The 446584-nt window shown below is 64.4% G+C and carries 460 protein-coding genes and 8 tRNA genes (2 of these 468 only partly in view); 221 read left to right on the forward strand and 247 right to left on the reverse strand.

Annotated features, from left to right (window positions below; genetic code table 11):
* Positions 1 to 1590: the 3' portion of a solute:sodium symporter family transporter gene (locus P8Q88_RS05415; protein ID WP_278322830.1), read on the forward strand. It extends 117 nt beyond the left edge of the window; 1590 of the gene's 1707 nt are visible here — the last part of the coding sequence; the start codon falls outside the window, past its left edge; the stop codon is at positions 1588 to 1590.
* Here P8Q88_RS05415 and P8Q88_RS05420 read toward each other — a convergent pair.
* Positions 1568 to 2989, reverse strand: a complete 1422-nt coding sequence (locus tag P8Q88_RS05420) for an aldehyde dehydrogenase family protein (RefSeq protein WP_278322831.1) — start codon at positions 2987 to 2989, stop codon at positions 1568 to 1570. The genes P8Q88_RS05415 and P8Q88_RS05420 overlap by 23 nt on opposite strands.
* A gap of 125 nt (positions 2990 to 3114) precedes the next feature.
* Here P8Q88_RS05420 and P8Q88_RS05425 point away from each other — a divergent pair, with 125 nt between their 5' ends.
* Both P8Q88_RS05425 and P8Q88_RS05430 read left to right on the forward strand, forming a co-directional pair.
* A complete protein-coding gene (locus tag P8Q88_RS05425) occupies positions 3115 to 4251 on the forward strand; it encodes an acyl-CoA dehydrogenase family protein (RefSeq protein ID WP_278322832.1) in 1137 nt (378 codons plus the stop codon).
* Positions 4248 to 4976 carry an acyl-CoA dehydrogenase family protein gene (locus tag P8Q88_RS05430; protein ID WP_278322833.1) on the forward strand — a complete coding sequence of 243 codons (729 nt, stop codon included), beginning with the start codon at positions 4248 to 4250 and terminating at the stop codon, positions 4974 to 4976. The genes P8Q88_RS05425 and P8Q88_RS05430 overlap by 4 nt, the downstream gene beginning before the upstream one ends.
* Here the strand turns inward: P8Q88_RS05430 and P8Q88_RS05435 are convergent.
* The gene (locus P8Q88_RS05435) at positions 4973 to 5989 is read right to left on the reverse strand and encodes a helix-turn-helix transcriptional regulator (protein ID WP_278322834.1); all 1017 of its coding nucleotides are present in this window, start codon (positions 5987 to 5989) and stop codon (positions 4973 to 4975) included. The two genes, P8Q88_RS05430 and P8Q88_RS05435, sit on opposite strands and share 4 nt — an antisense overlap.
* 81 nt (positions 5990 to 6070) lie before the next feature.
* On the opposite strand from P8Q88_RS05435, the gene cysD reads away from it, so the two are divergent.
* Positions 6071 to 6991 carry a sulfate adenylyltransferase subunit CysD gene (cysD, locus tag P8Q88_RS05440; protein WP_278322835.1) on the forward strand — a complete coding sequence of 307 codons (921 nt, stop codon included), beginning with the start codon at positions 6071 to 6073 and terminating at the stop codon, positions 6989 to 6991.
* Positions 6992 to 7111: 120 nt separating this feature from the next.
* Positions 7112 to 9019 (forward strand): sulfate adenylyltransferase subunit CysN, encoded by a 1908-nt coding sequence (gene cysN, locus P8Q88_RS05445; RefSeq protein WP_278322836.1) that lies wholly within the window; start codon positions 7112 to 7114, stop codon positions 9017 to 9019.
* Positions 9020 to 9106: 87 nt separating this feature from the next.
* On the opposite strand, the gene P8Q88_RS05450 is transcribed toward cysN, so the two are convergent.
* The 3 genes from P8Q88_RS05450 to P8Q88_RS05460 form a co-directional block, all read right to left on the reverse strand.
* Positions 9107 to 9514, reverse strand: a complete 408-nt coding sequence (locus tag P8Q88_RS05450) for a hypothetical protein (RefSeq protein ID WP_278322837.1) — start codon at positions 9512 to 9514, stop codon at positions 9107 to 9109.
* Between the two features lie 88 nt (positions 9515 to 9602).
* A complete protein-coding gene (locus P8Q88_RS05455) occupies positions 9603 to 9941 on the reverse strand; it encodes an ArsR/SmtB family transcription factor (protein WP_278322838.1) in 339 nt (112 codons plus the stop codon).
* On the reverse strand, positions 9938 to 10594 hold the full coding sequence (locus tag P8Q88_RS05460; protein WP_278322839.1) for a peroxiredoxin: 657 nt from the start codon (positions 10592 to 10594) through the stop codon (positions 9938 to 9940). Before P8Q88_RS05460 ends, P8Q88_RS05455 begins: the two co-directional genes overlap by 4 nt.
* A gap of 72 nt (positions 10595 to 10666) precedes the next feature.
* On the opposite strand from P8Q88_RS05460, the gene P8Q88_RS05465 reads away from it, so the two are divergent.
* From P8Q88_RS05465 to P8Q88_RS05510, 10 genes are all read left to right on the forward strand, one after another.
* The gene (locus tag P8Q88_RS05465; RefSeq protein WP_278322840.1) at positions 10667 to 11599 is read left to right on the forward strand and encodes an MBL fold metallo-hydrolase; all 933 of its coding nucleotides are present in this window, start codon (positions 10667 to 10669) and stop codon (positions 11597 to 11599) included.
* The gene (locus P8Q88_RS05470) at positions 11596 to 12045 is read left to right on the forward strand and encodes a YeeE/YedE family protein (protein WP_278322841.1); all 450 of its coding nucleotides are present in this window, start codon (positions 11596 to 11598) and stop codon (positions 12043 to 12045) included. Before P8Q88_RS05465 ends, P8Q88_RS05470 begins: the two co-directional genes overlap by 4 nt.
* Positions 12042 to 12461, forward strand: a complete 420-nt coding sequence (locus tag P8Q88_RS05475; RefSeq protein ID WP_278322842.1) for a DUF6691 family protein — start codon at positions 12042 to 12044, stop codon at positions 12459 to 12461. Before P8Q88_RS05470 ends, P8Q88_RS05475 begins: the two co-directional genes overlap by 4 nt.
* Positions 12461 to 12871, forward strand: a complete 411-nt coding sequence (locus tag P8Q88_RS05480) for a protein tyrosine phosphatase family protein (RefSeq protein ID WP_278322843.1) — start codon at positions 12461 to 12463, stop codon at positions 12869 to 12871. The genes P8Q88_RS05475 and P8Q88_RS05480 overlap by 1 nt, the downstream gene beginning before the upstream one ends.
* A 20-nt stretch (positions 12872 to 12891) precedes the next feature.
* Positions 12892 to 14115: an NAD(P)/FAD-dependent oxidoreductase gene (locus P8Q88_RS05485; protein WP_278322844.1), complete on the forward strand. Its 1224-nt coding sequence runs from the start codon at positions 12892 to 12894 to the stop codon at positions 14113 to 14115.
* Positions 14116 to 14153: 38 nt separating this feature from the next.
* Complete coding sequence (locus P8Q88_RS05490; RefSeq protein ID WP_278322845.1) at positions 14154 to 15911, forward strand: SulP family inorganic anion transporter; 1758 nt, start codon at positions 14154 to 14156, stop codon at positions 15909 to 15911.
* A 70-nt stretch (positions 15912 to 15981) separates the two neighbouring features.
* Positions 15982 to 17424, forward strand: coding sequence for a cytochrome ubiquinol oxidase subunit I (locus P8Q88_RS05495; RefSeq protein WP_278322846.1), 1443 nt, complete (start codon positions 15982 to 15984; stop codon positions 17422 to 17424).
* The gene (gene cydB, locus P8Q88_RS05500) at positions 17424 to 18419 is read left to right on the forward strand and encodes a cytochrome d ubiquinol oxidase subunit II (protein WP_278322847.1); all 996 of its coding nucleotides are present in this window, start codon (positions 17424 to 17426) and stop codon (positions 18417 to 18419) included. Before P8Q88_RS05495 ends, cydB begins: the two co-directional genes overlap by 1 nt.
* On the forward strand, positions 18419 to 18547 hold the full coding sequence (locus P8Q88_RS05505) for a DUF2474 domain-containing protein (protein WP_278322848.1): 129 nt from the start codon (positions 18419 to 18421) through the stop codon (positions 18545 to 18547). The genes cydB and P8Q88_RS05505 overlap by 1 nt, the downstream gene beginning before the upstream one ends.
* On the forward strand, positions 18532 to 18711 hold the full coding sequence (locus P8Q88_RS05510) for a hypothetical protein (protein WP_278322849.1): 180 nt from the start codon (positions 18532 to 18534) through the stop codon (positions 18709 to 18711). Before P8Q88_RS05505 ends, P8Q88_RS05510 begins: the two co-directional genes overlap by 16 nt.
* Here the strand turns inward: P8Q88_RS05510 and P8Q88_RS05515 are convergent.
* A tRNA-Thr gene (locus P8Q88_RS05515) sits at positions 18682 to 18757 on the reverse strand. The two genes, P8Q88_RS05510 and P8Q88_RS05515, sit on opposite strands and share 30 nt — an antisense overlap.
* A gap of 20 nt (positions 18758 to 18777) precedes the next feature.
* Positions 18778 to 18851 (reverse strand) — tRNA-Cys (locus P8Q88_RS05520).
* Between the two features lie 126 nt (positions 18852 to 18977).
* On the opposite strand from P8Q88_RS05520, the gene P8Q88_RS05525 reads away from it, so the two are divergent.
* Positions 18978 to 19757 (forward strand): acyl-CoA thioesterase, encoded by a 780-nt coding sequence (locus tag P8Q88_RS05525; RefSeq protein WP_278322850.1) that lies wholly within the window; start codon positions 18978 to 18980, stop codon positions 19755 to 19757.
* 361 nt (positions 19758 to 20118) lie between these two features.
* Here P8Q88_RS05525 and P8Q88_RS05530 read toward each other — a convergent pair whose 3' ends face one another.
* The 7 genes from P8Q88_RS05530 to P8Q88_RS05560 all read right to left on the reverse strand — a co-directional run bounded on the left by P8Q88_RS05530 (position 20119) and on the right by P8Q88_RS05560 (position 25195).
* A complete protein-coding gene (locus P8Q88_RS05530; RefSeq protein WP_278322851.1) occupies positions 20119 to 20472 on the reverse strand; it encodes a hypothetical protein in 354 nt (117 codons plus the stop codon).
* Positions 20473 to 20534: 62 nt separating this feature from the next.
* Positions 20535 to 21044, reverse strand: coding sequence for a hypothetical protein (locus P8Q88_RS05535; RefSeq protein ID WP_278322852.1), 510 nt, complete (start codon positions 21042 to 21044; stop codon positions 20535 to 20537).
* A 35-nt stretch (positions 21045 to 21079) separates the two neighbouring features.
* Positions 21080 to 21781 (reverse strand): imm11 family protein, encoded by a 702-nt coding sequence (locus tag P8Q88_RS05540; protein WP_278322853.1) that lies wholly within the window; start codon positions 21779 to 21781, stop codon positions 21080 to 21082.
* A gap of 54 nt (positions 21782 to 21835) precedes the next feature.
* Positions 21836 to 22195, reverse strand: coding sequence for a hypothetical protein (locus tag P8Q88_RS05545; RefSeq protein ID WP_278322854.1), 360 nt, complete (start codon positions 22193 to 22195; stop codon positions 21836 to 21838).
* A gap of 162 nt (positions 22196 to 22357) precedes the next feature.
* A complete protein-coding gene (locus P8Q88_RS05550) occupies positions 22358 to 23149 on the reverse strand; it encodes a crotonase/enoyl-CoA hydratase family protein (RefSeq protein ID WP_278322855.1) in 792 nt (263 codons plus the stop codon).
* Positions 23136 to 23888 carry a winged helix-turn-helix domain-containing protein gene (locus tag P8Q88_RS05555; RefSeq protein ID WP_278322856.1) on the reverse strand — a complete coding sequence of 251 codons (753 nt, stop codon included), beginning with the start codon at positions 23886 to 23888 and terminating at the stop codon, positions 23136 to 23138. The genes P8Q88_RS05550 and P8Q88_RS05555 overlap by 14 nt, the downstream gene beginning before the upstream one ends.
* A 110-nt stretch (positions 23889 to 23998) precedes the next feature.
* A complete protein-coding gene (locus P8Q88_RS05560; RefSeq protein ID WP_278322857.1) occupies positions 23999 to 25195 on the reverse strand; it encodes an LL-diaminopimelate aminotransferase in 1197 nt (398 codons plus the stop codon).
* Between the two features lie 134 nt (positions 25196 to 25329).
* Here P8Q88_RS05560 and P8Q88_RS05565 point away from each other — a divergent pair, with 134 nt between their 5' ends.
* The 8 genes from P8Q88_RS05565 to P8Q88_RS05600 all read left to right on the forward strand — a co-directional run bounded on the left by P8Q88_RS05565 (position 25330) and on the right by P8Q88_RS05600 (position 32503).
* A complete protein-coding gene (locus P8Q88_RS05565; RefSeq protein ID WP_278322858.1) occupies positions 25330 to 27207 on the forward strand; it encodes a PHA/PHB synthase family protein in 1878 nt (625 codons plus the stop codon).
* Positions 27208 to 27314: 107 nt separating this feature from the next.
* Positions 27315 to 28163: a phasin family protein gene (locus tag P8Q88_RS05570; protein ID WP_278322859.1), complete on the forward strand. Its 849-nt coding sequence runs from the start codon at positions 27315 to 27317 to the stop codon at positions 28161 to 28163.
* 208 nt (positions 28164 to 28371) lie between these two features.
* Positions 28372 to 28734 (forward strand): ATP-dependent Clp protease adapter ClpS, encoded by a 363-nt coding sequence (gene clpS / locus P8Q88_RS05575; RefSeq protein ID WP_278323629.1) that lies wholly within the window; start codon positions 28372 to 28374, stop codon positions 28732 to 28734.
* A 4-nt stretch (positions 28735 to 28738) separates the two neighbouring features.
* Positions 28739 to 29245 carry a DUF427 domain-containing protein gene (locus tag P8Q88_RS05580; protein WP_278323630.1) on the forward strand — a complete coding sequence of 169 codons (507 nt, stop codon included), beginning with the start codon at positions 28739 to 28741 and terminating at the stop codon, positions 29243 to 29245.
* Positions 29246 to 29326: 81 nt separating this feature from the next.
* Positions 29327 to 30553: an LptF/LptG family permease gene (locus P8Q88_RS05585; RefSeq protein WP_278322860.1), complete on the forward strand. Its 1227-nt coding sequence runs from the start codon at positions 29327 to 29329 to the stop codon at positions 30551 to 30553.
* A gap of 7 nt (positions 30554 to 30560) precedes the next feature.
* Positions 30561 to 31658, forward strand: a complete 1098-nt coding sequence (gene lptG / locus P8Q88_RS05590; protein ID WP_278322861.1) for an LPS export ABC transporter permease LptG — start codon at positions 30561 to 30563, stop codon at positions 31656 to 31658.
* Positions 31655 to 32173, forward strand: a complete 519-nt coding sequence (locus P8Q88_RS05595) for a GNAT family N-acetyltransferase (protein WP_278322862.1) — start codon at positions 31655 to 31657, stop codon at positions 32171 to 32173. The genes lptG and P8Q88_RS05595 overlap by 4 nt, the downstream gene beginning before the upstream one ends.
* 72 nt (positions 32174 to 32245) lie before the next feature.
* Positions 32246 to 32503, forward strand: a complete 258-nt coding sequence (locus P8Q88_RS05600; protein ID WP_278322863.1) for a hypothetical protein — start codon at positions 32246 to 32248, stop codon at positions 32501 to 32503.
* Position 32504: 1 nt separating this feature from the next.
* Here the strand turns inward: P8Q88_RS05600 and P8Q88_RS05605 are convergent, their stop codons facing one another.
* The gene (locus tag P8Q88_RS05605; protein WP_278322864.1) at positions 32505 to 33602 is read right to left on the reverse strand and encodes a fatty acid desaturase family protein; all 1098 of its coding nucleotides are present in this window, start codon (positions 33600 to 33602) and stop codon (positions 32505 to 32507) included.
* A 179-nt stretch (positions 33603 to 33781) separates the two neighbouring features.
* Between P8Q88_RS05605 and P8Q88_RS05610 the strand changes: the two genes are divergently transcribed.
* Both P8Q88_RS05610 and P8Q88_RS05615 read left to right on the forward strand, forming a co-directional pair.
* Positions 33782 to 34921, forward strand: coding sequence for an N-acetyltransferase (locus tag P8Q88_RS05610; RefSeq protein WP_278322865.1), 1140 nt, complete (start codon positions 33782 to 33784; stop codon positions 34919 to 34921).
* 118 nt (positions 34922 to 35039) lie between these two features.
* On the forward strand, positions 35040 to 35477 hold the full coding sequence (locus tag P8Q88_RS05615; RefSeq protein WP_278322866.1) for a response regulator: 438 nt from the start codon (positions 35040 to 35042) through the stop codon (positions 35475 to 35477).
* Between the two features lie 273 nt (positions 35478 to 35750).
* On the opposite strand, the gene P8Q88_RS05620 is transcribed toward P8Q88_RS05615, so the two are convergent.
* A complete protein-coding gene (locus tag P8Q88_RS05620; RefSeq protein ID WP_278322867.1) occupies positions 35751 to 36497 on the reverse strand; it encodes a Crp/Fnr family transcriptional regulator in 747 nt (248 codons plus the stop codon).
* A 145-nt stretch (positions 36498 to 36642) separates the two neighbouring features.
* Between P8Q88_RS05620 and P8Q88_RS05625 the strand changes: the two genes are divergently transcribed.
* On the forward strand, positions 36643 to 37434 hold the full coding sequence (locus P8Q88_RS05625; RefSeq protein WP_278322868.1) for a response regulator: 792 nt from the start codon (positions 36643 to 36645) through the stop codon (positions 37432 to 37434).
* A gap of 62 nt (positions 37435 to 37496) precedes the next feature.
* On the opposite strand, the gene P8Q88_RS05630 is transcribed toward P8Q88_RS05625, so the two are convergent.
* A complete protein-coding gene (locus P8Q88_RS05630; RefSeq protein WP_278322869.1) occupies positions 37497 to 39200 on the reverse strand; it encodes a CHASE domain-containing protein in 1704 nt (567 codons plus the stop codon).
* 161 nt (positions 39201 to 39361) lie between these two features.
* On the opposite strand from P8Q88_RS05630, the gene P8Q88_RS05635 reads away from it, so the two are divergent.
* The 3 genes from P8Q88_RS05635 to P8Q88_RS05645 are packed head-to-tail and all read left to right on the forward strand — an operon-like array spanning position 39362 to position 41378.
* A complete protein-coding gene (locus P8Q88_RS05635; protein WP_278322870.1) occupies positions 39362 to 39535 on the forward strand; it encodes a NepR family anti-sigma factor in 174 nt (57 codons plus the stop codon).
* Entirely contained in the window at positions 39535 to 40143 is a 609-nt protein-coding gene (locus tag P8Q88_RS05640; RefSeq protein ID WP_278322871.1) for a sigma-70 family RNA polymerase sigma factor, read from the forward strand. The genes P8Q88_RS05635 and P8Q88_RS05640 overlap by 1 nt, the downstream gene beginning before the upstream one ends.
* 59 nt (positions 40144 to 40202) lie before the next feature.
* Entirely contained in the window at positions 40203 to 41378 is a 1176-nt protein-coding gene (locus P8Q88_RS05645) for an AI-2E family transporter (RefSeq protein ID WP_278322872.1), read from the forward strand.
* Positions 41379 to 41441: 63 nt separating this feature from the next.
* Here the strand turns inward: P8Q88_RS05645 and P8Q88_RS05650 are convergent, their stop codons facing one another.
* Positions 41442 to 42053 carry a superoxide dismutase gene (locus P8Q88_RS05650; protein WP_278322873.1) on the reverse strand — a complete coding sequence of 204 codons (612 nt, stop codon included), beginning with the start codon at positions 42051 to 42053 and terminating at the stop codon, positions 41442 to 41444.
* Between the two features lie 168 nt (positions 42054 to 42221).
* On the opposite strand from P8Q88_RS05650, the gene glmM reads away from it, so the two are divergent.
* Genes glmM through thiD form a run of 3 tightly spaced genes read left to right on the forward strand, consistent with a single transcriptional unit; the run spans position 42222 to position 44600 of the window.
* On the forward strand, positions 42222 to 43559 hold the full coding sequence (gene glmM / locus P8Q88_RS05655; RefSeq protein WP_278322874.1) for a phosphoglucosamine mutase: 1338 nt from the start codon (positions 42222 to 42224) through the stop codon (positions 43557 to 43559).
* Positions 43559 to 43786: a DUF1272 domain-containing protein gene (locus P8Q88_RS05660; protein ID WP_278322875.1), complete on the forward strand. Its 228-nt coding sequence runs from the start codon at positions 43559 to 43561 to the stop codon at positions 43784 to 43786. The genes glmM and P8Q88_RS05660 overlap by 1 nt, the downstream gene beginning before the upstream one ends.
* Before the next feature lies 1 nt (position 43787).
* Positions 43788 to 44600, forward strand: coding sequence for a bifunctional hydroxymethylpyrimidine kinase/phosphomethylpyrimidine kinase (thiD, locus tag P8Q88_RS05665; protein ID WP_278322876.1), 813 nt, complete (start codon positions 43788 to 43790; stop codon positions 44598 to 44600).
* A gap of 6 nt (positions 44601 to 44606) precedes the next feature.
* On the opposite strand, the gene P8Q88_RS05670 is transcribed toward thiD, so the two are convergent.
* Together P8Q88_RS05670 and P8Q88_RS05675 are read right to left on the reverse strand one after the other, a co-directional pair.
* On the reverse strand, positions 44607 to 45497 hold the full coding sequence (locus P8Q88_RS05670) for an LOG family protein (protein WP_278322877.1): 891 nt from the start codon (positions 45495 to 45497) through the stop codon (positions 44607 to 44609).
* A 53-nt stretch (positions 45498 to 45550) separates the two neighbouring features.
* Positions 45551 to 45626: transfer RNA gene (locus P8Q88_RS05675), tRNA-Trp, on the reverse strand.
* A 97-nt stretch (positions 45627 to 45723) separates the two neighbouring features.
* Between P8Q88_RS05675 and aat the strand changes: the two genes are divergently transcribed.
* Positions 45724 to 46446 carry a leucyl/phenylalanyl-tRNA--protein transferase gene (aat, locus tag P8Q88_RS05680; RefSeq protein WP_278322878.1) on the forward strand — a complete coding sequence of 241 codons (723 nt, stop codon included), beginning with the start codon at positions 45724 to 45726 and terminating at the stop codon, positions 46444 to 46446.
* Here the strand turns inward: aat and P8Q88_RS05685 are convergent.
* From P8Q88_RS05685 to P8Q88_RS05700, 4 genes are read right to left on the reverse strand one after another with little or no spacing between them, the layout of a single operon-like run.
* The gene (locus tag P8Q88_RS05685; protein ID WP_278322879.1) at positions 46347 to 46889 is read right to left on the reverse strand and encodes a DUF2155 domain-containing protein; all 543 of its coding nucleotides are present in this window, start codon (positions 46887 to 46889) and stop codon (positions 46347 to 46349) included. The two genes, aat and P8Q88_RS05685, sit on opposite strands and share 100 nt — an antisense overlap.
* Entirely contained in the window at positions 46886 to 47308 is a 423-nt protein-coding gene (locus P8Q88_RS05690) for an NADH:ubiquinone oxidoreductase subunit NDUFA12 (RefSeq protein WP_278322880.1), read from the reverse strand. Before P8Q88_RS05690 ends, P8Q88_RS05685 begins: the two co-directional genes overlap by 4 nt.
* Positions 47309 to 47368: 60 nt before the next feature.
* Positions 47369 to 47857 (reverse strand): DUF192 domain-containing protein, encoded by a 489-nt coding sequence (locus P8Q88_RS05695; protein ID WP_278322881.1) that lies wholly within the window; start codon positions 47855 to 47857, stop codon positions 47369 to 47371.
* Positions 47854 to 48435, reverse strand: a complete 582-nt coding sequence (locus P8Q88_RS05700; RefSeq protein WP_278322882.1) for a regulatory protein RecX — start codon at positions 48433 to 48435, stop codon at positions 47854 to 47856. Before P8Q88_RS05700 ends, P8Q88_RS05695 begins: the two co-directional genes overlap by 4 nt.
* 131 nt (positions 48436 to 48566) lie before the next feature.
* Here P8Q88_RS05700 and P8Q88_RS05705 point away from each other — a divergent pair, with 131 nt between their 5' ends.
* The 6 genes from P8Q88_RS05705 to P8Q88_RS05730 all read left to right on the forward strand — a co-directional run bounded on the left by P8Q88_RS05705 (position 48567) and on the right by P8Q88_RS05730 (position 56015).
* Positions 48567 to 50315 carry a fatty acyl-AMP ligase gene (locus P8Q88_RS05705; RefSeq protein ID WP_278322883.1) on the forward strand — a complete coding sequence of 583 codons (1749 nt, stop codon included), beginning with the start codon at positions 48567 to 48569 and terminating at the stop codon, positions 50313 to 50315.
* 149 nt (positions 50316 to 50464) lie between these two features.
* Positions 50465 to 51679, forward strand: coding sequence for a toxic anion resistance protein (locus tag P8Q88_RS05710; RefSeq protein ID WP_278322884.1), 1215 nt, complete (start codon positions 50465 to 50467; stop codon positions 51677 to 51679).
* 10 nt (positions 51680 to 51689) lie between these two features.
* Positions 51690 to 52448 (forward strand): hypothetical protein, encoded by a 759-nt coding sequence (locus tag P8Q88_RS05715; RefSeq protein ID WP_278322885.1) that lies wholly within the window; start codon positions 51690 to 51692, stop codon positions 52446 to 52448.
* Complete coding sequence (locus P8Q88_RS05720; protein ID WP_278322886.1) at positions 52448 to 52768, forward strand: polyhydroxyalkanoic acid system family protein; 321 nt, start codon at positions 52448 to 52450, stop codon at positions 52766 to 52768. Before P8Q88_RS05715 ends, P8Q88_RS05720 begins: the two co-directional genes overlap by 1 nt.
* 137 nt (positions 52769 to 52905) lie before the next feature.
* Positions 52906 to 53451: a biliverdin-producing heme oxygenase gene (locus P8Q88_RS05725; RefSeq protein WP_278322887.1), complete on the forward strand. Its 546-nt coding sequence runs from the start codon at positions 52906 to 52908 to the stop codon at positions 53449 to 53451.
* A complete protein-coding gene (locus P8Q88_RS05730; RefSeq protein WP_278322888.1) occupies positions 53448 to 56015 on the forward strand; it encodes an HWE histidine kinase domain-containing protein in 2568 nt (855 codons plus the stop codon). The genes P8Q88_RS05725 and P8Q88_RS05730 overlap by 4 nt, the downstream gene beginning before the upstream one ends.
* 12 nt (positions 56016 to 56027) lie before the next feature.
* Here the strand turns inward: P8Q88_RS05730 and P8Q88_RS05735 are convergent, their stop codons facing one another.
* Entirely contained in the window at positions 56028 to 56657 is a 630-nt protein-coding gene (locus P8Q88_RS05735; protein WP_278322889.1) for a TonB family protein, read from the reverse strand.
* A 180-nt stretch (positions 56658 to 56837) separates the two neighbouring features.
* Here P8Q88_RS05735 and P8Q88_RS05740 point away from each other — a divergent pair, with 180 nt between their 5' ends.
* The gene (locus P8Q88_RS05740; protein ID WP_278322890.1) at positions 56838 to 59636 is read left to right on the forward strand and encodes an ATP-binding protein; all 2799 of its coding nucleotides are present in this window, start codon (positions 56838 to 56840) and stop codon (positions 59634 to 59636) included.
* 96 nt (positions 59637 to 59732) lie between these two features.
* On the opposite strand, the gene P8Q88_RS05745 is transcribed toward P8Q88_RS05740, so the two are convergent.
* The 3 genes from P8Q88_RS05745 to P8Q88_RS05755 all read right to left on the reverse strand — a co-directional run bounded on the left by P8Q88_RS05745 (position 59733) and on the right by P8Q88_RS05755 (position 64898).
* Positions 59733 to 62351, reverse strand: a complete 2619-nt coding sequence (locus tag P8Q88_RS05745) for a TonB-dependent receptor (protein ID WP_278322891.1) — start codon at positions 62349 to 62351, stop codon at positions 59733 to 59735.
* 248 nt (positions 62352 to 62599) lie between these two features.
* A complete protein-coding gene (locus P8Q88_RS05750; RefSeq protein WP_278322892.1) occupies positions 62600 to 63541 on the reverse strand; it encodes an isopenicillin N synthase family dioxygenase in 942 nt (313 codons plus the stop codon).
* 10 nt (positions 63542 to 63551) lie between these two features.
* On the reverse strand, positions 63552 to 64898 hold the full coding sequence (locus P8Q88_RS05755) for a NupC/NupG family nucleoside CNT transporter (RefSeq protein WP_278322893.1): 1347 nt from the start codon (positions 64896 to 64898) through the stop codon (positions 63552 to 63554).
* A 136-nt stretch (positions 64899 to 65034) separates the two neighbouring features.
* Between P8Q88_RS05755 and P8Q88_RS05760 the strand changes: the two genes are divergently transcribed.
* Positions 65035 to 65724: a queuosine precursor transporter gene (locus P8Q88_RS05760; RefSeq protein ID WP_278322894.1), complete on the forward strand. Its 690-nt coding sequence runs from the start codon at positions 65035 to 65037 to the stop codon at positions 65722 to 65724.
* A gap of 3 nt (positions 65725 to 65727) precedes the next feature.
* Here P8Q88_RS05760 and P8Q88_RS05765 read toward each other — a convergent pair whose 3' ends face one another.
* Genes P8Q88_RS05765 through P8Q88_RS05775 form a run of 3 tightly spaced genes read right to left on the reverse strand, consistent with a single transcriptional unit; the run spans position 65728 to position 68700 of the window.
* Positions 65728 to 66243, reverse strand: coding sequence for a DUF421 domain-containing protein (locus P8Q88_RS05765; protein WP_278322895.1), 516 nt, complete (start codon positions 66241 to 66243; stop codon positions 65728 to 65730).
* 49 nt (positions 66244 to 66292) lie between these two features.
* Positions 66293 to 67279 carry a radical SAM protein gene (locus tag P8Q88_RS05770; RefSeq protein WP_278322896.1) on the reverse strand — a complete coding sequence of 329 codons (987 nt, stop codon included), beginning with the start codon at positions 67277 to 67279 and terminating at the stop codon, positions 66293 to 66295.
* Positions 67279 to 68700 (reverse strand): dihydrolipoyl dehydrogenase family protein, encoded by a 1422-nt coding sequence (locus tag P8Q88_RS05775; RefSeq protein ID WP_278322897.1) that lies wholly within the window; start codon positions 68698 to 68700, stop codon positions 67279 to 67281. Before P8Q88_RS05775 ends, P8Q88_RS05770 begins: the two co-directional genes overlap by 1 nt.
* A 90-nt stretch (positions 68701 to 68790) precedes the next feature.
* Here P8Q88_RS05775 and P8Q88_RS05780 point away from each other — a divergent pair, with 90 nt between their 5' ends.
* Positions 68791 to 69798: an SDR family oxidoreductase gene (locus tag P8Q88_RS05780; RefSeq protein ID WP_278323631.1), complete on the forward strand. Its 1008-nt coding sequence runs from the start codon at positions 68791 to 68793 to the stop codon at positions 69796 to 69798.
* 43 nt (positions 69799 to 69841) lie between these two features.
* Here P8Q88_RS05780 and P8Q88_RS05785 read toward each other — a convergent pair whose 3' ends face one another.
* The 7 genes from P8Q88_RS05785 to P8Q88_RS05815 all read right to left on the reverse strand — a co-directional run bounded on the left by P8Q88_RS05785 (position 69842) and on the right by P8Q88_RS05815 (position 76349).
* Positions 69842 to 70564 (reverse strand): glycosyltransferase, encoded by a 723-nt coding sequence (locus P8Q88_RS05785; protein WP_278322898.1) that lies wholly within the window; start codon positions 70562 to 70564, stop codon positions 69842 to 69844.
* On the reverse strand, positions 70561 to 71148 hold the full coding sequence (locus P8Q88_RS05790; RefSeq protein ID WP_278322899.1) for a TIGR04282 family arsenosugar biosynthesis glycosyltransferase: 588 nt from the start codon (positions 71146 to 71148) through the stop codon (positions 70561 to 70563). The genes P8Q88_RS05785 and P8Q88_RS05790 overlap by 4 nt, the downstream gene beginning before the upstream one ends.
* Positions 71141 to 71443, reverse strand: a complete 303-nt coding sequence (locus P8Q88_RS05795) for a hypothetical protein (protein WP_278322900.1) — start codon at positions 71441 to 71443, stop codon at positions 71141 to 71143. The genes P8Q88_RS05790 and P8Q88_RS05795 overlap by 8 nt, the downstream gene beginning before the upstream one ends.
* A 129-nt stretch (positions 71444 to 71572) precedes the next feature.
* Entirely contained in the window at positions 71573 to 72937 is a 1365-nt protein-coding gene (locus P8Q88_RS05800; RefSeq protein ID WP_278322901.1) for an HlyD family type I secretion periplasmic adaptor subunit, read from the reverse strand.
* Positions 72934 to 74724: a type I secretion system permease/ATPase gene (locus P8Q88_RS05805; protein WP_278322902.1), complete on the reverse strand. Its 1791-nt coding sequence runs from the start codon at positions 74722 to 74724 to the stop codon at positions 72934 to 72936. Before P8Q88_RS05805 ends, P8Q88_RS05800 begins: the two co-directional genes overlap by 4 nt.
* On the reverse strand, positions 74721 to 76157 hold the full coding sequence (locus P8Q88_RS05810; protein WP_278322903.1) for a TolC family protein: 1437 nt from the start codon (positions 76155 to 76157) through the stop codon (positions 74721 to 74723). Before P8Q88_RS05810 ends, P8Q88_RS05805 begins: the two co-directional genes overlap by 4 nt.
* A gap of 116 nt (positions 76158 to 76273) precedes the next feature.
* Positions 76274 to 76349, reverse strand: a tRNA-Lys gene (locus tag P8Q88_RS05815).
* A gap of 88 nt (positions 76350 to 76437) precedes the next feature.
* Here P8Q88_RS05815 and P8Q88_RS05820 point away from each other — a divergent pair.
* Positions 76438 to 77037: an LbetaH domain-containing protein gene (locus P8Q88_RS05820; RefSeq protein ID WP_278322904.1), complete on the forward strand. Its 600-nt coding sequence runs from the start codon at positions 76438 to 76440 to the stop codon at positions 77035 to 77037.
* On the opposite strand, the gene folK is transcribed toward P8Q88_RS05820, so the two are convergent.
* The 4 genes from folK to P8Q88_RS05840 form a co-directional block, all read right to left on the reverse strand.
* Positions 77003 to 77482, reverse strand: coding sequence for a 2-amino-4-hydroxy-6-hydroxymethyldihydropteridine diphosphokinase (gene folK / locus P8Q88_RS05825; protein ID WP_278322905.1), 480 nt, complete (start codon positions 77480 to 77482; stop codon positions 77003 to 77005). The two genes, P8Q88_RS05820 and folK, sit on opposite strands and share 35 nt — an antisense overlap.
* An 8-nt stretch (positions 77483 to 77490) precedes the next feature.
* A complete protein-coding gene (gene aguB / locus P8Q88_RS05830) occupies positions 77491 to 78342 on the reverse strand; it encodes an N-carbamoylputrescine amidase (RefSeq protein WP_278322906.1) in 852 nt (283 codons plus the stop codon).
* 11 nt (positions 78343 to 78353) lie between these two features.
* On the reverse strand, positions 78354 to 79112 hold the full coding sequence (locus tag P8Q88_RS05835; protein ID WP_278322907.1) for an SIMPL domain-containing protein: 759 nt from the start codon (positions 79110 to 79112) through the stop codon (positions 78354 to 78356).
* Positions 79113 to 79183: 71 nt separating this feature from the next.
* A complete protein-coding gene (locus P8Q88_RS05840) occupies positions 79184 to 80011 on the reverse strand; it encodes a class I SAM-dependent methyltransferase (RefSeq protein ID WP_278322908.1) in 828 nt (275 codons plus the stop codon).
* Positions 80012 to 80110: 99 nt separating this feature from the next.
* Between P8Q88_RS05840 and msrA (P8Q88_RS05845) the strand changes: the two genes are divergently transcribed.
* Both msrA (P8Q88_RS05845) and P8Q88_RS05850 read left to right on the forward strand, forming a co-directional pair.
* Positions 80111 to 80653, forward strand: coding sequence for a peptide-methionine (S)-S-oxide reductase MsrA (gene msrA / locus P8Q88_RS05845; protein ID WP_278322909.1), 543 nt, complete (start codon positions 80111 to 80113; stop codon positions 80651 to 80653).
* 100 nt (positions 80654 to 80753) lie between these two features.
* Positions 80754 to 81473, forward strand: coding sequence for a hotdog family protein (locus P8Q88_RS05850; RefSeq protein ID WP_278322910.1), 720 nt, complete (start codon positions 80754 to 80756; stop codon positions 81471 to 81473).
* On the opposite strand, the gene P8Q88_RS05855 is transcribed toward P8Q88_RS05850, so the two are convergent.
* Positions 81452 to 82705 (reverse strand): RsmB/NOP family class I SAM-dependent RNA methyltransferase, encoded by a 1254-nt coding sequence (locus P8Q88_RS05855; RefSeq protein WP_278322911.1) that lies wholly within the window; start codon positions 82703 to 82705, stop codon positions 81452 to 81454. The two genes, P8Q88_RS05850 and P8Q88_RS05855, sit on opposite strands and share 22 nt — an antisense overlap.
* 56 nt (positions 82706 to 82761) lie before the next feature.
* On the opposite strand from P8Q88_RS05855, the gene P8Q88_RS05860 reads away from it, so the two are divergent.
* On the forward strand, positions 82762 to 82923 hold the full coding sequence (locus P8Q88_RS05860) for a DUF1674 domain-containing protein (RefSeq protein ID WP_278323632.1): 162 nt from the start codon (positions 82762 to 82764) through the stop codon (positions 82921 to 82923).
* Here P8Q88_RS05860 and P8Q88_RS05865 read toward each other — a convergent pair.
* From P8Q88_RS05865 to P8Q88_RS05880, 4 genes are all read right to left on the reverse strand, one after another.
* The gene (locus P8Q88_RS05865) at positions 82920 to 84320 is read right to left on the reverse strand and encodes a cytochrome P450 (RefSeq protein WP_278322912.1); all 1401 of its coding nucleotides are present in this window, start codon (positions 84318 to 84320) and stop codon (positions 82920 to 82922) included. The genes P8Q88_RS05860 and P8Q88_RS05865 overlap by 4 nt on opposite strands.
* A 62-nt stretch (positions 84321 to 84382) precedes the next feature.
* A complete protein-coding gene (gene hemH, locus P8Q88_RS05870) occupies positions 84383 to 85405 on the reverse strand; it encodes a ferrochelatase (protein ID WP_278322913.1) in 1023 nt (340 codons plus the stop codon).
* 10 nt (positions 85406 to 85415) lie between these two features.
* Positions 85416 to 87716: a molybdopterin cofactor-binding domain-containing protein gene (locus tag P8Q88_RS05875; protein WP_278322914.1), complete on the reverse strand. Its 2301-nt coding sequence runs from the start codon at positions 87714 to 87716 to the stop codon at positions 85416 to 85418.
* Positions 87695 to 88657, reverse strand: a complete 963-nt coding sequence (locus P8Q88_RS05880) for an Mrp/NBP35 family ATP-binding protein (protein WP_446532537.1) — start codon at positions 88655 to 88657, stop codon at positions 87695 to 87697. Before P8Q88_RS05880 ends, P8Q88_RS05875 begins: the two co-directional genes overlap by 22 nt.
* Before the next feature lie 75 nt (positions 88658 to 88732).
* Here P8Q88_RS05880 and hflK point away from each other — a divergent pair, with 75 nt between their 5' ends.
* From hflK to P8Q88_RS05895, 3 genes are all read left to right on the forward strand, one after another.
* The gene (gene hflK, locus P8Q88_RS05885; RefSeq protein ID WP_278322915.1) at positions 88733 to 89911 is read left to right on the forward strand and encodes a protease modulator HflK; all 1179 of its coding nucleotides are present in this window, start codon (positions 88733 to 88735) and stop codon (positions 89909 to 89911) included.
* A gap of 1 nt (position 89912) precedes the next feature.
* On the forward strand, positions 89913 to 90746 hold the full coding sequence (gene hflC / locus P8Q88_RS05890; protein ID WP_278322916.1) for a protease modulator HflC: 834 nt from the start codon (positions 89913 to 89915) through the stop codon (positions 90744 to 90746).
* 152 nt (positions 90747 to 90898) lie between these two features.
* Positions 90899 to 92431, forward strand: a complete 1533-nt coding sequence (locus P8Q88_RS05895) for a Do family serine endopeptidase (protein WP_446532546.1) — start codon at positions 90899 to 90901, stop codon at positions 92429 to 92431.
* A gap of 66 nt (positions 92432 to 92497) precedes the next feature.
* On the opposite strand, the gene P8Q88_RS05900 is transcribed toward P8Q88_RS05895, so the two are convergent.
* Both P8Q88_RS05900 and P8Q88_RS05905 read right to left on the reverse strand, forming a co-directional pair.
* The gene (locus tag P8Q88_RS05900) at positions 92498 to 94681 is read right to left on the reverse strand and encodes a transglycosylase domain-containing protein (RefSeq protein WP_278322917.1); all 2184 of its coding nucleotides are present in this window, start codon (positions 94679 to 94681) and stop codon (positions 92498 to 92500) included.
* A gap of 248 nt (positions 94682 to 94929) precedes the next feature.
* Entirely contained in the window at positions 94930 to 95466 is a 537-nt protein-coding gene (locus tag P8Q88_RS05905; RefSeq protein WP_278322918.1) for a hypothetical protein, read from the reverse strand.
* Between P8Q88_RS05905 and P8Q88_RS05910 the strand changes: the two genes are divergently transcribed.
* Positions 95459 to 96748, forward strand: a complete 1290-nt coding sequence (locus tag P8Q88_RS05910) for a hypothetical protein (RefSeq protein ID WP_278322919.1) — start codon at positions 95459 to 95461, stop codon at positions 96746 to 96748. The genes P8Q88_RS05905 and P8Q88_RS05910 overlap by 8 nt on opposite strands.
* Here the strand turns inward: P8Q88_RS05910 and P8Q88_RS05915 are convergent.
* The 10 genes from P8Q88_RS05915 to P8Q88_RS05960 form a co-directional block, all read right to left on the reverse strand.
* Positions 96745 to 97347, reverse strand: a complete 603-nt coding sequence (locus P8Q88_RS05915) for a sugar transferase (RefSeq protein ID WP_278322920.1) — start codon at positions 97345 to 97347, stop codon at positions 96745 to 96747. The two genes, P8Q88_RS05910 and P8Q88_RS05915, sit on opposite strands and share 4 nt — an antisense overlap.
* A 2-nt stretch (positions 97348 to 97349) precedes the next feature.
* The gene (locus P8Q88_RS05920) at positions 97350 to 98252 is read right to left on the reverse strand and encodes an NAD-dependent epimerase/dehydratase family protein (RefSeq protein ID WP_278322921.1); all 903 of its coding nucleotides are present in this window, start codon (positions 98250 to 98252) and stop codon (positions 97350 to 97352) included.
* Positions 98252 to 99247, reverse strand: a complete 996-nt coding sequence (locus P8Q88_RS05925; RefSeq protein WP_278322922.1) for an ATP-grasp domain-containing protein — start codon at positions 99245 to 99247, stop codon at positions 98252 to 98254. Before P8Q88_RS05925 ends, P8Q88_RS05920 begins: the two co-directional genes overlap by 1 nt.
* Entirely contained in the window at positions 99244 to 99969 is a 726-nt protein-coding gene (locus P8Q88_RS05930) for a metallophosphoesterase family protein (protein ID WP_278322923.1), read from the reverse strand. Before P8Q88_RS05930 ends, P8Q88_RS05925 begins: the two co-directional genes overlap by 4 nt.
* A 19-nt stretch (positions 99970 to 99988) precedes the next feature.
* Positions 99989 to 102370, reverse strand: coding sequence for a GumC family protein (locus P8Q88_RS05935; RefSeq protein ID WP_278322924.1), 2382 nt, complete (start codon positions 102368 to 102370; stop codon positions 99989 to 99991).
* A gap of 184 nt (positions 102371 to 102554) precedes the next feature.
* Positions 102555 to 103655, reverse strand: coding sequence for a glycosyltransferase family 4 protein (locus tag P8Q88_RS05940; RefSeq protein ID WP_278322925.1), 1101 nt, complete (start codon positions 103653 to 103655; stop codon positions 102555 to 102557).
* Positions 103652 to 104521, reverse strand: coding sequence for a sulfotransferase domain-containing protein (locus tag P8Q88_RS05945; RefSeq protein WP_278322926.1), 870 nt, complete (start codon positions 104519 to 104521; stop codon positions 103652 to 103654). Before P8Q88_RS05945 ends, P8Q88_RS05940 begins: the two co-directional genes overlap by 4 nt.
* Positions 104518 to 105687, reverse strand: coding sequence for a glycosyltransferase family 4 protein (locus tag P8Q88_RS05950; RefSeq protein WP_278322927.1), 1170 nt, complete (start codon positions 105685 to 105687; stop codon positions 104518 to 104520). Before P8Q88_RS05950 ends, P8Q88_RS05945 begins: the two co-directional genes overlap by 4 nt.
* Positions 105684 to 107054 (reverse strand): lipopolysaccharide biosynthesis protein, encoded by a 1371-nt coding sequence (locus tag P8Q88_RS05955; protein ID WP_278322928.1) that lies wholly within the window; start codon positions 107052 to 107054, stop codon positions 105684 to 105686. Before P8Q88_RS05955 ends, P8Q88_RS05950 begins: the two co-directional genes overlap by 4 nt.
* Positions 107047 to 108396, reverse strand: coding sequence for an O-antigen ligase family protein (locus P8Q88_RS05960; RefSeq protein WP_278322929.1), 1350 nt, complete (start codon positions 108394 to 108396; stop codon positions 107047 to 107049). Before P8Q88_RS05960 ends, P8Q88_RS05955 begins: the two co-directional genes overlap by 8 nt.
* A 205-nt stretch (positions 108397 to 108601) precedes the next feature.
* On the opposite strand from P8Q88_RS05960, the gene P8Q88_RS05965 reads away from it, so the two are divergent.
* Positions 108602 to 109993, forward strand: coding sequence for a pectate lyase family protein (locus tag P8Q88_RS05965; RefSeq protein ID WP_278322930.1), 1392 nt, complete (start codon positions 108602 to 108604; stop codon positions 109991 to 109993).
* Positions 109994 to 109999: 6 nt separating this feature from the next.
* A complete protein-coding gene (locus tag P8Q88_RS05970; RefSeq protein ID WP_278322931.1) occupies positions 110000 to 111199 on the forward strand; it encodes a glycosyltransferase family 4 protein in 1200 nt (399 codons plus the stop codon).
* On the opposite strand, the gene P8Q88_RS05975 is transcribed toward P8Q88_RS05970, so the two are convergent.
* The 5 genes from P8Q88_RS05975 to P8Q88_RS05995 are packed head-to-tail and all read right to left on the reverse strand — an operon-like array spanning position 111196 to position 117249.
* A complete protein-coding gene (locus P8Q88_RS05975) occupies positions 111196 to 112431 on the reverse strand; it encodes an outer membrane beta-barrel protein (RefSeq protein ID WP_278322932.1) in 1236 nt (411 codons plus the stop codon). The genes P8Q88_RS05970 and P8Q88_RS05975 overlap by 4 nt on opposite strands.
* Positions 112431 to 113006 carry a polysaccharide biosynthesis/export family protein gene (locus tag P8Q88_RS05980; RefSeq protein ID WP_278322933.1) on the reverse strand — a complete coding sequence of 192 codons (576 nt, stop codon included), beginning with the start codon at positions 113004 to 113006 and terminating at the stop codon, positions 112431 to 112433. Before P8Q88_RS05980 ends, P8Q88_RS05975 begins: the two co-directional genes overlap by 1 nt.
* 48 nt (positions 113007 to 113054) lie before the next feature.
* On the reverse strand, positions 113055 to 113912 hold the full coding sequence (locus tag P8Q88_RS05985; RefSeq protein WP_278322934.1) for a sulfotransferase: 858 nt from the start codon (positions 113910 to 113912) through the stop codon (positions 113055 to 113057).
* Positions 113909 to 115153: a DegT/DnrJ/EryC1/StrS family aminotransferase gene (locus tag P8Q88_RS05990; protein ID WP_278322935.1), complete on the reverse strand. Its 1245-nt coding sequence runs from the start codon at positions 115151 to 115153 to the stop codon at positions 113909 to 113911. The genes P8Q88_RS05985 and P8Q88_RS05990 overlap by 4 nt, the downstream gene beginning before the upstream one ends.
* The gene (locus P8Q88_RS05995; protein ID WP_278322936.1) at positions 115153 to 117249 is read right to left on the reverse strand and encodes a polysaccharide biosynthesis protein; all 2097 of its coding nucleotides are present in this window, start codon (positions 117247 to 117249) and stop codon (positions 115153 to 115155) included. Before P8Q88_RS05995 ends, P8Q88_RS05990 begins: the two co-directional genes overlap by 1 nt.
* Positions 117250 to 117640: 391 nt before the next feature.
* On the opposite strand from P8Q88_RS05995, the gene P8Q88_RS06000 reads away from it, so the two are divergent.
* From P8Q88_RS06000 to P8Q88_RS06015, 4 genes are all read left to right on the forward strand, one after another.
* Positions 117641 to 118846: a glycosyltransferase family 4 protein gene (locus P8Q88_RS06000; RefSeq protein WP_278322937.1), complete on the forward strand. Its 1206-nt coding sequence runs from the start codon at positions 117641 to 117643 to the stop codon at positions 118844 to 118846.
* Between the two features lie 4 nt (positions 118847 to 118850).
* On the forward strand, positions 118851 to 119756 hold the full coding sequence (locus P8Q88_RS06005) for a methionyl-tRNA formyltransferase (protein ID WP_278322938.1): 906 nt from the start codon (positions 118851 to 118853) through the stop codon (positions 119754 to 119756).
* Entirely contained in the window at positions 119753 to 120445 is a 693-nt protein-coding gene (locus tag P8Q88_RS06010; RefSeq protein WP_278322939.1) for a PIG-L deacetylase family protein, read from the forward strand. Before P8Q88_RS06005 ends, P8Q88_RS06010 begins: the two co-directional genes overlap by 4 nt.
* Positions 120446 to 120656: 211 nt before the next feature.
* The gene (locus tag P8Q88_RS06015; protein WP_278322940.1) at positions 120657 to 121307 is read left to right on the forward strand and encodes a response regulator transcription factor; all 651 of its coding nucleotides are present in this window, start codon (positions 120657 to 120659) and stop codon (positions 121305 to 121307) included.
* Between the two features lie 155 nt (positions 121308 to 121462).
* On the opposite strand, the gene msrB (P8Q88_RS06020) is transcribed toward P8Q88_RS06015, so the two are convergent.
* Positions 121463 to 121873 carry a peptide-methionine (R)-S-oxide reductase MsrB gene (gene msrB / locus P8Q88_RS06020; RefSeq protein ID WP_278322941.1) on the reverse strand — a complete coding sequence of 137 codons (411 nt, stop codon included), beginning with the start codon at positions 121871 to 121873 and terminating at the stop codon, positions 121463 to 121465.
* 217 nt (positions 121874 to 122090) lie between these two features.
* On the opposite strand from msrB (P8Q88_RS06020), the gene rpsT reads away from it, so the two are divergent.
* The 5 genes from rpsT (at position 122091) to P8Q88_RS06045 (ending at position 125925) form a co-directional block, all read left to right on the forward strand.
* Positions 122091 to 122351 (forward strand): 30S ribosomal protein S20, encoded by a 261-nt coding sequence (gene rpsT / locus P8Q88_RS06025; protein ID WP_278322942.1) that lies wholly within the window; start codon positions 122091 to 122093, stop codon positions 122349 to 122351.
* Positions 122352 to 122861: 510 nt separating this feature from the next.
* Entirely contained in the window at positions 122862 to 124274 is a 1413-nt protein-coding gene (gene dnaA / locus P8Q88_RS06030) for a chromosomal replication initiator protein DnaA (protein WP_278322943.1), read from the forward strand.
* Between the two features lie 155 nt (positions 124275 to 124429).
* Complete coding sequence (locus P8Q88_RS06035) at positions 124430 to 124699, forward strand: hypothetical protein (RefSeq protein WP_278322944.1); 270 nt, start codon at positions 124430 to 124432, stop codon at positions 124697 to 124699.
* 42 nt (positions 124700 to 124741) lie between these two features.
* Complete coding sequence (locus tag P8Q88_RS06040; RefSeq protein ID WP_278322945.1) at positions 124742 to 125161, forward strand: DUF983 domain-containing protein; 420 nt, start codon at positions 124742 to 124744, stop codon at positions 125159 to 125161.
* Positions 125161 to 125925: a HesA/MoeB/ThiF family protein gene (locus P8Q88_RS06045; RefSeq protein WP_278322946.1), complete on the forward strand. Its 765-nt coding sequence runs from the start codon at positions 125161 to 125163 to the stop codon at positions 125923 to 125925. The genes P8Q88_RS06040 and P8Q88_RS06045 overlap by 1 nt, the downstream gene beginning before the upstream one ends.
* Before the next feature lie 9 nt (positions 125926 to 125934).
* Here P8Q88_RS06045 and P8Q88_RS06050 read toward each other — a convergent pair whose 3' ends face one another.
* Positions 125935 to 126465 carry a hypothetical protein gene (locus tag P8Q88_RS06050; RefSeq protein ID WP_278322948.1) on the reverse strand — a complete coding sequence of 177 codons (531 nt, stop codon included), beginning with the start codon at positions 126463 to 126465 and terminating at the stop codon, positions 125935 to 125937.
* A gap of 38 nt (positions 126466 to 126503) precedes the next feature.
* On the reverse strand, positions 126504 to 127208 hold the full coding sequence (locus tag P8Q88_RS06055; protein WP_278322949.1) for an NAD-dependent deacylase: 705 nt from the start codon (positions 127206 to 127208) through the stop codon (positions 126504 to 126506).
* Positions 127209 to 127281: 73 nt separating this feature from the next.
* On the opposite strand from P8Q88_RS06055, the gene dapB reads away from it, so the two are divergent.
* The 3 genes from dapB to nth are packed head-to-tail and all read left to right on the forward strand — an operon-like array spanning position 127282 to position 129004.
* Positions 127282 to 128010, forward strand: a complete 729-nt coding sequence (gene dapB / locus P8Q88_RS06060) for a 4-hydroxy-tetrahydrodipicolinate reductase (RefSeq protein ID WP_278322950.1) — start codon at positions 127282 to 127284, stop codon at positions 128008 to 128010.
* A 29-nt stretch (positions 128011 to 128039) separates the two neighbouring features.
* On the forward strand, positions 128040 to 128357 hold the full coding sequence (locus P8Q88_RS06065) for a hypothetical protein (RefSeq protein WP_278322951.1): 318 nt from the start codon (positions 128040 to 128042) through the stop codon (positions 128355 to 128357).
* Complete coding sequence (nth, locus tag P8Q88_RS06070; RefSeq protein WP_278322952.1) at positions 128354 to 129004, forward strand: endonuclease III; 651 nt, start codon at positions 128354 to 128356, stop codon at positions 129002 to 129004. Before P8Q88_RS06065 ends, nth begins: the two co-directional genes overlap by 4 nt.
* On the opposite strand, the gene P8Q88_RS06075 is transcribed toward nth, so the two are convergent.
* The 3 genes from P8Q88_RS06075 to dapE are packed head-to-tail and all read right to left on the reverse strand — an operon-like array spanning position 129001 to position 131838.
* Complete coding sequence (locus P8Q88_RS06075) at positions 129001 to 129414, reverse strand: DUF4279 domain-containing protein (protein ID WP_278322953.1); 414 nt, start codon at positions 129412 to 129414, stop codon at positions 129001 to 129003. The two genes, nth and P8Q88_RS06075, sit on opposite strands and share 4 nt — an antisense overlap.
* Positions 129415 to 129426: 12 nt before the next feature.
* Complete coding sequence (locus tag P8Q88_RS06080) at positions 129427 to 130665, reverse strand: dicarboxylate/amino acid:cation symporter (RefSeq protein WP_278322954.1); 1239 nt, start codon at positions 130663 to 130665, stop codon at positions 129427 to 129429.
* Between the two features lie 24 nt (positions 130666 to 130689).
* Entirely contained in the window at positions 130690 to 131838 is a 1149-nt protein-coding gene (dapE, locus tag P8Q88_RS06085) for a succinyl-diaminopimelate desuccinylase (RefSeq protein WP_278322955.1), read from the reverse strand.
* 29 nt (positions 131839 to 131867) lie between these two features.
* Here dapE and P8Q88_RS06090 point away from each other — a divergent pair, with 29 nt between their 5' ends.
* Positions 131868 to 132335 carry a cupin domain-containing protein gene (locus tag P8Q88_RS06090; protein ID WP_278322956.1) on the forward strand — a complete coding sequence of 156 codons (468 nt, stop codon included), beginning with the start codon at positions 131868 to 131870 and terminating at the stop codon, positions 132333 to 132335.
* Here P8Q88_RS06090 and P8Q88_RS06095 read toward each other — a convergent pair.
* Complete coding sequence (locus P8Q88_RS06095; protein WP_278322957.1) at positions 132332 to 133207, reverse strand: S1/P1 nuclease; 876 nt, start codon at positions 133205 to 133207, stop codon at positions 132332 to 132334. The genes P8Q88_RS06090 and P8Q88_RS06095 overlap by 4 nt on opposite strands.
* Positions 133204 to 133863 (reverse strand): glutathione S-transferase family protein, encoded by a 660-nt coding sequence (locus P8Q88_RS06100; protein ID WP_278322958.1) that lies wholly within the window; start codon positions 133861 to 133863, stop codon positions 133204 to 133206. Before P8Q88_RS06100 ends, P8Q88_RS06095 begins: the two co-directional genes overlap by 4 nt.
* A 104-nt stretch (positions 133864 to 133967) precedes the next feature.
* Between P8Q88_RS06100 and P8Q88_RS06105 the strand changes: the two genes are divergently transcribed.
* Entirely contained in the window at positions 133968 to 134387 is a 420-nt protein-coding gene (locus tag P8Q88_RS06105) for a VOC family protein (RefSeq protein ID WP_278322959.1), read from the forward strand.
* Between the two features lie 55 nt (positions 134388 to 134442).
* Here the strand turns inward: P8Q88_RS06105 and P8Q88_RS06110 are convergent, their stop codons facing one another.
* The 7 genes from P8Q88_RS06110 to P8Q88_RS06140 form a co-directional block, all read right to left on the reverse strand.
* Entirely contained in the window at positions 134443 to 134742 is a 300-nt protein-coding gene (locus P8Q88_RS06110) for a hypothetical protein (RefSeq protein WP_278322960.1), read from the reverse strand.
* Between the two features lie 112 nt (positions 134743 to 134854).
* Positions 134855 to 135499 (reverse strand): ribosome biogenesis GTP-binding protein YihA/YsxC, encoded by a 645-nt coding sequence (gene yihA, locus P8Q88_RS06115; protein ID WP_278322961.1) that lies wholly within the window; start codon positions 135497 to 135499, stop codon positions 134855 to 134857.
* Complete coding sequence (yidC, locus tag P8Q88_RS06120; protein WP_278322962.1) at positions 135499 to 137280, reverse strand: membrane protein insertase YidC; 1782 nt, start codon at positions 137278 to 137280, stop codon at positions 135499 to 135501. Before yidC ends, yihA begins: the two co-directional genes overlap by 1 nt.
* A 71-nt stretch (positions 137281 to 137351) precedes the next feature.
* Complete coding sequence (gene yidD, locus P8Q88_RS06125; RefSeq protein WP_278322963.1) at positions 137352 to 137561, reverse strand: membrane protein insertion efficiency factor YidD; 210 nt, start codon at positions 137559 to 137561, stop codon at positions 137352 to 137354.
* Entirely contained in the window at positions 137558 to 137941 is a 384-nt protein-coding gene (rnpA, locus tag P8Q88_RS06130) for a ribonuclease P protein component (RefSeq protein ID WP_278322964.1), read from the reverse strand. Before rnpA ends, yidD begins: the two co-directional genes overlap by 4 nt.
* A gap of 87 nt (positions 137942 to 138028) precedes the next feature.
* Positions 138029 to 138163 (reverse strand): 50S ribosomal protein L34, encoded by a 135-nt coding sequence (rpmH, locus tag P8Q88_RS06135; RefSeq protein WP_278322965.1) that lies wholly within the window; start codon positions 138161 to 138163, stop codon positions 138029 to 138031.
* A 124-nt stretch (positions 138164 to 138287) separates the two neighbouring features.
* Complete coding sequence (locus P8Q88_RS06140) at positions 138288 to 139214, reverse strand: hypothetical protein (protein ID WP_278322966.1); 927 nt, start codon at positions 139212 to 139214, stop codon at positions 138288 to 138290.
* Positions 139215 to 139376: 162 nt separating this feature from the next.
* Between P8Q88_RS06140 and P8Q88_RS06145 the strand changes: the two genes are divergently transcribed.
* Entirely contained in the window at positions 139377 to 140885 is a 1509-nt protein-coding gene (locus P8Q88_RS06145; RefSeq protein WP_278323635.1) for a YifB family Mg chelatase-like AAA ATPase, read from the forward strand.
* On the opposite strand, the gene P8Q88_RS06150 is transcribed toward P8Q88_RS06145, so the two are convergent.
* The 3 genes from P8Q88_RS06150 to P8Q88_RS06160 form a co-directional block, all read right to left on the reverse strand.
* Positions 140882 to 141229 (reverse strand): hypothetical protein, encoded by a 348-nt coding sequence (locus tag P8Q88_RS06150; RefSeq protein ID WP_278322967.1) that lies wholly within the window; start codon positions 141227 to 141229, stop codon positions 140882 to 140884. The two genes, P8Q88_RS06145 and P8Q88_RS06150, sit on opposite strands and share 4 nt — an antisense overlap.
* Positions 141230 to 141339: 110 nt before the next feature.
* A complete protein-coding gene (locus P8Q88_RS06155) occupies positions 141340 to 141570 on the reverse strand; it encodes a hypothetical protein (protein WP_278322968.1) in 231 nt (76 codons plus the stop codon).
* A gap of 64 nt (positions 141571 to 141634) precedes the next feature.
* Positions 141635 to 142189 (reverse strand): winged helix-turn-helix transcriptional regulator, encoded by a 555-nt coding sequence (locus tag P8Q88_RS06160; RefSeq protein WP_278322969.1) that lies wholly within the window; start codon positions 142187 to 142189, stop codon positions 141635 to 141637.
* 187 nt (positions 142190 to 142376) lie between these two features.
* Here P8Q88_RS06160 and P8Q88_RS06165 point away from each other — a divergent pair, with 187 nt between their 5' ends.
* Positions 142377 to 142718, forward strand: coding sequence for a DUF8200 family protein (locus tag P8Q88_RS06165; protein ID WP_278322970.1), 342 nt, complete (start codon positions 142377 to 142379; stop codon positions 142716 to 142718).
* Positions 142719 to 142839: 121 nt separating this feature from the next.
* Here P8Q88_RS06165 and P8Q88_RS06170 read toward each other — a convergent pair whose 3' ends face one another.
* From P8Q88_RS06170 to galE, 3 genes are all read right to left on the reverse strand, one after another.
* Positions 142840 to 143445, reverse strand: coding sequence for an HAD family hydrolase (locus P8Q88_RS06170; protein WP_278322971.1), 606 nt, complete (start codon positions 143443 to 143445; stop codon positions 142840 to 142842).
* Between the two features lie 90 nt (positions 143446 to 143535).
* The gene (gene ykgO / locus P8Q88_RS06175; protein WP_006833921.1) at positions 143536 to 143661 is read right to left on the reverse strand and encodes a type B 50S ribosomal protein L36; all 126 of its coding nucleotides are present in this window, start codon (positions 143659 to 143661) and stop codon (positions 143536 to 143538) included.
* An 88-nt stretch (positions 143662 to 143749) separates the two neighbouring features.
* A complete protein-coding gene (gene galE / locus P8Q88_RS06180) occupies positions 143750 to 144763 on the reverse strand; it encodes a UDP-glucose 4-epimerase GalE (protein WP_278322972.1) in 1014 nt (337 codons plus the stop codon).
* A gap of 137 nt (positions 144764 to 144900) precedes the next feature.
* On the opposite strand from galE, the gene P8Q88_RS06185 reads away from it, so the two are divergent.
* A complete protein-coding gene (locus tag P8Q88_RS06185; protein WP_278322973.1) occupies positions 144901 to 145506 on the forward strand; it encodes a DUF4136 domain-containing protein in 606 nt (201 codons plus the stop codon).
* Between the two features lie 8 nt (positions 145507 to 145514).
* Positions 145515 to 146654 (forward strand): M14 family metallopeptidase, encoded by a 1140-nt coding sequence (locus P8Q88_RS06190; RefSeq protein WP_278322974.1) that lies wholly within the window; start codon positions 145515 to 145517, stop codon positions 146652 to 146654.
* 38 nt (positions 146655 to 146692) lie between these two features.
* Here the strand turns inward: P8Q88_RS06190 and P8Q88_RS06195 are convergent, their stop codons facing one another.
* A complete protein-coding gene (locus P8Q88_RS06195; RefSeq protein WP_278322975.1) occupies positions 146693 to 146878 on the reverse strand; it encodes a hypothetical protein in 186 nt (61 codons plus the stop codon).
* Between the two features lie 88 nt (positions 146879 to 146966).
* Here P8Q88_RS06195 and P8Q88_RS06200 point away from each other — a divergent pair, with 88 nt between their 5' ends.
* Positions 146967 to 147338, forward strand: coding sequence for a hypothetical protein (locus P8Q88_RS06200; RefSeq protein WP_278322976.1), 372 nt, complete (start codon positions 146967 to 146969; stop codon positions 147336 to 147338).
* Between the two features lie 7 nt (positions 147339 to 147345).
* Here P8Q88_RS06200 and P8Q88_RS06205 read toward each other — a convergent pair whose 3' ends face one another.
* From P8Q88_RS06205 to P8Q88_RS06230, 6 genes are read right to left on the reverse strand one after another with little or no spacing between them, the layout of a single operon-like run.
* Complete coding sequence (locus P8Q88_RS06205) at positions 147346 to 148584, reverse strand: amidohydrolase family protein (protein ID WP_278322977.1); 1239 nt, start codon at positions 148582 to 148584, stop codon at positions 147346 to 147348.
* Entirely contained in the window at positions 148581 to 149885 is a 1305-nt protein-coding gene (locus P8Q88_RS06210; protein WP_278322978.1) for an amidohydrolase family protein, read from the reverse strand. Before P8Q88_RS06210 ends, P8Q88_RS06205 begins: the two co-directional genes overlap by 4 nt.
* Positions 149886 to 149940: 55 nt before the next feature.
* Positions 149941 to 150960 (reverse strand): S66 peptidase family protein, encoded by a 1020-nt coding sequence (locus tag P8Q88_RS06215; RefSeq protein ID WP_278322979.1) that lies wholly within the window; start codon positions 150958 to 150960, stop codon positions 149941 to 149943.
* A complete protein-coding gene (locus P8Q88_RS06220; RefSeq protein WP_278322980.1) occupies positions 150957 to 151361 on the reverse strand; it encodes a cytidine deaminase in 405 nt (134 codons plus the stop codon). Before P8Q88_RS06220 ends, P8Q88_RS06215 begins: the two co-directional genes overlap by 4 nt.
* A 10-nt stretch (positions 151362 to 151371) precedes the next feature.
* The gene (locus P8Q88_RS06225) at positions 151372 to 152094 is read right to left on the reverse strand and encodes a glycoside hydrolase family 25 protein (RefSeq protein WP_278322981.1); all 723 of its coding nucleotides are present in this window, start codon (positions 152092 to 152094) and stop codon (positions 151372 to 151374) included.
* 3 nt (positions 152095 to 152097) lie between these two features.
* Entirely contained in the window at positions 152098 to 152601 is a 504-nt protein-coding gene (locus P8Q88_RS06230; protein ID WP_278322982.1) for a UPF0262 family protein, read from the reverse strand.
* 128 nt (positions 152602 to 152729) lie between these two features.
* Between P8Q88_RS06230 and P8Q88_RS06235 the strand changes: the two genes are divergently transcribed.
* Complete coding sequence (locus tag P8Q88_RS06235) at positions 152730 to 154250, forward strand: replicative DNA helicase (RefSeq protein WP_278322983.1); 1521 nt, start codon at positions 152730 to 152732, stop codon at positions 154248 to 154250.
* On the opposite strand, the gene P8Q88_RS06240 is transcribed toward P8Q88_RS06235, so the two are convergent.
* Together P8Q88_RS06240 and P8Q88_RS06245 are read right to left on the reverse strand one after the other, a co-directional pair.
* On the reverse strand, positions 154241 to 154813 hold the full coding sequence (locus P8Q88_RS06240; protein WP_278322984.1) for a hypothetical protein: 573 nt from the start codon (positions 154811 to 154813) through the stop codon (positions 154241 to 154243). The two genes, P8Q88_RS06235 and P8Q88_RS06240, sit on opposite strands and share 10 nt — an antisense overlap.
* Positions 154814 to 154857: 44 nt before the next feature.
* Positions 154858 to 156048 carry a phospholipase D-like domain-containing protein gene (locus P8Q88_RS06245; RefSeq protein ID WP_278322985.1) on the reverse strand — a complete coding sequence of 397 codons (1191 nt, stop codon included), beginning with the start codon at positions 156046 to 156048 and terminating at the stop codon, positions 154858 to 154860.
* 112 nt (positions 156049 to 156160) lie between these two features.
* Here P8Q88_RS06245 and rpoZ point away from each other — a divergent pair, with 112 nt between their 5' ends.
* Positions 156161 to 156505 carry a DNA-directed RNA polymerase subunit omega gene (gene rpoZ / locus P8Q88_RS06250; protein WP_278322986.1) on the forward strand — a complete coding sequence of 115 codons (345 nt, stop codon included), beginning with the start codon at positions 156161 to 156163 and terminating at the stop codon, positions 156503 to 156505.
* 63 nt (positions 156506 to 156568) lie between these two features.
* Here rpoZ and P8Q88_RS06255 read toward each other — a convergent pair whose 3' ends face one another.
* The gene (locus P8Q88_RS06255; protein WP_278322987.1) at positions 156569 to 156802 is read right to left on the reverse strand and encodes a DUF3072 domain-containing protein; all 234 of its coding nucleotides are present in this window, start codon (positions 156800 to 156802) and stop codon (positions 156569 to 156571) included.
* A 114-nt stretch (positions 156803 to 156916) separates the two neighbouring features.
* On the opposite strand from P8Q88_RS06255, the gene P8Q88_RS06260 reads away from it, so the two are divergent.
* A complete protein-coding gene (locus P8Q88_RS06260; protein ID WP_278322988.1) occupies positions 156917 to 158005 on the forward strand; it encodes a DUF3667 domain-containing protein in 1089 nt (362 codons plus the stop codon).
* A gap of 27 nt (positions 158006 to 158032) precedes the next feature.
* On the opposite strand, the gene P8Q88_RS06265 is transcribed toward P8Q88_RS06260, so the two are convergent.
* The 7 genes from P8Q88_RS06265 to P8Q88_RS06295 form a co-directional block, all read right to left on the reverse strand.
* Entirely contained in the window at positions 158033 to 158314 is a 282-nt protein-coding gene (locus tag P8Q88_RS06265) for a hypothetical protein (protein WP_278322989.1), read from the reverse strand.
* A gap of 74 nt (positions 158315 to 158388) precedes the next feature.
* A complete protein-coding gene (locus P8Q88_RS06270) occupies positions 158389 to 158772 on the reverse strand; it encodes a hypothetical protein (protein ID WP_278322990.1) in 384 nt (127 codons plus the stop codon).
* A 72-nt stretch (positions 158773 to 158844) separates the two neighbouring features.
* The gene (gene ftsH / locus P8Q88_RS06275) at positions 158845 to 160803 is read right to left on the reverse strand and encodes an ATP-dependent zinc metalloprotease FtsH (RefSeq protein WP_278322991.1); all 1959 of its coding nucleotides are present in this window, start codon (positions 160801 to 160803) and stop codon (positions 158845 to 158847) included.
* An 81-nt stretch (positions 160804 to 160884) separates the two neighbouring features.
* On the reverse strand, positions 160885 to 161541 hold the full coding sequence (locus P8Q88_RS06280) for an exopolysaccharide biosynthesis protein (protein ID WP_278322992.1): 657 nt from the start codon (positions 161539 to 161541) through the stop codon (positions 160885 to 160887).
* 51 nt (positions 161542 to 161592) lie between these two features.
* Positions 161593 to 162045 (reverse strand): MaoC family dehydratase, encoded by a 453-nt coding sequence (locus P8Q88_RS06285; protein WP_278322993.1) that lies wholly within the window; start codon positions 162043 to 162045, stop codon positions 161593 to 161595.
* Entirely contained in the window at positions 162045 to 163463 is a 1419-nt protein-coding gene (locus P8Q88_RS06290; RefSeq protein WP_278322994.1) for an aldehyde dehydrogenase family protein, read from the reverse strand. The genes P8Q88_RS06285 and P8Q88_RS06290 overlap by 1 nt, the downstream gene beginning before the upstream one ends.
* 28 nt (positions 163464 to 163491) lie before the next feature.
* Complete coding sequence (locus P8Q88_RS06295) at positions 163492 to 164580, reverse strand: CaiB/BaiF CoA transferase family protein (protein ID WP_278322995.1); 1089 nt, start codon at positions 164578 to 164580, stop codon at positions 163492 to 163494.
* Between the two features lie 114 nt (positions 164581 to 164694).
* Here P8Q88_RS06295 and P8Q88_RS06300 point away from each other — a divergent pair, with 114 nt between their 5' ends.
* Complete coding sequence (locus P8Q88_RS06300; protein WP_278322996.1) at positions 164695 to 165480, forward strand: enoyl-CoA hydratase-related protein; 786 nt, start codon at positions 164695 to 164697, stop codon at positions 165478 to 165480.
* A gap of 7 nt (positions 165481 to 165487) precedes the next feature.
* Here the strand turns inward: P8Q88_RS06300 and P8Q88_RS06305 are convergent, their stop codons facing one another.
* The 4 genes from P8Q88_RS06305 to ftsE are packed head-to-tail and all read right to left on the reverse strand — an operon-like array spanning position 165488 to position 168354.
* Positions 165488 to 166165, reverse strand: a complete 678-nt coding sequence (locus P8Q88_RS06305) for a lysophospholipid acyltransferase family protein (RefSeq protein ID WP_278322997.1) — start codon at positions 166163 to 166165, stop codon at positions 165488 to 165490.
* Positions 166166 to 166172: 7 nt separating this feature from the next.
* Positions 166173 to 166703, reverse strand: coding sequence for a YdcF family protein (locus P8Q88_RS06310; protein WP_278322998.1), 531 nt, complete (start codon positions 166701 to 166703; stop codon positions 166173 to 166175).
* Positions 166700 to 167632, reverse strand: coding sequence for a cell division protein FtsX (locus P8Q88_RS06315; protein ID WP_278322999.1), 933 nt, complete (start codon positions 167630 to 167632; stop codon positions 166700 to 166702). The genes P8Q88_RS06310 and P8Q88_RS06315 overlap by 4 nt, the downstream gene beginning before the upstream one ends.
* Positions 167629 to 168354 (reverse strand): cell division ATP-binding protein FtsE, encoded by a 726-nt coding sequence (gene ftsE, locus P8Q88_RS06320; RefSeq protein ID WP_278323000.1) that lies wholly within the window; start codon positions 168352 to 168354, stop codon positions 167629 to 167631. Before ftsE ends, P8Q88_RS06315 begins: the two co-directional genes overlap by 4 nt.
* 156 nt (positions 168355 to 168510) lie before the next feature.
* Here ftsE and P8Q88_RS06325 point away from each other — a divergent pair, with 156 nt between their 5' ends.
* Together P8Q88_RS06325 and P8Q88_RS06330 are read left to right on the forward strand one after the other, a co-directional pair.
* A complete protein-coding gene (locus P8Q88_RS06325) occupies positions 168511 to 169398 on the forward strand; it encodes a zinc-ribbon domain-containing protein (protein ID WP_278323001.1) in 888 nt (295 codons plus the stop codon).
* A gap of 112 nt (positions 169399 to 169510) precedes the next feature.
* A tRNA-Leu gene (locus tag P8Q88_RS06330) sits at positions 169511 to 169597 on the forward strand.
* Between the two features lie 15 nt (positions 169598 to 169612).
* Here P8Q88_RS06330 and P8Q88_RS06335 read toward each other — a convergent pair.
* The gene (locus P8Q88_RS06335; RefSeq protein WP_278323002.1) at positions 169613 to 170956 is read right to left on the reverse strand and encodes a patatin-like phospholipase family protein; all 1344 of its coding nucleotides are present in this window, start codon (positions 170954 to 170956) and stop codon (positions 169613 to 169615) included.
* Positions 170957 to 171017: 61 nt separating this feature from the next.
* Positions 171018 to 173798 (reverse strand): phosphoenolpyruvate carboxylase, encoded by a 2781-nt coding sequence (locus tag P8Q88_RS06340; RefSeq protein ID WP_278323004.1) that lies wholly within the window; start codon positions 173796 to 173798, stop codon positions 171018 to 171020.
* Positions 173799 to 173989: 191 nt separating this feature from the next.
* On the opposite strand from P8Q88_RS06340, the gene mtnP reads away from it, so the two are divergent.
* From mtnP to P8Q88_RS06370, 6 genes are read left to right on the forward strand one after another with little or no spacing between them, the layout of a single operon-like run.
* On the forward strand, positions 173990 to 174862 hold the full coding sequence (gene mtnP / locus P8Q88_RS06345) for an S-methyl-5'-thioadenosine phosphorylase (protein ID WP_278323005.1): 873 nt from the start codon (positions 173990 to 173992) through the stop codon (positions 174860 to 174862).
* A 7-nt stretch (positions 174863 to 174869) separates the two neighbouring features.
* The gene (gene glpD / locus P8Q88_RS06350; RefSeq protein WP_278323006.1) at positions 174870 to 176378 is read left to right on the forward strand and encodes a glycerol-3-phosphate dehydrogenase; all 1509 of its coding nucleotides are present in this window, start codon (positions 174870 to 174872) and stop codon (positions 176376 to 176378) included.
* A 56-nt stretch (positions 176379 to 176434) separates the two neighbouring features.
* Complete coding sequence (gene putA / locus P8Q88_RS06355) at positions 176435 to 179569, forward strand: bifunctional proline dehydrogenase/L-glutamate gamma-semialdehyde dehydrogenase PutA (RefSeq protein ID WP_278323007.1); 3135 nt, start codon at positions 176435 to 176437, stop codon at positions 179567 to 179569.
* Positions 179570 to 179598: 29 nt separating this feature from the next.
* Positions 179599 to 180141 carry a hypothetical protein gene (locus P8Q88_RS06360; RefSeq protein WP_278323008.1) on the forward strand — a complete coding sequence of 181 codons (543 nt, stop codon included), beginning with the start codon at positions 179599 to 179601 and terminating at the stop codon, positions 180139 to 180141.
* Positions 180142 to 180201: 60 nt separating this feature from the next.
* Positions 180202 to 180756, forward strand: a complete 555-nt coding sequence (gene dcd, locus P8Q88_RS06365; RefSeq protein ID WP_278323009.1) for a dCTP deaminase — start codon at positions 180202 to 180204, stop codon at positions 180754 to 180756.
* Between the two features lie 45 nt (positions 180757 to 180801).
* A complete protein-coding gene (locus P8Q88_RS06370; RefSeq protein WP_278323010.1) occupies positions 180802 to 181977 on the forward strand; it encodes a saccharopine dehydrogenase family protein in 1176 nt (391 codons plus the stop codon).
* Positions 181978 to 181983: 6 nt separating this feature from the next.
* Here the strand turns inward: P8Q88_RS06370 and P8Q88_RS06375 are convergent, their stop codons facing one another.
* Together P8Q88_RS06375 and P8Q88_RS06380 are read right to left on the reverse strand one after the other, a co-directional pair.
* On the reverse strand, positions 181984 to 184167 hold the full coding sequence (locus tag P8Q88_RS06375) for a TonB-dependent receptor (RefSeq protein ID WP_446532538.1): 2184 nt from the start codon (positions 184165 to 184167) through the stop codon (positions 181984 to 181986).
* 123 nt (positions 184168 to 184290) lie between these two features.
* Positions 184291 to 184365 (reverse strand) — tRNA-Gly (locus tag P8Q88_RS06380).
* Between the two features lie 196 nt (positions 184366 to 184561).
* Here P8Q88_RS06380 and P8Q88_RS06385 point away from each other — a divergent pair.
* From P8Q88_RS06385 to P8Q88_RS06395, 3 genes are read left to right on the forward strand one after another with little or no spacing between them, the layout of a single operon-like run.
* Entirely contained in the window at positions 184562 to 185476 is a 915-nt protein-coding gene (locus P8Q88_RS06385) for a tetratricopeptide repeat protein (protein ID WP_278323012.1), read from the forward strand.
* Positions 185477 to 185478: 2 nt separating this feature from the next.
* Complete coding sequence (locus P8Q88_RS06390; protein WP_278323636.1) at positions 185479 to 186090, forward strand: LON peptidase substrate-binding domain-containing protein; 612 nt, start codon at positions 185479 to 185481, stop codon at positions 186088 to 186090.
* On the forward strand, positions 186087 to 186551 hold the full coding sequence (locus tag P8Q88_RS06395; protein ID WP_278323013.1) for a hypothetical protein: 465 nt from the start codon (positions 186087 to 186089) through the stop codon (positions 186549 to 186551). The genes P8Q88_RS06390 and P8Q88_RS06395 overlap by 4 nt, the downstream gene beginning before the upstream one ends.
* Here P8Q88_RS06395 and P8Q88_RS06400 read toward each other — a convergent pair.
* From P8Q88_RS06400 to P8Q88_RS06425, 6 genes are all read right to left on the reverse strand, one after another.
* Positions 186548 to 187171, reverse strand: a complete 624-nt coding sequence (locus tag P8Q88_RS06400) for a MarC family protein (protein ID WP_278323014.1) — start codon at positions 187169 to 187171, stop codon at positions 186548 to 186550. The two genes, P8Q88_RS06395 and P8Q88_RS06400, sit on opposite strands and share 4 nt — an antisense overlap.
* On the reverse strand, positions 187168 to 187839 hold the full coding sequence (locus tag P8Q88_RS06405; RefSeq protein WP_278323015.1) for a hypothetical protein: 672 nt from the start codon (positions 187837 to 187839) through the stop codon (positions 187168 to 187170). Before P8Q88_RS06405 ends, P8Q88_RS06400 begins: the two co-directional genes overlap by 4 nt.
* Positions 187836 to 188735 (reverse strand): bifunctional methylenetetrahydrofolate dehydrogenase/methenyltetrahydrofolate cyclohydrolase FolD, encoded by a 900-nt coding sequence (gene folD / locus P8Q88_RS06410; protein WP_278323016.1) that lies wholly within the window; start codon positions 188733 to 188735, stop codon positions 187836 to 187838. The genes P8Q88_RS06405 and folD overlap by 4 nt, the downstream gene beginning before the upstream one ends.
* A complete protein-coding gene (locus P8Q88_RS06415) occupies positions 188732 to 189025 on the reverse strand; it encodes a YggT family protein (protein ID WP_278323017.1) in 294 nt (97 codons plus the stop codon). The genes folD and P8Q88_RS06415 overlap by 4 nt, the downstream gene beginning before the upstream one ends.
* A 78-nt stretch (positions 189026 to 189103) precedes the next feature.
* On the reverse strand, positions 189104 to 190009 hold the full coding sequence (gene argB, locus P8Q88_RS06420) for an acetylglutamate kinase (RefSeq protein ID WP_278323018.1): 906 nt from the start codon (positions 190007 to 190009) through the stop codon (positions 189104 to 189106).
* A 74-nt stretch (positions 190010 to 190083) separates the two neighbouring features.
* Positions 190084 to 190377, reverse strand: coding sequence for a hypothetical protein (locus tag P8Q88_RS06425; protein WP_278323019.1), 294 nt, complete (start codon positions 190375 to 190377; stop codon positions 190084 to 190086).
* Positions 190378 to 190504: 127 nt separating this feature from the next.
* Between P8Q88_RS06425 and P8Q88_RS06430 the strand changes: the two genes are divergently transcribed.
* From P8Q88_RS06430 to P8Q88_RS06445, 4 genes are all read left to right on the forward strand, one after another.
* The gene (locus tag P8Q88_RS06430) at positions 190505 to 190930 is read left to right on the forward strand and encodes a DUF4870 family protein (RefSeq protein ID WP_278323020.1); all 426 of its coding nucleotides are present in this window, start codon (positions 190505 to 190507) and stop codon (positions 190928 to 190930) included.
* A gap of 70 nt (positions 190931 to 191000) precedes the next feature.
* A complete protein-coding gene (locus P8Q88_RS06435) occupies positions 191001 to 191447 on the forward strand; it encodes a thermonuclease family protein (protein ID WP_278323021.1) in 447 nt (148 codons plus the stop codon).
* A 225-nt stretch (positions 191448 to 191672) separates the two neighbouring features.
* Complete coding sequence (locus tag P8Q88_RS06440; protein WP_278323023.1) at positions 191673 to 192344, forward strand: hypothetical protein; 672 nt, start codon at positions 191673 to 191675, stop codon at positions 192342 to 192344.
* Positions 192345 to 192681: 337 nt separating this feature from the next.
* Positions 192682 to 193101, forward strand: a complete 420-nt coding sequence (locus P8Q88_RS06445; protein ID WP_278323024.1) for a winged helix DNA-binding protein — start codon at positions 192682 to 192684, stop codon at positions 193099 to 193101.
* Here the strand turns inward: P8Q88_RS06445 and P8Q88_RS06450 are convergent, their stop codons facing one another.
* Entirely contained in the window at positions 193102 to 193335 is a 234-nt protein-coding gene (locus P8Q88_RS06450; RefSeq protein WP_278323025.1) for a hypothetical protein, read from the reverse strand.
* A gap of 93 nt (positions 193336 to 193428) precedes the next feature.
* On the opposite strand from P8Q88_RS06450, the gene P8Q88_RS06455 reads away from it, so the two are divergent.
* From P8Q88_RS06455 to P8Q88_RS06465, 3 genes are read left to right on the forward strand one after another with little or no spacing between them, the layout of a single operon-like run.
* The gene (locus tag P8Q88_RS06455) at positions 193429 to 193815 is read left to right on the forward strand and encodes a hypothetical protein (protein WP_278323026.1); all 387 of its coding nucleotides are present in this window, start codon (positions 193429 to 193431) and stop codon (positions 193813 to 193815) included.
* A gap of 3 nt (positions 193816 to 193818) precedes the next feature.
* Positions 193819 to 194403, forward strand: coding sequence for a thermonuclease family protein (locus P8Q88_RS06460; RefSeq protein WP_278323027.1), 585 nt, complete (start codon positions 193819 to 193821; stop codon positions 194401 to 194403).
* Between the two features lie 37 nt (positions 194404 to 194440).
* The gene (locus P8Q88_RS06465; RefSeq protein ID WP_278323028.1) at positions 194441 to 195034 is read left to right on the forward strand and encodes a BglII/BstYI family type II restriction endonuclease; all 594 of its coding nucleotides are present in this window, start codon (positions 194441 to 194443) and stop codon (positions 195032 to 195034) included.
* On the opposite strand, the gene P8Q88_RS06470 is transcribed toward P8Q88_RS06465, so the two are convergent.
* Both P8Q88_RS06470 and P8Q88_RS06475 read right to left on the reverse strand, forming a co-directional pair.
* Entirely contained in the window at positions 195035 to 195691 is a 657-nt protein-coding gene (locus tag P8Q88_RS06470; RefSeq protein WP_278323029.1) for an MT-A70 family methyltransferase, read from the reverse strand. It lies immediately after the preceding gene.
* An 83-nt stretch (positions 195692 to 195774) separates the two neighbouring features.
* Positions 195775 to 196839: a ribonucleotide-diphosphate reductase subunit beta gene (locus P8Q88_RS06475; RefSeq protein WP_278323030.1), complete on the reverse strand. Its 1065-nt coding sequence runs from the start codon at positions 196837 to 196839 to the stop codon at positions 195775 to 195777.
* Positions 196840 to 197028: 189 nt separating this feature from the next.
* On the opposite strand from P8Q88_RS06475, the gene P8Q88_RS06480 reads away from it, so the two are divergent.
* The 3 genes from P8Q88_RS06480 to P8Q88_RS06490 all read left to right on the forward strand — a co-directional run bounded on the left by P8Q88_RS06480 (position 197029) and on the right by P8Q88_RS06490 (position 199175).
* Positions 197029 to 197340 (forward strand): hypothetical protein, encoded by a 312-nt coding sequence (locus P8Q88_RS06480; protein WP_278323031.1) that lies wholly within the window; start codon positions 197029 to 197031, stop codon positions 197338 to 197340.
* 225 nt (positions 197341 to 197565) lie between these two features.
* Positions 197566 to 197808, forward strand: a complete 243-nt coding sequence (locus P8Q88_RS06485; protein ID WP_278323032.1) for a DUF2171 domain-containing protein — start codon at positions 197566 to 197568, stop codon at positions 197806 to 197808.
* Positions 197809 to 197960: 152 nt separating this feature from the next.
* Complete coding sequence (locus tag P8Q88_RS06490; RefSeq protein WP_278323033.1) at positions 197961 to 199175, forward strand: GGDEF domain-containing protein; 1215 nt, start codon at positions 197961 to 197963, stop codon at positions 199173 to 199175.
* A gap of 117 nt (positions 199176 to 199292) precedes the next feature.
* Here the strand turns inward: P8Q88_RS06490 and P8Q88_RS06495 are convergent, their stop codons facing one another.
* From P8Q88_RS06495 to P8Q88_RS06505, 3 genes are all read right to left on the reverse strand, one after another.
* Positions 199293 to 201317 carry a ribonucleoside-diphosphate reductase subunit alpha gene (locus P8Q88_RS06495; protein WP_278323034.1) on the reverse strand — a complete coding sequence of 675 codons (2025 nt, stop codon included), beginning with the start codon at positions 201315 to 201317 and terminating at the stop codon, positions 199293 to 199295.
* Between the two features lie 599 nt (positions 201318 to 201916).
* Positions 201917 to 202414, reverse strand: coding sequence for an energy transducer TonB family protein (locus P8Q88_RS06500; RefSeq protein ID WP_278323035.1), 498 nt, complete (start codon positions 202412 to 202414; stop codon positions 201917 to 201919).
* Between the two features lie 309 nt (positions 202415 to 202723).
* Entirely contained in the window at positions 202724 to 203614 is an 891-nt protein-coding gene (locus P8Q88_RS06505) for an alpha/beta fold hydrolase (RefSeq protein WP_278323036.1), read from the reverse strand.
* 197 nt (positions 203615 to 203811) lie between these two features.
* Here P8Q88_RS06505 and P8Q88_RS06510 point away from each other — a divergent pair, with 197 nt between their 5' ends.
* Complete coding sequence (locus tag P8Q88_RS06510; RefSeq protein WP_278323037.1) at positions 203812 to 204141, forward strand: PilZ domain-containing protein; 330 nt, start codon at positions 203812 to 203814, stop codon at positions 204139 to 204141.
* A gap of 78 nt (positions 204142 to 204219) precedes the next feature.
* On the opposite strand, the gene P8Q88_RS06515 is transcribed toward P8Q88_RS06510, so the two are convergent.
* Positions 204220 to 204714, reverse strand: a complete 495-nt coding sequence (locus P8Q88_RS06515; protein ID WP_278323038.1) for a hypothetical protein — start codon at positions 204712 to 204714, stop codon at positions 204220 to 204222.
* A 231-nt stretch (positions 204715 to 204945) separates the two neighbouring features.
* Positions 204946 to 206529 (reverse strand): L-aspartate oxidase, encoded by a 1584-nt coding sequence (gene nadB, locus P8Q88_RS06520; protein WP_278323039.1) that lies wholly within the window; start codon positions 206527 to 206529, stop codon positions 204946 to 204948.
* A gap of 140 nt (positions 206530 to 206669) precedes the next feature.
* Here nadB and P8Q88_RS06525 point away from each other — a divergent pair, with 140 nt between their 5' ends.
* A complete protein-coding gene (locus P8Q88_RS06525) occupies positions 206670 to 206858 on the forward strand; it encodes a hypothetical protein (RefSeq protein WP_278323040.1) in 189 nt (62 codons plus the stop codon).
* A gap of 5 nt (positions 206859 to 206863) precedes the next feature.
* Here P8Q88_RS06525 and P8Q88_RS06530 read toward each other — a convergent pair whose 3' ends face one another.
* A complete protein-coding gene (locus tag P8Q88_RS06530) occupies positions 206864 to 207802 on the reverse strand; it encodes an ABC transporter ATP-binding protein (RefSeq protein ID WP_278323041.1) in 939 nt (312 codons plus the stop codon).
* Between the two features lie 53 nt (positions 207803 to 207855).
* Here P8Q88_RS06530 and P8Q88_RS06535 point away from each other — a divergent pair, with 53 nt between their 5' ends.
* From P8Q88_RS06535 to P8Q88_RS06545, 3 genes are all read left to right on the forward strand, one after another.
* On the forward strand, positions 207856 to 208116 hold the full coding sequence (locus P8Q88_RS06535) for a zinc-finger domain-containing protein (RefSeq protein WP_278323042.1): 261 nt from the start codon (positions 207856 to 207858) through the stop codon (positions 208114 to 208116).
* A 54-nt stretch (positions 208117 to 208170) separates the two neighbouring features.
* Positions 208171 to 209598: a metalloprotease TldD gene (tldD, locus tag P8Q88_RS06540; RefSeq protein ID WP_278323043.1), complete on the forward strand. Its 1428-nt coding sequence runs from the start codon at positions 208171 to 208173 to the stop codon at positions 209596 to 209598.
* Between the two features lie 71 nt (positions 209599 to 209669).
* Entirely contained in the window at positions 209670 to 210101 is a 432-nt protein-coding gene (locus tag P8Q88_RS06545; RefSeq protein WP_278323044.1) for a hypothetical protein, read from the forward strand.
* On the opposite strand, the gene P8Q88_RS06550 is transcribed toward P8Q88_RS06545, so the two are convergent.
* From P8Q88_RS06550 to P8Q88_RS06585, 8 genes are all read right to left on the reverse strand, one after another.
* Entirely contained in the window at positions 210071 to 210763 is a 693-nt protein-coding gene (locus P8Q88_RS06550; RefSeq protein WP_278323045.1) for an endonuclease III domain-containing protein, read from the reverse strand. The two genes, P8Q88_RS06545 and P8Q88_RS06550, sit on opposite strands and share 31 nt — an antisense overlap.
* Positions 210760 to 211905: an alkene reductase gene (locus P8Q88_RS06555; RefSeq protein WP_278323046.1), complete on the reverse strand. Its 1146-nt coding sequence runs from the start codon at positions 211903 to 211905 to the stop codon at positions 210760 to 210762. Before P8Q88_RS06555 ends, P8Q88_RS06550 begins: the two co-directional genes overlap by 4 nt.
* An 80-nt stretch (positions 211906 to 211985) precedes the next feature.
* Complete coding sequence (locus P8Q88_RS06560) at positions 211986 to 213356, reverse strand: NRAMP family divalent metal transporter (protein WP_278323047.1); 1371 nt, start codon at positions 213354 to 213356, stop codon at positions 211986 to 211988.
* The gene (locus tag P8Q88_RS06565) at positions 213349 to 214059 is read right to left on the reverse strand and encodes an endonuclease III domain-containing protein (RefSeq protein WP_278323048.1); all 711 of its coding nucleotides are present in this window, start codon (positions 214057 to 214059) and stop codon (positions 213349 to 213351) included. Before P8Q88_RS06565 ends, P8Q88_RS06560 begins: the two co-directional genes overlap by 8 nt.
* A 1-nt stretch (position 214060) precedes the next feature.
* Positions 214061 to 215635, reverse strand: coding sequence for a glutamine-hydrolyzing GMP synthase (guaA, locus tag P8Q88_RS06570; protein ID WP_278323049.1), 1575 nt, complete (start codon positions 215633 to 215635; stop codon positions 214061 to 214063).
* 382 nt (positions 215636 to 216017) lie between these two features.
* Complete coding sequence (locus P8Q88_RS06575) at positions 216018 to 217574, reverse strand: class I adenylate-forming enzyme family protein (protein WP_278323050.1); 1557 nt, start codon at positions 217572 to 217574, stop codon at positions 216018 to 216020.
* 33 nt (positions 217575 to 217607) lie between these two features.
* A complete protein-coding gene (locus P8Q88_RS06580) occupies positions 217608 to 218312 on the reverse strand; it encodes a ZIP family metal transporter (protein ID WP_278323051.1) in 705 nt (234 codons plus the stop codon).
* On the reverse strand, positions 218306 to 219691 hold the full coding sequence (locus tag P8Q88_RS06585) for an L-serine ammonia-lyase (RefSeq protein WP_278323052.1): 1386 nt from the start codon (positions 219689 to 219691) through the stop codon (positions 218306 to 218308). Before P8Q88_RS06585 ends, P8Q88_RS06580 begins: the two co-directional genes overlap by 7 nt.
* Positions 219692 to 219819: 128 nt before the next feature.
* Between P8Q88_RS06585 and gyrB the strand changes: the two genes are divergently transcribed.
* Together gyrB and P8Q88_RS06595 are read left to right on the forward strand one after the other, a co-directional pair.
* Positions 219820 to 222345: a DNA topoisomerase (ATP-hydrolyzing) subunit B gene (gene gyrB / locus P8Q88_RS06590; RefSeq protein ID WP_278323053.1), complete on the forward strand. Its 2526-nt coding sequence runs from the start codon at positions 219820 to 219822 to the stop codon at positions 222343 to 222345.
* 20 nt (positions 222346 to 222365) lie between these two features.
* Positions 222366 to 223436, forward strand: coding sequence for an AI-2E family transporter (locus P8Q88_RS06595; protein ID WP_278323054.1), 1071 nt, complete (start codon positions 222366 to 222368; stop codon positions 223434 to 223436).
* Here the strand turns inward: P8Q88_RS06595 and P8Q88_RS06600 are convergent.
* The 8 genes from P8Q88_RS06600 to P8Q88_RS06635 all read right to left on the reverse strand — a co-directional run bounded on the left by P8Q88_RS06600 (position 223433) and on the right by P8Q88_RS06635 (position 232103).
* Positions 223433 to 225382: a hypothetical protein gene (locus tag P8Q88_RS06600; protein WP_278323055.1), complete on the reverse strand. Its 1950-nt coding sequence runs from the start codon at positions 225380 to 225382 to the stop codon at positions 223433 to 223435. The genes P8Q88_RS06595 and P8Q88_RS06600 overlap by 4 nt on opposite strands.
* A complete protein-coding gene (locus P8Q88_RS06605) occupies positions 225379 to 225813 on the reverse strand; it encodes a hypothetical protein (protein ID WP_278323056.1) in 435 nt (144 codons plus the stop codon). Before P8Q88_RS06605 ends, P8Q88_RS06600 begins: the two co-directional genes overlap by 4 nt.
* A gap of 92 nt (positions 225814 to 225905) precedes the next feature.
* The gene (locus tag P8Q88_RS06610; protein ID WP_278323057.1) at positions 225906 to 227150 is read right to left on the reverse strand and encodes a WcaI family glycosyltransferase; all 1245 of its coding nucleotides are present in this window, start codon (positions 227148 to 227150) and stop codon (positions 225906 to 225908) included.
* Positions 227147 to 227797: a hypothetical protein gene (locus P8Q88_RS06615; protein WP_278323058.1), complete on the reverse strand. Its 651-nt coding sequence runs from the start codon at positions 227795 to 227797 to the stop codon at positions 227147 to 227149. Before P8Q88_RS06615 ends, P8Q88_RS06610 begins: the two co-directional genes overlap by 4 nt.
* 51 nt (positions 227798 to 227848) lie before the next feature.
* A complete protein-coding gene (locus P8Q88_RS06620) occupies positions 227849 to 228649 on the reverse strand; it encodes a DUF1295 domain-containing protein (RefSeq protein WP_278323059.1) in 801 nt (266 codons plus the stop codon).
* The gene (locus P8Q88_RS06625) at positions 228646 to 229278 is read right to left on the reverse strand and encodes a 1-acyl-sn-glycerol-3-phosphate acyltransferase (protein ID WP_278323060.1); all 633 of its coding nucleotides are present in this window, start codon (positions 229276 to 229278) and stop codon (positions 228646 to 228648) included. Before P8Q88_RS06625 ends, P8Q88_RS06620 begins: the two co-directional genes overlap by 4 nt.
* A gap of 48 nt (positions 229279 to 229326) precedes the next feature.
* The gene (locus P8Q88_RS06630; protein ID WP_278323061.1) at positions 229327 to 230937 is read right to left on the reverse strand and encodes a carboxyl transferase domain-containing protein; all 1611 of its coding nucleotides are present in this window, start codon (positions 230935 to 230937) and stop codon (positions 229327 to 229329) included.
* Positions 230934 to 232103, reverse strand: a complete 1170-nt coding sequence (locus P8Q88_RS06635; protein WP_278323062.1) for an acyl-CoA dehydrogenase family protein — start codon at positions 232101 to 232103, stop codon at positions 230934 to 230936. Before P8Q88_RS06635 ends, P8Q88_RS06630 begins: the two co-directional genes overlap by 4 nt.
* Before the next feature lie 163 nt (positions 232104 to 232266).
* Here P8Q88_RS06635 and P8Q88_RS06640 point away from each other — a divergent pair, with 163 nt between their 5' ends.
* The 4 genes from P8Q88_RS06640 to P8Q88_RS06655 all read left to right on the forward strand — a co-directional run bounded on the left by P8Q88_RS06640 (position 232267) and on the right by P8Q88_RS06655 (position 236625).
* Positions 232267 to 233793 (forward strand): sensor histidine kinase, encoded by a 1527-nt coding sequence (locus tag P8Q88_RS06640; RefSeq protein ID WP_278323063.1) that lies wholly within the window; start codon positions 232267 to 232269, stop codon positions 233791 to 233793.
* Positions 233794 to 233879: 86 nt separating this feature from the next.
* The gene (locus tag P8Q88_RS06645; protein WP_278323064.1) at positions 233880 to 234329 is read left to right on the forward strand and encodes a hypothetical protein; all 450 of its coding nucleotides are present in this window, start codon (positions 233880 to 233882) and stop codon (positions 234327 to 234329) included.
* Positions 234326 to 235093, forward strand: a complete 768-nt coding sequence (locus P8Q88_RS06650) for an ATP-binding cassette domain-containing protein (RefSeq protein ID WP_278323065.1) — start codon at positions 234326 to 234328, stop codon at positions 235091 to 235093. The genes P8Q88_RS06645 and P8Q88_RS06650 overlap by 4 nt, the downstream gene beginning before the upstream one ends.
* Complete coding sequence (locus P8Q88_RS06655; RefSeq protein WP_278323066.1) at positions 235090 to 236625, forward strand: ABC transporter permease/substrate-binding protein; 1536 nt, start codon at positions 235090 to 235092, stop codon at positions 236623 to 236625. The genes P8Q88_RS06650 and P8Q88_RS06655 overlap by 4 nt, the downstream gene beginning before the upstream one ends.
* Here the strand turns inward: P8Q88_RS06655 and P8Q88_RS06660 are convergent.
* Genes P8Q88_RS06660 through lgt form a run of 3 tightly spaced genes read right to left on the reverse strand, consistent with a single transcriptional unit; the run spans position 236622 to position 238992 of the window.
* On the reverse strand, positions 236622 to 237035 hold the full coding sequence (locus P8Q88_RS06660; RefSeq protein WP_278323067.1) for a DUF2147 domain-containing protein: 414 nt from the start codon (positions 237033 to 237035) through the stop codon (positions 236622 to 236624). The genes P8Q88_RS06655 and P8Q88_RS06660 overlap by 4 nt on opposite strands.
* A complete protein-coding gene (locus P8Q88_RS06665; protein ID WP_278323068.1) occupies positions 237032 to 238123 on the reverse strand; it encodes a class I SAM-dependent methyltransferase in 1092 nt (363 codons plus the stop codon). Before P8Q88_RS06665 ends, P8Q88_RS06660 begins: the two co-directional genes overlap by 4 nt.
* On the reverse strand, positions 238120 to 238992 hold the full coding sequence (gene lgt / locus P8Q88_RS06670) for a prolipoprotein diacylglyceryl transferase (RefSeq protein ID WP_278323069.1): 873 nt from the start codon (positions 238990 to 238992) through the stop codon (positions 238120 to 238122). Before lgt ends, P8Q88_RS06665 begins: the two co-directional genes overlap by 4 nt.
* Before the next feature lie 164 nt (positions 238993 to 239156).
* Here lgt and P8Q88_RS06675 point away from each other — a divergent pair, with 164 nt between their 5' ends.
* Together P8Q88_RS06675 and P8Q88_RS06680 are read left to right on the forward strand one after the other, a co-directional pair.
* Positions 239157 to 240851: a class I adenylate-forming enzyme family protein gene (locus P8Q88_RS06675; RefSeq protein WP_278323070.1), complete on the forward strand. Its 1695-nt coding sequence runs from the start codon at positions 239157 to 239159 to the stop codon at positions 240849 to 240851.
* Positions 240848 to 243607 (forward strand): [protein-PII] uridylyltransferase, encoded by a 2760-nt coding sequence (locus P8Q88_RS06680; RefSeq protein ID WP_278323071.1) that lies wholly within the window; start codon positions 240848 to 240850, stop codon positions 243605 to 243607. The genes P8Q88_RS06675 and P8Q88_RS06680 overlap by 4 nt, the downstream gene beginning before the upstream one ends.
* 9 nt (positions 243608 to 243616) lie before the next feature.
* Here the strand turns inward: P8Q88_RS06680 and P8Q88_RS06685 are convergent, their stop codons facing one another.
* Positions 243617 to 244291 carry a YggS family pyridoxal phosphate-dependent enzyme gene (locus P8Q88_RS06685; protein ID WP_278323072.1) on the reverse strand — a complete coding sequence of 225 codons (675 nt, stop codon included), beginning with the start codon at positions 244289 to 244291 and terminating at the stop codon, positions 243617 to 243619.
* 25 nt (positions 244292 to 244316) lie between these two features.
* On the opposite strand from P8Q88_RS06685, the gene P8Q88_RS06690 reads away from it, so the two are divergent.
* The 4 genes from P8Q88_RS06690 (at position 244317) to ald (ending at position 250068) form a co-directional block, all read left to right on the forward strand.
* Entirely contained in the window at positions 244317 to 244826 is a 510-nt protein-coding gene (locus P8Q88_RS06690; RefSeq protein WP_278323073.1) for a thiamine phosphate synthase, read from the forward strand.
* 152 nt (positions 244827 to 244978) lie between these two features.
* A complete protein-coding gene (locus P8Q88_RS06695) occupies positions 244979 to 247315 on the forward strand; it encodes an FtsK/SpoIIIE family DNA translocase (protein WP_278323074.1) in 2337 nt (778 codons plus the stop codon).
* 10 nt (positions 247316 to 247325) lie between these two features.
* Entirely contained in the window at positions 247326 to 248873 is a 1548-nt protein-coding gene (locus P8Q88_RS06700) for a DUF389 domain-containing protein (RefSeq protein ID WP_278323075.1), read from the forward strand.
* 79 nt (positions 248874 to 248952) lie between these two features.
* On the forward strand, positions 248953 to 250068 hold the full coding sequence (ald, locus tag P8Q88_RS06705; RefSeq protein WP_278323076.1) for an alanine dehydrogenase: 1116 nt from the start codon (positions 248953 to 248955) through the stop codon (positions 250066 to 250068).
* Here the strand turns inward: ald and P8Q88_RS06710 are convergent.
* Together P8Q88_RS06710 and P8Q88_RS06715 are read right to left on the reverse strand one after the other, a co-directional pair.
* The gene (locus tag P8Q88_RS06710; RefSeq protein WP_278323077.1) at positions 250065 to 250460 is read right to left on the reverse strand and encodes an acyl-CoA thioesterase; all 396 of its coding nucleotides are present in this window, start codon (positions 250458 to 250460) and stop codon (positions 250065 to 250067) included. The two genes, ald and P8Q88_RS06710, sit on opposite strands and share 4 nt — an antisense overlap.
* Complete coding sequence (locus P8Q88_RS06715) at positions 250457 to 252526, reverse strand: S9 family peptidase (protein WP_278323637.1); 2070 nt, start codon at positions 252524 to 252526, stop codon at positions 250457 to 250459. Before P8Q88_RS06715 ends, P8Q88_RS06710 begins: the two co-directional genes overlap by 4 nt.
* A gap of 154 nt (positions 252527 to 252680) precedes the next feature.
* Between P8Q88_RS06715 and P8Q88_RS06720 the strand changes: the two genes are divergently transcribed.
* From P8Q88_RS06720 to P8Q88_RS06745, 6 genes are all read left to right on the forward strand, one after another.
* A complete protein-coding gene (locus P8Q88_RS06720) occupies positions 252681 to 254483 on the forward strand; it encodes an aminopeptidase P family protein (RefSeq protein WP_278323078.1) in 1803 nt (600 codons plus the stop codon).
* A 72-nt stretch (positions 254484 to 254555) separates the two neighbouring features.
* On the forward strand, positions 254556 to 254951 hold the full coding sequence (locus P8Q88_RS06725) for a VOC family protein (protein WP_278323079.1): 396 nt from the start codon (positions 254556 to 254558) through the stop codon (positions 254949 to 254951).
* Complete coding sequence (locus P8Q88_RS06730; RefSeq protein ID WP_278323080.1) at positions 254948 to 255352, forward strand: cupin domain-containing protein; 405 nt, start codon at positions 254948 to 254950, stop codon at positions 255350 to 255352. The genes P8Q88_RS06725 and P8Q88_RS06730 overlap by 4 nt, the downstream gene beginning before the upstream one ends.
* 189 nt (positions 255353 to 255541) lie before the next feature.
* Complete coding sequence (locus P8Q88_RS06735) at positions 255542 to 256219, forward strand: EF-hand domain-containing protein (RefSeq protein WP_278323081.1); 678 nt, start codon at positions 255542 to 255544, stop codon at positions 256217 to 256219.
* Positions 256220 to 256265: 46 nt separating this feature from the next.
* On the forward strand, positions 256266 to 257003 hold the full coding sequence (locus tag P8Q88_RS06740; RefSeq protein WP_278323082.1) for a response regulator: 738 nt from the start codon (positions 256266 to 256268) through the stop codon (positions 257001 to 257003).
* Entirely contained in the window at positions 257000 to 258406 is a 1407-nt protein-coding gene (locus tag P8Q88_RS06745) for an ATP-binding protein (protein ID WP_278323083.1), read from the forward strand. The genes P8Q88_RS06740 and P8Q88_RS06745 overlap by 4 nt, the downstream gene beginning before the upstream one ends.
* Positions 258407 to 258504: 98 nt before the next feature.
* Here the strand turns inward: P8Q88_RS06745 and P8Q88_RS06750 are convergent, their stop codons facing one another.
* Entirely contained in the window at positions 258505 to 260031 is a 1527-nt protein-coding gene (locus tag P8Q88_RS06750; RefSeq protein ID WP_278323084.1) for a helicase HerA-like domain-containing protein, read from the reverse strand.
* Between the two features lie 109 nt (positions 260032 to 260140).
* On the opposite strand from P8Q88_RS06750, the gene pabB reads away from it, so the two are divergent.
* The 8 genes from pabB (at position 260141) to P8Q88_RS06790 (ending at position 266684) form a co-directional block, all read left to right on the forward strand.
* Entirely contained in the window at positions 260141 to 261952 is a 1812-nt protein-coding gene (gene pabB, locus P8Q88_RS06755; protein WP_278323638.1) for an aminodeoxychorismate synthase component I, read from the forward strand.
* Positions 261949 to 262611 (forward strand): RluA family pseudouridine synthase, encoded by a 663-nt coding sequence (locus tag P8Q88_RS06760; protein WP_278323085.1) that lies wholly within the window; start codon positions 261949 to 261951, stop codon positions 262609 to 262611. Before pabB ends, P8Q88_RS06760 begins: the two co-directional genes overlap by 4 nt.
* Positions 262611 to 263015 (forward strand): alternative ribosome rescue aminoacyl-tRNA hydrolase ArfB, encoded by a 405-nt coding sequence (gene arfB / locus P8Q88_RS06765; protein ID WP_278323086.1) that lies wholly within the window; start codon positions 262611 to 262613, stop codon positions 263013 to 263015. The genes P8Q88_RS06760 and arfB overlap by 1 nt, the downstream gene beginning before the upstream one ends.
* Before the next feature lie 118 nt (positions 263016 to 263133).
* Complete coding sequence (gene rpmG, locus P8Q88_RS06770) at positions 263134 to 263301, forward strand: 50S ribosomal protein L33 (protein ID WP_067692617.1); 168 nt, start codon at positions 263134 to 263136, stop codon at positions 263299 to 263301.
* Positions 263302 to 263385: 84 nt separating this feature from the next.
* Complete coding sequence (locus P8Q88_RS06775; protein WP_278323087.1) at positions 263386 to 264045, forward strand: LolA family protein; 660 nt, start codon at positions 263386 to 263388, stop codon at positions 264043 to 264045.
* Positions 264046 to 264337: 292 nt separating this feature from the next.
* The gene (gene xth / locus P8Q88_RS06780) at positions 264338 to 265129 is read left to right on the forward strand and encodes an exodeoxyribonuclease III (RefSeq protein ID WP_278323088.1); all 792 of its coding nucleotides are present in this window, start codon (positions 264338 to 264340) and stop codon (positions 265127 to 265129) included.
* The gene (gene ribA, locus P8Q88_RS06785) at positions 265078 to 266187 is read left to right on the forward strand and encodes a GTP cyclohydrolase II (RefSeq protein ID WP_446532548.1); all 1110 of its coding nucleotides are present in this window, start codon (positions 265078 to 265080) and stop codon (positions 266185 to 266187) included. Before xth (P8Q88_RS06780) ends, ribA begins: the two co-directional genes overlap by 52 nt.
* Positions 266184 to 266684: a GNAT family N-acetyltransferase gene (locus tag P8Q88_RS06790; RefSeq protein WP_278323090.1), complete on the forward strand. Its 501-nt coding sequence runs from the start codon at positions 266184 to 266186 to the stop codon at positions 266682 to 266684. The genes ribA and P8Q88_RS06790 overlap by 4 nt, the downstream gene beginning before the upstream one ends.
* Here P8Q88_RS06790 and asd read toward each other — a convergent pair.
* From asd to recQ, 7 genes are all read right to left on the reverse strand, one after another.
* Positions 266663 to 267523, reverse strand: coding sequence for an archaetidylserine decarboxylase (asd, locus tag P8Q88_RS06795; RefSeq protein WP_278323091.1), 861 nt, complete (start codon positions 267521 to 267523; stop codon positions 266663 to 266665). The two genes, P8Q88_RS06790 and asd, sit on opposite strands and share 22 nt — an antisense overlap.
* 26 nt (positions 267524 to 267549) lie before the next feature.
* Positions 267550 to 267813: a DksA/TraR family C4-type zinc finger protein gene (locus tag P8Q88_RS06800; RefSeq protein WP_278323092.1), complete on the reverse strand. Its 264-nt coding sequence runs from the start codon at positions 267811 to 267813 to the stop codon at positions 267550 to 267552.
* Positions 267814 to 267873: 60 nt separating this feature from the next.
* The gene (locus tag P8Q88_RS06805) at positions 267874 to 268860 is read right to left on the reverse strand and encodes a right-handed parallel beta-helix repeat-containing protein (RefSeq protein ID WP_278323093.1); all 987 of its coding nucleotides are present in this window, start codon (positions 268858 to 268860) and stop codon (positions 267874 to 267876) included.
* A 63-nt stretch (positions 268861 to 268923) separates the two neighbouring features.
* A complete protein-coding gene (locus tag P8Q88_RS06810; RefSeq protein WP_278323094.1) occupies positions 268924 to 269187 on the reverse strand; it encodes a hypothetical protein in 264 nt (87 codons plus the stop codon).
* Position 269188: 1 nt separating this feature from the next.
* Positions 269189 to 269383, reverse strand: a complete 195-nt coding sequence (locus tag P8Q88_RS06815) for a type II toxin-antitoxin system antitoxin (protein ID WP_278323095.1) — start codon at positions 269381 to 269383, stop codon at positions 269189 to 269191.
* A 23-nt stretch (positions 269384 to 269406) separates the two neighbouring features.
* The gene (locus P8Q88_RS06820; RefSeq protein ID WP_278323096.1) at positions 269407 to 270297 is read right to left on the reverse strand and encodes an SPFH domain-containing protein; all 891 of its coding nucleotides are present in this window, start codon (positions 270295 to 270297) and stop codon (positions 269407 to 269409) included.
* Positions 270298 to 270375: 78 nt separating this feature from the next.
* Entirely contained in the window at positions 270376 to 272160 is a 1785-nt protein-coding gene (gene recQ, locus P8Q88_RS06825) for a DNA helicase RecQ (protein WP_278323097.1), read from the reverse strand.
* A 125-nt stretch (positions 272161 to 272285) separates the two neighbouring features.
* Here recQ and P8Q88_RS06830 point away from each other — a divergent pair, with 125 nt between their 5' ends.
* From P8Q88_RS06830 to P8Q88_RS06855, 6 genes are all read left to right on the forward strand, one after another.
* Positions 272286 to 272588: a hypothetical protein gene (locus P8Q88_RS06830; protein ID WP_278323098.1), complete on the forward strand. Its 303-nt coding sequence runs from the start codon at positions 272286 to 272288 to the stop codon at positions 272586 to 272588.
* A gap of 50 nt (positions 272589 to 272638) precedes the next feature.
* Positions 272639 to 272869, forward strand: a complete 231-nt coding sequence (locus P8Q88_RS06835; protein ID WP_278323099.1) for a hypothetical protein — start codon at positions 272639 to 272641, stop codon at positions 272867 to 272869.
* On the forward strand, positions 272866 to 274053 hold the full coding sequence (locus P8Q88_RS06840) for an acyl-CoA dehydrogenase family protein (protein ID WP_278323100.1): 1188 nt from the start codon (positions 272866 to 272868) through the stop codon (positions 274051 to 274053). The genes P8Q88_RS06835 and P8Q88_RS06840 overlap by 4 nt, the downstream gene beginning before the upstream one ends.
* A gap of 185 nt (positions 274054 to 274238) precedes the next feature.
* Complete coding sequence (locus tag P8Q88_RS06845; RefSeq protein WP_278323101.1) at positions 274239 to 275495, forward strand: CoA transferase; 1257 nt, start codon at positions 274239 to 274241, stop codon at positions 275493 to 275495.
* The gene (locus P8Q88_RS06850; RefSeq protein ID WP_278323102.1) at positions 275492 to 276724 is read left to right on the forward strand and encodes an acetyl-CoA C-acetyltransferase; all 1233 of its coding nucleotides are present in this window, start codon (positions 275492 to 275494) and stop codon (positions 276722 to 276724) included. The genes P8Q88_RS06845 and P8Q88_RS06850 overlap by 4 nt, the downstream gene beginning before the upstream one ends.
* Positions 276724 to 277578, forward strand: a complete 855-nt coding sequence (locus P8Q88_RS06855) for an HTD2 family dehydratase (protein WP_278323103.1) — start codon at positions 276724 to 276726, stop codon at positions 277576 to 277578. Before P8Q88_RS06850 ends, P8Q88_RS06855 begins: the two co-directional genes overlap by 1 nt.
* Here the strand turns inward: P8Q88_RS06855 and ppk2 are convergent.
* Positions 277575 to 278345 (reverse strand): polyphosphate kinase 2, encoded by a 771-nt coding sequence (gene ppk2 / locus P8Q88_RS06860; RefSeq protein WP_278323104.1) that lies wholly within the window; start codon positions 278343 to 278345, stop codon positions 277575 to 277577. The two genes, P8Q88_RS06855 and ppk2, sit on opposite strands and share 4 nt — an antisense overlap.
* 59 nt (positions 278346 to 278404) lie before the next feature.
* Here ppk2 and phhA point away from each other — a divergent pair, with 59 nt between their 5' ends.
* Complete coding sequence (phhA, locus tag P8Q88_RS06865; RefSeq protein ID WP_278323105.1) at positions 278405 to 279346, forward strand: phenylalanine 4-monooxygenase; 942 nt, start codon at positions 278405 to 278407, stop codon at positions 279344 to 279346.
* An 88-nt stretch (positions 279347 to 279434) separates the two neighbouring features.
* On the opposite strand, the gene P8Q88_RS06870 is transcribed toward phhA, so the two are convergent.
* The 5 genes from P8Q88_RS06870 to P8Q88_RS06890 all read right to left on the reverse strand — a co-directional run bounded on the left by P8Q88_RS06870 (position 279435) and on the right by P8Q88_RS06890 (position 285123).
* Positions 279435 to 279701, reverse strand: coding sequence for a hypothetical protein (locus P8Q88_RS06870; protein ID WP_278323106.1), 267 nt, complete (start codon positions 279699 to 279701; stop codon positions 279435 to 279437).
* 70 nt (positions 279702 to 279771) lie between these two features.
* Entirely contained in the window at positions 279772 to 280026 is a 255-nt protein-coding gene (locus P8Q88_RS06875; protein ID WP_278323107.1) for a GlsB/YeaQ/YmgE family stress response membrane protein, read from the reverse strand.
* A gap of 125 nt (positions 280027 to 280151) precedes the next feature.
* On the reverse strand, positions 280152 to 280946 hold the full coding sequence (locus P8Q88_RS06880; RefSeq protein ID WP_278323108.1) for an undecaprenyl-diphosphate phosphatase: 795 nt from the start codon (positions 280944 to 280946) through the stop codon (positions 280152 to 280154).
* Positions 280947 to 281028: 82 nt separating this feature from the next.
* Positions 281029 to 283173, reverse strand: coding sequence for a M13 family metallopeptidase (locus tag P8Q88_RS06885; protein ID WP_278323109.1), 2145 nt, complete (start codon positions 283171 to 283173; stop codon positions 281029 to 281031).
* A 123-nt stretch (positions 283174 to 283296) separates the two neighbouring features.
* On the reverse strand, positions 283297 to 285123 hold the full coding sequence (locus P8Q88_RS06890) for an ABC transporter transmembrane domain-containing protein (RefSeq protein WP_278323110.1): 1827 nt from the start codon (positions 285121 to 285123) through the stop codon (positions 283297 to 283299).
* A 162-nt stretch (positions 285124 to 285285) separates the two neighbouring features.
* Here P8Q88_RS06890 and P8Q88_RS06895 point away from each other — a divergent pair, with 162 nt between their 5' ends.
* Complete coding sequence (locus tag P8Q88_RS06895; protein ID WP_278323111.1) at positions 285286 to 286524, forward strand: polyhydroxyalkanoate depolymerase; 1239 nt, start codon at positions 285286 to 285288, stop codon at positions 286522 to 286524.
* Between the two features lie 6 nt (positions 286525 to 286530).
* On the opposite strand, the gene P8Q88_RS06900 is transcribed toward P8Q88_RS06895, so the two are convergent.
* Positions 286531 to 287133: a DUF4126 domain-containing protein gene (locus tag P8Q88_RS06900; protein WP_278323639.1), complete on the reverse strand. Its 603-nt coding sequence runs from the start codon at positions 287131 to 287133 to the stop codon at positions 286531 to 286533.
* Between the two features lie 131 nt (positions 287134 to 287264).
* Here P8Q88_RS06900 and P8Q88_RS06905 point away from each other — a divergent pair, with 131 nt between their 5' ends.
* On the forward strand, positions 287265 to 288020 hold the full coding sequence (locus P8Q88_RS06905) for a GIN domain-containing protein (protein ID WP_278323112.1): 756 nt from the start codon (positions 287265 to 287267) through the stop codon (positions 288018 to 288020).
* A gap of 12 nt (positions 288021 to 288032) precedes the next feature.
* Here the strand turns inward: P8Q88_RS06905 and P8Q88_RS06910 are convergent, their stop codons facing one another.
* The 5 genes from P8Q88_RS06910 to P8Q88_RS06930 all read right to left on the reverse strand — a co-directional run bounded on the left by P8Q88_RS06910 (position 288033) and on the right by P8Q88_RS06930 (position 292361).
* Positions 288033 to 288989: a DUF5996 family protein gene (locus tag P8Q88_RS06910; RefSeq protein ID WP_278323113.1), complete on the reverse strand. Its 957-nt coding sequence runs from the start codon at positions 288987 to 288989 to the stop codon at positions 288033 to 288035.
* Between the two features lie 17 nt (positions 288990 to 289006).
* Positions 289007 to 290185 carry an acetyl-CoA C-acyltransferase gene (locus P8Q88_RS06915; protein ID WP_278323114.1) on the reverse strand — a complete coding sequence of 393 codons (1179 nt, stop codon included), beginning with the start codon at positions 290183 to 290185 and terminating at the stop codon, positions 289007 to 289009.
* A 56-nt stretch (positions 290186 to 290241) separates the two neighbouring features.
* Complete coding sequence (locus P8Q88_RS06920) at positions 290242 to 290691, reverse strand: MaoC family dehydratase (RefSeq protein ID WP_278323115.1); 450 nt, start codon at positions 290689 to 290691, stop codon at positions 290242 to 290244.
* A 109-nt stretch (positions 290692 to 290800) separates the two neighbouring features.
* The gene (locus P8Q88_RS06925) at positions 290801 to 292183 is read right to left on the reverse strand and encodes a DUF5935 domain-containing protein (protein WP_278323116.1); all 1383 of its coding nucleotides are present in this window, start codon (positions 292181 to 292183) and stop codon (positions 290801 to 290803) included.
* Entirely contained in the window at positions 292176 to 292361 is a 186-nt protein-coding gene (locus tag P8Q88_RS06930) for a hypothetical protein (protein ID WP_278323117.1), read from the reverse strand. The genes P8Q88_RS06925 and P8Q88_RS06930 overlap by 8 nt, the downstream gene beginning before the upstream one ends.
* Before the next feature lie 83 nt (positions 292362 to 292444).
* Here P8Q88_RS06930 and P8Q88_RS06935 point away from each other — a divergent pair, with 83 nt between their 5' ends.
* The 5 genes from P8Q88_RS06935 (at position 292445) to P8Q88_RS06955 (ending at position 301395) form a co-directional block, all read left to right on the forward strand.
* On the forward strand, positions 292445 to 293704 hold the full coding sequence (locus tag P8Q88_RS06935) for a TIGR04063 family PEP-CTERM/XrtA system glycosyltransferase (protein ID WP_278323118.1): 1260 nt from the start codon (positions 292445 to 292447) through the stop codon (positions 293702 to 293704).
* A complete protein-coding gene (locus P8Q88_RS06940) occupies positions 293701 to 294540 on the forward strand; it encodes a hypothetical protein (RefSeq protein ID WP_278323119.1) in 840 nt (279 codons plus the stop codon). Before P8Q88_RS06935 ends, P8Q88_RS06940 begins: the two co-directional genes overlap by 4 nt.
* A 249-nt stretch (positions 294541 to 294789) precedes the next feature.
* Positions 294790 to 299445, forward strand: coding sequence for a glutamate synthase large subunit (gltB, locus tag P8Q88_RS06945; protein WP_278323120.1), 4656 nt, complete (start codon positions 294790 to 294792; stop codon positions 299443 to 299445).
* Positions 299445 to 300881, forward strand: a complete 1437-nt coding sequence (locus P8Q88_RS06950; protein ID WP_278323121.1) for a glutamate synthase subunit beta — start codon at positions 299445 to 299447, stop codon at positions 300879 to 300881. The genes gltB and P8Q88_RS06950 overlap by 1 nt, the downstream gene beginning before the upstream one ends.
* Positions 300882 to 300885: 4 nt before the next feature.
* Positions 300886 to 301395 carry an AAA family ATPase gene (locus P8Q88_RS06955; RefSeq protein ID WP_278323122.1) on the forward strand — a complete coding sequence of 170 codons (510 nt, stop codon included), beginning with the start codon at positions 300886 to 300888 and terminating at the stop codon, positions 301393 to 301395.
* Here P8Q88_RS06955 and P8Q88_RS06960 read toward each other — a convergent pair.
* Positions 301392 to 302417 carry a hypothetical protein gene (locus tag P8Q88_RS06960; RefSeq protein WP_278323123.1) on the reverse strand — a complete coding sequence of 342 codons (1026 nt, stop codon included), beginning with the start codon at positions 302415 to 302417 and terminating at the stop codon, positions 301392 to 301394. The two genes, P8Q88_RS06955 and P8Q88_RS06960, sit on opposite strands and share 4 nt — an antisense overlap.
* Before the next feature lie 43 nt (positions 302418 to 302460).
* Positions 302461 to 303243 (reverse strand): enoyl-CoA hydratase, encoded by a 783-nt coding sequence (locus P8Q88_RS06965; protein WP_278323124.1) that lies wholly within the window; start codon positions 303241 to 303243, stop codon positions 302461 to 302463.
* Between the two features lie 78 nt (positions 303244 to 303321).
* Here P8Q88_RS06965 and P8Q88_RS06970 point away from each other — a divergent pair, with 78 nt between their 5' ends.
* Complete coding sequence (locus P8Q88_RS06970) at positions 303322 to 304101, forward strand: SDR family NAD(P)-dependent oxidoreductase (RefSeq protein ID WP_278323125.1); 780 nt, start codon at positions 303322 to 303324, stop codon at positions 304099 to 304101.
* Positions 304102 to 304121: 20 nt separating this feature from the next.
* On the opposite strand, the gene ung is transcribed toward P8Q88_RS06970, so the two are convergent.
* Complete coding sequence (gene ung / locus P8Q88_RS06975) at positions 304122 to 304817, reverse strand: uracil-DNA glycosylase (RefSeq protein ID WP_278323126.1); 696 nt, start codon at positions 304815 to 304817, stop codon at positions 304122 to 304124.
* Positions 304818 to 304898: 81 nt separating this feature from the next.
* On the opposite strand from ung, the gene P8Q88_RS06980 reads away from it, so the two are divergent.
* From P8Q88_RS06980 to P8Q88_RS06995, 4 genes are read left to right on the forward strand one after another with little or no spacing between them, the layout of a single operon-like run.
* Positions 304899 to 305516, forward strand: coding sequence for a ribonuclease D (locus P8Q88_RS06980; protein ID WP_278323127.1), 618 nt, complete (start codon positions 304899 to 304901; stop codon positions 305514 to 305516).
* A gap of 24 nt (positions 305517 to 305540) precedes the next feature.
* A complete protein-coding gene (locus P8Q88_RS06985; protein ID WP_278323128.1) occupies positions 305541 to 306212 on the forward strand; it encodes an LPS export ABC transporter periplasmic protein LptC in 672 nt (223 codons plus the stop codon).
* On the forward strand, positions 306209 to 306760 hold the full coding sequence (locus tag P8Q88_RS06990) for an LptA/OstA family protein (RefSeq protein WP_278323129.1): 552 nt from the start codon (positions 306209 to 306211) through the stop codon (positions 306758 to 306760). The genes P8Q88_RS06985 and P8Q88_RS06990 overlap by 4 nt, the downstream gene beginning before the upstream one ends.
* The gene (locus tag P8Q88_RS06995) at positions 306760 to 307893 is read left to right on the forward strand and encodes a nucleotidyltransferase domain-containing protein (protein ID WP_278323130.1); all 1134 of its coding nucleotides are present in this window, start codon (positions 306760 to 306762) and stop codon (positions 307891 to 307893) included. Before P8Q88_RS06990 ends, P8Q88_RS06995 begins: the two co-directional genes overlap by 1 nt.
* Here the strand turns inward: P8Q88_RS06995 and holA are convergent.
* The 4 genes from holA to P8Q88_RS07015 are packed head-to-tail and all read right to left on the reverse strand — an operon-like array spanning position 307890 to position 312437.
* Positions 307890 to 308936 (reverse strand): DNA polymerase III subunit delta, encoded by a 1047-nt coding sequence (gene holA / locus P8Q88_RS07000; protein ID WP_278323131.1) that lies wholly within the window; start codon positions 308934 to 308936, stop codon positions 307890 to 307892. The genes P8Q88_RS06995 and holA overlap by 4 nt on opposite strands.
* The gene (gene lptE / locus P8Q88_RS07005; protein WP_278323132.1) at positions 308933 to 309433 is read right to left on the reverse strand and encodes an LPS assembly lipoprotein LptE; all 501 of its coding nucleotides are present in this window, start codon (positions 309431 to 309433) and stop codon (positions 308933 to 308935) included. Before lptE ends, holA begins: the two co-directional genes overlap by 4 nt.
* The gene (gene leuS / locus P8Q88_RS07010) at positions 309433 to 311949 is read right to left on the reverse strand and encodes a leucine--tRNA ligase (protein ID WP_278323133.1); all 2517 of its coding nucleotides are present in this window, start codon (positions 311947 to 311949) and stop codon (positions 309433 to 309435) included. Before leuS ends, lptE begins: the two co-directional genes overlap by 1 nt.
* Positions 311950 to 311990: 41 nt before the next feature.
* Complete coding sequence (locus P8Q88_RS07015) at positions 311991 to 312437, reverse strand: DUF3576 domain-containing protein (protein ID WP_278323134.1); 447 nt, start codon at positions 312435 to 312437, stop codon at positions 311991 to 311993.
* Positions 312438 to 312691: 254 nt separating this feature from the next.
* Between P8Q88_RS07015 and P8Q88_RS07020 the strand changes: the two genes are divergently transcribed.
* From P8Q88_RS07020 to phbB, 3 genes are all read left to right on the forward strand, one after another.
* Complete coding sequence (locus P8Q88_RS07020; protein WP_278323135.1) at positions 312692 to 313000, forward strand: hypothetical protein; 309 nt, start codon at positions 312692 to 312694, stop codon at positions 312998 to 313000.
* 218 nt (positions 313001 to 313218) lie between these two features.
* A complete protein-coding gene (locus tag P8Q88_RS07025) occupies positions 313219 to 313977 on the forward strand; it encodes a hypothetical protein (protein WP_278323136.1) in 759 nt (252 codons plus the stop codon).
* Positions 313978 to 314112: 135 nt separating this feature from the next.
* Positions 314113 to 314838: an acetoacetyl-CoA reductase gene (gene phbB, locus P8Q88_RS07030; RefSeq protein WP_278323137.1), complete on the forward strand. Its 726-nt coding sequence runs from the start codon at positions 314113 to 314115 to the stop codon at positions 314836 to 314838.
* A gap of 45 nt (positions 314839 to 314883) precedes the next feature.
* Here the strand turns inward: phbB and P8Q88_RS07035 are convergent, their stop codons facing one another.
* On the reverse strand, positions 314884 to 315621 hold the full coding sequence (locus P8Q88_RS07035) for a helix-turn-helix domain-containing protein (RefSeq protein ID WP_278323138.1): 738 nt from the start codon (positions 315619 to 315621) through the stop codon (positions 314884 to 314886).
* Positions 315622 to 315706: 85 nt separating this feature from the next.
* On the opposite strand from P8Q88_RS07035, the gene P8Q88_RS07040 reads away from it, so the two are divergent.
* Positions 315707 to 315988, forward strand: coding sequence for a ribbon-helix-helix domain-containing protein (locus P8Q88_RS07040; protein ID WP_278323139.1), 282 nt, complete (start codon positions 315707 to 315709; stop codon positions 315986 to 315988).
* On the opposite strand, the gene P8Q88_RS07045 is transcribed toward P8Q88_RS07040, so the two are convergent.
* Both P8Q88_RS07045 and murA read right to left on the reverse strand, forming a co-directional pair.
* A complete protein-coding gene (locus P8Q88_RS07045) occupies positions 315982 to 316224 on the reverse strand; it encodes a hypothetical protein (RefSeq protein ID WP_278323140.1) in 243 nt (80 codons plus the stop codon). The genes P8Q88_RS07040 and P8Q88_RS07045 overlap by 7 nt on opposite strands.
* Positions 316225 to 316285: 61 nt before the next feature.
* Positions 316286 to 317569 (reverse strand): UDP-N-acetylglucosamine 1-carboxyvinyltransferase, encoded by a 1284-nt coding sequence (gene murA, locus P8Q88_RS07050; protein WP_278323141.1) that lies wholly within the window; start codon positions 317567 to 317569, stop codon positions 316286 to 316288.
* Positions 317570 to 317676: 107 nt separating this feature from the next.
* Here murA and galU point away from each other — a divergent pair, with 107 nt between their 5' ends.
* On the forward strand, positions 317677 to 318567 hold the full coding sequence (galU, locus tag P8Q88_RS07055; protein WP_278323142.1) for a UTP--glucose-1-phosphate uridylyltransferase GalU: 891 nt from the start codon (positions 317677 to 317679) through the stop codon (positions 318565 to 318567).
* Between the two features lie 73 nt (positions 318568 to 318640).
* Here galU and P8Q88_RS07060 read toward each other — a convergent pair whose 3' ends face one another.
* The 8 genes from P8Q88_RS07060 to glnE form a co-directional block, all read right to left on the reverse strand.
* Positions 318641 to 320377 carry a flotillin family protein gene (locus tag P8Q88_RS07060; protein ID WP_278323640.1) on the reverse strand — a complete coding sequence of 579 codons (1737 nt, stop codon included), beginning with the start codon at positions 320375 to 320377 and terminating at the stop codon, positions 318641 to 318643.
* 94 nt (positions 320378 to 320471) lie between these two features.
* Positions 320472 to 321107 carry a YqiJ family protein gene (locus P8Q88_RS07065; RefSeq protein ID WP_278323143.1) on the reverse strand — a complete coding sequence of 212 codons (636 nt, stop codon included), beginning with the start codon at positions 321105 to 321107 and terminating at the stop codon, positions 320472 to 320474.
* A gap of 170 nt (positions 321108 to 321277) precedes the next feature.
* Positions 321278 to 322579, reverse strand: a complete 1302-nt coding sequence (locus tag P8Q88_RS07070; protein ID WP_278323144.1) for a cytochrome P450 — start codon at positions 322577 to 322579, stop codon at positions 321278 to 321280.
* Positions 322579 to 324126 carry an acyl-CoA synthetase gene (locus P8Q88_RS07075; protein WP_278323146.1) on the reverse strand — a complete coding sequence of 516 codons (1548 nt, stop codon included), beginning with the start codon at positions 324124 to 324126 and terminating at the stop codon, positions 322579 to 322581. Before P8Q88_RS07075 ends, P8Q88_RS07070 begins: the two co-directional genes overlap by 1 nt.
* A gap of 166 nt (positions 324127 to 324292) precedes the next feature.
* Positions 324293 to 324973 (reverse strand): M23 family metallopeptidase, encoded by a 681-nt coding sequence (locus P8Q88_RS07080; protein ID WP_278323147.1) that lies wholly within the window; start codon positions 324971 to 324973, stop codon positions 324293 to 324295.
* A gap of 141 nt (positions 324974 to 325114) precedes the next feature.
* Positions 325115 to 325915 carry a ferritin-like domain-containing protein gene (locus P8Q88_RS07085; RefSeq protein ID WP_278323148.1) on the reverse strand — a complete coding sequence of 267 codons (801 nt, stop codon included), beginning with the start codon at positions 325913 to 325915 and terminating at the stop codon, positions 325115 to 325117.
* The gene (locus tag P8Q88_RS07090; RefSeq protein WP_278323149.1) at positions 325912 to 326388 is read right to left on the reverse strand and encodes a peroxiredoxin; all 477 of its coding nucleotides are present in this window, start codon (positions 326386 to 326388) and stop codon (positions 325912 to 325914) included. The genes P8Q88_RS07085 and P8Q88_RS07090 overlap by 4 nt, the downstream gene beginning before the upstream one ends.
* Positions 326385 to 329066, reverse strand: coding sequence for a bifunctional [glutamate--ammonia ligase]-adenylyl-L-tyrosine phosphorylase/[glutamate--ammonia-ligase] adenylyltransferase (glnE, locus tag P8Q88_RS07095; protein ID WP_278323150.1), 2682 nt, complete (start codon positions 329064 to 329066; stop codon positions 326385 to 326387). The genes P8Q88_RS07090 and glnE overlap by 4 nt, the downstream gene beginning before the upstream one ends.
* Before the next feature lie 102 nt (positions 329067 to 329168).
* Here glnE and P8Q88_RS07100 point away from each other — a divergent pair, with 102 nt between their 5' ends.
* The 4 genes from P8Q88_RS07100 to P8Q88_RS07115 are packed head-to-tail and all read left to right on the forward strand — an operon-like array spanning position 329169 to position 332844.
* Positions 329169 to 330863 (forward strand): M28 family metallopeptidase, encoded by a 1695-nt coding sequence (locus P8Q88_RS07100; RefSeq protein WP_278323151.1) that lies wholly within the window; start codon positions 329169 to 329171, stop codon positions 330861 to 330863.
* A gap of 23 nt (positions 330864 to 330886) precedes the next feature.
* A complete protein-coding gene (locus P8Q88_RS07105) occupies positions 330887 to 331879 on the forward strand; it encodes an agmatine deiminase family protein (protein ID WP_278323152.1) in 993 nt (330 codons plus the stop codon).
* 34 nt (positions 331880 to 331913) lie between these two features.
* The gene (locus P8Q88_RS07110; RefSeq protein WP_278323153.1) at positions 331914 to 332042 is read left to right on the forward strand and encodes a hypothetical protein; all 129 of its coding nucleotides are present in this window, start codon (positions 331914 to 331916) and stop codon (positions 332040 to 332042) included.
* A 58-nt stretch (positions 332043 to 332100) separates the two neighbouring features.
* Positions 332101 to 332844: a DUF1223 domain-containing protein gene (locus P8Q88_RS07115; RefSeq protein ID WP_278323154.1), complete on the forward strand. Its 744-nt coding sequence runs from the start codon at positions 332101 to 332103 to the stop codon at positions 332842 to 332844.
* A gap of 1 nt (position 332845) precedes the next feature.
* On the opposite strand, the gene P8Q88_RS07120 is transcribed toward P8Q88_RS07115, so the two are convergent.
* The 3 genes from P8Q88_RS07120 to P8Q88_RS07130 form a co-directional block, all read right to left on the reverse strand.
* Positions 332846 to 333592 (reverse strand): sulfite exporter TauE/SafE family protein, encoded by a 747-nt coding sequence (locus tag P8Q88_RS07120; protein WP_278323155.1) that lies wholly within the window; start codon positions 333590 to 333592, stop codon positions 332846 to 332848.
* A 7-nt stretch (positions 333593 to 333599) separates the two neighbouring features.
* Positions 333600 to 335618, reverse strand: a complete 2019-nt coding sequence (gene thrS, locus P8Q88_RS07125; protein ID WP_278323156.1) for a threonine--tRNA ligase — start codon at positions 335616 to 335618, stop codon at positions 333600 to 333602.
* Between the two features lie 229 nt (positions 335619 to 335847).
* Positions 335848 to 337509: an alkaline phosphatase D family protein gene (locus P8Q88_RS07130; RefSeq protein ID WP_278323157.1), complete on the reverse strand. Its 1662-nt coding sequence runs from the start codon at positions 337507 to 337509 to the stop codon at positions 335848 to 335850.
* Positions 337510 to 337670: 161 nt separating this feature from the next.
* Here P8Q88_RS07130 and P8Q88_RS07135 point away from each other — a divergent pair, with 161 nt between their 5' ends.
* From P8Q88_RS07135 to P8Q88_RS07180, 10 genes are all read left to right on the forward strand, one after another.
* Positions 337671 to 337853, forward strand: a complete 183-nt coding sequence (locus tag P8Q88_RS07135) for a hypothetical protein (protein WP_278323158.1) — start codon at positions 337671 to 337673, stop codon at positions 337851 to 337853.
* Positions 337850 to 338467: a hypothetical protein gene (locus P8Q88_RS07140; protein WP_278323159.1), complete on the forward strand. Its 618-nt coding sequence runs from the start codon at positions 337850 to 337852 to the stop codon at positions 338465 to 338467. Before P8Q88_RS07135 ends, P8Q88_RS07140 begins: the two co-directional genes overlap by 4 nt.
* Positions 338464 to 338658, forward strand: a complete 195-nt coding sequence (locus P8Q88_RS07145; protein WP_278323160.1) for a helix-turn-helix transcriptional regulator — start codon at positions 338464 to 338466, stop codon at positions 338656 to 338658. The genes P8Q88_RS07140 and P8Q88_RS07145 overlap by 4 nt, the downstream gene beginning before the upstream one ends.
* Positions 338659 to 338733: 75 nt before the next feature.
* Entirely contained in the window at positions 338734 to 339825 is a 1092-nt protein-coding gene (locus P8Q88_RS07150; protein WP_278323161.1) for a YjgN family protein, read from the forward strand.
* Positions 339826 to 339829: 4 nt separating this feature from the next.
* Positions 339830 to 340906 carry a M48 family metallopeptidase gene (locus P8Q88_RS07155; RefSeq protein WP_278323162.1) on the forward strand — a complete coding sequence of 359 codons (1077 nt, stop codon included), beginning with the start codon at positions 339830 to 339832 and terminating at the stop codon, positions 340904 to 340906.
* 44 nt (positions 340907 to 340950) lie between these two features.
* Positions 340951 to 341691, forward strand: coding sequence for an alpha/beta hydrolase (locus P8Q88_RS07160; protein WP_278323163.1), 741 nt, complete (start codon positions 340951 to 340953; stop codon positions 341689 to 341691).
* Complete coding sequence (locus P8Q88_RS07165; protein ID WP_278323164.1) at positions 341692 to 342528, forward strand: tetratricopeptide repeat protein; 837 nt, start codon at positions 341692 to 341694, stop codon at positions 342526 to 342528.
* Entirely contained in the window at positions 342525 to 343517 is a 993-nt protein-coding gene (locus P8Q88_RS07170) for an LLM class flavin-dependent oxidoreductase (RefSeq protein ID WP_278323165.1), read from the forward strand. Before P8Q88_RS07165 ends, P8Q88_RS07170 begins: the two co-directional genes overlap by 4 nt.
* Positions 343518 to 343681: 164 nt before the next feature.
* Positions 343682 to 348400 (forward strand): NAD-glutamate dehydrogenase, encoded by a 4719-nt coding sequence (locus P8Q88_RS07175; protein WP_278323166.1) that lies wholly within the window; start codon positions 343682 to 343684, stop codon positions 348398 to 348400.
* Between the two features lie 56 nt (positions 348401 to 348456).
* Positions 348457 to 349689, forward strand: a complete 1233-nt coding sequence (locus tag P8Q88_RS07180) for an NAD(P)/FAD-dependent oxidoreductase (protein WP_278323167.1) — start codon at positions 348457 to 348459, stop codon at positions 349687 to 349689.
* On the opposite strand, the gene queG is transcribed toward P8Q88_RS07180, so the two are convergent.
* Positions 349667 to 350716 (reverse strand): tRNA epoxyqueuosine(34) reductase QueG, encoded by a 1050-nt coding sequence (queG, locus tag P8Q88_RS07185; protein WP_278323168.1) that lies wholly within the window; start codon positions 350714 to 350716, stop codon positions 349667 to 349669. The genes P8Q88_RS07180 and queG overlap by 23 nt on opposite strands.
* A gap of 66 nt (positions 350717 to 350782) precedes the next feature.
* Between queG and P8Q88_RS07190 the strand changes: the two genes are divergently transcribed.
* From P8Q88_RS07190 to msrB (P8Q88_RS07205), 4 genes are all read left to right on the forward strand, one after another.
* A complete protein-coding gene (locus P8Q88_RS07190) occupies positions 350783 to 351775 on the forward strand; it encodes an ABC transporter ATP-binding protein (protein WP_278323641.1) in 993 nt (330 codons plus the stop codon).
* Positions 351772 to 352971: an ABC transporter permease gene (locus P8Q88_RS07195; RefSeq protein WP_278323169.1), complete on the forward strand. Its 1200-nt coding sequence runs from the start codon at positions 351772 to 351774 to the stop codon at positions 352969 to 352971. The genes P8Q88_RS07190 and P8Q88_RS07195 overlap by 4 nt, the downstream gene beginning before the upstream one ends.
* Before the next feature lie 138 nt (positions 352972 to 353109).
* Positions 353110 to 354447: a cytochrome P450 gene (locus P8Q88_RS07200; protein ID WP_278323170.1), complete on the forward strand. Its 1338-nt coding sequence runs from the start codon at positions 353110 to 353112 to the stop codon at positions 354445 to 354447.
* An 81-nt stretch (positions 354448 to 354528) separates the two neighbouring features.
* Complete coding sequence (msrB, locus tag P8Q88_RS07205) at positions 354529 to 355026, forward strand: peptide-methionine (R)-S-oxide reductase MsrB (RefSeq protein ID WP_446532539.1); 498 nt, start codon at positions 354529 to 354531, stop codon at positions 355024 to 355026.
* A 6-nt stretch (positions 355027 to 355032) separates the two neighbouring features.
* On the opposite strand, the gene P8Q88_RS07210 is transcribed toward msrB (P8Q88_RS07205), so the two are convergent.
* The 4 genes from P8Q88_RS07210 to P8Q88_RS07225 all read right to left on the reverse strand — a co-directional run bounded on the left by P8Q88_RS07210 (position 355033) and on the right by P8Q88_RS07225 (position 356740).
* Positions 355033 to 355659 carry a PilZ domain-containing protein gene (locus P8Q88_RS07210; protein WP_278323171.1) on the reverse strand — a complete coding sequence of 209 codons (627 nt, stop codon included), beginning with the start codon at positions 355657 to 355659 and terminating at the stop codon, positions 355033 to 355035.
* A gap of 148 nt (positions 355660 to 355807) precedes the next feature.
* A tRNA-Leu gene (locus tag P8Q88_RS07215) sits at positions 355808 to 355892 on the reverse strand.
* A 67-nt stretch (positions 355893 to 355959) separates the two neighbouring features.
* Entirely contained in the window at positions 355960 to 356241 is a 282-nt protein-coding gene (locus P8Q88_RS07220) for an integration host factor subunit beta (protein WP_278323172.1), read from the reverse strand.
* A 157-nt stretch (positions 356242 to 356398) separates the two neighbouring features.
* The gene (locus tag P8Q88_RS07225) at positions 356399 to 356740 is read right to left on the reverse strand and encodes a GntR family transcriptional regulator (protein WP_278323173.1); all 342 of its coding nucleotides are present in this window, start codon (positions 356738 to 356740) and stop codon (positions 356399 to 356401) included.
* A 214-nt stretch (positions 356741 to 356954) separates the two neighbouring features.
* Between P8Q88_RS07225 and P8Q88_RS07230 the strand changes: the two genes are divergently transcribed.
* From P8Q88_RS07230 to P8Q88_RS07250, 5 genes are all read left to right on the forward strand, one after another.
* On the forward strand, positions 356955 to 358802 hold the full coding sequence (locus tag P8Q88_RS07230) for a peptide MFS transporter (protein ID WP_278323174.1): 1848 nt from the start codon (positions 356955 to 356957) through the stop codon (positions 358800 to 358802).
* A gap of 104 nt (positions 358803 to 358906) precedes the next feature.
* A complete protein-coding gene (locus P8Q88_RS07235) occupies positions 358907 to 360280 on the forward strand; it encodes an amidohydrolase (protein WP_278323175.1) in 1374 nt (457 codons plus the stop codon).
* Positions 360277 to 361659, forward strand: a complete 1383-nt coding sequence (locus P8Q88_RS07240; RefSeq protein ID WP_278323176.1) for an amidohydrolase family protein — start codon at positions 360277 to 360279, stop codon at positions 361657 to 361659. The genes P8Q88_RS07235 and P8Q88_RS07240 overlap by 4 nt, the downstream gene beginning before the upstream one ends.
* Positions 361649 to 362167, forward strand: a complete 519-nt coding sequence (locus tag P8Q88_RS07245) for an FKBP-type peptidyl-prolyl cis-trans isomerase (protein WP_278323177.1) — start codon at positions 361649 to 361651, stop codon at positions 362165 to 362167. The genes P8Q88_RS07240 and P8Q88_RS07245 overlap by 11 nt, the downstream gene beginning before the upstream one ends.
* A gap of 78 nt (positions 362168 to 362245) precedes the next feature.
* Positions 362246 to 362923: an NnrU family protein gene (locus P8Q88_RS07250; RefSeq protein WP_278323178.1), complete on the forward strand. Its 678-nt coding sequence runs from the start codon at positions 362246 to 362248 to the stop codon at positions 362921 to 362923.
* On the opposite strand, the gene P8Q88_RS07255 is transcribed toward P8Q88_RS07250, so the two are convergent.
* Both P8Q88_RS07255 and P8Q88_RS07260 read right to left on the reverse strand, forming a co-directional pair.
* A complete protein-coding gene (locus tag P8Q88_RS07255) occupies positions 362920 to 363717 on the reverse strand; it encodes a crotonase/enoyl-CoA hydratase family protein (protein ID WP_278323179.1) in 798 nt (265 codons plus the stop codon). The genes P8Q88_RS07250 and P8Q88_RS07255 overlap by 4 nt on opposite strands.
* Before the next feature lie 10 nt (positions 363718 to 363727).
* Positions 363728 to 364072: a winged helix-turn-helix transcriptional regulator gene (locus tag P8Q88_RS07260; protein ID WP_278323180.1), complete on the reverse strand. Its 345-nt coding sequence runs from the start codon at positions 364070 to 364072 to the stop codon at positions 363728 to 363730.
* A 78-nt stretch (positions 364073 to 364150) separates the two neighbouring features.
* Here P8Q88_RS07260 and P8Q88_RS07265 point away from each other — a divergent pair, with 78 nt between their 5' ends.
* Positions 364151 to 364609 carry a PaaI family thioesterase gene (locus P8Q88_RS07265; protein WP_278323181.1) on the forward strand — a complete coding sequence of 153 codons (459 nt, stop codon included), beginning with the start codon at positions 364151 to 364153 and terminating at the stop codon, positions 364607 to 364609.
* Here P8Q88_RS07265 and dxs read toward each other — a convergent pair.
* The 7 genes from dxs to rpe all read right to left on the reverse strand — a co-directional run bounded on the left by dxs (position 364606) and on the right by rpe (position 372145).
* Positions 364606 to 366528: a 1-deoxy-D-xylulose-5-phosphate synthase gene (dxs, locus tag P8Q88_RS07270; protein WP_278323182.1), complete on the reverse strand. Its 1923-nt coding sequence runs from the start codon at positions 366526 to 366528 to the stop codon at positions 364606 to 364608. The genes P8Q88_RS07265 and dxs overlap by 4 nt on opposite strands.
* 76 nt (positions 366529 to 366604) lie before the next feature.
* Complete coding sequence (locus tag P8Q88_RS07275; RefSeq protein ID WP_278323183.1) at positions 366605 to 367066, reverse strand: Fur family transcriptional regulator; 462 nt, start codon at positions 367064 to 367066, stop codon at positions 366605 to 366607.
* A gap of 36 nt (positions 367067 to 367102) precedes the next feature.
* Positions 367103 to 367783 (reverse strand): peptide-methionine (S)-S-oxide reductase MsrA, encoded by a 681-nt coding sequence (msrA, locus tag P8Q88_RS07280; RefSeq protein WP_278323184.1) that lies wholly within the window; start codon positions 367781 to 367783, stop codon positions 367103 to 367105.
* Positions 367783 to 367914, reverse strand: a complete 132-nt coding sequence (locus P8Q88_RS07285) for a hypothetical protein (RefSeq protein WP_278323185.1) — start codon at positions 367912 to 367914, stop codon at positions 367783 to 367785. The genes msrA (P8Q88_RS07280) and P8Q88_RS07285 overlap by 1 nt, the downstream gene beginning before the upstream one ends.
* Before the next feature lie 112 nt (positions 367915 to 368026).
* The gene (purH, locus tag P8Q88_RS07290) at positions 368027 to 369613 is read right to left on the reverse strand and encodes a bifunctional phosphoribosylaminoimidazolecarboxamide formyltransferase/IMP cyclohydrolase (protein ID WP_278323186.1); all 1587 of its coding nucleotides are present in this window, start codon (positions 369611 to 369613) and stop codon (positions 368027 to 368029) included.
* Positions 369614 to 369620: 7 nt separating this feature from the next.
* Positions 369621 to 371486 (reverse strand): heparinase II/III family protein, encoded by a 1866-nt coding sequence (locus tag P8Q88_RS07295; protein WP_278323187.1) that lies wholly within the window; start codon positions 371484 to 371486, stop codon positions 369621 to 369623.
* Entirely contained in the window at positions 371483 to 372145 is a 663-nt protein-coding gene (gene rpe, locus P8Q88_RS07300) for a ribulose-phosphate 3-epimerase (protein ID WP_278323188.1), read from the reverse strand. The genes P8Q88_RS07295 and rpe overlap by 4 nt, the downstream gene beginning before the upstream one ends.
* Before the next feature lie 118 nt (positions 372146 to 372263).
* Here rpe and P8Q88_RS07305 point away from each other — a divergent pair, with 118 nt between their 5' ends.
* From P8Q88_RS07305 to P8Q88_RS07325, 5 genes are all read left to right on the forward strand, one after another.
* Positions 372264 to 372530: a PqqD family protein gene (locus tag P8Q88_RS07305; protein WP_278323189.1), complete on the forward strand. Its 267-nt coding sequence runs from the start codon at positions 372264 to 372266 to the stop codon at positions 372528 to 372530.
* A gap of 50 nt (positions 372531 to 372580) precedes the next feature.
* Entirely contained in the window at positions 372581 to 372718 is a 138-nt protein-coding gene (locus P8Q88_RS07310) for a hypothetical protein (RefSeq protein ID WP_278323190.1), read from the forward strand.
* A 39-nt stretch (positions 372719 to 372757) separates the two neighbouring features.
* Positions 372758 to 374629: an asparagine synthase-related protein gene (locus P8Q88_RS07315; protein ID WP_278323191.1), complete on the forward strand. Its 1872-nt coding sequence runs from the start codon at positions 372758 to 372760 to the stop codon at positions 374627 to 374629.
* A gap of 31 nt (positions 374630 to 374660) precedes the next feature.
* A complete protein-coding gene (locus tag P8Q88_RS07320; protein WP_278323192.1) occupies positions 374661 to 376322 on the forward strand; it encodes an ATP-binding cassette domain-containing protein in 1662 nt (553 codons plus the stop codon).
* 129 nt (positions 376323 to 376451) lie between these two features.
* Entirely contained in the window at positions 376452 to 376949 is a 498-nt protein-coding gene (locus P8Q88_RS07325) for a DUF2141 domain-containing protein (protein ID WP_278323193.1), read from the forward strand.
* Here P8Q88_RS07325 and P8Q88_RS07330 read toward each other — a convergent pair.
* The 8 genes from P8Q88_RS07330 to P8Q88_RS07365 form a co-directional block, all read right to left on the reverse strand.
* The gene (locus tag P8Q88_RS07330) at positions 376940 to 377836 is read right to left on the reverse strand and encodes a hypothetical protein (protein ID WP_278323194.1); all 897 of its coding nucleotides are present in this window, start codon (positions 377834 to 377836) and stop codon (positions 376940 to 376942) included. The genes P8Q88_RS07325 and P8Q88_RS07330 overlap by 10 nt on opposite strands.
* Positions 377833 to 378873 (reverse strand): diacylglycerol/lipid kinase family protein, encoded by a 1041-nt coding sequence (locus tag P8Q88_RS07335; protein WP_278323195.1) that lies wholly within the window; start codon positions 378871 to 378873, stop codon positions 377833 to 377835. Before P8Q88_RS07335 ends, P8Q88_RS07330 begins: the two co-directional genes overlap by 4 nt.
* Positions 378874 to 378975: 102 nt before the next feature.
* Positions 378976 to 379629, reverse strand: coding sequence for a DUF2490 domain-containing protein (locus tag P8Q88_RS07340; RefSeq protein WP_278323196.1), 654 nt, complete (start codon positions 379627 to 379629; stop codon positions 378976 to 378978).
* Between the two features lie 6 nt (positions 379630 to 379635).
* Positions 379636 to 380367: a carbonic anhydrase gene (locus P8Q88_RS07345; RefSeq protein ID WP_278323197.1), complete on the reverse strand. Its 732-nt coding sequence runs from the start codon at positions 380365 to 380367 to the stop codon at positions 379636 to 379638.
* Between the two features lie 42 nt (positions 380368 to 380409).
* A complete protein-coding gene (locus tag P8Q88_RS07350; RefSeq protein WP_278323198.1) occupies positions 380410 to 381078 on the reverse strand; it encodes an OmpW/AlkL family protein in 669 nt (222 codons plus the stop codon).
* Entirely contained in the window at positions 381075 to 382145 is a 1071-nt protein-coding gene (locus tag P8Q88_RS07355) for a TerC family protein (protein WP_278323199.1), read from the reverse strand. Before P8Q88_RS07355 ends, P8Q88_RS07350 begins: the two co-directional genes overlap by 4 nt.
* On the reverse strand, positions 382138 to 383340 hold the full coding sequence (nhaA, locus tag P8Q88_RS07360) for a Na+/H+ antiporter NhaA (RefSeq protein WP_278323200.1): 1203 nt from the start codon (positions 383338 to 383340) through the stop codon (positions 382138 to 382140). The genes P8Q88_RS07355 and nhaA overlap by 8 nt, the downstream gene beginning before the upstream one ends.
* Positions 383341 to 383404: 64 nt before the next feature.
* Positions 383405 to 383614, reverse strand: a complete 210-nt coding sequence (locus P8Q88_RS07365) for an HP1242/YdcH family protein (RefSeq protein ID WP_278323201.1) — start codon at positions 383612 to 383614, stop codon at positions 383405 to 383407.
* Between the two features lie 99 nt (positions 383615 to 383713).
* Between P8Q88_RS07365 and P8Q88_RS07370 the strand changes: the two genes are divergently transcribed.
* Positions 383714 to 384628: a hydrogen peroxide-inducible genes activator gene (locus tag P8Q88_RS07370; RefSeq protein ID WP_278323202.1), complete on the forward strand. Its 915-nt coding sequence runs from the start codon at positions 383714 to 383716 to the stop codon at positions 384626 to 384628.
* Positions 384629 to 384643: 15 nt separating this feature from the next.
* On the opposite strand, the gene P8Q88_RS07375 is transcribed toward P8Q88_RS07370, so the two are convergent.
* Both P8Q88_RS07375 and P8Q88_RS07380 read right to left on the reverse strand, forming a co-directional pair.
* Positions 384644 to 386434 carry an SLC13 family permease gene (locus tag P8Q88_RS07375; RefSeq protein WP_278323203.1) on the reverse strand — a complete coding sequence of 597 codons (1791 nt, stop codon included), beginning with the start codon at positions 386432 to 386434 and terminating at the stop codon, positions 384644 to 384646.
* Between the two features lie 150 nt (positions 386435 to 386584).
* Positions 386585 to 386661: transfer RNA gene (locus tag P8Q88_RS07380), tRNA-Arg, on the reverse strand.
* Between the two features lie 140 nt (positions 386662 to 386801).
* Between P8Q88_RS07380 and P8Q88_RS07385 the strand changes: the two genes are divergently transcribed.
* The 9 genes from P8Q88_RS07385 (at position 386802) to P8Q88_RS07425 (ending at position 395333) form a co-directional block, all read left to right on the forward strand.
* Positions 386802 to 387212, forward strand: coding sequence for a hypothetical protein (locus tag P8Q88_RS07385; protein ID WP_278323204.1), 411 nt, complete (start codon positions 386802 to 386804; stop codon positions 387210 to 387212).
* Between the two features lie 40 nt (positions 387213 to 387252).
* Complete coding sequence (locus P8Q88_RS07390; protein WP_278323205.1) at positions 387253 to 387810, forward strand: MmcB family DNA repair protein; 558 nt, start codon at positions 387253 to 387255, stop codon at positions 387808 to 387810.
* A gap of 52 nt (positions 387811 to 387862) precedes the next feature.
* Positions 387863 to 388579, forward strand: a complete 717-nt coding sequence (locus tag P8Q88_RS07395) for a sterol desaturase family protein (protein ID WP_278323206.1) — start codon at positions 387863 to 387865, stop codon at positions 388577 to 388579.
* A gap of 20 nt (positions 388580 to 388599) precedes the next feature.
* Positions 388600 to 389028 (forward strand): DUF2141 domain-containing protein, encoded by a 429-nt coding sequence (locus P8Q88_RS07400; RefSeq protein ID WP_278323207.1) that lies wholly within the window; start codon positions 388600 to 388602, stop codon positions 389026 to 389028.
* A 76-nt stretch (positions 389029 to 389104) separates the two neighbouring features.
* Entirely contained in the window at positions 389105 to 391120 is a 2016-nt protein-coding gene (locus P8Q88_RS15060; protein ID WP_446532540.1) for a PAS domain-containing protein, read from the forward strand.
* 65 nt (positions 391121 to 391185) lie between these two features.
* Positions 391186 to 392289, forward strand: a complete 1104-nt coding sequence (locus P8Q88_RS07410; protein ID WP_278323208.1) for a phosphatase domain-containing protein — start codon at positions 391186 to 391188, stop codon at positions 392287 to 392289.
* An 8-nt stretch (positions 392290 to 392297) separates the two neighbouring features.
* A complete protein-coding gene (locus P8Q88_RS07415) occupies positions 392298 to 393209 on the forward strand; it encodes an alpha/beta hydrolase (protein WP_278323209.1) in 912 nt (303 codons plus the stop codon).
* Between the two features lie 11 nt (positions 393210 to 393220).
* A complete protein-coding gene (locus tag P8Q88_RS07420; RefSeq protein ID WP_278323210.1) occupies positions 393221 to 394627 on the forward strand; it encodes a M48 family metalloprotease in 1407 nt (468 codons plus the stop codon).
* Between the two features lie 19 nt (positions 394628 to 394646).
* Positions 394647 to 395333: a DsbA family protein gene (locus P8Q88_RS07425; protein WP_278323211.1), complete on the forward strand. Its 687-nt coding sequence runs from the start codon at positions 394647 to 394649 to the stop codon at positions 395331 to 395333.
* A gap of 3 nt (positions 395334 to 395336) precedes the next feature.
* Here P8Q88_RS07425 and P8Q88_RS07430 read toward each other — a convergent pair whose 3' ends face one another.
* Positions 395337 to 395945 carry an HD domain-containing protein gene (locus tag P8Q88_RS07430; RefSeq protein ID WP_278323212.1) on the reverse strand — a complete coding sequence of 203 codons (609 nt, stop codon included), beginning with the start codon at positions 395943 to 395945 and terminating at the stop codon, positions 395337 to 395339.
* An 81-nt stretch (positions 395946 to 396026) separates the two neighbouring features.
* On the opposite strand from P8Q88_RS07430, the gene P8Q88_RS07435 reads away from it, so the two are divergent.
* From P8Q88_RS07435 to P8Q88_RS07465, 7 genes are all read left to right on the forward strand, one after another.
* On the forward strand, positions 396027 to 397259 hold the full coding sequence (locus P8Q88_RS07435) for a sensor histidine kinase (protein ID WP_278323213.1): 1233 nt from the start codon (positions 396027 to 396029) through the stop codon (positions 397257 to 397259).
* Positions 397256 to 398053, forward strand: coding sequence for a LytR/AlgR family response regulator transcription factor (locus P8Q88_RS07440; protein WP_278323214.1), 798 nt, complete (start codon positions 397256 to 397258; stop codon positions 398051 to 398053). Before P8Q88_RS07435 ends, P8Q88_RS07440 begins: the two co-directional genes overlap by 4 nt.
* 116 nt (positions 398054 to 398169) lie before the next feature.
* Positions 398170 to 399030, forward strand: coding sequence for a carboxylating nicotinate-nucleotide diphosphorylase (gene nadC, locus P8Q88_RS07445; protein ID WP_278323215.1), 861 nt, complete (start codon positions 398170 to 398172; stop codon positions 399028 to 399030).
* A gap of 46 nt (positions 399031 to 399076) precedes the next feature.
* Complete coding sequence (locus tag P8Q88_RS07450) at positions 399077 to 399478, forward strand: hypothetical protein (RefSeq protein ID WP_278323216.1); 402 nt, start codon at positions 399077 to 399079, stop codon at positions 399476 to 399478.
* A gap of 97 nt (positions 399479 to 399575) precedes the next feature.
* Positions 399576 to 400013 carry a hypothetical protein gene (locus tag P8Q88_RS07455; RefSeq protein WP_278323217.1) on the forward strand — a complete coding sequence of 146 codons (438 nt, stop codon included), beginning with the start codon at positions 399576 to 399578 and terminating at the stop codon, positions 400011 to 400013.
* Positions 399988 to 400722 carry a ribonuclease T2 family protein gene (locus P8Q88_RS07460; RefSeq protein ID WP_278323218.1) on the forward strand — a complete coding sequence of 245 codons (735 nt, stop codon included), beginning with the start codon at positions 399988 to 399990 and terminating at the stop codon, positions 400720 to 400722. The genes P8Q88_RS07455 and P8Q88_RS07460 overlap by 26 nt, the downstream gene beginning before the upstream one ends.
* A 50-nt stretch (positions 400723 to 400772) precedes the next feature.
* Positions 400773 to 401522, forward strand: coding sequence for a SpoIIAA family protein (locus tag P8Q88_RS07465; protein ID WP_278323219.1), 750 nt, complete (start codon positions 400773 to 400775; stop codon positions 401520 to 401522).
* 3 nt (positions 401523 to 401525) lie between these two features.
* On the opposite strand, the gene P8Q88_RS07470 is transcribed toward P8Q88_RS07465, so the two are convergent.
* Positions 401526 to 401981, reverse strand: a complete 456-nt coding sequence (locus P8Q88_RS07470; protein WP_278323220.1) for a nucleoside deaminase — start codon at positions 401979 to 401981, stop codon at positions 401526 to 401528.
* A gap of 165 nt (positions 401982 to 402146) precedes the next feature.
* Here P8Q88_RS07470 and rpmB point away from each other — a divergent pair, with 165 nt between their 5' ends.
* The gene (rpmB, locus tag P8Q88_RS07475; RefSeq protein ID WP_200981761.1) at positions 402147 to 402434 is read left to right on the forward strand and encodes a 50S ribosomal protein L28; all 288 of its coding nucleotides are present in this window, start codon (positions 402147 to 402149) and stop codon (positions 402432 to 402434) included.
* A gap of 52 nt (positions 402435 to 402486) precedes the next feature.
* Here rpmB and P8Q88_RS07480 read toward each other — a convergent pair whose 3' ends face one another.
* From P8Q88_RS07480 to xseA, 4 genes are read right to left on the reverse strand one after another with little or no spacing between them, the layout of a single operon-like run.
* The gene (locus P8Q88_RS07480; RefSeq protein WP_278323221.1) at positions 402487 to 403485 is read right to left on the reverse strand and encodes an esterase-like activity of phytase family protein; all 999 of its coding nucleotides are present in this window, start codon (positions 403483 to 403485) and stop codon (positions 402487 to 402489) included.
* A 47-nt stretch (positions 403486 to 403532) separates the two neighbouring features.
* The gene (locus P8Q88_RS07485; RefSeq protein ID WP_278323222.1) at positions 403533 to 404459 is read right to left on the reverse strand and encodes a M23 family metallopeptidase; all 927 of its coding nucleotides are present in this window, start codon (positions 404457 to 404459) and stop codon (positions 403533 to 403535) included.
* On the reverse strand, positions 404456 to 404665 hold the full coding sequence (locus P8Q88_RS07490) for a DUF2093 domain-containing protein (RefSeq protein ID WP_278323223.1): 210 nt from the start codon (positions 404663 to 404665) through the stop codon (positions 404456 to 404458). Before P8Q88_RS07490 ends, P8Q88_RS07485 begins: the two co-directional genes overlap by 4 nt.
* Before the next feature lie 24 nt (positions 404666 to 404689).
* Positions 404690 to 406087 carry an exodeoxyribonuclease VII large subunit gene (gene xseA, locus P8Q88_RS07495; RefSeq protein WP_278323224.1) on the reverse strand — a complete coding sequence of 466 codons (1398 nt, stop codon included), beginning with the start codon at positions 406085 to 406087 and terminating at the stop codon, positions 404690 to 404692.
* Here xseA and purD point away from each other — a divergent pair.
* Together purD and P8Q88_RS07505 are read left to right on the forward strand one after the other, a co-directional pair.
* Positions 406086 to 407360 carry a phosphoribosylamine--glycine ligase gene (purD, locus tag P8Q88_RS07500; RefSeq protein ID WP_278323225.1) on the forward strand — a complete coding sequence of 425 codons (1275 nt, stop codon included), beginning with the start codon at positions 406086 to 406088 and terminating at the stop codon, positions 407358 to 407360. The genes xseA and purD overlap by 2 nt on opposite strands.
* Positions 407361 to 407593: 233 nt before the next feature.
* Complete coding sequence (locus tag P8Q88_RS07505) at positions 407594 to 408004, forward strand: hypothetical protein (protein ID WP_278323226.1); 411 nt, start codon at positions 407594 to 407596, stop codon at positions 408002 to 408004.
* Positions 408005 to 408014: 10 nt separating this feature from the next.
* On the opposite strand, the gene P8Q88_RS07510 is transcribed toward P8Q88_RS07505, so the two are convergent.
* Positions 408015 to 409022 carry an adenosine kinase gene (locus tag P8Q88_RS07510; RefSeq protein WP_278323227.1) on the reverse strand — a complete coding sequence of 336 codons (1008 nt, stop codon included), beginning with the start codon at positions 409020 to 409022 and terminating at the stop codon, positions 408015 to 408017.
* 128 nt (positions 409023 to 409150) lie between these two features.
* Between P8Q88_RS07510 and P8Q88_RS07515 the strand changes: the two genes are divergently transcribed.
* From P8Q88_RS07515 to P8Q88_RS07525, 3 genes are all read left to right on the forward strand, one after another.
* Positions 409151 to 409846 (forward strand): EI24 domain-containing protein, encoded by a 696-nt coding sequence (locus P8Q88_RS07515; protein ID WP_278323228.1) that lies wholly within the window; start codon positions 409151 to 409153, stop codon positions 409844 to 409846.
* On the forward strand, positions 409836 to 410255 hold the full coding sequence (locus P8Q88_RS07520) for a hypothetical protein (RefSeq protein WP_278323229.1): 420 nt from the start codon (positions 409836 to 409838) through the stop codon (positions 410253 to 410255). The genes P8Q88_RS07515 and P8Q88_RS07520 overlap by 11 nt, the downstream gene beginning before the upstream one ends.
* A gap of 62 nt (positions 410256 to 410317) precedes the next feature.
* Positions 410318 to 411247 (forward strand): hypothetical protein, encoded by a 930-nt coding sequence (locus P8Q88_RS07525; protein ID WP_278323230.1) that lies wholly within the window; start codon positions 410318 to 410320, stop codon positions 411245 to 411247.
* On the opposite strand, the gene P8Q88_RS07530 is transcribed toward P8Q88_RS07525, so the two are convergent.
* The 12 genes from P8Q88_RS07530 to P8Q88_RS07585 form a co-directional block, all read right to left on the reverse strand.
* On the reverse strand, positions 411248 to 411484 hold the full coding sequence (locus P8Q88_RS07530; protein WP_278323231.1) for a hypothetical protein: 237 nt from the start codon (positions 411482 to 411484) through the stop codon (positions 411248 to 411250).
* A 7-nt stretch (positions 411485 to 411491) separates the two neighbouring features.
* Positions 411492 to 411851 (reverse strand): HesB/IscA family protein, encoded by a 360-nt coding sequence (locus P8Q88_RS07535; RefSeq protein ID WP_278323232.1) that lies wholly within the window; start codon positions 411849 to 411851, stop codon positions 411492 to 411494.
* Positions 411851 to 412369, reverse strand: coding sequence for an SUF system Fe-S cluster assembly protein (locus P8Q88_RS07540; protein WP_278323233.1), 519 nt, complete (start codon positions 412367 to 412369; stop codon positions 411851 to 411853). The genes P8Q88_RS07535 and P8Q88_RS07540 overlap by 1 nt, the downstream gene beginning before the upstream one ends.
* Positions 412366 to 413595 carry an aminotransferase class V-fold PLP-dependent enzyme gene (locus P8Q88_RS07545; protein WP_278323234.1) on the reverse strand — a complete coding sequence of 410 codons (1230 nt, stop codon included), beginning with the start codon at positions 413593 to 413595 and terminating at the stop codon, positions 412366 to 412368. Before P8Q88_RS07545 ends, P8Q88_RS07540 begins: the two co-directional genes overlap by 4 nt.
* Positions 413592 to 414350, reverse strand: coding sequence for a SufD family Fe-S cluster assembly protein (locus P8Q88_RS07550; RefSeq protein ID WP_278323235.1), 759 nt, complete (start codon positions 414348 to 414350; stop codon positions 413592 to 413594). Before P8Q88_RS07550 ends, P8Q88_RS07545 begins: the two co-directional genes overlap by 4 nt.
* Complete coding sequence (locus tag P8Q88_RS07555) at positions 414347 to 414739, reverse strand: hypothetical protein (RefSeq protein WP_278323236.1); 393 nt, start codon at positions 414737 to 414739, stop codon at positions 414347 to 414349. Before P8Q88_RS07555 ends, P8Q88_RS07550 begins: the two co-directional genes overlap by 4 nt.
* Complete coding sequence (gene sufC / locus P8Q88_RS07560) at positions 414736 to 415482, reverse strand: Fe-S cluster assembly ATPase SufC (RefSeq protein ID WP_278323237.1); 747 nt, start codon at positions 415480 to 415482, stop codon at positions 414736 to 414738. Before sufC ends, P8Q88_RS07555 begins: the two co-directional genes overlap by 4 nt.
* Positions 415483 to 416022 (reverse strand): endonuclease domain-containing protein, encoded by a 540-nt coding sequence (locus P8Q88_RS07565; protein ID WP_278323238.1) that lies wholly within the window; start codon positions 416020 to 416022, stop codon positions 415483 to 415485.
* Positions 416019 to 416348 carry a hypothetical protein gene (locus tag P8Q88_RS07570; RefSeq protein WP_278323239.1) on the reverse strand — a complete coding sequence of 110 codons (330 nt, stop codon included), beginning with the start codon at positions 416346 to 416348 and terminating at the stop codon, positions 416019 to 416021. The genes P8Q88_RS07565 and P8Q88_RS07570 overlap by 4 nt, the downstream gene beginning before the upstream one ends.
* Complete coding sequence (gene sufB / locus P8Q88_RS07575; RefSeq protein WP_278323240.1) at positions 416345 to 417826, reverse strand: Fe-S cluster assembly protein SufB; 1482 nt, start codon at positions 417824 to 417826, stop codon at positions 416345 to 416347. The genes P8Q88_RS07570 and sufB overlap by 4 nt, the downstream gene beginning before the upstream one ends.
* Positions 417823 to 418233 carry an SUF system Fe-S cluster assembly regulator gene (locus P8Q88_RS07580; RefSeq protein WP_278323241.1) on the reverse strand — a complete coding sequence of 137 codons (411 nt, stop codon included), beginning with the start codon at positions 418231 to 418233 and terminating at the stop codon, positions 417823 to 417825. The genes sufB and P8Q88_RS07580 overlap by 4 nt, the downstream gene beginning before the upstream one ends.
* A gap of 101 nt (positions 418234 to 418334) precedes the next feature.
* A complete protein-coding gene (locus tag P8Q88_RS07585) occupies positions 418335 to 419273 on the reverse strand; it encodes a helix-turn-helix transcriptional regulator (protein ID WP_278323242.1) in 939 nt (312 codons plus the stop codon).
* A gap of 317 nt (positions 419274 to 419590) precedes the next feature.
* Between P8Q88_RS07585 and P8Q88_RS07590 the strand changes: the two genes are divergently transcribed.
* The 3 genes from P8Q88_RS07590 to P8Q88_RS07600 all read left to right on the forward strand — a co-directional run bounded on the left by P8Q88_RS07590 (position 419591) and on the right by P8Q88_RS07600 (position 424243).
* Entirely contained in the window at positions 419591 to 420625 is a 1035-nt protein-coding gene (locus tag P8Q88_RS07590; protein WP_278323243.1) for a quinone-dependent dihydroorotate dehydrogenase, read from the forward strand.
* 9 nt (positions 420626 to 420634) lie between these two features.
* The gene (ggt, locus tag P8Q88_RS07595; protein ID WP_278323244.1) at positions 420635 to 422344 is read left to right on the forward strand and encodes a gamma-glutamyltransferase; all 1710 of its coding nucleotides are present in this window, start codon (positions 420635 to 420637) and stop codon (positions 422342 to 422344) included.
* Positions 422345 to 422440: 96 nt separating this feature from the next.
* Positions 422441 to 424243: an AMP-dependent synthetase/ligase gene (locus P8Q88_RS07600; protein WP_446532541.1), complete on the forward strand. Its 1803-nt coding sequence runs from the start codon at positions 422441 to 422443 to the stop codon at positions 424241 to 424243.
* Here P8Q88_RS07600 and P8Q88_RS07605 read toward each other — a convergent pair.
* From P8Q88_RS07605 to P8Q88_RS07620, 4 genes are all read right to left on the reverse strand, one after another.
* Positions 424240 to 424731, reverse strand: coding sequence for a hypothetical protein (locus tag P8Q88_RS07605; protein ID WP_278323245.1), 492 nt, complete (start codon positions 424729 to 424731; stop codon positions 424240 to 424242). The genes P8Q88_RS07600 and P8Q88_RS07605 overlap by 4 nt on opposite strands.
* A 3-nt stretch (positions 424732 to 424734) precedes the next feature.
* Positions 424735 to 425262 carry a hypothetical protein gene (locus P8Q88_RS07610; protein ID WP_278323246.1) on the reverse strand — a complete coding sequence of 176 codons (528 nt, stop codon included), beginning with the start codon at positions 425260 to 425262 and terminating at the stop codon, positions 424735 to 424737.
* A 64-nt stretch (positions 425263 to 425326) separates the two neighbouring features.
* On the reverse strand, positions 425327 to 426304 hold the full coding sequence (thiS, locus tag P8Q88_RS07615; protein ID WP_278323247.1) for a sulfur carrier protein ThiS: 978 nt from the start codon (positions 426302 to 426304) through the stop codon (positions 425327 to 425329).
* 10 nt (positions 426305 to 426314) lie between these two features.
* Complete coding sequence (locus P8Q88_RS07620) at positions 426315 to 426719, reverse strand: MerC domain-containing protein (protein ID WP_278323248.1); 405 nt, start codon at positions 426717 to 426719, stop codon at positions 426315 to 426317.
* 144 nt (positions 426720 to 426863) lie between these two features.
* On the opposite strand from P8Q88_RS07620, the gene P8Q88_RS07625 reads away from it, so the two are divergent.
* The 5 genes from P8Q88_RS07625 to rpsI all read left to right on the forward strand — a co-directional run bounded on the left by P8Q88_RS07625 (position 426864) and on the right by rpsI (position 430120).
* On the forward strand, positions 426864 to 427889 hold the full coding sequence (locus P8Q88_RS07625) for a COX15/CtaA family protein (RefSeq protein ID WP_278323249.1): 1026 nt from the start codon (positions 426864 to 426866) through the stop codon (positions 427887 to 427889).
* Positions 427886 to 428209, forward strand: coding sequence for a divalent-cation tolerance protein CutA (gene cutA / locus P8Q88_RS07630; protein ID WP_278323250.1), 324 nt, complete (start codon positions 427886 to 427888; stop codon positions 428207 to 428209). Before P8Q88_RS07625 ends, cutA begins: the two co-directional genes overlap by 4 nt.
* 3 nt (positions 428210 to 428212) lie before the next feature.
* Positions 428213 to 428950, forward strand: a complete 738-nt coding sequence (locus tag P8Q88_RS07635) for a hypothetical protein (protein ID WP_278323251.1) — start codon at positions 428213 to 428215, stop codon at positions 428948 to 428950.
* Positions 428951 to 429116: 166 nt separating this feature from the next.
* Positions 429117 to 429596: a 50S ribosomal protein L13 gene (rplM, locus tag P8Q88_RS07640; protein ID WP_278323252.1), complete on the forward strand. Its 480-nt coding sequence runs from the start codon at positions 429117 to 429119 to the stop codon at positions 429594 to 429596.
* Complete coding sequence (gene rpsI, locus P8Q88_RS07645; protein WP_278323253.1) at positions 429596 to 430120, forward strand: 30S ribosomal protein S9; 525 nt, start codon at positions 429596 to 429598, stop codon at positions 430118 to 430120. The genes rplM and rpsI overlap by 1 nt, the downstream gene beginning before the upstream one ends.
* A 73-nt stretch (positions 430121 to 430193) precedes the next feature.
* Here rpsI and P8Q88_RS07650 read toward each other — a convergent pair whose 3' ends face one another.
* The 3 genes from P8Q88_RS07650 to P8Q88_RS07660 are packed head-to-tail and all read right to left on the reverse strand — an operon-like array spanning position 430194 to position 432205.
* Complete coding sequence (locus P8Q88_RS07650) at positions 430194 to 431054, reverse strand: metallophosphoesterase family protein (RefSeq protein WP_278323255.1); 861 nt, start codon at positions 431052 to 431054, stop codon at positions 430194 to 430196.
* The gene (locus P8Q88_RS07655) at positions 431044 to 431901 is read right to left on the reverse strand and encodes an acylglycerol kinase family protein (RefSeq protein ID WP_278323256.1); all 858 of its coding nucleotides are present in this window, start codon (positions 431899 to 431901) and stop codon (positions 431044 to 431046) included. The genes P8Q88_RS07650 and P8Q88_RS07655 overlap by 11 nt, the downstream gene beginning before the upstream one ends.
* 37 nt (positions 431902 to 431938) lie before the next feature.
* Entirely contained in the window at positions 431939 to 432205 is a 267-nt protein-coding gene (locus P8Q88_RS07660; protein WP_278323257.1) for a hypothetical protein, read from the reverse strand.
* Between the two features lie 199 nt (positions 432206 to 432404).
* Between P8Q88_RS07660 and P8Q88_RS07665 the strand changes: the two genes are divergently transcribed.
* Complete coding sequence (locus tag P8Q88_RS07665; protein WP_278323258.1) at positions 432405 to 432701, forward strand: UrcA family protein; 297 nt, start codon at positions 432405 to 432407, stop codon at positions 432699 to 432701.
* A gap of 157 nt (positions 432702 to 432858) precedes the next feature.
* Here the strand turns inward: P8Q88_RS07665 and P8Q88_RS07670 are convergent, their stop codons facing one another.
* The 3 genes from P8Q88_RS07670 to P8Q88_RS07680 all read right to left on the reverse strand — a co-directional run bounded on the left by P8Q88_RS07670 (position 432859) and on the right by P8Q88_RS07680 (position 436428).
* Positions 432859 to 433608 carry a LytR/AlgR family response regulator transcription factor gene (locus P8Q88_RS07670; RefSeq protein ID WP_278323259.1) on the reverse strand — a complete coding sequence of 250 codons (750 nt, stop codon included), beginning with the start codon at positions 433606 to 433608 and terminating at the stop codon, positions 432859 to 432861.
* Positions 433601 to 434830 (reverse strand): sensor histidine kinase, encoded by a 1230-nt coding sequence (locus tag P8Q88_RS07675; RefSeq protein WP_278323260.1) that lies wholly within the window; start codon positions 434828 to 434830, stop codon positions 433601 to 433603. The genes P8Q88_RS07670 and P8Q88_RS07675 overlap by 8 nt, the downstream gene beginning before the upstream one ends.
* 80 nt (positions 434831 to 434910) lie before the next feature.
* Positions 434911 to 436428 (reverse strand): fumarate hydratase, encoded by a 1518-nt coding sequence (locus P8Q88_RS07680; RefSeq protein WP_446532549.1) that lies wholly within the window; start codon positions 436426 to 436428, stop codon positions 434911 to 434913.
* A 153-nt stretch (positions 436429 to 436581) separates the two neighbouring features.
* Here P8Q88_RS07680 and P8Q88_RS07685 point away from each other — a divergent pair, with 153 nt between their 5' ends.
* The 5 genes from P8Q88_RS07685 to P8Q88_RS07705 all read left to right on the forward strand — a co-directional run bounded on the left by P8Q88_RS07685 (position 436582) and on the right by P8Q88_RS07705 (position 441689).
* Entirely contained in the window at positions 436582 to 437181 is a 600-nt protein-coding gene (locus P8Q88_RS07685) for a protein-L-isoaspartate O-methyltransferase family protein (protein ID WP_278323262.1), read from the forward strand.
* Positions 437182 to 438651, forward strand: a complete 1470-nt coding sequence (locus P8Q88_RS07690; RefSeq protein WP_278323263.1) for a TolC family outer membrane protein — start codon at positions 437182 to 437184, stop codon at positions 438649 to 438651.
* A gap of 63 nt (positions 438652 to 438714) precedes the next feature.
* Positions 438715 to 439185 (forward strand): DUF2497 domain-containing protein, encoded by a 471-nt coding sequence (locus P8Q88_RS07695; protein WP_278323264.1) that lies wholly within the window; start codon positions 438715 to 438717, stop codon positions 439183 to 439185.
* Between the two features lie 45 nt (positions 439186 to 439230).
* Positions 439231 to 441318: a dipeptidyl-peptidase 5 gene (locus P8Q88_RS07700; protein WP_278323265.1), complete on the forward strand. Its 2088-nt coding sequence runs from the start codon at positions 439231 to 439233 to the stop codon at positions 441316 to 441318.
* Positions 441315 to 441689 carry a (2Fe-2S) ferredoxin domain-containing protein gene (locus tag P8Q88_RS07705; RefSeq protein ID WP_278323266.1) on the forward strand — a complete coding sequence of 125 codons (375 nt, stop codon included), beginning with the start codon at positions 441315 to 441317 and terminating at the stop codon, positions 441687 to 441689. The genes P8Q88_RS07700 and P8Q88_RS07705 overlap by 4 nt, the downstream gene beginning before the upstream one ends.
* On the opposite strand, the gene P8Q88_RS07710 is transcribed toward P8Q88_RS07705, so the two are convergent.
* On the reverse strand, positions 441686 to 441976 hold the full coding sequence (locus P8Q88_RS07710; protein ID WP_278323267.1) for a hypothetical protein: 291 nt from the start codon (positions 441974 to 441976) through the stop codon (positions 441686 to 441688). The genes P8Q88_RS07705 and P8Q88_RS07710 overlap by 4 nt on opposite strands.
* A 118-nt stretch (positions 441977 to 442094) precedes the next feature.
* On the opposite strand from P8Q88_RS07710, the gene P8Q88_RS07715 reads away from it, so the two are divergent.
* Genes P8Q88_RS07715 through xth (P8Q88_RS07725) form a run of 3 tightly spaced genes read left to right on the forward strand, consistent with a single transcriptional unit; the run spans position 442095 to position 443710 of the window.
* A complete protein-coding gene (locus P8Q88_RS07715; RefSeq protein WP_278323269.1) occupies positions 442095 to 442526 on the forward strand; it encodes a CBS domain-containing protein in 432 nt (143 codons plus the stop codon).
* A 31-nt stretch (positions 442527 to 442557) separates the two neighbouring features.
* A complete protein-coding gene (locus P8Q88_RS07720) occupies positions 442558 to 442887 on the forward strand; it encodes a HesB/IscA family protein (protein WP_278323270.1) in 330 nt (109 codons plus the stop codon).
* Between the two features lie 37 nt (positions 442888 to 442924).
* On the forward strand, positions 442925 to 443710 hold the full coding sequence (xth, locus tag P8Q88_RS07725; RefSeq protein ID WP_278323271.1) for an exodeoxyribonuclease III: 786 nt from the start codon (positions 442925 to 442927) through the stop codon (positions 443708 to 443710).
* A 70-nt stretch (positions 443711 to 443780) separates the two neighbouring features.
* Here the strand turns inward: xth (P8Q88_RS07725) and P8Q88_RS07730 are convergent, their stop codons facing one another.
* The 5 genes from P8Q88_RS07730 to dnaQ form a co-directional block, all read right to left on the reverse strand.
* Complete coding sequence (locus tag P8Q88_RS07730) at positions 443781 to 444437, reverse strand: cell wall hydrolase (protein ID WP_278323272.1); 657 nt, start codon at positions 444435 to 444437, stop codon at positions 443781 to 443783.
* Between the two features lie 198 nt (positions 444438 to 444635).
* Positions 444636 to 444971 carry a DUF1491 family protein gene (locus P8Q88_RS07735; RefSeq protein WP_278323273.1) on the reverse strand — a complete coding sequence of 112 codons (336 nt, stop codon included), beginning with the start codon at positions 444969 to 444971 and terminating at the stop codon, positions 444636 to 444638.
* A gap of 5 nt (positions 444972 to 444976) precedes the next feature.
* Positions 444977 to 445444 carry a PaaI family thioesterase gene (locus P8Q88_RS07740; RefSeq protein WP_278323274.1) on the reverse strand — a complete coding sequence of 156 codons (468 nt, stop codon included), beginning with the start codon at positions 445442 to 445444 and terminating at the stop codon, positions 444977 to 444979.
* 13 nt (positions 445445 to 445457) lie between these two features.
* Positions 445458 to 446027: a ribosome hibernation-promoting factor, HPF/YfiA family gene (gene hpf, locus P8Q88_RS07745; RefSeq protein WP_278323275.1), complete on the reverse strand. Its 570-nt coding sequence runs from the start codon at positions 446025 to 446027 to the stop codon at positions 445458 to 445460.
* 65 nt (positions 446028 to 446092) lie between these two features.
* Positions 446093 to 446584, reverse strand: the 3' portion of a protein-coding gene (gene dnaQ, locus P8Q88_RS07750) for a DNA polymerase III subunit epsilon (protein ID WP_278323276.1). 204 nt of this gene lie beyond the right edge of the window; the window shows 492 of its 696 coding nt (coding positions 205-696); the start codon falls outside the window, past its right edge; it ends in the stop codon at positions 446093 to 446095.

Raw genomic sequence — 446584 nt, forward strand, 5'->3', positions numbered from 1 at the left:
GCCGGCCGCGGTCTGGGCGCCACCTTCATCGCCGGATCGCTGTTGCTGACCAACCTCTCGGCCGAGCAGATGGTCGGGCTGAACGGCTCGGCTTACGGATACAACCTGTCGAGCATGGCCTGGGAGGTGACCGCTGCGATCGCGACTGTGGCGATGGCCTTCGTGTTTCTGCCGCGATATCTCGCGGGCGCCTTTACGACCCTGCCCGAATTTCTGGCCGAGCGTTTCGATGGCGGTACGCGGCAGCTTTCGGTGCTGCTGTTCCTCCTTGGCTACGGCCTCGTGACAATCCCATCGGTGCTCTACTCCGGTGCATTGGCGGTGATGCAGTTCTTCGATGCGCCCGGATTGCTGGGCATTGGCTATGTACCGGCGCTTTGGGTGACAGTGGTCATCATCGGTGCAAGCGGCGCTGCCTATGCCGTGTTCGGCGGGCTGAAGGCGGTGGCGGTTTCGGATACGCTCAATGGCATTGGCCTGCTGGTCATCGGGTTGCTGGTGCCGATCCTTGGCCTCGTCGCTCTGGGAGGCGGGGATTTCCTCGCGGGACTTTCGAAGCTGGCGGCAGATCATCCCGACAAGCTCAATGCCATCGGCGCCGCGGACGATCCGACGCCCTTCGGAACACTCTTCACCGGCATGATTTTCGCCAATCTCTTCTATTGGTGCACCAACCAATACGTGATCCAGCGCACACTCGGAGCACGGTCGCTGGCAGAGGGGCAAAAAGGCGTGCTCGCCTCCGGTTTCTTCAAGCTGCTGGTGCCTTTCATGATGATGATCCCCGGGGTCATCGCCTTTCATCTCTACGGCCCCGGGTTGGCGACCATCGACCGGGCTTATCCGCGGCTGGTCGAAGATGTCCTGCCCGCGTGGCTGTCGGGCGTATTCCTGGCCGTATTGCTCGGCGCGGTGTTCAGCTCGTTCAACTCGCTGCTCAACAGTGCCGCGACTCTATTCACACTCGATATCTGGGCACCGCTCAAGCGCCAGATACCGGACGACCGCCAGCTGGTCAGAATTGCGAAGCGGGTCAGCGTCGTTATCGCGCTCGCCTCCTTCGCCGTCGCGCCGCTGCTGCACTATGCGGAAGAGGGCCTGTGGCAGATCGTGCGGATTTTCACCGGCTTTTATAACATCCCGACCGTCGCAGTGGTCATCGTCGGCCTGTTCACCCGTCGTGTCCCGGCGCTCGGCGCGAAGCTCGCCATCGTGTTCCACGTGATCGCCTATGGACTGCTGCGCTTCGTCTTCGATGACATCGTGACGCTTCACTTCATCCACCTCTACGCGATCCTGTTCGTCATCGAGGTGGGCATCATGCTGGCTGTTGGCGCCCTGCGTCCGCGGGTCGAAGCCTACATTCCGCCGCACGAGCAGCCGGTCGACATGACGCCTTGGCGCCATGCGCACAGCACCGCTTTCACGTTGCTGAGCTGCGTCGTCGCGCTTTACGTGGTGTTCTCTCCGCTCGGCGTGGCGGGTGCAGAAACGATAATGCCAGCAGCAACGATCCTTGCGGCGCTGCTGCTGGCGAATATCGCGGTGTGGGCGAAGCCCGGCCTGCTCAGACCACGGCGTCGCGCTTGACCGTGATCACCTGCGGATAGGTGAATTCCTTCAGCCCATCGACGCCGTATTCGGCGCCGAAGCCCGACTGCTTATGCCCGCCGAAAGGCGAGAAGGGCGACAGGTGCATGAATTCGTTGATCCAAACCGTGCCGGTTTCGAGCTGTTCGGCAATCTCGACGCCCTTGTCGGTGTCCTTCGTCCAGACTGCACCGGCGAGGCCGTATTCCGAATTGTTCGCCCGCTCGATCACTTCATCGATACTGTCGAACTTGAGCAGCGGCATGACGGGTCCGAACTGTTCCTCGGCCACGATCCGCGCATCTTCGGGCGGGTTGTCGAGGATGGTGATCGGCACGTAGTAGCCGGTGCCGGACGGGTCTTTGTCGCCACCGGTCAGGAACTTGTAGCCGTTGTCCTTGGCATCCTGGATCAGCTCCAGCACGCGCTCGTACTGCTTCTTGTTCTGGATCGGGCCGACGCCCGTCCCCTGCTGCGATCCGTCGCCCACGACCACGCTCTTGGCGTATTCGGCAATGGCCTTGCTAAGGTCGTCGTAGATGTCCTTGTGGATGTAGACGCGCTTGGCAGCGATGCAGACCTGGCCCGCGTTGGAGAAGCTGGACCAGAACAGCTGCTCGGCCACCTTCTCGACATCGGCATCGGGCAGCACGATCGAGGCATCGTTGCCGCCGAGCTCCAGCGTGATCCGCTTCAGGTCGCCGCTGGCGCCTTCCATGATCTTCTTTCCCGTAGCGGTGGAGCCAGTGAAGGTGATCTTGTCGATATCCGGATGTTCGGTGATCATCGGGCCGAGGCTATCCTCGCCGGTGATGATATTGACCGTGCCGGCGGGCACCACGTCCTTGATCAACTCGGCGATCCGCAGCGTCGTCAGCGGCGTGAAAGGCGAAGGTTTGAGCACGATGGTGCAGCCTGCGACCAGCGCCGGAACAATCTTCTGGATCGCCATCATAACCGGGAAGTTCCATGGCACGATGCCACCGACCACGCCTACCGGAACACGGCGGGTACGCGACAGGCGCTGCTCGTCATCCTGATTGACCACCTCGTCCAGCGTCAGTGTCGACTGCGCAGCGGCGAGGCCGGCGGCTCCGTAGATTTCCTGCTGCGCCTGCGCATGCGGCTTGCCCTGCTCGGTGGTCAGGAGACGGTAAAGCTCGTCGGCATTGTCCTTGATTGCGGCGGCGATTCCCTGGACGACCTTCTGGCGCTCCTCCGCGCTCGTCTTCTTCCATTCCTTGAAGGCACGGCGAGCAGCGGCAACAGCAGTGTCCAGCTCATCCTTCCCGCAGGCGGGTACGCGGCCGACGACCTGCTCGTTGGCCGGGTTGAGCACCTCCAGCCATTCGCCATTGTCGACCAGCTTGCCGTCGATAAGGTTCTTGTAGTCGGTCATGTCTCTCTCCCGGAAATTCGTGGGTCCCGTCTCTTGAGTCGCAATGTGAGGCGATTCGTTGCTCGTTGCAACGGGTCTTGCGGCGCGGCGGCAAATTGGTGAGAGAGAACGTGAGAGGAGAGCGCGTGCAGACCTTCGCCACCGAAGCCGTCGACTGGCCGGACAGCGCCCCCGCGCTGCGCCAGAAAGTTCGTGCGCTCGTGGCGGAGCATGGCGAGCGCGATCCGGTCCGCCGAGCCAATTGCTGGACCAAGGCGGCCCCGGGCTTCAGCCGCATGCTAGGCGAGGCAGGGCTTCTCGGGATGACCTGGCCGAAAGAGTACGGCGGGCACGAGCGCAGCCAGCTCGAACGCTATGTCGTGATCGAGGAGTTGCTGGCCGCCGGCGCTCCGGTAGGCGCGCACTGGATAGCGGACCGGCAAAGCGGGCCTTTGCTGTTGCGGCTCGGCAATGACGAGCTGAAGGCGCGCTGGGTGCCCGGCATGGTGCGCGGCGAGATATTCGCCTGCATCGGCCTGTCGGAGCCGAACTCGGGCTCGGATCTTGCCTCGGTCAGGACAGCGGCTCGCCGCGATCGCGATGATTGGATTATCAACGGCCAGAAGGTCTGGACTACGGGCGCGCATTGGTCGCATTTCATGATCGCGCTGATCCGCTCCGAAGCAGGCTCTGAACGCCAGCAGGGCCTCTCGCAATTTGTGATCCCGCTCGACGCACCCGGTGTGACGGTGAAGCCAATCGTCGACCTCACCGGCGCGCATGAATTCAACGAGGTGTTCTTCGAGGACGTCCGCGTGCCGGCCTCCGCCCTGCTCGGTGAAGAAGGCCAGGGTTGGCGGCAAGCGACTGCGGAACTCTCGCTCGAGCGGTCCGGTCCGGAGCGATACCTCTCGTCGATGGTGCTGTTCCTCGAATTGGTGCGCCACGCCGGAGAGCATTCGGACCCGGTCACGCGCGACCTTGTCGGCAGGCTTGCTTCGGAAGCGTGGACCTTGCGGCTGATGAGCGCATCGGTGGCTGCCAAGCTGGCCAGGGGCGAAGATCCCGCGCTGGAGGCAACGATAGTGAAGGATCTCGGCAATGCCTACGAGCAGGCAATCCCGGAACTGGTTCAGTCAGCGATCGAGATGGACCTGACAGGCGACGATGTGCTCGCAAGCGTCACGGCGTATTTGCTTCAGGTGGCGCCGAGCTTCTCGTTGCGTGGCGGCACACGCGAAATCCTCAAGGGGATCATTGCGCGGGGACTGGGGCTACGATGAGCGACACGCGCCGCATGCTGGCCGAAATGGCCGACCCGCTGTTTGCCGAGCTTGGCCCCCAAGCCGACAAGAGCGATTTGGCCCGGCTTGAGGAGCTTGGCCTTCCATTGCTGCTGGTTTCCGAAGAGGATGGCGGTTTTGGCGGCAACCATGTCGATGCGCTGACGGTTTTTCGTCTTGCCGGCTATCATGCGCTCGGATTGCCGCTGGTCGAGCAGATTATCGCACGGCGTGAGGTGGAGGGAAGCGACGCGCACTTCCGTCTCGGGGCCTTCGCGCGCACCGCGCAAATCGCCGGCGCGCTCGACGCGGCGCTGGCAATAAGCGTTGCATACGTCAACGAGCGCCAGCAGTTCGGGCGGCCATTGGCAAAGTTTCAGGCGGTGCAGCAGGACCTCGCCACTTTCGCCTGCGAGGCGGCAGCCGCCAACTGTGCGGCGATGGGCGCTGCCGAAGCGCTAGACCGCGGCGATGCGGCTTTCGAAGTCGCTGCCGCCAAGCTGCGCGCCAACAGCGCGGCAAGTGCAGGCGCGAGGATTGCCCACCAGGTTCATGGGGCGATCGGCTTCACACAGGAATACCCGCTTCATTATCTGACCGGTCGCTTACGCAAGTGGCGAAGCGAGTTCGGCGGCGATGCGCATTGGGGCCGTGTATTGGGTGACCTCGTCGTGGCCCGCGGCGCCGATCTGTTCTGGCCGGACCTTACGGCGCGCACCGGCTAGGCGAGCGCCAGCACTCCGGTAAGGATATTCCGAACCAGATCGACCTGCCCGCGCGCACCGGTCTTGGCGTAGATTTTCTTCGAATAATATCGCGCCGTCTCGACGGTCAGACCGTGCTGCTCCGCCGCTTCGGCAATCGACAGGCCCTGGGACAACGACCATGCCAACCGTGCCTCGGCAGGGGTCAGATCGAACAGGTCGACGAGTTGTTCGTGCCGGTCGGCGCTGGAAGACCGGTCACCCCGCAAATATAGCATGGCGACGGTGCGGCTGTCGCCAACCAGCGTATCGAGGTGCACCGGCGAAACCAGCACCTCGATCCAGGGATCGCGGCACATATTGATCGCCCGCGGCCGCATATTGGGATCGGCGGCGCAGTCGCGAACCAGCGCCGTAAGTTGGCGGTCGATCTCTGGAAGGGAGGGAGTCAGGCGATCATAGGGACCTCTCCGCAAAACTCTTGAGCGCGCGAGGAAACGCTCCGCCTGAGGATCGCTCTCGACGACGCGGCACCGCTCGTCGAGTGCGATCCAGCCGAAATTCATCCGGGCGAGTGCATCGGCGCTGAACGAGGCCCGCGCCTTCTCCCGTTCGAGGCTTGCCAACACACGCAAGGCGACGCGAAAGTAGGGCGCAAGCGCGGTCAGCAAGCGCGAGTGTTCTGCGTCGAGATCCTCGCCGCGCAAAGCAATCCACGCCTCGATCTCTTCCGAGCCGGCCAGCCGCATGACCCGCATGTCCATGTCGGCATCTCGCCCGCTGCCCAGTTCCTCCGCCGAATAGACGCGTCCCTCGCGCAATTCGGCATCGGAAGGCGCGCGCGGAAATTGGTCCGCACCCGCCGACAGATCTGTCTCGTCCCGGGCGCCGGGCAACCGCAGGCGGATATGCGCGGCGTGCACACCTGCAACGCGCTTGAGACGGCTTAGGAAGGTCGACCACATCGGTTGCTCAAAAATGCCCTCCTGCAGGGGCACGAGCAGTTCGACCTCGCCCAGATTGGGGATACGCATCTCTTGCGTATAATACCTCCCAAATGGGAGGTCCATGATAAACCACGGCCTTTATCTCCTCGCTTCCGAAAAGGAATTCCGATGAGCGACGCAAAGACCCTGACCCATCTCCAGCGCCTCGAGGCCGAGAGCATCCACATCATGCGCGAAGTGGTTGCCGAGGCAGACAAGCCGGTGATGCTCTATTCGATCGGCAAGGACAGCGCCGTGATGCTGCATTTGGCAAAGAAGGCCTTTTATCCCTCGCCGCCGCCCTTCCCGCTGCTGCATGTCGACACGACATGGAAGTTCCAGGAGATGTACGCGCTGCGCGAGAAGAGCGCGAAGGATGCGGGTATGGAACTGCTCGTCCACCAGAATCCAGAGGCCGAGGAGCGGGGGATCAATCCCTTTGACCATGGCCCCTTGCACACCGACATGTGGAAGACAGAGGGGCTCAAGCAGGCGCTCGACAAATACGGCTTCGATGCGGCCTTCGGCGGCGCCCGCCGCGATGAGGAAAAGAGCCGCGCGAAAGAGCGCATCTTCTCCTTCCGCACTGCCAGCCACGGCTGGGACCCGAAGAACCAGCGCCCCGAACTGTGGAACCTCTACAATGCGCGCAAGAAGAAGGGCGAGAGCATCCGCGTCTTCCCGCTCTCCAACTGGACCGAGCTCGACATCTGGCAATACATCATGGCCGAGAACATCGAGATCGTGCCGCTGTATTTCAGCGCGCCGCGCCCGACCTTCGAATATGAAGGCGGCCTGTTCATGGCCGACGACCTCGACCGGCTGGAAAAGGTCATGGGCTATCGCCCCGAGACCACCGAGAAATCCATTCGGTTCCGCACGCTGGGCTGCTTCCCGCTGACCGGCGCGGTCGAGAGCGAGGCCGCCACGCTGAGCGAGGTAGTGCAGGAAATGCTGCTGACCACCACAAGCGAGCGCCAGGGCCGCGTGATCGACAAGGACGCGGGCGACGCGTCGATGGAGAAAAAGAAGCAGGAAGGCTACTTCTAACGCTGCAACCGTAGTTCCCGTTCGCCCTGAGCTTGTCGAAGGGCCGCCCTTCTTCGGGGCTGGCGGGATCGAAGAAAGTGCAGGGCTTCGACAAGCTCAGCCCGAACGGATTTGAGACCTATGACCGACCCGATCTACCAGACCGACGCCCTCATCGCCGAGGACATCGACGCCTATCTCGAGCAGCACCAGAACAAGTCGATGCTGCGCTTCATCACCTGCGGTAGCGTGGATGACGGCAAGTCAACCCTGATCGGCCGTCTGCTCTATGATTCGAAGATGATCTTCGAGGACCAGCTCGCGGCCCTCGAGAACGACAGCAAGCGCGTTGGCACGCAGGGGCAGGAAATCGACTTCGCCCTGCTGGTCGACGGCCTCGCCGCCGAGCGCGAGCAGGGCATCACCATCGACGTCGCCTACCGCTTTTTCGCGACCGAGAAGCGCAAGTTCATCGTTGCCGATTGCCCGGGTCACGAGCAGTACACGCGCAACATGGTCACCGGCGCCTCGACCGCCGACCTCGCCTGCATCCTGATCGACGCGCGCAAGGGCGTGCTGGTGCAGACGAAGCGCCACAGCTTCCTGTGCCACCAGCTGGGCATCCGCAACCTCGTCCTCGCGGTGAACAAGATGGACCTGATCGGCTACGACCAGGCGAAGTTCGATGCGATCGTCGCGCATTACGAGAAGTTCGCAAAGAGCATCGGGATCGAGAGCTTTACCGCCATCCCGATCTCGGGCCTCGCGGGCGACAACATCACCGCATCCTCGGACAACACGAATTGGTACGAAGGCCCGACGCTGATCGATCATCTCGAAGTAGTCGAGGTCAGCAGCGCCGCCAATCTCGACAAGCCGTTTCGCATGCCGGTGCAGTGGGTCAACCGCCCCAACCTCGACTTTCGCGGCTTCAGCGGCCTGATTGCGACCGGCAGCGTGAAGCCGGGCGACACTCTGCGCTCGCTGCCCTCTGGCAAGACGAGCCAGGTCAAATCGGTGGTGACTATGTCGGGCGACCTCGACGAGGCGATTGCCGGCCAGTCCGTCACCATCACCCTTGAGGACGAGATCGATTGCTCGCGCGGCGACGTGCTCGCTGCCGCCGACAACCCGCCCGAGGTGGCCGACCAGTTCGAAAGCACCATCGTGTGGATGGACGACGAAGCGCTGGTCGTAGGCCGCGCTTACTGGCTCAAGCTCGGTACGCAGACGGTCAGCGTGACTGTCGCCGAGCCGAAATACGAGATCGACGTCAACACGATGGACCATCTCGCCGCGCAGACGCTGCACCTCAACCAGATCGGCGTGTGCGAGATCACCACCGACAAGCGGATCGTGTTCGATCCCTACGAGGAAAACCGCGCGCTGGGCGGGTTCATCCTGATCGACAAGATCAGCAATCGCACGGTCGGGGCTGGAATGATCCACTTCAGCCTGCGCCGCAGCCAGAACGTGCACTGGCAGGCGACCGACATCACGCGCGAGCATCACGCGGGAATGAAGAACCAGACGCCGCGCGTGCTGTGGTTCACCGGCCTGTCCGGCTCTGGCAAGTCGACCATCGCCAACGAGGTCGAAAAGAAGCTGGCGATCATGAACCGCCACACCTTCCTGCTAGACGGCGACAATGTCCGACACGGCCTCAACAAGGATTTGGGTTTCACCGAAAGCGACCGGATCGAGAATATCCGCCGCATCGGCGAGGTCGCCAAGCTGATGACCGATGCGGGCCTGATCGTGCTCACCGCCTTTATCTCGCCATTCCGCGCCGACCGGCAGCTGGTGCGCGAAATGATCGACGCAGGCGAGTTCATCGAGATCCATGTCGACACCCCGCTCGAAGTCGCCGAGGCGCGCGACGTCAAGGGCCTCTACAAGAAGGCCCGCGAAGGCAAGCTCAAGAACTTCACCGGGATCGACAGCCCCTATGAGGCGCCGGAGAATCCGGAAATCCGGGTCAACACGGTGGAAATGAGCCCCGAAGAGGCGGCAGACCACATTATCGCGCAGATCCTCCCATTGAAGTGAGGGACGACGCGCGAAAAGCGTTGGACACAATCGGAGAGGGCGCTCTTTGGGGGCGCCCCTCTTCACTTCTCGAGTGCCGTAGGAAATTCAGCCGGGGCTCTTGGGCCCCGAACCATTCGCCGCGATAATCAGCCCTGTGCCAAACGCAGCGACTGCGCCCCCGATTAGTATCGCCGAGGAGCTGGTGTTCGCCGGGAGTGCGGCACAATTCGCCGTTTCCGCCCATTCTAGCCAGTCCTGCCAGGTGTAGAGCTCGCCGGTATCGACGTCGCGATAGGTATTGCCGACATAGCGCCAGCTTTCAGCCGAATTACCGTCTCTCAACCAGCGGGTATATTCCGGCTGGATCTTGCGACAATTCCACGTCTCGGGCGCGTCCAGCGCTCCCGCCTGATCCGATGCGATAACGTCATCCTCGCGCACCTGCGCCACGGCAGTCACGCTAGCGCCGGCGACCGAAGCACCGACAATCGAAGCTAAAAGAAAGGTGCGCATCGCTCGACCCTCAAAACACTCAATCTATGTGCATTACACGCGATTGCATTGTCGGGCAAGAAACTGCCCTTCCCGGGCTGAGGGAGGATCAAGACATCCGCGCGAAATTGGCGACACCGGGTGCAGCAGACCTGCTGGGTGCACTCCTCGAAATGGCGCGAGCATCCAGCCCGCCGATCAGGATGCCCAGTTCGGTCAAGCGATCTTCATTGAGCTTGTAGAACACCAGCTTTGCTTCCTTGCGGGTCTCAACGAGATCGGCTTTTCTGAGAACCCCCAGCTGCTGGGAGAGCGCAGGCTGACTTATACCTGATACCTGTTCGATCTCGCCCACGTTGAGCTCGCCGTCTCTGAGCAACTGGACAATCTGAAATCGCAGCGGATGCGCGATAGCTTTCAGTTGGTCGATCGGCGCGTCCTCGGTCATTTTTTCTCGCCCTTCCCAGCCTCGCGAAGAAACCAAGCTGCACCATCGCCAGCCTTGAACACATCATCTAGGTTTTGGGTTGGTTGCTCGAGCAGGGGTTCTCCGGGCTGCCAGTTTGCCGGCGCAAGAGCGCTCTCCGCGTCGATCGCCTGCAACGCATCGAGCATACGCAGCATCTCGGGTATCGAACGGCCCATATTGGCGGGATAACAGGTCATTGCGCGGATCGCGCCTGATGGATCGATGAAAAAGGTGGTTCGCACCGTGGCGCTGTCACTGTCCTGTGGCGCGACCATTCCGAATGCACGACCGATAACGAGCGTCGGGTCTTCAACGATCGGGAAACGCACCTCGATATCGAAGCGATCCCTGATCATTCGGAGCCAGGCAAAATGCGAGAACAAGCTATCGACCGAGAGTGCCATGAGCTCGCAGTCGCGCCGCTTGAACTCCCCTGCCTGCCGCGCCAGCTCGACGAATTCAGTCGTACAGACCGGCGTAAAGTCCGCCGGGTGCGAGAACAGGATCAGCCAACGCCCCCGGAAACCGGACAGCTTGACCGGTCCGATAGTGCTTCGAGCTTCGAAGTCCGGCGCCGTGTCACCGATCCGAAGGTTTTGAGAGCTCCCTGCCCGAGCGTCATCAGTAGTCATGATCGGCCTCTTACCACTTGACTCTCGGAATGCAAGACATATACATATTTTATGTAATCAAAGGAGTATGCCATGTCTGATCCAGACGTGAACCTTCAGGCTGCGGCCGAACAGATCAGGCGGGCGCAAGCGGAGAAGTCGCTTCGCCCCTCAATTACAGGCTTTTTCGACGAGGCAACTAATACGGTCAGCTATGTGGTCCATGATCCCGCCACAGGCGAGGCTGCCGTCATCGATTCGGTTCTCGATTACGAAGCGGCTTCAGGGCGAACATCGAATGGCTCTGCCGATCTCATCATCGAATACGTCACTTCGCATAATTTGAAAGTGACCTGGCATATCGAAACCCATGCCCATGCCGATCACATTTCGGCTGCCCCCTACCTTCAGGAGAAACTCGGGGGGAAGCTCGCGATCGGGAAAGATATCATTCGCGTGCAGGAGGTGTTCGGAAAACTGTTCAACGCCGGGAGCGATTTCGAGCGCGACGGATCGCAATTCGATCACCTCTTCGTTGACGGCGAGACGTTCAGATTGGGCGAGATCGAAGGCATCGCGCTGCACGTGCCCGGGCATACACCGGCAGACATGGCCTTCATCATCGGCGATGCGGCCTTCGTCGGCGACACTATTTTCATGCCTGACTTCGGCACGGCGCGTGCCGATTTCCCCGGTGGCGATGCGCGCGAACTGTTCCGGTCGATCCGGCGCCTCCTGTCGCTGCCGGATGAGACGAGATTGTTCCTGTGCCACGATTACAAGGCTCCGGGCCGCAATGAATACGCCTGGGAAACCACCGTCAAGCAGCAGCGGACAAGCAATGTGCACGTAAAGGACGGTGTGACCGAGGACGAGTTCGTCGAGATGCGCACTTCGCGCGACAAGACGCTGGCCATGCCCAACCTCATCATGCCGTCGGTGCAGGTGAACATCCGCGGCGGCCGCCTGCCTGAGCCGGAGGATAATGGTGTCAGCTACATCAAGATCCCGGTGAACGCTGTATGACGCTTGCGGCTTATCCGGACGCGGCGCCGCTGGCGGGCCTAATAGGCGGTGTGCTCATCGGGCTTGCGGCGGCGCTGATGCTGCTCGGGATCGGCCGCATTGCGGGCGTTTCGGGCATCGCTGCGCGGGCAACGGGTCTTGCCGACAGCAGCCTGCCGCGCACTTCGGCCTGGGCCTTTGTCATCGGCCTGCCGCTCGGTGCGCTTATCGTATTGGTCGCCAAAGGTGGATTGCCCGCGAACTTCGCATCGCCAGTCTATCTCGTGATCGCCGGCCTGATCGTGGGCATAGGCACGCGCCTTGGCAGCGGCTGTACCAGTGGGCACGGCGTATGCGGCATGAGCCGTTTCTCGCAACGCTCGATCATCGCGACACTCAGCTTCATGATTACCGGAATTGGTACCGTCGCTGTGATGAATGCGATGGGACTGGATGTGCTTCCATGAACGGGCGCATTCTCGTTCCGGCCCTTTCAGGCTCGATCTTCGGTGCGGGCCTTGCGCTTGGCGGCATGACCGATCCCGCGCGGGTGCGCGGTTTTCTCGACATCTTCGGCGATTGGGATCCGACGCTGGCCTTTGTCATGGGCGGCGCGGTTCTGGTGATGGTCGTTGCCTGGCAAATCCAACCCAAGCTCACCGAGCCATTGTTTGGCGGCGGCTTCGCCCTGCCCGGAACCCAGGACCTGACTCCGCGACTGATCGGCGGATCGGCGCTCTTCGGAATAGGATGGGGCATCGCCGGCCTGTGCCCTGGACCCGGGATCGCCGCGCTTGTGATCGAGCCGATTTCCGCCGCGATCTTTGTCGGCGCGATGCTCGCGGGGATGTTGCTCGCGCGACTTTTCGAAAGGAATGCCTGATGGAGATCCGTGAAGTCACTCCGAATTTTGCCGTCGCGCCGCAAATGCAGCCCTCTGATTTGGCAACCCTCGCAGAGCGCGGTTTCGTGGCGATAATCTGCAATCGCCCTGATGGAGAAGAGGCGGGCCAGCCGAGCATCGAGGAGATGCGCGCCGCGGCCGAGGGCAATGGGTTGGCCTTCCATCATATCCCCGTGTCGGGTGGGGCATTTCCCGCCGCAGCCATCGCCGCGTTCCGGTCCGTCCGCCGCGGGACCGAGGGCCCTTTGCTGGCCTTCTGCCGCACCGGGACGCGGTCGATCACACTCGATACGCTCGCAAACCCTGACGATCTCGATCCGAGCGAACGCCTCACGCGAGCTGCCGCCGCTGGCTACGACCTCACCGATCTCAGCGACAAGCTCATCTAGCCAATCTCGGGAGAGCCACCATGCCCGGCTCACATACAATAGTAATCGTAGGCGGCGGTGCTGCCGGGATCGCAACCGCCGCTTCTCTCCTCAAACGGCGCTCCGGTCTCGACATCGCAATCATCGAGCCCGCCGATACCCACGCCTATCAGCCTGGCTGGACGATGGTCGGCGGCGGTATCTTCAAACCGGAAGTCACCCGCCGCAGCATGGCGAGCGTGATGCCCAAAGCGGTCACCTGGATTCGGCAGGCGGCAAAATCCTTCCAGCCGGAAGCCAATGAAGTGACGCTAGAGGGCGGCTCTATCGTCCGATACGAGGCGCTGGTGGTGGCCCCGGGCATCCGCCTGGCATGGGAGAAGATCGAAGGTCTCGAGGACACGCTCGGCAAAAACGGTGTTACGTCGAACTATCGCTACGACCTTGCCCCCTACACCTGGGAGCTCGTCCAGAAGCTCAGGAGCGGCCGCGCGATTTTCACGCAGCCCCCTATGCCGATCAAATGCGCCGGCGCGCCGCAGAAGGCGATGTATCTCTCCTGCGATCACTGGCTGCGGGCAGGCGTGCTCCGGGATATCGACGTCGAATTCTGCAATGCGGGCGGCGTGCTGTTCGGTGTGGCGGATTATGTGCCCGCGCTGATGGGCTATATCGAGAAATATGGTGTGGACCTCAGCCTTGGCCATACCCTCGTTTCAGTCGATGGTCCTGCGCAAGAGGCCGTCTTCATGACTGACGAGGGGGAAGTTTCGCGCGAATTCGACATGCTGCATGTCGTCCCCCCGCAAGTCGCGCCGCAGTTTCTTTCCGACAGCCCGCTGGCTGCCGAGAGCGGCTTTACCGACGTCGATCAGCACACCCTGCGTCACAATCGCTACGACAATGTCTACGGGCTTGGCGATGCGGGTTCGATGCCCAATGCGAAAACAGCCGCCGCTGTCCGCAAACAGTCACCTGTCGTGGCGGTCAACGTCTTGCAGCAGCTCGATGGTCACGGACCCAGGGCGGGTTATGACGGCTATGGCTCATGCCCCCTCACAGTCGAACGCGGCAAGATCGTGCTTGCCGAGTTCGGCTATGGCGGCAAGCTGATGCCGAGCTTTCCCGAGTGGATCATCGATGGCACCAAACCGCAGCGTCTGTCGTGGATGCTGAAAGCCGACGTACTGCCCTGGATCTACTGGAACGGGATGCTCAAGGGCCGCGAGTGGCTGGCGGGTCCGGGCGGCCTGATCGCCCAATAGATCGAGTGGCAAGGCGATAGAAACGAGGCCTTGAAGGAATGCTTTCTCGCTATCTTCCCATCCTGGAATGGGGTCGGACCTACGATCGCAGCGTCCTGACCGACGATCTCATGGCGGCGGTGATCGTCACCGTGATGCTGATCCCACAGAGCCTCGCCTACGCGCTGCTCGCGGGACTTCCGCCGGTCGTTGGCCTCTATGCCTCGATCCTGCCGCTCGTTCTCTATGCGATCTTCGGCACGAGCCGCACGCTCGCCGTCGGCCCTGTCGCAGTGATCTCGCTGATGACGGCGTCGGCCGCAGGCGCGGTCGCGCAGCAAGGCACAGCGGAATATCTCGAAGCGGCGATCACACTCGCCATGCTGTCCGGTGTCATGCTGGCGATCCTCGGTTTCCTGCGCGCCGGTTTCCTGGCAAATCTGCTCTCACACCCGGTGATCAGCGGCTTTATTACCGCATCGGGAATCCTGATCGCCACGAGCCAGCTAAAGCACATCCTCGGCATTCGTGCGGGTGGCGACAATTGGCCCGAGATGCTGGGCTCGCTCGGCAACACGATTGCAGACGTGAATGCCTGGACGCTTGCGATCGGCATTCCGGCGACGCTGTTCCTGTTCTGGGTGCGAAAAGGTGCGAAGCCTGCGCTCCAGCGCATCGGCATGCCGGAACGTGCAGCCGACACGACCGCAAAGGCCGGACCGGTGGTCGCGGTGGCGCTGACGATTCTTGCAGCCGTGCTGTTCGACCTGGGTGAAAAGGGCGTCAGCCTCGTCGGCGCGATCCCGCAGGGCCTCCCGCCGTTTGCGGTGCCGAGCACCGATGTGGCTCTCATCGAGAAGCTTTGGGTCCCGGCCCTGCTCATCTCGATCATCGGCTTTGTCGAAAGTGTCTCGGTGGCGCAGACCCTTGCCGCCAAGCGTCGTCAGCGCATTTCCCCCGACCAAGAACTGATCGGCCTCGGCGCAGCCAATATCGCCAGCGCATTTTCGGGTGGCTATCCGGTTACGGGCGGTTTCGCGCGTTCGGCCGTCAACTTCGATGCTGGCGCGCAGACACCCGCAGCCGGCGCCTACACCGCGATTGGCATTGCGCTGGCGACGCTGTTCCTGACTCCGCTGCTGTTCAGCCTGCCGATCGCAACCCTTGCTGCGACGATCATCGTCGCAGTCCTGAGCCTCGTCGATCTGAAGACACCGGGGCGGTTGTGGCGCTATTCGAAGGCCGATTTCGCTGCGCATATCGCGACGATCGCAATCACCCTTCTGGCCGGCGTCGAATTGGGTGTGATCGCAGGGGTTGTCGTTGGTCTGCTGCTGTACCTGTGGCGTGCCAGTCGCCCGCATGCGGCTATCGTCGGGCGGGTCCCGGAAACCGAACACTTCCGCAATGTCGAGCGGCACAAGGTCATCACCGCACCTCACATCCTGTCGATCCGCATCGACGAGGCGCTGACCTATCTCAACGCGCGCTGGCTGGAGGAATATGTGCTGGAGGAGGTCGCCGACCGTCCGGCGGTCCGGCACGTGATCCTGATGTGCAGCGCGGTGAATGCAATCGATGCTTCGGGCCTGGAAAGCCTCGAGGCAATCAATCACCGGCTTGGGGACGGCAAGATCGGACTGCATCTCTCCGAGGTCAAAGGGCCGGTGATGGACCGGCTGAAACGATCACATTTCATCGAGGAGCTCAACGGGCAGGTATTTCTCTCGCAGTCCAGGGCCTTCGATAAGCTGGTTCTGGACGACGGGACGCCGCCCGAGCCTCATGATCAATATCTGGCCCGGGGTCTCATCTGATGCCTGCGACACGACACCTGTTTCCAAATTCGCACGGTCTGCGGCGGCTTAAGTGAGGTAAGGGTTACCCATGTTCGATCAGTTAGATGCCCTGCTGCTGGCACGGATCCAGTTCGCCTTCACGGTCAGCTTCCACTTCTTCTTTCCGGCCTTCTCCATCGGACTGGCGAGCTACCTCGCGGTGCTGGAGGGCCTGTGGCTGAAGACCGGCAGGCAGGTCTATCTCGATCTGTTCAAATACTGGCTCAAGATCTTCGCCATCGCCTTTGCCATGGGCGTCGTCTCGGGCATCGTGATGAGCTATCAGTTCGGCACCAATTGGTCGGTGTTTTCCGACGTCGCCGGGCCGGTCATCGGGCCGCTGATGGCCTATGAGGTCCTGACCGCCTTCTTCCTCGAGGCGGGCTTCCTCGGCGTCATGCTGTTCGGCATGAACAAGGTGGGCAAGAGGCTGCACTTCACGGCCACCTTGATGGTCGCTCTCGGCACTTTCGTATCGGCCTTCTGGATCCTGTCGGTGAACAGCTGGATGCAGACGCCCGTCGGGCATGTACTGGGGGAAAACGGCCAGTTCCTGCCGAGCGACAGCTGGTGGGACATCGTTTTCAATCCGAGCTTCCCGTATCGTCTCGTGCATACGGTGATGGCGGCTTACCTCACTACGGCCTTCGTGGTCGGCGGCGTGGGCGCATGGCACCTTCTGAAAGACAAGACGAATATCCACGCCCGCAAGATGTTCTCGATGGCGATGTGGATGGCGGCGATCGTCACTCCGCTGCAGATCTTTGCCGGCGACATGCACGGCCTCAACACGCTCGAGCACCAGCCCGCCAAGGTCATGGCGATGGAAGGCCATTTCGAAAGCCATCCCGACGGCGCGCCCCTGATCCTGTTCGGCATCCCGGACAGCGAGGCGAAGACCGTTCGCTATGCGATCGAGATACCCAAGTTGTCATCGCTGATCCTGAAGCACGATCTGAACGCCCCTATGGACGGTCTCGACACGATCCCGGATGATGAAGAGCCGCCGGTGGGCATGGTCTTCTGGTCCTTCCGCATCATGGTGGGGATCGGCTTTGCGATGCTCGGCGTAGGGCTCTGGAGCCTTTACGCACGCTGGCGCAAGCGGCTTTACGACTGGCCTCTGTTGCACAAGGCCGCGCTCGCCATGGCGCCTTCCGGGTTCGTTGCCGTCCTTGCCGGATGGATCACGACCGAGGTCGGCCGCCAGCCCTATGTGATCTACGGCCTCTTGCGCACTGCCGACGCGGCAAGTCCGCTGGATGCGCCGGCTGTCGCCGCCTCGCTGCTGGCCTTCATTCTCGTCTACTTCACCGTTTTCGGGATCGGCGTCTGGTACATCCTGCGCCTGATGGGCAAGACACCGCATGTCGGCGAGGTCGGGGTCAAGCGCGGTGACACCGGGCCGATCCGGACCGCGGGCATCACCCCGGGTCCGACTCAGAACCCCGGCCATGAAGAGACGTTGCCGAGCGAGAAGGAGGACGCGTGATGGATCTCACGATAATCTGGGCCTTCATCATCGCCTTTGCCGTTTTCGCCTATGTCGTGATGGACGGGTTCGACCTGGGCATCGGCATCCTGTTCCCGACGATCCGCGTCGGGCAGGGCCGCGATCGGGCGATGAATTCGATCGCCCCGGTCTGGGATGGAAACGAGACGTGGCTCGTGCTCGGAGGCGGCGGACTGTTTGCCGCCTTCCCGCTCGCCTATGCGGTCATCCTGCCGGCCACCTATCCGCTGATAATCGCCATGCTGCTGGGCCTCGTGTTTCGGGGCGTCGCCTTCGAATACCGTTGGCGCGATCCGGGGCACCGGGCGTTCTGGGACGCCGCCTTCGCCGGCGGCTCGCTCGTCGCGGCCATGGCGCAGGGCATGACGCTCGGTGCTTTGCTGCAGGGTATCGACGTGGTTGATCGCAGCTATGCCGGCAGCTGGTTCGACTGGCTCACCCCATACACCCTGCTGTGCGGGCTTGGCGTGGTTGCAGGCTACGCCCTGCTCGGCAGCACGTGGCTGATCTGGAAACTCGACGGCGGCGCACAGAAACATGCGCGCTATCTCGCCCTGCGGTCGGCCATCGCGACGCTCATCCTGATGGGAGCGGTCAGCCTCTACAACGTTTTCCTCAATGCCGAATACGCCGCGAGGTGGCTGACGGAACCCGAGATCTATTTCGCCGCGCCGGTTCCCATCCTGACCGGGATAATCGCGCTGTCGATGATCCAGGCCATCAGGAAGGACCGGAACAGCAAGCCGTTCTGGCTTTCGATTGCGCTGTTCTTTTTCGGCATGGCCGGACTTGGCGTCACAATGTGGCCCTATGTCGTGCCGCCGGGAGTAACGATCTGGGATGCTGCGGCGCCTGAGAAGAGCCAGATCTTCATGCTGATCGGCGTGGCGATCACGATGCCGCTTATCATCGCCTACACGGCCTGGGCGTATTGGGTGTTCAGGGGCAAGGTCGCCGACGAGGGCTACCACTGATGCTCGCGCCGCGGGAGCCACAGCAACCTCTGTGGAAGCGACTCGCCTGGATGGCCGGAATCTGGCTGGCGAGCGTCACGGTGCTCGGTCTCGTCGCGTGGATCATCCGCCTGTGGCTGGCACCCTGAATGAAAGCGAAGGTCTCGACGACCCGGTTGGCATCTCCACCGGAGATGCGCTGTTCGTCGATGATGTCGGATGCGCCGAATACTTACTCGACCGCAAGCGCCAAGAGGCGGGGGGAGAGTTTGAAAAGAGGCAGTGGTGCCGCTTACGTGACTCGAACACGTGACCCCATCATTACGAATGATGTGCTCTACCAACTGAGCTAAAGCGGCACATTCCCGGCAGCGGGAAGTGGAGGCCCGAGCCGGAATCGAACCGGCGTGCAAGGATTTGCAGTCCTCTGCGTAACCACTCCGCCATCGGGCCTCGCCTTCCCTCTCGGGAAGGAAGCGGCGCACTAGCGATTCTGCAGAGCAAAGGCAATCGGCTTGATCGCGCCTTACGTAACGTCAGTCTGGACGGCGCGCCCCGGAGCCGCAATGACACCATCCTATGAGCCTTGCCAATCTTATAGATCCGATCACTGCGGAGGGCGGCGCCACCCGCTTCACCGGCCTCGACAACTGGATGCAGGGGCGCACGCTGTATGGCGGTGCCTCGGCGCTGATCGCCTATCTTGCCGCAGTCCGCGCCTTCCCCGACCTGCCGCCGCTGCGGGCAGGACAAGTGGCTTTCGTCGCGCCGACCGGACCGGAGGTCGAGCTCAGACGCGAGATCGTGCGGCAGGGGCGCAATGTCGCGCAGGTGCGCAGCGAAATCTGGTGCGAGGGCAAATGCAACCTCACCGCTTTCTGGCTGTTCGGCACCGCACGCGAGCCCAACGCCGTGCATCCCGCCGCCCCGGTCGAGGACTGGCCCGGCGCGCCGGAAGAGCAGGAGCCGGCGATGAAAGGCAAGGGGCCGGCCTTCATCCAGAACAATTTCGAGATCCTGCGCGCGCAGGAGATGCGCGGGCCGGGCGACCCGGTGGTACGCCGCTGGGGGCGGCTGACCGACCGCGAGGGCCTCGATCCGGTCAGCGAGCTGATCCTGCTCGGCGATGTCCTGCCGCCCGGCGCGATGCGGGCGATGGAGCGGCAGGGCCCGATCAGCTCGATCAACTGGTCGTTCAACCTGCTCGACACCGACCCGGTCACGCGCGACGGCTGGTGGCTGAGCGAGAATGCCAGCCAGCATGCCGACGCCGGCTATTCGAGCGAGCGGCTGCGCCTGTGGAATGCGGACGGCAAACAGGTGCTCGACGGGATGCAGTGCGTGGCGGTGTTCGGCTAGGGCGACACTCCGGCGACGAAGGCGACACCCTGTCGCCTGCCCCATATTGCCTGCAAGTCCCTGTCGTGGAACGCAAAATCCGGGGCTCAAGACGGGCGACACCGGGCATCGTGCCCCCCCGCTAGCGGTTCTTCCCCGCCTTGGTCTTCGTGCGCGCCCTGTGTTCGGACTCAACACTCGGCCGCCAGTCCTGCGGTCCCTGCTCACCCCGGTCGGCCAGCGCGGCCAAATCCTCTGGCGCGTAGGCAGTCGCGGGGTCGCTCGAGTAAGCTGGTCTGCGCACGAGGCTGTGGCGCAAGGCGAGCATCGCCAGCGTCAGCCGCTCGTCGTATTTGCGCGAGGCGCCGACCAGCTCGCCATTTTAAAAATGCGGGGCCTCGACGCCGTTGAGCGCGCGGTCCAGCGCCGCCTCTGCCAGCACATCGAAGCGCGTGGCGAAGGCCGCCTCCCAGGCCTTGTCGAACGGCGTGCCGCGCGGCCGCGCGCGCAGCTTGTAGGCCGATTGGCGCCCCATCCCCACCGCCCGCGCAGCGGCAGAGACATTGTGGGTGGCGCCAAGCTCGCGCAGGAACGCGGCCTGCCGCGCGGGCGTCCAGCCATCGTGGCGAGCCGCGTCGGTTGGGGCCTCAGATGCCTGTTCGATGGTTGCGGGGAGCGCATCGGCAGCGGGATCGCCGTCAAGCGCGAACGAGGAGGGGTGCGGATGTTTCGTCATCCGCGAGGTTAAGGCAAATTCGGTGTGAGTAGGAAAGGGGTTCCTGCCTTGCCGAGCGCAATTCAGTTTTCGCGCGCGCCGTACACCGCCTCGTCGACCACGAGTGAGATGTCGTCCCGGTAGGTGGCCCAGTTCTGGAGACAATTCCAGGCAGCGCCCGTGGTACCCGGGGGCACGAGCGAAAGAACGCGCGTTCCATAATCGCTTTCCCCGAGGCGAAAGTGCGCAGGATTGGCCCGACAGATCCGCATCGCCTGCGCCAGGGTTCGCCCTTTGCATCGATCTTGCTCGCGCGTTTCATGCCGGTTGGATGCTTCCTGGACGCCAAGGGTCGCAAGCGGCACGACCAGTGCGAGCGTCAGGCTGCGCAAGTCGGGATCGCGCTGCAATCGGAGCTGCGCCCCGATACCGATGACGATCAGCACGCCGACGACGCCACGGAGCGCATGGAATAGCCAGTCGGCTTTCTCGCAAGGCGGCAGCCCGAACCGCGGCAGGTAATCGAGAACTAGGCGCCCCGCGACAAACAGCAGGATCGCGGCAGCGAGAAGCCATGCCGACCTGATCACCATCAAACGCAGACCATTCTGCCGGGGAATGGGACCGGTCAAAGCGCGCCCTGCTCTTTCCAATATTGATAGGTCTGGATGTACTTCTCTTTGACATCGCCCTTCTGCGGCCGGTGCAGCGGCGAGAACATCAATCCGGTGAGCTTCGCCGCCCAGATCGCATCCACCAGCCGTCCGTCGAAGATTGGATAGGGCGTGTAGTCGAGCAGATAGAAGGCCAGCGCATCTTCGGCACCGGGAAGCAGCGTCAGGCGATTGAGCGTCCTGATCCTGTGGCTGTAAACCTCCTGCTTCAGGGACGGATCGTAAAATCGCCCGGCCAGTTCGAAAACGGAAGTATCCCGATCGAAATCGGTCACCACCCGTTTCACTTTGCCGAGCCAGTATGTTCCGACCTCGTACTTCGCCGGGCCCGACGTATCGCATTCCACGAAGTCGAAGGCGGCTGGATCCATGCCATGCAAGAGCTGCCGCGCCCGGTCCGATAGAACCCAGCGGTCGAAGCCATAGAAATCCAGCGGCTTGTTGCGCAGCGCAATCCGCACGCGCGGCGTTTCCGCATATCGGGGCAGGCCGAACTGCGTTTCGAAATGATTGCCGGTCTGCCTGTGTCCGACCATGCCCGACCGATCGGCCTCGCGTCGCAGCCTGTCCTCCTCGAACAGCTCGAAATCGGACGGGTTTCGCAGATGGGTGGGAGACGCGATGAACAGGCGCCTTGCCGCGCCGGCCTCGCTCACCGCGCAGCCCCGCAATATTTCCGGCTCGCCGGCACGGGCACTTCTCTCGCCAGTTTATTGACCGACACGCCTCGGCGCCCATGCAGGGTATGGGCCCGACCAGTTGAAATTGCCGATTTCGATCAGACCGTCGCGCACATGTAGCGTGGCGCCTCCCCCTTCGAATGGTGCCCCAGCAGGCTCGTCGTAATAGCTGCACCACCAGTTGACGGTGTAGCTTTGCGATCCCCGGTTGCGCATGAGCGCCCCCACGTCGCAATCCCTGGTTTTCTCGAAAATTTCCTCGACACTGTCTTCGAGGTTGCTCGGTGTTTGCCTGGCTCGGAATTCGGGGTCGTACTGCACCTGGGAATGAGAATTCGCCTTGAGATAGGCCGTGTCCCGGGCAAGGATCGCAGCGAGGTATGCTCGCATCAGCTCCTCGTCGATTCGAGAATCTGTCGCAGGTGCGGCGACCGTCAGTGCCGCTGCAAAAACCGAACCGAGCATTTGCTATGCGTCCCTAGAATGCAATTTCGGTCGAACTAGCAGGTTCGCCTGAAGACCGCTATCGCAAGTTGTCAGCCGCCTGGCGAGCTACGCAAACTTAGGCGCCCTTTTCTGCATCTCCGCCATCACCGCTTCGATCTGGTTCGGCTTGCGGATGATCCCGTCCTGCTCGCGGCTTTCGGCGAGGAGGATTCCGTCCTCGCCCTCCTCGTGCATTACCTTGAACAGGCGCTTGGCGCCGCGGATGGCCTCGGGGTTTTTGTTCGCGATCACGGTGGCGAGCTCGGTCGCGCGGGCGAGCGGATCGTCACAGACCTCGGTGGCGAGGCCCAGCTCTTTTGCCTCGGCACCGGTGAATTCGCGATTGGTGTAGGTGAGTTCGCGCAGCACGTCGTCGCGCACCAGCCCGCGCCACAGGGCATAGCCGCCCATGTCGGGCACGAGGCCCCATTTCATCTCCATCACCGCCATGCGCGTGGCGGGATGGACCACGCGGATGTCCGCGCCGCTGGCGATCTGCAGGCCGCCGCCGAAACACACGCCGTGGACCGCGGCGATCACCGGCACGGGGCACTTGCGCCAGGTCATCGCGACTTCCTGCGCGCGATTGGCATTGCCGTGGGTGCGCTCCGCCAGGCTGCCCGAGCCGGTCGGATCGCCGCCGAAGCTGTTGGTGTCGAGCCCGGCGCAAAAGGCGCGGCCTTCGCCCGAGAGGACGACTGCACGCAGGCCCTCCATGCTGCGGACCGCCTCGCCCGCCTCGATGATGGCTTCGAATTGCGCGGGGTCGAGCGCGTTCATCTTGTCGCCGCGCGTGAAGCGCACCTGCGCAACGCCATCGCTGCCCAGATCGATGGAAATGCGGTCATTCGGCTGCATGCTTGGATCCTCTCAGCTCTTGCGCGTCGACACCGTTGCCGATTGCAACCCTTCTGTCCAGCATCGCACCGTCCGACCGCGTCGATCCGGCCGCACGGACGGCTTGCGGTCTGCCCAGCTGGTACCCGCCGTCGGGGTGCGTGCGGACCAGCCAGGCGCAGTGCGAGATCGCCAGCTTGGCGCGCAGGCGCGAGACGTGGACCTCGAGCGAATTGGTTTCGGGAACATGCTCCATCCGCCACACGTCGGCCAGCAATTCGCGGCGCGACAGCCGGGCGAAGGGGGTTTCGGCGAGGCGCCAGAGCAGGGCGAATTCGCGCGGGTGAAGGCCCAGCCAGCGGTCCCCCGCCCGCGCGTCGCGATAGAACAGGTCGAGCACCAGCGGTCCCGCCCGCCGTTCGCGCGGCATGCTGCGGGCGAAGGCCTTGAGGCGAATGAGGCGCGAGGCGAGTTCGACCAGCGCGATATTCATGCCGACCGCATCGCCGAACCCGGCATCGAGCAATCGCGTGCGATCGCGGGCATCGTCCGCGCCGACGACGACGACGGTTGCGGGATGGCGAATTTCGCCCCAGTCGCGGGGGCGCTCGCCGGCGCGCCAATCGAGCACGCAGGGGACGCCGCCATCCACCGACCGGCAACCCGCGGCGGGCGCGCGCGTCCAGGCGAGCAGGCGCAGGTCCCAGCGCGCAGGCGGACGGCACGCCCGCGACAGCCAGATGAAGGAGGGGAGGCTCACGCCTGCCTCTTAGCTGGCTAGCTGCAATCGCAAAATTGCGGCGAAACCCTACCCCTCGGCTCGGGAACCATGCGGAACTCGCACTCGGAAACTGCCCTGCGGCGAGCAAGTCAGGCGGGTTGGTCGGCCCGATGCTCGGCGAGGAATTTCTTGATGTTGCGCGCAGCCTGGCGGATGCGCTGCTCGTTCTCGACCATGGCGATGCGGACATAGCCCTCGCCCTCCTCGCCGAAGCCCACCCCGGCGGCGACTGCGACTTCGGCATGCTGCAGCAATTGCTTGGAGAATTCGAGGCTGCCCATGTGCTCGAAACCCGGCGGCAGCTTGGCCCAGGTGAACATGCTGGCGGGCGGATTGGGAATCGGCCAGCCTGCGCGGGTAAAGCTTTCGACCATCACGTCGCGCCGCTGCTGGTAGCGCAGGCGGTTCTGCTCGACCACATCCTGCGGCCCGTTCAGCGCGGCGCAGGCGGCGGCCTGGATCGGAGTGAAGGCGCCATAGTCGAGATAGCTCTTCACCCGCGTCAGCGCGGCGATCAATTGCTGGTTGCCGACGCAAAAACCGATCCGCCAGCCGGCCATGGAAAAGGTTTTCGACATGGATGTAAATTCGACCGCAACGTCCTTCGCCCCAGGCACTTCGAGAATCGAGCGGGTCGGCTTGCCGTCGTAGTAGAGCTCCGAATAGGCGAGGTCGGACAGGACCCAGACGCTGTTGTCGCGCGCCCATTCCACCAGCCGCTCGTAGAAGGCGAGGTCGACGGTCTCGGCGGTCGGATTGCTGGGATAATTGACCACGAGCACGGTCGGGCGCGGCACGGTATAGGCCATCGCATTGTCGAGCGCCTTCCAGTAATTCTCGTCCGGCGTGGTCGGCACGCTGCGGATCGTGGCTCCGGCGATCATGAAGCCATAGGTGTGGATCGGATAGGCCGGGCTCGGCGCGAGGATCACGTCACCCGGCGCGCTGATCGCGGTGGCCATGGAGGACAGCCCCTCTTTCGAGCCCATCGTCACCACCACCTCGGTTGCCGGGTCGAGCTCGACTCCGAAGCGCCGCTGGTAATAATTCGCCTGGGCGCGGCGCAGGCCGGGAATGCCCTTGGACTGCGAATAGCCATGCGCGGTGGGCTTGGCCGCGACCTCGCACAGTTTGTCGATCACATGCTGAGGCGGCGGCTGGTCGGGATTGCCCATGCCCAGGTCGATGATGTCGCGCCCAGCCTGCCGCGCCGCATGCCGCATCGCGTTCACTTCCGCGATGACATAGGGGGGCATGCGCTTGATGCGGTAGAATTCTTCGGACATTCGGGGCCTTTCGGGCGTTGTTTCGTGATACTGATTACCTATTCATGCGACGGGCGCAAACGCCTCGCGTGCATGGCGCGGCGGATTATCCTAACAGGCGGCAAACCCGTGCTTGCCTGACCCGAGGAACCACGATGAACGACGACGGACCCGATCCCTTCACCAACCTCTACGAAGCACCGACCAAGCTCGCGCGCGCGATGTTCGCGCCGCTGCAGGAGACGATGGCGGGCGGCATGACGGGCGACACGCCGATGAAGCCGGAAGACGCGCAGCATTGGGCCGAGGTCGGCGCGAAGCTGCAGACCATGTGGTTGCAGTATCAGGCCGAACAGCTCGCCAATCCGCAGGCCATGGCACCCTATTTCGATCCCACGCGCTGGCAGCGGCTGGCGCAGGACTGGTTCCGCCAGATGCCGCTGGCTGACCCCGCCCAGCAGCAGCAGCTGATGCAGGACGGCATGCAGCTGTGGCAGCAGGTGCTGGGGCAATACGGCCTGGGCGAGATGGCAGGCGTGCCCGCGGACGATCCCGAAATGCCCATCAAAGACCGGCGCTTCTCCGATCCCAAATGGCGCGCCCATCCTGCCTTCGCGCTGATCCACCAGACATATCTGTTCCTGGCCCAGCGCGTCGCCGATATGGTCGACCAGATGGAGGGGCTGAGCGAAGACAAGCGCGAGCAGCTGCGCTTTACCACCAAGGCCATCACCGAGGCGGCGAGCCCGGCGAATTTTCCGCTGCTCAACCCCGTCGTGATGGAGCGCACGCTGGAAACGCGCGGCGACAATCTGGTGAAGGGTATGGAGCACCTTCTGGCGGACCTCAGGCGGGGGCAACTTTCCCACACCGACGCCAGCGCCTTCACCCTTGGCGAGAATATCGCGGTGACGCCCGGCAAGGTCGTGCACGAGACGCCGCTCTACCAGTTGATCCAGTATTCGCCCTCCACCGAAGAGGTGCTGGCGACGCCGCTGGTGATCTTCCCGCCGTGGATCAACCGCTTCTACATCCTCGACCTCAATGCGAAGAAGAGCTTCGTCAAATGGGCGGTCGACCAGGGCGTGACCGTCTTCATGGTCAGCTGGAAATCGGCCGATGCCAGCATGAAGGACGTGGTCTGGGACGACTACGTCCGCGCCCAGATCGACGCCATAGATCATATCCGCGCTCGGCTGGACGTGCCCAGCGTGCACACGATCGGCTATTGCGTGGCCGGCACGACCCTTGCGGCAACGCTGGCCCTGCTCCACCGCCGGGGCGAACAGGACAAGGTGAAGAGCGCAACCTTCTTCACCGCGCAGGTCGATTTCGAGAAGGCGGGCGAATTGCTCAACTTCGTCGACGAACAGCAGCTGGGTATGGTCAAGGCGATGAGCGCGGACGGCTATCTCGACGGGCGCTACATGGCTGCGACGTTCAATCTGCTGCGCGGCACCGACCTGATCTGGAATTATGTCGTCAACAACTACCTGCTGGGCGAAGACTATCCGGCCTTCGACCTGCTGCACTGGAACGGCGACGTCACCAACCTGCCGGCCAAGTGGCACCAGCAGTATCTGCGTGATCTCTACAAGGACAACCGGCTGGTCGAAGCCGATGCGCTGAGCGTCGACAATACGCCGATCGATCTGGGCCTTGTCGAAACGCCTGCCTACGTCCAGGCCGGCAAGGAAGACCATATCGCGCCGGCCGAAAGCGTATGGAAGATCCGCGAACATTTCCGGGGGCCGATCAAATTCGTGCTCGCCGGTTCGGGCCACATCGCGGGCGTCGTCAATCCTCCGGACGCGGGCAAATACCAGTATTGGCTCAATGACGGCGATCCGCGCTCGCTGGCGGAATTCCGAGAAGGGGCGGTCGAACACCCCGGCAGCTGGTGGCCAGACTGGATCGACTGGTTGCGCGCTCAGGACGCCGAAACGGTGCCCGCAAAGGGCAAGCGCAAGCCGGGCGGAAATGGCGACAAGGTGATCGAGGATGCACCGGGACGCTACGTCGCCACGCGTTAACCTATTGAAATAACAATTCATCGCGCTTTATTGTGCACTGCACAAAAAGTGCTTGACTTCGCACCTGCAATCTCTATTTTGTGCACTGCAACAAAAGCGAGGTTCCCATGGCTGACAGCCAAAGCAAAATCGATGCGGCCGCCGAGAAGGCTTTTGCCGAGGCCGCGGAAAAGAAGACCGCCGAGGCCGCCAAGGCTGGCGTAAGCGCGAAGGCTGTAGAGGAGGCTGTCGAAGCGGATAGGACTGCCCCGGTGAAGACCGACAAGGTTGCCGAGGCCGTTGCCGCGCCTGCCACCGAGGCCGCTTCGAAAAAGGCCCCGGCCAAGAAGGTCGCTGCCAAGAAGGCTGCGCCGAAAAAGGCCAAGCCGAAGAAGGCTGCTGCCAAGACCGTCGCCAAGAAAAAGGCTCCGGCCAAGAAGCCGGTCGCCGCGAAAAAGACTGCGGCCGCCCCCAAGAAGGCGGCCACCACCAAGACCACCCCGATTTCCAAGCTGAAGGAAAATATCATGGCCACTGCCAAGAACGCCAAGACCACCGACTACACTGCCAAGGCCAAGGAAGTTGCTGCCGACATGCAGACCCGCGCCAAGGCCGCCTACGACAAGGGCACCGAGCTGACCAAGGACGCCGTCGAGTTCCAGAAGGGCAATTTCGAAGCTCTTGTGGAAAGCGGCAAGATCCTCGCTTCGGGCATGCAGGACATGGGCCGCACCTATGTCGAGGAAGCCAAGACCGCTGCCGAGACCGTCCAGGCCGACGTCAAGAAGTTCGCCGCCGTCAAGTCGCCGACCGAGCTCTTCCAGCTGCAGGGCGAAATCGCCCGTCGCAACTTCGACGCGATGGTCAAGACCACTTCGAAGAACACCGAAGCCATGCTCAAGCTCGCCAACGAAGCTTTCGCTCCGGTTTCGAACCGCATGAGCCTCGCCGCCGAAAAGGTCCGCAAGGCCGCCTAAGCGACACACACCAGCTTCAATCCGCCGGGCACTCTCTCCTCTCTCCCTCGCCCGGCGATTGGACAACCCGGGCCGGTTGGCATTGCGCCAGCCGGCCCATTTTTTCGTCCGGAACTCGCGCCGTTTCTGCGCTTTCTTAACCTGCAAACGGCCTAAGAGCGCCGAGCCGCCTTGCGATTTTGCAATGCGTTACGATAATGGGCCTGCAATGATCGAGTGCTTCACCCCCTCCAGCGTCCGCGCCGCCGAAGGCGACGATGACGCGCGCGATGGCGAAGGCCAGGTCGGCATCGCCACCAAGACGCGGACCAAGCCGAAGAAGCCCAGCCAGTATAAGGTGCTGCTCCTGAACGACGATTACACGCCTATGGAATTCGTCGTAATCGTGCTCAAGCGCTTCTTCCGAATGGATATGGAAGAGGCGACCCGCGTGATGCTGCACGTCCACCAAAAGGGCGTCGGCGTATGCGGCATCTTCCCCTACGAAGTGGCCGAGACCAAGGTGAACCAGGTGATGGATTTCGCTCGCCAGAACCAGCACCCGCTGCAATGCACGCTCGAAAAGGCATGACACGATAGCCCTCCCAGGCCATCCTGACCCTGATCCGCCCTCACCGGGGCAGGAGAGCGTCTGGGACTATCCCCGGCCGGCGATCGCCGAACGCACCGACCGCCATATCGTTATCCGCCACCGCGGCATGACCCTGGTTGATACACGCAATGCGTGGCGCACGCTCGAGACCAGTCACCCGCCGACCTATTACATCCCGCAATCCGACGTCGCGATGGATCACCTCTCGCCGAACCCCCGCCGATCGCTTTGCGAATGGAAGGGCCAGGCACGATACTGGGATGTCGAGATCGGCGGCGAGCGGATCGAGGCGGCCGGCTGGTCCTATCCCGAACCGACAGCGTCCTTTGCCGGGATCGCTGGCCATATCGCTTTCTACCCCGAGCCCTTCGACGAGGTGCTGGTCGATGGCGAGCAGGTTGTCCCGCAACCGGGCGGATTTTACGGCGGCTGGATCACGAGCCGCGAGGCTGGTCCGTTCAAGGGCATTCCCGGCAGCCGCTTCTGGTAAGCCGCATCATCAGCATTGGGGCATGACCTTGCCGACAATTCACGCTAGGGCCATGCCGACAGCTTCACTGCCGGTGCCGACGTGCTGAATTTCATCCCCGCCATTGACCGCTACATCCTCCGGCTCGTCATCGTGCCCATGTTCGGCGTGTTCTTCGTCGCGGCGTCGCTGCTAACGCTGGAGAAGATGGGGCGGCTGTTCGAGTTCGTTTCTGTCGAAGGCGGGCCGGTGGGCGTGGTGTTCAAGATGCTCGCCGCGCTGGTGCCGGAATATGCCAGCCTTGCCATACCGCTCGGCCTCCTGCTCGGCGTGCTGCTGGCGTTCCGCAAGCTGGCGACCACCAGCGAGCTCGACGTGTTCCGCGCGGTGGGGCTGGGCTACGGCCGACTGCTGCGCGTTCCCTATCTGCTGACCGCGATCCTGATGGCGGTGAATGTGGCGCTGGTGTTCTACATCCAGCCGATCAGCCGCTATTATTACGAACAGCTGGAATATGATCTGCGGTCTGGGGCGCTCGGGGCGTCGATCAAGGTCGGCGAATTCACCACGCTGGCCGATCGCATGGCGCTGCGTATCGAGCGCAGCGAGGAGGACGGGCGCGAATTGCACGGCATTTTCGCGCGCGTGTCGGACAGCAAGGGCCAGGTGCTGTCGATCTCCGCCAAGCAGGGCGCTTTCCTGGCGACGACCGACGATCCCGATACGATCATCCTGCGCCTGACCGACGGTACAATCGTGCAGGACACCGGCGAGCAGACGCCGCGCGTCCTCACCTTCACCCGCCACGACCTGCCGATCGACCTGCCCGCGATCGAGGCGTTTCGCGACCGCGGCGATGCCGAGCGCGAATATATCCTGCCAGAATTGCTCCGTATCGGCTGGAACCAGGGCACGACCGAGGCCAAGCGCGATGCGAGCCAGGCGAGCTTCAACTTCCGGCTGGTCGAGGTGGTCATGATGGCCATGCTGCCGCTGCTAGCGGTGGCTCTCGGCATTCCGCCAAAGCGATCGACCAGCGCGCTGGGCGTCTTCCTGTCGATCATCATGGTGGTGAGCTATCACAAGGTGAACCAGTATGGAGAGGACGTGGCCGCGCTTGGCCGGGTCGATCCCATCATCGCCCTATGGGGCCCCTTCCTTATTTTCGCCGCGCTGATCGGCTGGATGTACTACCGCGTTGCCTTCGTGCCGGGTGGTCAGGCCATCGGCGCGCTGGAAGTGTGGTTCGCGAAATTGTCCAAGCGTTTGCGCAAGCTGTTCCGACGGCGGCCTGCGCGCACCGGTCTGGTCGCGGCACCGGCGGAATAAGGCCCCGATGCAACTCGATTTCTTTCCCTCGAAGACGCTGACCGTCTATCTGGCGAAGCTCTTCGTCGTGCGGATACTCGCGATGCTGTTCATGCTCGTGCTGGTTCTGATGATGCTCGACCTCTTGTCCAACAGCGGCAAGATCCTGGCGGTGGAGGGCAATGGCCAGGGCGAATTGCTGACTTATGCGGGCTTGCGCATACCCCAGCTGATCCAGAGCTTCCTGCCCTATTCGGTGCTTCTGGCGACGCTCATCACCCTGGTGACGCTGAACCAGAATAGCGAGGTCATCGCGATGAAGGCGGCCGGGCTGTCGGCCCACCAGGTGCTCGCCCCGCTCCTGCTGACGGCAGGGATCGTCTCGCTGCTGAGCTTTGCCTTCAACGAGCGCATCACCACCCGGTCGACGGCAACGCTCAAGGCCTGGGAGGCAGTCGAGTACGGAGCGATCCCGGAGGAATCCGACGTTCGCGCGAATATCTATCTGAGCGATGGGGCAGGCGTGCTCAACGCCGCGAACCTGACCGGGACCGGCGAGAATATCGTGATGCGCGACGTAACCTGGTACGCGCGCAATGCCGAGGGGACGATCCTCGAACAGATCAACGCCGATCGCGCGACCTATGCCGCGCCAGGCTGGCGCCTCGAAGGCGCGGAACGCTTCATGGTGCAGAATGCGGTCAGCGATACGCCAGAGGCGCCGATCGTCGGTGAAGGATTGACGCCCTCCCAGATCGACCTTGCGAAAGTCGATCCGGAAACCCAGCCCTTCTGGGAGCTTTCCGGTTCGATCGACGCATACGAAGCGGCCGGACGCCGCACGGCGGAACTGCGCGCCAAATGGTGGCACAAGATCGCCGGGCCACTGTCCGCCTTCCTGATGCCGCTGCTGGGCGCGGTGGCAGCCTTCGGCCTGGCGCGATCGGGCCAGCTGTTCGTGCGCGCGATCATCGGCATGGCCTTGGGCTTTGCCTATTTCGTGGTCGACAATGCCGCGCTCGCCATGGGCAGTTTCGGTGGCTACCCGCCCTTCCTTGCGGCGTGGGCGCCCTTCCTGCTGTTCGTCCTGATCGGCGAGACCGTGCTGATCCGGACAGAGGAATGAGCGGCTGGCATATTCGGCTCGCGCGGCCGGACGACGCCGAGGCTTACTCCGAGGTCGAGGAGGATGCGGCCGGGCTGCTTCGCGAAGATCCTTCGCTGGTCGGCATCCCCGTCCCGCCGACCGAAGACGCGGCCCATTACCGTAGTCTCATCCGCAGGGGCCATTGTCTGACCGCCTATGAGGGCGAGCGGGTTATCGGCTTTGCCGCGGCCGCCCCGCTCCGGCGCGAATTGCACCTTGCCGAGTTGAGCGTGGCCCGCAGCCACCAGCGCATCGGCGTAGGGGCGACGCTGCTGGAGGCGCTGGCGATCGATGGCCGCAACTCGGGCATGCGGGCCATCACGCTCAACACCTATATCGACATTCCGTGGAATGCGCCCTTCTATGCCCGTCACGGCTTCGTGGAGCTGCAGGATTTCGAAGGCCGCCCGCATCTTGCGCAATCGCTGGAAAAGGCGGTGGCGCTGGGCCTCCCGCGCGAACGCCGTTGCGCGATGATCCGCTTCCTCACCTGAGCGCTGCGCACGGAAGTGCGGAACGGCTGTGCCGATCGAACGTCATGTCAGCGACAGTCGTTGGAGTTACCCATGAAGATTACCACCGCATTCGTAGCCATTCTCCCGGCCTTCGCGCTGGCCGCCTGCGGTTCGGAGCAGCCCGAACCCGACACCAGCTATGAAGAGCAATTGCCTGCTCCGGTGCCCGAAGGCGGCGAGGGGCTGGCCTCGGTACCCGACAACGACAGCATCGAAGGCGGCGCGGACGAGCAGGTCGACGAGCAATATGCAGGCGATGCCCAGTTGCCCGAAAGCATGGATGATACGGCGGCCGACGCCGGGCAGTAGGCTAAGCGGCGCGGCGCCCCATGGTGCTGCGCGCGATCCGCAAAACCAGCACTGCCATGCCCTTGTGGTTCGCCCCGTGATAGGTCGAACCGTCCCCCAGTTCGCGCACCAGCCGACGATGCGCCTCGGGCAGCGAATGATAGGGCATCGAGGGCATCAGATGGTGCAGCGCATGATAGCGCAACCCCACCGGCGCCCAGATTTCCGCCACCAGGCCCGGCGGCGGCACGTTGACGCTGTCGAGAAACTGGGCGGTGACGGTCATCGCCTCGCCCTCGTTCTCCCACAGATGCGCGACCAGCGTGCGCAGCTGGTTGAGCGTCGCAGTCACCGAGACGATCGCGAGAGCTATCAGGATCGGGCGCCAGCCAAGCGCAAAGATGCTGCCGATCAGCAGCCAGGACCATGCGAACCCGCCAAATTCCTGCCAGAAGACACGCTTCTTCAGCGTTCCTTCGGGTGGGCGGCGACGGAACTCGGGATTGATCGCCAGCGCGGAAAAGCGCTGCCACGTCAATTGCCGGATCGGCGGCAGGATCGCACCCAGCGGCACGAGCACCGCGAAGCGGAACAGCAGTGCGACCGGTGCAAGCAGCGCGACAGCCACGAACAGCGGCAGGCTCCACGGCTTCATCAGGGCGAGCGGCAGGTATTCGGGATCTTCCACCGTGCCATACTGCGTGCGCTTGTGGTGCAGCGTGTGCACGCCCTCATACATGAAGGACGGGGTCAGCAGCGGAATTCCCACGAGCACATTCCATGCCGAGCGAAACCCGGGCAATGCATCGCGATGCAGGTGCGAAATCTCGTGAATGAAAAGCAGCGCGCGATAGAGCGACAGGGCCGAAACGATGCCCAGCACCACGGCCGGACCCACGCTGTCCACGAGTATCGCCCCGGCAAGCGCGGCATAGCCCAGCACGGCAGAAACGATCAAGTCGGGCCAGTAGATTGCGGCCCGCGCCTCGGCGATGTCCTTGGTGAGGTCGCGCGCGGCACGCAGCATCGCCTTGTCATCCGGCATCTGCGCGTGCCAGCCCGCGCCGGCATTGCGGCGCGCGACGAGATCGGCAGAGGGAATGGTCTGGTGTGCGGTCATGGCTCCGAATTTCCTGAAAGGCCCCTATCGCAAAAGGGCGGGGGAATACAGCACAGGCTTGCGATCATCGTGATCGACCAAGCACCGATTGCAGGCTGTTTCCTTGACAAAGATCATCAAGCACACAACGGGCTAACCCACGCTGAACGGGAGGCAAGCTCGTGTCGTCGGGCCAGATAGTGATCGAAGAGATTGGGGGCAAGAAGGGGCGCGCGCGCTTTGTCGACCTCGGCAGGTCGTTCGCCGCGCGCGAGCAGCATTCCGTGCCGCAGCTGCGGTCCGAACAACTGGAACTCGTGGACCCGGACAAGAACCCGTTCTTCGGTCATGCCAGCCACCAGTTCTTCATCGCCCGGCGCGATAGTCGCGATGTCGGGCGGATTTCGGCGCATATCGATCGCCTCGCGCTCGAGCTTCCCGCCGAACAGGGAATGGGTCCCGGCACGGGCATGTTCGGCTATTTCGATGCGGAGGACGAAGGCGTGGCGAAGGCTCTGCTCGCCAGGGCCGAGGAATGGCTGCGCGAACAGGGAATGACCCGGGCGCTTGGCCCCATATCCATGTCCGTCTGGGAAGAGCCCGGCCTGCTGGTCAGTGGCCAGGACCATTCACCCATGATCATGATGGGTCACCATCCGGCCGACTATGCGCACTGGATCGAGGCGGCGGGCTATGACCGCGCGAAAACGCTCCTGACCTACGATCTCGATGTGACGCAGGACTTCCCTCCCCTCGTGCGGCGGATCGTACAGTCGGGAGAGCGCAACGATCGCATCCGCATCCGCCCGGTCGACAAGTCGCGATGGGCGCAGGAAGTCGAGATCGTGCTGGCCATCCTCAATGACGCCTGGTCGAAAAACTGGGGTTTCGTGCCCTTCACGCCCGACGAGATCGCCTATGCCGGCAAGAAGCTGAAGCCGATCATCCGCGAGGATATCAACATGATCGCCGAGCTCGACGGTCGTCCGGTCGCCTTCATGCTGACCTTTCCGGACGTCAATCGCGTGCTCAAGGACATCGACGGAAAGCTCTTCCCCTTCGGATGGTTTCGCCTGCTCCGCTGGCTGCGCAAGCCGACCGCGGCCGACATGCGCGTGCCCCTGATGGGTGTGCTGCGCGAATTGCACAATTCGCGGCTGGCAAGCCAGCTGGCCTTCATGATGATCAGCAATATTCGCGACAATGCCGCGAGCCGATATGGCGCGCAGCGCGCCGAGATCGGCTGGATCCTGGACGACAACCAGGGAATGAAGGCCATCGCCGACGCCATCGAGAGCTCGGTCAATCGCGAATACGCGATCTATCGCAAGCGACTCTGATCGCGATAGTTGCACCGGGGCCACGCTGCGTGGCCGTTTGCATTCGGCCCGGAACGGAATGCGGCGATGTGCCGTTGGTCGAGACAGGCACTGGGCCTGACAAGCACTTTATCGGTCTATGGCAAACACTTCCGCTCGAACGAAACCGGCCACAGCCGCGCTGCCCAAGCGCGTGCTGATCGTGGAAGACGATGCCGTGCTGGGCCTGTCGCTGGAACAGGCGCTGGAGGATGCGGGCGTCCGGGATGTCGAGATTTGCGCATCGACCGAAGCGGCGCTCGCGGCATTGCGACGCGAGCGACCCGATGCGATCGTGCTAGACGTGCATCTGGCAGATCGCGACGATGGATGGGCGATCGCGGAAATTGTCAGGACACTCGGCCCCGACAGTCCGCGCATCGTGTTCTCCACCGGCATGCCGCAGGACATTCCCGAAGACATCGCCGAAATGGGCTGCGTTCTCGCCAAGCCCTATGATACGGACACGCTGGTCGACATCCTGCGCGAGCCCAAGCGCCGCGGCCTGATTTCACGCCTGCGTGGCAAGCTCGGCTGACTGGCCGGGCGGTTCCACCCCTCCAGATCTCGAAATAGTCGATTTTGCCCGCTTCGCACGGCAAGCTTCACGGCATTATAAGCTTGAGAGTGCCGACCAAGAAAAAAGGCCTTCACCGGATTTTTCCGGTGAAGGCCTTTCGGGATCGTATCACCAGCCGCTTGGACGGGAGGGGGGTCTCGGCGGTGACATAGACTAAATGGTCGTCCTGAAATGGGGTTCCCTGAAAAATGAAAAATTTTCGCGGGCTGCCCAAAGTCTTCTGAACGACCGTCAAATGAACGGTCGCAGGCTGTTTTCCTCGCGATTGTATTGGGCGACATCGGCTGCAGCGTCGAGGTCGGGAACGCAGATTTCGCGCGACTTCCAGATCACCAGGCCTTCGCGCTCGAGCTGGCGGATCGTCCGGTTGGTATGCACCAGCGACAGACCCAGCATGTCGGCAATCTGGTTCTGCCTGATCGCCAGATGCAGGACATTGTCGCGGGCTGCGAGCCCGGTCTGGAGTGCACGGTCGAGCAGCCAGACGGCAAGATAAGTAACCCGCTCTCGCGCGCTTCGTTGTCCAAGCGCGACGATGTGCTCCTCGAGCAACCGCTCCTCCTTCGCCGCCAGCCAGGTGATGTCGTAGCCCAGTCGGGGATGCTGCGTGAGAAGATCGGTAAAGTCGTCACGCTTGAAGACGCATAGCCGCGTGCCGACAAGGGCTTCGATCGAGTGACCCGCCGGTTCGTCGAAAGCACCCTGCAAACCGGTGAGATCGCCGGGAAACATGAAATTCACGATCTGGCGCCGCCCGTCGTCCAGCGTACGGAACCGAATCATTACCCCTTCAAGAATCGTGTAAAGCCGCTTGCTCTGCTCGCCTTGGATGACCAGCGCCTCGCCATCGTCGACCGCAATCTCGCAATCCTTGAAGCTCGCCATGTAGCCAAGCTGGTGCGGCGACAGGGGCCGAAGACCGCGGCAGGTCTGAAGCGGGCATCCCTCGCACTCATATGGCTCGGCAATCTCACGCATTTTCGCTCCTCCCCCTCGACGCCGCGACCCGACGGCAAAAAAGCCACGCGATGAAACCGTTGGCACCATCGCGGCCCGCCCATTCTAACAGGAACCTTCGTCCATTGAAGGCGTTCCATGCGCGCACTTAACCAAAAGGGGTCTTATGTCGCTTGGTGATCAAATTGCCCGCAACCTTCCGTATTTGCGCCGCTATGCGCGTGCGCTCACCGGCTCGCAGGCCACGGGCGATGCTTTCGTTCGCGCAACGCTTGAAGCCGCTCTGGCCGATGATGGCCTGAAAGCCTCGCTCGAAGGCGGCCGTGTCCCGCTCTACCGTGCCTTCAACAAGGTCTGGTCGAGCGCTTACATGGATATTTCCGAACCAGTCGGCGCCGATAGCCACGAGGGCGCGGCGCAGGATCGCCTTAAGTCGATCACGCCGCTCAATCGCCAGGCGCTTCTCCTGACGACGCTGGAGGACTTCTCCGTCGAGCAGGCAGCCGACGTCATGGAGATGGAACCTTCCGATATCGAGCGCCTGGTCCAGGAAGCGGTGAGCGAAATCGACAAGGAATCGTCGACCAGCGTGCTCATCATCGAGGACGAGCCGCTGATCTCGATGCAGCTCGAGGATCTGGTGACCTCGCTCGGCCACGAGATCTGCGGTACCGCCGCCACGAGGACGCAGGCACAGGAAGTCGTCGCGGACAAGACGCCGGGCCTCGTCCTGGCGGACATCCAGCTGGCTGACGGGTCCTCGGGCCTCGATGCCGTGGACGATATCCTTGCCATCAGCAGCGTGCCGGTGATCTTCATCACGGCCTATCCCGAACGACTGCTGACCGGCGACCGCCCGGAGCCGACCTATCTGGTCACCAAGCCGTTTCAGGAACAGACGGTCCGTGCGGCAATCAGCCAAGCGCTCTTCTTCGGCTCCAGCCGCCCGCTCGGCTGATCTCGGCAAACATGATGCGAAGTAGAGGCCCGCCGGAAACGGCGGGCCTTTTTCGTGGCGCGTCAGCTTTCGCCGGACGTGTCCTGCGGGGCGCGCAAGGCGAATTCGCTCGGTTGGCGGACCGGTACCAGCAGGGTGCAACGCACACCGCGCTCGTCGAACTCCAGCTCGACCGGGTGCCGCAATTCGTGGGCGACGATCTTCTCGATCAGTTCGGTGCCGAAGCCGCGGCGGCTCGGCTGGCGGACCAAGGGCCCGCCACGCTCGGTCCATTCCACCTTGGCCAGCCGTTCGTTGATGTTCGACCAGTGTATCTCGACCCGCCCCCCTTCGACGCTGAGCGCACCGTATTTCGCAGCGTTCGTCGCCAGTTCGTGCAGGGCTAGGCCGAAGCTCAGAGCATCGTTGGGCGCGAGGTCGACGTCCGGCCCGTCGAGCACCACCTCGTGTTCGGCCGTGCGCGAATAAGGTGCGAGTTCGACTTCGGCCACGGAGCGGATCGGCGTCGTGCCCCATTCCGACTTGGTCAACAGGTCGTGTGTTGCAGACAGCGCGCGTATCCGGCCATCGATCCCTTCTGCGAAATCGTCGAGGTCCGTCGCCCGGCGTCGGGTCAGCGAAACGATCGACAGGACGTTGGCGAGCGTATTCTTCACCCGGTGATTGAGTTCGCGGGTGAGCGAATCGCGGATCGAATTCTGCTGTGCGAACCAGTCGAGCGAGCGACTGTCCTCGACCGCCTGCTGCGCCAGCAGCCGCGCGATCAGCATCAGCAGGCTGGCAACCGCAAGGCCGAACAGCAAGGTGATCATCGCCATGGTCGACAAGGCATCTGTCCGCGCGGATTCGACGATCAGTTGCATGCGCCGCCCCGCGATATCGAGTTCGCGTTCGACGCGGGTCGTTGAGCCTTTCCATCCGGGCAATTCCGCCAGGAGCTCCCGCTCACCCCCGTCGACATCGTAGAGCCTGGCCGAGAAACCCTCGTAAGTGACCAGCTCTGCGGCGGATTCGAGAAACTGGGGGGCATTGAACGGGCTATAGATAAAGCCCAGAAGTTCCCGCCCCATGTCCGACTGACGGAAGACGGGCATGAAGATGAGGAAACCGGGTTCGCTGCCACCACCTTCCTGTGCCAGCGTGACCGGACCGCTGGCCGTGGGACGTTCCTCAAGCCTCGCGGCATCCATGGCGGCGCGACGAACCGGCTCGGAATACATGTCGAAGCCGAGCGCGCGGCGATTGCGGATCGTGTCCGGACGCAGGAATAGGATGGGCACGAGCAGCGGCCTCGGCCGCTCCTCCAGCGAAGGCGTGACGCGCACGCGCGATACCCGCCCTTCCGACAGGCGGTCTTCGAACTCCGGCACCATAGGAGAGGTCACTACCGGAGCCCATCCAATTCCTTCCGCGCCCCGATAATTCGAATCGAGGCGCAACTCGTCGACAAAGCGGCGGAACAGTCCACTGGTTATCTCGTCCTGCGTGCTCAGCAGTGCCGACCCCGCCCGCAGATAGGACGTGCTGGTAAAGGCCCGGCGCTCGATCGCGGAAGCCATGGCCTGTGCACGACGATTGACGTCGGCTTCCTCGCGCTGGGCCTCCCCGCGTTCGATCGCGAACAGGCTGACCAGCGTGATCGCGATCACCAGCAGGAAGATCAGGATCGGCACCGCGCGCGGGTATTCGGCCAGCAATCGCCGGCGTTTGCCTTTGCCTTCGAAATCCTCGACTAGCAGCGCTCGCCCCTCAATACGGTTGGTCATGCGTGGTATAACTATGTCGCGCCCCCAAAATCGTTCCATTCCCGATTCTGCGGGAACCAGCGCAGGGGTGCTGCGTTACGCCTGCACACGAAGATGGGATCGTACCGCCTCCGTAAAACTGCGGGGTGGTGGCGTGTGGTAATGGAAATACCTGGATCGATATGAATTCCGACAAGTCACAGACAACAGGCCAGCAGGGGGCGAAGGTCGCAAAGCCTGCGGACTCGGACCCCCAGTGGGCCAACGGGTTGCGCAGGCTGTACGATTCGGTAGTGGATGAACCGCTGCCTGACAGCTTCAAGGATCTGCTCGAGAAACTGGATACGAAGGACTGATGGGAGGCAATCAACGAACGGCCTCCGAGAAGGCCGACTTCAAGCGGGAACTGACGGAAGTCGTTCCCCACCTGCGCGCGTTTGCGCGCGGCCTGTGCGGCCGTGCCGACATGGCGGACGATTTGGTGCAGGAAACCCTGCTCAAGGCCTGGGCGGCGCAGGAACGCTTCCAGCCCGGTACCAGCATGCGCGCGTGGACCTTCGTCATCCTGCGCAATGCCTATCTCACCGACATGCGTCGCAACCGCTTCCGCGGGGAATATGACGAAACGGTGGCCGAACGCATCCTGACTGCACCCGCAGGCCAGGAAGAACCGATCCATCTGTCGGACATGCATCGCGCCCTGCTCACGCTCCCGCCCGAGCGGCGCGAGGCCCTGTTGCTGGTCGGCGCCGGCGGATTTTCTTACGAGGAAGCGGCCACGATCTGTGATTGCGCCGTGGGCACGATCAAGAGCCGGGTCGGACGCGCCCGCGCCGCGCTCAATGCCATGCTCAGCGACGGCAGTATTCCGAAGCGGTCGATCGACGACGATGCGGCCCACCGGGCGATCCTGGAGGAGCTCGACGACGTCGCGGCCGGCAATGGCATCGCTGCCCGCAGCTGACGGACCGGCCCCCGCGCCGCGCGCCGGACCGTCCTCGACCCCGTACGCGGTTTAGGCCGATGGAGGAGCAGCCGACCTCGCTGCCCGAAAAGGCCGCGCCTCACCCGCCCGCGCCTTCGCGCAGGCTGGCCTTTGCCCGGCAGGAATTGCGCCTGATCTCGTCGCTGGTGCTGCTGATCGGCCTCGGATTGTTCCTCGCGCTGCCGTTCGTCCTGTCGATCGGGGCCGTCGTGTTCCTCCCCGTCGTGACGGCGCTTGTTCTTACAGTCATCCTTTCCCCACTGGCGGACCGGCTGAATGGCTGGGGACTGCCCAATGCTATCGCTTCCTTGATAGCCTTGCTGGTGTTCTTCGCAGTCCTGCTGCTCGCGCTCGCCCTCATTCTTCAGCCGGCCATTGCCCTGTTCGACGATGTTCCGGCGATGGTGAACCAGACCATCGAACGCTTTGGAGAATTGCAACGCCGCTTCGCCTGGGTGGCACAGATCAACCAGCAACTGGCCGACCTAATGCAGAGAGAGGGTGGTCGCGAAGTGGTTCTGGCGAGTCCGAGCCTGCTCGAGGAGCTGGCCTTCGCCACACCCGGGCTGGTGCTCGAAACCGTGCTGACCCTGCTCATGGCCTATTTCATGATCGAGGCGCGCATCCGCCTGCGCCAGCGGCTGCTGTTCGGCCGCGCAAATTTCGGCACCAGCATCAAGGCGGCTCGCGTTATGCGCGAAGTGCAGGATCGCGTAGCATCCTACATCCTCACGGTCGGCTGGATCAACACGATGGTCGGCGTGGTCGTCGCGCTCGGGGCTTGGGCGCTGGGGATCGAGGCACCGATCATGTGGGGCGGACTTGCGGCCTTGCTGAACTTCCTGCCTTATATCGGACCGATCGTGATGGTGACGCTGCTCGGCCTGTTCGGCATCGGCACGGCCGACACCATCCTGCTCGGCCTCGTGCCGGCCCTCGCCTATCTCGCGCTCCACACGGTAGAGGCGAATGTGATAACTCCGTCGATTCTCGGGGCGCGGTTCACCATGAACCCGGTGCTGATCCTGATCGCCCTGTCGTATTTCTCGTGGATCTGGGGTGTGTTCGGCGCGCTGCTGTCGGTGCCCATCCTGCTGATGCTGACGGCGCTGTTCGATCACGTCGGCCGCCCCAACCTCGTCGGCTTCATATTCGGGGAGCCGCTGTTCGGGCAGGAAATCCTCGCCGGCGGCGAAGACAGCCCCACCGAGTGATAGCATGAAAAAACCCGCGGCACGCATGGCGCCGCGGGTTTTCAATCAATGAAGAAGCCGGTTTTAGCTCGGGTACGTCCAGGTCTTGCCCCGTGCGAGGTTCTCGCTGGCGAAGCTCCAGTTGAGCTTGCCGTTCACTGCCTCGAGATATTCCGGGCGGGCATTCTGGTGATCGAGATAATAGGCGTGCTCCCACAGGTCGATGACCAGCAGCGGATTGACGCCGTCCTGATCGGCCAGAGTGTCGCCATCGTGGGTTTCCTCGATGGTCAGCTTGCCACCCTTTTCGGCCAGCCAGACCCAGCCGCTGGCGAAATGGCCGGCGCCGCGTTCCTTCAGCTTGCCCTTTAGGTCATCGACCGAGCCGAAATCCCGGTCGATCATGGACTTGAGCTCGTCCGAAGCTGCGGTTTCCTCGGCTGCAAGCGAGTGCCAGTAGAAGCCGTGGTTCCAGCTCTGGGCGGAGTTGTTGAACAGGCCCTGGTCCGACCCGCGCGCAGCCGAAATCACCTGCTCCAGGCTCTTGCCCGAATGATCGGTGCCTTCGATCGCGGCATTGGTCTTGTCGATATAGGCCTTGTGATGCTTGCCGTGGTGGAATGACAGCGTGCGGGCCGAGATGGCAGGCTCCAGCGCCTTGTCGTCATACGGTAGGTCGATAAGCTCGAATGCCATGGGATCCCCTCTGGATTGGCGTGAAAAAATTCCGGTTCGGTCCTGCAACGCGTGAACGCGACAAGGGTTGCAGCGCCGTCGGATAAAATGCTCCGGTTCGCGGCGGGGCTTTCCTTCGCCAGCCAATCACGCCACAGGACTCCCGAACGCAAGCGACGGACAGACGAGATGGCACGCAAGTTTTTCGGGACCGACGGGATCCGCGGCCGCACCAACCAGGGCGTTATGACGGCCGAAACCGCCATGCATGTCGGGCAGGCGGCGGGCACGCATTTCCTGCGCGGCGAACATCGCCATCGGGTCGTGATCGGCAAGGACACGCGGTTGTCGGGCTACATGATGGAAAGCGCCCTCGTCGCCGGTTTCACCAGCGTCGGGATGGACGTGATCATGACCGGCCCGCTCCCCACGCCCGCCATCGCGCTGCTCACGCGCGAGATGCGCGCCGACCTCGGCGTGATGATCTCGGCCAGCCATAATCCGTTCGAGGACAATGGCATCAAGCTGTTCGGACCCGACGGGTTCAAACTTTCCGATGATGCGGAAGCCGCGATCGAGACCCTGCTGGATCAGAAGCCGCTGCTGGTCGACCCGCACCGGATCGGTCGCGCGCGGCGCATCGACGATGCACGGGGCCGTTACATCCACGCGATCAAGCAGTCCGTGGCGAGCGACATCCGCTTCGACGGGCTCAAGGTCGTGGTCGACTGCGCCAATGGCGCTGCGTATCAGGTCGCTCCGTCGGTCATCTGGGAACTCGGCGCCGAAGTGATCGCGATCGGCGTGTCTCCCAACGGCACCAACATCAACGACGGCGTCGGTTCGACGGCGCTCGATGCGATCAAGGCGCGCGTTGTTGAGGAACAGGCGGACATCGGGATCGCGCTCGACGGTGACGCGGATCGGCTGATCGTGGTCGACGAGAAGGGGGCGGTCGTCGACGGCGACCAGATCATGGCGCTGATCGCCACCCGCATGCACGAGCGTGGCTCGCTGACCGGGGGCGGCGTGGTGGCTACCGTCATGTCGAACCTCGGGCTGGAACGATATCTGGAGAGCTTGGGTCTAACGCTGGAACGCACCAAGGTTGGCGATCGCTATGTGCTCGAACGGATGAAGGAAGGCGGATTCAACGTCGGAGGCGAACAGTCGGGCCACATGATCCTGCTAGATTACGGCACGACGGGCGACGGTTCGGTGGCCGCACTGCGCGTTCTTGCCAGCCTCGTGCGCTCCGGCAAGCCGGCGAGCGAGCTGCTGCACGTGTTCGATCCGGTTCCCCAATTGCTCAAGAACGTGCGCTATTCCGGTGGCAAGCCGCTTGACCACGAAAACGTCCGCTCGGTCATTGCGGAAAGCGAGACCGAGCTTGCGGGCAAGGGCCGGCTCGTCATCCGCCCGTCGGGAACCGAACCCGTCATCAGGGTCATGGCCGAAGGCGACGATGCCGGACAGGTCGAACGCGTGGTTGACCGGATTTGCGATGCGGTGAGGGACGCCGTCTGATGCCGCTCGAGATGCGGCCCGATTGCGAGCGCTGCGGCGCCGACTTGCCAGCAGAAGCCCCTGGAGCCTTCATCTGCAGCTTCGAATGCACCTTTTGCGCCCAATGCGCCGATGATCTCGACGACATCTGCCCCACTTGCGGCGGCGAGCTGATGGATCGCCCCACCCGCGCGAAAAAGCTTCAGGACAAGTTCCCGCCCTCCACCACCCGCAGGTTCAAGGGCTGAGATGGATCGTCAGGCAAGCCCGCCCCGCATTCTCTCTATCGCCGGTTCCGACAGTTCGGGCGGAGCCGGCATTCAGGCTGATATCAAGACCATCGCCATGCTGGGCGGATATGCGATGACTGCCATCACCGCCGTCACGGCGCAGAATACGCGCGGTGTCCAAGGCATCGAGACGATGCATCCCGACCTCGTGATGGACCAGGTGGAAAGCTGCCTGGAAGATATCGGCGCCGATGCGATCAAGATCGGCATGCTCGGGTCTGCGGACATCGCGCAGAGGCTGGCCGAGCGCCTCGACAGCTTTGCCGGGCCGATCGTGTTCGATCCTGTCATGGTCGCCACCAGCGGTGCGGACCTCGCGAGCGAGGCAACGATTGCGGCTTTCGGCGCGCTGATGGACATCGCCACCCTCGTCACGCCCAACCTGCCCGAACTCGCCGCGCTGACCGGCCGCCATACGCTGGCGGAGGCGGATATTTACGATGCCGCGGGCGAACTGGCGAAGCGCCACGATACCCTAGTCCTGGCCAAGGGTGGGCATGGTGACGGAGACGAGATCATCGACCGCATCGTCTCCGCCTCGGGCAAGCTCGGCAGTTTCGGCCATGCCCGCATCGACACGCGGCACACCCATGGCACGGGCTGCACTCTGTCTGCCGCGCTCGCGACCTTTCTCGCCCATGGCCAGCCGCTCACCCATGCGGTGCGCCTCGCCCGCGCCTTCACCTTCGCCGCGATCGAGAATGCGCCCGGCTTTGGCGAAGGCAGCGGACCGCTCGGCCATCAGGCCGTACGTTCGCTATCCTCCGACTGAGGCGGCCTACCGATCGAGGTCGTAGAAGGCGCTGATATGCGCCCAGGCCTCGTCGGCGGTTTCGCACCAGCGGAAGAGGTCGAGGTCCTTCCTCGAGATCGTGCCTTCCTCAGCGATCGCTTCGAAATTGACGACGCGGGTCCAGAAGTCCTTGCCGAACAAAAGGATCGGCATCGGCTTCATCTTGCCCGTCTGGATCAGTGTCAGCAGCTCGAAAAATTCGTCGAAGGTCCCGAAGCCGCCCGGAAAGACCGCCACAGCCTTTGCGCGCAAGAGGAAGTGCATCTTGCGCAGCGCGAAGTAATGAAAGTTGAGCGACAGATACGGCGTTACGTAGCTGTTGGGCGCCTGCTCGTGCGGAAGAATGATGTTGAGCCCGATGCTCTCCCCGCCCGCGTCGCTCGCACCGCGATTGGCCGCTTCCATGATCGACGGGCCGCCTCCGGAGCAGACGACGAACTGGCGTTTTCCGCCTTCGATGATCGATTTTTCGGTGACGAGCCGCGCCAGCTTGCGCGCTTCGCCGTAATACTTGCTTTTCTTGACGAGGTTTTCGACCACGATGCGCTCGTCGTCGGGCAGGTCCTTCGCGCTTGCCAGCGCCTCTTCCGCAGACTCGGGCGGCGGTATCCGCGCGCTGCCATACATGACCATGGTCGATCCGACCCCCGCCTCGTCGAGCAGCATTTCCGGCTTCAGCAGCTCCAGCTGGAATCGCACCGGGCGCAATTCTTCGCGCAGCAGGAAATCCTTGTCCTGGAATGCCAGCTTGTAGGCGGGATGCGCCGTTTGCGGGGTCTGTTGCTCCAGACCCTTTTTCTCAAATTCGGCTTCTTGCTGTGCCGGATAGAACTTGCGGTCGCCAAGTTCCGCCTTGCGCTTTTCTTCTTCTGTCATGCGCGGCGCGATAGGGCGGGCATGACACGCCGACAAGTGCGGAAAGAGGGAAATGGCAGGGGTGACAGGATTCGAACCCGTGGCCCTCGGTTTTGGAGACCGATGCTCTACCAGCTGAGCTACACCCCTGCAGCGAGGGCGCGCTCTAATATGCGTGCGCGCGAATAGCAAGGAGCATCTCCTGCCCCGATAGGAAGTGGCTTTGCAAGCTGGTAGGGTGCCACCCATGCACGCTCCTGCATCCCCAGTGATTCCCGTCGAACTGCTGCTGCGGGCCTATCGCGCCGGTGTTTTCCCGATGGCGGATCACCGCAGCGATCCGGAAGTCTACTGGGTCGAGCCGCGGGAGCGTGCGGTCATCCCGCTCGACGGTTTCCGCATGACGAAAAGCCTGCGTAAGACCATCCGGCGGGACCGCTTTCGGATCACCTGCGATCAGGCCTTCGCCGAGGTCATCGCCGCCTGCGCGGAGCCGCGCGAAGAGCACGCAGAAAGCTGGATCAGCCACCGGATCGAGGCGAGCTACAACGCGCTTGCCGATGCCGGCTATGCCCATTCGATCGAATGCTGGGATGACGGCGAGCTTGCCGGCGGGCTCTATGGCGTCGCCTTCGATCGGGTGTTCTGCGGGGAGAGCATGTTCAGCCGCCAAGCCGACGCCAGCAAGGTCGCACTCGCCTGGCTGGTTGCCGTGATGCGCGAGGCCGGCTACCGCCTGCTCGACTGCCAGTTCATGACAACGCACCTTGCGAGCATGGGGGCCGTGGCGCTGCCGCAGGCGAGCTATCTCGATTTGCTGTCGCAGGCCATGGGCCGCCCCTTGCAGACCATCCCGGCAGTCATGGCGCGCTATTCCGAAGCGGCTGTCTCGTCCGCATCCGCACCGGCTTCGCCGTCGCCCTCCTCGCCAGGGAAGCTCATCGCACAATCCTTTACCCAGACATCGTAGATCGGGTGTTCGACCACGTTCAGGCTGGGCGAATTCTTGAACAGCCAGCCCGAGAAGATGCGGCGGAACTGATCCTCGCTACCGCGCTGGCGCGCCAGGACCTGAACGAAGGCGCCGGTTTCTTCCGGCATTTCCCACGGGGCCGTGCGCTCGCACGCCTGCAGGCGGACGATGATGTCCCCCACCCGGCGCTGTTGGCCAGGGGTCAGCTCGATATCCTGGCTCAGATTGTTGCGTTTGTTGAGAATCCCGATCGTCGCCACCCGATCTTCCATCGGCGTGCCGATCCCGGCTTCCGCGGCCGGCTGCTCCGGCATTTCGACCTGCTGCAGCTCTTCGGGTATCTCGGTTTCGACCGCCGCGGGCGTTTCGGGCGGATCATCGGAGCAGGCGCCCAGAACGGCGAGCGCGCAGCCAAGGACGAGTGCCCTGCCCAAGCTCACGCGTCCGGCGACCAGGCTTCGTAATCGCCGGCGGTTCGCGCCCGCTTCCCGCCACGTTCAAGCGCGCCGGCCGGGCGATATGCGTCGGCTGTCCCGGTGGCATTGGGCGTGTAATCCGCTTCCCAGATCCGCGGCGCCGGCAGGAAGCTTTCGGGCACGTCGTCGCCTGCGCCATGCAGCCAGCCGTGCCATTCGGAGGGAATGCGGCTGGCGTCGTTGCTACCCTCGTAGATCACCCAGCGACGCTCTCGCGCCGTGTAGGAGCCGCCCGTCGGAAGCTTGTCGCGCTTGTTTTTCGAACGGTAATACTTGTTGCCCTGCGCGTCGGTGCCGACATGCTCGCCATTGCGCGAGGACCACAGCATGGTGCCGATGGTGGCACCGTTCCACCAGGTGAAGATCTTGCCGAGAAAGCTCATGCCGGGCCGGTTAGCGGATTCGCGCGCGGGGGGGAAGCGCCCGCTTGCGCAAATTCTGCGCTACCACGTCACCTTGTCGCCCGGCTCGATCCCGAGCTCTTGTGCCAGACCGCCGCGCAGTTCGAGCACGCCGAGCACCGGTCCGACCGAATAGACCGATTCGAGCGAGTATGGCTCGGTCATCGCGGCAATGTTGCTGATCCGGCCGTCGGGCCCGATGAAGATGATATCGAGCGGCAGCGGCGTATTCTTCATCCAGAAACTCTGCGCCGTCGTCCCGTCGTAGGGGAAGATCATTCCTTCATCGTCGGGCAGCTGGGTGCGGAACATCAGGCCCTGCCGCTGCGCCTCGGCAGTATCGGCCAGTTCGACGCGGAAAGAATGGGTTCCGGACGCGCCGGACACGGTCAGCGGAACGACTTTGAGCCCCGAGACCGGGTGCGTGGCTTCGGTTGCGGTTTCCGCGGCGGGATTCGCTTCTGCCGCAGGTTGCGGAGAGCAGGCCGCCAACGCCGCGAATCCGGCTGCCGCCAAGGCGCAGTTGGTCACCCGTCGTCTGATGCTTCTGCGACCCATTCTTCGAGCTCCTCGACAGTGGCGGCTTCGAGCACTCGCCGTGCCGCATCGAAATCATGGCCCGCGCGCAGCATTGCGGCAAGCCGCTTTTCGCGGAGCTTCAGGCCAGCCTGGGCATCCGGCGGAGGCGGCGCACCGAAAGGTCCGAACTTGCGCCGGCGTGCCAGCGCGAAGATGGCGCGCCGTCGGTCCGCCTCGTCAGGTACAAGCTCGCTGCGCACACTCTCGCCGATCTCGGCGGCGCGCAGGGCCTCCTCCACCCGGCGCGATCCATAGCCGCGGTCGAGGAGGCCGCGCGCCTTCGCGCGCCCATATGCCTCGTCGTCGACATAGCGCCGCTCGACGAAGCGCGCGACGAGCGCATCGATATCCGGTTCGCCCTCCTCGTCCCAGCCGCGCTCGCGCAACTTTCGCCGTAGGTAGGCGCCAAGCTTGCCCGCACTTGTGGAAAAGCGTGCGACATAGGCCAGCGCAAGTTCTTCCAGCCGCGCCCTGTCGAGCGGTTTGGGCGTGCGCTTTCTACGACGGGATGTTGCCTGGCCGGTGGTCATCGGCCATATTCCTGCCACAGTCCTTATCAAATGGGAAAGGCTGTACGGGCGTTTGCGCCAAGACAAACGCCTTTGGGAACCATGAGGGTGGCCTCGAGCGCCTTATAATCCACGGGTATCGCTACATTATTATGACCGACGCCGCACTTACGCCGACGCCGAACGATTGCGACCTACCCCGTCGCCGTTCCGATTTCGCGACCTTCACCCAAGCGGTCGATTACGCCGCGCGAAGTGAAAAGGGCCTCAATTTCCACGATATGCGCGGCACGTTGCAGCGCGTTTATCCCTATTCCCGAATGCGGGAGGACGCGCTCAAGGCCGCGCGCCAGCTGACGGCTGCAGGAATCCGCAAGGACGATCGCGTTGCCCTGATCGCAGAAACGAGTGCGGAATTCGCGGCCCTGTTCTGCGGCTGCGTCTATGCCGGGGCCTGGCCCGTGCCGCTGCCGCTGCCGACAGGTTTCGGCGGCAAGGACGGTTATATCGACCAGCTCGCCGTGCAGCTGGAAAGCAGCGACCCCAAGCTGCTGATCTATCCGGGCGAGATCGGGGACATGGGGGCAGCTGCCGCCGAGCGCCAGGGCTGCGAGGGACAGAGCTGGGAAGATTTCGCCACCCGGCCTGATCCGGAGTGCGATCTGCCCGAAGCACAGCCCGAAGACATCTGCTATCTCCAGTATTCCTCGGGATCGACTCGCTTCCCGACCGGTGTTGCCGTGACTCACGAGGCACTGCTCCACAACCTCCAAGGCCATTCGACCTCGATGAACTTTCGCGAGGGCGATCGGGTGGTCAGCTGGCTGCCCTGGTATCACGACATGGGTCTGGTCGGGTGTTTCCTGTCCGTCATCGCGAACCAGGCCTCGATCGACTATATCAAGACCGAGCATTTTGCCCGTCGCCCGCTCGCCTGGCTCGACCTTATCAGCCGTAACGAGGGCACGACCCTCAGCTATTCGCCCACGTTCGGCTACGACATCTGCGCGCGGCGAATTTCCAGCCAGAGCCATGTCGGCGAACGTTTCGACCTGTCGCGCTGGCGCGTCGCCGGCAACGGCGCGGACATGATCCGCCCCGATGTGATGCAGGGCTTCGTCAATGCCTTTGCCGAGGCCGGTTTCAAGGCCAGCGCCTTCACGCCGAGCTACGGCCTGGCCGAAGCGACGCTGGCCGTGACCGTGATGCCGCCCGGCGAAGGCATCCGCGTCGAACTGGTCGAGGAAGAACGATTGTCGGGGCGTCCGCGCGATCTCAGCAAGCCTGCGCGCTATCGGGCGATCGTCAATTGCGGCAAGCCCATCCCCGGCATGGAAGTCGAGATCCGCGACGGAAAAGGTCACGTGAAAGGCGACCACCAGATCGGCAAGGTCTGGTGCCGCGGCAAGAGCGTGATGCATTCCTACTTCCGCAACGAGGAAGCCACCGAGGAATGTCTGGTCGCCAAGGCCAATGGCGAAGTGTGGCTCGACACCGGGGACATGGGCTACATGGCTGATGGCTACCTGTTCATCGTCGGGCGCGCGAAGGACATGATCATCATCAACGGCAAGAACCTGTGGCCGCAGGATATCGAATGGGCCGTGGAGCAACTTCCGGGCTTCAACCACGGCGATATCGCGGCCTTTTCGATCGATACGCCCGATGGCGAGGAAGCGCCCGCCGTGCTGGTGCATTGCCGTGTCTCCGACCCCGAGGAGCGGGTGAAGCTCCGCAACCAGATCGCAGACAAGGTCCGCGGCGTTACCGGCATGAGCTGCGTCGTCGAACTGGTTCCCCCGCGCACGCTGCCGCGCACCAGCTCGGGCAAGCTGAGCCGGGCGAAGGCGAAAAGGCTGTATCTGTCGGGCGAAATCCAGCCGCTGGATCTTGCCGCCTGACCAGAACCGTTTCGGCGGAAACGACAAAACACTTGCTCTGATCGTCGGACGGCGCGCAGACTTGCGATGCCGCCTTGAAGATCGTGTCTTACGATCCTAATACAGGTGGAGAGATATTTGGCGCCTGTAATCGGGAGACCCGCGCGACCATGAGCGACAGCAAGACGCAGACTGCGACTGCCACAGCCACCGAATTCGACCTGACGCCGCCCGATCCGGTGCCGGCCGTCGCGCCCGAAAAGGCTGCGGGGCTCGTTCCGGTTTCTGACGAGGTGAAGAGCAAGCTCGAAAGCAAGGTCGACGGCTTTGTCGAAGACCTCATTTCCGCCGATACGAATTCGCCCGAATTCGGCAAGAAGGTCGACCAACTGACCAATATGGGCCGCAAGGAAATCATGGCGGCGGCGGGCATGTCGAACCGCTTTCTCGACCGCCCCGTGCGCGCGATGGACAAGGACGAGGGCGTCGGCGCGAACCTCGCCGAATTGCGCCGCGTCGTGGAGGACCTCGACCCCGGCAAGCGCGGCAAGCTGTCGGGAACGCGCAAGATCCTCGGCATCATCCCCTTCGGCAACAAGCTGACCAATTACTTCCGCAGCTACCAGAGCGCGCAGACGCATATCCAGTCGATCCTCTCGAACCTCGCCAGCGGCAAGGACGAGCTGATCATGGACAATGCCGCGATCGACGTGGAGCGGCAGAAGCTGTGGGAGGCGATGGGCAATCTGGAACAGATGATCCACATCTCCAACACGCTCGACGCCAAGCTGGAGGAGAAAGCGGCCGAGCTCGACGCGACCGATCCGGCCAAGGCCAAGGCGGTGCGGGAGACGGCGCTGTTTTACGTCCGCCAGCGCACGCAGGACCTGCTGACGCAAATGGCTGTGAGCGTGCAGGGCTATCTCGCGCTCGACCTCGTCAAGAAGAACAATGTCGAGCTGGTGAAGGGCGTCGATCGCGCCAGCACCACGACCGTCGGCGCGCTGCGCACTGCGGTCACCGTGGCCGAGGCGATGACAAACCAGCGGCTCGTGCTTGGGCAGATCACTGCGCTGAACGATACCACTGCGGGCATCATCGACAGCACCAGCACCATGCTGCGCGACCAGACCGGCAAGATCCACGAGCAGGCCGCCGCAAGCACCATCCCGCTGGAAACGCTGCAGCGCGCGTTCCAGAACATCTACGACACGATGGACGAAGTCGACGAGTTCAAGCTCCGCGCGCTTGATTCGATGAAGCAGACAGTCACGCTGCTGTCCGACGAGGTCGAGAAGTCGAAGGGCTACATCGCGCGCGCCGAGGGCCAGGCGCAGGCGCAGAAACAGGTTGCCGATTCCGGCCTGCTGAGCATCGAGAACTGAGGGCGCAGGCGTGAACGACCTCACCCGCGACAGTGATCGCCTGATCCAGCAGGGCCGCATGCTGCGCGACGACAATCGTGCGGGCGGCAGGCACCGCCGCGCGCCCTCGATCGGCGAAGGGTCGGCGCGGCTGAAGCAGAAGAACCTGTGGCTGCGCGTGCGAAACATCGTGCTGGCTGTCTTCGCGATCTGGCTGGGCGCGGGCATTGCCGGCGCATTATTCAGCGGCATCGGCTTCTGGGGCGTGATGGGCGTGGTGGTCGCCACCGCAATTGCGGTGGCGCTGTTCTCCAGCTTCCCGAAAGTGAAGACCCCGAAGCGCGCCGATATCAACAAGGGCAACGTTCAGCAGATGGTCGGCCGTACCGAACTCTGGCTCGAGGCGCAGCGCCCTGCCCTGCCGCCGCCGGCGGCGAAGATCATCGGCGACATGGGCGTTCAGCTCGACGCACTCGGCCTGCAGCTGGAAGGGGTCGACCAGGGCCACCCCAAGGCCCGAGAGGTACGCAGCCTGGTGGGTGAGCAATTGCCCGAAATGATCGACAGCTACCGCAGGATTCCCGCGCACCTTCGGACCGAACAGCGCGCCGGCATCACACCCGACGAACAGCTGACCGACAGCCTGTCTAAGATCAGCGGCGAAATCGACTCGATCACGCGCCAGCTGGCCGAAGGCTCGCTCGACGATCTCGCAATCAAGCATCGCTATCTCGACTACAAATTCGGCACCGGCGCCGAAACAAGTCCCCAATTGGAAGACAAGAGCTGATGCGCGTGCCCATCGCCCACAACCTGCCCAAGGAAGAGGTTCGCCGGCGTCTGCGCGAACGCAGTCACGAGATCGCCAATTTCGTGCCTGGCGGCATGGCCGACGTCACGACCGGCTGGCCCGACGAAGATCACATGACGCTCTCGGTCAAGGCGATGGGCCAGGGGATCGACGGACAGGTGATCGTTGAAGAAGGACAGGTGGTGTTCGAGATCATGCTCCCTGCCATGCTCTCCTTCGTTGAACCGATGGTCGCGAATGCCATCCGCAGCGAGGGCCAGAAGATGCTCACCGACGAGAGCGATCGAAAGGCCACGTGACGGGTTATCAGCCTGAAACCCGGGAACTCTTTTAACTCTTCAAAGGTTAAGTCGGTTCTATACGCGACCTCCTTCCCGCATCGCAGGCGGGTTAGGCCGATGCGGAGGGCCTTGCGGAAGAGGGGAAGGTAACTCCAGTGACTACCGTGCGGGGCAACCTTCGCGACGATTTGAACGCGGCAACGCGGCCCCTCCATGACAATTTGGATCGGCAATTGGCGCCTTTGGCGCTCGGCGATGAATTAGCCCGCTTTCTGGCAATCCAGTATATCGCTCGAAAACCGATCGAGGCATGGTTGGGGGGCTCGCAGGAACGCGCGGCCCCTCCGGTTCAGACCGCATTGATCGCGGTCGATCTGCAGGAGCTGGGCGTTTCGCTGCCCGCCAAATCGCTCGACTTCGCGCCGGCTCATCCGGACGAGGCCTGGGGCATAAAATGGGCGCTCGCTGGGTCCTCTATGGGCAATCGCGCAATGCTGCACCGCCGCCGTCGCGCGGGCTGCAAATTGTCGCATCACTTCCTGGCCGACCCCGCCATGCCCCGTTTCTGGCAGGACCTGCGCCCGCATCTGGAACAGAGGTATTCGGACGCCCTGCATGACCATGCGATCGCTGGCGCGCAGCGCGTGTTCGAGACTTTCCTTGCGGCCAGCCGCGAAGGCGACCACAGGCTTGCGGCATGAACGAAGCGTCCAGAATAGTCGACCTGACCAATTGCGATCGCGAGCCGATCCACCAGCTGGGCAAGGTCCAGCCATTCGGCGCCCTTCTGGCCTTCAACGGCGATTGGTTCGTCGGCCACTATTCGCTCAATGCCGCGGAGATGCTTGGCCATGATGGCGAGATCGAGCTTGGCCAGCGAATCCAGAAAATCTTCAGTGAGCATGCCACGCAACGGATCCGCAGCACCGCCGCCGCGCTGGCATTGCCAGACCAGGTCGAACGCGTCTTCGGATTGGATCTGACGGGCAATGGCAAGCTCTTCGATTGTGCCCTGCATTGCTCGGGCGATTACATCATCGTCGAGGTGGAACCCCATTGCGATGGCGAGCTCGAACGCCAGCTGGCCGCACTGCGACCGGTGGTCGGGCGGTTCGACAAGTTCGACGACACCGCGGACCTGGTCGCAGAAGCGGCCCGCCAGCTACGCCACAATCTCGCGATCGACCGGGTCATGGTCTACAAGTTCCACGAGGATCTTTCGGGCGAAGTCATTGCCGAGGCGCGGCGTGAGGATCTCGAGAGCTTCCACGGTCTGCGTTATCCGGTCAGCGATATTCCAAGCCAGGCGCGCGCGCTTTACCTGCGCAACCGGTTTCGCATCATCAGCAATATCGAGGACGAGCCCGTTCCGATCGAGCCCGGCATTTCGATGGACGGTCAGCCGCTCGATCTCAGCATGAGCACGCTGCGTGCCGTGTCGCCCATCCACATCGAATATCTGCGCAACATGGGCGTGCAGGCTTCGCTTTCCATCTCGATCATCATTGGCGGCAAGCTGTGGGGACTGTTCGCCTGCCATCATTACAGCCCGAAGCAGCTGCCCTTCTCGCAGCGCACGTCCGCAGAGCTGTTCTCGGAAATCTTCTCGCTGACGCTCGAACGGGCGATCGCGAGGGAAGGCGCGGAGCTGCGCGAGGAAGGCCGGCAGGTACACGACCGCCTCATGCGCGATATCGCGGCTGGCTCCTCGCTCGCCGAAAGCCTCCCCACGATCGAACCGCTGATCAAGCGGATCATCGCCCATGACGGGGTGAGCATTTTCATCGACAACGTCTATGACAAGAGCGGCAGTGCACCGAACGAGGAGGAGTTTCGCGCCATCGTGCCGCAGCTCAATTCCTCCGCCACCAGCCGCATCCTCGCTACCGACGCCATCGCCGAACGGATCCCCAGGGCGGAACGGTTTGCCGACCGTGTGGTCGGCGCGCTCGCGATCCCGATCTCGCGCACTCCGCGCGATTATCTGGTCCTGTGGCGCAAGCCGCTGAAGCAGACCGTCAGATGGGCGGGCAATCCGGAAAAGCCGGTCGAATACGGGCCCAATGGCGCGCGGCTCTCCCCGCGCAAGAGCTTCGAAGCGTGGCAGGAAACGGTCGAAGGACGTGCGCCGGTCTGGACTGTGGCGGAGCGGCAGATCGCCGAAAGCCTGCGCGTTTCCCTGCTCGAGGTGATCCTGCGTGTGACCGACGATGCGATGCAGGAACGGGCGCGCTCTCAGCAGCAGCAGGAATTGCTGATTGCCGAGCTTAACCATCGCGTGCGCAACATTCTCAATCTGATCCGGGGCCTGATCAACCAGTCGAAGGGCGATGCACAGGACCTCGATACATTCGCCGAGATCGTCGGCGGGCGCATCAGCTCGCTGGCCATGGCGCATGAGAATATCACCAAGGGCAACTGGAGTGCCTCGCCCCTGTCAGAGCTGATCGACACGGAGGCGGAAGCCTATCTGGCCGGCAAGCGCGACCGGCTCACCGTGACCGGGCCGGAAGCCATGATCCTGCCCGAGGCCTATACGGTGCTGGCGCTCGTCATCCACGAGATGATCACCAACTCTGCGAAATATGGCTCGCTGAGCGACAGCTCGGGCGAATTGCGGATCGTCGTAAGGCGGGAAGACGAGGATGCGGCCGAGGGCGATCTGGTCATCGAGTGGACCGAAATCGGAGGCCCGCCGGTAAAGCCACCGACCCGCCGCGGTTTCGGCAGCACGATCATCGATCGCTCGATCCCCTATGAGCTGGGAGGCACGGCCGAGGTCGATTATCGCCTCGAAGGCGTGAAGGCAAAGTTCTGCATCCCCGCCCGTCATGTCGAATGGAAGAGCGGCGCAGAGAAGCGGGACCGCAGCAATCAGCAAAAGGACACGGCAGGCGAAATGGGCACGCTCCCGGAAGATATCCTGCTCGTCGAGGATAGCATGATCATCGCGCTCGACACCGAGGACTGCCTGCGCGAACTAGGCGTCAAGAAGGTGAAGGTGGAAAGCACCGTGGCAGGGGCTCTCGATGCCCTGAAAAAGGCCAATCCGGCGCTCGCCATCCTCGACTACAATCTCGGGCAGGAATCCAGTGAGCGCGTTGCGCAGGAACTCAAGGCACGGGGCGTCCCGTTCTGGATGGCGACCGGATATGGAGAGATGAAGGACCGCGTCGATGAGCTTGGCGCGAAAGGGCTTCTCACCAAGCCCTATGGCAAGGATGAACTGATCCGCATTCTGGCGGATTACTCCCCTGCAAGCTGATCGGCCTCGGCGCTAATTGAAGAAGCGCTGCTGATAATAGAATGGGGCGGCGACCGGCTCGCCGGCTCTGTTGGTGGCCGGCCTGAAGCGCAGGCGCTCGACCACGAGGCGGCAGACCGCCGCATCAGTTTCGGGAAACGGACTGGGCCGATAGATCGAACAGTCGGTCGCCCGGCCGCTGGGCAGCACGGTCACCTTCACGATCACGGAAGTGCCGATACGCGCTTCGCGACCGCCAGGCGGTATCGGAAAATCCCGGGCTGAGTTGAGCGCCCCCGAGACGATCTCGGGCTTGGTCACTGCCCCGCCGCCACGCCCGGTTCCGCCATTCCCGCTGCCGGTCCCAAGACCCGTCCCGGCCGCGCCCGTGCCATCACCATCGCTGGTCGCGCCAGAAGTATCGGCGGTGCCGGTCGAGGCGGCGCGCGGCGCTGGCCGATCCTCGCGCAAGGGGCGTTTCGGTGTGGGCGCCGTCACGGGCTTGGCCACGGCTTCCCGGCCCGGATCGCCCTGCGCACCTTCGGGTTCGGGCTCGCTCGGCGGATCGTCGGGCTCTTCGGGAGCAGTCACCGTCACGGTGAAGGCCGAGACGACCGACTGCTCCACCGTCGCGACCGCGCTGGGCGCCAGGCTACGGATCAATACGTAGAACAAGCCCAAATGAATCAACAATATGGCGAGGATAATCCACCCGTTGGGTCGCTTCCTCACCCCTACGTAGCGCGTCGCTTCGTTTGCCATGGGAAATGGAACGGCCCGCATGTGTCCTGTGTTCCGCAGCTCGCGGCGCACCGGAGGTAACAGGGGCTTCGCGAGGAATTGATGGACCGGACTGTGAACGAGATTGCTGGCCGGGCGCCAGGCGCGCGGCTGGAAGTCACCTCGATCGTCGTTTGCGCGCTGGCCATGCTTGCCTTCTTCGTTCTGGCTCACCTCAGCATCGATCTTACCCGCAGTGGCGGCAGGATCGCGGCGGTCTGGCTGCCCAATGCCATCGCAGTGGCCGTCTTCCTCCGCTTTCGCTTTGCGCGCGAGAAGGCCTGTCTGGCCGCCATCTTTACCGGCAATATTCTCGCCAATCTGATGGCCGGCGATGCAGCCAGCCAGGCACTGCTTCTCGCATCGGCCAATCTCCTCGAGATTGCGGTCGCGGTGGGACTGACCCGCAAATGGTGCGGCCGCGCCCCGGTGATGGAGGACATCGGCGACCTGCGACATTTCGCCGTCGCGGCCGGCGTGATCGGGCCCGCGGCGAGCGGTGCCGTCGCACTGCTCGCCTTCCTGCCCACATTCGCCGACTTGCCGCTGACCTACGCCAAATGGGTCTCGTCCGACACGATGAGCATGCTCATCCTGGCGCCCACGGTCATGATTGCGATCGATACCTCGCGGCGCATGACGATGCCGAAGACGGGAAAGCTTGTGGAATGGGTCGTACTGACACTCGGCGGTACGACGGTTACCCTCCTGGTTTTCACACAGACGACCTATCCGCTGCTGTTCCTTATCCCGCCCGTCGTCGTCGTCCACGCATTCCGCCTGGGAAGTGCAGGCACGGCATTCTCGACCATCAAGGTGGCCGTGATTGCGCTGGTGTGCACGGAACTCGGGTATGGCCCGATCAATCTGGTCGATTACACGCAAGGCATCCAGTTGCTGGTGCTGCAAGCCTTTCTGGCTTCCTCCATTCTGGTCGGCCTGCCGATCAGCGCGACGCTGTCGACGCGCCAGCGCATCGCCACGGAACTCGCCAATCAGAAGGCCGAGCTCGCGCTCCTGGCAGAGAACGTCACCGATGCGATCCTGCGCGTGAACCGGGACGGGATTTGCACCTACGCATCGCCTTCGGTTCAGGCCGTGCTCGGCCTTGCGCCCGAAGATTTCGTCGGCAGACATGTCAGCGAACGAGTCCACCCCGACGCCGCCGACCTGATCCACGCGGCCGAGCAGCGCCTGAATTCCGGCGAAGCGGAGAAGGAGCGATTCACCTACCGCCGCTACCTCAACGATACGCAGGACGAACCGGTCTACATCGAGGCCGATTGTGCAGTTGCCCGCGATGCGGCGGGCGAACGGGAGGGGATCGTCGTCTCGGCACGCGACGTCACCCACCGCGTGTTGCTCGAACGCCAGCTCAAGCGCGCCACGCTCCACGCCGAGAATGCCGCACGCGCCAAAGCGCAGTTCCTGGCCAATATGAGCCACGAGATCCGGACGCCGATGAACGGTGTGCTGGGGTTTGCGGAACTGCTCCAACGCCGCGATCTTGACGAGGAGGCGGCGCGATATGCCGGGCTGATCGAGCGCTCGGGCCGCTCGATGATGATGCTGCTCAACGATATCCTGGACCTGTCGAAGATCGAATCGGGGCAGCTCAAGGTCACCAGCGAGCCAGTCGACATCGCTCAGGTGACCGCGGATTGCGTGCAACTCCACCAGGCGGAAGCGGAGCGCAAGCGGATTGACCTGCGCCTTGCGCCCGGAGCTGGCATCCCCGGGGTCATCTGCAGCGATCCGCTGCGTCTGCGCCAGATTCTGCTGAACCTGATCGGCAATGCCGTCAAATTCACCGAGAAGGGCGGGATCGAGGTCGCCGTGATGCGCGAGCAGTCGCAACTCGCCATCTCGGTCGAGGATACGGGGATCGGAATCGATACACAGCGCCTGGGCGTGATCTTCGATCCGTTCGTGCAGGCCGAAGGGTCGACCACGAGGCGCTTTGGCGGGACGGGTCTGGGCCTCAGCATCTCGCGACAACTCGCAGAACTGCTGGGCGGCTCCCTGAGTGTCGACTCCATGCCCGGCATCGGTTCGCGCTTTACCCTGCGCATCCCCATCGTCGAAGCCGACCATGATCAGGCACCTGTCAGCACAAACCATACTCGGCGGGCCACCGACTTTCCCATGCCGGCGCGCGGGCGCATCCTCCTTGCCGAAGACCACGATGTGAACCGCATGCTCGTCACTGCCATGCTCGAGGATCTGGGGCAGAATGTGACGCTGGCGCATGACGGTATCGCCGCGCTCGATGCGGCGATCGCCGCGGAAAAGGCGGGGCTCGCCTTCGACCTCGTGCTGATGGATATCCAGATGCCGGGCTGCGATGGCTATGCCGCGACCCGCGCCCTTCGCGCCGAGGGGCTGACCGCGGAGCAGCTGCCGGTCATCGCCCTGACCGCAAACGCTTATCCCGAAGACGTCGCCGCTGCTCGGGAGGCCGGCATGCAGGCCCATCTTGCGAAGCCCCTCGTTTTCGAAGATCTGGCCGCAGCTCTTGCCCGCTGGCTACCCATGCGGATCATTGCAGACGCGAATGATGGCGGAGGCCGCATCAGGCGACCGCAGAGCAGACCGCAGGCGGACAAGGCCCTCGACGAGCGCTGGCGACAACGACGCAGCGAAGCGATCGAAGCGGTGTCCGCCGCCGTGCGGGGCAGGGCGATGGAGGGCACGGGAGTCGAGGAGCTGGTGCGCACGGTGCACAAGCTGGCCGGCACGGCGGGCATGTTCGGTGAGGAGGAGCTCGGCGCCAAGGCTGCAGCGCTCGAGCGCGCGCTCCGGTCGGGCGTCTCTGCGCAAGTCAGGCTGCAGCTGGCAGAAGAGCTGCTCGAAGCCGCCTGAGCGCCGCTACCGCCCAACGAAAAAGGGCGGCCCCCATAAGGGAGCCGCCCTCGCGTTTTGTCGGTCCGGGATTCGTGCCCCGGAACCGTTACACCATTAGTAGCCGAAGATCAGCGACAGGCTGGCGGCGCGCGGTGCACCGATCTGAGCAAAGCCGAAATCGTCCAGCGAACCACCGAAGAAGCCGATGTAGTACTCGTCGAACAGGTTGGTCACGTTCAGCTGCAGCGCCACGTCCTTGCCGAACGGATTCTCGGCGATCGTGTAGCGCACGTCGACATCGACCAGCGTGTAGGACGGAGCCTTCGATCCGAAGTTGTAGCTGATCTCGGAACCATCCGGCCCGAATTCTTCGATCACGTCCAGATTGGTATCGTTCAGGAAACGCGGCCCGGTGTGCTTGACCTGCGCACCGAATTCGAAGTCGCCGAGAGCGATCTGGCCACGTGCGCCGAACGAATACTGCGGCGTGCCCGATTCGCTCTTGCCCGCAGTCGGCAGGAAGCCGCCTGGAACTGCAACGTCCTCCTTGATCTCGGAGTCGTTGTACGACCCGAAGACGTAAAGGAGCGAGTTGCGGCTCGGACGCCATGCGATCGAGCCATCTACACCGTACTTGTCGACACGCCCGAGGTTGCGGAAGACGAATTCGCCTTCGCCCATATTGGCCTCTGGATCGAAGGCAACCGCAAGGCGGTTCTCGTAGCGAGTGTAATACGCACCCAGCTGCGCTTCGATCTGACCCGACTGCCAGCGGAGACCGAGGTCGAAGCTGTCGGTCGTCTCGGGAACCGGCTGCGCGAAGTCGGCATCGGCAAAGAAGAGCGAATCATACAAGGGGTCCGTGCCGGGGACGCTGAGGCCCTTGGCATAGTTGGCGAAGATCGACGCAGTCGGCGTGAAGTCGTAGATCAGGCCAATGTTCGGCAGCAGCTTGTCGTACTTGTAGGTACGCGACTGCGGCGCGGAAAAGTCGTCGCCGTTTTCCCGCTTCGCAAGCTCGTAGCCCGCCAGGTCCTGGCCCGGATTGGGGCAGTCCACGAAACCGCCCGCCGATGTGGTGTAGCAGTTCTGGTTGAGCTCGCGCGTGAAGAACGGCGCACGAAGGCCAAGGACCGTAGTGAGATCGCCGAATTCGCCGCGATATTCGCCCGACACCTGGTGCAGGATTGCGAAGGACAGACGGTCGCGCTTGTTGATCTCGTTGCCGTCGACAGCGAGGACAGGCGCATCAATCGAGAATACGTCGATCGGCTCGCCATTGGGCAGCATCGCGCTGATCTGGCCGGTCTGGCGGTGACGCGCACGGTCCCAGGTATAGGCGACACGGACCCGGTGGTCGTCGTTGATGTCGTAAATCAGGTTAGCAACGACGCCATAACGGTTCGTCTGCGTCTGGCTCGGGTCGTTGCCCGCCAGGCGGTCCGAAAGGTCACCGTCGCCATTCAGGTCGCGGCCGAAGTAATAGCCGCCGTTGAACGCACCGATATAGCTGCCGGTCTGGATGAAGTTGCCATCGGCGTCTTCGTAACCCGTGGTGAAGAACGATTCCCGCAGGTCGTCCGGGCCGCCACCGTTCGCTTTGACATACTGGTAGCTCGGGTCGAACGTGAAGGTCAGGTTGTCGGTCAGCGTGAAGCGCGAGGCGCCACGGATGTTGCCGGTGTCCGACGGGTTGTAGCGACGATAAAAGGCAGCCCCGCAACCGTTACGGTCATCATAGCGGTCGGCCTCGCCGGCGTTGCCGCGACCACCCACGATCAGGCTCGAATCGATCGAGCACGGATAGTCGCCGGAGAGGCGGAAAAGGTCGAAGCGCGCTTCCTTGCCGCTCGTACCCAGTGTTGCCTCGACCAGATCGGTCAGGTCGTCGTCGCCGAGGATGATGAGGTCGCCGATGCTTTCCGAACCGGCGAAATTGTTGCGGTTGATGTTGAGGTGACCCGAAACAGACACGAAATCGCCGTTCGAACCCACATCCTGCCAGATGCGGCCGTTGAACTGCGTCTTGTTGATACGGCCGTACGGATTGTAGGGCACGCCATAGGTCGTGTAGCTCGCCGAGACAAAGGCCTTGGTGCCGATGCCGGTGAAGTCGCCGGTGTCGATCATGCCGAAGGCGCGTGCGTACACTGTATCTTCTGCACCCGATGCGAGCACGTCACCGAAGGTCATCGTGGCGACGAGGCCGGCTTCGTCGCCGGGTTCGCGCGTACGGATGTTGATGGTGCCACCGGTTGCCGAAGCGGTCGGGCTGTCGACGTCGGTCGTGCCGAGGTTGACGTTGACGCTCTCGAGAACCTCGGGGTCGACCTGCTGGTTCGTGTAGAGGGCGTAGTTGCCCGAATCGTTCAGCGGCAGGCCGTCGAGCGTCTGCGAAACGCGGTCGGCGCCGAAGCCACGAATGGTGAAGCCGCCACCCGACGAACCCCAGGGGTCGTTGTTCTGGAAGCTGACACCTGGGACCAGGTTGACGATATCATTGACCGTCTGGCCAGGACGCTGGCGGCGAATGATTTCCTCGCCGAGAACCTGCTTGGCCTTGGTGGTGTCCGGGTTTTCCACGCCACCGACGCCGGTTTCACGGGCGCCGGAAACGATGATGACGTCGTCTTCGAAATCGACCGAGCCTGTCGACTGGGCGGCGGCGGGGGCAGCGACCATTGCGCTGGCGGTGCTGACTACGGATGCAGCCAGAAGATACTTGAACTTCATGTGAGGTGACCCCTTACGTGTCCAAAAAATGCGGTGCTTTGGAAGAAGCTGCGCCCGGTTATTCCGGGTACGTTGCCGCCAAGCGGTGGTTTTGTGACAGAGTCAAGACAGCGACCGCCCTAGTGCCGCCGACCTTGCGCCAGGCGGAGAAAAGCTGTTGCAGAACAGTCGCTTGGAAGTGTGGCAGAATCGCAACTTGTCGAAAATTTCGCCATTTGGCGAAAGCGCCATGCTGCAGCGCAGCAAATTCAGGCGAGATTGATCTCGCGCAGACGCTGCATAAGATAGTCGTGGCTGCTGATCGGTTCGGGATGATCCTCGGGATGCTCCGGGTCGATGCACTGCGGCAACGTCTCGATCATATAATCGGGGCGGAAATGCAGGAAAAAGGGCATCGAATAGCGCGCGCGATAGGCTGCTTCGCCGCGCGGATTGACGACCCGGTGCGTGGTCGAGCGCAGTCGTCCGTTGGTGAGCCGGTCGAGCATGTCTCCGATATTGACGACCAACGCCCCTTCGGGCGGTGCGACGGCTTTCCACTCGCCCTGTGCGGTCAATAGCTCAAGTCCGGCCTCTTCGGCCCCCAGCAGCAGGGTGATCGTATTGATGTCGCCATGCGCCGCTGCCCGGATCGCACCTTCGGCTTCCGCGCCTTCGAGCGGCGGATAGCGCAGCAGGCGCATGACCGAATTGCCGTCCTCGACGGTGGCGGCGAAGAAGTCCCGCTCCAGTCCCAGATGCAGGGCGATGCCCTCCAGCACGCGCGCGCCCGCTTGCTCGAACGCGGCATACAGGTCGGTAAAGGTCTCGCGAAAGCCGTCCACTTCGGCGGGCCAGACATTGTCGGCCATGTATTCGGACAGTTCGTGGCCGGCGGGCAGCTCGCGACCGACGTGCCAGAATTCCTTGAGGTCGTGGACCTTGGCGTCCTTGGCCTTCTCAGTACCAAAGGGCGTGTAGCCGCGTGCGCCGCCACCGCCGGGGATGTGGTAGGCGCGCTTCACGTCCTCGGGCAGGGCGAAGAAGGTTTTCGACATCGCTTCGGCCCGGTCGATTAGGTCCTGGGGGATGCCATGATCGCGGATAACGGCAAAACCGTATTCCTCGAAGCTGCGCCCCAGTTCGTCGGCAATGCTTTCGAGCGGCTGTGCCAGCGACACAACCGCGATATCGGTGTTCGATTCGGTCATGACAGGCCCTTTAATACGGCAGGAAGAGTCCTGCCAGCGCCGCACTCATCAGATTGGCGAGACTGCCAGCCGCCAGCGCGCGCAGGCCAAGCTTGGCGATGACCGGGCGCTGGTTCGGCGCCAGCCCCCCGGTGACCGCCATCTGGATCGCGATCGAGCTGAAATTGGCGAACCCGCATAGCGCGAAAGTGGCGATGGCGCGGCTGCGATCGGACAGGACGCTGGCGTCCATCGCGCCGAGTTCGATGAAAGCGACGAATTCATTGAGCACGATCTTGGTCCCGAACAGCCCGCCGGCGGCGCCTGCCTGGTCCCACGGAATGCCGATGAGGTACATGACCGGCGCGAATACCCAGCCGAGCACTTGCTGGAAGCTGATATCGGGATAACCGAACCAGCCCCCGATACCGCCGAGGATGCCGTTGGCGAGCGCGACCAGCGCCACGAAAACCATGACCATCGCGCCCACCGCCACGGCGAGCTTCACGCCGGTCTGCGTGCCCTGTGCCGCTGCCTCGATCACATTGGCAGGCTTGTGTCCTTCCTCGAAGGTTTCGGCGATTTCGACCTCGTGCGGCCTGCCGCTTTCGGTCAGCGCTGCCGGGCCTTCCGCACTGATGCGCGTTTTCGGCAGGACGATCTCGTCATCGGGCTCGACGCCGGCAAGCTGCGCGGCATCGCGGGCCAGCGGGCTTTCGTCGTCCGGCATGATGATCTTGGCCATCAGGATGCCGCCCGGCGCGGACATGAAGGCCGCCGCCAGCAGGAAGGGCACGGCGTCTGCCCCGATGAAGCTGGCATAGGCAGCCAGGATCGTGCCTGCCACGCCCGCCATCCCCACCGCCATCAGCGTGAACAGGCGGCTCGGTGTGAGAGCGGCCAGATAGGGGCGCACGACCAGCGGGCTTTCGGACTGGCCGACGAAGATGTTCGCCGCGCTGCCGAGCGCCTCGACCTTGCTGATCCCGGTGATCCAGCCGATCGCCCCGCCGACCCAGCGCACCAGGCGCTGCATGATGCCCCAGTGATAGAGGATCGACACCAGCGCGGCGAAGAAGATGATGACCGGCAGGGCCGCAATCACGAAGGTCTGGGCGAAGGGATTGCCTTCCATCGGGCCGAAGATCGCGGTGATACCGGCCTTCGAATAGTCGAGCAGGGCAATAACGCCGTTCGACATCGCCTGGATTGCATCGACGCCCCATGGCGTGCGCAGCACGAGCAGCGCCATGACCGCCTGCAATGCAAAAGCCGCGCCCACGACGCGCAGCTTGATCCGGCGTTTCCCGGTCGAAAGCAGAAAGGCGATCGCGAGAATCGCGACTATGCCGAGAATATTGATCAGGAAAGGCGGCATAGCGGACCCCTGCGCGATGCGACGAGTTGCGGATGAAATCGGCCGCTACCTTGCGCGGCGGCGCCGCTTAGTCAATTTTCCCACCGGACGCCAGCATCCGCTGTCACCCGTTTTCCCAAGGAACCTTCCGCCCACCATGACCGACCCCATTGCCAATGAAGACCGCGTTACTGCCGCTGCGATACCGATGGGCCTGTTCGTGTTCCTGGTGCTCTATGGCGGGCTGACTGTCATCGCCGGCGTGCTCGCCTTCAAGCAGGTGCAGCTCTGGCCGACCGAACTGGCGGTCGAGTCCGGGATTTTCGCCTTTCTCGGCCTGGTCGTGATATCGAGCAGCATCGCGCAACTCTATGGCGAAAAGCTCGCGCGCAAGCTGGTCTGGTGGGGCTTTCTGCCGCTCGCGGTGTCGGCGCTGCTGATCTTCCTCGTCCTGTCACTGCCCCCCTCGCCCGAGATGGTCGAATATCGCGGCGGCGATCTCGAGGCGTTCAATACCGTATTGGCTCAAACCCCGCGTATCATGGCGGCGGGTCCCGCAGCCTATATCGTTTCGCTGCTGCTCAATGTGTGGATTTTCTCGCGCCTGCGCGGATCGGGCGAGCAGAACACGATCGGCCTCATGGTGCGCGGCGCGATCGCCAGCGCGCTCAGCCAGGCGATAGATTCGGTGATCTTCGTCACGCTCGCATTCTATGGCGAATTCGACATCACGCCGCTGCTGATCGGGCAGGTGATCGCCAAGGTGACGCTCAGCATCGTGCTGGTGCCGTTCCTCATCACCGGCGGCGTCGCACTGGCGCGCTGGCTGGACCGGCGCAGCTTCTGACCGTCAGGGCCGTTCGATACCATCGACGAGATCGTCATCGAGATGATCACCATGGAGCACGGATATGTCGCCGGTCGTCTCGAGGACGACGGCCCGCACCTGCCCCATGTCCAGGACATTCGCTTCACGCAGCTTGGCGATGACGTCGTCCTTGGCCACTCGTGATATGTCGAGCGCGTTCTCGATGAACTTGCCGTCCCACATCAGGAATATCGGTCCGTTCTGGATAGCGTCTTCAAATGCTTCGGATTGCTGGCGCAGCTGCGCAATCAGATACTGCAGGCCGAACAGGGCCGCCAGAGCGCCCAGCGCCTGCGCGAATGCCGTCCACTCGGTCGCCTGAACCGAGCCTGCCAGAAGCGAACCGGAAGCGACCGTCACGACGAAGTCGAAATTCGTCATCTTGGACAGCGAACGAAGCCCGACCAGGCGTATCACCAAAGTGACCCACACGATGCCAATGGCGGAAAGAACGACGACGCGGGCGAGAATGTCGAGCCAGGTTTCTTCGAAGAACATGCCTGCCCAATGCACAAGCACGGCAATTCGCTCCAAGAGCTGACAAAGATCAGCCGGAACAGCTCGCTCCGCCCAAGACGCAGAAGCGCGCGCAGTGAGGGTGGTTGAGCGATACCTCGCGGCTTGCCTCGTCCAGCGTGTCCCCAAAATCGAAACCTCGATCGTATGGGATCAGCGTACAGGCAACGACGCGCGGCGCGGGTTCGCCCTTGCGGTGGATGACCATGCGGCTGCTCGCACACATGATATCGGCGGGCGACTTGCCGAGGATGTCCCAGCAGGCCGTGGTGATTTCGGCCACATCCTTTTCGGCGTCCATTTCGGGGAAAAGAACTAGCCGCGCCGCGTCGTGCGCGTCGATCTGAATTCCTTCGGCGGCGAAAAGCGCACCGTAGGCGTCACGCGCTTCGATCTCGCCTTCGCCGGGTAGCAGGCGACCCGCGACGGCGATGGAGAATTTGTGAGCGGACAGCCATCGCAAGCCGTCCATCGCAGGTTCCCAGCTGCGCGCGCCGCGTTCGGCTTCGTGCACGGTCTGGCTGTGGTGGTCGAGGCTGACACGCAAGGTCAGCTTCGCGCCGAATGCTTCGCGCAGGCTAAGGAGCGCCGCTTCATGTCGCCGCATGGGCTTCATCGCATTGGTCAGCACCAGCGCTTCGAACCCGCTTTCGAGCACGTCTTCCAGCATGACGAGCATTTCCGGGTTCATGAACGGCTCGCCGCCGGTGAAGCCTATCTCCCGCGTGCGCATTTCCTGTGCTTGGCCGAGGAACGGTCTTGCATCTTTGGCCGAGAGATAAACAAGCGCGTCGTTCGTCGGGCTGCTCTCGATGTAGCAGGTCGCGCAGGCCAGATTGCACAGCGTGCCGGTGTTGAGCCAGAGCGTGTCGAGCCGTGTGAGCGCCACGCTTGCGCGCTCCTCTCCGGCGGCTGTGCGTTGCGGGTCGCTGAATTTCTCGCGCGGTAGCGGCGCGGCTTCGACCGCGAAGGGCGACGGTCCGACAGGCGCGCTGCGGCTCTTGCTTCGCGACGCCATCAGGCGAAGGTGCGCCGCATCTTGGCGACGAACCCGGCGTATTTCTTCGGCAGACTGCCGAAGACCGTCGGCTCCCAGGCGCTGAAGGCGGCGGCCTTGGAAATTTCACTGCGGGTCGGATAGCTGATGATCGCACTGCCGAGCGCGAACGTGCTGCTCTTCCCGCTGATCGTCTGGGTGAAAGGCAGGAGCAGTTCGCCGGCGTTCTTGCCGACGATGCTGACGCCGAGCACCTTCTTGCCCTTCAGCACCATCTTCATGTGCCCCTTGGTATAGCCTTCCGCGATGGCGCGCTCGTTCTCGGAAAACGCCTCTTTGACCACCGTGACCTTGTCGTCGCCATGCTTCTCGCGCGCTTCGGCTTCGGTCAGGCCGATCTGCGCGACTTCCGGCTCGGTGTAGGTGCACCACGGCAACGCGCTGAAATCGACCTTGGTCGGCAGGCCGGTGACGATTTCGAGCGCCACATTGGAGCCCTCGTACCCCGAAACATGCGTCAGCCGCGGCCCTTCGCGGCAATCGCCGATGGCATAGATGCCCTTGACCGAGGTACGACGCCGGTCGTCGGTAGTGAAACCGTTCTTGCCGGTCTCGATCCCGATGTCCTCGGCACCGAAGCCGGACACGCGAGCCTTGCGGCCGACCGCGACCAGCAGATGCGTCCCGGTGACCGTCTCGCCGCCATCGGTATGGACGGTGACCGCTCCGCCCGCGCCTTCGACCTTGCTGGCGGAGCCTTTTACGAAACGGACGCCTTCGGCCTTCATCACCTCGACGACGACCTCGACCGACTCCGGATCGTCGCGGCCCATCGGCTCGCTCGGCTCGATCACGGTCACCTCGCTACCAAGGCGGCGGAAGCTCTGCGCCATCTCCATGCCGATCACGCCCCCGCCGATTATCACGAGATGGCCGGGCTGCTCGGGCAGGTCGAACAGGTTCTCGTTGGTGAGGTAGGGCACGCCGTCGATACCGTCGATCGGCGGCACCAGCGGGGCAGAGCCCGTAGCAATGACGATGCGCGGCGCGCTCAGCGTCCGACCATCAACCTCGACGATCTGCCTACCCGTGATCCTGGCGGTCCCGAGAAAAACGTCGCAACCCATTTCCTCGAAGGTTTCCTTCGAATCGTGATGCTCGATCCCGGCAATGGCGTCGTGAATGTGCTGGTGCACGCCCGACCACTCCACCTGCGGCGCAGCGAGCGTGACGCCGAAACGCCTTTCCTCGCGCGCTTCGGCCGCGCGCTTGGCCGCAGAAATCAGCGCCTTGGATGGCACGCAGCCGTTGTTGAGGCACTCCCCGCCCATCTTGTGCCCCTCGATCAGGGCCACATCGAGGCCGAACAGGGCACAGCCGCCCGCCGCGGTCAGGCCGGCAGCGCCGCCGCCGATCACGATAACGTCATGGGTGAATTTCATCGCTTGTCCCGTAACCCAATACGCCTAGGAAGCGAACTCTTTCGCATTCGTCGGCCGATACACGAGGGGGCATTCGCCATCGCACGCATTCTGGTTACAGGCGCCGCCGGCTTGCTTGGCGGGGACGTTTGCGCGCGGCTCGTCAAAGCGGGCCATGACGTCACCGGACTGGTCCATCGCACGCCAGACGTGCGGGCGAACGATGGCTCGCGGGTGGACCTGCGCACCGTTAGGGGTGATGTATCGCAGCGGCGCTTGGGGTGGCACGCTGCGCAATTCGAGAAAATCGCGCAGGGCCACGACCTGCTGATCCATTGCGCGGCGACCGTTCGCTTCGATCTCGATGAAGCGGATTACCGAGCGGTCAATGTCGACGGCGTCGCAAACATGCTCGCGCTGGCAAAGGCGGGCGACATGGCGGTGCTCCACATATCGACCGCATATGTCTGCGGGACGCGGGACGGGATCATTCGCGAAAGCGACCCCTTGCCGGACAGCGGCTTTGCCAATGGCTACGAGGCGAGCAAGGCGGCGGGTGAGCGGCTGGTGCGAGGGAGCGGCCTTCGCTGGGCGATTGCCCGCCCGTCCATCGTGGTCGGTGAGCATCAAAGCGGGACCATCCGCCAGTTCGATACGACTTACGCCGCCTTCAAGCTGATCGCCGAAGGACGGGTCCGGCACATGCCCGCGCGGAAAGGAGCGACGTTGGACTTCGTCCCCATCGACCATGTCGCCAGCGGGATCGCCTCGCTGGCCGAGAGGATGGACCAAGCTGCGGACGGGACATTCCACCTCATATCGGGCCAGCCACTTCCCGTGCCGGATTTTACCGGGGCGATCGGCGACTACCCGCAATTTCACGAGCCAGAGCTGGTCGCGCCCGAGGCATTCGATCCCGGGATGCTTCCGGCGCTGGAGCGACGGCTCTTCAAACGGGTAGCCGGTCTCTATGCGAGCTATTTTCAGCGCGATCCGCACTTCGACGACAGCGCTTACCGCGCGATTGGCGGCGCGGCTTGTCCGCCTACCGGGCAGGCATACATCCGCCGCCTGATCGACTACTGCATCACAGCAGGCTTCCTTCCCGGCGCCCCCTAGCGAGCATGGGCCTTGAGTACGTCGGGCCTAGCGAACATCGGGCCTAGCGAACATCGGGATAGTGCTTCGCCATGCGGTCGCGCAGGCCAAAGGCCCAGAGCATGCCGACCTTGAAATAGATCCAGTTCGCCTTGAGAGGCCCCCACGCTGCAATCCGCCGATCGGACGTGACGACCCAGCGCGGCACCATGCGAATGCGCCCCAATCGCGCGAATTTCACACAGAGATCTGCTTCTTCCATCACGGCATCGCCCGGCGTGCAGCCACCGATCGCCTGGAAATCGGCCCGGCGAAAGAACATCGCGTGATCGCCGAACAAAAGCCGGACGCCCCGCAAGAACAGATGCGGACGGGTGATCAGCGGCGCGTACCAGGTCTTGATCCAGTTATGCGCGGTGGTGAACCAGCGTGTCTTGTCGGGCCCCTTGATCAGCGGCGTGAAACTTGCGAGCGCAGTGCGACTGTCCGACAGGGTCTCTTCGATCACCGCCACCATATCCAGCGGTGGCAGCGTGTCGGCGTGAACTACGCAGACCATATCACGCCGCGCCTCCGCCACGCCATAGTTTACTTGTCGCGCCCGGCTCGCCTCGCACGCGATCACCCTCCATCCAGCGGCCTTGGCCAGCGAAACGGTGGCGTCCCGGCTTCCCCCGTCCACCAGAATGATCTCACCAGGCCGCGGCTCGAGCTGCCCCAAACGCTCGATCAGGTTCGGAAGGGCAGCTTCCTCGTCGAGCGCGGGAATCACGATGGTCACGCTCATTGGAGTTCGGGCCAGGCTGCCAGATCCTCGGGCGTATCGATATCGGCGAGTTCGGGGAGGATCGCGGGGCCGATCCCGCGGGCCGCACAGCGCGCCAGGGTCTCGGCGAAAACGGTGGGCGTACTCCAAGCCATATCGGCGAACAGCCACGGACACCGCTCGCGGAACCCGATAAGGTAGTAGCCGCCGTCGGTCGCCGGGCCGATGACGACCGACCTCTCCTCCAGCGCATCTGCCGCAGCCTTGAGGACCGGCGCGATCAGGCCGGGACAATCGCTGCCGATCACAAGGGCAGGTCCCTCGATCCTGGCAAGTCGCTCTCCCAGATCGCCTTCACCCTGATCGCGGATGGCGAGATCCGTGCCATAAAGACTGCGAAAGGCTGCGCATTCGCCCCCGGTGACGCGCAGTTCGATAGGCAATGCGCTGGCGCGCGCCTCTTCCATGGTCCGGTTCAACAGGCGGGCATAGAGGCGCGCCGCCCCTTCCTCGCCCAGCGCCGGAATGAGCCGCGTCTTCGCCTTGCCGGGAACGGGGAGGCGCGCGAAAATCACTAGTTTCGGACCGGTGGCATCATCAGCCATCCGCTGCATTCGCCCTCGCGACCACGCGTGCGATATCTGCACCGAAGCCCTCGAGCATGTCCGCGCGAAGCTCGATATCGACCACGTCGAAACTTATCGGCCCATGAGGCCGGCCCTGGCCGTCGGTCACCGTCGCGTCGACTCTGGTCGGTGACCTTACCTCGAGCACGATACGCGAGGTAGAATTCCCTCCGGCCGCAAGGAAGCCGCGCGTAAGGGCGGCGCACAGCTCCGCCGCCTGTATCTCTGTCTTGCTGTCGCTTGCGACACTGCAGATTGCAGTTTCCTCTTTCATGGACGGAGTTCCCCCTTCAGCCATGCATCCAGTCGCCGCGAGGGCCAGGGCAATTGCTACGACGATGTTCATGATGGCCAGTCTCGCCCGCGTATGGGCATAAGGCAAGCCGGGGCGCCGCTGTTCGGACTATTCGCGAAACGCACGGTCGCTGAACCGGCGCAGCGGGGTCAGGATGTATTGCAGCACCGTGCGCTTGTCGCCGAGCAGGCTGACATCGGCGACCATGCCGGTGCCAATCTCGAGATCGCCATCGCCGGTCGGGATCGACTGCATCTCGGTGCGCACGCGGACGAGATAGAATATCTCCCCGCTCCGCTCGTCAACGATGGAGTCGGGGGAGATGGTCACGACCTCCCCATCGAGGCTTCCATAGACCGCCTGGTCGAATGCGCTGATTCCCACTTTCGCTTCCTGGCCGATCCGAACCGTGCCGATATCCTGTGGGCGAATGCGCACTTCGATCAGCAGAGCATCGTCGCTGGGCGCGATTTCGATCAGCGGCTGGCCCGAGGTAATGGCGCTCCCGCGCGTATTGACGAGCACGCGGTTGACGGTGCCCGGCACGGGGGCGCGCAGGACAGTACGGTCCAGCCGCTCTTCGAGAGCCGGCAGCGCCGCTGAACTTGAACCGAGCTCCGCCTGCGCGATCGCGAGGTCGTTCGCCGCCTGCGAGCGCCAGTCGCGCGTCGTTCGATCGAGATTGGCCTGCGCCTCGTAAACCTGTGCCTGAGCCCGACCGATGGCGGCCTGCGCCCCGGCGAGTTCGGCCTCGCTGCTCGACGCCTGGCTTTCGGCCCGCACCAGCGAAAGGCGTGGTTCGATGCCCTGTTCGACCAGCGGGCGCAGGAGATCGGCCTCCGAGCGCGCGGCGGCCGCGCGGCTCGATAGCGAATCCGCCTGCCGCTGGGCTTCGGTCACCTGCTGGCGCGCCCGCGCAACCGCGGCGCGCGAAGCTGCAAGCGCGCTTTGCAAATTGGACTGGCGCGAAGCATAGAGCGCCGCTTCAATACTGCGCTGGCGGGCGGCCTCTTCGTCGGCGGGAACGGGGAACGCGGGCGCGCGCCCGGCGACTTCCGCTTCGAGCCGCGCAACTTTCATCGCCAGCGCTCCTGCGGTCGCGCTCGTACTGCCGAGATTGGCGCCGCTTTCCGTTGGATCGAGGCGCAGCAGGGGATCGAGTGCGTCGACCTCCTGCCCCGTCGTCACCAGCACTTCCTCGATCACGCCGCTTTCAAGGCTGGAGATGACCTGGAGTTCGGCGCTCGAAATGACGCGCCCCTGCCCGCGCACTGTACGGTCGATTTCGGCCAGCGACGCCCAGGCGAAGAATATGACGAAGAAGCCGATGATGCCCCAGAACAGCCAGCGCGACACCCGGCGCGGCTCGAGATTGTCGATGAATCGTTCGACCCGGCCCTCTTCCTGCGCCTCGGGCGAGCCGTAGTCGTCGCCCGCGTCCGGTCGATCGATCATGTCGTCGCGTGCGCTCATGCCGGTTTGCCGATCCTTGTGTTGACGGTGGACGTCACAGTGCCGCTTGCCGGATTGCTTTTCTGGCGCGATCCCTCCGCGAGCTTGGCGAGAACGGCATCGCGTGGGCCATCCGCGACCACCTTGCCCTCATCGATCACGATAATGCGGTCGACCAGCGCAAGAAGAGGCTGACGGTGGGTGACGACAACCAGGGTGCGATCGTCGAGTTCGTCTTTGAGCCGGGTGATGAGATCGGCTTCGGTCTGGGCGTCCATGGCGCTCGACGGCTCGTCCATGACCAGAACCGGGGGCCGGCCGGCCAGCGCGCGCGCAATCGCGATCGACTGACGCTGGCCGCCGGAGAGGCCCTCGCCCCGGTCGACAAGTCGGAGGTCATAGCCCCGCGGGATCCGGCTCGCGAAAAGGTCGGTCCCCGAGATGCGCGCGGCCCGGAGCATTTCCTCGTCGTCGACAGCGGCGCGGCCGAGGCCGATATTCTCGCGGATCGTGCCGGAGAAAAGCGCTGGCTCCTGCAGGACCGAGCCGACAGAACGACGCAGGGAGTCAGGATCGAGCTGCGCGATATCGATCCCGTCGAACAGCACCATGCCATCCTGCGGCGGGTACAGGCCGAGCATCATCCGCGCGAGGGTGGACTTGCCCGAGCCGACCCGGCCAAGGAGCGCGACTTTCTCGCCCGGAGCGATCGTTAGGCTGACAGAATCGAGCGCTTTGGTCGCCGCGCCGGGATACTGGAAGGTCACATTGCGCAATTCGATCTCGCCACGGGTGCGCTGGACGACAATGGCATCCGCGCCCGGTCCCTCGGGCGGGCGTTCCATCAACGTGCGAATCTGGCGATACGCCGTGCGCGTCGCCACCAGGCGAGACACCAGCTGCGATATCTGGGCCAGCGGCGCGATCGCGCGCCCGGCAAGGATGGAGCAGGCGATCAGCCCGCCCATGGTCAGGCGGTTGTCCGCCACCGAAAAGACGCCGACGACGATGACCCCGGCATAGGAAATAGTGCCCGCGGAGGTCGCGAAGGTCGTGGCGATGCTCGAGATGAGCCGCTGTTGCAGCGAAATCTGCGCATGATCGTCCAACGCACGGGTCCAGCGATTTTCGAAAAGGTTGCGAGCGCCCGCGGTCTTCACGGCCTCGATACTGCCGATGGTTTCCACCAGCACCGATTGCTTGAGCAGACCGTCGTCCATCGCCTTGGCCGCGAGGCGTTGCTGCGTTGGATGCGCGGCAAGGCCGACCAAAATTACCAATGGGACCATCAGCGCCGGGACCAGCACCACCCAACCCCCGATCAGCGCCACGACAACCAGCGTAATGACGATGAACGGCACGTCCACCACCGCGGCGAGCGTTGCCGAGGCGAAAAAATCGCGCAGCGTTTCGAGTTCGCGCATGAGGCCGGTCAGTTGGCCGGTCGATCCCTTGCGCAATTCGAGGCGCATCTCGATCAGCCGCTCGAACACCGTCGCGCCAATGTCTTTGTCGATATTCATGCCGGCATGATCGACGAAATAGGCGCGCAGCAATTTGAGCGCAAAATCGAAGATGATGACGATGCCCAGCCCGATCGACAACGCTGCGAGCGAGGTGAAGGCGCTGTTCGGAATTACCCGGTCGTAAACCGTCATTGTGAAGAGCGCGGTCACCAGCGCGAAGAGATTGATCAGCGTGGCCGCAATCGCGACCTTGGCATAGGTGCGCCAATTGGCCTTGATCGGCTCGACCAGCCAATCCGCCAACCGCTTCTGCGGGACCTCAACGAGGGTGTCTTCGCTCACGGCTGAGCCTCCAGATCGAATTGGTCGAGCAATCGCCCGGTCCGCGCCAGTAGGACGTAGCGCGATGCATCGAGCTGGGTCAGACCTTCGATGTAAGCGACCGCAGCCGCCAGATAGGCGCTTTGTGCCTCGGCCACGTCGAACAGCGTGCCGCGCAGGGCCGCAAATCGGCGGAAGACGACATCGCGCGTCTGGCGCGCCGATTTATAGGCCGCCTCCAGAGCGACCAGCTGCCGCTCCAGCGCCTGCACGTCAGCCCAGATAATGGCTGCGTCCCGCTCGCTCTCCTGCCTGACGCGATCGGCCGACGCTTCAGCCGCGGCGGCGCGGGCACGCGCCTGCTCGTCACGCGCCAGTGCGCCACCGAACAGGCGGTATCGCAGGTTGAGGCTGCCGCGGATATCGTAGTCGACATCGTCTTCGAACACGCCGTAACGGCCCGCGTCGACCCGCGCCGTAAGCTTGGGTGCCTGCGAGGCCCAGCTGTTGCGCACTTCGATCCTGGCGGCTTCGGCCAGCGCTTCCGCGCTGCGCACCTGCGGCGTCTCGCTGGCCGCCATCACCGCGTAATCACGGCTCACCCGCCCTTCGGCGAGGATCGGCGGACGCTGGAGCATGGGCGGAGGTTCCACTCCTGTCAGCTCGCGAAAGCGGGCCTCGGCCGATGCGAGACGGCGCTGGAACTGGGCGAGACGGATCTGCCCGTCCGCTCGTAGCGATTGGGCCCGCGCCATATCGGCAGGGGCGTTAACGCCCTGCGCGATGCGCTTTTCAAGCGCTTCGTCGATCCCGTCCTGCGCGGCGAGATAGGCCTCGGACAGCCGCACCAGCGACTGGTAGCCGAACACGCCATACCAATTGGTCACGACATCGTTGATCAGGCCGGTCACCGCCGCATCACGTTCGAACCCGGCGGCCCGCAAGCGTGCCTGCGCGGCGAGGACCGAGCCATTGACGGCGCCCCAGTCGAACACCGTGTACTCGACCGCGGCGGTCGCATCGGTCCGTTCGCGAGGGCGCGCCCGCTCGAGCAGATTGCTCTGGTCGTCACCGAAATTGCGAGCGAAAGTCCTGTACGAATTGAAGCCGACATCGACCGTTGGAAACAGGCCGGCCTGGGCCTCGTCCACTTGCGCTTCGGCGAGATCGACCCGCGCCTCGACTTCGCGCCGGGCAGCGTTGGCCTGCAGCGTGGACGCCACGATCCGGCGAAACAGCTCGGGATCCGCCGCTTCCTCTGCCAGAGTGAGGATCGGATCGTTGGCATAATCTATGGCAAGCGGGTCGGCAGCGGGATCGGGGAGATCGGCGCCTTCCTCGACGCGCGGGATCGACTGCTCCTGCGCGCAGACAGGCGCCGGCAATACACTTGCCGTTAGGGCGAGCAGCGCCCCGGCCAGAAACCGGCCTTCCAGATAATCCAGTCCGTCCACGAATCCGCCCTTAGCATTCGACCGGGCCAATGCCAGCCGTTTCACAAGATGTGACCTGAACCGAAACTGAGACGGGGGCGTGCCCGATGCGTCTTCCGGCAATCGCAATGCCGAGGTGGTGAGCCCTGCTGGGTTCGAACCAGCGACCTACTGATTAAAAGTCAGTTGCTCTACCGACTGAGCTAAGGGCCCGACCACGAGCGCCACGTAGGCAGATGCCATTCGATGGTCAAGCGGCGTGACCCTTGTTGCGTTTCTCCGGCGTCTGTAGACAGCGATCATGAAACGACCGGACGGCGCACAGACCTGGAAACCTCTGGAGGCTGGCGCTGCACGCAGCACACGGGGCGGCCCGTCCTTCACGCTTCGCAACCGGTTGCTGCGGGTGGTGTGGCGCGCGTGCTGGTTCCTGCTCGCTCGCTGGACCCCTCCGCCGATGCATGACTGGCGCGCGGGGATCCTGCGCCTGTTCGGCGCGCAATTGGGGCCGCATTGCCGCGTGCATGCAAGCGTCGAAATCTGGTGGCCGGGCAATCTTACGCTTGATGCCAATGTGCTGATCGGCCCTCGCGCCGTGCTGTATAATCAGGGGCATATCACCATCGGCGCAAACTCGGTGGTCTCGCAACGCGCCCACCTGTGCGCCAGCACCCACGACCTTCGCGATTCGCACTTCCAGCTTGTCCTGCGCCCGGTGACGCTGGGCGAGCGCTGCTGGGTCGCGGCGGAAGCCTTCGTCGGGCCCGGCGTCACCATGGGGGATGGCTCCGTACTCGGCGCCCGGGGCGCCCTGTTCGAAAATGCCGACGACTGGACCATCTACCGCGGGAACCCGGCGCTGCCCGTCAGGCGCCGCGAGCGGCCAGCTGGCGTAGCGTAAGGCGCGTGGCGGGATCGCGCCAGTGCGGGGCGACTTCGGCCGCCGGTCGCAGCACGAATTCCCGCGCGCGGAACCACGGATGCGGGATGGCGAGGTCGCGGCTGAGCCAGACACCTCCACTCCACAACACGATGTCGAGATCCAGCGTCCGCGAACGCCAGTCCTGCCCGCGGCGTTGACGGGCGAAGGCCTGTTCGACCGATTGCAACATCGCAAGCATCGCGGGTGGCCTTTTGTCGGTTTCGACCAGGGCGGCCGCATTGGCATAGTGCCGCAGCGAGGGGCCAATCGGCGCGCTGGCCCTGACCCGAGAGGCGGCGTGAATGGCCAGACCCTGTTCTTCCAAGGCATCGAGCGCTGCGCCGATCACCGCCCGGGGCGCGCCGACATCGGGCACCCGCATGTTCGAGCCGAGCGCGATCACATAGGCATGGCTATCCGCCACAATGCCGCTCAGACGTCTTCACAGATCCGGCCGTAGAGCTGCGGGCGGCGGTCGCGGAAGAATCCCATCCCCGCCCGATGCTTCGCGGCCTCGTCAAGGTCGAGCGTGGCTACAAGCACGCCGTCCTCGTCCCGCCCGAATTCAACCAGCTTATCGCCCCATTCATTGGTGATGAAGCTGTGGCCGTAGAAGTCCGCCTCGCCCTCGGTCCCGATACGATTGGCAGCCACCACCGGCATGCAATTCGACACGCTGTGCCCCTGCATCGCACGCTGCCACATGCGACTGGTGTCGAATTCGGCGTCATAGGGTTCGGAGCCGATCGCGGTGGGGTAGAACAAGAGCTCGGCTCCCATCAGCGCCATCACGCGTGCCGCTTCGGGATACCACTGGTCCCAGCATACCCCCACGCCGATGCGGGTGGCCATCACGTCCCAGACCTTGAACCCGTCGTTCCCCGGGCGGAAATAGTATTTTTCCTCGTACCCCGGCCCGTCCGGAATGTGGCTCTTGCGGTAGGTGCCCATGATTGCGCCGTCGGGACCGATCATGGCGAGCGTGTTGTAATAGTGATGCCCGTCGCGCTCGAAGAAGCTTGTGGGGATGGCCACCTTCAGCTTTGCCGCCAGCTTGCGCATGGCCACGACCGATGGGTGCTCGGACGTCGGGCGCGCCAGCGCGAACAGAGCCTCGTCCTCTACCTGGCAGAAATAGGGGCCGGAAAAGAGCTCGGGCGGCAAGATGATCTCGGCGCCGCGCGCGGCGGCCTGTTCGACCATCTCGCCGACCGCGGCGATATTGGTCTGCTCATCGTCGCTGCCAAGCGGCAACTGGAGGGCGGCGACAGTAATGTCTCTCATGGCGGAGGGGATTATTTCTCCCGCAGCGCGAAGTCCACCTGGATATAGACATTGCTGCGCGTGGTGCCGACCATCATGCCGCCGCCCTCTTCCGGCCGCGGCGCCATGTTGACCGGCGGCGGGGGCGCTACCGGAGACGTGCGCTGGACCATGGCCTCGTTCATCGCGTCCGCACCGCGCAGCCAGGTCTGGCCCTGCTGGCCGCCCACATCGCGGATGTAGAGCACACGGCTGACCTCCATGCCTGCGGCCTCGGCATAAGCCTCGGCCCGCTTGCGCGCGGCCTCATAGGCATCGGCATAGGCGAGATTGGCGGTAGCTTCGGGATCGCTCATCGTCAGGCTCGGGCCGGACAAGACATTCGCGCCCGCCTCGGTCACCGCGGTGACGGCGGCACCTGCGCGGTCGGGATCGTCCATCGTCACTTCGACGACGTTCATTGCGCGATACTGTCCCTTGCGATCGCCATATTCGATCCGGCCGACATTGACACTCTGCGTCTGGATGTCTTCCTCTGCGACGCCCAGTTCGCGCAGGGCCGCGACGATTTCCGCGATCTTCTCCGCATTGGCCTCGCTCGCAGCAGGGGCGTTACGGCTGAACGTTTCGATCCCGGCCTGGAATTGCGCGCGGTCGGGACGGCTTTCGGCCTGCCCGCTGGCACTGACCGACAGCAGCGTTTCCCCGTGATCGACCCCGCGCGCCTCGTCCACACGCTCGCAGGCGGCGAGAGCGAGCGGGGCGGCGGCAAGCAGAACGACATTTTTCATGAAAAGGCCCCTATGTAACATTGTCACATAGGGGCCTTTTCATTCTGCAGATGAACGCTGGCTGACGGCTATCAATCGGCTTTCCTGAACAGCAACGTCATGCGGTCGCTTTCACCGATGGCCTGGTACTCGGCGCGACGCGGATCGTCCGCACCCGTGGCAAGCACCGGAGGGAGCGTCCAAACCCCGCCTTCCCAGTTTGCCGGGTCCTTGGGATTGGCATTGACTTCGCTTGTGTCCGCCAACTCGAAACCCGCTGCTTCGAAAATAGCCACCACGTCCTGCGTGCGCATGTAACCGCGCTGGCGCGCGCCATAATCGTCATAGCTCGCGCCGTCGGGTGCGCGGTGCTGGACCACGCCGACCATGCCGTTGTCCTTCAACATCATGCGCGCAGCCTTGAGCACCGTGTCGGCTTCGTTTCCCATGTTGAGGCCGTGCATCGAGCGGAAAATCAGGACCCGGTCGACCGTGCCGGCAAGCTCCTCGGGCATCTCGTCGATTTCGAATACCGTCACATTGGCCGCGTTCACGCCGGCCATTTCGCCCACTGTCGTGGTGAAGCGTTCGGTCCAGCCCTTGGCGCGGGCTTCCTGCGCACGGTCGCGATAGTCCTGTCCGTCGCTGTCGGGCTGAAACGCGATGTAACGGCCGCCATTCGACAAATACGGCGCCAGAACGCGAGTATACCAGCCGCCCCCCGGCCCGAATTCGGCGACTGTCATGCCCGGCTCAACGCCGAAGAACTCCAGCGTTTCGGTGGGATTGCGGTACTGATCGCGGGCGCGATCGTCGTTCCGCAGGTCGGCGGCGAGCACCTCGTCGAGCGTCGCTGTATGATCGTCGGCGATGGCGGGCACGGCAAATGCTAGGGCGGCGGTGGCAAGCAGAATACGCATACGGTTTCTCCCGGAAAATTGACGCGCGCTTCCTGCACCCGCGGCCGGTGGATGACAAGGCGTGAGGAGCTTCCTATCTCTGGCGCAAAGGAGATTACGATGAGCGAGACACAACAGGCGATCGTTGCGGGCGGATGCTTCTGGTGCACCGAGGCCGTGATGAAGGACGTCATCGGCGTCCATGAGGTCGAAAGCGGCTATATCGGCGGCGACATGCCAGACCCCACCTACAAGCAGGTCTGCACCGGCACGACGGGCCATGCCGAGGGTGTGCGCGTCACTTTCGATCCCGAAGTGATCAGCCTCGCCCAGCTTTACGATGTCTTTCTCGGTACGCATGACCCAACCCAGCTCAACCGCCAGGGTAACGATGTCGGCACGCAGTATCGCAGTGCGATCTTCCCGCTCGACGACGAGCAGCGCGCCGAGGCGGAAGCCGCGATCGAACGCTGGAACGCCGAGCACCAAGGCCAGAGCGCGGTGACCACCATCGAAGGCGGGGAATGGTATCCGGCTGAGGATTACCATCAGGAATATTGGGAAGGCGAAGGCCAGAGGAACCCCTATTGCCTTGCGGTGATCCCGCCCAAGCTGATGAAATTGCGCAAGAGCTTCCAGAAGTATCTCAAGGAAGACGCCTGAGCGCAGGTTCCGATGCCCGGCACGCATGGCAAGGCCTTCACTGGCGAGCACGTCGTCCGCGACGACGGCAGTGTCGGCTTCGCCTGTTCGCAGGACACCGATGCGTGGCCATGGGCCGCGCTGCACCCGCACCATCCCGGCGCTGAGCTATTGGGTCAGCGTCGAATGTGCGGCGGCGCTGGGCAATTGGGATCCGGAGAAATGGTCGGCGCTGACCTGGACCCGCTGGCATTGCGGCGATCCCGAAGTCGGGCCCTATGCCAGCGGAACCTATCGACGAACGACCATCGATGGCAAGGAAAGCTTCTCGATCGATTTCGCCGATTCAGACAGCCGCCACATCTGCCACCTCGACGGGCGAGGTGTGGTGTTCCGCACGCGCGACTTCGAGAAATGGCGCAAGCACGACAAGGACGCCGCGCCCCGATCCAGTTCCGCCCAATTCGATTATGCCGATCCGGATCACCTCGGACTCGCACCGGGTGAACGCCCCTTTCTGACAGAATTGGACGGCCGCTCGGCGCAAGGCCTGCTCGACAATGCCAATAGCATGCCGCCGGACCATCCCTGGCTCGACGGCTCTGGCGATCACGTCAATTCGGCGCATCTGGCCGAAGTCGCGCGGCAGTTCGTGAGCCTGATGCGCGAAGGCCGGCCCTTCCGTGTGACCGGCGCCGAAATGTCCTTCCGCCATTATGTCGAGCTAGGTGCCCCGCTTACCATCGCAGGATCAGCGGGAGATGATGGCACAGTTGAGATGACGGTTCGACAAGGCGGCCACGAGTGTACCGAAATCCGCTACTCCGTCGTCGAAATCTGATCCGCTTTCCATCGTCCGATGAAAAAGCCATCGAGTCCGCCCTGATCAGGCAACATTCCGGGATCGGTGCGCAACCAGCCTTCTGGCGACGGTTCCAGCCCAGCGGGAAGCTCAGCGGCTTGGATCGGATCGATGGCCAGATCGATTTGCGCCGCCTGCGCCTCGCCCTCCTCGCGTTCCAGCGAGCAAGTGGCATAGACCAGCGTTCCGCCTGGCTTCAGCCAATCCAGGGCTCGTTCGAATAGCGCTGCCTGCAGCTCTGCCATCTCCTCGATCTGCCGCAAGCCGACGCGGTGCAGCACGTCAGGATGGCGTCTCGCGGTGCCGGTCGCGGTGCAAGGCGCGTCGAGCAAAACGGCGTCGAAGCGGTGCTTCGGCTCCCATTTGAGCGCATCGGCGCGCACGATGCCGGCCTTCAAACCTGTGCGCTTTAGGTTGTCGCGCAGCAGTTCGAGGCGTCGCTTGGAGATGTCGAGCGAGGTGACCTGCCAGCCCTGCGCCGCAAGTTGCAGCGATTTCCCGCCGGGCGCAGCACACAGGTCGAGTACGTGACGCCCCTCGCCCTGCCCGAGCAACCGGGCGGGCAATGAAGCAGCGAGGTCCTGGACCCACCAGGCACCTTCCGCAAAACCCGGCAGCTTCTCCACTTTGCCGCCGCGCGGCAGACGCAAATGGGCGGGCATCAGGCTGTCCGCCGAAAGCTGGTTCGCCCAATGCGCGGTCTCGTCCGCATTGCGCAGCGTCAGGTCGAGCGGTGGCGGCTCGGCGAGACCGGCGGCAATCGCCGATGCCCGCTCGCCCCACCGTGCCGCGACATCAGCGGGCAAGGTCGGGGCATCGGGCAATCGCGCCGCCCGCTTCGTTAAAGTGGAGAATACGCCATGGGCCAGTCGGCGCGGTCCGCCGGAGAGCAGGTCCAGGCCCGTCGCTACAACCGCATGCGGCGGTGTATCGAGCCGCAGCCACTGTGCGAGCATGAGCCGCAAAACCATCTTCGCCTTGGCGTCATCGGGCAGCGGTTTCTTTGTGGCGCTGTCGATCAGCGCATCAAGATCGACCAGCCAGCGCAATGCCTCGCTGGCGATCGCGCGGGCGAGCGCCTTGTCTTCGAACTTGCGCACGTCCTTGGTGGCGGCAGCAAAGGCGATGTCGAGGGTCTCGCCCCGCCGCAGCACGGCATCGAGCAGGCGAAGCGCGGCACGGCGCGCGTGGATACCGGTAGGCTGGGCCATTGCCAGCGCCTCTACCGGTGGTTGAAACCAAGCGCCAGTGGGCGCATTTCCTTTCCATGACCGATCGCGCGACGAAACGACCCGAAGGCTTCGAAAAGCCGTCCCACTGGACCAACGATCCGCCGCCGAGGCCTGAGAAGGTCGAGAATGACGAAGACCTCAGCCCCACCCGCTATGGCGATTGGGTCAAGGACGGCATCGCGATCGATTTCAGCTAAAGACGCCTGAGCTCGATCTTCAGCCCGTCCTTCGGTTTCGGGATCGGCCAGGCCTGCCAATCCGGGTCGCCATCGGTCAGCTCGATGCGGTAACGCGGCAGCAACTGCGCCATCAAAATCTTCACCTGCATGTAGGCGAAGTGCAACCCCAGGCACATGTGCGCGCCGCCACCGAAGGGAACCCAGGCGTATTTGTGGCGCGCCTTCACCTTGTCCGGTGTGAAGCGCAGCGGATCGAAAGCGTAGGGATCGTCCCAATGCGCCTCGTCATGGTGCACGTAATGGATATTGATGCCGACGTGCGAACCGGCGGGGATGTGGTAGCCGCCATATTCGAACTCACGCAGGGCGCGGCGCGGCATGCTCGGCACTGGCGGAATATGGCGCAACGCTTCCTTGAAGGCCATTTCGGTCAGCTCGAATTTGCCGAGATCTTCGTAGGCGAGGTCGCGCGGCTTTCCGTTCGCATCTGCACCACCGGTGACCGCTTCGACCTCCTGCCGCAGCTTCTCCTGCCACTCAGGATGCTTGGCGAGCAGCCAGACGAGCGACGTCGCGGATGAGGTGATGGTGTCGTGCGCCGCCATCATCAGGAAGTTCATGTGGTCGACGACCTCGTCGACCGGCATCAGGCTGCCATCCTCATATTCCGCCGTGGCGAACTGGCTGAACATGTCCTGCCCGCCGCCTTCGGCACGGCGGCGATGGGTCTCGGCAGTGAAATAGTCGACCAAGAACTTGCGCCCGTCGACACCGCGCTTCATCTGCGTGAACGGCAGCGGCTTGCGCACCGGGGCGACGCTCGCCTGCACCATATCGATGAAGGCCGTGTTGATCTTGTCGGCTTCGGGGCCCCAATCGATCCCGATGAAACTGTCTGCTGCCAGATCCAGCGTCAGCTCCTTGATCGACGGATAGAAGCGCATCGGGCCGGCGCCCCATGCTTCCACCTGCCGGGCGATTCCGCGATTGAGAGCGCCGGAGTAGTGCCGCATCGGTTCGGGCTTGAAAGCGATCGACAGGGCGCGGCGGTCGGCCCGGTGATGGTCGAAGTCCATCAGCATCAGACCGCGCGGAAACAATTGGTCGAGGATCGGCCCCCAGCCCTGTTCGGAGGAAAACAGTTTCTGCCGGTCGAACAACACCAATTCATTGGCATCGGCACCGATCAGCGCGATGTTCCAGCCGCCGAAGGCGTGGTTCTTGTACACCGGACCGTAGGTTTCCACCATCCGCCGGGCCATCGCATGCGGATCGGCCAGCATCTTGAAGGTGTTACCGACAATCGGCCAGCCACGCTCGCCCGGAATATGTGCGAGATCGGCATCGGTCGGATTGCCCTCTGTCCAATGGGTCGGGGCGAATTCAGCTGGCTGGTGTGGTGCGAGAGTGGCCATGGGTCTTTTCCTGCAACTTACCGTTGTGTCAGTAGCCTATCGGCGTCGACCTTTCCAGCACGCTAACACCAACCCGAAAGTTCTCGCCGAAGCAGATTTTCCAGCATGTCCAACCCCGCATCGGACGTGTTAAGGCAGGACAGCGCGGCGAATTGTTCCCCGCCGCCCTCGATGAACGTCTCGCGTCCTTCCATCGCGATTTCCTCGAGCGTTTCGAGGCAATCGACCGAAAAGCCCGGCATTGCGACTGCGAGGCGCTTGGTGCCTGCCGCTGCCTCTTTCTCGAGTGTATCGTCGGTGGCGGGTTCCAGCCATTTGGCCGGGCCGAAGCGCGACTGGAAGGTCGTGACGAAGCGCAGGTTCGGCCGCGCCATGGCCGTTTCCAGCAGGCGCGAGGTCTTCTGGCACTGGCAGTGGTAGGGATCGCCGAGATGCAGCGTGCGCTCGGGCATACCGTGATAGCTCAGCAGCAGCACCTCGGGCTCGAAATCGAGCGCATCGAGCTGGCGTGCCGTATCCTTCGCCAGCGCCTCGATATGCGCTGGATCGTCGTAATAGGGCGGCATCGTTCGCATTGACGGCTGCCAGCGCATGTCGCGCAGCGTATCGCCCACCTTGTCGACCACGGTGGCGGTCGTCGCGCCGCTATATTGCGGATACATCGGCGCGAGCACGATGCGATCGCATCCCGCCTCCATCATCGCCCGGAGCCGCTCGGGAATCGAGGGCGTGCCATAGCGCATCGCCCAGTCGACCCGCACACCGTCCCCGAGCCGCGCCTGCATCGCCTCCGCCTGCTGGCGCGTGATGACCGCGAGTGGAGAGCCCGCCTCCGTCCACACCTTCTGGTAAGCTGCCGCACTCTTCTTCGGCCGCGTGTTGAGGATGATCGCGCGCAAGATCGGCTGCCAGACCAGATCGGGGATTTCGACGACACGTTTGTCGGAAAGGAACTCGCCGAGGTAGCGCTTCACCGCTGCTGCATCGGGTGCGTCTGGCGTACCCAGATTGACAAGCAGCACTCCGATCCGGCCCGATCGAACGGGGGGATGGTCGGATGGCAGCTGTTGCTCGCGCCAGGTCACTCGGCTCTCCTCACAGGCCTTCCGACAGGAGCGGGAGGCGGCGGAAGCGCATGCCGGTAGCAGAATGGAGGGCGTTGGCAATCGCAGGGGCCGCCACCGCTACGCCCAGTTCGCCCGGATCGAAGGGCTCGGCATCGCTCTCGACAAATTCCACTGCGATTTCCGGGCTGTCGGCAAGCGTCGGGAGCGCCAGGGCTGCAAGCCGGTTGGGCGATGGCTTGCCCTCCACGAAATCGACACTGGATCCCGTCGCCAGCGACAGCCCGAAGATCAGCCCACCCTCGATCTGCTGGCGCGCAATGTCGAGATTGACGATCCTGCCGATGTCTACCGCGACGTCGAAGCGGGTGACCCGCATGCCCCCTTCGGCGAGCGAAGCCCTGGCAACGCAGGCGATGCGGCCGGTCCTGAGAGCAGGATCGTGCATTTCCAGCATCGCCAGACCTTGCCCGGTTCCGCGGCGTCCGCCGTCCCAATTCGCCAGCCGGGTCGCACGGCGCAGCACGTCGGCCATGCGCGGGGCCTGGCCGAGCATTTCGATGCGATAGAGCAGCGGGTCGCGCCCGGCTTGCTCGGCGAGCTCATCCATGAAGCATTCGGTGAAGAAGGCCGTGTAGGCGTGCGAATTCCCGCGCAGCATGCCGGTTGGCAGGCCGATGCGCACGGGCAGATGCTCAATCGCGACATTGGCGATGCCGTAGGGCGGCAAGGCTCCCCGGCAGGCGAGCGGGTCGCCATGATCCGCCGCTTCGCGAATGGCCGCTTCGGGGACCAGATTGCCGAACAGGCGATGGCCGCATTCGCGCATCGTAGCAGGCATGGCCAGCCGCGTGCGCCAGGCGGAGATGCGTCCGCCCGTCGCAGGGATGAAGGCCGCGGCCATGTCGGCCACCACCGGCGTGCGGGAGGGTACCGCCTGGAATTCCTGCACCCGCGGCCACATCAGCTGGACCGGACGGCCGATCGCTTTGGCGATCTGGACTACCTCGATGGCATGGCGTTTCTCCAGCCGCGCATCGAAACTGCCGCCCGCCGCAGTGGGATACAGCACGACGTCGCGATCCGAGAGCCCCGCAGCCTTTGCCGCCGCCTGTCGCGTCAGCTCGGGCGCTTGCGAAGCGATCCACAGTTCGAGCTTGCCACCTTCCAGACGGGCCGTCGCAGTAGCGGTTTCTAGTCCCGCATGGACCGCAGGGGCGACGGAATAGCGCGCTTCCAGCGCCGGCTGGTTCAGCGTCTCACCGATATCGCCGATGGCTTCCATGACAATCGGCTCGACAGAGTCGAATGCCCCGTTCAGTTGCTCGTCGAGTTCGCCGCTTTCGAACGGCGGCGGGCCAGTAAAGCGAGGGGCAAGCCGATCAAGCGCCTGCTCCGCTATCCACCAGCTCTCCCCGACCGCAGCAAGGAAGCGCTTGGACCGCACGATCCCGACCAGCCCCGCCATCCCTGAAATTGCCGTCTCGCGGAAATCGGCGAGACGTTCCGACCCGATCGGCGCGTGGCGGATGGACGCATAGACCAGACCCGGCAACCTGATGTCGCCGGCAAACAGGAAGCTGCCATCAACCTTGGCGGGAAGGTCGAGCCTCGGAAACAGCGGCGGCGCATCGCCCTCTGCCGCAGCGGCCGGTTCTGCTGCGGCTTCGACGCGCAGCGGTGGCGGGTCGGGCGGATCGAGCGCAGCCGCGGCAACCACCAGTTCGCCGAAAGTCGCGGAATTTTCCCCGTAGCTCGCAAGGCCGTTTTCGATCCGCACCTCCTCCCATGCCACGTCCCACTGCTCCGCCGCGGCCATCGCCAGCATGGCTCGCGCGGTAGCGGCGGCTTCGCGCATCGGCTGCTCGTAGGCGGCAAGCGAGGTGCCTTCGGCCGTCGCAATGAAGCGATTGCTGCGAGCAAAGTCCCCGGCCAGCCAGCTATCGGGCGCGTCGGAAAGCGACGGAAGGTTGGACCACAGCTCGGCCCAGCCGGCTGCGAGCGGGACATTGCCGTAGAGGCCGCTCGGCGGAACCGGCTCGACGCCGATCTGGCGCCAATCCGCACCCAGTTCGGTGGCCACCACCTGTGCAAGCAAGGTCGTGACACCCTGCCCCATTTCCAGCTGTGGCACCGCAACCGTAACCACCCCATCGACGCCTATGGTCAGCCAGCCGCCGAAATCGCGCTCGTTCGGACCGGGTGCAAGCGGGCTCGAATACTGCCGCGGCCACAGCGCCCATGCGACCGCCAGGCCGCCGCCGACCGCCGCACCAGCGACCATTTGCCGCCGGGTGACCGGAAGTGACTTCAGCCTTGTGCGCCAATCCATGCGTCAAGCTTTGCGGCAATGTCATGAAAGGGCAGCGCGAGCGGATCATCGGTCGCGGCGGGCGGTGCCCCGCTATCCCCACCCTGACGGATTGCGAGGTCGAGGGGAATACGCCCGAGGAATGGCAGCTCGAGGCGGCCGGCGGCCTCCTCGACCCCGCCCTTGCCGAACGGGTCCGACACTTCGCCGCAATGCGGACAGGCATAGCCCGCCATGTTCTCCACCAGCCCGATCACCGGCACGCCCGCCTGGTCGAACAGCTGCCCCGCACGTGCCGCGTCGATAAGGGCAAGGTCCTGCGGCGTCGACACGATGATGGCGCCGGCCGGCTTGAAATTCTGGAGCATGGTCAATTGCACATCGCCCGTGCCCGGCGGCAGGTCGACCAGCAGCAGCTCGGTATCGCCCCAATGCGCATCGATCAGCTGGGTCAGCGCGCCGCCCGCCATGGGTCCGCGCCAAGCGATGGCCCGTCCCGGTTCGACCAGATGGCCCATCGACAGCACAGGCACGCCGAACCGACTGGCGACAGGTTCTAGCTTTTCATCGCGCGCGACCGGCTTTTCGCCCTGGTTGCCGAGGATCACCGGCTGCGAAGGGCCGTAGATGTCGGCGTCCACCAGCCCGACCTTTCGACCCGTCCGCGCAAGGGCGATGGCGAGGTTCGCGGTAAGCGTCGACTTGCCGACCCCGCCCTTGCCGCTGCCGATCGCGATGAGCCGACGTTGCCTGCGCTCGGCCATCATGGCGACGCGAACATCGTCGATGTCCTCGCGCCTACCCAGGGTCTCGCGGATCTGCGCCTCCAGCGCCTCGCGTTCGCGTGCGGAAAGGCCCGCCGCATCGACCACCGCGATGGCGCGGCGATTGGCGATAGCGAGAGAGGATATGCGCGCCGCGACCGCATCGGGGAACAGCGCTTTTGGATCCGTCGAATTCATGGGCTGCGCTGCTGTATCATCAAAAAGCACCGTTCAACCCTGTTTTTCCGCCAAACCACACCTATAAAGACAAGCATGAGAACGATGGACGGGATTACCCACAGGATTTGGCTCGCGATGGCGGGCAAGAAAAGCCCTTGGGGCTCCGGGACCGACAAGGGTTCCGGCGACGGCGAAAGCGGTTCGGGCGATAGCGATAGTGACAGCGGCGACAAGACCCGCGGTCCGCGCAACCCGTGGCTGCCGCCAGGGTCGGGCGGAACAGGCGGTCGTCGTTCCCCCAATATCGAGGATATCTTCAAGAACCGCGGCCCGGAAGGCCCGCGCCGCAGCGGCGGCGGAGGGCCCGGCGGCCCGAATTTCCGTTTCCCACAACGTCCGGGAGGAAAAAGCTGGTTCCCGGTAGCGGTCGCGGCGATCGTCGCGGTGCTGATCCTGGCGACCAGCGTGCATCTGGTCGGCCCGCAGCAGCAGGGCGTGGTCAAGACCTTGGGCAACTTTACGCGCACTCTCGACCCGGGCCTGAATTTCTCCGCGCCCTTTCCTATCGAAAGCGTCGAGGTTGAGGATGTCCAGGGCGTCCGGACCGAGCGGATCCCGGGTGGCGACAGTCAGGTCAAGCTGATCCTGACCGGCGACCAGAACCTCGTCGATCTCAGCTATATCGTGCGCTGGAACATCAGCGATCTCGCAGCCTTCAAGTTCAATGTGGTCGATCCCATCGAAACGGTGAAGGAAGCCGCGGAAGCCGCGATGCGCGCCTCCGTGGCGGAAACCCAGCTCGACGAGACATTCTCGGGCCAGGGCCGTGCCGCCATCGAACTGGACGTGCGCGAGCGCATGCAACAGACGCTCGATAGCTATCGCGCCGGTGTGCGCGTGCTGGGTGTCGAAATCGAGAAGGCCGACCCGCCCGCACAGGTAGTCGACGCTTTCCGCGACGTGCAGGTCGCCGAACAGAATGCCGATGCCAATCGCAACCAGGCGCGCGGTTATGCCCAGCAGGTACTGGCGCAGGCACAGGGTGAAGCCGAAGCCTTCGACAAGGTGTACGCGGAATATCGCCTTGCCCCTGAAGTGACCCGCCAGCGCCTTTATTACGAAACCATGGAGCGCGTGCTTAGCCAGACCCCCAAGACGATCGTGGAGACGGACAATGTCACGCCCTATCTCCCGCTTCCCGAAATCCGTCGGAGGGCGCAGCAATCGCAAGCGCAACCTTCGACGACCGTGACCGCACCGGAGGGCCAGTGACATGAGCACGTTCTGGCAGGATCATCGCAACACTCTCATCGCTATTGGCGTGCTGCTGATTGCCTTTCTCGCAAGTGCCTATGTTGTGCCCGAGGAAGAACAAGCCGTGGTCATCCGCACGGGTGAGCCGATCGGCGTTGTCAACACGCCTAACGGATCGCAGGGTGCAGGGCTGTATCTCCGCGTGCCCTTCATCGACTCGGTGCGCAGGATCGAAAAGCGTTTGCTCGACCTTGAAATGAACGACGAGGAAGTGCTGAGCGCCGACCAGCAGCGCCTGCTGGTCAACGCCTATGCCCGCTTCCGCATCACCGATCCTGTCCGCATGGTGGAGCGCGCGGGCACGACCGACGGCGTGCGCAATGCGCTCGAGCCCATTCTCAACTCGGTCCTGCGCCAGGAACTGGGGCGGCGGACGTTCCAGTCGATGCTGACGGCCGAGCGCGGTTCGGCGCTCGCCAATGTGCGCACCAATCTCGATCGCCAGGCACGGCAATACGGTGCCGAGGTCGTCGATGTGAAAATCATGCGGACCGACTTGCCCGAAGCGCCGCTGCAATCGGCCTTCCGCAGGATGGAGTCCGACCGCGAACGCGAAGCGCGCACGATCCGTGCGCAGGGTTCGCGCGACGCACGCATCATCCGCGCAGATGCCGATGCAGAGAGCGCCAACATCTATGCCCAGGCCTTCGGCAAGGATCCCGAATTCTACGACTTCTACCGTGCGATGCAGAGCTATGACGCAACCTTCGCAGCCGAAAACGGCGGCGCTGAGAGCAGCATCATCCTGTCGCCCGACAATGAGTATCTGCGGCAGTTCCGCGGGCGTCGTTGATCGTTCGTCGAACGCATCTCGCCCGTTCAATCGGCATTCAGCGCCCGACGCAAGGGTGGGGCCGAAGGAACCCGCGCAAGCCTGCTCGGTAGGACAACCGGGCGCAGGTGCTGCGCGACGAATATGAAGAGGATGAGAAGGACGTGAAGCCCGTGCGATACGCTTATTCCGTGACAAGTGCCCTGTTGATCGGGGGAGCCGCGATCTCGCTGGCCACCGGTTACCCGGCGGGCGCGCAAGTCGCCCAGAACGACGATGCGCGCATGGCCGGTGTCGTGCCGCGCGCCGGCGCGCCGGAAAGCTTTGCCGACCTGACTGCGCAGCTGCAGCCGGCGGTCGTCAATATCTCGACCCGCCAGCGGATCGAGGTGCAGCAGAACGCCAACCCGTTCGCCGGCACGCCATTCGAAGGCCTGTTCGGCCGCCGCGGCCAGTCGCCCGAGCGCGAGCCGCAGTTCCGCGAAGGCCAGTCGCTTGGCTCCGGATTCATCATCTCTGCCGACGGCTACGTCGTCACGAACAACCACGTGGTCAGCCCGACCGGCCGGGGCACGGTAGAGGAAATCACCGTGACCATGCCCGACGGCACCGAATACGAGGCCGAGCTGGTCGGCACTGACCCGCAATCCGACCTCGCCGTCTTGAAGGTAAGCCGGGGTCAGGCATTTCCCTACGTGGAATTCGGCGACAGCCGCCAGGCACGTCCCGGTGACTGGGTAGTGGCGATCGGCAACCCCTTCGGGCTTGGCGGCACAGTGACGAGCGGCATCGTATCGGCGATCCAGCGCAACACCGGCTCGGGCGGCGCGTACGACCGCTATATCCAGACCGATGCCGCCATCAATCGCGGCAACTCGGGCGGCCCCCTGTTTGACATGCAGGGCAACGTCATCGGCATCAACAATGCCATCTTCTCGCCCTCGGGCGGCAGTGTCGGCATCGGCTTTGCCATCCCGGCGGAAATTGCGGCTCCGATCGTGGAGAAGCTGCGCGACGGCGTTGAGATCGAGCGTGGTTATCTCGGCGTCAATATCCAGGCAGTGAGCGACGATGTCGCGGATTCGCTGGGTATTGAGCGCAACCGCGGTGAAATCGTCCAGTCGGTGCAGGCCGGCGAGGCAGCCGACCGGGCAGGGCTGGAGCCGGGCGACATTGTTGTCAGGGTCAACAACCGCGACGTCACGCCCGAACAGACGCTGTCTTTCCTCGTCGCGAACATCACTCCGGGAACGACCGTGCCGGTCGAACTCATCCGCGATGGCGAACGTCGCCGCGTGAATGTCACGGTCGGCAAGCGTCCGAGCGAGGAAGAGCTTCGCCAGCGCCAGATGTTCGAGCCCGACATGGACGATGAAGAGGACATGCAGGGTAGCGACAGCGAGACCATCGCTGACAAGTTGGGACTGCAGGTTCTGCCGATCACGCAGCAGATCGCCCGCCAGCTGGGCGTCAGCGCCGACACGCGCGGCTTGGCTGTAGCAGGGGTCGATCCCAATTCGGACGCGGCACGCAAGGGGCTGCAGCGGCGCGATATCATTCTGTCGGCCAATTACCGCCCGGTTGCGACCGCAAGCGATCTGGAGGCGATCATCCGGACTGCTGAAAGCGAAAATCGTGATGCAGTGCTGCTCCGCGTGCAGCGCGGTGGTCGCCCGGCCAGCTATGTCGCGGTTCGCCTGCGCTAGGCGGCAGCCCGATACTCACACGAAAGGGGCCTCCTGCACTGCAAGAGGCCCCTTTTTCGTGGGCGCCTATTGGGGCCGGGTAACAGTCACGCTCGGGCTCGGCGATGGCCGTGGCGGCTGGCGCGATTGCGAGCCCTGACCGGTGCCACCGGTTGCGCGCTCCAGGAAGTCGTCGCCGACCGCCTGCGGTGCGCCATCGACGCCGCGTCCGGGCTGTTGCGCGGGCGGCTGGCGCTGGCGATCGGCCTCGCCCGGTTGCGGGAATTCATCGCCGAAGGGATCGCGGCGCTCGCCGTCGCTGCGGCCAGGCTCGATCAGATTGCCCTGTTCGTCGATGAAATAATAATCATCCGGATCGCCCAACAAATATTCGTCGTCCGGTTCCAGTTGCCACTCGGGCAGTTGCAGATCGGTGTCGAATTCCTCGACCGGACGGTCTTTGACGGCATAGCGCATATATGCGGCGAAGGCGCGCGCAGGGGCAGTGCCGCCCTGCAGATCGCCGACCCGGCCATTGTCGTCCCGGCCCATCCACACACCGGTGGTGATCCCGCTGGAGAAGCCGACGAAATAGCCGTCCTTGTTCGAACTGGTCGTGCCGGTCTTGCCTGCGACGGGACGGCCGATCTGCGCCGCGCGTCCCGTGCCGGTATTGACGGCGGTCTGCAACAGATCGGTGATCCCTGCGGCCACGTAGTCTGGCACGAGCTGGCTGCGGCGCGCGCGCTCGTGCTGATAGAGCAATTCGCCATCCGCCGTCGTGACCTTGATGATGCCATAGGGTTCGACCGATTCCCCCTTAGCCGAGATCGCCGCGAAGGCGCGGGTCATATCGAGCAGCCGCACCTCGTTCGAGCCAAGGACCATCGAGGGATAAGTCTGGATCGGCGTGGTGATGCCGAAGCGCCGCGCCATCGAGGCGACGGTGCCAAAGCCGACCTCGTTCCCGAGCTGCGCGGCGACGGTGTTGATCGAATAGGCAAAGGCAGTCCGCAGATCGATCTCGCCCACATTGCGACCGTTCGAATTTCGCGGGCTCCAGCCATCGATCGTCACCGGCGTGTCGACCACGCGGTCACCCGGCGTATAGCCCGCCTCCAGCGCCGAAAGATAGACGAACAGTTTCCAGCTCGATCCCGGCTGGCGCAGGGCGTCGGTCGCGCGGTTGAAGCTGGTTTCGACGTAGTCGGTTCCACCCACGAGGGCGAGAATCGCCCCGTCCCGGTCCATGCTGACGAGCGCGCCCTGCGCGCCGCCGGGCGTGTTCGACTGGATCGCCGCCGTCGCCGCCCGCTGCATTCCCACGTCGAGCGTCGTCCAGACCTCGATCGGCTCGTAGGTTTCCGGCAGAAGTAGATCGAGCTGTGGCAGGGCCCAGTCGGTGAAATAGCGCACCGAATTCTGCCCCTTTTCCTCTTTCAGGTTCACCGCGGACGGGTCGACCGTAACATCGGGCGGAATGCGCCCCTGTTCTTTCATCAGCCGGAGCACCACACTTGCCCGGCCGACCGCGGCGTCGACATCGGCGGTCGGAGAATATCGGCTGGGCGCCTTGACCAGACCAGCGATGATCGCCGCCTCCGCCGTACTCAGCGTGGTCGCCGGATGGCTGAAGAACTTCCGACTGGCGGAATCGATGCCATAGGCGCCGCCGCCGAAATAGACCTTGTTGAGATAGAGCTCGAGGATTTGCTCCTTCGAGAATTTCGCCTCGAGCGCCATCGCAAGGATCATCTCGCGCGCCTTGCGATCGAGCGAGCGATTGTTGTTCAGGAAGACATTGCGCGCAAGCTGCTGCGTGATCGTGGATGTCGCGGAAATCCGCTCGTCACCGGTAACCGCTTCATAAACGGCACGGGCCAGGCCGTAAGGATCGATCCCGAAATGCGAATAATACCGGCGGTCCTCCACCGCGATCATCGCATCCTTCATGACCTGCGGAATCTGTTCGTGCGGCAGCCATTTGCCGAAGCTCGGCCCAAGCTCGACGATCTCGGTCCCGTCGCGCGCGCGCACGACGATGGTCTGCGCGTTCTGCGTGGCACGCAATTGATAGTAGCTCGGCATGGAACGGGCAGCGAAAGCCACAGCCAACCCCACGAAAATCGCGGCGATGAGGGACAGCGCCACGCTCCACAAGGCGATCCGCCGGGCCCAATGACCCACGCGGCCTTGCGGTCTGTCGGCGGCGGCGCGACGGGCTCTTTCGCTGCGGGCCGCCTTCGTTCGGCGGCTTCCTCTCTTTTCCATCAGTCGCGGGGTGCCCCTTCGCTGTGTCCAGCATCCTGTGCGGCGCTATATCGACGCCACCGTTGCATGGCGAGGTCTAACTCAGACTGAACGTAAACGCATCGCCGCTGTGCGCGAAGTCGGGGCAATCGCGCCGAAGTGTTCCACAGATTCACCAAAACTGTCCCAAAATGGGCACGTTTCGCCTCTTGCCCGTCTGGCGGTTATTGAACGTTAACCATTCTGAACGGAAACGCCACGCGGGGGCGTCAATGACGCGATATCCGCAGATCGCGACCGATGAGGACTGATTCCAAGACAATGTTCGTTTCCGAAGTATCCCCTCGCGCGGGTTTCCGCGCGAAGGCAAGCCTGTGCTCGATCCTGGCACTCGCCGTCGCGTCTTGCGGTGGCGAGGACAAGGCGACCGTTTCGGCTCCCACGGTGGGAGTTGCAAGCCCCACACCCAGCCCGACGCCGACCCCCACTGCGACCGCGACGCCCACGCCGACGCCAACCCCCACGTCCAGTCCGACACCATCACCCACGCCCACTCCGACACCTACGCCGAAACCGTCGCCGACACCGACACCGACACCGACACCATCGCCGACACCGACACCGACACCGACGCCGGCACCGAGCCCGACGCCGTCACCGACGCCGACGCCGACGCCGACGCCGACATCGTCACAATACGATCCCTCGAAGCTTCCGAGCGGTGCCCAGCGGGCCTTTCCGACAGCCGAGGGGTTCGGAGCAAGCTCGGTTGGCGGACGCGGTGGAAAGGTCTTCCACGTGGTCAACCTCAACGACTCCGGCTCCGGCTCGCTGCGCGAATGCATGGAGGCGAGCGGCGCGCGGACCTGCATATTCCGGGTCGGCGGGACCATCGAACTGCTGTCGCAAATCAAGGTGACGTCGGGACAATTGACCGTCGCGGGTCAGACCGCACCGGGCGACGGTATCGCTTTGCGCAATTCGCCAAACAATCTGACGGGCTCCCCCATCTACCTCAATGCGCCGGACATCATCATCCGCCATATGCGCATTCGTCCAGGACCAACCTCGGGCGCGAAGCAGGATACGACCGACGCGATTACGGTCGATGGCAAAGCCAAGCGGACAATCATCGACCACGTATCCATGTCCTGGGCCACGGACGAAATCTTCAATTCCACCAAGGCCGCCGAGGACGTCACCTTGCAGTGGTCGCTTGCATACGAGGGCCTGAGCAAGTCGACGCACAAACAGGGCGAGCATTCCAAGGGTGTGTTTGTCGAGGGAAGCCGCATTTCGCTGCACCACGTGCTGATCGCCCACGCCACCGATCGCATGCCCAATGCGGGCACGGGCGACAGGATCGATATCGTCAACACGATTTCCTACGACATGCGCAGCAAGGCCCATCAGTATTTCTCGAATTTCCAGAAGCAGTCCGATCCCAACAGCGGCCTGACCCGCATGGCGAACATCGTCGGAAACTGGGTTTCCTTCGGCCCGAGCACAATCAACGGTTCGGAAATTTTCGGCGGGGATTACGACGAGAAATACTCGACCAATCCGGGCAATGCGGAGCTTTATCTCTACGCAAATATCGACGGCAGGCGGACCTCGTCATCCAAGCAACAGCGCGAATTCCTGGACCCCGACGATTGGAAATACGTCAAGTCGAGCGTCATTGGATCGCTTTCGGTGCAGCTGTTCACCGATGCTGCGCAAGCGGTGCGCGACGTGATGAAATACGCCGGCGCCTTCCCTCGCGACGCATCGGACAAGCGTGCCGTGGCCAATTTTGCCGGGTGCAAGGGGGCCATCATCGACAGCCCGTCGCAGGTCGGCGGATGGCCGAGCCTTTCAAACGGGACGACCTACGCCGATGCGGACAAGGATGGGATGGACGATGCCTGGGAGGCGGCTACCAGTCTGACCGATCCCAATGGGGATCACGACAAGGATGGCTACACCAACCTCGAGGAGTTCCTGAACGAGCTTGCCGGTGACCAGGACCGTCCAGGCAATCTGATCAACCGCGTCGGCGCCGCCTCGGGCAGCGTCCCACAGGTGAATTGCGGCTACAAGGTCTAGCTGTTTGCCCGGTCGCTGGCCGAAGGACCGCCTGCGGCAATCGCGCTATTCGCGTGATGCCGCAGGCGTTCGCCCAGCACCATGACGCCGATCGTGCGCGCAAGGATCGACGCGTCGAGCCGCGGCGAACGATGTTCGACGTACCACAGATCCAGGGCGATCTTGTCGTCGAGGTCGAGCAGGGTATTTCCGCTGATTTGGGAATAGCCCGTCAATCCGGGGCGCACTTCACAGCGCCTGCGCCCACGTTCGCCGAGATCGTGGATGGTTTCCGGCAACAAGGGCCGGGGGCCGATCCAGTTCATTTCGCCCCGCGCCACATTCCACAGGCCCGGCAATTCGTCGAGCCGGGACCGGCGGAGGAACGCCCCGATCGTCGTCGTCCGCTCGGCATCCGGCAAGAGGTGCCCTGCCTCGTCGCGCGCGTCCCGCATCGAGCGAAACTTGACGAGAGTGAAAGGCACGCCGTGCTGCCCTGAACGCGCCTGGCGAAACAGGACTGGGCGGCCCTGTCCGACCAGAATGAAGCCCGCCAGCACTGCCAGCACGGGCGATGCGGCAAGCAGGGCGAGCGCAGCGGTAATTCGTCCAATGCGCATGATTACGCGCCCACGGCACGACGTGCTCGGGGCACGTCCTGCAAGACATTTGCGACAATTCTCTCGATAGGTGTTGGTCGATAGCCGCAGGCGGCCAGCCTGGAGCAGTCGACCGCAGCATAGCCACTCTCCCCTCCCGGACCCGGATCGGCAGGAATATCCGGAGTAGTCCCGGTCACCTCGCGTAGCGCGATCGCCTCAAGCTCGCCAAGCGTCACTCGCCGCCCCGACGACAGGTTGAACACGCCGGTCAGGTCCTTCTCGCACGCCAGAAGGAGCCCTGCGACCACATCGGCGAGCGCTACGAAATCAGCGCCATAGGAAGGCGACTGGATGCCCGCCGGCTCGCCCAGCGCTACGTTACGCACGATGCGCCCCACGATATCGTCGCCGGTCTGCACCACGCTTGAAATTCGCATGGTCGCATGGGCGATGCCAGCCGCCCTGCAACGCTCCGCCGCAAAAAATTCCTGCGCCGCTTTCGATCCGAGGTAGAGCGACCGGCGATCGGCGCGTAAGGCACTTCCCTCGTCCGCTGTGCCGGTAGCCGGATCGTAAAGATTGGCCGTCGATGCCATGACCAGATGGGCAACGCCCGCTTCTGCCATGGCCGCGACAAGGGCGCCGGTGCCCAGCACGTTGACTTGCCACAGGCGCTCAGCCTCGGCCCGGTCCTGCGGGTCGACGATGACGGCTGCGGCGAGATGCACCACCGTATCGACATCGCGCAGGGCCCGCGGGTCGCAGCAGGGGTCGTTCAGAAGATCGATGGACGCGGTTGAGAGGTCGAAATCTCTGTCGCGTCCATTCCTGACCAGCGGCAGGACGTGGTGCCCCTTGGCGCGAGCGGCCGCGATAAAGGCCCTTCCGATAATGCCGGTGGCACCGGTGACCGCAATCCGCATCAGCCCGCCGCCCTCAGGCGCTCAACGGCATCGTTGGTCACCAGCTGTTCCTCGAGATAGCGCAACACGATGCCTTGGGTAATATCGGGCTGTTCGACCGGTTGACCGTCGAGGAGATGGCGAAGCGCCATGTCGACCTCGTTGAAGCCCAGCAGCGCACGCATCGGCGTTGTGCCCGAAAAACGCGCGTTGATCTCGAACAGCTTGAATTCGCCGCTGGCGTGCCGGCGGAACTGGAAATTCGCGGGGCCATGGGGTTTCAGCGCTTCGCCGACACGGCGAACATAGTCCTCGCAGTCCGGGAAGTCGCCTGAGAAGGCGCGATAGGTATTGCCGTCGCGCAAGTCGCGGCGAAGGACGATCTGAGCCTTAACCCCGCCGTCGAAATAGAGGACGCCGGCAGTGTATTCCTCATCCTCGGGGCCGGCATATTGCTGGACGATCTGATCGGTTCCCGGGACGATGGCGGCATCGAGGCTCGCGCGATCGCGAACGAGAGAGACACCCACCGAGCGCGCACCCCGGCGCGGCTTCACGATGAGCGGGAAGCCGCAATTCTCGACCAGCGCATCCACCGCCGCCCGGTCGTCTGCAAGAGCTGTCTCCGGGTAAGGCAGGCCGTTGGCACGCAACCATTCGGCGGTCTGGTACTTGTCGTCTGCGATTTCGATTATCTCGGGCGAGCTTACCAGGATCTGCGTGTCGAAACGCTGCTCCCACTCAGCCCGCCGCTCGGCGAAGATGGCGAGTTCGACGTCGGTGCCCACGAGCACCGCGGCGGGCCTCACCTGATCGAGCGCCTGCTCGACCCGGGCGGCATAGCTTGCGTCGTTCGCCATCGGCAGCAGACCGGCATGGCTGGTCCAGTGCAAGCCGACAGACAAAGGATTGGGATCGAAGGAGTGCACGCTGTATCGATCGCCCGCCTGCGCGAGCGACTTGAGGATGCCCTGACCGAGCACGGCCCCGGCGCCGGTGACGAGAATCCTCGTCATAGGTAGAAGCCGCAGAGCTTGGTCTTTGTCTCGTGCGATAGGTTGGGCACCATCCGGATCTGTTCACGCAGGCGCTCGCGATCGAACGGGATCGAGCGGGTCTGGATATCGATCTCTGCCTCGCTGATCTCGACCAGGGTCCAGGAGGTTCGGCGAAAGCCTTTGCGACGTGGCTGCCCGGTCGAATCGACGATGTGGACCAGCGTGCCGAGGTCATCGCGATAGGTCGCCTCGCGATGGAGATGGCCGAAAATGCCGGCACGGAAACCACGCTCGCGTAGCACTCGCGCAGCTTCGGCCAGCAATTCGGGCGAGGACAGATATGTCCAATTCCCGAAGCCGAACGGATTGGCATGGGCGAGCAACAGACCGTCCCACGCCCATTCCTGAATGGTTTCCAGCCGCCGGGGCCACTTCTCGCCAAGCTGCGACCAGGTCCATTGCGCGGACTCCATGATCCATTCCGGCAGGCGATCGTAATAGGCCGAACAGCTGCTTTCGAGATCGAGGTAGAGTTTGTCGTGATTGCCCGCGATGAGCAGCGCATCATCGCGTTCCACCGCTTCGATCGCAAGGTCGGCACATTCGACCGGATCCACCCCGTAGGTGAAGAGATCGCCGAGGATGACCATCTGGTCGAACCCGACGCATCGCGCATCCTCCAGCGCGCTGCGAAAAGTATCGGCTACCGAATGGACGTCGCTGATGACGGCTATGCGCATGGATTTGCCCCCCGTGCCCTTACGTCGCGTAGCGGCCATAGCCGCGGCCCATGCCGAAAGCGCGTGATACCCGTGTCTTCCAGCTCGGGCGCAGCGGATGCTCGCCGCTGAAGTAGGAAGCCGATTCCTGATAGAACTGGACCGAGTCCCCGTAACGGCGACGGGCGTGCTCGGCGTAATCAACCTGATCGAAGACGCAGCCTGCGATCCGCCCGGAGCCCAGCATTTCAAGCGTGGCGCGCATCTGGTCGATCGTGGTGTGGCCCCATCGCGCAACCACCAGCGCATCATCGGTATAGTCGCACATCGAACGCGCATCGCGCACCGCGAGCGTTGCCGGAGCATTGACGACCACGAGATCGTAGCGATCCTTCAACTCGTCGATCAGCCGCTGGAAGCGCGAAGAGCCGAGCACGGCCGACGGTTCCTCGACCGGCTTGGAAGCGCTGATCAGCGCGAACCGGTTGAGGCGTTCGTCGGCTTCCGATTGATCGACGAGCTCGCGGCTCCCGGTTTCGCCGAATTCCCCGACATCGCTCTCGTCGTCGAACTCGCGGGTTGCGGGAGTCGGCCCGGAAATGGACTTAACGTCGACATCGCCATGCACGAGATCCATCAGCTCGGGCGCGTTGATATCCTGCTGGATGCGCTGAAGAATGCCCGAACGCCGTAGATCGAGGTCGAGCACGACGGCACGCTTGCCCATCGCAACCGCCGCCGCGGCGAGGGTGAGGGCGACCACCGACTTGCCGTCGCCCGGCAGGGGCGAGGTGATGAGGATGCTCTGCGACGCAGATCCCGGCCGCAACGCGCGGGTCTCGGAATAGATCGAGCGCGCGACTTCCGCGAACAGCGATTGTGGTTCGGCGAAGACGGGGCTCTCGCGCAGCTTCTCGCTGACCCCGTTTTCCAGCATCGGCAGCATGCCGAGCGTCGGCAGGCCGAAATACTTGCTGATCTGGCGCACGGTCCGCAGCCGGTCGTCCAGCATCTCGATCGTGAAGGCGAGGAAGATGCCGAGGATCCCGGAGCCGAGCAGCGCGATCAGGGTGAACTTGAGCGGTGACGGCGAAACCGGCTCGCGGTTCTCTACCGCCGGCGAAATGATGCTGGAGCTCACACCCTGCACCATTTTTTCCGACCGGACCCGAGTGATCCTTTCGCTGATTTCCGACACGGCGGCAGCCGCCGCGATCGCCTCGTTCTCGAGCTGGCTGAGCAGCGGCGAATTCTGCACGTTGCGATAGGCATCAGCAGTCAGGCGCGAGACAACGGCCTGGAGCTGACCAGCGCGGGCGGCATCGCCCGATGCCTGGGCACGTGCAGTTTCGCGCATGCGGGCGCTTTCCGCAGCCGCAACCTGCTGTGCCGCGGCGCGCGCCTGGCGCTGTTCGCGGGCCAGCGCGGACTGGACGCTCGACAATTCGCTCTGCACCCGGGCCAGCTCGGGATAACCGGGACCGTAAGTCTGGCTGAGCCGCGCGACATTGGCGGAGAGCTCGGCTTCCTGCCGCTGCAGGTTCTGAACCGCTGCATTGGTTGCGTCGGCCGTCGAGCGCATCGACGCCGCACGCGCCATGCCGGCGCTCTGTGCGGCCGAACCTGCACCCAGCGCGCTGGCGGATGCAGCTTCGGTGAAGATGCGATTGAGCTGCGCGAGATCTTCTGCCCCGCCGGAGCCCACAAGCATGCGGTTATTCACCCGGAATTCGGCCAGCTCCTCGGCGCTCTTGCGCGCGGCTTCCATGCGGTCGGAGCGCTCGGCCTCGAGCTCTTCAATCAGTGCCTCGCGGCGACGCTCGTTCTTGCGTCCCTTCATCTGGCGCACCGCCTCGGGGAAGGCATTCGCAATCTTTGCCGAAAGCTCGGGCGAGCGCGAGGTGACCGTGATGTTGATGAGGTCGGAACCGTCTTCCGCCTGGACGCGCGTCATTTCGAGCAGCTGCGAAGTGGCGGCGTTGATGCGAGTGCGATCGTCGGCCGGGACTTCGCCGCCCATCTCGCGAACGAAAGCCGGATCGTTGGTGAGGTCCAAATCGGTAACGACCCGTTCGGCCGAACTGCGCGAGCGATAGAGCTTCACCTCGTTGGCGATGCGCTGGACATTGCGGGCGAGAACGTCAGCCTGATTGGTGCCGAGATCGTCGATCAGCTCGACCTGCACGTTCACGCTGGAACGGTAGAGATTGGGTGAGAGCACCTGCCAGACCAGCGTGCCCAGCGTGACGGCCGCAATGAGCGACAGGATGATGACCTTGTGGCGCAGAATGACCCTGACGAGGTCCCGCAGCCCCACCTGTTCGCTGCCGTCGGCGCCACTGGGTGCGTAGATCGCTCCCGGATAGTCGTCATAATTGGCAGGAACTGCGCCATGCGGGTTGGGTACGGCGAGATTGTTCACGTCTGCTCTCCACACTTCGGACCACGGCGGCCGGATGGCCCGGCGGATTTGGCGGCAGCACACGAAAGCGCCGCAGCCGGTTTGGTCACGAGGGCGAAGCTAACAAAAACACCCGCGTCGATGGCCGACTATTGCGGAGCGCGCGCTCACCTATTCTGGCTAATCCTTTTGGCGCATCTCGCGCTCAGGCGGCATGCCCGGTGATCTCGCGATACATCTGGAGATGCTTTTGCGCGGTGGCCTCCACCGAATATTCGCGACTCCGCGCCAGAGCATTGCCGGACATGGTGCGGTAGGCAGCGGGGTCGGAAAGGACCCGTTCGAGCATGAGCGCGAAATCCTGGGGATCGTCGAGGCTTGCGCGAAAGCCGTTGTACCCCTCGTCGACCAGTTCCCGGTTGCCCGGCGCATCGCTGGCGATGATCGGGAGGCCGGACGCCATGGCTTCCAGCAGGGTGAGCGGCATGCCCTCGTAGAGCGAGGTATTGAGGTAGAGATCGGCATCGCGCATGCGCGCCGGAACGTCCGACCGCTCGCCCAGGAATACCACCGTTTCGGTCAGCCCCTCTTTCGCGACCTTCTCTCGCATGGCGAACAGATCCTCACCGCCCCCTACCACTTGGAAAACCGGCATTGTGTCCCCGCGAAAGATGGCGCGACACTGTTTCGCAATCTCCAGTACGAGGCCGTAATTCTTCTGTCCCGAAATCGCGCCAACCGAGAGGACTATCGGCTTTTCCGCACGGGGCTTGTCCCGCTGCAGCCCGCCGGCGAAATTGCGGCCGGCGCAATTGGCGATGGGGACGATCGGTTTTCCGACGTGACGGGTCAGAATGCCTTCGACATCACGGCCAATCGCGACGTAAGCGTCGGTCATTCGGTCGAAGGCGCGAAACAGGATCGGCGGAAACCCGATGCGCGTGTTGTGATGGGTAAACGCGACCCGCGCAGAGTTTCGGGCCAGCGCAAGCAGCGGCAGAGCACGCGCTGTATGAGCGTGGACGACATCGGGACGGAAGTCCTGCAGCAGCGACCGCATCCTGCTGCGTCCCTCGAAGGGATTGCGCGCCGCAGACAGGCCGAGCGATGCGAAGCGAACCCCGGCACGCTCGAATTCCTGTTGCATACGCGCTTCGGTCTCGGCCGAATTGCCCACGCTTTCCGCATCGGTCAGCGCGATCACCAGCACCTCGTGTCCCTGCGCTGTGAACTCTTCCGACAGAGCCTTCACGAGGATCTCCGCGCCACCCGTCGTCAGGCTGGTGATGACGGCGGCGATCCTCATGCGGCGGCGCTGCTGCGCGCGATGCGATAGCCGGAGGTGGCATAAGCGCGGCGCGCAGGATCGCCCAGCACGCGATCGAGAATGGCGTCGATCCGCTCCAGTTCGCGCGGGCCCAGATAGTCGAGATAGCCTGAAACCTTCCCGCGCCGCACGCGAGATGCATCGGCATCGCTGCGATCGTAAGAGTGGCCGGGAATACCCTCGCTCTTTTCCTTCTTGCGCATCTTGTCGAACCGGGCCTGCCGGATCGCGTGTTCCAGCGCGGCCTCGTCGACCGGCATGTCGAGGAAGCCAAGCACCCTGCGGACCGTGGCGTCGGTATCCGCGCTCAGCTCCTCGTAGCTGATCACGATGTGGCGCTGTCCGCGCAAACCATCGAGCCAGCGGTTGTGAAACGCGCCGATCGAGCCGACACCGTAATCGGCATCGTCGATGAAATCGGGCAATTCGCCATCGAAGCGATGCTTGTGGCGCGTCTGGTGGAAATAGGACGATACCAGCACGTCGCGCGGGTCGCGTATCAGGAAAATCGTCGGCTTTCCGGCAAAAAGATCCGGGTCCCAATCGCGGTGGCTTGCCGCGACAAGTGGGCAGTCGTGCTGTACTGTCCCTTCGGCGGCAGGCAATCCCCGTGTCGCGTCGAGATCGTAATTCGGCACGACCTGGAAAGTGGTGCGCAGATCGGGGGCGAGGCCCAGATCGAAGACCTGCGCGAAATAGATCGACAGGAGGTAGCGCAGCCAAGTGCGTCCGCTCTTCGGATAGGAAACCAGCAGCGCGTCCACCGATCCGCGCACCTGTTTGAGCTGACGATCGTGCTGCGCCCGCCTGAAGTTCGCCAATCCTGCTTTAAGTCCGGCAATCATCGGGCATTCTCCAGTTCCAGTTCAACAAATATCTGTTCGATCACCGCTTCCCATTCCTGACCGATTCGTTCGGGTTCGAAGCGGCGCGACGAGGCCTTGGCAGCGCTCGCCAGTCGGTCGCGCAGGTCTGCATCGCCCATGACTTGCGACAGGATTGCCGCGAGATCGGCCACGTCGCCATCGCGCGCGAGCAAACCGTCGGCCCCATGCGTCACCATATCCTCGGGCCCGAACGGGCAGGCGAACGAAACGCAGGGCAGCCCTGCCGCCATCGCTTCACCAAGGACGAGACCCCATCCTTCGAATCGCGAGCTCAGCACAAAAGCATCGCTGGTTTCGATCCACTGCCCGGGGCGCTCCGTAACGCCAGGCAGTTCGACCCGGCCGGCCAGCCCTGCGGCTGCGACCTGCGCTTCGAGTTGCTCGCGATCGGGGCCCTCGCCCCAGATGCGCAAGGTCCAGTCTGGATGGCGGTTCGCGATGCGCGAGAACGCCTCGATCAAGAGGTCGAAGCCCTTCTGATGAGTCAGCCGGCCGACTGCCGTCAACACCGGTCCACCTGAATGAGGCTGCGGTTCGAAATGGGCAAAGTCCGCCATGTTCGGAATAACCCAGCCGCGCTTGCGCGACTTTTTCGGGAAGCATTCCAGTGCGCCGCGAGTCATCGTGATGAGACCCGCAGCTCGCGGATAAGCCACTTTGCGCAGCAGCCGCCAGACGAAGCCGGGATCCTGGCGTACCGGATTGTTGCGCTCCGACACGACCACCGGCACCTCGCGTCCGCGCATGGCAGCGAGCGTTTGGACGTTGGTGCGGGTGAGGAAGCTGAGCACAAGATCGGGTGCGATCTCGTCGAGCACGCGGCGCAGATCGGCAATCCGCCGGACCATTGCCACGGCCCCGGCGACGCGGCCGCGCCGAACGACCGGGCGACCGACATAGCGGATCGCTACGCGCTCGTCGGTCGGGTAATAGGGCGGTTCCTCGCCGGTTTCGAAATTCACGATGCTGGCATCGTATCCGAGACGAACCAGCCTGGAGGCGAGGAAGCTCACGACATGTTCGGACCCTCCGGCGCGCAGGCCCGGCAGGACGATGGCTATTCGCCGTCCATCGCGCGGTGCATTTTCTTGCTCGTCGACCGATATGCGCTCGATCCGGGTCACTGCTCGCCCTCCTCGACCTGGCGCTGGCGCCGCAGGAGACGCGGCCAGAAGACCACATCAAGCGCCACGGCAGTAAACAGGGCAAAGGCGATATGCGCGAAATTCGCGCCGATCGGCCCGAATGCCGGGATGGCCACGCTTGCGACGCCGAAAAACAGTGCGGTCGATACCAGCGCGATCATCAGCACAGTGCCAGGATGGTTCATCGCCAGCATGGCCGACCGCGGGGTCGAGGCATGCAGGATCAGGGCGACCGCGATCACCTGCGTGAAGACCAGCGCAAGCAGCCCCGCGTAATCCTCGCCCAGCAGGAGCGCGATTAGCGGCTCTCCGAAAAACCACGTCACACCCAGCGCGAGGATCGCGAATGTCGCAAGAAAGCACTGCACCTTGATGACGATCGTGCCGAACATCCTGACCTCGTCCTTCGCCCAGAGGCGCGCGAAATCGGGGTACAGCACGGCCTGGATATGCTGCCCGACCTGCTGGGCCATCTTCGCCAGCCGCTTGGCGAGATGATAGAGGCCAGCTCCGGCGGCTCCGGTCAGCGCACCAACCAGCAGCACGTCGGCCTCCTGGGTCAAAGTGCGCAGGGTGCTGGATGCATTGGTCGACCAGGCGAAGCCCATGAACCCGGGAAAGGCCCGCATCAACATGCCGGGACTGCTGTCGAAGACCAGGTGCACGCCGATAGTTTTCAGCGAACGTCGGGCGAGCCATGCGAAAATGGCCGTATCGACCAGCTGCGCAACGGTCCAGATGGCCAGGAACTCTGCCACGCCTGCGCCCCATGCCCATGCGATGCCCGCAAGAGCGAGACGCAGCACCGCCGACAGTGTCTGGAAATAGGCCAGGGTCCGGAAATGCCCGGCCAGTCGCAAGGCAGCCGTCGGCACCCCGCGAATATTGAAGGCTATCGCCGGCGCGAAGATCAGCAACAGATAATATTGCGAATGGTCGAGGCCGATGAGCGGCAGGAGCAGATAGCCTGCCACGACCAGAGCCAGAGCCGCCGCGGCGGCGCAAGCCAGATCCAGCATCAACCCAAGGACGAACAGCCTGCCCATGTGAACGGGGTCGGCCTCCGTATCGGGCTGGCTGGCAAAACGGATCAGCGGCTGCCAGCTCTCGAACCGGATCAGCCGCTCGCAGATCCGGCCCATGGTGAGGACCAGCGCAAGCACACCATACATCTCCGGACCGAGCGCGCGTGCGGCGACGATCGTGCTCAGTGCCATGAGGCCCGTGACCGCAATCGTGCCGGAGAAGAGGTGTGCGATGCTCCCTAGGCGCGAGAGAATGTATTCGCGCGGCAATGCGAGCCCCGTCAGTCCGGGCGCCGTGGGATACCGATTGTTCTCAGGCATCGTCGGCGCCAGCCTGGAAAACGGTGCGATCCGCCGGCTTCTCCACCGGCACGTCGCGGCGGGGCACCGGCCGGAAAGGCATATCGGCGCTCCGAAAGGCGATCAGGGCGAGCAGGACCGGGGGAAACCAGATTCGCGTGTACATATGGGGGATGGCGAGGCTGAAGACCGCCAGCACGACCACCATCGCCAGCATGATTGCCCCGCTCGACCGCTCTTCCCCCAGCCGCATCAGCGCCATGGCGAACATGGCCAGAAACATGCCGACAACCGCGATAGCCGCCAGCAGGCCACCTTCGGTCAAGGCAAGCAGGGGGAAATTGTGGACCGGCGCGCCATCGCTACTGAGGATGCGGTACTGGTCGACACCCAGACCCACGAGGAGGGTATCGTCCGCGATCTCCCAAGATTCGGCGATAAGTCGCGACCGATCGGCAAAGGTGCCCGCCTGTTCGAGCGAGCCGCTGGCCAGCGCGCCCGCCACGCGCTGCTCGAAAATCTCGGGCAAGGGATAGCCGAACCCCACATAGATCGCGGGCACGGCCACCACCAGCAGTGCCCATCCCGCCAGGGAACGACCCCCGCGGGCAAGGATCAGGGTCGCGATCCCGGCGACGGTGGCCAGCAAGCCGGTGACGCTGCCGGTTTCCAGCAAGGCCCAGCTCAGCACCCCTAGGCACGCGAGGCCAGCGATCCAGTTGAGCGATCGCGTGAGCGTGAAATGCATGATCACCACCATGCCGAAGCCGATCATCGCGCCGTTCCAATTGCCCTCCCCCGCCATCGCGCCGATGCGATCGTTGGGCAGCACCAGCTTGTCCGGCAGAAGATCACTCACCGATAGCGGAAGTGCGTATTTCGCCGCCAGGCCGAGGATCTGCGAGGCCACGATACCGAACGCAAACCATAGCAGGCAGCGCTGCAGGAATACCTTGGTGAAGCTGCCGAACAGCATTGGCAGGATGACCAGCGAGAATACGTATTGCGGCGCAACGATGACCCACCGGCCCGGGCCGTAGTTCGCCACGCTGCTCATCAACAGCGCACCGAGAAACGCCAGAACACACAGGATCCAGATGTAACTCATCGTACCGAGCGGCCTGATTGACAGGCGATAGCGTACCAGGACGACCAGGGTCGCAGCAGCGAGCAACACATCGGAAATGGTGAGGTTTACTTCCGGCACGCGCAGCAGGTGCCATGAGATCAGGCCACATCCCGCCAGCATGAGCATGATCTGGAGCCGCAGGGCCGGACTGCTCGCCGGCGCGCGATAGGGGCGCACGAACGCCCCATCCCACCCGAAGGTCGATCCCGCCGGCCTGATTGCGCGCTGCGTCATGCCCTGCAGTTTGCGCGAGCGGCCGGACCCGCGCAAATGTTCGTCGGGAGGGTCGGCTATGCAATGGGCGTAGCGAGCGCGGCGCTTGGGGGTGGCGCGGCCTATCCGAAAGATACGTTGTCCGGCGTCGCCCCGCAGCTATCCTTCCAATGATGAGCGCGCGCCCGTTTCCATTCCGGCCCGGAAAATCGAGGCCCTTGCGACCATGATCTGGCCGACCGCCTGCCTTGCCCTGCTGTCGGCAAGCCTGTTCGCCTGTTCGGCAAGTTCGGCCCCGGGCGAAACGGCTCTCAACAAGCGCGAACACAGCGCCGAAAGCCCGGCTCACGCCGCCGCTTCCCGCGTCGAGCGAAGCGGCAAAGCCGCCTTTCCCGGCGCGACCGGCTATGGTGCGCAAGCGATAGGCGGCCGTGGCGGACGGATCATTAGGGTGACGACCCTTGCGGATCGCGAGCCTGGATCGCTGCGCGAATGCCTGGTGGCGAAAGGGCCGCGGGTCTGTGTTTTCGACGTTGCGGGGACGGTTCGTTTCGTGGGCGAACCGCCGGTCGTGCGCGAGCCCTTCCTCACGATAGCTGGCGAAACTGCCCCCGGCGCGGGCATAACCCTTGCCCATTCGGGGGGGCCGGAAGCGCGCAGTCCGCTGCTTATCAAGAATACGCATGATGTCGTCGTGCGTCATATCCGCGTACGCAACGACCGTGAGGGCGAGCATCGCGAGGCCGAGGATGCGATTACCATCGAGGCCAGCGAGTATGTGATCGTCGACCATGTCAGCGCGAGCTGGGCGCGCGACGAAATCGTGAACGGCTATGCCGACAATGACTGGATCACGATTTCCAATTCGATCTTCGCCTTCGGCCTGCCACGCCACGACAAATGCGCGTTGCTGGCCAGCGACCCCAATGATGCGCAGCACATGAGCTTCGTGATGAATATCTGCGCGCATAGCGGCGATCGCAATCCAGACATCAATTTCCCCCCCGGGTCGTGCGTCGAGGTCACCAATAACGTATTCTTCAATGCCCAGTCCGAATTCGCCGAGATATGGGAAACCTATGGCGGAACGCCGGTGTCGCTCGTTGGCAATTGGTTCATCGGCGGACCGAGTACCAGCGATGCGGCCATAGGCATCGTGCGCCAGCAGCTCGGCAGCCGCGGACCGGCGCAGCTTTACGAGAAAGACAACCGGTTCGATGGCGCATTCCGCGAGCGCTCGGCCGGTCTTTCCCAGATCATCGTCGATGCACCGCCCTGTGACCTCGTGACCGAGCCGCGACCTGCGATGCAGGCATTCGCCGCGGTTTTGGCCAGTAGCGGCGCCTGGCCGCGAGATGCCATCGATGCGCAGGTCGTCGCCCATATTCGCGAGAAGAAGGGCCGCATCGTGCGCACGCCCGGTCGGATTCCGGACGTGCGCCACGGCGCAGCTCCCGGTCCGCAGGACAGCGATCGCGACGGCATGCCCGACGAATGGGAAACGCGCCACGGCAGCGATCCGCGCGCAGCCGACAGCTGGTCAGATTCCGACGGCGACGGCTGGGCGAACTTCGAGAACTATCTTGACGATCGCGCCTCGGCACGCAGGGCGGGATAGGCGGATATGGCTACCCACGCGATCGACAGCGGCGCGATGATCGGACCCGCGACAGCCACTACCGGCCCAAGGATCATCGCTTTTCCGATGGTCGGTAACACGCTGGGCGGCAGTCACGAATCGACGATCGGCCTGTTGCGCAACCTCGATCCCGACCGGTTCCTGCCCGTCGTCATTCACGAGCGCGGCGCCGACCGGATCGCCGATTTCTTCCGGGACTTCCGGACCTGTGTCGCGCCGGGTTTCGAGACCAGGGAGCGGGCAGGGCAACGAATGTCGGTGCCGCGCGCGCTCAACGCGCTGCGTCACACGCGGCAACGGCGCGCGTTGCTCGCGTCGATCAGAGCCGACATCGTCCATACGAATGATGGCCGTAGCCATGCGGTATGGGGTCTCGCTGCGCGGCTGGCTGGCCTGCCGCTTGTCTGGCACCATCGCGCCGATCCCGATGCGCGCGGACTGAATTACGTGGCGCCGCTATTGGCATCGCGCGTCCTGTCGGTATCGCGCTTCGCGCTGCCCGCCGATCCGAACAGCCGCGTATTGCCCAAGGCGCAGGTCATCCACAGCCCGTTCGATACATCGATCGCGCCTGACCGCCCCGCAATGCGCGAGCGTCTCGTAGCCGAGCTCGGTCTTCGCCCCGATACTCTGATCTGCGGATATTTCGGCCTTCTGATCGAACGAAAACGGCCACTGGAATTCGTCGAGGCAATCGCGCATCTGCGCGAAATCGCGGACCGGCCGGTTGCCGGTGTCATATTCGGCGAACCTGCCGAGGAAGGCTTGGCGGAAAAGGTCGAAAGCAAGATCAAAGCGCTGGGAGTCGAGGCGAACATCCATGTCATGGGGTTTCGGCGACCAGGGCATGACTGGATCGCGGCCTGCGATTACCTACTCGTCACCGCCGTGCGCGAGCCGCTCGGCAGGACGCTGGTAGAGGCCAATCTTGTGGGCACTCCGGTCGTCGCGACCCGCTCGGGCGGCAATGTCGAGGCGCTTGCCGGAGGTTCGGGACTCCTCGTCGAACCCGACGATCCGCGGGCAATGGCCGAAGCCGTTGCGGAGGCGGAACGGAATCAGGGAGCGCTCGCTACGATGACCCGGCACGCGCGGGATGCCGCATTGCGGCGCTTCGGCATGGAGTGCCACGCTGGCAGCGTGATGGACGTCTACGAGAGTCTCCTTGCCGAAGCGACGAGCTAGATCCGCAGGCGGACGGTCAGACCGGCGCGGAACCGCTCGAAATCGTCGAACGGATCGTCGCTCGACCGCTTGCGATAGCTCGCATCGGCTATCAGCGAGAGATTGCGGCTGAACAGATATTCGACCGCTACGTTCGGCCCGTAGGTCTCTTCGCTGATCCCGCTTCCGATGAAGGTCGATTCGCGCCAGGCCGCGCCATAGCGCGCAAACAGATTATGGCGGATTTCCTGCTGCACCGTCAGCGCAAGGCGCGTGTCTGTGCGGGCAGAGGCCCCCTGCCGGAAGGTCGCGACATCGCCGCGAAATCCATCGAGCACGACCGCGATTCGTCTGGTGGGCAAGGCGGAAACCGACGCAGCGACCGACAGGCCGGTCCGCGCATCGAGACGCGCATCTTCCGGGTCGAAGCGGAACAGGCCGACCGCTGCGCTACCACGGATCGGGCCCTCGCCGATCCAGCGCACGCCCAGGCGCCCGCCATAGGTAACAGCGTCGCGATCTGGTTCGAGCGCAGTCCCTTCGAGCCGGAAGTCGCGCTTGTTCACGAAGCCGCCCACGGTGGCGTAAAGCGCGCCGCCGACACGATAGCCCACGACAGCGCGGCCGGAATAGGAAACGAAATCCCGCTCGCGATCTATCGCGGACACGGCATCGAATTCGCGAACCTCTGCATCGATATCGAGCAGGATTCGCCCATCCTCCTTGCGGTATCCGGCATTGGCGAAAACCGTGTCGATCAGCCTCGGGCCGGGGCCGACCAGTTCGCGCGCTTCCGGATCGCCGCGATCTTCGGCGAGCCGTGCGAAACCGGCGCCGGCCGTGATCGAGTTGCCCGTGCTGGGCGAGAACAGGCTCGCCAACGAGATGCCATAAGTGTCCGAGTTCTCGGTCGTCAGATCGGCAAAGCGCGAAAGCTGGACATAGCCTTCCACCCGCATCCGGGCTGTTTCGTTGCCGATGCCGGCTGCCAGTTCGGGGCGAAGGATGAATTCGAGATCCTCGATCTCGTTGACCTCGTCCGCCAGAACATTTGAGTCATATACCGCCTGGGCGAGCAGTTGCGGTTCGAGGCGAAACGGCCCCGCGGCGATTGGCTCGATCTGATATTCCGGATCATCGCCGGCAACGATGGGCGCGATGGTGGTCTGGGCGTGAAGTGCGCCGGGAAAGGCGATCAGCGACGAAACGGTTGCCAGGGCGAGCAGCGACCTCGCAGGGTTGCCTGCCTGCATCAGAACCACCGCTCGTGCACCATGATCCGGTCGCCAGGCCGGATCGGCGTATCGGCGGTGGCGGTGCCCGTCACGGTGCGGCCATCATGCGTACGCGTCACTGCAACCTCGGCCTGATTGGCGCGATAGGTATATCCGCCGGCAACCGAAATCGCGGCGAAGACCGTCATACCCTGCCGATAGGAAACCTCGCCCGGGCGGTTGACTTCGCCCATGACGTAGACGGGGCGCAGTTCAAGGGGCTGGATGCTTACGGTCGGTTCGAGCAGCACCTGCTGGCTCACCAATGCCTGTTCGACTGCGCGTTCGGTTTCGCGATAGCCCAGGCCGGCGACGCGCACATCCTTGATCATTGGCAGCGAGATCGTGCCGGCATCGTCGACGGTGTATTCGCCGTCCATGGCCGGCAGGTCCTGAACGCTGACCCGCAGCTTGTCTCCCGGCGCGACAGTCATTTCGGGCGCTGCAATCGCGCTTATCGGCGAAAGGCCCGATACGCCGGACGCGCAACCCGGGGCAATGAGCATGGTCGATGCGGCCAGCAGGGCCGCGGCGATCGAGCGAGGTGTTTTCATTGTCTTTCCCTCCCTAGTGGTCAGTTCACGCCTATGAGGCGCATGTTGTCAAGCCGCGTTGCTGTGCGCGGCGGGTTGAAGCCAGTGTGAAAGATCGCGCCCGATGAGGCGCTCGAGCGCCTGGATGTCGGCGTGATAGAAATCCTGAAGCCGCGACCGCAGATCATCGTCGAGCGGCGGATAATCGATCTCGCGTGCGAAAAGGCCGCGCGTCCGTTCGAACAGCGAATGCCCGCGAAGGGGCTTGGCGATCGGCTTGAGCGGCGCGAGCGCTCGCCGGATCGGCAGCGGCAGGAAACGTTCGCTGCTATCGTTCTGCGAGCGGGCGGCAAGATCGCCATCGTAATGCGGCGCGATGCCGAGATGCTGGCAGGTCTGCACGAGCGTGGCCTGCGGGTCGCGCTTCACGTCTTCGAACAGGAAGACGAGCATCTGCCGGCGGTCGAATTCGTCGAACCAGCGATCCAGGTGATGCGCGTAGAGACCGTTGTCCAGGAAACGCGGCATCTCGGCCTGTCGCGCGTCGAGATAGCTCGCGACGTCGCCGCTCACATGGCCGCGACGAAACAGCATCTTGTAGTCGGAGTAAGCCCGGTCGACCGGATTGCGAAACTGAACGACCAGCTTGATATCGGGATAAGCGGCGGCGATCCGCGCAGCAGCCTGCGGGTTAGCCAAATAGTCTGCGGTTTTTTCTCCCCACAGAACGCGCGTTTCCTTGTGATCGGGAAAGAGGCCGCGATACCACTCCCAGCCATTGCCATGGTCGCGCGAAAAGAAGTGCGGCTCGATGTCGGGCATGAATGCCTGCGGATGATGTTGCAATTGAACCTGCAACCAGGTTGTCGCAGCCTTGATCGCGCCGATCACGATGAAGTCGAGCGGTGGGCGAGCGAGTTCCTTCATCCTGCGCTCTCCAGCCGCTCGATGACCTCGACCAGGCGGGCGCCGATGGCATGCGATCCCTCTTCGTCCAGCGTGTGATCGACGGGGAACATGATTGTGTGCCGACCAAGATCGTGCGCCGCCGGCAAGTCGCGATCCTTTCGCGCCGGGACGCCGGCAAAGGCACCTTCGCGGCTCATGTCAGGGCAGGAACCGCTACCGCAGGCGATGCCGTCGGCATGCAGCATGGCGAGAATCGCGGGCCGGTCCACCGATCCATGAAGAGCATCGGGCTTGAGCCGCAGATAGCATTTGTAGAAGGCGTGTTCGGCCTGTGCAGGCAGGTGCATGCGCGCGATCGCCGGATGCCGGCAAGCCGCATCCATCAGGGCCTGCGCATTGCGACGGCGCTGCTTGAGCCAGGCGGGCAGCTTCCTCAATTGCGCTCGCCCGATTGCCGCCTGCATTTCCGTCATGCGGAAATTGCTCCCGAAGGATGAATGGCAAAAGCGGAATTCGCCCGCCGGCGCGGGGCTTGGCTGGGCCAGCTCGACCGGATCCTTACCGTGATCCTTGTAGGCCCAGGCGCGGCGCCAGACGGCTTCGTCGCGCAACACCACCATGCCGCCTTCGCCCCCGGTGGACATGATTTTGTCCGTGCAGAAGGAAAAGCACCCCGCATCGCCGAAAGAGCCGACCACGCGGCCATTCCAGCGCGCGCCGTGCGCCTGCGCACAATCCTCGACGAGAAGCAGGCCGTGTTGCTCGCATACCGCGGCCAGGCCGTCCATGTCGCAGGGCTGGCCTGCAAGATGCACGCATACGACCGCGCGGGTTTCGGGACCCACCACCCTGGCAACAGACCGGGGGTCGATGTTCTGCGTGTCGGGTTCGACATCGGCGAAGACCGGCGTGGCGCCGATCGCGACGACCGCGCTGGTCGTGGCGAAGAAGCTGCGCGCAGGCACGATGACCTCGTCCCCTGGTCCGATGCCGAGCGCGCGCAAGGCCAGTTCGAGCGCGAGCGTGCCATTGGCAACGGCGATGGCGTGCGGCATCCCGACGAATTCCGCGAACTCCCGTTCGAACGCTTTCGTCTCCTCGCCATGAACCAGCGAATTGGTTCGTCCGTCAGCCAACACGGCGACGACGGCCTCCAGTTCGTCGGATTCGTGGCGCGGCCAGTGGGAGCGCGCGAACCCCGGTACGCTGCGCAGTAGCGGCTCGGCCCTGTCCGGAGTGGCGATGGTCGATGCTGCCATCAGGCTTCCTCCACCATGCGCAGATTGGTGCTTTTGAGGCTGCCATCTTTTCCGAACACGAAATTGGCGGCGACGTCGGCATGGTGGGGCAGCGTGATGAGGTTGTGCGTAATCTGGCGAACCGTATCCTCGTTTCCGACGGCCACCTCATGCGCGAGCAGTTCGATCGCCCTGGTGATGAGCGGCAGTGGCACCGAGTTCGAATGCGCCTCGAAAACACCTGGAATGCCCGAATCGATCTGCGCCTCGCAGCTGTCGAACAGCTCCTCGTAAAGCTTTTCGCCGGGACGCAGTCCGGTGAAGCGAATGGCGATATCGACTTCGGGTTCCAGGCCGTAGAGGCGGATCATCCGGTTCGCGAGGTCGACGATCTTCACCGGCGTACCCATGTCCAGCACGAAGATGCGACCGCGCCTCGTGTCTTCCTGAAGCGCATGGGTCGATCCTTCGAGGATGAGCTGGACTGCTTCCGACACGGTCATGAAGAACCGCTCGATCTCGGGATGGGTGATGGTGAGCGGGCCGCCGGCAAGAAGCTGTTCCCGAAACAGCGGGACCACCGAACCGGAAGAACCGAGGACGTTGCCGAAGCGCACGGTCATGAAGCGCGGGGCATCTGCATCGTCGACCCCGCACAGGTCGAGCGACTGCGCATAGAGTTCCCCGACCCTCTTCGTCGCGCCCATCAGGCCGACCGGGTTGACCGCCTTGTCGGTACTGACCTGGACCATCGCCCGCGCCCCGTATTCGCACACCGCATCGGCGACGTTCTTGGTGCCGAGGATATTGGTGTGTGCCCCGGCACAGGGGTTGGCTTCAACCATGGGTACGTGCTTCAGCGCAGCGGCATGATAGACGATGCCGGGGCGGTGCTTGTCGAAGACGCGGCGTACTTCCGAACTGTTACGGATGTTGCACAGTGCCACGGCGAGTTTTTGCTGCGGGAAGGCATCGCGGATACGCTTCTCGATCGCGTAGAGATTGTATTCGCTGTGGTCGAGCAGCACGATCTTGACCGGATTGAAACTGGCCAGCTGCCATACCAGTTCGCCGCCGATCGTGCCTCCTGCACCAGTTACGAGGATGGTCTCGCCCGCGAGCTGGCGCACGACGCTGTCATCGCGAAACCGCAATTCCTCCCGCCCGAGCAAATCGGCAGTGGAAATCGTATCGTCATTGGCGGCGCCGGAACTGTCGAGCAGTTGCCCCCAATCGTCGCCGACCTTGGTGAGCTTCAGTTGCAGGTCACGCGCCTGCCGCGCCAGCGTGGCGACCTGGCGCGTGCTCAGATTGATCCCGTCGTCGCACACCACGACCCCGTCGGGGCGCATGCCGCGCTGCTCGAGCAAGGCGGTTGCGGTCACGAGGCCGCTGGGCACACCGAGGACCGGGACGCCCCGCAATTGCACGATGGGACCATCCGATCCGGGAAGCAGTATCCCGCAAATATCGATCGGCGATGCCGGATGAACCCGCGTCATGTCGATAACCGAAGCGGCCCATTCGGCGCGACCGCACAGGATGACGCGCGAGGTGCCTTCGGCGAGGCTCCGTTTCGCAATCCGCGGAAAGCCGACGTGGCGCAGCTTGCGAAAACCCCGGCGCGCCATGCGCATCATCTGCATGGCAAGGAAACTCAGGCAGAAATGCAGGAGGGCCAGCGTGGGCAACCTGTCGGTCAGGAATCCGAGCGGTTCGATGAAGGCGATCAGGGACCAGCCAGCCAGCAGGCCGATCGCCACGGCGACCCCCATGATGGCGCAATCGGCGAAGGATACGAAGCGCCAGCTGCGGCGATAGAGACCGAAGAGAAATTGTGTGGCCACGGCCGCACCACCAGCCAGCGCAATCGTCCATAGCGGAAAGATGGTGGCCGGTCCGCTTTCCGGCGCATTGAGGATCGGAAGGAGGAACAGCAGAGCGCCGGTGATTGCGAGGAAATCGAGCGTCATGACCCCCGCCAGACGGATCGTCTTGCGGAGCGGCAGGCTCGGCCCGGGAAGGTTGGCCAAGACACGTCCTATCGCCTGGTTGCGGCGGACAACCGGGCTCGCCGGCAAGTGGTCTCCACCCTGTACGCCTTCCAGATTGGCCATTCCCTGCTCCCATCCCGATACGCTGGGCGATGGAGCCGGCATTGAACGAATGCGCACGGTCCATCGGATTTCGCACCCAGCCCTATCGCACCGCCGGTCGGCCTGCATTTGCTCTTCAAGCGATAAGTCGGAAGGGGAACGGCGTCGCATTGGTCTATCGAAAGCCCCGACCGCATCAGCCATAGGGCGCGGCCCGCTCCTGCCCCGTTCGGCTGCGCGACCGCTACCAAGGTAGGTCGGCTAACCCCAAAGGTTGAACGCCGATAATTCGGCTATCCTCCCGATTCGCGCTCCATTCATGGCCCTTCGCCCGTAATCTGGCCTGCATGTTTCATTCGAAGATTTTCGTATCGCCATGCGTCAGCGCAGGCATGAGCAAAGGAGGCCGCCGATGAAGATCGCGGTCTTTTCCAGCCTTGCATTCTCGCTGGTCAACTTTCGCGGCAATCTGCTGCAGGACCTGCGCCATGCGGGGCATGAGGTAATCGCCGTTGCGCCAGACCGCGACGCCGCAGTGGAAGCAAAGCTGGCCGAATGGGGCATTGGCTTCGAACAAGTCCCCATGGCGCGCGCAGGGACGAACCTGTTGTCGGACTTCGGCACGCTTGCGGCGTATGTCAGGATGTTGCGCCGGCACCGGCCCGGCGCCGTCATCGCCTATACGCAGAAGCCGATCATTTATGGCGGGATTGCAGCGCGGCTGTGCGGCATCAAGCGGTTCTACGCGCTGATGTCGGGCCTGGGCTATCTGTTCAGCGATGCCGCGAGCGGCCGCCGCGTTCTCAAGGCAGCATTCTGCCGGCTATATCGCGAGGGCCTGCGCGGCGCGAAACGCATCTTCGTTTTCAATTCGGATGATCGCCCGGACATGCTCGCCGCCGGGATCGTCTCGTTCTCGAGCCCCGTGGTCCAGGTCCCCGGATCGGGCGTCGATGTCGAGCGGTTCGCGCAAGCGCCCTTGCCCGATGGGCCGATCCATTTCCTGATGATCGGCCGGCTGATGCGCGACAAGGGAGTGTGGGAGTATGCCGAGGCTGCGCGGCAGGTTCGGGCATTGCATCCGGAAGCCCGCTTCAGCCTGATCGGCCGGCCCGAGCCAAGCAACCCGACCGGGCTCGACGATAGCGACATAGCGCGTCTCTCGCGCGACTATCCCGTCGAACGGATTCCGGAAACCAACGAGATCCCGCGCTATCTGGCGAGCGCTCACGCGTTTGTTCTGCCGTCCTATTACCGCGAGGGTCTGCCACGGACGATCCTCGAAGCACTGGCGGTCGGACGGCCCGTCATAACCACCGACATGGCGGGATGCCGCGATGCTGTCGTAGACGGTGAGAACGGCTTGCTCGTCCAGCCACGCGACGCGGCTGCGCTTGCCGACGCGATGCTCCGGCTCGCCGGGGACCGTCAGTTGGTACACGAAATGGCGGCAAGATCCCGCAAGCTCGCCGAGGACGTCTACGACGTGCGCAAGGTCAACGCGCTTCTGCTGCGAGAGATGGACCTTGACCGGATTTCCCGCGTGCCCGATCACGACGGTGAGAGGGCGAGGCCGGGCCCCACGCAGACGTCCCCGCTCGCGAAGGGATATCACTGAGCCGATGCGTATCGTTCTGGTTGGCGCGGTAGAAAGCACGCGCGTGGCATTGAAAGCCATGCGCGAAAGCGCGTGCGATGTGGCGATGGTCGTCACGCTCGATCCCGCCTTGTCCGGCCGTCATTCGGATTTCGTGGACCTGGCACCCGAAGCGCGCGCCGCGGGAGCCGACTTGCTCGCCATCCGCAAGACGAATGACCCGGAAACCCTGAAAGCAATCGCGGACGCGGCACCCGATTGTATCTTCGTCATCGGCTGGTCGCAGATTTGCGGCCCGGATTTCCTGGCGATCGCGCCTGGCAAGACTTTCGGCTATCACCCCGCCCCGCTGCCACGCATGCGCGGGCGAGCAGTTATTCCATGGACGATCCTCGCCGACGAGAAGATTTCCGGCTCGAGCCTTTTCTGGATGGACGAGGGCGTCGATACCGGGGCGCTGCTCGCGCAGGAGTTTTTTCACGTCTCCCCTCGCGAAACTGCAGCCAGCCTTTACGACAAACACATGGTGGCGCTCGACACGATTGTCCGGCGAGCCATCGCGACACTGGCCGACGGCAGCGCGCGGGAGATCGCGCAGGACGAAGACTGTGCGACCTATTGCGCGCGTCGTCGTCCTGGCGATGGAGAGATCGACTGGGCGCGTTCCGCCGATGAAATCGACCGCTTGGTCCGGGCCACCGGGCGCCCCTATCCCGGTGCCTTCACCCACTCTGGCGAAACGCAACTGACGGTGTGGTCGAGTTCCCTCCCGCAGGATTGCAGACATCACGCCTCTCCCGGTCAGATCGTAGGGATCGACGGCGACGCCTTGGTGGTCCAGACCGGTTCCGGGACGATCAGGATCGAGGAGTGGAGCATGGCAGAAGACAAGCGCCCGCAGATGCATGCGATGTTGGGCCGAGCCTCATGACGGACATTTCGCCCCTCGACCACTTCGGGCGCATACTGGTTGTCGCGCCGCATCCCGATGACGAGGTACTGGGTTGTGGCGGAACCATCGCCCGCCTCCGCGACCATGGCCACGATGTGCACGTCGCTATCGTCACGACCGGCAAGCCACCGCAATTCCCGGCCGATCTGGTGATGCAGATACGCAAGGAACTGGATGCCGCGCACGAGGTGCTGGGCGGAACCACCAAGCATTATCTCGATCTGCCGGCGGCGGCACTCGACACGATCGGTGCCGCTCAGATCAACGGTGCGGTGGCGGAAGTCGTGGCAAAGGTTAATCCCGATGCCGTCTTCGCGCCCTTTTTCGGCGACGTGCACGTTGATCACCAACTCGTCTTCAACGCCACCCTTGTCGCGTGCCGACCACGCTCTGCGGCAACGCCGCGCCTCGTCCTCGCATACGAGACGCTGTCGGAGACGAACTGGGCAGCTCCGCCGATCACGCCAGGGTTTCAGCCGAATGTCTTTGTAGACATCGGGGACACCCTGGAACGCAAGCTGGCGGCCTTCGCGAAATTCGAAAGCCAGGTGAAACCCTTCCCCGACGAGCGTTCGCTCGACACGATCAGAGCGCTTGCCCGCTTGCGCGGCTCGACCGTGTTCCGGCCGGCAGCCGAAGCGTTCATGCTGGTGCGCCAGATCGTTTAATCTGCGCGACGAAGGGTTGCCCCATTTTGGTACGCCATAATAGTTAGCGTTCGCATCGGACTCGACTCCCCAACTCCGTCGGTATACCTAACCAATTATTGAATTCAGAGGTTGGTCGTTCCTTCGGGTCGAGACGGAGGACAACACGATGCATTCTGAACAAGCTATACCGTTGGCGATCATCAGCCGGAATACTTTGGCACGAGAAGGTATGCGCCGCATCCTTCATGGTGAAACGTTCGAGGTCATAAAATCGAGCAATACAAGCTCGTTTCTTTCTGAAGAGAATGAAGACATCGCGCCGCGCATTGTCCTGCTGGACGAGAGCGACGAGTGCTGCGTGGCGACAGAAGTCGAGCAAATTCGCGAGCATTGCAGCGAAACGCGAGTAGTCGTGCTGACCAACGAGTATGATTTCGACGCCATGGTCGAAGCGTTCCGGTCGGGCATTCACGGCTACATCGTGAAATCGATCGATTGCGATCCGCTAATCGAGTCCCTGAAACTGGTGCACCTTGGCGAAAAGGTCATGCCGAGCGAACTGGCCAACCGGTTTCCGCAGCACTGGATCGATGAGAATTGTGCGACCAGTTCGCACAGCGATCTGCTGGACCTGTTGTCCGATCGCGAGCTCGAGACGCTGAGATTCCTGGTAGTGGGGGCGCCGAACAAGGTTATCGCGCGCAGTCTCGATATCAGCGAGGCGACCGTGAAGGTCCACGTAAAGGCGATACTCCGCAAACTGGACGTGCAGAATCGTACCCAGGCTGCGATCTGGGCAGTGCGCAACGGCATCAGCATGCAGCAGATGCCAGTCGACCAGCTGCCGAGCCCCGCGAGAGAGGAAACCGCGGCGGTCTGATCGACCAATGCTAGAAGGCGCGTGAGGTCTCACGTGCTGCACCGCGGACGAGCAGGGAGGGGCGGGCGATGCCCCCTCCTATCACCGTCAACTCCCTGCCACCTCCCCCATCGCGCTGCGAAACGCAGTGCGAGGGCAGGCGGGCATTTCACGATTTACCGATCGTCACCTTCGGGTTCGAAGTCCAGCGCTGCGCTGTTGATGCAATAGCGCATCCCGCCTCGCTCGCGCGGCCCGTCCGGGAAGACATGGCCGAGATGGCCGCCGCAGTTCGAACAGGTGACTTCCGTGCGGATCATCCCGTGCGAGGTGTCGCGGTGTTCTTCGACGGCATCGCCCTCCGCCGGGGCTACGAAAGCCGGCCAGCCACAACCGCTATTGTATTTGTCGTCGCTCTCGAACAGCTTTTGGCCGCAGCCGGCGCAGTAATATTCGCCCTCGTCGAAATGCTTGTCGTACTTGCCGGTAAAGGCCCGCTCCGTTCCGGCCTCGCGCAGCACATGATACTGTTCGGGGGTCAGCGTCTCGCGCCAATCGGCGTCGCTGCGTTCGGTCTTTTCGGTCACCTATGTCTTCCCTTCGCCTCGATCGATCTTATCTAGGCTAACAGCCAAGGCGTGCTCACGTTCCAGCAGTGCACGCTATCGGGCGACACATGTACTTGACGATTCGCATGACGGGGGCTAAGTGCGCCGCTTTCCGGCGGCCCGCAGGCTGCCTTTTCGTAACGCCCAGACGAGATTTTTGCCGCGCCATTCCAGGTGCGGCCTGACGAGGACAAATATGGCCAATACGCCGCAAGCCAAGAAGCGCATCCGCCGCAACAATCGCCGCGCGGAGATCAACACCGCTCGCATGAGCCGCATTCGCAACTTCGTGAAGAAGGTCGAAGTGGCCATCGAAGGTGGTGACAAGGATGCCGCCCAGGCCGCGCTCAAGACGATGCAGCCCGAGCTGGCTCGCGGCGTCGCACGTGGCGTGCTCCATAAGAACACCGCAGCACGGAAGATGAGCCGGTTGAGCAAGCGCGTCTCGGCACTCTGATTCGGCTTATCAGCCGCCCCATGTGGGGTTGAACAAGGGGTCTCGCGCAATCGGCGCGGGGCCCCTTGTTGCATCTGTCGCACGGGCCGTGACACGGAGGTCGAAACGCCGCTTTCAAACCCTAGCAAATCCCGCGATTCGCCTCCTTAATGATGACCAAATCCCCGCAAAACAGCGGCTTGCACGGCCGCCCGCGGGGTTGGTTCGAGTCAACAACATTATTTCAGATTTTTTGCAGTTATCCCCCTTGCGAAGAATCGCTGCAGCGACCTACACAATGGTCACTGGCACGGGACGGGACAGCCCGCGCCTCATATTCGAGATGCATTGGGGGGGGCCTCCGGAGAAAGTCATTTCCGGGGCGTGGCGGAGCCTTGTCTTCGCACCTTGAAGCATGATTGTCGTTAAGGATCGCGGCCTGCATGCGAATGGCCGCGCTTGGGGGACGTTTGTGTAATGGGCAAAGCTATCGACGGTGCGCGGCTAAAACAAAAAACACGGGACGATCTGATGGAAGATAGCGAAGCGGTAAATCTGGCAGCCGACTGGTCTGACATCAGCCAGGGTCTGCGCAAGGATCTCGGACACCAGCTTCACAGCCAGTGGATCAAGCCTATCCAGGTCGGCGGCATCGACAAGGAATCCGGCACGCTCGATCTGTTCCTTCCCACCGAATTCAGCGCCAACTGGGTCAAGGACCGCTTCGCCGACCGCCTGAGCCTGGCCTGGAAGATTGCCCGCAGCGAAGTGCGCCACGTCAACATCCAGGTCCATCCGGGCCGACGCCAGGTTGCCGACCTGCGCCTGCACTCCGACGGCCGCCGCCCGGCCAACGACGGGGCCGACAGTTCGATGATGGCGATCAGCGCGGACACGCTGGGCGACAGTGGCTTCACCTCCAGCGTAGGTCTCGACCCCAGCCTGACCTTCGCCGCCTTCATCACCGGCGAAGCGAACGTGTTGGCCTTCAATGCCGCCCAGCGCATGAGCGCAACGGAAAAGCCGCAGTTCAGCCCGCTCTACCTCAAGGCCGCAACCGGCCAGGGCAAGACCCACCTGCTTCACGCGATAGGCCACAACTTCCTGCAGGCCCATCCACGCAGCCGCATCTTCTACTGCAGCGCCGAGCGCTTCATGGTCGAATTCGTCCAGGCGCTGAAGGCCAACCAGATGCTCGAATTCAAGGCCCGCCTGCGCAGCTTCGACCTACTGCTGGTGGACGACATCCAGTTCATCATCGGGAAGGCATCGGCTCAGGAAGAGCTGCTCTATACGATCGATGCATTGCTGGCCGAAGGCAAGCGGCTGGTCTTCGCCGCCGACCGCGCGCCTCAGGCACTGGATGGGGTCGAGCCGCGCCTGCTCAGCCGCCTGTCGATGGGTCTCGTCGCCGATATCCAGGCCGCCGATATCGAATTGCGCAAGAAGATCCTGCAGTCCAAGCTGACCAAGTTCGCACCGCTGCAGGTGCCGGGCGACGTGCTCGAATTCCTCGCCCGCACGATCACCCGCAACGTGCGCGAGCTGGTCGGCGGCCTGAACAAGCTGATCGCCTATGCGCAGCTTACGGGTCAGGAAGTCTCGCTCCAGCTGGCAGAGGAGCAGCTGACCGATATCCTGTCGGCCAACCGCCGCCGGATCACGATCGACGAGATCCAGCGAACCGTGTGCCAGTTCTATCGCATCGATCGCTCCGAAATGTCGAGCAAGCGCCGGGCGCGTGCCGTCGTCCGGCCGCGGCAGGTGGCGATGTATCTCTCCAAGGTACTCACCCCGCGCAGCTATCCCGAGATCGGCCGTAAGTTTGGCGGGCGCGACCACTCCACCGTAATCCACGCCGTTCGCCTGATCGAGGATTTGCGGCAGCGCGACGCGGATATGGACGGTGACGTGCGCAGCCTCCTGCGCCAGCTGGAGAGCTGATGCGGCACTTCGCCGGAGGGTTGCTGGCGGTTTTCGCCGCGGCCTGCGGCACCACCGAAGTCGCGCCGGACCCTTCCGGGTACGAGACTGCATAAGCGCTGGACATCCATGTCGCGCGCACCGCGCAGCCGCTGCTCGGGCCCGACGGCAAGCCCGTGCCTGCGCGTCTTGCGCTGTTCCACGGCGCCTACCGCGTGGTCAACGGCTGTCTCGTGTTCGACATGGGTGGGGAGCAGCCGGCGCTGGTCCGCTTCGGGCGCGACAGCACGATCGCCATTTTCGCAGACCGCTTTTCTGTCGACGGCCAAGTTACTGCTCTCGATGCCCGGACGACCTTGGGCGGCGGTTTTGATGACGAGAATGCCTACGATCTGCTCGTCGAGCCCCCGGCCCCGGCTTGTGCCTTCCCTGTGATCGGGCGCTGATCACGCTCGACAGGCGGGGTGCGACCCGCCAAAGGGGGCGCCATGCCCATCGAGCCGCCGCACTACGCCCTGCCCGCTTCCTTCGGCCAGACGCTGCTGCGCGGCGCACGCTGTCACTGTCCGCGCTGCGGCGAGGGCCCGCTGTTTCGCAAGTGGCTGAAGCCGGTCGACGAATGCGCCGTATGTAATCTCGATATTCGCGAGCAGAGGGCCGACGATTTTCCCGCTTATATCTCGCTGTTCGTGACCGGCCACCTGCTCGCCCCTGTGCTAATCTTCCTCGTCGCGGAACTGGCGCTGGGCGCGATGGCGATCGTCGCGATCATCATTCCGCTGGCAGTCGCGATGCTGATTGCCCTGCTCCAGCCGTCCAAGGGCGCGGTGATCGGCATGCAGTGGTGGAACGGGATGCATGGCTTTCGCAAGGAACGTCTGCCCCAAGCCGATGAGGACGCGGCTTGATGACCCTGACCGAAGAGCGCCTCGACCGCTTCGCGCGGCATATCGTCCTTCCCGAGATCGGCGGTGCGGGACAGGTCGCGCTGGCCGGCAAGCACCTCGTGCTGGTCGGCCTCGGCGGGATCGGTAGCCCTGCGCTGCAATATCTCGCAGCAGCAGGGATCGGCAGGCTTACCCTCGTCGACGACGACCGCGTCGAAGCATCCAATCTCCAGCGCCAGACGCTCTTCAATACCCGCGACATCGGCCACGGGAAGGCGGTCGTGGCGAAACGCTGGGTGACCGGATTCGACCCGACGCTCGATGTGGCCATAAGCGACCGGCGGATCACCGGCGAGAATGCGCATCAGCTGGTGGTGGACGCCGACCTCGTGCTCGACGGGACGGACAATTTCGCGACGCGCCTTGCCGTGTCCGATGCTTGCGTCGCGGAGCGCGTACCCCTGCTTTCGGCCGCCGTCGGGCGCTTCCAGGGACAGATCGGGGCCTTTGCCGGGCATCTGCCGAACGAGGCTTGCTATCGCTGTTTCGTGGGCGATGCTTTCGATGCCGAGGACTGCGATACCTGCGCAGAGGACGGCATGCTCGGCGCGATGGCCGGATGGGCAGCCACGTTCGCGGCGCTGCAGGCCGTGCGCGTACTGCTGGGCTCGGCAGGAAACATGCGGGAAATCGAATGGGGTCGCGTCTACCTGCTCGACGGGCTCAAGCCCGACATGCGCAACTTCGCGATTTCCAAGGATCCGGCTTGCCGCGCTTGCGGCTGATGCGCGCTCCTAGTCGGTCGGACAACGCACGTAGGTGGTGCTTTCGTCCCCGCCCCGGCGCACGCGCATGCGATCCTGCGTTTCGCGGGCGAAATAGACCACGCGGTTCTCTGTCGTCCCGTCCGGCGTCTCGAAAGGATAGGTGACCGCAAGGGCATTGCCGTCGATGCGGATGTCGCTCGCATAGCCCCGGTCCTCGAAGAAGTTCACCCGGTCGGCAGCGACTGTCATGCGGTTGAAGCTGCGTGCGACGCAGTGTTCGCTCGAGGTCGCCCAGGTTCCGCGGAACCTTTCGGGAATGGCGGCGATCTCGCGCTGGCCGCTGTCCGACGCAGCGCTGTCTGTCGAATTCGCTCCGGTCGCAGTCCCCGATTCCATCGAGTCGATGGCGGCATCGGCTTCGCTGGCCGAGGATTCCTGCGCGCTCTCGGACGCGGGCGTCGGCGTCGCCGTGTCGGATGTGGGTGGCGGTGCCGCCTCCTGGCCCGAACAGGCGGCGAGCATCAGGACGAAAGCAGTGGCGCTGGCGATTTGTCTCATGCAGCAAGGAATGCGGCGCGACGCAGCCCGTTCCGCGCTCACCGGCGGCTGAGAAACTCCTCGACCCACTCCGGTACGAGGGCGCTTGCCTTGCCTTGCCGCGATTCACGGAACCAGCCCGATCCCTGACTGCGCTCGAGATTGAGCTCGAGCGTGTCGATACCCAGACTGCGCGCATCGCGCACGAAGCCAGCCGCCGGATAGACCGCGCCCGATGTGCCGATGCTGACGAACAGGTGCGCGCGGCGGATGGCGGCATAGATCCGCTCCATTTCGTAGGGCATTTCGCCGAACCACACGACATCGGGCCGCAGCGCACGGGTTCCGCAACCGGGACAGGGCGGGCGATCGGCCAGCGTGCCGGTCCACGGGGTCTTTCCATCGCAGGCAGTGCACCAGGCGTTGAGGTGCGTGCCATGCATGTGCAGAACCCGGCGCGCGCCTGCCCGTTCATGCAGGTCGTCGACATTCTGCGTGACGATCAGCAGATCGCCATCCCACTGCTGATCCAGCCGGGCCAGCGCCTCATGCGCGGGATTGGGCTGCTTGGTCTGGATCGCCTCGCGCCGCATGTCATAGAACCGCAGCACCAGGTCGGGATCGCGCGCGAAGCCTTCGGGCGTGGCGACGTCTTCGACCTTGTGCTGTTCCCACAATCCGCCTTCGCTGCGGAAGGTGTCGATCCCGCTCTCGGCGGAAATCCCCGCGCCGGTCAGGACCACGATGTTGCGTATTTCGGCCATTCCTCACAAGTAGCGAAGGCAGTGAGGGGATCAACCGCCCTCAAGTAGCGAAGCGGTAGGGCGACGAGGACCAATGGCGAATATCGGCGTAATCGGCAGCAGGGGCGCCATGGGCGAAGCTTTGCGGCGCGTGATCGAGGCCTCCGGCCACGATTACGCGGGTGGCGCCGACAAGGGCGACGATGTCGGCAAGCTGGCGGATGTGTCGGACGTGCTGGTCGATTTTTCCGCGCCGACCGCGCTCGAGGCCAATCTCCATGCAGCCATCGGTGCCGGTGTGCCGATCGTGATTGGGACGACCGGGCTCGAGCCGAGCCACCATGAAGCGATCGACAATGCCGCGCGCGCGGTGCCCGTGTTGCAGACCGGAAATACCTCGCTCGGCGTAACGCTGCTGGCGCATCTGGTGCACCAGGCTGCCGCGCGGCTCGGCCCGGATTGGGACATCGAGATCGTCGAGATGCACCACCGCCGCAAGGTCGATGCGCCGAGCGGTACCGCGCTGTTGCTGGGGGAGGCGGCGGCAGAAGGTCGCGGGATCGATCTCGGGGCGAACAGGGAAAGCGGGCGGGACGGTCAGACCGGAGCGCGCGAACGCGGAGCCATCGGCTTCGCGGCGCTCCGCGGCGGTACCGTCGCGGGCGAACACAGCGTCATCTTGGCAGGCGAGCAGGAACGCATCACACTCTCCCACAGCGCCGAGAACCGCGAGATCTTCGCGCGCGGCGCGGTCAAAGCAGCCGACTGGCTGAAGGGCCGCGAGCCGGGGCGCTATACGATGGAGCAGGTGCTGGGGCTTTGAAGGGATTCGCCATCGGATGCGGCCTGGCGATGGCCATCCTTCTAACAAGCATTGGCTATGTCATGGGCCTGCCCGAAGCGGGTGCTTCCTATTCCTGGCCGATGTGGGTCAGCCTCTCAGCCCTGGCTGGGCTTCCCTTCGGCTATGCCACTCTGGTGCAGACGCCGCCGCCATGGCGCGCCGGCCTGACCGGCTTTGCGCTGATGCTGGTCGCTCTGGTGGCGCTCGCGGTCCCGTTCGCCTTCGATGACGCCCTGCGAGCAGTGCATGGCGGGCAGATGATCTTCTGGAGCGTGGTCTGGACCGTCGCCGCCTTTCCTTTCATCCGCACGGCCAGCAAGCGATGACCAAGGACCAGATTTTCGAATTCTTCCGCCGGCTGGCCGAGGACAACCCCTCGCCCGAGACCGAGCTGGAATATGGCAATTGCTACCAGCTGGTGGTTGCCGTGGCGCTATCGGCGCAGGCGACCGACGTCGGCGTGAACAAGGCGACGCGCGCGCTGTTTCGCGAGGTCGAGACGCCGCAGCAAATGCTGGCGCTGGGCGAAGAGGGGCTGAAGGAGCACATCAAGACCATCGGCCTGTTCAATTCCAAGGCGAAGAACGTCATCGCGCTCAGCCAGTTGCTGGTCGACGAATATGGCGGCGACGTGCCCGACACGCGCGAGGACCTCGTGCGGTTGCCGGGCGTGGGCCGCAAGACGGCCAATGTCGTGCTCAACTGCTGGTTCGGTCAGGAGACCTTCGCGGTCGACACGCATATCCTGCGCGTCGGCAACCGCACCGGCCTCGCCAAGGGCAAGACGCCCGAGCAGGTCGAGGCGAAGCTTGAAAAGCGCGTGCCGCAGCCCTTTCGGCTGGGTGCGCATCACTGGCTGATCCTGCATGGCCGCTATGTCTGCAAGGCGCGCACGCCCGAATGCTGGCGGTGCAAGGTGGCCGATCTGTGCAGCTTCCGGAAGAAGGTGCTGGAGAAGCCGAAGGGGCGTTAGCCCTCGCTACCACCATATAAGTCTAGCTCGAGTGCCAAACCTCGGTCCGAAATCTGTTGCAAGATTGAGTGCGACAGCCCCACGCCCTCATTGACGTCATCCATAAACAGGCCGCAGAAAAGCTGCGCCCGTTCAGATTCGGGAAGCTGCTTCCAACGCGACAGGTCTTGGGTCACGAGTGAGAGTACCGTTGCGATTTTTGTCTCAAGATTGCCTGAGACTTCCTTATCAACTTCAACACGCCAAGATCCTGTTGGGGCGATCTTTCTTCTGCCGTGACTAGTGACCCATGGCTCCCCTTTTTTGATGCCGACGGTCGGTTGGCATTCGAGAAGCTCGGTAAATAGCTCGGGCTCTAGATCGTCGTCCCAGAAACCAAGCGTGACGATGCAATCTGAGAGTTCTGCCATCAGCGAACTGCCTCAAACATCGTCCGCCGAGACCATCTCGCGCCGGTCGATCTCGCCCGTCATCACCGCGACCGTCGTCGCCACCGCGGCGTCGCCGCTGACGTTGGTGGTGGTGCGCATCATGTCCATGATCCGGTCCACGCCGGCGACGAAGGCGATCGTCTCCAGCGGCACGCCGACTGCGCCGAACACCAGCGCCATCATGATGAGGCCTGCACCCGGAATACCTGCCGCGCCGACTGCGCCGAGCGTCGCAAGGATAGAGATCAGGAAATAGTCGCCCATCGACAGGTCGACGCCGAAGATCTGCGCCCCGAACAGCGTGGCGAGGCCGAGATACATCGCGGTGCCGTTCATGTTGATTGTCGCCCCGAGCGATATCACGAAGGCCGCGACCGAGTTCGAGACGCCAAGATTGCGCTCGGCGCAGCGCAACGTTACCGGCAGCGTCGCGTTGGAGCTGGCAGTGGAATAGCTCACCGCCATCGCATCCACGATGCCGCGGAAGAAGTCGCGCACCGGCAGCTTGGCGAGGAACTTGATCATGCTGCCGTAGATGAAAACGATAATCAGCAGGCAGCCGAGGTAGTTGAGCCCCACCAGCTTAGCGAGGCTGACCAGCGCATCCAGCCCCAGCGTCCCCGCCACCCAAGCCATCAGCGCGAAGACGCCGAACGGCGTCAATTCCATCACGATCATGGTGACCTTCTGCATGATCACCGCGCCGCTATCGAACACCTTCTGGACCGGAACGCCCTCTTCCTTGGCCATAAGAATGCCGATGCCGATCAGGAGCGAAAAGACGATCAGCGGCAGAACCGCGACATCGGCCATCACCTGCACCGGGCTTTCGGGCACGATTGAGAGGATCATGTCGACCGCCGTGGTCTCGTTGGGCACCGGCGTCTCGCCGCGCTGGATCGCGCTGGTATCGACGCCCGATCCCGGCGCGAGCACGGTGCCGAGGCCGAGGCCCAGCCACACGGCGATCTGCCCGGTCACGACGAACAGGATCATCGCCCGCCCGCCGACCGCGCCGAGTTTTCGCAAGTCTCCGATCGCCGCCACGCCGCTGACGAGGCTGAAGAAGATCAGCGGCACGACCAGCATCTTGATCGCCTTGATGAAGAAATCCCCGATCCACTTGATGCTCTCCGCATCAGGCCCCCAGGCCCAGCCGGTCAGCACCCCCAGAATGAGCGCGGTGATGACGCGCTGCCACAGCGGAATTTCGAACCAGGTCCTCAGCACGGCGATCCCCTCATTGTGCCTGTATCAACGCGCCAGCGCGTCCTTCGCGATGCGCGCATAAATGCGGCTTAGCGTCGAAAGGTCCTCGATGGCCACAGCTTCGTCGCGCTTGTGCATCGTCGCGTTGCACAGACCGAATTCGATCACCGGGCAGACCGCACGCAAGAAGCGCGCGTCCGATGTCCCCCCGGTGGTGGAGGGCTCGGGATCGATCCCGGTTTCCGCCCTCACCGCAGCGGCGATGATGTCGCTGAATTCGCCCGGCGGTGTCAGGAAGGGCTCGCCCGAAATGATCGGCAGCGCGGTGCCGCCGTGCTTCTCCGCGATCGCACCGACCTTCTCCGAAAGCGAGGCGCCCGAGTGCAGATCGTTGAAGCGGATCGAGATGCGCGCCTTGGCCATCGCCGGGATGACATTGTGCGCCATGTTGCCGACTTCCACATCAGTAATCTCGAGATTGCTGGGCTGAAACCAGTCGGTCCCCTCGTCCAGCACCAGCGCGTCCAGTTCGGCCAGCATCGCGACCAGCTTGGGGATCGGATTGTCGGCGAGGTGCGGATAGGCGACATGGCCCTGCGTCCCCTCGACCTCCAGCCAGATATTGACGGAACCGCGTCGCCCGATCTTCATCATGTCGCCGAGGCGGTTCACCGAGGTCGGCTCGCCGACGAGGCACAGGTCGGGCCGGATGCCCTCGGCGTTCATGTAGTCGATCAACGCGCGCGTCCCGTGGAGCGCAGGACCTTCCTCGTCGCCTGTGATGATGAAGCTGATCGTCCCGGCCTCGGCAGGCACATTCGCCACGGCATCGACCATGCAGGCGATCGAGCCCTTCATGTCCACCGCCCCGCGCCCGTAGAGCAACTCACCTCCGGGGCTCGGGCGCACCTCCGGCTCGAACGGCGCGCTGGCCCAGCCATCGCCTGGGGGCACCACATCGAGGTGACCCGCGAACGAAAAGTGTCTTGAGCCTTCCGGCCCGCGGCGGATCGCAAAGAGGTTTTCGACCGCCTCCTCAGGCGTCCCATGCTCGCCCTCGCCGCGTGTGAAGCGCGTTACCTCGAAGCCGAGCGGGGCCAGCATCGCCTCCATCGCGTCGAACACGGTGCCGCGCGCCGGGGTGACGCTGGGCGCGGCGATCAACTGCTTGGCGAGAGCGAGAGCATCGGTCATGCTGACCGCGCTAGCAGGAGTGTGCGACAATGCCCAAGCTCGATCTCGATGCGATCCCCCAGACCAACGCAACGGGCTATCCGCCACCGTTCGACGAGGATGTTAAGGGGCGCAACTATCGCCGGCTGGCGCCGGCCGCCGGGCTGACCAAGCTCGGCGCGAGCCATGTGGTGCTCGATCCCGGCGCCTATTCCTCGCAGCGACACTGGCACGAGGGGCAGGGCGAGCTGGTCATTATCCTGCAGGGCGAGGCCGTGTTGATCGAGGACATCGGCGAGGTTCCGGTGGGCCCGGGGGATATTCTCGCATGGCCTGCGGGAAAGCGGGACGGACACCGGCTCCATAATCGCAGCGAACGCCCCTGCGTCTACATCGCCATCAGCGGCGGCGACCGGGAAGACGATCGCGGCGAATATCCCGACATCGACATGGTGTTCACGCCCGAAGGCTATTTCCGCAAGGACGGAACGCCCTATCCGACCAAGCGCGTGCCCTAGTCGCGCTCGGGCTCGGGCAAGGGGCCGGGCGCGAAGGCAGCGTCGAGATAGTCCGCCATGCGCAACCCCGCCTGCAGCACGCGGCGCCGCGCGATGGGGATGGCGCGCTCGATGTCTTCCTGAGTCAGCGCGGTCTCGTCAGGCAGGTCCGCGCCCTCGCACGGTGGCCGGTCGAAGGCGTTGGGATAGACGAAGTCGCGGCTGGTCTCCCAGCTTTCCCGGCCCCAGTCGGCAGGGGTCCCGCCAGCCATCGCTGCACGTTCTTCGGCGCTGTAACGGCGCGCGAGCGGCATCGGCGAGGACGTGATTGCGCGTTCGGCGAGCGGTCCGTCCCAGATCCAGTGCAGGTTGAGATCGGGCACGATGCCGTAATCGGTCTCGATGTCGTTGCCGCCGCGATCCTCATGGTCGCCCGAATGGAGCGGCATGTGCACGTCGCCGATGAAATGGACGAGGAATGCCAGCGCCTCCAGCCGGACATTGGCGGGCAGCGCCTCGTCGGCAAGGATGCGCTGGTTGCGCTCGATCTGCGCGAGGATGCAGTTCTGGCCCGAGCAATTTTTGCGCGGCTCGTAAGCCTCGCACACCGGCGTCGTGCGATAATGCCAGGCGAAGGTATAGCCCCAGCGCCAGTAATCCTTGCGCAGGCAATCGGGCCACACCGATGCGTCCTCCAGACTGGCGAGAGCGCAGTCGGGCGTACCGAGTTCTGGCGCGCTGCGCAGGAGTTGCGCGATCTTCGCCCGCGTTTCCGGAGTCACGTTTTCCAGCGCGATGTCGGCGGTGACGGTGTGGGCGTAATAGCCCCATGCCAGCGCCGGTGCCGGAAGCAGCGCCAGCAGCGCCGCACACAGGGCTGCCCACCGGATCATGCGACCGTTTCGTACTGCTCGATGACCCATTCTTCGTTTTCAGATGCCTCGATCCAGCCCTGCATCCATTCATGTTCCCACACGGCCTGCATGTAGGCGGCGGCAAAGCCCGGCACGGCGATCTGGTAACTGATGAAGCGGCTGACGACCGGCGCAAAGAATACGTCCGCCGCGCCAAAGGTACCGAACAGGAACGGCCCACCATTACCAAAGCGGCTGCGTGCCTCGGCCCACAGCGTCAGGATGCGCAGGATATCGTCGCGGCAATCCTCGCTTGGTTCGAACCCTTCGAAACGTTTGCGCACGTTCATCGGGCATTGGCTGCGCAAGGCCTGGAAGCTGGAGTGCATCTCCGCCACCATCGAGCGCGCCATGCCGCGTGCCACGTCGTCCTTCGGCCAGAAGCGGTCGCGCCCGACCTTGTCGGCGAGATATTCGAGAATGGCGAGGCTGTCCCAGACTACGACATCGTCGTCCCACATCAGCGGGACCTTGCCCGACGACGGCTGAATTTCCCCGCCCTGCTTGGTCGCTTCCCAGTTCTCGCCATACAGCGGTACGACGATTTCCTCGAACGACAGGCCCGACTGCTTGGCGGCCAGCCAGCCGCGCAACGACCAGCTCGAATAGTTCTTGTTGCCGATGATCAGTTTCATGCGCGTGCCCACCTTTCACGACGGGCGGTAGAGGTTCAGTTTGACGCTGTCGAGGCTGAACAAGCCGGCTTTTCGCCGTGGCACTTTGCAGCTAGACGAACGCCATGAGCCTGCGCCCCTTCCACCTCGCCTTTCCCGTCGACGACCTTGCCGCAGCGCGCCGTTTCTACGGCGAGACCATGGGCTGCGCTGAAGGCCGCAGTAGCGATGAGTGGATCGACTTCGACTTCTACGGCCACCAGATCGTGGCGCATCTTGCCAAGGGCCAGGCAGGCGACCGGGCGAGCAACCCTGTCGATGGCCACGGCGTGCCAGTGCCGCATTTCGGCATCGTGTTGCGGATGGAGGACTGGCAGGCGCTGGCCGAACGGCTTCAGGCGGCCGGAGTGGACTTCGCCATCGAACCGACGATCCGCTTCAAGGGCAAGCCCGGCGAACAGGCCACGATGTTCTTTCGCGATCCCAGCGGCAACGCGCTGGAAATGAAGGCGTTTGCGGACGACGCTATGCTGTTTGCGAAGTGATGGGCGGCATCCCTGCGGGCTCGCGCTTGCCTGGGCCTGCGGGACAAGACGCCTGTTAGAAGGTTATGCCGCCTGCGCGGCCGTCTTCCACGATCCGATTGGCAACGGCATTGCCTTCACGCGCGACCCGCTGCCATTCGCGATTGGACAGGCAAACTTTTTTGCGATTGGCGCGCGTTCCCGTCTTGTACCAGTCGCGGCAAACGAGCAAATCGGGATCGTAGCCTGTCTCGGCCGGATTGGTGATCGGAATACCGCCGGCCTTGTAGCCGGGTTCGATTGCGTCATCTTCGGCAACAGCCGGAGTAGAAACTGTAATCGTCAGGCCAAGAAATAGTGTAGTAAGCCTAAACATCGTTCGGCCTCCTCTGTTTTCCCTGCAGTCCCACGACAAGTTTCATCGCCGAAAGAAAAAAGTCCAGTAATAGAGGCCCTTGTGTGTCGCGCCCAGGGTTGCACCAATCGGTCTATACCCCGGCGTCCGCCAGCACAGCAGCCCTCAGCGTACCGATTCCCATGCCCTTTTCCGCACTGGTGACGTGGACTTCGGGATAGGCGGCGACATGCTTGCGTGCTTCGGCCTCGGTCGCCGCGACGACCTTTTCCAGCTCGCTCGCCTTGATCTTGTCCGCCTTGGTCAGGACCACGCGATAGCCGACGGCAGCCTCGTCGAGCATTTTCATCATGTCGCGGTCGACCTCCTTCGGGCCATGGCGGCTGTCCACCAGCACCAGCGTTCGCGCGAGTACGGCGCGACCGCGCAGATAGGTCTTCACGAGGTTCTTCCACCGCTCGACGACCTTCACCGGCGCCTTGGCAAAGCCATAGCCCGGCATGTCGACGAGGCGGAACAATGTCGGATCGCCGACCTCGAAGAAATTCAGCTCCTGCGTGCGGCCCGGCGTCACCGACGTGCGCGCAATCGCCTTGCGCCCGGTCAGCGCGTTGAGCAGCGTGCTCTTGCCGACATTGGACCGTCCGCAGAAGGCGATTTCCGGCACATCGGGCTCGGGCAGGAACTTGAGCTGCGGGGCCGAAAGGAGGAACTCCACCCGACCCGAGAACAGCTTGTTCGCACGCCTTTCCAGCGTGGCGAGTTCGGCCTCGTCCATCAGCCGGCCTTGGCCGCTTCGGCCGCCTTCTTCTTCTTCTCTTCCTCGATCATCGCCCGCATCTGCGGGTGCTTCGAATAGAGATATTTCTGCTGCGCGAGGGTGAGGATGTTGGATGTCACCCAGTACAGCAACAGGCCGGCCGCAAACGGCGCCATCACGAACATCAGGATCCACGGCATGATGTCGAAGATCTTCTGCTGCATCGGGTCCATCGCGCTCGGGTTCAGCTTGAAGGTCAGCCACATGGTGAAGCCCAGCAGCACGGCGAGCACGCCGAGGCCGAAGATGATCATCAGCCATCCCGGCACATCGATGCCGATATAGGCGAGCGCATTGGCTAGATTGGCCGGGTCGGGCGCGGACAGGTCGTTGATCCACAGGAAGTTCTCGTGCCGCATTTCCACGGCAAGGATCAGCACCTTGTAGAGCGCGAAGAACACCGGGATCTGGAGCAGCATCGGCAGGCAGCCGGCGAGCGGATTGACCTTCTCGCGCTTGTAGAGCTCCATGATCTCTTGCTGCTGCTTCGGCTTGTCGTCCTTATACTTCTCCTGAAGTTCCTTCATCTTGGGCTGGATGGCCTTCATCGCGGCCATGCTGGCAAAGCCCTTCTGCGCGATCGGGAACATCAGGCCGCGCACGATGATGGTCAGAATGATGATGGCGACGCCGAAATTGCCCACCGCATCGAACAACGTGCGCAACAGCCACAGCATCGGCTTCTCGAACCAGCGGAACCAGCCCCAGTCGATGGCGAAACCGAACTTCTCGATCCCGGCATCCTGATAACTGTCGAGCACCACGCTTTCCTTGGCGCCGGCATAGAGCCGCGAGGTCGTGGTGTACTTGCGGCCGGCCGGCACGCTGACCGGTTCGTAGATCATGTCGGCGCGATATGTTTCGCTGCCCAGCGCGCGGAAGGTGGCGTCAGGCGCGCTGCCATCCTGCGGGACGAGCGCGGACAGCCAGTAGATGTCGGTGAAACCGGCCCAGCGCGTGCGCCCGCCCTCGGGCGAGATGCGGCCGCTCTCGTCGATATCGTCATAGTCGAGATCGTATTCCGCCGTATCGCCGAACACGCCCATCGGCCCGGAATGAGCGATCCACAGATCCTCGCTCGCCGTGCGGCTGGTGCGGTTGATCAGGCCGAAGGGCTGGACGACCACGTCGTCGCCGCTGGTGTTCGAGACCGACTGTTCCGCGGTGATCATGTAGTTGTCGTCGATGCTGTAGCGAACAGCGAAAGTCAGGCCCTGGCCATTGTCCCACGTCAGCGTGACGGGGGTTTCAGGCGTCAGCCGCTCGCCATCGGCTTCCCACAGCGTTTGCGGGCCGGGCACCGCAAGGTTCGAGCCGACCCAGCCGAACTGCGCGAAATACTGCGCCGGCGTGCCGTTGGGCGAGAACAGGCGGACGGGGCCACTGTCCTTCTCCGAGGTTTCGGTGTGGTCCTTGAGGACGATATCGTCCACCAGGCCGCCGCGAAGATTGATCGAGCCGGCCACACGCGGCGCATCGATCGGCAGGCGATCAGGTGATGCCAGCGCCTTGGCGACATCGACCTCCTCCTGTGCCTGCAGCGCCGGATCGACCAGGCCGCCGGTGCGCGAGTGCTGTGTTTCCCCGCTCTGTGCCGCACGCGACGCAGGCGTGTCGGCCACTTCTTCCACCATCGCCTCGTCCGGCTGGGGGTAGAAATACTGCATCGCGTAATCCCACCCAATCAACAGCAGGAAGGATAGGGCGATCGCCAGGATCAGATTGCGCTGGTTTTCCAAGGTCGGTCCCGTCGTAGTCAGTCGTAAATCGTCATGTGGGGGAGGTGTGTTATCACTTCAAGACAGTGCCGCTAGGGCACCGGGTCGTAACCATGCCCGCCCCATGGGTGGCAGCGCAGTATACGCTTCGTCGCCAACCATCCACCCTTGATCGCACCATATTTGCCCAGCGCCTGCACGGCATATTCGCTGCAGGACGGGGCATAGCGGCACGAGGGCGGAAGGATGCGGCTCGGCCCCCATTGCCACAGCCGGGCGATGAAAATGAGCAGGTGTTTCATGCGCGGCGGCTCCGGCGGTTGCGTGGCGGACGAGCGGGATCGCCCTTGCCCTGCGCGGCTTGCGCGAGCGCCGCCTGCAGTTCCTCGCGCAGCCGCGCAAAATCGCGCTCCACTCCGCCTTCGCGACCGATCAGAACATGGTCGTGGTCCGGCAAGCCGCTATCGGGCAGTGCATCCCACAAAAGCTCGCGGAAGCGCCGTTTCATGCGGTTGCGGACCACCGCATTGCCGATCTTCTTCGTCACCGTGATGCCGTAGCGCTTGCCCTGCCCGTCATTGGGCCGCGCGAGCAACACGAAGCCGGGGCGCGCAACACGCAGCCCGCGATTCGCGGCGAGAAAATCGCTGCGCTTGCGGATGACGGAAAGTCCGGATCTCATGGGGCCTGCATACGCAAAACGGGCCCCCGATGGGAGCCCGCTTGCATCCGTTCGCCGATCGCCGCGCGTCAGGCGCGGCGAATCAGATCAGGCACACAGGTTCTTGCGGCCACGCTTGCGGCGGGCGCGGAGAACCTTGCGGCCGCCCGGAGTCGCCTTGCGCGCGAAAAAACCGTGGCGACGCTGGCGCACGAGGTTCGAGGGCTGGAAAGTCCGCTTCATCGGATAAGTCCTTAAGTCGTTCTATGAGCGGCGGCACAGCCTGCCGGGTGCCACCAATAAAAAGGGCCACCCTGGCGGGGTGACCGCTTGATTGCCGCGCGCATAGGCAAACGCGCGCAGGCCGTCAAGGAAAAGTCACGCTCGCGAAAGCCAGGCGGGGCGCTTGCTCCCTCGACCGCTGCGGTGCGGATTCAGGCAGGCGGGCAGCGTGGCGCAGCGCCGGTCGCGCCCAGCGGCGCATCTCGCCCGCCGACAGCCACCGGGCCGAGTGATGGGGCACCGAATTGGTGAAATCGTAGAACGCACGCGCCTGGCCCGCGTCCATGCCCATTTCGCGGTAATAAGCGAGGTATTTGCGATTCTCAGGAGCGTCGGCGGCGAAATCGTCGGCTTCGCGGCCGTAGTCGTCCATCCAGCTGTGGACCGCGAATTCCGCGCCGTCGGCAATATCGCGCTCGACACCTGCAAGAAACAGCTCGACCGCGCCGGAGCGGACCGAGCCGACCGCGGGTACATGGACGACAAGCCGTGCGGCGCGGATCATCCGGCCAAGCCGCATGTTGGCGATATCGTCCTGCGTGCCCGGACACTCGACCATGTCGATCTGGGCAAGGCCCGGATAGTCGCGCATCATCGCGGCGAAGTCGGCAGGCGTTGCCCGGTTCGTTTCGCCCAGCAAGGCGACGCGGCGCTCGTCAAGTACCATGAACGGGCCGTAATGCGCCAAGCCCCTGCGATAGCTGCGACGCGACCGATCGATCACGGGCGGAGCCTGCCAGCGCGGGACGTCCGAGACCGACAAGCGCGGCTGCGGACGCACGCCGACGAAGTCGGCACCATGGTGCTTCGGAATTGCGGTGGGGACCACCAGCGGTGCGAGCACCTTGGTTCCCGCGATCGGCTGCAGGACCCTGCCACCCTCGACCTGCTGGACCACCGGCTGCGACACATAGACGACCGGCATGGCCACCAGGCCGAACGATTGCGCTGCCGCCGGCGAAGCCATGGCAAGTCCGAGAAGCGATGCGGCCGAGGCGAGAATGCGAAGCATGCCCCGTTCTCGCGCGCGCGACTTTCCAATCCGCCAAGAGCTATGGTGAAGGGAGCGTTTACCCTGTTCCTTTCCACCATTCCGGGTCCGCTTTCCCCTCGACAAGTCAGCGTGTTACCGCCATCGAGCGGCAAGGCATTGCATGCGATGCAGGGGGTCACGCTGGTAGCTCTGGTAAGAACGGTCGCCTATCTTGGGCTGGAAGCGCGCGCGGTCGAGGTGCAGTGTTCGGTCGCGCCCGGACTGCCGAAATTCAACATCGTCGGCCTCGCAGACAAGGCGGTGGGCGAAAGCAAGGAGCGGGTGCGTGCCGCCCTGTCGAGCATGGGTCTCGCGCTCCCGCCGAAACGGATCACGATCAATCTGTCACCCGCGGACCTGCCCAAGGAAGGCTCGCATTACGACCTGCCGATCGCCCTTGCATTGCTGGCCGCGATGGGCGTGACCGATGCGGAGCAGCTGACCGACTGGATCGCGGTCGGCGAACTTGCGCTCGATGCCCGGATCGTCGCCTCGCCGGGCGTCCTGCTCGCAGCGATCCACGCCAGCGAGGCGGAATGCGGCCTGATCTGCCCGAAGACGCAAGGGGCGGAGGCGCGCTGGGCGAGCGAGATACCGATCTGTGCCGCGCCAGATCTTGCCAGCCTGCTCAACCACCTCAAGGGCACGCAGCAATTGCCGCCGCCCGAGGCAGGCGAGGTCGCCGAACCCGGGCGCGGTCCCGATCTCAAGCAGGTCAAGGGTCAGGAAACCGCCAAGCGCGCGCTCGAGATCGCCGCGGCCGGCGGGCACAATTTGTTGATGATCGGGCCGCCGGGCGCAGGCAAGTCGCTGCTCGCCAGCTGTTTACCCGGCATCCTGCCGCCGCTCACCCCGCCCGAGGCGCTGGAAGTGAGCATGGTGCAATCGGTCGCCGGCACGCTGGATGACGGCAGGATAAGCCGCGCCCGCCCGTTTCGCGCGCCCCACCACTCGGCCAGCATGGCGGCGCTCACCGGCGGGGGGCTGCGGGTGAAGCCGGGCGAGGTCAGCCTCGCCCATCTCGGCGTGCTGTTCCTCGACGAATTGCCCGAATTCCAGCGCGCCGTGCTCGATTCGCTGCGACAGCCGCTGGAGACCGGCTCGGTCGATGTCGCGCGCGCCAATGCGCATGTGACCTTCCCGGCCAATGTCCAGCTGATCGCGGCGATGAACCCGTGCCGCTGCGGCCATCTCGGCGATCCGGCGCTCGCCTGCAGCCGCGCCCCGCGCTGCGCCGCCGACTACCAGAGCAAGGTCAGCGGCCCCATGCTCGACCGGATCGACTTGCATGTCGAGGTCGACCCCGTCAGCGCCGCCGATCTCGCCCTGCCACCGCCAGCCGAAGGAAGCGAGGAGGTGGCGGCCCGCGTCCTTTCCGCGCGCAACCGACAAACCGGGCGCAAGGAGAGGACCGGCGTACGCAGCAATGCGGATCTCGACGGCGAGGGGCTTGAGGAGTTCGCGACACCCGACGAGGCGGGTCGCCAGCTGTTGATGCAGGCGGCCACCGCCATGCGCCTCTCCGCGCGCAGCTATACGCGCATGCTGAGGGTCGCGCGGACGATCGCCGATCTCGCAGGAGCCGAGCAAGTCGGCCGCATCCATGTGGCCGAGGCGCTCAGCTACCGACGGCAGGCACCGCGGGCCTAATCCTCGGTCATGTCGAGGTTGAGCTTGACCGGCTGGTGTTCGCGGTCGCCCTCGAATTTCTTGAGGAAATCCTCGATCGGCACCTGCTGGGCCTTGTCGACCATCGGGTTGGACTTGGCCATCTCGACGGCCTTGAGCTCGTCGGGCGTCATGCGCACATGGATGTAGGGCATCCAGACTTCGCCGAACTCGGCCTGCTGATACCACACATCGAGCACGTCGTAGGACGCCCATTGGCCGCCGGGCTCCTTCAGGCGGATGCCTTCGCCAATGCGCGGCACCGTGACCGCCTTGATGCGGAAGACGCTTTGATGCGTCTCATTCTGGATTTCGATATCGATCAACGAAACTGTCCGGCCAAGTCTGTGCAAACACGTGAAGTGCGGCTCGGTATATCGGCCGTTCGTTGACATCGTTTTAACGATGACGTCACGCAGCCTGCGCGCTCATGACGTCATTCTTCAACCGCACCATAGGGCGTGTTCTCGAGCAATTTGCGAGTGTAGTCAGGGGCGCCATCATCCCACCAGACGGGGCCGCGCTCACCCAGCGTCACCTTGGCCGCGTGAACCCTCTTGCGGGCGGCCTTTTCGGATTCTTCATCGCCCGCCCGCTTCGCCGCAGCGACGTCGCGCCGCGCGTCCATCAATGCATCGACATGCCGCTGGCGCTCGGTGTCGGACAAGGCGGGATTGGTCGCGCGCCACAGGCGTCCGCGGACGATGATATAGCGTCCGTCGGGCGTTCGTTCAGGCGGCGGAATTGGCGCGGCGCAAACTTTCGATATCGATGACGTCGCCGCGCTCGAGCGGTTCCCCTTCGGACGCCTGGCTGCCATCGGCGCGTTTGCCCAGATTGGCGCGCTCAACGAGAGCGAGATCTAGCGGTCCGAGAATGCGCCCGTCGTGGCTGAGGATGGACGTCGGCCCGATGGGCAGGCGATCGCGCTCGTCCACCAGCACCGGATTCTCGACCACTTCGGCCCCGTATTTCTGACCCCACTGTCGCAGGGCCACCATGACGGGCAGCAGGTCGAACCCCTTGTCGGTCAGCCGGTACTCGATCTTGCGCCGGTCATCGGGGCAGGGATCGCGGCGCAGGATACCGTTCTCGACCAGCTTCGCCAGGCGATTGGACAGGATGTTCCGGGCGATCCCAAGCTCGCTCAGGAATTCTTCGAAATGGTGGAGGCCGTTAAAACTCGCGCGCAGGATCATGAAGGACCATCGCTCGCCCATGACCTCCAGCGCCTGCGGCAGGCCGCATTCGGTCAATTCACGCAGCGGTTCGCGGATTTCGCCCATAAAAATCGGTCCTTTCCCTGCAACCTATCTAGCGCCTCTTTCGCCCACGCCAAACGATTTTCAAATTTTAGGTTGCGCTATGAAACCTAAAAACATAGGTAGTGATTCGCAACTGGTTGCTTTTTGAAACTCGATTGCAGTTTTGGCAACCCCGGTTGAAAGCAACGCAAGCCCGAAGGACACAGCCATGACCCTCTCTCTCCCCCGCTCGATCAACCTCGCCGCCATCGTTGGCGCGGTCGCATGGACCACCGCCAGCTTCGGCGCGGCCATTATCCCGGCCCCGGCCGCTGCCGCCTCGTCGCAGCCCTACTACACCGCCGAACTCGCCCAGCCTGCTGCGGAACGCACTGTCGTGGCCGGCGGCGTCGCATGGAATTGCACGGGCACGACCTGCATCGCGCCGAAAGGCAATTCGCGCCCGATGCGCGTCTGCCGCGAACTGCAGCGTGAACACGGCGCGATTGCCGGTTTCACGGCCAAGGGTGAAGCCCTCGCCGACGACAAGCTGGCGAAGTGCAACCGCTGATTTTTCAGCCCGCCGTCCCCCTCTCCAAGGTGGGCATGAACTGGGGTCCCGGCACATATGTGGCGGGGCCCTTTTTCCTGTCGGTCGCTCGCGTCGCGCTCACGGCCGCGCCGGCAAAGGGCTAGATCAGGCCCCGCGCCGCAAGATCGGCTTCCAGTTGCGGTGCCGCGTCGAAATGGTGAACCTGCCAGCCAAGGGCGCTTGCCGTCGCGATGTTTGCTGCATTGTCATCGATGAAGAGCATGGCCCCGGCATCATGTCCGAACCGCTCGCGTGCGAGGTGGAAGATTGCCGGATCTGGCTTGGCCAGCCTTTCCTCGCCCGAAACCACGATATCGCGGAACCGGTCGAAAACCGGCGCTGTCGGGCGGAAGCCGGCCCAGAAATCGGCCCCGAAATTGGTGATGGCAAACAACGGAACGCCGCGCGCGTCCAGCCGCTCCACCAATTCGAGGCTGCCCGGCACCGGGCCGGGAATGGTCTCGTTGAAACGCGTCGCATAGGCGCGGATTTCCTGCTCGAATTCGGGGAACTGCTCGATCCGCTCCGGCACCATCTCTGCAATGGGACGCCCGCGATCGTGCTGGAAATGCCACTCTTCGGTCACCACGTCGCGCAGCAGTCGGGCGCGGCGCTCCTCGTCCTCAACAATCCGATCGAACAGGTGCGACAGCTGCCACTGGTAGAGAACCCGCCCGACATCGAAAACCACGGCTTCGACTGGCATTGATGGCACCCCATATACGAACGGCCCGCTCCCCGATGCGGGGGCGGGCCGATCGTTCAACACAGGCCGTCGCGAAGACGGCGAACCGGTTCAGCCCTGGCGAGCCTTGAAGCGGCGGTTGGTCTTGTTGATGACATAAGTGCGCCCGCGGCGGCGGATGACGCGGCAATCGCGATGGCGGCTCTTGAGCGACTTGAGGCTGTTACGGATCTTCATGATGTGTCTCGTCAAATAAATACGCGCCGGAGATAGGCCCCGACGCGGCAAATTCAAGCGCGCCCGTTACCGGTGCGTCCGGATTCGGTCAACCCTCTTCCCGTATTTCCGCCAGGCGCCGTTCCCATTGCAGGGCATGGGAAACGATAGTGTCGAGATCGGCGAAGCGCGGCTTCCATGGCAAGGTCTCGCGGATGCGCGAAGGATCGGAAACGAGCTGGCCCGGATCGCCCGCACGGCGCGCCTCCATGCGACGTTCGATGGTCTGATTGGTAACCCGGTCGACCGCATCGAGCACCTCGAGCACGGAAAATCCCCGGCCGTAGCCGCAATTCATCGTCAGCGAGCGGTCCGGCTGTTCGACCAGCGCCTCGAGCGCCAGCCGGTGCGCGTCGGCAAGGTCGCTCACGTGAATATAGTCGCGCACCCCGGTGCCGTCGGGCGTGTCGAAATCGGTGCCGAACACGGCAACATGTGCGCGCTTGCCGGTAGCCGCCTCGCACGCGACCTTGATCAGATGCGTCGCCCCCGCAGTCGACTGGCCGGTCCGCGCCGCAGGATCGGCCCCTGCCACATTGAAATATCTGAGCGCGCAATAATTGAAGCCGTGCGCAGCGCTTGCATCGGCGAGCATCTGTTCGGTCATCAGCTTCGACCAGCCATAGGGATTGATCGGTTGCTTGGGCGTGTCCTCGCTCACCCGATCCACGTCGGGAATGCCGTAAGTCGCGGCGGTCGAACTGAAGATGAAGTGGCGTACTCCGCCCTCCACTGCAGCCTCAAGCAACGCGCGGCTCTTCACCGTATTGTTCTCGTAATATTTGAGCGGTTGCTCGACCGATTCCGGCACGATGATCGACCCTGCGAAATGCATGATCGCGCCGATCCCCTGTTCCGCGAAGATCCGGTCGAGCAGGGCCTTGTCCGCAATATCGCCGCGATACAGCGGCACATCCGCGGGCACGGCGAATGCGAAGCCGGTCGACAGATTGTCGATCACCGCCACCTGCCAGCCCGCATCGCGCAGAGCGAGGACGGCGTGACTGCCGATATAGCCTGCCCCCCCGGTGACGAGCACCGGCACTTTCGCTGCATTGTCCATGGGTCCGCCCTAACACACGAGTTGGTAACGACAAGTTGCCCAATAGAAGCCCCGATAACCCTTTTGGAGCGCATCGCCTGGCCCGTGCGTTGGGTCGATGTGGCCGGATGGCTGCAGGAGAAGGAAAGGATCGCATCATGAAACCCCTCGCCGCCGCTTTTGGCCTTGCCGCAACAATAGCCCTTCCCGGCTGCGCCACCCCGCCCGGACCGGTCGAGGTCACGCGCTTCGTCGCTCCGGAGCGTGCCGCAGAGCTCGGACAGGGCCGGATCTTCGTGACCACCATGCCCGGCACGCAGGGCGACAGCCTGGCCCTGGCACCCTACAAGGCCGCGATCGCCAGCGAGCTTGCCGCAATCGGATATGTCGAAAGCGACCGCGCCGCTGCCTCCCAGATCGCCGAGGTGGCCATCGAAAGCTATGTCCTGGGCACCGGTGGCAGACGCAGCCCGGTGAGCGTGGGTGTGGGCGGATCGACGGGGAGCTATGGCTCGGGCGTGGGCCTCGGCATCGGCATCAACCTCGGCGGAGGCGAGCGCGACCGGCTCGGCACCGAGGTCGCGGTACGGATCAGCGACGTGGCCACGGGCGAGAGCCTGTGGGAAGGTCGGGCCGATTTCGCGCCGCCGGAAAATTCCCCCCTTGCGCGCGGAACGGCGAACGCCCAGACGATCGCCTCCGCGCTGTTCCGGGACTTTCCCGGCAACAATGGTGAAACGATAGAAGTGAAGGTGCCTGAGTGAATCAGCCGGTGAGCGACATCGAAGTCGATTGCGCATTCGACAGTGGTAATATCGAGGTTCTGGCCATCGAGGGTGCGAGCGCGAAGCTGGCGCTGCGCAAGGACCATCAGAGCGAATTCGCCCAGTGGTTCCATTTCCGCGTCAGCGGCGCGGCGGGGCGCGAACTGGAACTGAAGATCACCGGCCTCGAGAACAGCGCCTATCCCGGCGGCTGGCCGGAGTATGACGCATGCGTATCGGAAGATCGCGACTATTGGGGCCGCGCGCCATCGAGCTGGGATGCGAACGAGGAAAACGGCACCCTCACCATCCGCTATACCCCGGCGAGCGATATCGTCTGGTTTGCCTATTTCGCGCCCTATTCGATGGAACGCCACCACGACCTGGTCGCCGAAGCCGCTGCGGCGGAAGGCGTCGAGTATCGCCGGCTGGGCACCACGCTAGACGGCCAGCCGATCGACTGCCTCGCAATGGGCGAGGGTGAAACGCAGGTCTGGCTCTATGCCCGCCAGCACCCTGGCGAAACCCAGGCCGAATGGTGGATGGAAGGGGCGCTCGAGGTCCTGACCGATCCGGCTGACAGCGTGGGCCGGGGCCTGCGCCAGCGCTGCCGCGTGCATGTCGTCCCCAACGCCAATCCCGACGGATCGCGGCGGGGGCATCTGCGGACCAATGCCGCCGGCACCAACCTAAACCGCGAATGGGAAAATCCCAGCGCCGAAAAAAGCCCGGAAGTCCTTGCCATCCGCAATGCGATGGATGCTACCGGCGTCGATTTCGCGATGGACGTTCACGGCGACGAAGCCATCCCGGTCGCCTTCCTGGCGGGATATGAAGGCATTCCCAGCTGGACCGACGAGCACGGCGAACGCTTCTATCGCTACGAGCGCATCCTCGACCGGCGGACGCCCGATTTCCAGACCGAGCAGGGCTATACAAAATCGGCGCCGGGCAAGGCGAACCTCGCCATGAGCACGAATCAGGTAGCCGAACGCTTCGGTGCGACCGCGATGACGCTGGAAATGCCGTATAAGGACAATCCGGCCAATCCGGAGCCGGAGCAGGGCTGGAGCCCGGAACGCTGCAAGATGCTCGCGCGCGATTGCCTTGCGAGCCTGCTCGAATGGCTGGACAGCGACAAGGCTTGAATAATGACAGGCAGGTCGCAGGAATGCGACCTGCACCGTCAGCTGGCAGCCACTCCGTCCAGCACCTTCTGCGCGACCTCTTCGATCGAGCCGGTGACCAGCAAGGGTTGGCCGCCGACCATACCGACGTTTGTCTGGCCGTTCTCGGCCGTTCTGAGCCATGCGATGTTGCTTGCCACGACGAGATAATTGCCGCCGCGCGATTCCAGTTTCACGAATTTCATCGAATCATCTCCTGATGCAGCGAGACTAGCGCACAAGGGGGTTCGCAATGGTTAATCGCGGCCATCGAAGGTTCACCTGCGGCGATCCATGATCCGTGCCATGCGGACCGTCGCTCTTTTCTCAATCGCCATCGCTGCGGCTCTCGGCGCGAGTCCGGCATCCGCCACGGGCGGCTTCCTGTGCCGGACGGCGAGCGGGCCGCAGATCGAGATCGCTATCGGTTTCGGCCATGTCCCGGGAACTCCGATCGTGTCCCGCCGCCTGCGTGTGGAGGGTCGCGAAGTTCCGGCCATCGTACCGCAATGGTGGTTGAACGACCGGGAGATGAACCTCCAGATGACGACGCCCGACGCGCTGGAATCGCTGCTGGTCATGCGGACCGCGCGCAAGGGCCGGCACTATGACGGGCAAGTCACATGGCGAGGCGAGACCCGCTGGATACGCTGCAAGGAAAGCTGATCCCGGCCTAGCGCACCGCGCGGCTCGCCACCCGGCCATCGATGATCACGCCGGTCACGTGGCTTGTATATTCGAGCGGGTCGCCATCGAAGAGCGCCACGTCGCCATCCTTGCCCACGTTCAGTGACCCCAGCCGTTCATCCACCCCGATCGCGCGCGCGGCGTCGATCGTGATGCTGGCCAGCGCGGCTTCGGGCGCGAGGCCGTTGGCAGCAGCCCAGCCCGCTTCCCACAGAACGACGCGGGTCTTTGGCACATAGGCCTCGTACCCGGATTGCAGCGCAAAGGGGATGCCGGCTTCGCGCAGCGTCGCGGCGGTCGCGAAACTCGCATTTTCCATGTCGCCATAATGCCGCGCCATGGTCGGATGCAGCAGGACGGTCACGCCAGCCTCGCGCAGCTGATCGAGCAGGCGGTAGCTTTCCGCCCCGCCGTCGATCACCACGTCGATGTTGAACTCCTCCTTCAGCCGCAGCGCGCTCATGATATCCTGCGCGCGATTGGCCGTGACCATCAGCGGCACACGGCGCGCCAGAACGTCGCGCCAGACCTGCACATCGAGCTTGTTCGCGCCGGCATCGTTCTCTTCATCCCGGGCACGCCTCTTCTGGGCCTCACCAGGTACCTGCCCGGCGCGGGCCGCCGTCAGCGCCGCGCGCAGGAGAGCGATCTGCTTGGGCCGCGTGCCGGGCCCCTTCTCGCTATCCATCGCGTCGGGGCCGAGATTGGCGGCGATCATCGCGCGCGGGACGATGGCCGCCGCATCCGCCGTCTTCGCGAATGTCTTGGCGACCATGGTCTGGCCTGACACCACGGTACCCGGGCCGTGGCCGGTGTGGATCGTGGTCACGCCCAGCGAACGGAGCCAGCCAACCAGCTCCTCGTCCGGATTGTAGCCGTCGATGGCGCGCAATTGCGGCTGGAGCGGTGCGCCGGTGTCGAGCTGGTCCTGATCGTCGAACTGGTTGAGATAGCCCGCGAGACCGACGACGGTCCGCGCATCGACCAGCCCGGGCGTGGCCACTTTGGCCGAGAGCACCTCGACGCCCTCTGGGATCGCAATGCTCGACGCAGGGCCCACGGCGACGATCTTGCCGTCGCGGATGACGACCACGCCGTCACTGATCGCCGGCCCTTCCATCGTGTGCAGCGTCTCGGCCCGCACGGCGACATCCTGCGCGGCGAGTGGGACAGAGACCGTGGCAAGAAGCGCGGCGGCGAGCGATTTGGCGATATGCTTGATCATTGGCCGGCCTCCGCTTCGGCTGCTTCCCAGTGATGATGCGCAAGCTCCATCGGGCTGCCCGCGCCATAGCCGCCTTCGGCCAGCAGCTTGCCTTCTTCGGTCGAGCGGTCGAACAGCTTCTCGCCCTCGACCCAGGTCTGCATGACGTCCGTATAGACCGAGAGCGGATCGCCCGAGAGGATCAGGAAATCGGCGTCCTTGCCGACCTCGAGACTTCCCACGCTATCCTCGATGCCAAGCTGCTTCGCGCCGTTGATGGTCAGGGCCCGCAAGGCGCCCTCGCGGCTCATCCCGCCGCGCACGGCGATGCCCGCCTGGCGGAACATGAGACGTGAATCGATGATGCCATCATCGGAATGCAGCGAGGTCAGCACCCCGGCCCGCTCAAGCGCCGCAGCCGTTTCGAGGCGCGATTCCTGCGCTTCCAGCTTGCCGCCCGGACTGTCGACCAGGATGTTCGACACGGGCACGCCGGCCGCGGCCAGCTCCTCGGCGACCTTCCAGGCCTCCATGCCGTGCTGGATCAGCACGCGGAACCCGAACTCGCGCTGCAACCGCAGCACGGTCATGATGTCGTCCGCACGGTGGGTGTGATGATGCACCAGCCGCTTGCCCGACAGGACTTCGCACAGCGCCTCCTTGCCGAGATCGACCGGCGTGCGCTTGCCCTTGCAATAGGATTGCGCCTCGGTGAAGGCCGCGCGGACCAACGCCGCGGATTTTGCTCGCGTCCCCGGAAATCCGGGCGTTTCGCCAATGGGATTGGTGCCGTTGGCCATCTTGAGCCCGCCCATCACCGACCCATCGGGAAAGCGCCAGGCAATGTCCTCGATCGTCTCGCCGTCGCGCAGCCGCATGTAGAATGTCTGGCCGCTGACGAGCCAGCCCGACCCCGGCATCACATTGGCGGTGGTGACGCCTCCGGCGCGCGCCTTGGCGATGCTGGCGTCGCGCGGATTGATCGCATCCATTGCACGGACTTCGGGCTGGATGGGCGAGGAGCGGTCGGCCCCTGCCACCGAGCCGATATGCGAATGCGTATCGACGATGCCGGGCATGATCACCATGCCGGTTGCGTCGCGGCGTTCGGCATCGGCCGGAATCTCGACCGCCGCGCCGACGCCGGCAATCTTGCCGCGATGGATTACGAAAGTGCCGGCAGGTATGGTTTCACCGGCCATCGTATGGATGGTCGCGCCTTCGAACGCGATCGGCCGCTCCTGTGCCTGAACCGCCCCGGCCGACAGATATGTCGCCATAATGGCGACAGTGGCACCACGCAGCACCGCTCTAGCTTTCATGCAATCCTCCCTGACGGCAGCACAGTAGCCTCGATCGCGTCGCTCGCAAGCCCGTTCACGACACGACCGGCTCGAGGAGTCGGATCGTACGCGCATCAGCATCCAGCTCGACCCGGACTCCATGCGGCATCGCCTGCTGGTTCGTCACATGGCCGATGTTTGCCCCGGCGAAGGCAGGAATGCCGAGGCTGCCGAGATGATGGTCGAGCACGGTGTCGAGCGTGAAGCCCGCCTCGCTGTTCTCTTCCGGATTGCAGCGCGTGCACTGGCCGAACGCCACCCCCGCCAGCTTGCCGAGCACCCCGGCCAGGCGCAGCTGCTGGAGCATGCGATCCACCCGATATACATCCTCGTTCACATCCTCGAGAAACAGCACCGCGCGATCGAAATCGGGCAGGTAGGGCGTCCCCATCAGGGTGGAAAGGATCGTGAGGTTCCCGCCCAGCAGGCGGCCTTGCGCTGTTCCGGACGAAATCGTGCGCCCGGTGCGACCGCTTGCCTGCTCGGCAGCCGCGCCTGCGAGCACCGGCGTATCGGCGGCAAAGGCCAGCCGCCACAGGCTGTCCCAGCTTTCCCGTTCCCATCGGCTCGCGGCATTGGGGCCATGGATTGTCGGAAAACCTGCCCGCGCCGCAATCGCCAGATGCAGCGCGGTCGTGTCGGAATAGCCAATCAGCAGCTTCGGATTGGCCCGGATCATGCCCCATTCCAGCAACGGCAGAATGCGCGCGCCGCCCCAGCCGCCGCGAATGGCGAAGATGCCGCGCACTTGCGGGTCGGCAACCATCGCCATGTAATCCTCGGCGCGCTGAACGTCCGTACCTGCGAGGTAGCCGTCCTGCTCGCGCACGTGACGACCGAGCTTCGGCTCCAGACCCATGCCGCTGATCCAGTGCTGCGCACGGTCGAGCTCCCATGGCAGGGTCAGCGCGCTTGCCGGGGCGACGAGGCCGACGGTATCGCCAATGCGCAAGCGAGGTGCCTTGCGCGGCGTTGCGGCGGCGAGCGGGTGCGGCAGCGAGGCCGCAAGCAGCGCGCCACTCATGGTGCCCAGCGCCGCGCGCCGGTCGATCATGCGAGGCTTGCCGGGCCGAACGCGTCGGGCAGGAGCTGTGACAATCGCACACGCCGCGTCGTCTCCGGGCCGACGCACAGAATCTCCGGATCGGTGCCACCCAGCTGCGCCAATTCGTTGATCACCTGTCGGCAGCGGCCGCAGGGCGTGATCGGCTCCGCGCCCGGCCCGGTGACCGCGACCGCTTCCAACCCGCCGCGCACCCCATCGGCCATCGCCTTGGAAACCGCCACCGTCTCCGCACACAGCGCCAGCCCATAGCTGGCATTCTCGATATTCGTGCCGGTCACCACGCTGCCATCGGCGAAACGCAATGCGGCACCGACTGCGAAGTTCGAATAGGGCGAATAGGACTGCGCGGCGGCCGCACGGGCTGCGGCGATGAGATCGTCGTCGGTCATGGCACTCTCGTCAAAATGGCCGCACCACGACCCAGCGCAGCGGCGATTGCGCGGCCTCGTTCCGGTACCAGCGATTGGCAGTCCACATCAGCCAGGGACGCACGGCATAGTCGGGTTCCGACCAGCTGCTCGTCAGCCATAGCTGACGGTCGATCCGGCGCGACACCCCGTACAGCTGTTCGAATTCGTCGCTGGGCGCGAGGATCACCGCCTTGCCGGTATGCGCTTCGATCTGGTTGACCAGCGTCATCAGCTCGCTTTGCACGGCGGCGTCGGACACCCGCTCGGCGCAGTCCTCGGCATTTCCTTCCAGCAGGATGGCGGCAGGCAGGAGCGCGGCATCGCGCGGTACCATGGTGACGAAATTGGCCGATTGTCCGTCTGCGACATCACAGGGATCGAACCGGTGAACCGCGCCCACTTCCAGCCCCGCCTGCCCGGCCCTCGCAAGATTCTGCGCAAAGGCGATGTCGCGGCCCTCGGTCCCGTCGCTTGCCTCGAGATAGACGAATTTCGCGCCGAGGCCCTTCAGAGTGTCGAAGGCCACCGGCCCGTCGTCTGCTGCAAGCAGTGCACCCTGGTCGGGCCAGACCGCCTCGTCGGGCCGCCATGCCTGCCGGTCGATCACGAACCAGGCTGCCGCGCCGCCTGCCAGAACCAGCAGTAGCAGGGCGACCTTCACGACCCGCGACAGGCCGCCCTTGCGTTTCGTTTTGCGTTTCGCGCGCGCCATTCCTCAACCCTTGATGTGCAGGACGCAGATCAGCGTGAACAGGCGCCGCGCGGTCGCGAAATCGGTTTCGATCTTGCCTTCCAGCCGTTCGATCAGGAGCTCTGCGGCGCGGTTGTGGACCCCGCGCCGAGCCATGTCGATCGTTTCGATTTCCGCCGCCGTCGCCTTGCGGATAGCCTGGTAATAGCTATCGCAAATGGCAAAGTATTCGCGGATCGGCCGCCGGAAACGTGCCAGGCCGAGCAGCAATTCCTCCAGCAACTGGTCGGACGTGTCGGCGATCGTCATCAGCAGCCGCCCGTCGCGCACGGCGAGCTGCAGATGATAGGGACCGGTCGCGCCCCGTTCGACCGCGCGAACCGGCTTGAAGCAATTGTCCTCGATCAGGTCGAAGATCGCGATCCTGCGTTCCTGCTCGATATCGGCATTGCGCCAGATGATCGTCTCCTCGTCGAGCTCGATCCGGGCGATGCGGTGATTGGAGGATGAAGAGGCGGAATCGGTCATGCTTTCACCCGCTTTCGCAGGTTTAGGCGGGCCGGGGCAAGAGCTTGCCGTTTCGTCCCCGATATCCACAGCCACAGTGGCCCCATTGCAACTTGCCAGCACGCCTCCGGACCCTTCATCAGACGGCGATGGCCGACACCGATCTTCTCTTTCCCGCCGACGATTCGACCGAGGCGAAGCCCGCCAAGGGCACGCAACTGCCCGCCAACCTCGAGGCGGAAGCGGCCTTTCTCGGCGCGGTCCTGATCGATAACAAGGTCATCGAGGAACTGACCACACCACTGGTGCCGGCGCATTTTCATGAACCGGTGCACCAGCGCATCTACGAGCGGGTCCTGAAACTGCTCGACCGCAATTCGGTGGCAACGCCGGTCACGCTCAAGCCCTATTTCGAAAGCGACGAGGCGCTCAAGCAGCTTGGCGGCACGATCTATCTCGCACAGTTGACGCAGGATGCGCAGGGCCTGCTGCACCCGCGCGAACTGGCCGAGCAAATCTACAGCCTCGCCCTGCTGCGCGAACTGGTGAGCGTCGGCCGCAACCTCGTCGAGGGCGCGCTCGACACATCGGACGAGGTCGAGCCGCTCAAGAAGATCGAACAGGCCGAGGCCGACCTCTACCGCGTGGCCGAGGGGGCCAGCACGGGGAGCGAGGCGCAGAGCTTCCGCACCGCAGCTTTCGGCGCGCTGCAGGTGGTGCAGGCGGCGATGAATTCGGGCGGGCGCTTTTCGGGCAAGACCACCGGGCTCGATACGATCAACGACAAGACCAGCGGCCTGCACAATTCGGACCTCGTGATCCTCGCCGGTCGCCCGGCCATGGGCAAGACCTCGCTCGCCACCAATATCGCTTTCAATGCGGCATCGCGCCTGATGCGCGATGAGCGCGACGGGATCGACCGCGCTGATTCTCCCGGCGCGGGCGTCGCTTTCTTCAGCCTGGAAATGAGCGCCGACCAGCTGGCCACGCGTATTCTGGCCGAACAGGCGGAAATCTCGAGCGAGAAGCTGCGTTCGGGCAAGTTGAGCCGGGAGGAATTCCAGCGTCTCAGCTTCGCCAGTCAGGAACTGACCGACCTGCCACTCTACATCGACGACACGCCGGCGCTGACGATCGGTGCGCTGCGCACGCGTGCCCGCCGCCTGAAGCGTCGCCATGACATCGGACTGGTAGTGGTCGACTACCTCCAGCTGCTACAGGGTTCGGGCCGGGCCAACGACAATCGCGTCAACGAGATTTCGGAGATCAGTCGCGGATTGAAAACCCTCGCCAAGGAATTGCACGTACCGGTGATCGCGCTGTCGCAGCTGTCACGTCAGGTCGAGCAACGCGAGGACAAGCGGCCGCAGCTGGCCGACCTGCGAGAATCGGGCTCGATCGAGCAGGATGCCGACATGGTGTGGTTCATCTTTCGCGCCGAGTACTATCACAACGCCACCAAGCCCGACACGCCGGACGAGACCTCGTCGGAAGAGGTGCGGATGAAATATGCCGAGTGGGAGGCCAAGCACCTGGAGCTGGTCAACAAGGCCACGCTGATCGTCGCCAAGCAGCGCCACGGTTCGACCGGCAATGTCCCGCTGCTGTTCCACAGCGAATATACGAAGTTCTCAAGCCCGGATGTGCGCAATTACGAGGATTACGACTGAGCGGCTTCGCCAATCGAGTCGGGACCGCAATTGTAAATGCCTTCGACCGTGACGCTTTGCGCCCCGCGCCGCAAATTGAGGCTCCCGGTGAAATTCGGCTCTGCGACGACCGGCGCGGGTGTCTCGCGAACAGGCGCCGGAGAACGTACCTCCACTTCCACCGACAGGCCATCGGGACCCGAGAAACTCGCGCCACGGCTCAGCGTGTTGTAGCCGCCCTCGCCATCCATCTCGAGTTCGACCGGGCTGCCGTCGAGAACGACCAGCCCCTCGGCACTTTCGGCCGACACCGAATTGGCAGCCGCGGCGAGAAGGACGTCGTCGCCCCGGCGAAACACACAGCCGAGATCGGAAGTGAGGTTCGCTTCGCGCCGCATGCTCGCCTCCAGCACGCCGGGCACAAGACTGGTGCTCTCGCCTGCAAGCGGGCTTTCGGTTTCGGTTGCGGTCGGCGATACCGGGGCAAGGGCGTCGGTTTCGCTATCGTCTACCGGCTCGGCACAGGCCGCGAGCAGCGCTATCGGCGCCATGAAAATCAGGGCGGTTTCGCGTGTCTTGGTCATGAGACTGCTACGCTTCGTCGCGTCATCTCGTTCCAAGCGACGCGTCATAGCCCCAGATTCAGCCGCCGCGCGACATTGTAGTCCACCACGGCGACGAGGAACCAGCTGAGGTTCCAGCGCATGCGGTTCCACAAGGTCGAGTGGCGGCGGTGCTCTTCCATCGTGATGCGTTTGGAGGCCTTGTGATGGCGGCCGATGAATTGCCGCATCCGGTCGGCGAATGCGGCGTCCTCGATCCGCAACATCAGTTCCAGGTTCACGTAAAGGCTGCGCATGTCGAAATTGGCGCTACCGATATAAACCGCATCGTCGATCACGAGCAGCTTCATATGCAGCTTGGTCGGGCGGAATTCCCAGATCCTGGCATTATTGCTCAGCAGGTAGTGGTATAGCGATCGGGTTGCACCGATCGTTGCGCCATTGTCCGATTTCGCCGCCATGACCAGTCGTGCCTCGCCCCGCAGGGCAATGTCGCCGATCCGGCGGAGCATTTTCTTCGATGGCGAAAAATAGGCCATCACCATGTCGAGCCTGTCGCCCTTTTCAAGGTCCTCGGCCACACAGCGCGCCCAGCTCGACAGGCCTTTGGTCGGGCCGCCAATCAGCAGCCTGACAGGGCCCTTCGGCGGGTTCCAGCGCGTGACCTTGCGCACGATCGCACGGAACTGCGCGCGCGGTTGCCCGACCCAATCCGCAAGCTCTTCCCACCAGGCGAGCAGCTGGTCGACGGCAGGGCCTTCTAGCTTGACGCCAAGGTCGTGCCAGCCATCGGCCTCCGGCGCGTCGAAATAGGCTCGCTCGATATTGAAACCGCCGATCATCGCCACCTTCTCGTCGACGATGACCATTTTCTGGTGGTTGCGGATAAGGGCGCGGCGCGACCATTTCGCCATGAAGCGGCGGTATTCTCCGCCCGCCTCGACCAGCGGCTCGAAGAAGCCCTCGCCCACGTCCTCGCCGAAACTGTCGACTGTCAGCGTGACCGCCACCCCGCGGTGAAGCGCCTCGACCAGGGCATCGCGCACTTCGAAACCGACCTCGTCATCGACGAACATGTAGTAGAACAGGCGCAGCGATGCCGTGGCGCTGCCGATGAGCTCCAGCAACGCATCCAGCCGGTCGCTACCGGCGGGGTAAATGGTGAAGCGATTGCCCTGAGCACTGATCTCGAACGGCGCTTCGTCCTGCCAGTCCGCCTCGGAAGCGTCGGGCGCGTAAAGATAATTATCTGCCATTCCCCCTGCGCTTACTGGCGTGCGCGCGGCGGCGCAAATCCTTGACGCAAACGGCCTTGCCCCCTATGTCGCGCGCTTTCCCGGATTCTATTGAATTGCATCGGAGTGCCCCATGGCGCGCGTTACTGTCGAAGATTGCGTAGACAAGGTTCCCAACCGTTTCGATCTCGTCCTGCTGGCTGCCCAGCGGGCGCGTGAGATCTCGGGCGGCGCCGAGCTGACCGTCGATCGCGACCGCGACAAGAACCCGGTCGTCGCCCTGCGCGAAATCGCCGAGCAAACGATCAAGCCCAAGGACCTGCAGGAAGCTGCCGTCACCAACCTGCAGAAGATCCTGCCGGATGACGATGACGAAATCGATGAGGTCGGCTCGCTCAGCCAGTCGGCGGAAGCCCTGCGGATCACCGCATCGGCGCCGACCCGCTCGACCTCGATCGGGGCCGACTACGAAGGCTAGTCCTGCGCGACCCGAACATCATTAAGGGCCGCTCCTTTCGAGGAGCGGCCCTTTTGATATCTGCTACCGGCCCCGTCCGGTTTTGCCCTGCAGCTCGTCGATCATCTTGGACGCGTCGGCCTTGGTCAGATCGGGATCATACCGGTCGGGGCAGCCGGCTTCCTCGCACAAGGTCTTGAGATAGCTCGCTTGTGCGCCGGTCATGCGCTCATCGCCGGTGGTCCAATTGTCCGGAGCCTTTTCGGCATTCGACACCGGATCGGTCTTGGGTCGCTCGCTGGGTTTGGTGGCGGTCATGGTAAAATCTCCTTCATCGATACCAACTCATTTGTTCATTTTATGTTCCGGTCGAACAAGGGGCGTGACGCCGCGGCGGCCTTCGCATAGGTTCCGGTCCGAGGAGGTGGGCGCGTGAGCGAGATTGGCGAAGCATTGGGCACCGCAGTCGAAGGCGGTTTGTTCGCCCGGGCCATCGACCGGGGGAGCCGGGGCTCGCGCGACACGGCAGAACTCGTCGAGGGGCACTTCGCCGAGGGCGCCTGCCTCAATTGCGGCACCGATCTTGTCGGCCCGCATTGCCACGCATGCGGACAGAAGGCGCATCTGCACAGGACGCTGGGCGCCTTCTTGCACGATTTGATCCACGGCGCCCTGCACCTGGAAGGCAGGACGTGGAAAACGCTACCCTTGCTCATTCGCAAGCGGGGCGAACTTACCCGACGCTATATCGATGGAGAGCGCGCGCGGTTCGTGTCGCCAATGGCGCTGTTTCTCTTTGCCATTTTCCTGATGTTCGCCGTGTTCCAGCTGGCGGGCATCTCGACCCCGACCGATGTCCAGGCGACTTCGCCAGCGGAGATAGGGGAGCGGCTCGACGCGGCCAAGGCTGAAGCAAGGGACGATGTCGAGCAGCAGCGCGCCCGGCTCGACGCGCTGGAGCCCGGCGACGCGGCACGTGCAGAAGCACAAGCGCGGCTGGAAGAACTCGAACAGACCTATGAAGCGATCGAGACGACCGAGGCATTTACTCTGGGGCAGACGGTCGAGGACGGGATCGATCAGGGAACCGGGATCGCCTTTGTCGATGCGGGGATTCAGAAATGGCGCAAGAACCCGGGGCTCATGCTCTACAAATTGCAGACCAATTTTTACAAGTTCAGCTGGCTCCTGATCCCCCTGTCCATTCCCTTCGTGTGGCTGCTCTTCGCCTGGAAACGCCGGTTCAAGGCCTACGATCACGCAATCTTCGTGACCTATTCACTAAGCTTCATGACCCTGCTGATCCTCGCGCTGACGTTGCTGGGCCTGGCCGGGCTCGATGCATCCGTGCTTGCTCTGGCCACCATCTTCATCCCCCCGATCCACATCTACAAGCATCTGCGCGGCGCCTATGACCTGAGTCGCTTTTCGGCGGTATGGCGCCTCGGTATCCTGAGCGTCTTCATCATCGTGATCCTGACGCTGTTCCTGCAGGCCTTGCTCGTTCTGGGCGCCTTCTGAGCAATTGAGCCAAGCAGCGCGCGCCCGCTAATCGCGGGCGGGCTCGCCGCCGGTAACCGGTGCCGGGCCCGGCTCCTCGGTATCGCCTGCCTCCAAATCGTCGCGCAGTTCGGCCGCGCCCTTGCTGACCGCATCAGCGGCGTCGATCGCGCCCTCCTCGATCGCTTCGCCGGCAACTTCGAGGTTGGCCAGTGCATCGTCTTCCGCAAGATCGATCGTCTGCGCCGCATCTGACTGGGTCTGCTCCGAACAGGCGGACATGCCCGCAAGTGCGAGGGCGGACAGGCTGGCGACGGCAACACGCTTCATGGCGGTGATCCTCGTAGTTGGGGGTCTCGATCTTGCCTAACGCGCGAGACGAGCGAAGCGTTTCGCCTACCGGCTCAACGGCATGGATATTCTCGGATCAGGGCAGCGCGCCAGGCTTGCGCCAGCGACATCTTGCGACGCTCGCTTTCCGGCACTGCGCCGAGCATGGTGACGACTTGCTTTGCGCCCAGACCCTTCTTGCGCTGCGCCTCGCTCACGCAATAGAGCGGTTGTCCCCTGCTGGTGGCCACCTCGTTCTCTGCCTTGGCAAGTTCCGCCGCGGCGCGAAGCTGCGCCATGCGAGGCTTTGTACGCTTGTCGAACATCGCCCGCACGCCCTTGTCCATCAACTGCTGTGCATCGGAGTAGAAGGCCTGCGCGTTCACATCGGCGGGCGATGCCGATGCCGATGTGGCGATGGCGATCACGCCGATGCCGGCGAGAATGGTCTTTCGCATGAAGAAGGCTCCGTCCCAATTAAGAGACGGAGCCTTCTATGATGCAGGCTGAATGGGGGATAAACGCTCGGACTATCCCGCCTGTGGCGCCGGGCCCCCGCCAAACTTCTTGCCGGCCTTGGGTACAGCGGCTCCGGCCGCCGGCTTCACGGCAATCGGCCCCTTCGGCTCGTCGGGACGGTCGATCTTGCCGTCCTTCATCAGCTGGTCGATCTCCTCGCCGGTCAGCGTTTCGTATTCGAGCATCGCCTGCGCCAGCAGGTGCAGCTTGTCTTCCTGATCGGTGAGGATGTCGGTTGCTCGTTTCAGGCCATCTTCCACCAGACGCTTGATCTCTTCATCGATCAGCTTGTTGGTTTCCGCGCCCGACATGGTGCGCGCCGTCTGACCCATGCCGAGATAGCCTTCCTGGCTCTGCTCGTATTGCAACGGGCCGAGCTTGTCGGACATGCCCCATTTGGTGACCATGTTGCGCGCAAGGTCGGTGGCATACTGGATGTCGCCCGATGCCCCGCTCGAAACCTTGTCGTGGCCGAAGATGATTTCCTCCGCCACACGGCCGCCCATGGCAACCGCGAGGTTCGCGTGCATCTTGTCGCGGTGGTAAGAGTAGTTGTCCCGCTCGGGCAGACGCATCACCATGCCCAGCGCACGGCCACGCGGAATGATCGTCGCCTTGTGAATGGGATCCGATGCCGGCTCGTTTAGGCTTACCAGCGCATGGCCCGCCTCGTGATAGGCGGTCATCTTCTTCTCGTCCTCGGTCATGACCATGGAGCGGCGTTCCGCGCCCATCATGACCTTGTCCTTGGCGTCCTCGAATTCCTGCATCGCGACGAGGCGCTTGTTGCGCCGCGCGGCCAGCAGCGCCGCCTCGTTGACGAGGTTGGCCAGATCAGCGCCCGAGAAACCGGGCGTGCCGCGCGCGATGGTGCGCGGATTCACATCGGGTGCCAATGGCACCTTCTTCATGTGGACGGCGAGAATTTTCTCGCGCCCATCGATATCGGGCACCGGCACCACGACCTGGCGGTCGAAGCGACCCGGGCGCAGCAGCGCGGGATCGAGCACGTCAGGGCGGTTGGTCGCGGCGATGATGATGATGCCTTCATTGGCCTCGAAGCCGTCCATTTCGACCAGCAGCTGGTTCAGCGTCTGCTCGCGCTCGTCATTCGAATTGCCAAGGCCATGACCGCGCGAACGACCCACGGCATCGATCTCGTCGATGAAGAGAATGCACGGCGCGTTTTTCTTCGCCTGTTCGAACATGTCGCGCACGCGGCTGGCACCCACGCCGACGAACATTTCAACGAAGTCCGAACCGGAAATCGTGAAGAAGGGGACGCCAGCCTCGCCGGCGATCGCGCGGGCGAGAAGCGTCTTGCCGGTGCCGGGCGAACCGACGAGCAGTGCGCCCTTCGGAATCTGGCCACCGAGCTTTGAGAATCGGCTCGGGTCCTTCAGGAATTCGACGATTTCCTCCAGTTCCTCGCGCGCCTCGTCGATACCCGCGACATCTGCGAAGGTCACCTTGCCCTGCCGTTCGGTCAGCAGCTTGGCCTTGGATTTGCCGAAGCCCATCGCGCCGCCCGCGCCGCCGCCCTTCTGCACCTGGCGCAAGGCAAATACTGCGATGCCGAGGATCAGGACGAACGGCAGGATCTGGATGAGCGCATAAAGCAGGATATTGCCGCCGTCGGCTTCCTTGCCGGAATACTGGACGCCATTGCTCTCGAGCAATTCGGGCAGGCTGGTGTCATTGGGAACGGGAACGGTCGAGAAACCCTCGCCATTCTTCATTTCGCCGACGATCTGGTTTTCCGAGATCTGCACGGAAGCGACCGACCCTTCGGCCACCTTGTCACGGAAGTCGGAATAGAGGATCTGCGCCCCCCCGCCCGACGAGCCGCCACCGAAGGCCGAAACCACCATCAGCAGGGCAAGGAAAATACCGCCCCAGATAAGCAGGCTTCGCACCCAGGGGTTGGGGCCATTGCCCTCGGGTTCGGGCGGTGTGTTCTGGTCGCTCATGCGCGGAGTCCTTTCATCGCCCCGTAATGTAGGAGTGCCGCGGTGAATGGCAAGTTGACCGGGCAGACGATAATTTCGTTGTCAGGCAGCGACGCGCTCGATCAGCGGTGCCTTCAGGGCCATCCCGCCACCCCCCTCACCCTCGTCGGAGGAATAATAGTAGTATGTGCCGCCCGCGAGCGCGGCGACGGCCAGCAGCATCGCGACCAGCATCACCACACCATCGCGCACGGTCAGCGCCAGTCCGATGCTGGCGATCGCAAGCATCGGTCCGCTGCTGGCGAAGGGCAGGAATTCGAGCGGCGGCACCGTAAGACAGAGCAGGATTACGACAGCGGCAGCGACGCGCAGCCACACGCCTTCGGTCAGGCGTTCCAGCCGGCCATGGCTGTGCTCGTCCAGCCAGTGTGCGATGCCGCGCAGCTTGCCGATGCCCTTGTGCAATTTGCGGCTTTCCACCGAGCGATCCTGCAGCCACTGCGGCAACCAGATGTGCTCCTTGCCGAGGAGGAGTTGCACGGCGATCAGCGCGATCACGACAGCGAGAAAGGTAGGAATGCCGGGAATGCCGCCGACAGGTGTCAGCTCGAGCAGGGCGGGAAGCATGATGAAAGGGCCGAAGCTGCGCCCGCCGAAATCATCGAGCACATCGCCGATCCTGACCTTCTCGCCATTGGCGGCAAGATCGTCCAGTTCGCCCAGCACATCCTCGACGCTTTCGGGCTCATGCTTGCTCATGCGCATCTCCTCGGAAAGGGAAACGCACGACTGCGACAAAGGTTGTTTTGCCTAGCCTGCCGCCTTGGCCAGCAGGGCTGAACGTTCACAGCGACACACGACCTCGCCGCGCTGGTTGATCGCTTCGTGCACGAAAGTGACGATGCCGCTGTCGGGCCGCGACTTGCTTTCGCGCAGTGCGACGACCTCGCTCGTCGCGTGCAGCGTATCGCCGATGAACACCGGCTTGGGCATGACCAGCTTGTCATAGCCGAGATTGGCCACGAGTGTGCCGAGCGTCGTGTCACCAACGGAAAGCCCCACCATCAGCGAGAACGTGAAGGTCCCGTTGACAAGGATCTGCCCGAACTCGCTCGCCTTCGCCGCTTCGACATCGAGATGAAGCGGCTGCGGATTGTGAGTCATGGTCGTGAAGAGGAGATTGTCCGTTTCGGTGACGGTGCGCCGGATCTCGTGTTCGATCCGGTCGCCCACCTGCCATTCGTCGAAATGCCGGCCCGCCATCAGCTATGCCCCATGACGGCTTTCACTTCGAGGAAATCGTGGAAGCCCCACTCGCCCCATTCGCGGCCATTGCCCGACTTCTTGTAACCGCCGAAGGCCGCATTCATGTCGTAGCCGCCGTTGATCGCGACGCGGCCGGCGCGGATGCGCTTGGCAAGCCGGCGAGCGGTTTCGATGTCCTCGCCCATGATCGCGCTGGCGAGCCCGTATTCGGTATCGTTGGCGATGCGAATGGCATCGTCGTAGTCCTCGTAACCGAGGATGCAGAGGACGGGGCCGAAGATTTCCTCGCGCGCGATGGTCATGTCGTTGTCGACATCGGCGAAGACGGTCGGCTTGACGTAGTGGCCGGTCTCCAACCCCTCGGGCTTGCCGGGGCCGCCTGCGACCAGCGTGGCGCCTTCCTCGATGCCTTTCTCGATCAGGCCCTGAATCTTGTCGAACTGCGTGCGCGAGACGACCGGCCCGATGGTGGCATTGCCCTTGGGATCGCCGGGGATCACGCCCTCGGCGGCTTCCTTGGCGGCTGCTTTCGCCTCCTCCATGCGCGCATGCGGCACCAGCATGCGGCTCGGTGCCGTGCAGGTCTGGCCAGAATTGCCCATCATTGCGGTAGTGCCCTTCATCACCGACTGGGTGAAAGCGTTGTCGTCGAGCACGATGTTCGGGCTCTTGCCGCCCAGTTCCTGCGCCACGCGTTTGACTGTGTCGGCAGCGTTCTTGGCGATGAGGACACCCGCACGGGTCGACCCGGTGAAGCTGACCATATCGATATCGGGATGGCCGCTGATCGCTTCGCCCACGCCCGGCCCGTCGCCGTTGACTAGGTTGAAGACGCCCGCCGGCACGCCCGCCGCATCCATGATCTCGGCGAAGATATAGGCGTTGAACGGCGCGATTTCCGAAGGCTTCAGCACCATCGTGTTGCCGGTCGCCAGCGCGGGGAAAACCTTGCAGGCGATCTGGTTCAGTGGCCAGTTCCACGGGGTGATCATGCCGACCACACCGATCGGCTCCCAGACATGCAGCGTCGGGCCGTCCTGCCGCTCGAATGCGAAGCCCTCGAGCACTTCGATGGCCTTCGCGCAGTGCCCCGCGAGCAGGCCGACATGCGGGCCATTGGCGAGGCTCATCGGCGCGCCCATTTCGTCGCTAACGGCTGTGGCGAGCTCTTCCTTGCGGTTTTCAATCTCGGCCTGGATTGCGTGTAGCAGCGTGAGCCGCTCTTCCTTGCTCGTTTGCGAGAAGCTCTCGAATGCGCGGCGCGCGGCGGCCACGGCCTTGTCGACATCGGCCTTGGTGCCGAAGCTGATGTGGCCGATGGTTTCCTCGGTCGCCGGGTTCTCGACGGGCTGGGTGTTTTCCGTGACCGGGTCGACCCACTGGCCATCGATGTAGAAATTGGTGAAGTCGCGCATGGGGGTATCTCCTCTATGCGCGCAGCCACTAGCCCCCTTCGCGCCAGCGCGCCACCACCTCTTCACCGTCTTCCGCCGCATCGCGGATCGTGTTCGGCGTCCGGTCGAAGCGCGGTGCGGGCGCGGTATGCCAGCGGCCGCCATGTTCGACATAGGCTTGGCGCGCCTTCATGTGCGGATGCTCGCGTGCCTCGTCCATCGGCACGACCGGCGCGAAACAGGCATCGGTGCCCTCGAGCAGCTCGACCCATTCGGCCTGCGTTTTCGTTTTGAACATTGCGGCGAGGTCCTCAGTATACTCATCCCAATTGGCCGGGTTCATCTGCCCGTCTTTCAGCTTTTCCGGCGCATCGGCGCGCTGGAGCAGCTCGGCATAGAATTGCGGTTCGATCGCGCCGACGCTGATTTCCTTGCCGTCCGCGCATTCGTAGCAGCGATAGAAATGCGCTGCTCCGCCTAGCAAGCCGGTGCCGCGTTCGGTTGTGCGGATCGAACTGGGCGGCTGGCCGAAGAAAAAGCTCATCAGGCTGGTCACGCCATCGACGATCGCGGCATCGACCACCTGCCCTTTCCCGCTACGCTCGCGTTCGTAGAGCGCGGCGAGGATGCCGAGCGCGCAATACATCGAGCCACCACCGAAATCGCCGACAAGGTTTTGCGGCGGGATGGGCAGTTCGCCCTTCTTGCCGATCGCGTCGAGCGCGCCGGTAATGGCAATGTAGTTGAGGTCGTGCCCGGCGGCCTGCGCCAGTGGCCCCTCCTGCCCCCAGCCAGTCATGCGGCCATAGACGAGGCGCGGATTGGCCTGAAGCAATTCGTCGGGACCGAGGCCGAGGCGCTCCATCACGCCCGGGCGGAATCCCTCGATCAGCACGTCGGCCTTGGCCAGCGCATCGCGGCAAAACTTCTTGCCGTCATCGCTTTTCAGATCGACCGCCACGCGGTGCCGGGCGCGTTCGACCACTGGGTTCATCGGCTGGTAGCCTTCCCGCTCGATCCGCACCACCTCGGCGCCCATGTCGGCCAGCAGCATGGCAACATGCGGGCCCGGCCCGATCCCCTGGAATTCGACGACCTTCAATCCGGTGAGCGGTCCGCTATGCGCGCGATGGGTCATGCCTGTCTCTCTCCTCTGGCGTGGCAGACTGCATGCCAATCAGCGCGATGGGTTGCAATTGCGAACGCGATTGCGCAGACGAAAGCGGCACGAAGAGAGCGGGAAGAGAGACCGATGAGCGACTATCAGACGATCAAGAGCGAACGCACCGGCAATATCCTGAAGCTGACGCTCAACCGCCCCGATCGCCTCAATGCGTGCCCGCCCGAAATGGCGGACGAAATTTTCGATGCGATCCGCAATCTCGACGATGCACGTGCCGTGCTGATCACGGGCGAAGGCCGCGCCTTCTGTTCCGGGGCGGACCTGTCTGCCCGGGGCGAACGCTCGGTGACCGGCGGAGAGGGCGCATTCCGCTCTTTGACGCAGCATTACAATCCGATGGTGCAGACACTGGCCAGCCTGCCGGTGCCGGTGGTCTCGGCGGTGCAGGGTCCGGCTGCCGGAGTCGGCTGCTCGATCGCGCTGGCTGCCGATTTCGTGCTGGCTGGCAAGAGCGGTTATTTCCTGCAGGCCTTCGTCAATATCGGCCTAGTGCCCGATGGCGGGTCGAGCTGGATGCTGCCGCGCCTGGTCGGCACGGCGCAGGCCACGCGCATGATGATGCTGGGCGAGAAGATCTATGGCGAGGAAGCGGAGAAGATTGGCCTCATCTACAAATGTGTCGAAGATGACGTACTGACGGATGAGGCGAACGCGCTGGCCGAACGGCTGGCGAACGGTCCGACCGTGGCACTTGGCCTGATGAAGCAAACCCTGCGCGACGGCCTCCAGTCCGATTTCGGCAGCACGCTACGCGCCGAAGCCGAAACCCAGAAAATCGCTGGCGGTACGAAAGATGCGATGGAGGGCGGCATGGCCTTCCTGCAGAAACGCAAGGCCGAATTCACCGGCAGTTGAGCAATGCTCAGTTCAGTGCATTGATCGCATCACGGACGCGGGTCTCGATCTCCTCGCGCGGCAGGCCCGGAGGGATCGGCTCGCCGAAGCGATAGGTAATTCTTCCGGGTTGCTTGAGCAGCTTGTGATAGACCGGGCCGCTGTTAACCGCCACCGGCACCACCGGCAGGCCGAGCATCTTGTAGAGCCCGGCAAAACCGGATTGCAGCGGCCGGTTTTCGCCATGCGGAACCCGCGTTCCTTCGGGAAAGATCACCAGCGGCCGCCCGTCCGCGATCAGCGCCCTGGCGGCACGGATCATTTGCATCAGCGTGCGCGCCCCGGCCTCGCGCGCGACCGGCACCAGACCATAGGCAGCTGCAGCGCGGCCCCACATGGGAAGGCGAAACAGCTCTTGTTTGGCGAACACGCTGGGGCAATCGAACAGCGCCGGTGCATCGATGGCCTCGAAAAAGCTCTCGTGCTTCACCGCGTAGAGGACTGCTTCGTCAAGCGGCTTCCCCTCGATCACGAGCTCGCAACCCAGCAGGTTGACGAGGCACCAGCGCTGCCATTGAGCCCAGTTGCGCACCCGTGCCCGGAAGGCTTCGACGCTGAACGGCAAGGATGCCAGCGAGGAAGCGGTGATCAGGAGCGAGCCAATATAGAAGGCCAGATAGAAAGCGAGATTACGCAGCAGCCGCATGGCAGGATCACACCGGCAGCCCTTGCGACAGGGCCGCGGCTATCAGCTTGTTGTATTCGAGAAACAGGGTGGAGAGATTTGGCGACGATTTCACCGCATCCTGCACGATGCTTGTACCGTCGGGAAGCGCGCCGCTGAACTCGTTCGCCGCACGCGCCATGTGCCAATCGGTGGTGACCAGCCGCACGGAGGTAAACTCGTTCTCCTTCAGCCATTGCGCCGCTTCGCCCGCATTGCTGCGCGTATCGACAGCCAGGTAACCGAGCGTGACGCAGCACTGCATTGTCTGTCGCGGCACGTCGAATTGCGCAGCGAATTCGCCCGGCTTCACCTCGGGATCGACGCCGGACACGAACAGCTGGCTGGCAAGGTCGCGCTCCACGATCTCGAGACCGCGCGCGATGCGGCCCGGCCCGCCGGTTGGCACGATCACGGCATCGGTGCGCTCACCCGCAAGCGGTTGCGGCAAAGTCACGGTGAACCCGAGAAATCCGAAGGCATACACCAGCAATGTGGCAGCGATGAAGCGCAGGATCACAGCATCTTCCGAAGCGAGGAAAGGACAGTCATGCGGGCCGTGTAGACGGCAATCGCGATGGCGAAAAGTGGCACCAGCGCCAACATCAACCAATCGCCCACAGTCAGGCCGCCGCCGGTGACCAAAGCGGAGTCGAGCGCGGCGAATTGCGCCCCCAGCAATGCGACCGCACCCAGACCGAGGCCCAGACCAATACCCCCGCCGATCAATGCGTCGAACAGGATCGAGCGCTGGAATATGCGCGCGATCTGACCATCGTTTCCGCCGAGCAGATGCACGATCTCGATCGTATCGCGATTGGTGCCGAAAGCATTGCGCGCAGCCAGCCAGACCGCCGCGGCCCCGGTGAACGCCAGCAGCGCGATCAGCGCCAGAGCCATCCAGCGCAAGGTCGAGAGCGCGGACAGGACAGGCGCCAGCCAGTCAGATTGCGCATCGATCCGCGCATCGGGGGCAGCCTCGGCCAGTGCATCGGCGAGGCGCGCCAGCGCGGCGTCGTCAGCGTCGGCGCGAAGGCGCAGGTCCAGCAGCGCCGGGATCGGCAGCGCCTCGTCGCTTGCCCCGGTACCAAGCCACGGCTCGAGCAGCGCCTCGACCTCGCTTTCCGGCAGGATCTCCACCGCTTCGACCATCGGATCGCGCGACAGGATGCGCTGTGCCGCACGTGCCTGTGCCGCGCGCGTCTCAGGCACGGGGTCGACGATCTGGACTGTCGCGCTTCCCGCCAGATCGCCGCTTGCCCGCGCAACAAGATTGGACAAGGCGAGCCCTCCCGCAGCGGCGACAACCGTCAGGGCGACCATGATCGCGATTACCCAGGGCATCGGGCCTCCAAGCCGTGCGCGGGGCAGCAGATGCGCAGCTCGCTTTCCGCGCATGGGCGCAAGGCCGCGCTGGACCGCACGGGCGAGGACAGGCGGACGCTTCATTTGCCAGCCTCGATCCGGCGCGGCGGATAGCGCAATGCCCCGGTCGGATCGGACAGCTGGCCCTTGTCGAGCCGCATGATGAGCGAGTCCGGCACCTTGCGGATCAGTTGGACGTCGTGCGTCGCCACGACGACTGTGGTGCCAAGACGATTGAGCGCTTCGAACAGGCGAATGAGTTTCAGCGCCATGTCGGGATCGACGTTGCCGGTAGGCTCGTCGGCCACCAGCATGTCGGGCCGACCGATGACTGCGCGGGCGATCGCGACGCGTTGCTGCTCCCCGCCGGAAAGCGTTGCAGGCCGCGCATCGGCACGTTGGCCGAGGCCCACCCACTCGAGCATGTCGTTCACCGGCCCGGCAAGATCGGCTTCACGGACACCGGACACCCGCAGCGGCAGGGCGACATTGTCAAAGGCGGACAGGTGATCGACGAGGCGAAAGTCCTGAAACACCACCCCCATCCGGCGGCGATAGGCCGGTAACTTGTCGCGCGATAGCGTGATGACATCCGTGCCGAACATCCGGATCGCGCCGCGCGATGGCCTTTGCGACAGATAGAGCAGTTTCAGCAAAGAGGTCTTGCCCGCCCCGCTGGCACCCGTGAGGAAATAGAAACGGCCAGGGAAAAGCGTGAACGAAACGTTCGAGAGGATTTCCCGATCGGTTCCGTATCGCAAGCCGACATTGTCGAACTGGACGACCTCGCTTTCGGGACCGCTCATGGGCGAAGGCGCTGTGTCAGGAAAGAATTTGCGGTAATTCGCATGGTGGTCTGGGCCTATAACCGCGCTTCGATGTGGAAAAAAGCCGTCTGCAGGGGTTGCGAACAGGCGGTTCGCTTGTCGTGATTCGCCGGGGCGCTTAAGGCCTTGGACACCATGATCATTGCCTGCCCTGCCTGCTCCACCCGCTATGTGGTGCCCGATAGCGCCATCGGGGTCGAAGGCCGGACGGTGAGATGCGCCAAATGCAAGCATAGCTGGTTTCAGGACGGTGCGGACGCCGAACAGGTCGTCGCCGCGCAAAAAAGGCCTGCCGCCGGGGCGGGAGCAGCGCCGCCACCACCGCCAACAATACCCCGCGAGGCGACCGCGGAACGGCCGCGTGCGACGCGGGAGCCTGCCCCTCAGGCGCGGGATGACGCCGGGGCGTCCGCCACCAAGCAGGGTTTCGGTTATAGCGGCGCGGTCACGGCTCATGCGCAGGGCGATGGCCCCGACTTCGACGAACGCAAACCGCCCTATGGCGAGGTGCAGGACGAGCTGCCGCCCCCACCGGTGCCCGACCGGGAGGACGATGGCCCTTCGCGCTTCGACCATGCGCCGCCGTTCCGCCCGCGCCGGAACATCACCAAGATGTGGACCATTGCCGCCGCGGTGTTCGCACTGCTCGCCCTCGGCACGATCGCAGCGGTCAATCTGGTCGGCCTGCCGGACTGGATGCCGGTCGCAAAGCCGCTCTTCGGCCAGGCCCAGCCCGATCTCGAGCTGTCCTTCCCGGTGGAGGAACAGGAGCGCCGCACCCTGCCCAATGGAACTGAATTCTTCGGCGCGAAGATCATCGTGCGCAACACCGCGCGAGAGTCCCGGAATGTCCCGCCGATCCTGATCGTCCTGCTCGACCAGCGCGAGCGGCAGGTCTACAGCTGGGTCGTCAATCCGCCGCAGCCTTCGCTGGCTCCGGGCGAGGAAATCACCATCAACGAAGCCGTCACCGACGTGCCCAAATCGGCCGTCTTCGCCGATATCGGCTGGGCCCCGCGCTGACCGGCGCGCCTCATGCGCGAAAGGTGCTTGCCGGGGCACAGCCGCGCTGCTAGGGGCGCGCTCCTACCGGCGGGAGGCAGGCCGATTCCGGCCTTCCCGATGCAGACTGTGTGCGGTCGTGGCGGAACTGGTAGACGCGCAACGTTGAGGTCGTTGTGGCCGAAAGGCCGTGGAAGTTCGAGTCTTCTCGACCGCACCAACAGTCAGGTTGTTCCTACTCCTCCAGAGTGCTGAGCGGCCACCAAGGCCCGCCCTCGCGATCGGCCTTGTAGCGTCCGAGGTCGCGCAGTCGCGCCATGAACTCGGGTTTGAACATCTCGTCATCCTTGAAGTTCTCGCCGATGTCGCTTGGAAAGCTGTCGTATTGGTCGGCGGTGGTCAGCAGGATTTCGCCATAGGGATTGCCTAGCCGCAGCGCGGCGATCGCGCCGATCTCGCTTTCGTTGACGAGCAGGTCGTAACCGCGCTGCCCGTTCTTCAACGGGCCGGACTTGCGGTTGAGCTCGGGCGCGGGCTTGCGCACGGTCGGGCCGTTGCGGACGACATAAACCCTCGGCGCCGTCTTGCGATACGTCCCGGCGAAGCTTTCCTGCGACACTGCGGACGACTTGGTGACGCCGTGTGTCGCCATCTCCTTGCGCACCTCGCGATCTACCAGCGCCATCGTGCGGTCGAAGAAAACCGACCGTCGCACGCCGCCATCGTATAGCGAGATCGCCTTGCCGTCCGATCCTGCCACGCGCAATTGCTGGTGAAACACCGGCATGGCGGACGACGCCATGGTTGCTGCGGCGAGCGCTTCGGCGGCTTTCTCCGGTGTCGTGGCCCGGTTCACCAATTCCCGCAGGTCGGCATAGCGGAACGTGCCATTGTCCGCCTCGACGAAGCCTGCATAGCCGGCGATGCTCGATTTTCCGATCGCTTCTACCAATCGGCAATCGCCTTTCGGGCATAGCGCCTCGATGATGCGCCTGCGCAGCGGCGCGGTCCCCGCGGCGGAGCCGAAGAACGGCACGAAGCCAAGCCCGGTGTTGCGCACGACTTCGCTCTGGCGGGACGGGGAATAGCCCCACAGCAGCCGGTCGAGCGCATAGCGGCGCATTTCGGGCGTCTGCTCGCCGTCGAGAGCGACCATCAGCATCAGCGTCTGCAGCGAGCCGGTGGAGATGCCGGTGATCACGCCAATGCCCTCGAGGCCCAGTTCGGTCGCACCGCTCTTCTTGCTCAGCCGGTCGAAGAGTCCCGCACCGAAGGCGCCCCATTGGCCTCCGCCGGACAGCAGCAGCACGTTGCACTCGGGCGCATCGTCCCTGCCGTGGCACTGCACGGCCTCTCCGATCGAGCAGGCCATCGGATCGTCCAGCCGACATTCCATGATTGCCAGCGCATCGCGCTGCACATCACGGATGATGGGACCGGGATCGCCATCCATAACATGGGTGTAGAAGCCATCGATCTCGAAGCTTAGCGCGCCGCGGCGAAAGATCGTCAGGGCGAGTGCGCCGACAATCGCAAGCCCCGTCACCACCGCGCCGATGCACAGCAAGATATCACCCATGTTTCGTCCCCCACGAAAGATCGTGCGGGATAGAGTAACCCGTGGAGGGGTGGCCGATCAATCAGCCATGCGCACCGAATTCGTTAGCGATGCAGGTCGAGATGCGGAGGCAGAGGGAATAGGCATCGTCGATCGGATCGATGTAACGGGCGCGAATATCGGCGTAGCCCTCGCCCTGACCACGCGGGTATTCACCCGCTTCCTTCATGCTGAAGTCGTCCTTGCGCGGGAAGCTGACCGGATAGGCGCGCCGCAATTGCGCCAGCGCATCGTCGATGCGCAGCGAGAAGACCATTTCGAGCACATCGGTCCGGCTGATGTCATTGGCCCGGCTGAACGCGGGGACCGAAACCGCTTTCAGGAACATGTGCTGGAGCAGCGCGAGGCGCACCGCCTGCAGCACACCGATGATGCGCCGCACATTCTCGCGGTCAGGGTGCGGTTCGTGATCGGGCACCAGCGCGAAAAGGCGATGCAATTTGAGCGCGTCGACCCGGAGCCGCGAAGCGAGACGGCGGAAGACGCCATTGCGATCGTCGGAAATGAGATACTCCGCGAGCGCCTCGCAAGCTTCGCCGAGATGATCCTCGGTCCCGCGATAGGGCCGGCTCGCCCAATAGGCGGAATTGAACAGCTCGCCATAGGCCGCCACGGTCTTGATGCTGGCCAGCGCGTTGGAGGCGCGGACCAACCGCATGATCTGTCGGCCGCGCGCGCTTTCGTTGAGCAGCGTCGCAACATCCTCGATATTGCTTTCCGCCGCGCTGCCGACCCCGGCGATGATATTCACCGGATAGCCGAGCTGCTGGAGGATCGCATTGTGCGGGATCGCGCGGATCTGGCGCAGGCTCATCTCGCGATCGGCGGAGAGGTCCGACTGGCGGCGCGATACACGGCTGCCGGTCTGGTTCAGCAGGCCAAGGCCGAAGGCGGTCACCGCGCGGCTGTAGGTGCGGCTTTCCAGGTGGTCGCGCTGATGCTCCTTGATTGCGCGATAGAAATCCAAGCTCAGATCGGTGCGACGGTAGAAGGGATCGGTCGGCACTTCCGCATCGGTATGGGCGGGCGTGTGCTCGACGATTTTGGTCAGCGTTGCCAGCGCCAGTTCGGGCGTTGCGAAAAACAGGTATCCGTCGCCACCCTGAAAGCTGGCCTCCGGCTCCAGCCGGATACCGGCGCGCGCGAAACGCCGCTGCGACCAGGACGATAGCGGCCACTCGATGCGGTCCTCGAAGCTTGAGGGGTGTGCGCCGCGGCCCATGCCCTCGCCATGCGTATCGAAAATCAGCGCGGCGACATCGGTCAGCCCGTTGTTCTCCATTGCCTGTGACAGGCGGCCCTGCAGTCGCTCGATCGCGAGGCTTGCCGGGATCTGGCCGACGAAGCGCCCGGCATCGGAAAAGCCGGTCTGAATGGCTATCCGCCCGCGCCGTTTGGCGTATATGCGATACTCTTCCTCGGCCAGAAGTGCGTCGAGGAAGCGTCCGCCGTGCTCCAGAGCGGTCTCGGTCTCGAAAAGCGGCGAGACATCGACCTTGTCCTCGATCCCGAACAGCTTGGCGAAATAGAGCGCGGCGAGGACGGTCGCCGGCTGTTCGCATTCGGCCACCAACATGCGGATCGGCGCATCGGCGTCGATGTGCTTGAGGATTTGGGTCATCACGAGGAATTGCCGCACCGCGGTGGAGCTCTCGACCGCGAGGCTGGCAAAATTCGCGCTAGCGGGCTCCACATTGGCGATCAGCTCGCGCAGCGCGGCGAGCGCGCCGCGGCTGCCGAGGTCGATATCCGCCGCGTCGCCGAGCCGCGTGCGGATCGCGTTGTGCAATTGCTTGGCATTCACGCGGAAATGAATCCATCCCATGCCGAGCCCGTCGGCGCGCATGGCCGCGGTCAGCGTGCGCAGGGCGATCGCCTTTTCTGCGGTGGAAGAGGCAGCCTCGCCTTCCAGCTGGGCGATAATCTGACGCAGCGAAAGAAGCTTGTCCTCGCCGTCCTCGGTCAGCCGATTGGCAGCCGCCGACAAATCCCCCGCATCCGAAAGGTCGCCCGCAAATTCTTCGGAGCTGGCCCGTGTCCGCGTCGCCGCTTCGCGCAGCGTGGCCAGCAGATCGTGGTCCGCGTCGATCGATTCGAGCTGCTTTGCATAGCGGTCGAGCCGCTGCGCCTTTTCGGCCAGGCGGAAAGCTATGGAGGTGTACCATTTGATGTCGGTCCGCCCGTCCATGTCGTAACCGACCCAGGTAGCAAAGCGGAACGGTAGCGGGGTGAAGTCGAACCAGCGGCTCGACCATTTGTCATGCGCCGTCTTCAGCGCGTCGGCGACGATGCGATCCCGCGCATCCTGTGCATTGGCGATGGCCGACATAGCCCGCTCATGCTCATACCTTAGCGTGATATCGGGGCGCTCGCCGCTCTTGCCCGGCGCAATCCCGCCGCCGTGCGAGGCCGCTTGCGCCACCGCAGCAGACTGATCCGGCGTCAGCAGGAAGGTCGGATGCGCGGTGAACACCGCATGCATATGCGGATGCTCCCAGAAATTGCGGAAGGCGTCGAATTCCCCATCCGCCGAGGTCTGCCGTTCAAGCCGTTCCTCGGCATCGTCGGGGATGGCGAGACAGCGTAGCCGTTCGGCCCGCGCATCGAGCGATTTCGCTTCAAGTTCCTCGATGAGCCTGGACAGGTCCTCGATGCCGATCTCATCGCGCTCCAGCCGGCGCGACAGGTCGAGCGACAGCTGGAAGACGGGATTGAATAGGGGGGTCAGAGCCGTCTGCCGGTGAAGCTCCTGCAATCTCTCGCTGAGGCCGGCGAGTGTGATAGCGAGCGTCTGGTCGGGCATTCGGGCGTCCTCCGGCTGTAATCGTGATGTGTTCGGCGGGATTGCATCGGCCAAGTCAAGGCGCGCACGCTCCCGTCGTCCATGAATACGCATGCGACGCGCAGTGGTTGCAGCTAAGATTGCAAGGGGCTGGACAGCGCTGGTGCGAAGCTCCACCGATGCATTGCAATGCAAACAGCGGGACGACAGGCATGAGCGACTGGACCATCGGCATCATCGGGGGGTCGGGCCTTTATGCGATGGATGCGCTTGAGGATGCGCAGTGGATCGACATCAAATCCTCCTGGGGGCAACCGTCGGACGAAATCCTGTGCGGGACGATAGGGCACGTGCGCGTGCGCTTCCTGCCCCGGCATGGGCGGGGGCACCGGATTGCTCCCGGCTCGATCAACGCGCGGGCCAACATCGATGCACTCAAGCGCGCTGGCTGCACCGATATCCTGGCGATCAGCGCGGTCGGATCGCTGTCGGACGAACTGCCGCCGGGTCATTTCGTGACGGTCGACCAGTTCATCGACAACACCAAGGGACGCCCTTCGTCCTTCTATGACAGCGGGTTCGTCGCCCACGTCAGCATGGCCGAACCCGTTTGCGATCGGCTTTCGAAGCACGCGGCGAAGGCGGTTGCCAAGGCGGGAGGCACCTGCAGCGAGGGCGCGACCTACCTTGCGATGGAAGGGCCGCAGTTTTCGAGCCGGGCCGAAAGCAAGCTCTACCGACACTGGGGGGCCGAGGTGATCGGCATGACCGGCATGCCCGAGGCAAAGCTCGCCCGGGAGGCCGAACTGCCTTACGCGCTCCTCGCCATGGTCACCGATTACGACAGCTGGCGCGACGACGCCGCAAGCGTCGATGTCGGTGAGATCATCGAGCAGATGAACGCCAATTCCGCACTGGCCCGCAAGACGGTCGAGGCATTCTGCAAGGGCTTGCCGAAGAAGCGTACGCCTTCGCCCATCGACCACGCGCTGAACGATGCGGTCCTGACTGCGCCCGAACATCACGACAAGGCGCTGCTGGCGAAGCTCGACGCTGTTGCGGGGCGCTTGCTGCGACAGGCATGAGGATGGGATGAGCGACCATTTCGACCTTCTCGTGGTCGGCGGCGGCATCAATGGTGTTGGCATCGCCCGCGATGCGGCAGGGCGCGGTCTCAGCGTGTTGCTTGTCGAGAAGGACGACCTGGCTTCGCACACGTCATCCGCCAGCACGAAGCTGGTGCACGGGGGCCTGCGCTATCTCGAAATGTACGAGTTCAGGCTGGTCGCGGAATCGCTGCGCGAACGCGAAGTGCTGCTCCGTGCCGCGCCGCATATCATCTGGCCGCTGCGCTTTGTCATGCCGCATGAACCGAGCATGCGGCCCAAGTGGATGCTGCGCGCCGGCCTGTTCCTTTATGATCGCATCGGCGGTGCGATGAGCCTGCCGGGCAGCAAGGCAATCGACCTGACGATCCCGCCGCATCGCGGGGTGTTGCAGGACCGGCTCAGGAAGGGCTTCGAATATTCGGACTGCTGGGTCGAGGATTCTCGCCTGGTGGTGCTGTGCGCGATGGATGCCGAGGCGCGCGGAGCAAAGATTCTGTGCCGCACCCGATGCGAACAACTGGAACGGCAGGCGGACAGTTGGACTGCGACGCTGCATGACGCGGCAGGCGAGCGGCGCGTTTCCGCAAAGGCCGTCGTCAACGCCGCCGGTCCCTTCGTCGACAATGTCGCGAAACAGGCGCTGGGCGCCGGGACGCCGTCGCATCTGCGGCTCGTGAAGGGCAGCCATATCATCGTTTCGCGCCGCTTTCCGGGCGATCACGCCTACATCTTCCAGCAGCCCGACAAGCGCATCGTCTTCGCCATTCCCTACGAGCGCGACTTCACTCTCATCGGGACGACGGACCTTCTCTACGACGGCGATCTCGATCGGGTACGGATATCGGAGGAGGAGATCGATTATCTATGCGCCGCCGCATCGCGCTATTTCCTCAGCCGCGTCACGCGCGAGGAAATTGCCTCGAGCTATGCCGGGGTGAGGCCGCTCTACGAGGACAATGCCGCGAGCAACAGTACAGTAACGCGAGACTACGTGTTCGAGCTGGAGGCGGATGGCGGCGCGCCGATCCTGTCGGTCTATGGCGGCAAGATCACGACGTTCCGCAAGCTCGCCGAACATGCTCTAGCGAACCTCGGCAAGGCGATGGAGATGCCCGGCGAAGCCTGGACCCGGCACGCCGTGCTCCCCGGCGGCGAATTTGCCGATGGCGACTTCGCGCGCTTCCTGTGGGAGGCGAGCGAACAATATGAATTCGCTCCTCCGGAAATGCTTTTGCGCCTTGCCCGTGCTTACGGCACCCGGCTGGCCGAAATCCTCGAGGGTGCAAAGGGGCTGGCCGATCTCGGCGAATGTCTCGGCGGCGACCTCTACGAGGCCGAGCTGCGCTATCTGGTGAAGCGGGAGTATGCCTGCACGGGAGAAGACGTGCTGTGGCGGCGCAGCAAGCTCGGCCTGCATCTACCGGCCGATGCCCAACGCCGGGTGGCCGATTGGATGGATGCGCACGCGCCCCATTCTCCCGACTTCGCTTGAAAGCGGCACGGTGCGGGTCCAAGTGGGCCGCCTGAGCAATCAAGCAAGCGAGTCGAATGGCCCTGAAAGATCCGAGTCCACAGCCCATCTCCCGTCAGGACGTGCGCAAAGCCTATCGCGCCGAGGAAAATGCCTGTGTTGCCGAGCGTATCGCCGAAGCAGCCCGCGCATCCGAGCGCCATGAAGAGTCTGCCGCGATCGCGGTCCGGCTGATCGAGGATGCACGACGGCGCAAGGCATCCGGGATCGACGCCTTCCTTCATCAATACGGGCTGGATACGGAAGAGGGCGTCGCGTTGATGTGCCTCGCCGAGGCACTTTTGCGCGTTCCCGATGCGGCGACCGCCGATGCGCTGATCCGCGACAAGATCGGTGACATCGACTGGGCCGAACATTTGGGCGAAAGCTCCTCGACCTTCGTCAATGCGGCGACCTTCTCACTGATGCTGACCGGTGAAGTGCTCGAGCGGCCCGAAGAAGCGCAGAAGGGGATGCGCCGCACGCTCAAGAGCGCGGTAAACCGGCTCGGCGAGCCTGTCATTCGCACGGCGACCCTTCAGGCCATGCGCATTCTGGGCGGGCAGTTCGTTTACGGGCGGACCATCGAAGAGGCATTGAAACGCGCCGCGCCCGAACGGGCCAAAGGCCTGACGCACAGCTTCGACATGCTCGGCGAAGGTGCGATGACCTATGCCGATGCAGAGCGCTATCGCGTGAACTACGCAAAGGCGATCGAACGCCTCGCCCGCGAGGCGACCGGCGACATGACGACGTCGCCCGGTATCTCGGTCAAGCTTTCCGCTCTGCACCCGAAATATACCTATCTCCATGCCGACCGGGCGATTGGCGACCTCCTGCCGATACTGCGCGATCTCGCGGCGCAGGCGCGCGACGCCAATATCCATTTCACTATCGATGCCGAGGAGGCCGAGCGCCTCGAGCTGTCGATGGACATCATCGAGGCGCTGGCGCGCGACGATGATCTCTTCGTGCGACCCGATGGCCGCCGCTGGGAAGGCTTCGGCCTTGCCATCCAGGCCTATCAGAAGCGCGGTGTTCCGCTGTGCGACTGGGTAGCGCGGCTGGCGCGCAAGCACGACCGGCGGTTCTTCGTCCGACTGGTCAAGGGTGCCTATTGGGACACCGAGATCAAGCTTGCCCATGTCGGCGGTCTGACCGATTTTCCGGTCTTCACACGCAAGCTGGCGACCGATGTGAGCTACCTCGCCTGCGCGGAAAAGCTTCTGGCGGCGAATGATGCGATCTATCCCGCCTTCGCGACGCACAATGCCTATACGATCGGCGTGATCAAGGCGCTGGGCGAAAGCCGCTCCTACGAGTTTCAGCGCCTCCACGGCATGGGCGAGGATGTCTACGGCGCCTTGGCCCAGATGGAAGGCAATCGCAGGACCAACGTGCGCATCTATGCGCCGACAGGGACGCACAAGGATCTGCTCGCCTATCTCGTCCGGCGCCTGCTGGAAAACGGGGCCAACAGCTCGTTCGTCAATCGCATGGCAGACGCCGAAGTACCTGCCGAAGAGCTTGCGACCGATCCGGTGGCCGAGCTCGCGGCGATGGAGCCCTATCGCAATCCGGCCATTCCCCTTCCCAAGGATATTTTTCCGGGTCGGCGCAATTCGGCAGGGATCGACCTGTCGGATCCTCTGGTGCTGGAGCCCCTGCAGCGCAGGCTCGCGGATCTAGACAGTCGCCATTGGGTTGCGGAGCCGACCTTCCGCTCCAGCGCGGAAGGCGAAGTGGCACCGATCAACAAGCCGCACGACCTTACTGCCGAAGTCGGCACGCGCCGCGATGCGCTCGATTTCGAAGTCGAGGAAGCGATCACCCGCGCCGAAGCGATCCAGCCGGGCTGGAATGCGCTTGGCGGCGAGAAGCGCGCGCTTCTGCTCGAAGCTGCGGCCGATCTGTTCGAAGAGCACACAGACGAATTCCTTTCGCTGTGCCAGCGCGAAGCCGGAAAGACGCTGCTCGATGCAGTGCTCGAACTGCGCGAAGCGGTCGATTTCCTGCGCTTTTATGCGATTGAGGCGCGCCGCCAGTTTACTTCGCCCATGCCCCTGCCCGGTCCCACGGGCGAGGAGAACCGCCTGACGCTGAACGGCCGCGGCGTATTCGCCTGTATCAGCCCGTGGAATTTCCCGCTGGCGATCTTCATCGGCACTCCCGCCGCCGCCCTGGCTGCGGGCAACACGGTGGTCGCCAAGCCTGCCGAACAGACGCCGCTCATCGCCGCGCTGGCCGTGCGCCTGTGCCACGAGGCCGGCATTCCCGAAGAGGCTTTCCAGCTGCTGCCCGGTGCGGGCGAGGTGGGCGAGCTCATCACCTCGGATCCGCGCATAGCGGGCGTCGCCTTCACCGGATCGACGCAGACCGCACAGGCTATCAACCGCAGTCTTGCCGCGCGCGACGGGCCGATCGCCACGCTGATCGCCGAAACTGGCGGACAGAACGCGATGATTGTCGATTCGACCGCGCTGCCCGAGCAGGTCACACGCGATGTCGTGGCCTCCGCTTTCCAAAGCGCGGGCCAGCGATGCTCGGCTCTGCGCGTCCTCTACATCCAGGACGATGTCTACGACGAGATGCTGCGGATGATCCGCGGCGGGTTCGAGGCGCTGCAGATCGGCAATCCCGAACATCTTGCCACCGACGTCGGCCCGGTGATCGATCCCGATGCCAAGGCCGCCCTGGAACGCCACGTCGCGCGTCGCAAGAAGGGCAGCGCGCAGGTCTGGCGCCGTCGCCTGCACCGCGGCGCGTCGGCCGGCTGCTTCGTCGCGCCTACGATCGTCGAGCTCGATTCGATCCTCGACCTCAAGCGCGAGAACTTCGGCCCAATCCTGCATGTCGTGCGCTACAAGGCAAGCGACCTCGCCCGAGTGGTCGAGGACATCAACGCGACCGGATATGGCCTGACGCTGGGGCTGCACAGCCGCAATGACGACACCCGCGCCTTCGTGGAAAAGCGCGCGCGCGTGGGCAATTTCTACGTCAATCGCAACCAGATCGGCGCGGTCGTGGAAAGCCAGCCTTTCGGTGGCGAGGGCCTTTCCGGCACCGGGCCCAAGGCCGGCGGTCCGCATTATGTCGCCCGCTTCGCAACCGAGCGCGTGGTCTGCATCGATACGACCGCTGCGGGAGGCAATGCGACGCTGCTGGCAAGCTGATCCGAGAAGGCTCTTCAATTGCGCAGGCCATGAGTTATAAAACGCCCATGGTCGCACTGCTCCGCATTCTAATCGCAGCCCTCGTTCTGGCATGGGCACCGGCCGCGCGTGCCGATGTCCGGCTGAGTTTTCACAGCTTCAATGGATCGGTGCTTGTCGGGCGATATCCGCACACCTTCATCTCGCTTGAAGGCGAACTCGACGACGGTACGGCGATCAAGGAGAATTACGGCTTCTCCGCCAAGAACATAAGCCCGGCGATCCTGACCGGGCCGGTCAGGCACATCATCATGACCGAAAAGGAGAAATGGCTGGAGAAGACCAATCGCCATTTCACCGTGACGATCGACGATGCGCAATACTGGCGTGTGCGCGAGGAAGTTTCGCGCTGGCGCAACGCGCCAGGCAAGTTCTACGACCTAGACAAGCGCAACTGCATCCACTTCGTCGGCGCAATCGCGCAGATCATCGGAGCCAAGGTCGACTATCCGGACGATCTGATGCGCAAGCCCCGCGGCTGGCTGAACCGGATCGTCCAGCGCAATCCGCAACTCGCCGGCCGCACGTTCTAAGCAGCGGATAAGATTACCACCCCGCTTGCCGTTGCGACGCGCCTCGGGAATCGTCATCGCATGGCGATTCTTTCGGACAAGTGGATCCGCGACAAGGCGACGAACGAGGGCATGATCGAGCCTTTCGTCGAGGCGCAGCGGCGCGAGGGGTGCATCTCCTATGGCCTCTCCAGCTTCGGTTACGATGCGCGGGTGGCACCGGAATTCAAGATCTTCACCAATGTCGACAGCGCGGTGGTCGATCCCAAGGATTTCGCGAGCAACAGCTTCGTTGATCGCGAGACTGACGTCTGCATCATCCCGCCGAACAGCTTCGCCCTTGCGCGGACGGTCGAGTATTTCCGCATTCCGGAAGACGTGCTGGTGATCTGCCTCGGCAAGAGCACTTACGCGCGCTGCGGGATCATTGTGAACGTCACGCCGCTGGAGCCGGGGTGGGAAGGCCATGTGACGCTGGAGTTTTCGAACACCACGCCCTTGCCCGCGAAGATCTATGCCAATGAGGGTGCGTGCCAGTTCCTGTTCCTGCAGGGCAACGAGCGGCCCGAAGTTACCTATGCGGATCGCGCGGGCAAATACATGGGCCAGCGCGGAGTGACCCTGCCGAGGCTTTGACTCTCCTGCCGCCTGCGCGCATTCAGGCGGCAAAGGAGAGTGCAGATGGCCGACAGGGAATTCGACATCATAGTCTACGGCGCGACCGGATATACCGGGCGCCTGGTCGCGGAACACTTCGTGCGCGAATACGGCAATCGCGACGACGGCCCGAAATGGGCGATGGCGGGCCGCAATCTCGAAAAGCTGGAATCGGTCCGCGACGAAATCGGCGCGCCGAAATCTACTCCGCTGGTCGTGGCCGACGCCGATGACCCGGCAACACTCGACGCAATGTGCCACCGCACCAAAGTCGTGCTCACCACGGTCGGTCCCTACCAGCTCTATGGCGACGCACTGGTCCAAGCCTGCGTGAAAAGCGGCACGGACTATGCCGACCTGTGTGGCGAGCCGGTATGGATGCGCCAGAAGATCGAGCAGCATATGGACGCCGCCAAGGCCAGCGGGGCGCGCATCTGCTTTTCCTCCGGCTTCGATTCGATCCCCTTCGATCTCGGCGTCCTCATGGCGCAGAAGATCGCGAAGGAGCGCTTCGGCAAGCCGGCGCCGCGCATCAAGGGCCGCGTGCGCGGCATGGCGGGCGGGGCATCGGGAGGGACCGTAGCCAGCCTTACCGAGACAATGAAGGCGGTGGCGAAGAACCCGAAACTCGTCCCGATCCTCACGAGCAGTTTTGGCCTGACGCCGGGCTTCGAAGGGCCGGATCAGCCGAACGGCATGATCCCGCGCTACGAGCAGAGCCTTGGCAAATGGGCCGCTCCATTCGTGATGGCGCCGATCAACACGAAGAATGTCCATCGCACGAACTTCCTTCTCGGCCACCCCTATGGCGAGGATTTCCGTTATGACGAGATGGTGCTGACCAGCCCGGGCGATGCCGGCAAGGCCGCGGCCAAGGCCATGACCGACATGATGAAGAACCCCTTCGGCGCCAAGCCGCCCAAGCCCGGAGAGGGTCCGACACCCGAGGAGCGCGAAAATGGGTTCTACGATGTGCTCTTCATCGCCGAAATGCCCGATGGGCAGACGCTGCACTATGGCGTCAAGGGCAAGTACGACCCCGGATATGGCTCGACCAGCCGCATGCTCGCCGAAACGGGCATGGCGCTATTGCAGACCGATGGCGAGGGCGGCATCGGGACACCCGGCTACTTCCTCGGTGAAACGCTGGTCGAACGGCTCCGCGAGCATGCGGCGCTGACCTTCGAGGTCGAGGACTGATCCGGCCTAGAAGCTGAGGCGCATGCTCGCGCTGATGTTGCGGCCTGCGAGCGGCATGAAATCCTTCGTAAAGCTCGCATGGCGGCGACCTGTCACGTCGAAGATGTTGTCTGCCTTCAGCAACAGCGTCACCGCCGGATTCTCGCGGATCGGGCGCCAGGCGACCGATGCGTTGACGAAGGTGAAGCCCTCGGTCGGTGTTTCGAAGGCAGCGACATCGTCCTGCCCGTCGAACCATTCGACTTCGGCCCTCAGATCGAGCGTCTCGCTCGACGCCTGCAGCGCACCCGAGAGGCTCAGCGGCGGAATCCGCGGCACGTTGCTCCCATCATCGAGCTTGGCGCGGATGTATTCGCCCGTCAGTTCCGTGCCGAAATTCCAGTCGCCGCTGTCGAAGAAGGTATAGTCGAGCTCGGCCTCTACCCCTGTGTAGGTAGCGTCCTGCTGGAGATATTCGAAGACAGGAAGCTCGTCCTCTTCGAGTCCCGTCTCGGACAGATAGATGTAATTGTCGAACCAGCTTTTGTAGGCGGCGATGCTGAATTCGGCGCGACCGATGCGACCGCGCGCAAAGATTTCGCCGCCCCATGCGCGTTCGACCCCGAGGTTCGGATCACCGACCTCGAATGCCTGCGTGGCGATGTGCGGGCCGTTGGAGAAGAGCTCCTCGGCACTTGGCGCGCGCGCCACACGCGAAAGGTTGACGCCCGCACGGAATGCTTCGGGCCCGTCATAGGCCAGACCCAGCGCACCCGACAGCGTATCGAAATTGCGCTCGACACCCAGCGGAACAGAGTCGACCGACGTCGTCTCGAACCGCGCCGACCCTTCGATCTGTAGCGGGCCGTTGCCGTATTCCTGAAGGGCGAACAGTGCGTATTGCTCGGTCCGGTTGGGTGCGACATAGGCCTCCGCGCCCTCCGCATCGAAGTCGCGGGCGTAGTATTGCGCGCCCATCGAGCCGCGCCAGCGCCCCTGGGTATTTTGCACCAGTTCCCAGCGGGCTTCCACGCCCCCCACATCGAACACTGTGCCGACCTCGTCACCCTCGAATTCGGTGTGGGTGTAGTCGGAATAGCCGACGCGCAGCTTCATCCGCTCGAAGAAGCCGTCGCCCAGCGCGAGATCGGCAAGCAGGTCGGCGCGGTACTGGCGCAGGCCGATGCTGACGATCTCCTCACCCTCTTCCTCGCCTTCCTCTTCTTCACCCTCTTCACCGTGATGATGACCGGCGCCGGGCCGGCCGGGAATGCCATAGGCGGTGTCGTAGATTCCGAAGGAGGCACCCAGCGTGCTGTCGCCATCGATGAAGGCGAGGCCGATATTGCCGGACCATGTTTCGCTGCCGGTATTGGGCACGAAGCCGCGCTGGGTGGCCGCCTCGCGCAATTCTTCGGCTTCCTCGAATTCACCTTCCGCTTCTTCCTCCGCCGCATCGGCGAGCAAGTCGGCGCGCAGCGCGGGTGCGACGGCGAAACCGGGGATTTCGAGATCGCCCGTCTCGCGCCAGCTGCCGCCGAAATGCGCGACGAGGCCGGTCTGGCCGAAGGGCACGTCAATGGAGGCGCCCGCTTCGCGCAGGTCGGTCGCCGTATCGGCACGAACCAGCGCATCGACATGCACCGGCTCGTCTGGAACACGGCGCGGGATCCGCTTGTCGATCACGTTCACCGCGCCGCCGATTGCCTGGCTGCCGAACAACAGAACGGCGGGGCCGCGCAGCACCTCGATGCTCTCCGCATTGAGCGGATCGATCGAAACCGCATGGTCGTCCGATGTGTTGGAGACATCGATCGCGCCGACGCCGTCGACGAGGACCTTTACCCGCTCGCCCGAAAAGCCCCGCAGAACGGGTCGCGACGCACCGGGCGTGAAACCCGTTGCGGACACGCCCGGCAGGTGGGCGAGGACTTCACCCAGCTGGCCGTCGAGATTGCGCTGGAGTTCCACATCCTCGACCACGCTGGTGCCGGCAAGCAAGTCGAACTGACGCAGCCCCTGCGCGCTCACGATGATGACATTTTGTGGATCGCGGCGGCGGTCGTGAACATCATCGCTTCGGGTCTCGTCATCGGCAGGATCGGCCTGCTGGCCCGGTTGGCTACCGGCCTGCGCATAAGCCGGCGGGGCTATAACAGATGCAGCGGATGCAAGGAGGGCGGCGATGACCTTATGAGAATGATACAACATAACCGCGCCAATAGCAGGCGAGATTCGCGTTGCAAGCCGAAACCGGGCGCTTTGGACGAACGCGTTTTCGCGCACGACGAACCGCATGGGCGCGGCAATGCGATTATCCGGATTTTGGGAAAATGGAGCGGGCGAGGCGATTCGAACGCCCGACCCCAACCTTGGCAAGGTTGTGCTCTACCCCTGAGCTACGCCCGCTCACTGACGCTCCCCGAACCACGAGGTCCGGTGGGGAGGCGGCCAATTAGCAACGCCCCGCCACTCCCGCAAGCCCAAAAAACGCACAAATCGCGCAAGGCTTGTCGCAACGGGGCCGCTCCTTCACATTGCGGGATGAATGCCCACATGGGGCACGAAGAGAAACAGACGACAGGGTGAATTCGACGTGGCGAGCATGGGTCTGAGCATCGATGAACAAAAGGCGGTCGACCGCTTCAAGCAGGACATCGTCGAACCATCGATGTCGAAACTGATCATCCTCGATTTCTATGCCGACTGGTGCGGTCCGTGCAAAGCCCTCGCCCCGGTGCTGGAAAAGATCGCTGCCGACTATGCCGACAAGGGTGTCGAGCTGCGCAAGATCGACGTCGACAAGGAACAGTTCATCGCCGCGCAGTTCCAGGTTCAGTCGATCCCGACGGTCTATGCGATGTTTCAGGGCCAGCCGGTCGCCGATCTTACCAATGCGCGGACGGACTCTCAACTCAGGCAGACGCTAGACCAGATCCTCGCACAGCTTCCGGTAAGCGGCGGAGACGGTCAGGGCGAACAGCAGGTCCAACAGGACGTCTCGCAATTCGTCGAGATGGGAGAGCAGGTCCTGGCCGAAGGCGATGCCGAAAGGGCAGCGGGCATATTCGGGCAGGTCGTGCAGATGGCGCCAGACAACGCCGCAGCGCATGCCGGCCTTGTTCGCGCGCTTGTCCAGGCTGGGCAGGTAGATGCTGCGCAGGCCGCGCTACAAGCGGCCGAAACCAACCCTGCGGTAGCTGCAGACCCGCAGATCGAACAAGCGAAGAGCGCTCTGGACCTTGCAGGAAACAAGGTTGACGAGGGCGAGCTTGCCGAGCTGAAGGCCAAGGCCCAGGGCGGAGACATGGCCGCACGTTTCGAATATGCCGAAGCCGCTTTCGCCGCCGGCGATCGCGACGCTGCGGCCGACGAGCTGCTCGCCATGTTCGAGGCCGACCGCGAATGGAACGATGGCGCGACCAAGGCGAAACTATTGCAGATATTCGAGGCAGTCGGATTGGAGGACCCGTGGGTCGTTGCCACTCGCAGGCGCCTGTCAAGAATGTTGTTCGGTTGAGTATGGCGAAGCGGCTGTCCATCTTTCCCCTGCCCGGCGCGATCCTGTTTCCCGGGCTGCAATTGCCGCTGCACATCTTCGAGCCGCGCTATCGCGACCTCGTCGGGAGCGCACTCGCCAAGGATCGCCTGATCGGCATAATCCAGCCGCAACGTTCTACCGAAGGCGCTCCGCTCTACGACATTGGGTGCGTCGGCAGGATCGACGATGTCGAAGCGCTGGAAGATGGCCGCTACAATATCGTCCTCGATGGCGAGGCGCGCTTTCGCGTGTTGCGCGAACTGGACGTGACCACGCCCTTCCGGCAGGTCGAGGCCGAGATTCTCGAGGACCCCGAGAACGAGTTTCTTTCAAGCGCCGAACGCGGCAATTTCGAATTCGAGGCGCGCCGCTTCGCTGATCTGCAGGGTTACGCAGTGGACTGGGACTCGGTCGCGCGGCTCGATGACGAAACGCTCATCAACGGCGTCGCCCAGATCATCCCCTTCGACACCGCATCGAAGCAGGCGCTGCTCGAGGCACCGAACCTGTCGCAGCGCTGCGAGCTGATGGTCCAGCTGATGCAGTTCTTCGCCCTGCGCGATGATGGCGACGAGATCGTGACCCTGCAATGAGATATGGTTGGCTCGCCCTGCCTGTCGTGGTCGGTGTGGGCGCGACGCTGATTGCCGCGCAGGAAAAGCAGCCTGTGGCTGCCAGGTCGCTGGTCTGCGTAGATCCGCTTCCGCAGGGAGAAGCCCAACGCTATTTCGCGCAGTTGTCTGCCGCCTTGCGGGAGAAGCGCGATGCCGCTTGGTTCGACCGCTTCGCGGCTCGCCGGCTCGGCGTGGTACGCAAGGGCGTCTACACGCAGCATGAGCGGACTGCAGGAGGCGCAATTACGCCGGCACAGATTTCGATAACCGATTGGCGCGAGATCGCACGGCGCGGGGTCAAGGCTCTGGAGCCAGTAGGGCGCAAGGGGTGCCTGATGGACAATGGCAAAGCCTGGTTCGCGGTCGAAGAAGATGGCACCTTGCGCCTCATCACCATCAATCACGACATGCCCTGGAGCCCGCGTTCGAGCGAGGGCTAGAAGCCGAAGCTGCCACGCAGGCCGTCGATCACATATTGCGCGGCCAGAGCCGCGAGCAGTACGCCAAGCACGCGGGTGACGGCGGCTTCGACCTTGTCGCCGAACAGGCGCATCAGCGGACCCGCGGCCATCAGCGCCAGCATGGTGATCAGCAGGACCGCAGCCAAAGCCGCGAGAACCGTCAGCGTGCCTTCGAGGCCTTGCGCTTCGTTCATCAACAGCATGATCGCGGCGATCGCACCAGGGCCGGCCAGCATCGGGATCGCCATGGGAAAGACCGACACGTCCTCGACTTCGGGCGTGGCAGCGAGCTTTTCGGCGCGTTCCTCGCGCCGCTGGGTGCGCTTTTCGAACACCATCTCGAAGGCGATCCAGAACAGCATGAGCCCGCCGGCAATGCGGAAACTGTCGAGTTCGATATGGAGCGCGCCGAGCAACTGCTCGCCGAAAAGGGCGAATATCAGCAGGATGATCGCGGCTATCAGGCAGGCCCTGATCGCCATGTTGCGCCGCTGGACCGATGTCGCGCCCTTAGTCAGCCCGGCATAGATCGGCGCGCAACCCGGCGGGTCGATCACCACGAACAGCGTGATGAAAGCAGACAGGAAAAGGACGCTCATTGCGGGGCGGCAACCTCTTCCGACACGACGTTCCGCATGGCGCCGTCCTGCCATAGCTTGACCATGACGCTCCTGCTGGCATCGGGACGCACCACCACATCCCAATAGAGCGTCCCGTCGTCAGAGCGGCCCTCGCTCCGCGTATTGCCGTTACGCCCGCTCATGACCACGGGCGTGGGCGGAGAATCGCAATCGGCGACCTGCGTGGCGATCATCGTCGGGGCGGCAAGCGGTTCCGGCAGGACATCGCCCTGGTCCATCACCCACGTGTAATCGCCGTCGCGCTGCCGCTGCCAGACGGTCGTGAAATAGCCATCGCTTCCATCGGGCCGCTGCCACGCGCCTCTGGTGACGGCCAGCGAACCGTCGCAGCTCGACCAGACGGCGTGCGGTTGCCAGGCGACCGAGCGTGCAGGATCGCTCTGCGATCGCAACCACGTTTGCGCATTCACTGGTTCGGGGACGAACATCACGGCGTCACCCGTCGCAAACTCGCGAAAGGCGGTCCACTGGCCGTCTTCCTGCGCGGCGCGGGCGAAAGCGAGTTCGGTGGCAATGACCTTTCCCGGGTTCGCCGTGGGCGTAAGCAATCGCTCGTACCGATCGCGCGGCCCCGGGGCAGCGCAGGATGCGAGCGCCAGCGCGAATGCGACGAGCGCAAACCTCACAGCGCGCCCTCGGGCAGGTCCAGCCCTTCGTTACGATAAGCGGCGACGACGGTGTTTCGCAGCAGCACGGCGATCGTCATCGGGCCGACGCCACCGGGCACAGGCGTGATCGCGCCGGCCACGCCCTGTGCGCCTGCATAATCGACGTCGCCGACCAGCCGCCCTTTGTCCTCGTCCGAAGCGGGCGGCAGCCGATTGATGCCGACATCGATTACGGTTGCGCCATCCTTCAGCCATTCGGCCTTGACCATTTCCGCGCGTCCGACCGCCGCAACGACGATGTCGGCGCGCTTCACCACGGCCGGAAGGTCCTTCGTGCGGCTGTGCGCGATGGTAACGGTGGCGTTCGCGTCGAGCAGCAGCTGCGCCATCGGCTTGCCCACGATATTGGAGCGGCCGATCACCACCGCTTCCAGGCCGGACAGATCGCCCAGCCGGTCGGTCAGCAGCATCATGCAGCCAAGCGGCGTGCAGGGCACGAAGCCGCTCTGGCCAACGGCGAGGCGGCCGGCATTGGTCACGTGGAAGCCGTCGACATCCTTGTCCGGGCTGATGGCGGCGATGACTGCCTGTTCGTCGAGATGGTCCGGCAGAGGAAGCTGAACAAGAATTCCGTCGACCGCCGGATCGCCGTTGAGCTGTTCGACCAGCGACAGCAGGTCTTCCTCGCTCGTGTCTGCGGGCAGACGATGCTCGAAACTTTCCATTCCGGCGGCGAGCGTAGCCTTATGCTTGGAGCGTACATAGACCTGGCTTGCCGGATCCTCGCCCACCAGGACGACGGCAAGGCCAGCCTTGCGCCCACTGGCTTGCTCGAACCTTGCCGCCTGTTCGCCGACGCGTTCTCGCAACCGCGCCGCGAACGCCTTGCCGTCGATGACGTGCGCAGCGCTCACGCAGCGCCCCGAATGATGCCTTCGATGACGATGAGCACGACATTGATCAGAAGGATCAGCACCAGGGGCGAGAAATCGACCGCCCCGGTATTGGGCATGAGCCGTCGTATGGGCCGGAAGAGCGGATCGAGCAGCCGGTTGATCGCATCATAGAAGCTGAGCAGGAATTCGTTGCGCCCCACAATGTTGAAGGCGAACAGCAGACCGATGATGAACTGGATGATCACCAGCATGATCAGCACGCTCGCGAGCATGGAAATGATGTTGTAGATCGTGAAGAGAGCCTGCATCGAACCCGTTATCCCTTAGCGTGTCGTCGCTGGTGCCCTACACGGCGCTGCCAGCCTGCGCCAAGCCTTCTAGGCGCGCTATCCCGCGCTGACCAGCGTGCCCGCACCACGCGCGGTGAAGAATTCGAGCAACATCGCATGTGGCACCCGCCCATCGAGAACGACGGCTGCCTCGCAGCCTGACTCGACCGCCTTGACGCAGGTTTCCAGTTTGGGAATCATGCCGCCGCTGATCGTGCCTTCGTTGCGCAGGCGGGCAATGTCCGCAGGGGTAAGGTCGGTAAGCAATTTGCCTTCCGCGTCGAGCACGCCGGGCACATCTGTCAGCAGGAGCAGGCGAGCAGCGCCGAGAGCTGCCGCCAGCGCGCCGGCCATGGTGTCCGCATTGATATTGTAGGTATGCCCGTCCTCGCCGACTCCGATCGGCGCGACCACGGGGATCATTCCGGCGGCGGTCGCGGTTTCGAGGATGGTGGTGTCGACCAGCGCAGGCTCTCCTACATAGCCGAGGTCGAGCGCCGTCTCGATCTTGCTGTCAGGATCCTTGACCGTGCGCGCCAGCTTGGTGGCCGTGACGAGACCGCCATCCTTGCCGCTGATCCCGATGGCCTTGCCTCCGGCGCGCGCGATCGATCCGACGATTGCCTTGTTGATGGCGCCGGACAAGACCATTTCGGCGACCTCCGCCGTCTGCTTGTCTGTCACCCGCAGCCCGTCGACGAAAGTCGTCTCGACGCCGAGCTTTTCCAGCATGGCGCCGATCTGAGGCCCCCCGCCATGCACCACGACCGGATTGATCCCGACCGCTTTCAGCAACACGACATCCTCGGCAAATTCGCGCGCGGCGCGCTCGTCGCCCATCGCGTTGCCGCCATATTTCACCACGAAACTGCGGCCCGCATAGCGCTGGAAATACGGCAGCGCCTCGATCAGCGTTTCCGCCTTCGCGTGGATATCGGGTCCGATTGCTGTGTGACCGGCCATAGGTCGCGCCTCCTGGAATGCCGCCGTGCCCTAGCGGGGCGCGGCGGCAGGGGGAAGCCCGGTCGATGCGTGAACTATTCGGGTGCAGTCTCGTCCATCGCAGGTTCGTCGCCCTCGGCCACGATCACATCGTCGCCCAGCGTCGGATCCTCGCCCTCGAGAGGAACGCCGGAAATATCGGCATCTTCGCGGATCGGCTGGTTCAGGCGCTCTTCCTGCGTCGTCACGGCATAGTCGGGAACCGTCTCGAGATCCTCGTCACCGTCGGGATTGATGAACATGATGACTGCGGCCACGGCCAGCAGGACAATGACGCCAATCCACATCCAGCGGGTCTTCGGCTTGGTATCGGCAACGGGGTCGCTCATGATTTCGTCTCCATCCTTTGTCCCCCAATGATCCAACCCGCATCCGCGTTCCGAGGGCGCAGGAGCGAGGCATTTTGCGTGGTGAAGGCCGCTGGGCTATGATCGGGTCACCGAGGAGGAGAACGGTATGGATGACAAGACGCGCAATCGCGAACAGGGCCGCGTGACGTTCGGCAAAGAGACTCCATCGACGCAGCGCGAAACCCGCCCTGCGACGGGCAATGGCTTCGAGGCTAACCGACCGACCATCATCAGCCTGCTCTACCTCGCCAGTTTCGTGACCGGGATCACCGGGCTGGTCGGTATCGTGCTCGCCCACGTCTGGAAGGGCGAAGCGCATGACGCATGGATGACCAGCCACTACACCTACCTCATCCGCACCTTCTGGATCGGCTTTGCGGCCAGCATCATTGCCGCCCTGCTCAGCATCGTGCTGATAGGCATGCTGCTGTTCCCGGTCATCGCCATCTGGTTCGGGGTGCGCAGCGTGGTGAGCATGATGAAGGCCCAGCGTCGCGAACCGATACCGGACCCGGAAACGCTGCTCTTCTAGGCAGGCGGAGCGCCGCTCTACGTAGTCTACCGGATAGAGGCAGTGCGGCGACCTGCGGCACAGGCGGGCGATGCCTCGCCTTGTCCTGCTGCTCGCCCTGACCTGCCTTTCGATGACTGCATCGATGCCGTCGGCAGCGCAGCCGCGCGACACGATCGCAGCCCAGTTCCCGCTCTGCGCCTCCTCGCCGCGGGTAACCTGCGTGGTCGATGGCGACACGATCTGGCTCGACGGCACGAAAATCCGCATTGCCGATATCGATACGCCCGAAGTCTCCCGGCCCCGCTGCCCGCGCGAGGCCCGGCTCGGCGAGCTCGCCACGCTGCGGATGCAGGCGCTGCTCAATCGCGGTGCCTTCGCGCTGAGGGCCGCACCAAGCGGACACGACGAAGATCGCTTCGGCCGCAAGCTGCGCGTCGTGTCCCGCGATGGCGAGAGTCTGGGTGTCATGCTGGTGCGCGACGGGCTCGCTCGACCATGGGGCGGCAAGCGGCGCAGCTGGTGCGAAGCTGTTTGAAGGGCCGGGGCCGTGTAGGACAAATGTTGGACTTGCCGAAGTCGAGTCCCGTGACATGGACCGCATGGACCACTGTCCTGGCGCAAAAAACCTTCCCACTCGCAGGACGGCTGCCGGATCGACAATCGGCGGGGTCGGGAAAGCTCGCATGGCTGTATCGAAGCATTTTCCGGCGGAGTAGGAAAATGCGGGCCGGGCGGCGCGCGCTCTGCTAGCAGCGGCGCTATGAGACATGCCAAGAGACATATTGCGCCGCTCGCCGCTCTCCTCCTTGCCTCCTGCGCCACCACCGCGCCGCGCGAAACGCCGCAGGACCGGTTCTGGCAGGCGCTGTCGAGCCATTGCGGGAACGCCTACGCCGGCAGCCTCGCCAGCGAGGATGCGCGCGATGCCGACTGGGCGGGCAAGCGCATGGTGGCGCACTGGGCCGAGTGCAGCGAGGACCGCGTGGCCATCGCCTTCCATGTCGAGACCGATATGGAGACGGCAGTCGAACAGCCAGTGTGGAACCGCAGCCGCACCTGGATCGTGACGCGCGAGACCATCTCCAATGCCGCGCAGACCACGACCACGCGCCTGACCCTCAAACACGATCACCGGCACGAGGATGGCGAGCCCGATGCCGTGACCTTCTATGGCGGAACGACCGAACTCGGCCGCGGCAGCGCGCGCGGGCAGGACTTTCCGGTCGATGACGAAAGCATCGCGCTGTTCCGGCGCGAGGGGCTGGACGCCTCGCTCACCAATGTCTGGCGGATCGAGGTCGACCCCGCGAGCGAGGATGATGCGATCTTCGCCTATCAGCTGACCCGCGCCAACGATCCGAGCCGTCTGTTCCGGGTCGAATTCGACGCGACCACGCCAGTCGCCGCCCCGCCTGCGGCCTGGGGCTGGTAAAAGAGGCCGTCTTCATTTTGCGCAACTTGAACAGGCGCGCTACCGCAGAAGAAACCACGCGTATCTCTCTGATCAAGAGCATCAAAAGGTAAAAGTGAATTCGAACATCTAGACAGCATCCGGAATTACAATGTTCCTTTTGAAAGGCGGTCGCCCGGAACAATGGTCTTCGAAAACCATAGATCGAATAAGCAAAAAGCCGAAATGAGAAGGCTGATCGAGGAGGCGCTTCTCACGGCCGACGAGCTCGGACTGGTCGAAGTGGCGATCGACCTCAGTTCGGCGCTGGCCAAACTGGACCAGTCAGCTTCCTCGTCAGAATGAGAGGAACCGACGAATGATGTTCAACAGTTCCGATGACGATCTGCCGCCGGACGCGCTGCCGGCCCTGGTCACCGCCGCCGAGAAGGAGATCGCGCGGCGCAACAGCAGGATGAAAGTGCTGCCCGACGGGTATTTCGACGAAGGGCCCTGGGAAATCCTGCTCGACATGTTCGTCAGCTTCGCAAAGGACAAGGCGTTGAGCGTGACCGATGCGGCCCATCACACAATCGTGACCACCACCACCGCCCTGCGATGCATTTCGTTGCTCGAAAAGGATGGTCTCATCCACCGGGTCGGGGACGCGAAGGACAAGCGCCGCACCAATCTGGTGCTGACGGCCAAGGGCCTGCGCAATTGCGCGATGGCGCTGCGCGAAATGAACGAAGCCGAACGGCGCGTCCAGTCGCGCGACCGGCAGCAAGTGCTGACCTGATCAGTTCGCGGGCGTGCCCACTTGCGGATCGGCCGTGTCCTCGCCGAAGACATTTGTCATCGAGCCGTCGTCGGCGGCGGCTTCCTCGGGATCGGGCTCCATCACCGTGACATCCTGCGCCGGTGCGGGCGTTTCGACCGGTTCGGGCGGCGCCTCTTCCTCGCCGCCGCTGCAGGCGGGAGCAAGGGCTAGAGTGCAGAGCGCGAGGGCGGCGGGAAGTGCGGGACGCGGCATGATGCTCTCCGTGAACGGCGCGGACCCTGACGGCATTCAATCGCACCGCTGTCACGGCGAGGCAAGAGGGTCCCGATGTGCTAGACGGCACGCATGGCCATCCTGCGTGCCGGCATCATCTACTGGGCACTCGTCTTCGCCCTCGGCTTCGTGCTGGGCTCGGTGCGCGTGGCATGGGGCGCCGCGGCGCTGGGGGAGGCGAGTTTCATCCTGATCGAAGTGCCGGTGATGATCGCCGCAAGCTGGTTCGCCGCGCGCTGGCTGGTAGGACGACATGGCCTCCGCACGATCGGCGCTGCGGGCCTGATGGGCGCCATCGCCCTTGCCCTGCTGCTGGGCGCGGAGCTGACGCTGGCCATGGTGCTGAGCGGCGAGAGCGTGTGCGCGTGGTTCTCTGGATTGTGGCGCATGCCCTACCTGTTGGGCACGCTGGGGCAGATCGTGTTCGCCCTCATGCCGATGGCGGCTGTATCACGCTGAGCGATGGGAAAGCTGCTCCGCTTCGATCCGAAACGCCGCCGGCGCCGTCGCAAGCCGACAGTGAGGCCTGCCCGTTTCGGCAAACGGCGGTCGAGCTGGGGCGAGGCCTTTGCCGCGGTCCGCCCGGTGCTGCTGCTGATCGCGCTGGCGACGGTGGCGGTGATCGCGAGCATGCCCGGCGCCTTTCCCGCGCCCGGTTTCCTGTCGAGCGAGCCGCAGGTGATCGAGGGGCGCTTCACCCGCTGCGGGCCGGGCCGCGGCTATTATTGCGTGATCGACGGGGACACGTTCAAGATGGGGCAGACCAGCGTGCGCGTGGTCGGCATCGACACGGCGGAGCGGGACGCGCAGTGCCCGGCGGAGGCAGCGCAAGCCGAGGCCTCGACCCGCGCGCTGCAAGGCTGGCTCAACCGCGGCCCCTTCGAAATGACCGCCCGGCTGGACGATCCCACCGACCGCTACGGCCGGGCCCTTCGCACCCTCACCCGCATCCGCCCCGACGGCAGCGAGGACCGGCTGGCGGACTTCATGCGCACCGAAGGCGGCGCGCGGGGCTATTGGGGCGGGTGGAGAGGGGGGTGGTGTTGAGAGTTGCTCTTTGAAGCGAGGGCGATAACAAAGAGCAATGTCTACTATTCATCTCGTACCCGACGACATCCAAGCGAAGTATGTCGTACATGAGTGGCGCAATGCCACAGGTGTTTTGACGACTGCTTGCGAAGGTGAATGGCTCGATATTCTGGAGGTTTTGCGAGCGTTTGAACTGACACGATCGGAGATCCTTACTGCAGGTGGACGCAAGTCTCCCATTGCAGAGAAGATAGATGGTCGGTTCTACGAGCTCGGTTGGGAAGAGAAAAACTTCGACACTAAAATCGAGGTCGACGGGCGAGAGTATGAAAGCCCAACCCACAGCGTCGACTGTTTCAAAGGACGTGTCGGAGTGGAGGTTGAATGGAACAATAAGGACCCATTCTACGATCGCGATCTCAACAATTTTAGGCTGCTGTTCGATTTACGAGTCATTGATGTCGGTGTGATCATCACGCGAGCTAGCAACCTCCAGGCGATCTTCAAGGACTTGGGGAAAGGGTCGAGCTACGGAGCATCGACCACCCATCACAACAAGTTGATTCCTCGCTTGGAAGGAGGGGGTGGAGGTGGATGCCCCATCCTCACCTTCGCGATTTCACCTGCACTTTACGTAGACGACAGATGACTATTCCGCCGGTAATGACTCTACCGAGCTATTGTAGTTGTAGGTTTTCCAGTCTGGCTTGTAGCTGTCGTCGGCTTGGTTGCCCCAAACCGTCCAGCCCTTCCGTTTGCCCCGACTGAACAGTTCGATACGTGGTCCCCAACTGCATCCTTCGACGATTGGATACTGTTCGTCCGGCTTGCGCGAATGCTCTCGCTTTCTGCTGCGAATGATGTTCACTTGGCTGCGCCCCGGCTGCAAGGTTCTGGCGTTCTTTCCGCGAACACCGAAAAGCAGAATCTCGGTGACGTTTCTAAAATAGAATCCAACGCCTCGCCCATCGGGGCCGCCATCCTTCCTAACCTTCTCCCAGATTATGTTAGAAACATAGCGGAAGCCCCATGCTTCCATGACCTGCAAGCCTTCGGGAAGGAGCGCGTTCGGCACCCATAAGTAAAGATGTGCGGGGTCATCAGCGATATGCTCGACAGGCAGCCCGCATATATCTGATAACTCCATCGTCCCGTATCGATTGAGACGTTTATGCTCGGGAGCTACTTTCCCTGTCCGATTTTGAAATTGCCACGGCGGGTCAGCCAAAATAGTCGCAAACTGCCGACCATCGGCAACGCGAAGCAAGTCGGCTCCGGGGCTTTTGCTTCCTTCGGGGTCGAGCATTCACATCTCCATATGCAGAACAAAAGGAGATCTGAATTAGCAGACTCCGTTAGTCAACCCAATCACTCGGGATCGGAGCTGTCTCACTCCGCCGCCACGCTCCCGGCAGCCTCGTCGCCGAACAGGCCCGGGCCGTCTTCGCCGGCGGCCTCTTCCTCGTTCGCGGCCTTGGCCTTGTTGCGCTTGTCGAAGCTGGACCACACGGTGTTCCAGTCGCCCTTGGTCGCGCCCTTGGAATATTCGGTCGCGCGCTGCTCGAAGAAGTTGGCGTGCTCCACGCCGTTGAGCAGCGGGGCGAGCCAGGGCAGCGGGTGGTCGTCCACCATGTAGATCGGCTGGAGGCCGAGCTGGCCCAGCCGCCAGTCCGCGATGTAGCGGATGTACTTCTTGATTTCCTTCGGCGTCATCCCGCTGACCGGGCCCATTTCGAAGGCGAGATCGATGAAGTTGTCTTCCAGCCGCACCGACTTCTGGCAGATGTCGATGATGTCTTCCTTCACCGCCTTGGTGTAGCAATCGCGCTCGCGCACGAATTCGTGGAACAGGCGGATGATGCCTTCGCAATGGAGGCTCTCGTCGCGGACGGACCAGCTGACGATCTGGCCCATGCCTTTCATCTTGTTGAAGCGCGGGAAGTTCATCAGCATGGCGAAGCTGGCGAACAGCTGCATGCCTTCGGTAAAGCCGCCGAAGGCCGCCAGCGTGCGGGCGATATCCTCGTCCGTGTCGACGCCGAAGACTTGCAGGTAATCGTGCTTGTCCTTCATTTCCTCATATTCGAGGAAGGCGGAATATTCGCTTTCGGGCATGCCGATCGTGTCGAGCAGGTGGCTGTAGGCCGCGATGTGCACCGTCTCCATGTTGGAGAAGGCGGTGAGCATCATCTTCACCTCGGTCGGCTTGAACACGCGGCCGTATTTGTCGTGGTAGCAATCCTGCACCTCGACATCGGCCTGGGTGAAGAAGCGGAAGATCTGGGTGAGCAGGTTGCGCTCGTGCTCGGTGATCTTCTGCGCCCAGTCGCGGCAATCCTCGCCCAGCGGAACTTCCTCGGGCATCCAGTGGATCTGTTGCTGGCGCTTCCAGAACTCGTAGGCCCACGGATATTCGAAGGGCTTGTAGGTCTTTCTGGCTTCGAGCAACGACATCTTGTGATCTCCGGGTTCCGCGTGAACGACTCATATAGGGAATCACAGGCCGGATTCGAAGGCAAGGGGGGATGATTCGGCGGGGATAAGAACGGTGCGCGTGGGGATATGTTTTTCTGCGCCCGCTTTGCGACAAGCTGCGGAACGCGAGGCGCATGCGACCCGTTGGTCGGGTGAAGGAGATACACCATGGGTGAATACGCCCCCGACGACCAGCGCACCGTACACAACAACGAGGACGGCCACTGGCAGAACAAGGAAGACAGCACGCAGGCCAAGCAGTCGCAAACGCAGAATCAATCGGCCGACCAGTCCATCCAGGCGGAAAAGGATTCGCAGATGGGCTACGGCAATGCGCGCGACGAAAGCGGCCAAATGGAACAGCAGGCAAGCCGCAAGGATGGTGGCGATACCATCGAGGGCGCGCAGCCGCGCGAGACATCCAGCGATCCGGCGCAGCGCCTGCGTGGCGACGCGAACCGGCCGCTCGATGGTGGCTGAGGTCTGATCGAATGCGGGAAGTGCGGGCCTAGTCCGGTTTCCCCTTTTGCGGGCAAAGTCCGCATCCCGGTGCCCCGTCTCGCAAGAGGCGGGGCGCTTTCTTTGTGATCCGGGCAGCAATCTCGCGGCCGCAGCAACGAGCCGTGCACCACGTTCGACGGGCCGAGGAACGGTGCCGTGAACCGCCCGTTGTATAAGCATAACCAATTCAAAAAAGGGAATTTTATGTTCGAGAAGCTACGCATCAAGGAACACATGGAAGTCGCCAGCGCGGAAGGCCAGCACGTCGGTACCGTGGACGCGGTCGAGAACGACGCCATCAAGCTGACGAAGTCCGACAGCGCCGACGACATGCATCACTTCCTCAGCCTCGACGATGTCGAGAAGATCGACGACAATCGCATCTATCTGAAGGAAGGCGCACGCATTCCGTCGGGTCTTGGCAACAAGGCGACGATGGACGCCTGAACCAGACAATAGATTTGGCCCGGAAAAGGGTCACTGAACCCCGCCGATCCCAGCGATCGGCGGGGTTTCTGTTTGTGCTGAATCGCGCGTTAGGAAAATCCTTACTCAGTTGCTGCGGACGGCGTTAAGGCGGCTTTGCGTAGGGCCGACGCATGGAGGACACGACCCTCTCCCCCACCGCAGAGCTTCGGCGCATGGCCGAGGCCGAGCTTGCGCGCTCCCGGCCACCGGCGGTCTGGCCCGAGGCCCTGCGCACGGCCTGGCGGCAGGAACGGGCGCCGCACGTGGCGGGCCAGCTCAATTTCTTCTTCAAGATCGGGTTGGCGCTGGCCATCGCCTCGAGCCTGCTCGACCTCGTCGCGATCCCGGCCCTGGTCGGGCCCGCGCTGCTGCTGCGCCTGGCGACGATCGGTCCGCTCACCGCACTCGGCTTGTGGTGCGTGAAGACGGGCCGGTTCGGCTCGGCCAAGGCGATCATGGTGCTCACCATCTCGCTCTTCGGCGTCAGCGCGATGTGGGTTTCGAGCTATGCAACGAGCGATGTGATCGCGCGCTACAGCATGGCGATCATCGTCCTGATGGTCATGGCGCTGTTCACCCTGCCCTTCACGCTGGGCGAGCGGCGGCGGTTTGCGCTCGTCTTCAGCCTCGCCACGGTGGTGGCCGGCCTCGGCCCCAATCCCCTGCCGACAATCCTCCTGCTGCAGCACATGGTGCTGAGCGCGATCGCGGGCCTTGGAGGCTTCGCCATCGCGCAACGCCTCGGCGACTACGAATCGCGCGAATTCCTGCGCAGCCTGAAGCAGCGTTTCGATCGCGAAGAGCTGGAGCAGAGCAATGCGCTGCTGCGAGAATTGTCGGAGAGCGACCCGCTGACGGGTCTCGCCAACCGGCGCAGCCTCGAGCGCGTGTTCGATGAACAATTCTCGGATCGCGCTGCCGGGTCGGTGGTCTTGATGATGATCGACCTCGACCATTTCAAGGCATTCAACGACCGGCACGGCCACCAGGCTGGCGACCGATGCCTGATGGAGGTCGCCCGCGAGCTCGAACGGTGTCTGTCCAGCCACGGCGGGCATGCCGCCCGGTTCGGCGGAGAGGAATTCGTCGCGGTATTCCTCGAACGGCCGGCGAGCGACGCGGCGGGCGTGGCGGAGGAACTGCGCGCCTCGCTCTCGCGCCTCGCCATTCCGACCGGCGCAAGCGCGGTGTGCGGCGTCACCGCCAGCATCGGCGTGGTGCGCACGCAGCGTCCGCACACGATGGGCGAGCTGATCGCCCGCGCCGACGAAGCGCTCTATCGCGCGAAGCAGAACGGCCGGAACCGCGTCGAGGTGGCCTATGCGGCGCTTGAAGAATTGGGGTGAATGCTTGGCCCGCCTCCGCCGGAAAGCGCCAAGGCTTGAATCAAATGGACCCAGCGGCCTCAGCCACCGGGTCCATTCGTAAGTTACTCGTCTTCGCCGGGCATCGCTGCCACCTGGCTACTGGCAGGCGAGGCATTCCTCGTAATCGGTCTGCTCGCCGCCGGCGGCCAGTTCGTATTTCGCAGCGTCGGCGGTGTTGTCCGCCTCTACGCCGCCCGCGAAACCGGCGCGCTGCACGCTCTTGCTGCGCAGGTAGTAGAGCGACTTGATGCCCTTTTCCCACGCCTGGAAGTGCAGCATCATCAGGTCCCATTTGTCGACATCGGCGGGGATGAACAGGTTCAGCGACTGGGCCTGGTCGATGTAGGGCGCGCGGTCGGCGGCGAATTCGAGCAGCCAGCGCTGGTCGATCTCGAAGCTCGTCTTGAACGCGGCCTTTTCCTCAGCGCTAAGGAAATCGAGGTGCTGGACGCTGCCGCCCTTCTCGAGGATCGAGTTCCACACCGCGGTCGAGTTCTTCGACTTCTTGTCGAGGATCTTTTCCAGGTACGGGTTCTTCACCACGAAGCTGCCCGACAGGGTCTTGTGCGTGTAGATATTCGCCGGGATCGGCTCGATACAGGCGCTGGTGCCACCGCAGATGATGCTGATCGAGGCGGTCGGCGCGATCGCCATCTTGCAGCTGAAGCGCTCCATCGCCCCCATCTCTTCCGCATCGGGACAAGCGCCGCGTTCCTGCGCGAGAACCAGCGAAGCCTCTTCGGCCTTGCCGCTGATGTGCTTGAACATCTTCAGGTTCCAGACCTTGGCCATCGGGCTCTCGAAACCGATGCCCTTGGACTGGAGGAAGGAGTGGAAGCCCATCACGCCCATGCCGACGCTGCGTTCACGCATCGCCGAGTACTTCGCGCGGGCCATCTCGTCCGGCGCGCGGTCGATATAGTCCTGCAGCACGTTGTCGAGGAAACGCATCACGTCCTCGATGAAGGTCTTGTCCTCGTTCCACTCGTCCCATTTTTCCAGGTTGAGCGAGGAGAGGCAGCACACCGCCGTACGGTCGTTGCCGAGATGGTCGATGCCGGTCGGCAGGGTGATTTCCGCGCACAGGTTCGAGGTCGAAACCTTGAGGCCGAGTTCGCGGTGATGCTTGGGCATCATGCGGTTCACGGTGTCGGAGAAGACGATGTAGGGCTCGCCCGTCGCGAGGCGGGTTTCGACCAGCTTCTGGAACAGCGAGCGCGCATCCACGGTCTTGCGGACGCTGCCGTCGCGCGGGGAGACGAGGTCGAATTCCTCGCCATTGCGCACGGCTTCCATGAAGGCATCGGTGACCAGCACGCCGTGGTGCAGGTTCAGCGCCTTGCGGTTGAAGTCGCCCGATGGCTTACGGATTTCGAGGAACTCCTCGATCTCCGGGTGCGAGACGTCGATGTAGCAGGCGGCCGAACCGCGCCGCAACGAACCCTGCGAGATGGCGAGCGTCAGGCTGTCCATCACGCGCACGAAAGGAATGATGCCGCTGGTCTTGCCGTTCAGGCCGACCGGCTCGCCGATGCCGCGGACATTGCCCCAATAGGTGCCAATGCCGCCGCCCTTGGAAGCGAGCCACACATTCTCGTTCCAGGTATTCACGATCCCGTCGAGGCTGTCCGACACCGAGTTGAGATAGCAGGAAATCGGCAGGCCGCGCGTCGTGCCGCCGTTCGACAGCACCGGCGTTGCCGGCATGAACCAGAGGCGGCTGATATAGTCGTAGAGGCGCTGGGCATGCTCGGCATCGTCGGCGAAATAGTCCGCCACGCGGGCGAACAGGTCCTGGTACTTCTCGCCGGGAAGCAGGTAGCGATCGGTCAGCGTTTCCTTGCCGAATTCGGTCAGGAGGGCATCGCGGCTCTCGTCGATCTGCACGTCGAAGCGGCGATCGAGGACCTTCTTGGAATCCTCCTTCTGGGTGGCGGCCTTCATCGCGCCTGCCAGCGCTTCGCCAGCGGCGGCGCTGACCAGTGCATCGCTACCCGTATCGCCCTTGTCCATGCTGACCGCTTTCTCTGTCTTGCTGTCCTGCGTGGCAGGTTCCTCGGTGGTGTCCTGCACGTCCAGGTCGAGATCCATCGCCACGTCATCCCCGCTCTTGAAGTCCATAGTTTGCCCCGCCGTTCCTTCGCGTCTCGAACCCCCACAACACAGTGCAGGCGTTCCTTATGTGTTCGAGTCGGCGCGTTGGTCACACGCCTACCAGCTTGCGGGCTGCCGCGGGTGAAAACTTATCCCCTTTTTCCCCACAGCCCGGCCCGAATAACGGCGCCCGTCCAATATGGGAGCGAGCGCCGAAATAGCTAGGTCTTGTGGGTACCCCCAGGCAACCGACCACTAGATACTGAATCAGCGCGGACTCGGGCGCAAGAGGCTGAATGAAGATTTAATGCCGTTCGCATCGCGCCAGCCGGGGTGTCTTATGGTGCTGCAACGCAGCGACGCGTGGTCAAAGCTGGCTTCGCGCGGCGCGCAAGCCGGAAAACGCAATCGTGAAAAAAATTATGCGGGCAAAAATGATCGGCCAGCCTTGCGGCTCATTCGAATCCGGGGGCGCAATTTTGGAATCCGATCTGATGCGCGCTTAGCGAACGCGGACCCCGTCGAAACGGGATCCGCTTGTCGTGACATTTCGGTGCGACCCCGACGCGGGACGGAATTCCCGCAGACGAACACCGCCCCGCGCCGAGACCTTTCCGGTCACCGGATCAGGAAGCGGGACGCGGCTCCGCATTCAGCGCCAGCACGGCCCGCTCGCGCGGGGAGGACGCGATGCGCCTCGCCTCGTCACGCGCCACCTTGCGCTGGAGCCGTTCGGCATGGGCGTCACTGTTGGCGAAGATGATATTCGCCTGGATCACCTGGCCTTCCGCCACCCCCAGGGGCAGGGGTGCAAGGGTGGTGAGGCGTGCCACGGCCCGACGACCGGCCCGGTCGATGCGAGTCGAGCCCGACTTGCGATAGGTGACGATATTGTCGGGCCGCCCATCCGCGCCTGCCGTGAACCGCACGCTCGTAGCTCCTGAATTCGCCCAGGGGGAGAAGAACTGGAGCCGGTTGAGCTGGTTGTTGAGATCGTCCTGCACATTCGAGACGAACACCGCATGCGATCTGGGAGACACGATGATCTCCTGCGATGCCAGCGGGGTTGCGAGAATGGAGGCCGTGACGGCGATGGAAATCGCGAGAGTAACAAGCTTATTCATGGGATCATCCTTTCGTTCAAAGAGGATGATCGGCCGCAGAGGGTATCACACAGACGTGCGACGGTATCATTGTAATTGCGATATCGGTCTATGGTCGATCAGCGTCGGAGGCTTCTGCGGACGCGCTCGACTGACATGGAAATTACGCCTTTGTGACAGCGTGTCAAATCGGGACTCCGAAGGTGTCGCGTTCTTCCAATCGCGCTGTTTTGCGATTTCGACCGCGTAGCAATCGTGCGTGCCGCGCCAATTTCCGGTCGCCATCGCAACACGAAAGGACGCGACTCGCAGCCGGTTGCCGGTGATGGATCAGCCGCGGTTCGCTCCCGCGTGCGCGGCGATGGCGCCAGCCACCTCGTCGACCAGTTCGAGAGGCAGATCGTGACCCCAGCCGGGAATCGTCTTCAGTTGCGCGCCGGGAATGGCGGCTGCGGTATCGCGCCCGCCCTCGACCGGGACCAGCGGATCGTCTTCGCCATGCAGAACCAGCGTGGGCACGCTCACATCCTTCAGCATGGCGCGACGATCACCATCGGCCACGATGGCCGACAGGTGGCGGGTCGGCCCTTCGGGATAGATGCTGCGGCGAACGCTGGCGCGCGCCCGGTCGCGCAGCCGGTCCTCGGGCGAGGGATAGCCGGGTGAGCCGATGGTGCGCGCGAGCATGACGCCGTGGTCGACCAGAGCCTCTTCCTCCATGCTCTTGGGGCGGGTGACGAGCGCCTTGAGCGCTTCGGGCTTCGCCGCGGGCAGTTTCGGATTGCCCGTCGTCGAGAAGATCGAGGTAAGCGACTTGCACCGCGCCGAGTGCCGCGCGGCCACGTGCTGGGCGATCATGCCGCCCATGCTGGCGCCGACGATGTGTGCCGCATCGATGTCGAGTGCATCGAGAAGGCCGACGCCATCATCCGCCATGTCGGCCAGAGTATAGGGCACCTTCGGCGTGATACCGAGCTTGCTCAGGATCGTCATCTTGACGAGGCCCGGAGCTTTCACGCCATCGAACTTGTGGCTGAGGCCGATATCGCGATTGTCGTAGCGGATGACGCGAAACCCGTGACCCGCCAGTGCCTCGACCAGTTCGTCGGGCCAAAGCGTCAATTGCGCGCCGAACCCCATGATCAGCAACATCGGGTCCGCCCCCGGATCGCCGTGCTCTTCGTAGTGTAGTTCGATTCCATTCGCCTGCGCTTTGGGCACCCGTCTCTCCGTTCGATCAAGAATATTGCCGAACCCGCAATTCAGGGCATCGGCGGCCGTTTGTCCACCGGCAATGCACGCGCGATTATGGTTATAAAATCCTTACCGAATGCTGCGCATTTGTCGCAACCATACAAGCCATCGGTTCGCGCATCGTCCAAAGGCCATGCGTGAGCCGCGATCCGGGATGGGTATCTATGGACCGCAGGAAAGAGTTCCGCATTGTCACGCGCGAGGATGTTCGTGCCACGATCGCCGGCGTCGATGGCCAGTTCCGCCTGCGCAACCTGTCGCAATCGGGCTGCCTGATCGAAGGATCATCGATCCCGGCGGACATCGGCATACCGATCAAAATCGTGCTGTCCGCAGACCTGTCGGTCGACGGGCAGATCGCCTGGCAATTGGGCGACAGCATGGGGATTTTTTTCGACAGCCCTATCGCGCTGGAGGTCGTCCGCAGCTTCGCGCTCGATGACTGGCCGACGCGTACCGACTGGAACTACGCGCGGATCGCGCGCGAAACATAGACCGCCTGCCAATATGCGACGAGCCGCAAGCAAAGCCGCGGCTCGTCACTAGTTGGGGCGGATCGCGCCGGTAAGCGCTCAACCGCCAAGCATGATCACATCCGGTGCGCCATTGGCGGCAATCCGCGCCTGATCGACACGATCGAGCTCGGCCTTGAGTTCGGCCTTCTCGCGATCGTTGCGCGCGAAGATGAGATTGGCCTGATACACGGCGGCCCGCGCATCGGGCAGCGGCGCTTCGTCAAAACCGCGCAGGCTGCGCACAGCAAAGCGCGATGCATAGGCGGCGCGTCGTGCGCCCGAATGATGCAGCGTCTGCAGGTTGGTGGGCTTGCCCTCCTCGTCCAGAGTGAAACGGATCTGCACGATCGCGGTCATCGGACCTTGGTTGCGAAACCCGTCGGAGCGAATGAGCTTGCGATCGAGTTGCGCGTTCATGTCGGCTTTCCACTCGTTCAGCGACTGGGTCGGCGAGCGGACGACGATATCCTGCTCGCCCCCGGCGGATACCGGAACGGCGAGGGCCGCGGCGCTGGCGGTGGCGGCAAGGGCGAAAGTCAGTAGGGTCTTCATCGGATCATCCTCCATCGAAATTTGCGGGATGATCGGCCATGTCTGGACCGTAAGCCGAGCACAGTCCCAATAGCTCGTGCAAAGGCTTGATGGTCGATCGGAGCCGGCCACATGGGGGTAGGACCGGCTCCACGAACCAGACAGCAGATACGTAATATATTTACAAATGGTGCTCTACAGGCGACCGATTATTATCTATCGGCTACATGCGTCATCGACGAAAGGCGATGATCACGGCACGAGGACCGTATCCCGGGCCACCGATGCGGTTTCGGGATAGTCGAGAATGAAATGCAGTCCCCGGCTCTCGTGTCGGCGCAGCGCGCTCTTCACGATCAGCGAGGCGCATTCGAGCAGGTTGCGCAGTTCGATCAGGTCGGTGGTGACGCGGAAACTGCCGTAGTAATCCTCAACCTCCTGACGCAGCATCTCGATCCGGTTGGCCGCGCGCTCCAGCCGCTTGGTGGTGCGCACGATCCCGACATAGTTCCACATGAACCGTCGGATTTCCGTCCAGTTCTGCTTGATCACGACCTCCTCGTCGGAATCGGTCACGCGACTTTCGTCCCACGGGAGGATTTCCGGCGGCTCGTCCAGCCTGTCCCAGCATTCGAGGATATCCTTCGCCGCTGCTTCGCCGAACACGAAGCATTCGAGCAACGAATTGGAAGCCAGGCGGTTCGCACCATGAAGGCCACTCTCGGTACACTCGCCCGCCGCCCACAGGCCTGGCAGGTCAGTCTTCGCATCGAGCCCGATCTTCACGCCGCCGCAGGTATAGTGTTGCGCCGGCACGACCGGGATGGGTTCCTTCGTCATGTCGATGCCGAGCCCGAGCAGCTTCTCATGGATCGTCGGGAAATGCTCGGTCACGAATTCGGGCGGCTGGTGGCTGATGTCGAGGTGGACATAGTCGAGGCCATGGCGCTTGATCTGGTCGTCGTTCGCGCGGGCCACGATATCGCGCGGGGCAAGTTCCATGCGTTGCGGGTCGTACTTATCCATGTACCGCTCCCCGGTCTGCGGGTTGAGCAGGTGCCCGCCTTCGCCGCGCACGGCCTCGGTAATGAGGAAGTTCTTGACCTCGAGATTGTAGAGGCAGGTCGGGTGGAACTGCATCATTTCCATGTTGGAGACCCGGGCACCGGCACGCCAAGCCATCGCGATGCCGTCTCCTGTCGCCCCGCGCGGCGCGGTGGAGAAGAGATAGACGCGGCCCGCACCGCCCGCCGCCAGTACAGTGGCGCGCGCGACATGGCTGACCACCTTGCCGCTCGCCTCGTCCAGCGCATAAGCGCCCCAGACGCGGCCCGAGCCGGAATAATCCTGCTGGTTGCGCCCGGTAATGAGGTCGATGCAGCTCTGTCCGGGAAGAAGAGTGATATTCGAATTCTCTTCCGCTGCCTTCAGCAGGGCGGCCTGCACCGCCCAGCCCGTTGCATCGTTCACATGCACGATCCGGCGGTGGGAATGACCGCCCTCTCGCGTGAGATGCAGGTCGCCCTCGTCGCGGTTGAACGGCACGCCCAGTTCGCACAACCGGTCGATCGCAGCCGGCGCGCGCTCGATGACGTACTCAACGGTCTCGCGGTCGTTGAGGCCCGCGCCCGCGACCATCGTATCGCGAATATGGTCCTCGAACGTGTCGCCTGCATCCAGCACGGCAGCGATCCCGCCCTGCGCCCAGGCGGTCGACCCGCTGCGCAGGTCGCCCTTGGCCAGGACGAGCACCTTCTTGTGCTCGGCGAGCGCAAGGGCGGCAGTCAGGCCGGCAGCACCGCTACCGATGACGAGGACGTCGTGCATATGGGTCATGCGCAACCCCATGCCGCTGCAATCGCCACGCGGCAAGCCAGCAACGGTTCGGCGCAGCGCCGCTGCATGCCAGGTGGAAGATGGTTAATGGCCGAATCGACAGGGGATCAAAAAGAACGGGACTGGAGGGTCGCACATCAATGAGTTTCAACCATATCGCCTGCGCGTTCGGAAAGCATAAGGTCGACCGCGAGGGCATCAAGCGCGCCGGTGGCCAGCAATTCGGTCGTTGCCGCACGTGCAAGACACCGCTCGAAGAAACCGAGCCGCACCACTGGGCCGCCCTGCGGGTCAAGGATGCCGGGCTGGGACGCCAGGCCATCTATTAAAAGCGTCAGCCGGGGCCGGTCAGCTGGACGAACACGTCTTCCAGATCGGCTTCGCGCGTTGTCACATCCTCGATCGAATAGCCGTGCGATTGCACGATCGACAGTACCTGCCCGGCGCTCGCCTTGTCGCGGTCGTAGGTGATCTCGAGCTTGCGCGGCTCGATCACCTCGGCACGCACGAAAGCTTCTTCCATGATCGGCCCGCCAAGGTCCTTGTCGACCGTGACGGTGACGATCTTCTCGCGGGCCATGCCGATAAGCTCGCCGGTAGGCTTGTCGGCGATCAGCTCGCCATGGTCGATGATCGCGATCCGGTCGCACAATTGCTCGGCTTCTTCGAGATAGTGCGTGGTCAGGACCACGGTAACGCCCTCGCGGTTGAGATCGGTGACCAGTTCCCACAATTGGCGGCGCAATTCGACGTCGACCCCGGCGGTCGGTTCGTCCAGCACCAGGATCGGGGGTGAATGAACCATCGCCTTGGCGATCAGGAGCCGACGCTTCATGCCACCCGACAGGGTACGCGCATAGGCATCGCGCTTGTCCCACAACCGCACCGCCTTGAGCAGCTCTTCGCTCCGTCGCTCCGCCTTGGGAATGCCGTAGAAACCGCCCTGATTCTCCAGCACCTCGAAGGGCGTGAAGAAGGGATCGAAGACGATTTCCTGCGGCACGATCCCGATGCTCCGCTTGGCGTTGCGCGGATTGTCGGTGATGTCGAAGCCCCAGATCTCCGCGCTTCCGCTGGTCTTGGTAACGAGCCCGGCCAGGATGTTGATCAGCGTCGATTTGCCGGCGCCATTGGGGCCGAGCAGGCCGAAGATCCCCCCCTGCGGCACATCAACACTCACGCCCTTCAGCGCCAGCTTCGGCGGCTCTCCCGGTCCCGGCGGAGCGTATTCCTTGACCAGATTGTCGATGCGGATGGCAGGCGGTGTGACCATGCCGCTCACCTAGGCTCTTGAGCGCCCCGGTCAAACCCATTATCGGCGCTGGCATGAGCCTGCCTCCTCCCGAGATTTCCAAGGTCACCACGCGACGCGTGTGGTGCGACGGCGCGACCGACATTCGCAGTGGCGAGAATTACAAGCCGATCGCCCTCGGTCATCCCAAGGTGTGGCTCGAGATCGACGAGCACGGCTATGTCGATTGCGGTTATTGCGACCGGCGCTTCGTGCTCGAAGGCGGGCCGGCCGACGGGGTCGACCAGTCGACGCTGATGGATATTTCCGAAGGTGCCGATCCCGGCCATCGCTGACGGCGACACCAAGCCCCCTCGCGCATCCGCCCCGCATACCCTACGTTGGCGGGCATGACCGACGCGACCGATCCCCACGCCCTGCTCTACAACCAGCTCGATCCCGCCGATGCGCAGGCGCTGACCGCCCGCTTGCTGGCCCCGTGCGACGACGGCGAGCTCTACCTGCAGTTCATGGCGAGCGAGACCTTCGCCTTCGACGACGGGCGCCTCAAGGTCGCCGATTATTCGCGTGATTCGGGTTTCGGCCTGCGCGGTGTGTCGGGCGAGACGACCGGCTTCGCCCATGCCAACGAGATCAGCGCGGCGGCCATTTCGCGCGCCGGCGAAACCCTCCAGCTGCTCGACGCGACCAAGGCGCCGCACTCAGCAGCGCCGGAGCGGACCAATCGTCATCTATACACCGATGCCAGCCCGCTTGACCTCGTGCCCTTCGCGGAGAAGGTCGCGCTGCTGGAGAAGATCGATGCCGTTGCGCGGGCGAAGGATCCGCGCGTCGCGCAGGTCAGCGTGAGTCTGGCCGCGAGCTGGAGCGCGATCGACATCATTCGTGCCGATGGCTTCACCGCGCGGGACATCCGCCCGCTTGTTCGGCTCAACATTTCTGTCGTCGCGGAACAGAACGGGCGCCGCGAGACCGGCAGCTTCGGCTTCGGCGGACGTTACCTCTACGACCGGCTTTTCGATGAGGGACAATGGATGCGCGGCGTCGACGAAGCAGTGCGCCAGGCGCTGGTCAATCTGGAAAGCGTCGAGGCCCCCGCTGGCGAGACTACCGTCCTGCTAGGCCCGGGCTGGCCCGGCGTGCTGCTGCACGAGGCGGTGGGCCATGGGCTTGAAGGCGATTTCAATCGCAAGGGCACCAGCGCCTTTTCCGGACGTATAGGCGAACGCGTGGCCGCGCCGGGAGTGACCGTGATCGACGATGGCAGCATCGCCGAACGTCGCGGCTCGCTGACCATCGACGACGAGGGCACGCCGACGCGCGAGACCGTGCTGATCGAGGACGGTATCCTCAAAGGTTACATGCAGGACCGCCTCAATGCCCGGCTGATGGGCGTGGAAGCGACCGGCAATGGCCGCCGCGAAAGCTATCAGCACGCACCCATGCCGCGCATGACCAACACCTTCATGCAGAGCGGCGAGGACGATCCCGCCGAGCTGCTCGCCCGGGTCGACGACGGTATCTACGCCACCAGCTTCGGCGGCGGGCAGGTCGATATCGTCAGCGGCAAGTTCGTCTTCGCCTGTACCGAGGCCTACAAGGTCGAGAAGGGCAAGATCGTCGCGCCGATCAAGGGCGCAACGCTGATCGGCGATGGGCCGAGCGTGCTGACCCGGGTGACCGGCATCGGCAATGACATGGCCCTCGACGAAGGCATCGGCATGTGCGGCAAGGGTGGACAGGGCGTGCCGGCCGGCGTGGGCCAGCCGACCCTGCTGATCGCTGGCTTGACCGTGGGCGGTACCGCGCAGGGCTGACGCGGCAGCGTGAACTCATCGCAGGTTCAGGCGTTTTAGCGTATATACCGCACGTCTGAAGGAGACTCGCGATGATGAAGACGATCCTTGGCGCCACCTGCGCTGCCACCGCTGCTCTCGGCCTGCTTGCAATGCCGGCCAGTGCGGACGACCACACCGACGCCGAAATGACCAAGGGCGAAGCCAAGCTCGCCAAAATGCTCGAAGGGCGCGTTGCGGGCGAGCCCGAGCGCTGCATCCGCACGATCGGCAGCCGCAACCTTCAGCAGATCGACGACACGGCCCTGGTGTACAAGCAGGGGCGCACGATCTGGGTGAACTACACGCGTTCGCCCGAGTCGATCGATTCGGATGACATCATGGTCATCAGGCGGTTCGACGGCACCAGCCTGTGTCGCACCGACCAGATCACCACGGTGGAGCGCTTCGGCGGCTTCTTTTCCGGCGTGATCTTCCTCGACGACTTCGTCCCCTATCGCCTCCCGGAAGACGCCGAAGGCTGACCTTCGCCCGCCTGGTAGGCAAGGCAAAGATCCGCTACCGGGCAAGTCGGGCATTTGGGTGCGCGCGCGGTGCAGATGCGCTTGCCAAATTGAATCAACCAGAAATGTCCGTCACGCAGCGCCCATCGGGGTGACCGCTCCTCGAGTTGCGCGGCCGTCTTGTCGGCCGTTTTCGCATCGGTAAGCCCGATGCGGTTGCACACGCGGTGCACATGCGTGTCGACTGCGATCACGTCCCTACCAAAGGTAAAGCTCAAGACGATGTCGGCGCATTTGCGGCCGATCCCGGGCAGTGCCAGCAGGCCGTCCCTCGTGTCGGGGACCACCCCATCGTGCCGCTCCAGCAGGGTTGCACAAAAGGCGCGAATATTGCGCGCCTTCATGTTGTAGAGCCCGCACGGACGGATAGCCCCGGCAATGACCTGTTCGTCCAGCGCCAGCATCGCGCGGGGCGTGGTGGCGAGTGCGAAGACCTGGCGCGCGGCCTTCGCCGTATTGCGGTCGAGCGACTGCGCCGACAGCATGCAGGACACGCACGACCGGAATGCATCGGGCTGGCCCTTGGGACCTTTCGCTGTGCGGGTTCGGCCGGGCATTGCCTCCGCCAGCCGGCGAAAGACCTCCTCGACCTGAGCGCGCGAAAGGACGCGGGCCGCGTTCATGCGGGCAGCGGGTCCTCCACTTTTTCGAGGCTCGGATAATCGGTGTATCCTTCGGCGCCGCCGCCGTAGAACGTGTCCTCGTCGGGATCGTTGTAAGGCCCGGACTGGGCGATGCGCGTAGGCAGGTCCGGATTGGCCAGGAACAGCCGACCGAAGGTCACGGCATCGGCATGGCCCTCGGCAACCCATTGCGCCGCCTCGTCGGGCTCGAAATTGCCATTGGCGATGAAGCAGCCGTCGAAGGCTTCGCGCATCGCCTTTACGATCTTCACCCCCTCATCCTTGTCGCCGCCACCGGTGTGGGAGTTGGGCCGGATGACGTGGAGATAGGCAAGACCCTTGCCGGACAGCGCCCTGGCTGCAGCCGGATAGGTTTCGCCCGGGTTCGCATCCTCGGTGCCGCCCGGCCCGCCCTTCGGCGAAAGGCGCACGCCGACACGCTCTGCGGGCAGCACCTCGCACACGGCATCTACCACTTCGCGCATCAGGCGCAGGCGGTTATCGAGGCTGCCGCCATAATCGTCGGTCCGGTCATTGGTTTCGGACCGGATGAACTGGTCGATAAGGTAATTATTGGCGCAGTGCACCTCGACCCCGTCGAAACCGGCTTCCGCGGCGCAGCGGGCAGCGTGGCGGTAATCCTCGATCAGGCGCGGTATCTCGTCGGTGCGCAGCGCCCTCGCCTCTTGAAACGCTACCTGCGGGCCATCGTCGAGCCGGTCGCCCACGAAGGCCTTGCCTTCGGGTGTCCAGGCACTGGCAGACACGGGCTGACCGCCATCGGGCTGGAACACGGGATGGCTTATCGCACCGACATGCCACAGCTGGCAGAAGATCCGCCCGCCCGCATTGTGCACGGCGTCGGTGACCGGCTTCCAGCTTTCCACCTGCGCGTCGGTATGGATACCCGGTGTCCAGGCATAGCCTTGTCCCTCCTGACTGATCTGGGTGGCTTCGGACACGATCAGCCCGGCCCCGGCGCGTTGGGCATAATAGAGCGCGTGGAGCCCGGTCTGTTCGCCGGTCTTCGCCTCCGATCGGCTCCGCGTCAGGGGCGCCATGAAGATGCGGTTGGGCGCTTCGAATGCGCCAACCTTCACGTTCGAGAACAAGGCTGCGTGGTCGGGGGAATGGTCGGTCATGCGGCAGGGCTCCGTAACTGGCGTTCGCTATTGAACCCGTTGCGCGGCGAACCCGTTCCGCGATCCGTCGCGCAGGGCGGCTAATTCGCCGGACGCGCGCCCCTTGCCCGGATGGTGGCGGCACCGAGGACGAGGCCCACCATCGCGAACACCGCCAGCAGTCCATTGGCGGCCGGAAGTTCATAGCCGAAGGCCGCGCTGCCGGCACGGACCATAGCCAGCAAGCCAAGCATCGTCGCCACCGCCACGATGAGGACGCCCGCCAGATTACCGCGCCAGCCGTTGGCGTGGCGGCCCAGCAGCTCACGGTCGTTCATGGCCGCGAGCAAAAACACCGCGACCAGCGGCAGCAGCGCGCCGTTGAACGCCTGCGCCGCGATGATGGCGGGTCCCGGGCGAACATCCGCCAGGCCGAGTGCGACACCGATGGCCAGAATGCCGCCCCATACGCTGCGAAAGCGCCAGCCCGCAGGGTCCCACTCCTGTCCGCCGGATGTGCCGAACAATCCGCGCGCCGTGAAGGCGGCAGCCAGTGGGGCGGTAATGGCGGAGGAAAGCCCTGCGGCGAAGAGCCCGATGGCGAGCCCGGTTCTGGCCCATCCGCCCAGGCGTGTGGCCAGCGCGTCGGCCAGCACTTCGAAGTCGAAGCCGCCTGCAAGGACGGTGCCCACGACGAGAATGGCCGCCGTGATGATCGCCCCCAGCCCGACTGCGACCGCAAGGCCGAGCCGCATCTCGCCAAGCCCCTGACCGCTGGCAAGCGCCGATCCAAGAAACAGATTGTAGGGCACCACTGTGGTCCCGACGAGCGCCAGTACCGCCAGCAGCCCCGCATCAACGCCGAGCAATGCCCCCCGTGGGACCAGCCCGCGCGCCAGCTCGGCAAAACCGGGTGCGAGGCTGGCGGCGACCAGCAGGAATCCTGCCCCCATCACCGCTACAAACAGCGCCATCGCCTGCGCCACCTGTCGCGGGGACCCGGCGAACAGCAGCGCAGCGGCGATACCGCCCAGCGCGATCGTCAGCGCGGCGCGCGGCACTTCCAGCGCGAGCATGGCGCCCGCCACCCCACCGAGGATATTGCCCGCTTCATAGGCCGCGCAGCCCAGCAGGATCGCCCCGCCGACGAGCGCCAGCAGCGCGATCCGTCCGACACCTTGTGGATAGCGCTGGCGCAACACGCTTGCGAGATCGGTGCCCGAAACAATGGCGAGGCGCCCTGCGAATTCCTGCAGCGTGAAGGTGGCAATGCCCGAGAACAGGATGGCCCACAGGATCGCCGTGCCCCAATCGGCACCCGCACTGGCCGCGGAAGTCACCGTTCCCGGGCCGATAAAGGCCGCCGCGATTGCGGACCACAGGACGATCGAGCCGATGCGTTTCATGGCTTGCGTGTGTGCCGCGCCGTTGCCACGCGTGCAATCGACCCGGCGCGCGTTTTGCTCAGCCACCGACCCGCCGCTGTCCCGTGGCGCACATAGCCAGTGCCGGACAGGCGCCGCATTGCGGCTCGCGCGGGCGGCACCAGGTCTGGCCAAGCTTCTTCATCAGGAGATGATGTTCGTCATAATCCGCCGCGCTCCAGTCAGGCGGCATGGCCGGCATGATTGCGTCGAAGGCGCGCGCCGTGTCGGCCTTGGCGGGAACCAGCCCCATGCGCTGAAGGATGCGGCGGTGATGCGAATCGAGGACGATCGCCCGCCGGTCGAGCGTGCTGGCATTCATCACCCCAGCGGCGATCTTCCGGCCGATGCCCGGCAGTTGCTCGAGCCATTCCATCGCCTCGCCGGTTTCCATTGTGGCGAGGTGCGAAAGATCGACCGAACCGCGCAGTTCGACCAGCGCCGTCAGGCTTGCCTTCAGCCGCTCGGCAGCGATGTTGGGATAGGTCTGCGTGGACAGTTCGTCCTGCAATTCCTCGATCGGCGCAGCGGCCACACGCTCCCATGCGCAATAGCGCTTGAGCAGCCGATCGGTCGCCGCATTGGACACTTCGGACCTGGTTCGCGCGCCGATCACCCCCTGCGCTAGCACCCATTCGGGCTCGCGCCACTCGGCCGCCGCGCGCTCGATCCGGCCGAACCGCTGGACCAGCAATGCCTGCAAGCGCTGCAGTGTTTCGCGGCGCGGATCGCTACCTAGGTCGAGCTCCAACTCACTCCCACTCGATCGTGCCGGGCGGCTTGCTGGTGTAATCGTACACCACGCGATTGATGCCCTGTACCTCGTTGACGATGCGCGTGGCGACTCCGGTGAGGAAGGCCGCGTCGAAGGGATAGACATCGGCGGTCATGCCGTCGGTGCTGGTGACGGCGCGCAGGCCGCAGACGCTGTCGTAGGTGCGATAGTCGCCCATCACGCCCACGGTCTTGACCGGCAGCAGCACAGCGAAGGCCTGCCAGATCGCATCGTAGAGGCCCGCCTTGCGGATCTCGTCGAGGTAGATCGCATCGGCCTTGCGCAGGATGTCGCAGCGTTCCTTGGTGACCTCGCCCGGGATGCGGATCGCAAGACCTGGTCCGGGGAAGGGATGGCGGCCGACGAACATGTCGGGCAGGCCCAGCTCGCGGCCCAGTTCGCGCACCTCGTCCTTGAACAATTCGCGCAAGGGCTCGACCAGCTGCATGTTCATGCGTTCAGGCAGGCCGCCGACATTGTGGTGGCTCTTGATGGTGACCGAGGGCCCGCCGGTGAAGCTGACGCTCTCGATGACATCGGGATAGAGCGTGCCCTGCGCGAGGAAATCCGCTCCGCCGACAGCTTTCGCCTCGGCTTCGAATACGTCGATGAAGGTCTTGCCGATGAACTTGCGCTTGGCCTCGGGATCGGTGACGCCTTCGAGGCCGCTCATGAACATGTCCTCCGCGTCCACCACCACCAGCGGGATGTTGTAATGGTCGCGGAACATCGTCTCGACCTGCTCGCGCTCGTTGAGGCGCAGGAGGCCATGGTCGACGAAGACGCAGGTCAGCTTGTCGCCGATCGCCTCGTGGATGAGGATCGCGGCGACCGAGCTGTCGACGCCGCCCGACAGGCCGCAGATGACCTTGCCGTCACCCACCTGCTCGCGGATCTCGCGCACCTTGGTTTCGCGATAGGCGGCCATGGTCCATTCGCCCGCAAGCCCGCATACATGGCGTACGAAATTGGCGATGAGCTTGCCGCCGTCGGGCGTGTGGACCACTTCGGGGTGGAACTGCGTGCCGTAGAATTTACGCTCCTCGTCGGCGATCACCGCGAAGGGCGCGCCGTCGGAAATCGCGACGATTTCGAAGCCGGGTGCGAACTTGGTGACCTTGTCGCCGTGGCTCATCCACACCTGGTGGCGCTCGCCGACCTGCCACAACCCGTCGAACAGGGCGCAATCCTTGGTAACAGTCAGAAAGGCGCGGCCGAATTCGCCGCCTTCGCCGGTTTCGTGACCGGGGCGAACCTCGCCGCCGAGCTGGTGGCTCATCACCTGCTGGCCATAGCAAATGCCGAGGATCGGGATGCCCGCCTCGAACAGCATTTCGGGCGCCCGCGGGCTGCCATCTTCCGGCACGCCGGCGGGCGAACCCGACAGGATGACGCCCTTCGGCTTGAGGCGGTGAAACGCCTCCTCCGCCTGCGAGAACGGAGCGATTTCGGAATAGACCCCCGCCTCGCGCACGCGGCGCGCGATGAGCTGGGTGACCTGACTGCCGAAGTCGACGATGAGGATGGAATCGGGAAGGTGGGCGTCGTCCATCCGACGCGGTTAGAAGGGGCTTTGCGGCAAGTCCATAGAGCGCAGAGGCTCGCGCAGAATGACTTGCACAAAACGCAATCGACCTGCGCCTTTTCTCACTTTTGTTCACAAAGTTGGAATATTATTACAGGCTCACATTCGCAAGCAAGACCGCTTCTCCCGAGGTGGCGTGCGTGTGAAACCAAGACAGCCGGACCCGCGCCCTTACCCCCTACGCGCCTGTCCGGACTGGCCTTCCTTGACCCTGCGGCCCGGCACTTCCGGCCCCGCCGCCCGGCCAAGGCGATATGGCAGCGAGTAGAGACGCGGCTGCCGGTTCCTCCTCTCCCCTCCCCCAATGAACCGGCACCGCGTCTCGAATCGCGGCAGCCGGGCGGGGCGTTCAGCCGGGCAAGCCGCGCCGCCGGGCCTCGTCACGCAAATCCGTCTTCAGCAATTTGCCGATATGGCTGCGCGGCATGTCGTCGATCGCGTGGAGCTGCGCCAGTCGCTGCGTCTTGCCGAGGCGCGCATTGACTGCCTCCCGGATCTGCTCAGGCGCACGCGCATCCGGCGCCAGCGTCACGAACCCAACCGGTGTTTCACCCCAGCGCTCCGACGGCACGCCGATCACAGCCGCTTCGACCACGTCTTCCTCTTTGAGGAGTTCGCCTTCGAGATCGACCGGAAAGATATTGAAGCCCCCGGAAATGATCATGTCTTTCGCCCGGCCGACCAGCTCGACGAAACCGTCGGTATCGACGCGCCCGATATCGCCCATGCGCTGCCACACCTCGCCCGTTTCGGGATCGGTCCAGTAGCCCTCGCGCGTCTTGTCGGGCTGGTTCTTGTAGCCGCTCATCATGGTCTGGCTGCGACCGATGAGGTTGCCGGGCGTGCCGGGAGCAACGGGGCGGTCATCGTCGTCGAGCACCTTCAGCTCGCTGCCCGGGGCCGGCCGGCCGACGGTATGAAGCTTGTCTGGGAATTTGTGCGCTTCGAGCAGGCAGACGACCCCGCCTTCGGTCATCGAATAGATCTCGATCAGCGCACCCGGCATGCGGTCCAGCACTTCGCGCTTGAGCTCGGCGGAAAAGGGCGCGGACGTGCAATATTTCAATTGCAGCGCCGAGAGGTCGAAATCGTCGAAATGCCGCTCGCGCATCAGCCGCTGGTACTGGACCGGAACGAGCATGGTGACGGTGGTCCGGTCAGCCTGGGCATATTCAAGCCATTTCGTGGTCGCGAACTTGCCCATCACCCGCACCGTGCCACCCGCCAGCAGCGGCGGGAGGAAGGCCACCATGGTGGTGTTGGAATAAAGCGGCGTCGATGCAAGCGTGCGCACCGGCAGGCCGTTCTCGATCCAGCTTGCCGCCGTCGTCGCAAATTGCCGCCAGCGCATCTGGTGCGAATGGACGATCCCCTTCGGCACGCCGGTGGTGCCGGAGGAATAGATGATATTGAACGGGTCGCCGGGCTCCGGCTCGAACGCAGGGGCAGTCGCCCCCTCTTCGGCCATCCAGCCGTCGAGCTCCTCGTCGAGCACGATGCGGGCCATGCCGGGGAAGCAGTCTTCCCCGAGCTCGTTTAGCTTTGCGCGGTCGATGAAGATGTGCTTCGCCCCCGAATCGCACGCCATTCCGGCGAGCTGGTCGGGGCTGGCGCTGGTCGTAAGCGGCGCGGCCACCCCGCACGCACGCACGGCGGCCAGAAATACCAGCGCATAGGGAATGGACGAATAGCCGAGAAGGGCAACCGACTGGCCCGGCTCCAGCCCGTCCTCCGCCAGTCGCGCGGCAATCCGCTCGACCCGATGGCCGAGTTCCGCCCAGGTCAGCTCGCCGTCATCGTCACGCATGGCGACCGCATCGCCCAGTCGTGCGGCATTATCGGCGATGATCTGCGGAAAGTTGCCGAAAGGTTCGGCGAGCCTGGCGGCGATGTCGGTTTCTCCCATGCGCCGCACTCTGACTTCGTAGCCGCGACCTGTCTAGCCGCCCAGATTGTGCAGCAGCAACGCAAGCAGCAGGCCGACGGCGGTCGCGAAGCCGGCCCAGTGCGGCGCCTGCCTGTGCGCCTGCGGCATGATCTCGGTCGTCAGGCTGGCCGTCACCGCGCCTGCCGCCACGCAGCTGATGAAGGCGAGCAGATCGTCGGTGAGGCCGGCGAGCGCGACATTTCCAATCAGCGCACATGCCGACAGCACTGCGGCAGTCGCAGCCCAGAGGGCGAGGATCTTGCCCTTCGAGAAGCGGTTGCCCTCGCGCATTGACCGCGCACCACTGGCGGCCTCGGGCAGGTTCGACAGCAGGATCGATCCGGCGAGTGCCGCAACTTCGGGCGCCCCGGCACCGATCAGAGCGACACCGAGCGCGAGATTTTCAGGTATACCGTCGAGCGTGATTGCGGCGAGCATCCCTCCGCCGCTATCCGAGCCCCATTTTTCATCGATCAGATAATCGACGACCGCGAAGAGCCCCGCCCCGGCGAGCACGCCCAACACCGCAGTCGTCAGGGAACTCTTCTCGATCGCGGGCTGCACGAGCTCCAGCACCAGCGACAGCAGCAGCGCGCCGCCAGCGACTGCGACGACCACGCCTTCGACTCGCGGACGCAGCTTGCCATAGAGACCCCACAGGGCGCCCGCGATCAGTGCCCCGGAAACCACCGTCACGACTGCGAGGACGGTCAGCATTCAATCACATTGACTGCGAGGCCGCCTTGCGAGGTTTCCTTGTACTTGCTGCTCATGTCGAGCCCTGTCTGGCGCATGGTTTCGATCACCTGGTCGAGGCTGACGAAGCTTTCCGCGCCGGTCCGGTGCAGGGCCAGCCGCGCAGCGTTGACCGCCTTGACCGCGCCGATGGCATTGCGCTCGATACAGGGCACCTGCACCAGCCCGCCGACCGGGTCGCACGTGAGGCCGAGATTGTGCTCCATCCCGATTTCCGCCGCCGAGGCGATCTGCACCGGCGTCGCGCCCCAAAGCGCGGCAAGGCCACCGGCTGCCATCGAGCAGGCCACCCCGACTTCGCCCTGGCAGCCCATCTCCGCGCCCGAGATGCTTGCGCGCTGCTTGTATAGCAGGCCGATGGCACCTGCCGTCAGAAGAAACGTCCGCTTGCTATCGCGGCAGGGGGTTTCGTCGGCGGTCACACAGTAGAAGCGGATGACCGCGGGGATAATGCCGGCCGCGCCATTGGTTGGTGCGGTAACGACGCGGCCGCCTGCGGCATTTTCCTCGTTCACTGCCATCGCATAGCAATTGAGCCAGTCGAACAATTGCTCGCGCTCGTTCGATTGCGGGTTGGCGGACAGCTTGTCCCACAGATCGGGCGCGCGGCGCTGGACCTTGAGGCCGCCCGGCAGCACGCCGCGCTGGGTCAGGCCGCGGTCGATGCACTGATCCATCGCCTGCGCGATCTGATCGATCCCCTCGAGCGTCTTCGCCCGGGATCGAAAAGCGTCCTCGTTCGCGAGGATCAGTTCGGCGATCGACAGCCCGGTCGTTTGGCAGGCGGCCAACAATTCCTCCGCCGATCCGAAATCGTGCGGCACCGGCGTGCCCGTATTGACCCGGTCGCCCTTTGGCTTGCATTTCAATTGCGCTTCCGAGGCCACGAAGCCCCCGCCGGTCGAGAAATAGGTGCGCTGGGTTAGAAGCACGCCTTCGCTGTCGAAAGCGGACAGCATCATGCCGTTCGGGTGCAAATCAGGGATGATATGGCCGGCGAGATCGATGTCCTGCGCCGGATCGAAGGCCACCTCGCGACGACCGGCGAGGGACAGGCGCTTGTCGGCGCGCACCTTCGCCAGCGCGGCGGCAGCGTCCTCGGGACAGGTTGCATCGGGCGCGAAGCCCATCAGCCCCAGCATCGTGGCGTCGATGGTGCCATGCCCCACACCCGTCAAAGCCAGCGACCCCTGGAGTTCCACCGCAACACGCGCCGCTGCATCGAGCTTGCCCGCCTTGGACAGCGCGAGGACGAAGGTCCGCGCGATCCGCATCGGTCCGACCGTGTGCGAGGACGAGGGGCCGATCCCGATCCGGAAGATGTCGAGCACCGAGAGCATGGCTTCCGAATGCGCCTCCGGCTGCGCAAAATCAACCGGTTGCAGCTGAAACCGGACAAAAGGCGATCAATGGGGAAAAACTTGGCCGAAACTTTGGTTTTTCGCCTGCGAAAGCCTATATCATCGACATGGACGATACCCCTCAGAACACGGGCGCCGAAGCGCCGAAAAAGAACGGTTACGGCGCGGATTCGATCAAGGTCCTCAAGGGCCTCGACGCGGTGCGCAAGCGCCCCGGCATGTATATCGGCGATACCGATGACGGATCGGGCCTGCATCACATGGTGTTCGAGGTGTCGGACAACGCCATCGACGAAGCGCTGGCGGGCCATTGCGACCTCGTCCTGATCGAACTCAACGCCGATGGATCGGTAAGCGTCGAGGACAATGGCCGCGGCATTCCGGTCGACATGCACAAGGAAGAAGGCGTCTCGGCGGCCGAGGTCATCATGACCCAGCTGCACGCCGGCGGGAAGTTCGAGAACACCAGCGACGACAATGCCTACAAGGTATCGGGCGGCCTCCACGGCGTGGGCGTCTCGGTCGTCAACGCGCTGTCCGAATGGCTCGAACTCACGATCTGGCGCGACGGCAAGGAACACTGGATGCGCTTCGAGCACGGCGACGCGGTCGAGAGCCTGCGGGTCGTCGGTGATGCGCCGCCGGTCGCCTCCAACGGTGACGAGGATGGCCTCAAGAAGGGCACCCGCGTCACCTTCAAGGCCAGCGAGGAAACCTTCAAGAATGTCACCGAATTCGATTTCGAGAAGCTCGAGCACCGCTACCGCGAGCTCGCCTTCCTGAATTCGGGCGTGCGCATCCTGTTGCGCGACAAGCGTCACGAAGAGGTGAAGGAACACGACCTGTTCTACGAGGGTGGCATCGCGGCCTTCGTCAAATATCTCGATCGCAACAAGCAGGCGCTGGTTTCCGATCCGATTTCCGTCAGCGCGGAGAAGGACGGCATCGGCATCGATGTCGCGCTGGAATGGAACGACAGCTATTACGAAAATGTCCTGTGCTTCACCAACAACATCCCGCAGCGTGACGGCGGCACGCACCTCGCCGCCTTCCGCGCCGCGCTGACCCGCACGCTCAACAACTACGCCAGCGCCAGCGGGCTGATGAAGAAGGAAAAGGTCAGCCTGTCGGGCGAGGACATGCGCGAGGGCCTGACTGCGATCGTCTCGGTGAAGCTGCCCGATCCCAAGTTCGGATCGCAGACCAAGGACAAGCTGGTCAGCTCCGAGGTTCGCCAACCACTCGAAAGCCTGATGGGCGAGAAGATGAGCGAGTGGCTCGAGGAAAATCCCAACGACGCAAAGCAGATCATACAGAAGGTAATCGATGCAGCCGCCGCGCGCGAAGCCGCCCGTCGCGCCCGCGAGATGAGCCGCAAGGGGGCGATGAGCATTGCCAGCCTCCCCGGCAAGCTCGCCGACTGCCAGGATCGCAATCCCGCCAATTGCGAGCTGTTCCTGGTCGAGGGCGACTCCGCAGGCGGCTCCGCCAAGCAGGGCCGCGACCGCAAAACGCAGGCCATCCTGCCGCTGAAGGGCAAGATCCTGAATGTCGAGCGGGCGCGGTTCGACCGGATCATCAGCTCCAAGGAAGTCGGCACGCTGATCCAGGCGATGGGCACAGGATTGCGCGACGAATTCAACCTCGAAAAGCTGCGCTATCACAAGATCGTGATCATGACCGACGCCGACGTCGACGGCGCGCATATCCGCACGCTGTTGCTCACCTTCTTCCATCGCCAGATGCCGGAAATCGTGAAGGCCGGGCATCTCTTCATCGCCCAACCGCCGCTCTACAAGGTCGCGCGCGGCAAGAGCGAGGTCTATCTCAAGGATCAGGCGGCCTATGACCGCTATCTGATCGACCAGGGCCTGCAGGGCCGCGTGCTCGAAACGCGCGAAGGCGCGATTCCCGAGACCGGGCTCCACACGCTGGTTGAACACGGTCTGCGCATGCGCAATTTGCTCGGCTTCGTGCCGCGCAAGTACAAGACCGATTTGATCGAGGCGTTGGCACTGGCCGGGGCGCTGGCGCCGGATGAGCGCGATCGGACTGCCGCGCTCGAACGCGCTGCGGCCCATCTCCAGATGGGCGACACGGAAGCGAAATGGACTGCCGAGCTCGGCAGCGACGGCAAGGTTCGCCTGAGCCGCCTGTGGCGCGGGGTGACCGACGTTCACGAAATCGACGCCGCTTTTCTCGACAGCGCGGAGGCACGAAAGCTCCACCGCGTCGCGACCGAGCACGCCGATGTCTACGCGGCACCCGTACGCCTTGTCCGCAGCGGATCGGCCGAAACAGTCGACGAGAGCGAAGCCGACGAGGGCGATGAAACCGAAGCTCCGGTGTTCGGCGACGATGCGATCACCCTGCCGACGCAATTGCTCGAAACCGTCATGACCGCCGGGCGCAAGGGCCAGAAGATCCAGCGCTACAAGGGTCTTGGCGAGATGAATGCCGAGCAGTTGTGGGAGACCACGCTCGATCCGGACAACCGCGCCCTGCTTCAGGTAAAGGTCGAAGATGCCGATGTGACCGACGAGATTTTCACCCGTCTGATGGGTGATGTGGTCGAACCGCGGCGCGAATTCATCCAGTCGAATGCGCTCAACGTCGCCAATCTCGACGTCTGACGCCGGGGAGCTGAGCGGGCATGCGCGAGATCAAGGGGCTGGAACGCGGCGGCTTCCTGCTGTTCCTCGTATTGGTCAGTCTCGCGCTGCTCGTCGTCGTATTGCCATTCGCCCAGCCGCTGCTCTGGGCGGCGCTGGCGGCGATCATGTTTCAGCCGCTGTTCCGCTGGTTCCTTAGCCGGGCGCCCGGGCGCGACAACCAGGCCGCGCTTGCCAGTCTGCTGGTGATCTTCGTGGCGGTGATCGTGCCGGCCTTCGCTATCGGCAGCGCGGTGGTGAACGAGGCGGCCGGGCTGGTCGTCGCGTTCCAGGAAGGCCAGATCAATGTTTCGGACTGGTTCGAGCAGGTCTTCGCGGCGCTGCCTGCGAATATCCAGGAGTCGCTCGATGCCTCGGGCTGGGGCGACCTGTCAGACCTGCAGCAGCGCGCGCAGGAATTTCTCCAGGCCAGCCTCGGCCTCATCGCTCAGCAGGCCCTGGCCATCGGCGGCAGCGTTTTCGGCTTCGTCCTCGCCTTCGGGATCGGCCTCTACGTAAGCTATTTCCTGCTGCGCGACGGGCGTACCATCGGGGAGGCGATCCTCTCCTCCTTGCCGTTCGAGCGCGCCATAGCCGACCGGCTGGCAGAACGCTTCCTCGGCATCGTGCGCGCCACGATCAAGGGCTCGGTGGTCGTCGGCATCGTGCAGGGCGCGCTGGGCGCGATCACTTTCTGGGTCGTGGGCATTCCCTCAGTCCTGCTGCTCGGCGTGATCATGGCGATCGCCTCGCTGCTACCTGCGATCGGTCCGGCAATCGTCTGGATACCCGCCGCGATCTATCTCCTGGCGACCGGCGCGATCTGGGAGGGTGTGGTCGTGATCGTGTCCGGCGTGGCGCTGATCGGCATGGTCGACAATGTCCTGCGACCCATTCTGGTTGGCCGCGATACGGGAATTCCCGACTGGCTCATCCTTGTCACCACACTCGGCGGCATCGCGCTGATGGGCCTTTCGGGCATCGTGGTAGGACCGTTGGTTGCGGGGCTGTTCCTCGCCAGCTGGCAGATTCTGCGCGAACAGCGCGAAAACGGCCCCGCAACACTGGCCTAATAAGCGCCGAACCCGGCCTCCTCCCACCGCGACGCCGCGCGATTATAGGTGAATTCGATCCAGTCGTGCGGCTTATCGAGCACGCGCGTGATCATCATCGCAGTGCTGGGTGAGGCGCCCTTTACAAAAGTTATGCTGCCCGCTGCATCCTGCTTCACGAGACGCAGTCGTTGACCGTCGGCATAGCCATATGGCGCGCCTCCTCGAGGATTTGCCGGGAGCGTCAGGTCGAGAGCGATATCGCCGGTCAGCGCCAGCGCCATGTGCGAGCTGGCAGGTGCCAATTCCCCCGACACGCCAATGGCGGCAGGACGGTAATAGCCCTGCGCGGTGGATGCCGAGGTGGCATTGCCGCCGTTGAAGATCACGAGCGGGAAGGACAGCGGATCATCGGCCCCATTGGGGACGCGCCCCGCCAGGAACTCGCCCTCCACGTCGATTCTGCACGACCGGTCGAGATAGCCACCCCAGCGCACGTCCAGCCAGTGGCGCCCCGCCTGCTGGGCCAGCGCGCTGCGGTGATGACGCACCTTCAGGCGGATCTGCGTGGGCGGAGAATGATAGACGCCCGCCGGTGCGCCCTCGACCTGCTGGGTGAGGCTGTTGGGTCCGAACAGGCCGACCGCATTGAACCCCGGTCTACGGTCGAGCAGCGCATCGATTTCGAGATCGATATCGCGCAGCGCATGCCCATGCGTGCTGCTGATTGCGACCGGCGTATCGACCGTGCGGATGCGGCCCGATACCCAGCTGTTGACCCAGACAAGTCCGGCATCGTCGAAGCGGCAGCCCGCGAGGATCGTTGCCGGGACTGGTGCGAGCGGATCACGCGTCGGATATTTGTAGCTGTAGAGTCGTCCGTGGGTCGAACCGCCGCCCAGCCAGACATACTCGCAATCGCGCCACAGGCAGTTGCGAAAGTGGGCATAGGACTTGCCGGTGTCTTCCTGCGCAATCTTGCAATCCCCGAACTCGCAATCCTCTGCGTCAACGCGCGGATCGCAGCCCAGGTTGAGCCCATTGCCATTGCCGGTCAGCAGGCGGCAGCGCGTCAGCGAAAGCTGCTCGATCGCATCGTCGGCGCCGACCGCGTAGAAGATTTCCCCGCGCCAGCCGATGAAGTCAGTATCGCGGCAAATGACGGTGCCGACATAGACGTCCTGCAGCCAGAAGCCCTTGTCGGAAATGTCCCAACCATCGCCGGTGGCAGGGTCGGCGGGAAAGCTCGTCTGCGCCGTGCGCTTGCGGTTGCCCGCGAAGACAAGCCGGTCGAGTTCGAGCCGTGCGATGCGGCGCGGCGCTGGCTCCGGCCGAGCGGCGTCGCCATCGATGAACAGACCGCCTCCGCGCCAGACCGCGGGGCTCGCATCGGCGGAAGAGGTGGCCACGGTTTGCCAGTTGGCATCGGGATCGACGCCGTCTGGTCCGCGAAAGTCGAGCACGCTTCGCTCCGGCGCGCAGCCGCGCAGGCGCGAGCTTTTGCTAACAACCAGCGGGTGGCCGTCGGTGGCGCGCGTCTCCTGCACGGGCGAGGTGCGCAAGGGGCAATCGATACGATAGCGCGCGCTCTCGAAGCGAACTTCGCCAGCCCCGATCGCTTCGGCATACTCTATCGCAGCCTGGATTGCCGGCTGGTCGTTCGTGACGCCGTCGCCGGTCGCGCCGCCCTGCTCCACCGACAGTGATCCGGCTTCAGGCAAGAGGCGGAACAGCCGACCGTTGCGTGTTTGCACGACGAAGCGCGGATGAGCGAGAGCGAGCGCCTCGTCCGCCAGATCATCGGAGACATAACTCGCATTCCCATGGCCGGGCCGGGAAAACCCTGCGGTGTCGAGCCGACAGATGTCAGGCGATGGTGTGCGCATGGCAAGATCGCCGAACAAGGCAGGAAGGGCCTGCGCGCCGCGCTGGGCAAGCCCCAGAGCCGCCAATGTCAGCGCGCTCATTGGGCGAGCCTGTAGGCAAGGGTTCCCGAAATTGGCGCCACATCGAGCCAGAGCTGAGCGCCGGCCTCGCTTTCCTGCCAAACTGGTTCGCAGACATCGGCCGTGTACAGCCCCCAAGTCGCCCCGGCCAGCGTTACGGGCGCCTTGGTGACGCCACCATCTGTCGACCGGAGCATGCGCACCTCGCCTTTCCAGTCACCTGTCAGGGTGAGGTAAACGGGTGCGAATGCAGCAGGCTCGAACGGACCTGCGACCATCGCAACGGAGGTGGTGCCCTCAAGCGGCTCGGTTGCTGCAGGGGCGCTCGCGACTACGGGCAATGGTGCTTGGGGCGAGACAAGCGCGAGATGACCGGTGCCATCGTCCCGGCCCAGCGCAAGAACGGGGGCGAAGCCGCCGGGGGCCTCGATGGGAATTGGTTCTGACGACATATGGTTGGCTCCTGAATCAAAAGGAGCCAGATCGGTTAGTCATGCATGGCCGTGTAGGAAAATGGTTTTGCCGTCTGACGGCAAATGCCGCTTTACCGGTTCTCGAGCAGAAGCTGCATCCGCGCATCGAACTGTTCGACGATTGCGGCGCGCGACCACGATCTTGCCGCCCGTTCGCGGCCGACGCGCCCCATGCGCGCCCGTAGGTCCGGATCGCGCGACAATTGCTCGACGCTCCAGGCAAAAGCTTGCGCATCACGCGGCGGAACGATCACGCCCGCCCCGTCAAGTTCGCGCGCAATGCCCGTGTTCTTTCCAGCCGTAGCGACAATCGGTCGCCCGGAAGCCAGCATGTTGCCGATTTTCGAGGGCAGGACGAGATCGGCCGCATCGGGCGTTTGCGGCAGGAGATGGACATCGGCCATCTTGAGAAGCTCGCCGATCATCTCCTCGGCCTGCAGGTCGTAGAAGCGGATGTTACCTGCGCCCCGAGCTAGCGCCTCAAGATGCCGTCGATTGGGCCCCTCTCCGCAGATAACGAAGGTTATGTCAGGCCGGTGAGAAAGCAGGTGCGCTGCCTCAACAACGATTTCCAGCCCCTGCTTATTGGCGATATTGCCCGAGTATAGCGCCACCGTTTGACCGGTCAGCCCCCATCGCTCGCGCAATGCCGCACCGTCGCTTCCGGCGATGCGATCCCCGTGATTTGCCCAATTGCGGATTTCAATCACCCTATCCGGCGCGACCCCCTTTTCCATCGCAAGCGCGCACATCGGCCCGCTGATGGTCGACACCACATCGGCAGAGCGCAGCATGCGTTTCTCGAAGCGGGCGGCGGCCATGGCCGTGGCGCTGCCCTGTTCGATCAGCCCCGTTGCCATGGCTGCACCAACTTCGAAGTCCTGCACGTGCAACCACAGCGGAATGCCGGCCCGACGTGCCATTCGCGCTGCTACGGGGACCGCGACCATCGAGGGCGCGACTGTAACGACGAGATCGGGCGAAAAGTCGCGCCGGATAATGCGCGCCGCGGGATAGGCGCTGCTGGCAAAACTGAGGTGGTGCGCTATGCGCCGCGATCCGGTGGGATTGGCGGGAACGTAGTGCGGACAACGCGTGATCCGCACACCCTGCTCGACGCTGCTTTTCCAACGGCCCTTGTAGCGCTCGTATAACCGCCATTCGGGATAATAGGGTTGGCCCACGACGGCCGCGACCTGGTGTCCCCGCTCCACGAGGGCTTCGGCCAGTCCGGAAGAGTAAGGCCCGACGCCGATCGGTTCGGGACTGTAATTCAGCCCGATGAAGAGAATGCGGCGCGAAGGCCGATTGCTCACGTTCCGGAAATCGAGTGCATGCCGCGCGCGTCGACCTCGCGCTGGCGCAAGCCCTCGAAGAGCGCGTCGATGAGTTCAGCCAGCTTGCCTTCGGACAAGCGCTCGTCGATCATCGCGATGAGATAGGGCTGGATGTAGCAGAGCACCGCCTGGTTGATCAGCGACATGGCCCGATTGATTTCCAGCCCTTCGAAATATCCATCTGCCTGCGCTTGTGCGATCAGTTCGCACAGATAGTGATCGGCCAGATCGATGTAGCTCTGCGCATACTCGAAATAGCGTTCACCCATTTCGACATAGAGCCTGAAAGTCGCCGGATCGCGCTGGAAGTCCTCGCGCAGCAGCTGGAAGCGTCGGGCGAAGAATTCGTACATCTTGCGGCGCACGGGCAATTCGGTCGCCATGACCTCGTCCATCACGGCCAGCTTGGGCTTGAACCACTCGGCCACGATCGCGTCGTAGAAGTCCGCCTCTTCGGGAAAGACCGCTTCGACGCGCGAGCGGGTGACATTGAGTTCGGATGCGAGCCGCGATCGGGTAATCTCCTCGCCACGCCGTTCCATGATAGCCATGGCATCGCGCGCGAAGCGGCTGCGCAGCTCGTCGATCTCGTCCTGGCTCACCCGGCCGTACCCTCGTTCGTCCATCCTTCGCCCATGTAGCGCGTTCGGCGCGCGGTTAAACCCCGCCAAATGTCGTCAGGAAGATTTCGCAGGCGGCATGGGAATGAAGGCGGAGGTCCGCTTCTTGTATTCTTCATAGCCGGGGCGGGAATGTTTCATGCCCTTCTCCAGCAAGGCCGCGCCCGACCACTTGACCAGGGTGAACGTCAGGAAAAGCGGTCCGATCACGGTTGCCGCAGCTACCCACCAGCCGGCAGAGGCCGCCGCGATCCAGATCCCCCACCAGACGCAGGCATCGCCGAAATAGTTCGGGTGGCGAGTATAGCGCCACAAACCCTGGTCCATCACCTCGCCCTCGTTCGCAGGATCGGCCTTGAACCGGGCCAATTGCCAGTCGCCCACCCATTCGAAGAAGATACCGACACAGTAGAGCGCCAGCCCGACGAGTGCGAGACCGCTTATCGGGGTATTTGAAGCGGCCTCGAGAATTCCGTACTGGGCAGGGCTGCACACAATGAACAGCAGGACCGACTGGCCGAGGAACACCTTGACGAGCGCGGCGAGCGCGAAGCGGCCTTTCTCCCGATCCTTTCTCAGCATGCGCTCGTAACGCTTGTCCTGCCCCTCGCGCCGCCAGCGAATGAAGAGATAGATCGACAGGCGCAGACCCCAGGCGACAGTCATGATCATCAGCATGGTCGCCAAACCTCCGGGCCGGGCGAGCTGGAGCCAGCTCACGAAAGCCATCAGCGCCATGCCGAAGCCCCAGAAACTATCGATGAAGGACACGTCGTCGATCTGCAGCGCAGCGACCCACAGGATCAGAGCGACGCCCAGCAGGATCGCGGCATTGGCTGTCAGAGCCTCGAGGATCATGCGGCGGTCTCTCCGCGCTCCGCCAGCAGGCGCTGCGCCTGCGCCTCAAGCACCTTGTAGCGACCGTAATCGGGCCGCTTTGACCGGAACCACGCGGCGATCTTGGCAAGATCGGCCGCGTAATCGTCGCTCGGCGTGATCGGCTCGCTGAAGCCGAGGCGGCGCTTGCGCCAGCTGACCCAGGCGAGGACGATCGGCACATTGGCTTCGCGCGCGATATGCCAGAAACCCGATTTCCATTCGCCATCGCTCTTGCGCGTACCCTCGGCGGCGATGACCAGGGCAAGCTTGTCCGACTTGCGAAACGCCTCGGCCACCTGCTCGACATAATTGGCACGCTTGCGGCGATCCACCGGCACGCCGCCCATGTCGTACATGAAACTCTTCATCCAACCGGTGAAGAGCGTGTGCTTGCCCATGAAACTGGGCTCCACGCCTTCTTCCGCGGTTGCACCGGTGAAGAACACGAAATCCCAGTTGGAGCTATGCGGCGCGCCCGCGATCACATATTTCTGGATGCCGGGAAGACCGCTCTCGACCTTCCAGCCCTGCAGCCGGTAGATGGCCCAGATGATCCGTCGCACGATACGCGACAGGAGCGAGCGCTTGCGGCCCGGTTCTTGCGACATGTTCTCTCCCACGCGTGCTGCCTACCAGAAGTTTCTGCGAAAGCGAGCCTACATGCGGAAGATGCCGAAGCTTGGCGTTTCGGGGATGGGTGCTTCGAGTGTGGCGGCTAAGGCGAGGCCGAGCACGTCGCGCGTCTGCACCGGGTCGATCACCCCATCGTCCCACAGCCGCGCGGTCGCGTAGTAGGGATTGCCCTCGTCCTCGTATTTCTGGCGGATCGGAGCCTTGAAGTCCTCGGCCTGTTCCTCGGTCCAGCTGTCGGCGTCGCGATGGACGGTGGCGAGGACCGATGCGGCCTGTTCACCGCCCATCACCGAAATACGCGCATTGGGCCAGGTGAACAGGAAGCGCGGGCTATAGGCGCGGCCGCACATGCCGTAATTGCCCGCCCCGAAGCTGCCGCCGATGACCACGGTGACCTTGGGCACGGTGGCAGTGGCGACAGCTGTAACCAGCTTCGCGCCATGCTTGGCGATGCCTTCCGCCTCGTATTTCCCGCCGACCATGAAGCCCGAAATGTTCTGGAGGAAGAGTAGCGGGATGCGGCGTTGCTGCGCCAGCTCGATGAAGTGCGCGCCCTTCTGTGCGCTTTCCGAAAACAGCACGCCGTTGTTGGCGAGGATCGCGACCGGCATGCCCCAGATATGGGCAAAGCCGCAGACCAGCGTGCTGCCGTAATGCTGTTTGAACTCGTGAAACTCGCTGCCGTCGACGAGGCGGGCGATGACCTCGTGCACGTCGTAGGGCGCGCGCACATCCTCGGGCACGATGGCGTAAAGGTCCTCGGCATCGAACTTCGGCGGGCGCGGATCTTTCAGCGCGACGTGTTTCGCCTCGGCATAATTGTTGCCGAGATGGCTGACGATATCGCGCACGATAGTGAGCGCGTGCTCGTCGTTCTCGGCGAGATGATCGACCACGCCGGATTTCTTAGCATGCAGGTCGCCGCCGCCCAGATCCTCGGCGCTGATTTCCTCGCCTGTTGCCGCCTTCACTAGAGGCGGTCCGGCGAGGAAGATCGTGCCCTGATTGCGCACGATCACCGTCTCGTCCGACATCGCCGGAACATAGGCCCCGCCCGCAGTGCAGCTGCCCATGACGCAGGCGATCTGCGGGATACCAAGCGCGCTCATGTTGGCCTGGTTGAAGAAGATGCGCCCGAAGTGATCGCGGTCGGGGAAGACCTCGGCCTGGTGCGGCAAATTCGCCCCGCCGCTGTCGACGAGGTAGATGCACGGCAGCCGGTTTTCCTGCGCAATTTCCTGTGCGCGCAGGTGCTTCTTGACCGTCATCGGGTAATAGGTGCCGCCCTTCACGGTGGCATCGTTGCACACGATCATCACGTGCCGGCCCGACACGCGACCGATCCCGGCGATCATTCCCGCGCCGTTGATTGCGTCCTTGCCATACATGCCGTTGGCGGCAAGCTGGCCGATTTCGAGGAACGGGCTGCCCGGATCGAGCAAGCGTTCCACCCGCTCGCGCGGCAGGAGCTTGCCCCGCCCGACATGGCGCTCGCGACTGCCCTCAGAGCCGCCCAAAGCAGCGGCGGCTACGGTGGAGCGCAAGTCTGCGGCGAGAGACTTGTTGTGCTCGAAACGCGCCTTGGCATCGGGCGCCTCGCGGTCGAGCGTCGAGGTGAGAACGGGTGCGGTCATCCCGCCGCCCCGATCAGCTCGCGCCCGATCAGCATGCGGCGGATCTCGTTCGTCCCCGCCCCGATGTCGAGCAGCTTGGCATCGCGCATGTAGCGCTCCACCGGCCAGTCGAGCGTGTAGCCTGCGCCGCCGAGCGCCTGCACACTTTCGGCGGCCACGCGGAAGGCGTTTTCGCTCGCCAGCAGGATGACGCCTGCCGCATCGAAGCGCGTCGTCTGGTCGGCATCGCAGGCCTTGGCGACGGCATAGGTGTAGGCGCGGGCCGATTGCAGCGCGACATACATGTCCGCCACCTTGGCCTGCATCAGCTGGAAGCTTCCCAGCGGCTTGCCGAACTGGGTGCGCTCGCGAAGGTAGGGGATGACCGTGTCGAGGCAGGCCTGCATGACGCCGAGCTGCAATCCGGCGAGCACGACGCGCTCGTAATCCAGCCCGCTCATCAGCACGCCGACGCCGCCGTTTTCGGGGCCCATCACATTTGCTTCGGGCACGAAGCAATCGTCGAACACCAGCTCGCTGGTGGGCGAGCCGCGCATGCCGACCTTCTCGATCTTCTGGCCGATGGAAAAGCCTTCGAAATCCTTTTCGATCAGGAAGGTCGTGATCCCCCGGCTGCCCGCTTCGGGCGAGGTCTTGCCGTAGACAACCAGCGTATCGGCATAGGGGGCGTTGGTGATCCAGAACTTGGTGCCGTTGAGCACGTAGCCGCCATCGACCTTCTCGGCCTTCATCTTCATCGAGACGACATCCGATCCGGCGCTCGCTTCGCTCATGGCGAGGCTTCCGACATGCTCGCCGCTGATCAGCTTGGGCAGGTATTTCGCCTTCTGCTCCGCATTGCCCCAGCGCGCGATCTGGTTGACGCAGAGGTTGGAATGCGCGCCGTAGCTGAGGCCGACAGAGGCGCTTGCGCGGCTGACCTCCTCCACCGCGATCACATGTTCGAGATAGCCGAGGCCTAAACCGCCGTCGGCCTCGCTGACGGTAATGCCATGCAGGCCCAGCTCGCCCATCGCAGGCCACAGCTCCGCCTTGGGAAACCAGTCCTCGCGATCAACCTTCTCCGCCAGCGGGGCGATCTGTTCGTCGGCGAAGCGGCCGACATTCTCGCGGATCATCTCGGCGGCCTCGCCCAGCTGGAAATCGAAATCGGGGGTCGCGCGCATGGTCTCTCCTCAAAATCCGCGAAAATCTGGGGCTCGCGTAATATCGTTGCGCGCCGATAGCCGAGCGCGCGGCGCGGGGCAAACCGTATGGCGCAAGACGCATTGCGATGCCGCAGAACTTATTGGCGCATTGCGGATTTTCTCCTAAGGGCCTTCGTCGCACATGCACCAACGGACCGATCAGCTATGGCCCCGCGGCTCCCAGCCCGCGCAGGCATTGTGCGGCGAAGACGATCGCCTGTCCGTCCTTGCTGCACACCAAACCGATGCTCTGGTTGGCGACGAAGAGCTCGCGCGGATTGCCAGCCTGGCCGCAAAGATCTGCGAAACCCCCATCGCGCTGGTGAGCATCGTCGAGCGAGACCGACAGCATTTCCTCGCTCGCCTCGGTATCGATGCCAGCGAAACTCCACGTCCGACGAGCTTCTGCGCCCATGCCATGCTGGGCGGTCAGGCGATGGTCGTGCCGGATGCGACGAAGGACGAGCGGTTCAAGGACAACCCGCTGGTCACCGCCGAACCGAATATTCGCTTCTACGCTGGCTATCCGCTCGTTTCTCTGGAGGGCGCACCGCTCGGCTCCCTCTGTGTCATCGACACCCAGCCGCGTGAGCGCGGCCTGACCGAACTCCAGCACGAGACTCTCGAAGTGCTCGGTCGTGCGGTCATGCGCCGGCTTGAGTCGCGGCGCCAGCTTTCAAAGGCCGAAGAGGCCGACGAGCGGTTGCAGAAGCGCGTGCGCCAGATCCTCGATTCGGTGCCGGGAATTGCCTGGTCCGCCGATGCCGACCTCAATTTCGATTATTTCAACGCGCAGTGGCGCGAGGTGACCGGGCTCGACCAGCCCGCGTCGGTCGAAGAATGGAGCGCGGCCGTCCACCCCGAAGACTATGGCCCGAGCCACGACGATTTCGTTGCCGCGGTGACGCGCGGCGCGACTTACGAGGCTGCCCTGCGAATCCGGCATGCTTCGGGAGAGTGGCGCTGGATGCTCTCGCGCGTCGTGCCTGTGCAAACGCCCGAGGGCGAGCATCGCTGGGTGGGGACGCTTACTGATATTCACGAAGAGCATAGCCAGCGAGAGGCGAAGGAACTGCTGGCCGGAGAATTGTCGCACCGCATCAAGAACATTTTCGCGGTCATTTCCGGCCTGATTGCGATCCGTTCGCGCGGCAAGCCCGAGCTCGCCGAGTTCACGAAGGAATTGGGCGCCGCGATCCGTGCGCTGGGCACTGCCCATGACTACGTCAGGCCCGATGACGGGCGCAGCAGCGACAATCTTCAAGGCCTGCTGCAAGACCTCCTGAAACCCTATGATGACGGGCGCGCGGCACGGCTGCAGATCAGCGGGGACGATGTCGAAACCGGGCCGCGGGCCGCGACGCCCCTGGCGCTGATATTCCATGAATTAGCCACGAACTCGGCCAAATATGGCGCCCTGTCCTGCGACGACGGGGAAATCAGGATCGCCATTTCCGCCGACGCCGCTTCCGACGGGGACATCCGCGTCACCTGGACCGAGGTGATGCGCGGCTATTGCGACACTCTCGATTCAGAGCATGAAGGGTTCGGCTCGCGTCTTTTGCGCATGGCCGTGGAGAATCAGCTCGAAGGGCGCTTTGATCGCTCTTTCGGCGAAGAAGGCATCGTCATCGATCTGGCCTTTCCCAAAACGAAAATCCTGCCCTGACGCATAAAGCCGCTATCCCGCGACGGCCTTTCGCACGGCGGCGAACCTGCTAGCGTGAGATCAGGGCAAGCTTAAAGGTAAGAGAAATGCGCTATCCCATGCTGTTCGGACTGTGCGCCCTCGCCATGGCCTGTACGCAAGGCGAAGAGGAGCAGGGCACCACCGCCGAAACCGTGACCGACGACGCATCGGTGGCCTCTCCTGCTGCCGACGACATGCCCGGCGAATTTGCGGAAACCGCCTGGCGCGCCATTGCCGAGGATGGCTCGCGCTACACCACCTATCTCGATCGCGACGGGTGCTATCGCGACCTGCGTAATGGCGATCCATGGCAAACCGGCCAGTGGACCTTCAATGCCACCGGAGACGAGCGGCTGTGCTTCACGCCGGACGACGAGAACGGGGCGGAACGCTGCTGGAAACCCGAAAGTATGCAGGAAGAGACGATGAGCGCGACCGGCCCCGGCGACCGGCGGATCGAGCTGGAACGCGTCGATTATCAACTGCCCGATGACGAGGGCAGCGAGAACGGGTGATCGCTTCCGACATACCAGCGCTCGAATTTCGCGACGTACGCAAGAGCTACGGCGCGACCCAGGCAGTGCGCGGCGTGTCCCTCGCCATCGACAGCGGCCAGTTCGTCGCGCTGGTCGGGGCTTCGGGATCGGGCAAGTCGACCTTGCTGAAAACCATCAACCGCCTCGCCCCTGCTTCGAGCGGCGAGGTCGTTTACGAAGGGGAGCCGGTTGCCGGATTGCCGCTTCCCGCCCTGCGCCGTCGGATCGGCTATGTCTTCCAGTCCATCGGCCTGTTCCCGCACATGACGGTCGGCGAGAACATCGGCATCGGTCCGCGTCTGGCGAAACAGCCGCTCGCGCCAAACCGGATCGACGAGCTGCTGGAGCTGGTCGAGCTCGATGCAGACATGGCCACCCGCATGCCCGATGCTTTGTCGGGTGGCCAGCGCCAGCGTGTCGGCGTGGCCCGGGCCCTTGCGGGCCATCCGCACCTGTTGCTCATGGACGAGCCCTTCGGCGCCCTCGATCCCATCACGCGGAATGCGTTGGGCGAGAGCGTCCGCAAGCTGCATGACGAGCTTGATCTCACCACGGTCATGGTGACGCATGACATGGCCGAGGCCTTGCTGCTGGCCGACCGGGTCCTTGTCATGGACAAGGGCAGGATCGTTGCCGATGAGACACCGCAAGCCCTGCTGGAAGGGGGCGGTGGCACAGTGGCGCAAGATCTCGTCGCGGTGCCGCGCGCACAGGCTGACCGACTGGCGGAGCTCTCGCGGTGAGCGAGATCTGGCAGGCGCTGCTGAACCTCGGCGACCAGCTGTCGGCGCATGTGCTGCTGTCGGCCTCGGCCATCGCGCTCGGCATCGTGACGGCCCTGCCGCTGGCGGTCTGGGCCAGCCGGTCGGCGACGGTTTCCCGCGCCGCGCTGGGGTTTGCAAGCCTCGTGCAGACCATTCCCGCACTCGCGCTGCTGGCGCTGTTCTTCCCCATCCTGCTGAGCCTGCGCGCAGTGTTCGGCCAAGGTTTGCCGACGCTCGGGTTCCTGCCCGCATTGCTGGCGCTGGCGCTGTATGCGCTGTTGCCGATCCTGCGCAATGCGATAACCGCGCAGACCAATCTCGATCCTGGGGTCATCGAGGCGGCAGACGGCGTGGGCATGACCTTCTGGCAGCGGCTACGGCTGGTCGAGGCGCCGCTCTCCGCGCCCTATGTCATGGCCGGCATCCGCACTGCCGCGGTCTGGACCATCGGCGCTGCGACGCTGGCGACGACCATCGGGCAAAAGAGCCTGGGCGATCCGATCTTCGCTGGCCTCCAGACGCAAAACTGGGTGCTGGTTCTGGCCGGCTGCATCGCGAGTGCAGGCCTTGCCCTGATCGCCGACGGGCTGCTCGGCACGATCGAGAAAGGGCTCAAGATGCGGCGGCGCCTGCTGACCCTCGGAGGGGCCGCGGCGGTGGCGCTGGGCGTGGCTGCCGCGGCTCTCGCCCAGTTTGGCGGGACCGGGGAGCGGCGCATTGTCATAGGCGCCAAGGGCTTCTCGGAGCAGTATATCCTTGCCCGCCTGATCGGTCGGCAACTCGAGGCAGCCGGCTATTCTGTGGACTATCGCGACGGACTGGGCTCGGCCGTCGCCCATCGTGCGGTTTCGACCGGGGCAATCGACGTGCTGGTCGATTACACGGGCACGATCTGGACCAACCAGATGCAGCGCGAAGACAATCCGCCGCGCGATACGATGCTGGAGGAAATCATCGCCTGGGAATCCAGGACGAGCGGCACACACGTGCTTGGTCGCCTCGGTTTCGAAAATGCCTATGGCCTCGCCATGCCGCGCGCGGCGGCCGAAGCTCGTGGCCTGCAAACCATCGCCGATCTTGGCCCGGTCGCAGGCACCTTGACCATTGGCGGCGACCCCGAATTCTTCGAGCGCCCCGAATGGATGGCGGTGCGAGAAGCCTACGGCCTGCGCTTTGCCGAACGCCGCAATTTCTCACCGACCTTCATGTACAATGCACTGAAATCGGGCGAAGCGGATGTGATCGGCGCCTATACTTCGGACGGGCGGATCGCCGCCGACGACCTGACCATCCTCGGCGATCCGCGTGGGGCCTTCCCCAATTACGACGCGATCGTGCTGCTCGCGCCGGAGACCGGGAACGACGCCGCGATCCGCGCCGCGATCGAGCCGCTGATCGGCGCGATCGACGTCGCGGCGATGCGCAAGGCGAACCTTTCGGTCGACCGCGAAGAGGACAAGCTGTCGTTCGAAGAGGCGGCGCGGCAACTGGCCGAGCGCGCGGGTCTCTAGCGCGCCTTGCGCCAGACCTGCGTCTGGCAGAAGGGGCCGATGCAGCCCTTCACCTCGAGCACATTGGCACTGCGGCGCTTCAGGATCGAGCGGTAGGTCTTTCCGCTTTTGGGATCGTAGATCGTTCCGCGCCACTCGTCGCCATCCTCGGCGAAGCCGGTCAGCACCGGCATGCCGAGCAGCTTGCGGCTGCGCTTCGCGGCATCCTTGTTGTTGACGTCGCGCTGGTCGAGGCCCTGGGGCGGCGGCACGAGGAATTTCGCGATCCGGCCGCACAGTTTCGCGCCGCACGGTGCAATCGAGATTACCGCGTCCTTCTCCTCGGTCACCCACCGGCCCTGAACGGGTTCGGCCGCGGCCAAGGGGAAGGCGATGAGCATGGCGGCAAGAGATACGACGGCTTTCTTCATTGCGATTCCTTCCTTCGGTCTGACGGACCTTCATCGAATCCCGCGCCGCGCGGCCAGTCGCGTGCGGAGAATGCCAGCACCTTGAACAGGTCGCCCATGGCCTCGGGGTGAACGAGCCGCTCGTGCGCCGACGCGATGTCCTTCGCCTGGGCAGGCGATCTGGTTGCAAGGGCCTGCGCGCGCAGGCCGATGCCCATCGCCTCGAGCCAGGCACCCTGCGTCGCCGTCGCCGTCGCGAGACCGGCCCTGCTGACGATGTCCCTGAGCGTGGCGAAATCGACATGGGCCGTCAGATCCATGCCCCCCGGCGCGGCGAACACGTCGACCTTCTCGTGGCGCTTCAGGGCCTGCAGCGTCGAGCCCGTGCGCGCACTCAGATGGCCGTAATCGATGAACAGGGCCGCACCGCCCTGCGCGTCGATTCGCCGCGCCAGCGCATCGACCAACGCAGCGGCCGCCGGACAGGTCTCGATGATCGTGCCGGGCTGCGCGGCGCGCTGGGCCTGCGGCACCGCATCATCCATCGGATTGGGGCCGGCGGCGAAGACGAATTCGTCCCGCTCGTCGAGCGCGACCATGCGCTCGCGCCAGCCACGCTCGGTCATTACCAGCTGGCGGATCGGAAGGGCATCGAGAAACTCATTGGCCACGAGGAATATCGGGCGGTTTTCGGGCAGCGTGTCGATCGTGTCGTGCAATTCGGCTCCGGCAAGCGCCTGCGACTGCAGGGTGCGCAAGGCCGGAGAGCCTTCGACCAGATGCACGTCCGGCCGCCATCCCTGGCTTGCCATCGCGCGCAACGCATCGCGCGCCAGCGTGCCCCGCCCGGGCCCAAGTTCGACATAGAGCGCGTTGGCCGGACGGCTCGCGCGCACCCATATGTCCGCCAGCCAGAGCCCGACCATCTCGCCGAACATCTGGCTGATTTCGGGGGCCGTGGTGAAATCTCCCGCCGCGCCCAGCGGATCGCGGGAGGCATAATAGCGCCCATTGCTTTCGCCCATGTAGCGCGCGACGGGGATCGGCCCGTGCTGCGCGATCAGGCGCCGAAAGCTCTGCGCCAGGCCTGGCTCGTCCGTGCCGCTCATGCGGCCGCCGGCTTGCCTTTCCTGGGCGTTCCGACAGGAGGGCGCATCAGCGAATAGGCGACGAGCGCGAGGCCGAGCGCGACCAGCGGCAGGCTCAGCCACTGCCCGCGCGACAGCCCGGTTTCCACCACGACACTCGCCAGATGTGCATCGGGCTCGCGGAAGAACTCGTTGATAAAGCGCCCCAGCCCCATGCCGGTGGTGAAAATTCCGACCAGCAGTCCGACGCGGTAGCGCGCCTTCGTTTTCCAGAACATCAGCATCATCACGATGCCCAGCAGCAACCCTTCGAGCCCGGCCTGATACAGCTGGCTGGGATGTCGGGCCACATCGCCGCCGTCGGGGAACACCATTGCCCAGGGCACGTCGCTTTCGACCGCGCGACCCCACAATTCGCCATTGATGAAATTGGCGATGCGCCCCGGGAAATACGCGAAGGGCACCGACACCGCGACATAGTCGCACACGCGCAGGAAATTGAGACTGCCGCGCCACGAAACCCAGGCGATCGCGAGGACCACCCCGATCAGTCCGCCGTGGAAGCTCATGCCCCCTTCCCACAGCTTGAACATGTCCACGGTGCCGAACAGCTCCGGCCGGTAGAAGGCAACATAGCCGAACCGCCCGCCGAGGATGACGCCGAGCGTTGCGTAGAAGAACAGGTCGTCGACATGCCGCTGCGCCATTGGGGCGCCCGGCTGCTTGATCATCTTGGACACGTGCCAGACCGCGAAGATGATCCCGATGAGATAGGCCAGCGAGTAGTAGCGTAGCTGAAACCAGCCGATCTCGAACAGATAGGGTCTCAGCCCCAGATCCTGCCAGTAGATCGGGTCGATTGCGCCGCTGGCGGCGAGTAGTGACAGCAAGGGCTTATCCTCTTAGAGACATGTGCAAGGCCGCGTCCGACGACCCATCGGCGGCGGCTTTTGGCATAGCAGGAGTTTTGGGGAAAGCCTGCGTCGAGCCGCATTATCCGCGCGAGCCTCGGTAAGCGAGGCCGCGCACTGTTTTGGAGAGGACGACACAACCGATGCCCACCGAACTCGACAAGGATATTCATCGCATTACCGACGCCGTCACTGCTCCGGGCCAGATGTTCGAGCTGACCGAAGCGAGCCGGCGCGGCGTGACGATGCCCGCCTTCAAGAACGCGCCGCCCAGCGTCGCGCATTACTTCGCGCATTTCTGCAACGAGAAGAAGAACGAAACCTTCCTCGTCGATGGCGACATGCGCATGACCTTCGGTGAGGTCTGGCATGCTGCGAGCCACGTGGCCCATGGGCTGGCGACGGAGCACGGGATCCAGAAGGGCGATCGCGTGGGCATCGCGGCGCGCAATTCGGTCAATTGGATCATCGCCTATATGGGCACCCTCATGGCCGGCGGCTGTGCGACGCTGCTCAACGGCTGGTGGACGGGCGAGGAGCTCGCCTACGGAATCGACCTGTGCGAATGCAAGCTGGTGCTAGCCGATCCGCAGCGTGCGGCGCGGCTCGACGGCGTCGACCATCCTGCCAAGGTGGTGGTGTTCGAGCATGGCCGCCCGAGCGAAGGCCTCGCCCCGGTCTGGGCGGCAGGCGATACGGCGATGAAGATGCTGGGCGAGATCGGCCCCGAAGACCTCGCCACGATCCTCTACACCTCGGGTTCGACCGGCCATCCCAAGGGCGCCTATTCCGACCACCTCGGAGTCGTCTCGGGCACGATGAACTACGTCTGCCAGACGGCGATGATCCTCCAATTGCTGACCGAGCGGGGCGAGGCGCCCACCGTGCAGCCGAGTGCGCTCGTCGCCGTGCCGCTGTTCCATGTGACCGGCGAAGTGCCGCTGTTCCTCCAGAGCTTTGCCATGGGCCGCAAGCTCGTCCTGATGCCCAAGTGGGACGCGGGCGAGGCGCTGCGCCTGCTCGACAAGGAGAAGATTACCTATTTCGTCGGCGTGCCGTTGATGAGCTACGAGATCGCGATGCATCCCGACCGCGAGAAATACGATCTCTCGCAGTGCAAGACCTTTGCCGCGGGCGGGTCCGCGCGCCCGGTCGAACATGTGAAGCGCATCAAGGATGCCTTCCAGGATGGCTATCCGGTGCTCGGTTACGGGCTCACCGAAACCAATGGGGTCGGCGCGGGCAATCTCAACGAGAACTATCTCGCCAAGCCGAACAGCACCGGCATGCCCTCGCGCCCGCTGGTCGAGATTGCCATTCTCGACGATGACGGCAACCAGCTGCAGCAGGGCGAGGTGGGCGAGATCTCGATCCGCTCGGTCTGCAATTTCCTCGGCTACTGGCGCAACGAGGAAGCGACCAAGGCCGCGTTCAGCGACGACGCATTTTTCCGCACCGGCGATCTCGGCTACATGGACGAGGACGATTACCTGTTCATTGTCGACCGCAAGAAGGACATCATCATCCGCGGTGGCGAGAACATCTCCTGCATCGAGGTGGAAGAGGCGATCTACGCACATCCCGCGGTCGCAGAATGTTCGGTATTCGGACTTCCGGACGAGCGTTTCGGCGAGATTCCCGCTGCGGTCTACCTCACGCATGAGGGCCATGAGTTGTCCTCGGACGACTTGCAGGAATTCCTCCGCGAACACATCGCTCCGTTCAAGATTCCGAGCGTCATCTGGCAGGCGGAAGAACAGCTTCCCCGCCTCGGCACGCAGAAGGTCGACAAGCGGACCGTCAAGGCCACCTACGCGAGCGACTACGAGGCCGCTTGAGCACCTTCCGTATTCCCCGCCAGCGCGCGATCTTCGACCGGCGCGATGTCGCCGCGCAGATCGATGCGTTGGTGGAGGAGCACGGCGAAAAGGCCCGCCAGCCGATCGTGCAGCTGCTGAAAGAGGCGCTGGAGAAGGGCCGCGCCGAACTGGCCACGCGGCTGGAGGAAAAACACTCCGCCGGGCATGAATGCGCGGGCGGGCACTCCTTCCTGATCGACCAGCTGCTGCGCGTGATCCACGATCATGCGACGACGCATCTCTACCCCAGCGCCAACCGGTCGCAAGCCGAGCGACTGACGATCATGGCGGTCGGCGGGTATGGCCGGTCCGAAATGGCGCCGCATTCCGACGTCGACATCGCCTTTCTCGTCGGCGGCAAGAAGACCGCCTGGTGCGAACAGGTGGTCGAGGCGATGCTCTACCTCATGTGGGACCTCGGCCTGAAGGTCGGCCATTCCACGCGCACGCTGGACGAGGCCATCCGGCTGTCGAAGAGCGATCTCACCATCCGCACCGCCCTGCTCGAAGGGCGCTACGTCTGGGGCGACCAGGAGCTGTATGACGAGGGCGCGCGCCGCTTCACCAGCGAGGTTGTGCGCGGCAACGAACGCGCTTTCGTCACCGAAAAGCTGGCCGAGCGCAATGCGCGGCACAAGCGCATGGGCGACAGCCGCTATGTCGTCGAACCCAACGTCAAGGATGGCAAGGGTGGCCTGCGCGACCTCCACGCGCTCTACTGGATCGGCAAGTTCATCCACCGCGTGCGCGCGGCGGCCGAACTGGTCGATGTCGGCTTGTTCACCCCGGCCGAATATCGCAGCTTCCGCCGGGCGGAGAACTTCCTCCTCGCGGTCCGCTGCCACCTGCATGTCCTCACTGGCCGCGCCGAGGACCGGCTGACCTTCGACATGCAGCGCCAGATTGCCGAGCGGATGAATTTTGCCAAGCGGCCCGGCAAGAGCTCGGTCGAGCGGTTCATGCAGCTCTATTTCCTTCATGCGAAACGCGTCGGCTCGCTCACCGGTGTCTTCCTCGCGCATATCGATGAGCAGTTCGAGGCGAAAACCGCGCGCTCGGGCTTCTTCGCTGGCTGGAAGCAGAAGGCGAGGCTCGTCAAGGGTTATCGCGTGTTCGGCGGCAAGATCGCCGCGCCGTCCGACGACTGGTTCCGCAAGGACCCGGTGCGCCTGATCGAAATCTTCCAGATCGCCGAGGAGCAGGAGCTGGAAGTGCATCCCGAAACGATGCGCCAGGCCGATCGCGACAGCGGGCTGATCGACAATGCGGTACGCAATGATGCGCGCGCCAATGCCATCTTCCTCGACCTCCTTTGCGGTCGCAACGATCCCGAGATGGTGCTGCGCTGGATGAACGAGACCGGCGTATTCGGAAAGTTCGTGCCCGATTTCGGCAAGGTCAACGCGCAGATGCAATTCGACATGTACCACCACTATACGGTGGACGAGCATACGATCCGCGCCATCGGCCTGCTCAACAAGATCGAGAAGGGCGAGCTTGCCGACGACCATCCGCGCGCCACGCGCCTGATCCACAAGGTCAATTCGCGCCGCGTCGCTTACGTCGCGGCGCTGCTGCACGACATTGCCAAGGGGCGGGGCGGCGATCATTCGGAGCTCGGCGCCGACGTGGCCCGCGAGCTGTGCCCGCGCTTCGGCCTCGACGAGAACGAGACCGAGCTGGTTGCATGGCTGGTGCTGCACCATCTGCTGATGAGCCACACGGCGCAGAAACGCGACCTGACCGACCCCAAGACGATCGAGGATTTCGTCGGCAAGGTGCAGAGCCAGGAGCGGTTGCGCCATCTCGCCATCCTGACGGCGGTCGACATCCGCGCGGTGGGTCCGGGCACCTGGAACAGCTGGAAGGGCCAGCTGCTGGGTGAGCTATACGATTCGGCCAGCGAGCGCTTGCGCCTCGGCCACATGCGCGAGGGGCGCGAGCGCAAGATCGCGGCGAAAAAGGAGCAGGTCGCCGAATTGCTCGGCGAACAGGCCGGGCTGGTCGACAGTCTCGCCGCCACCATGGGCGATGCGTACTGGATCGCGGAGCCGGTCGACATCGTCGCCCTGAACCTCGTGCATTACGATGCGGCGCGCGAGGCGGATCACGAGCTGTCGATCCACTGCGAATTCTACGAAGCGCGCGGGGCGACGCTGGTCACGGTCATCGCCTCGGACCATCCGGGTCTGTTCTATCGCATCGCGGGCGGCATCCACCTGGCAGGCGGCAACATCATCGATGCGCGCATCCACACCACGCGGCAGGGCTGGGCGCTGGACAATTTCCTGGTGCAGGACCCGCATGGCGGCGCCTTTGCGGAGGAGGGTCAGTTGGAGCGGCTCAAGAAGAGCATCACCGATGCCCTCGCCAACCGCGTCGATCTCGCCCCCCGGCTGGCGCGACGTCCGCTCAACCATAGCCGTGCCCGCGCCTTCGACGTTTCGCCGCGCGTACTGTTCGACAACAAGGCGTCGAACCGCTTCACCGTGATCGAGGTCAATGCCCGTGACCGGCCCGCACTGCTCAATCGCCTCGCCCGCGCGCTGTTCGAAAGCCGCCTCGTCGTCCACTCCGCCCACGTCACCAATTACGGCGAGCGCGCGGCCGACACCTTCTACGTCACCGATCTGACCGGCCACAAGCTGGAGCCCGGCGAGCGAATGAATCGCATCGAGTCACGCCTAATCGAGTCCGCGAGCGACGCCATGCAGGACCGGCTGGAGAACGCTTAGGAAAGAGGGTTACCCGCGCTCTCCGAACAGAGCGGTTCCCACGCGCACATGCGTCGCGCCGAGCTGGATCGCGGTTTCGTAATCGCCGCTCATGCCCATGCTGCGGCCCCAGGAATCATCGGCTGGGCCGTGGTCCCGCGCCAACTTGTCGAGCAGGGCAAAGAAGGGTGCGGGCTCGATGTCGAAGGGCGGAATGCACATCAGGCCGGCGACCGAAATGTCCGCCTCGCGTGCCTGCTGGAGCAGCGCGGGCAGCTCGCCGATCGGACAGCCACCCTTCTGCTCTTCCTCGCCGACATCCACCTGAACGAAGCACGGCACCCGCCTGTCGAGCTTGTCCATCGCCTTGCCCAGCGCCTTCACAAGGCTCGGCCGGTCGAGCGAATGGATCACGTCGAACAGAGCGACCGCATCTTCCGCCTTGTTCGATTGCAGCTGGCCGATCAGGTGCAGCGTCACCGCCGGATGCTCTTCGCGCAGCGCGGGCCACTTGGCCTGTGCTTCCTGGACGCGGTTCTCGCCGAAATGCCGCTGGCCTTCGGTCAGCAGCGGGCGGATCGCCTCTACCGGATGCGTCTTGCTAACCGCGACGAGCGTAATCTCGCCCGGATCTCGGCGGGCGATCTTGCACGCCTTCGCGATATTCGCCTGCACCTGCTGCAGCGGAGTCTCTGCCTTTTCCATCGTGGAGCGCTATAGCGGACCACGCATGAATGGACAGGCCCTCCCGCTGCTCTGGCTGCTCTCCGATGCTCGCAACGATGGCGGGCTCGAAGAGGCCTTGCGCGCGCTGCCGGAGCGGTCGGGTTTCGTTTTCCGGCACTATCATCTCGATCCCGAAGCGCGGCGAACGCGATTCGACGAACTGGTGGCGATTGCGCGCGCATGCGGCCATGTGGTCATTTTGTCGGGCAGCGAAGACTGGGGCGCCGACGGGCACTACGGCGCGCCGGAGAGCCTCGGAAGCGGTCTGCGCCTGGCGACGGCGCATGATGGCGAAGAGATCGAAGCCGCTGTCGAAGCGAAGGCCGATGGTATCTTCCTTTCGCCCGTCTTTCCCACCGCCTCGCACCCCGGCGGCGCGACGCTCGGCCCGATGGGTTTTTCCGTTCTCGCACAGCAATCGCCTGTTCCGGTCATTGCGCTGGGCGGGATGAATGCCGACAGGGCGCGCGAACTGAACTGGCCGCGCTGGGCGGCGATCGACGGGCTTTCCTGACCTGCCCGACGCAGTCCTTCGCCGGTGCGAAGGGCAGGACAAGGGCACCAGTGTGTTGCTCAGAAAATACACCCGCCCGACGAACGCTGCTTGACGCGCGAGTCCCCGAGGATTCATACTGCGTCTTCCCTGGGGATCGAAGGTAAACGCACATGGCCACGCGCGCTGGCGCAGCACCCGACTGGCGGGCGGCATTCCGCCGCTCCTTCCGCCGTGCCACGCATATGGCCGGGGCAGGGCTGCTGTTCGCCCTCATGCTGTTCCTCACCTTGTCGCTGGCCAGCTACACACAGACCGATCCGAGCCCGTCGACCGCCGCTTCGGGAGAGCGGATCGGCAACTGGATGGGCCTCAGCGGGGCGTGGGCTGCAGAACGAGCCTTCAATTTCTTCGGCATCACCTCCGTCCTGCTGCTGCCGCTGCTCTATATCTCCGCCCGTCGCTTGTGGACCGGCGTGGAGGATGGTGACGAAGAGGAAACGCCCGGGCGCTGGTGGGCCCCCTTCGCCATGCTCCTGGCGGCGATGGTGCTCCTCGGCACGGTGCTGGCGCTGCTCTTCGATCCGGCCACGGGCAGCCTGCCGGCGGGTCTGGGCGGGCTGTTCGGCCAGCTCGGCGGCCTCGGCATCGAGGCAGCAGCAGACCGCTTCGGAGAGGCAGCCTCGGGCTGGATCGTTCTCGCCGTGGCCCTGCTCGCGCTGGGCGGCGGCATCGCGCTGGTGACGCGCGTTTTCGCGATCGACTGGGCGCAGTTCCTCACCCTCCCCGATTTCCTGCGCCGCCGCCCGGCGCTGATCGATGGCGACCTGCCGCTCATGCCCAAGCGGCAGAAACGCGCGAAACCGGCGAAGGCGGAGGACGAAGACGCCCAGCCGATCGAATTTCGCGAACCGCGCCGCGCGCCCGAGATCGCCGATCCCGCCCCCACGCCTGCGCAGCCGAAACCGGCAAAGGCCAAGCAGCGCGACATGTTCGCAAATTACCAGCTGCCGACGCTGGAATTGCTCGACGATCCGCCCGCCAACGCCGCCCCCAAGCTCGACAAGATGGCGCTGGAACGCAATGCGCGCCTGCTCGAAAACGTGCTCGACGATTTCAACGTGAAGGGTGAAATCACCGCCGTGCGTGCCGGCCCGGTGGTGACAATGTACGAGCTGGAGCCTGCGCCGGGCATCAAGGCCAGCCGCGTCGTCGGCCTGGCCGAGGATATCGCGCGCAATATGAGCGCGATCAGCGCGCGCGTATCGCCGATCCCGGGCAAGACCGTGATCGGCATCGAGCTGCCCAATGCCGACCGCCAGATGGTGAGCTACAAGCAGCTCGCCGCCAGCGCCGCCTTCGTCGACAGCAAGGGCAGCCTGCCGATGATCCTGGGCAAGGACATCGCGGGCGAGCCGATCGTCGCCGACCTGGCCGCCATGCCCCACCTTCTGGTCGCGGGCACCACCGGCAGCGGTAAGTCGGTCGGCCTCAATGCGATCCTGCTCTCGCTGCTCTACCGCTTCACGCCCGACGAGTGCCGGTTGATCCTGATCGATCCCAAGGTGCTGGAGCTCAAGACCTACGACGACATTCCCCACCTCCTCAGCCCCGTGGTGACCGAGCCGCACAAGAGCGTGCGCGCGCTGAAATGGGCGGTCGAGGAGATGGAGAAGCGCTATCGCATGATGTCGAGCGTGAACTCGCGCAATATCGCGGGCTTCAACGAGAAGGTGAAGAAGGCAGCCGAGAAGGGCAAACCGCTCGGCCGCCGCGTGCAGACCGGCTTCGATCCCGAGACTGGCGAGGAAATCTACGAGGAAGAGCAGCTCGATTACGAACCGCTGCCGCTGATCGTGCTGATCGTCGACGAGTTGGCCGATCTGATGGTCACCGTCGGCAAGGAAATAGAGGTGCTGATCCAGCGCCTCAGCCAGAAGAGCCGCGCTGCCGGCATCCACCTGATCATGGCGACGCAGCGCCCCTCGGTCGACGTCATCACCGGCGTCATCAAGGCCAACCTGCCGACCCGCATCAGCTTCAAGGTCACCAGCCGCATCGACAGCCGCACGATTCTGGGCGAACAGGGCGCGGAGCAGCTGCTCGGCAAGGGCGACATGCTCTACAAGCCCAACACCGGCGCGATGATCCGCGTGCACGGACCCTTCGTATCCGACGAAGAGGTCGAGAAGGTCGCCGACCACTGGCGCGCGCAGGGCAAGCCCGATTACGTCGATGCGGTCACCGAGGAGCCGGAGGACGGCGGCTACAGCTTCGAGGACGAGTTCACCGCTTCGGACGACCCGGACGAGCGCAAATACCGCCAAGCCTGCCAGATCGTGATCGAGAACCAGAAGGCCAGCGGATCGTGGCTCCAGCGCCAGATGGGCGTGGGCTACAACACGGCAGCCAAATGGATCGAGCGGATGGAGAGCGAAGGGCTTGTCGGCCCGGCCAACCATGTCGGCCGCCGCGAAATTTTCCGCGACCAGGACGGCAATCCGATCTAGATCGCCAACGATGGGACGGATAGTCGAACCTGCCAGCGCGGGGAAGCAGCGCGAGACGCCCGGTTGGGTGCACAGCCCGATCGGCAGGGCCCTGGTGCCCCTGCGCCGCTGGTGGCTAGACCACGTCATCGACAGTGTCGATCACACCCAGGTCATCGCCAAGGTCGCCAGCGAATGCACCAACAGCCCGCGCTATATCTTCATGACGATGATGTCGGCGGGCATCGCGATCCTGGGCATGCTGCTCTCCTCGCCGGCCGTGGTGATCGGCGCGATGCTGCTTTCACCGCTGATGAGCCCGATCCTCGGGGCCGGCTTCGCGCTTGCGACGGGCAAGATCAAGTGGCTCCAGATCTGCGTGAAGGCACTGGCCATTGGCACAATAGCGGCGGTTGCCTTCACGGCGCTGATCGTGCTCGTTTCGCCGCTCAAGACCGTGACGCCGGAAATCGCGGCGCGCACCCAGCCGAACCTGTTCGACCTGCTGGTGGCGCTGTTCTCCTCGCTCGCGGGATCATACGCCATGATCCGGGGGCGCGAGGGCACGATCGTCGGCGTGGCCATTGCGACAGCGCTGATGCCGCCTCTTGCAGCTGTGGGATACGGCCTTGCGACCTTGAACTGGACCGTCTTCGGCGGGGCGCTGGCGCTGTATGTCACGAACTTCCTGACCATCGCGCTGAGCGCCACGATCATGGCCCGCCTGTACGGTTTTCGCACCAATCTCTCGACCCGCCAGGGCTGGTTTCAGAACGTGGGCATATTCGTGGTCTTCACGCTGCTCGCCATTCCGCTCGGCCTGTCGCTGCGGCAGATTGCATTCGAGGCCAACGCTCAGCGTGTCGTCCAGTCGACCATCGCCGACAGCTTCCCGGGCAAGGCGCGCGTCAGCGACCTGGCGATCGACTGGGACAGCCAGCCTGCGACAATCACGGGCACGGTGTTCACGCCCGAGTTCAATTCGCGGGCGGATGCGGAGATCGCGCGGCGCCTGACCGGCCGGTTCGACCAGCCGGTGGCGGTTGCGCTCGACCAGTTCCGCGTCGGCGCCGATCCGGGCGCTGCCGAGCAGGCGCAATTGGCGCAGGCCCGCGCGGAGCAACAGGCAGCGGCGACCGAGGCGCAGATCAATCGGATGATCGACCAGCTCGCCGTGGTGGCCGGCGTCGACCGGTCGGCCGTGACGGTCGATCGCGGCAATCGCCGGGCGATCGTGCAAGCGGCGGACCTGCCCGGCCTTTCGCTGTCCGGCTGGCAACTGCTGGAACAGCGCATCGACCGGACAGCACCCGACTGGACCATCGAGCTGCGCCCCCCGGTGCTGGCCTTGCCGGCAATCCCTCTTGCAAATGGCGAACCGACCGATGCGGGGCTGCGGGCGCAGGACGCGGTCCTCTGGGCTGCTACACGCACCGGGCTGCCCATCGTGGTTTCGGGCGGCGGCGCGGCGGGCGATTCGCTGGTTGCAGCCTTGCGCAGCGAGGGCGTACAGGTCACGAAAGCCGAGGGCGGGTCCGCGGACCGGATCGACGCGCGCTGGCAAGCGCTGCCGCAATAAGATTACAAGAGGGGCGCATCCGCTTGCCGTCCGGCAGGTCCGGTCCTAACGGCCTTCGCCAGAGAAGGAGACAGCGGCCATGCGCATCGGCAGCCCCAAGGAAATCAAGAACCACGAATACCGTGTCGGCCTGACGCCCGAGAGCGTGCGCGAACTGACCGCGCGAGGCCACGAAGTGTGGATCGAGACGCGGGCCGGTGCCGGGATCGATGCGACCGACGCGCAATATGTCGATGCCGGCGCAAAAATCGTCGATGGGCCGGACCCGATCTTCGCCGAATGCGAAATGGTGGTGAAGGTCAAGGAACCGCAGGCGGTGGAGCGGGCCAAGCTGCGCGAGGACCAGATCCTCTACACCTACCTCCACCTTGCGCCCGATCCTGACCAGACCCGGGATCTTGTCGCCAGCGGCGTTACCGCGATCGCCTACGAAACCGTCACCGGCCCGCGCAACCAGTTGCCGCTGCTCAAACCCATGAGCCAGGTCGCCGGGCGCATGAGCGTGCAGGCGGGCGCCAGCGCGCTGGAAAAGGCGCATGGCGGGCGCGGCGTGCTGCTGGGCGGCGTGCCCGGTGTGATGCCGGGCAAGGTCGCGATCATCGGTGGCGGGGTCGTCGGGTTCAACGCGGCGCAGATGGCGGTCGGCCTCGGCGCCGACGTGACCATTCTCGACCGCGATCCAGAAGTGCTGGAAAAGGTTGGCACCTTCTTCGAAGCACGCGCCTCGACCCGCTTTTCCAATCGCGCGAACCTGCATGACGCCGTGTGTCAGGCGGACCTTGTCATCGGCGCGGTTCTGATTCCGGGTGCCGCTGCTCCCAAGCTCGTCACGCGCGAGATGCTGGGCGACATGCAGAAGGGCGCGGTGCTGGTCGACGTCGCGATCGACCAGGGCGGCTGCTTCGAGACCAGCAAGCCGACGACCCATGCCGAACCGACCTATGTGGTCGATGACATCGTTCACTATTGCGTGGCCAACATGCCGGGCGCAGTCGCGCGCACCAGCACTTACGCGCTCAACAATGTGACCCTGCCGCATGCACTGCGGATCGCCGATCTCGGCTGGCGCGAAGCGCTGCGCAGCGATCCGCACCTCGCCGAAGGGCTCAATGTGCACAAGGGCACGGTGACTTACGAGGCCGTGGCGAACGAACTCGGCTATGAATACCGCACGGTCGCGGACATCCTCGGCTAGGCGAAAGGCTCCAGCACTTCGGCCCGCACGCGCATCAGCCGCTGTGTGGCCCGGTCGAGCATGGCCCAGGTGGTCGTAGCGGAGACAATCACCTTGCCCGCCTGATCGCGGAAATCCACCCGCCGGGTGGAGGTCGCGCCGCGTGCCGGGCCTTCGATCCAGGTCTCGCCGGTGACGCTCTGCCCCGCGTCGATATTGCCACGATAATCGATTTCGTGGCGGATCACGACCCAGAAGAACGCCTCCCGATCCTGTGGACGCGCGACCGCCTCCCAATGCGAGGTTGCCATGTCCTGGATCCACTGCACCCAGACGGCATTGTTGACGTGGCCGAGCTCGTCGATGTGTTCGGGCCGGGCGGTGAAGGTCTTCTCGAAGGTCGGTGCCGTCACGTCTCGACGCCCAGCTGCCACAGCACGAAGGCGACCTCCTCCGCCGCCTCGCGTATGCTTTCGAAGCGGCCCGACTTGCCGCCATGGCCAGCGCCCATGTTGGTCTTGAGCAACAGCTCGTTGTCGTCGGTTTTGAGTTCGCGCAGCTTGGCCACCCATTTGGCCGGCTCCCAATAGGTCACGCGCGGATCGTTGAGGCCGGCAGTCACCAGCATCGGCGGATAGTCCTGCGCCACCACCTGGTCGTAAGGGCTGTAGCTCAGGATATAGGCGAAGGCCTGTTTCGACAGGATCGGATTGCCCCATTCGGGCCATTCGCCCGGGGTCAGCGGGAGGCTCTCGTCGAGCATGGTCGCAAGCACATCGACGAAGGGGACATGCGCCACGATCGCGCCCCATAGCTGTGGATCGGTATTTGCGACCACGCCCATCAACTCGCCGCCCGCCGAGCCGCCGGAAATGCTGATCCTGCCTTCTTCGGTATAGCCCTTCGCCGCGAGTCCTTTCGCGACATCGACGAAATCGGTGAAAGTGTTCAGCCGCTCGTTGAGCTTGCCCTGAAGGTACCATTTGCGGCCCAGATCGTCGCCGCCGCGGATATGGGCGATGGCATAGGCAAAGCCACGATCGACGAGGCTGAGACGCGTGGTCGAAAAGCCCGGCGGCACGGCATAGCCATATGCGCCATAGGCATAGAGATGCAGCGGGCCGGGGCCATCCGGCCGGTCCTTGCGCATCACTACGCTGACGGGGATCATCGTGCCGTCGCGCGCCTCGATCTCGACGCGCTCGGTGGTGTAGGCTTCCGGATCGTAGCCGCTCGGGATTTCCTGCTGCTTGAGCAGTTCCAGCTCGCCGCTTTCGACGTGATAGTCGAACACCGAATCCGGCGTGACCATGCTCTGATAGGACAGGCGCAGCTTATCCTGGTGGTACTCGGGATTGTTCGTCAGCCCAGCCGTAAAGCTCGCTTCCGCAAAGGCGATCGGCTTGACCAGATTGGGGTCCGAATAGGAGCGCAGCTGAATCTGGTCGAGCCCTTTGATTCGCCCCTCGGTGACGTAGAAATCGCGGTAGAGTTCGAAGCCGTCGAGATAGAATTCGTCCGACCCCTCGATCAGTGTCGTCCATTCGTCAGGCCTGTCGAGCGGCGCGGTGGCGAGGCGGAAATTGACATGATCGTCGTTGGTGTGGACCCAGACGGTTCCGTCCCGCACATCGACATCATATTCGATGCCCTTCATGCGCGGCTTGACGAGGATCGGTTCCGCCGTCGGATCGTCCGCCGGCACCAGCCGCACTTCGCTGGTCTCGTTGTCGCCGGTCGATATGACCAGCCAGTCCTCCTGCGCGCTGAGCCCGGCACCGACGCGGAAACCCTCGTCCAGCGTCTCGCGGTAGAGCTCGACATCCTCCGACAGCGGCGTGCCCAGCACGTGCAGCGTGGCATCGTGAACGCGCCAGTTTTCGTCGGCGAGGCCATAGACCAGCGCCGCGTCGCCCATCACCCAGACCAGGCCGGACAGCGTGCCGGGGATCTCGTCGGGCAGATGCTCGCCGGTTTCGAGGTTCTTCACACGCGCGGTGAACCGCTCCGACCCGTTGGTGTCGACCGAGTAGGCGAGCAGCTTGCCGTTCTGCGAGACGGAGAAGGTACCGAGGCGAAAATATTCACGCCCCTCGGCCAGTTCGTTTTCGTCGAGGATCAGCTGGTCTTCACCGCCCCCGACAGCCTTGCGGTAGTATTTGCGATACTCCGCCCCCTCTTCGAATTCCGACCAATAGAGGAAGTCGCCTCGCCGCTGGGGCACGGTCGAATCGTCCTCTTTGATGCGCGCCTTCATCTCCTTGAAGAGTTCTTCGACCAGTTCCTGCTGCGGTTCCATCCGCGCTTCGAACCACGCATTCTCCGCTTCGAGATGCTCGAGCACGCCCTTGTCCTCGACCGTCGGATAGCCGGGGTCGCGCAGCCAAGCGTAGGGATCGCCGATGGTGATCCCGTGATGCGAGTAGGAAAAGTCGCGTTTCTCGGCTTTGGGCGGCTCGGTGGGGCGGCTGGTCGAAATGGGAGAACTCCTTGGCGTCGCAACGGGTGGAAATGGGTGCCGGTGAGGCGTAAGTGGGGCGCATGACCCTGCGCGCCCGACCTAAGATGGGTAGGGGCGCGCCGCAAGCGCCGGTGCGACGATCCGGCCCGACGATTCGCAAAGGACCCCGCCCATGCTCATGCAGACATACGAAGCCCGCCTCGATGGATTACGCAAGGAACTCGGCAAACGCGGCCTCGATGGCTTCGTGATCCCGATTTCCGACGAGCATATGAGCGAGTACGTCGGCAGCTATGCCCAGCGCCTCAAATGGCTGACCGGCTTCGGCGGCAGCGCGGGCAGTGCGGTGGTGCTCAAGGATCGCGCCGCCATGTTCACCGATGGCCGCTACACTGTGCAGGTGCGAGAGCAGGTCGATGGCAAGCTCTACGATTACGAGGACGTGCCCGCGACTTCGCCCGCGAAATGGATTGCAGAGACAGCACCCGAGGGCGCCACCATCGGCTATGACGCCTGGCTTCACGGCATCGAATGGGCGGAAAGCGCGGAGAAGCTGTTCGCCAAGAAAGGCATCAAGCTGGTGCCGGTGGACGGCAATCCGATCGACGCGATTTGGGACGACCAGCCCGAACCCTCCAGCGCCGAAGCCGCGCCGCATGACGAAAAGCTAGCCGGCCGGTCCAGCGCGGACAAGCGCGCCGAGGTCGCCGACTGGCTGAAGCGCGAGGGCTATGACGCGACCGTCGTGACAGCGCTCGATTCGGTAGCCTGGCTGCTCAATATGCGCGGCAAGGACGTCGACAACACGCCGGTCGCGCTGTCCTATGTGCTCGCCCATGCGGATGGTACGGCAGAATTGTTCATCGCGCCGGAGAAGGTGACGCCCGCCCTGTCGCAGCATCTCGGCAATGCGGTGACCGTGCGCCCACGCAGTGAATTCGAACCGGCACTCGCCGATCTCAAGGGCAAGACCGTCGCGGTCGACACGAACCGCGCGGTGGCAGGCATCTTCCATGCGCTGGAGGCAGGCGGCGCGAAGGTGGTGCGCGACGGCGATCCCACGATCATGCCCAAGGCAATCAAGACGCCTGCCGAGCAGCAGGGCCACCGCGATGCGCAGGCGCGCGACGGGGTTGCGGTCAGCCGCTTCCTGCGCTGGCTCGGCATCGAGGCGCCCAAGGGCGGCGTGGACGAACTTGCCGCCGCCGCCAAGCTGCGCGAATTCCGCGAGGACTGCGGCATCCTGCGCGATGCGAGCTTCGACACGATCAGCGCCGCCGCCGGACACGCCGCGCTGCCGCATTACAAGGTGGACGAGGACAGCAATATCCCGATCCCGCCGTCCTCGATCTATCTCGTCGATTCCGGCGGCCAGTATGACGACGGCACAACGGACATTACGCGCACGGTGTGGATCGGCCCCGGCGAGCCGAGCGCCGAGATGATCGAGCGCAATACCCGCGTGCTGAAGGGTCATATCCAGCTGGCGATGCAGTATTTCCCCGACCAGACGACCGGCGGCGCGCTCGACGCGCTGGCGCGCATGCATCTGTGGCAGGGCGGCGTCGATTACGGCCACGGCACCGGCCACGGCGTCGGCAGCTATCTCTCGGTCCATGAAGGGCCGCAACGCATCAGCAAGCCGGGCGGGGCCTTTCCCGGCACCGAAACGCCGCTGAGCGAAGGCATGATCCTCTCCAATGAGCCCGGTTACTACAAGCCCGGCGAATACGGCATCCGGATCGAAAACCTCGTCCTGGTGGTCGAGGCGCCGATCGCGAGCGAAGGCAAGTATCTCGGCTTCGAGACACTGACCTTCGTTCCGCTCGACCGGACGCTGGTGGACAAGGACCTGCTGACCGAGGCCGAGATCGGCTGGTGGAACCGCTATCACGAGCAGGTCGAGGCGATTCTCGGCCCGCAGATGGAGGGCGAGGAACTCGACTGGCTCAAGGAGCAGTGCGCGCCCTTGTAGGGGATCCTTTGTTCCTGTAATGTTCTCCAGGAATCGAAAGCGGTCGCGAGTCGCTGACAGAGGAGAAATGCCATGATCGGTTACGTTACGCTGGGAAGCCAGGACCTCGAACGCTCGGCCAAATTCTACGATCCGATCGCCGCCGAAATGGGCGTCGGGCGGATGATGGAATTCCCGACCTTCATCGCGTGGGGCGATGCCAATGGTGCGCCGGGCATCGCGGCGACCAAGCCCTATGACGGCAATGCGCCGAGCGTCGGCAATGGTGTGATGGTGGCGCTGCAATGTAAGGACCGCGATCAGGTCAAGCGCCTGCACGAGCTGGCGCTGGCCAATGGCGGCAGCGACGAGGGCGAGCCGGGTCCGCGTGGTGAGCCGGACGAGAACGGCATGGTGTTCTACGCCGCTTACTTCCGCGATCCGGACGGCAACAAGCTCAACGCCTTCCTGATGGACAAGGCCGAATGAGCGAGGACCCGCGCCGGCTGGCCGAGAGCTTCGTACATCTCGGCCTCGGCGCGACGGCCGTGCCGCAACCGCCGTTCGAAGGCGGGATGGAATGGTACGAAGGCTATGGCCAGCGCCACGGCGCGGACGGGCGCGAGGGGCGACTGGTCAGCCAGTATACTTTCTCCGAGGACTGGGACAGCTGGGAGATGCATCCTCACGGTGACGAAGTGGTGATCTGCACTGCAGGCCGAATGATCCTGACGCAGGAATTTCCCGACGGCCGACAGCAGCAAGTGGCGCTGGAAGCGGGGGAATATGCGATCAACGCGCCGGGCATCTGGCATACGGCCGATGTCGAGGGCAACGCCACCGCAATCTTCATCACGGCTGGCGAGAGCACTCAGCACCGCCCGCGCTAGGGCAGCGCTTTGCGCACGGATGAACGCCCCCCGCTGCCTGTTACAATCCGTTACAATTCCCCCGCGATCCGGGATATTGCTGCGACATGGCGCGCCTAGAAAGGGCACACGAGCTGCGGCGGTGTTTCCGGTCTTCCTCCCCCTCCCGCCGTCGCAGCTCTCCGATTTGAACGCTTACGGAGATTTGCCATGCGCAAGACTATTTTTTTCCTTTCCGCCGCCGTCCTCGCCCTGACCGGCGGCGTCGCTTATGCCCACAATCACGGCGAACGCGCCGATACCAATGGCGATGGCGTGATCACCCAGGCAGAAATCCAGGCCCGGGCCGACGACCGCTTCGCCCGCATGGACAGCAATTCGGACGGCGTGCTGGATACCGCCGACCGCCAGGCCCGAATGGCCGAGCGCTTTGCCCGCATCGACGCCGATAATGACGGTGAGATAACGCAGGCCGAAATGCAGACCGCCCGCGAAGCCCGTCGCGAAAATCGCGCAGAGCGAATGGCCGAACGCGGTATCGAGCGTGGCGACCGCATGGGCCGACGTGGCGGCAATCGCGCCGATCGCATGGCCGCCCGCTTCGCAGCAGCCGATACGGACAATTCCGGCGGCCTGACCATGGCCGAGATGCAGGCGATGCACGAGGCCCGCGGCGAACGCGGCCATCGCGGGAAGCGCGGCATGAACCGGATGGCTCGCATCGATACCAATGGCGATCAGACCATCACCAAGGCGGAATTCGACGCCGGTATCGCTGCTCGTTTCGCCCGGCTCGATACGGATGGCAACGGTCAGGTCACTGCCGAGGAGCGCGAAGCCGCGAAGGCCGAACGTCGCGCCAGGTGGCAGGAACGCCGCGGCCAGTAAGCGCTTGATCGCTGGCCGATGCACCCGTTAGGCGCGCCGAAGACTCATGACGACCGACACCGCGCCCACCACTCTCCTGCTTGTCGACGACGAGCCGGGACTGCGGGAACCCCTGGCGGAATATCTCTCCGGCCAGGGGTTTTCCGTGCTCGAGGCGGAAAGCGCCGCGGCAGCCCGCACGAAGCTCGCCGAAACGACTCCCGATCTCGTCCTGCTCGACATCATGATGCCGGGTGAGGACGGGTTGTCGCTGTGCCGACATTTTGTCGAGACGCGCGACCTGCCCGTTATCCTGCTGACGGCGCGCGGCGAGGCGACCGACCGCATCGTGGGCCTCGAAATCGGGGCTGACGACTACGTTACCAAGCCCTTCGAGCCACGCGAACTGGTTGCGCGCATCCGCTCGGTGTTGCGCCGGGCCGAGCGCGCACCAGCTCCCATCGAAGAGAACCCCGTCTATCGGTTCGAGGGTTGGGCACTCGACCCGCTCAAACGCAAGCTCACAGATCCGGACGGCACGACCGTGCCCCTTTCGACCGCCGAATTCCGCATGCTGCGCGCTTTTTGCGATCATCCCCGCCAGGTGCTCGACCGCGACCGGCTGCTCGACATGGTGCAGGGCCGCGAGGCGCAATTGTTCGACCGTGCGGTCGACAATCAGGTCAGCCGCCTGCGCCGCAAGATCGAGACCGATAGCCGCAATCCGCAGCTGATCCAGACCGTGCGCGGAGGAGGATATCGACTGGCCGCCGACGTCACCCGCACGGTGCGCCCCGCCGAATGAGCCGCCTGCTGCCGAGGAGCCTGTTCGGGCAGGTCATGCTGGCGATGGCGGTCGCCTTGCTAGTCGCACAGGCAATTTCCACGACGCTGCTCTACCGCGCGGCCGAACAGCGCCGGGAGCTGGCACTGGCCAATGCCGCCGCCTTCCAGCTGGTGACCGGCCAGGCCCGCGCCGAACGCGGACGCTACGGGCGCGGCTCGCGCTTCGATCGCCAGGGCAGCGGCGCGCTTGATGGTCCCCGCCTGCCCCGTCGCCTGCGCTATTCGGAAAGCGATTCGAACCCGCTCGCGCCGAGCGATACCCGCGTCGCCGATCGGGAGGCCGCGGTGCGGGGCGTACTCGCAGCCCAGGGCATCGCCATTGCCGACCTTGTGGTCGCCCGCCGACCGACGCTGTCCGATCCGTTGGTTGCCGAGGCCCGCGAGCGGTTTCCGCGTTTCGCCGCGCGGCTGCGGGACGCTCCGCCGGAAATGCTCGTCGTGGGCCTGCGTCAGCAGGGTAGCGACACATGGCAGGTCGCCCGCCTGCCGATCCCTCCGCGCGATCGCGCCATCGTGCGCACGCTGCTGTTCCAGACCCTCGTCCTCTTCATTGTGCTGTTCGGCCTGCTCTGGTTCGTCCTGCACCGGATCACGCGGCCACTCGCCGCGCTGGCAGACAGTACGCGCCGCTTCGGCGGGGCGGGCAATGCGATCATTCCCGTCCACCCGAGCGGGCCCGACGACGTGCGCGATCTGATCGAGGCGCAGAATGCGATGCAGGCCCGGATCGGCGCCATGCTGGACGAGAAGGACGTGATGCTGGGCGCGATCGGCCACGATCTCAAGACCCCGCTCGCCGCGCTGCGTGTCCGGGTTGAAAGCGTGGATGACGATGTGGCCCGCGCACGGATGGTCGACAGTATCGAGGACATTACCCGCACGCTCGACGAAATCCTGCTGCTGGCCCGCCTCGGCCGCGCCGACCGGCCCGCAGAGCGGATCGACCTCTATGCGCTCCTGGTCTCGGTGGTCGAGGAATTCGAAGACATGGGCGAGCCGGTCGTGCTGCTCGAAGGACAGCGCCTCGCCGCGCCGATCCATCTCACCTGGACCAAGCGGGCCGTCCGCAATCTTGTCTCCAATGCCTTGCGTTACGGTGGGTCGGCCGAGATTGCGCTCTATCGCGACGGGGATGAAGCGGTGATCAGCGTCGAGGATATGGGACCCGGCATCCCCGAAGGCCGCATCGCCGAGATGCTCGAGCCCTTCACGCGCGGCGAAGGCAGTCGCAACCGGGCGACGGGCGGTGCAGGCCTTGGCCTCACGATCGCCCGCGCCATCGCGGAACAGCATGGCGGCAGGCTGGTGCTTTCGAATCGCGAATCGGGCGGCCTGCGCGCCGAATTGCGCGTTCCCGCTTAGACGACCGGAACCGGCCCACCCCTCCTCCCGACCACCCAATAGGATACTGCAATGAGTGGTCGGGAGGGGGAGTGGGCCGGTGCCGCGAACCTAGAATACTACCGCATTAGACCGCCAATGATATTGCGCACGAATGCATTGAGACCTGTGCGGACGGGGTCGGCGCTCGACTTCTTGCCTAGGACGGCGGCCACGGCGACCGACGAGAGCGAACCGGCGGCTGCGCGCGCTGCCGCCTTGCCGGCCTTGCCCCACATGGACGGAGTCCTGCGTTCGCGCTTGGCCACTTCCTCGCGCCCTTTGCGCTCGACCTCTTCGGCCGTCGCCGCAGCATCGGCGGTCTTGGCCGCGAGCACTTCCTCGGCGCTCTCGCGATCCACCGCGTCATCGTACTTCCCGTCGAGATCGCTGACCGAGTTGATGATCGCGCGCTCTTTTTCGGTCACCGGGCCGAGACGCGAGTGCGGTGGCTTGATCAGCGTGCGCTGAACGACACTTGGCGCGCCATCCTCGTCGAGCGTCGAGACCAGCGCCTCGCCCACCTTGAGTTCGGTGATCGCCTGCTCGACATCGAGCTCGGGATTGATCCGAAAGGTTTCCGCCGCCGCCTTGATCGCCCGCTGGTCGCGCGGTGTGAAGGCGCGCAGGGCGTGCTGGACGCGGTTGCCGAGCTGGCCGGCGATCTTTTCCGGAATATCGATCGGGTTCTGCGTCACGAAATAGACGCCGACGCCCTTCGAACGGATCAGGCGCACCACCTGCTCGACCTTGTCTTCCAGCGCTTCCGGTGCGTCATCGAACAGCAGGTGCGCCTCGTCAAAGAAGAACACCAGCTTCGGCTTGTCCGGATCGCCCACCTCGGGCAGCGTTTCGAACAGCTCGGCGAGCAGCCACAGCAGGAAGGTCGCGTAGAGCTTGGGGCTGCGCATCAGCTTGTCGGCGGCGAGGATGTTGACGATCCCGCGGCCCTGTTCGTCGGTCCGCAGGAAATCCTCGATCTCGAGCGCGGGCTCGCCGAAGAACCGGTCTGCGCCCTGGCTTTCGAAACTCAGCAACTGGCGCTGGATCGCGCCGACGCTGGCCTTGGACACGTTGCCATATGTGCCCGAGAGTTCGCTCGCATTCTCATAGGCGAAGCTCAGCATCGCCTGAAGATCGCCGAGATCGAGCAGGAGCAGGTTGTTCTCGTCCGCATAGCGGAACACGATGTTCAGGACGCCTTCCTGCGTTTCATTGAGGTCGAGGAGACGCGCCAGCAGCAGTGGGCCCATTTCCGAGATCGTGGTCCGGATCGGGAAGCCCTTCTCGCCATAGAGATCCCAGAACACCGCCGCATTGTCGGCATAGGCATAGTCGTCCATGCCCAGTTCCTTTGCCCGGCCTTCCAGCTTGTCGGCATGCTTGAACTGCGGCGATCCGGCCATCGCGATGCCGGACAGGTCGCCCTTCACATCAGCCACGAAGACCGGCACGCCATTGGCGGCAAAGCTTTCGGCAAGGCCCTGCAGGGTGACGGTCTTGCCGGTCCCGGTCGCACCCGCGATCAGGCCGTGGCGGTTGGCCTGCGCCAATTGCAGGTGCTGCTTCTCGCCATTGCCACCCAGTCCCAGAAAAATCGTGCTCATGAAACGCCCGCTCCGCCTGTCTTCGGTCGAGGCGGTGTGGCGCAGGGCGCCGCGCAAGGTCAAGCTATCCCTCGACAGCGCTGCACCAGCGGGTAAAGGCTGTGACCTGATGACCGACCGGCATCCCTTCATCCTGCTCGACGATGCCCGGACAAGCGGTGCGGCAGACGCGCTGCTGTTCGAAAAGCCGCGCGAGGTCTTCGTCGCGCGACGGCCGGACGAGGTCGAACCGGTGCTGGCCGCGGCAGACGCCGCACGCCGCGACGGCGGCGAATTGGCGGGCTACATCGCCTATGAGGCCGGCCTTGCGCTGGAACCGAAACTGGCCGGGCTGGCCGCGGCGCGAACCGGCGGCGCGGGGCCGCTGGTATGGCTGGGCCTGTTCGACCCGCCCGTGCGGATTGCGGCTGGCGAAGTTCCAGGCTGGCTGAGTGGCCGCGCCAGGGGCACGGGGTCGGTCGGCCCGCTCGAACCGCAGATTTCACCGGGTGGCTACACCGATGCGTTCACCGAATTGCAGCAGGCGATCGAGGCCGGCGATATCTATCAGGCCAATTTGACCTTTCCGCTCGCGGGGAATTTCACTGGCGATCCGCTCGGGCTTTATGCGGCGCTGCGACCGGCAGCGCAGGCGGGCTACGGCGGAATCGTGTTCGACGGCTCGCACTGGCTTCTCAGCCTCAGCCCCGAACTGTTCGTTTCGCTGAAGGGCCGCGAGGCGAAGGCCAAGCCGATGAAAGGGACGCGCCCGCGCATGCAGGACGCGTCGGCCGACCGCGCCATGGCGGAAGAACTTGCCGGATCGGTCAAGGACAAGGCCGAAAACCTGATGATCGTCGACTTGATGCGCAACGATCTCAGCCGGGTTGCCGAACCCGGCAGCGTGCGAGTGGACGAGCCCTTCGCCATCGAGAGCTACCCCACCGTACACCAGATGGTCAGCGTGGTGCGCGCGCAGCTGAAGCAGGGCGAAGGCGCGATCGATCTGGTCCGCGCATTGTTCCCCTGCGGGTCGATCACGGGTGCCCCCAAGATCCGCGCCATGGAATTGATCGATGCGGTCGAGCGCGAACCGCGGGGGCCCTACTGCGGGGCGATCGGGCGGATCGGCAGCGATGGCGATGCCGCCTTCAACGTGGCTATTCGCACTCTTCGCCTCACCGAGATCGAGAACGGACGCGGCAAGGCCGTGCTTGGCGTGGGCGGCGCGATTGTCGCCGACAGCGAGCCGCGCACCGAATGGCGCGAGGCCCTGCTCAAGGGGGCCTTCGTGCGCAAGTCGTCGCCCGAACACTCGGCGCCGCAGTTCGACCTCATCGAGACGATGCGGTTCACGCCGGACGAGGGTATCCCTATGCTAAAAGCGCATCTGGAGCGGATGAAAGCGAGCGCTGCGGAACTCGGCTTTGCCTTCGACCGGCATGAGGCGCGCAACCAGCTCCACGCCCTGTGCTTTGTGCTCGACCAACCGAGCCGCGTCCGCCTCCTTGCCTCGCGAAGGGGCGCCATCGCGCTCGAGACGCTCGACATGCCCGTACCCTGGCCGCAGCCAGCGACCGCGATCGTCATGCCGTTGCCGGTCGATCCAGGCGACTGGCGCCTGCGCCACAAGACGTCCGACCGCGGCTTTTACGAGGACGCACATGCCATCGCCCGCCAGCGCGGCGCGCAGGAGGCAATCTTCGTGCGCGAAGACGGTCTGTTGACCGAAGGCTGCGTGACCAATCTTTTCGTGCGTGACGGGGATGGCGTGCTGCTCACCCCGCCCGCTCGCCTCGGCCTGTTGCCCGGCGTGCTGCGCCAGTCGCTGCTCGATAGCTGCGAGGCGCGGGAGTCCGAGCTGCGGATCGAGGATCTTGAAGACGGATTCTTCCTCGGCAATGGCCTGCGCCTGATGATGGAGGCAAGGCTCAAGCGATGACGGACATTCCGATCCTCTTCGAAGACGGCGAAGCCTTGATCATCGACAAGCCGGGCGGTTTGCCGATCGAACGCCCGCGCAAGGGCGGCACCAGCCTCGAAGACCATTACGAAGCTCTCAAGCTGGGCTTTCAACGGGCGCCCGTCCCGGTCCACCGGATCGATACCGACACCAGCGGCTGCCTCCTGCTGGCGCGCAACCCCAAGGCGCTGAAGCGGTTCGCCAAGGCGTTCGAGGACCGGACGGTGAGCAAGCGCTATCTCGGCATTCTCGCCGGCATGCCCGACGATGCCGAAGGAACGATCGAGCTCTCGCTCGCCAAGATCAGCAGCGCCGAGAAGGGCTGGCGGATGATTGCGGCGAAGAAGGGCAAGCCCTCGGTCACCCACTGGAAGGTGCTGGATGCCAAGGACGGCCGCGCGCTGATCGAATTCCTGCCGGAAACCGGGCGCACACACCAGATCCGCGTCCATGCGCTTACCGGGCTCGGCATCCCGCTCCTCGGCGATCCGGTCTACGGCACCGGGAAAGGCGCGCCGAGAACCATGCTTCATGCGGCGGCACTCAGCGTTCCGCGCGAAGGCAAGCCGCCGGTCGAAGCTCTCGCTCCGCTGCCGCGCGACTTCGCTGCGCTCGGCTTTGCCGACGGCCAAGGGTAATGGGCCGCATTGCCGATCGGGCAATGGAGATTGCCGAGGAGAAGTTCATCGCCTCGTCCGGCCCGGGCGGTCAGAACGTCAACAAGGTCGCGACCGCGGTGCAACTGCGCGTCGACGTCTTCCAGCTCGGCATGCCGCCCGACGCATTCGAGCGGCTGAAGGAGATCGCCGGCAGCAAGCTGACCAAGGGCGGCGAGATCGTGCTTACCGCCAATGAATACCGCACGCAGGAGCAGAACCGCGAGGCCGCGCGCGAGCGCATGCTGGCGCTGCTTTCCGAAGCGCTCACGCCGCCCAAGAAGCGCGCCAAGAGCCGCGTGAACCGTGTTGGCAAGGTGAAACGCCTGAAGGCCAAGAAGGCGCGCGGCGACGTGAAGGCGAAACGGGGGCCGGTGAAGCTCTAGCTCGCGCTTGACTTTTCCGCGTGAATCACACAAAGGGCGCGCCGGACGGCGGTGCTCGACGCGCCGCCCTTATTTTTTCGGCCGCGAACCGGCCTCACAGGATCTTTAGGAACACGCCATGGCGAAGCCCGCAACCGTCAAGATCAAGCTCGTCTCGACTGCCGACACGGGTTTCTATTACGTGACGAAGAAGAACCCCCGGAACCACACCGAGAAGTTCACCTTCCGCAAGTACGATCCCGTCGTGCGCAAGCATGTCGAGTTCAAGGAAGCGAAGATCAAGTAATCTTCCGGGCCGGGCTTTTTCCTGAATGAGGGGAACTAGCCGGGTTCAGAGACGGTTCAATGCTCCGACCCTAGACCACGGAGCATGAGCACCTTGTCTTTCAAATCGAAATCGATCCGCGCCGCGCTTGCTCTTGGAGTAGCTGCGGCGCTTCCTGCGTCCGCAATCCTGGCTCCGGCCCCGGTAGAAGCCGCCGCCGGCGACCTCGACCGTGCGGTCGCGGCCCTGCGCGGCATTTCAACGATGAAGGCCGACTTCGTCCAGACCGATCGCAACGGCCAGTCGGTGTCAGGCGTCATGACGCTCAAGCGCCCCGGCAAGATCCGCTTCCAATACCAGAAGGGCGTGCCGATGCTCGTCGTTTCGAACGGGAAGTCGATGTATCTGGTCGATTACGAGGTCAACCAGGTCCAGCGCTGGCCGATCACCAACTCGCCGCTCGGCGCGCTGCTCGATCCCAATCGCGATGTGAAGAAATACGGTAAGCTGGTCGATACCGGCCATCCCGATGTCGTCAGCATCGAGGTGCGCGATCCCAAGCGACCCGAGTTCGGCGTGATCACGATGATCTTCGCCCGCGATGCCAGCGCGCCGGGTGGCCTGCAGCTGACGCACTGGGTAGCGCTCGATTCGCAGAATCACCGCACGACCGTGCGGCTGAAGAACCAGCGCTACGGCGTCTCCGTTGCTGACAGCGCGTTCACCTTCAAGGATCCGCGCCGATCATCCCGTCGTCCGGGGTGAACGGTTCGGCGGCCTTAGGTTGTATATTTACGACATTTCGCAGGCCTTCGTTCATTGAAGAGCAAGCGCTACAGTCGTAATTTGCATTTGCGAGACGACGAGAGGGCGGTTTCCCCCCTGTTGACCCCCTCATCCTGGTTCGCCTCGTTCCAAGCGTGACGAACGCTCACAAGGAACCCCCGTGCCAATGCCCCCGGCGCGGGGGTTTTTTGTGTTTGGTGGGGGCGTGGGCTGGTGCCGGGCGCAGGACAAGGCGCTAGCCTTGGCCGGTTAGACGCCATAAGGACGCCCCATGGTTTCTGTCGCTACCTGGAACATCAATTCCGTCCGCCTTCGCATGCCGATCGTCGAGCGCTTCCTGAGAGAACAGGCGCCCGATGTGCTCTGCCTGCAGGAGATCAAGTGCCAGGAGCACCAGTTCCCCTATGACGCCTTTCGCGCGCTTGGTTACGAGCATTTCGCGGTCCACGGGCAGAAGGGCTATCACGGTGTCGCGACGGTCGCGAAGACGCCGCTGAAAGAGTTCTCCCGTTACGATTGGCAGGACAATGGCGAGGCGCGGCATGTCGGAGTGGAGCTTGCCGACCACCAAGGGATGATCGTCGAGAACGTCTACGTCCCCGCCGGCGGCGACGAGCCGGACCGCGAGGTGAATCCCAAGTTCGGCCAGAAGCTCGACTTCCTCGAGCGCATGACGCGCTGGGCGGATGCGGTCGACCGTCCGACGCTGATTGTGGGCGATTTCAACATCGCCCCGCTCGATAGCGACGTGTGGAATCACAAGCAGCTCCTGAAGGTCGTCAGCCATACGCCGATCGAGGTCGACAGCCTGCAGCGCTTCATGGATGCGCATGGCTGGGCCGATATCGGACGCGAGCATATTCCGGATCCCGAACGCTACTACAGCTGGTGGAGCTATCGCGCCAAGGACTGGAAGGCGAACGATCGCGGGCGCAGGCTGGACCATATGTGGGCCAGCCCCGAGCTGGCGAAGCAGGCGACGGCGCATTCGGTGCACGAATATGCGCGCGACTGGGAAAAGCCGTCCGACCATGTGCCACTCGTCACGGAGTTCACGCTCTGAGTGAGCCCAGCCCCTCCCGCCGGGCGGCACAGGCGGTCGACGCGCTGCGCCACGGCTGGCCGCTCGCCATCACCGGCGCGCCGGTCCTGCAGCCGGTCGAGACCGGTTTCGGCGAAATACGGGGGGAGGCGATGCTCGTGTCGGCGACGCGGGCGGCAACCCTCAAGCTCGCCAACCAGCTCGAGGCCGCCGTGCCGCGCCAGCCGGTGCTGATGCGCGCGGCGGAGAGCTTCGACCTTGGGGCGGCCCTGCTCGTCGCCGATCCCGCCATGGACTTGCACGAACCCCTCAAGGGGCCGTTCAAGGCGCTGCCACTCGATTGGGAACCGCAGGCCCGCGCCGCGCTCGAACTCGCCCGTATGGCAGGGATCCTGCCCGCGTTCCTCGTCGATCCAGCAGGCGCCACCGAACCGGTCCGCTTGGACGCCGCCGATGTCAGCCATTTCGCCGATGCAGCGCGGCTCCGCATCGCCACGCGCGCGAAGCTGCCTGTCGCTGCTGCCGAAGGGGCCCAGATCGTTGCGTTTCGCAGCCCCGACGATACGCGCGAGCATGTGGCGCTGGTCATCGGCACGGCGAGTACCCGACACGCCCCGCTGGTGCGCCTGCATTCCGAATGCCTTACCGGCGATATTCTCGGCAGCCTCAAATGCGACTGCGGACCGCAACTGGATGCGGCGCTCCACGCCATGGCAGCCGAGGCGGATCGCGGTGGCTGGGGCGTGCTGCTCTACATGCGGCAGGAGGGGCGCGGGATCGGGCTGGTCAACAAGCTGCGCGCCTATCGCCTGCAGGATCAGGGCTTCGACACGGTGGATGCCAATACGCGGCTGGGCTTGCCCGACGAGGCGCGCGATTTTCCGACTGCGGCAAGGATGCTGGAGCTGCTGGGGATCGACACGATCCGGCTGATGACCAACAATCGCGCCAAGGTCGAGGCGCTGGAGGCCGAGGGAATTTCGGTGGCCGAGCGCGTGCCGCACAGCCTGCCCGACAACCCGCACAATGCGCGCTATCTCGCGACCAAGCGCGATCGCGCAGGGCACCTGCTACCATGAGCGCGATCACCATCCGTCCCGAGCAGGCCGGCGACGAGACCGCGATCCGCGACCTGACCGAGACCGCCTTTCGCGACATGTCCTTCGCAGATGGTAATGAGCACGAGCTCGTCGATGCGCTGCGCCGGGACGGCGATCTTTTTCTGTCGCTGGTGGCCGAAGATACGGCGCGGATCGTCGGCCATGTAGCATTGTCGCCGGTCGCCATCTCGGACGGGAGCAAGGGCTGGTACGGTCTTGGCCCGATCAGCGTCTCGCCCGACCTCCAACGGCAGGGTATCGGCTTTCGGCTGATGAAGCGCGCGATTGCGGACATGCGCGCGATGGATGCCAAGGGCATCGTGCTGCTCGGCGCCCCGGACTACTACGCGCGGTTCGGTTTCGAGCAGGATGAACAGCTTCGCTATCCGGGACCGCCGGCCGAATATTTCCAGCGACTGGTTCTCAGTGGCGATCCGCCCAGCGGAATCGTCAGCTACGCGCCCGCCTTCGGCTGAAGTCTCCGGCCGATTGCTTCTCCCATGCGCACGGTGCTGGCGGCAGCCAGCTCGTCGCGCCAGACAACACGGCCCGGCTCGAACAGCAAGACCACTGTCGAGCCCAGGAAGAACCGGCCCATCTCGTCGCCGCTGGCCAGCGATACGTCACGCGCCGAGAAATCCTCGTGGACGAGTTTCGGAGCATGGGCCTCGACGCGACCCGACCACACCGTTTCGATCCCCGCGACGATCATCGCGCCGACCATGACGCTTGCGAAATGGCCGACGGGGCCTTCGAACTGGCAGGCCAATCTCTCGTTGCGTGCGAACAGGCCATCGACGTTTTCTGCCGTTACCTGGTTCACGCTGAACAGGTCGCCCGGCACATAGGTCGTCGATCGCAGCGTGCCGGCGGCCGGCATGTGGACGCGGTGATAGTCGCGCGGGGACAGGTAGATCGTTGCGAAGCTGCCCCCTTCGTATCGCTCCGCCGCCTCTGCATCACCGCCGAGCAGCTGCCGCGCAGTGAAGGCCCGGCCCTTCGCCTGGAAAATCTCGCCCCGCTCGATCGTGCCGATCTGGCTGATCGCGCCATCGGCGGGCGACAGAATGAACGCGTCCGCATCGGCCAGCGGTCGGGCGCCGGGCTTGAGCTCGCGCGTGAAGAAATCGTTGAAGCTCGTGAACTGGCCCACGCTGCGCGCCGCCTGCGACATGTCGATATCGTAGGTCTCGATGAACCGGCGGATCAGGCGATCCCGCAGCCAGGGCGTTTCGCTGGAGGCGAATTTCCCGGCCAGCCGCGAGACGGCGTGATGCGGCAGGGCGCGTTGGAGCAGGATGAAGGGGAAGGACATGATCGGGCCTTGGCGCGCCAGCCGGGTCAGCGCAACTGGCTATCCTTGCTGCCCCGCCGATTGATGCCTGACTGGCGCTGCGCGCTGTCCCGCCCCGACTGGCATTCGACGCAGGTGCGCACGCCGGGCAGCGCATCGCGACGCTTCTTGGGAATGGCCTCTCCGCATTCGTCGCAGTACTTCGCGCTCTCGCCCGTAGGCATGCGCGAGCGCGCGGCGTTGACCGCATCGCTGACCGTGTCGTCGATCTGGTCCTGAACCGCGCCGTCGCGCGCCCATCCGCCGGCCATGAGAACTCTCCTTTATCCGTCCAACGAGAGGCGGACGTGGTGGTTTCTCAAGGTCTTTCCTCAGCGGCGTTCGTAGGATTTAAGGCCGGTGCCAAGGGAATTTCCCCGGATGACCAGATCATCGCCCGTCCAATCCGCCACGAAAGCCGGACTGCGGCCGAGCCCGGGAGCAAGGCGTGCATCGTTCCCTTCGATCAGCAGGCCATCGGCGCTGTATTGCGGATTTTCCGCACCGATCGCGATGAGCGCGGACCAGTTCTCCTTGTCCTCGCCCTGCACGAACCAGTTGTCGCGGATTTCGCCGCTTCCGCCATTGGGCAGGTCGATCATGTAATTGGTGCCGCGACCCCTGGAATCATCGAAGCTGTTGTCGACGACGACGTTCCGCGCCGCGCGCGACTTGAAATAGTGGCCGCCGCGCCCCTGTTCGAAGCGGCTGCGGGTAATGGTGACGCTGCCATAGTCGCCGGCATAGATTGAATGGGCGCAGCCGGCTGAGTTCTCGCAGGTCCCGAGACGCGTGAAGGTCGACTTGTCGACGACCAGTTCGCTGTCGACGCCATTGACGGTGAGGATGCCCTGCTGGCTGTCGCGAAACCAGCTTTGCGACACATGAAGCGGGCCCTGCTCCAGCCGGATGCCTGCACCATTGCCATCGGCAACGCGCACATCGGCGAGCACCATGCCCTCGACCCGCGCGCCGCGCCCGCGCAGGACCAGCAGTGCCTTGCCCTCGCATGCCGTTCCGCCAAGCAGTGCTTCGCCCGGAACGGCTCCCTTGTAGGTGATGACCCCGGCGCTTTGCACTGCGCATTGTCGCCAGTTACCCGAGGCCACGACAATCGTGCCTTCGCCATCGCCGATCGCATCCACCGCTTGCTGCAGCGTGGCAAAGCCCTGGCCCGTTTCCTCGACGGTGAAGGGCGTTTCGAAGCGGTCTTGCGCCATGACCGCGGCTAGCGGGATGATCGACAGCGCGAAGCCCGCGATGCCGCCGACAAGCCACAATGGTGTGCGCATGGCATGAAGGGAAGCGGACGAAGTCATCGGAAACGCTTAGCGCACAGTGGTTAACGCGGCGCTAAGCTGTGGGTGCGGGCATTGCGCCGCTCAATCGCCCTCCCCATGGCGCCAGCGCCATTCGCCGCGCGTCTTGCGCTTGGCGATGGCGATCAGCGCAAGGGTCGCCGGCAACCAGATCGCGATGGCGATGCCGGTTCCGATGATCGGGTCCGCTTCCAGGAAGGGCGCCGGCGCCAGCATCACCAGCGTATAGCCGACAAGGAGCGCCCATCCCTGCCACGCAATCGGTTTGCCCGCTCCGTAGCCGAACTTCTTGGGTTCGAACCAGGCGCCGTCGGTTTTGTCGTTCATCCTAGCTATCCTTTGCTGGCGGTCGGCCGCGCCGCGGCGGTTTGGCCTTCGCTACCGCAATTCCGCGCCGATCGAGCGCTTCGCGAAGCAACATCTCGATCTGGGCATTGGCGCTGCGCAATTCGTCCGCCGCCAAACGCTCCACCGCGGCGTGAACCGCCGGATCGAGCCGCAGGGCAAAGGCCTTTTTCGCCATGGGACGCTCCGCCGCCGATCCGCCTAATAGATCGAACCGGCGTTGACGACGGGGTGCACGTCCTTCTCGCCGCACAGCACGACCATGAGATTGGATACCATCGTCGCCCGGCGCTCGTCGTCCATATCGACGATCCCATCCTGGCTCAGCTTGGTCAGCGCATCCTCGACCATGCCGACCGCGCCGATCACGATCTTCGCGCGCGCAGCAATGATTGCATCGGCCTGCTGGCGTTTGAGCATGGCGCTGGCGATCTCGCTGGCATAGGCGAGGTGCGTAAGGCCCGCCTCGTCGACCACGACGCCGCCGACGCGCAGCCGGTCGTTCAGCTCTTCGAGCAATTCGCGATTCACGACGTCGGCACTGCCGCGCAGCGTCACTTCCTCGTTCTCGAAATCGTCATAGGGGTGGCGCGAGGCCACGCTGCGCAGGCCCGCTTCGATCTGGATGTTCACGAATTCCTTGTAATCGTCGACGTCGAAACTCGCCTGCGCCGTGTCGTGCACGCGCCAGACGACGTTGCAGGCGATCTCGATCGGGTTGCCGCGCAGATCGTTTATCTTCACGCGTTCCGAATGGATGTTGTGAGCGCGCGCGGAAATTTTCGTGCGCATCATCCATGGCCAGACCCAGCGAAGCCCCTCGGTCCGCTCGCTGCCACGATACTCGCCGAACAGGGTGATCACTGCCGCCTGATTGGGCTGGATCATGAAGAAGCCCGCGGCAACGATACATAGAGCCAGGACAGTCAGCACCAGCGTGCCGACGAACATCAGCTTGGCCGCCTTTTCCGCCCCGTCAGGCGGCGCCATGCCTGGAAGCGCCACTGCCGCGAAGGCCAGCAACGCCGCCAGCACGATCAGCATGATATAGCCATTATACGACGTCGCCGAGGTCTCCCGGCTCGTCTTCATCCCCTTCAATTCCATGCTCACGACGAATCACCTCCGATATAATCATGATATCATCTTTATATCGGAGGTGGATGGCGGTCAATGGCGCTGGATCTTGTGCAGGAACTGCTCTCCATAAGCCTCGAGTTTCTTGGCACCGACGCCGGGCACACGGCCCAGTTCGGCAAGAGTGGCCGGCCGTTGCGAAACCATTTCGCGCAAGGTCGCATCGTGGAAGATCACATAGGGCGGCACCTGCCCCTCCACTGCCAGCTCACGGCGCAATTCGCGCAGGGCGTCGAACAACGGGTCGCCCACCGGGTTGGGCGTGGTGTCGCCGCGCCCGCGTTTCTGACGTTTTGGCGGGACGACGATTTCGACATCGCGTTCGCCTTTCAGGATCGCCCGGGCCGAACCGCTCAGCGCCAGCCCGCCATGCTCTGTCGCAACCAGATCTCCGCGAGCCTGCAGGGCACGGGCGACCGGCTGCAGCAGCCGCGCATCTTCGCCCTCGACGATACCGAATACGCTGAGCCGGTCGTGACCGCGCCGGCGCACGCGCTCGTCCTCGCTGCCGGTGAGGACCTTTTGCAAGTGCCCCATGCCGAAGCTCTGGCCGGTGCGATAAACGGCCGACAGCAACTTGCGCGCCAGTTCCGTCACATCGGTCACGCCCGGCTTTTCGAGGCAGTTGTCGCAATTGCCGCATTCGGCAGGCGGCTCCTCCCCGAAATGCCTGAGCAATACGGCGCGGCGGCATTCGGCGGTTTCGACCAGCCCGGCGAGCGCATTGAGGCGGACGATCTCCGCGCCACGCCGCGCGTCGTCCACTTCGGCCAGCCGTTGCCGAGCGGTCGCGAAATCGCCCGCGCCCCAGAACATGGTCGCGCGGGCCGGATCGCCATCGCGCCCCGCGCGACCGGTTTCCTGATAATAGGCCTCGATCGATTTCGGCACGCCGACATGGGCGACGAAGCGCACATCGGGCTTGTCGATCCCCATTCCGAAGGCGACTGTAGCGACAATCACCATGTCCTCGCTGGCGACGAAGGCGGCCTGATTCGCGGCGCGCGTCTCCGCATCGAGCCCGGCATGGTAGGGCAGAACCTCGCGACCCGTGGCCGCGCCGAGCTTTGCTGCGAGTTCCTCGACCTTGCGACGGGTGGGGGCATAGACGATTCCCGCGCCCGGCTGGTCGGCCATCAGCGCGGCAAGCTGACGCACCGGATTGTCGCGGTGGCGGATAGCGTACCGGATGTTCGGACGATCGAACCCCGCCAGCACCAGCCCGCCGTCGGGAATGCCGAGCTGCGCCATTACGTCGGCACGCGTCTGCCGGTCTGCGGTCGCCGTCAGTGCAAGCCGTGGGACCTGCGGAAACGCATCCATGAGATCGCGCAGCATACGGTAATCAGGCCGGAAATCGTGGCCCCATTCGGACACGCAATGCGCCTCGTCTATCGCGAACAGAGCCACGGGCGAGGAGGAGAGCAATGCGCGAAAAGCCGGTTGGCTTGCGCGCTCGGGCGCAACGTAGAGGAGGTCCAGCTCGCCCCCGCGATAGGCCTCCTGCGTCTCGCGCCAGTCGGCATCCGCACTCGTCAGCGTCGCCGCGCGAATACCGTTGGCGCGGGCGCTGCGCAGCTGATCGTGCATCAGCGCGATGAGCGGGCTGATGACCACGCAGGTGCCCGCCAGCATCGTTGCCGGCAGCTGGTAGGTCAGCGATTTGCCGGCCCCCGTGGGCATCACCGCAAGTGTTGACTGGCCCGCCAGCACCCGCTCGATCACCTCGGCCTGCCGCCCGCGGAATCCGTTGAATCCGAAGACCGTCTTCAGATGCTCCTGGGCTGCATCGAGAGGGGGAAGCGCGGTCGAAGCCATGCACCCTGATTGTGCGCCATCGCCGGCCGCCGCAACCTCTTGCACGCGCTTTTTCCCTTGCCCCGTTCGACAGACTCGCGTTTTAGAGTTCCGCACCACGAACAATCCCGAGGGGAGAACGACCCATGAAATTGCGTATCGCGATCGCCGCCGCGGCGACCTTCACCCTGGCCGCCTGCGGTAGCTCGGAAGATGCCTCTATGGAGGCCGAGGTCGACACGGTCGAGATGGCTGCGGACGAGGCGCTGGTCGGCGTCGAGGAAGAGCCGGTCGAGGATACGGCCGCCACCGCTCCGGTCGCCGATTCCGCCGCCGAGGTGGAAGAACGGGCCGCTGCAGAAGCCGCCTCGGTCCAGGAGGCAGGTGACAATGCCGCAGCCACCGCCGAAGCTGCTATGGATGCCATGGCGGAAGACATGGAAGAATAAGCGGTCCGGCGGGGCGCGCGCCTGCGCCGCCCCGCCGCCCTGCCTTGCCAATGACTCGCAATCTCGCTTCCCTTGCCGCCTTGCTGGCCTGCACTCTCGCCGCCTGCGGTGAGGATGCCCCCGCTGACGCCCGAGCAATCTCTTCCAGCGAGGCGCAGGCACTCGACGAGGCTGCCGAGATGCTCGAGGAGCGCCGCCTTCCAGATGACGCCTTTGCAGAAGAGAACGGGGATGGCGACGGCGAGCAAGCCGGTCCGTCGGAACAGGAGAACCAGCCATGAATGCCGTCGCCAGCAATTCCGGAATGGACGCCGACACCTTCGACCAGTTTCTCGAGCAGCTGGAGCGATATGTCCGTGAACGGCTGATCCCGGCCGAGAAGGATGTGATCGAGAACGATGCCCTGCCGCAGGACATCATCGACGAGATGAAGGACATGGGCCTCTTCGGCCTGACCGTGCCGGAGGACTATGGCGGCGCGGGCCTCAACGTCACCCAATATGCCAAGGTCGTGCAGACAATGGCCTATGCCGCGCCGGCTTTCCGCAGCATCTTTTCGATCAACGTCGGCATGTTCAATTCGGCCATCAAGAATGGCGGGACCGAGGACCAGAAGGCCGAGTGGTGGCCGAAGATCGCCAACGGCGCGATCGCCTGTTTCGGCCTGACCGAGCCGGGCAGCGGATCGGACAGTGCGGCCATGGCGACAACGGCGCGGCCCGACCCGGAGGGGAATGGCTGGATCCTCAACGGCACCAAGCGCTACATCACCAACGCTCCCTATGCCGAAGTCGGCCTCATCATGGCGCGGACCGAAAAGGACGCGCTGCCCAAGAACGCCCATGTCAGCGCCTTCGTCGTGCCGATGGACACGCCAGGCGTCTCGGTCGGCAGCCCCGACAAGAAGATGGGCCAGTCGGGCAGCCACATCGCCGATATCATGCTGGACGACGTCCATGTGCCGGGCGATGCCCTGCTCGGCGGCGAGACCGGCCAGGGTTTTCGGTTCGCGATGATGAGCCTCGACAATGGCCGCATTTCGGTCGGCGCGGCCAGCACCGGCTACGCCCGCCGCGCACTCGACAGCGCGACCAGATATGCCAATGAGCGCCAGGCCTTCGGGCAACCGATCGCGAACTTCCAGCTGATCCAGCAAATGCTCGCCGAGAGCTGGACCGAGATATACGCCGCCGAAGCCATGATGGCGGATGTGACCGCGCGCGTCGATCGCGGTGAGAACACGGTCAAGCACGCCGCCGCCTTCAAGGTGTTCGCATCCGAGATGTGCGGTCGCGTCGTCGATCGTGTGGTGCAGGTCTATGGCGGCGCGGGCTATCTCGCCGAATACGACGCCGAACGCTTCTTCCGCGATGCGCGCATCTATCGGATCTACGAGGGTACGACGCAGATCCTCCAGCTGCAGATCGCGAAGCACATGCTGCGCGATTATGCGAAGGGCCTGTGAATTGATGGTAAGTCTGCGCCTGAGTCTTTGTTGCGAGCGGACCGGACATCCGTCCGGTCCTTGCTGTTCCATCCCGCTCTCCCACCCGGCCACCCACGGCACGGTATCTTATGGGTGGCCGGGTGGGGGAGCGGGATGGAACAGCCGCAAGCTGACGACGGATGTCGTCAGCGCACGCAACTAAAATGTACGATTTCCTTTCCGGCCTCTCCGTTCTCGAAGTCTCCAGCTTCGTCGCCTCGCCGACGGTGGGGCTTTACTGCGGACAGTTCGGAGCGGAAGTGATCCGCGTCGACCACAAGGAAGGTGGCCTGGATTACGATCGCTTCATGCTCGCGGACAATGGCCGTTCGCTGGCATGGGAGAACCTGAACCGCGCCAAGAAATCGGTCGCCCTCGACCTCAAAAGCGCAGAAGGACGCGAATTGTGCGTCGAGCTCGCCCGCAAGACGGGCCAATGCGTTACCAACCTCCCCGAGAAAAGCTTCCTCAGCCATGCGGCCATGGCCGAGGGGCGCGAGGACATGATCAGCGTCCGTATCATGGGCTGGCACGATGGGCGGCAGGCGATGGACTTCACCGTCAACGCCGCTGCCGGCTATCCGCTCATGACCGGACCGGCGGACTGGGATCCGGCAACCGCGCCGCCGGTCAACCAGCTGATGCCCGCCTGGGACTTCCTGACCGGCGCCTATTGCGCTTTCACCCTGCTCGCGGCGCTGCGCCATCGTGACGCTACCGGGCAAGGTGCGGAAATCCGCGTGCCATTGGGCGATGTGGCGATCGGCACCCTGGCGAACTCGGGAACTATTGCCGAAATGCTCTATCGGGGCGGCGACCGCGAGCGGCTCGGAAATGCCATCTGGGGCGCCTTCGGCACTGATTTCCGCGCTAAGGACGGCACCCGCTTCATGGTCGCAGCGCTGACCGCGAAGCAATGGGCAGGCATCGTTTACGCCTTTGGCCTTGGCGACGAGATCGCCGCGCTGGAAAGCGAACTGGGCGTGCGTTTTGCCGATGGCGACACGCCACGCTTCCAGCATCGCGAGCGCCTGGCGGCCCTGTTCCAGCAGGTTGCAAGCCAGCACGACTATGCCGAGCTCGAGCGACGGATGAAGGCTGCCGGCACGACTTATGAAAGGTATCGCACGCCCTATGAGGCCGCGCAGGACCCGGCGCTCGTCGGCGAGAATCCGCTGTTCGGGCGCACACCCGACAATCCCAGCGGTTTCGACTATCCCGTGGCCCGCAGCTTTGCGAACATGCCGGACGCGCCGCGCGGCGAGCCCAAGCGCGCGCCCTATCTCGGCGAGCACACCGAAGAGATTCTCGCCGAACGCCTCGGCCTCTCCTCCGGCGAGATAGGCGCCCTCTTCGACAAGGGCGTCGCCGCGCCAAGCGACGAGGGCCACGATTATTCCAAGACCAGGATCATGCCATGACCGAACTTCGCCGCGTTGCCATCTGCAAGCCACTGCGCACTCCCGTGGGCAAGTTCCTCGGCAGTCTCGCCCCCTTGGAGGCGGGCGAGCTGGGCGCAATCATCATCAAGGCGTTGGTTGAGCGCAGCGGTGTCGATCCCATGCGCGTCGACGACGTCGTCTTCAGCCAGGGCTACGGCAGCGGAGAGGCTCCCGCGATAGGCCGCTGGAGCTGGCTGGCGGCGGGCTATCCGATCGAAGTGCCGGGCTTCCAGCTCGACCGGCGCTGCGGCTCGGGCCTGCAGGCGGTCGCAACCGCGGCGATGATGGTACAGACCGGCGTTGCGGACTGCGTTCTCGCGGGCGGAGTCGAGAGCATGTCCAACGTCGAGCATTATACCACCAAGGCCCGCATGGGTGTGCGGATGGGCGACATGGTCCTGTGGGACCGGTTGACCCGAGGCCGCCTGATGAGCCAGCCGATCGACCGCTTCGGCGTCATCACCGGCATGATCGAGACCGCCGAGAATCTCGCCAAGGATTACGAGATATCCCGCGAAGCCTCCGATGCCTTTGCCGTGCGCAGCCACCGGAACGCCGCAAAGGCGTGGGACGAGGGCAAGTTCGACGAGCAGCTTGTCCCGGTCGAGATCCCTCAACGCAAGGGCGATCCGGTGGTGTTCGCGAAGGACGAAGGCTTCCGCGCCGACGCCGATATGGAAACGCTTGGCAAATTGCGTGCGATCGACCTCAAGCGCGACCCCGATGCGATCGTGACAGCAGGCAATGCAAGCCAGCAGAACGACGCCGCCGCTGCTTGCCTCGTAGTGGCTGAGGATAAGGTCGCTGAACTTGGGCTCGAACCCATCCTGTGGTTCCACAGCTGGAGCGCGGCGGGCTGCGACCCCAGCCGCATGGGCATCGGCCCGGTGCCGGCGGTCGAGAAGCTGTTTGCGAAGAGCGGCATGGGTTGGGACGACATCGGTCTCATCGAACTGAACGAAGCCTTTGCCCCGCAGGCGCTTGCCGTGATGAAAGGCTGGGGCTTCGCCGAGGACGACAGCCGCCGCGAGATCGTCAACGTCAACGGATCGGGCATCTCGCTGGGCCATCCGATCGGCGCAACCGGCATCCGCATTCTGGCCGACATGGCGCACGAAATGCAGCGCCGCGAAATCCGCTATGGTCTCGAGACGATGTGCATCGGCGGCGGGCAAGGCATGGCCGCCATTTTCGAGCGTGCCGCCTAATGGGCAAGTGGGATGGCTGGCTTGGGCGCAAGGAAGTGCGCCAGGATCAGCTGGACGAGGCGCTGGCACAACGCTGGCTCGCGACCTTCGATTTATCCGTACCGTCAGACGGCGTCATGCCCCATGGCATTCATTTCTGCCTCTGCACCCCGGACGCACCGACGCAAACGCTGGGTGAGGACGGCCACCCGGCCCGGTCGGACACGTCCGCCAGCTTCATGCCGCCCGTACCGCTTCCGCGGCGGATGTGGGCGAGCAGCGCCATCACCTTCCTCGCGCCGCTGACGATCGGGTCACGCATCGAGCGGGTCAGCCGGATCGCGTCGATTGCAGAGAAAGAGGGATCGAGCGGCAAGCTGGCATTCGTCGAGGTCGACCATGTCACCACCTGTGACGAGGTCGAGGCCGTGCGGGAAAAGCAGATTTTGGTCTATCGCGGCGCAGCACCCAGCGACGCGCCACTCGTTCCGCCCTCGCCGGGCATCGCAAACTTCGAGGCCGGCGAATGGGACGCAGTCGAAACGATTTTGCCCGATCCGCGACTGCTGTTTCGCTTTTCGGCACTCACCTTCAACACCCATCGCATCCATTACGACGCCCCCTATGCGCAGGAAATCGAGCGCTATCGCGGGCTGGTGGTCCACGGTCCCCTGATGGCGAGCCTCTTGCTGCAACTGCTCGCGCGCACATACGGCGAGGAGCGCCTCGCCGATTTCAGCTTCCGCGCGGTCAGCCCGGCAATAGCGGGTGAGCCGCTTCATCTCGCGTTGCGCAGGCGCGAGAGCGGAATTGAACTCTCCGCCCTCGCGACCGACGGACGCGAATGCGTGAAGGCCCGCGCTAGCCTCGCCTAGTCGACAGGATACGGAGCGATCGGCTGGAGCACGGAATAGCTTTCGCTGCGCGGCTCTCGCGGCAGTTCGGGAAAATCGATCGCCGGCGGATCGACATGCATATCGGGCAACCGGTCCAGCAGATTGCGCACCAGCGTAAGTCTGCCCAACTTCTGGTCGTTGAAATCGATCAACGTCCAGGGCGCGTGATCGGTGTGGGTGGCGGCCAGCATCGCCTCGCGTGCCTCGGTATAAGCATCGTATTTGCCACGCGCGGCAAGATCGATAGGTGAGAGCTTCCAGCGCTTGAGCGGATCTTCCAGCCGCTCGCGCAAGCGCTCTTCCTGCTGCGCCTGGTCGGTTGTCAGCCAGTATTTGAACAGCAGGATGCCGTCATCGATCAGCATTTTCTCGAATGTCGGTGCCTGGTCCAGAAAGCGTGCGACCTGCGCCTCCTCCGCATATCCCATCACTCGTTCCACGCCCGCGCGATTGTACCAGCTGCGATCGAACAGCACGATCTCGCCCGCGCTGGGCAGATGTTCGACATACCGCTGGAAGTACCACTGCGACTGCTCCGCTTCGGTCGGCTTCGACAGCGCGACCACGCGGCATTGGCGCGGATTGAGCCGCTCACGCACCGCGCCGATCGCGCCACCCTTGCCGGCCGTGTCGCGGCCCTCGAACAGCACCACGATCCGCTGCCCGGTGGTGCGGGCCCAGCGCGCCATGCGCACGAGCTCGCGTTCCATCGGTTCGAGCGCTGCTTCATAGTCCTTGCGTTTCATGGGGCAATCTCCGGCGGCATTTGAACAAACCAGGCAAACCTAGTATCACTGGTAACGACATGGCGACACTTGCAGAATCCGAACAGGACTTTAGCCAGCTGCCGGACCTTCCGGCAGATGTATTCACCGCCCCGCTGAAGAAGCCCGAGCACGTCGGCGACGACTGGCTGGAGCCCAAGCAGACCGAATATGACAGCGAAGACGATGCGATCTGGAACGACCTCTTCGCGCGCCAGATGGAAGTCTTGCCCGGGCGAGCCGCGACCGCATTCATGGAGGGCACCGAAAAGCTCGATCTGGGTCGCGGGGGCGTGCCTGATTTCGGCGAGCTGAGCGAAGAACTGGGCAAGCTGACCGGCTGGTCGGTGGTGCCAGTGCCGATGCTGATTCCCGATCACGTTTTCTTCTGGCACCTTGCCAACCGCCGTTTCCCTGCCGGGAACTTCATCCGCACGCGCGAGACCTTCGACTATATCCAGGAGCCGGATGTCTTCCACGACGTGTTCGGCCACGTGCCGATGCTGACCGACCCGGTCTATGCCGATTACATGCAGGAATATGGCCGCGCCGGGTGGAAGGCGATGCGCTACAATCGCCTCAAGGCGCTTGGTGCGCTCTACTGGTATACGGTCGAGTTCGGCCTCTTGCAGGAAGCGCCGGGCGATATTCGCGCCTATGGCGCCGGCATCCTCTCCGGTCCGACCGAAGTGGTCTATGCAACCGAGGCGCAAAGCCCCAATCGCATCATGCTCAACGTCGATCGGGTGATGCGCACCGATTACGTCATCAGCGATTTGCAGCCGACCTATTTCGTGATCGAGAGCTTCGAGGATCTCTACCGCCAGACGGTGGAGCGCGATTTCGACAAACTCTACCGCCATCTCGGCCCGGGCTTCACCTATGCCAACACGGCGGTCATCGACGTCGATTACGTGGTGAACGAAGGTACGCTGGAATATACGCTGCGCGGCGGACGCGGCAGCGGCGCGAAGCCAGTCTAGGCTTTCTTCCAGTCAAACGAAAACGGCCCCGGATCGCTCCGGGGCCGTTTCGTTTTGACCTCGCCTGTGAACGGCGGGGCCAGTGAGATTACATCTCGTTGCCGTCCATGTCTTCGCCGACCGTATCGGCCTGCTCTTCCATGGTGTCCTCCATGGCATCAGCCTGGTCTTCCATGGCTTCGACTTCGGCTTCCGGTGCGCCTGCGTCTTCCATGGCTTCAGCCTGCGCATCCATTTCGGATTCCATCTGCTCGCCCTGGTCTTCCATGGCTTCTTCGGTCGGGCCGTCGCAAGCTGCAAGACCCAGGCTCAGCGCGGCGGCCGAGGCGACGATCATCATTTTGTTGAACTTCATATTTCTTCCCCTTGGTAAAACAGGACGGGGCGGAATGCCCCGATTGCTCCTGCGAACTTGAAAAATGTTTTCAGCGATAGGCGCGCTGGCGCAGCAGGCTGAAGGCGCCAATGGCGATAGACGCACCCAGGACCGCCCACAGCAGGGCCGTTCCGCTGATCGCGCCGAAAATGACGCCATTGCCCGCGACGATTCCGGCAAGCAGGGATCCGACCACACCGACTCCGGCATAGATCGCGATGTTGCGACCATCCTCGATCCGCAGAACGATGGTGGCAAGCCATCCCAGGATGGCCCCTACGACTATCAGTATGAGAAGACCCATCGGGCTCTTTCCTGAATAACTGTATCCACTCGAAAAGCTCGCACCGTCCGAAAGGTTCCCGAAAAAAGGCATCAATATGGCGCGATGCGACGGGGCGGGCGCTCCCTGCAACCTTAGAGGGGGGCTTAGAAGAGCAGCAAGAGTGCCGCACCGAGCAGGACGCGATAGACAACGAAGACCATCATCGAAGCCTTTTTAAGGAAATTCATCAGGAACATCATGGTCGCAAGCGCGGCGAAGAAGGTCATCACCCCGGCCCCGATTGCGTCCATCTGCATCTGGCTGCTCGCCTCTGCCAGGTCGAGTGCGGCGATGAGCCCGGCGCCAGCCACCGCAGGAATGGCGAGAAGGAACGAGAAGCGGGCCGATTCGACCCGGTCGTAGCCGAGGAAGCGGGCCGCGGTCATCGTCGCGCCGGACCGGCTGGTGCCGGGGATCAGGGCCATTGCCTGGGCGATGCCGACGATGATCGCATCGCGCAGCGTCAGGTCCTCGTAACTCTTGGTTTCCCGGCCGATCCGATCCGCGATCCCGAGAAGCAGGCCGAAGACGATCAGGTTCGTGGCCACAAGGTCGGTCGACCGAAGGCTCTCCAGGTAACCGCCAAGCTTGAGATAGAGCCCGGCGATCACCGCCGGAACGGTGCCGGCCAGCACGAAGAGAAACAAGCGCCGCTGCTCCGGAGCCGAGCCCAGACCCACGGTAGCAAACCCGCCGCGCGCCAGACCCATCACATCCTTGCGAAAGTAGAGGATGATCGCCAGCAGTGAGCCGACATGGACCGCCACGTCGATCAGCGGCCCCTGGTCGGGAAAATCCGTCAGCTTCGGGATCAGGATGAGGTGGCCCGACGAGGAAATCGGCAGGAATTCGGTGATCCCCTGGACGATCGCGATGATGAGTTGCTGGAGAAAGGTCATCTTGCGCGGTCCATGAAGAAAGGGCGGGACAAGTCAAGCGACCCGTCCCGCCCCAAGCGAGTTTTTGCGCCTGAACGCCGGTTTACCAGATGCGGATGCGCTCTTCCGGCGGCAGGTAGAGATCATCCTCCGGCGTCACGTTGAAGGCTTCGTACCATTCGTCGAAATTCCGCACGATGCCATTGGTGCGATACATGGCCGGGCTGTGCGGACCGTTGCGTAGCTGCGAACGAAGCGCATCTTCACGATAGGCGCTGCGCCAGACCTGCGCCCAGGCGAGGAAGAAACGCTGATCGCCGGTCAGGCCGTCAATCACGGGGACTTCCTTGCCCTCGGTCGCCAGCTTGTAGGCGCGATAGGCCATCGACAGGCCGCCGAGGTCACCGATATTCTCACCCAGTGCGAGGCGGCCATTGACGCAGGTTTCGCCATCGTCGAGCGGGCAGAACTGGTTGTACTGCTCGACCAGCCGGTCGCCCAGCTTGTCGAAGTTCGCCCGGTCTTCCGCCGTCCACCAGTTGCGCAGCGCGCCGGTGGCATCGGATTTGGACCCCTGGTCGTCGAAACCGTGCCCGATCTCGTGGCCGATCACGCCGCCGATCGCGCCGTAATTGACCGCGAGGTCTGCATCCTTGCCGAAGAACGGTTGCTGCAGAATGCCGGCCGGGAAGACGATCTCGTTCTTGGTGGAATTGTAATAGGCATTGACCGTCTGGGGCAGCATGAACCACTCGGTGCGGTCGATCGGCTCGCCCAGCTTGGCGAGATTGTCGGCCATCGACCACTGGGCCGAAGCCATCGAATTGGCGATCGGATTGCCCGGCGTGATGGCCAGCCCGTCATAGGTTTCCAGGTTTTCGCGATAGCCGATCTTGGGATCGAAGGTGTCGAGCTTCGCCATAGCCTCGACCTTGGTTTCCTCGCTCATCCAGTCGATTTCGGCCAGCGATTCGGCCAGCGAGACGCGCAGATTGGCAACCAGCTCGTCCATCGCCGCTTTGCTTTCCGGCGGGAAGTACCGCTCGACATAGGACGCGCCCAGCAATTCGCCGAGCATGCCCTCGGTCGCGTCGACGGCGCGCTTCCAGCGATCGCGCTGCTCGGGCACGCCGCGCAGCGTCGTGCCGTAGAAGGCGAAGTTGGCGTCGTCGAACCGCTTGGGCAGGATCGAGGCGTTGTTCGACAGGAAATTCTTGAGCGTCCAGGCGCGCAATACCTCCATGTCGGTCTCGGCGATGAGATCGAACATGGCGGGCGTGCCGCCGCCGATCTTTTGCACCGTCGCTTCGTCGAGGCCAAGCTCGGCAATACGCTCGGCCGTCGGCGGGATGTCGCCCACGATGAAGCGGTCGGTCTTGTCGAAACCGGTGGAGACCAACATCGCGGCAACCGGGAAGTTGTCCGACAAACCCTGCAACTCAGCGGGCGTCAGCGCGGTGTAGGTGAGGTCGCGGTTGCGGCGCACGGTCCGATCCCAGGCGACCTTGCGGGCGAAGCTGTCTTCGAGATCATAGACCTTCTGCGCCATGCCGGCGGCATCGTCATAGCCGGCTTCGCTCATGAGGAAAGTCAGATAGTCCTGATAGGCCGTGCGGATCGACAGGCCCTTCTCGGTTTCGTCGAGATAATATTCGCGATCGGGCATGCCGAGACCGCCGCTGCCGACATAGACCGAGTAGCGGGTGGGCTCTTTCGCATCGACGCTGACATAGCCGCCGATCGGCGAGGGATAGCCGGGCTTGCCCCACAGCGTGACCAGCTCGGCAAGCGTTTCGGCGCCGCGGATCTCGTCGAGATACGGCTGGGCAGGCGCGAGGCCGGCGGCCTCGATGGCATCGGTGTCGAGAAAGGCGTTGTAGGCATCGACGATGCGCTTCTCGTTGGAAGTCAGCTCGGAGGCAGGCTTGCTCACCAGCTCGTCGACCACCGCCTTCACATCGTAGGTCGATTTCTCCGCCAGCAGGTCGAAGGCACCAAAGCGAGCCTTGTCGGCCGGCAGCGGGTTCGCATCGATCCACGCTTGGTTGGCATAGGCGAAGAAGTCGTCGCCGGGATCGATGTCCGACGAAAGATAGCTCGTATCGAAGCCCCATTCGCCGAAGCTCATGGTCGGGCTTTCGTCCTTGGCCTCGGCCATCGTCGCTTCGGTGTGATCGTCGGCCAGCGCGGGGGTGGCGAGGCCAAGGGCCAGGGCGCTGGCGCCGGTGGCAAGCAGGGTACGGATCATGTTTGCAGTCTCCCAATCGCAGTCACCCGGCCACAAGGGCCGGGATCGGATGGAGGCGGACTAGCAGTTTTCATCGCAGATGCGATGCAGTTTATCGGTCGAATCAGCGCCTTGAGCGAGGAATCACGCGCTTTCGAGGACGAATTGCAGCTTTGCCAACCGCGCATACAGCCCGCCATTGGCGGATAGCTCGTCATGCGTGCCCTGTTCGACGATGCGGCCATCCTCCATCACCACGATCCGGTCGGCGGCGCGCACCGTCGACAGGCGGTGCGCGATGACCAGCGTGGTCCGCTCCGCCATCAGATGCTCGAGCGCATCCTGCACCAGCCGTTCGCTTTCGGCATCTAGCGCGCTCGTGGCTTCGTCGAGCAACAGGATCGGCGCATCGCGCAGCAGCGCGCGGGCGATAGCCATGCGCTGGCGCTGACCGCCCGAAAGCTGCGTGCCGCTTTCGCCGAGGTAGGTGTCGAGACCTTTGGGCAGTTTCTCGAGAAATTCGGCAGCATTCGCAGCGCGCGCGGCGGCCCAGATGTCCTCGTCGCTCGCGTCCCAGTTGCCGTAGCGCAGGTTATCGCGCGCATTGGCGCTGAACAGCACCCCTTCCTGCGGGACATAGGCCATGCGCCGGCGGATCTCCGCCGGATCGGCGCTGGTCAACGGGACGCCATCGAGGCGGATGGAGCCCGCCTGCGGATCGTAGAAACGTTCGGCCAGCTGGAAGATGGTCGACTTGCCCGCCCCCGAGGGTCCGACAATGGCGACGCTTTCGCCGGGCTCGACCTCGAGGCTGAAATCGACGATCGCCGGAGCCTCGAGCCGCGTGGGATAGCGGAAGGTGACATTGCGGAACGAGAGGCTGCCGCGTGGCGGCTCGGGCAGCAGCTGCGGCCGGGCTGGCGCGGTGATGGTCGGCTTTTCCTCCAGCAGTTCGGCCAGCCGGCTGGCCGCACCAGCTCCGCGCAATAGGTCGCCATAGACTTCGGTCAAGGCGCCGAACGCACCCGCGACCAGTCCGGCGGTGAGCACGAAAGCGGCGATAGTGCCGCCCGAAATCGAGCCTTCGCTCACGGCTTCCGCTCCGCGCCAGACGAGCAGCGTTATCCCGCCGAACACGCACAGGATGACCACCGCGGTCATGATGGCCCGGATGATGACCCGGCGCTTGGCCACCCAGAAGGTGCGTTCGACCGCCTCCTCGAACCGCTGATGCTCGCGCCGTTCCTGATTGAAACCCTGCACGATTTTCATCGCCCCCAGGACCTCGGTGACCATCGCGCCGATATCGGCCACGCGGTCCTGGCTGGTGCGGCTGACCTTGCGCAGGCGCCGCCCGAAATAGGTGATCGGCACGACGATCGCCGGGATGATGAGGAACAGGCCCATGGTCAGCGAGGGGACGAGATAGAAGAGGTAGGCCGTCCCGCCGATCGCCATCAGCGTATTGCGCAGCGCCACCGAAATCGTGGTCCCTACCACCGTCTCGATCAGCGCGGTATCGCTGGTCATACGGCTGGAGATTTCCTTGGGACTGTTCTCCTCGTAGAAACCGGGCGCGAGGCGCAGCAGGTTGCGTTGCACGCGCAGCCGGATATCGGCAACAACCCGTTCGCCCAGCCAGCTGACGAAATAGAAGCGCATGGCGGTGCCGACTGCCAGCACCCCGACGATTATCAGGAGATAGCGGAACCAGCGCCCCATCGCGTCGGGATCCGCGCCCTCGGCAAAGCCGCGGTCGATGACCATCTTGAAACCGGCAGGGATTGCGAGGGTGGCGGCCGCCGTGATGAACAGGGCGAGGATGGCGAGGCCGACGTGGCCGGGATATTTCGTCGCCGATTGCCACACCATGCGCAGCGGCTTCAGCGACCGCTCCTGCGGCTCGCCGGTCCTGGCCTTGCGTTGAAAGAGCCGTCGTTTTTGCAGTGCAGTGTCGGGTGACCCATCCATGCGCCTCACCTAGGCGCGAGAGCGGCGAAAATCCACAGGGCGCGATCGGTGCCCGACACATTTCCCGGCCTTGTGCATTGCACAACGAGCAAAGGCGCGTCAGGATGGCAGGCAACGATAAAGGGTTACGGCCGCAGAATTACCGGCCAGCAGGGGAAAATCATGCTTTACCACGCCTATGAGCTGCAGCGCAGCTGGCTCAATTCCGCCAGCGCATGGGCTTCGATCGGGGCGGAGATGCTCTCCAATCCGGCCAATCCGGTGAATTACATCGGCCCCATGGGCTACATGGGCCTTGGCGCCACCGCGGCGAGCGCGCTCGAAGTATTCGCCCATGCGGCCGCGCCTTATGGCAAGCCGGCCTGGGGCATTGAGGCAATCGAGGTCGACGGACGCCCGGACCCGGTGGTCGAGGCCACGGTGGTCAATCGTCCCTTTGGCGACTTGAAGGAGTTCTTCCGCGAAGGCTTGCCCGAAGATGCGCCGCGCCTGCTGGTAGTTGCGCCGATGAGCGGCCATTTCGCCACGCTGCTGCGCGGCACGGTGGAGCGGATGCTGCAGAAATATCGCGTGTTCGTGACCGACTGGGCCGATGCCAAGACGGTGCCGCTGCACGAAGGCGAGTTCGACCTCGACGACTATATCGATTACGTGATCGGCTTCCTCGAGCATATCGGTGAAGGTGCACATGTGATGGCAGTGTGCCAGCCCTCCGTCCCCGTCTTCGCCGCGACCGCGATCATGAATCGCGACAAGCATCCCTGCACCTCGAAGACACTGACGATGATGGGCGGGCCGATCGACACGCGCTGTTCGCCGACGACCGTCAACGACCTCGCGATGGACCGTCCGATCGAATGGTTTCGCCACAATGTCATCGCGACGGTACCCATGCAGTACCGCGGAGCGGGACGGCGGGTCTATCCCGGCTTCATGCAGCTGGCCGGCTTCATGAGCATGAATCTCGGCAATCACATGATGAGCCATTACGAGATGTTCAAACACCTGACCGCCGGCGACCAGGAAAGCGCGCAAGCGACCAAGGATTTCTACGACGAATATCGTAGCGTTGCCGACATGACCGCAGAATTCTACCTCCAGACCGTGCAGGAGGTATTCCAGGACCACTCGCTGCCCAACGGCACCTTCATGCACCGCGGCAAGCGCATCGATCTGGGCGATATCACCGACACCGCGCTACTTGCGATCGAGGGCGAGCGAGACGATATCTCGGGCCTCGGCCAGACCCGCGCCGCATTGGAACTGACGCCCGAACTGGACGCATCGAAGAAGCGCTATCTGATGGCAGAAGGTGCTGGCCATTACGGCATCTTCAACGGCAGCCGCTGGCGCACGAAAATCGCCCCGGTAGTCGAGGAATTCATCGCGGCGCATGGGTAAGAGCACTTAGACTGGCGGCCGGTTGTCCCTGCTGCCGAAAAGCTTTCCGAGCAGGCGGCGTGCAAGCACGAGCAGCCAGATCGTCAGGCCGAGCAGAAGCACTGCGATGACCGCAGCGATGACCGGATATTCGTAGGCAACCCACAGCAAGCCGATCGTCGCCACGTCTTCGGCCGTCGAAACGGCAACGTTGCTCACCGGTTCGGGGCTGGCATTCACCACGCCGCGCGCTCCGGCCTTGCCTGCGTGCGCAGCAAAGCTCGCACCGCCGCCGAGCAGGAAGGCGACGACCTGCACTGCCGGGTCCGACGGATCGACGATCGCCAGTGCCAGCAGCGCACCACCGATGGGGCGGACGAAGGTGTGGACGGCGTCCCAGATGGAATCGAGCCACATCACCTTGTCGGCGAAGAATTCCGCCACGGCGGCAAGCGCGGCGATGCTCATCACCCACGGACTGGCCAGCACATCGAGACTGGCGAGATGTTCGGGCAATGGCAGCACATCGAGCCGCATCGCGAGGCCCGTGGCGAAAATGCAGAGATAAAGACGCCAACCCGCCAGCAGGCTGACGCTTCCGGCAACCCCGATGATCTCCATGATGCCCATCACCGGAAGCATAGTCCTGTTTCGCAGGGTTCGTCCAACGACATTCGCAACCCGACGGAATGCCGTCACGCGCCTTGACCAGCCCGCCCGACAGGCCCTAGCGTTTACATATGTAGACAAGAGAGGTTGTGATGAGAAAAGTTCCGGCAGCAACGATGATCGGCGCAATGGCTGCATTGGCCGCCTGCGGCACGGCGATAGCAGGCAGCGAAAGCCAGTATCGCGCATCGTCCTATGGATATGGCAACGAGATGATCATCGGATCGGGGACCATTGTGTCCCGGGACCTGCCGATCGGCGACGTCGAGCGCCTGGCTATCGATGGGCCGGTCGACGTGATCGTCCGACAAGGCGCAACGCGATCGCTTACCGTGACGGCGGACGACAATATCATCGGTCTCGTACGTGCGCGCGCCAACGGTAGGGCGCTGACTCTCGACACGACCGGCAGTTTTCGCACGCGAACGGGAATTACCGCCGAACTGGTCGTCCCGCGCCTCGACAAGGTGTCGATCAACGCGAGCGGCGACGTGCGCTTCGAGGACTGGTCTGCCCGCGAAATCGAGCTGGTGATCGGCGGGTCCGGCAGTATCGAAATGAACGGACGCACCGCACGCATCACGGCTCTGATCGGCGGATCCGGTGAAATCGACCTGACCCGGGCGCAGCCGTCCTATGTCGATGCCGATATCGAAGGGTCGGGTTCGATCCGTGTCCCCTCGCTGGCGAAGCTCGATGCGGCGATCAACGGATCGGGCACGATCGAGGCCGACCGGGTGGGCGAGCTCGACGCCGTCCTCAACGGCTCGGGCCTCATTCGCTACGGCTCGGCCGAGCGCGTGCTACGTCACGAACGAAATGGCTCGGGCCGCATCGTGCGCCGCTGAGCCGGCAGCAATTCAGCCGGCACCGTCACGCTGCGCTTCGACATCGTAGGGTTTTCCGAATTCGCCGATCGGGTTCTCGAGTGCGCCCCGGTCCCACTGGCCGAGATCCGCGACCGCGGCATAGGCGTCCTCGAGGAATTGCAACAGCACGCCCTCGGGATCCCCGCTTGCGCGAACCGCGGCATAGGGGAGTACGTATTCGCCAAGCTCTGCCTGCCAATAGGCAGTGTCGGGCCGGACCGCCCTGTCGCCGAGCCCCGTCGGGGTAGGATAGCCGTAGGAATAAAAGGCCGCTTCATCGACACCGCCGCCGCCGAGCCAGAAACCTGCGCTCGCGACCTCATGGCTATAGGCTTCGCGCGTGACGCGGTCTGGCAGGTTGGGAAAGCCGCCCGGGTGGAGCGGAGCCGTGCGGCCCGAGAACCGTGTCACCGCGAGATCGAAGCTTCCCCAGAACAGGTGGCTGGGCGAGGATTTGCCGACGAACCCGGTGCGGAAGCGTTCCAAGACCCGGTTGGCATCCGAGAATGCACGATGGATGCGCCGGACAGTGTCGGGGTCCCACGCGCGCGGCCGGTCGTCGCGCATGAAAGGTACCGCATCCTCCACTTCATTGGGTCCGCCGTCGATCGATGTCGCGATGCCGAGTTCGGACAATTCGTGCGACAGCGCGGCGTGGAAGTCGGCCACGGTTTGCCCTTGCAGACGGATTGCGCCGCGCTCGCCCGTCGTCTCGATTTCGACCTGTCCGCTCAGGCAGTCGAGCAGGATTTCCGCCTCGCCAGACGCTGTCTCGAACGGGTAGGTCCGGAACCCGCGCGGCACCACGCGCATGGCGAGATGCCAGCTATGGTTGCACCACGGGAGCGCTCGCGTCGGCAGTTTGCCGATCACCTGAAGATACGCGTGCAGGCTTTCGATGACCGGGCGGTCGGCCTCGTAATCGAGTTTTGGCCACCGCTCGGTCATCGTGAAGTCCTTTCAGATCAGAAGATCTCGAACAGTCCTGCTGCGCCCATGCCGCCGCCGACGCACATAGTGACGACGCCGTATTTGGCACCGCGACGCTTGCCCTCGATCAGCGTGTGGCCGACGCAGCGCGCGCCGGTCATGCCATAGGGGTGGCCGATCGAGATCGAGCCGCCGTTGACGTTGAGGATGTCGTTGTCGATGCCGAGCTTGTCGCGGCAATAGAGCACCTGCACCGCGAAAGCTTCGTTGAGCTCCCACAGGCCAATATCCTCGACCTTGAGGTCGAAACGCTTCAGCAGCTTTGGGATAGCGAAGATCGGGCCGATGCCCATTTCGTCGGGCTCGGTACCCGCGACTGCCATGCCGACATAACGGCCGAGCGGTTCGAGACCCTTCTGCTCGGCGACCTTGGCTTCCATCAGAATCGAGGCCGAAGAACCGTCGGACAGTTGCGAGGCGTTGCCGGCGGTGATCGTGGTGCCTTCGCCCATGACCGGTTTCAGGCCCTGAAGGCCTTCCAGCGTGGTCGAGGGGCGATTGCCCTCGTCCTTGGCGATAGTGATGTCGACATCCGAAATCTCGCCGGTTTCCTTGTCCTGCACCTTGTGCGTGGTGGAAACGGGGACGATCTCGTCGTCGAACTTGCCGGCTTCCTGAGCGGCTGCGGTGCGCTGCTGGCTCTGGAGGGCGTATTCGTCCTGCGCATCGCGGCTGATGCCATAACGCTGGGCGACCGTCTCGGCAGTCTGCAGCATCGGCATGTAGATCGCGCCGTGCATCGCGATCAGCTCCGGATCGGGCATCACGCGCATTTCCTTGGTCTGTACCAGCGAAATGCTTTCCTGCCCGCCGGCGGCAACCACATCCATGCGATCGGTGATGATCTGCTTGGCAGCCGTTGCGATGCTCATCAGGCCCGAAGAGCACTGACGGTCGATGGTCATGCCGCTGGTGCCGATCGGGCAGCCGGCGCGCAGCGCGACCTGGCGGGCGAGGTTGCCGGCCTGCGTGCCCTGCTGGAGCGCGGCGCCCCACAGCACGTCGTCGATCTCGCCGGCTTCGATGCCGGCGCGCTCGATCGCGGGCTTGAGCGAATAGGCGCCGAGCGTCGGGCCCTTGGTGTCGTTGAAGCCGCCCTTGTACGCACGGCCGATGGCGGTGCGGGCGGTGGAGACGATGACTGCGTCACGCATGGGTAGTTCCTTGGATTGCTAGAGGTGCCTGATCCTCGCCGGGGAGGAGGGGGAAATCAGACGAAGAGCTGGGTGATCCACTCGGTGATGAGGGCGGGCTTGTCCTCGCCTTCGATCTCCATCGTGATCTCGCTGGTCTGCTGCCACTGGCCGGGGCGCTTCTCGATCATCTCGACAAGCTTCCAGTGGCCGCGAATGCGCTTGCCGCTGCGGACCGGCGAGATGAAGCGCGTCTTGTTGCCGCCGTAGTTCACGCCCATCTTCACGCCGTCGATCTTGGGCATGTCGGACTGGGCGCCGAGATAGGGGATCATCGAGAGCGTCAGGAAGCCGTGCGCGATGGTGCCGCCGAAGGGCGTCATCTTGGCGGCTTCTTCGTTGATGTGGATGAACTGGTGGTCGCCGGTGGCATCGGCGAACTGGTTGATGCGCTCCTGGCTCATCTCGACCCATTCGCTGGTGCCGATGTGTTCGCCGACCTTCTCGGCCAGTTCCTGCGGGCTCATACGCGTCTCCTCTTCGCGAAATCGTGCGGTTATGCGCGACTCTGCGCCGCGCGTGCGGCGGGACTCATGGCGCATGCAGCAAGGGCGCGCAACCGCGCCGATGCTGCCCTTACGGCATGGCGGGACGCGTGGCGGAGGCGGCGCGGCGGGCTTCGCGCATGGCCTTCCGCTCCGCCTCCTGCTTGGCCGACTCGCGCCGCTGGCAGTAAGTCCACAGTCCGATCTGCAACCCCACCAGCATCAGGATGAAGGGCTGGAATGCAATTCCCTGGAAGGTCGCGCCGACCAGATAGATGATCTGTGCAACCTGCAGCGCTGTGGCCAGCGGAGCCTGCCATTGCTCTGCCTTTGCGGATCGCTGGCGCCAGCCCTTGCGGATCTTTTCCATCTGCCACAGCCCGATCCCATGCAGGGCGAGCCACAGGAACAATCCCGGCCAACCCTGTTCGCCGAGCATTTCGAAGATGGACGAATGATAGGCGCGCGCGCCATCGGTGATCTCGCGATATTCGACCGAAACGGTCGTCCCGTCCTGTTCCACCACGGGCAGATCATACGTGAAGCTGTTGCCGCGATACGCATCGAAACCCCCGCCGAGCGGACGTTCGGCGACATAGTCCAGGGTCCAGCCCCAGACCTGCATACGAGTCGATGCCGACTGATCCTCCTGCACCGAGCCGAGCGTCGACATGCGCTCGGTAAAGCTGTCGGGAAGGAAGGGGATCGCCGCAAGGCCGAGGACCGCCGCTGCCGACAGGTAGAGGGCGCGGCGTTTCACGTCGCGCAGCAGCATCAGGCCGAGGACGGCGATGCAGATCAGCCCGGTGCGGGCTTCGGTGCCGATCGGGATCATCAGGCAGGCGAATATCAGCAGGCCGGCGAAGGTCTTCACCCGCCAGTCGGCCGGGAACACGGTGCCATGCCTTGCCAGCCAGAGGATCACCGGGATGATGGCGATTGCGACCGTCGCCAGGGTCGAGCTTTCGTAGATGTTCGAATTGTCGTTCACGAAGAGGTAGAGATTACCGTAGCCACCGCCGCCCAGCACCGTCTTCATGCCTGCGGAAATGATGATCGCGCCCGCCGTCAGCACCATGACCAGCAGCGCCGATTCGATGCGCAGGCGCGTGGTCAGCGTCACCGGAAGAAAGATCGCGAAGACCAGCGCCTTCCACACCCAGTCCCATTTCGCCTGCCCGAATTCCGGGAAATCCGCCCATTGCAGGGTCATGAAACACCACACCAGCAGGGCCAGCAACAGGCCCTGGCGCAGGCTGAAGCGAGTGTCCGCCTTGCGGTCGCCGACGATCCAACCGGCAAAGGCGAGCAGGAAGGCAATCAGCGAAACAGGGATTGCCGCCAGCAGCGCCCAGCTGATCTTCTGCGGGGCGAGAATATCGATGTATAGATAGGCCAGTACCCACAGATAGGGGCGCCGCACGCCGAGCGCGAAAAGGATCATGACGGTGATAAACAGCGCGAGGTCAAGCATTGCGGCCCCGCTTTCGCGCATGCCTCTGGCGCCGCTTTTCGCGCAGAGTCGGCGGAGCGACCGTCTCGGGCTCTTCCGCCAGCAGGTTTTCGCTGTCGAGATCCGGCCGCACCATGATGCGCAGCAGGGCCAGCATCAGCAGCACATGCGTCAAACCAAGGGCAAGATAGTCGATCACGGGAGGCGCAGTCTTCCTTTTCGGTGCCATACCAACGCGTGGTTGACGCAGCGTTAAGCCTGTTGTGTCAAATAGATCGCCAAATGACCCGCGTCCTGCATATTCTCGACCACTCGCTGCCCATGCATTCGGGATATACCTTCCGGACGCGGGCGATCCTGAAGAGCCTGCAAGCCAAAGGGATCGAGGTGCGAGGCATTACCGGCCCGCGCCATGGGGCACAGGGTCCGCCAGTCGAGACCATCGACGGGCTCAGGTTCCACCGGACAGATCCACCCTCACCCACACTTCCCGGGCTGAGCGAGTGGCGCGAGATCGCAAGCCTGCAGAGCGGTATCGAGCGACTGGCCCGCGACTGGCGGCCGGACGTCCTGCATGCGCATTCGCCTGCCCTGTGCGGCATGGCGGGCATGCGCGCCGCGCGGACGCTCGGCCTGCCATTCGTGTACGAGATCCGCGCCTTCTGGGAAGATGCGGCGGTGGGCAACGGAACCGGACGCGAAGGCTCGGTGAAATATCGGCTAACCCGCGCGCTCGAGAACCGTGTCGTCGCGGCCGCCGATGCCGTGTTCACGATCTGCGCCGGTCTGCGCGACGATCTCGTAAGTCGTGGTCACGACGGCACAGCGATCGGCCTGTCGCCCAATGGTGTGGACCTTGCACTGTTCGGCGATCCACCACCGCGCGACGAGGCTCTGGCGAGACGGCTCGGCTTGGGCGAAGGGCCTGTCATCGGCTTCATTGGCAGCTTTTACGACTACGAGGGTCTCGACGACCTGATCGCTGCGCTCCCGCGGCTGCGCGAGACGCAGCCGCATGCCCGGCTCCTGCTGGTCGGGGGCGGTCCGATGGAGGCGGCGTTGCGCGCGCAAGCCGCGGCGTTGCTTGCGAGTGATAGCATAATTTTCACCGGCCGGGTGCCGCATGACGAGGTTGATCGCTACTACTCGCTGATCGATATCTTGGCCTATCCGCGCAAGAAATCGCGCCTGACCGACCTCGTGACGCCATTGAAGCCGCTCGAAGCCATGGCACAGGGCCGGATCGTGGCAGCAAGCGATGTCGGCGGGCATCGCGAGCTGATCGATGACGGTACTACCGGGCTTCTGTTTCCGCCCGATGACCCGGCGCAAATGGCCGATGCTCTCAGCCGATTCATCGGATCGAGTGCCGGTTGGCCGGCCATGCGGGATCGCGCCCGCGACCATGTTTCGCGCCATCACGACTGGGGGAAGAATGTCGATCGTTATCTCGCTGTTTACCAAGACCTGCTAGGCAGATCGCAGGATGGACGGGCCGAGAGCCCGTTCGAGGCGCAGGCACAAGGGACAGGCCGGGAATGACAGACGATCAGCCGAACACGGTTCCGCTGACCCGTCGCCCGGTGTTCCGCTGGGCCGTGGGAGTATATTTCGCCGTCCTGCTGGGTGGAGGCACTTATGTCCTTCCGGCCCCTATCCATTCGCGCGCCAGCGCGTTGCTCGGTCTCGATTCTGTGGTCGCCGACACTTTCTTTGCCAAGCTCTTGCTGGCGGCAATCGCAGCGCTGCTCGGGCTCCTCATCGGGTTGCTGATCGGGGGCCGGATAACGGCAAGCGCCCGCTGGACCGCAGCGAACGAAAATGAAGCTGCCGATCTGGAACCGCCTGCCCTGACCTATCTCGGCGACAGCGTCGACGAAGCGGAAGACGGTGACATGCTCGACCGCGACGCAACTGAGGCAGCCGAGGAGGCCCAGGCCGTCGACGGCGAAAGCACGCGACATCGGTTGTTCAACCCGCGCGAGCACCTCGCCGGGGAAGAGGTCGATCCGGCGCCTCCGTCATCCCCGGAACCCGTCGACGCCGATTTCCATGAGATTAGCGAAGATACGGCGCCGGACATGGGACACGAGCAGGACTGGCCAGGAGGTGATTCGCGGACGGAATTGCCGGGCGACCTGTCGCTGGCGCAGCTGACTGCGCGCCTCGAAGCCGCGCTCGCGGCTCATCAGGCCACCCAGTCAGCGGACATCTCGACCGAAACACCTGCTGACGAACGCGATCCGGTTGTCGCCTTCCTGCGCCGCGAGGCCGAACGGCCCGAAGCCGAAGGAAAGGGCCGCATCTCGCCAGAAAGTGCCCAGGCCAGCCTGCGCAGCGCGCTCGACCGCCTCTCGCAGGTCAGCAAGGGCCAGTAAGCGGATCTGCGCTACGAAACGGGCGCGAACTAATCTCATCTCGGGTCGCTCGTGAATATGCCGTTCTGTGCGTAATTCTTCGCCCAGATGAAATATTGCTTCGCCCTTCGCAGTTGCAAAAACGCGTCCGCCCCGCCATGACGATCCCTCGCATGAATTCGCGGGTGTGCGCGTGCGCGCCCGACAATACCTGTCCCCGGCCATCTGCATTGCAAGCAGGGCACGGGCACGGAGGAGGACGCTTCGCTTATGGGCAGCCAGTCGCCCCACACTGTTACGGGCCTCTACGACCCCCGCAATGAGCACGACGCATGTGGCGTCGGCATGGTTGCGCATATCAAGGGCGCGAGGAGCCACGACATCGTTACCCAAGCGCTGGAAATCCTTGCCAATCTCGACCATCGCGGCGCCGTGGGTGCCGACCCGCTGCTGGGCGATGGCGCGGGTATCCTGTTGCAGATACCCCATCCCCTGTTCCGCAAGTGGGCGGACGATCATGGCCATGATTTGCCCGAAGCGGGCGACTATGCGGTCGCCATGTGCTTCCTGCCGCAGCAGGCCGAGGCCCGGGAGTTCGTCGAGAAGCAGCTTGAACGCTTCGCCGCCAAGGAGGGCCAGACCGTGGTCGGCTGGCGCGACGTGCCGACCACGCTCGATGGCCTCGGGAAAGCAGTCGTCGACTCGATGCCGGTCATCCGTCAGTGCGTCATCGCGCGCGGGACCAATTGCCTCGATCAGGACGCCTTCGAGCGCAAGCTGGTGGTCATCCGCAAGCAGACGTTGAACCCGCTTGCCGCGCTGGAGCGCAAGCACGGCATCCCGGGTCTTTCGACCGCCTATATCCCGAGCTTTTCCAGTCGCACGCTGGTCTACAAGGGCCTGCTGCTGGCGAACCAGGTGGGCACATTCTACGATGATTTGCGCGACCCCGATTGCGTCAGCGCATTGGGCCTCGTCCACCAGCGTTTCAGCACGAACACTTTTCCCAGCTGGCGGCTTGCCCACCCCTATCGTTTCATGGCGCATAACGGGGAAATCAACACGGTTCGCGGCAATGTGAACTGGATGGAAGCGCGCCGCCGCACGATGGAAAGCGAACTGCTGGGCGCCGACCTCGACAAGATGTGGCCGCTGATCCCGCATGGCCAGTCGGACACCGCCTGCCTCGACAATGCGCTCGAGCTGCTTGTGACCGGCGGCTACAGCCTTGCCCATTCCATGATGATGCTCATGCCCGAAGCCTGGGCCAAGAACGAGCTGATGGATCCAGCTCGGCGCGCATTCTACGAATACCACGCCGCGCTGATGGAGCCCTGGGACGGGCCAGCCGCGGTATGTTTTACCGACGGCCGCCAGATCGGCGCATGCCTTGATCGCAACGGCTTGCGCCCCGCTCGCTGGTGCACGACCAAGGACGATCTCGTCGTGCTCGCTTCGGAAAGCGGCGTCCTCCCCTTCGCTGACGAGGACATTACGCGCAAATGGCGACTGCAGCCCGGGCGCATGCTGCTGATCGACCTGGAACAGGGCCGCATCGTGGAAGACGAGGAGGTCAAGGCCGACCTCGCCGCCGCCGAGCCCTACGAGGCATGGCTGGAAAAGGCCCAGTACAAGCTTGGCGACCTCGATCACATCGAGCCGGAGCTTTCGGCCACGCCCGAGGCAACCACGACCCTCCTCCAGCGCCAGCAGGCCTTCGGCTATACGCAAGAGGACATCTCCCGCTTCCTCGAGCCGATGGCGCGTGGCAGCGAGGATCCGATCGGCTCGATGGGCACCGACACGCCGATTGCGGTGCTGTCCGACCGTAGTCGTCTGCTCTACGACTATTTCAAGCAGAACTTCGCACAGGTCACCAACCCGCCGATCGACCCGATCCGCGAGGAGCTGGTGATGAGCCTGCTGTCCATGATCGGACCGCGGCCCAATCTGCTTGGTCGCGATGGCGGCACGCACAAGCGCCTCGAAGTGACCCAGCCGATTCTTACAAACGAGGATCTCGCCAAGATCCGCTCGGTCGAGATCGCGCTTGATGGCGCGTTCCGCACTGCCACGATCGACTGCACCTGGGATGCAAGCACCGGGGCCGACGGTCTCGCCATGGCGCTGAAGGAAATGTGCTGGGCCGCGACCGAGGCGGTGCTGGGCGATGCCAACATCCTGATCCTTTCGGACCGCGAACAGGGGCCGGACCGGGTTCCGATGCCCGCCCTGCTCGCCACTGCCGCGGTGCATCACCAGCTGGTGCGCCAGGGCCTGCGCATGCAGACCGGGCTCGTCATCGAAACCGGCGAGGCGCGCGAGGTGCATCACTTCTGCGCGCTTGCGGGTTATGGCGCCGAGGGGATCAATCCTTATGTGGCCTTCGAGACGCTCGAGGCTCTGCGCGCGGACCGCTTTCCCGAACTCGATGCCGCCGACGTGGCGAAGAATTACGTCAAGGCCGTCGGCAAGGGCATCCTCAAGGTCATGTCCAAAATGGGCATCTCGACCTACCAGTCCTATTGCGGAGCACAGATCTTCGATGCGGTCGGGCTCAATTCGGAATTCATCGATACCTATTTCACCGGCACTGCCACCACCATCGAGGGCATCGGCCTCAAGGAAGTGGCCGAAGAAGCCGTTCTGCGCCACGCCCAGGCTTATGGCGACGATCCGCTGTACAAAGGCATGCTCGATGTCGGCGGCATCTACCAATATCGCATCCGCGGCGAGGCGCACGCCTGGACGCCGCAATCAGTCGCCCAGCTGCAGCACGCGGTGCGCGGCAAGGACGCGAAGAATTACGATGAATTTGCGCGTTCGATCAACGAACAGTCCGAGCGCCTGCTGACCATTCGCGGGCTGATGGAACTGACCCCGGCGGAACAGCCGCTGGACATCGACGAGGTTGAACCCGCGGTCGATATCGTCAAGCGTTTCAGCACTGGCGCGATGAGCTTCGGCTCGATCAGCCACGAAGCCCACTCGACTCTGGCTATCGCCATGAATCGCCTCGGCGGCCGCTCGAACACCGGCGAAGGCGGCGAGGAGCCGGAGCGCTTCGTCCCGCTGGACAATGGCGATTCGATGCGCAGCCGCATCAAGCAGGTGGCCTCGGGACGGTTTGGCGTCACGACTGAATATCTCGTCAATTCGGACGATATCCAGATCAAGATGGCACAGGGCGCGAAGCCCGGCGAAGGCGGTCAGCTACCCGGCCACAAGGTCGACAAGCGCATTGGCAAGGTGCGCCATTCGACCCCGGGCGTCGGCCTCATCTCGCCGCCACCGCATCACGACATTTACTCGATCGAGGATCTCGCGCAGCTGATCCACGACCTCAAGAACGTGAAGCCGGAAGCGCGTATTTCGGTGAAGCTCGTTTCCGAAGTGGGTGTCGGCACGGTCGCCGCGGGCGTGTCCAAGTGCAAGGCCGACCACGTCACCATTTCAGGCTACGAAGGCGGCACGGGCGCATCGCCGCTCACCAGCCTCACCCACGCTGGCAGCCCCTGGGAAATTGGCCTTGCCGAAACGCAGCAGACGTTGCTCCTCAACGACCTCAGGAGCCGGATCGCGGTACAGGTCGACGGCGGCCTTCGCACCGGGCGCGATGTCGCCATTGGTGCTCTGCTTGGTGCGGACGAATTCGGCTTCGCCACTGCGCCGCTGATCGCGGCAGGCTGCATCATGATGAGGAAGTGCCACCTCAACACCTGTCCGGTCGGCGTCGCGACGCAGGATCCGGTGCTGCGCAAACGCTTCGTCGGCACGCCCGAGCATGTGATCAACTACTTTTTCTTCGTTGCCGAGGAACTGCGCCAGATCATGGCGACCATGGGGTTCCGTACGGTCGAGGACATGATTGGCCGTGTCGACCGGATCGACATGCGCCGGGTGGAGCGCCACTGGAAGGCGCATGGGGTGGACCTGAAGCGCATCCTCCATGCCGTGCCGCTGGAGGAAGGCCGCAAGCCCTATCACACCGAAACGCAGGACCACGGCCTCGCCGCGGCGATGGATGTCGAGCTGATCGAAGCCTGCAAGCCCGCGATCGAAAGCGGACAGGCGGTCCAGCTGACGCGCACCATCCGCAATGTAAACCGCACCGTCGGCGCCATGCTGTCGGGCCGGATCGCCGAAGCGCATGGCCACTCCGGACTCGCCCCTGAAACCATCCGCATCGACTTTACCGGCGTTGCTGGCCAGAGCTTCGGCGCATGGCTTGCCCATGGCGTGACGCTGAGCCTGACCGGCGATGCCAACGATTATGTCGGCAAGGGGCTCTCGGGTGGTCGCATCGTGGTGCGCCAGCCGGACGAGGCGCCGCGCAAGCCAGGCAACAACATCATCGTCGGCAATACCGTGCTCTATGGCGCGATTGCGGGCGAGGCCTATTTCGAGGGCGTCGCCGGCGAGCGTTTCGGCGTACGCAATTCGGGCGCGGTCGCGGTGGTCGAAGGGACCGGCGACCATGGCTGCGAATACATGACCGGCGGCGTGGTCTGCGTGCTGGGCAATACGGGCCGCAATTTCGCGGCCGGCATGAGCGGCGGCATCGCTTACGTCTATGATCCGGAACGCCGGTTCGAAAAGCTGCTCAACCATGCGCAGGTCGACCTGCTGGAAGTGACGCCCGGCGACGGCGAAGGAGCCGAAAGGAGCTGGGGAGAGCCGCAGCAGCGCGGCCGTTCGGTCGACGATGCCGGCATGGGCGACCCGCTCTATCACGATGCCGCGCGGCTCAAGATCCTCATAGAGCGGCACCTGCTGCATACCGGGTCGGCGAAGGCCAAGGCGCTGCTCGACAACTGGGCCGAAGAACTGAAGAATTTCCGCAAGGTCATGCCGCGCGATTACCAGCGCGCGCTGAAGGCTCTCGAAGACGAACGCGAATCCGCGGCAATGGAGGCCGCCGAATAATGGGCAAGGAAACCGGCTTTCTCGAATACGAGCGCAAGGATCGCACCTATCGCGATCCGCAGGAGCGGCTGAAGCATTACAAGGAATTCGTGGTCCCGCTGTCGGAGAAGGAGCTCCGCACGCAGGCGGCGCGCTGCATGAATTGCGGCATTCCCTACTGTCACAACGGCTGTCCGGTGAACAACATCATCCCGGACTGGAACCACCTGGTATACGAAGACGACTGGAAGAACGCGCTCGACGTCCTGCATTCGACGAACAACTTTCCCGAATTCACCGGCCGCGTCTGCCCCGCACCGTGCGAGGCGGCCTGTACGCTGAATCTCGTGGACAGCCCGGTGACGATCAAATCGATCGAATGCGCGATCATCGACCGCGGCTTCGCCGAAGGCTGGGTCAAGCCGCAGCTGCCCGAGCGCCGCACCGGCAAGTCGGTCGCCGTGATCGGCAGCGGACCGGCCGGCCTCGCCTGCGCTCAGCAGCTTGCGCGCGCAGGCCACGCCGTCACGGTTTTCGAGAAAAGCGACCGCATCGGCGGGCTGCTGCGATACGGCATCCCCGACTTCAAGATGGAAAAGCATCTCATCAATCGCCGCGCCGTGCAGATGGAGGCCGAAGGCGTCCAGTTCCGTACCAGCAGCGAGGTGGGTGTCGAAGTCAGCTTCCAGGCGCTGCAGGAGAATTTCGACGCGGTCGTGCTGGCGGGCGGCGCGGAAGAGGCCCGAATGCTCGACATTCCGGGATCCGAGCTCAACGGCGTGCGTCTCGCAATGGAATTCCTGACCCAGCAGAACAAGCGCAATGCAGGCGACGACGAGGTGCGCGCTGCGCCGCGCGGTTCGCTCACGGCAACCGGCAAGCACGTGATAGTGATCGGCGGCGGTGACACCGGCAGCGATTGCGTCGGCACCAGCAACCGCCAGGGCGCGACCAGCGTCACGCAGCTGGAAATCATGCCCAAGCCGCCCGAAAGCGAAGACAAAGCGCTCACCTGGCCCGACTGGCCGGTGAAGCTACGCACCTCGTCCAGCCACGAAGAAGGCGTCGACCGCGATTGGGCCGTGCTGACGAAGCGCGTGGTCGAGGAGAACGGCGATGTCGCCGGGCTCGAATGCGTCCGCGTCGAGTGGAAGGACGGCAAGATGCAGGAAATCGAGGGCAGCACCTTCACGCTGAAGGCCGACCTCATCCTGCTCGCCATGGGCTTTACCGGACCCAAGCGGCGCGGACTGCTCGACCGGGCGGGCGTCGACCTCGACGGGCGCGGCAATGTCGCGGCGGATACCGAATGGTATCTCACCAGCGAGCCGAACGTCTTTTCCTGTGGCGACATGCGGCGCGGGCAGAGCCTGGTTGTCTGGGCAATCCGCGAAGGGCGGCAATGTGCGCACGCCGTCGACAAGGCGCTGATGGGCGAGACGCAGCTGCCGCGCTAGGCGCGTGGTCGATATTCTGGTCACCGGCTGTTCGGGCGGCGGCAAATCGACGCTGCTCGAGGAACTGGAGCTGCGCGGTCATGCGGTCGTGCGTGAGCCGGGGCGGCGGCTGATTGCCGCCGGGATCACGCCTTGGGCTGACATGTCCGGTTTCCTCGCCGCTGCTGTCGATATGGCGCGCGCCGATCTCGGCTGGCATGCGGCGAGCACGGGGCCAGTATTCTATGACCGGGGTCTGATCGATGCGCTGGCCGGTCTGGAGCGGCTGGGCGGGGATGCCGTCGGCACCGTGCTCGGCAATGAGCGCCCCTATTCAGGTGGCGTCTTCCTCGCGCCGCCGTGGCCCGACTTGTTCGCACAGGACGAGGCGAGGCGGCATAGCCTCGCGGAAGCTATCTCGGAATACGAGCATCTGGCGAGCTTGCTACCCGTCCTCGGCTACCGGCCGATCGAGCTTCCGCGCGCCCCTGTGGCAGAGCGCGCGGACTTCATCCTAGATGCGCTGGACGCTTAATCGCGCAAGCGCGGCGCGCGTTCAGCAAGAGCCTCGAGAAAGGCCGCGCTTTCGTCGATCCGCAGCGCAATGCGCCGGACCGTCCGCTCCGCACCGATAAGCGGGACCACCGTGACCTCGCGGTCCAGTTCCAGCATGGCATTGGGCCACGAGAGGACCGCATGGTTGAGCGTATCGGCGGCCTTCACCTCCTCTGCACCGAAACTCGTCGCGATCGCGGCGAGGGCATCGTAAGGCACGAGCACATCGGACATCACGCCGCTGCGCACGCGCAGCCCCTGCTCCATCAGCAGCACCGGATGGATGCGAAAGCCTTGCGCTAGACCGATGATCCAGAGGCCGCCCGCCACGCCAAGCGCGAACCAGAGCCACGCGACCGTCGTGTTCCATTGCATCAGCAGGAAATGCATCACTGCCAGTTCGATGGCCTGCAACGCGAGAAAGACGTAAATCATCGGCAGCAGGAAGCGGTGATAGGAAAAGCCCTGCGCGCCTTCCGGAATGTCCTGCTCGCGCCGCCAGCCCAGCAGGGCCAGGCGCATGACGCGCGACTCCGCGCTCATGAAACGGACCAGCTTGGGAGGTAGGACGACCACGGCCGCCTCTTCGAACGAAGCGCCGCGCAGGAGCGCGCGGACAATCAGCGCCCCGCTCCACGCCGCAAACAGGGCAAGCGTAAGCGCGGCGGCGGCGAGCAGTGGGGGCATGCCGTGAATCGCCTCGCGCACCGGCGCGGCGGCACCGACCAGCACGATGACGCTCGCCGCGGCACCTGCACCCAGGATCGCGCGCAGGCCCGGCTTGCGATCCTTCGCCTTGGCAATCGTTGCAAGCAACAGGCTGTCGGCGACAATCCAGGCAAACAGCAGCGCGGCCAGTACCGCATTGGCCGCCGCCCATTCGGTAAAGGTCATCGCACGGGCGAGCGCAATGGCGAAGAGTGGGAGGATGATCGGCGCGAGGCCGGTCAGGCGGGCGGGGAGCTGCCGTTCCATGTGGCTGATATGCGCAGGAACCGTCATCCCGCGAAGCGCTAAGCTGGCATTTCCTGTTGCATGGGATGCATTACCCCTGCGTACGGCCGCGCTCCTGCACTGCGGCACGGCGCGCCTCGACCTCTTCCGGACTCACCGCGCTGTTGGCCGCAGACGATAGCCGGTGCTCAATCGCGAGACCCTCGTCGAAGCTCGCGGCGTAGCCTTCGTCGATCAGTGTCTTGTATTGCGCGAGGAAAGCGGGATCGATGCTCGCCATGTCGGCGGCAAGCCGGCGCGCTTCGGGCAGGAGTTCGTCAGGCGCGACCACGCGGTTGACCAGCCCCCAGTGCTCGGCGGTTTTGGCGTCGAGGAAATTGCCGGTGAAGCTCAATTCCTTGGCCCGGCTGATGCCGATCATCCGGCTCAATTTCTGCGAAAGGCCCCAACCCGGAACGATGCCGACGCGCGCATGGGTATCGGCAAACCGTGCGTTCGTGCTCGCGATGAGCACGTCACAGGCGAGAGCGACCTCGAATCCTCCGGTGATTGCGACGCCATTGATTGCGCCGATCACCGGCTTGCGACAGGTTTCGATCGCCTTGACGGGGTTCTCGTCCGCCCCTTCCGCATTGGCTGCGCCCAGCGCGCCCTCCTCGCTGCCCAGCTCTTTCAGGTCCAGTCCGGCGGTAAAGGCCCGCTCCCCCGCGCCCGTCAGGATCACCGCGCGCACGGTGTCGTCGGCATCCAGCGCGGTCATCACTTCGTAGAGGTGGTGGCGCAGCGCCTTCGACAGCGCATTCATCGCTTCGGGACGGTTGAGGGTGACGGTTGCGATACCGTCGGCGATGTGGGTCAGGATCAGCTCGGCCATGCGCACAGCCTAGCGGGAAGGTTGCATCTTGCAATCGTCTGCCCGCTGGCGTTGAGTGGCGACGAGAGGAGACAGCAGATGGCATTCAACCCCTTCGACCTCCGCGGGAAGGTCGCGGTCGTCACCGGCGGCAATGGCGGTATCGGCCTCGGCATGGCAGAAGGCCTCGCCGCCGCGGGAGCAGACGTCGCGATCTGGGGCCGCAACACGGGTAAGAACGCCAAGGCGCTGGAACAACTGAAGGCGCATGGAACCCGTATCGAGGCGCTTGAGGTCGACGTCTCCAACGAACAGGCGGTGGTCGATGCCATGGCAGAAAGTCTCGCGCGCCTCGGCCGGATCGACACCTGCATCGCCAATGCCGGGGTCGGCGGTAGCGCGCCTCTGACCGAGCAGACCACCGAACAGTGGCGCAAGATCACCACGGTCAATCTCGATGCCGTTTTCTGGACCTTCCGCGAAGCCAGCAAACACATGGTCGAACGCGCTGGCAATGGCGACAAGGGCGGATCGCTGCTGGTTACCTCCAGCGTCTCGGCCATCCACGGCGCGCCGCAGAACCAGGCCTATGCCGCGACCAAGGCTGGCGTGCTGGCGATGGTGCGCGGCACGGCGGTGGAGCTTGCCCGGCATGGCATTCGCGCCAACGCGGTCCTGCCCGGCTGGATCGCCACGGAAATGACTGAGCGCCTGCAAAACTGGGATGCCTTCAACGAGAAGGCGATCGGCCGGGTGCCCATGCGCCGCTGGGGCGAAGGCGCGGATTTTGCCGGGATCGCGGTCTATTTCGCGTCAGATGCCAGCAAGTTCCACACCGGAGATTCGGTAGTAATCGACGGGGGTTATTCGATTTTCTGATGATGCCCAGCCGGCCGAGATCAAACCAAAGTCTGCTCCACCCGCCAATCGATCGTCTGCCGCCCGTTTGCAGCCAGAAATGCATTTGCCCGGCTGAAGGGCCGCGAACCGAAGAAGCCACGATGGGCGGACAGCGGGCTGGGGTGCGGGCTTTCGATCACGCAATGCCGGCCATCGCGCAGCGCGGCGATCCGCTTCGCCTTGGCCTGCGCATGGCTGCCCCAGAGGATGAAGACGCTCGGGGCGGCGCGCGCAGCCACAGCCGCGACGCAGGCGTCGGTAATCGCGTCCCAGCCGCGCCCGGCGTGACTTCCTGCAGCGCCCGCCTCGACCGTCAGCGTGGTATTCAGGAGAAGCACCCCCTGCCGCGCCCATGACGTGAGGTCGCCGTGGCGTGCCCGCGATATGCCGAGGTCGCTTTCCAGCTCCTTGTAGATGTTCGCCAGGCTCGGTGGCACCTTGATGCCCTGCGGCACCGCGAAACACAGGCCCATCGCCTGACTTGGACCGTGATAGGGATCCTGGCCGAGAATGACGATCTTGACGCGGTCGAGCGGGGTCAGCTCCAGCGCGCGAAAGCGGCAGCCTTCAGGCGGATAAATCGCCTTTCCCGCCGCTTCCTCCTCGCGCAGCCAGCCGAACAGCCCGCGCACGCCCTCGCTTGCGAGAACGGGTGCCAGCACCGGTTTCCAGCTGTCGGGGATCGCTTCGGTCATCGCGATCAGGGTAGGGTGACGGTTGCCGGCAAGCCAGCACCCCTTTCCACCAATCCCCAATCGGCCTAAGGGCCTTGGCCCATGGCAGTGCATTTCCACGAAGAAGACCTTCCCGCAGGCGTCCTCGCAGACGGTCCGGTGGCCGTCGATACCGAAACCATGGGGTTGATAACCCCGCGCGACCGGCTCTGTCTGGTGCAGATCAGCGACGGCCAGGGCGACGAGCATCTGGTCCGCTTCGGCCCCGAAAGCACATACGACGCGCCGAACCTCAAGGCCGTGCTTGGCGATCCGCAGCGCCTGAAGCTGTTTCATTTCGCACGGTTCGACCTCGCCGCAATCGAACATTATCTCGGCGTCACGGCAGCACCCTGCTATTGCACGAAGATCGCCAGCAAGCTGATACGCACCTACACCGACCGTCACGGCCTCAAGAACCTCGTCGAGGAACTGCTCGGCGAGAGCATGTCGAAAGCACAGCAAAGCTCCGATTGGGGCGGGCCCGACATCAACGAGGCGCAGCGCGAATATGCCGCCAGCGATGTTCGCTTCCTCCATCGCATGCGCGAGGAACTCAATCGCAGGCTGGAGCGCGAGGGGCGGATGGAGCTGGCACAGGCCTGTTTCGATTTCCTGCCCTGGCGCGCGAGGCTCGACATCGCCGGGTGGCCCGAACACGACATCTTCAGCCACGCGTAAGGCGGACGGGAGCATGCAGGCGCCATGGTAATCGGCCAGCGCAGGATCGAGACGCAGGAAGCCAGAGCGCGGCGCAACGAGCGGCAGCACTGGGCGGAACCGGGCGGCTCGCACGACCGGCTCGTCGGTTTCCTCGCCAAGGCCCTGCCAATGGCGGTCGGCGTTCTCGCTGCCTTCATGGTCGTCACGCCGCTCAGTCCGCGCGGCGAGATCAGCTTTCTGCTCGATCGGGACGAAGTTGCAGTCATCAACGAGCGATTGCGCGTCGACAATGCGCTCTATCGCGGAGAAGACAATTCGGGTCGACCATTCTCGCTGACAGCGGGCGAGGCGGTCCAGCGATCGAGCGCCGAAGGCATCGTGCGTATGAACGATGTCGTCGCACGTCTGTTGCTGAACGACGGACCGGCCCGGGTTTCGGCCCGCGGCGGCCGATACGATCTCAATGCGGATATCGTGGCGGTCAACGGCCCGCTCCTGCTTGTCGCTGCTGACGGCTATCGGATGGTCGCCCGTGGCGTTTCGGTCGATCTGGCGGACAAGATGCTGTTCGGCCGCGGCGGCGTCGAAGGTGCCGTGCCCGCAGGAACCTTTCGCGGCGACAGCCTGGTCGCCGATCTCGAGGCGCGGACCATCGTATTGACCGGCAACGCCCGGCTGCGCATGGTTCCCGGCCAGTTGAGGATGCCACGATGAAACAGCATGTGACCACCATGGCCCGATGGGGGCTGGCAAGCTTCGCGCTGACGCTGACCGCGATCACCGGCATGCAGTTGCAGGCGCAGGCCATCGCGGCCCACAATTCCAATGCACCGGTGTCCTTCGCCGCCGACCGGATCGAATTGCAGGACCGGCAGAACCGCGTCGTGCTGTCGGGCGGCGTTGAGATCACCCAGGCCGGGCTTTCGCTGAATGCGGCGCGCACGATCATCAGCTATTCCGACGCCGGAACCCTGCAAATCCAGCGCATCATGGCCACCGGCGGTGTAAACGTGCAGCGCGGCAATGAGCGTGCGCGGGGCGATACGGCGGTCTACGACTTCAACCGGCGCATCATCACCATGGCCGGCAATGTTCGCCTGAACCGCGGCGGCGACACGCTCAACGGCGGCCGGCTTGTCATCGATCTCGCGAGCGGCGTTTCAAGCGTGGACGGTCGCGCCAGCGGATCGTCCTCCGTTACCGGGCAATCCTCCAGCTCCGGCGGCCGCGTGACCGGGACCTTCTCCGTCCCCGAGAACTGATGCGGCCCGCGCTGCTCGCCTTGACCGGATGCGGGGCAGGCGAACCGGAGGCGCTTTCGGCCCAGCAGTGGCACGAACTGGATGCGCTGGCCGATGGCCATCGGCTGAGACCGCATCTCCACGCCCGGCTGATCCGCGGCGAGATTGCTATACCTGTGTCGAACGATATCTCCCTCCTCTGGCAGGCCTCCTATCGGGAGAACGCGCTCTACATGCTCGCCCAGCGTCATGCGCTGAAACACGCAGCCGAGGTGCTTGCGAAGGCCGGCATCAGGGCGCTGGGATTGAAAGGCACTGCGCTGGCCTGGCGCGTCTGGCCCGCGCCCGCCGAAAGGCCAATGCGCGACATCGATATTCTGGTCGCGGAGGCACAGGCGCCGCTTGCCTATAGAGTCCTGCAGGAAGCGAATTGGGACGCGCCCCAGCTGGATGATACCGCCCTCGCGCGCCTCGCTGCGCAGGAAACTCACCTGCCGGGCCTGCAGTCGGCGGACGGACTGATGCTGGAAGTGCATGCGCACGCCTGGGCCAGCGCGCCCCTTTCGGGCCTCGCGATGCCCGATGGCGACGATGACGGGATGATGCGACGCGCCGGATTCGACGAGTCGCTTGGGATTGCCGTGCCTTCGAGCGAAGACATGCTGGCGCATCTCGTCATTCACTGCGCTGTGTCGCACCTCTTCAATACCGGGCCGCTGGCCCTGGGAGACATCGATTATCTGCTGCGCGCGACCGCGATCGACTGGGCCAAGTTCTGGAGGCGAGCAGAGCGCCAGGGCTTTACGCGCGCCGCGGCGATCATGCTGCATCTGGTCGACCGCTGGCGACAGCCTGGCGCCGCAGAGATGGCCGGCATCCCGATCTCTATCGCGCCCGAATTGATCGCGCGCGCGGAGGATCTGCTGTGCCAGGATCCGCTCTCGCGCAAGGACATCAATGCGATTGCCGGATTGCGGCATGGAGGAGCCGCAGACCGTCTGGGCGATCACCCGCTGCAGCCGCGCAGCATCAGCCAGAGGCTGCGCGATGTGCCGGCGCGCGGCCTGTCGATCGGGAAGAGCTTGCTGAATGCGCAGACACGCGCAGATGGTGCTGCGACGGCGGCAATGGCGCGCTGGCTGGCCAGCGACTAGCGCCGACCCGCGCCAGCCAGCTGCGCAAGGCTGGTCAGCCCCTGCGCCAGCAGCAATTCGGATGCCTGGCTATTGGCCAGCAGGTCGCGATGCAGGCGCGTCAGGCCGTGGGTAAGGCGGTCCAGCCGCCCCTTGGCCCGCCAGCGCGACAGCTGGTTGCCGATCTCGCGCTCCTCCTTCCAGAAGATCCCGAGCCGTGCCTTCTCGCCCTTGTCGAGATCGCCGTAGGACCGGTTGCCAAGAGCCGCGGCGATGCGAGCCAATTGCGCGGCGCGGCGTTCGAAGGCGAGCAGCACGCCGACCGGATTGAGCCCGAGTTGCCGCATCCGCGCAATTTCGGGAGCGACCCGGTTCGACTGCCCGCCCATCACCGCATTGACCAGCGGCATGAAGCCATCCTCTTCGCTGGCTGCGCCGATCGCATCGAGATCCTCTGCGCTCGCCGCCTTCGGGCTCTGCGGGCTGGCGTCGAGATAGATCGCCAGCTTGGTGATCTCGCTCTGCGCCAGGCGGACGTCGAGCGTCGCAGCCCGCGCCACTTTCTCGGCCAGATCACCGCCGAGGCGCACACCTGCAGCATCGGCCATTGCCCTTACGCTTTGCGTCACCGAACGCAGATCGGGCGGATAGAACAGCGCGACCACCGCATCCTTGCGCTTTTCGAGCAGCTTGGCGGTGCGTGACTTGTCGGTCGCCGAGGTCGCGACAACGATGACCGGGCAGGCTTCCCCCGCCCCCATGTCGCCGGTTTCGAGGAGTGTCTTGAGCGCCTCATGCGCTTCGTCCCCCGCCGCGCGGACCCAGATATGCCGCTTGTCTCCGAAGAGCGAGGAAGAGCGCGCCTCATCACCCAAGCGGGCAGGATCGCCGCGCAGTTCCGCACCGCTTAGCTCGACCCGTTCGCCGGGCTGGTCGAGCCAGCTGACCAGATCGTTCGCCGCCGCGCTGGCACCGGCTTCGTCCTGGCCGCAGAAGAAGAACACGCCGCAATCGCTTGCCGCAGCCCTTCCCTTGGAGGCGAAGTCCTTGCCGGCCAGCTTCACGGTTGCGGCGGCGGGCTGTCGCGCAGGCTCAGCGCGACGCGGGTCACGATTCGCTGTGCGACCTGCTCGGCGAGATTCTCCAGCGCAGTCTGCTCGGCGGCGATGGTGGCGTATTCGCTAGACACCACGTCGATGCCCGCATCGGACGCAGCCGTCGCGTCAAGCACGATGTCGCCGCTGGCGAGGTCGATCAGCTGGTAGCGCGCGCGAAGCGTCCGGCGTTCGCGGCTGACGGTATCGTCGCGCAGGATCGCGAGCCCCTCGAGCTGGTCGTCGAGGCGCACGTCCAGCCGGTATTGCGGGCTGGCCTCGCCTGCCGCACCCAAACGGTCGTTCAGGGCGTTGCGGACCAGCCAGCCGGCCTGCCCCTCGATCGGGGCGACGTCGACCGATGCGAGTCCGCGCGCCACCGCACCATCGCCCCCGCCCGCATACATGGGCGAAAGGCCGCAAGCGGAGAGCAGCAGGGCGGACAGGGAGGCGAGAAGTACGCGCATCAGGTGACGATATTGACCAATCGATCGGGCACCACAATGACCTTGCGCACTTCTGCCCCGTCGATCGAACGCTGCACCTTGTCGGATGCCAGCGCCATGGCCTCGAGATCCTCCTTCGAGGCCCCCTTGGGCGCAGTCAGCGTGTCGCGCAGCTTGCCCTTGTGCTGGACGGCGATGGTGACCTCGTCTTCGACCAGCAGTGCCGGATCGACTGCGGGCCAGGGCGCATCGGCGACGAGGCCCTCCATGCCCATGTCGGCCCAGGCTTCCTCAGCGAGATGCGGCATCATCGGGGCGACGAGTTGGACCAGCGTACGGATCGCAGCGGATCTGCTGGCAGAAGGTGCTGCCTTTTCGACCGCACCGGTCAATTCGTAGATTCGCGCGACGGCTTTGTTGAAGCCCAGCGCCTCGATATCCTCGGCCACCGCAGCGATGGCCTGGTGGGTCTTGCGGTCGAGCGCTTTGTCCTTGCCCCCGGCTTGCGGTTCATAGGCACCGAACAAGCGCCACAGGCGGTGGACGAAGCGCGAGCAGCCCTCGATGCCGGCTTCCGACCATGGCAAATCGCGCTCGGGCGGGCTGTCGGACAGCATGAACCAGCGCACCGCGTCCGCGCCGTAACTGTCGACGATGGTGTCGGGGTCGACGACGTTCTTCTTCGACTTCGACATCTTGATGACGCGGCCGATCTCGACCTCACCGCCATCGGCGCTCAGCAGCGCGCGATCGGCCTCGCGGCTGATTTCGTCGGGCGCGTAATAGACGGTCTTGCCGCCTTCTTTCCGGCTGTAGGTCTCGTGCGTCACCATGCCTTGCGTGAACAGCGAGGCGAAGGGCTCCTTCACCTCGATCTGCCCCATATGGGCGAGCGCGCGGGTCCAGAAGCGAGCGTAGAGCAGATGCAGGATCGCGTGTTCGATGCCGCCGATATATTGCTCGACCGGCAGCCATTTGGCGACTTCCTCGGCGTCGAAGGGTTTGTCGGCAGGCTGGCTGGCGAAGCGCAGGAAATACCAGCTGGAATCCACGAATGTATCGAGCGTGTCGGTCTCGCGCTCCGCCTTGCCGCCGCACTTGGGGCAATCGACGTGCTTCCACGTTTCGTGCCGCAGCAGCGGGTTGCCCGGGGTCTGGAAATCGACATCTTCGGGCAGCGTGATCGGCAGGCTGTCCTTGGGCGCCGCTACTACGCCGCAGCTTTCGCAGTGAATGAAAGGGATCGGCGTGCCCCAGTAGCGCTGGCGGCTGACGCCCCAGTCGCGCAGGCGCCAGACGGTCTTGCCTTCGCCCCGACCCTGCTCCTCGATGCGGCGGATGATCTCGCGCTTGGCGGTCTCCACGTCCATGCCATCGAGGAAGTCGGAATTGACGATCACCCCGTCGCCCGCCTCGGCCTCGCCATCGAACGGCGTGCCGGCATCCTCGACACTCGGCGCAACGACGCGCGGGATGGGCAGGCCGTATTTCGTCGCGAATTCGAAGTCGCGCTGGTCGTGCCCCGGCACCGCCATGATGGCACCGGTGCCGTAATCCATCAGCACGAAGTTCGCGATGTAGACCGGCAGGTCCGCGCCGGTGAACGGATGCTTTGCGGCGATGCCGGTGTCGAAGCCGAGCTTTTCGGCGGTTTCGAGTTCGGCAGCGGTCGTGCCGCCCTTCTTGCACTCGGCAATGAAGGCGCGCGCCTCATCGCTGTCGATGCCCTGCGCCACCGGATGGTCGGCGGCAACCGCCACGAAGCTCGCGCCGAAAATCGTGTCGGGACGCGTGGTGTAAACCGGCAGCCTTGCGCCGTTCGAGAGGTCGAAGCTGAATTCGAGCCCCTTGGACTTACCGATCCAGTTCTCCTGCATCAGCCGCACCTTCTCGGGCCAATTCTCGAGGCTTCCCAGACCCTCGAGCAATTCCTCGGCAAAGTCGGTAATCTTGAGGAACCACTGGTTCAGCTTGCGTTTCTCGACCTCTGCGCCCGAGCGCCAGCCCTTGCCGTCGATCACCTGCTCGTTGGCGAGCACGGTCATGTCGACCGGGTCCCAATTGACCTCGCTCTCCTTGCGATAGACGAGGCCCGCTTCGTAGAGGTCGATGAAGAGCGCCTGTTCGTGGCCGTAATAATCGGGCTCACAGGTCGCCAGTTCGCGGCTCCAATCGAGCGCGAAGCCGAGGCGCTTCAGCTGCGCCTTCATGTGTTCGATATTGGCTCGCGTCCAGCCGCCCGGATGCACGCCCTTCTCCATCGCGGCGTTCTCCGCCGGCATGCCGAAGGCGTCCCAGCCCATCGGGTGCAGCACCTCGTGCCCGGTCGCCTTCTTGTAGCGCGCCAGCACATCGCCCATCGTGTAATTGCGCACATGGCCGATATGGATGCGCCCGCTGGGATAGGGGAACATCTCCAGCACGTAGCTCTTGGGCTTGGGAGAATCGCTGTCGGCGCGGAAGGTCTGCGCCTCCTCCCATGCAGTTTGCCAGCGCGCATCGGCGCTCGCGGGGTCGAAACGGGTATCGCTGCTCATGCGAGCGGCCTTACCGGTTTTGCGCGTGATTTAAAGGCGGTTTAGCTGACCGCCTGGCGGCGCAGCTCGCGCGCCTTGGTCAGGATGATGTCTTCGAGCTTCTGCACGGTCGCCGCCTGTACCGGCGCATCGACCCAGGCGCCGTTCTGGGCGACCTGGCGGCTCGCCGCGACGCGCAGCGCATCGGCACGCAGATCCTGGTCGAGGATCGTGACTGTCACCTTCACGCGCTCGTTCGGGTTGCTCGGATTGGCATACCAGTCGGTCACGATCACGCCGCCATTGCTGTCCGCCTGAAGCAGCGGGGCGAAGCTGACCGCCTCAAGTGCCGCGCGCCAGAGATAGGAATTCACGCCGATGGTGGTGACCTGCGACGCGGCGAGGTCCGCCTCGGGTCGCTCGCGCCCGCCACATGCTGCAAGGCTGGCCGCCGCGGCAATTGCCATGGCGAGTGTTGCGGGCCGGCGAAGATTGGCGAGAGCGCTCATGTTTATCCTTGCGTATGTCAGGCCGCATCTCGGACGGCCCGTGGGTAGCTTGTGTTTCCGGCTCTATATAGCCTGCGCCTGTGCGGGCAAGCTCTGCCGGTTTACGCGCACACACGTCAGGCGGCGTGAACCAGTAGTGAATTGGGATCGCATGTCGGTTGGCAGGGGTATTATTCTGCGTGCTGTGTCTATTCATATTGGCGACAGGATCGAACCGTTCTTATTTGCGTAGCAGGACGAGGAGGGAATTCACGATGAAGAAATTTGCAATCGCAGCATGTGCGGCAACCGGAATGATCGCAGTCGGCGCGAGCGCAAATACTTCAGCTCCCGATCCGACGGTCACCCCGCTCAGCTATGCCGGCCCTCGCTTCGAAACAACGAAGCATCCGGGATACGAATTGGGATCCGACGCGGCGCGCGAATATCGTGTCGAACGTGGCAGGCTGTTGGAAAAGTATCTCGCGCTTGAGGAGGCAAATGGCGGCACGCTCTCGCCGGATGATCGCGCCACCATGGAATCCGAGATCGCAATTTTGAAGACGCGCTACTTCGGTTCGTAGGAGGCCTCGCCCAGTCACTCGTGACCGTTGTGGGCAAACCGCCACACCTCACTCCTTTCGCCCCGGACGGCCTGTGGAAAAGCTGGCCATCGGGGCGAATCGTCCATAGATTGCGATTCTACACGACCGGGGGAACGAGTCGCGTCATCGTGGGTTCACCGCCTGACCGCTAGATTTCGGACTTCCGATCGTTGAAATGTGGGAAGGACGGACACGTCATGGCACGCAAGGCTGACAGAATAAGCGCAAAGCGGGCACTCCCCGCAGCGCTTGCTGCTGCCGGGCTTGCGCTTGCGGTTCCGGGCACCGGCCTCGCGGTCGGCTCGACGGAAGCGCGCCTGCCGGAACCCACACTCGCATCGCTGCCCTTCACGCCGGCCAATGTCGATCCCCAACTCGCGCGGCAGGTGGCCGAAATCATCGGCGAAGATGGCCTGCGCTTTACTCCCGCGACCAAGATCCAGCGCTCGAGCGATCGCACGGTCACTGTCGCTGTACGGGTCGACAATGTCACCGCTCGCGCGATATCGGTTCGCGACGCCGTTACCTCGGTCGCAGCGGAGCAGAAGCGCGAACGCGCGCTCGAGATCGCGCCGACGCGCTACAACCTCGGCATCGCGCGCGGTTATCAGGGTTTCGCACAGCCGGAAAAGACGGCGATGCTGCCCGACAGCGTACGCGACCTGTCGATGCCCGACCTGTCGGCCTACCGCCCGGCCGAGGTGAAGTCCGGCAAGCCCAGCCGCTTCGGCTCGCGCATCGCCATAGAGAGCGAGAGCAGCGCGGGTCGTTCGCCCCGCACGCTTGAAAGCCTCGGCGAACAGACCGTCGACCTGCAGGGTTCCTACCGCGTCAAGGGTAACCTCAACGTGACCGCAGGCGTCCGCCTGTCGCAGGACCGCAACCGCCTCTCGCCGCTGACCGACGGGATCGAGGACGATCAGGCGGTTTATGTCGGAACGCAGCTCCGCTTCTGACGCGGCGATCGTTCCGCTTCATCATCGAAGAATACGATTGACCGAGCTGGCCGCCAGCGCGTTTCGCTTTGCGCGCGCGCTCGACACGCCCTAGGGTTCCCGGCGAACGCTACGGAAAGCTGGGGAGAATCGGATATGGGACGGGTTGCCATCGTAACCGGGGGCACGCGCGGCATTGGGCGCGCGATCTGCGAAAGGCTGCGCGACGAGCGCGATTGCACGGTGATCGCGAATTACGCGGGTAACGACGAAGCGGCCAAGGCCTTCACCGGGGACACCGGCATTCCCACCATCAAGTTCGACGTCGGCGATTACGAAGCCGTCCAGGCCGCCTGCAAAGCCGTCGAGGAAGAGCATGGTCCGATCGACATCGTCGTCAACAACGCCGGCATCACCCGCGACGGGACCCTGTTGAAGATGAGCTACGAGGATTGGGACGCGGTCATGCGGACCAATCTCGGCGGTTGCTTCAACATGGCCAAGGCGACTTTTGCCGGAATGAAGGAGCGCGGCTGGGGCCGCATCGTCAACATCGGCTCGATCAACGGCCAAGCGGGCCAATACGGCCAGGTCAATTATGCGGCGGCAAAAAGCGGCATCCACGGCTTCACCAAGGCGCTGGCGCAGGAAGGCGCGCGCTTCGGCATCACCGTCAACGCCATCGCGCCGGGGTATATCGACACCGACATGGTGGCCGCCGTTCCCGAACCGGTGCTGGAGAAGATCGTCGCGAAAATCCCCGTTGGCCGCCTCGGCAAGGCCAGCGAGATCGCGCGCGGGGTGAGCTTCCTCTGCTCCGAACACGCAGAATTCGTCACCGGCTCGACCATGAGCATCAACGGCGGCCAGCACATGTATTGAGCATGGCGAGGGCATCCATGCAGCGATGCCCTCGTCGCTCAGGCGCTAGTCGACCATGATCCCCACGGGCCTCCACACGCCATCCTCCTTCTGGAGCGTCACGGTTTCCACCGCCCGCTCCCGATTCGCAAACTGCGTGGCGAAGGCGACCTCCTGATAGCCGCTTGGCGGCGCATTCAGGAACCTGATGGTAAGCAACTCGCGCGCGATCACGGGCCCGAGCGGTTCGCGAACCTGCCGCGATGCGCCCGCCCAGACGTCGACCGTATTGACGTCGCGAAATTGCTTGCCCGCCGCATCGTAGCTGCCCTGCCAATCGGAGGCGTCAATCATTTCGAGCCAGCGGCGCGCTGCCTCGCTGACCTCGCGGTCGGTGGCGCTTACCTCGGCTGCCGCAACCTCGGGGCTGCGGTCGACGATTTGCGAGGTAAGGACGAGGCCTGCGGCGAAAAGTGCTATCATCACGAGAACTCCTGCAATCAGGCGAGTGGAGGACGCGCCCTTCGTTCCGATCGCAGGATCGCCTTGCGCAATTTCCCCGGCATCCCCCAATTCCTTGTCCGCAAGATTTTCGTAGGTACCGCCCTCGCTCTCGAACAGCAGCCTTGCAGCTTCGCGGCTGCTGGTGACGCCGAGTTTGCGCCGCGCCACGCGCAGGCGTTCGTTGATGGTGTGGACCGACAGGTCAAGCTCGGTCGCCATGCTTTTCGCATCATGGCCGCGCACGATCAGGCGAAGCGTCTCCTTCTCCTTGTCGGTCAATTCTTCGAGCGCCTGCTCCATGACAGCACGCCTACGATCGCCGCCGCGCGCCAGCCACCCCAAAAAATTCGTGTAACGCCACCGGCGCGCCTGTAGGGCGGCGGCAATGATTCCCCCCTACCATCCCCCGAAAAAATACTCCGTCCGCATCGCCGGCCATCGCACCTCGATCAGTCTCGAACCGATGTTCTGGGACATGCTCGGCAAGGCCGCTTATGCCCGCGCGCAGTCGATCAATGCGCTGGTTGCCGAAATCGATGCCGAGCGCATCCAGGCGGAAAATCCGCCGGGGCTGGCCGGTGCAATCCGCATCTGGCTGGTCACCCAAAAAGAAAGCGGCGGGATCGCTCCCGCCGCTTCCGAACCTCAAAGGCCTTCCGATCAGTAATTCGCGGTCGCGTCACTGGCCGGGAAGGTTTCGTCGAGTGCTTCGTCGGTCTTGGACCACTTGGTTTCCTTGGTAGTGGTCGCCTTCGGGCCCGCATCGCGAAATGCGCCCTTGGGCTGGCCGTCGGCGAAAGCGACGCCGTTCTCGTCCAGATTGTTCGAGTCCACACGGTTCTTCTCGTAGGCGCGGTATCCGAAATAACCGATCGCGCCGAGGGCAGCGAGTTTGAGTAACATGATGATGCTCCTTCCTTTACGACCCAACGTTTGGTGGGGCCGAAAGGTCCGGCATCACCGCCTAATCGTCGCCCACCCGTTCGATATCCGCGCCGACAAGCTGAAGCTTCTCTTCCAGCCTCTCGTAGCCGCGATCAAGGTGGTAGAGGCGGCGGACCGTCGTCTCGCCCTGCGCCGCGAGGCCGGCGATCACCAGGCTCATCGATGCGCGCAGATCGGTCGCCATGACCTCCGCACCGGTTAGCTCCACCGGCCCGCGAACAACGGCGGTCCGGCCGGTCGTTTCGATATTCGCGCCCATGCGGGTCAATTCCGGCACGTGCATGAAACGGTTCTCGAAGATTGTTTCCTTGAGGACGCTGGTCCCCTCGGCGCGGGTGAGCAAGCTCATCAGCTGCGCCTGCATATCGGTCGCCAGGCCGGGAAAGGGAGCAGTGGTCAGATTATGCGCCTTGAGCGTGCCGTTGGCAGCGACGTTCACGCCGTGCTTGTCGCTCTCGACCTCGACCCCGATGTTGCGCAGGGCATGGAGCGTCGATCCCATGTCGTGCGCATCGGCTCCTTCGAGCCGCACCTCGCCGCCGGTGATCGCCGCGGCGCAGGCATAGGAGCCGGCTTCGATCCGGTCGGGCATCACGCGATAGGTGGCGCCGTGCAATTTCCTCACCCCATGAATGGTCAGCTCCGAGGTGCCGATACCCTCGATTTCGGCCCCCATCGCGACCAGCAGGTTGCACAGGTCGACGATTTCGGGCTCGCGCGCGGCATTGATGAGTCTGCTGGTACCGCTGCACAGCACCGCCGCCATCAGCGCATTTTCCGTCGCGCCGACCGAAACGACCGGGAAGTCGAATTCGCCGCCGGGCATGCCGCCATCGGGCGCCATGGCGCGGACATAGCCTTGCGCCAGTTCGATTTGCGCACCGAACGCCTCGAGTGCCTTGAGATGCAGATCGATCGGCCGGTTGCCGATGGCGCACCCGCCGGGCAGCGAGACGGTCGCCTCGCCCGTGCGCGCCAGCAGCGGCCCGAGCACGAGGATCGAGGCGCGCATCTTGCGCACCAGATCGTAGGGCGCGACCGAGCTGGTGATCCGCATCGCTTCCAGCGTCACATTGCGCCCGAACTCTTCGGGACGCTTGCCGGGAATCGTGTGGCTCACCCCGAATTGCGTCATCAGGTGCTGGAAGCCGTCGATATCGGCGAGCCGCGGCAAATTGCGCAGCGTCACCGCCTCTTCGGTCAGGAGTGCGCAGGGTATCAGCGTGAGCGCGGCGTTCTTGGCCCCCGAAATCGGTATCGTGCCCGACAGGCGGTTGCCGCCGCGAATGATCAGTTTGTCCATGCCCGTGTCCTTAGCCGGACTGGACGCTCTGGCAAGCTCGCGAGAGCGCGCGACCTATACCACCGGGCGATTGACCGGCCTTTGCTGCGGACCTACCCACCATGGTCATGACCCAGCACAAGCCTATCAAGAAAGCCGTCTTTCCCGTTGCCGGGCTCGGCACGCGCTTCCTTCCCGCTACCAAGGCGATCCCGAAGGAACTCCTTCCGATCGTCGATCGCCCGCTGATCCAATATGCGGTCGACGAGGCACGCGAGGCGGGGATCGAGCAGATCATCTTCGTCACCGGCCGCGGCAAGACCGCCATCGTCGAGCATTTCGACGTCGCCTACGAACTCGAATCGACGATGGAAGAGCGCGGCAAGGACATGAGCGTGCTCGACCAGACGCGCGCCACGCCGGGCGACATCATCACCGTGCGTCAGCAGGTGCCGCTGGGCCTGGGCCATGCGATCTGGTGCGCACGCGCGATCGTGGGCGACGAACCCTTCGCCATCCTGCTGCCCGACGAGCTGATGGTCGCGCAGAAGGGCGGCGGGACGGGCTGCATGAAGCAGATGGTCGAAGCCTATGACGAGGTCGGCGGCAACCTGATCTCGGTGCTCGAAGTGCCGCAGGACGAAGTCTCCAGCTATGGCGTTATTGCACCGGGCGAGACAAAGTCCGCAACGCTCACCGAAGTCACCGGTCTGGTCGAGAAGCCGCCGGTGGCCGAAGCGCCGTCGAACAAGATCATTTCGGGCCGCTACATCCTCCAGCCCGAAGTGATGCGCGTGCTCGAGGACCAGGGGAAGGGCGCAGGCGGCGAGATCCAGCTGACCGATGCCATGGCCCGAATGATCGGCAATCAGGCCTTTCACGCCGTGACCTTCGCCGGCCGCCGCTTCGATTGCGGCAGCAAGGCCGGTTTTGTCGAGGCGACGCTGGCGCTGGCACTGGAGCGCGAGGACATGGGCGAAGAGGTCCGCGAGATGGCGGAGCGGCTTCTGGCCGACTAGGCCTCTTCGCAGCGCTGGATTGCATAAAAAAAGGGGACGCCGCGGCGTCCCCTTTCGCGTTGGGATCGGTCGATCAGGCTTCGGACTTGTCGCCCTCGCCATTCGCCTTGGCAGGTTTCTTGGCGTTGGCTTCGACCTCTTCGACTTGCTCGGCGATGTCGTCGAGCACTTCGGCAAGGCGCGGGGTCTCCGTGGGAGCCTCGGCAGCCGCCGGGCCCTTGACCAGCCCGTCGAGCGAGGAGCCGTCGAGCCCCAGCTCCTTCATCAGCCCGTCGAGCACCGGGGCCTGCGCGCGGTAGGCAAGCGCAGCGCTGACCGCGTCGGTAGCGAGATTGCCTGAGCCGCCGCCCGAACCGCCTGCACCACCCGACGACTTGCCGCCGCCATTGGTGAGCCCGTCGACCTGCACGATCTTGATGCTCTCGATCGCTTCCATCGGCTTGGCGCTTTCGCGCACGAGGTCGGGCATGACCTTGAGCAGGGCCAGCTTGGTCTGCAGGCTGATCTGGTCGGACGAAAGGATGTTCGCCGCCTCGTTGATCGCCCGCTGACCCGCTGCCTCGACCTCGAAACGCACGCGCGCAGCTTCGGCCCGCAGCTTTTCGGCTTCCGCCTCGCCCTCGGCTTCCCGGCGGGCGGCTTCGGCGCGGTTCTGGGCGGCGTCCTTTTCCGCCTCGGCATCGACGCGGATCTTGATCGCATCGCGCTCGGCCTGTTTCGAGGCTTCGATCAGCTCGATGCGCTTCTGGCGCTCGGCGATCTCGGTCTCCCGGCTAGTCGCCACCTGTTCTTCGGCAGCGACGGCCTTGGCGCGCGCAGCATCGGCTTCGGCCTTGGCCTGGCTTTCCTCGCGGCTCTTGTTTTGCACCGCGATCTGCTGTTCCTGCCGGGCGATTTCGAGCGCGCGCTGCTGGTCGATCCGCGCCTCTTCGACGAGCCGGTCGGCCTCGATCTGCTGGGCGTCGACCTGCTTCTTTGCCTCGATCCGGGCGGCATCGGCCTCGCGGGTCCGCTCGGCCTGTTCGCGGGCGATTTCCGAGCTCTGCGCGGCGCGCCGCACCTCGACCTCGCGCTCCTGCTCCAGCCGGGCATATTCCTGGTCACGCTTGATCTGGAAGCTCTTCTCGTCCGCCTCGAGGTTCTTCGTCTCCATCTGCACCCGCGTGTCCTGCTCGATGTCGTTGCGCAGTTTCTTGCGCGCCTCGATCTGCTCGGTCAGCTTGGTCAGGCCCTCGGCGTCGAACGCGTTGTTGGCGTTGAAGTGCTCGATGCTCGTCTGGTCGAGACCGGTCAGCGAGACCGATTCCAGTTCGAGCCCGTTCATAGCGAGGTCGTTGGACGAGACCTGCTGCACCTTCTGGACGAAGTCGGCGCGCTGTTCGTGCAGCTCGTTCATCGTCATGCCCGCCGCGACCGAGCGCAGCGCGTCAACGAACTTGCCTTCGACCAGGTCCTTGAGCATTTCGGGCTGCATCGTGCGCTGGCCCAGCGTCTGCGCCGCCATGGCGATGGCTTCACCGTCGGGCTTTACGCGGACGTAGAATTCCGCCTTCACGTCGATCCGCAGGCGGTCGAGCGTAATCAGCGCCTCGCCGTCGCGCCGCACCACCGACAACACCAGCGTGTTCATGTTCACCGGCATTGTCTCGTGGAAGATCGGGAAGACGAGGGCGCCGCCGTTCATGACGACCTTCTCGCCGCCCACGCCCGTACGCACGAAAGCGATCTCCTTCGACGCCCTGCGATAGAGCTTGGTGAGGAAGATGATGATCGCGAAAAATGCGATCACGGCTCCGACAATGCCGACCATTCCGGCGTCCAGCAGATTTTCCATTTCTTCTCCTAATAGTGATCTGTGTTGACCGGCAGGGCGCGCGGCTCCCTTTCTGAGCGCTTTGAGGCGGTCAGCTCATGGGGGCCAGCTTGCGCTCCGCCAGGGGGACGGCGAAGAAGGTCTGGCCTTCGCGCCGCACCAGTAGAACTTCGTCGCCTTCGAGCATTTCGCTCGCATCCTCATGCGGCTCCACCATGACATGATGGGCCTGCCCGTGCCGGTCGTAGACCTTGGTCCGCGCAGGCGAGCCTTTCGCCGCCCGCCCAGTGGTTACGGTGCCGCGCTTGCCGACGAGGCTGTCGAGCCCCACGGCGCTTGTTTCATCCTTCGGCATCAGCGCGCCGATCGGACGCGCGAGAACCGCGGTTACGGGAATGCTTGCCCCGGCTGCGAACAGCGCGGCGAGCCAGCGATAGAGCGGCGAACCGGTGAGATCGGTCGCCAGCGCCTGGATGCTCATGCCGATCGTGGCAAAGGCGAGCAGGAAGGTAATCAGCCACACGAATAGCGGCACCCGACCAAGGCCGAGCAGCGAAGTGATCGCCCCGCCGATGCCTGCGCTCGTGGGATCGCCGACATCGGCTTCCACATCGATGTCCGCATCGACATCGAAGTCTCCGAGGCCGATGACCTGCAGCAGCGTAAGTATCAGCATGACCGCAAGTGCTGCCGCGAATGGCAAGTTGTGCGGTTCGAATAATGTCATCGCCCCTCCTTTCTTCATGTTCTTAGGGCGAAGGAGTCCCCTCCCCGACTAGCGCCGAAAAGTTTTCGTCCGTCGTCTTTTTTCCATGCCCGATATGTAGCAAATCGGGGGGTGAGCCGACAGGAATATGCGATGAACCGAGTTCGATTCCGGCGCGCAAATGGCGTTGGTCAGGCTGGCACGACCTGCAGCGGCAAGGTCTTCAATCCGCCCACGAAGGTCGATTTCGAGCGGGCCGGTTCGCCCGCCAGCGCGATGCTGTCGATCCGGTCGAGCAGGGTTTCGAACAGGATGCGCATTTCGAGCCGCGCGAGGTGCAGGCCGAGGCACTGGTGCGCTCCCGCCCCGAAGGCGAGGTGGCGATTGGGGCTTCGCGCCGCATCGAACTTGCGCGGGTCATCGAACACGCTGGGATCGTGATTGGCGGCGACATAGTTCATCATCAGCCAGTCGCCCTTGGCGATCGCCTGCCCGCCGACTTCGGTGTCTTCCGCCGCCGTGCGCATGAAGTGCTGCACCGGAGTGGTCCAGCGGATCGCTTCCTCGACGATCCCGCCGAGGAGCGAACGGTCGGCCTTGACCTGCGCCCATTGCTCGGGGTCCTGCGCCAATGCAAGCATGGCGCCCGCCGTGCTGGCGCTGGTGGTGTCGTGCCCGGCAGCGGCGAGGATGATGTAATAGCCCATCATGTCGCGATCGTTGAGCGGCTCCCCGTCGATCACCGCATTGGCGATCGTGCTGGCGACATCGTCGGTCGGGTTGGCGCGCCGCTGCGCGGTCAGCTTGGCGAAATAGGCTTCGAAATCCGCGACGGCCCCGGCCACCAGCTGGGTGACGGCCTCGGGCGGCAGGTCCTTGATGCCCGACTGGTTGAGATCGTCGTCCTGCCCGCCGAACAATTGCTGGGTCAGCATCAGCATGCGCGGCTCGTCTTCTTCGGGCACGCCCATGATCTGCATCACGACATGCAGCGGATAGGGCGCGCTGACGAGCTTGCAGAAATCGGCCTCCGGCCCTGCCGCAATCAACCGATCGACCGCATCGCTGGCGATGCCGCGAATCTCGTCTTCGACGGTCCGCAGGTTCTTGGGCATGAACCAGTCCTGCGTCAGCTTGCGATACTTGCGGTGGGTATCGCCGTCGAATGTGACGAGGCTGGCGACCAGATGCTCGCTGCCGCCGGTCATCGCCTTGGCGAATTCGATCCCCTCGGTCAGGCTGAAGACCACCGTATGCGGATTGTTGAGGAAGGTCGCATTGTCCTTCGACATGCGCATAACGTCGTCATAGCGAGTGACCAGCCAGAAGGGCGGATGGGCAAGATCGTCTTGCGGCTCGACCCAAGCGACGGGGTTTTCCTCGCGCAGCCGGTCGAAGGTGTCGAGCAGCGGGTCCCAGGTGGCGTAGCTGGCAGGGTCGATGACCTCGCGCGCCGTTTCGGGATCGAGCCGCGGCCTGTCCTGAGTCGCCATCACGCCTGCTCCGTCTCTATTTCAGCCTTCTTCGCATATTCGTCGCGCAATTCGCGCTTGTAGAGTTTCCCGTTCGCCTCGCGCGGCAGGTCGGGCCGGAAGTCGAACAGCTTGGGCATCTTGATCTTGGCGAGCTGCGGCGCGAGGAAATCGCGCAATTCCGCCTCGAGCGCCTCGCCAGCGTCGGCCATGTCCATCGGCTGTACCACCGCGACCACTTTCTCGCCGAAGTCGGGGCAGGGCGCGCCGATCACGGCGGCATCCATCACCTTATCATGCGTCACCAGCAGGTTCTCGATCTCCTGCGGATAGATATTGACCCCCCCGGAAATGATCATGTGGCTCTTGCGGTCGGTGAGGTAGAGATAGCCGTCCTCGTCGACGTGGCCGATATCGCCCAGCGTCATCCAGCCTTGCGGATGCATCGCCTCGCGCGTCTTCTCGGGGTCGTTGTGATAGGTCGGGATTAGGTCGTTTTCGAAGAAAAGCAGCCCGTCGGTCCCTGCCGGCACTTCTTCGCCCTTCTCGTCGCAAACATGCAGCTTGCCGTGGATCGCCTTGCCCACGCTACCCGGATGGTCGAGCCAGTCTTCCGCCTTGATCAGCGTCATGCCGATGCCTTCGGATCCTGCGTAGTACTCATTGATGATCGGCCCCCACCACTCGATCATCTCGCGCTTGATCGGGACGGGGCAGGGCGCGGCTGCGTGGAGCGCGCGCTGGTGGCTCGACAGGTCGTATCTCGTGCGAACCGCCGGATCGAGCTTCAGCATGCGCACGAAATGGGTCGGCACCCACTGGCTATCGGTGACCTTGTATTTCTCGATCGTCGCCAGCGCGGCCTCGGGCTCGAATTTCTCCATCACCACCACCGTGCCGCCGAGCCGGTGCGCGGTGGTGCACCAGCCGAGCGGGGCCGCGTGATAGAGCGGCGCGGGCGAGAGATAGACCATCGAGCCATCGGCCGGCATGCCGGCCCCCATGACTGCCAGGCCGACCAGCGGGTTGATCGCCTGGATGTCGTCGTCCGCGGGCGGCGCCGGACGCACGCCCTTGGGGCGCCCGGTGGTTCCGCTGGAATAGAGCATGTACTGGCCGGGCAGCTGGTCCGCGATCGGGTCGGCAGGCTGGGCCGCGAGAGCGTCCTCCAGGCTCTCGTCGCCCGATCCGCCCGCGATCAGCATGGGAATATCCGGACACTCGCTGCGGATATTGCCGAGCACATCGTCGAAATAGGTGGAGGTCAGTAGCAGCTTGGTATCGCTGTCCTGCAGGATGTAGCAGATTTCCGGCGCGGTCAGGCGGGTGGAGATCGGCACCATCATGATCCCGCTGCGCTGCGCGCCCCAGACGAGTTGCAGGTAGTGCGGGCTGTTCTCCATCAGGATCGCGACATGGTCGCCGCGTCCGAGGCCGCGGGCGCGCATCAACTGAGCGAAGCGATTCGCATAGGCGTCGAGCTCGGCATAGGTGACGGTCTTGCCGCTCGAAGCCATGACTATGGCGGGATGGTCGGGGCGCGCCTGCGCGTGGGCGATGGGGTGCATGGGCTTCCTCTCTCCTCCGCCGGTCCGCCTTCCTTTGGGGACTCGTCCGGTTGCGGGATAAAACCTACCCGACACATCGCCGGGCACAAGGCATTTGCGCACGAAAAAAGGGGCCGCGGATCGCTCCGCAGCCCCTTTTCCGCGTTATCCCGAAGGACTTGCGACCTTACTCGTCGCCGCCACCCTGGCCGCCCTTGCCCATGGCGAGGGCATAGGCGCGCTGCGCTTCCGATTCGACCATGTAGGGAACCGGATTGACCGGCTTGCCGGCGATGCGGACTTCATAATGCAGGTGCGGGCCGGTCGATCGGCCGGTCGAACCGACGTAGCCGATCAGCTGGCCCTTCTTCACGCGCTCGCCCGACTTCACCGCAATCTTCGACATATGGGCGAAGCGCGTCTGCAGGTCCGCGCCGTGTTCGATCGAGACATACTTGCCGTAGCTGGAGAACCATTCGGCCTTGCTGACATAGCCATCGGCGGTGGCGTAGATCGGCGTGCCGGTCGGCGCGGCGAGATCGACACCATTGTGCGAACGGCGGCCGCCAAGCACGGGATGCGTACGCATGCCGTAATCGCTGGTCAGGCGCGTGTCGTTAAGCGGCATGCGCGAAGGAACGGAAACGACAGCCTGTGCCGGAGCCGGGCGATCGAGATCTTCCCATTTGGCGAAAAGCTGCTGGAACTGGGCATCGTCACCCTTCTCGGTGACGCCCGACACCTTGGCCATGTCGATGGCCCCGACGGCTGCAGCGGTATTCGTGTCACCTGCATGAGCCGGTGCTGCAGCCATCGTGAGGCCCGCAGCCATGATCGCGACTGCACGCGCGGTGTGCTTGATTGCCATTGCTAACCCGTCCATCCGGCGCTTTACCGCGCCTCTATCCCGTGTGACCTGGGCAACGTCCCTGAAACCCTGTCACTTTTTTCAGTCACTGCCGGAACCCCCCGGCGTCTCGTGGGTTCGGGTTATCGGTGAAAAGGTTAATCAGGCAATAGCAGCGTAGTAGTCTCGCGGCAGGCCGCCTGCCAAACGCGCTGAGTCGTTGAACGGTTCTTTCAATCCCCCAGAGAAATGCTTTTCGACAAGATTCCGCCATGTTTTTCGCGGGTTCTGGCCACGTCCGGCGCAGATTGCATGAAAATGCTTTGACCCGAACGCGACGTGCCGGATTTCGTCGTCAAGGATTCGTTGCAAGATTTTCGCCCCGTTTTCATCTCCTTGCGCCCGGACCCGCTGCAGCGTCGCCGGCGTGACGTCGAGCCCCCGCGCCTCGAGCACCATGGGCACGATGGCAAGCCGTGCGGCGACGTCATGCGCCGTGTCGCGCGCCGCGCTCCACAGCCCGTCGTGCGCAGGTAACGCCCCGTAGTGCGAATCGAGCGAATCGAGTTTCCGGGCCAGCAGGGCGAAATGCATCGCCTCGTCCGCGGCCACGGAAAGAAAATCAGAAACAAAGACTTGCCCCATCGATTCGCCGAACCGACCGGCCATGTCGAGAGCGAGATCGATAGCGACGAACTCGATATGCGCGAGCGAGTGCCACAGGGCGATCCGGTTGCGCTGCGATCCCATCTTGCCGCGCTTCGGCATATCGCGCGGCGCACGGAGTTCGAGGTCGGCGGGCCACGCCGGCCGGTCGGGCATGGCCGCATCGAACGCGAAGTCGAGCCGCCCCAGCCGCCAGTCGCGCGCGACCTGCCGGGCGGCGAAGACCTTGGCGGTGGCATCGCCGGTCAGCAGTACCCCCCGGATGGCGGCGGCAACGCTTTGTCGTTCCGACGTCATCCGGCGCGCGCAGCCTCCAGCACCTCTGCGGCGTGACCCTTCACCTTAACCTTGGGCCAGATTCGCGCGATCGTGCCATCTTCGGCGAGCAGATAGGTCGAGCGGACCATGCCCATGAAGGTTTTCCCATACATCGACTTTTCGGCCCACACCCCCAGCGCATCGGAAAGGCCGCCCTCTTGCGCATCCGTCGCGAGATCGACGGTGAGATCGTGTTTGGCGATGAAATTCTGGTGCTTCTTCGGCGAATCCTTGCTGACGCCAAGCAAGGCGACGCCCGCCGCGTCGAACTCGGGCTTCAGCGCGGTGAAATCCTTCGCCTCAGTCGTGCAGCCGGGCGTATTGTCCTTGGGATAGAAGAAGATCACCGCCTTCTTCCCCTTGAAATCGGACGGGCGCACCGTGCCGCCATCGGGGGTCTCCATCGCGATGTCGGGCATCATGTCGCCTTCGCCGGGGGTCGTCTCGCTCATTCGTCCATCTCCAGTCTCTCTCCGAATATCTCCAACCACGCCGCCGCGACGTCACGCCGCGCCTGCCGGAAAGCCGCGATCAGCGTCTCGTAATCCTCGCATCCGCTCTGCCGCGCCAGGATGGCGCCTGCCGCATCGCCGGGGTGCGCGAGATCGGGGGCAAGCAGGCGGGTACCCACCAGCAGCCGCGTCATCAAGTCGTGCGCCGAGGCAATGGCTTTCGGCACCAGTCCCTCTGCCGCCAGTGCGGCGATTGCCTCGCCCAGGACCGGCGTCAGGGCGATGCGATGCCGCAATTGCAGGTAGTGGACGAGGAACTCGACGTCGACCAGTCCACCGCGCAACAGCTTCGCGTCCAGCGGTCCTTTTGGCTGCTTGTGCCGCGCCATCTCGCCCCGCATCTTCAGAATGTCCGCCCGGATCCCTTCGGGGTCGCGCGCCTGCTCGAGAATTGACGTGACGACCGATTGTACCTGCGAGCGCGCCGCATCGCTTCCGACCAGCACGCGCGCCCGCTCCAGCGCCATGTGCTCCCAAGTCCAGGCATCCTCGCGCTGGTAGCGCGCAAAGCTGTCGACGCTGACTGCCAGGGGACCTTGCGCGCCCTGCGGCCGCAGGCGCGTGTCGACCTCGTAAAGCGCGCCCTGCGCGGTCGGCACGCTGAGCGCGGCTGTCACCCGCTGGGCAAGCCGATTGAAATAGAGCGTCGCGCCGAGCGGGCGTTCGCCATCGGATTCGCCCTCGTGCGATCCGGTGAAGAGGTAAATGATGTCGAGGTCCGACGCATGGGTGAGCAGGCCCCCGCCGAAGCGGCCGAGGCCGACGATCACGAGCTCGCTTCCCGCTATCCGCCCATGCTTTGCAGCGAATTCCTCCTCCGCCGCGGCGAGCGCCACCTGCAGCGCCGCCTCCGCCGTCCGCGCGAGGCCCTGCGCGACATCGATCGGGTCCTGTGCCGCCTCGATCAACTGGACGCCGAGCGCAAAGCGCGCCTCGCCGGTCACGATGCGAATGCGGTCGAGCCGCTCTTCATAGCCGTCCCCGCGCTCGCCCCGCGCCATCGCGGCTGCTAGCGCCCCGACGTCGCCCGGAAGATCGAGCGCTGTGCGATCGATCAGCGCATCGAGCAGTTCCGGGCGCCGCGCCAGCTCGTCGGCCAGCGGTGGAGCCAGCGTCAGGCAGTTTGCCAACAGGTCGAACAGGCCGGGTCGCGCTTCGAGCAGGCGGAACAGGTTGATCGCACTCGGCAGGCGGGACAGCAGGGTCTCCCAGCGCGCGACGGCATGATCGGCATCGACCGACTGCGCGATCGACTGGAGCAATTCGGGCCTGATGGCGTCGAATGCGGAAAGCGCGGCGGGGCTGCGCAGTGCCGGATAGCGCCCATCGCTCCATGCCGAGACACGCTGTACGATCTCGTGCGACACCGGGCGCCCCTCGCCTGCCGGCCCATCAACGTGCAGCGCGTAATCCGGCACCGAGACGCGGTCCTCGTCGAGCAATGCATCGAAACGTTCGGCGACCGGAGTGGTGCTTTCGCGCAGCAGCGCCACCAGCGCCGCACCGTCGGCCAGCCCATGCAGGCGGGCGACATTTTCCAGCGCCTCGCCAGCCGGAAGCGAATGGGTCTGGCTGTCGTGGACCATCTGCAGCCGGTGTTCGATCGTGCGCAGCGCGTCGTAGCTCTCGCCCAATACGCGCGCATCCTCGGCGGAAATGCGTCCAGTGGCGGCGAGCGCATCGAGCGCGGCGCGCGTTCCGCGCACCCGCAGGCTCGGATCGCGTCCGCCATGGATCAGCTGGTGGGTCTGCGCGAAGAATTCGATTTCGCGAATGCCCCCCCGGCCGAGCTTCAGATTGTAGCCCGGGCCCGGCTCGCGCGGTCCGCCCTGCTGGTCGCGAATGCGGTGAGTGAGGCGGCGTATCTCGTCGATCGCGCCGAAATCGAGACTGCGCCGCCAGACGAAGGGGCGGATATGGTCGAGAAACGCCTCACCCGCGGCGATGTCGCCCGCGCAGGCCCGCGCCCGGATGAAGGCGGCGCGTTCCCACGCCAGGGCCGAGCTTTCGTAATGTGCCGTGGCGGCGTTGAGCGATAGCGCCAGTGGGCTGACTTCCGAGGCGGGCCGCAGCCGCAGGTCGACGCGAAACACATAGCCGGCCGGTGTGACTTCCGACAACAGCCGGACGACCTCGCGCGCATAGCGTTGTGCCGCCTCGCCCGGTTCGTCTCGCTCGCGGCGCGGCAGGGTTTCGGGATCGAACAGCAGGATCGGGTCGATGTCGGAGGAATAGTTCAGCTCGCCCGCGCCATGCTTGCCGAGCGCGAGGCCGATCATGCCTTCGTTCGGTGCGTCCGCGACCCGGCGCGCGATCGCAGCACCGATGGCTGCATGGAGCGCGCGGTCGGCGAAGGTCGAAAGCTCGCGCATGACGCGCCCGAGGTCGAATCCGCCCGCCAGGTCGCCGACCGCGAGGACAAGCGCAAGGCCGAGCCGTTCTTCGCGCAATGCCGCCCCGACGTCATGCTCGCGCGGTGCCTTCGCCGCCAGAAGCGCGTCCTCACCGCGGCCCTCTTGCAGGAGATCGGCAAGATCGCCGCGCCGCTCCAACGCGCGCGCAAGGAAAGGCGCATGGTTGCGGGCACGATCGAGCGCCAGGGTCCAGTCGGCAGACATCGCCGCCCTCCTGCCGCCGCCGCGCCTTGCGTGCAAGCTTGCCCTCGCGCCGCCATGCTGCAAGAAGCCCGCCAGATGAGACATTTGACGAGAGGATACCCGATGAAACGCCTCGCCCTTGCAGCCAGTGCGGCCCTCCTGCTGTCGGCCTGCACCGAACTCGGCAATATCGAGACTGCCGGCGCGCCCCTCGACCTGCCCGAGGTCGCCGACGGGACGCTGTCCGAAGACACGATGAAGAACGTGACCCGGCAGCTCGCCTCCGACGAATTCGAGGGCCGCGCCCCCGGCACGGTGGGCGAGGAAAAGACCGTGGCGCTGCTGATCGAGGAATTCTCGCGCGCCGGGCTCCAGCCGGGCAATAACGGCAGCTGGGTGCAGGAAGTCCCTCTCGTCGAGATCACCGGCAGGGACTACGCGCCGCTCACCATTTCGGGTGGCACGGGCGACCCGTTGGAGCTGAAGTTCGCGCAGGACTGGGTCGGAGTGACCTATCGCGAGGATGCCGCGACCCGTCTCGAGGACAGCGAGCTGGTCTTCGTCGGCTATGGCATCAACGCACCGGAAAGGGGCTGGAACGACTATGCCGGCCTCGACATGGCGGGCAAGACAGCCGTCATTCTGGTCAATGATCCCGATTTCGGCGCCGAGACGCTGGAAGGCCCCTTCGGCGGCAAGGCCATGACGTATTACGGGCGCTGGACCTACAAGTTCGAGGAAGCCGGCCGCCAGGGTGCGGCAGGCGCCATCATCATCCATGACACGGCTCCTGCATCCTATGGCTGGAACGTGGTCGAAAGCAGCTGGTCCGGCCCGCAGGCCTATGCGTCGCGCGGCGACAATCCCCCGCCGATGACGCAGATGAACGGGTGGATGCAGAAGCAGGTCGCGGAACGCGTGTTCGAGAAGGCGGGCATGGACCTCGCGCAGCTTTCGGCCGCCGCGAAGACCAGCGGCTTCACCGCCGTTCCGCTCGGCGTTTCCGCCTCCACCAGCTTTGCCAACGAGATGCGGACCTTCCAGTCGCAGAATGTAATCGGCATGCTGCCGGGCAGCGAAGCACCCGGGGAATACGTGCTGCATACCGCGCATTGGGACCACCTTGGCCGCTGCACCCCGGCGCCCGATGGCGACGATATCTGCAATGGCGCGGTCGACAACGCGACCGGCACCGCGGCCCTCGTCGCGCTGGCCGAAGCGCACGCCAAGGCGGGCCCCGCCCGCCGCAGCCTCGTCTTCCTGGCCGTGACCGCCGAGGAATCGGGCCTGCTCGGGGCGGATTACTACGCGGCCAATCCCGTCTTCCCGCTCGACCAGACGGTCGGCGGCATCAACATGGACGCCTTCCAGGTGGCAGGGCCGGCCAAGGACGTGACGGTCGTGGGCCCGGGCAAGTCGCAACTCGACCTGTTCCTCGACAAGGCGCTGATGGCCGAAAACCGTGTGGCCACGCCCAATCCGAAGCCCGAGGCGGGCTATTACTATCGCTCCGACCATTTCGCCTTCGCCAAGCGCGGCGTTCCGATGCTGTATATCGACGGCGGCGAAGACCTGGTTGCCGGCGGGGTGCTGGCGGGCGCCGAGGTGGCGCGCGATTATACCGAGAACCGCTATCACGGGCCGAAGGACGAGTATAATCCGAACTGGGACTGGTCCGGCGTGATGGCCGATCTGCAGCTGTTCTATCGCATCGGCCGTATGCTGGCCGAAAGCGACAGCTGGCCCAACTGGAATCCGGGCGACGAGTTCAAGGCCACGCGCGATGCCGATTGCGCGGGCGAACCCTGCGGCACTTGAGCAGCCTCTGACGGAGCCGGTCCATGCCTTTCACCATGCCGCCCGAATGGGCGCCACAGGACTGGCTGTGGATCGGTTTCCCGCATGATGCGGACGAATGGCCCGCGGTGCTCCCGCGCGCGCAGGAGCAGATCGCGGCATTCGCCAATGCGGTCGCCGAGAGCGGGCAGGAGGTGCGCCTGCTGGTGCGCGATGCAGCCAACGAGGCACGCGCGCGGCAGCTAGTGACGGGAGCGGTGAAGCTGGAGCGCCGAACCTATGGCGACATCTGGCTGCGCGATACCGGCCCGCTGGTGCTGGCCGATCACGAGGGCAAGCGAATGGCGCGGCGCTTTGGCTTCAACGGCTGGGGCGGCAAGTATCTGATGGAAGGCGACCAGACCGTCGGCGCTGAACTGGCTGAGGATGCAGAGCTTGCGCTTGAGGTCTCGGACTGGATTCTCGAGGGCGGGGCGATCGATGGCGACGGCGCGGGCCTCGTCGTCACGACCGAGCAATGCCTGCTAAACCCCAATCGCAATCCGCGGCTCTCTCGCGAAGAGATCGAGGCCCGACTAAGGCGCGAACTCGGTTTCGAGCGGGTGCTTTGGCTCGGCGACGGGCTGATCAACGATCATACCGACGGTCATGTCGACAATCTCGCGCGCTTCGTCGGCCGCAACACGCTCTGCCTGCCGCACGCGACCGGGAGCGACGATCCCAATGCCGCGATTTATGCCGATGCCAAGCGGCGCGCGCAGGACGCCGGGGTTGCGGTCGCCGAAATCCCCTCGCCCGGCCTCGTCACCAGCGGCGATCATGTCGAGCCCGCCAGCTATGCCAATTTCGCGATCACCAGCCATCTGGTCGTCGTGCCGACCTTCGGCACTCCGCATGACGAGGACGGGGTGGCGGCCATTGCCGAAATCTTCCCCGACCGCGCGACTGTCGGCCTGTCGGCTGATGCCGTGCTTGCCGGAGGCGGCGGCTTCCATTGCGCCAGCCAGCAGATGCCCTCCGCGCGCGCGATCCTTTAACGCTTCGTTAGGGTTTGGCCGCGACAATGGGTGCATGGCCAAGGCTGTCGCTCTCGCCCGCATGCATTTCGCCCCGCGTCCAGCGGCCGATCTCGCGCGCAAGGCGCTGGTGAGCGGATGTGGCCTCGCACTGGTCCTCGCCGGACCGGTCCTCTCCTTCTGAGCTTTTTGTAACCGGACGCCTCGCTCCGTCGAATGACGGGCACAGGAGTTTGTCCGTCATGAAAGCCTTTGCTGCCCTTGTCCTCGCCCCCGGTGTGATTGTCGCCACCGCGCTGCTGACGCTCGAAGACATGAGCGCGCAAGCCGCTCCGGCTGCCGACGCGGCAAGTCCGGTGCTCGTCGAGCTTTTCACCAGCCAGGGCTGCTCGAGCTGCCCGCCTGCCGATGCACTTGCGGAAGAGCTCGCGAAAGAGGACGGCCTCGTCGTGATCACGCGCCCCGTAACCTATTGGGACCGGCTCGGTTGGAAAGACACGCTTGCCCGCGAGGACAACACCCGCCTCCAGCGCGCCTATGCGCGGCGCGGCATTGCCGGTCGCAACGGCGTCTACACCCCGCAGATCGTAATCGACGGACAGCGCGATACCGTGGGTTCGAACGAGGCCACCGTGCGCCAGTTCATCGGGCATGAGCGCAAGGCACCCGCTACCATTGCTACCCGCGAGCTCGAGGACGGTTCGCTTGCCGTGGGCGTGGCGGGCACGGGCTCCGATGCCGAACTGGTGCTCCTCGCGATGCGCTCGCATGTCACCGTGCGGATCGGCGCGGGCGAGAACGGCAATCGCGCGATCGGCTATACCAATGTGTTGGTCGATGAGCAGGTGGTCGCCGACTGGACCGGCGGGAAGCAAGGCGTCCATGTGCCTGCCGACCGGGTGAAAGCGCCGAAAGCCGATCGCTATGCGCTGGTCCTGCGCGAGAAAGATGCGGGCCCCGTGCTCGCCTCCCGCCTGGTCGGCTAGGTCAGCCGAACGCCTTCCACAGCGCCGCCACTGCCGCGCCGCCCAGCACCGCACCCACGCAGATGCGCCAGGTGCGGTCCTCGATCCGACCCGAAGCCTTGTTGCCCAGCCAGTTGCCTGCCAGCACGGCGGGGAACAACAAGGCCGCCAGCAGAGCCAGCGACCAGTCGAGCATACCCAACGCCGCGCCGCTCACCAGCCCGGCAGACGAGGCGCAGGTGAAGATCAGCAGCATGGAGGCTTTCGCCACCGCGCGCGGAATGTCGCGCCCGACGTAATACGGCACGACCGGAGGGCCGGGCATCCCGGCATATCCGGTCATCAGCCCGCTCAAGATGCCGACCCCGCCGGTCGTCGCCGGATGATGCTCCAGCGCGCCCCGGCGGGGCAGCAGGATGGCGACGAAAGCCGACAGGGCGATGAAGGCAATGACCACGCGGGCGATATCCGGCGTGGTCGCGCCCAGCAGGAACAGCCCGACCGGCGTCGTGACTGCGACAAGCCCGATGATCGCCCAGGCGGAGCGCTCTGCATCGCGCAGCAGGCGGCGGATTTCCGACAGGCCGATGAACACCGAGAGGAAGTTCGTCAGCAGCACTGCATCCACCGGCGTCAGCGCCAGCGCGAGGATCGGCACGATCAGGATCGCCATGCCGAACCCCGTCAGCCCGCGCACGAAGGCCGAGCCGAAAGCGGCAACCAGCGCGGCGACGATGGCCGCCGTGCCGTAGCCCGCGAGCAGGTCCATCTGCGGCCTAACCCTCGCGCAGGTCGGGCGGCGTCGCTTCGGCCTTGAGCATGGCGATCGCCTCGTCGAGGCTCATCACCCGCTGCTCCTTCTCGCCCAGCGTGCGGATGGCGACGGTGCCTTCCTCGGCCTCGCGATTGCCGACCACCAGCAGGTGCGGGACCTTGGCGTGGCTGTGTTCGCGCACCTTGTAGTTGATCTTCTCGTTGCGCAGGTCGCTTTCGACGCGGATGCCCGCCGCTTCCAGCCTGGCGACTGCTTCCTTCGCATAGTCGTCCGCATCCGAAACGATGGTCGCAATCACTGCCTGCACGGGCGCGAGCCAGACCGGCAAGCGGCCGGCGAAGTGCTCGATCAGGATGCCGATGAAGCGCTCGTAGCTGCCGAAGATCGCGCGGTGCAGCATGACTGGGCGATGCTTGTCACCATCCTCGCCGACATAGCTGGCATCGAGCCGGTCGGGCAGCACGCGGTCGCCCTGGATTGTCCCGACCTGCCAGGTGCGGCCGATGGCATCGGTGAGGTGCCATTCCAGCTTGGGCGCATAGAAGGCGCCTTCGCCGGGCAGTTCTTCCCAGCCATATTCGTCATTCGCCATGCCGGCCTCGGCCACGGCATCGCGCAATTCCTGTTCGGCCTTGTCCCAGTCCGCCTCGCTGCCGAAGCGCTTTTCGGGACGCAAGGCGAGTTTGACGTCGTAGGTGAAGCCGAAGTCCGAATAGACCTCGTCCGCCAGCTTGCAGAAGGCGCGGACTTCCTCGACCACCTGCGCTTCGGTGCAGAAGATATGCGCATCGTCCTGCGTGAACTGGCGCACGCGCATCAGCCCGTGGAGCGCGCCATGCGGTTCGTTGCGGTGGCAGCAGCCCATTTCGCCCAGCCGGATCGGCAGGTCGCGATAGGAGGTGATGCCCTGCTTGAAGACCAGCACATGCGCCGGGCAATTCATCGGCTTGATCGCCATCCAGTCCGCATCGGGCGCGACCGATGGATTGGCGGGACCGTCTCCGAGCTCCTCAACCTCGGGCACCATGTCGGGCACGGCGAACATGTTCTCGGCATATTTGCCCCAGTGGCCGGATTGCTCCCACTGGCGCACGTCCATCAGCTGCGGCGTCTTGATCTCGCGATAGCCGGCCTTGTCCATCTTGCGGCGCATATAGGACTCCAGCTCGCGCCAGATGCGATAGCCCTTGGGATGCCAGAAGACGCTGCCATGCGCCTCTTCCTGCAGGTGGAACAGATCCATTTCGCGGCCCAGCTTGCGGTGGTCGCGCTTGGCGGCTTCTTCCAGCCTGGTGAGATGGGCGTTGAGCTGCTTCTTGTTGAGCCAGCCGGTGCCGTAGATGCGCGTGAGCTGCGGATTGTTCTGGTCGCCGCGCCAGTATGCCCCGGCAACGCGCGTGAGCTTGAAGGCCTGCGGATCGAGCTTGCCCGTGCTGGCGAGGTGCGGGCCGCGGCACATGTCAAGCCAGTCCTCGCCAGACCAGTAGACCGTGAGTTCCTCGTTCTCGGGCAGTTCCTTCGCCCATTCGGCCTTGAAGACCTCGCCTTCGGCCTCCCACTTGTCGATCAGCTGCTGGCGGCTCCAGACTTCGCGGCGCAGCGGCTTGTCTGCCTTGATGATGCGGCGCATTTCCTCTTCGATATCGGGGAGATCGTCCATGCTGAACGGTTCGCGGTCGGCGGGCGCCTTCACGTCATAGTAGAAGCCGTCGTCCGTTGCCGGGCCGAAGGTGATCTGCGTGCCGGGATAGAGCGACTGAACCGCTTCGGCGAGGACATGGGCGAAATCGTGCCGCGCCAGTTCGAGCGCGTCTTCTTCGTCGCGAGCAGTGACCAGCGCCAATTCCGCATCGCCTTCGAAGGGGCGGTTGATGTCGCGCAATTCGCCGTCGACGCGCGCGGCGATGGCGGCCTTGGCGAGGCCGGGGCCGATCGCGGCAGCGACGTCGCCGGGCGTGCTGCCGGGTTCCATCTCGCGCACCGATCCATCGGGCAGGCTGATCTTGAGCAGTTCCGTCATCGTATCTCGTCCGTTTCCTCGCGCGGCCCATGGCACAGGCATGCGCACCGTTGAAGCGGCGTTTGCGTTATTTCCGGTTTCGAGAGGAACGCCAACCGCCCGAAACCGGGCGGCGGTGGCTGCAGCTAGGCCGCGACCATCCGCCCCCGGAGACCCGGGGTGGTGGTAGTCGTGGTGGTGAAGCGCAATTGCGTCATGGCCGGGTAGATAGCGCGGGTGGCAGCTGTTCTCAAGTCGTTTGCAGCTTGCGACTGCCTGCGAGTGTGGTCGCGCGATGGGTCGCGGCAACGCCCGCGCCCTTCTCGCGCACGCTGGCTAGGAAGCGGAATTCGCTCGTTGCGCTGCCGGGCGTAAGCTCCACCGCCATGTAGCCGCGACGCGAGGAGTCCATCCACTTGAGCTGCGGATTATGGTCGATGATCGCACCCTCCAGCCGGTCCCTCGGAATGAACGACAGATAGCTTTCCAGCCCCGGCGAGGTCACGCCCTGGACGCCGAATTCGACGCCGACCGATTGCCCCGCGTGGTCGAGATCGAAGGCCCAGGCATTGTGCGTGTCGCCGGCGAGGCTGATGACGTTCGCGTTCGCCTCCAGCGCTGCCCGGAACACACGCTCGCGCGCGGCCGGATAGCCGTCCCACGCATCCATGTTGAGCGGTAGCTCTGCCCGCCCCGCCATCGCGCCGGCGAGGATGCGCTGGCGGATGAAATCGGGCAGGTCGCCGGGCAGCCCCTCGGTCAGGCCCGGTGCGGTCGATAGATTGCCCATCAGCACCTGCTGCACCAGCACCTGCCATGGCTTGCCCGAGCCCGCCGAACGGCGCATGCCATCGGCGAGCCAGGCCTGCTGGCGCGCGCCGAGCAATTCGCGCGAGGCGTCGCGATAGTCGCCATCACGAAAGGCCGTCAGCGCTGCCATCGCATCCTCGGCGGATGTCTGGCCGGTCAGAATCTTGCCGTAAGAGAATTGCTCGGCCCGCGCAGTCAGCCGCGTCTCCAGCCGGAACAGCGTGGCGAGATCGCCGATCTCGTAGGCTGCCCAAGGCTCATCCGACACCGGCATCCATTCGCGATAGGCCTTGATCGCGGCCGCCTTGCGCACCGACCATTCGCCTTCGCTGTCGGGCTGGTGGTTCTGCGCACCCCCTTCCCACGAATCATTTGTGCTCTCGTGATCGTCCCAGCTACTGATCATCGGGTACATCTGGTGGAGGCGCCTGAGGTCCGGATCGCTACGATAGAGCGCATAGCGTCGGCGATATTCTTCGAGGCTGACGATCTCCTTTGCCGGGAACAGTGTGCGGCCCGACAACGCCTCTTCGTTGGAAGGATAGGTGCCGGGGCCGTATTCGTAGAGATAGTCCCCGAGATGCAGCGTGCAGTCGAACGCGTTCGCATCGGCGGCATGAGCATAGGCGTTGAACCAGCCGAAGCCGATGTTCGAGCAGGAAAAGACGGCCATGCGAAACTGCTCGGTCGGACCTTCGGGCAGTGTCTTCGTGCGCCCGACATCGGACATCGATCCGTCGGGCGCGACGAAGCGGAAGTAGTAGAAACGCGCCGGGGTAAGGCCACTTGCTATCGCCTTGCAGCACCAGTCGTTATCTGCGCTGGCTGTGACCGTGCCACCCGCGGCGATGCTGCCGAAATCGGAACTTTCCGAAAGCTCATAGGTCAGCGCCGTATCCTGCCCGGCGACGAATCGCGTCCATACCAGCACGCCATTCGCCCGAGGCTCCCCGCTCGCGACTCCATGCGTGAAGCCGCGGCCGGGTACTTGCGCGGCCAGCGGCATTCCGGCGAGACCTGCGCCAAGCATCCCGCCCTTGATCAGGCTCCGGCGATCGAGCGACGGCAGCTTCGCGGCAACAGGCGGTTCGGTGGCAATCATTCTCTTCTCCTCACTCGTGCTGCTGCCTGCGCCGGATGACCCCTGCATGACAAGTCTTTCAACACTGTTGGAAAGCCTGCGCTCCATTTTGGAAAGTGTGCTTGACATTCGGCGCGAGACATGACAAATACACTTTACATCATAGCAAGGGAGCTTGACCAATGAACCGCATAATCCTTTCCGGTGGCTTTGCCGTCGCCATGCTGCTTACCGCGCTCGGCGTGTCTCAAGGCATGATCGATGCCGAAGCGGGTGAGACGATGCTCATCCTTTTCCCGGCACTGGCGATCGCGACGATCCGGCCGGACAAGTGCTGCGCTTCGCTCAAGGGCGTATTCTCGTGACCGCAAGCAGCGAAAATGCGCTCCGCAGCTCGGTGCCCCTATGGGCCGGGCTGACCTTTGCAAGCTTCGGCGCGGTGATGGGACTGGCACTGAGCGATGCCATCGATTCGACCACTGCCATGATCCTGCTGATCGTTCCCGCAGCGCTCTTTTTCCAGACGATGCGCGCGGCCAATCGTGCTGCGAACAATCGCGCGCCTTGCAGCGCCAAGGGCGAGGCCCAGCAACGCTATATCAAGCGCGTTGTGGTGTTCAGCAGCGCCTATCTTGTCGCCATCGCCCTGCAGGTTTCACTGCTGAGCGACGGCGATCCGTCGACCGCCGCCCGCGTGGCGCTGGCGCTGCTGCCCGCCTTCGCCATCATCGGCGTATTCTGGGCCATCGGCCGCCTGATCGTCGAAGAGCAGGACGAGTTCCTGCGCATGCTTATCGTCCGCCAGGCGCTGATCGCAACCGGCTTCGCGCTTGCCGCCGCAACACTTTGGGGGTTCCTCGAATCGACCGGCGTCGTGATCCATCTCGACGCTTACTGGTGGGCGGTCGCATGGTTCTTCGGCCAGTTCGTCGGAGCGATTGCCAATCGCATCGGCTACGGCACCTGGGGCGCACTATGAAAAACCGCCTCAGGGTGCTGCGCGCCGAACGCGACTGGAGCCAGCAGCAGCTTGCCGACCGGTTGGAAGTGAGCCGCCAGAGCGTAAACGCGATCGAGACCGGACGTTACGATCCCTCGCTCCCGCTGGCCTTCCGGATCGCCGAAGTCTTCGAGCTGGCGATCGAGGACATCTTCCAGCGCGAAGCGTAGCCACGCGTTGCAATTGACACAGCCCCTTCGATCCCCGAGCATCCAGCGACGGGATCGAAGGGGTTTTTGTACATCATGCACGGCAAGTACGACGGCGAAGGCGAGCAGAGCGCCTTTGTGTTCGAAGGCACGTGGCGCGAATTCGCGCCGATCGCCTTCACCAACCTCTTGCTCACCATCGTGACGCTGGGCATCTACCGCTTCTGGGCGACTGCCCGCGAGCGCCGCTATCTCTGGTCGAAAAGCCGCTTCGTCGACGAGCAACTGGAATGGGCCGGCACGGGCAAGGAGCTGTTTTTCGGTTTCCTCATCGTATTGCTGCTCTTCGCCATGCCGGTGGTGCTGATCAATTTCGTCGCCCAGGCGCTGATTGCGCGCGGGCAGGAAATACTGGGCGCGCTGCTTGGCATCGCCCCGTTGCTGATCATCTTCTATCTCACCGGCGTCGCACGGTTTCGCGGGCTGCGCTATCGCCTGTCGCGCACCCGCTGGCGCGGCATTCGTGGCGGCAGCGATGAGCCGGGCTTTCGCTACGGCTTGTCCTACATGTGGAAATCCATTGTCGCCTGGATACCGCTGGGCCTGCTGATCCCCTGGTCGATGACCAGCCTGTGGAACGAGCGGTGGAACAAGATGAGCTTCGGCCCCTATCAGTTCCAGTCGGATGCCGAGGCCGGATCGGTCTTCGCGCGCTTTTTCGTATTCTACCTTGCCCCGTTCATCATGTTCGGGGGCGCAGTGGCGATGGCCGGCATGGGCATGCTGGCCGGCTACGGTATCGGCGGCGAGGACGGTATGGCCCTCGGCGGTGCTTTTGGCGTGATCGGAATGATCCTGTTCTTCTACCTCGGGCTCGGCCTGATCGCAGTGGCCTTCTACGCCAAGTTTTATCGCGAAGTCGTGGGCGCGACCCGCTGGAAGGATCTGAACTTCAGCTTCGAGGCGTCGACGATGGATTGGGTCAAGCTGTTGATCGGCGATGCGCTGCTGGTCGTTTTCACGCTCGGCATCGGCCTGATTTTCCTGTCCTATCGTCACTGGAAGTTCTTCATCACCCATCTCGAGGCGAATGGCGAAATCCTGCTCGACGAGCTGACGCAGTCCACCACCAGGACCGCGCGCCATGGCGAAGGATTGCTCGACGCTTTCGACATGGGCGCGATCTGAGCCAATGCAGGAGAGCTTCGAAGTCGCGGCAAGCTGGTACGACGGCAAATCGGCTCTTCGCCACGAGGGTAGCGCGAGCTGGGACGGGCTCGATCGCCTTTCGCTGGCGGCGCCAACCTCGCATATCGCGGTGCCCTTGTCAGACCTGGAGTTCGGCGAAGCTCGCAGCGAGACGATTATCTATCGCCGCGCAAGCGAGCCCGATTTCCGCCTGACGCTTCCTGCCGCCATGCCGCCCGGTCTCTCGCGTCACCTGCCGGAGAAGCAAGTCTATGGCGGCTGGATCGACCGGGTGGGGCTCGGACGCGCGGCGGTCGGTTTCGGGCTGGTCAGCATTGCCGCCGTCGCCCTGTTCATGACCGCGCCCGACTGGCTTGGCCCGCGCGTGCCCGAAAGCTGGGAGCGCAATCTCGGTCAGGCGATGATCGGCGATTTCGGCGGCAGGCTGTGCAGCACGCCCGACGGCGATGCCGCGCTCGCCAAGTTGCTCGACGAGGTCGACCCGGCGCAGACGCAGGTCAATGCCCGCGTCGCCAATATCGACATGGTCAATGCAGTGGCCCTGCCGGGTGCGCAGGTGCTGTTGTTCGACGGGATCATCCAGCAGGCCGAGAGCCCGGAAGAGCTCGCCGGAGTCCTCGCCCATGAAGTCGGCCACGTTCGCGAACGGCATGTAATGACCGCGCTGCTGCGCCAGTTCGGCATGTCGGTGCTGCTGGCAGGCGCAAACACCGGGGTGGGCGATACCGTCTTCGGCCTCGCCGCGATGGGCTATACCCGCGATGCAGAGCGCGAGGCCGACCGCTATGCTCGCGCTCGCCTTGCCGAAAGCAACATCTCGCCGCTGGGAGCCGCGGGCTTTTTCGAACGCATGGCGGAGGAATATGGCGACGATGGGGAGAGCAATGCCGTTGTTGGCTGGCTCGCCAGCCACCCCGCCGCCGGCGAGCGTGCGCGGGACTTCAGGAATGCAGCTCGAGAGGGCGCGGACTACCCGCCGGTCTTGAGCGACGCGGAATTCGACGCGCTCAAGACGATGTGTGCCGACGATCCGGACGTTGAGGAATTCGACTTCTTCTAGTCCGCCCTTGCAAAGCGGCGGCGCAGCTTCGACATCGTGACGCCATGAGCGACACGCAGTTTCACACCATGCCCGACGGCAGGCGCATCGCCTTTCGCCACACGACCGGTCGCGGTCCAACGCTGGTCTTCCTGCCCGGCTATATGTCGGACATGGCCGGCGGCAAGGCGACCGCGCTGTTCGACTGGGCGAAGGGCCGCGGGCAGGCCTGCCTGCTGCTCGACTATTCCGGCTGCGGCGAGAGCGGCGGCGACTTCGCCGACGGCACGCTGTCGCGCTGGCGCGAAGAGGTGGTCGCGCTCATCGACGCGCATGTCGAGGGCGAGGTGATCGTCATCGGCTCGTCGATGGGCGGGTGGCTGATGCTGCTGGTCGCTCAGGCGCTGGGCGTGCGGCTGGCCGGTATGGTCGGCATCGCATCAGCACCGGATTTCACCGACTGGGGCCGGTCCGATGCGGACAAGGCGCGGCTCGGTGCGGGCGAGACCGTGTTCGACGACAATCCTTACGGCCCCGAGCCCACGCCGATGCACCCCGGCTTCTTCGCCGACGGCCAGGCCCTGCGCCAGCTTGACGGCACGATCCCGATCGATGCGCCGCTCCGCCTCATCCACGGCCAGCGCGACTCGGACGTGCCTTGGCAGATCAGCATGCGCCTTGCCGAGGCGCTGCGTTCGGACGACATACAGGTGGTGCTGGTAAAGGATGGCGACCATCGCCTGTCGCGCGAGCAGGATATCGCCCTGCTGCTGCGCACGATCGGGGCGCTGTCCGGAGGTATCTGAGTGATAACGAGCATCCTTGCCCTGCTGGTCATGCAGGTCGGTCCCAATCCGGCGATGGGCGCCATTCCCGATGTGCCCGAAGAGCTGCGCGACCGCCCAACGCGCGAACAGGCCGACGCGCAAGCCGCGCCGTCGCCGCGAAGCGATTATCTGTCGCAATGCCTCAGCCTCGCCAATAGCGAGCCCGAAGACGCGCTCGACTTCGCGCAGAGCTGGCGGGTGCAGGTCGAAAGCGATCTCGAGCTTGCGCAATCCGCGCATTGCCTTGGCCTGGCCATGGTCCGGCTCGAACGCTTCGCCGAGGCGCGCGAGGTGCTCGAGGTCGCCAGCGCCGAAGCGCCGGAAGAACTGCCCGCTTACCGCGCCCGCCTGGCGGCGATGGCTGGCAATGCCGCGCTCGCCGATGGCAAGCCGGCGACTGCCGAACCGCTGTTCGCACAGGCCGTCGCCCATGCGACCGCAGCTGCCGACGGGGCGCTCGCCGCAGGACTTCATGTTGACAGGGCCCGCGCGCTGGTCGCGGCCGAGCGGCCCGAGGAGGCGGTCGAGGTCCTCGCCGCGGCGCGCGTCGCCGATCCGACCAGCGCTCGCGCATGGCTGCTGTCGGCCACGCTCTCGCGGCGGCTCGATCGCCTGGGCGAAGCGCAGGAGCAGATCGAACGGGCCGCCGGCATCGACCCACGCGATCCCGCCATTGGGCTGGAGGCAGGCGTCATCGCGGCGCTGTCAGGGCGCGGCGAGGATGCGCGACGCAGCTTCGAATCGGTCCTGCTGGTGGCGCCCGACAGCGACGAGGCCAATCGTGCTCGCGCCTATCTGGAGCAACTTGCCCAATGACTCACTTTTCGGTGCTCGATCTCGTTCCCGTGCGCGAGGGCGGCACGGTCGGCGAAGCGCTCGCGGCGGCGACTGACCTGGCGCGCGCCGCCGAGGATGCGGGCTGCAAGCGTTTCTGGGTTGCAGAACACCATGCGATGGAAGGCATCGCAGGCGGCGCGACTTCGGTCGTGCTGGCGCATATCGGCAATGCCACCAGCACGATCCGCATCGGTTCGGGCGGCATCATGCTGCCCAATCACACCCCGTTCCAGATCGCCGAGCAGTTCGGCACGCTTGATGCGCTGTTCCCGGGGCGGATCGACCTTGGGCTGGGCCGCGCGCCGGGTGCCGGGCCCGAATTGCAGCGCGCCTTGCGCAAGGACCTCCATCGCGCGGCCGAAATGTTTCCGCAGGACGTGGTCGAGCTGATGGCCCTGATGGCGGGCGAGGGAGAAATCCATCCCACGCCAGGACGTGGCGCAAGCCCCGAATTCTGGATGCTGGGTTCGAGCCTCTTCGGCGCCCAGCTCGCGGCGCGGCTGGGGCTGCCCTATGCATTCGCCAGCCATTTCGCGCCCGACCACCTCGATGCCGCACTGGCCGTCTATCGGCGCGACTTCCAGCCGTCCGACGCCTTTGCAAAACCCTATGTCATGGCGGCGATGAACCTCTTCGTCGGGGAAACCGCGGAGCAGGCTGAGCTGCTGGCAAGCTCGCAATTGCAGGCGTTCGTAGCGCTGCGCACCGGGCGCCCCGGCAAGCTGCCCCCGCCGCGCGAGGGGTTTCGCGAAAGCCTTCCTCCGGCGGCGCAGGCCATGCTCGCCCATATCGGGCAGGCCAGCGTGATCGGCACGGCCGACACGGCCCGCCAGCAGGTCGCCGCCTTCATCGAGCGGACCGGCGCGGACGAGATCATCTTCGGCGGCAGCACCTTCGACCCAGCCGGGCGGATCGCCTCGCTCCAACTGGCAATGGAAGCACTCAAGCCTTTGGAAACCGTAGCGTAAGCCGCGCAACGGCGTGGTACGGCGCATAGGAATGCACGGCACGGTCGCAGACACCTTGCGGCGCGACGGCAACCGGCCTAGGCGCGGGCACCAAGCCCCCTGCGCATGAGTCACGCGACATGCGAAAGGGACCTGACGAAGCGCATCCGAGACGAGAGGCCCTGATGGGTTCCAAGACCAGCACCAAGGCGAAACCCAAGGCCAAACAGGCCCGCCTGTCCAGGAAACTTCTCAGCGAGCTGACGGCGCGCATGGAGCAGACGCTCCTGCGGGGCGATACGCCCTTCGCCGAGGGCCAGCTCAAGGAAGCGGCGATCTTCCTTGGCGAGATGGCCGCCACCCGAGAATTCGGCAAGGCGGCCATCCATGTGGAGAGTGCGACCGAAGATCGGCGCTTCACCCGCATCGCGATCGTCAACGACGACATGCCGTTCCTCGTCGATTCGGTGGCTGCCGCGATTTCCGCGCTCGGCCTCTCGATCGATCGGCTGGTCCATCCGGTCGTACCCGTCGAGCGCAAGTCAGACTGCACGCTGGCGGCCATTCCGGCAGGCGATCCCGACGACGCCTATTGGGAATCGATGATCTATATCGAGACCGCCCGCGTCGATGCGAAAACGCGGCGACGGCTCGAGGACACGATCGTCGAGACGCTTGCCGATGTGCGCGCGGCAGTGACCGACTGGCCCCGGTTGCGCAAGGCGATGGAGACCGATGCGAAGCGGATCGCCGATGCCGACAGCGAAGGCGCGGAGCTGCTCGAATGGCTGAACTCCGGGATGTTGACCCAGCTCGGTCACGTCACCCGCCACCGCGACGGTGCACGCGACAAGCCCCTGGGTATCTGCCGCAAGAGTGCCGACGAGCTGCTGGCCGCAAGTTCGCTCGATCGGGCGTTCGCCTGGTTCGAGGATACGCGTGATGCGCGCATGCCGCTGGTCATCAAGGCGAACCACCTCAGCAAGGTGCATCGCCGGGTCCCGCTCGACCTGTTCATCGTGCCGATCCGCGAAGGCGGCAGGCTGGCTGCCCTGTCGATCCATGCGGGCGTCTGGACCAGCGCGGCCCTGGCGACGCCGCCACGCAATGTCCCGCGCCTGCGCAAGCAGCTGGACGGGTTGCACGAACGCTACGGCTTCGACGAAAGCGGCCATGCCGGCAAGGCGCTGGTCCATGCACTGACCAGCCTGCCCCATGACTTGCTGATCGGGTTCCGGGAAGAGGATGTCGAACGCGTCGCGACGACCATGATGAGCCTCGTCGATCGCCCGCGCCCGCGGCTTGCGTTGGTCGAAGCGCCGCTGGCACGGCACCTGTTCGCCTTCGTCTGGCTGCCGCGCGACATGCTGGCAACGCAGGTGCGGCTCGAAATTCAGGCGCTGCTCGAAGAGGGGGCCGGCGCGCGCATGCTTGACTGGAGCCTCGAGGTCGAGGGCGGCAATCTCGCGATGATCCGGTTCGTGCTCGACATTCGCGATGGCGCCCATTCGCCGGACGAGGACAAGCTCGAGGATCGCATGCAGACTCTGCTGCGCGGCTGGAGCGAGGCGGTCGAGGCGGAACTGTCGACGATCGAGGAGCCGGCCCGCGCCGCAGCGCTCGCCATGCGCTTTGCCGACAGTTTTCCGACCGCCTTTCGCGGACGGTTCGGACCGCAGGAAGCCGCATTCGACATTTCGCGGCTCCATCATCTGGCTGCCAGCGTCGAGGCGGACACCATCGCCCGCGGCGCGCGCATGTATTATTGCGAGCGCGAAAAGGAAGGGTGCCTGCGGCTCAAGCTCTACCAGTCGGAAGGGAGCCTGCCATTGTCCGAAGGTGTTCCGGCGCTGGAGAATTTCGGTTTCCACGTGCAGTCCGAAATGCCCACGGTGCTGGACGAGGGAGGCCTCGGCACGATCCACGACTTCCGCCTCGACCTGAAGGACGGCAGCGACGCGGCGGCCCTGGTGGATCGCTCCGCCGCGATCGAGGAAGCGATCGCCGCCGTGCTCAACGGCGCGGCGGAAAACGACGTCTTCAACCGCCTGGTGCCCGAAGCCGGGCTCGCCGCGCGCGAGGCGAACTGGCTGCGCGCCTTCTATCGCTACCTGCGTCAGGCCGGGATGGGCTTCACCATCTACACCGTCGTCGATGCGCTGGCCGCCGCGCCCGACGTGACCCGCGCGCTGATCGCATTGTTCACCGCGCGCCACGATCCCGAATTCGGCGGCGACCGCGACAAGGCGATCGAGGAGGCACGCGCCGCGATCAAGCGCGGCCTCGCCAAGGTCAAGGCGATCAATGACGACCGGCTGCTGCGCCTCTACAACTCGCTGATCGATGCCATCCTGCGCACCAACGCCTTCGCCCCGGCGGCTGGCGAGGCGCTGGCTTTCAAGATCGACAGTGCTCGCGTTCCGGGCCTGCCGAAACCGATCCCGTACCGCGAGATCTTCGTCTATTCGCGCCGGATCGAAGGCATCCACCTGCGGTCCGGCCCGGTCGCGCGTGGCGGGCTGCGCTGGTCCGACCGGCGCGACGATTTCCGCACCGAAATCCTCGGCCTGATGAAGGCCCAGCGGGTCAAGAACGCCGTCATCGTGCCGACCGGGGCGAAGGGCGGTTTCTATCCCAAGCAACTGCCCAACCCCGCCATCGATCGCGAAGGCTGGGCGCTGGAAGGCCGCGCCAGCTACGAAATCTTCATTCGCAGCCTGCTCTCGGTCACCGACAACATCGTCGACGACAAGGTGGTGCACCCGGACGGTGTGGTCATCACCGATGGCGAGGACCCCTATTTCGTCGTCGCCGCCGACAAGGGCACGGCGACCTTTTCCGACATCGCCAATGCGATTGCCGAGGCGCGCGATTTCTGGCTCGACGATGCCTTCGCCAGCGGCGGATCGAAGGGCTATGACCACAAGGCCATGGGCATTACCGCACGCGGCGCCTGGGTCTCCGTGCAACGCCACTTCCTGGAAATGGGCATCGACGTCCAGGAAGATCCGGTCGAAGTGGTCGGCTGCGGAGACATGTCGGGCGACGTGTTCGGCAATGGCATGCTGCTGTCGAAAGCGATCAAGCTGGTGGCCGCGTTCGACCACCGGCACATCTTCCTCGACCCCGATCCCGATTCGGCGAAAAGCTGGAAGGAAAGGAAGCGCCTGTTCGATCTTCCCCGCTCGAGCTGGGAGGACTACGACAGTGGCCTGATCTCGCGCGGCGGCGGCATTTTCCCGCGCGATGCGAAGGTCATCAAGCTGTCGAAGACGATGCAGGCAAAGCTCGGCGTCGATCTGGACGAGATCGAGCCCGAACAGCTCATCAGCGCGATCCTGCGCGCTCCCGTCGACCTCATCTGGTTCGGCGGCATCGGCACCTACATCAAGGCGAGCCACGAGAACAATGTTCAGGTCGGTGATCCCGCAAACGATCCCTTGCGCGTGGATGCGCGGGACCTGCGCGCCAAGGTCATCGGCGAGGGTGCCAATCTCGGCATTACGCAGGCGGGCCGGATAGAGTTCGCGATGCAGGGCGGACGGCTGAACACCGACTTCATCGACAATTCGGCCGGCGTCGATTGTTCGGACAATGAGGTCAACATCAAGATCGCGCTGGCTGCGGCGAAACGTGCCGGCAAACTGTCCGAACCCAAGCGGGTCGAATTGCTCGAATCGATGACCGACGAAGTTGCGGCGATCGTCCTGGAAGACAATCGCCTTCAGGCCCTCGCCCTGTCGATTGCGGAGATCGGCGGTGCGCGGGCCATGGCGTCGCAGCGCCACATCGTCGAGACGCTGGAGGCTGGCGGCAATCTCGACCGGCGGACCGAGGGGCTGGCCGACGATCAGAGCCTGATGCGCCGTTCGGGCGATGGGGCCGGCCTGACGCGGCCGGAGCTTGCCGTTCTGCTGTCGTCCACGAAACTGGTGCTGCAGGCTGCGATCGAGGATAGCGACCTGCCCGATGATGCATTGGTGCAAAGCACGCTGTTGGAGGCCTTTCCCGAGCCCATGCGGGGCAAGTACAAGCAACAGATCAAGAACCATCGCCTGCGGCGCGAAATCATCGCGACCAAGCTGGCCAACCAGATCGTCAATCGACTCGGAACGATTCACCCGTTCGAACTGGCCGAGGAAGAGGGCGTCGAGCTGTCGCAGGTCGCCGCAGCCTTCGTCGCCTGCGAAGAACTGTTCGGCCTCGAGGAACTGTGGGCGGAGATCGACGGCGCAGCCATGCCCGAGGCGGCGCGTCTGTTGCTGTTCGACCGGCTGGCGGCCGCCGTCGGCAATCTGATGTCCGATATTCTGCGCAGCGCATCGGGCAAGGTCGACCCAAGCGCTCTCGTCGGCGAACTCGGCAAGGGCGTACAGGTGCTGTCGGATGCCACGGACCAGCTGCTGTCTCCCGAATCGCGGCACCAATCGGCGCGGCTCGAGGCGCAACTCGTCGATGCCGGAGCGCCTGCCAAACTGGCCGGGCGCGTCAGCCATATGTACGATCTCGATGGATCGGTCGGCCTGGCACAGCTCGCGAGCGACACCGGCATCGAGCCAAAGGGGTTGACCCGCGGCTTCACCGAGATCGGTCGCCGGCTCGGCCTCGACTGGGCGCAATCGACCGCGGCGCTGATGAGCCCGTCGGACGTCTGGGAGCGGCTGCTCGTCTCCGGACTGGCGCGGGACTTCCAGCAGATGCGGCTCGAACTGTTGCGCCGGCTCTCCCGCCGCAAGGATGCGAAGAAGGACATGGCCGGCACGGTGGACAAATGGGCCGAGGAACAGGCAGTTGCAGTCCGCGGTTTCCGCACCATGATCTCCCGCGCCCAGGCGCAGTCGCCGGTCGCCCCGGCCATGCTCGCACAGGTCGCCAGCATGGCGCGCAACCTGCTGGGTCGTTGAGCGCAGCGCGCTGCTGCGCTTGACCGACGGGCATTTTCGCGTCAGCCACGCCCCCGATGGAGCATTACGACGTCGTCATAGTGGGATCGGGGCACGGCGGTGCCCAGGCCGCGATTGCCCTCAGGCAAAACGGGCACGAGGATCGTATCCTCATGGTCAGCCGCGACCGCAATCCCCCGTACGAGCGCCCGCCACTGAGCAAGGAATATCTCGCCGGCGAAAAACCGTTCGAGCGTATCCTGTTGCGCCCGGAGAAGTTCTGGGCGGACAAGAACGTCGAGCTCAAGCTCGGCTGCAATGTCAACGAAGTAGATGTGATGCGGCACGAACTCGCCCTGTCGGACGATAGCGCGGTCACCTACCGTCGGCTGATCTGGGCCGGCGGAGGCGATGCCCGCCGCCTGAGCTGCCCGGGCTGCGATGCGAGCAACATCCACTACGTGCGCTCGCGCCGCGATGTCGATGCGCTGCGCGCGGCTCTGGATACGGGGGCAAAGCGCGCGGTCATCATCGGCGCGGGCTATATCGGCCTCGAGACAGCGGCAGTGCTGCGCAAGCTCGGCTGCCAGGTCACGGTGGTCGAGGCGCTGGACAGGGTGCTCGCGCGCGTTGCCGGCCCTGACCTGTCGGCCTTCTATGCCGACTATCACCAGCGACAGGGCGTCGATCTGCGCCTTTCCACCAAGGTCGAGCGGATGGAAACCTCCGACGACGCGGTGACCGCGGTGCTGACCGCAGACGGCGAACGCCTGCCCTGCGACATCGTGATCGTGGGTATCGGGATCGTCCCCGCGGTCGGACCGCTGATCGCTGCCGGTGCCGCCGGCACCAATGGCGTCGACGTCGACAGCTACTGCCGCACGACACTCGACGATATCTATGCGGTGGGCGATTGCGCCGCCCATTCCAATCCCTTCGCCGACAATGCCGTCATCCGCCTGGAGTCGGTCCAGAACGCCCATGACATGGCCACCTGCGCGGCCAAATCCATCTTGGGCGACAAGCAGGATTATCACGCCATCCCCTGGTTCTGGTCGAACCAGTACGACCTCAAGCTCCAGACCGTCGGCATTTCGGCCGGATACGATGCCACGGTGCTGCGCGGCGATCCCGCCATGGCGAAGTTCAGCGTCGTCTATCTGAAGGAGGGGCGCGTCATCGCGCTCGACTGCGTCAATGCCACCAAGGATTATGTCCAGGGGCGAAAGCTGGTGGTCGACGGGGCCGTGATCGATCCCGGGCTGCTCGCCGATTCCGACACGCAGCTCAAGGAAATGGCGGCAACCTGACCAGCGCCCAGCGCGCGGCATCGGCAACCGCTGGATCTGCATCTTCGCACAGTTCGCGCACCTGCGGCTCAAGCATCGCAGCGCCGCTATTGCCCGCGGCATAGAGGCAGTTGCGCACGAATCGGTTCCGCCCGATCCGCTTGATGGGCGAACCTGAGAAAAACTGCCGGAAGCCGGCATCGTCGAAGCGCAGGAAGGCAGCGAGATCGGGCGCGAGCAGCTCTTCGCGCGGAGCAAGCTTCAGATGGCGGTGCGCCGCATCGGCAAACTTGTTCCACGGGCACACGGTGAGGCAATCGTCGCAGCCGTAGATGCGATTTCCCAGAGCTTCGCGAAACTCCTCCGGGACCGGACCCCGGTGCTCGATCGTGAGGTAGGAAATGCAGCGCCGCGCATCGAGCTGATAGGGGGCGGGGAAGGCGTCGGTCGGGCAGGCATCCTGACAGGCCCGACATTGGCCGCAGCGGTCGGCATGCGGCGTGTCGGGCGTGAACTCGAGCGTCGAGTAGATCGCTCCCAGAAACAGCCAGCTGCCATGCGCCCGGCTGACGAGATTGGTGTGCTTGCCCTGCCACCCGATCCCCGCCGCTTCGCCGAGCGGTTTTTCCATGACCGGCGCGGTATCGACGAAGACCTTGAGTTCGCTTTCCGGCTCCCGCGCGATCAGCCAGCGGGCCAGCGCCTTCAGCGCCTTTTTCACGACATCGTGATAATCGCGGCCTTGGGCATAGACCGAAATCCGCGCTTTCTCGGGTGCATCTTCCAGAGCCAGCGGATCGATGTCGGGCGCGTAGCTCATGCCGAGCGCGATCACGCCGCGCGCATCCGGCCACAGCCCCGTGGGGGAAGCGCGCTGTTCCTCGCGCGCCTCCATCCATTCCATGTCGCCGTGCCGCCCCTCGCCGAGGAATGTCGCGAGCCGCTCCTCGCGCACCGGATCGGGCGCGGCCGAAGTAAAGCCGCAGGCGACAAAGCCCAGCCGCGCAGCCTCTTCGCGCAAATCTGCCTGCAACTGCCCGTTAACCACCTTTGCACGTGCTCCCGTTCATTCCCGGGGATTAAGCCCGGTCCAATGCTTACCGAGACCGGATCGATGACGCGACCCACATTGGCGCAGGCCCATCCCGTGGCCCAGGCCCTGGCCATCGAAGCCGCCGGACTGGTCAAGCGGTTCGACGGGACGCTGGCTGTGGACGGGGTGGACATATCCGTGCCCGAAGGCGCGATCTACGGCATTCTCGGACCAAACGGTGCAGGCAAGACGACCACGCTGCGCATGCTGCTGGGCATCATCGACCCGGACGAGGGAGTGCGCCGCGTCTTCGGTCATGACCGGCCGCACGAAGTCGCCAAGCTGATCGGCTATCTGCCCGAGGAACGCGGCCTTTATCCGGCGATGAAATGCGACGATGCGATCGCCTTCCTCGGCGCATTGCGCGGGCTGCCGCTCGATATCGGCAAGGCACGGGGGCGCGAGCTGCTGGAACAGCATGGTCTCGGCCATGCGATCGATCGCCAGATCCGGCACCTGTCCAAGGGCATGGCGCAGACCGTCCAGCTGCTCGGCACGCTGGTCCATCGCCCGAAGCTGGTCGTGTTCGACGAACCGTTCAGCGGCCTCGATGCGATCAACCAGGGCAAGCTGGAGCAGCTGATCCGGCGTCTCGCCGACGAGGGGACGACGGTGATCTTCTCGACGCATGTCATCCACCACGCCGAACGGCTGTGCGACGAGGTCGCGATTATCGCCGGCGGCAAGGTGCCCTATGCCGGATCGGTCGACGCCGCGCGCGATCGCATTCCCGCGCAAGTGAGGCTGGAGACACGGGCCCCTGGCGGAACCTGGCGCACCGCCCTTCCGGACGACGCGCGGCACGATGCCAAGGCAGGCGGCAGCCACTTCTGGTATTTCCCCGTGCCCGAAAGCGGGATCGCAGCCCTGCTCAAGCGCCTGATCGAAGGCGAGGCCGGCATCCTGTCGCTGTCGATCGAGCGCGCCGGCCTGCACGATGCATTCGTGGAAATCGCAGGCGAAGCCGCAGCGCGGGCGCTGGCGGATGATGGCGCTTCGGAGGCCGTGCGATGACCGACACCACCCGCCTTTCCCTGTTCGAGGCCGCACGGGTCGTCGCCCGCCGCGATTTCCGCGCCATCCTGTTCAGCCGGGCTTTCCTGTTCTTCCTCCTCGGCCCCCTGTTCCCGATCGTCGTCGGAGCACTGGCGGGCGGTATCGGTGGCCAGGTCCAGCGCGATGCGACCACCAATCTCATGGCGGTCACGATGAGTGATGCCGACACTGCTGCCATGCTGCGGGCCCGGCAGGCGCTTGCCGAAGAGATCGGCTACGCCCTGCCCGAGCTGGGCCCCGATACTTCGGGCGATGCGCCAGCGGAGATCCTCGCGCGGCCCGGCAATACCTATGCCGCCGTTCTGAGCGGCACGCTGCAGTCGCCCGTCGTCAGCGCTCCACCCGAACAGATCGAACGCTGGCGCGGCGCGGTGGCCGTGCTGGCCGCCAGCGCGCAAGGGGCAGCGCCGGACAGCTTCCCCGAAGTCGCGACTCAGCCGGTTGCGACCAGCGCCGCCGCCGCGCGCAGCGACCGCATTCGCACCGCGCAAGCAGGCCAGCTCCTGCTGTTCCTGCTGATGATGCTGCTTGCCGGGATGGTGCTGTCCAACCTGGTGGAGGAAAAGGGGAACAAGGTCATCGAAGTGCTCGCCGCCGCGATCCCGATGGACGCCGTGTTCTTCGGCAAGCTGTTCGCAATGCTCGGGATCAGCTTCGTCGGCATCGCAGTATGGGCGGGTTTCGTCGGCGCCGCTTTCCTCTTGCTGGGCGAACAGATGCCACTCCTGCCCGAGCCAGCGCTCGGCTGGCCGGCCTTTGCGGCGCTGGCCATCGCGTATTTCTCGCTTGGCTATCTGCTCCTGGGCTCGCTGTTCCTGACCGTCGGCGGGCTGGCCGCGACAGTGCGGGAAGTTCAGACGCTGTCCATGCCGGTGACCATGCTGCAGCTGCTGGTATTCTTCCTTGCAGCCGCCGCGATCACCCGACCCGGCTCTGCACTCGAGCTGACGGCGGCAATCTTTCCACTGTCCTCGCCCTTTGCGATGCTGGCCCGGGCTGCGCAGTCGGAGGCGATCTGGCCGCATGCCCTCGCGCTCGGCTGGCAGGTGCTCTGCGTCGCGCTGTTCGTGCGCTTCGGCGCGAGCCTGTTCCGTCGTCGGGTGATGAAGTCCGGCAGAGCCGGCCGTGCGCCGAAAACCGCGCGGGCGGCATAGGCCGGATCGAATCCTGTCCTGGCACCGCCAGTTAGGTTCCGTTTTGCAACGCACTATTGACACACCTGTCAGTTAGGGCAGGATGCAAGGCGAGAGATGAGCGGCCGGCGACAGAGTCGCTCCGATACGGAGAGAACCATGGCCACCGCAGCAGTCACCCGCCCCGAATGCCGGACCGAACCGACCGCGCATCTTGCGCTGAAGAAGCATTTCGAGGAGCATCCCGAACAGCGGCTCCAGCATACGCACAAGTGGGATGTCAGCCGCAGTGACATCTACGCGGAGAACACCTGGCACCCGATCTTCAGGGAAATGCGCGAAGCCGGGCCGCTGCATTACATACCGGAAAGCCCGTTCGGCCCCTATTGGGCGGTCGTCCAGCACAAGGCCATCCAGCATATCGAGGCCCTGCCAGAGATTTTCTCCTCCAGCTGGGAACACGGCGGGATCACCATCCTCAACCGGCTGACCGAGGAAGAGATTGCCGAGAGTGGCGTCGATCGGCGCGAGTTGCCGATGTTCATCGCGATGGACCGCCCGCAGCACACCGGCCAGCGCCGCACCGTCGCGCCGAAATTCACGCCGAGTGGCATGGCGGAAATGGAACCTGATATCCGCCAGCGGACAGGCGAATTGCTCGATACGCTGCCGCGTGGCGAGGTGTTCGACTGGGTCGACAAGGTCTCGATCGAGCTGACCACCGGGATGCTCGCCATCCTCTTCGGCTTTCCGTGGGAAGACCGCCGGCTGCTGACTTTCTGGTCCGACTGGTCGGGCGATACGGAGCTCGCCACCGTGCGCGAACTCGACGAGATGCGCTGGGGCTTCCTTCACGAGATGGCGGCCTATTTCCAGTCGCTCTGGGTCGAACGCACGCATGACAAGGAGCCGGGCGACGATCTCATTTCGATGATGATCCATTCCGAGGCCATGAACCAGATGCGGCCAGAGGAATTCATGGGCAATCTCGTCCTGCTGATCGTGGGCGGCAACGACACCACGCGCAATTCGATGAGCGGCTTCGTCTACCAGCTCGACAAGAACCCCGACCAGCGCAAGCTCTTCGAACAGAATCCAGACGTGATCCCCAATGCGGTGCAGGAAATGCTGCGCATGCAGACCCCGCTGGCGCATATGCGCCGAACCTGCACCGAGGATACCGAAGTGTTCGGCCAGCAGATCAAGAAGGGCGACAAGGTTGTCCTGTGGTACCTGTCGGCCAATCGCGACGAGCAGGTGTTCGAGAACCCCGACAAGCTCGACCTGACGCGCGAAAATGCGCGGCGCCACATCGCCTTCGGCTATGGCATCCACCGCTGCGTGGGCGCGCGGCTGGCCGAATTGCAGCTGCGTATCCTGCTCGAGGAAATGCACAAGCGCCGCATGCGCGTGCATGTCGCCGGCGATATCGAGCGCGTGCGAGCCAACTTCGTGCACGGCTTCCGCAAGCTCGAGGTCGAGATCACCGAATTCTGAGAAGGCGCGTAACTTTTTCGCGCACTCAAGCGTAGATTCAGGTGCGGATCGCTAGTGGTCCGCGTCATGGAACAGCATGCAATGAACTCGACCGACCCCACCCGCCGGCGCTTCATGGGATGGATCGGCGCGTCCGCCAGCTTTGCAGCGCTCGCCGCTTGCGGTTCGGGCACGGCGGAAGCGAAAAGCTTCCCAGTATCCCTCAGCGAGGCGCAGTGGCGCAAGAAGCTTACGAAGGCGGAGTTCTACGTGTTGCGCGAGGAGGGCACGGAACGCCCCTATTCCTCGCCGTTGAACGACGAGAAGAGGGCCGGGACCTTCGTCTGCGCCGGATGCGGCAATGCGCTATATTCCTCGCGCACGAAGTTCGAATCGGGGACAGGTTGGCCCAGCTTCTGGGCCCCGGTCGAAAAGGGCGCCGTCGGGACAAGCACCGATTACAAGATCGGCTATCCGCGGACCGAGGTGCATTGCGCCGATTGCGGCGGCCATCTGGGGCATATCTTCAACGACGGCCCGCGCCCGACCGGCAAGCGGCACTGCATCAATGGCGTGGCGCTGGATTTCCAGCCCGCCTGATCGCGGCTAGCCGTGCAGCAGAAGCGGGCACTGCACCCGCGCCGCCAGCAGGGCGAATTCACGCAACGAAAGGAAGTTCTGAAAGGCAAGGCCATATCTGGCATCGCGCCGCCAGCGGACCTTGCAGCGCGTTTCGCTGAGATAGTCGTTCTCGAGGCGCACCGGCTGGTCGATCGCGAAAACATTGTCGCAATCGAGCCGCGCGCCCTGTTGCGAGATGTTTGTCACGAATGCGTTCGAGCGCTGGGTCAGCGTCGATACCGTCACCGGCATCATGAGATTGAGCCGCAGCTGGCGCTTCGGGTAGTTCCAGTTCTCCTGGACCAGCCGATCCACCTCGACTGGCTCGACGAAGGTGTAGCTTGCGTCGAAATCGCGGCTGCGAACCATCGACAGCTCGTGGATCTCGCCATTTTGCAGCTCCAACGCGACCGACGCATCCGTCGGCAGCCCGTGGAATGTCCGCAGGCTTACCCCCTTGGCCGATACGTCGCGGATGACGCAGACGAACTCGCCTTGCCCGCAGACCAGCTTCGCTGCCCGGATGAGCGAAGTGTAACGCGGCGCCCCACGCTTCTCCGCCGCCGGTTCGACATCATCGATCGCGTTCAGATTCCCAGCGCTAAAGTCCAAAATGCCAACCCCGTTCGACCGACGGCACCCCATGTCCGTCGGTCGTTCAAATAGCCTCGCGGCCGTTCAATCGTGGCGAATAGGCCCCTAGGGGTTAATACGTGGATAAACGGCTGCCGGGTGTGCGGACATCGTCGCGAACGCAGCCTGGTGCGGGTGGTGGGACTCGAACCCACACGTCCAAAGGACAGGGGATTTTAAGTCCCCGGCGTCTACCATTCCGCCACACCCGCCTGCGCAGCGAGCGGTAGGCAATCGGCAGGCTTCGCGCAATCGCGCGGCGACGCCAGAAACGAGAAATCAGCTTTCGTTGAGCCGCTTGCGCATATCCTTGCCCGGCTTGAAATAGGGCACGCGCTTGGCCGGCACGTCCACTGCCTCGCCGGTGCGCGGATTGCGGCCCTTGCGCGCTTCGCGCTCGCGAGTGGAAAAGGCGCCGAAGCCACGCAATTCCACCCTGCCGCCTTCGGCCAGGCGACGGGCGATTTCCTCGAAGAAGATGTCGACGACCTGCTCGACCTCTTCGCCGCGCAAATCGGGATTGTCCTCGGCGAGGGCGGTCAGAAGTTCGGATCGGATCATGTGCGCTCTCCCGGCCATTCCCCATGGGCGGCCAGCATTTCCTTATGGTTCGATCGCAACCCGCGTATCGCGGGTAACCAATGGGTCCCGCCGGGTCACCTGTGCCAGATGCGCGGGCGCGCCGCAAGCGGGCCGCGCATTTCCGTTCGGTCCAACGTCAGACCTCGGCAAGCAGTTCCTCGGGCTCGACGCCCAGGCGGCGCATGCGCGCGCGGATTTCCGGCCACTCCCGCTCGAGGAATTCGCGGCGCTCGCTCTGCCGCAACCGCTCTGCCGCTCCGTGCACGACATACATGCCGACACCGCGCTGGACTTCGACGAGGCCATCATTCTGGAACTGCTGGTAGGCTTTCGCCACGGTCAGCGGGTTGGCGCCCTGTTCGCTGGCCAAGGCCCGCACCGACGGCAGCATCTCGCCTTCGCCATAGCGCCCATCGATGATCGCCGCCGCGATCATGTCGCGCAGCTTCAGATAGACCGGCTTGTTGGCGTTGGACATGGCGATTCCCCGAAAGACAGTGATACAGTGCCATAATACAGCGCGGCGCACAAGGTTCCCGCCTGCGCAGCTCATGCCCGATCGGCGGCTCGCAATGCGGTCACGCATGTAACTAAGGCTTCACATGTGCGCGCGAGCCGCTAGGGTGCGCCCCACTTCGGGGAGGCGGCGCGCAAATTGGCGGGATCCGCACAATTAGGGAATTCCGTACACAATGGTCGAAGGCGTTTTCTTCACATTTGGCTCCGCATACGAAATGTGGGCCTTTCGCATCGCCGTCGTGGCGCTGGTTTCTTTCCTCATCGGCGGAATGGTGCTGATCACCCGCCCGCAGGAAGAGGTCATCGGCCATCCCAAGGGGCTGTTCCTGCTGTTCATGGCCGAAATGTGGGAGCGCTTCTCCTACTACGGCATGCGCGCCCTGCTGATCTTCTACCTCGTTCAGCACTGGCTCTTTTCCGATGCCGAAGCCTCGGTCATCTACGGCGCTTACACTGCCTTGGTGTACATCGCCCCGGTCGTCGGCGGCTACCTTGCCGACCGCTATGTCGGGCAGCGCAAGGCGGTGCTGTTCGGCGCGGTCCTGCTGACCTTCGGCCACTTCTTCATGGCCTTCGAAGGCGACGGATCGCTGGGCCAGGACAACCCGATGCTCAACGTGTTCTGGCTGGCGCTGGCGCTGATCATCGTGGGTTCGGGCTTCCTCAAGGCGAACATCTCGGTCCTCGTCGGCCAGCTCTATTCGCGCACCGACATTCGCCGCGATCCCGCCTACACCATCTTCTACATGGGCATTAACGTCGGCGCGGCGACCGCCTCGATCATCTGCGGCTATCTGGGCCAGACGGTAGGCTGGGAATACGGCTTCGGACTTGCCGGCTTCGGCATGCTTATCGGTCTCGTGTTCTTCGTCATCGGCAAGCCGCTGTTGCGCGGCAAGGGCGAACCGCAGAACCCCGAACGCATTGCGGGCGGGAAGGAATATCTGATCTACGGCGCGGGCCTCGGCATGGTCGCCCTGTGCTGGCTGGCCATCCAGTACCAGGAGCTGGTCGGCGTGCTGCTGGGCGGCTTCGGCGGGGCGCTGGTTGCCTATGTGCTGGCGATCGTCACCTTCCAGATGGCCTATGGCTCCTGGCAGAAGGCACCCACGGTGCCGTTCTTCATCTATATCTCCAGCGCGGTCGGGCTGATCGTTTCGCTGATCGCCGCTTCGCAGGGCAGCGAACCGGCGCAATACACCGCCGGGGCTTCGCTTCTCATCCTTATCGGGGTCCTGATCCAGCAATCGATGGTCAAGGCGTTCCACGAACGCGACCGCATTTTCGCGGCCATGTTCCTCATCATCGTCTCGGTGGTGTTCTGGGCACTGTTCGAACAGGCCGGGTCCAGCCTCAACCTGTTCACCGACCGCCATGTTGATACGCAGGGTGTGAGCGCTTCGATCTTCCAGTCGGTCAATGCGATCTATATCGTGCTGCTGGCACCGCTCTTCGCCATGCTGTGGCAGGGACTGGCGGCAAAGGGTGCGGAACCCAGCACGCCGATGAAGTTCGGCCTCGCCGTCGTGCAGGTCGGCCTCGGCTTCCTCGTCCTTGTCTGGGGTGCGGAAAGCGTGGGCGTGAACGTGCCGACGCCGGTCATCTTCATCTTCCTGATCTACCTGCTCCACACCACCGGCGAGCTGTGCCTCAGCCCGGTCGGCCTGTCCGCCATGAACCGCCTCAGCCCGGCACACATCGCTTCGCTGGTCATGGGCACCTGGTTCTTCGCATCGGCGACCGGCAACTTTGCCGCCGGCCTGATCGCTGCGGCCACCGGTGCGGAAGGCGTGGGCGAGGAGGCCGGCAAGCAGTTGGTCCTCGACGTTTACGGCACCGTCGGCTGGTGGGCCGTCGGGATTGGCGTCGGCGTCATGGTCCTCAGCCCGCTCGTCAAGAAGCTGCTGCATCTCGATACGCTGCGCGACGACAATGTCGGCGACGATCTGGAAGGCCAGGCGGAGTTCCCCGCCGAACCCCAGGCTGCGGGCATGCACCCCGAAACGCGGCCGTCCAGCTGACGGTGACGGGAAGGATCGGCCAGCCGCCGTTTCGTTCCGACAAAAGCGATTGACCGGACGGGCCGGGGCAGCAATGCTCCGGCCCGACTGCTTTGGGGGTTTCCATGAAACGTATCGCTCTATTCGCCTGCGCCGCCGCCTTCGCGACGGCCGGATGCTCGACCACGGGAAGTGCCGATTCGGGCTCCGATACCGACTGGACCGCGCCGGTCGGCGAGGATGGGAGGGCCCCCTTCTCATCGACCTACGAACGCTATCCCGGTCGCCCCACCGCTCTGGTGGGCGCAACCGTCTATGACGGGGCAGGCAACCGGATAGACAACGGTACCGTGCTGTTTCGCGACGGCGAGGTCGTGGCGGTGGGCGACGCCTCGCTCGACACCTCCGACTACGATGTGTTCGACGGCAGCGGCAAGTTCGTGACCCCCGGAATCATCGATATCCACTCGCATCTGGGCGACTATCCCACGCCCAGTGTCGATGCGCATTCGGACGGAAACGAGGCGACCAGCCCGACCACCCCCGAAGTCTGGGCCGAACATTCGGTCTGGCCGCAGGACCCCGGCTTCAGCCGTGCGCTGGCCAATGGCGGCGTCACCGCGCTGCAGATCCTGCCCGGTTCGGCCAACCTCATGGGCGGGCGCTCGGTTACGCTGAAGAACGTGCCTGCGCGCACGGTGCAGGGGATGAAGTTCCCCGGCGCGCCCTATGGCTTCAAGATGGCCTGCGGCGAGAACCCCAAGCGCGTCTACGGCAACCGCGGTCGCATGCCCTCCACCCGCATGGGCAATTTCGCGGTCAACCGGCAAACCTGGCTCGAAGCGCGCGCCTACGACGGAAAGAAGCGCGACCTGGGCAAGGAAACGCTGAAGGGCGTGCTCGACGGCGAGATCCTGGTCCACAACCATTGCTACCGCGCCGACGAAATGGCGCTGGTCATGGATATGGCCAAGGAGATGGGCTACAAGGTCAGCGCCTTCCACCACGCGGTCGAAGCCTACAAGATCGGCGATCTGCTGCGCGAAAACGACGTATGCAGCGCGATCTGGGCCGACTGGTACGGCTTCAAGATGGAAAGCTACGACGGCATCCTCGAAAACGCCGCCTTCTTGCAGCGCGAAGGCGCCTGTGTGGTGATCCATTCGGACAGCGCGCAAGATATCCAGCGCCTCAATCAGGAAGCCGCCAAGGCGCAGGCCGCGGGGCGCCGCCTCGGCATCGACATTTCGGATGCTACGGTCATCGGCTGGATCACGCTCAATGCGGCCAAGGCCATGGGCATCGATGAAATGACCGGCAGCCTCGAGCCCGGCAAGATGGCCGATGTCGTGCTGTGGAACGGCGATCCTCTGAGCGTCTACTCCCGGCCCGAGAAGGTCTGGGTCGATGGCGCGCTGATGTATGACGCGCTGGACCGCAAGCGGCGGCCGGTAAGCGATTTCGAGCTCGGCCAGCCGGGCGAAGGAGATGTGAAATGAAGCGCGCTGTCGCTCTTGCAGCCGGCTTGCTTGCCTGCGCCTCCGCCTTTCCCGCTGCCGCCCAGAACATCGCAATGACCGGCGTAACCGTTGCCACCGGGGACGGCTCCGATCCGATCGAGAACGGTGCGGTGATCGTGGAGAACGGCCGCGTGGTCTATGCCGGCCCTGCGGCAGGCATGCCGCAGACTGCCATGCCGCTGATGGAAGCCGCACCCGGCACCTGGGTCACGCCCGGCCTCGTCGCCACGGTCACGAACCTCGGCCTGTGGGACGTGGGCGCGGTCAGCGAATCCAACGATATCCGCGCGGGCGATTCGCCCTTCAGCGCTGCGCTGGATGCGGCGCCGATCGTCAATCCGGCATCCCAGCATATCGCCATCCACCGGGCGGCGGGCGTCACTCGCGCAGCCACGGTTACCTCGGCGAGCAGCTCGATCTTCGGCGGACAGGGCGCAATCATCGACCTCGGCAGCGATCCGCAGGCGGTAACGCGCGCACGGGCGTTCCAGACCGTCTCGCTTGGGGAAAGCGGTGCGCGCCTCGCCGGTGGCAGCCGTGCGTCGGCCCATGCCCTGCTGCGCAATGCGCTGCGCGAGGCGAACGAGTTCGGCAGCGATGCGCGCATCCCCGGGATCCGTTCACGGCCGGCCGAACAGGGTGTGGGCGACGATGTGCCGCTCGATCCTCGACTGGTCGACAATCGCGCGGAGCGAGGCGACGACGTGTTGCTCAGCCGCTTCGATGCGGCCGCGCTGGTGCCGGTCGTGCGGGGCGAGCAACCGCTCTATGTCATGGTCGAGCGCGCGTCCGACATTCGCAGCGTGCTTGCGCTGAAGCGCGAGTTTTCGCGTCTCGACCTCGTGCTGGTCGGGGCCAGCGAAGGCTGGCTGGTCGCGAGCGACATTGCGGCGGCGGGCGTTCCGGTGATTGCCGACGGGCTCGACGATCTGCCGCAGGGCTTCGAGGAGCTTGCCGCGACGCAGAGCAATGTGGGCCGTATGGTCAAGGCGGGTGTGACGGTCGCGATCAATGCTGCGGCGATGGAGAATCCGCGCAATCTCAACCAGTATGCCGGCAATCTCGTGGCCCTGTCGCGCATTCCGGGTGCCGACGGGCTGAGTTGGGGGCAGGCCTTCGCCGCTATCACTTCGGTCCCGGCGCGCATCAGCGGACTGGGCGGGCGCGCAGGCGTTCTAGCACCCGGTGCTGCGGGCGACGTCGTCGTGTGGGATGGCGATCCGCTGGAGGTCGGCGCCATGCCGACCCGCGTCTATATCGATGGAGTGGAGCAACCACTCGAGAACCACCAGAGCCGCCTGCGTGACCGCTATCGCGACCTCGACGAGAGTGACCTGCCCAAGGCCTATGACTGGTAGGATCGTGGACGACATGCGCTCGACCTTCTTCGCGCTGGGTGCGGCGGTGCTGGCGGTCGGCGGCTATTCGCTGGCGGCGCAGGAAACCCCGCCGGACCGGTCGCAGGACATCGCCTGGATGAATGCGCAGCAGAGCTATCTCGCCGGCCTCTCGCACGAGGACGGTTGGCGCTACGAGCCCGGCGGCCTGCGCTGGCGCTATGTCGAATATGCGGGAAGCGAGCGCAAACCGACCGTCGAGGACACGGTGACGGTGCATTACGCGGGCACCTTCATCGACGGCGAGACCTTCGATTCCAGCTTCGACCGGGGCGAGCCCGCGACCTTCCCGCTCGGGCGCCTGATCAAGGGCTGGCAGGTCGCCATCCCGAAGATGGGCGTGGGCGACACGATCGAAGTCGCGATCCCGGCCGAGCTGGCCTACGGCGTGGAAGGCAAGGGCCCGATCCCCGGCGGCGCGACGTTGCTGTTCAAGGTGCAGCTGATCGATTTTGAAGCCGCTGAGTAGTCCGCCAAAGCAAGCGGCTTGCAAAAAGGTTTCGATCTGCTACCTATGTTGACGATGTAAACATAGGAGTGCGCGACCATGGATCAGGCTCTCGTTTCGCTTCTCGCCGCGTCGATTGCGTTTGTCGGAACGCATTTCGCCCTTTCGCATCCACTGCGCGCGCCGATCGTCGGCACTCTTGGCGAGGGCGGTTTCATGCTGATCTACAACGTCGTCGCCATCGCCTGCCTGGTATGGATGTATTTCGCCTTCAAGGCCGCACCGCCCGCTGATCTTGGCGGTTCGGGGAATCTGGGCTGGGCCGTCGCGACGCTCCTCACCCTGCCGGCCCTCGCGCTGTTCCTTGGCGCGATGACGCCGCGCAATCCCGCCATGCCGACTCCGGGAGCGGAAGCAGCGGCGCGGGCGGGACCGGCAGGAGCCTTCCTCGTGACGCGCCATCCGATGATGTGGGGCTTCGCGCTCTGGGCACTCTCGCACATCGTGCTGTGGTGGAGCACGCGAACGCTGATCGTCGGCGGTGCGATCCTCGTCCTCTCACTGGTAGGCGCAAGATTGCAGGACGCGAAGAAGCGCGGCCAGATGGGTGATGCGTGGCGCAGTTGGGAGGAGCAGACGAGTTTCATCCCGCGCCTGTCGAAGCTCGCCGCGCTGAGCTGGAAAGGCTGGCTCGCCGCGGCGCTCGCCTGGGGCGTGCTGATGTGGGTACACCTGCCGCTTGGCGGCATCCCGGCAGGTGTGTTTCGCTGGGTCTAGCTCCCAGTGAAGTTCGGCGCGCGCTTCTCGATCAGCGCGTCCACGCCTTCCATGTGATCCTCGGTCAGATGCATCAGCGCCTGCGTGTTCGCCGCCATTTCCAGCGCGGTGTCGTAGCTGAGCGAACGCCCTTGCCGCATCAGGTTCTTCGCCTGCCGCAGCGCATGCGGGGGCATGGCCGCAACCTTGCCCGCAAGCGCGCGGGCCTCGTCCATCAAGGCCTCGCCGTCGACCACGCGGCTAACGAGGCCCCAGTCCTGCGCGGTCGCGGCGTCGATCACGTCGCCGGTGTAGAACAGCTCCGCCGCGCGCGCCTCGCCGATGATGCGCGGCAGGATCCAGGTGCCGCCATCGCCCGGGATGATGCCGAGCTTGAGGAAGGTGACACCGAACTTCGCCTTGTCACTCGCGATGCGCATGTCGGCCAGGCAGGCGAGGTCGCACCCCAACCCGATCGCCGGGCCATTCACTGCTGCGATCAGCGGTACGCGCATGCCGTAGAGCGCGCGCAGCACCTTGTGGATGTTGTTGCGGTAGCCGTCCGAGATCTCCGGCGCGGTCCCGCCGAAGGAGCCGGTGCGCTCCTTCATCGCCTTGATGTCGCCGCCCGCAGAGAACGCCCGTCCTGCCCCGGTCAGGATCACGCAGCGCACGCCCAAGTCCGCATTGATCGCATCGCAGGCGGCGGCGAAAGCATCCCCGTCACCCGACGCGCCGAGCGGGTTCATAGTGTCGGGGCGATTGAGGGTGAGCGTGGTGACGTGGTCGGCGGTGTCGATGGTCAGCAGGGTCATGGAAAGTACGCTAGAAGGATGGTGCGTCGCCGTCGAGCAACCATTCTTGTCCCCAATCGCGCATCGCACCCATCACCGGGGCGAGCGCCCGCCCCGCTTCGGTCAGTCGATATTCCGCACGGCGACCGGTGGGAGGGTCACGCTCGAGCACCCCATGGTCAATCAACGCTGCCAATCGCGATGTAAGTGCGGCACGATTGATGCCGGTGTTCGGCAGAAATTCTTCAAATCGGGTCGCCCCGAGGAAGGCCTCGCGCAGGATGAGCAGAACCCAGCGGTCGCCGAGAAGGCGGGATGCGCGCCCTATGGGACACGGTGAGCGGGACGGACGGAGACGATGGATGGATTGGCTCACAGTCTGCTTTTTAGACTTGACGCAGCCGGACGCAAGGGCGATCACTAGGTCTGGAAATAAGACTTAGCGAAGAATCGCATGGCTCGTCCCGGTTTCGACAACGAGCAACAGGTGCTCGATTACATGAAACGGATTGCAGTGGGACGGTCGGGCTTTTCGAGCTTCCTACAGCTCGAGCCGATCCGTTGCTGGGAAGGCGAGGCCGAAATCCTCATGGAGGTCCGCCCGGAAATGACCCAGCATCACGGATTCGCACACGGAGCCATCGTTGGGCTCATGGCCGATAACGCCTGTGCGTGGGCCGCAAGCTCGGCGGTGGGTGATGTGGTCACCGGCAACTACACTATCAATTTTCTGGCCCCCGCCAGAGGTCAGCGGCTTCGATCCCGGGGCAGCGTTGTGAAGGCCGGTAAGCGCCAAGTGGTCGTTCGCGCCGACGTCTGGTCGGAAGCCGATGATGCCGAACCGGCGCTTGTCGCAGTCGCCCAGGCGACGATCGTACCTACCGGCATCCCGACATCGAAGGAAACGACCTAGGCCCGCGCCTCTTCCACGCCCGCGCTGTTATGCCGCAGCGCGCTCAGCACGGTGTCGACGATGTGCGGCGCGTTCAGCCCCGCCTCGTCATACTGCTTCGCGGGATCGTCCTGGTCCTGGAACACATCCGGCAGGCGCATGGTGCGCACTTTCAGCCCGGCATCGGTCAGCCCGTTGTCACTGGCGTAGGTCAGCACATGCGCGCCGAGGCCGCCGATGGCGCCTTCCTCGACCGTGACCACGACCTCGTGGCTGCGCATCAGCTTCTCGATCAGCGCGGTGTCGAGCGGCTTGGCGAAGCGAAGATCGGCGACGGTGGTCGACAAGCCCTTGGCTTCGAGCTGGTCGGCTGCCTTCTTGGCCTCCTCCAGCCGCGCGCCGAGCGACAGGATGGCGACTTTAGAACCCTCGCGCACGATGCGGCCCTTGCCGATTTCGAGCTTCTCCAGCTTTTCCGGGATCGGGACGCCCGTGCCGCTTCCGCGCGGATAGCGGAAGGCGATCGGGCCGTCGTCATACTCGGCCGCGGTGTAGGTCATATGCGCCAGCTCCGCCTCGTCGGCGGCTGCCATCACGACCATGTTGGGCAGGGTGGCGAGATAGGTGATGTCGAAGCTGCCGGCATGGGTGCAGCCGTCTGCCCCCACCAGCCCGGCGCGGTCGATGGCGAAGCGCACGGGCAGGTTCTGGATCGCCACATCGTGCACCACCTGGTCGTAGGCGCGCTGGAGGAAGGTCGAATAGATCGCTGCGAAGGGCCGCATGCCTTCCGCCGCGAGGCCCGCCGCGAAAGTAACGCCATGCTGTTCGGCGATACCGACGTCGAAGGCCTTGTCGGGATGCGCCTTGGCGAACTTGTCGACACCAGTACCGCTCGGCATCGCAGCGGTAATCGCGCAAATGCGCGGATCGCTGTCAGCCAGCTTGGCCAGCGTTTCGCCGAAGACGTTCTGGTAGGCGGGCGGGCCGCCACTCGATTTCTTCTGCTCGCCGGTCACGACGTCGAACTTGGCCACGCCGTGATATTTGTCGGCACTGTTTTCGGCCGGGGCATAGCCCTTGCCCTTCGTCGTCACGACATGGATCAGCACCGGGCCCTGCTCGCTGTCGCGCACGTTCTCCAGCACCGGGATGAGGTGGTCGAGATTGTGGCCGTCGATCGGGCCGACATAATAGAAGCCCAGCTCTTCGAACATGGTCCCGCCGGTCACCATGCCGCGGGCATATTCTTCCGCTTTCTCGAGCCCGCCCCAGACGCGGCGGCCCATCTTGCGGGCGAGTTTGGAGGCCATGCTCCGCAAGCCGAGATATTCGCTGCTCGACACCATGCGCGCGAGATAGGCAGACAGGCCACCCACCGGCGGGGCGATCGACATGTCGTTGTCGTTGAGGATCACCACCAGGCGATTACCCGCCTGTTCGGCATTGTTCATCGCTTCATAGGCCATGCCGGCGCTCATCGCGCCGTCGCCGATCACCGCGATGCCGCGGCCGGGCCGGCCCTGCATCTTGTTGGCCATGGCAAAGCCCAGTGCCGCGCTGATCGAGGTCGACGAGTGGGCCGCGCCGAACGGATCGTATTCGCTTTCCGCACGCTTGGTGAAACCGCTGAGGCCGCCGCCCTGGCGCAGGGTGCGAATGCGGTCGCGCCGTCCGGTCAGGATCTTGTGCGGATAGCATTGGTGGCCGACGTCCCACACGAGCTTGTCGGTCGGCGTATCGAAGACATAATGGATCGCGGTGGTCAGCTCTACCACGCCCAGACCCGAGCCCAGGTGCCCGCCGGTCGTCCCGACGGCGTCGATCATTTCCGCGCGCAATTCGTCCGAAAGTTGGCGCAATTGCTCTTTCTTTAGCTTGCGGAGATCGTCGGGAGTGTCGACCGTGTCGAGCAGCGGCGTCTTGGGACGGGTATTCATACGAATGCCTTACACTCGCATTTCCGACCTGTCGATGAACGGTTTGACAGGCAAATGAGCCGCTTCGCCGCCGAAGTCAGGCTGCACAATCGTCGCACAAGCCTCTGAGTTCGACGACCGGGCGCACGTCGGTAAAGCCCGCCGTCTTGCCTGCCTCGCGTAGGGAGCCGGTCACGCGCTCGTCGTCGATGTGAGTCGCCTTGCCGCAATCGTCGCAGATCAGGAAGATACAGTCGTGGCGACAGCCCGGATGGGTGTTGACGAGATAGGCATTCGCGCTCTCGATCCGGTTGGCCAGATTGTTGCGCACGAACAGGTCGAGAATGCGATAGACGCTGTTGGGCGCGACGCGCTTGCCGCGCGCGGCGGATAGGTTGTCGGCGATGTCGTAGGCGCTGGCCGGCTTGTCGTGCCGTGCCAGTTCCTCGAACACCGACTGGCGCATGCCGGTCCATTGCTCGCCATGGTCGGTCAACGCATGCCGCGCAGCCTCAACCAGATCGTCGCCCTCGTGTTCCCTGTGGGTATGGCCTGCCATGCCCGACAGGTAGGCTGCAGCCCGGGGCGTATCAAGTCAGTTCGGCTGGAACTTCGCGCTATAGACGCCCGGATACATGGCTTTCAGCGCCCGGACCTTCGGCGCATCCCAGCGCACGATATAGCCGTGGCGCGGGTTCTTGAGCATGAAGTCCTGGTGGTAGGTTTCGGCATCGTAGAATGTCTGCGCCCGCTCGATCTTCGTGACGATCGGCTTGTCCCACAGCTTCGCCGCCTTCAACTGGCCGAGATAGGCCTTGGCGACTGCAGCCTGTTCTGCCGATAGCGGCACCAGCGCATTGCGATAATGCGCGCCCACATCCGGCCCCTGGCGATTGAGCTGGGTCGGGTCGGTCACGACCGAGAAGAAGATGCGCAGCAGCTGATCGTAGCGAATGACCTTGGGATCATAGGTGACCTTCACCGCTTCCGCATGATCGGTCACGCCCGACGAAACGAGCTTATAGTCCGCCTGGCGCCGGGTGCCGCCGTGATAGCCGGACACGGCGCTCTTCACGCCTTTCACATGGCTGAAGACGCCTTCGACGCCCCAGAAGCAGCCACCGGCGAAGATCGCGGTCTTGAGGCCGGAGCCTTCCTTGGCGATGCGCTTTGCCTGCGGCGCCTCGACCACGCTTTCGGCGGCATTGGCCGGTTGCATGCAGGCACTCGCGCCCAGCGAAAGGGCCACGGCGAGGAAAGTCGCGCGAAGCTTCATCAGAAGATCGACGCGACCACTTGCGGGATGGCCGTGAGGATTTCGCCGCCACTGGCGACGACGATGGCGAGGACTCCGGCAGCGAAACCGATGCCGAAATTGCGATAGAGGTCGGGGGTGAACAGTTGCATGATGGGTCTTTCGTCAGTCTTGCCCACATGGTTACACCTGCCGCAATTGCGACATGCTTAATGCGATGGTTGTGAACTATTCAGCCGATCAGGCGCGAAAATGAATACGCGCTCAGTGGCGGAAGTGGCGCATCCTGGTGAAGACCATTGCGAGGCCGCGCTCGTTCGCGGCGGCGATGACTTCGTCGTCGCGGATCGAGCCGCCCGGCTGGATGATCGCGGTCGCGCCCGCTTCGGCGGCGGCCAGCAAACCGTCGGCGAAGGGGAAGAAGGCATCCGATGCCACCGCGCTGCCGACAGCGCGGCTCTGCTCCCAGCCGTATTTCTCGGCCGCCTCGGCTGCCTTGAGCGCAGCGATCCGCGAGCTGTCGCGGCGGTTCATCTGGCCTGCACCAATTCCGGCGGTCGCGCCATCCTTGGCATAGACGATCGCGTTCGACTTCACATGGCGCGCCACGGTCCAGGCGAACAGGCAATCCTTGAGTTCCTGCTCGCTCGGCTCGCGCTCGGTCACGACCTTGAGCTCCGCCTCGGTAATGGCGCCATTATCGCGCGTCTGCACCAGCAGGCCGCCGGTGATCGGTTTCACGGACAGGCCGCCGCGACGCGGATCAGGCAGGTCGCCGGTGACCAGCAGGCGCAGGTTCTTCTTCTTCGCGAAGATCTCGCGCGCCTCGTCCGTCACCGATGGAGCGATCACGACTTCGGTAAAGATTTCGCAGATCGCCTCGGCTGTCTGGCCGTCGAGCCCGGCGTTCACCGCGACGATCCCGCCGAAGGCCGAGACGCTGTCGCAGGCCAGTGCCTCGTTCCATGCTTCCAGCAACGTGCCCGCCTGGGCTACGCCGCAGGGATTGGCGTGCTTGACGATGACCACCGCCGGATCGCCGCCTTTGAATTCGGCGCACAGTTCCAGCGCGGCATCGGCATCGTTGTAATTGTTGTAGCTGAGCTCCTTGCCCTGCAGCTGCTCGGCTTGCGCGATGCCCTTCGCATGAGGCCCGACCGGCGTATAGAGCGCGGCCTTCTGATGCGGGTTCTCGCCATAGCGCAGCTCGACCGGCGCCTTGCCGTTGACCGCGAGGAAATCCGGGAAGGTCTGCTGCTGGTCGGCGAAGGCGAACCATTGGCTGATCATGCTGTCGTAAGCTGCAGTCGCCGCGAAGGCCTTGGCCGCACACTCGCGCCGAAACTCCAGGCTGGTTGCGCCATTTGCCTCCAGTTCACCGACCAGCGTGTCGTAATCGGCCGGATCGGTGACTATGGTGACGAACTGGTGGTTCTTCGCCGCCGAGCGCACCATCGACGGCCCGCCGATATCGATATTCTCGATGATCTCGTCGCGCTCCGCCCCGCGCATGACGGTGGCCTCGAACGGATAGAGATTGACCACCACGAGATCGATCGCGCCGATGGCGTGTTCGTCCATCGCAGCAGCATGCTCGGGATTGTCGCGCACGGCGAGAAGCCCGCCATGGACCATCGGGTGAAGCGTCTTGACGCGCCCGTCCATCATCTCGGGAAAGCCGGTAAGATCGGAGACATCCTTAACCGCCAGCCCCGCCTCGCGCAGCGCCCGCGCCGTGCCGCCGGTCGAGACGAGTTCGACGCCCTTTGCCGAAAGCGCCTTGCCGAGCTCCACCAAACCGCTCTTGTCGGACACCGAAAGCAGTGCCCGCCTGATCGCCACATCCGTCACGTGAAATTCACCCCATTCGTTTGAGCAGCCAGGGGAAACGTCCCCCGCTGCGCGCCGCCAGTCCTTCGACGACGAGCTGCCTCGTGGCACGCGGCCGCCCGTGGCCGTCGACCCACAGGCTGTCCTCGAGTCCGACCTCGGCCTCGCCGCTATCGCCCCCGAGCCGGAATTGCCAGTAGCTTCCGTCAGGCAGCGCCAGCCCTGCCCCGCGCTTGTCTTCGGACAGGCCCGCCTCGATCCCGTGGCCGAGGTGGAAGCGGATCGCGAAGCCGATCTTGCCCCGCTTGCCGCTGCGGCCCGACGGCTCCAGCAGGTCCTCGCCGCGCAATTCCTCGCCGTCGGCGGAGAGCAGCAGAATGCGGCGATGGAGCAGGCCGTGGCGCGCGGCATAGCCATTATGCACGGCCTCCAGCCGGGTAGCGTCGCGGCCGCGTTGCTTCACGATAGTGCGCGCGATGTCGACTTCCTCCACCCCCTTGCCGATCTGGCCCTTGATCAGCACCGCGGTCGAATTGGCATCATCGAGCACCAGCGTCGAATGCGCAGCCGTGCCGCGCAAGCCCTGTTCGATGCGGATCGGCACCTGCGCACCCGCCAGTTCGGCCCCTCCGCAATTGACGATCAGCCGCTGTGCCCGACAGGAAAATTCGAAAGCGAGCGTCGAAGCGCAGCCGGACCGCGCATGGCGCGCCCGCGGCGGGGGCGCCGCATCGAGCACGAGCACGCTCTTGCCCGCATCGACCCGCTGGTAACCCCAATGCCGCAAATCCTTGCCCGGGCGGGCGCGTACGCCGGTCGCTTGGATCAACGCATCGAGCCGCGCGGCCGAAATCTTGCCCGAACCCTGCCAGCTGCCCAGCGCCCGGTCGCCCATGCGCAGGGTCAGGAGTGGCGGGACGAGAAGCGCGATCATCGTGTCGAGCGCGGATGGCGGTTCGCAATCGACCGCATCGTAGCAAGCCTTGAGATCGACCAGCACGCTGATCGCCTCCATCTGCGCCAGCGGACTGCGCGAGAGCACCCCGCCATCGTCGCTGACCAGCTCGCCAAGAGCGCGCAGCAAGCCTGCCTCACCGAACAAGCGGCGCGGCCGGCCATCGGGCAGCAGCAGGCCCGCAGCAACTATCGCGCTCCAGCCCGCGACCTGCCCCAGCCGGTCGCCCGCGCCAGTGACATTGCGATCAAGCCAGCGCGCTGTCGCCTCCATCGCCTCCAGCACCCGCGCGCGCTTGGCTGCTTCACCCGACAGGATCAGCGGGGCGTGGACGAACCAGGCGAGCAGGCGCAGCCCGGCATTCTCCACCGTCCATGCGGCGCCCTTCCCCGGCTGCGGGTTCGCCCTGAGCCATTTGGTCAGCAGCTTTTCGGCGAGCGGACCGCACTCCTCCCGCGGGGCGCAGGCGGCGAGGTCGCGCAGCCAGCCGAAGCCATGCACGGCGCGCAGAAAAGGCGGCGTAAGCGGCGCCATGGTCGCGAAATCGAGCTTGCCGAGCGGCGCCTTGAGGCCGTGCACCTGCAGCTGCCCGGCGCGAAGCGCCATTCCCGCGGCGCGATCGCCCTCATGCGAACTCTGCGGCGTACCGAGCAGGCGCAACGGCGCGGGCTTGCGCAGCGGCGCCGCCAGGATCGAGCCGGGAACCCCGAGGCGATAGGCCCAGCGCACGGCGGAATCGATCGGGCTGGACGAGGAAGGCCTGAGGTCCGAAAGGACGAGCGCCCGCCCCTGCTCCACCGCCGCATCGCCTTCGCCGCGATCTTCGTGATGCCGGGTGACAAGAACCTCTTCCGCGTCGCCGAGCGGCAGCGCGAGATCGTCGGCAGTGTCGAGCGTGCGGTCGTCTTCCCGCAGGAGCGTTTGCGCCCCGTCGGTCATTGCCCGCCCTTCAGCGCAGCGATGTTCGCGGCATACTGTCCCGGCCCGCCCTTGAAGGTGGCCGAACCCGCAACCAGCACGTCCGCACCGGCATCGACGCAAAGCCGCGCGGTGTCCTCGTTGACGCCGCCATCGACCTCCAGATGGATGTCGCGCCCGGTCCGGTCGATCATCTTGCGGATCGCCTCCACCTTGCGCAGTTGCGAATGGATGAAGCTCTGCCCGCCGAAGCCGGGATTGACGCTCATCACCAGCACGAGGTCGACCTCGTCGATCAGGTAGTCGAGCATCTTGGCGGGCGTGCCGGGATTGAGCACCACGCCGGCCTTCTTGCCGAGGCCGCGAATCGCCTGCAGCGTGCGATGGATATGCGGCCCCGCCTCCGGATGCACGGTGATGATGTCAGCACCTGCCTCGGCGAACGCTTCGAGATAGGGATCGATCGGCGCGATCATCAGGTGCACGTCGAACGGCTTGTCCGTGTGCGGGCGCAGCGCCTTCACCACCGCCGGGCCGATGGTGATATTGGGTACGTAATGCCCGTCCATCACGTCGACATGGATCCAGTCTGCCCCCGCCTCGTCGATCGCGCGCACTTCCTCGCCCAGCCGCGCAAAATCGGCAGAGAGGATGGAGGGGGAGATCAGCGGAGTGGTCATGCGGGCGGCGGCCTTGGTCGCGTGTGAGCCTCGGCCAGCCCTACGCGCGCGAAAGGGCGGTTAACAAGCGAGCCACCATGCCTTTTCCACACCGCACGAAGCGCCTAGGTTCGACCACATGACCGTGCTGCGCAAACTCACCGCGAATTTCGTCGAGACCGAGATCGACGACGAAGTCCTGCTGGTCGATCTCGACGGGGGCGAGCTGTTCTCGCTGTCCGGCACCGCGCGGGCGACGTGGAAGCTGATCGACGGGGAGCGCAGCCTGGCCGCAATCGTCGATGCGCTGGAAGACGAGTTTGCCGCTCCCGCCGAAATCATCGCGCGCGATGTCAACGCGCTGGTTCAGGAGCTGGACAGTGCCGCGCTGATAGCGCTCGGCTAGATTTCTGCGAGACTTGCGCTATCTTGGAAGCAAGCGCGAAGGGAAGCATGATGACCGAGCAAACGACCGATACGACTGCCGGGAAGCGCGAATGGGTTGCACCGCAACTCGTCCGCCTCGGCACGATTCGCGATATTGCGGGCCCGCGCGGCAGGGGCTTTCAGGCTGGCCCCAACAGCAGGTCCTGATCGCCACCTCCGGGAAAATCGCCGATGGGGTGACGGTGCGTGTTCCTGATTTCATCGCCTGAGCGCAACGAGGAGCGCACCAGCGCTGCCCCGGCGTGGTGGCGCGAAACCGATGGCACCCCCTTCCGCTGGTCATCCCATGGCTTTGCCTGCTGGGCTTCGGACAGCTTCGGCAAACGGACAGGCCTGACCCTGTTTTTCGGCCGCATCGACAATCTGCAGGAGTGCCGCGAACTGCTAGCTCTGCCGCCCGACACCGGCCCGGCGGACACTTACGATGCCGCGCTCGAGCGCTGGGGCGACGATACGGAGCAGCGGCTCGTCGGCCATTACTGCGCCGCGACCATTCTGGGCGAAGGCAGGCTACGGCTGGTCCGCTCCCCCTGGACGGCCCCGCCCCTGCATTTCGCGGCCCAACGGGATCGCACGGCGGTTTCGCCAATCCTGAATGCCATCTTCGCGACCGGCTTCGCGCGCGAAATCGATTACGCCCACCTTGCCGACCAGCTTGCCTTCGACCACCACGATCTCGAACCGCGCGGCTGGTTCCGCGGGATCGGCCGGGTCCCGCTGGGATCGCGTATCCGACTGGATGGCGGGCACGTCTCGGTCGACCGCTATTACGATCCGGTCGCCGTGCCGTCGGTCGCGCTCGACGACGAAGCCTGTGTCGCGCGCGCTCGCGAATTGCTTGACGAATCGGCGCGTCATGCGCTGGATCAATACGAACGGCCGGCGGTCATGCTATCCGGCGGGCTCGACAGTCCGATCGTCGCCGATGCGCTGATGCGCGCCATGCCTTCCGATGCAATCCTGCCTAGCTATACGCATGGTCCGGTTGCGGAGTGGGACGGCGTTTCGCCGCCCGGCACCTTCGGTGACGACCGCCCGATCGTCCGCGCATTCGCCCGGCAACATCCGAAATTGCAGCCTCGATTTCCCGATCCCGCTGCGGCAGAGCATGACTATCGCCTGCGCGATTTGATCGACCATACCGCCAGCCCGACCGCGAATGTCGCGAATATCGGTTTCTATCACGCGCTGCTGGAAGCCGCCGCCAGCGACGGGTGCGATGGCATGCTGACCGGTATGCTGGGCAATTTCACCATCAGCCTCGATGGGCGCTGGGCGGCACCGGAATATCTGCGAGCCGGGAAATGGCGCGCCCTATTCGCGCTGCTATCGCGCGAGATCGAGGGCGACGGGCGCAGCGCGCTGCGCCGCCTGCTGGCCGAAGCGGTCCTGCCGCATCTGCCATCGGCCATGCAGGCCAGGATCCGGAATCTGGTCCATGGCAGCGGCAGCGAGGCTATTCCCGCCTATGCCCTCCTGACACGGGCGGCGCGGAACGACTGGCACCGGAGGCGACAGCGCGCCGCCCGGGCCGAGGGGGGCGACCCCACCGCCATCGAGCGCAGCCGGGCGCAGGCAATCCGCGGGATGTGGGCCAGCGCGGACAGCGGGGAGGATCTCGACCTGGGGCTCGAGCGAATGCACCGCATCGGGTTTCGCGACGTCACCGCCTATCGCCCGCTGATCGAATTCTGCCACGGCCTGCCGACCGACCAGTTCGTTCGCCATGGCCAGACCCGCTATCTCGCCCGGCGACTGGCCAAGGGCATCATGCCGGAAAGCCAGCGGCGCGAAACCCGCATGGGACGGCACAGTGCCGATTGGCACGCGCGGCTTGGCGCCCGCCGTGAAGAGCTGCTGGAAACGACAGGGCGCATTGCCGCCCATCCGCAACTGGCGCGGATCGTGGATACGCAGCGCATGGACCACCTCCTTCGGCAATGGCCCGACGCCACTCCCGTGGAGGCTAGCGATGAGTTGCCGCGCGCGATCGGCCTGACCCGCGCGCTGACAGCGGCTATCTTCGTCTCCCATGCCGAACGCAGGAACGACTTTTGACATTCCCGAGGCAAACCTTGCGGGGGCGCGCATGACCGGCGCGATCGCCGCCCTGTCGCGGCTGGTTGGTCGCAAGCGCCTGATCATGCTGGCCGCGGCAACGGCGCTGGCGGCCGCGACCGAGGGGATCGGGCTGGTCCTGCTCGTGCCGCTGGTCGCCTCGCTCGATGGCGGCAGCGTACTGGCGGAACTGCCGGTGACCCTGCCCGACTGGCCGCTCGGCACACTGCTGGCCGCTTTCGTGGCCTTGGTAAGCTTGCGCGCCGTGGCCGATGTCTGGCGCAGCCTGCTCGCCCAGCGTATCGAGATCGCGGCTGTCGACAGCTTGCGCATGCGCGCCGTGAACGCCCTGCTGGGTGCGGAGTGGCGGGCGCTGGCGGCGATGGAGCAAAGCGCCAATCGCGCGCTGATCGTCACTTCGGTCGACCGCGTGGGCGAAGCGGTGCACCATTTTACCGCGATCCTCCGCGCCGGGCTGGTGCTTGGCGCGCTGGCAATCGCCGCACTCGCCCTGTCTGCAAGTGCCGCGCTGGCAGGGGCGGCCGCCTGTCTCGCGGCGCTGTTCGCCCTGCGCAATCTGCGTCGTCAGGCTCGCACGCTGGGGGAGGAGCTGACCCGCCGCTACGAAGCGATCTACGCGCGGATTGAAGCGACCCTGTCGGCGTTACGGCTGGTCAAGAGCTTCGGGCGCGAACGGGCCGAGGCGCGCGAGCTGTCGCAGACCTTCCGGCACATGCGCAAAGCGGAATATGCCTATGTGCGCAGCGCGGCCACCGCACGCGCCCTGCTGCAGGTCGCAGCGGCGGCGATCCTGGCGCTGGCCGTATGGCTGGCGGTGACATGGTGGGCGATCCCGGCGGCAGTCCTGCTGGCCTTCGTCGCACTGGCGGTCCGCGCCGTGCCGCTGCTCGATACGTTCCAGAGCGCAGCGCAAAGCTGGAACCACGCCGCCCCTGCGCTGGCGCAGGCGCAGGCGCTGATCGCAAGGGCGGAGGCGGGCGCGGAATCCCCCGCCTCCGGCGATGCGCCGAGGCTCACCAGCGCCATTGCGCTCGAAGATGCAAGCTATGCCCACGATCCGGCACGACCGGCGCTGGTGCAGGTGTCGCTGTTCATCCCGCAAGGCGCGCTGGCCGTGCTGACCGGGCCATCGGGGGCGGGCAAGAGCACGGTGGCGGACCTGCTGGGCGGACTGGTCTCTCCCGATTCCGGGCAAGTGCTGGTCGACGGGCAACCACTGGTGGACGGGGCGCGGCAGGCGTGGCGCACGCGGGTTGCCTATGTCCAGCAGGAGGCGGTGCTCTTCGCCGGGAGCGTGCGCGACAATCTCCTGTGGGCCGAACCGGAGGCTGACGAGGCCCGCCTGCGCGAGGCGCTGGAGCGGGCGTCGGCGGGGTTCGTCCATGCGCTCCCGGACGGGCTCGACTGCCCACTGGGCGAAGGGGGCCGCGCGCTGTCGGGGGGCGAGCGGCAGCGCATCGCCCTCGCCCGTGCACTGTTGCGCGAGCCCGACCTGCTGATCCTCGACGAGGCGACCAGCGCAGTCGATCCTGCCAGCGAGGCGCAGATTGCGCAGGCCGTCGCCGCGCTGGAGGGGCGCTGCACGGTGCTGATCATCGGACACCGCGGACAGCTGGCACAATCTGCCCCGCTCCAGTTCCATATCGAGCACGGGCGCCTTCGCCGGGCCTGAACGCCAGGCCCTTGAAAAATTCAGCCGTAATTCAGAGCTGGGAGCCTATTCGAACATCATATCGAAACTGCGCCCCGTGCGCATGCAGTCCGCCCGCAAAACCGGGCACGGGACATAACAGGGATTTTCATGACCAATCGTTTCAAGACCTTTTCAGGCCTTTTCGTCACCGCGCTAGTCGCCGGGGCGCTCGTCGCGCCGGCACAGGCGCAATATCGGCAAAAGATCTCCAACAACCCGGCCGCCTGCGCCGCCGGCGCAGGGCCGGCAGTGCGCGTGACAGTGACCGGCATCAAGGAAAGCACGGGCACGATGCGCGTCCAGAGCTATCGTGGCACGGCCCAGGACTGGCTGGAAAAAGGCCGCTGGATCAACCGCATCGAAGCGCCCGCGCGCGCCGGCAGCATGACCTTCTGCATGCCGGTTCCGGCACCCGGCACCTATGGCATCGCAGTGCGCCACGACATCAATGGCAACGGCAAGACCGACATCTTCGCCGATGGCGGGGCCATGTCGAACAACCCCAGCCTCAACATCTTCAATCTCGGCAAGCCGAGCTACAAGAAGGTCGCCTTCCAGGTGGGTACGGGGGTCGAGGCAATCACCATCCAGATGCGCTATCGCTGAGACCGGCGCTTGCGCCATAGCTCCAGCAATGCGCCGGGTGCGGCGAGCAGGGGATAGCGCGCGCGAAACGGCGTGACCTCCAGCGCGATCCCGGTGTGCCGGTGGAGCTTCCACGCAGCATAATCGGCAGCCCCGTCGAATGTCGTGGTCGCCTTGGCCAGCCGCAACAGGTTGAGCGGCTTGCCCATCCGCGCCCGCGCCCGCCACCAGCCAAGCATCGCGGCGCGCTCCGCAGCCGGCATTTGCGGCGCCAGGCGATCTCCATGCCGGGCGAAGTCGATCCCCGCAGCCCTCCAGGCGAGCGGCAGGAGGCCGTCGAAATGGTCCTGGTTGACTGCCAGGATGGAATCTTCGCGCCCGGGCTTCTCCACGCGAAACTCGGCGCGATAGGTCGCCTGGAAAAGCGCGCGCCAGTATTCCTGCGCGGTTCCCTGCTCCGGCCCGAGTGCGGCGGCGAGGCGGGCGGCGGTTTTCGCAGCATCGCCGACTGCGGCGGCAATAGCCTCGCGCGCCTGATGATCGCGCGCCCAGATCAGGGCGCTAGGCTGGACGAAGCGTGCCCAGATCGTCGTATCGCGCGAATGCCCCGCGGCGGCCTCGGCAAAGCGCGCAAGCGACATCGTCGCGATCTTGGCCCGCAAGGTTTCGCCCTCGTATGGCCACTCGCGATAGCTGACCCGGGGCCAGATGCGCTCGCGCTGGGGCCCCGGCCGCAGAACATAGAAATCGAGCACCCCGTCGAGAGAGCCGGTGCGCAGGTTGGACCCGTAGAACAGGACGCCGCACGCATCCGCTTCCTCGCCCAGCATGCGCGCAAACGCCGCCACTTCCGGGCGGACATCGCGTGACAATCCCGCGTCGACCCGCTGCGCCAGCGTATCGGTCACGGCGTGACGAAGGTGAGCGCGGGGCCTTGCGTGACGGTGTAGGTTCCCGCCGGAAAAGCTTCGCCGTCGAGAATGACGGGATCGGCGACGTCCAGCCGGAATCCCTCGCACGCCATCTGGTGATAGCCCGCCGATGCCATCCAGCGTGGGCGCCAGCCGAGCAGGATCGCCGGCAGGGCCGCCATGACGCGCCTGCGCGACTTGTCGAGCACGGCCAGCCGGACCGGCCCTTCCTCCGGCCCGAAGATCTTCAGATCCATTGGCAGGCGATGCAAACTCGTCGCCAACAGGATGTTGCGCCTTGCCGGGTCGCCATGCGCGGATCGCGGGATGGGCACGCCAGACGGATGCGCGGTCAGCGCCATCTGCGTCCCCCGCCGCCACTTGTTGTGCTGGCTGCCGAACAGAGACTGCAGAACGCCCCAGGCACCGGTCGCGCCGACGGCGAGGCTGTTGAAGAACCCCAGCTCATGCGCGTCCTGACCCGCTTCGATCCCGAGCGTGAAGGCGCCTGCACCGAAGATGAAACCGAGCATCGGAAGGCCGGGTGCGCCTTCCGGTGCAACCGACAGCGGGTGGCGCACGATCCGCTTGCCGCCGGAATATGCGGCAATGGCGCCCGGCAGATTCCAGCCAGCAGGCGCGCCAAGATCCACATTGAGCGCATTGGTCTTGCCCTTGGGCAGGATCGCCAGGGCCGGCCAGCGATCGCCGAAGACGCTCTGCCCCATGGTCAGGACATCGCGCACCGTGCCGTCACCGCCATTGATGATGAGATAGTCGATTCCCTGGGCGGCGAAATCGGCGAGCGCACCGGCAATATCCTCACGCGTGCGGGGCTGCGCGACACTGATACCGGGGCGGTCGGTGCAGTCGAGGTCCTGCCCCTTGTTGCGGTGGCTGCGCGGATTGTAGATGACGCCGATGCGCGGCCCCGCACCGCCGCCGCCGGGCGCATCGGCGGCGTCGCCCTGCATGGGCGCATGCGGTGCGGCCTTCCTCGGCAATCGGTCGGAACGGTAGATCGACTGGTTCATGCTCGCTTCGCGCCTTAACCGCGAACGGCATTCCATTCCTAGACAAATCTCGGGTCCGGGGGACACCAGCCGCTCGACCGCGCGCGATGACGCGTCATGCGATCAGAAACTGTACTCCACCCCGATCAGCGGGGCGTGCCCGATTTCATCCGGTCCATCGTCTTCGAAATCCTGTTGCCTGAGATAGGACACGCCGAGCGACAACCTGTCACTTACGGCATATTCGACGCCAACCGTGGTCCGCAGGCCGGTGATTCCGGTGTCGCTGCCCACATTGTTGCCACGCAGGGTCCAGAACAGTTCGGCATCGGCCCCGGCCGACCAGCGCCCGTCATCGGTGAGGTCGAAACCCACGCCAAGGCGCGGCCGCAGCCTCAGCCCCATGCGATCCGCACCATCCACGAACCGCTGTTCCAGCCGCAGGCGCGTCTTGAGGATGCCGTGGCTGGTGGACAGCTGCTGCATCGTGCGCACCTCGTTCGATCCGCCGTCGTTGACGCGGTATTCGACCGCCCCGGCCAACGTCGCATTGTCGGCGACATCCTGTTTCAGCCAGCCGCGGAAGAAATAGGTGTCGACGCGTCCGTCGCTTGCGGAGCGGAACCGTTGCGCGGTTTCCAGCTCGATGGCGGTGTCATCGTCCAGATCGGTGCCGATCGAGGGATTGAGCCAGAGTTCGAAGGCATCGTCGCTCGCCATGGCCGGCGATGCCATGATGGCACCGCCGGCAGCGATCGCTACCGCGATTGCGCGCATTGCCGATTACTCGGGTGCTACGAGAAGGCGACCATTGCGGTCCTGGATCGAGCGCGCGCTCGGCCCCAGTGCCGCGGTCAGCTTGGCGATCTGGTCCGCGCTCGCCTCGACCGGCACATTCGCCACATGCCAGTTCACGCCCTCGCTACAGGGCGGCGTGGTCAGCGAACCCATGTAGCGATAGACCTCGACCGTATCGGGGACCATGTCGTCGATATCGACCGAAAGCGCCGTGCCGTTACCCTGCGAATGCGCATTCAGCAGCGAGGCGAGAGCCGGGTTCGAATCGCCTTCGGTGAAGAAAACACCGAGCACGCCGAGCTCACCGCCGCTGGTTGCATGGACGAAATGCGCGACCATCGGATAGCGCATGCCGTTCACCGCATGCTCGGCCGGGGTATGGAAATGGACCTGGAGGAGGTTGAACGCCTTGGTGCCGCTCATCATGCCCTTGTTCTGGCCCGGGGCGAAGTCGATCTGGACCTTCTCCTCGCCCAGCGCCAGCGTGCCGCGAGCCTGGCCGAAATTGGTGGTCAAATTGACCGTGCCGATCACGTCCGGATTGGTCAGGTCGATCGGGGACTGCATCTTGCCGATGTCGCAGGCGGCATATTCGGCATTGATGGCGCCCCAGCGTTCGGGAGTCTCCCCATCGCCGAAGTTCCAGTCCTTGTTCTGTGCGAAGGCAGCCGTCGAAAGGCCGAGGGCGAGCGTGGTTGCGAGTGCGATTTTCTTCATGACGAACGTTCCTTTGGATTAGTGGGGCCTGATCAGGCCCGATCAGAAGCGAAGCGAGAGGCCGGCGCTGACGACCCAGGGGTCGAGATCGTGCTCGGTCTGCAGGGCGACGGTATCGCCGGCCGAGAAGGTCGCGGTGGTGCCGACGAAATAGCGCTTGGCATCCAGCGAGAGGCCGAGCCCGCGATCGTTGAGCGGGACATCGACGCCGGCCTGCAGGACGAAACCGAACTCGTCCGACAGGTCGACATCGGTGGCGCCCAGAGCGGCAGCATCGGCACCGACATCTTCGCTAAAGATGAGGAAATATGTCGGACCGGCGCCGATATAGGGCTTGATGCCGCCGCCCAGCTGGAAGTGGTACTTGGCGGTGATCGTCGCGGGCAGAATGATCGCGTCGTCGATCAATTCCGCCCCGGCCAGCGCGCCGGCGCCGCGCACGTCATGCGGCGTCACGCAGCAGATCGTCTCGAGCGAAAAATTGGGCGACACGAAATATTCGACTGCCACGGTCGGAACGTAGGCATTGGTTGCGCGGGTCTGCGATCCGACGGGCAATCCGATCAGGTCGGTTTCGACCTCGGTGATCTCGCCATCGGGCAGGACGCCAGTGATGAAGCCCTTGATCTGAACGTCTCCGGCATCCTGCGCCATGGCAGGCGATGCCAGGCCGACGCCGAGAGCGGCGGCAAGCACAGCGATTTTCTTCATTTCGAAAACTCCTTGGGTCTCCCGTCCACAAGGTTTTCCAATCCCTCCCGCCGGTCGGCGGCGGGGTGTCGAGGTTCGGCGGGCCAGTCGGCCTCTTCCTCGCCGCGGGTCTTCCACAGCGAGTAGAGGACACCGGCGGCGATCAGCGCCGCGGTCGTGCCCAGGCTGATCCAGGCCGGAAACTTGGCGCCGTCGAGGACGAAATCGGCGACGAAGATCTTGCTGCCGATGAAGACGAGTACGGCGGCCAGCGCGTATTTCAGATAGTGGAACCGATGCACCATCGCGGCGAGGGCGAAGTACAGCGCGCGCAGGCCGAGGATGGCGAAGATGTTCGAGGTATAGACGATGAAGGTGTCGGTCGTGATCGCGAAGATCGCCGGCACGCTGTCCACCGCGAAAACGAGGTCGGCGAGGTTGATGACCACCAGCGCCAGGAACAGCGGTGTGGCGGCCCGGACCATGCGGCCGGTCTTCTCGTCCGGCACCTTCACGAAGAAACGCTGCGCGTGGAGTTCCTTGGTCACCCGCATGTGGCGGCTGATCCACAGCACGACCGGGTTCTTGCCCACGTCCATCGGCTCGTCACCGGCGAAGAACATCTTGATTCCGGTGAACACCAGGAAGGCCGCGAAGAGGTAGAGCACCCAATAGGCTTCAGCCAGCAGCGCCGCACCGCCTGCAATCATCAGGCCACGCAGTACGATGACGGCCATGATGCCCCACAGGAGCGCGCGATACTGATATTTCGGCGGGATCGCGAAATAGGTGAAGATGAGGCTGATCACGAAGACATTGTCGATCGACAGCGCCTTTTCGATGAAGAAGCCGGTGAAATATTCCATGCCCGACTGCTCGCCGCGCTCGAACCAGACCCACACGCCGAACAGCAGCGCGACGCCGATGTAGAAGACGCTGAGCTTCAGGCTCTCCGCGATGCCAAGCTCGCGGTCCTCCTTGTGGAGCACCCCGAGGTCGAAGGCGGTCAGGACGATGACGATGGTCAGGAAGGCGGCCCACAACCAGATCGGGGTGCCCAGCCAGTCGACCAGCAGGAATTCAGGCATCGGTCATTGCCTTGCGCAGGGGAGCGGTAGCGGGGCGGGCATTGGCCAGCACCGTCATTCCGATGGTTGCGGAAATAAGCGATCCGGTCAGGACGCCCATCTTGACGGCATCGACCTGGGCCGGGTCGACGAAAGCCAGACCGCCGATGAACAGGCTCATGGTAAATCCGATCCCGGCGAGGCAGGAAAGGCCGTAGACGTGACGCCAGGTCACCTCGGGCGGCATGGTCGCAAGCCCGCTCTTCGCCGCGATCCAGCAGGCCCCGAAGATACCTACCTGCTTGCCGACCACGAGCCCCGCGGCGATCCCAAGCGAAAGCGGGGCGAACAGCGCTTCGAGCCCCGCGCCCACAAAGGACACACCGGCATTCGCAAAAGCGAAGATCGGCAGGATCAGGAACGCAACCCAAGGGTGAAGCGCATGTTCGAGCCGCTCCAGCGGTCGCTCTTCGCCCACGGCAATCGGTACGAACATCGCGGTCGCCACGCCTGCCAGAGTCGCATGCACGCCGGATTTGAGCACGCAGATCCACAGGAACGCGCCGAGCAGGAAATAGGGAATGGTGCGCGCGACACCGGCGCGGTTGAGCAGGAGCATTCCCGCCGCCGGAACCAGGGCCAGCGCAAGGGCGCCGAGGTTCATGTTCTCGGTATAGAACAGCGCGATGATTGCGATGGCGCCGATATCGTCGATGATCGCGACAGCGAGCAGCAATGCCTTGAGCGCCACGGGCACGCGGCTGCCGAGCAAGGCAAGCAGCCCGAGCGCAAAGGCGATGTCGGTCGCAGCCGGTATGGCCCAGCCGCGAATATTTTCCGGCGAACCGAGATTGATGGCGACGAAAACCAGCGCGGGCACCACCATGCCGCCGATCGCGGCATAGACCGGCAGCGACGCCTGCTTCCACGACCGCAGCTGCCCGGTCACGATCTCGCGTTTGACCTCGAGGCCGATCAGGAAGAAGAAGAGCGCCATCAGCCCGTCGTTGATCCACAGCAGCAACGGCTTTTCGATCGCGACGAGATCGCCCGCGGTGAAATGAACCGGGGTGGCCAGGAAGCTGCGGTACTCGGGCAGCAACGCCGAATTCGCGACGAAAAGCGCTATGGCTGCCGCGATGATCAGCATGATGCCGCCAGCGCTTTCGCTGGCGATGAATGCGCGCAGGCGCTCGGTGGGGGATGGCTGGTTCATGGGAAAATGGGCGGCGATCCGGGAGGAGTTTGGGGAGGGTCGCTCCGGACCGCCGCCTGTCTGGTCAACCGGCTATGCCGCGACCGTAATAGTGGCGTCGCAGTGCGACGATCTTGTCTTTCAGGCGAAGCCGCAGGCGCTTCAGCGATTTGACCTCGTCCCGCGAGCCGATGGATTTCGACGTGTCGATCAGCCGATTGAGCGCACGGTGCTCGCGCACCAGCTTCTGCAAATACGGGATCATGATCTTTTCATCGGGCGATTTGCCGGACATCGGATTCTCCATCATTCGATGAACCCCATGTGCGGTGCAGGTGCCCGATAATCCAATTCGAAAACTTGCATCGTCGCGATAAGTTATTCTAATGGCGATATGCCGACCCTGCGCCAGATCGAAATCGTCATGCGCCTCGCGGAAACGGGCAATATGGGCGAAGCGGCCCTGTCGCTGGGATTGACCCAGCCGGCGCTGAGCCAGCAGCTCAAGACTCTCGAGGACCGGCTCGGCCTCAAGCTCTTCGAACGCGTTCCCAAGGGCATGCAGCCGACCCCGCACGGCCGCGAGCTGCTGGGCAAGGCCAAGGCCGTCGTCTCGTCCATGCGCGATTTGCGCGATGCGGCGGACCGGCTGGCCGCACGCCCCGCGGGATCGATCCGGTTCGGGGTGACGCCGACGCTCGGCCCCTATCTGATGCCGCGGGTGATCAAGCTGGTCCACGAACGCTATCCCGACCTGCGCCTGTTCATTCGCGAAGGCATCCCGAGCCTGCAACAGGCAGAACTCGCGGCGGGCGAGCTCGACATGGTCCTCTCGCCCCTGCCGATCGCCGGCAAGAACTTGCATATCGAACCGCTCTTTCGCGAACGCTTGCGCATCGTCGCCCCGCCCGACGATCCCTTGGTGGGAAGGGGGGCTTTGACTCCGGACGACTTCCGCGGGCGCACCTTCCTGACGCTCGATCATCGCCATCACTATCATCGCCAATTGACCGAAATCTGCGAACGGCTCGGCGCGAGCTTCCTGGCCGATTACGAAGGCACAAGCCTCGATGCGGTGCAGCAGATGGTGGGATCGGGCGTCGGGCTGGCCCTGCTTCCCGAACTCTACATCCTGTCCGAAGCCGGGGGCCTCGACGTCGTCAAGATCGTCGAGCCGGAGGGGTGGTCGGAACACCGCAGCATCGCGGCGGCGTGGCGGGCGAGCGCCGCCTTTGCCGACCTTTACGCCGATGTCGCGAGCATCGTGGCGACGGTCGGGAGAAACCGGACAGAGCCTGGCGACGCGTGACGCGCGAAGCGCTGCTTACTGCCAGATCATCTGTTGAATGGCCGCGCAGGTCGCCAGCCCGACGACAACATTCATCGGCGCGCCGATCTTCAGGAAATCCACGAACCGGTAACTTCCGGCAGCATAGACGATCGTGTTGGTCTGGTATCCCACAGGGGTCGCGAAACTTGCCGAGGCGGCAAACATCACGGCGAAAAGCAGTGGCCGCGGATCGATCCCCAGATCGCTCGCCAGCGTCAGGACGATCGGCGTCATGATCACGGCCACGGCATTGTTGGTGACAGCCTCGGTGAGCACGGAGGTCAGCAGGTAGATCGCGAGCAACAGGGCGAAGGGCGAAAGATCGACCAGCAGCGGAAGGGCGGCATCCACGATGAGGTCGACTGTCCCGGCCCCTTCCAGCCCGACACCCACTGCCAGCATTCCGAAGATCAGGACGATGACATTGCCGTCGATGCTGCGCCAGGCCTCTTCCGGGTCGATGCAGCGCGTCAGCAGCACGACCGCGACTCCGGTGATCGCCAGCAGCTCGATCGTCCACACCTCGATCGCGGCCAGGAAAATGATGCCGAGCATGGTCAGCACGGCAATCGGCGCCCTGACGCGGCGGAAGGGCCGGGTTTCGGGGGTCGAGATGTTGATCAGGTTCACATTGCTCTCGATCGCGGCAATGCATGCCGGTCCGCCCTCGATAAGCAGGTGATCGGCGGCGCGCAGGCGCGCGTCGCCCAGGGTCGGGCCAGGCAGGTGACGCGAGCGGGACATGCCGAGGATCCGCGCGCCGGTCTTGGCGAGGAACGGGACTTCCGAGAGGCGGCGGCCCAGTGTGGGGTGGCTGGGCGAAATCGACGCTTCGACGATCCGCACCTCCTCCTGATCGGGGTACCCCCGCATCGAAAGGCCAAGGCTCGCCCCGCGGTTCTGGGCCAGCGAAAGAAGCTCGGTCTGGCTGGCGGCGATCAACATCAGATCGCCTTCGGTTACCGTCTCCTCACCCAGTCCGGTGCGCATGACGACGCCGGAGCGCTCTATGCCGACAAGGCGGACGCCGGACCGGGAAAATTCGGACATCCCGCCATATTTTCCCCCGAGCGCCGGGTCGCCCGGCGCGATCCTCACCTGGGTGAGATAGCGCTGTTCAAGTGCGCGACTTCCATCCTTCGACGGCGCCTCGTCACGGTCCGGCAGCAGGAACCGGCCTGTCAGCATCAGGAAGGCTATGCCCGTAGCTGCGGCGATCAGCCCGACGCCCGTCAGCTCGAATATTCCGAAAGCGGGCTCGCCCGCGCGCTGTGCGACGCCATCGACAAGCAGGTTGGTGGAGGTCCCGATCAGAGTCAGTGTGCCGCCGAGAATCGACAGGTAGGAGAGCGGGATCAGCAACCTGCTGGAGGTCGAGCCGGCCAGCTTGGCGATCTTCTGGATGACCGGCACAAGGATGATGACCACCGGCGTGTTGTTGACCAGCGACGAGGCGAAGAACGTGCCGCCGAGCAATTCGGCGATGGAGCGACGCGGTCGCTTCTCGGTGCGTCGCTCCGCAATGCTGGCCAGCGCCTCCACCACGCCGGTGCGGATGAGGGCGCCCGAGAGGATGAACATGGCCGCAATGGTGATGGGGGCGGGATTGGCAAAGACCTGCTCCATCTCGCTTCGCGGCAGATAGCCGAGCACGAGCATGACGGCCGCGCCGCCCACCGCGACGGTGACCGGCGCAAACCGCTCGGTCGCGAACAATGCGAACAGCCCGATCAGGATCGCGAGGCCGATCCAGGGTGCATAATCGGTCAGCAATTGCTCGATCATCATGCGGCCCTAATCAAATCGCGAGTGGGCCGCCATCACATTGTGCTGGCGCGCCGCCGCAGTGGCGCCATGCCAGTAAGGCTGACACGCGCAACCTTTCTCGAGATTGAAGGAGCTGGCTTGGACAGCGCGTCGAATGGCGAAAAAAGCTGGCGCACCCGACAGGATTCGAACCTGTGACCTCTGCCTTCGGAGGGCAGCGCTCTATCCAGCTGAGCTACGGGTGCTTGCGGGCTGCTTGCGCGGCCGCTGGCCGAGCGGGGCGCTTAGCAAAGGGTGCGGGCGCTCGCCAGCATAAACTGCGCGACGACCGCGAAGGTGCGTGCGTTAGCCTTTTGGCAAGGCGGCGCGCTTACCGATGGCGGATATGAGTGCACCAGTCCCCGTCTTCGATCTCGCCCAGGCGACCATGCTGCCACCCGCATCGCCGGCGCGCCACAGTCGACCGACGGTCGAGGAACTCGCCAATCGGTGGGACGCGGTGCACGAGGCGGCAACGGCGGTTGCTGGCCTCGCACAGCTGGGGCGTGAGGAATCGAGCGCGGAAATCGCCTCCCTGCCGATCCGCGCGGCGCAGCAGGAAGATCGTGCCTACGAGCTGGTCGCCAACGGTATAGACGATCTTGCGGCAGTCATGCAGCCGGGTCTGCGCGCGCTCCTTTCGCTGACGGCGAGCGGCAAGGATACCACGGCAGCGGCCATGACCCTGTGGCGCGAATTCCACGTGGCACGCGCCGCGATCCTGGCGCTGGTATTAGACGAGCACGACGCCCGATAGCGTCGGCCATTCCCCCCTGCGGCTTGACTGGGTTCGCTGTATGTTCCAATTCACGGACATGACGAATCCGGCTCTTGCTCCATCCGATCTCGCCCAATCCCACACGGCCCAGTCCGACGCGGCCCCCGATACGGCTCAATCCGACACCGCCGCAGCCGTCGCACGCGGGATCGCCCGCCTGTTCGCGCGCAACGACATCTGGTGCCTTGCGGAAATGCCGCTTCGCAACGGGCGCCGAGCCGACCTGATGGGCGTGGATGCGAAGGGGCGCGTGATCATCGTGGAGATCAAGGTGCAGCGGGGCGACCTGCTGGGCGACGGCAAATGGCCCGACTATCTCGACTTCTGCGACCGGTTCTACTGGGGCGTGCCGCCGAGTCTCGACCGGGCGCCGTTCGAAGGGCAGGATTACCGCCCCGATTGCTGCGGAATCATCGTCGCGGATGGTTATGACGGGGAAATCCTGCGTCCCGCGCCCCTCCACCCGCTGGCCGCCGCGCGCCGCAAGGCCGAGGTCGAGCGACTGGCGCGCGCAGCGATGCGGCGCATGACCGTGGCCGCCGATCAACACTGCGCCCCCTGGGGCCTCGGCAATTGACATCTACGCTTGCCCGATGGCGACGGCGTAGGCCATAGACCGTTGCGGCATTATGTGGACCGGCATCCTTCTTTCCGCGCTGGCGATGACCGGGATCGTCGCCTTGCGCTATCTGGCCAGCAGCGGCTTCTTCGCCTTACTGACGAGCCGGGTGCGTCCGGGGCATCACGGCCGTCTGGGCCCACAGATCCGGCGCGAGATCGGATGGTCGATGGTGTCCGCGGCGATCTACGGTATTCCCGCGGGTCTTGTCGCCTGGGCCTGGCAGGAGCTGGGGTGGACACGGATCTACACCGGCTGGAGCGACTATCCGCTGTGGTACCTGCCGCTGGCGCCGCTGCTCTACCTATTTGCGCATGATACGTGGTTCTACTGGACCCACCGCTGGATGCACCGGCCGCGCGTCTTCCGGGTCGCGCATGCCGTCCATCATGCCAGCCGGCCGCCCACCGCTTGGGCGGCGATGAGCTTCCATCCGTGGGAGGCGCTGACCGGCGCGATCGTGATCCCCCTGCTCGTGTTCCTCGTCCCGATCCATGTCGCCATGCTGGGCGTGGTTCTGGCTGTGATGACGGTGATGGGCGTCACCAACCACATGGGATGGGAGATGTTTCCGCGCCGCCTGGTTCACTCTCGGTTAGGCGGATGGCTGATAACGGCCAGCCACCATCAACGCCATCACGAAGACTATCTATGCAACTACGGCCTCTATTTTCGCTTCTGGGATCGCCTGTGCGGAACCGATCGCGGTCTGAGCGCGCGCATCTGACGAAGGCGCTGGCCGCAGTGGTGGCCGTTCCCGCGTGGTTCGCGCTGGCCGGCACCTCCCCGGCGGTGGAACAGGCCAAAGTCACGGTGACGGTGACCGACCTGCGCAATGCCAATGGCATCGTGCGCGCCTGCATGACGCGCGACGAAACGAAATTTCCCAAATGCCGCGGCGTAGCGGGCGCCTATGCTGCCACGGCCGAGGCCCATGCGGGCAGCGTCACCTTCACCTTCACCGGCGTGAAGCCTGGCAAATATGCCATTGCGCTGCTGCATGACGAGAATGGCAACGGCAAGGCGGATCGCGCGCTGGGCATGATGCCCAAGGAAGGCTTCGGCTTTTCGCGCGACGCGAAGGTGCAGATGGGGCCGCCATCCTTTTCGGACGCCGTCTTCCCCGTCGGTGCTGCCGATCAGAAATTGACCATCCGGATGCGCTATCTGCTTTAGACGCTGACAAGACCCTGCTGGCGCAAAGGGTTGGCAAACGTGTTTAACCATATGTTTACCACGCGCGCCCATATCGATGCACGAACGAGCACAATTCTCGGGGGCATCGGAATTCATGGACAGGCTGGGCGGCTATTTCGGCGCGCATGAAGCGGAAGACCCGATCGACGATTACGTCGACGAGGACGATACCGACATGGATGCGCCGCCGTCGCCGGTCGGCCAGGACGAGCGCCGCATGCAGGTGCGCGCCTATAATCACTGGGCCAGCCTGCTCGGCGAGCGCAATTATCCCGACGTCACCGATCTCGAGCCCGACAGTCTCGACGATTTCGGGCCCTATTCCGTGCTGTTGGACTTCAGCGACGGCATCGATGACCCGGTCGTCCAGTATGTCGGTGCGGAATTGTCCGAGGAATGCGGGCACGACGAACTGATCGTGCGGCTGTCCGACGTGCCGTCTCGCTCGGTCCTGAGTCGAATTACCGACCACTACATGCAGATCCTCGCCAATCAGGCGCCGATCGGTTTCGAAGCGGAGTTCATGAACGAGCGCGGCGTGACCGTGCTCTATCGCGGCATCCTGCTGCCCTATTCGAGCGACAATGAGACGATCGATTTCATCTATGGTGTGATCAATTGGAAAGAGATGGCCGACGCCGCGACCGCGGATGAATTGCTGCGCGAGATCGGCCAGTCGCTCGGCGATTACGACGAGGTGGACGAAGAAGCGGACGGCGTTGAAGCCGCCCTGGAAACCGCCGAAACCCTCACCGCTGGCGATGATGACGACCAGGCACAGCATGGCGACATCCTCGATCTCTCGAATGCCGAGATGGTCGCAGCGGATGACGACGGCGGAATGCCGATGCCGAGCTTCGGCGTGGAAGCGCCGATGTCGGACGACGTCGCGAACGAGGCCGGGACAGAAGCCGTGGCCCGTGCGCCGCGCGGCGTCGACGCACTCGGCAATCCGATCGGAGCGCATCCGGGGCAGGACGAGCCCGACTATGGCGACCCCGATTCCTATGACGACTACGACAGCGGCATTCGCACCGCTGCCGATTACGGCCTTCCCGATTTCGACGAGGAGCCCGAAACCGACGATGTCGACGATCTGGTCGATCCGCTGGAAGACGAGGAAGCCTCGAGCAGCCTGATCTCGCTGGTGAGCCGCGGCGAACGGACCAAGAAGGCCGTCGATCTTTCGCTGGCCGACCCGACGCCGAGCATTGCCGACGACGAGCCGACGATTACCTTCCCGATGCCCGAAGCCTATTCGCCTCCGCCCGCAGAGGACGAAGAGGAGGTCGAGCCTGCCTTCGACCTTCACGAGCTGGCCCCGGTTCAACCGACGGATATCGACGAAAGCGATCCGGTGGTCGCCGAAAGCGCGGAAGCCCGCGAGGAAGTCGCGCCTGAGAACGCGCCCGACACCGTCGACGAACCGCTGCCCGCCATTGTGGTCGACCCGCAGGACGCGCCCGAAGGGCTCTACGATTGCCTGGCCGCCGCGCGCGAGCAGGCACAGGCCGCGCAGAACACCGAGGATCGCAGCCGCAAGGCGCTCTATGCTGCGGTCGCGCTCGCCTATGACTTCAGCCTCGAGACGCAGGACGATCCGGCAGGCTTTGACGAATTGCTGCAGGACAATGGCCTGACCGTTCAGGACCGCGCGCCGATGACGCCGGTGGTCAAGCTGGTCTTCGGCGCGGATTATGACAAGACGCGCCTGACCGAATACGCCGCCGTACTGTCGCATGCCCACCGGCTGAAGGTCGAACGCGGCGCGCTCGCCAGCTTCCTGCATGCAGCCGAAGGCGGGCTGAAGGGCGTCGTCCAGGCCGAGCGCCGGGCGCGCAAGGAAGAACAGGGCAAGGCGGTCGAAGACCACAATTCGGTCAAGCCCGCGCTGGCGAAGAAGCTGCGCGAACTCGCGCCGCTATCGCTCGAGGACCTTGCGGGCGACGGTCCGGAATTCGCCCTCGTCATGGTGCGGCGCACGCCCACGGGCCAAGTCGTCGTCCTGGGTGAATTGCCCGAGGATGTTCCGGCACTCGAACGCTCGGCGCGCAAGCTGCTCGACTCTTAAGTCCGCGCTGCCCGACCAAGTTTCCGGTTGCCGAGCAGGCGCCGGTTTCGCTAGCCAGCGCGGCCATGCCCTTCCTTCCCACGGCACCCGTCCGTATCCAGCCCTATTTCGGCTACCGCAACGAACAGCGGCTCCACATCACAGCGCGGGCGCTGCGGTCGCGCAGCGGCGGGTTCGAGAAACGGGGCAAGTGGCGCGCAGCGCGCACGATGCTGTCCCAGTTCGCCAGCCACGAGGAGGCCGATCTTCCGGTCGAGCTCGAAATCGTCAGCCCCGACGGCAAGGCCTCGCGTCACCAGGCCCTCACCGACAAGGAAGGCTTCGCGCGCTTCGACATACGCCTCGATGGCGATTGGCCGCTGGCGGCGAAGCCCGAATGGGAAACGGTCGTCTTCCACTGGCGCAATGGCGAAGGCGAGCATTGCCTCGATGGCCACGTTCTTGCACCCGGCAGCGGCGCCGCGCTGGGCGTGATCTCCGATATCGACGATACCATCATCGAAACCGGCATCACCGGCGATTTTCGCGCCGTCCTTCGCAATTGGCGGCGCGTCCTGTTGCAGATGCCGGAAGAGCGCATCCTCGTGCCCGGCGCCGATGTCTTTTACAGCGCGCTGGGCGGAGGCGACGTTCTGCCCGAAGGCGCGGGCCATGCCGGCGAACACCGCCCGGCGAGCGAACGTCCTTTCTTCTACGTCTCCTCCAGCCCGTGGAACCTGTTTAGCTATCTCGTCACCTATATCGAGGGGCGCGGCCTCCCGCTCGGGCCGATCATGCTGCGCGACTGGGGCCTCAATCGCGAAACCTTCGGCTCCGGCAGCCACGGCGCGCACAAACGCGCGGCGATCGAGGGCATCCTCGCGACCTATCCGGAGCTGAAATTCGCGCTGATCGGCGATGACGGCCAGGGCGACCTCACCGCATTCGGCGATATTGCCGTCGCCAATCCGGACCGGGTGCGCGCGATCTTCATCCGCAAGGTGGGCGAGGCGATGAGCCCGGAAGAACACGCCGCCAAGGCCGCCATCGAAGCGGCGAAGATTCCACTCTGGCTGGGCGACAGCTACAAGACAGGCCACGATTTCCTCGCTTCGATCGGCCTGCTGGCCGACGAGGAAACGCGCGCCATCGTCGATACGGTCGAGAAAACCGACCCGAGAAAGGCATGAGGCGGACGATGAAGGTTCTCGGCATACTGGCGCTCGTTGCGCTCGTCGCAGGCGGCGCGCTGTGGCTGGCGATCCGGTCCAACGGGCCCGCGGTTCTCGATACCGTCGATCGCATCGCCGGTCCGTCGCGCGGCGTTGAGCTTGTTCGCGTCGCGCGCTATGGCGAGCACCCGGAACAGAAGCTGCGTGTCTATCGCGATCCGGCGGCACGCGGGCCGCAGCCGGTGCTGATCTTCTATCACGGCGGGGCCTGGGCGCATGGCGACCCGGACGATTACGGCTTCGTCGCGCGCAATCTGGTGCCCGAAGGCTATGTCGTCGTGCTGGGCGGCTACCGGATGAACGGGCCCGGCCGCTATCCCGCCATGCTGCAGGACACCGCCGCCGTCGCCGGCTGGGTGCACGACGACATCGCTCGCCACGGGGGCGATCCGTCGCGCATGGTGCTTTCGGGCCATTCCGCCGGGGCCTATAATGCCGTCCAGGTCGCGCTGGAGCGGCGCTGGCTGGAAGAGGCCGGAGTGCCTGGCGAGGCGATCCGCGGGGTCGTTGGCCTTGCCGGTCCGTACGATTTCTACCCCTTCGACACCGATCGCAGCCGCGCCGCTTTCGCCAGTGTCGGCGCCGGGCCGGAAAGCCAACCGGTAAACCAGGCCCGGGCCGGCGCGCCGCCCATACTGCTGGTCCATGGCGAGGAAGATACGGTGGTAAAGCCGCGCAACACCCGCGCACTCGAGGCTGCGCTCGAAGCCAGCGGCGCGCGCGTCGAATCGCTTTATCTGCCGGGCAAGTCACACAACGATCCGCTGCTGGCGCTGGCCAATCCCTGGCGCCGGAATCCGCAGGTGTTCGACAGGGTCGCGCAATTCCTCCGTTCCACCGCGCCGGTTTCAGTTCCCGTTCAGGCCAAACTGCCTTAGCGTTGCGCACAATGCGCCCCGTATCACGCCCCATCTCGCGGCTTGTGTCCCGCCTGCTCGCAATCCTTGCCGCTGCCATGCTGGCCGCGCAGCCGGTGGCCGCGCAAAGCGTCTTGCGCGATGCCGAGACCGAGCGGTTTCTCGACGAGATTTCCGCTCCTCTGATCGAGGCCGCCGGGCTGGAGCCGACGAATGTCGACATCGTCCTGATCAACGATCCCTCGATCAATGCCTTCGTCGCGGGTGGCCAGGCGGTCTACATCCACAGCGGCCTGATCGAAGCGGCCGACACGGCCGAAGAGGTTCAGGGGGTCATCGCCCACGAGCTGGGCCATATCACCGGCGGGCACATCATCCGCTATGGCGAAGGCATCGGCACGGCGTCGCGCATCTCGCTGCTGTCCGTGCTGGCGGGGATCGGCGCCGCATTGGCAGGCGCTGGCGAGGCGGCAGCCGGTATCATGGCGCTGGGCCAGCAGGCGGCGATGGGCAAGTTCCTCGCCTTCACGCGCACGCAGGAAGCCTCGGCCGATCTGGCGGGCGCGGAATATCTCTCCAAGGCGGGAATTTCCGGACGCGGTTCGCTCGATTTCTTCGGCAAGCTGCTCAACCAGGAATTCCGCTACGGCTATTCGCAGTCGGACGAGGCAGGCTTTTACCGCACCCACCCGCTGTCCGGCGACCGGATATCCACTCTGCGCGAGGTATACGAGGCCGATCCCGCATGGGACGCGCCGCGCAATGCCGCGCACCAGGCAAAGTTCGAACGCGTGAAAGCCAAGCTGACCGGCTACATCGCCAAGCCGAACGAGACGCTCCGCGACTATCCCGAAACCGTCCAGACGATCCCGGCGCTCTATGCCCGCGCCTATGCCTATCACAAGACCGCGCGGGTCGACCGCGCGCTGGAGGCCGCCGATGCCTTGCTGGAGAAGGACCCGAACGATCCCTATTTCCTTGAGCTGAAGGGGCAGGTCCTGCTCGAATCGGGTCGGCCGGACGAGGCGCTGTCGCCGCTACGCCGCGCGACCTTGCTGACCAATTCCGAACCGTTGATCGCCAGCATGTTCGGCCACGCGCTGATCGCCACCGAAGAGACCTCGAATTATCACGAGGCGGAGAAGGTCCTGCGCGCGGCCATCGGGCGCGATCGCTACAATCCTTTCGCATGGTACCAACTGGGCGTCGTCTATGCGGCGAATGGCGATATGCCCCGCGCGCGCCTCGCAAGCGCCGAACAGCAGGTGATGAGCGGGCAATATGCGCTCGCCATGCGCAGCGCGCAGGTGGCCGAGGCCGGCCTGCCGCACGGGACGCCAGACTGGCTGCGCGCGCAGGATATCGGCTTGCAGGCCCGCGCCCTGCTGGAGCAGCAATGCGAGATGGAAAAGGGTCGCAACTGCGACCGACGACGATAGACGGGCGGACGCAAGAATCATGAAATCGCATGTGCTTACCGCGCTCATCGCGCTCGTGTTCGGGTTTGCCGGCGCAGCCCTGTGGTCGTTCACCGGCCTCGGCCATGGCTCGACCCGCGCCTACCTGATCGACAATCCCGAGATCCTGCCCGAAATGGCCGAAGCCTATCAGCGCGGCGAGGCGCAGGACCGGCTGGCCGGGGTGGCCGACGAAGTGCGCGACGGCTTTCCCGGCGCGGTACTCGGCAATCCGCAGGGCACGAAGGTGCTGGTCAAGTTCACCGACTACGGCTGCACCTATTGCCGCCAGAGCGTCGAAGCGCTCGACCAGCTCGTGGCCGCCGATCCGGACCTGAAAGTGGTCGTGCGCGAATGGCCCATTTTCGACGGCAGCGAGCAAGCGGCCCGCATGGGCCTCGCCGCTGCGCGCCAGGGCAAATACGCCGATTACTACCATGCCATGTTCGACCTTGGCCGCCCGACGCCCGAAAACATCGCGCGCGCGAGCGAAATTGCCGGCCTCGACATGGCAGCCGCCGAGAAATTTGCCGCCTCGGGCGAGGCGAGTGCACAGATTGCCGAGACCATGGCGCTGGCCCGCTCGCTCGGCTTCTCGGGCACGCCAAGCTTCGTGGCCGGAAACGAGGTTATCGAGGGGCTGGTGCCCTACGAGCGTCTGCGCGAGGCGCTGGATGCCGAGGGCTAGGCGTTACTCGTCCAGCGCCTTTGCATAAGCCGAAGCAAGCGGCTTCGCCATGACCCGCCGCACCATCGGTTCGAAGAACTCGAGCGGCTCGCTGTCGTAATCCGGATCGAAGGCCGCCTGATCGTATTTCTCGCAGAATTCGCGGCACGCCTCGAAATGCGGGTTGTCCTGGAACTGGTCGCGCGCGTTCCGGTCCATGCCGAGGAAATGGAAATAGTAATAGCCCTGGAAAGCGCCGTGGTTCTGGCAGATCCAGTGTACTTCCTCGCTGACGAAGGGCTTGATGATCGACGCGGCGACCTCCGGGTGGTTGTAGCTGCCGAGCGTGTCGCCGATATCGTGCAGCAGCGCCATCACGACATATTGCTCGTCGCGCCCGTCGCGATGCGCGCGGGTCGCAGTCTGCAGCGAATGCTCCAGCCGGCACACGGGGAAGCCGCCGAAATCGCCGTCGAGCAGCTTGAGGTGATCGAGCACCCGGTCGGGCAGCCCTTTGGCAAACTCGCGATACTCGCCCGCGATCAGCTGCCAATCTTCCTTGGTGCCTTCCTTCATCTCGCGGAATTTCGCACGTTCCATGGCCGAATGTTCGATATTTTCCTGAATGCCCATCGCACCTCTCACTCGCTCTGGCTTCGCTGCACAGTGTAGCGACTGGCGCAGTTCGCCGCAATTGCGCTAGAGAAGGCGGCAATGGCCGTATTGCCCATCCGTCCGACGCCCTTCTTCGCGAACAAGAATCAGGCGTTCTGGAACCTCCAGCTGGCCGGCTGGGGCGGGGCGACGATGTTGCGCGCCATGTCGGCGCTGGCCAACGGGCAGCCGCCGGATCGACTTGTCATCATCCTCATCGCGACGATCACGGGTTTCTCGCTCAGCCTGATCCTCGCCGTGATCTACGGCCAGCTTATCAAGCAGAGGCCGCTAGTCACCTGGGGCGCCACGGCGCTCGTGCTGGCCGTGGCGGTCGCAGTCTATGCCTTTATCGACAGCTGGGTGCTCGAAGTCGCCGGCGGCGCCACGACCAGCAATTTCGCGAGCCTGTTCGTCGGCATCTACTTCATCGACCTCACGCTGCTCGGCGCTTGGTCGGCGCTGTATTACGCGATCAATTTCTTCCTCCAGGTCGAAGAGCAGGCCGACCGGCTGGAACGGCTCGAAGCGCAGGCGACCAGTGCGCAGCTGGCCATGCTGCGCTACCAACTCAATCCGCATTTCCTGTTCAACACTCTCAATTCGATCAGCACGCTGGTGCTGCTGAAGCAGAGCGAGACGGCCAATGCCATGCTGACGCGCCTCTCCAGCTTCCTGCGCCATACGCTGGTGACGCAACCCGGCGGCAAAGTGACGGTGGCGCAGGAGGTGGAGACGCTGAAACTCTATCTCGATATCGAGCGCATGCGGTTCGAAGAGCGGCTGCGCACCAGCTTCACGGTCGAGCCGGAGGCGGCGAAGGCCTGCCTACCTGCCATGCTGCTGCAGCCGCTGGTGGAGAATGCCATCAAATATGCCGTCAGCCCGCTCGAGGAAGGGGCCGAAATCTCGGTCATCGCGCAGGTTGTCGGGCCGCGGCTCCGCGTGACCGTGTCCGACACCGGTCCCGGCATGACGGTCGACAATGTCGAGGCCGGGCTGCCCGCCGTTCGCCCCAGCCGGGCGCGGCGCGATTCCACCGGCGTCGGCCTCACCAATATCCGCGATCGGCTGGCGCAGGCCTATGGCGAGGAACACCGGTTCGAAATTCGCTCGCCCGAAAGCGGCGGCTTCTCGGTTCTCATCGAACTGCCCCTGGAATCGGACGAAGCGCCCGAGGCGTTAAGCGCAGCGCCAGAAACGCACCCCCAAACCGCAGCACCCCCGAAACCAGCGGGTCCCTCGCCCGTTGGACAGCTGCAATCCCCCCGGAAGGCACCGCAAACGACATGACTATTCGCACCATCCTCGTCGATGACGAGAAGCTCGCCATCCAAGGTCTCCAGCTCCGCCTCGAAGCGTTCGAGGATGTGGAGATCATCGAAACCTGCCAGAACGGTCGCGAGGCGATCCGGGCGATCAAGACGCTGAAACCCGACCTCGTCTTCCTCGACATCCAGATGCCCGGCTTCGACGGCTTTTCCGTCGTCCAGGGCGTGATGGAGATCGACCCGCCGCTGTTCGTCTTCGTCACCGCATTCCAGGAACATGCCATTCGCGCGTTCGAGGCCAATGCCGTCAATTACCTGATGAAGCCGGTCGACGAGGACAAGCTGGCCGACACGATCGAGCGCGTGCGCCAGCGCCTTGCCGAAAAGAAGAGCAGCGACGATGTCGAGCGGCTCAAGAACGTGCTGTCCGAAGTGGCCCCCGAAGCGGCAGAGAGCATGGGCGAGGACGATGCCGAAGCCGCCGGGCGCTACGAAAAGCTCATCAACGTGAAGGATCGCGGCCAGATTTTCCGCGTGGAGGTCGGCACGATCGAGCATATCGAGGCGGCCGGCGACTACATGTGCATCTACACCGGCGACAATTCGCTGATCCTGCGTGAAACGATGAAGGATCTCGAACGCCGGCTCGATCCGCGCAAGTTCCAGCGCGTCCATCGTTCGACGATCGTCAACCTGGACCAGGTCCGGCAGGTGAAACCGCACACTAACGGCGAATGTTTCCTGGTGCTGGATTCGGGCGCGGAAGTGAAGGTCTCGCGCAGCTACCGCGATGTCGTGGCGCGCTTCGTTCATTGATCTTTTGATTTTGAAGCCGCATCCGCGGGTTCGTCCTCGCTCGACGTGCAGCAAAGCTGCACCCGCTGCGGGCGGTCGGCCTGACCTCACCTGCCGGTCGGAACTGGAGACAATAGTTGGCTTTTGACCTGCCTGGCTTCGAAATCGACGAGTTCGTCCGCGACACGCTGGCCGAAGATCTGGGCGAGGGCCTGCCAGGCGGCGGGATTGACGTAACCAGCGAGAGCGTGATTCCTGCCGAGGCGCGGTTTGCGGGCGTGATGGACACGCGCGACGCAATCCATGTCGCGGGTCTTCCGGCTGCCGAGGCGTTCTTCCGTGCGCTCGATCCAGACATGACGGTCGACATCCTTGTTGAGGAGGGCGCGAGCGTGCCCGCCGGGACCGACCTCATGCATTTGCGAGGAAATGCCCGCGCAATGCTGACCGCCGAACGCAGCGCGCTCAATACTGTGCAGCACCTTTCCGGCATCGCCACCATGGTCGCCGAATATGTGGCCGCGATGGACAATCCCGACTGCACCCTGCTCGACACGCGCAAGACCATTCCCGGCCTCCGCCATCTGGAGAAATACGCCGTGCGCATGGGCGGCGGGGCCAATCACCGCATGGGCTTGTGGGACGCAGCGATGATCAAGGACAATCATGTGCTCGTCGCCGGCTCGGTAGGCGAAGCAGTGCGCCGCGCGGTGGCCGCCGGCGTCTCGGACATTATCTGCGAAGTCGACCGCATCGACCAGATCGAACCAGCGCTGCAGGCCGGTGCGACCCGTCTGCTGCTCGACAATATGGATCCGCCGACCTTGCGCGAGGCTGTCGCGATCGTGGATGGGCGCGTGCCGACCGAAGCCAGTGGTGGCATCACACTCGAAACCATCAAGGCCAGGGCAGCGACGGGCGTCGACTATGTCTCGGTCGGCCGCCTGACTCAGAGTGCCCCGGCCGCCGATATCGGACTGGACTTTACCCCGCTCTGACTTTGCGGCATCGCTGGCGCAAGAGGGCAGGGGAAGAGGGCAGAGTATGCGTCCATCGTCGATTGTGTGGTTCGAGCGGCTGTTTCTCCTCTCGCTCGCCCTTGCGATGCTCAACGCGGTGCTTTCCTACGGAATGCTCGTTGCCGAGGTCGAGAGCGAACCGGCTCTCGCCGGGATGGGGGGACCGCTCGTGCTGACGGTTGTTGCCGCGAGCCTGCTCATCCCCCTCATCCTGTGGTATTTCATCGCCCGCCGCGCGAGTGCTATCGCGAAATGGCTGCTGGTCGCGCTGGTCGCGATCGGCCTGCTGTTCGGCAGCTACGGTTTCGAGAGCGGCATTACGCTTCCGGATATACTGGGAGTGGTGGTCACGATCCTGCAACTCGTGGCCACGGCCCTGCTGTTTCGTGCCGATGCCCGAGAGTGGTTCGCCAGGCCACGACCCTGACCGAATGGCGCGTGGGCGTGTGTGCACGAATATTCAGGCGCCCTTTACGCCTTCGCCCCGATAAGTCATCTCTTCCGACGGGTGGGGAGAGAAATCGGTGAAACCAGAATCGATCAGTCGTTTCGAGCTGTGGTATTTCCTCGCCGTGGGGGCGAGCATCCTGTCGACTGCGCTCGGCTGGGCCGGCATGGAGGTCTTCACCGAAATGCTCGCGCGCGAAACGAGGCCCAGATCGAAAAACATGGGCTTCGTCCTGCTGGTGTCTTCGCTCGCCATGTTCGTCGTTCTCTCCATGGTCATGTGGGCCGCCATCGTCCTCTCGCGCTGGGGCGCCGCGCGCTGGCTGCTGGTCGCAGCAATCCTCTACGCCGGTTACGCAGCCATCCGGCGCCTGGCGGGAACCGCTCTCGACGCCAGCGTCGTCACCGACCTCATGGCGGTCGTGTTCGCCGCGGTGGGTGCGTCGTATCTTTTCCGCAAGGACGCGCGGGAATGGTTTGCGAAGAGCGATGACGACTCCTTCCACGCGCCGTAGTTTATTTCGCACGCTCGTCGCCTGCGGATCGCTCGGGTTCACCTGCCTCGCGGCGCCCGCTGTCGCGCAGGCCTATCAGTGCCGGTTGCCCGGGGCTGTCGAAATACCGCAAATCCGGCCCGATGCGCCCACCCGGCGGTTGCCGGTAACGGGCTATACGCTGGCGCTGGGATGGAGCCCGGAATTCTGCAAGGGGCGCGAAATGCGAGCGGCCGATGCGCGACAGTGCTCTGGTCGCGCTGGGCGGTTCGGCCTGATGGTGCACGGACTCTGGCCCGAAAGCGGGCGGACGTGGCCGCAATGGTGCGGGTCCCGGCGGCAGCTGCAAGCGCGCGACCTGCGCGCGAACATGTGCCTGTCCCCCTCGGCCCGCCTGCTGGCGCGGCAATGGGCCAAGCACGGCAGCTGCATGACACGCCGACCCGCCACCTACTTCAAGGTCACGCGCATTCTGTGGAATGGCCTGCGCATTCCCGATTTCGATCGCATCAGCCGAGAGGACGATCTGACCGCCGGCACGATCCGGACGCGTTTCGTCGATGCCAACCCCGGCTGGCCGCGCGAAGCGATAGGCGTGAAGCTGAATTCGCGCGGCTGGCTGCAGGAACTGCGCCTCTGCTACGACAAGCGCTTCATGCCGAACGCTTGCGATAGGCGGCGTCTCGGCGCGCAAGATGGGGCGCAAGCGAAAATCTGGCGCGGGCTCTGACTTGATCGAGGTCAATGACATCGGGGGGCCACACGGGGCATAGTCACGGCATGATCGAAATCGAGACAATCTCGGAGACAGCGCATCGCCTCGCCGTCATGGCCGACTTCCAGCAAGCCGACGCGGAGCGGCTGGTGGAGTTCGCGAAAGAGCGCAACCAGGCTGGCGGTGGCGGCAATTTGCTCATCGACGTGACCGCCGTTTCAGGTTTCACTTTCGCTGCTGTCGCCATCGAACTTGCTCATATGCCCAACCTGCTCAGGTGGATCTACGGACTCGACCGGATAGCGATCATCGCTGACGAGGAATGGATAAGAACCGGGGCGCGGCTCGAAAGCGCCCTGTTGCCTGGCGTGGTCTACGAAGTCTACGACGAGGATGAGGCGGAGGCCGCGCGTGCCTGGGTGCTCGAAGAAGCCGACGCACCGCACACCGGGGCCGTGCATGAACTCGCCATCGGCAAGCCGGACATCGCCGCCTGGGAATTGGCTGGTCGCCTCGATCGTGAGGAGTCCGAGCGCGCAATCGCGATGATTCGCAAGCGGCTGGAGGACTCCGATTGCCGAAAGCTGCTGCTGGTGATCCGAAAATGGCACGGTTTCGATCTCGACCGATTGCTTAGCCGCGAAGTGCTTGCCGGAAAACTCGACATCGCTCGCAAGCTCGAGCGCTATGCAATCGTCGGGGGACCCGCGTGGGTGCGTCGCTACGCCGAGTTCACGGCCACATTCGTCAAGGCGGACATCAAGGCATTCGAACTCGACGGGATGGAGGAAGCGATCGCCTGGCTCGAGGATTGAGCATCACCTTCGCGCCTTAAAGAACCCTCGCAGCAGCTCTGCCGCGCGCGCCTCTCCCATGCCCGCATACACCTCGGGCCGGTGCAGGCACTGTTTCTGTTCGAACACCCGCGCGCCGTGCTCGACTGCGCCGCCCTTGGGGTCGCTGGCACCATAATAGAGCTTGCCGATACGCGCGTGGACGATCGCGCCCGCGCACATGGCGCAGGGTTCGAGCGTGACCCACAGCTCGCAATCGGTCAGGCGTTCATCGCCCAGCGCCTGCGCTGCGCGTCGGATAGCGAGGATTTCGGCATGGGCGGTGGGATCATGGTTCTCGCGCGGCATGTTGTGCGCTTCGGCGATGACCTCGCCCGCGCGCGTCACGACAGCGCCCACCGGCACTTCGCCCGCGGCGGCAGACTGTGCGGCCAGATCGAGCGCGCGCTGCATGGGTTGCGGAAGGGTCCAGCCGGGCATATCAGCTGCGCGCTAGCCCGCTGGCGGCAGGGGCGCAACGTGCTTGACGATTCGCACCCCCGTCGCTATGCGCGCGGCTTTCCGGGATAAACCGAGGCCCCGACCGCTGTTTTCACGCGGCGAAGGGCACTCGCCCAACCATTCGAACCGAACGAGAGACGTATCATGTCGCGCATCTGCGAACTCACCGGCAAAGGCCGCCAGGTCGGCCACAATGTGAGCCACGCCAACAACAAGACCAAGAAGGTCTTCCTGCCGAACCTGCAGAACGTCACGCTGTTGAGCGAAAAGCTCGACCGCAGCTTCAAGTTCCGCGTGTCGACGCAGGGCCTGCGTTCGGTCGAACACAATGGCGGCCTCGACAACTGGCTCCTGAAGACCAAGGACGAGAAGCTTTCGGCCAATGCGCTCAAGGTGAAGCGCGAGCTGAAGAAGGCTGCCGCCGCTTCGTAAGAAGCTGGCGCCGCGGCGCTGTCAGGACCGAATCACGCAAGGGCGCGCGGGATCACTCGCGCGCCTTTTTCCGTTGCGGGGTCGCTGCCTCGTCCCAGCGCAGCTTGAGCAGATAGCTGTGCTGGTAGCTCATGAGATTGTCGTCGGACACCAGCCAGAGGTGCGTCCCGTCGGCGTCCTGTGTGAGGGTGAGACCTTCGTAATTGTCTTGCGGGAAATCGTCGCCGAGCTCGGTGACGAGCTCAAGCTCGACCACCTTTCCCTCGGCCAAATCGGCTGTGTCGAGTACCGCGATTGCGGTCCGGAAGCGAAGTGGCAAACCGACCGAGAAGTCACGCAGAAGTACGACGACCCGGTCCGTGCCCAGCGGACTCATGTCTACTGGACTATAGTCATACGGGACTTCTATCCTTAGTCGCGCCGGTCGCTTCGCCTTGAGCGGATCGTCATCGAATAGCAGCGCCCGATGGGAGTTCCTCGACCAACGCAGCCGGTCTTCCTCGATGACGAGAAACCGGCCGTCACCCATTCGCACCATGGCTTCGGGTCCGCTGTTTTCTCCCCAGTCTTGCATTTCGGGAATGCTCACGAAAGTCTGGGGCTGCAGGTCACGCCCGAACCGGCGGATTGCATTGCTGCCTTCGTATCCGCCCCAAATTATCCCGGCGACGGGATCATAGGCGAGGGACTCGAGATCATAGGCGAGCTTGTCCGCATCGTCCTCGGCTCCGAACCGCGTGAAGCGGGGCGGCGTGCGCACCTCCCTGTCAGGGCGCTGGAAGACCAGCTTGTTGGCGCCATCCGTTCCAGCAAGGAGCCGTCCGCCGGGCAAGGCGAGCAGCGCCGAGAAGCCCCCGAAGTGCCTGCCCCTCCCGGTGATTTCCCACGCCCCCACAAGCTCCAGCGGACCGGCTCGCGCCGAACCTGTCTGCACGGCCGTGATTGCCGCGGCGGGATCGCGCGGCGCTGGTGGCAATTCGGAGCGCACCCACAAGGATGGCGCGAGCGCGGCAGCAAGGGCGAGACCGAGAAGGAGACGCTTGCGGCGCATGCTTTGCGGGTCAGGTCGGGCTGGAAAGGCTGCGCGTCACGCGCGGATCACGGCATGGGCCCGAGAAACAGCAACGGGTCGAGGCGCGCGCCATTCCAGGTAATGCTCCAGTGCAGGTGCGGGCCGGTTGCGCGGCCCGATGCACCGATGCGACCGAGCGGCTGGCCCTGCTTGACCGCCTGGCCTTCGCGCACGAACAGTTCGGCGGAGTGAAGGAAGGCGCTGTTGAGACCTTGCCCGTGATCGATGATCACCAGCTGCCCTTCGAGGCTGAAATCGGGCTCTGCCAGCGTTACCACGCCATCAGCCGGGGCGACATAGGTGGTTCCCGCTCCGCCCGCGATGTCGAGGCCCGAATGATAACTGCCCGGTTCGCCGCGATAGATGCGCTGCGAACCGAAGCGGCCCGAAATTCGCCCGGTGACAGGCCAGATGAAGTCCTGCCGCCAGCCCTCGGCGCCGGTGCGCTGCTGGCGCGCATCCGAGATTGCATCGAGTTCCGGGCGGCGGCGCTGCATGAAACTTTCGGAGGCGCGGCCGGCGCGGCGCGCGACATTCACGCGCTCGATATTCCAGTCGCGCGGTTTGACCGACAGCCGGTCGCGGACGACCCGCCCGTCAGCCAGCGTTGCCACCAGCGTCGCGGCACCGCCTGCGTCGCGGTCGAACCCGGCAAAGAAACGTCCACTGTCGTCGAGCGGGACCTTCGTGTCGCCGATCGTCAGCGCCACCGTGCCCGCAGGAGCGGTGCCGCGGATCCAACCGCCCTGCTCGATCTCGCCACCATAGCTGAAGGTCGCGGGCACTTCCTGTCGCGCGACCGGGACGGATAACGGCACCGCATCGGACTCCATTGCCGAGGCAGGCGGCAGATCGACAGGCGCGGGCGCGCCCTGCGGCTCTGCCTGTTCGGCTGACGCGGGCACACAGGCTGCGGCAAGAAGGACGAGCGGCGCGACCCGGGCAAAACTCACGGCTTCAACCGCTCCGTCGCAAGTTGCGCAGTGGCATAAGGCTCCTGATGGTCGACCGACCAGTAGCGCAGTTCCTCCAGCGAAATCGGCACGCCGCTCATGGCGCAGGTCACGAACTGGCCCGCCCGTAGCACGCGAAAGCCGCTCGGCCCGTAATGGAGCTTCGCTTCGCCACTGGAGGGCGAGGAATTCTTGTTCATCAGCATGCCCGATATCCTAGCAGGTCGCGCTCACCCGAACAAATCATCCTGCCGTGGCGATGTTCCCTTTTTCGGAGCCGCTCGTGCCGGCCTGGTCGCCCGCGCTGCGCCGGTTGCGACATCGAGATCGCCGTCGCGAAACTTGAGCGTAAGCGCCGCTTCCTTCGCCGCCGCCGCCTTGTCGGTAAGCGTCTGCCCGTCCGGCCCTGTCACCCGGACATAGCCGCGCTTCAGCACATTGTCCGGATCAAGCGAGACCATCAGCCGCGCCACCGCCGAGAGGCGCTGCTGCGCCTGCTCGACCCGGCTCTTCAGGAGCGGCGCGTTGAGCCGGGCGCGGTCCGATTGCAGGCGTTCGCGTCCGCGCGCCACGCTGTCGACGAGCCCGCGCCGCAGTCGCTCGGCGAAATCGTCCAGCTTCTGCGCCTGCGGCTGCAGCAGCGTTTCGGGCGACGGCAGCCGCTCTGCGCGCGCTTCCAGCCGTTCGCGCCCCAGCTGCACCGGACGCAGGATCGCGCGCTCCTTGCGTGCGGCATAATCGGCCAGCGTCGCGGCGAGTTCGGCGCGCACCGGCACGGCCATCTCCGCTGCTGCCGTCGGCGTCGGTGCGCGGCGGTCGGCGGCATAATCGGCCAGCGTGGTGTCGGTCTCGTGCCCGACCGCGCTGATCGTCGGTATCGGGCAATCGGCGATGGCGCGCACCACCACCTCCTCGTTGAAGCTCCAAAGATCCTCGATCGAACCGCCGCCGCGCGCGACGATCACGAGGTCTGGCCGGTCAGGATGGCCTGCGGGCATGGCCGAGAAGCCGCGCACCGCGCCCGCGACCTGCTCTGCCGCACCCTGCCCCTGCACCAGTACGGGCCACACGATCACGCGGCTAGGAAAGCGGTCCGCCAGCCGGTGGAGGATGTCGCGGATCACTGCCCCGGTGGGCGAGGTGACGACGCCGATCGTGCGCGGCAAGAAGGGGAGCGGCTGCTTGCGCTCGGCCGCGAACAGCCCCTCTGCCTGCAATCGTGCCCGGGTTTTCTCCAGCAGCGCCAGCAGCGCGCCTTCACCGGCAAGCTCCATCCCCTCGATCACGATCTGGTACTTGCTGCGGCCCGGATAGGTAGTGAGCTTGCCGCTCGCGACCACTTCCAGCCCGTCCTCGAGCCGGAACGGCAGGCGATCGGCCTGCCCGCGCCACATCACCCCGTCGAGCACCGCCTTCTCGTCCTTGAGCGCGCAATACATGTGGCCGCTCGCCGCACGCTTCACGCCCGACAGTTCGCCGCGCAGGCGCACGAAACCGAAGCGCTCCTCAACCGTGCGCTTCAGCGCGTTCGATATTTCGCTTACCGTCAACGGCTCGGCGTTGTCGCCCGGGCGGCCCTTCGCTACCAAACCGGCATCTTCTTCATCGGACGGGAACTCGCTTGCCATGAATATCCTCTTGCTCGGCTCGGGCGGCCGCGAACATGCGCTGGCGTGGAAACTGGCGCAATCGCCGCTGTGCGACAAGCTGTGGGCGGCCCCCGGCAATCCGGGCATAGCGCAGGATGCGGAGTGCGTCGCGCTTGATGCCACCGACCATGAGGCAGTGATTGCCTTCGCCAGGGAGAACGCCATTGGTCTCGTGGTGATCGGCCCCGAAGCCCCGCTGGTCGACGGGCTTGCCGACAGCCTGCGCGCGGCGGGCATCGACACCTTCGGCCCATCGCAACAGGCAGCGCAGCTCGAGGGCAGCAAGGGCTTCACCAAGGAGCTGTGCCAGCGTGCCGGCATCCCGACCGCGCGCTACGAACGCTGCGCCTCGCTCGAAGCGGCATGGGGCGCGCTCAAGCGATTCAAGCCGCCGTTCGTGCTGAAGGCCGACGGACTCGCTGCGGGCAAGGGCGTGGTCATCGCCGAAACCTACGAAGAAGCGCAGGAGGCACTGGGCGACATGTTCGGCGGCCAGTTCGGCAGCGCGGGCAGCGAGGTGGTGATCGAGCAGTTCCTGACCGGCGAGGAGGCCAGCTTCTTCGCCCTGACCGATGGCCAGACCATCGTCCCGATCGGCACCGCGCAGGACCACAAGCGCGTGGGCGAGGGCGATACCGGCCCCAACACCGGCGGCATGGGCGCCTACTCGCCCGCCCCGGTGCTGACCCCGGCCCTGCAGGCCCAGGTGATGCGCGAGATCGTGGAGCCGACCGTCCGCACCATGGCGGCCGAGGGCATGCCCTACTCGGGCGTGCTCTATGCGGGGTTAATGCTGACCAGTCAGGGGCCGCAGCTGATCGAATACAATGCGCGTTTCGGCGACCCGGAGTGCCAGGTACTGATGATGCGGCTGGAGAGCGACCTCGTCGAACTGATGCTCGCCTGCGCGCGCGGGACGCTGGGCGAGCTGGCCGCGCCCGTGCTGTCGGACGATTTCGCGCTGACCGTGGTGATAGCGGCAGAGGGCTACCCCGGCACGCCGACGAAAGGCGGGACGATCGACTTGGGCGAGGCCGAGGCGGGCGGGGCGAAGGTCTTCCACGCGGGCACCAGCCTCGAAGGCGGGACCCTCATCAGCAGCGGCGGCCGCGTGCTGAACGTGACAGCCCGCGGCGCCACCGCGACCGAAGCGCAGCGGAGCGCCTACGAGGCGGTGGACGCCATCGACTTCGCGGACGGGTTCTGTCGGCGGGATATCGGCCAGCGGGAAGTGCGGCGAGAGCGAGGGTAGCGTCCATTGGGAGACGATTCGGTTGCGCACGCGCGGCTATTGGCTAGCGACACGCGATGGAACCAGCGCCGGAACTGTGACAACGATTGAGGCCGGACGTCTCCTTACGCCAATCCGATGGGCCGTGATGTACGTCAAGAACTGCGCCGCGCGCACAACACAGCGCGCTCGCGGTTGCACCGCCTTCGACTTTCCCATTGATCGATTGCCGCTGTCAGGCGCATCATAGGACCATGACAGCATCGTACATCCGACAAATCCTACTCGTCGCCGCAGGCTCGGCGTTTATGCTTGTCGCCTGCACGGGCGGCTCGGCGGACCGCCCGGTCGAATCCGCGTCGGCGCCGCTCGCCGCACCAGCTGGCGTCGGCGATGCGCAATCCGATCTCGCCTTCGTCCAGCAGGCTTGCGGCACCTGCCATGCGACCACGCCGCTGGCCATATCGCCCGATCCGCGCGCGCCGAACTTCGCCGAGGTCGCGAACAGTCCCGGCCTCACGGCCGACACGCTCGATATCTGGCTGCGCAACGCGCACAATTATCCGGCGCAGATGAACTTCACTCTCGACGACGAGCAGATCGCCGCGATCGAGCGCCACATGCTGCGGCTGCGCGATCCCGACTACGAGCTGCCGGTTTCCTAATAGCCAGGCTTCACCCCAGCTTCCGGGCGACGAGCGCCTGCAGGTCCGCCTCGCTCCGCGCACCATAGTGGCTGATGATCTCGGCCGCGCAGATTGCGCCCATGCGCAGACAGGTCTGCAGCGATTCGCCGCGCGCGTGGCCGGTGAGGAAGCCGGCGGCGAAGAGGTCGCCCGCGCCGGTGGTGTCGACCACCTTGTCGACCGGCTCGGCCTGCACCTCGGCCCGCTCGCCATTCGCCACGGCGATCGCACCCTTCGCGCTGCGTGTCGCGACGAGGACCGGGACCTTGTCCGCCACTGCGGAGACGCCGGCCTCGAAATCACCTTCGCCGGTGAGCGAGGCGAGTTCGTGCTCGTTGACGAACAGGATGTCGATCTGTCCTTCCTCGATCAGCGCGCGGAAATCGTCGCCGTGGCGGTCGATCACGAAGCTTTCGCTGGCGGTGAAGGCGACCTTGCGGCCAGCCTTGCGGGCGACGTCGATCGCATGGCGCATGGCGCTGCGCGGTTCCTCCGGGTCCCACAGATAGCCCTCGAGGTAGAGGATCGCCGCACTGGCGATCAGCTCGTCGTCGAGCGCGGCAGGCGGCAGGAACTGGCTGGCGCCGAGGAAGGTGTTCATCGTCCGCTCGCCGTCCGGCGTCACGAAGATCAGGCAGCGCGCGGTCGACGGCTGGCCTTCGCGAGCGGGCGTCTCGAAATCGATGCCCACGGCGCGAATATCGTGACTGAACACATCGCCCAGCTGGTCCTGCGCCACCTGGCCCACGAAAGCGCATTGTGCGCCGAGCGCGCTCATGCCCGCCAGCGTATTGGCGGCCGAGCCGCCGGAGATTTCCTTGGCCGGGCCCATCGCATCGTAGAGTCGCCGCGCACCGTCCTCGTCCACCAGCGTCATCCCGCCCTTGTTGAGGCCGAGCTCGTCGATAAGCTCCTCTTCACACGGCGACATCACGTCGACGATGGCATTGCCGATGGCGACGACGTCGTAGCGCGTCTCGGGGCGGGGATCGGTCATGGGTACTCCGGAATGTCCTGGGGAGATGGTGTCGGGATTCGGTATGTCGGGCGCGGTTAGCGTTTCATCGGGGCAAGGCCAAGCGCGACGTTGACTTGGGTGTCCGGCCCGCGCACATCCCGCGACCCATGGTTTCGCTCCCCCGCGCCCTGTCTCTTGCCCTCGGCCAGCTTGGCGACCGGGCGATCCTGCGCGTGCTGGTTAAGAGCCTGGCAGTCACGCTAGCGATCTTCGTTGCCGCCGCCGTTGCACTGAACGCCGCGCTTCCCGCGCTGCTGTCGCGCTGGATCGATCTCAACGGCGATGTATATATCGTCCTGACCGCCCTGTTCTTCATCATCGGTGCATGGCTGCTTTTCCGCATCGTGGCGCTGGCCGTGCTGCAATTCTTCGCCGACGACGTTGTCCATGCGGTGGAAGCGAAGCACTATCCCGACCATGCCGCGGGCGCCCGCACGGTGCCGTTTCCCGAGGAGCTGTCGAACAGCCTGCGCGCCACTGGCCGCGTGATCCTGTTCAACCTGCTTGCCGCGCCCGTCGCCATCGTCCTGCTATTCACCGCGATCGGCCCGGCGATCGTGTTCTGGTTCGTCAACGCGTTGCTTCTGGGGCGCGAATTGCAGGACATGGTCTGGCTGCGACATCGACAGGACCGCGGCGAAGTCCAGCCCATCGGCGGGCTCACCCGCTTTGCTTTGGGTGGCGTGGTCGCGGGCCTGCTCGCAATACCCTTCATCAACCTTCTGGCGCCCATCATCGGCGCGGCGAGTGCGACACATCTCGTCCACCGCAGCAAACGGAAACCCGCTCCCCATGCGCTCTAGCGTCCTTTTGATCCTGCCCCTGCTGGCCGCATGCGCGACAGTGCCCAGCGGGCCCGCGGCGCCCGCTCCACAGACGCGCACAACGCCGTCGCCGCCGCCGCAACAGGTGCAGGCCGCACCATCGAGCAGCGGCTTCATCGCGCCACGCATCATGAACCTTCCCGGCCTTGAAGGCGTGATCGGAAAGAACGAAACGGCGCTTGCAAACATGTTCGGTCCGCCGCGCCTGAGCGTAAAGGAGGGCGACGCGCGCAAGCTGCAATTCGTCGGGCGCGCTTGCGTCCTCGATGTCTACCTCTACCCGCTGGAGCCGCGCGGGCAGCCGAGCGCAACCTATGTCGACGCGCGCCGCGCGAGCGATGGCCTGGACGTCGACCGTGCCGCCTGCGTACGGGCGCTGCGCCGCTAACCCCGTCTTAAGCAAGTTGCGTTAGGCCATGCCCGACTGAAGATACGGGAAGTGGGCAAGCGATGAGCGTGCATTTCGGAGAATTGGCGAAGAAGTTCGGCGCTGGCGGTGCGGTTTCGAGCGAGGACGTGCTGACGCTGCGTCGCGAGGTCTGGCCCGACGGCCGCATTTCGCAAAGCGAGGCCGAGGCGATCTTCGCGCTCAACCGGCAACTCCAGTCGAGAAGCGACGAATGGGTCGATTTCTTTGTCGAGGCGCTCGGCGAATATGTGATCAACCAGCGCGCCCCGGCAGGCTATGTCGACACCGAAAACGGCCAATGGCTGATGGACCAGATCGATGCCGACGGAAAGCTCGGCTCGATGGCAGAGCTCGAGCTGCTCGTACGCGTGTTCGAGCGCGCTCGCAACGTGCCCGCCGCGCTCAAGGATTATGCTCTGCGCCAGGTCGAAAAGGCCGTGGTCGAGGGCACCGGGCCGACGCGCGACGGCGGCCAGCTGGAGCAGGGCAATGTCAATGCGACGGAGGCCAAACTGCTGCGCCGGGCAATCTTCGCGCCTGCCAGCGAGCGCCCGGCAGCCGTCGGCCCGAGCGAGGCCGAGATGCTCTTTCGGCTGAAGGAGGCGACGCTCGGCGCTGACAATGCGCCGGAATGGCAGACGCTCTTCGTGCAGGGCATCGCGAATTATCTGCAGGGCTACAGCAATCCGAATGCGCAGATCAGCCGCGAGCGGGCCACCGAACTTCAGGCCTTCATGGCCGAACGATCGTCCGGCGTCGGCAGTTTCCTGGGCCGCATGGCGCAAACCGCGCCCAATGCCTTCGGTGTGGTGTTTGGCCGCAAGGAAGAGGGCCTGGGCCGCGAAGACCGCGTGGCCGAAGCCGCCGAAGTCACCAGCGGCGAGTCGGCGTGGCTCGCCGCGAAAATCGAGGCCGATGGCAAGGTCGACGAGTACGAGCAGGCGCTGCTCGACTTCCTCGCCGAGGACTGATCAGTCGAAGCTGAGCGAGGCTTCGGCTCCGCCTTGCTTGGGCAGCGGGCCCGTGGGCGGTATCGCCGGGACCGGAAGACCAGCTTCCGGTGGTTTCCTGCGCCTGTTCTGGCGTTTCCAATCCGCCATCGTAGCCTTGAGCGAAGAGCCGACCCGCACCTCCTTCCCGCGTTGACGAACGCCCTGCTCGATCAGCAGGCCCGCCGCCAGGAGGAGAAATTTCGGGAGTACGCTCACTCGTGTTTCATACCATGAAACTCTCGCCGCATCCACAAGCGCCCTTGGCATTAGGATTGTCGAACACGAAACCGGCGGTGAAGTCGTCCTCCACCCAGTCCATCGTGCTGCCGATCAAATAGAGCACGCTGGCGCTGTCGATGTAGAAGATGCCGCCGGGCGTTTCGATCTTCTCGTCGAACTTGGCCTCTTCGGTTACGTAATCGACCGAATAGGCGAGGCCCGAGCAGCCCCGCCGCGGCGTGGACAGCTTCACGCCGATGGCGTCGTCGGGCGCCTTCGCCATCAGGTCGGCAACGCGCTGCTCGGCACGCTCGGTCAGGATGACGGCGGCCTTGGGAGCGGGGCTGGTTTTCGTATCGGTCATCAGAGCATTCCCAGTTCGAGACGCGCCTCGTCGGTCATCTTGTCCGGACCCCAGGGCGGGTCCCAGACGAGGTTGACCTCGGCATCGCGCACGCCGGGCACGCTGGCGGCGCGCAGTTCAACCTCGCCGGGCATGGTCTCGGCGACCGGGCAGTGCGGCGTGGTGAGAGTCATGGTGACGGTCACGTCGCTCTCGTCGTCGACCTCGACCCCGTAAATCAGGCCGAGATCGTAGATGTTCACCGGGATTTCCGGGTCGTAGATTTCCTTCAGCGCCGCGACCACGGCCTCGTAGAGATCGCCGCCGGGCGCGCCCGCGGGCACGTTCTCGGGCTTTTTCTGCAGGAAACCCTCGAGATAATCGCGCTTGCGCTCCATGCTCTCACGGGGAGACTCTTCGGCATCCACCGCATCTTCCACGCGAGCGCGTTTCGGCTTTTGGGGCGGCGTGCCCACGACGGTGTCCGCCGGTGAGGGGGCCGCGATGAAATCCTGGTCGTTGTTCGTTTCTTCGCTCATCCGAAGATCCTCTGGGTGCGTTCGATGCCGCGCATCAGGGCGGCGATATCGCTTTCGTCCGAATAAAGCCCGAAGCTCGCCCGGGCGGTGGCGGGGACGCCGAGATGCTCCATCAGCGGCTGCGCGCAGTGATGGCCGGCGCGGATCGCGACATTCTCTTCGTCCAATATGGTGCCGAGGTCGTGGGGGTGAACCCCTTCCATGGCGAAACTGACGATGCCTGCGCTTTCCTCCGGCCCGAACAGGGTGACCGAGTTGACGTTGCGCAGTTCTTCGCGCAGCTGGTTCGCCAGCGCCGCCTCATGCGCGAAGAGGCGATCGGGGCCGCGGGCTGCGACATAATCGATCGCGGCATGAAGCGCGATCGCCTCGGTAATCATCGGCGTGCCCGCCTCGAAGCGCTGCGGCGGCGGGGCATAGGTGGTCTTTTCGAACGTGACCTTGTCGATCATCGCACCGCCGCCTTGCCACGGCGGCATCGCGTCGAGGATGTCCTCGCGCGCCCACAGTACGCCAATGCCCGTGGGGCCGTAGAGCTTGTGGCCCGACCATGCATAAAAATCGCAATCGAGCGCCGCCATGTCGAGCGCCATGCGTGGCGCGGCCTGACAGCCATCGAGCAAGATCTTCGCGCCGACCGAGTGGGCGAGGTCCGCGGCCCTGCGGCCGTCGAGCACGCTGCCGAGCACATTCGAGACATGCGCGAGCGACACCAGCCTGGTGCGCGGGGTCAGCAGTGCCTCCAGCGCGCCGAGATCGATTCGGTGGTCCTCGGTGAGCGGGCAGACATCGATATGCGCGCCAGTTCTTTCGGCCACCATTTGCCAGGGCACGATGTTGGAATGATGCTCCAGTGTCGAAAGGACGATCCGGTCACCCTCACCGATGTGCGTCATGCCCCAGCTGTCCGCGACCAGATTGATCGCCTCGGTCGCGCCGCGAACGAAGACGACTTCATTATCGCTCCGCGCACCCATGAAGTCTGCGACCCGGCGGCGCGCAGCTTCGTAGCCCAGCGTCATCTGCGCCGAGCGGCCATAAACCCCGCGGTGTACCGTCGCGTAATCGCGCCCGAGCGCGCGGCTCATCGCGTCGATCACCGCCTGCGGTTTCTGCGCGGTCGCGGCGGTATCGAGGTAGTGCCACGGTTCACCGTCCGGCGTCAGCAGGCCGGGAAAGTCCGCCCGCTGTGCCGTGGCATGCGTTAGGGTTGCCGTATTGCTCACAGGTTCCTGTCCACCTTGGCCAGTGCCACTTCCATCAGCTCTTCTCGCAGGTCTTCGTTATCGAGATTGACCAGCGCATCGCCAAGGAAGGCTTGGGCGAGCAATCGCTGCGCAAGTTCGGGCGCCACGCCGCGAGCGGCCATGTAGAAACGCGCGTTCTCATCCATCTGGCCGACGCTGGCGCCATGCGCGCATTTCACGTCGTCGGCGAAAATCTCAAGCTGCGGCACGGCATTCACGCTCGCGCCCTTTTCCAGCAGCAAGCCCTTGAAATCCTGCGCCGCATCGGTCTTCTGCGCGTCGCGCACCACGTCGATCCGGCCGAGGAAATTGCCGGTGCCATGACCCCAATGGACCGCGCGAACGACCTGGTTGCTGGTCGCATCGGGCTCCGCATGGGTGACATGGGTGACGAACTCGCGCACGGTTTCGCGCCCGCCGACAGTGATGCCGCCAAGCTCGAAATGCGCGCCCTTATGCAGCATCACCTCGATTTCGAGCCGTGCGAATTCGGCCGAGGCGAGCACGGCGAATAGCTCGCAGGTCGCGCCCTCGCCCACGGTAACCCGCCAGCGGTGCAGTTCGGTCGGTCGCGTCTTTTCGCCATCGGCGATGACGAGCGTATCGCGAAAACTCTCACCGGCGGCCACATCGATGGTGCGCCAGTTGTCGAGGGAGACGCCTTGCAGGCGTTCGACCCGCGAATAGCGCCACGCTTCGTCCTTGCGGGTGGGAAGATCTGCGACTTCGCTCATAGCTCGCTCGCCCGGCTTTGCGCGAGGCGCAGGATTGCGGTCTTGTGATAGGCGTCCATGCAGGGGATTGCCGTCTCACTCAGCGCCACGACCTGCGCCTGCTTTTCCTTGCGCGCGATGTCCGAGCCCATGATTTCGTCGATCTGCGGCGCCAGTGGGCCCATGCAGGTCAGCATCGAGCCGCAGCGGATGGCATCGACCATCTTATCTCCGCTGCTGGTCTTGGTGCGGCAGGTCAGTTCGCCCTCGATTTTGGCCAGGCCGCCCTTCCAGTCGTGCATCCGCTCTCCGATGACGACGATCTGCTCCTCGACCTCGTTCTGTGACTCGGGCGGTGCTTCGGCGATTGCAGCGCTCTGCATCAGGAAGAAGATTGCAAGCGTCTTCATGCCGCCATCACCGCGTCGTAACCCTCTTCCTCGAGGCGCACGGCCAACTCTGGCCCGCCCGTCTGGACGATCCGGCCCTGCGACAGGATGGAGACCTTGTCCGGCTTCACCACTTCGAGCAGGCGCTGGTAGTGGGTGATCAGCAGCACGGCCTTGTCGGGGCTGCGCATGATCGAATTGATGCCCTCGCCCACGACACGCAGCGCATCGATATCGAGGCCGGAGTCGGTTTCGTCCAGCACGGCGAATTTCGGGTCGAGAATGCCCATCTGGACCATCTCGGCGCGCTTCTTCTCGCCGCCGGAAAAGCCGACGTTGACGTGGCGCCTGAGCATTTCCGGATCGAGCTTGAGCAGCGCCGATTTTTCCTTGGCGAGCTTGAGAAATTCACCGCCGGTCAGCGGTTCTTCCCCACGCGCCTTGCGCTGCGAATTGAGCGCCTCGCGCAGGAACTGCACATTGGAAACGCCGGGAATTTCGACCGGGTACTGGAAGCCCAGGAACAGCCCCGCTGCCGCACGCTCATGCGGTTCCATGTCGAGCAGGTCCGCGCCGTTGAAGCGCACGCTGCCACCGGTCACTTCGTAGCCCGGGCGGCCGCCGAGCACATAGGACAGCGTGGACTTGCCCGCGCCATTGGGGCCCATGATCGCATGGACCTCGCCCGCGGGCACGGTCAGCGAGAGGCCGTTGAGGATGGTCTTGCCGTCGATCTCGGCAGTGAGGTTTTCGATTTCGAGCATTTACCTGTCGTTCCTGCGCGGACCGCCAGTGCGGTTCGGGCGCGAATAGTGCTGGTTGGGATTGGCCTCGCGATGGGCGCGGGCCCGGGCTTTCTTGTCGGCGATCCGCTCGCGCATCACGAGCGTGAGGCGCTGAAGCACATCGTCCATGTTCTGGAGGATTTCGGCGGCGGGAATGCGCATCACGCGGATGTCGACCGCCTCGAGGCTCTTGTCGCGGCGCTTGGCGAGCGTTTCGTCCGCATCCTCCTCGTCGATCATCACGGCGAGGCCGAGATTGTGGCAGTTGAAATCGACGATCGCGCTGCCGACCACGGCATGGCGCGTGAATTTGTAGCGACCCATGTCGGCCTCGGCGAATTTCTTCGCCAGCGCCTTGTGCGCCGGTGTCGAATGCCGCCGCTTCTCGCGCGCCATGTCATGCAGCGCGTCGAGCCGCTTCTCGGAGATTTCCCACCCGCGGCCCTTCTTCTTGAGAGCGGGCGCAGCGTCGGTGTCCTCGGACGGATCGCGGAGCTGGAGGGTCTTGCGGTCGTTCATTGCCAATTCCCCTCTCCCGTAGCGAGTTTGCGAAAAGCGAAATCCTTCAACTCACTTTGATGGATCTCAAAGAACTCCATCATCTCGCTATCGTCAGCGCTGAACTTTCGATCGAACATTTCTTCGACATTGTAGCGAGAGTAAGCGTCCATTGAGCGACTGCAGCCCTCGATCGCCATTGCCGCACGCTGCTGGTCAGTTTCCCCCACCGGCGCCGCATTCTGAAAACAGTCCTCGATCTCGGCCAGAAGAACCGAGCGCTCGTCCGAAGCGCTTCCGCAAGCTGAAAGAATAAGGACGGCAGAAAGAGATAGCGGCGTCCTCACCCCACACTCCCCTCGAGCGAAATCGCCAGCAGCTTCTGCGCCTCGACCGCGAACTCCATCGGCAGCTCTTTCAGCACCTCTTTCGCGAAGCCGTTGACGATGAGCGCCATCGCTTCCTCGTCGTCGAGGCCGCGCTGCATGGCGTAGAACAGCTGGTCGTCGCTGATCTTACTGGTGGTCGCCTCGTGCTCGATCTGGGCGGTCGGGTTCTTCACCTCGATATAGGGCACGGTGTGCGCGCCGCACTGGTCGCCGATCAGCAGGCTGTCGCATTCGGTGCGGTTGCGCACGCCGTCGGCATTGGCCGCCACGCGCACCATGCCGCGATAGGTATTGTCGCTCTTGCCTGCCGAAATGCCCTTGGAGATGATCGTCGAGCGGCTGCCCTTGCCGTTGTGGATCATCTTGGTTCCGGTATCGGCCTGCTGGTAGTTGTTCGTCACCGCAACCGAGTAGAACTCTCCTACGCTGTCTTCGCCATTGAGGACGCAGCTGGGATATTTCCACGTCACGGCGCTGCCGGTTTCGACCTGCGTCCAGCTGACCTTGCTGCGCGCACCCTGGCACAAGGCGCGCTTGGTGACGAAATTGTAGATCCCGCCGACGCCTTCGGAATTGCCCGGATACCAGTTCTGGACGGTCGAATATTTGATCTCGGCATCTTCCATCGCGACCAGCTCGACCACCGCGGCATGCAGCTGGTTCTCGTCCCGCATGGGGGCGGTGCAGCCTTCGAGATAGCTGACGTAACTGCCCTTTTCCGCGACGATCAGCGTGCGCTCGAACTGGCCGGTGTTCTCCGCATTGATGCGGAAATAGGTGCTCAGCTCCATCGGGCAGCGAACGCCTTCTGGCACGTAGACGAAGGTACCGTCGGAAAAGACCGCGCTGTTGAGCGTGGCGAAATAATTGTCGTGCTGCGGCACCACCTTGCCGAGCCACTTCTTCACAAGGTCCGGATATTCGCGGATCGCCTCGCTGATGGAGAGGAAGATGACGCCCGCGCGCTTCAGCTCCTCGCGGAAGCTGGTGGCGACGCTGACGCTGTCGAATACGGCATCGACGGCGACCTTCTTGGCGCCCTTTACGCCGGCCAGCACTTCCTGTTCGCCCAGTGGGATGCCGAGCTTATCGTAGACGCGCTTGATCTCGGGATCGAGGTCGTCGAGCGAATCGAGCTCGACCTTCTTCTTCGGCGCTGCGTAGTAATAGGCGTCCTGATAGTCGATCTCGGGATAGCCGAGCTTTGCCCAGTTCGGCTCTTCCATCTCCTGCCACAGACGGAAAGCCTTGAGCCGCCAGTCGAGCATCCACTCGGGCTCGCCCTTCTTGGCCGAGATGAACCGGACGGTGTCCTCGTTCAGGCCCTTCTCGGCAAACTCGGTCTCGATGTCCGACGACCACCCGTGCTCATATTCGGCCACCTTGTCGGCAGCTTCCCGCGCTTCGCGGTCCTGAATATCGACGTCTTCGCTCATGCCATTTCTTCCATACGTGCCAGCTGCGTCAGCGGGATGGCCGCCAGCGCGCCGCGCAATGCTTCGTTGACGAGAGGCCAGTGCGGTTTGACCGCGCAATCATGCGCCACCGTGCAATCGCCACCATCGATGCAGGCGGTGAGCGCGATCGGCCCTTCCACCGCCTCGACGATATCGGCGACGCTGATGGCCGCCGCCGGACGGGCCAGCTGCAATCCGCCGCCCGCACCGCGGGTCGAGCGGATGAGCCCGGCTGCCGACAACCTGCTCACCAGCTTCTGCACAGTCGGGACGGGCAAGCCGGTTTCGTTCGCCAGCTCGGCCGCGTTCGTCCGCTCGCCTCCGCAATGGCGCGAGGCCGCGCACATCGTGACGACCGCATAATCTGCAAGATTGGAGAGGCGCATAGCTCAACCGCGTTAAATCGGACCAAATCGTTCCGATTGGCGAGCTAAGGGTCCGAAGCCCTGTTTTCAACGAATTTCCGCTAGTTGCGAGTCGTTAGCAGTTACGCGGGATCCTTGCCGAGCTGCCTGGCTTCGCCCGAGCCGAACAGGTCGACCGAGCCATAGCCCTGGGGGCCGAGCATGTCGTGGACCGGAGAATTGCCTTCGGGCATGAGCCGTTTCGGCGTGCGGCCAGTGAAGAAGCGCAGTTCCTTGATCAGATGCGCCTGGTCATAGAAAGCCTCGCGGATGTCGGCTTCCACTTCGTCCGACAATTCGGGAAGCGACAACAATGTCGCCGCGCGGACGGCGCGATAGCGACGGACGAGCCGCACTGGCGATTGGCCGAAGAATTGCGAAACGAGGCGCTGCACCTGCCGCTTCGAATAGGGCAGGCTGTCATAGAGTTCCTCGAGATCGGGACGAAACGAGGCGGAAAGCCACTGCAGCGTGCGGTCGATAACCTGAAGATGGGCCTCCGGCAGCTCCTTGATGCTGTGACGAACGATCGCAGCCATTTCGTCGAGGATGGATGTGTCGTCCAGCTCTCCATCGCGCCAACGCTGTGCGAGACCCTCGAATTGCTGCGCCGCGTCCGTGTCGAGCACGCGATCCGCATCGAGAAAGCTGTCGTGACATTCGTTGACGGCGAGACCGGTCATCGCCGCCCAGCCGCGGAAATTCAGCGACACGCCGAACATCGTTGCCGGCCCGCGGATGTGGAAGTCTCGTGCCTGGCAAAGCGGAGCCAGAAAGAAGGCATCGCGCGTTTCTGCGACCTCTCCGTGATCGAACTTCATTCGCCCCACGCCTTCGACAAAGGCCGTCATCTGACCGGAATAGGCGGGCAGAACGTCCACCAGATCGCCTTCCCCGCACCGCCAGATGTAGAGCGAATTGAGATAGGGAGCGAGATCCTCGGGCGCGGCGATGAAGGTGAAGGCGTGCTGCCCCTTGCCAGCCTCGCCGACCGAATCCCCGTTTGCTCCAATGTCGCTCATCGCAATTTTTGTATAAAAACGACAATTGAATGGCGCAACCCGAATGCGATAAATGCATCCGCAGCGGATCTGATCGGATTTTCGAGAAAAGAGGGGCGGCCCTGTTAGGAGCCGCCCCTTGTAGTCGAGAACTCGTCGCAATCTCGCTCCGAGCCCTTCGGGTCGCATGAGTGTGATAGGCCGAGTCTATTACAGTTGATTGTATGCAAGCGACACTTTCGCAAAAAACGTGATTTCCCGGCGGTAAGATTCGCTATTCCCAGTGGCTGGCACTTGGAATCTCGACAAGGCAGGGGGGCTTCGTCATAGGCCGCACCATGCTTTTCGACCTTGCTCGGCCGGCCCTTTTCCTGCTCGACCCCGAGCGCGCCCACCGCCTCACGATTCGCGTGCTGGCTGCAGCGCCGTGGCGCGCGGCGAGCGTTTCAGGATCGTCGCCTCTCTCTATCCGCGTGGCCGGGCTCGACTTTCCCAATCCGCTCGGCATGGCGGCAGGCTTCGACAAGGATGCCGAGGTGCCCGACCAATTGCTGGGGCTGGGGTTCGGTTTCACCGAGGTCGGATCGATCACGCCCCGCCCTCAGGCCGGCAACCCCAAGCCGCGCCTGTTCCGCCTCGTAGAAGATCGCGCGGTCATCAATCGAATGGGCTTCAATAATGGCGGCGCGGCGAGCGCTCGCGAACGGCTGGCAGCGCGCGCCGGCCGCGGCGGAATCGTCGGGATCAATATCGGCGCGAACAAGGATAGCGAGGACCGGACCGCGGACTATGCGGCACTCACCCGCGTCATGGCGCCGCTTGCCTCCTATCTGGCTGTCAATATCTCCAGCCCGAACACGCCCGGCCTGCGAGCATTGCAGGATCAAGGCGCGCTGACCGGATTGCTCGATGCCGTCCTCGATGCACGTGGTGAAGCCGGGCCGCCGGTCTTCCTCAAGGTTGCGCCCGACCTCGAGCCCGCCGACATCGACGCGATTGCCCGCATCGCGCTGGACAAGGGGCTTGGCGCGCTGATCGTCTCCAACACCACGATTTCACGGCCGCCGCTTGCTTCGCGCGACGCAGGCGAAACGGGTGGCCTGTCGGGCGCACCGCTGCGCGATCTTGCCCAGCAGCGCCTGCGCGATTTCCGCAAGGCAACCGGAGGAGGCTTGCCGCTGGTCGGCGTCGGCGGAATCGCGAGCGCCGAGGATGCCTGGGCGCGGATCAGGGCCGGTGCGAGCCTTGTCCAGCTCTACAGCGCAATGGTTTACGAGGGACCCGGATTACCGCGCCGGATCGTGAAGGGTCTGGAGCGACTGATGGTGCGCGATGGCTTTGCATCGATTGCCGAAGCTGTCGGAACCGAATAGCACCACCGCATGATCCGCGCCTTCCTTGCCCCCTTCGCCGTTCTCGCCCTTGCTGGCTGCGCAACCGTTCCGGCCGCTTCACCGGCCGAGGTCCCGGCCGCCCCCGTCGGCTACGTGAGCGCCGCAGACCCGCGAGCACAGGAAGCGGGCGAGGCAATCCTGCTTCAGGGTGGGTCGGCCACCGATGCGGCGATCGCCACGATGCTTGCCCTTACCGTGGTCGAACCTCAGAGTTCGGGCATCGGCGGCGGCGGCTTCATGCTGCGCGGCACTCCCGAGGGGGGCGTGACCAGCTATGACGGACGCGAGACCGCTCCGGCGGCTGCTACACCCGACTGGTTCCTGACCCCAAGTGGCGAGGTTCCGCCCTTCATGGAGTCGGTCCGCAGCGGTCTGAGTGTCGGGGTGCCGGGCAATATCGCTCTGGCCGCCAAGGCGCATGCCACCCACGGCAAACTCGCGTGGGCCGCGCTTTTCGAACCCGCTATCGCGCTCGCCCGTGAAGGCTTCGAGATCAATCCGCGAATGCACAACGCGCTCGACAGCGCGCGCAACCGGGCCGCCTTTTCGCAGACAGGGCGGACTCTGTTTTACGATGCCGATGGCGAGCCGCTGCCTGTCGGTACCCGCGTCGTGAACGAAGCGCTGGCTCAGACCTTCGAGCGGCTTGCCGAGGAAGGGCCGGGCGCGTTTTATCGGGGCGATCTGGCGCAAGAAATCGCCGCGACCGTCGCTGCGGACACGCCGCGAACATCCGCAATGACCGTCGACGACATCGCAACCTACGAGGCGAAAGAGCGCGAGGCGCTATGCGGGGGCTATCGCGGCTATCGGGTCTGCTCGATGGGGCCGCCGACATCCGGCGGTGTCGCGGTCCTGCAGATTCTCGGCCAGCTTGAGCGCTTCGACCTGAGCGCGCTTGGCGCGCAAAACCCAGTGACCTGGCACCTCTTCCTCGAATCGCAGCGGCTCGCCTACGCCGATCGCGAACTCTACCTTGCCGACAGCGATTTCGTGTCAGTACCGGTCGCCGGACTGACCGACCCGGCCTATCTCGCGACGCGTTCGGCGCTCATCTCGACCGATCGCGCCATGACCGATGTGGTTGCGGGCACGCCGGCGGGCGCGCCGATGGCACAGGCGGATGGAAACGAGCCGGAAGAACATGGCACGACTCATTTCGCTGTGGTGGACAGCAGTGGAACGATGGTCAGCTATACCTCGACCATCGAAGGCTCGTTCGGATCGGGCCTGATGGCGGGCGGCTTCTTCCTCAACAACGAATTGACCGATTTCAGCCGCGCACCCGAAGTCGACGGGCGCGTTGTGGCCAACCGCGTCGAGGGCGGAAAACGGCCCCGCAGCTCGATGGCCCCAAGTATCGTCTACGACCCTGCGGGCCGGCCCTTCATGGCGGTCGGCGCGGCGGGCGGCGGTACGATTCCGGTGCAGACCGCGCGCAGCATCATCGGCGCGATCGATTTCGGGCTTGATGCGGAAGGCGCGCTGGGCCTGCCCTTCGTCATGGCATTCGGAGACCGGGTACTGCTCGAACAGGGAACCTGGCTCGAAGGGGCCGCAGATGCCTTTCGCGCGCTCGGCCATGGCGAAATCCTGATCCGCGAGGCGCCGGTGAAGGCCGGAGCGATCCTGCGTACGCCCCGGGGCTGGCAGAGCGCGCGCGATCCGCGTCTGGTGGGCCAGCTCGCCACGCCCTGATTGCGCCGGCTGCTTGCCGAAGGCGCATGAGGAGCCTAAGCCGCGCGGCACCGTTGGGTCACAGAACAAAAGAAAATTCACCAGAGGAGCCTGCCTGTGCTGTCCGACATCGATACAGCGAACAACCTGGTCGAACTCTTTCTGAAGCGCGCCGACGAGCGTCCGGACAGGCCCTTTCTGGGGGCGAAAGCCGGTGGCCAATGGCACACCATCAGCTGGGGCGAAGCGGCCGATCGGGTCTGCCTTTTGGCCGAAAACCTGCGATCGCTGGGCCTCAAGGATGGCGACCGCGTGTGTCTGGTGTCGGAGAACCGGCCCGAATGGTGCATCGCCGATCTCGCGATCATGGCGGCGGGCTGCATCACGGTTCCGACCTACATCACCAATACCGAACGCGACCACGTGCACATCCTCGACAATTCGGGCGCCAAGGCGGTCATCGTTTCGACCGAGAAATTGCTGCGCCCCCTGCACGGCGCCCTGCAGGCCTCTGGCGTGGCGGAGCATGTGATCGGCATCGACGATCTTCACCGCCAGCAATCGGGCAGCTTCACCTTTCATACCTGGGACAAGATGCTTGCCGGCGATGCAGCTGCGGCCCGCAATGCCGTCGAGCAGCGCATCGCCTCCGTCAGCCGCGACCAGACTGCGTGCATCATCTATACCAGCGGCACGGGCGGCGCGCCGCGCGGCGTGAAGCAGCATCACGGCGCGATCCTGTGCAACGCGGCCGGGGCGGCAGAAATCCTGAGCGAGGATTTCGGCATCGACGACGACGAGCGCTTCCTCTCCTTCCTGCCGCTCAGCCATGCCTATGAGCATACGGGCGGCCAATACCTGCCGATCGGTGTCGGCGCGCAGATCTATTATGCGGAAGGGCTGGAAAAGCTCGCCAGCAATATCGAGGAAACCAGGCCGACGATCATGGTCGTCGTACCGCGCCTGTTCGAAGTGCTGCGCACGCGGATCATGAAGCAAGTCCAGAAGCAGGGCGGCTTGGCCGAAAAGCTGATGAACACCGCGCTGGAAGTCGGCGAGCGGCGTGCCGAAGGCCGCAAACAGTTCGGCGACGGAGCGAAGGACTTCGTGGTCGGCAAGCTTCTGAAACCAAAGATCCGCCAGCGATTCGGCGGAAGGATGAAGGCGATGGTGTCGGGCGGCGCGCCGCTCAATCCCGAAGTCGGCGTGTTCTTCGAATCCATGGGCCTGACGATGCTCCAGGGCTATGGCCAGACAGAGGCCGGGCCGGTCATCAGCTGCAATCGCCCTGCCGCCGGCATCAAGATGGACACGGTCGGTCCGCCGATGCGCGGCGTCGACATCAAGATCGCCGAGGATGGCGAGATCCTGTGCCGCGGCGAGCTGGTGATGCACGGCTACTGGCAGAACGAGGGCGAGACGCAGCGAACGATCAAGGACGGCTGGCTGCATACGGGCGATATCGGCCATCTCGACGAGAAGGGCCGGATCGTCATCACCGACCGCAAGAAGGACATGATCGTCAACGACAAGGGCGACAATATCGCGCCGCAGAAGGTCGAGGGCATGCTGACGCTCCAGCCCGAAATCGGCCAGGCAATGGTCGCCGGAGACAAGCGGCCCTACATCGTCGGACTGATCGTGCCCGACCCCGAATGGCAGCTCGAATGGTGCCAGGCGCAGGGCAAGAAGTTCGACTGCAAGGAATTGCAGGACCTGCCCGAATTCAAGGCCGCCGTGCGCGCCGCGGTCGACCGCGTGAACAAGGACCTGTCGGTGGTCGAAAAGGTCCGCCAGTTCGCCATCGCCGACGAGCCCTTCACCATCGAGAACGAGGAAATGACTCCCTCGATGAAAATCCGCCGCCACAAGATCAAGGAGCGGTATGGCGAGCGGCTGGACGGGTTGTATCGAGGTTAGGACTTACGCAACTGGTTCAGCAGAACCGGATCGGCCAAGATATTTTGGACATGGTCGCAAATTGAGCGGCTGTCATTGTTTACCTGACGAAAGAGTTCGGCCCTTTCATCAAGCGTCCACATGCGATCCGGAGTTACATCATTCGCATCGCGTGGAAGATGGCGCGTCACGAGAACTTGCTGACCCTCTGAGTCCTTTAGGACGAAGATCGTGGCATGGGCCAAGAGATGTCGCTTCGGCCTGTTTGCCGACCATCTGGTGATCCGCTTTTCCAAAGCCTTCGCCTTCCGATCCCCTGAAGCTTGAAGCCGATTCAGGATTTCATTCAGGCTTGAAAGGCTACCATTCGAAATCGGCAGCCCCAATGCCAAAGAGAGCTGGCCGATGGCTTGTTCTCCGCGAGCGAAGTGATCGAGAACAAGTCCAAGCCAGCCATGCGGCGTAACCCCGGTGTCGATGGGCTTTTCAACCGGCAGCACTTCACTCATCTGTTAAGCCGCCGCTTCCTCGATGAATTCTGGGTAGAAACTCGGCGCGCGGTCGCTCCAGCCGGGGGCTGTCGCGGCGGCTTCGCTCAGGCTTTGCAGCAGCATCTTGCGGCGCTCGGGTCGGATTTGCGGCAGGGCGGCGGCGGCGCAGAAGGCGCTCGGCAGCCACGGCCGCGCATCGGCGGAGATCAGGCGTTCGTAAAGGAAGCGAAAGGCGGAGAAGCTGTCGATCCGCTCCTGCGCCAGGTCGAAGGCGGCGACGCGGGTCAGCTTGCCGACAAACCCCTCGATCGAATCGAAACCCGATTGAGCCGGGATCGACTGGCGCAGCGCCTTCAGCTCCTGATAGGCGACATATTGACTGCGGATCGCGGCATTCTCGCCGGGATTGCGTCCCCAGATGCGAAACGCATCGCAGCGGCCGAGTCCAATATCCAGACTGCGGCGGATATAGCGCTGTTCGGCGGCGGTGAAGCCGGCGAATTCGCGCATTTCGGCAATGGTCAGCGAAGCTTTATTGGTAACGGCCATGATCGGTGCCCCCGTTGTGTCGAGGCGAATGTCACCGAAGATGGTTAACAAGCGGTAAGCGAGATTAAATTAGCCCTGCAAGCGGACTGCTCGGATCGGCATATTTGCGCGTCGCCATGCGCCCGGCGAGGTAGGCATCGCGCCCTGCCTCGACCGCCAGCTTCATGGCCCGCGCCATGCGAATGGGGTCCTTGGCCTCGGCGATGGCGGTGTTCATCAGCACGCCGTCGCAGCCAAGCTCCATCGCCACGGCCGCGTCCGAAGCGGTTCCGACACCGGCATCGACCAATACCGGTACACTCGCGCCTTCCTTGATCAGGCGGATGGTGACGCGGTTCTGGATGCCGAGGCCCGAGCCGATCGGCGCGCCCAGCGGCATCACCGCGACGGCACCCGCATCCTCCAGCTGCTTCGCCGCGATCGGATCGTCGACGCAATAGACCATCGGCAGGAAGCCCTCCTTGGCCAACCTCTCGGTCGCCGTCAGCGTTTCGCGCATATTGGGATAGAGCGTCTTTGCTTCGCCGAGGACCTCCAGCTTCACCAGGTCCCAGCCGCCTGCTTCGCGGGCCAGTCGCAGAGTGCGGATCGCCTCGACGGCGCTGAAGCAGCCGGCGGTGTTCGGCAGGTAGGTGATCTTTTTGGGGTCGATATAGTCGGTCAGCATCGGCGCTTTGGGGTCGCTGACATTCACGCGGCGCACTGCAACCGTCACGATCTCGGCTCCGCTTGCCTCGAGCGCAGCGGCATTCTGCTCGAAATCCTTGTATTTGCCCGTGCCGACGATCAGCCGGCTTTTGAAGGTGCGTCCGGCCACGCTCCAGCCGTCGTCGCCATTGCCCTCGCCACCGCCGACGAAATGGACGATTTCCAGCGTGTCGCCTTCGCTCAAAGCGTGCCTGTCCAGCTCGCTGCGCGGCGCGATCGTACCATTATGCTCGACCGCGACCTTTTCGGGCGCAAGATCGAGCTCGCGCACCAGTTCGGCGATCGTGGTGGCGGATGTGCGGCGGCTTTCGCCGTTGACGGTCAGGGCAATCATGCCGCCCGACTTAGTCCCCGCAGCGCTCCTTGCAAGTCGAGGAATGGACATGCCGCAGATTGAGGATATGGCCGAGCGAGACCAGCGCGACGCCGATAATCGTCAGCACGGCTTCCTTGTAGCCATGCGGTACGGCCAGCGCGGCGCCCATGAAGGTCAGCCCGGTCATGGCGACGACGAACGGCGCGGCCATCCGGTGACGCAGCGCGCCCCAGCCGATGGCAACACCGGCGATCAGCGTCGCCAACAGCAACCCGACCCGGTGAATGTCGGGCGCGAGGAAAAACTGCCCGCCGATCCCCAGGCCCGAAACGAGCACGATCGACAGCAGGCAATGCACCGCGCATGCCCCCGACAGCAGGATGCCGACGCGGTCCAGACGGCGTCGAATCGGAAGGGTGGCGCGCTCGAACATTGCAAATTGCCACTTATGTGACGATGTAACATGTTTCAAGGTCGGAACGGGGAATTTCGCGCATTTCGTCCGTCGCCGTAACCGGCATGCCTCTTGCCCTCTTTGCACTTGCGAAAACCGCGGGTCGCTCGCAGATGGGCGGCCATGCAGGACGCTCATTCGACCCACCGCCCGCGGGCCCTCGCTATCTGGCTGTTCGTGGTGGCCGCCATGGTTGTGCTCATGGTGTCGGTTGGCGGCATCACCCGCCTTACCGAGAGCGGCCTGTCGATCACGCAATGGAAGCCGATCACGGGCACCATCCCGCCACTGACGCAGGATGACTGGCAGGCGGAATTCGACCTGTACAAGACGACTGGCGAATACCGGACCGTGACCGGGCCAGCAGGGATGGATCTTGCCGCATTCAAGTTCATCTTTTTCTGGGAGTGGTTCCATCGGTTGCTCGGCCGACTGATCGGGCTCGCTTTTGCCCTGCCGCTCGCGTGGTTCTGGGTCCGCAACGCCATCCCTCAGGGCTATAAGTGGCGCCTGGTGGCGCTGCTCGCGCTCGGCGGCCTGCAGGGGGTGTTCGGCTGGTTCATGGTCAAGAGCGGGCTGGCGGGCACGATGACCGACGTCAGCCACTTCTGGCTCTCCATCCACCTGCTGACGGCGCTGTTCACGCTTGGCGGCCTGATCTGGACCGCACTCGATCTGCTGCGCCTCCATCGCGGCGAAGGGGGGCCCGCGAGATGGACCGTAACAGCAAGCTGGGTCGGCGCGATTCTCTTCGTCCAGCTCCTCTTGGGCGCCTGGGTGGCCGGGCTCAACGCAGGACATGCGAGCGACAGCTGGCCATTGATGCAGGGGCGCCTCGTTCCGGAATACGATATGTCTAGGGGTGCCCTCTGGGCGCTAACGCACGATCCGTTCCTGCTGCATTTCCTGCATCGCTGGTGGGCCTGGGTCGCCGTGGCCGCACTCGTCGTCATGGCGCGTAGGGTGAAGCCCCTCCAACGGCGCGCGTCGATTGCGATCCATTCGGCCTTCGGGACGCAGATCGTCCTCGGAATTGCGACGGTGATGACCGGCGTCGCTCTCTGGATCGCGGTGGCTCACCAGGTCGTCGGCGCCCTGCTGGTCGCCGCGTTCGCATGGGGCGCGCACATTCTCGGGCGCTCGGCGTGACGGCTCTGATCTACTGTCCCTTTCCCGACAGCGAGACTGCCGAGACTATCGGTGGCGTTTTGCTCGACGAGGGACTGATCGGCTGCATCAACATCGGGGCCCCGATCCGCTCATTGTTTATATGGGACGGGAAGAAGGGCGACGGGACCGAAATCCCGGGTCTGCTGAAAACCGATGCCGCGCTGCTTGAAAAAGCGGTCGCACGCCTTGAGGGCTTGCACCCCTATGATGCGCCCGCAATACTTGGCTGGCGCTGCGACGTGGCAGGAACCGCTACGCAGGCTTGGCTGGGCGCAATCGGCGCATCTTCGGGGGATTAGGGCATGAAAGCGAAGGGCAGACGCGATGTGCTGCAGCGCATCGGCGCTTTCGCGCTCCTGTCGGCAGCGCTGCCGGCTGTCCCGGCCAGTGCGAGCGTCGGGCCTGCGATCCGCACGATTCCGGCGGGCGATTTCCGGCTGACCCGGCGCGTGGCTCGCGCGCTTGTCGATGGGCAGGTGCTCGTCGTGGAGCGGGATTGGTCATTTCGATTTGCGCCGAGCGGACGCGGCATGCAGGCAGCACACTTCTCGCAGGAATGTCGCGTAAATGCGCCGGAAAGCCTCGCAACCCTCGCGCGGATGGAAGAAGCGCGCGATGATGCGGGGCCATTCCCGGCCCTGCTCGATTCTGCCGGTCTGATAGTGTCGAACAGTCCGGCTCCGCGGGGAGCATCGGACGAAGCGATCGCCGAAGCGTTTGCAGCCCTGGGCAAGGTGACGCTTCGATCGGAAGACGTCGCCCATGCGCGCGGCTTTCTCAATACTTTGGCTGGGGCTGCCGGGGCCGCCGTGAGCGCCATTCCGGCAGACCTTTTCTTCCCGGTTTCCGCGACGCGTGAGGAGCAGCGGACAGTTCCGCTGCCCGGCGGCGGGGAAGGGTCTGTCCAGATTAGCCTGAGGAGCAGCGCGCAGCATCCTACCGGCCTGCTCGACAGCATCGAACGCCAGATCAAAACGCGAATCGGCGATGACGAACGAACCTCCAGCGAGCGGTGGACCTTGCAGCAGATTGCGCCCTAGATTTCTCTTGTAGTATTATTTTACCGCATCCGAGTCCCGCAGAATAGCTTGACTTGCGCACCATCGGGCTCCATTTGGCCCCCGCTTCGCGCATGCGGCATTGCCGGATTCGCGGGAACAGGCTGCGCCACGCGCGGCACGAACACTAGACTATGGAAAACCAGCCATGAAGGCTCTCAGCAAAGTGACCCGGTCGGTCAAGCCGTCCGAGGTCGAAAAGAAGTGGCACATCGTCGACGCCGAAGGCCTCGTCGTCGGTCGCCTCGCGGCAATCGTCGCCAATATTCTGCGCGGCAAGCACAAGCCGAGCTACACGCCGCATGTCGACTGCGGCGATCACGTCATCATCATCAATGCCGACAAGGTGAAATTCACCGGCAAGAAGATGACCGACAAGGTCTATTACAAGCACACCGGCTGGGTCGGTGGCATCAAGGAAACGACCCCGGCAAAGGTGCTGGGCGGCCGCTTCCCAGAGCGCGTGCTCGAAAAGGCTGTCGAGCGGATGATCCCGCGCGGGCCGCTGGGCCGCGCCCAGATGCGTGCGCTGCACGTCTTTGCCGGCACCGAGCACCCCTATGACGGCCAGAAGCCCGAAACGCTCGACGTTGCCTCGATGAACCGCAAGAACAAGGCTACCGCGTAATGGCCGACGAAACGAAGAACGACACCGTCTCGGATCTCGCCGATCTGAAGGACATCGCCGCCGACGCGCCGCAGGGCGACGCCGCAGACATCGCTGCCACCGCCGAAGTGCCCCTGCGCGAGCAGGAGCTCGACGCTCAGGGCCGCGCCTACGCCACCGGTCGCCGCAAGGATGCGACGGCTCGCGTCTGGCTGAAGCCCGGCAGCGGCAAGGTCACCGTGAATGGCAAGGACCAGGAAGTGTATTTCGCGCGTCCGACGCTGCGCCTGATTATCGATCAACCCTTCGCCATCACCGAGCGTCAGGGCCAGTACGATGTCGTCGCGACCGTCAAGGGTGGCGGGCTTTCGGGCCAGGCCGGCGCCGTCAAGCATGGCATCAGCCAAGCACTGACCAAGTACGAGCCGACCCTGCGCAGCACGGTCAAGGCTGCCGGCTTCCTGACTCGCGACAGCCGCGTGGTGGAGCGTAAGAAGTACGGCCGCGCCAAGGCACGCCGCAGCTTCCAGTTCTCGAAGCGCTAAAGCCGACAACCGATCTTTTCGGTCACCGAGGAAGGGCGGTCCCGCAATGGGGCCGCCCTTTTCGCATCCATGGTCAATGGACCGGCGGATCGACCGGCGGCACGGCGCCGACTGGCGCAACCGGCTCGCCCTCTCTGCGCGGAGGCATCGCATCCTCCGGCACATCTTCGATCTGCATCGCCGAGGTCTCGAAGTCCTCAAGATTGCGCACGCACACCCGCAGCTCGCTCCCGTCCCACGTAATCTCGTTGAAGCTCGGCGGAGTCGACCTCGTGCGCTGCGAGAGCGTACCGGCGCCAATCATCCGCACCGGGCCGTGGTCGGTATCCTCCATGATGTCGAAAGCATCGTGCACATGGCCCGAAAGGACGGCCTCGACCGGACGCTTCGCCAGCGCACGCAGAGCCTTTTCGCCGTTCTTCGTCAGCGCGGTTCCCTGGGTGCCCACTTCGCGCAAGGGATGATGCACCGTCACCAATGCCCGCTCCCCAGGCGGCAGCGCGTCGATCTTCGCCAGACATTGCCGCAGCGCGGATTCGCTAACCCAGCCCTTCGACCAATTGAGCCTCGGTTGCGCGCGAACCGCTGTCTTCAGCGGCACGATCGCCAGATTGCCGAGATCGAGCGACTTCTCGACCTTCTCCTGCATTCCGCGAAATCGACGATAGGGAGCGAAGAACCGCTCGATCGGATTGAAATAGGGCATGTCGTGATTGCCGACTTCCACGGTCACCGGAACATCGAGAGCGTTGATCCAGCGGGTCGCCGCGGTAAATTCGCGGTGCCGGGCCCGCATGGTCAGGTCCCCGGTGATGGCCACGGCATCGGGTCTCAGCCGCTCGATCTCGTGCTCGACCCACGCGAGCGCGGCGCGATCCTCGAGTCCGAAATGAATGTCCGACAGGTGAAATATGCGGCGAAAGTCAGAACCCATGGTCGGTCGCTAGCAGATCGGCTTCGAATTGTGCGATTTGTATTCTTGCGGTGGATCCCAGGGTCTTGGGTTCCCCGTCGAGCAGCACCTTGATTGGCTCTCCGTCGACATTGGCAATGCTGATTTCGTCGAACAGGCCGAGCCGTTCGTGCGGCCCCTCGCGAAACTGCCGGCGCAGAAGCGCCCAACCCTGCTGGACGTAACCAGCCAGATCATCCGCGCAATAGGCATCGACCTGCAGCCCGCGGGCGCTCGGCGTCAGTTCGATGAGCGGATATCCGCTCTCGCGCCCGCATTGCGGCTGCATCAGGCGCACGCGCGCACCGCCTGTGGTTTCGGCGACAGCTTCGCCAGCCTCCTGCGCAATCCGAGCGATGTCGACGTCGCGCATGGCCTCGCGCACATTGGCCCAGGTCGCTCCCGGACCAGCGAGAAAGCCGGCAAAGGCATCGCCAACCTCGCTCCGGACGACCGAGATGCGAACCGGGCGCGACGCGCCACGCGCCACACGGGCGACTATCTCCTCTCGCGTCGCTCCTTCGCCATGCAGGCGGCCGCTCAGGAGATTCATCGTCCCGCCAGGCAGGACGAGAATTTCCCCCGCCCACCCGGCAAGGGCATGCAACGCCGCATTGGCCGTGCCGTCGCCAGTATGCAGGACCAGCTGCTCGACCCCAGCCGCGTCGAGCGTTGCTGCATCCGGCAAGTCGTCGTCCGGCAGGCGCAGCACGCGATCGCAGCGCATCTCATGCTGATCGAGAAGGTCCTCGAGGTTGCGGATCGACTCCGCGCCGCTGCTCCCGCTTCTCTCGTTCACGATGAGCCAGCTGGAAGGAATCTGCGACATGAATCGCAAGCGCGCGATCGACAGGCTTTGTTCCCGCTCAGATCCGGTTGTTCAAAACCAGCCAGTAGAAAGTCGCATTCACCGCTGTGTACCCCCCGTAAAGCCATGCGGCGGCGGGCCAGCCGTGTCCCGCGAGCAGCATCGCCACGAGCAGGACGCCGAATTCGAAGGCCAGCGACACGCGGCCGCCGTTGCGTCGCAGGGTCGCAGGAAGGGTCTCGAGAATGGGGTGTCCGCTCTCGAGCATTGCCTTGCCGACCGCGAAATTGATCACGCCACAGATGAAGAGAAGGCCGAGCATCATCGACTGACGGCATAGTCTCGACGCTTGCCGATTGCCAAGCGCCCTTCGTCGGCGCGCCGGCGCAATCCATCCAATCCGGTCGTCACCCGTCGAAACCCGCGTGCGATTACAGTTGTAGCTAGGCAATACAGGTGGGGCGGAGGGTCCTCCCCTACCAGTCCCCCAAAGTCCGGGACCCTCCGCCAACTGGAGAGATGCCATGAAAATCACCCTCGCAATTGCCGCCTTCGCCGGGCTCAGCCTCGCGATCCCTGCCCAGGCTTCCGATACACAAAGCATCGAAGTCCCGTTCGACGATCTGAACCTCGCCTCTGCAGCAGGTCAGGAGCGGCTTGATCGCCGGATCGAAGCCGCGGCGCGGACTGTGTGCGGCTACGAACGACGCACCGGCTCGCGGATTATCGACCACCAGACCCGCACCTGTCTCGATACCGCCCGCGCGAGCGCCCGCGCCAAGGTCGCCGAAGCCACCTCCGCCTTCACCAAGGGCGGTTGAGTATCTTGAGAGCAGCTGACCAAGAGCAGCGCGAAACGGGCGGCTGATACCCCCAGTTCAGCCCTTTACCTACGCCCCGACCGGAAGCAGTCCCCCGGTCGGGGCCGCCCTTTTTTCCGAGATGATTATTCGATCGACGCGCCGCGCGGGCAAAAAATCAGCGTCCGGCCATTGCCTTGACCTTGGGCAGATAGGTTCTGCCGATACGCAGGGCCTCGTCTTCTCCGAGTTCCACCGACCAGACACCGAGGCCATCGTGGCGAAGACCGGTTATGCGGTCCTTGCGCAGGATGGTCGAACGGTGGATGCGGATGAACTTGGCCGGATCGAGGCGCTTCTCCAGCCCCGCGATGGTTTGCAGCAGCAAGTAGGTGCGCGCATCCTCGCCATCGCCGACATAGAGCCGGACGTAGTCGCGCTCGGCATCGATCCGGCTCACTTCACTTGTGGCGATACGGATGAGTTCGGAACGGTGCGGAATCCACAGCTCCTCCAGCCACTGGCTCTCCGTTCGCTCGCCGTCGCCCCGGCGGGCCATGGCACGCTTGATGGCGCGCTCCAGGCGGTCGGGTTTTGCGGGCTTGAGCACGTAATCCACGGCGTCGAGGTCGAAAGCCTCGACTGCGTAATTATCGTGCGCGGTCACGAACACGATCGCCGGTCGCTGCGCTTCCTTCGCAAGGGACCGTGCCACCGACAGGCCGTCGACCTCGGGCATGGTCATGTCGAGCAGTACCAGATCGGGCGTCAGAGCTTCGACGAGTCTCAGCGCCTGGGCACCGTCGCTCGCCGTGCCGACCACGGCCAGATCTTCCATCTTGGCGCAAATGACCTGCATGCGTTCGACGGCCAACGGCTCGTCGTCGACGATCAGGGTGCGCAGCTTTTCGTTCGTCTCGTCAGCCATGTTTCACCAATGGTAGCCTGAGCTCAGTTTCATAGCCTTGCAGGGCCGGGCCGGAGGTGACCGTCGCCTCGTTGCCGAAGCGGGCTTCCAGCCGGTCGCGGACGTTGGCCAGGCCGATGCCGAAGCCGCCGCCATGGCCGCTCGGCACGCCCGGGCCGTCGTCGCTGACGGTGAGGACCAGGCGACCATACTCTTCGCGCGCGACGATCGAAACCGTCACCGGCCGGGCGCTGGCCGAAACCCCGTACTTGACCGAATTTTCCACCAGAGGTTGCAGGATCATGCCCGGCACCATGTAATTCGCGAGCTCCTGCGGGAGATCGACCTTCACGCGAAGGCGCTTGGGGAAGCGCACGGCCTCGATTTCGAGATAGTGCTCCTGCAAATCTATTTCGTCCGCGAGCGTGACGTCGCCCGTCGATTCGTCGGCCAGGCTGTGGCGATAGAAGCGCGAGATGGTCTGGATCATCTCCTCGGCCCGGTCGGTCTTGCCGGTCATGACCAGCGCCGACAGCGAGTTGAGCGTGTTGAACAGGAAATGGGGATTTACCTGATAGCGTAACGAGCGCAGCTCGGCAGCCTTGGCCGCACTGCGAAACCGTTCGCCTCGCCGCTCAGCCTCGCGGACCCGTGCGCCGGCAAGCAGGGCGAAGTAGATCGCGGCCCATGCCAGGAGCAGGAAGTACTGGCTGAGCGCCGATTCGACCAGGCGCAGCCAGCGATCGCGACTGGTTTCTGCCGGCAGGACGACGCGACCCATCGTCGGGCTCGAGGGACGCAGGGGATCGTCGAGCCCGGCCTCTTGCGGCGTCGGCGCCTCGATCACGATGTTTCCGGCCTCGTCGCGGCGCAGCGAGAAGCCACGCTCTTGGGCGATCTTGCTTTCGAGCTGCTTCTGCAGGTCGGCGAAAACAGTCTGGTTGATCTGCGCGATCAACATGGATGTCGGCAGGGCGAGGAGCACCGCCGCGGTAATCTGCAAGGCAAGGGAGCGGTGGTCGAACAGCCGGAGAACGAGCCACAGGATGAAGGTCGCGCCGACGCCGCCGATCACCACCAGTCCGCGACGCATCAGGAGATCGGGCTGGATATCGAGGCCGACGACAAACCCGCGCAGGGTAAAAATCACGAAATAGGCAAGCCACAGGCCGATGATCGAGATCATCACCGTGCGCACGGTCAGGCGCGCTGAAGGTTCGGCGGGGGAAGTATCGCTTTTCAAAACACCTACGCATTGGCCGGGCCGCGCCGGGAATGCCAGCCCGGCGGTCGAAAGCGTTCACACGTTGGTCGAACGCGAAGCTATTCGGCAGGCGCCAAGTCACCTTCGGCGATCCGGCGGCGCCACTCTGCCGGAGCGAGCGTGTGGACATTGTTGCCCTCGGCATCGACAGCTACGGTCACCGGCATGTCCTCGACCTCGAATTCGTAGATCGCCTCCATGCCCAGATCTTCGAATGCGACGACCTCCGCGCCCTTGATCGCCCGGCTGACCAGATAGGCCGCGCCGCCCGTCGCCATCAGGTAGGCGACCTTGAAATTGCTGATCACCTCAACCGCATTGTGTCCGCGCTCAGCCTTGCCGATCATTGCAAGAAGCCCGAGATCGAGCATCATTTCGGTAAACTTGTCCATGCGGGTCGCGGTGGTCGGTCCGGCCGGGCCGACGACTTCGCCCATGACCGGATCGACCGGTCCGACGTAGTAAATGGCGCGGCCCTTGAAATCGACGGGCAGCTCTTCGCCTGCCTCGAGCATGTCGTGGATCCGCTTGTGCGCGGCGTCGCGCCCGGTGAGCATCTTGCCCGACAGCAAGAGGCGGTCGCCATGCTTCCAGCTTGCCACTTCTTCCGGGGTCAGCGCATCGAGATCGACGCGCTTGGCCGCGGCGTCGGGTTTCCAGGTGACCTGCGGATATTCGTCGAGTTTCGGCGGCTCGAGATAGGCCGGCCCGGATCCATCGAGGGTGAAATGCGCATGGCGGGTCGCCGCGCAATTGGGAATCATGGCCACCGGTTTCCCCGCGGCATGGCAAGGCGCGTCGAGGATCTTCACGTCGAGCACGGTCGAGAGGCCGCCGAGCCCCTGAGCCCCCACGCCCATCGCATTGACCGCATCGAAAATATCGATCCGCAATTGCTCGATGTCGTTTTGGGCCCCGCGCTTCTTCAGTTGGCCCATGTCGATCGGGTCCATCAGCGAGAGCTTGGCAAGCTTCATGCAATGCTCTGCCGTACCGCCGATACCGATGCCCAGCATGCCCGGCGGACACCAGCCGGCGCCCATCGACGGGATCTGCTCGATCACCCAGTCGACGATATTGTCGGACGGGTTCATCATCTTGAACTTGGATTTGTTCTCGCTGCCGCCGCCCTTGGCCGCGACATCAATGCCCACGGTGTTGCCGGGCACCATTTCGACCGACAGCACGCACGGCGTGTTGTCGCGCGTATTGCGGCGGGTAAAGGCCGGATCGGCCAGGATCGATGCGCGCAGCTTGTTGTCCGGATGATTGTAAGCGCGCCGCACGCCCTCGTCGACGACCTCCTGCAAACTGCGATCGCTGTCGAGGCGGCAGTTCTGGCCCCAACGGACGAAGACGTTGACGATCCCCGTGTCCTGGCAGATCGGCCTGTGCCCTTCGGCGCACATGCGGCTGTTGGTCAGGATCTGCGCGATCGCGTCCTTGGCCGCGGGGCCTTGCTCCGCCTCATAGGCTTCTCCCAGCGCGCGGATGTAGTCCATCGGATGGTAGTAGGAGATGAATTGCAGCGCGTCGGCCACGCTTTCGATCAGGTCGGCTTCGCTGATGCTGGTCATGTCGCTCATCGCAGCAAGTTCCCATGTTGCAGAATTGCGCTCCCCGATAGGCGTGTTGGCGGCCATCGGTCAAAGCGCTTGGACACAAAAGGTCTTGCGCCTAAAGCAAGCCTGCTTGACCCAGCGTGTTATCAAGGTAATACAGCACCAGCCATGACCACCACAACTGCCTCTTCCATGGACTTCGCCGCCGCCCGCAAGGCAATGCTCGACAGCCAGCTACGCACGAGCGGCGTCAACCAGCCCTTCGTGCTCGAGCGGATGGGCTCGGTTCCCCGCGAAGATTTCGTGCCCGAAGCCATGCGCACCGCCGCCTACAATGATCGCGCGATCCGCCTGGGCGACGGCAAGGTACTGCCCCAGCCACTGTTCCACGGCATGATGCTGGAGGAAGCGCAGCCGCTGGCCAGCGACGAGGTGCTCGTTGTCGACGGGGGAAGCGGATACCTGCCCGCACTGATCGAGCCGATGGTGAAATCGGTCCGCACCATGACTCCCGACGAAGCCGCCGGTGGCCGCAAAAAGGGTAGCTATTCCCTCGTCCTGGTAGATGGCGCGATCGAGCATGTTCCCGCCGGCCTCGCCAAGCTGGTCGGCGACAACGGACGCATCGTGACAGGCCAGATCGACAATGGCGTTACTCGCCTGGCAACCGGGCGCAAGACGGCCGGATCGCTCGCCTTGCTGCCGCTGGCCGAACTGGGCATTCCGCGGCTGGCGCAATTCGACCGTCCGAGCGGCTGGAGTTTCTGAATGGCGCTACCACGCATCGGGACAGCACTTTCCGCAGGGGCCGCGGCCGGGGCGATGGCCTTTGCCTCGCCCGTCGCGGCCGACACGCTGCAAGAGGCGCTGGCAGCGGCCTATGTCAACAATCCTACGCTTCTTGCGGCCCGGGCCAACCAGCGCGCAACTGATGAGAACGTCCCGATCCAGCGCGCGCAGGGCCTGCCCAATGTCACGGCGAGCGGGCAGTATATCGAATTCGTCAAACCTTCGCCCAATGCTTTCGCACCGACCGAACGGTTGTTTCAGGTCGGGCCGGATCTGAACGTCCCGCTTTACCAGGGCGGCGCCATCAAGAACTCGGTGAAGGCATCGCAAGAACGTGTCGCTGCGGGCCAGGCCGATCTGCGCGCAACCGAGAGCGCGCTCTTCAGCCAGGTCGTCGCCGCTTATATGGATGTCCTCCTGACGCAGGCCGTGGTGGGCTTGCGGGCCAACCAGATCGAGGTGCTCGGCGTAAATCTGCAGGCGACGTCCGACCGCTTCGAGATCGGCGATGTGACGCGCACTGATGTCGCCCAATCACAGGCGCGCCTCGCGGTCGCAGAAGGCGATTTCCGCAATGCGCAGGCCAATCTCATCAACGCGCGCGAGACCTATATCCGGCTCGTCGGCGAGGCGCCGGAGAATCTCCAGCAGCCGCCTGCCCTGCCGAATCTGCCGGAGAACGTCGGCGGCGCGGTGGCTGTCGCACTCGAAGCCAATCCCGATCTTATCGCAGCAATCGAACGTGCACAGGCAGCGGGCTACGATGTCGAGGTGGCAGGTTCCGGCCGCCTCCCGAGCGTCACCGCCTTTGCCGGCCTCGACTACACCGACTATTTCGGAACGCTTGCAGGCGGCGACCCGCGTCTCACGCAGACGGAAACCACGGCGAGCGCGGGCGTGCGGTTCTCGATCCCGATATTCCAGGGCGGACTGCCCGCCGCCCGCCAGCGCCAGGCGCAGGCGCGCGAGACTGCCGCACTCGAACAGGTGATCGCTGCCGAGCGCGAGGTTATCGCGCAGGTTCGTGCCGCCTGGTCGAGCTGGCAGGCTTCGCTCGCCGTCATCCAGAGCAGCCAGGTCGCAGTCGATGCAGCCGATCTGAGCCTCGAGGGCGTGCGCGCGGAGAACTCGATCGGCAATCGGACGATCCTCGACGTGCTCAATGCGGAACAGGAGGTGCTTAACGCGCAGGTGCAGCTGGTGACCGCGCGCCGCAACGCCTATGTCGCCGGCTTCTCCCTGCTTGCCGCCATGGGTCGGGCCGAAGCGCGTGACCTGAATCTGGAAGGCGCAGGCGTGCTGTACGATCCGATGCTGAATTACGAGCGCGTGCGCGATCGCATCTGGGACTGGGACCGGGATCCCGAACCGGTAGCCTCGGCTTCGCGTACCGTCGACATTCCCGCCGCCAATGCCGATATCGCGGAAGAGGATGATTTCGCGGACTGAATCGGCTAAGTGCAAGGCGCAGGAGCGCAACGAGGCGCGATTCGGCACAGGGGTAGGGCAAGGATGAACCAGCCAGGCGAACCGTCGGTCGAGGAGATCCTCGACTCCATCAAGAAGGTGATCGCACGCGATTCCGGCGAAGCAGTCGGCATCGATCGGCGTCGCAAGCCTGCCGCAACGGCCACCCCCGAACCAGCTGACGCCGAAGAGGCGGAGGAAGTGCTCGAACTCGAAGCCGATTTCGCGGTCGAGGATATGGTGGCGCAGGGCGATCACGATGACATGGACGACGAGGACGCGCTGACCCGCGGCGACACACGCGAAGCGATGCGGCAGAATTTCGCCGCGCTCGCGATGCTGTCGCAGCCCGGCAAGCAACCGCAAATTGTGCGCTCGGGCGAAACCTCGCTCGAGGGTCTGGTGCGCGAGATGCTGCGCCCGATGCTGCGCGAATGGCTCGACGCCAACCTGCCGGGAATGGTGGAAGAGATGGTCAAGGCCGAGATCGCCCGGATCGCGGGCAAGCGCTCCTGATCTAACCGCTTAACTTTGGCTGCCCGCGCGCCTAAGCCTGCGCGCATGACTTCACGCATCGGGCTCGCACTCCCGCTCGCAAGCGCCATCGCGCTTTTCGCTTCCCCGCTGATGGCGCAGGACCGCGCGCCGATGAGCGCGCAGGATCTCGTCACGATGCCCCGGCTGGGTGCGCCCAGCGTCGATCCATCGGGGCGCATGGCCGTCTATCCCGTCACGACGACCGATCCGCAGAGCTATGCGCGCGACAGTGCCCTCCACATGCGCTTGCTGAACGCCATCGATGCAGCGCCCGTCCGGCTCGATCTCGACGGAAGCGATGCCCGCTTCGGCGGTGATGGATGGCTCTATTTCCTCAAGGAGGAGCAGGTCTGGCGCGCGCGCGTAGGTACGGACGGCAGCGTGACCGCGATGAGCCAGGTCACCGATCTGCCGCGCGCGGTGAACGGTTTCGACGTGTCGCGCGATGGCAGCCGTATTGCCGTCTGGACCGATCTGCCGCGGGACTGCACGACGCTCGATTGCGACGATAGCGCCAAATCCTATGCGCCCGGCCCCGGGACAGGCCTGCTGTTTGAAGGCGACGGGGGTTTCGTCCGCCACTGGGACGAATGGGAGACACCCGGAACCTACAGCCGGGTTTTCGCGCTATCGCTGGAAAACGGCACGGCCTCCGGTCCGGCGATCGCACTCGACGGCCCCATCGGCGCAGGCGGACCTGCCGGGGATACGCCGACGAGACCATTCGGCGGCGGGGAGGATGTGGCCTTCGCGCCGACCGGCCGAGGGGTCTATTTCACTGCACGCGAGGCGGGTCGGGGCGAGCCCTACTCGACCAACCTCGACATCTGGTATTCCGATCTCGGTGGCGGCGCTCCGGTCAATCTGACTCAGGATAACGAAGCGCTCGACGCGCTGCCGACCCCTTCGCCCGACGGTCGCTATCTGGCCTATGTGGCGATGGAGCGACCGACATACGAAGCCGATCGGCAAGTCGTGATGCTGCGCGACCTGCGGACGGGCGAAACCAAGGCGCTTACCGAAGAATTCGATCGCAGCTTCGGCTCGCTTGCCTGGACCCGCGACGCACGCTGGATCATCGCCACCGCGCAGGACGTGCTGGACACTCCGGCCTTTCGGATCGATCCGCGCACCGGGCAGGTCGAGCGGCTCGATCTGATGGCCGGCAATGAAGCGCATATCGGCAATGTGGTGCCCTTGCACGGTGGGGACATCGTTTTCACGCGCGACTCGATCGGAGCACCTGCCGAGCTCTACCTTGCGCGCAATTGGGGGCAGGCCAAGCCGCTCACCGATATCGCGACCAGCCGCATGGGAACGCTCGCCCCGGTCGTGGTCCAGCGGTTCAGCTTCGCGGGTGCAAACAGCGACACGGTCTGGGGTCAGATCACCAAGCCCGAAGGCGTCTCCGGCCGCCTCCCGGCGATCCTCTACGTCCATGGCGGGCCGCAAGGTTCGTTCAACGATGGCTGGTCGAGCCGCTGGAACCCCCGCGTGGTCGCCAGCCAAGGGTATGCGGTGGTCTCGGTCGATTTCCATGGATCGACCGGATACGGACAGGCGTTCACGGACGCGATCAATCGGGACTGGGGCGGGAAACCGCTCGAAGACTTGCAGAAGGGCCTCACCGCTGCGCTCGAGCTCGACAGCCAGATCGACGGTAGCCGCAGTTGCGCGATGGGGGCGAGCTATGGCGGCTACATGATGAACTGGATTGCCGGGAAATGGCCCGATCGGTTCGATTGCCTCGTCCAGCATGACGGCTTGTTCGACATGCGCAGCTTCTATTTCACGACCGAGGAACTGTGGTTCCCGCGCTGGGATTTCGGGGGCGGCTATCTCGAAAACCCGGAAGCCTATGAGAAATGGAATCCGGTTAACCACGTGGACAAATGGCAGACGCCGATGCTGGTGATCACCGGGATGAAGGACTTTCGTGTGCCCTATACTCAGGGGGTCGCCAGCTTCACCGCCCTGCAGGAGAAGCAAATCCCCAGCCAGCTGCTCGTTTTTCCCGACGAGAACCACTGGGTGCTGAAGCCGAAGAATTCGCTGCAATGGCACAACACCGTTTTCGCATGGCTCGACCGCTGGCTGAAGCCCGCCAAATGAACGCGAGTCCGAAGAAGCTGGGCAAGGCCGAAAAGGCGCTTGCAAAGATCGGCGGCGCCTCGGCACAGCGCCAGATTTTCCTGTGCGCCGTGTCCGAGAAGCAGAAATGCTGCAAGCGCGACGAAGGCAAGGCGGCCTGGAATTATCTCAAGAAACGGCTGAAGGAACTCAAGCTGGTCGGCCCCGGCGCCACGGTCCAGCGGACCAAGGCCGACTGCCTGCAGATTTGCGAAGCAGGACCGATCGCCGTCGTCTGGCCCGAGAACGTCTGGTATCATTCCTGCAACGAAGAGGTGCTGGAGGCGATCATTCAGCGCCACCTGATCGGCGGCGTGCCGGTCGAGGAATACCGGCTCTATCCGGCCGACTAATCCTCGTCCGAAAGGGGATCCTCGATCGATTCGTCATGTCCGGTGCCCGATGACAGGAACACCAGCCCCATCAACGCGCTGGCGAGCAGCATGGTGAAGCCGATGCCGAGCGCCGCCGCGATATAATAGTGGATCGAGGCTTCCTCGCTCCCGAACTTCCAGAGCAATGCCAGCGAGATCGCCACCACGCCCAGCGTCAGCAGGAACATGAACCGCATAATGCGGCGGAAGCGCGCCCACGCGTAAGCAGCCTGTTCGGGATCATCGAGGGGAGACTTCTGGACCATCAGGCCAGCCTGTGACGCTTATCGCGCTGCAAGGCAACGTCTGCGATAGCGTACGCGACTCGCAATTCCCCCGCAATGGTGGCATTCTCCCCATGCTGAACAAGGGAGAAGAAGCGCCATGGATATCGGATCGCTCATCGCGGATCGCGCCAGTTCGAGTGTCATTTCCTGCTCGGTGGACACGCCCGTGAGCGAGGCTGTCGGTCTGCTTGCCTCGAAGCGCATCGGCGCACTCCCGGTGATGGAAGAGGGCAAAGTCGCGGGCATCTTTTCCGAACGCGACGTGATCTACCGCTTGTCGCAGGAAGGCGATGCCTGCCTGTCGCGGCGCGTCAGCGAGGTGATGACATCGCCCGCGATCACGGTCGACCGCACGACGAAGATCGACCAGGCGCTCGCGCTGATGACCAAGCGCCGGATTCGCCATCTTCCGGTGGTCGAGGGCGACAATATGGTCGGCTTCATATCGATCGGCGACCTCGTCAAATCGCGGTTCGACGAGGTCCAGCACGAAGCCGAGGCGATGCGCGATTACATCGCCCACGCTTGAGACTGGCGCCCCCACCCCCTACATCGAGCCTATGACGAGCGCCCCCACCCTGACCGATGCCGCCGCAGCGCGCGTGGCCGCCATTGCGCAGAAACAGGCGAAACCTGCGATCCTGCGTCTTTCGGTCGAAGGCGGAGGCTGTTCGGGCTTCCAGTACAAGTTCGACCTGGCCGCAGATGCCGAGGGTGACGACGCGGTGAGCGAAACAGACGGCGTCAAGCTGCTGGTCGACCCCGTAAGCCTGGACCTCGTCGCAGGGAGCAGGGTCGATTTCGTCGAGGATCTCGGCGGAGCGGCCTTCAAGGTCGAAAACCCCCAGGCGGCCGCCGGCTGTGGTTGCGGATCGAGCTTCGGGATTTGAATTAGACCCGGGCGCCCCTTTCGGGCATCACCGCCCGATGCGTATCGCCACCTACAATATCAACGGGATCAAGGCCCGGTTGCCGCGACTGAAGGAATGGCTCGAGGAGACTCGCCCCGCCGTCGCCTGCCTTCAGGAAATCAAGTCGATGGACGACGGGTTTCCCGCCGACGAGTTCGAGGCAATCGGATACAAGGCGATCTGGCACGGTCAGAAGAGCTTCAATGGCGTCGCGATCCTCGCCGACGGCGTCGAGCCCAAGGAAATCCAGCGCGGCTTGGGCATTGACGGACCCAAGGACGACGAGGGTGAGCAGGCGCGCTATCTCGAGGCCGAAGTGAACGGCGTTCGAATCTGCAACCTTTATCTGCCCAACGGCAATCCGCATCCGGGACCCAAATTCACCTACAAGCTCGACTGGATGGAGAAGCTTCGCGAGCGCATGAAGGCGGTCTGGGAGGAAGAGGTCCCTGCCGTGGTGCTGGGCGATTTCAATGTCATTCCGGAAGACAAGGATGTCTGGTCGGTAAGGGCAATGGCGAACGATGCGCTGATGCAGCCCGAATCGCGCGATGCGTTCAAGCGCCTTCTGGCCGACGGCTGGACCGATGCGATCGACACGCTCAATCCGCGCGGCGGTGTCTGGACCTATTGGGATTATCAGGCTGGCGCCTGGCAGCGCGATCACGGCTTCCGTATCGATCACCTCCTGCTGTCCCCTGAGCTGGCCGACCGAATGACGGCAGCCGGAGTAGACAAGGAATATCGCGGCCGCGAAAAAGCCAGCGATCATACGCCCGTCTGGGTCGAGATCGCCGCCTAGGGCAAAACGAAGAGAGGGCCGCCGCGGAAATGCGACGACCCTCCTCGTTGTTGCCTATGTGGCCGCGGGTTCAGCGGTAGAAGATATGCGTATCAATGGTCGCGGTCGCCACCTTCTTGTAGCTCCAGCTGGGCTTCACATATTTCGCATGGAAGAATAGCGCGTCGCCGGCTTCGCTATCCCACAGGCCGCGGTGGGCGATGCGCGCGATGGCCTTGGCGCGGGTCCACGCCGCCGTGCCGGTGCGGATGCGCGGCATGCGGCCGCCCTTGACGAAGGAAAACTGCGAGCGCTGGTAGACGACGCCGCAATAGCTCGACGGGAAGCGGCGATCTTCGGCGCGATTGATGATGACGCGCGCGACAGCCAACTGGCCTTCGAGTGGTTCGCCCCGCGATTCAAAATAGATCGCGCCGGCAAGGCATTGCAGTTCGGAAGACAATTCGCCCGTTGCGGGCATCGCACCAACGAGCTCGCGCAGGCTCTGGGCGCGCGGCGCTTCGTCGATGACGGGAATCTCGTCAGTCGCTTCCTCGGGAAACTCCTGAACCACGGCCTTCTCGACAAAAACCGGCACAACCTCTTCGGTCAGCGGGGTTTCGACGGCGGCGGTCTCAGTCGCTTGTGCCGCGACCTGGGCATAGGCGCCGGAATTTTCCGCTCCGGCCAGCGTGGTAAGGGCAATCGCCGCGGCAACCGCGGTGAAACCGGTAAATCTACGAACCATTTTTCAGCTAAACTAAGCGGTTGATGGCCTGTCGCAGACTGGGATCCTAGCGCGTTATATGCGTCGTTAGGAATGGATCCGTTACGGGCCTGCCGCCCATCCCCCGTCTGCGTGCTAGCCTACCGACCCCATTGCCGAGATAGGCCGCCTACGCATCGAAGTTGGCAGCCAAATAGTCGCAAACGAAACCAAGTCAAGTTAAGGTGCCTTTGAATCGATGAAGCGTTCCGCCTCCGCGATATCCAGCTCTATGATCCAGCAGTCTGGATCGGAGTGTCTGCGGCGCTGAATATATTCACCAAATTCCATCGGATTATCAGGGCTTTGAGTGCGCGTTATAGTGAAGTTTCGCGACCCGTCGAGCTGCGGCATCCGTTCCCAAAGTGTTGCGTTTTTCCCACGATCCATGGTTACCAGCAGCACCGTACCCGCATCGCGTTCGCCGCGCTGGATAACGGTCGCGAACCCTCCGGCGGCTTCGACGGCGCGGATGAGGCCCGAGACCTCGAGATGAGCGGGCAGGCGCCCCTCCATCCCGCTCAATCCCGTCCGAGGTAGCCCGGCAGGCTGGATAGCGCGATGCGTGAGCGCATGAAGGTGCCAGTTCCCCGTCCGATCTCATCGCCTTCTTCGTCGACCAGGCGCGATTCGGCGACAAACACGCGCTTGCGGCCACTGACCCACTTGCCTTCCGCGACGACCTTTCCGGCACGCACGGGCTTGGTAAAATGGAGATTGAAGCTGGTCGTCAGCAGGAATCGATCGGTCACCAGCGTGTTGGCGGCATAGAAGGCCGCATCGTCGAGCATCTTGAAGTAGATAGTGCCGTGCGCAGCACCGGCGGCGTGATAGACCGCCTCGGTGATCTCGAACGAAATCCGGGCCCGCCCCTCGCCCGTAACCGCCAGCTGCGACGAGAACACAGCATTGACCGGCGCCGAAGCGTACAGTCCTTCGAGCGCGCGATAGTGCCGCTCGGCCCCGCTACTTGCTGCAGTTTCTCCCATTCGCGCAGGCCGCTCAGCGCGGCTCGACCCACCCGATCGAGCCATCATGGCGGCGATAGACCATATTGTGCTGCTCGCTGCCGGCATTCTTGAACAGCAGCGCATTGGCATTTTGCAGGTCGAGCATCATCACCGCATCGGCAACGCTGCATTCGGGAATGATGGCGCGCGTTTCGGCAATGACCGGCGGGCTGTCGACGGTGATCTCGTCCTCGTCGTCCTCATCGGGTGCGGCAAGGATCGTGTAGGCCGCCTCCTCCTCGCGCAATGCGTGTGCCGCCTGTTCATGCCGATCCTGTATGCGGCGCTTGTAGCGGCGCAACTGTTTCTCGATCTTGGCCGCGGCCTTGTCGAAGGCCTGATGCACGTCATGGGCCTCGGCATGCCCCTTGAGGATCAGGCCTTGCATGACATGCGTCACGATGTCCGCGGTGAAAGATCCGCCCGGCCCCTTGCCGAAGGTGACATGCGAGGAGATTGCGCGGTTGAAATGCTTGTCGACGATGCCGTTCATGCGATCACCGACATGCTCCTGAAGGGCAGCGCCGGTGTCGATCTGGTGGCCGGAAACGCGGATATCCATGGCTTTCGTTCTCCTTGTTCGTTCCGTCGACCCCTCGATGGCCGCGCCTCACACAAGCGTGCGGCCTAACCCCAGAGCGGGTTTTCGATGCCCGCCATGAACTGCCTGTGGCGCGCCAGCTCCTCCGCCGTTGCGGCATGGGGTCGCGGCTCGCGACGTGGCCTATCGGGCGCGCGACGCACGGCTACCGGTTCGGTCCCGCCAAGGGCGCGGCGCCCTTCGATTTCGGCCGCAAGCTCCAGGCCGATCTGGCGCCCGCCCTTCAGTTCGACATAGACCTGCGCGAGCAGTTCGGCATCGAGCAGCGCGCCATGCTTTACGCGGTGACTGCGATCGATCCCGTAACGCGAACACAGCGCGTCGAGCGACAGCTTGGCCCCAGGATGCCGCTTGCGCGCGATGGCGACCGTATCGACCATGCGGGTGGTGCAGACCGGATCCCGCCCGCAGATCGCCAGTTCGGCGTTCAGAAATCCGAAGTCGAAGCCCGCATTGTGCGCGACCAGCGGGGAGTCGCCAAGAAACGCCAGCAGCTCTTCGACAGCATGGGAGAACAG

Origin of the sequence: Qipengyuania marincola (assembly GCF_029688625.1) — a bacterium.
Taxonomy (GTDB): domain Bacteria; phylum Pseudomonadota; class Alphaproteobacteria; order Sphingomonadales; family Sphingomonadaceae; genus Qipengyuania.

Coding starts and splice junctions, on each gene's coding strand:
- purD (WP_278323225.1), top strand. CDS start 406,086: ATGAATATCCTCTTGCTCGGCTCGGGCGGCCGCGAACATGCGCTGGCG.
- P8Q88_RS05970 (WP_278322931.1), top strand. CDS start 110,000: ATGGCTACCCACGCGATCGACAGCGGCGCGATGATCGGACCCGCGACA.
- P8Q88_RS05620 (WP_278322867.1), bottom strand. CDS start 36,497: ATGCGTGAGATTGCCGAGCCATATGAGTGCGAGGGATGCCCGCTTCAG.
- P8Q88_RS05430 (WP_278322833.1), top strand. CDS start 4,248: ATGAGCGACACGCGCCGCATGCTGGCCGAAATGGCCGACCCGCTGTTT.
- cysD (WP_278322835.1), top strand. CDS start 6,071: ATGAGCGACGCAAAGACCCTGACCCATCTCCAGCGCCTCGAGGCCGAG.
- P8Q88_RS06005 (WP_278322938.1), top strand. CDS start 118,851: ATGCGTATCGTTCTGGTTGGCGCGGTAGAAAGCACGCGCGTGGCATTG.
- P8Q88_RS06490 (WP_278323033.1), top strand. CDS start 197,961: ATGGAGGACACGACCCTCTCCCCCACCGCAGAGCTTCGGCGCATGGCC.
- P8Q88_RS06360 (WP_278323008.1), top strand. CDS start 179,599: ATGAGTTATAAAACGCCCATGGTCGCACTGCTCCGCATTCTAATCGCA.
- P8Q88_RS05420 (WP_278322831.1), bottom strand. CDS start 2,989: ATGACCGACTACAAGAACCTTATCGACGGCAAGCTGGTCGACAATGGC.
- P8Q88_RS06335 (WP_278323002.1), bottom strand. CDS start 170,956: ATGGGTGATATCTTGCTGTGCATCGGCGCGGTGGTGACGGGGCTTGCG.
- P8Q88_RS06525 (WP_278323040.1), top strand. CDS start 206,670: ATGAGTTTCAACCATATCGCCTGCGCGTTCGGAAAGCATAAGGTCGAC.
- P8Q88_RS07265 (WP_278323181.1), top strand. CDS start 364,151: ATGGCTCGTCCCGGTTTCGACAACGAGCAACAGGTGCTCGATTACATG.
- P8Q88_RS07145 (WP_278323160.1), top strand. CDS start 338,464: ATGAAAAACCGCCTCAGGGTGCTGCGCGCCGAACGCGACTGGAGCCAG.
- P8Q88_RS06800 (WP_278323092.1), bottom strand. CDS start 267,813: ATGGCCGGCGGATGGGCGCGCGACGGCGCGGTTCAGGACCAGATCGAC.
- msrB (WP_446532539.1), top strand. CDS start 354,529: ATGAACTCGACCGACCCCACCCGCCGGCGCTTCATGGGATGGATCGGC.
- P8Q88_RS07440 (WP_278323214.1), top strand. CDS start 397,256: ATGACTATTCGCACCATCCTCGTCGATGACGAGAAGCTCGCCATCCAA.
- gltB (WP_278323120.1), top strand. CDS start 294,790: ATGGGCAGCCAGTCGCCCCACACTGTTACGGGCCTCTACGACCCCCGC.
- P8Q88_RS07465 (WP_278323219.1), top strand. CDS start 400,773: ATGATCGAAATCGAGACAATCTCGGAGACAGCGCATCGCCTCGCCGTC.
- P8Q88_RS05705 (WP_278322883.1), top strand. CDS start 48,567: ATGACCGACGCCGCACTTACGCCGACGCCGAACGATTGCGACCTACCC.
- P8Q88_RS06750 (WP_278323084.1), bottom strand. CDS start 260,031: ATGAGCACGATTTTTCTGGGACTGGGTGGCAATGGCGAGAAGCAGCAC.
- lptE (WP_278323132.1), bottom strand. CDS start 309,433: ATGCGCGTACTTCTCGCCTCCCTGTCCGCCCTGCTGCTCTCCGCTTGC.
- P8Q88_RS07410 (WP_278323208.1), top strand. CDS start 391,186: ATGCCCTTCCTTCCCACGGCACCCGTCCGTATCCAGCCCTATTTCGGC.
- xth (WP_278323088.1), top strand. CDS start 264,338: ATGGTTTCTGTCGCTACCTGGAACATCAATTCCGTCCGCCTTCGCATG.
- P8Q88_RS06270 (WP_278322990.1), bottom strand. CDS start 158,772: ATGCGAAAGACCATTCTCGCCGGCATCGGCGTGATCGCCATCGCCACA.
- P8Q88_RS06900 (WP_278323639.1), bottom strand. CDS start 287,133: ATGGGCATCATGGAGATCATCGGGGTTGCCGGAAGCGTCAGCCTGCTG.
- P8Q88_RS07425 (WP_278323211.1), top strand. CDS start 394,647: ATGAAATCGCATGTGCTTACCGCGCTCATCGCGCTCGTGTTCGGGTTT.
- P8Q88_RS06545 (WP_278323044.1), top strand. CDS start 209,670: ATGATGAAGACGATCCTTGGCGCCACCTGCGCTGCCACCGCTGCTCTC.
- P8Q88_RS06790 (WP_278323090.1), top strand. CDS start 266,184: ATGAGCGCGATCACCATCCGTCCCGAGCAGGCCGGCGACGAGACCGCG.
- P8Q88_RS05880 (WP_446532537.1), bottom strand. CDS start 88,657: ATGAATTCGACGGATCCAAAAGCGCTGTTCCCCGATGCGGTCGCGGCG.
- P8Q88_RS06065 (WP_278322951.1), top strand. CDS start 128,040: ATGGCCATCCTTCTAACAAGCATTGGCTATGTCATGGGCCTGCCCGAA.
- ftsH (WP_278322991.1), bottom strand. CDS start 160,803: ATGAGCGACCAGAACACACCGCCCGAACCCGAGGGCAATGGCCCCAAC.
- rpsI (WP_278323253.1), top strand. CDS start 429,596: ATGGCCGACGAAACGAAGAACGACACCGTCTCGGATCTCGCCGATCTG.
- P8Q88_RS07740 (WP_278323274.1), bottom strand. CDS start 445,444: ATGGGAGAAACTGCAGCAAGTAGCGGGGCCGAGCGGCACTATCGCGCG.
- lptG (WP_278322861.1), top strand. CDS start 30,561: ATGCAACTCGATTTCTTTCCCTCGAAGACGCTGACCGTCTATCTGGCG.
- P8Q88_RS06010 (WP_278322939.1), top strand. CDS start 119,753: ATGACGGACATTTCGCCCCTCGACCACTTCGGGCGCATACTGGTTGTC.
- sufB (WP_278323240.1), bottom strand. CDS start 417,826: ATGAGCGAAGACGTCGATATTCAGGACCGCGAAGCGCGGGAAGCTGCC.
- P8Q88_RS06460 (WP_278323027.1), top strand. CDS start 193,819: ATGGGAAAGCTGCTCCGCTTCGATCCGAAACGCCGCCGGCGCCGTCGC.
- P8Q88_RS06920 (WP_278323115.1), bottom strand. CDS start 290,691: ATGAGCCCGCAGGAACTGGCCGAGAAGGTCGGCGAACACATCGGCACC.
- P8Q88_RS06325 (WP_278323001.1), top strand. CDS start 168,511: ATGATCATTGCCTGCCCTGCCTGCTCCACCCGCTATGTGGTGCCCGAT.
- P8Q88_RS06720 (WP_278323078.1), top strand. CDS start 252,681: ATGCTCATGCAGACATACGAAGCCCGCCTCGATGGATTACGCAAGGAA.
- tldD (WP_278323043.1), top strand. CDS start 208,171: ATGACCGACGCGACCGATCCCCACGCCCTGCTCTACAACCAGCTCGAT.
- nhaA (WP_278323200.1), bottom strand. CDS start 383,340: ATGAACCAGCCATCCCCCACCGAGCGCCTGCGCGCATTCATCGCCAGC.
- P8Q88_RS05660 (WP_278322875.1), top strand. CDS start 43,559: ATGCCGCTCGAGATGCGGCCCGATTGCGAGCGCTGCGGCGCCGACTTG.
- P8Q88_RS07065 (WP_278323143.1), bottom strand. CDS start 321,107: ATGACATTATTCGAACCGCACAACTTGCCATTCGCGGCAGCACTTGCG.
- P8Q88_RS06555 (WP_278323046.1), bottom strand. CDS start 211,905: ATGACCGACCATTCCCCCGACCACGCAGCCTTGTTCTCGAACGTGAAG.
- P8Q88_RS05595 (WP_278322862.1), top strand. CDS start 31,655: ATGAGCGGCTGGCATATTCGGCTCGCGCGGCCGGACGACGCCGAGGCT.
- P8Q88_RS07120 (WP_278323155.1), bottom strand. CDS start 333,592: ATGGACCTGCTCGCGGGCTACGGCACGGCGGCCATCGTCGCCGCGCTG.
- P8Q88_RS07320 (WP_278323192.1), top strand. CDS start 374,661: ATGACCGGCGCGATCGCCGCCCTGTCGCGGCTGGTTGGTCGCAAGCGC.
- glmM (WP_278322874.1), top strand. CDS start 42,222: ATGGCACGCAAGTTTTTCGGGACCGACGGGATCCGCGGCCGCACCAAC.
- ppk2 (WP_278323104.1), bottom strand. CDS start 278,345: ATGAAACGCAAGGACTATGAAGCAGCGCTCGAACCGATGGAACGCGAG.
- P8Q88_RS05475 (WP_278322842.1), top strand. CDS start 12,042: ATGAACGGGCGCATTCTCGTTCCGGCCCTTTCAGGCTCGATCTTCGGT.
- P8Q88_RS07565 (WP_278323238.1), bottom strand. CDS start 416,022: ATGAACGACCGCAAGACCCTCCAGCTCCGCGATCCGTCCGAGGACACC.
- P8Q88_RS07060 (WP_278323640.1), bottom strand. CDS start 320,377: ATGGTCGGCATTGTCGGAGCCGTGATCGCATTTTTCGCGATCATCATC.
- aguB (WP_278322906.1), bottom strand. CDS start 78,342: ATGAGAGACATTACTGTCGCCGCCCTCCAGTTGCCGCTTGGCAGCGAC.
- P8Q88_RS05820 (WP_278322904.1), top strand. CDS start 76,438: ATGAAACGACCGGACGGCGCACAGACCTGGAAACCTCTGGAGGCTGGC.
- P8Q88_RS05730 (WP_278322888.1), top strand. CDS start 53,448: ATGAACGAAGCGTCCAGAATAGTCGACCTGACCAATTGCGATCGCGAG.
- P8Q88_RS07370 (WP_278323202.1), top strand. CDS start 383,714: ATGCCGACCCTGCGCCAGATCGAAATCGTCATGCGCCTCGCGGAAACG.
- rplM (WP_278323252.1), top strand. CDS start 429,117: ATGAAGGCTCTCAGCAAAGTGACCCGGTCGGTCAAGCCGTCCGAGGTC.
- P8Q88_RS06495 (WP_278323034.1), bottom strand. CDS start 201,317: ATGGACTTCAAGAGCGGGGATGACGTGGCGATGGATCTCGACCTGGAC.
- P8Q88_RS07450 (WP_278323216.1), top strand. CDS start 399,077: ATGCGTCCATCGTCGATTGTGTGGTTCGAGCGGCTGTTTCTCCTCTCG.
- P8Q88_RS06000 (WP_278322937.1), top strand. CDS start 117,641: ATGAAGATCGCGGTCTTTTCCAGCCTTGCATTCTCGCTGGTCAACTTT.
- thiD (WP_278322876.1), top strand. CDS start 43,788: ATGGATCGTCAGGCAAGCCCGCCCCGCATTCTCTCTATCGCCGGTTCC.
- P8Q88_RS06775 (WP_278323087.1), top strand. CDS start 263,386: ATGAGCACCTTGTCTTTCAAATCGAAATCGATCCGCGCCGCGCTTGCT.
- P8Q88_RS06290 (WP_278322994.1), bottom strand. CDS start 163,463: ATGCGCGACTTCACCAATTTCTACATCGATGGCCAGTGGGTCGACCCG.
- dxs (WP_278323182.1), bottom strand. CDS start 366,528: ATGAATACCCGTCCCAAGACGCCGCTGCTCGACACGGTCGACACTCCC.
- P8Q88_RS07585 (WP_278323242.1), bottom strand. CDS start 419,273: ATGAGCGACATTGGAGCAAACGGGGATTCGGTCGGCGAGGCTGGCAAG.
- P8Q88_RS07170 (WP_278323165.1), top strand. CDS start 342,525: ATGACTCACTTTTCGGTGCTCGATCTCGTTCCCGTGCGCGAGGGCGGC.
- P8Q88_RS05840 (WP_278322908.1), bottom strand. CDS start 80,011: ATGCGTATTCTGCTTGCCACCGCCGCCCTAGCATTTGCCGTGCCCGCC.
- rpmH (WP_278322965.1), bottom strand. CDS start 138,163: ATGAAGCGGACTTTCCAGCCCTCGAACCTCGTGCGCCAGCGTCGCCAC.
- P8Q88_RS05955 (WP_278322928.1), bottom strand. CDS start 107,054: ATGCCTGAGAACAATCGGTATCCCACGGCGCCCGGACTGACGGGGCTC.
- P8Q88_RS15060 (WP_446532540.1), top strand. CDS start 389,105: ATGCACGAACGAGCACAATTCTCGGGGGCATCGGAATTCATGGACAGG.
- P8Q88_RS07090 (WP_278323149.1), bottom strand. CDS start 326,388: ATGAGCGAGACGACCCCCGGCGAAGGCGACATGATGCCCGACATCGCG.
- P8Q88_RS06165 (WP_278322970.1), top strand. CDS start 142,377: ATGACCCTCTCTCTCCCCCGCTCGATCAACCTCGCCGCCATCGTTGGC.
- P8Q88_RS05760 (WP_278322894.1), top strand. CDS start 65,035: ATGACCGACCCCATTGCCAATGAAGACCGCGTTACTGCCGCTGCGATA.
- P8Q88_RS07460 (WP_278323218.1), top strand. CDS start 399,988: ATGACGACTCCTTCCACGCGCCGTAGTTTATTTCGCACGCTCGTCGCC.
- P8Q88_RS06990 (WP_278323129.1), top strand. CDS start 306,209: ATGAAACAGCATGTGACCACCATGGCCCGATGGGGGCTGGCAAGCTTC.
- P8Q88_RS06640 (WP_278323063.1), top strand. CDS start 232,267: ATGCACCAACGGACCGATCAGCTATGGCCCCGCGGCTCCCAGCCCGCG.
- P8Q88_RS06440 (WP_278323023.1), top strand. CDS start 191,673: ATGAGACATGCCAAGAGACATATTGCGCCGCTCGCCGCTCTCCTCCTT.
- ykgO (WP_006833921.1), bottom strand. CDS start 143,661: ATGAAGATCCGTAACAGCCTCAAGTCGCTCAAGAGCCGCCATCGCGAT.
- P8Q88_RS07240 (WP_278323176.1), top strand. CDS start 360,277: ATGAAGCGCGCTGTCGCTCTTGCAGCCGGCTTGCTTGCCTGCGCCTCC.
- P8Q88_RS05795 (WP_278322900.1), bottom strand. CDS start 71,443: ATGAAAGAGGAAACTGCAATCTGCAGTGTCGCAAGCGACAGCAAGACA.
- P8Q88_RS05750 (WP_278322892.1), bottom strand. CDS start 63,541: ATGACCGAATCGAACACCGATATCGCGGTTGTGTCGCTGGCACAGCCG.
- P8Q88_RS06890 (WP_278323110.1), bottom strand. CDS start 285,123: ATGGATGGGTCACCCGACACTGCACTGCAAAAACGACGGCTCTTTCAA.
- P8Q88_RS05630 (WP_278322869.1), bottom strand. CDS start 39,200: ATGACCAACCGTATTGAGGGGCGAGCGCTGCTAGTCGAGGATTTCGAA.
- P8Q88_RS06685 (WP_278323072.1), bottom strand. CDS start 244,291: ATGGAAAAGGCAGAGACTCCGCTGCAGCAGGTGCAGGCGAATATCGCG.
- P8Q88_RS07355 (WP_278323199.1), bottom strand. CDS start 382,145: ATGCCTGAATTCCTGCTGGTCGACTGGCTGGGCACCCCGATCTGGTTG.
- P8Q88_RS06585 (WP_278323052.1), bottom strand. CDS start 219,691: ATGCTCTCGGTGCTCGACATCTTCCGGATCGGGATCGGCCCCTCGTCC.
- P8Q88_RS06810 (WP_278323094.1), bottom strand. CDS start 269,187: ATGAACGACAAAACCGACGGCGCCTGGTTCGAACCCAAGAAGTTCGGC.
- murA (WP_278323141.1), bottom strand. CDS start 317,569: ATGGACAAACTGATCATTCGCGGCGGCAACCGCCTGTCGGGCACGATA.
- P8Q88_RS07470 (WP_278323220.1), bottom strand. CDS start 401,981: ATGCCCGGCTGGACCCTTCCGCAACCCATGCAGCGCGCGCTCGATCTG.
- P8Q88_RS06550 (WP_278323045.1), bottom strand. CDS start 210,763: ATGAACGCGGCCCGCGTCCTTTCGCGCGCTCAGGTCGAGGAGGTCTTT.
- P8Q88_RS06880 (WP_278323108.1), bottom strand. CDS start 280,946: ATGACCTTTCTCCAGCAACTCATCATCGCGATCGTCCAGGGGATCACC.
- P8Q88_RS05435 (WP_278322834.1), bottom strand. CDS start 5,989: ATGCGTATCCCCAATCTGGGCGAGGTCGAACTGCTCGTGCCCCTGCAG.
- P8Q88_RS06160 (WP_278322969.1), bottom strand. CDS start 142,189: ATGGGCGAAATCCGCGAACCGCTGCGTGAATTGACCGAATGCGGCCTG.
- P8Q88_RS06925 (WP_278323116.1), bottom strand. CDS start 292,183: ATGCTTGACCTCGCGCTGTTTATCACCGTCATGATCCTTTTCGCGCTC.
- P8Q88_RS07250 (WP_278323178.1), top strand. CDS start 362,246: ATGGATCAGGCTCTCGTTTCGCTTCTCGCCGCGTCGATTGCGTTTGTC.
- P8Q88_RS06695 (WP_278323074.1), top strand. CDS start 244,979: ATGGCCACGCGCGCTGGCGCAGCACCCGACTGGCGGGCGGCATTCCGC.
- P8Q88_RS07625 (WP_278323249.1), top strand. CDS start 426,864: ATGCAGGACGCTCATTCGACCCACCGCCCGCGGGCCCTCGCTATCTGG.
- P8Q88_RS07080 (WP_278323147.1), bottom strand. CDS start 324,973: ATGGCAATCAAGCACACCGCGCGTGCAGTCGCGATCATGGCTGCGGGC.
- P8Q88_RS06095 (WP_278322957.1), bottom strand. CDS start 133,207: ATGATCCGGTGGGCAGCCCTGTGTGCGGCGCTGCTGGCGCTGCTTCCG.
- P8Q88_RS06370 (WP_278323010.1), top strand. CDS start 180,802: ATGGCCGACAGGGAATTCGACATCATAGTCTACGGCGCGACCGGATAT.
- P8Q88_RS06915 (WP_278323114.1), bottom strand. CDS start 290,185: ATGCGTGACGCAGTCATCGTCTCCACCGCCCGCACCGCCATCGGCCGT.
- P8Q88_RS06855 (WP_278323103.1), top strand. CDS start 276,724: ATGGGCAAGTGGGATGGCTGGCTTGGGCGCAAGGAAGTGCGCCAGGAT.
- P8Q88_RS07540 (WP_278323233.1), bottom strand. CDS start 412,369: ATGAGCGAAGAAACGAACAACGACCAGGATTTCATCGCGGCCCCCTCA.
- P8Q88_RS06690 (WP_278323073.1), top strand. CDS start 244,317: ATGAATGGACAGGCCCTCCCGCTGCTCTGGCTGCTCTCCGATGCTCGC.
- P8Q88_RS07025 (WP_278323136.1), top strand. CDS start 313,219: ATGGCACGCAAGGCTGACAGAATAAGCGCAAAGCGGGCACTCCCCGCA.
- rpmG (WP_067692617.1), top strand. CDS start 263,134: ATGGCGAAGCCCGCAACCGTCAAGATCAAGCTCGTCTCGACTGCCGAC.
- thrS (WP_278323156.1), bottom strand. CDS start 335,618: ATGACGGAACTGCTCAAGATCAGCCTGCCCGATGGATCGGTGCGCGAG.
- P8Q88_RS06500 (WP_278323035.1), bottom strand. CDS start 202,414: ATGAATAAGCTTGTTACTCTCGCGATTTCCATCGCCGTCACGGCCTCC.
- phbB (WP_278323137.1), top strand. CDS start 314,113: ATGGGACGGGTTGCCATCGTAACCGGGGGCACGCGCGGCATTGGGCGC.
- P8Q88_RS06950 (WP_278323121.1), top strand. CDS start 299,445: ATGGGCAAGGAAACCGGCTTTCTCGAATACGAGCGCAAGGATCGCACC.
- P8Q88_RS05965 (WP_278322930.1), top strand. CDS start 108,602: ATGATCTGGCCGACCGCCTGCCTTGCCCTGCTGTCGGCAAGCCTGTTC.
- P8Q88_RS07100 (WP_278323151.1), top strand. CDS start 329,169: ATGAAACGCCTCGCCCTTGCAGCCAGTGCGGCCCTCCTGCTGTCGGCC.
- P8Q88_RS06480 (WP_278323031.1), top strand. CDS start 197,029: ATGGGTGAATACGCCCCCGACGACCAGCGCACCGTACACAACAACGAG.
- leuS (WP_278323133.1), bottom strand. CDS start 311,949: ATGAGCAGCGATACCCGTTTCGACCCCGCGAGCGCCGATGCGCGCTGG.
- P8Q88_RS07110 (WP_278323153.1), top strand. CDS start 331,914: ATGGCCAAGGCTGTCGCTCTCGCCCGCATGCATTTCGCCCCGCGTCCA.
- P8Q88_RS06575 (WP_278323050.1), bottom strand. CDS start 217,574: ATGGGAGAAACCGACATCGCCGCCAGGCTCGCCGAACCTTTCGGCAAC.
- P8Q88_RS07135 (WP_278323158.1), top strand. CDS start 337,671: ATGAACCGCATAATCCTTTCCGGTGGCTTTGCCGTCGCCATGCTGCTT.
- P8Q88_RS07115 (WP_278323154.1), top strand. CDS start 332,101: ATGAAAGCCTTTGCTGCCCTTGTCCTCGCCCCCGGTGTGATTGTCGCC.
- P8Q88_RS06400 (WP_278323014.1), bottom strand. CDS start 187,171: ATGAGCGTCCTTTTCCTGTCTGCTTTCATCACGCTGTTCGTGGTGATC.
- P8Q88_RS07520 (WP_278323229.1), top strand. CDS start 409,836: ATGCGCTCTAGCGTCCTTTTGATCCTGCCCCTGCTGGCCGCATGCGCG.
- P8Q88_RS06075 (WP_278322953.1), bottom strand. CDS start 129,414: ATGGCAGAACTCTCAGATTGCATCGTCACGCTTGGTTTCTGGGACGAC.
- P8Q88_RS05940 (WP_278322925.1), bottom strand. CDS start 103,655: ATGAGGATCGCCGCCGTCATCACCAGCCTGACGACGGGTGGCGCGGAG.
- P8Q88_RS07535 (WP_278323232.1), bottom strand. CDS start 411,851: ATGACCGATACGAAAACCAGCCCCGCTCCCAAGGCCGCCGTCATCCTG.
- P8Q88_RS06620 (WP_278323059.1), bottom strand. CDS start 228,649: ATGATCCTCGAGGCTCTGACAGCCAATGCCGCGATCCTGCTGGGCGTC.
- P8Q88_RS06415 (WP_278323017.1), bottom strand. CDS start 189,025: ATGCAGGCTCTCTTCACGATCTACAACATCATTTCCATGCTCGCGAGC.
- P8Q88_RS07275 (WP_278323183.1), bottom strand. CDS start 367,066: ATGGCAGGCCATACCCACAGGGAACACGAGGGCGACGATCTGGTTGAG.
- P8Q88_RS06285 (WP_278322993.1), bottom strand. CDS start 162,045: ATGGCGGGCCGGCATTTCGACGAATGGCAGGTGGGCGACCGGATCGAA.
- P8Q88_RS06970 (WP_278323125.1), top strand. CDS start 303,322: ATGGCATTCAACCCCTTCGACCTCCGCGGGAAGGTCGCGGTCGTCACC.
- P8Q88_RS07550 (WP_278323235.1), bottom strand. CDS start 414,350: ATGAGCGAAGTCGCAGATCTTCCCACCCGCAAGGACGAAGCGTGGCGC.
- P8Q88_RS06455 (WP_278323026.1), top strand. CDS start 193,429: ATGGCCATCCTGCGTGCCGGCATCATCTACTGGGCACTCGTCTTCGCC.
- P8Q88_RS05790 (WP_278322899.1), bottom strand. CDS start 71,148: ATGGCTGATGATGCCACCGGTCCGAAACTAGTGATTTTCGCGCGCCTC.
- P8Q88_RS05985 (WP_278322934.1), bottom strand. CDS start 113,912: ATGAAGGAACTCGCTCGCCCACCGCTCGACTTCATCGTGATCGGCGCG.
- P8Q88_RS07035 (WP_278323138.1), bottom strand. CDS start 315,621: ATGGAGCAGGCGCTCGAAGAATTGACCGACAAGGAGAAGGAGACGCTT.
- P8Q88_RS06510 (WP_278323037.1), top strand. CDS start 203,812: ATGGACCGCAGGAAAGAGTTCCGCATTGTCACGCGCGAGGATGTTCGT.
- P8Q88_RS07195 (WP_278323169.1), top strand. CDS start 351,772: ATGACCGACACCACCCGCCTTTCCCTGTTCGAGGCCGCACGGGTCGTC.
- P8Q88_RS07525 (WP_278323230.1), top strand. CDS start 410,318: ATGAGCGTGCATTTCGGAGAATTGGCGAAGAAGTTCGGCGCTGGCGGT.
- P8Q88_RS05565 (WP_278322858.1), top strand. CDS start 25,330: ATGAACGACGACGGACCCGATCCCTTCACCAACCTCTACGAAGCACCG.
- P8Q88_RS07150 (WP_278323161.1), top strand. CDS start 338,734: ATGCACGGCAAGTACGACGGCGAAGGCGAGCAGAGCGCCTTTGTGTTC.
- P8Q88_RS05865 (WP_278322912.1), bottom strand. CDS start 84,320: ATGGCCACTCTCGCACCACACCAGCCAGCTGAATTCGCCCCGACCCAT.
- P8Q88_RS07685 (WP_278323262.1), top strand. CDS start 436,582: ATGACCACCACAACTGCCTCTTCCATGGACTTCGCCGCCGCCCGCAAG.
- P8Q88_RS06895 (WP_278323111.1), top strand. CDS start 285,286: ATGCTTTACCACGCCTATGAGCTGCAGCGCAGCTGGCTCAATTCCGCC.
- xseA (WP_278323224.1), bottom strand. CDS start 406,087: ATGGCAAGCGAGTTCCCGTCCGATGAAGAAGATGCCGGTTTGGTAGCG.
- P8Q88_RS05535 (WP_278322852.1), bottom strand. CDS start 21,044: ATGGTGATCAGGTCGGCATGGCTTCTCGCTGCCGCGATCCTGCTGTTT.
- P8Q88_RS06605 (WP_278323056.1), bottom strand. CDS start 225,813: ATGTCGTCAGAACCAATTCCCATCGAGGCCCCCGGCGGCTTCGCCCCC.
- P8Q88_RS05645 (WP_278322872.1), top strand. CDS start 40,203: ATGGAGGAGCAGCCGACCTCGCTGCCCGAAAAGGCCGCGCCTCACCCG.
- P8Q88_RS06140 (WP_278322966.1), bottom strand. CDS start 139,214: ATGCTTCGCATTCTCGCCTCGGCCGCATCGCTTCTCGGACTTGCCATG.
- P8Q88_RS06280 (WP_278322992.1), bottom strand. CDS start 161,541: ATGAGCAAGCATGAGCCCGAAAGCGTCGAGGATGTGCTGGGCGAACTG.
- P8Q88_RS06960 (WP_278323123.1), bottom strand. CDS start 302,417: ATGACGGTTCCTGCGCATATCAGCCACATGGAACGGCAGCTCCCCGCC.
- P8Q88_RS05755 (WP_278322893.1), bottom strand. CDS start 64,898: ATGCCGCCTTTCCTGATCAATATTCTCGGCATAGTCGCGATTCTCGCG.
- P8Q88_RS07015 (WP_278323134.1), bottom strand. CDS start 312,437: ATGAGCGCTCTCGCCAATCTTCGCCGGCCCGCAACACTCGCCATGGCA.
- P8Q88_RS05605 (WP_278322864.1), bottom strand. CDS start 33,602: ATGACCGCACACCAGACCATTCCCTCTGCCGATCTCGTCGCGCGCCGC.
- P8Q88_RS06905 (WP_278323112.1), top strand. CDS start 287,265: ATGAGAAAAGTTCCGGCAGCAACGATGATCGGCGCAATGGCTGCATTG.
- P8Q88_RS05530 (WP_278322851.1), bottom strand. CDS start 20,472: ATGACGAAACATCCGCACCCCTCCTCGTTCGCGCTTGACGGCGATCCC.
- P8Q88_RS06295 (WP_278322995.1), bottom strand. CDS start 164,580: ATGACCCATCGCGCGCATAGCGGACCGCTCACCGGATTGAAGGTCGTC.
- P8Q88_RS06725 (WP_278323079.1), top strand. CDS start 254,556: ATGATCGGTTACGTTACGCTGGGAAGCCAGGACCTCGAACGCTCGGCC.
- P8Q88_RS05465 (WP_278322840.1), top strand. CDS start 10,667: ATGTCTGATCCAGACGTGAACCTTCAGGCTGCGGCCGAACAGATCAGG.
- P8Q88_RS07505 (WP_278323226.1), top strand. CDS start 407,594: ATGACAGCATCGTACATCCGACAAATCCTACTCGTCGCCGCAGGCTCG.
- P8Q88_RS05495 (WP_278322846.1), top strand. CDS start 15,982: ATGTTCGATCAGTTAGATGCCCTGCTGCTGGCACGGATCCAGTTCGCC.
- hflC (WP_278322916.1), top strand. CDS start 89,913: ATGAGCACGTTCTGGCAGGATCATCGCAACACTCTCATCGCTATTGGC.
- pabB (WP_278323638.1), top strand. CDS start 260,141: ATGACCGACCGGCATCCCTTCATCCTGCTCGACGATGCCCGGACAAGC.
- P8Q88_RS06820 (WP_278323096.1), bottom strand. CDS start 270,297: ATGAAGACGAGCCGGGAGACCTCGGCGACGTCGTATAATGGCTATATC.
- P8Q88_RS07395 (WP_278323206.1), top strand. CDS start 387,863: ATGTGGACCGGCATCCTTCTTTCCGCGCTGGCGATGACCGGGATCGTC.
- P8Q88_RS06730 (WP_278323080.1), top strand. CDS start 254,948: ATGAGCGAGGACCCGCGCCGGCTGGCCGAGAGCTTCGTACATCTCGGC.
- arfB (WP_278323086.1), top strand. CDS start 262,611: ATGGGCCGCATTGCCGATCGGGCAATGGAGATTGCCGAGGAGAAGTTC.
- glnE (WP_278323150.1), bottom strand. CDS start 329,066: ATGTCTGCCGACTGGACCCTGGCGCTCGATCGTGCCCGCAACCATGCG.
- P8Q88_RS07635 (WP_278323251.1), top strand. CDS start 428,213: ATGAAAGCGAAGGGCAGACGCGATGTGCTGCAGCGCATCGGCGCTTTC.
- P8Q88_RS06840 (WP_278323100.1), top strand. CDS start 272,866: ATGAATGCCGTCGCCAGCAATTCCGGAATGGACGCCGACACCTTCGAC.
- P8Q88_RS05490 (WP_278322845.1), top strand. CDS start 14,154: ATGCTTTCTCGCTATCTTCCCATCCTGGAATGGGGTCGGACCTACGAT.
- P8Q88_RS05765 (WP_278322895.1), bottom strand. CDS start 66,243: ATGTTCTTCGAAGAAACCTGGCTCGACATTCTCGCCCGCGTCGTCGTT.
- P8Q88_RS06300 (WP_278322996.1), top strand. CDS start 164,695: ATGAGCGACTATCAGACGATCAAGAGCGAACGCACCGGCAATATCCTG.
- P8Q88_RS07700 (WP_278323265.1), top strand. CDS start 439,231: ATGACTTCACGCATCGGGCTCGCACTCCCGCTCGCAAGCGCCATCGCG.
- P8Q88_RS05850 (WP_278322910.1), top strand. CDS start 80,754: ATGCGTGGCCATGGGCCGCGCTGCACCCGCACCATCCCGGCGCTGAGC.
- P8Q88_RS05525 (WP_278322850.1), top strand. CDS start 18,978: ATGAGCCTTGCCAATCTTATAGATCCGATCACTGCGGAGGGCGGCGCC.
- P8Q88_RS06255 (WP_278322987.1), bottom strand. CDS start 156,802: ATGACCGCCACCAAACCCAGCGAGCGACCCAAGACCGATCCGGTGTCG.
- P8Q88_RS07040 (WP_278323139.1), top strand. CDS start 315,707: ATGATTCCCCCCTACCATCCCCCGAAAAAATACTCCGTCCGCATCGCC.
- P8Q88_RS07085 (WP_278323148.1), bottom strand. CDS start 325,915: ATGACGTCGGAACGACAAAGCGTTGCCGCCGCCATCCGGGGGGTACTG.
- ftsE (WP_278323000.1), bottom strand. CDS start 168,354: ATGAGCGGTCCCGAAAGCGAGGTCGTCCAGTTCGACAATGTCGGCTTG.
- P8Q88_RS07420 (WP_278323210.1), top strand. CDS start 393,221: ATGCGCCCCGTATCACGCCCCATCTCGCGGCTTGTGTCCCGCCTGCTC.
- P8Q88_RS07295 (WP_278323187.1), bottom strand. CDS start 371,486: ATGACCGACGGGGCGCAAACGCTCCTGCGGGAAGACGACCGCACGCTC.
- P8Q88_RS06055 (WP_278322949.1), bottom strand. CDS start 127,208: ATGGCCGAAATACGCAACATCGTGGTCCTGACCGGCGCGGGGATTTCC.
- P8Q88_RS07335 (WP_278323195.1), bottom strand. CDS start 378,873: ATGAACCAGTCGATCTACCGTTCCGACCGATTGCCGAGGAAGGCCGCA.
- P8Q88_RS07325 (WP_278323193.1), top strand. CDS start 376,452: ATGACCAATCGTTTCAAGACCTTTTCAGGCCTTTTCGTCACCGCGCTA.
- P8Q88_RS07045 (WP_278323140.1), bottom strand. CDS start 316,224: ATGTTACTCAAACTCGCTGCCCTCGGCGCGATCGGTTATTTCGGATAC.
- P8Q88_RS07665 (WP_278323258.1), top strand. CDS start 432,405: ATGAAAATCACCCTCGCAATTGCCGCCTTCGCCGGGCTCAGCCTCGCG.
- P8Q88_RS06815 (WP_278323095.1), bottom strand. CDS start 269,383: ATGGCGAAAAAGGCCTTTGCCCTGCGGCTCGATCCGGCGGTTCACGCC.
- P8Q88_RS06645 (WP_278323064.1), top strand. CDS start 233,880: ATGCGCTATCCCATGCTGTTCGGACTGTGCGCCCTCGCCATGGCCTGT.
- P8Q88_RS06845 (WP_278323101.1), top strand. CDS start 274,239: ATGTACGATTTCCTTTCCGGCCTCTCCGTTCTCGAAGTCTCCAGCTTC.
- P8Q88_RS07345 (WP_278323197.1), bottom strand. CDS start 380,367: ATGAAGAAAATCGCACTCGCAACCACGCTCGCCCTCGGCCTTTCGACG.
- P8Q88_RS07655 (WP_278323256.1), bottom strand. CDS start 431,901: ATGTCGCAGATTCCTTCCAGCTGGCTCATCGTGAACGAGAGAAGCGGG.
- P8Q88_RS06265 (WP_278322989.1), bottom strand. CDS start 158,314: ATGAAGCGTGTTGCCGTCGCCAGCCTGTCCGCCCTCGCACTTGCGGGC.
- P8Q88_RS05920 (WP_278322921.1), bottom strand. CDS start 98,252: ATGCGGATTGCGGTCACCGGTGCCACCGGCATTATCGGAAGGGCCTTT.
- P8Q88_RS07735 (WP_278323273.1), bottom strand. CDS start 444,971: ATGGAGGGGCGCCTGCCCGCTCATCTCGAGGTCTCGGGCCTCATCCGC.
- glpD (WP_278323006.1), top strand. CDS start 174,870: ATGAGCGACCATTTCGACCTTCTCGTGGTCGGCGGCGGCATCAATGGT.
- P8Q88_RS06470 (WP_278323029.1), bottom strand. CDS start 195,691: ATGCTCGACCCCGAAGGAAGCAAAAGCCCCGGAGCCGACTTGCTTCGC.
- P8Q88_RS06675 (WP_278323070.1), top strand. CDS start 239,157: ATGCCCACCGAACTCGACAAGGATATTCATCGCATTACCGACGCCGTC.
- P8Q88_RS06205 (WP_278322977.1), bottom strand. CDS start 148,584: ATGATCAAGCATATCGCCAAATCGCTCGCCGCCGCGCTTCTTGCCACG.
- P8Q88_RS07200 (WP_278323170.1), top strand. CDS start 353,110: ATGGCCACCGCAGCAGTCACCCGCCCCGAATGCCGGACCGAACCGACC.
- dnaA (WP_278322943.1), top strand. CDS start 122,862: ATGGAAGATAGCGAAGCGGTAAATCTGGCAGCCGACTGGTCTGACATC.
- P8Q88_RS07105 (WP_278323152.1), top strand. CDS start 330,887: ATGCCTTTCACCATGCCGCCCGAATGGGCGCCACAGGACTGGCTGTGG.
- P8Q88_RS05960 (WP_278322929.1), bottom strand. CDS start 108,396: ATGACGCAGCGCGCAATCAGGCCGGCGGGATCGACCTTCGGGTGGGAT.
- P8Q88_RS06535 (WP_278323042.1), top strand. CDS start 207,856: ATGAGCCTGCCTCCTCCCGAGATTTCCAAGGTCACCACGCGACGCGTG.
- recQ (WP_278323097.1), bottom strand. CDS start 272,160: ATGGCTTCGACCGCGCTTCCCCCTCTCGATGCAGCCCAGGAGCATCTG.
- P8Q88_RS07075 (WP_278323146.1), bottom strand. CDS start 324,126: ATGCACCCCATCGCCCACGCGCAGGCGCGCCCCGACCATCCCGCCATA.
- P8Q88_RS07580 (WP_278323241.1), bottom strand. CDS start 418,233: ATGCGCCTCTCCAATCTTGCAGATTATGCGGTCGTCACGATGTGCGCG.
- msrA (WP_278322909.1), top strand. CDS start 80,111: ATGAGCGAGACACAACAGGCGATCGTTGCGGGCGGATGCTTCTGGTGC.
- P8Q88_RS05995 (WP_278322936.1), bottom strand. CDS start 117,249: ATGGCCAATCTGGAAGGCGTACAGGGTGGAGACCACTTGCCGGCGAGC.
- P8Q88_RS07660 (WP_278323257.1), bottom strand. CDS start 432,205: ATGATGCTCGGCCTTCTCTTCATCTGTGGCGTGATCAATTTCGCGGTC.
- dapE (WP_278322955.1), bottom strand. CDS start 131,838: ATGACCGATGCTCTCGCTCTCGCCAAGCAGTTGATCGCCGCGCCCAGC.
- P8Q88_RS05570 (WP_278322859.1), top strand. CDS start 27,315: ATGGCTGACAGCCAAAGCAAAATCGATGCGGCCGCCGAGAAGGCTTTT.
- P8Q88_RS05785 (WP_278322898.1), bottom strand. CDS start 70,564: ATGAGCGTGACCATCGTGATTCCCGCGCTCGACGAGGAAGCTGCCCTT.
- nth (WP_278322952.1), top strand. CDS start 128,354: ATGACCAAGGACCAGATTTTCGAATTCTTCCGCCGGCTGGCCGAGGAC.
- P8Q88_RS06045 (WP_278322946.1), top strand. CDS start 125,161: ATGACCCTGACCGAAGAGCGCCTCGACCGCTTCGCGCGGCATATCGTC.
- P8Q88_RS06230 (WP_278322982.1), bottom strand. CDS start 152,601: ATGACCGATTCCGCCTCTTCATCCTCCAATCACCGCATCGCCCGGATC.
- P8Q88_RS06385 (WP_278323012.1), top strand. CDS start 184,562: ATGGGTCTGAGCATCGATGAACAAAAGGCGGTCGACCGCTTCAAGCAG.
- P8Q88_RS07710 (WP_278323267.1), bottom strand. CDS start 441,976: ATGGTCCAGAAGTCTCCCCTCGATGATCCCGAACAGGCTGCTTACGCG.
- P8Q88_RS06305 (WP_278322997.1), bottom strand. CDS start 166,165: ATGCGGCTGCTGCGTAATCTCGCTTTCTATCTGGCCTTCTATATTGGC.
- P8Q88_RS05930 (WP_278322923.1), bottom strand. CDS start 99,969: ATGCGCATAGCCGTCATCAGCGACGTCCATTCGGTAGCCGATACTTTT.
- P8Q88_RS06935 (WP_278323118.1), top strand. CDS start 292,445: ATGACCCGCGTCCTGCATATTCTCGACCACTCGCTGCCCATGCATTCG.
- P8Q88_RS07160 (WP_278323163.1), top strand. CDS start 340,951: ATGAGCGACACGCAGTTTCACACCATGCCCGACGGCAGGCGCATCGCC.
- P8Q88_RS06225 (WP_278322981.1), bottom strand. CDS start 152,094: ATGGCGCGCGCGAAACGCAAAACGAAACGCAAGGGCGGCCTGTCGCGG.
- P8Q88_RS06665 (WP_278323068.1), bottom strand. CDS start 238,123: ATGAGCGGCACGGACGAGCCAGGCCTGGCGCAGAGCTTTCGGCGCCTG.
- P8Q88_RS05855 (WP_278322911.1), bottom strand. CDS start 82,705: ATGGCCCAGCCTACCGGTATCCACGCGCGCCGTGCCGCGCTTCGCCTG.
- P8Q88_RS06515 (WP_278323038.1), bottom strand. CDS start 204,714: ATGAAGACCCTACTGACTTTCGCCCTTGCCGCCACCGCCAGCGCCGCG.
- P8Q88_RS07720 (WP_278323270.1), top strand. CDS start 442,558: ATGACGAGCGCCCCCACCCTGACCGATGCCGCCGCAGCGCGCGTGGCC.
- P8Q88_RS05450 (WP_278322837.1), bottom strand. CDS start 9,514: ATGCGCACCTTTCTTTTAGCTTCGATTGTCGGTGCTTCGGTCGCCGGC.
- P8Q88_RS06595 (WP_278323054.1), top strand. CDS start 222,366: ATGCGCGAGATCAAGGGGCTGGAACGCGGCGGCTTCCTGCTGTTCCTC.
- P8Q88_RS06090 (WP_278322956.1), top strand. CDS start 131,868: ATGCCCAAGCTCGATCTCGATGCGATCCCCCAGACCAACGCAACGGGC.
- P8Q88_RS06445 (WP_278323024.1), top strand. CDS start 192,682: ATGATGTTCAACAGTTCCGATGACGATCTGCCGCCGGACGCGCTGCCG.
- P8Q88_RS05700 (WP_278322882.1), bottom strand. CDS start 48,435: ATGACCACCGGCCAGGCAACATCCCGTCGTAGAAAGCGCACGCCCAAA.
- P8Q88_RS06340 (WP_278323004.1), bottom strand. CDS start 173,798: ATGCCCGACCAGACGCTCGCTATCACACTCGCCGGCCTCAGCGAGAGA.
- P8Q88_RS06395 (WP_278323013.1), top strand. CDS start 186,087: ATGAGATATGGTTGGCTCGCCCTGCCTGTCGTGGTCGGTGTGGGCGCG.
- P8Q88_RS06965 (WP_278323124.1), bottom strand. CDS start 303,243: ATGGCCGAGCTGATCCTGACCCACATCGCCGACGGTATCGCAACCGTC.
- P8Q88_RS07590 (WP_278323243.1), top strand. CDS start 419,591: ATGCTTTTCGACCTTGCTCGGCCGGCCCTTTTCCTGCTCGACCCCGAG.
- P8Q88_RS06615 (WP_278323058.1), bottom strand. CDS start 227,797: ATGGACGAACGAGGGTACGGCCGGGTGAGCCAGGACGAGATCGACGAG.
- P8Q88_RS06375 (WP_446532538.1), bottom strand. CDS start 184,167: ATGTTGTATCATTCTCATAAGGTCATCGCCGCCCTCCTTGCATCCGCT.
- P8Q88_RS05925 (WP_278322922.1), bottom strand. CDS start 99,247: ATGACGAGGATTCTCGTCACCGGCGCCGGGGCCGTGCTCGGTCAGGGC.
- P8Q88_RS06200 (WP_278322976.1), top strand. CDS start 146,967: ATGATCCGTGCCATGCGGACCGTCGCTCTTTTCTCAATCGCCATCGCT.
- P8Q88_RS07375 (WP_278323203.1), bottom strand. CDS start 386,434: ATGATCGAGCAATTGCTGACCGATTATGCACCCTGGATCGGCCTCGCG.
- P8Q88_RS07705 (WP_278323266.1), top strand. CDS start 441,315: ATGAACGCGAGTCCGAAGAAGCTGGGCAAGGCCGAAAAGGCGCTTGCA.
- P8Q88_RS06835 (WP_278323099.1), top strand. CDS start 272,639: ATGACTCGCAATCTCGCTTCCCTTGCCGCCTTGCTGGCCTGCACTCTC.
- P8Q88_RS07310 (WP_278323190.1), top strand. CDS start 372,581: ATGACCGAGCAAACGACCGATACGACTGCCGGGAAGCGCGAATGGGTT.
- msrA (WP_278323184.1), bottom strand. CDS start 367,783: ATGAAGCTTCGCGCGACTTTCCTCGCCGTGGCCCTTTCGCTGGGCGCG.
- P8Q88_RS06390 (WP_278323636.1), top strand. CDS start 185,479: ATGGCGAAGCGGCTGTCCATCTTTCCCCTGCCCGGCGCGATCCTGTTT.
- P8Q88_RS05770 (WP_278322896.1), bottom strand. CDS start 67,279: ATGGCGTCGCGAAGCAAGAGCCGCAGCGCGCCTGTCGGACCGTCGCCC.
- P8Q88_RS06580 (WP_278323051.1), bottom strand. CDS start 218,312: ATGCTGACCGTCCTCGCAGTCGTGACGGTGGTTTCCGGGGCACTGATC.
- P8Q88_RS06485 (WP_278323032.1), top strand. CDS start 197,566: ATGTTCGAGAAGCTACGCATCAAGGAACACATGGAAGTCGCCAGCGCG.
- P8Q88_RS05860 (WP_278323632.1), top strand. CDS start 82,762: ATGACCGATCGCGCGACGAAACGACCCGAAGGCTTCGAAAAGCCGTCC.
- P8Q88_RS06475 (WP_278323030.1), bottom strand. CDS start 196,839: ATGTCGTTGCTCGAAGCCAGAAAGACCTACAAGCCCTTCGAATATCCG.
- thiS (WP_278323247.1), bottom strand. CDS start 426,304: ATGATTGCCCTGACCGTCAACGGCGAAAGCCGCCGCACATCCGCCACC.
- P8Q88_RS05745 (WP_278322891.1), bottom strand. CDS start 62,351: ATGAAGTTCAAGTATCTTCTGGCTGCATCCGTAGTCAGCACCGCCAGC.
- P8Q88_RS07190 (WP_278323641.1), top strand. CDS start 350,783: ATGACGCGACCCACATTGGCGCAGGCCCATCCCGTGGCCCAGGCCCTG.
- P8Q88_RS05975 (WP_278322932.1), bottom strand. CDS start 112,431: ATGCAGGCAGGCAACCCTGCGAGGTCGCTGCTCGCCCTGGCAACCGTT.
- P8Q88_RS07020 (WP_278323135.1), top strand. CDS start 312,692: ATGAAGAAATTTGCAATCGCAGCATGTGCGGCAACCGGAATGATCGCA.
- P8Q88_RS05835 (WP_278322907.1), bottom strand. CDS start 79,112: ATGAAAAATGTCGTTCTGCTTGCCGCCGCCCCGCTCGCTCTCGCCGCC.
- P8Q88_RS07695 (WP_278323264.1), top strand. CDS start 438,715: ATGAACCAGCCAGGCGAACCGTCGGTCGAGGAGATCCTCGACTCCATC.
- yidD (WP_278322963.1), bottom strand. CDS start 137,561: ATGAAACACCTGCTCATTTTCATCGCCCGGCTGTGGCAATGGGGGCCG.
- P8Q88_RS07385 (WP_278323204.1), top strand. CDS start 386,802: ATGAGTGCACCAGTCCCCGTCTTCGATCTCGCCCAGGCGACCATGCTG.
- P8Q88_RS06735 (WP_278323081.1), top strand. CDS start 255,542: ATGCGCAAGACTATTTTTTTCCTTTCCGCCGCCGTCCTCGCCCTGACC.
- P8Q88_RS05915 (WP_278322920.1), bottom strand. CDS start 97,347: ATGCGCATTGGACGAATTACCGCTGCGCTCGCCCTGCTTGCCGCATCG.
- sufC (WP_278323237.1), bottom strand. CDS start 415,482: ATGCTCGAAATCGAAAACCTCACTGCCGAGATCGACGGCAAGACCATC.
- rpmB (WP_200981761.1), top strand. CDS start 402,147: ATGTCGCGCATCTGCGAACTCACCGGCAAAGGCCGCCAGGTCGGCCAC.
- P8Q88_RS06195 (WP_278322975.1), bottom strand. CDS start 146,878: ATGAAATTCGTGAAACTGGAATCGCGCGGCGGCAATTATCTCGTCGTG.
- rpsT (WP_278322942.1), top strand. CDS start 122,091: ATGGCCAATACGCCGCAAGCCAAGAAGCGCATCCGCCGCAACAATCGC.
- clpS (WP_278323629.1), top strand. CDS start 28,372: ATGATCGAGTGCTTCACCCCCTCCAGCGTCCGCGCCGCCGAAGGCGAC.
- P8Q88_RS07650 (WP_278323255.1), bottom strand. CDS start 431,054: ATGGGTTCTGACTTTCGCCGCATATTTCACCTGTCGGACATTCATTTC.
- P8Q88_RS06985 (WP_278323128.1), top strand. CDS start 305,541: ATGGTAATCGGCCAGCGCAGGATCGAGACGCAGGAAGCCAGAGCGCGG.
- dcd (WP_278323009.1), top strand. CDS start 180,202: ATGGCGATTCTTTCGGACAAGTGGATCCGCGACAAGGCGACGAACGAG.
- P8Q88_RS05720 (WP_278322886.1), top strand. CDS start 52,448: ATGCGCGTGCCCATCGCCCACAACCTGCCCAAGGAAGAGGTTCGCCGG.
- P8Q88_RS05650 (WP_278322873.1), bottom strand. CDS start 42,053: ATGGCATTCGAGCTTATCGACCTACCGTATGACGACAAGGCGCTGGAG.
- P8Q88_RS06830 (WP_278323098.1), top strand. CDS start 272,286: ATGAAATTGCGTATCGCGATCGCCGCCGCGGCGACCTTCACCCTGGCC.
- P8Q88_RS05550 (WP_278322855.1), bottom strand. CDS start 23,149: ATGCAGCCGAATGACCGCATTTCCATCGATCTGGGCAGCGATGGCGTT.
- dapB (WP_278322950.1), top strand. CDS start 127,282: ATGGCGAATATCGGCGTAATCGGCAGCAGGGGCGCCATGGGCGAAGCT.
- P8Q88_RS06850 (WP_278323102.1), top strand. CDS start 275,492: ATGACCGAACTTCGCCGCGTTGCCATCTGCAAGCCACTGCGCACTCCC.
- ald (WP_278323076.1), top strand. CDS start 248,953: ATGCGCATCGGCAGCCCCAAGGAAATCAAGAACCACGAATACCGTGTC.
- P8Q88_RS06435 (WP_278323021.1), top strand. CDS start 191,001: ATGCCTCGCCTTGTCCTGCTGCTCGCCCTGACCTGCCTTTCGATGACT.
- P8Q88_RS06185 (WP_278322973.1), top strand. CDS start 144,901: ATGAAACCCCTCGCCGCCGCTTTTGGCCTTGCCGCAACAATAGCCCTT.
- cysN (WP_278322836.1), top strand. CDS start 7,112: ATGACCGACCCGATCTACCAGACCGACGCCCTCATCGCCGAGGACATC.
- P8Q88_RS07230 (WP_278323174.1), top strand. CDS start 356,955: ATGGTCGAAGGCGTTTTCTTCACATTTGGCTCCGCATACGAAATGTGG.
- P8Q88_RS06245 (WP_278322985.1), bottom strand. CDS start 156,048: ATGGCAGATAATTATCTTTACGCGCCCGACGCTTCCGAGGCGGACTGG.
- P8Q88_RS07620 (WP_278323248.1), bottom strand. CDS start 426,719: ATGTTCGAGCGCGCCACCCTTCCGATTCGACGCCGTCTGGACCGCGTC.
- P8Q88_RS05640 (WP_278322871.1), top strand. CDS start 39,535: ATGGGAGGCAATCAACGAACGGCCTCCGAGAAGGCCGACTTCAAGCGG.
- P8Q88_RS06740 (WP_278323082.1), top strand. CDS start 256,266: ATGACGACCGACACCGCGCCCACCACTCTCCTGCTTGTCGACGACGAG.
- P8Q88_RS06105 (WP_278322959.1), top strand. CDS start 133,968: ATGAGCCTGCGCCCCTTCCACCTCGCCTTTCCCGTCGACGACCTTGCC.
- argB (WP_278323018.1), bottom strand. CDS start 190,009: ATGGCCGGTCACACAGCAATCGGACCCGATATCCACGCGAAGGCGGAA.
- P8Q88_RS07220 (WP_278323172.1), bottom strand. CDS start 356,241: ATGATCCGATCCGAACTTCTGACCGCCCTCGCCGAGGACAATCCCGAT.
- P8Q88_RS06940 (WP_278323119.1), top strand. CDS start 293,701: ATGACAGACGATCAGCCGAACACGGTTCCGCTGACCCGTCGCCCGGTG.
- P8Q88_RS06630 (WP_278323061.1), bottom strand. CDS start 230,937: ATGACCGCACCCGTTCTCACCTCGACGCTCGACCGCGAGGCGCCCGAT.
- P8Q88_RS05480 (WP_278322843.1), top strand. CDS start 12,461: ATGGAGATCCGTGAAGTCACTCCGAATTTTGCCGTCGCGCCGCAAATG.
- P8Q88_RS06805 (WP_278323093.1), bottom strand. CDS start 268,860: ATGACTTCGTCCGCTTCCCTTCATGCCATGCGCACACCATTGTGGCTT.
- P8Q88_RS07605 (WP_278323245.1), bottom strand. CDS start 424,731: ATGAGTGAAGTGCTGCCGGTTGAAAAGCCCATCGACACCGGGGTTACG.
- P8Q88_RS07415 (WP_278323209.1), top strand. CDS start 392,298: ATGAAGGTTCTCGGCATACTGGCGCTCGTTGCGCTCGTCGCAGGCGGC.
- P8Q88_RS06700 (WP_278323075.1), top strand. CDS start 247,326: ATGGGACGGATAGTCGAACCTGCCAGCGCGGGGAAGCAGCGCGAGACG.
- P8Q88_RS05635 (WP_278322870.1), top strand. CDS start 39,362: ATGAATTCCGACAAGTCACAGACAACAGGCCAGCAGGGGGCGAAGGTC.
- P8Q88_RS06220 (WP_278322980.1), bottom strand. CDS start 151,361: ATGACCGACGACGATCTCATCGCCGCAGCCCGTGCGGCCGCCGCGCAG.
- P8Q88_RS05670 (WP_278322877.1), bottom strand. CDS start 45,497: ATGACAGAAGAAGAAAAGCGCAAGGCGGAACTTGGCGACCGCAAGTTC.
- P8Q88_RS06050 (WP_278322948.1), bottom strand. CDS start 126,465: ATGAGACAAATCGCCAGCGCCACTGCTTTCGTCCTGATGCTCGCCGCC.
- P8Q88_RS06600 (WP_278323055.1), bottom strand. CDS start 225,382: ATGAGCGCGCTGACATTGGCGGCTCTGGGGCTTGCCCAGCGCGGCGCG.
- P8Q88_RS06425 (WP_278323019.1), bottom strand. CDS start 190,377: ATGAGCGACCCCGTTGCCGATACCAAGCCGAAGACCCGCTGGATGTGG.
- P8Q88_RS07515 (WP_278323228.1), top strand. CDS start 409,151: ATGGTTTCGCTCCCCCGCGCCCTGTCTCTTGCCCTCGGCCAGCTTGGC.
- hflK (WP_278322915.1), top strand. CDS start 88,733: ATGAGAACGATGGACGGGATTACCCACAGGATTTGGCTCGCGATGGCG.
- hpf (WP_278323275.1), bottom strand. CDS start 446,027: ATGGATATCCGCGTTTCCGGCCACCAGATCGACACCGGCGCTGCCCTT.
- gyrB (WP_278323053.1), top strand. CDS start 219,820: ATGGACGATACCCCTCAGAACACGGGCGCCGAAGCGCCGAAAAAGAAC.
- P8Q88_RS06910 (WP_278323113.1), bottom strand. CDS start 288,989: ATGACCGAGCGGTGGCCAAAACTCGATTACGAGGCCGACCGCCCGGTC.
- rpoZ (WP_278322986.1), top strand. CDS start 156,161: ATGGCGCGCGTTACTGTCGAAGATTGCGTAGACAAGGTTCCCAACCGT.
- xth (WP_278323271.1), top strand. CDS start 442,925: ATGCGTATCGCCACCTACAATATCAACGGGATCAAGGCCCGGTTGCCG.
- P8Q88_RS07340 (WP_278323196.1), bottom strand. CDS start 379,629: ATGCGCGCAATCGCGGTAGCGATCGCTGCCGGCGGTGCCATCATGGCA.
- cydB (WP_278322847.1), top strand. CDS start 17,424: ATGGATCTCACGATAATCTGGGCCTTCATCATCGCCTTTGCCGTTTTC.
- P8Q88_RS07180 (WP_278323167.1), top strand. CDS start 348,457: ATGGAGCATTACGACGTCGTCATAGTGGGATCGGGGCACGGCGGTGCC.
- P8Q88_RS06315 (WP_278322999.1), bottom strand. CDS start 167,632: ATGAAGCGTCCGCCTGTCCTCGCCCGTGCGGTCCAGCGCGGCCTTGCG.
- P8Q88_RS05775 (WP_278322897.1), bottom strand. CDS start 68,700: ATGAAATTCACCCATGACGTTATCGTGATCGGCGGCGGCGCTGCCGGC.
- rnpA (WP_278322964.1), bottom strand. CDS start 137,941: ATGAGATCCGGACTTTCCGTCATCCGCAAGCGCAGCGATTTTCTCGCC.
- P8Q88_RS07555 (WP_278323236.1), bottom strand. CDS start 414,739: ATGAAGACGCTTGCAATCTTCTTCCTGATGCAGAGCGCTGCAATCGCC.
- P8Q88_RS05710 (WP_278322884.1), top strand. CDS start 50,465: ATGAGCGACAGCAAGACGCAGACTGCGACTGCCACAGCCACCGAATTC.
- P8Q88_RS05990 (WP_278322935.1), bottom strand. CDS start 115,153: ATGGCAGCATCGACCATCGCCACTCCGGACAGGGCCGAGCCGCTACTG.
- yihA (WP_278322961.1), bottom strand. CDS start 135,499: ATGGACGAGGCCGAACTCGCCACGCTGGAAAGGCGTGCGAACAAGCTG.
- P8Q88_RS06465 (WP_278323028.1), top strand. CDS start 194,441: ATGTCTACTATTCATCTCGTACCCGACGACATCCAAGCGAAGTATGTC.
- asd (WP_278323091.1), bottom strand. CDS start 267,523: ATGTCCTTCCCCTTCATCCTGCTCCAACGCGCCCTGCCGCATCACGCC.
- P8Q88_RS07255 (WP_278323179.1), bottom strand. CDS start 363,717: ATGACCCTGCTGACCATCGACACCGCCGACCACGTCACCACGCTCACC.
- P8Q88_RS06240 (WP_278322984.1), bottom strand. CDS start 154,813: ATGACCAAGACACGCGAAACCGCCCTGATTTTCATGGCGCCGATAGCG.
- galE (WP_278322972.1), bottom strand. CDS start 144,763: ATGGACAATGCAGCGAAAGTGCCGGTGCTCGTCACCGGGGGGGCAGGC.
- P8Q88_RS06450 (WP_278323025.1), bottom strand. CDS start 193,335: ATGCCGCGTCCCGCACTTCCCGCCGCCCTCGCGCTCTGCACTCTAGCC.
- P8Q88_RS07175 (WP_278323166.1), top strand. CDS start 343,682: ATGGGTTCCAAGACCAGCACCAAGGCGAAACCCAAGGCCAAACAGGCC.
- P8Q88_RS07480 (WP_278323221.1), bottom strand. CDS start 403,485: ATGCGCCGCAAGCGTCTCCTTCTCGGTCTCGCCCTTGCTGCCGCGCTC.
- aat (WP_278322878.1), top strand. CDS start 45,724: ATGCACGCTCCTGCATCCCCAGTGATTCCCGTCGAACTGCTGCTGCGG.
- P8Q88_RS06660 (WP_278323067.1), bottom strand. CDS start 237,035: ATGAAGAAAGCCGTCGTATCTCTTGCCGCCATGCTCATCGCCTTCCCC.
- P8Q88_RS05485 (WP_278322844.1), top strand. CDS start 12,892: ATGCCCGGCTCACATACAATAGTAATCGTAGGCGGCGGTGCTGCCGGG.
- P8Q88_RS05615 (WP_278322866.1), top strand. CDS start 35,040: ATGGCAAACACTTCCGCTCGAACGAAACCGGCCACAGCCGCGCTGCCC.
- P8Q88_RS07305 (WP_278323189.1), top strand. CDS start 372,264: ATGACCGTGCTGCGCAAACTCACCGCGAATTTCGTCGAGACCGAGATC.
- P8Q88_RS07365 (WP_278323201.1), bottom strand. CDS start 383,614: ATGTCCGGCAAATCGCCCGATGAAAAGATCATGATCCCGTATTTGCAG.
- P8Q88_RS06980 (WP_278323127.1), top strand. CDS start 304,899: ATGGCAGTGCATTTCCACGAAGAAGACCTTCCCGCAGGCGTCCTCGCA.
- P8Q88_RS07510 (WP_278323227.1), bottom strand. CDS start 409,022: ATGACCGATCCCCGCCCCGAGACGCGCTACGACGTCGTCGCCATCGGC.
- P8Q88_RS06235 (WP_278322983.1), top strand. CDS start 152,730: ATGGCCGACACCGATCTTCTCTTTCCCGCCGACGATTCGACCGAGGCG.
- P8Q88_RS06110 (WP_278322960.1), bottom strand. CDS start 134,742: ATGTTTAGGCTTACTACACTATTTCTTGGCCTGACGATTACAGTTTCT.
- P8Q88_RS05900 (WP_278322917.1), bottom strand. CDS start 94,681: ATGGAAAAGAGAGGAAGCCGCCGAACGAAGGCGGCCCGCAGCGAAAGA.
- P8Q88_RS06760 (WP_278323085.1), top strand. CDS start 261,949: ATGACGGACATTCCGATCCTCTTCGAAGACGGCGAAGCCTTGATCATC.
- P8Q88_RS05455 (WP_278322838.1), bottom strand. CDS start 9,941: ATGACCGAGGACGCGCCGATCGACCAACTGAAAGCTATCGCGCATCCG.
- P8Q88_RS05800 (WP_278322901.1), bottom strand. CDS start 72,937: ATGAGCGCACGCGACGACATGATCGATCGACCGGACGCGGGCGACGAC.
- P8Q88_RS05470 (WP_278322841.1), top strand. CDS start 11,596: ATGACGCTTGCGGCTTATCCGGACGCGGCGCCGCTGGCGGGCCTAATA.
- P8Q88_RS07285 (WP_278323185.1), bottom strand. CDS start 367,914: ATGCAACTGTTCACCCCCGACCTCTATCGCAATTTCGGCATCGGTTTC.
- P8Q88_RS06100 (WP_278322958.1), bottom strand. CDS start 133,863: ATGAAACTGATCATCGGCAACAAGAACTATTCGAGCTGGTCGTTGCGC.
- P8Q88_RS06745 (WP_278323083.1), top strand. CDS start 257,000: ATGAGCCGCCTGCTGCCGAGGAGCCTGTTCGGGCAGGTCATGCTGGCG.
- galU (WP_278323142.1), top strand. CDS start 317,677: ATGACCCAGCACAAGCCTATCAAGAAAGCCGTCTTTCCCGTTGCCGGG.
- P8Q88_RS05980 (WP_278322933.1), bottom strand. CDS start 113,006: ATGAAAACACCTCGCTCGATCGCCGCGGCCCTGCTGGCCGCATCGACC.
- P8Q88_RS06210 (WP_278322978.1), bottom strand. CDS start 149,885: ATGAAAGCTAGAGCGGTGCTGCGTGGTGCCACTGTCGCCATTATGGCG.
- P8Q88_RS06215 (WP_278322979.1), bottom strand. CDS start 150,960: ATGATCGACCGGCGCGCGGCGCTGGGCACCATGAGTGGCGCGCTGCTT.
- P8Q88_RS06870 (WP_278323106.1), bottom strand. CDS start 279,701: ATGAAGTTCAACAAAATGATGATCGTCGCCTCGGCCGCCGCGCTGAGC.
- P8Q88_RS05460 (WP_278322839.1), bottom strand. CDS start 10,594: ATGACTACTGATGACGCTCGGGCAGGGAGCTCTCAAAACCTTCGGATC.
- P8Q88_RS06170 (WP_278322971.1), bottom strand. CDS start 143,445: ATGCCAGTCGAAGCCGTGGTTTTCGATGTCGGGCGGGTTCTCTACCAG.
- P8Q88_RS06995 (WP_278323130.1), top strand. CDS start 306,760: ATGCGGCCCGCGCTGCTCGCCTTGACCGGATGCGGGGCAGGCGAACCG.
- P8Q88_RS06635 (WP_278323062.1), bottom strand. CDS start 232,103: ATGCGCGCGACCCCCGATTTCGATTTCCAGCTGGGCGAGGCCGCCGAG.
- P8Q88_RS07715 (WP_278323269.1), top strand. CDS start 442,095: ATGGATATCGGATCGCTCATCGCGGATCGCGCCAGTTCGAGTGTCATT.
- guaA (WP_278323049.1), bottom strand. CDS start 215,635: ATGGACGACGCCCACCTTCCCGATTCCATCCTCATCGTCGACTTCGGC.
- P8Q88_RS07390 (WP_278323205.1), top strand. CDS start 387,253: ATGTTCCAATTCACGGACATGACGAATCCGGCTCTTGCTCCATCCGAT.
- P8Q88_RS06625 (WP_278323060.1), bottom strand. CDS start 229,278: ATGTCGCAAGAACCGGGCCGCAAGCGCTCGCTCCTGTCGCGTATCGTG.
- P8Q88_RS05625 (WP_278322868.1), top strand. CDS start 36,643: ATGTCGCTTGGTGATCAAATTGCCCGCAACCTTCCGTATTTGCGCCGC.
- P8Q88_RS07730 (WP_278323272.1), bottom strand. CDS start 444,437: ATGGTTCGTAGATTTACCGGTTTCACCGCGGTTGCCGCGGCGATTGCC.
- P8Q88_RS07435 (WP_278323213.1), top strand. CDS start 396,027: ATGGCCGTATTGCCCATCCGTCCGACGCCCTTCTTCGCGAACAAGAAT.
- P8Q88_RS05740 (WP_278322890.1), top strand. CDS start 56,838: ATGGACCGGACTGTGAACGAGATTGCTGGCCGGGCGCCAGGCGCGCGG.
- phhA (WP_278323105.1), top strand. CDS start 278,405: ATGGCGACACTTGCAGAATCCGAACAGGACTTTAGCCAGCTGCCGGAC.
- P8Q88_RS05545 (WP_278322854.1), bottom strand. CDS start 22,195: ATGCGAGCATACCTCGCTGCGATCCTTGCCCGGGACACGGCCTATCTC.
- P8Q88_RS07350 (WP_278323198.1), bottom strand. CDS start 381,078: ATGAAGAAAATCGCTGTGCTTGCCGCCGCTCTCGGCGTCGGCCTGGCA.
- P8Q88_RS07155 (WP_278323162.1), top strand. CDS start 339,830: ATGCAGGAGAGCTTCGAAGTCGCGGCAAGCTGGTACGACGGCAAATCG.
- nadB (WP_278323039.1), bottom strand. CDS start 206,529: ATGACCCATATGCACGACGTCCTCGTCATCGGTAGCGGTGCTGCCGGC.
- P8Q88_RS07430 (WP_278323212.1), bottom strand. CDS start 395,945: ATGGGCATTCAGGAAAATATCGAACATTCGGCCATGGAACGTGCGAAA.
- P8Q88_RS05600 (WP_278322863.1), top strand. CDS start 32,246: ATGAAGATTACCACCGCATTCGTAGCCATTCTCCCGGCCTTCGCGCTG.
- P8Q88_RS06015 (WP_278322940.1), top strand. CDS start 120,657: ATGCGCCGCATCCTTCATGGTGAAACGTTCGAGGTCATAAAATCGAGC.
- ung (WP_278323126.1), bottom strand. CDS start 304,817: ATGACCGAAGCGATCCCCGACAGCTGGAAACCGGTGCTGGCACCCGTT.
- P8Q88_RS06885 (WP_278323109.1), bottom strand. CDS start 283,173: ATGATCCGTACCCTGCTTGCCACCGGCGCCAGCGCCCTGGCCCTTGGC.
- P8Q88_RS05945 (WP_278322926.1), bottom strand. CDS start 104,521: ATGATTGCCGGACTTAAAGCAGGATTGGCGAACTTCAGGCGGGCGCAG.
- P8Q88_RS07130 (WP_278323157.1), bottom strand. CDS start 337,509: ATGATTGCCACCGAACCGCCTGTTGCCGCGAAGCTGCCGTCGCTCGAT.
- P8Q88_RS07490 (WP_278323223.1), bottom strand. CDS start 404,665: ATGCTGATGAACAAGAATTCCTCGCCCTCCAGTGGCGAAGCGAAGCTC.
- P8Q88_RS07670 (WP_278323259.1), bottom strand. CDS start 433,608: ATGGCTGACGAGACGAACGAAAAGCTGCGCACCCTGATCGTCGACGAC.
- P8Q88_RS07680 (WP_446532549.1), bottom strand. CDS start 436,428: ATGACCAGCATCAGCGAAGCCGACCTGATCGAAAGCGTGGCCGACGCG.
- P8Q88_RS07225 (WP_278323173.1), bottom strand. CDS start 356,740: ATGTCCAACGCCAACAAGCCGGTCTATCTGAAGCTGCGCGACATGATC.
- P8Q88_RS07690 (WP_278323263.1), top strand. CDS start 437,182: ATGGCGCTACCACGCATCGGGACAGCACTTTCCGCAGGGGCCGCGGCC.
- P8Q88_RS07245 (WP_278323177.1), top strand. CDS start 361,649: ATGACTGGTAGGATCGTGGACGACATGCGCTCGACCTTCTTCGCGCTG.
- P8Q88_RS07235 (WP_278323175.1), top strand. CDS start 358,907: ATGAAACGTATCGCTCTATTCGCCTGCGCCGCCGCCTTCGCGACGGCC.
- P8Q88_RS06875 (WP_278323107.1), bottom strand. CDS start 280,026: ATGGGTCTTCTCATACTGATAGTCGTAGGGGCCATCCTGGGATGGCTT.
- P8Q88_RS06430 (WP_278323020.1), top strand. CDS start 190,505: ATGGATGACAAGACGCGCAATCGCGAACAGGGCCGCGTGACGTTCGGC.
- P8Q88_RS05690 (WP_278322880.1), bottom strand. CDS start 47,308: ATGAGCTTTCTCGGCAAGATCTTCACCTGGTGGAACGGTGCCACCATC.
- rpe (WP_278323188.1), bottom strand. CDS start 372,145: ATGACCACTCCGCTGATCTCCCCCTCCATCCTCTCTGCCGATTTTGCG.
- P8Q88_RS05505 (WP_278322848.1), top strand. CDS start 18,419: ATGCTCGCGCCGCGGGAGCCACAGCAACCTCTGTGGAAGCGACTCGCC.
- mtnP (WP_278323005.1), top strand. CDS start 173,990: ATGAGCGACTGGACCATCGGCATCATCGGGGGGTCGGGCCTTTATGCG.
- ggt (WP_278323244.1), top strand. CDS start 420,635: ATGATCCGCGCCTTCCTTGCCCCCTTCGCCGTTCTCGCCCTTGCTGGC.
- putA (WP_278323007.1), top strand. CDS start 176,435: ATGGCCCTGAAAGATCCGAGTCCACAGCCCATCTCCCGTCAGGACGTG.
- P8Q88_RS06040 (WP_278322945.1), top strand. CDS start 124,742: ATGCCCATCGAGCCGCCGCACTACGCCCTGCCCGCTTCCTTCGGCCAG.
- P8Q88_RS07070 (WP_278323144.1), bottom strand. CDS start 322,579: ATGGCGACTCAGGACAGGCCGCGGCTCGATCCCGAAACGGCGCGCGAG.
- P8Q88_RS06530 (WP_278323041.1), bottom strand. CDS start 207,802: ATGGTCACACCGCCTGCCATCCGCATCGACAATCTGGTCAAGGAATAC.
- P8Q88_RS07610 (WP_278323246.1), bottom strand. CDS start 425,262: ATGGCCGTTACCAATAAAGCTTCGCTGACCATTGCCGAAATGCGCGAA.
- P8Q88_RS05875 (WP_278322914.1), bottom strand. CDS start 87,716: ATGGATTGGCGCACAAGGCTGAAGTCACTTCCGGTCACCCGGCGGCAA.
- P8Q88_RS05560 (WP_278322857.1), bottom strand. CDS start 25,195: ATGTCCGAAGAATTCTACCGCATCAAGCGCATGCCCCCCTATGTCATC.